Here is a 327,786-nt window from a genome sequence, read left to right on the forward strand (position 1 = left end):
CGCCGGGGCTCCCAGCCCAGCAGCGACGACACCCGCGCCGCCGCCCGGGCCGTCGTACGCCCCGCGTCGTCGAGACGTTCGCCGAGGCGGGTCTTGGGGGCGGAGATGTTGATGGCCGCGACGACCCGGCCACGGAAGTCGCGCACCGGGGCGGACACCCCGACCAGGCCCTCCTCGAACTCCTCGCTCACCCGGGCGTAGCCCTGCCGTCGGGCGTCCTGGATGAGGGTCCACAGGTCCTGTACGGGCATCTCACCGGTCGTGCCGAAGCGGACGTACAGCTCGTCGGGCGTGGCGTCGGCCAGCAGGACGCGCCCCGCGGACAGCCGCCAGGCGGGCACACCGCGTCCCTCCCAGCCGTGGACGCGGAAGGAGTGCCCGGAGACCGACAGCAGGGTGAGGACCTCGCGGTCGCTGAGGACGCACAGGTGGCTGGTCTCCTCCAGATCCGCGGACAGGGTGTGCATGACGGGTTCGGCCACGCGCACCAGCCGGCTCTCGGAGGTGCGGGCCACCAGGGAGAACAGCCGCCAGCCCAGGCGGTACTCCAGGGTGTCGGGGTCGCGCTCCACGATGCCCTCGGCGGCGAGGGCCTTCAGGGCCCGGGAGACCTGGGTCTTCTCGCGGCCGACCAGCTGTGCGAGGCGTACGACGCCGAGGCCGCCGGCGTTCTGCGCCTCGTCGGAGGCGAGCGCCTCCAGCAGGTCTATGTCACGGCGCAGGCCGTGTCCGCGGGAGGCCGAGGAGGAGTCGGTCACGGGGTCATCGTATGCGCGCTCGCCGGCAAAGGAACCCCCAGGTCAGACCGGAAGTTGTCAGGAGAGCAACCGGCATTTCGATTCCCGCGGGCGCCTTGCGACGGGGTGGCGGCGGACCTAGATTCGCCGCATCGGGCCGGATGAACTGCGAGGTATGCGAGCTTTGCTCCCGCCTCGCCGGATCCCCCGGTCCGCCGCCGCTTCCCGCTCCCGGAGATCCAGGAGATTCCATGCCTTCGCCCTTTGCCCCGACCGCGCTCATCGGCGAGTCCTTCGTCGGCGAGGGCCCCGACGCCGCGCACACGAACATCGTGATCGGACGCAAGGGCGGCCCCGTCGAGACCGCCTGGGCGACGGCGCTGGCCACCCCGAGCGCCGGGCACGTGCCGTTCATGACGGTCGTGCGGCCGTCCGTGCCGGTGAAGCCGCTGACCCTGTTCGTGGCCAAGGCCGCCGCGGAGGGCGAGCTGCACCAGCGGGCCACCTGGGGTGCCGCGCAGGCCGGCCTCGCGCAGGGGGTCGCCGACGCGGTCGACGACGGGCTGATCCCGGCCGAGGAGGCCGACGACCTGCTGATCATCGCCGCGGTGTGGGTCAACCCGGCGGTCGGCGACCTGGACGTCTCCTTCCGCAACCAGCGCGCCGCCGCGTACGGCGCGGTACGGGCCGCCGTGACCGGCACGCCCACCGTCTCCGACGTACAGGCCGCCGCCAAGGAGGGCCCGGCCAACCCGTTCTACACGCCGACCCCCGAGGTGCTCGCCCGATGAAGATCACCGACATCACCCTGGACCGGCTGCGCCTGGAGCTGGACCCGCCGTTCCGCGCCGCCTGGGACCCCGAGCCGCGCCGGACCTTCGACGCGACGATCGTCCGTGTCCACACCGACGAGGGCGTCACCGGCATCGGCTCCGGCGACCTCATGGACGGCTTCGAGACGTACAAGCACCTGTTCGTCGGCGAGGACCCGCTCGACATCACCCGGCACGTCCGGGCCATCGAGACCGCCAACTTCCACGGCGCGCACTACTGGCCCCTGGAGGCCGCGCTGTGGGATGTCATCGGCAAGGTCCACGGCCGCCCGGTGTCGGAACTGTTCGGCAACGCGGCGAAGAAGCTGCCCGCGTACGCCTCCTCCGGGGAGCTGAAGTCCCCCGAGGAGCGCGTCGCCACCGCTCTGAAGGTGCGCGAGGCGGGCTTCCGGGCCATGAAGATCCGGATCGACCGGAACCGGATCGACGAGGGCATCGCCGCGGTGCGTGCCGTGCGCGAGGAGCTCGGCGACGACTTCGAGATCATGGTCGATCTCAACCAGTCCTGGCGGATGGCCGGCGACACGGCGAACGCCTCCGACCTCGCCAGGACCCGCAAGACCATCGCCCGCCTCGCCGAGCTCGACGTGTTCTGGGTCGAGGAGCCGCTGCCGTACGCCGACCTGAACGGCTTCAAGCGGCTGCGCGCGGAGAACCCGGGTGTGCGGATCGCCGCCGGCGAGATGCACCACTCCCCCACCGAGCTGCTGCGCTACCTCGAGGAGGACGCCCTCGACATCTACCAGATGGACGTGGTGCTCGCGATCGGCATGCAGCGCGCCCGCACCCTGGCCGAGCTGGCCCACCTCAAGCACCGCCAGTTCACCCCGCACAGCTGGACCAACGGCATCGGTGTGCTCGCGAACCTGCACGTCGCGGCGGGCGTCGGCGGCGGCCCCTTCTTCGAGTTCCCCTACGACCCGCCCGGCTGGACCCCCGAGCGCCGCGACTTCATGCTCGCCGAGCCGGTCCGGGTGAACGCCGAGGGCGACCTGGAGATCCCGGACCGGCCCGGCCTCGGTGTCGAGCTGGACGAGGACGCGATCGACCGCTGGAGGATCAAGTGACGTACACCATCGCGGAGTTGCTGGCGCGCTCCCACGACGAGTGGCTGGCCGCCGCGGGCAAGCTCTCCTTCGAGACGCGCCTGTTCATCGACGGAGCCTTCACCGACGCCGCCTCCGGTGACAGCTTCACGAGCGTCTCGCCGCGCGACGGCGTCGCGCTGGCCGAGGTGCAGTCCGCGGGCGTCGAGGACGTCGACCGTGCCGTGCGGTCCGCGCGCGCCGCCTTCGAGGACGGACGCTGGCGCGACCTCGCGCCCAGGGAGCGCAAACGGATCCTGCTGCGCTGGGCGGAGCTGATCCGGGCGAACGCCGAGGAACTGGCGCTGCTCGACACGCTGGAGATGGGCAAGCCCATCACCGAGTCGGTCCGCATCGACGTGGACAAGGCCGCCGAGACCATCGCCTGGTACGCCGAGACCCTCGACAAGACCTACGACGAGGTGGCGCCGACGCCCGGCGACGCGCTGGCGCTGATCACCCGGGAGCCGCTGGGCGTCATCGGCGCGGTCGTGCCGTGGAACTACGCGCTGCTGATTGCCAGTTGGAAGCTGGGCCCGGCGCTCGCCACCGGCAACAGCGTCGTCCTCAAGCCCGCCGAGCAGACCTCGCTCGCGGCGCTCCGACTGGCCGCGCTGGCCACCGAGGCGGGGCTGCCCGACGGCGTGTTCAACGTGGCCCCCGGGCGGGGCGAGGTCGCGGGTCAGGCCCTCGGCCGGCACCCGGAGGTCGACAAGATCGCCTTCACCGGCTCGGCGGAGGTGGCCCGGCTCTTCCAGGTGTACGCGGGCGAGTCCAACGGCAAGCAGGTCGCCGTGGAGGCGGGCGGCAAATCGCCGCAGCTGGTGCTGGCCGACGCCGACATCGAGGCCGCCGCGTCCGCCGTGGCGTGGGGGATCTTCTACAACGCGGGGCAGACCTGCAACGCGGGCTCGCGCGTCGTCGTCCACGCGGCGGTGAAGGATGAACTCCTGGACGCCGTGCGGCGGATCACCGCCGAGACCTTCCGCGTCGGGGACCCGCTCGACCCGGCCACCGTGATGGGACCCATCGTCGACGAGGGCCAACTCGCCAAGATCCTGGGCTACATCGAGCGCGGCAAGGCGGACGGGGCGCGGGTCCTGCTGGGCGGCGGGCGCACGCTCACCGGGTCCGGCGGCACCTTCGTCGAGCCGACGGTGCTCGACGGCGTGGACAACACCTCGGTCGTCGGCCAGGAGGAGATCTTCGGCCCGGTGCTGGCCGTCGTGTCGTACGACGGTGGCGTCGACGAAGGCGTACGGCTGGCGAACCAGAGCGACTTCGGGCTCGTCGCCTCCGTCTGGACCCGGGACGTGAAGGTCGCCCACCGCACCGCACGGCGACTGCGGGCCGGCACGGTGTGGATCAACACCTTCGACGCCAGCGATGTCATCACCCCCTTCGGCGGCTTCAAGGCCACCGGCGCGGGCCGCGACAAGTCCCTGCACGCGCTCGACGCGTACACGGCACTCAAGACCACCTGGATCGACCTGGCCTGAACGGCCAACCCCCTCTCACCCGTTCATCCCCCATTTCACCGGTACATAGCGAGGACATCGATGAGGATCGGTTTCATCGGCCTGGGCAACATGGGAAGCCACATGGCCCGCCATTTGATTCACGCGGGCCACCTGGTCACCGTGCACGACTCCCGGCCGGAGGCCGCGGTCGAGCATCTGGCGCTCGGCGCCCGCTGGGCCGACACTCCCGCGGAGTGCGCGGCCGACGCCGAACTGCTGATCACGATGCTGCCGAACCCGCGCATCGTCGAGGAGGTGCTGCTGCGCGGCGGCGCCGCCGGTGCCCTGCCCGAGGGCGCCCTGTGGATCGACATGTCGACCTCCACTCCCGCCGCCGCGGACCGGGTCGCCGCCGAGGTGCTGGACCGGCGCGGAGTGCGCCGCCTCGACGCCCCGGTCAGCGGCATGGCGCACGGCGCCGAGGCCGGGCGGCTGCAGATATTCGTCGGCGGGGCCGCGGACGACTTCCGGATGTGCCTGCCCGTCCTGGAAACCCTGGGCGACCCCGACAAGGTGCTGCACGTGGGCCCGCTCGGCGCCGGCTACACGGTCAAGCTGATGATCAACCTGCTCTGGTTCACCCACCTCGTCGCCACGTCCGAGGTGCTCGCCATGGGCACGAAGGCGGGCGTCGACCTGGGTGTGCTGCGCGGTTCGCTGCTCGCCAGCCCGGCCGCCTCGCACTTCCTGGAGCACGACGTGCTGTCGGTGCTGGTCGAGGGCGACTACGACGACTCCTTCGCCATGGCCCTGGCCTGCAAGGACCTCTCACTCGCCGTCGACCTCGGCCGCGACGTGGGCGTGTCCACCGAGCTGTCCGCCCTCGTGGAGCAGATCTTCCGCCGCTCCCGGGCGCAACACGGCGACCTGGCCGGGGAGATGAGCCCGGTCCGGCTGTACGAGGCCCTGGCCGGACGCGAGTTCCGCCTCCCCCGTCCGGAGGAGGCCCTGCTCAGCACCGTCTGATCCACCGGACCGTCTCCCCTCCCCCTTCCCGCCGCGTTTCCAGGAGCCGCACGCCATGGGCGAGTCCCTCACCAGCCAGCCGGCCAGCACCAACGGGCTGACCATCGATCCCACCTGCCGTATCGAGTTCGGCCCCGGCCGCGTCGCACACCTCGCGGAGCTGATCTCCTCCCTGGGCATGGACCGCGCGTTCGTGGTCACCGACCGCGGACTGCGGGCCGCCGGCATCGTCGACCAGGTGCTCAAGGTCCTGGACGCGGCGGGCCTGGAGCACGGGGTGTACGACGGGGTGGGCGCCAACCCGTCCACGGGCAACGTCGACGAGGGGGCCGCCCGGGCGCGTGCCTTCGGTCCTGCGGTCGTCGTGGCCCTGGGCGGCGGCTCGGTCCTCGACGCCGCGAAGGGCATCTCGCTGCTGGTCGGCAACGGGGACGCGGCGGCGGCCGACGCGGACGCCTTGTGGGAGGCGCTCGACGGCCTGCCGCTGATCGCGATCCCCACCACCTCGGGCACGGGTGCCGAGACCAACGGCTTCGGCGTCATCGAGGACACCGTCGCCTGCCGCAAGGTCTACCTCGGCCACCCGTCGGTCAAGCCGCGGATCGCGCTCCTGGACCCGGAGCTCACCCTCGGCCTGCCGGCCCGGATCACGGCCGCCACCGGCATCGACGCCCTCGTGCACGGCATCGAGTCCCTGGCCTCGCGCGGCGCCAACCCCGTCTCGGTGGCGTACGCGACGCAGGCGGTCGACATGGTCGGGCGCTGGCTGCCGGTCGCCCACCGCGACGGCTCGGACCTGGAGGCGCGTGCGCAACTGATGTTCGGCGCCCACCTGGCGGGCCAGGCACTGACCATCTCCGGTCTCGGCCTCGTCCACGGCATCGGGCACGCCCTGACGGCGCACACCGGCACCCCGCACGGGGTCGCGCTCGCCGCCGTCCTGGAGGAGGTCCTGGAGTTCAGCGCCCCCGACGCGCGGGAGGCCTACGAGCGGACCGCCCGCGCGCTGCGCCTGGACCCGCCCGCCGACGGCGACTGGGCACGCGCGGCGATCGAAGCGGTCCGCGGGATCTCCGGCGAACTCGGCATCAAGCAGCCCCTGCGCGAACTCGGCGTCCGCCCGGACCTGTTGGCACCGATCGCCGCCGGCGCGCTCGCGGACGCCGTGACCCGCAACGCGCCGCGCCGGCCCACCGAGCAGGACATCCTCGGGATCCTCGAAGCGGCCTTCTAGGCCGCGAGGCCCGCGCCCGAGGGCGCGCGGGAACAACGGAAAAGGCCGTATCGGCAGTGCCGATACGGCCTTTGACTTGCTGCTTCACAAGTCGGGACGACAGGATTTGAACCTGCGACCCCTTGACCCCCAGTCAGGGGAACCGTGAGCGGCATGCGATGGGTCGTTCTTCGAGGTCGGTGTTCAGCGTACTCGGCCGAGTAAAGGAGTCTGAGCACTCAGGCCTCCGCCGGACCTCCTCGTCGCCCCAAGAGCCAGCAAGCCGGAACATGTGTCGGGAGTTGTGCCACAACGACCCTCCGCCGGCGACGAGTTCAGCGATCATGTCCGACGACAATCCAGTGATCCGCATTGCGCCACGATCAATTGACGTGCGCCCAGCCCCATCAGGCACTGTTCAACGAGCTGCCTGGACACTGCGCCACGGCCAACCGTGCACCAGGTCATGTGGGCAACCGGCAGGGCGAGGGTCGTAGGCCATGCCCATCTTCTACCAGTCCTTCTGCGCACCTCTGTTCACATGCGGTGGTCTTCTCCATTCATCGGGCGGGCATCCTCCGGGGCCCCGATCCAGCGGCTGATCTCGATGTCGGCGGACGTGTCCCGCAGCAGCGTGGGCGCGATCACCAGTTCCTCGACGACCGTCCGCTGCGGGAGCGAGGCGCACAGCAGCACGGCTCGCGCCACGTCCTCCGGCTGCACCATGGCCGCCCGCTTCTCCTCGCTCGGCGGGGCGGCGCGGCTGTCCAGGATCGGTGTGTTCACCTCACCGGGCAGGATGCAGGTGGCGCGGATGAGGTCGTTGCGGAAGGTGTTGTGCAGATACGTCATGAAGTTGCGCACGCCCGCCTTGGCCGCGCCGTACGGTGCGCCGCCCAGGAGGGTGGGCCGCACCGCCGCGAGTGAGGACACCGTGATAATCGAGCCGCCGCCGTGCTCCAGCATGTCCGGAAGCACGGCCTGGGTGAGCAGGTATACGGCGGTGAGGTTGACGCCCATGACGTTGTTCCACTCCTCCTCGCTGATCCAGCGGACGTCCACGACCTTGCTCGCGCCGCCCGCGTTGTTGACGAGGATGTCGACGGACCCAGCCACCTCTCGCGTCCAGGCGACGAGCTCGCGGACTTCGCCGCCGTTCTCGACGTGCGTGGAGTGGGTGAAGGCCCTGCCGCCGGCCTTCTCGATCACTGCGGCGACCTCGTCGAGGATGTGCTGCCTGCGTCCGACGAGAACCACCCTCGCCCCCTCCCCCGCCAGCAACAGCGCCGTTTCCCGGCCGATGCCGGTACCCGCGCCGGTGATCAGCGCGGTCTTTCCATCGAGGGTTCCCATCCGCTTTCCGTCGACGTGCGCCATCCGTCTCAGCCCTCCCAGCTGTGGGCGCGCCATACGCCCTCAGGGGTGAGGATGCCCTCGCGAGGTCGGCGAGAATGGCTTCCCGGCCGCAGATCTCCACGGCTTGCTGCCGCTCTTCACGGACCGGTCGAGGGCTGACCCGCGACGTGTTCGCCGGCTTGAAGGACTGGTCCGCCCACCTCGCCGGACGAGGGTCGGAATGGCAGGCGGTGGCGCTGGAGGACATCGCCGGGTTCGTGGCCTGGCTGCCGCCGCAGGCCCGGGACGGGAAGGTCGCGGTGCTGCCCACGATGGAACACCAACGAACCTCTCGGTCCCATCCAGGGCGAGCTGCTAAGGCCTGTTCTGAGTGAGATCAGCGAGGACCTGCTGCTCAGCCACCCCACCGTCGCCCAGTGCCACGGCCTTCGGCCGCCAGGACGAGGACGCGGCCGAACACGTCCACGCTGCCGTGGTATCGCCCCCGGCCACCGCCCTCACGAAGAGAACTCCAGGACTACGTCACGACCCGCAAAGGCCACCTCTACGCCCCGGCTGCCCTCCCTGCCCCTGACGGCGGCGGGCAAGCCGGACCGCCGCGCGCTGGGCGACCTCACTCAAGACCGGCTCGCTGCTCGCTGATCGGCGGGCAGCGGGACAGAGACTCCGCCGAGCTCGGCTCAGAGTCCAAGGACGGTGTCCGGCAGGCTGTTGGCGTCGATGGCGAACGCCACTCTCACCGCACTTCACAACAGCAACTCACGCTCCCTGGGGGCAACACCCAAAATGCCGTCCACAATCGCGCAAAGGTGCGGCTCTTCTACATGGAAGTGCTGAGCAGCCAGAACGCTGATCGGGGCGTGGACGCGACGGTGCTCGGCAAGTTGTCGCGCGGCTGACGTCGGGACCGGTCCCGGAGACACGGCCATAGCATCAGTGATGCGGGTTCGCTATTCGACGAGTTGACGGAGCGGGATGGAAGGTGTCGGGGTCCACGTCGAGCTGGTGAGGCCGGGCGGCCGGTGGAAGCGCCGACGGGCCGTGCGACGGCTCGCGAAGCTGCACACGCCGGCCTCGGTCCGGGCTCTTGCGCTCATTGCGGTGTCCCACTTGGTGTCCTACAGGGACCACATGGTCGCGGACATGGCGCGGACAGCATTCACCGCCTTGGCGAACAGCCCCTGGTGGATGCGGCCTGCGATGCGCTGTTGGAGACCGGCGATCCATGGCTCGCCCGTCTGGTCAAGGAGGCCGGCTACCGGCATTCGGATGGTCCACGTGACGCGGTGGTGTCGTTCCTGACCGGCGACGACATGCTCCGCTCCCGTCTGGCCGAACGCGCCCGCGACGAGACGTGCCTGGAGTGGGTACGGGCGGTCGTGGGTGGACGGCAGGCCAGTTTGCCGCGGTGAACGATGGGGATTGGTCCGCCATCGCCCGGATTCTCCGCGCGACGAAGCGATGGGAGTTCCTGTGGCGGCTGGCGTTCGCGGCACCGCCGACCTGGGGAGCGCCGATCGTCCGCATGCTGGACAGGGCGGGATGGACGCCTGCCGACCCCGTTGAGAGTCGCGCGCTCCGCGAGTTGAGCGCCCTCACCCGCGCGAGCCGGGCGGTACTGGACTGCGGATGGGTTCCGGCCGATGCGACCCGGTTGTCCGGAGTCGAGGGCAGCGTGCGGAGCCTGGTGGTGCCCCCGGACGGCTCCCGTGCGTGTGTCGGCACCGGCCGCGGAGTGCGCCTGTGGGCGCTGCGCCCCCTTGACCCCCAAGCCTGAATCGCCGCAATCAAGTCGGCGCCTGCGTCGATTAGTTCATACGGCGCGAGCAGGCCGAACTCGCCGACGGAACCACGCAAGTCCCGGCTCTACGGCATTAGCCGTCGAAGAGATCCGCTTGCTCCCAACGAGCTGGAGCCGGCTCGCCCGAGTCGAGCAAGTTCTCAAGTTGTGCCGCTTCCTCGGCGTCCAAGCCCAGGACCAGCCGAAGAGTTGTCCCCAGCAGTTCGGTATACGGAACGAGTGCCCTCGCTCCCGGCGGGCTGGCGGTCCTGCTGACAAAATTGCACCGCAGAGGAATGCGGGTAGGGGTGAGGGCCTGCGCTTCGACCACACCCTCCTCCTGTCCCAACGCGGCACTGATCCCGTCGAGTTGCGGATCATGGGTGACGTCCTCGCCCGGGGCGTCGTAACCGATGCTGCGGTTGGTCATCAGCATCCGGATTGACGTCAGGGGGATGGCGAACCTGGCGGCCCGCTCCCGGACCTCAGCCAACAGGGGCGCCTCGTACTCCTCTGGAGCATCGAGATCCTTACGGCTGGCGGCCAGGAAGGCCACGAATCCGGGGCCGCGTAGACCGAGATGCCCACCGTCGATGACCCAGCGCCACGCACCACCAGCCCTCACCGTCTCCGGTTCGACCACCATGCACACGTGTCCCTTCCACGCCTGCACTGCGCTGCGCATCAACCGTTGAAGGTTGGGGGTGTCCGTGATGTCGCTTCGCAGCAGCGTCTTGGCGTCCACGAGCGGTCGGATGCGACGCCAGAAGGCCTCATCCGTGATCTCCGGAGAGGAGAGGAGCAAGCTCAGCGAGGTCTCGTCGAGGGAGGTCTGGTGGGGCACATTGGCCGGGAACTCGGACAACGACCGGCCGCTGCCCTGCCACATGGCCGCCATCAGCGTGGACATGCGGCGCGACACATCAGGCACGGTGTGGCGTGAGACTTCTGAGAGAGCCAGGCGAGTGGGGTCGGCTTGGCCCTCGCGCGCCGCCTCCACGCCCGAGCCGACCATTTGCAGGAAGCGCTCCACCTGACGCTCCCCCATGATGCCGCGACCGCCTTCGACGATCGCGTCAGACGCCAGAGCGGTCGGCGTCCGCGTAGGGGTACGCGTGGGCAGTGCACCGAGTCCGGAGGGATCGAGGACAAGGGTGTGATGCTCCTCGGCGATGGTTTCCAACTGGTCTCGTGAAGGCCCGGATCCGAGGTGGGCAAGTGGCACTACCAGCGGCTGCTGGTCAGGTTCGAAGAGCTGAACATCCGATGCCAGGAGTTCCGGATCAGAGGACGCGCGAAGGTAGACGCGCCGTTCGGACTTCCGGGTGCCGGAGCTCCACGTCATCAGCAGGTCCGGAACGTAGGTGTGGTTGAAGAAGTCTGTCCGCACGATCCGCGCGGTTGGGTAAACGTCCAGAAGACGCCGCTGAACCACATCCTTGACACGCTCGACCGCTTGCCGCGGATCAGGGTGGTCGAGAGCGCTGTCGATCTCCGGCGCCACCGGCGTCACCATGACGACCTCCCCTGGCTGTTGTAGAAGTTGGCGACGACTCCACGCCAGTCGTCCAGCGGGACCAGCTTCTCCTGCTTCTCTGACATCACGACCAGCCAGAGCCGCTCGGACAAGTCCTCCACCAGCTCGTCCTTGATCGACTCGGCAGCCGCTTCCGGATCCTCGATGCCGAAGATCCGCAGCGACTCAGCAAGCACGGCCTCGCGGATCATCTGAGGGCTGGTGAGCAGATCCCAGTCTTTGGCTCGGAAGGGCGCCCAACTGATCCACATGTAGTGGTCTCCGAGCATGTACTCCTGGCTCAGTGCCACGTAGCACTTGGCCAGGAAACTCTTGTATGCGGGACCCTGGTCGCTCGCGTTCTTCCGCCACTTCACCTCGGCGCAGAACATCTGACCGTCCCATTCGCCGCCCCGCATCACCCCGCCGAGGTCGTACGAGAAGGGGTTTTCGTTCCCATTCGGCCACCGCAGGGTGAGCTTCCTTGCCCACGCACCATCGATGTTGGTGTATGACTGCGACACGCGCATGGTGCCTTCGAGCCACCGCTTGACCCGCTGCACCGCCTCGGCGCCCTTCACGTGCTCTTCTTCACCCGGCACGGCGCAAGAGTATCTTTACGCACTAGTCCCGATACAGAGTGCGAGGATTCTGGCAGCTATTCACAGGTGACCATTGGCAGCGTTTCGGCTGCGATCCTTTCAGCACCGCGAGGGCACGGCACTCATTCAAACGAGAGTCCCACGCACCATTTCCGCCTCAAACGTCATCGCCCAGCCCACCGCTCGGGCCGGTGCGGACTCCAGCCCTTCAGATACGGCTCGAGCTCATCCGGCGTCGGATCACGCGGAGTCGGCATGCCCAGAGGACGCCGTAGTGGCAGTACGCCTCCGGCTGGCCTTCCCGGCCAGGCATCCAGCCCGGCCCCGGCAGCAACTGCCGAATGGCCGCCCACTCCACGTCCGTCGTATCCGTCGGATAGCGCGGCTGCCCGGACTCGTTGTCGGCAGCGTTTTCGAACTGGTGAGCCAGACAGTCACACTCCCGGGCGATCGAGCTGGACTGCCCGGCCCTCGACGCGGAACACTGCGGCACCAGGGCCCTCCTGCTGCTCAGTGAGTTCGACACCAACGAGCTGTTTAGGAGGCCCTACTCGTTTGCTCCCAGCGCCTCGCGACCACCCAATCGGGACTACCGTTCGACGCACATCTCTCAAGATCTCAAAGACAACACCTACTTACTCAGCCGAATGAGGAGGTCTGTGCGCTACGCCCTCTGGCGCTTGCGCCGACGTGCCTCAGCCGAGAGTCGGGCGAGTCTGAGCATGTACGCGGTCCTCGCGCTCTGCGCCATCTGCTTGCGGACGTCTGGGGGCAACTTCCCTTCCGGGTCTACCTGGCGTTCGAACCGGCCCAGGAACGCCGTCGTACCGGGAGCCGTGCGTGCAGTGCGATCAGTGGTGTTTGCCCAGGACGCATGCGCGGCTGCCCTTGCCTGGTAGCTCCGTCGCCGCGCTGCCTGCCCCGAAGCAGGCCGCTTGGGACGAGGTTCAGACATTTTCGCCGATGCCCATCCTGAGATGGGTTTCCCGGGCACGCTCGGCGGCCGCACTGGCGCCGTAGTGACGTGGCATATCGTCCGACGCCCAGCCAAGTAACAGCATGAGATCGCCGCTGTCGCCGCCGGCTCGTTTCCACTCATGAGCGAAGGTGTGCCGCCAGCGGTGGGCATGGACGTCGGCGACGCCTGCTGCACGGCCGCGTCGCTTCAGCATCAGCTTGATGCCGTTCGGTGCGAGCCCTCGGACGCCTCTCTCCGCCAGCCAGAGCTCCTGAAGTGCGGCGCCCTTGTGTTTCGCGCGTGCCCGCAAGTATCGACTCAGCGCTCGGCCTGTACGGGGGCCGAACCTCACCCGTCGGTCCTTTCCGCCCTTACCGTGGTAGCGGACGGAGTCCGTGGCCATGTCGATGTCGTCGAGCGTCAGGTTGCCGACTTCTGAGAGACGAGCGCCGGTGTTGTAGTAGAGCCTGATGATCGCCTCGTCGCGAAGCTGGGCAAAGCTCTTTCCTTTGCAGACGCCCAGGATGCGTGCCGTGTCCTGCTCCGGGAGGACCGGCACCAGCTTCTTGGCTGTCCTGGGCTGCTTGACCCGGTCCATCGGCGATCGGGCGATCTCCTCCTCGTCATCGCGCAGCCACCTGAAGAACTGCTGCAACGCTTTGTGTTTGTTCAGCGCCGTGGAAGCAGAGCGGGTCTTCACCATCCATGCCTGGAAGGACTCGACATGAGCCCGCGCCACCTCGGTCGGATCCAGCGCCGCATCTCCTGCGTCGATCTCGTCAGGATCCTCTCCCAAGTAGTGCGCCAACTGGGAAGCGGCCAGGAGGTAGTTGTAACGGGTGGTCTCCGGATAGTTCCCCGCCCGCAACGAACGATCCCAGTCCAGCAGAAAGCCCGCCCAAGCTGTTGGCAAACCCGCAGTGAGTCGATCCAGGTAGCCGGCCATCACGCTGCGCTCCGCTGCCGTGCATCCCGATTGTCGTGGCCGAAGTCCAGCTCACCCGATGGGTTGCATTGCGAAATCGAGGTGGGAGCAGAACCAGGCAATGGTGTCGCGGCAGGGAGAGGGACCACTCGGGCTGCCTCCGCCAGGCCGTAGAAAACAAACACATCGTGGACGACGTCAGCGCCGCCCTGGAGAAGTACCTGGACCAGCACGACGCGGTCGAGCAGGACCATGCTGCCGCTCCGGTCGACATGGGCCAGAAGACCGAGCGGATCCATCAACCTGCCGCGCTTGCAGTCACGGTGCGTGATGAGGGTGATGGCGCCGGTCGGCTTCAGCAGACGACCGCACGGGACGTCCGGAGCCCAGTCCAAATGCTGCGGGTCGACGGGAATCATGACCGCGTCATAGTGATCCGCGCCGACTGCGATCGATCCGCTACGACGCCAAATCGCCCTGCAGTACGTCGGGGCTGCGGGGACCGACTCGGTTGAGAGTCGGTCCCCCGACTCTGGCCGGGGCCGCAAGGCATCCTCGGTACGGCAGATCCCAGTGCCAGGATCGACTACAGCGACGTCCGCGGTGCAGCCGGGTCGGCTTACTGCCCCTACCGCCTTGATGAGCGCGAGAAGTAGTCCACCCGCGGTCCGAGAGCGCGAATCGTCTTGATCACCCGTCAGTGCACGGTAGTCGGCGGGTGGGGCCATGAGCATCAGCCAGTGTCCAGGCCAGGTGCGCGTGACCACGACAAAGACAAAGGTGTCGCCAGGAGGGTTGAAGTGCTGGGCAAACGGCCAGACGGAGTTCGGGCGCTGGCCTCGTTGGAGTCGGCGTGTACGTGCTCGGCTGCATTCGAGAAGATGACGCGGCTGTTGCTCGGCAAGTGACATACAAGCGCGGTGCACAAACCGCCGGCGAAGTTGTATCTCCATGTCCGGCTCCTCTATAGCGGGGTCCCAGCAGTGCGTGGTCACCACACGAGGCCGTGGATCGAGGCCTTTTTGGACACCACGCCTCAAGGTCTCGAAATCTTCCTCGACGGTCCCCTCATGACAAATCCTAAAAGGCACGATTCTGTTCTCCAGCCTGCCGCCTAGAACCGGAGTGGTGCGTAGAAGCCAGCACGTATGGGAACATCGGGACGGCATGTGACACGCAGGTCAGAGGCCCTTAAGGGGCTACTACGTCCCTACTAAAGGACCACGCTCCCACTCCAATCGGAGCGCCTAGCACCCCCGCTCAACCTGAGTGTTCTTTAGGCGCGTCTTAGTGAAAAGGTAATTCCTACACGGAGATCCCCATTTCAGCCTGTTGTCCTTTTCTTGTCGGCCGAGTGCCTTCCTTGAAGCGTCATTTCTTCGCTTCGTGAAGGGGCTATGGACATGCCCGACAAGCAGCACGGCCGCTACGCCTGCTCGGCCAGCCAACCACTGCCGTTGGACACCGCACGGGAGTGCTTCGCGCTGCTGGTAACCGGCCCGCAGCCGCTCTCCGTGGACGGCCGGAAGTACGCGGGGCTACCCAATCGACGCATCCCACTGGATGAGTTGCGGGACAGGATGATGCGGCGCCGTTGCCCGCGTCGCACACGGGACGAGGTCTGGGCACACCTGGTGCGGCAGTCCCGCGAGCACGGCGCGCCGTGGACACTCGCGTGCGCTGGAATGGCGCTACCGGCGCTGGCCGGGGTGGCTCGTTGGTTGGCGGCCCGGTTCCCGGGTGATGCGTTTGACCTGCATTCCGAAGTGCTCTCGGGGTTCCTCGGCGCCCTCACGAAGATCGATGTGGACCGGCCGCGGATTCTGGTTCGGCTGCGATGGGCGGCCTATCGCGCGGGATTCGCGGCGCTGTCCGAGTCGCTGGACGCACCCATGCCCGTGGCCGGCGAGTTCCGATCGACTCCGCCGAAGCCGCCATGGGGCCACCCGGACTTGGTATTGGCGCGAGCGGTCCGGCAGTCGGTCCTGACCCGGACCGAGGCCAATCTCATCGGTGAGACCCGACTGGAGGAGGTCTCCATCCCGGTCTGGGCCGACCGCCACCAGATGACTACCGGGGCGACCTACAAGGCACGCCGACGCGCCGAGCGGCGCCTGGTGGCCTTCCTGCGCGAGCAGGCCGCCACGACCGACCCCGACGACCCCGTCGCCTCGAACGTCGCCGCCGGGCTGGCCCCTGCCCCGTCCACTCGCTCGACACGACCGTCACGCCGCGTCACCACCGAGAGGCATGACGATGCGGCGCGGCCCCGTGCGAAATCTGACGCGGCAATGTCCAAACGAGCAGCCGAATCGCGCCTTCTCGCATGCAGGGGATCCACACCCGCCCCTGCGTCCCGTTCGTCTTCGGAGGTGCCCCGATGCGCCTGACCCCGCTGGTCCGTCGCCGCGCCCGTACCCCTACGGATGCCAGCGGCCGTCACGAGCACGAACCTCGCTGCGGCTGGATATGCCGGGCGCTACTGCTCGCCGGTCTGACCGTTCTGGTGCTCGCTGTCATCCTCACCTCGGCTCAAGCCGCCGAGTCCACCCAAGTCCTGGCCCTCGCGGAGTCGGTCAACGCCGTACTGAACAACATCCGCAACTGGATCACGGGCATTCTGGCTGGCCTCGCCACGGTGTTCCTGTCCATTGGCGGTGTCCGCTACGTCATGGCCGGGGGCGACCCGGGCGAGGTGGAGAAGGCCAAAACGGCCTTCAAGAGCGCCGGTTGGGGATACGCACTGGCGGCATTGGCCCCGCTGGTGGTCGAGATCCTCAAAGGGATCGTGGGGGCCTGATGTCCACCGTCCAAGCCAGCGCCGCGTTTTCCCATCGTCCCTACACCACTGGAAAGCCGCGGGCATCGGACTCACCTCGTGCTGTCGCCCGCGGCCGGAGGCGCCGTTGGTGCCGTAGCCTCCTGCTCGGCATGGTCGTCCTCGCGGTGCTGGCTTCGGTGGTCTCCGCCTACGCCGATCCGAGTCCAAGCCCCGGCCCGGCGCCAACCGCAACCACCCCCAGCCGTCCCACCCCTACGGCGTCAGCGCCTCCGTCGTCGTGCTCGGGGCCCGACTGCGTTCCCCAGCCCGGTACCACTACCACGGCCTCGCCAGTCCCGACGGCGGGAACCATGCCTCCTGCCCAGGTCCCCGAGGGCGACGGCACGGGCGGCGTGGCTGGTTGGATCGCCAAGGGCATCAGCAGTGCGATCACCGGCTTCTTCAAGTCGGTGATCAAGTTCGCGCTCAATCCCCTTCTGAACCTGATCAGCGACACGTTGTTGACCACACCCAGCCCCACGTCCATGCCGCGTGTCAGCGCGCTGTGGACCAACTCTTGGCAGATCGCTCTCGCCTGCTATGCCTTGCTGGTATCGATCGCCGGTGTCGTGGTGATGGGCCACGAAACAGTGCAGACCCGCTACTCGATCAAAGAGATCGCGCCGCGGATTCCCCTCGGCTTCCTTGCCGCCGCACTGTCTCTGTTTGTCGCAGGCAAGGCCGTTGACCTGGCCAACGCGCTCTCTCACGCTGCCACCGGTGGCGGAGTCAACGCGGATACCGCCGGACCCGCCCTACGCGACTTCGTGCTGAGTGCCTTCCGCTCCGACAGCGGCAACCTCTTCGCAATTCTGATGTGGGTCGTCGTCATCGTGGTCCTGGTGGGCCTGCTGCTCACGTACGTCGTCCGCGTGGCCCTGACGGTGATTCTGATCGTCGCCGCTCCTCTGGCTCTGATCTGCCACGCCCTGCCGCAGACGGATGGCATCGCTCGCTGGTGGTGGAAAGCCTTCGCCGGAGTGCTGGCCATCCAGGTCGCGCAGTCCCTGGCTCTGATCACCGGTATACGGGTGTTCTTGACTCCCGGCGGGTTCGGCTCCACCGGGCTGTTCGGGCTGACCGACGAGGGGCTGGCCAACGTGCTCATCACGCTGGCTTTGATGTACATCGTCTTCAAGATTCCGTTCTGGATCCTGGGATCGATCCGCTTCAGCCACGGCCGCTCCTTCGTAGGGAGCGTGGTCCGCGCATACGTGATGTACAAGACGCTCGGACTTCTGCGCGGCGGGCGTACAGCACGCGCGGTTACCCGCAGCGGCGGGGGCCGAACACCACCGCCATCCACCGGCACGGGCGGAGCATCGCGCTCACCCCGACCGTCCGGCTCTGGGCCGTCCTCAGGCAATCCCCCCGTCGTGGCGGCTCCGGTCCCTCTTCGGCCCCGGCCGGCCGACCCGGTGGCGGACGGCTGCAACCACCCGGGCAGCCGCACTTCCTCCAACCCGTTCCCTCAACCGACGCGACACTCCAGCCGATCGCTCCAGCGGCGGGCCCGCCACCGATGCCGGAATTCCGATCTCCCGGAGACCCGCCTTCGGCCAACGCTGTGTCACCACCGACGACGTCGCGGCCACGGCCGACGCGCCCGCCCGGCCAGCCGATCTTCCAAGGGCCAGAAGGCACTTGGCCCGCCCCGACTCGCAGAGCGGCCGGTAGGGCATCTGGTCCAGTCCCGTCGCGTTTCCAGGAACCCTCGCTGCAGCCGCGGATTCCGCCCCGCCGCGCCGCCACTCCCCCAGCCCCTGCCACGTTCCGACCACCAGTGCCCAGGCCCAGCCCCACTCGCCTGCCACACACCACCGCCCCGCCGACACCGGGCAACTTCCGCTCATCACCGCCCCACACGTCCCCGACCAGGCGCCCCACAGGCGGCGCTCCTCCAGGAGGTGAGCCTTCATGACCCAGCCCGTGCGCATCCCCGCCGACGTCGACCGCGAGGACACCGTCCTGGCCAACTTGACCGCTCACCAACTGCTGATTCTCGCCGTCACGGGCATCGTGTTGTACGGATCCTGGACCCTCACCCGTACGTTCATCCCTGCGCCGATCTTTTTGATCCCCGCCCTCCCCCTCGCAGCGAGTGCGGTCCTCCTGGCCGTGGGCAAGCGCGACGGATTGCCGCTCGACCGGTTGGTTGTCGCCGCCCTACGCCAACGCATGATGCCCCGCGTCCAAGTGGCAGCACCGGAAGGCATTCACCCGGCGCCGCACTGGCTCACTCGCCAGCTGGACGAGTCGGAACTGCCGGTCGAGGGCGCTGCGTTGACTGCGGTGCAGTTGCCGGCCGAGGGCGTCAGCGAGACCGGCATGATCGATCTTGGCACTGACGGGGTCGCCATGGTGGCGGTGTGCAGCACCGTCAACTTCGCCCTGCGCACACCGGCCGAACAAGATTCGCTGGTGACCGCCTTTGGCCGGTACCTACACTCGCTCACGGCTCCTGTTCAGGTCCTCGTCCGTGCCGAACGACTCGACCTGTCCGCCCAGATCGACGAACTGCTGTGCTGTGCCCCGTCGTTGCCGCACGCCGCTCTGGAAACCGCTGCTCGCGAGCACGCCGACTACCTGACCCAACTCGGCCGTAGCACTGACCTCTTGTGCCGACAGGTCCTGCTCATCCTGCGTGAACCGCTCAGCAGTCGCCCCACAGCCGGCGCCCTCGGCAGCGGCACACCACTGGCCATCCTCACCCGCCCTGCGAAAGCCGCACCCGAGGACTCAGAGGAGGAGCCCGCCGCTCGGCGCGCTGCCGAAGCACGCCTGGTCCGTCGGCTCACCGAAGCAGTTGAACTGCTCGGACCAATCGGCGTCGTCGTCACGCCGCTGGACGCCGGTCAGGCGACAGCAGTGCTCGCCGCCGCCTGCAACCCCGACAGCCTCCTACCGCCCAGCTCCGCCATCGCCGGTGCCGAGGACGTCATCACCACCGCCGCGGTCGCGGAAGACGACTGGCCGAGTCCTCGGGAGACTCCCTCCGCTTGGAGCCCAGGGAGGGAATCACAGTGAGGCGCTCCCATGCACGCGTCGGCCGCCACGGACTTCGGTCTCCGAGCCGCGAGCATGCCGGAGCGTTCGTCCCGGATTCCCTGCGCGTGGCGCCCCGTCACCTGGAAGTCGGCGGCGAGCACGCGGCTTCGTTCGCAATCACCGGTTACCCGCGCGAAGTGCACCCGGGCTGGCTGCAGCCGCTGCTGACCTACCCAGGCCGGGTCGACGTCAGCATGCACATCGAGCCGATCGACCCGGTCACCGCAGCGAAGCGACTCAAGCGCCAGCTCGCCAAGCTCGAGTCCGGCCGGCGCCACACTCACGAGCACGGCCGTCTCATCGACCCTGAGGTCGAGGCGGCCACCGAGGACGCGTACGACCTCTCCGCCCGCGTCGCCCGGGGCGAGGGCAAGCTCTATCGACTCGGCCTGTATCTGACCGTCCACGCCACCAGCCGCGAGGAGTTGGCGGACGAGATCGCTGCCGTGCGGGCGCTGGCGGCCAGTCTGCTGTTGGACGCCAAGCCGACGACGTACCGCAGCCTCCAGGCCTGGGTCACCTGCCTGCCGATGGGCCTGGATCTGATCAAGATGCGCCGCACGTTCGACACCTCGGCGCTGTCCGCTGCGTTTCCGTTCACCAGTCCTGACCTGCCGCCGCCCGATCCCACCTCGGTCGCTGCCCCGTCCGGCGTGCTCTACGGCCACAACGTCGGCAGCCAAGGCCTCGTCCACTGGGACCGCTTCGCCCTGGACAACCACAACTCCGTCGTCCTGGGCCGCTCCGGAGCCGGCAAGTCCTACCTAGTCAAGCTGGAACTGCTGCGCTCGCTCTACCGCGGCATCGAGAACTACGTGATCGATCCCGAGGACGAGTACGCACGACTCGCAGGAGCGGTAGGCGGCACGTACGTCCATCTCGGCGCCGAAGACGTACGTCTCAACCCCTTCGACCTGCCCATCCACACCCGCCCGGACGGACGTCGCACCGCGTCCAAAGATGCGTTGGTCCGCCGCGCATTGTTCCTGCACACCGTCCTGGCCGTGCTGCTCGGCTCGGGGCTGACACCGACCGAGCGGGCGACGCTGGACCGGGCCATCACCTCGGCCTACCAGGGAGCGGGCATCACTGCCGACCCTCGGACCTGGACGCGGTCCGCGCCCTTGCTGGCCGACCTCGCCGCCACACTGCACCGCTCCAAGGACCGGACTGCAGCCGAGTTGGCAACCCGCCTACACCCGTTCACCCGTGGTGCCTTCTCGGGACTGTTCGACGGTCCTACAACGACCCGGCCGGAGGGCCATCTGGTCGTCTTCTCGCTGCGCGACCTGGCAGACGAACTCAAGGCGATCGGGACCCTGTTGACCCTGGATGCCGTCTGGCGTCAGGTGTCCAATCCGACCCTGCGCCGCCCCCGGCTGGTGACCGTGGACGAGGCGTGGCTGCTGATGAAGGAACCAGCCGGGGCGGATTTCCTGTTCCGGATGGCCAAGGCGTCCCGTAAGCACTGGGCCGGACTGACGGTAGCCACCCAGGACACGGCCGACGTCCTCGGATCCGACCTGAGCAAGGCGGTCGTGGCCAACGCCGCCACCCAGATCCTGCTGCGCCAGGCCCCGCAGGCCATCGACGAAATCGTGCGGACGTTCGATCTATCCGAGGGTGAGAGGCAGTTCCTGCTCACGGCCGACCGCGGTCAAGGGCTCCTCTCTGCCGGGACCCAGCGAGTCGCCTTCCAAGCGCTGGCTTCGCCGACCGAGCACTACCTGGTCACCACGAATCCGGCCGAGCTGGCTGCGTACGCGGACAGCGCCACAGCCACGAATTCAGAGGCGTCATTCCTCGACCTCGAGGTGACCGACGCCCAGATCGACGCGGAGGACGACACCCCCGGCTTCGAAGTCGATCTCGACGCCGACTGAACGGCTCATCGTCACCACTTGCCGACCGGCCCACATAACTGCCGTGCCGGTCCACCTGCCTTGACTCTCCCGAGAGGTCATCATGTCGCCTCACGCACAGGTGCCCACTCCTGCTCCCAAGCCGCCCGCGCGACTACTCACTCAGAATCGCGAGTTGCGCGCGATCGGCGTCTGGAACTGGACGCTGCCCGCATGGGCCGGCCGCTTTCCGGACGGCAAGACCTACAACACGTGTCCCTCAGCCGGGATTTGCCGCTACGTCTGCTACGCGCGACACGGCACCTACACCTGGCCCACCGTCCGAGCCAAGCACCACGCCAACCTCCGCTTCGTCCTCGACGACCTGCCCGGCTGGGAAAGCGCAATGGTCGCCGAACTCGGGCGCCGGAAGTTCCTCCGAACCTGGGTACGGATCCATGATTCGGGCGACTTCTTCTCCGACGCGTACCTGCTCGCATGGCTGCGGATCATGCGCGCACGGCCAGACACCAATTTCTACGCCTACACGAAGGAAGTGGCCCGGTTCAGGGCCCTGGTGGAGCCGGACCCACCGGACAACTTCGCGTGGGTCTACAGCTACGGCGGAACCCAGGACGCCGCGCTCGACATCGACCGCGACCGTGTGGCGGACGTCTTCCCCGACGAGGACGCCATTGCCACAGCCGGCTGGCACTCGCAGGAGGCCAGCGACCTGCTCGCGGTTCTCGGCCCACGCCTCGTCGGCATCCCCGCCAACCGCATCCCGCACTTCCTCAAACGGCTCGGCGGCCGCACGTTCCGTTCCTGGCAGGCCGAGGTCGACGCCGAACGCCGCATCAGGCGCGAGAAGCGTGGTCTGCGACTCGTCCATGGAATCGCCAGGGCCCAGTCTGCTCCGCCCGAGTCCGGCCAGGGCTCCAGCGCGGAGCGTCACAGACGAGCCGCCTGATCACTGCCCGCGCTCTCTCCCGGAGGCCCCTGTCATGAGAAACGGCCACATCCCGCTGCCCTCGCTCGCGGCAGTGGCCCCTAAGGACCCGGACTCTCTACTGGAGAAGTACCTGCGTGATCCCGGCGGCACCGTACGTGCAATCGTCGGCGACGCCGTCGGGTGGGTCAGCGTGTGGTGGCCCTTCGCGGGCGCTGCCCTGGTACTCGCCGCTGCCGGGATCGCCTGGGCACGCTGGTGGTGGCGACTCCGCTGCCGCCGGATCCTGAACGCCGACGCTCGGATCGTCGCCGTACTGCCACCGCCCAGCGCCGACCCGGCAGGCGCCGAAGCCCTGTGGGCGAACCTACTCGGACTACTGCGGCCCGCATGGCGCCGCCGCCTGCTCGGTCAGCCCCACTTGGCCTGGGAGTACGTCTTCGACCGCGAGTCAATCCGCATCCGCCTGTGGGTGCCGGGGGTCATCCCGCCGGGCTTGGTTGAGCGCGCGGTCGAGGCGGCGTGGCCCGGCGCCCGTACCCGTACCGCGCCCGCTCAGCCGCCGATCCGTGCGGCCTCACACGGCACGCAGATCGTCGGCGGCGAATTGCGCTTGGCTCGTCCGGAAGCCCTGCCCATCCGCACGGCCTTCCCCTCCGACCCCATCCGCGCCCTGCTCGGCGCACCGGTCGGCCTCGGCGCGAACGAGCAGGCGCTGGTCCAGGTCCTGGCTCGGCCCGTCACCGGACATCGGATCGCCAAGGCTCGCCGGGCTGCCCGGCGGGTGCGCGCCGGACATCCCGTTCGCCCCGTCAGTCGCTTGCTGGACCTGAGCACCCCGGGGTACCGCACTCCTCGCTCCCGTCGCACCGGCCCGGTGCAGGACCGCCAGACGGCCATCGAAACGTCGGCCGAGGACAAGGCGATTGTCGCCAAGCAACGCGGTGCCCCGTACGAAACCCGCATTCGCTATGCCGTTACCGCGACCGAACCAACCGGCACGGGTACAGCACGACAGGCTGCGGTGCGGGACCGTCTGCGTGGCCGGAGCCATGCCATCGCGAGCGCGTTCGCCACGTTCACGGAACACAACTACTACCGACGCGCCCGGCTGCGTCGTCCGCGGTCATATGTCAACGAACGGCGCCTGGACAAAGGTGACTTGCTCTGCATCCAGGAACTTGCCACGGTGGCCCATCTACCGTGGGACGAGGCCATTCCCGGTCTACAGCGCGCCGGCGCACGCGCCGTCCCGCCCGCACCCGGTATCGCCACCGGGGGTCCAGGCACCCGGCCCATCGGCGTCACCGACACCGGCCGCCCTCGCCAGGTGGGTCTTCGCGTGCCGGACGCCCGGCACCACGTGCACATCCTCGGTGCAACCGGCTCGGGCAAGTCCGAGCTGATGGCCCACATGATCCTGGCAGACGCCAACGCCGGCCGCGGCGTGGTGGTCATCGATCCCAAGGGCGACCTGATCACCGACCTCTTGATGCGGCTGCCGGAGGAGCTCGGGCACAAGGTGGTGCTCTTCGACGCCGACAGCAAGGCCCGCCCGCCCATCCTCAACCCTCTCGAAGGCGCCGACGTCGCGCGGACCGTCGACAATCTCGTGTCGATCTTCTCCCGCGTCTACGCCTCCTCCTGGGGCCCGCGCACCGACGACATCCTTCGCGCCGGTTTGCTCACCCTCCGCGCGCAGGGCGGCATGCCTGTGCTCACCGACTTGCCCAAACTACTGGCAGTTCCGGCTTTCCGACAGCGTGCCGTCAATCAGATCGACGACGACATCCTGCGGGACTTCTGGTCCTGGTACGACACCCTGTCCGGCCCGTTCCGTGCCCAGGTCACCGCACCCCTGATGAACAAGCTCCGCGGCGTCCTCCTGCGCCCATTCGTCCGTGCTGCCATCGCAGGTGGGGCGTCCACCGTCGACATGGACGCCGTACTGGACGGCGGAATCTGCCTGGTACGCATCGCCAAGGACGCCCTGGGCACAGAGACCGCTCACCTGATGGGCTCCATCGTGGTCGCCCGCACCTGGCAGGCCGCCACCCGACGCGCCCGCATCCCCCAAAGCCAGCGCCAGGACGCCGGACTATACGTGGACGAAGCGCACAACTTCCTCAACTTGCCCTACCCGCTTGAGGACATGCTCGCCGAAGCACGTGGTTATCGGCTGTCGATGACGCTGGCTCACCAGTACCTCCGGCAGCTTCCCAAGGAGTTGGAGGAGGGCATCAGCACCAACGCCCGCACCAAGATCTTCTTCAATGCCTCGCCGGAGGACGCTCGCCACCTCGCCCGGCACACCGAGCCGCGCCTGAACGCCCACGACCTATCCAACCTCGACGCCTTCCACGTGGTGGTGCGTCCGGTCCTGCGCGGCGCCGAAGCACCCGCCTTCACGGCGGTCACCGAACCGCTGCCGCCGCCGGTCCCAGGCCGTGCCCAACGGATCCGTGCCGCTGCCCGCAGAAGCGCCCGCCCGCGGCAGCCCTCCCCCACACGCAACGGCGCCGCCGGGCCGACCACGGACCCGCGCCGCCGCACATGAGAACCAAAGCCCCGGTTTCAAGCCCACCCTGCCCTGTCTGGAGGTGCACGGTCTTGATCACCAATCCCACACCGCAACGCTCTCTCCGCGGGCACCAGGCTCCACGCCCCAGCCAGCGCACCGCTTCCACCAGTGGCTACGTCGCCCGCCTCGCCGCACGACTCACCGAGCGGGACAGGTGGCTGGCCCGCATGCTCCACGAGCACCGGGTCCTGACGACACACCAGATCGCCGAAATGGCCTGGCCCTCGGTGCGCGCCGCCAACCTTCGGCTGCTGAGGCTGTACCAGTGGCGCGTGATCGACCGCTTCCAGCCTTTCGTGACATACGGAACCGCGCCCATGCACTATGTGCTGGACGTTGCCGGAGCTGCCCTGCTCGCCCGCGAGGACGGTCTCGAGCTTCGCGATCTGGAGTATCGCCACGACCGCGCCATCGGCATCGCCTACTCCCTGCACCTGGCCCACACGGTCGGCACCAACGGCTTCTTCAGCGCCCTCGTCGCACGATCCATCCATCCAGGCCCCTCCGGCCGACTCGTTGTGTGGTGGTCGGAGACACGCTGCGCCAAGCACTTCGGAGACATCGTCCGCCCGGACGCGTACGGCCTCTGGCACGCGAGCGGCTCCCCGCGCACCGCGCTCGAATGGTTCCTGGAGTTCGACTTCGGCACCGAGCGCCCGGACCGACTCGGCCGCAAACTCGCCGCGTACGCCAAGCTGGCCACGAGCACGGGCATCACCACTCCCGTCCTGGTCTGGGTCCCAACCACCCGTCGGGAAACCAGCGTTCGCCGCGCGCTCGCGAGCGCCCTCGCAAACCTTGACGACCCCTCGCTGGTTCCGGCGGCCACCTCCAGCGCGGACTTCACCGGCGGGCGGGACAACGACCCCACCGCAGCCCGCTGGCAGCCCCTGGACATCCGCCAGCCCTCCCTTCGCCGCCTTCGACTCGCCGAACTGTCCAACGTCTGGCCCTATTTGCCAGCGGTGGGCAGTTCACCAAGCGACCCTGCACTGGCCGGTGGGAGTGACCCCGCCCGTGGTCTTCATCCGCCCTCCCCTCTGCCTCCAAGGCCATCAGACCGCCGCCCATCACGGTGATCGACGATGCGAAAGATCACTGCTACGGCCCTCGGCCTGCTGGCACTGATTGCACTCCTCGGTGGAGCCGGCGCCAGCGGCCTCTTGTCCGCTTTTAGCAACACAACCCAGCCCAGCAAGGCAGCACTCACCGACGTCCCCGCCGGCTATCTCGCCCTGTACATGGACGCGGCAACAACATGCCCTGGCCTGGATTGGTCGGTCCTCGCAGCCATCGGCAAGACCGAATCGGATCATGGCCGCTCTGCTCTCCCCGGCGTCCACAGCGGCGCCAACTACGCCGGGGCCCGCGGCCCAATGCAGTTCATGTCGCCCACCTTCCAGAGCGTCGTCGCAAAGCATCCGCTGCCCGATGGTGGAGCAACTCCGCCTTCGCCGTACAACGCCCACGACGCGATCTACGCCGCCGCTGCGTACCTGTGCGACTCCGGCGCACAAGGCGGCAAGGACATTCCCCGCGCCATAAAGGCCTACAACCACGACGACTCGTACGTCTCCCACGTCCTCGCCCAGGCCGAGACCTACACCGGCGGCGCAGGCTTCGGCGCCGACACCGCTCCAACCGCCGCTGCGTTACAAGCGATCAACTACGCACAGGGGCAGCTCGGACTCCCATACGAGTGGGGCGGCAATGGCCCCGACAACGGCGAGGCGGGCTTCGACTGCTCCGGCCTCACCAAGGCCGCGTACGCCGCCGCCGGAATCACCCTGCCCCGTACGGCACAGGCACAGTTCGACACCGGCCCTCGTGTCGCTGCTGGCCAGCGACTCCACCCAGGAGATCTGGTCTTCTACGGCAGTCCTGGTGGCGGCATCCACCACGTCGGCCTCTACATCGGAGGCGGACAAATGATCGACGTGCCACGGCCGGGGACGGACATCAGGATCGAGCCGTACCGCTACCCAGGAGACGACTACGCAGGCGCTAGCAGGCCTCCTAGCGCCAATGCCCCCACAGCATGATGCGGTGCCCTGGCAGAGCAGGCCGCTCACGGTTCGGACGACTCGGCACCGTCCTGCATCAGGACGCGCAGCAAGGTCCAGCCCGGTGCCTTGTCCTCCGGCCGGACAGGGACAGTGAAGACTTCGGGATCGGCAAAGATCGGCCGGCCGTCGGGCCGACGGGTGTAGGGCACGAAGCCGTAGTCCACTCCGTCCTGGGAGTCGTAGCTCATCCACGCGATCACCTCGCGCTCGCCCTGACGCAATGGGTGATTGGACACCGCCCGGGCGTAGACGCCGTCTTCGGTGTCGACCCAGACCTGTGGGACGGCGAGGACAAAGCGAGCGGTGTGGTTTTCCCGAGCTGTCCCGGCCGCACGCAGTTCGAAGGCAACCGCGGTCGCTTCGTCGCGCAGATAGTCGTAGTCGGACAGGACGAGAGTGCGGTCGCCTTGCAGCGCCACCATTGCAGGGCAGTCGCGCGCGACGACGGCGCGCTCAAGCCGGCCGACGACGTCGAGCAGCAGCCTCTCGGTGTCTTGGTTCACCTCAGTGGTCGCTCCCCTGAGGAGGATCATCTCGCTGCTTGAAGTCGTGGTACTCGTCCATGATCTCCACGGACGCGCGGTTGGCGAGGTGGGACAGACGCAGCAAAGTGCGGCTGGTGTTGCTGTTCTGCCGACGCGCTTCCCTCGTCGGCTTCTCGATCACTTCCGTCCCGTCCAGCTCTTCGAGGGCCGCCGCCAGCTCCTGCACGGTGGCGCGTGCTTTGGCCAAGTCGATGTTCACGGTCCCTACCTCCAGGCTCCCCGGAAGTCTCTCGCATTCGGGAAGCTGGAGGTGCCTGGAGCTGGGGTGTCGGTGACCAGCCTTTCGCATCGGCCCAGTGGGCGGCCCTCTCCTGGAACGGAACCCGAGAGGGCCACACGGCTGTCAGTGCTGGTGTCCGGTTCAGAGGAGCGGCTGAACGAGCGTGGTGAGACGGCAGTCGGGATCGCCGGGGAACCTGTGGTGCAGGTCAGGCCACACGGCTTGGTAAACGGGCGGCGTGGCGCCGTACAGGGCGTTGATGATCCCGAATTCCTCGGGCCGACTGACGGATCGGAGGCGAAGCGCGTAGCCGTTGGAGAGAACGCCGTTGACCTCCATCCCGTCAACGGGCTTCAGACGGCGTTCGGCGAGCGCGGCGGCGAGGGAATGGAGCACGCTTGTCGACGTGTCTGCATCCAGTCCGGAGAGTGCGAGTTCGTAGTCATGGTCGGGACCGGTGTGCAGGCCGACCGTGTAGGCGAATGGCTGCCGCCTGGAGGCCACGTCACCACCGACGCACTGCACGGCATAGCCGTGTTCGGCGATGGTCGCCTGCACTCGGCGCAGGTAGGGATCGTTGCAAGTCATAGGCCTTCCTTGATCTTTTCGAGGGATCAGCGCTGGCGCAGGAGCATCAGGCGCCGGTGGGCCGTGGACTTCAGGTCGTCGTCGGTGCCTTCGAGCAGCCGCAGACCGCGGGCGGCAGGCTTGTTGCCCTTCAGCCCGGATGCAGCGCTGGGCCGGATCGGCGCGTAGTGGTCCAGGTAGTCGGTGACGGCCCGCTCGGCGGCGTATGCGGTCCGGCCTGTGCGTTCGGCCTCTTCGGCGAACAGACTGTGGAGCCGGTCGCGGCGGGCTTCGCGGGTGCGCGTCTTGCGGGTGGTGGCCGTGTCGTCCGGCTCCCACAGGGTGTCGATCAAACGGTTGTACTCGTCGATCGCGAGATCGGTACGAGCGAGCGCTGTTTCTTCGTCCGCCCACCGGTCGTAGTACTTGATCGAGAGGCCGAGAGTGCGGCGGGCTGCCTGGATACGGTCGGTCGCCCGGCGGGTGTGCCGAATGCTCCAGCGCGTGAATGCGTGCTCCACGGCAAGGCGCTCCGTGTTTCCGCACACCGGGCGCCAAGGGGTAACGACGACTTGGAACGACGAGCTGCCGTCGTGGCTGTTGATGGCCACGATGAACGGGACTACGCGGTCATTGATGCCCTCGGCGTCAACGACCACGTGCTGAGGCAGGCGCATGGCGACGAAGACCTTCTTGCCGCCGCGCAGGGCCCCCGCGGACTCCCAGACCGCCTCGTGGTCGTTGACCAGTTGCTGGAGGAACTCGAAGGCTCGGCGGTTCTGAATGATCTCGTAGCCCTTGCGGACCGCCCCCAGGGAGGCACCGGTGTCCGTACGCACGGTGTGGTGCAGCTCCTGGTCGACGCGTGTTTCTCCGTTCCACGGATACAGGGCCGGAACGCTCTCCACCCGGTAGGCGATGCCGCCCAGTTCCAGGACCTTGTCGATGTCGCTGGTTCCTCCGGGAATGATGTTTCCGAGCTCGTGCCACGCCGGGACGGCCGAGTAGAGCGCGGCTGTCCCGAGCGAGAGGTCGAGACCGTGCTGCGGAAGCCCTTGCGCACTGAGGATCTCTCCGGCGTCCCAACCCGTCAGGACTCGGTAACGTCCGTCCGACAGGCGTTCCACCGTCCCTGCTGCAAGCCGCCGCTGAAGCTCCTCCTCCCAGTTGCGAGCAGCGGTTGCCTGGTCGGCGCGTTGTGCCGCGAAGGACTCATTGACGTCGGTGTTCATCGGACCCCTTTCTCTGCTACAGACGAAGGAACTGGGCGAAATCCACTGGGGCGCGTTCGTATGAGATCGGTGTGCATGAGCACCGGCCGACGATCATGCAGGCGCCCTCCCGGCCGAACGGCCGGGAGGGCCCCGCCCCGGTAACCCGGGGAACCGACGGCGGGGAATGCAGAAGGACGCCGCCGGAATCTGTGGGATACGAAGCTTGCGGATTCCTGGGGAACTCAGAGTGGTTGCGGCGGGATTCGAACCCGCGACCTCGAGACTTATAAGATCTGCGCTCTACCGCTGAGCTACGCAACCAATTGGTGGGGCGCACCAGTTGAGGAAACCGGGTGCATTACGTCGCTTTCAGGGATCCGCGCGTGCCCGTACCCGCGATGCCCTCGGTGTGAGCAACCCAGGTGACCGCCTGCACCGTGCTGGGCCGCTCGCCCAGCCGCCGGGCTGCCTCGTGGTAACAGTCCGCCAGCAGTGCATAGCGTCCGGCGCTGGACAGCCCGCGGTCGCGTTGCCCGTACGTCACGCCCACGGCCACGTCGTGTGCGTGCCGGTCGATCACGACGGCGTCAGGATCGGCCGGATTGGCAATGAGGCGGAAAAAGTGGCCGGTCTTGCGCTCCATCGGGAGCACGTCGGCTGGGTCTGCGCCCTCGATGATCTGGGCCGCCTTCTTCAGTGCATCGCTGAAGTGTCCCGACGTCAGGCCGACTTCACATGCCTGCCGCGCTAAACGTACGTTCTCAGACCAGGACTTGTTCGCAGACAGCGCGGCCAGGACACCTGCACCTGCTCGTGGATTGCCGTCCGTCATCTTCGCGGCGAGTTCGTGCGCACCGCGGTACCAAGCTCGACCGCGACGCCTCTGTTCCGGAGTGGCGGAATGCCACGCCGTGATGATGTTGCGGACGAACTGCTCGCGCGTCAGTTGCGACACGTTGAGCGGGATCATGGCTTCCTCCCTCCGGGAGTTGGGCAGACATGACTCGCCCCGCCCGGCACGATCGGCATCGATCGCTGCGCACGGGCGGGGCGTTGAGCGCCGCAGTGAGCGGCTGACATAGGACGCTCCGGACGTCCCGGTTCAGCAGTCGCCCTCGTGATACGGGCACTCCGAGGTATGGGCCGGGTGCCGGTCGAATTCATCGGGATAGCTGCTGGGCAAGACGTGGTCCTCCCGCAGAGGCTCCGGACCGCTCGCCAGGAACGCGCCGAGATCGGCCAGCGTGCGGATTTCGGCGAGCGGCACGACGGCCCTGCAGAGCGGGCAGGAGCCCATGAAAAGGAAAGGCTCGTCGTCGTAGCGCGGATCGCAGTACTCAAACGTGTACTGCGTGCCGGGATCGTCAGGGTCACTCACGTACAGCGTGAGCGGCGCCACAGGCAGCGTGATGCGGTTCCAGCTGTCCCGTGGTCGCACCTGTTCCGCGTCGATACCCAGCAGAGCCGCCAGCCGCGCGGCCGCCCGGGCGATGTCGGCAGCGGTGTAGTGGGGCAACGGCAGGTTGGTCGTGCGTGTGTGCAGCAGCTTGCATGCGGCTGCCGCGCGCTCGGCGATCGTCACAGCGACACCTCTCGAGACGGCAGAAGAGTCTGGGATAGGCCGTGGGCGACAGAACTGAGCACGACTGTCCGCCCACGGTGGCGCGGGGCCCCTCCGAGGAGAGAGAAGGAGGGGCCCGCTTGCCGCGCTGCTCCGGTGGGAAGAGCCAGCGCGGCGGTCACTGGGCAGCAACCGATCGGTGATTCGGCAGAAGGTCACACGAGTCGCCGGATCGAGTTGGCCGGCCGAGGCGATCACACCTCGGGTCCTGCCCCGCACCCCCTCCGGGGTGGGGGGAGTTGAGGGGGTGCGGGTGTCTCAGACACGGCGCGAGACCGGCTCGTGCTGGACTACGCGCTGGGACGAAGGGTTCAGTGCACGCCGAAGAGCTCCGGCCTCATGTTGAGCAGGACCAGGCAGCTGACCGCGAGTCAGCCGACCACGTCCCCAGCGCGATCACGGACACCGTTCGCGATCAGGTCCCGTGCACGACGGGATCCGTTGCGATCTCGGCCCACGCGCTCTGCCCTTCCGGACGGTGGGGGTGGAAGGGAGCTTGTTTGTCCGGTCCAACCCGGAAGAATTCCCGGCACTCGTGGATCTCCATGTCGATGATCCACTGAATCATGGCCGCGTACAGGCCATCGGCGGTCACGAAATCATCAGCATCGAAGATGACAGCGGGCGCGAGGAGAATCCTCTCCGGGTACCCATTGAGCGCCTGGTCACGGTCTGAATTGACGGTTTCGACGAGCGCCTGGACGATCACGAATGACTCCCCTTCAACCATCACGTCCGCCCGGAACTCCCACCCAGGGCGGAAACTGATCTGATTGATCAAGTCGGCAACATACTGGGCCTCCATGCCCACTCCACAATCCCTAGACCACGCATCCGGACCGGTACGCAGACCGGAACGGACGTGCTCTCGTCTGTAAGAGCAACGGGGCGCATCCCATGGGGATGCGCCCGATGCCCCGGCAGATCAAGCACCAAGCCCCAGGGCCGATGTGATCGCTTCGGCCCAGTGGTAGTGCTCGAAGAATGCGAGCGGGACCAAGGCGAACAGCCCTGCCAGCAGGTAGTCGTCGACCTTTGTCCACGCGTGGCGCACTGCGTTGCAGGCGTTCTGTCGCCAAGTGGCATCAAGCGCGATCTCGCACCCGAAGACATCCGGGTGGTACTGCCGGTGGGCGCCGCCCAACTTCCCACCCAGGCCGGTAACGTGCACATGGTGATCGCCGTCCGGCCGCTCGACTATGTGGGCAAACCGCCATGCTCGCCCAGCTGTCGAGCCGGATTGCATGTGGAGCGTCGAGCCGGGCGCGATTTCCTTCCCACTGACGCGTGAGACGAGCTTCATGATCCCTCCTCAGATCGGGGTCTGACCTTCCCCGCGAGCAACGGACCCTCGATTGAGGCCCATTGATCACGGGCAGGGTCAGAGCCGGATTTCCTCGGAGGTGCTCAAGTCGTAGATCGCCACCTGCCTCCGCAGGCGACCGAGAGATTCCGCCCTGGATCGGTCTTCGATGATCTCGACCGGATCCAGGTACAACCGCCCGTCGTCCACCCATCCGCCCATCGCGTTGGCTGTGGGGTACTGGGTGTGCAGCCGCTCGACGGACGTCGCGAAATCCGCAAACGAAACGTCAACGGGAATGGACCACTGTTCGTCCGTCGCGGATACAGCGAATCCGGATACCGCCCGGGAAAGTTTGCCATCCGCATTGAATCGGACCGTAAATCCACCCCGTGTGAACACGGCGTCATACAGCTCAATTAAGTCGCTGGTGACCAGCGTGGCATCGCTCATGATCAGCTCCCCGAACGATCGAATTTGATGACTCATCAAACGATCAGAGAGCAGCGCAACCTTCGAGCACCCTCACTCAAATACGTTTCCGAAAGTCCTCCGATTACCGATCACGAAGGAAGCATTCGGAGACCTTTCCAGAAGTGAGAGCGAGCGAAGGGGCGACGTTTTCGATCGCCCATAACGCGCTCTCACCTATATACGGAGCGACACGCCACCCGAATACCGATCACGGGCAAGAATTTTGAGAATCCTCCGGGAGCCCGGGTCAAACCGTCGGGTCCCCCGAGTCGTTCGACTCGGGGGACCCGACGGTTTGACGCTTCAGGAATTAGGGCGAGGATCAGCACTGCTATAGACCATCTCGTCCCGCACAGCATCCAAAGATGCCTTGAGCGAATGCCATTCCCCCACTGCAGCGTCACGCGCGCGCTGCACCTTGGAGGACGAATGGCGCGGACCGCCGTACAGTTCCTACGCGGTCCGCCCGATCACGCTGGTGCGACCGAGATCGTCTGCCTCCCTGGCGATGTCCAGGATCTTCGTCAAGACCGGGAAGTCACTCCCGTCCCCCCAAGCAGACCGGAAGATCGTCTCACTTTGACCGGACAGATACGGCGTCACGGCCAGCGTTGCCAGTTTCTCCGCGTGCGGGAGGCCACGCGTGATCTGTGCGCCCGATGCACCGTCGGCCGGGTCCGGCTTCACATCCAGCCGATACCCGTTCCGCGCGGCGGCGTCCCGCACAGCCCAATAGCGGAGTGTCTTGCGGGTGACCACGATCGTTTCGCCATCCTTGCGGACGTACTGCCATGCACACGGCTCGCGATTTTCGACCCAGACGGCCGAAATCTCACAGGTTGCAATGATGTCCCGCAACCGCTTCGTGAAGAGCAAAACGGCATCCTGCGTGACGTCATCGCTCACGTCATCGGTTCCGTGGAGCGCATACCCGCCGCGCGCTACCGTTGCACTGCCGTCCATCCGCTTACGGGACCGCGTGGAGTCGACCGTGCGGCAATATCCACGCGCGATCTTCCGCAGTTCCGTAAAGTCTTCCGACGTCACCCGCTTCATGTCATCTGCTGTGACATCCCCAGCAGGCTTGCTTTCCCTCGCCCCTTTGGCGGGAAGATCGCTCACGATCCTCTCCGATCATTCGCGACGCGCACCCTCTGTGCCACGTCCCTACTTTTCCATTCTCGCAAATCGCTCCACCAATTCAAGGGGCACTGCCGCACTTTCCGCATTCTTTATGCAAGCAAAAAGAAGGGGCACTGTGGTGCCTCCATGCCTGACAAAAACGAAACCGCCATGAAGAATCGCAGCCGGCCCGCCAAAACTAAAACAGAAAGCAGAACGAACCGAAATCCAGCAATCCAATCAATCAACCCCCGCAATCAATAATTAATAGGTCTGCACACCCACCCCCGTCCTCCTCCCCCAGCCCGTCTCTTGATGTGCCTATTGGCCCCTCAGTTGCGGACAGCCCGAGAAGGGCTGACGGCGCTCCCGCCTGCGCCAAGACGCCGCCAGGGGGCTACCTGCCTAGCGGGCAGATGTATTGGTAGACGTATAGGCACGGAGATTGGAGTGGGTGTTGGCGCACGTTCGCCTGCTGGCATGCGTGGCAAGTCCTCGTAGCGCACCCCCTGGCAGCAGGTGACCGATTAGCGAATGTCGTGGTCGGGGTGAGCCTGGTCGTAGGCATGCCGTGCCTCGCCGATGACGGCGCGATGCGCGAGGGACCAGTCGGCGAGCGCCTTGACCAGGTGGGTCAGGCCGGCCCCGGTCTCGGTCAGGCGGTAGTCGACCTGGGCCGGGACGGTCGGGTACACGGTGCGTAGTACGAGGCCGTCACGTTCGAGCCTGCGCACGGTGAGGGTGAGCATGCGCTGGGAGATGCCGTCGATGGCGCGCTGGAGTTCACGGAAGCGACGTGGCCCGCCGGCGAGCTCGACGATCACGAGCACCGACCACTTGTCGCCGATGCGATCCAGGACATCGCGGATGCCGCAGTCGGGGTGGTCTGCGCGTCCGCACGGGTCGAGTTCAGCAGCGGTGGTGGTTACCCCGGTGTGCGTGAGTGACATCAAACTGCCTTCTTGTAGCCGGTCAGCGTGCAGTCGAGGATCAAGCGTAGTTACCGATGAGAACCGCTACGGAAGACTGCGATTGATCATGATTTTGGTGACCGGTGCGAATGGGAACCTCGGCTCGGCCACTCTCGCGGCGCTGCACGCCCGTGGTGCCGTTGCGGTGGGCGGCAGCCGCACGCCGGGCGAGGGGATGCGGCGTCTCGACTTCGACGACCACTTGAGCCTTGACCTCGCTGGTGTGTCGACTCTGGTGCTCGTCTCCGCCGGCTATGCAGAGGACGACCAGGTCGTCGCCCGGCACGCGGCGGTCCTGGACGCCGCCGTCCGTGACGGCATCGGCCACGTCATCTATACGAGCGTGACCACTGCTGGCAATCATCTCGGCTTCGCTCTGGCTCACCGTGCCAGCGAGCGGCTGGTGCGGGCGAGCGGGCTGCCGTGGACGATTCTGCGCAACGGCCTGTACGCCGAGCTCTTCGGCGGTCTGCTGATGTGGGCCGATAACGGTGTGGAGTCTGCGTTCGGGCATGGCGCCTTGGCCGCGGTCTCGCGAGAGGACTTGGCTGACGTCGCGGCGGTCGTGGCGTCGGATCCCGTACCTCATAGCGGGCGCGTCTATGACCTCGTCGGCACGCCGATCACGGCCGAGCAGGTGGCCAACGAACTCGGCGTCGCATATCGCGCCATCAGCCTGGGTGAGTACCGGCGCAGGCTCCTGGAGGAGACTCCGGGGCTGCTGCCGTTCCAGCCGCCGATGCTCGCCTCGATCGCCACGAGCATCCGGCACGGCTTCCTGGACGGTACGGCACCCGACCTCACAGACCTCCTTGACCGCGCAGCCCGCGATTCACTGTCTACGGCCATTGCGGCCGCGTCCGCGGCCAGACCGGAAGCAAGCGTTTAGCGGCGACAGCGACACGCACTCAGCGACGAAGCGACTCCTCGAGACCGCGGCGCCTCCGGATGATCAGTACGATGTGGTCCTCAAACTCTCCGGCCCAGACCCCGAGCGGAGCCAGGGCGACCAGGAGGGTGCGGCCGGCTGACGTGAGGTCGCAGCGTGCGGTCGAGGCGAACTGGCCTTGTCGGGGTTGATAGTTGACCAACCCGGCCTCGACAAGTCTGTGCAGGGTGTCCCAGAGCACCTTGTCCGACATGGTGCGGTGCCCTGTGATGTCACGGTTGCGTGCAACGCCGGCATTGACAGCCGCGACAATGCCCGTCGGGTGTTGCGCGCCATGGCGCAGTTGACTGAGCACCGAGAATCCCCACCGGAGTCGCACTATCACCAGCGCCATGCCGATGTCGCGCCAGTACTCCTGGTCCGGGCTCCGCGCAAGTGGTGGTCCTGAAGCCTTGGGGCCGGCGACTTGACTGCCCGGTGAGGCCAAACCTCGACGTTCCCGGAGGAACATCGCGAGCTGGTCACGTTGGCCGCCGGCCCATGTCGCGATGCGATGCAGAGCGGCGAGCAGCCCCCGGCTCATGGAGGTCAGCTCCCGAGGAGTGGCGCCATTCCCAGCCCCGGCGTGTTTCTGACGGATGATGAGTCCGTCTCCTTCCATCCGGCGCAGCGTCATATAGAGCGTCTTCTCGTGGAGGACGCGAATGCCCACCAGATCGGCGTTGCGCCTATTGCCTTCGTTGATGTGTTCCAGCAGTTGAGCGGGGCGGAGCGGGCGATCTTGAAGAGCTACGAGGACCGGGTAGGTCCATCGGTTGCGGAGCATCTCGAGGGCTAGGCCTGTTCCCCGTAGCTGGCTTAAGCCTTCCCGCATCGCCGAACCGCCTCCGGACCAGCCACCGAGGCCGTGGTCCGAGACAAGATCCTCGGCGCGCTCATGCATGGTTCAGACGAAGCGTCGCCCACACGACACGAACCTCTCCTCGCCCGGCCACTGCAACGCCCCAGCGTTGCGAAAGAGCCTTGACGAGCATCAACCCTCGTCCCCCTTCGGCGTGGGGGTGAGCTCGTCGAGGCGTCGGCGTGGTCTGACCGCTGCCATCGTCAGCGACTTGGATCAGCAACTGGTCATCGGTGGCCCCCACATTGCATGTGATGGCCTCGCTGCTCGTGTGGATCACCGAGTTGGTGAACAACTCACTCACCACGAGGACCGCCGTGTCGCAGCCGTCAGACGTGACGTCCCAGCTTCTGAGTTGTTCCAGCACCAGGTGACGGGCTTCCCCAACGGCGGTTCCGTCAGCCGGCAGGACAAAGGCTGTCCGACGTGCAGCGGTGTCGAGCGTGGGGGGTGGGTCGCCAGATATGGCGGCGTCGGTCAGGGCCACGGTTGATTCCTAACGGGGGGGCTGAGCCGGACGAGGCCGTGCGACGCGAGGACTGTGACGGGGTACCGGCCCTCTCGGGGTCAACGAGAGTCACCAGCACGCGAGTTGGGGCTTGCAGCGCAATCACCTGAGTTGGTACTGGCGGACAAAGTGACATGGCGCAGGCAGGACGCACAGCACACAGCATCCGGGGCGGGTCACCCTGCGGCTCGGCGTTCCAGCCACATGCCGGCGCCTGCCGTTCCACGCGGGTGAACTTGGTCACCCCGTCACTATGCTCGCCCCAGACGCCACTTGGCAACACATCACTTTGCACAGTGCATTCGGCCGGTGTGCAGTCTGTCCGGCTTGCGCAGCTCGTGGCACACTGCTGGGCGTCCGGGGGTTCGAGGAGGCATGCGAAGTGAGCGCACCGCGGTCTGCTCCGACCGTTCTTCAAATGGTGCTCGGCAGACGGCTGCAGGAGTTGCGGAAGGCCAAGGGCCTGTCGGCCCAAGAGGTCGGCCACAGGCTGCGCCAGGCTCACACAACGGTCATCAGGATGGAGCAGGCCAAGGTCACCCTGAAGTGGGCGACGGTCAAGGCGATGCTGGAGATCTACGGCGTCGACGAGACCGAGGCGATGCAGTTTCTGGCGCTCACGGACCAGGCCAACGAGCCCGGCTGGTGGCAGAGTTACCGTGATGCGCTGCCGAGTTGGTTTGCAGTGCACGTCAGCCTGGAGAACTCCGCCACCCACATCCGCGGCTACGAGCCCCATGTCGTACCGGGCCTTCTGCAGACCGATGACTACGCCCGAGATGTTCTCCGCCTGAATCGGCCTCGGCCTACCCAGGAAGAACTGGATCGGCGCGTGGCCCTGCGTATGGAGCGCCAGGCCCTGTTGACCCGAACGGATCCCGCACCACCGCAGCTGTGGATCATCATGGATGAGACCGTGTTGCGGCGTCCCGCCGGCGAGCCAGAGGTCATGAAGGCCCAGATCGATCGTCTGGTCGAGGCGATGGATCTTCCGAACGTAACCCTTCAAGTGCTGGCGTTCACGGCAGGGTTGCATCCCGGTGCGTTCGGCCCCTTCACGCTCTTCCGTTTTCCCATGCCGGACTTCCCGGACATCGTCTGCACAGACAATCTCAGCAGCGCCACGTACAGCGAGAACGATGAGGAAGTGGCACTGCATCGTGAGGTGCTGGACAGGATGAGCGCTCAAGCAATGTCGAAGCGACGCACCAGGGAATTTCTGCTGAACGTCCGCAAGGAGTTAGACGCATGAAACACACCGCAAATGCCGCCAAGGATCTGGGCAATGAGGGATGGCAGAAGCCGTGGAGCGGCAGCAATAATGGCAACTGCGTCGAGGCGAAGCAACTTGGCGATGGACGCGTCGCCCTCAGGCAGTCGACAGACCCTGAGGGGCCGGCCCTCATCTGCGCCCCCGCCACGATCGCCGAATTTGTCGCGGGAGTCAGGGACGGAGCGGCGGACTTCCTGATCGCTTGAGCCTGATTCGTACACCAACTGGCCACACAAACCTGGCACTCATGACCACGCCGATGCCGTGAGCAGAGGACAACTGACGTGACAGACACCGGATTCAGCGCGGACGAAATCGACACCAGCAAGCCCCACTCGGCTCGCATGTACGACTGGTTCCTCGACGGCAAGGACCACTACGCCGCTGACATCGCAGCTGCCAAGAAGGTGGTAGAGCTCTTCCCAGGGGTAAAGGAAACGGCTTGGGCGAACCGCGAGTTCATGCACCGAGCTGCCCGCTTTGTCGCGGACCGCGGAGTCCACCAGTTCCTCGACATCGGGACGGGAATCCCGACGGAGCCGAATCTCCACCAGATCGTGCAGGAGATCGACGCTAGCGCTCGCGTAGTGTACGCGGACAACGATCCCATCGTCCTGCGTCATGCTGAGGCGCTGCTGCAGGGAACATTGGAAGGCTGCACGGCCTACGTCCACGCAGACGTCAGAGAACCCGAAGGCATTCTCTCGTATGCCAGGGAATACCTTGACTTCGACAGCCCGATCGGGCTGTCGCTGGTTGCCCTGATGCAGTTCGTGCCCGACGAGCAGGACCCTTGGCAGATCGTCAGGACGCTGCTGGAACCCATGGTCTCGGGTAGCTACCTCATGCTCTCCCACGTCACATGGGAGTTCGATCCGGAGATCTGGGACCGAATCGACAGCATCTACCGCGCTGGGGGAACGCCGGTCAAGGCGAGGTCGCACAGTGAGGTCGCGCAGTTCTTCGAAACTCTCGAAGTCTGCGAGCCCGGCGTCGCGCTGGCCACTCGATGGCATCCAGATCCCGGAATGCGAATTCGTGAAGACCAGCCGTTGTATGTGGGGGTAGCCCGCAAGTTGTGATGCGTCCGCCGACATGCACTGACCTTGAAGTTACGTCGGCGTCCTGGTGTATGCCATAGGTAGCGCTGTAGTCCCTCGGGTCACCGCCCTGTTTCTGATCAGTCAGCAACTCGCCAGTCGCTCCTTCAACTGACCAGTGCCAGGCGCAGAGACCTCCCCCACCGAGGAGGAGATTCGTCGTGCCAACATCACACCTCGCGCAACGACCGTGCCCCCCATCCATCGTTCGCGACTGATCTCGAGGGATATTTCATGCCTGATGAGATGAGCCGTTGGCAACAAAGCGGTCGAAAGAGTGGTCCTGAGCGACCCGTAGGCGGCGCTCCCGACGAACGCCATCAGCCAGAACCATCAAACTCCTTCACGCCGGACGACCGTCGATTCGCGCGAGGCGTACACGACGTCCGGTATCTGATGAGCGGTGAGTGGACCTGGGACGTTCTCATAGCCCTGCATGGAGGCCCGTTGCACTACACGAGCCTTCTCAACGTCATTCGCGCGCAGGACAACGTTGCGGGCTGGCCGGGCAGGAAACATCGGCGCCTGCAAGACAGCCCGTTGAATCGGACCCTCCGACGACTGGAACAAGGCGAACTCGTCAAACACGACCGAGAGTCTGACTTCCCCTATCGCGCGACCTATGAACTGTCCCCGGCAGCAAAGGAACTACTATCGGTCGCTGTGCCACTGGCCATGTGGGCCGAGGCTCATTCGGACCTGCTGGAACGTGCTCGTCAGCGGCGACGCGCTGAAGACACTTCAAGCGGTTGAGTCGCTCTCTCGATGGTGTGGTGGATGTACGCGCTGTAGGGAGCCTTGCAAGGCGACTGTCTCCGGGCTCGGCTCCTCGTCGATCTCGGCCAGGGTTGTCTCGAGGAGCTTGAAGGTGCGCGCTACGGCATCGTGGTGCCCCAAGTGCGCCTGGAATCGGGCGATGTCGCGGTAGATGGCCTCGTTGAACGGGTCGAACGTTCGGACGCGCTCCAACAGGGACAGTGCCTGGCCTGGTTCCCTCTCGCGCAGGAGACGCACGAGCGCGCTGACGGCGTCCATGACATCACGTCGGATGGCCTCCCGAGGTGCCTCGATCCACTCTGCGCCGACATCATCAGCAAGGTCACCGGAATAGAGCTCGACAACGCGCTCCAGGGCACTGTGTTGGCTCTGCACGCCGACGCCCGGACGGGAGGCGTCCAGGGCGTCCCTCAAGTGCCACAGATCTACGGCGACTTGGGCGTCGTCGAGGGTGTAGCGCCCGTCTGCATGGGTTGTGACATCGCTGATCGCACCCTGGGTCGCCGTGCGCAGGGCACGCCGCAGTTGACTCAGCGTCGCGTGAAAGCTGTTGTACGGACGGTCCTGAGGCGCCCCCGGCCAGATGGCGGCGACAATGGCCTCGCGTCGTGCACCCTCGCGGTGGAGGGCCAGATACACCAGGAGCTCGCGCTGCTTGGGCGCGAGAGCCGAGGTGAGATCGATGTTTCGCCCTCGCGCTCCCTGACGGTGTATCAGACATGGACTGCCAAGGACGACGAGCTGCAACGGCTTGGTGGATACGGGAACTTGCCCGGTCGTACGTTGGAGGCGACTGGGCTGTCGTGAGTCATCCCCGGTGGTCGACGGTAGCGACTTGCCCGGTGCTCTGGACTGCGCGCCTCGCTCCTCGTCGTGCGCGGCACTCGTGGACTCGCTGGGGTGTGTCGCTGGGAGCGGCGCAGCAGGCTGCGCTTCGGCGAGAAGGTCGATCAGCGCCTGGGCGTCGTCAGCAGGCAAGGTGAACAGTCGTGCGTCACCGAAGGCATCCGGCGCAGAAGAGCTGGCCGTTGTCACGGTGCCGTTCGGAGCGATACCAACCGTCACGCCCGGACGCCACTGCGCAAGCAGGATGCCGGCCAGGCCGAAGGCCGAACCGTTGTCGAATATGGCCTGCAGACGGCTGTCGGCATGCGGCGCCGGGGTCGCCACGAGCACCAGGTCTGCTTGGGGCGACGCAGGCGATTCGGATCTGGTGGGCGTTTTCCTACGATTCCGAACGCGCGTCAAGAGCTCGGATTCCACCCAATCAAGGGCTCCATCGAGGTCGTCTGCAATGTGCAACTGGGGAGAGCCGCCGGTGCGCTCGCCGATCAGCAGGCGCCAGTCGGCGGCCGGGACTACGACCCTGACGGAGCGTGCAGACGGCTCGTGCTGTCGGGCGAGAAGGGCGACCAGCAATGCCCGAGCGGCATCGTGGGCGCCTGGTCCAACAAGGCCGAGACCGCGGGCCTGAGCGAGATCCCAGGCAAGTGCCTGGCCATCCTTCACGCCAATGACTCCGCCGTCCCACCGCAGATCCGGCGATATCGAGGCCGTCTCCCTCATGGGTCCGCCGGCTTCGGTACGCGCCGGACGAGGCTCTGCAGCCCAATCAGGACCATCCAGGAAGTCCGGCTCGTCCGGCGGTCGCGACGCCTCGTCGTACGCAAGTCGCAGTGCGCGTACGACTGGAGCGATGGCCAGGTTGTCGCGATCACCGCTCCCGGGGAGATACCGGGTTCGTCGCCGCCGCCGAACGATGAGCGCCGCGGCCGCGATCAGTGCGGCGAGGGCGATACCGACGAAGGCTCCGTTGGGCAGGCTGATTCCGGGCTCCGGGCGGGGTTCGTGAGTGTGGCGAGTCGGCGACGACGGTGGCGCTGTGTTTCCACCAGGTGGGGAGGCGCCGGGTGAGGGGTTCGGCGTTGCGGGCTCTCGGGGCTTGGGGGGATGAGCGCCGGCGGGTGGACGACTCGGAAGTCGCAGGATCCACCCGGGACGAATCAGATTCGGGTTGGTCAAGGCGCTCCCGTCGGGCTGTGGGCGCCCGCGGTTGGCGACGTAGATCTCGGGCCATCGACTGCCGTCGCCGAGCGTGCGATCGGCGATGCGCCAGAGGCTGTCGTAAACGCCATCGCGAGGCGGAGCAACCTCCACGGTGTCAGGGACACTTGTGGCGCTCAGACGATCAGGCGCAGTAACCCTGTTTGCTGCCGAGGGCGTTGAGGCTCCGGTGGCCGTCGCGACGGTGCCAGCCGAAGACGAGGGCACGGCAGCCCGCTGGGAGAGCAGAGCGACAAAGATCGTGCCGACAAGCACCGCGGCTACGGCCCCAAACGGGCCTGGGCGAGGGATGGCCGGGCGCGGGAGTGCCCGGGCCTCGTTGGCGAGTGCTCGGGCAACATCGAGGACGAAGGCTGCCCAGATCGGCCACAGGATGCAGGCCATCGTGCGGAGCAGCAGGCTGACCGACATTGGGGAAATCAGGGCGCCTTCGATCTCCGGCCAGCTCGGGAGGTGGTGCGGGAGGGGCCAGCCCACAAAGCGTGTCAAGGCCCACGGCGTTCCTCCGACCAGAGCAACCAGCGCGGTTGCGGCGAGCATGCCCCGCAGCAAGCTGGCGCTGCGCGATAGCAGGGTGTGATCCCCCTTGGTGTGCCTGAGCCAGTGTTCGCGATCGGGCATGGCCAACCTGGTCAGGATCCGGGCGCAGTGACGCCGTAGACGGGGTGGGCGGAGCCGGTGCCGGTCACGGTGAGGGTCCCAAGGCCGATCAGGTCGAGGAGCTGGGTTTTCTGCTGGGCTGTCACCGTGACGGTGACCGTGTCGTTGGTGACGCTGACCCTGCCGGTGTCGGGGGTGGATGCGAGGTAAGCCTCGGCCAGGGCGCGGGCTTGCTCGGGGATGAGGCGTACGCTCCCGTCCGCTCGGTAGGCGGCCAGGTCGAGGGCCTGTGCACCGTTGCGGGCGGCTTCCTGGGCCTCGCCCATGGCTCGGGCTCTCGCGGCCAGCGCGAGGCCGCCGTCGAGGACGAGTCCGGCGAACATCACCACGGCGACGGTGAGGGGGACGACGAACACCGTGATCTGTCCCTCGTCGCGCCGCGCCCGGCCGCGAAGTCCCGCCCGACGAACACGCAGATCTGTCATGGGCTCCCCGCTCCTCCAAAGGGCGTCGCGTTGGTGGTACCGCGGTACACGTCAACCGGGGCGGAGAAGGTGGCGTTGAGTGCCGCGCTTCCTGGCACTTGTAGGAGCGCGAGGTCATCGAGGTCGACGCGACAGGTGAGAGTGATCGTCGTGATTCCGCCCGGCTGCACGTCGCCCTTCAGAACGATCTCGAAGGACCGGCACGTGATTCCCTCATCCCGAAGTCCGGCGGCAGCCGTCGTTCGGGCTCTGACCTCCGCACCTGACGACGTTCGCGCGGAACTCGCAGCTCGCGCCGCCTGATGGGCCACGTCCTCGATACGTAGACGTGAGTCCGCCATGCGTCCGCAGAAGACCAGGAACCACAGCATCAACAGGAGCACAGGGATGCTGACCACTAGTTCGACGGTCCCCGACCCACCGTCGACCCGATACCTGCCGGGCAGCGCATGGCATCTCATATCCCAGTCCTTCAGCCGGATTCGAACGTCTCGATCGGTCCGACCGAACGAGCTCGTACGCGCAGTTGCAGGAACGGCAGAACGCTGCTGGCGGTCCCAGTGATGTGTACGTCGGCCCGTTCGGCGCCCCGTCGCACAGTGACCCGTGGGTTGCGCAACGGACCGCGGCCGAGCTGGTCCAGGGCCCGGTCCGCTGCGCTCTGCCCGGCGGCTTCGGTGCCGTCCTCGATCCGTGTGGCTGCCAGAGCCTGCGCCGCGGTGGCCTGGGCGATGTGGGTGGCATGCATGTAGAGGGCCGTTTGAGCCAGGAGCAGGACCACGGTGAAGACCAGCGGCATGATGATGACCATCTCCGTGGTGCTTCCGCCCGCATCGGTTTTTCCGGCCGACCGGCCTACTTGAAGGTCACGCGTTGAGCTGCAGCCAGTATCTGCGGCCCGAACAGACCGGTCACGGTAAGTGCGAGCGCCGACAAGAAGGCAATCCAGATCACCTGTTCCGTGGTCACGCCACGGTCGTCGCGGACCACCTTGCGGATGCCGGAGCTCAGATGGCGTCGTGCGGATCGGAGGGACTTGAACGCGGGCATGTGCCGTTTCCTCCCGGCATGGTGGCTGAGTCATAGCGAAGCGTCGATCTGGATGAGGGCCGGATAGAACACGAAGATCACGAAGCCGAAGGCCATGAGCACGCCGGGCAGAGCCATGCGCTCGGTGGCCGAATTGGCCTGTCCTTCGGCTTCGGCGCCATCACGGGCACGCATGGCCGCCGCCTTGGCGGCAAGAGAGGCACGTACCTTGGCTCCCTCCGTGCCAGCGAGGGCGAGTGCGGCGGCGAGCTCCGTCAGCTCGCTGACGTCGAGTTCGTCACCGAGTTCGCCCAGCGCCGTCCATGGGGACGTTCGAGTGAGCCGGGCGGTGGTGAGAGCGCGGCGCAGCCTGTGGAAGGACCAGCCGTGACCGACTTCGGCGGCATCGGCGAGAGCCCCCTCTACGCCGGCGCCTCCGGCGAGCAGGATGTGGATGAGGTTCAGATAGGCGCTGAGCGCGTGGCGGAAGGCGGCCCGGCGTCGCGCGGCCTCGGCCCGCACCACGGCGTCCGGTAGAAGGAAGGCGCCGATCGCCAGGGCCAGGGACCCGCCGAGAGGCATAGCCCACGGCAGTGGTCGGCCCCCCAGAGTAAGGACGAACGCGACAGTTGCCGGCAGGAGCAGACCGGTCAACGCGAGCGCCGCTTTCTCGGCCAGGTGGGTATCGATCGACCGCTCTACGACGGCGAGATCCCGGCGGACGTTGCGCACGGGCAGACCGAGGGCATGCAGCGGTCCAGTGAAGGGCCTGCCCATGCGCACCGCCCAACCGCCGCCCCAGTCCGAGGGCACTGGGGGTGCTGGGGTGGCGTTCAGGCGACGGATCAACGCAGCCAGCGGTGGTCGGGGCGGCAACAGCCACAGGGCAAGCGCCCACAACCCAAGCCCGGTGCCGATCGAGAGCAGCAGGATGGTGATCACTGTGATGCCTCCGGGGTTACGGTGTCGATCGCGTCTGGCGCCTTGCCGACGAGCCCCGGTTCCGTAAGGAAGCGCTCGGGCTGTTCGATCCGCGACATTCGACGGAGCCAGGCGAAGGCGACCGTGAACACACCACCGATCAGCAGCAGGACGAGTTGCCCGGTCACCGTGTCGTACGGGGCGAGGAAAGCGGGGTTGAGGAGAATCAGTCCCGCCGCGAAGGTGAGGGTGGTGATCACCACCACGCGCATTGTCGTACGGGTGCGAGCGCGACTGGCCTCAACTCGTTGACGCATCTCGACCTGGGCGCGGGCTGTGGCCGCCAACTCTCCAAGCAGCAGCGCCAGTTGGCGAGCCTGATGCTCGGAGGCGAGGATCAGCACAGCGATCACCAGGTCCGCTGTGGGATCGGACAGGTCATCGGCCAGACGTCGCAGCGAATCGGCAAGGCGTCGGCCGCTCGCGAGCCGGACGGCAAGGCCCTGGATCTGAGGTCGAACAGCAATAGGCGAGGTGTGGGCCGTGGCCATCACGGCTTGTTCGAGGCCGGCCGCGGCGGCCAGCGTGTCGCGCAGCATCTCGGTCCAGCCGGCAATGCCTTCGATACGTGCGAAGTGCTGCCGGTTGGCAGTACTGGAGCCCAAGAGCCTGGGCAGGGTCCACGTCGCCATCGCGGCCAGGAGTCCGCCTACCACCCATCCTGTGGTGGCACCGACGAGCAGTCCGGCGGCACCGGCAGCAGTCAGCCACCACCCAGGGCGCTCGTAGCGGAGAAGAAGTCGGCGCAGCCTCTTGTCCTTCGGCTCCGGGACCGCGGAGGTGCCGTGAAGCGCGTGGAGCACCATCGCCAGTCCAGCTCCGGCGCCGAGGCCGAGCATGCCCATCGGTACCGCATATCCAGTCATGGGTGTCGCCACCAGTTCTCGACCCCAAGGGAGTCGGGGTCGAGGCCGGCGGCTGCCAGTCCTTCCAACGTCTCGGCGCGCAATGGCACACCGGGGACTGCCCGCAGGTCCGGGCCCGGACGAAAGACCTCGTTGGAAACAATTTGCCTGTCGTCGGCGTCGACGATCTCGCGGATCGAAGAGACAACCCGCTTGCTGTGGTCATCACGTGGTTTGTCCAGATGGACCACGAAGTCCAATGCGGAGGCAACGAGGAGATTGGTGGCCTCCAGCGCCAGACGCTCCGGTCCCTGGACCGCGTAGGCCGCCAGCCTGGTGAACGCTCCCCAGCTGGTAGAGGAGTGCAGCGTGCCCATTGAGCCGTCGTTGCCTTGGCTCATGGCGTTGCACATCGGGATCACCTCGGGCCCACGGACCTCACCGACGATCACGCGGTCCGGGGACATGCGAAGCGCCCAACGCACCAACTCGGCCTGAGTGACTGCGCCTTGGCCCTCGATGTTCGCTTCACGCGCCTGCATCGCCACTACGTCCGGATGGGCGTCAGCGTCAGTCCCCAGGCCGAGCTCGAAGACGTCCTCGATGGTGATCAGCCGCTCCCATGGGGGGATCTCGGCGGCCAGTGCCCGCAGCATGGTGGTCTTGCCGATCGCCGTGCCCCCGGTGATCAGGACGTTCTTGCGGGCTCGGACCATCGCACCGAGGAATGTCTCAAGACCCGGATCGATCGAGCCCGCCCTCCGTAGCTGGGCCAGCGTGACGTGCTGGAAGCGGTGCCGACGGATCGACACCGAGGGACGGGCGGTGACCGCCATCACGGCGAAGACGCGTTCTCCATTGGGCAGTTGGAAGCTCACACCGGGGCTGCCGCGGTCGAAGCGTCGCTCCTCCACCCCGGTGCGCGCCGCCAAGTCGCGGATGAGCTGGACGAGTTCCGCGTCCGAACCCACCACTGGCGGAAGCTGCTCGCGCCGACCGTCGGCGTAGCGGACAAAGACGTGGTCACCGTTGATGTTGATGTTCTCGATGTCCCGGTTGCGCAGTAGGGGCTCCAATCCCGCCAACCCGAGGACCTCGGCCAGCACGGCGGCGATGACCTCCTGCTCGGTGTCCGGGGGCAGGACGCCTTGACCGCGTGTGAGCAACGTGCGCGCATGTTCCTCCGCGATGTCCGACAGGACCCGCTCCACCTGACTACGGCGTTCGGCGTCGGCCACCGGCGGGCGGCTCGCGGCGTCGTCAGCACGGGCCTGCTCGGCGAGGCGTTTGGGAAGCTCGCGCATCATTCGGAGTCGCAGTTGCGCCGCAGCGGAGCCGTTCTCGGTGCCGACGGCGTCGGCACCGAGCGACGGTCCCGCAGCAGCACTCGTTGGCTGCTGCCCCACCGGCCCCGCCGAGGGAAAGACACCACCGCTGGGAATCGAGGTACGGCTGCTCCCCCGCTCGCTCATCGCGACACCTCTTCCTCGGACTCTGGCAAGGCTCCTGAACTCAGGGCGGGCGGACTGGCGCCGACGCTCCGCACCGTCGGGACCTTCTCCTGCGCCCACTCCGGTGGCCCGAGTGCGCGAGAGGCGACCGTGGCGGCAATACGAGCCAAAGACCGACCCAGCGGCGAGTTCGCCGGAGCCGAGCGTCGTCCAGGGCGGCCGCACAGCACAGCCGCGCCGTTGCGGTCGTCCGGGATACGGCCGATGACCTCGATCCCCAGCGTGCGGACGACCTCGCTGGTCGGGTAGCCGCCGCCGACCAGCACGAAGCAGGAGCGGCGCGACCACCGCACGGCTCTGTCCAAGTTGGCGGCCACGTGCATGAGGGCGTCGTCGTGGGAGCGGGCCAGCAGGAGTGTCGTGTCGGCTGCTCGCAGAATGCCCAGGGCCGCGGAGCCCGGATCGATCCTTCCGCAGTCGGCGATCACGGCGGTGCCAGGACGGTCTGCCGCCTGCCGCAGCGGCGCGGCGCCTGCACCGGTGATCTGGGCGAGCGATGCACGCGCTTGCTCCGGGCCGGCCGGGCCGGCAACAACTGGCAAGCCTCCGGGCAATCGCTGAGCGTGCTGCCACACCAGCCCGGGCGCCGCTCCTCTCCGTACTGCTGCGGCGAGGCTCACCAAACCGGGGGATGTCTCCAGGGAGAAGCGGGCGAGCAGGTCACCACCAGCCGGATCGCACTCCACGAGCACCGGTTGCTCACCGGACGGCCATCGCGCCGCCAAGCCGAGCGCTGCCGTGGTCACCCCTGGTGAACCCTTCAAACTGCACAGCGCCACCAGCGTCACCGCCTGCCTCCATGCACCACGTAGACGTTGATCTGTCCGGTTGGCGCGGCGGCCAGTTCGCGGGCGTCACCTTGGACCATCTGCAGCGACACGGTCGTCAGCAGCTCGTCGCTGTTCGGATGGACCCCGGTCACCGTCGCTTCCCACGCCGACGAATGAGAGGACGCTGCACCGGAGGCTTCGCCGGTCGCCGCCGTCACGACGACCGTGACGTGGTTGCCAACTTGCAGGTCAGGCGGATACTGGCCAGCCTTCACACCCACTGCGACCACAGCCTGCCCAGCTGGAGGGACCCGTGCGTCGCCCAGTACGTCCTTCGTCAGCAGCGTCCCCGCCGGCATGGAGTAGCCCAGGGTGCGGCCCTCGACGGTTGAACGCGCGTGAGCGGGGATCACAGCCAGACCGGAGTCCTTCGACACGCTCACCTCGCGCACATCCCGAGCCGCCAGCTCCTGACCGACGGCGACAGGGCGGGCCAGCACCAGCACGGCCTCGCGGTGCCCGAGCTGCGTGGCCGCCACCACGCCACCGGTAGCGCAGCCGAGGACCAGGAGCACGCCAACAAGCAGGTACGGCCTGCTGCGGTGCCTGGATACTCCGAGCACGCGAGCCGGTGCTTGGCCGTCTGGGCGGCTACCCCAACGGCGAGCCATGATCGCCTCTTCCCCGGACTCCGTATCCGAGTGCGTTGGCGCACGGGTGTTCATCGAGTACCTCCTCGTGGCACAGGACTTCGCAGCACCGCGCCACCGGCGCGCTGCGGTCAAGATTGCGTTGGAATTTGTCGCGGCTCGTAGATCAGCGGGGAGGCGTCAGGGTCAGCGACCGGTGTTCAACGCCTGGCTCTCCGCGACCCGGAAGGCACCATCCGACGTTGTCGTCAGGCCTGGGAATTGGCCGCTCTGGCCCGCCCCTGCCCAGGTCACCGTCCAGTGCACCGTCGCCGACACGGGGTACGCGTTGTCCGGCCGTCCGGCCGACGACGTGCGGTAGGTATGGCCGCAGTCCGGCGAAGCACTGGATGGGCCGGCCTGCTTCTGCCGCACCGCGTTGTACGGCGTGCCCGGGCCTTTGCACGTCACCGAGCTGCCGTCGCCCATCGCCCAGTCGACGGACACAGGCTGAGCTGTGGCCGTCACCGAGACTCCAGGTACCGATGCCGTCGCCGACACCGATCCCCAGCCTTCGCGGTCGAGCCACAACCAGGTCGGCACGCTGACGAGTTGCTCATTCGCCGGGCTCGACTCGATCTCAGGCGACGGCAATCTCAACTGATCGCGCGCCATTTGCCCCAACTGGGCCGGAGTCGGCTGCGGAGCCCCGCCCTCTTGCTGTGGTCCGTCCGGGACCCACACCGGCGGGCGGTACAGCGCGTCCCGTACGCCTCCGGCAGCGCACTTGTAGACGTACCATGCTCCGGATTCCCCCGGCTGTGGGTCCGCTGCGAGCAGTTTCGTGGTTGGCGACAGCGTGGTGAACGCCGGGACCTGCGCCGAGCCCCCTCCGCTGCTCGGCCCGACGTACGAAGCCTGCGTTGCCTCAGGCGGCGGCTGATAGTCGCTGCGTTGATAGGAGCAACTCGCCCGATTCAGATCCGGGTTTTGGCTCTTCGGCGTTCGGGAGCCGCTGTTTCCTTCGCTCTCGCTCCCGCTCCCACCGCGGGGAGGAGGGTCACCGCCGTCGTGACGAGGCGTGCCGTTCTCGCCGCCCCTCCCGGCGCTCAATTCGCATCCGGGCAAGGGGTTCTGGGTGCAGTCCGCTGCTCCCCACTCGTCGCCGGCCGACGCAGCTCCAGCACCCGCGACCGTCGCCACCAGGGAGAGACAGATCACCGCGACGGGCCGTGTCAACATGACCCCAGCCCCTCGACCGCGAAGCGTGTCACCTTCCACGTGCCGTCGGCCTGCTGCTTCACCTCAGCGGCGATCGCACGTCGGCCGCCGGGCGTGGGGTCGGCGAGCTTGCCGGTGTCCTTCCGGTACTGCAGCCAATGCGTCGAGTCGCCGCAGTCCTGGATCATCACCGTGGTCGGCCGGGCGAGCGGGGTCGCTGAAGTCACCTTGGGGTAGTTCTTCGGCGCACCCTTACTGACCAGCCCGTTGAGATGGTCCGCGTACAGGACACGGGACATCGCCGACAAGGCGTCCCCCGTGGCGTGTGCCGCCAGCCGAGGGGACCGCCAGTCCGACGTCGTCCCCGCCTGAGCCATGTCCTGCCACATCGCCACGTACGCCGCCTTGGCCTTGCCCCGGGCGCTGGAGGCCCGGGATTCGGACGACGGCTCGGCAGATGCTGACTGGTCCGCGGTGACAACGCCCGTCGCGCTGGACGTGCTCGTCGGCGGCTCCGTCGTACCTTCCGCACTGCAGCTTGCGACGAGCAGCGCGACTGTCGCAGCGCAAGCCGCTGTGACAGGCCGCCACCTGCCATTTGTGCACGCATGCGTTCTTTCGGCCACCACGGTCACATCACCCCGCGAAGCATGTAGATCGAACCGCCCGGGTTTTGGGCGGGCTCCAGATCTATCGCCGCGGTTCGTTCCTACTGCAAGGTGCGAAGGCGATCCAACTTCAGAATAGGATCGCCTACTTGACCTATCCTTTACCTTTACAGCCGAACGGAACGCTCAAATCGGTCCGTGGTTCACTCGCTTCTGTAGTTCAGGCATCTGTCCTAGGGCTGTTGGCCATCGCAACGCACAAGTTTTACCAGCAGCTCGGTATCACGCAGGTCCGACAGGACGACGTCGGCACCGGCGTCTCGCAGTACGGTTTCGTCGCTCCGCCCTGATGCCACGGCGATCACCCGCACGCCATTCGCGTGTGCTCCTTCCACGTCGGCCGGCGTATCACCAACCAGCACCGCCTCCGCAGCCGCTGCACCCGCACGACGGAGCGAGAGCTTCACGAGCTCGGCCCGGACGTCGTTGTCCTCGCCATACGCCCCGAGCTCCCAGCGGATGTGACGGTCGAGCCCGAACACCTGGAGCTTGATCTCGGAGACCGGGCGGATGTTGCCCGACACCACTGTCTGCTGGACACCGAGCGCGTCGAGCGCGTCGACGGCTGCCGCGGCACCGGGCAGAGCGTGACCGCGCTCTCGTAGTTCCGCGGTTTGTTTCAGGTGCTCCTCCGTCAGAGCACGGGCGAACCGCTCGAAGTCGTTGCGGTCCGTGATCAGGCCATGGAGCTTCGCTGTCTCGCGGAAGATCACCGGCTCCGTGATGCCGTCGATCTTCGCCTGTTCGCGCATGACCTGTCCTGTGGTTTGCAGGAACGCAGCCGCCGACAGCTCGCGGCCCACGCCCCGCGTGTCGATCAGCGTGTGGTCGATGTCCCACAGGACCAGCCGCGCCATGCCGCCTCCCCAACTACCCACTCGTCACTGGGTCATTACCTGACGCGCCAACGTGTGCGGACCGTGCACACGCTGGCGCGCTCCGTCCTAGGCTGACGGTACGAGACACAAGCGGAGAAGGGGGCGGAACGGTGATCTCACCGAGACTGCCCGTGGGCCAAAAGGTCAAGTACTACCGGCGGAAGAACGGCAACCGCACCCAGGCGGCCATCGCCGGACTGTGCGGCATCACTGAACGCTACCTTCAGCAGATCGAAGCTGGACAAAAGGTGCCGTCTGCCGACGTTCTCTCCCGACTCGCAGCCGAACTGGGCGTACCGATTGCCGCCCTCCTCGCGGAAGACGGCGTCGAGGAGTCAGCCATTCCTCTCACCGCCGCGCCTGCCGTGGCCCGTGCTCTGATGGGCTGTGACCGTCCGCGCAGCTCAGTTGCTGCAAGCCCCGCGGAACTGCGGGAACGGGTGGAGCAGGCATGGCGTACCTGGCAGTCGTCGAAGGACCGGTTCACCGCCGCAGCCCTCGTCCTCCCCGACCTCATCGGGGACGTCGAACACGCCGTGCGAGTGACTCGCGCGGGGAACGATCCCGAGGCGCGGCGCGAAGTCCTGCGGGTGGCAGCGGATCTGTACGGGCTGTTGCGCTCGTACTGCCGCCGCGCCGGCCGCCTCGACCTGTCGCTCATGGTCGCCGACCGGGCGATCCGGGCGGCCGAGGACGCCGACGACCCTGTGCGTATTGCGGCGGCCCAGTGGAACCTTGGCCATGTACTGCTCTCCCACAGCGAGCCGGGCGCACTCGAGGAGGCAAAGGAGGTCGCACTCCGGGCCGTCGAGCAACTGCACGAGGCTCCAGTTACAGCCGAGAGCAAGGCCGTTGAAGGAGCGCTCGAACTGGTCGCGGTCGTCTCCGACGCCCGCCGTCGCCAGTGGTGGGAGGCTCGTCGTCGACTCGAGCAGCGAGCGGCTGCACTCGCCGAGCAGGTCGGAGAGGGCAACGTCCAATGGACCGTGTTCGGGCCGACCAATGTGGCCATGCATGCGATGAGCATCGAGATGCTCGCCGGCGAGGCCTCTGAAGGACTGCGCGTCGCCGACCAGATCGACACACACGGTCTGCCGAGCCGCGAGCGACAGTTCACCTTCGGGCTCGAACTGGCCAGGTGCCACGACCTGCGACGAGAGGATGCAGCCGTCCTGGTTCACCTGCTGGATCTGGAAGAGATCGCTCCCGAGGACCTGGCGCGCAACCCAGTCGCTCGCAGCATGATCCTGGATCTCCAGAAACGGGTCCGTCCCACCTTCCGCCGCCAGGTCAACGAACTCGTCCAGCGGCTCCAGCTTGTCTGATCCCGAACTGGAGGTTCACCCGAACTCTCAGTTCGGGTAGCTCTGTTGGTCGAGCCGTACCTTCGCCGCACAGTGCAACGAAGGACGGACGACACATGATCAGCGATGCGGCAGACATGTTGACCGCGGCCGGACTGCGGCTCGCGCCCGCCGGTGTCGAATGGGACGCCGTGAAGGTGCAGCGACACCTTGGCGTCCGCGCGATCGAACTGATCGCGCAGCCGGGCGCCGTGGCCGTGGATCCGGCTCGCCGCGAACCCATGCTGTACTTCTTCGTCCCTGCGGGCAGCACCGCCCTGTGGGACGTTCCGCAGACCACGGCGCTCGGTGCCGACGCGCATGTGGTGCTGCCGCCCGATCACAAAGAGGGACCGCCCGGCCCGTACTGGCTCATCCCTCATCAACACGGACTCACACCGGCGGATGTACTGCGCCAGGCGCTGGAGGCGACCCAGTGAGCGCCACGCACGCCAGGATCGAAACGATGCCACTCGATGTGGTGACGATGCACGACACGGCCTGTCGTCTGCTGGAGCCCGATGCCGCACCGGACGTTCTGCCGTTCTCGGCCGACGAGCTGGGAACCCTCATTCTCCAGCTCCGAGGGCACTTGCAGCTGCTTGCCCCCGAAGTCGAGCAGCTGGCGCTGCAGCTCCCGCAGGACAGCGTGCCCCGTTACTGCGCACTCGCCTGCGTCCGTGAGGTTCGCGGGAAGCTCCAGGCCAGTCCGCTTCCTGGACTGAGCGGAGCAGCGGCATACGGCCGGCGCCTGGCTCGTGCCGTCAATGCGCTGTGCGAGTACTACCCAAAGCTACGTGGCGTGCGACTCTGCCCAGCCTGCGAAGAGCCCATCGCGGACGGCGAGCCCTCCCTGCCGCGCGACCATCCCAGCCCCTCCGGCTCCGCGGCGAGATCGAGCGACATCCACGCCAATTGCAGAAACGTGGTGCGCCTCCGCTGACCAACGCCAGTCCGCCCACGACGGGGCTCTCCAACCTCACCCGTACACCATCGACGGCCGCACACCGAAGGGCTCAGACCGCCCGGCTGCCACCCTTCGATGCTTCGAAAGCGAGATTACTCATGCCTGAGCCTTCACCCACTGCACCAGCGCGGTCGGTCAACGCCGTTGTGGACGATGGACTGCTGGGGCCCGCCGGGTACGGCCAACTCCACCGGTGGACCGCACCCGCAACAGCCCGCGCTCGTGCTGCCGAGCTCGTAGCAGCCCACCGCGGCGCGCTGCGCGAGGTGGTGCGCAACCCTCACGCCGAGGAGGACTGGGCCCAGGCCCTGGTTCGAGTCCCCCGACTGGTGAACGAAGTACAAAGACTGATCGGCGCGAGCATCGCGGTCGAGAACACCTTCCTGGTCGTCAAGTGGCCCGGCCGCGACTTCGAGGTGCCCTGGCATCAGGACGGGATCAACGATCGGCTGGAGCTGGATCCGTTGCGCGCGGTGACCGCATGGGTGGCACTGACCGACGCCGACCTCACGACGGGCTGCCTGCATGTCGTGCCCGGCTCTCAGCAAGGCGGCTACCTCCCCTACGAGCGGGAGTTCGCGACCGGAGCGGCCCGCGGCCGTGCTCTGGGCACGCGCGTGTCTCCCCCCACGCGCGGCGTGCCCGTGCCGGTGGCAGCCGGGAGCGGAGTCCTCATGGATACCCGACTGGTGCATCGCTCCCACTCGAACCAGGGCGACGGCGCCCGCATCGGTTTGAACATCCGCTACGTGGCGCCCGGCGGCATCCGCAGGCGCGACGGCTCAAACCCCAGCCTGCACCCGATCTCGGGCTCGGGCTGGTAGTTCCCAACGAGTGAGAGGAGAACACGACCGTGACCATCCTCAAGGAGTTCCTGGATCGGGACGCTCCCACGCGAGTCCGCGTCCTCACCGGCGAAGACGCCGACTCCCGCCGTCGCGGCGACAAGCAGGTGATCGCCCGCAGCGACTGCACCTACTACTGTCCCGACGAGGCCACGGCCCGCAGGTGCATCGAGTCCTTGAAGGACTCGGACGAACGGCTGCGCTCCCGCCCCGAGGAGCTGATGCTCTGGGACTGGGAGTGCACCTACTTCGAGGCCGAGAAGGACAACCCCAACGGTGGCGGCACGGTGATCCTCGGCGTGGCCTGGTACGACCAGGAATTCTTCGACGAGCGCCGCGACGTCTGGTTCGGCCGGATGCACCAGGAGATCTACAAGCATCTCGGTATCCCGCTGGAGAACATCAGCGTCGACCACTGGATCCGCCTGGCTGCGTGATCCGGCACCACCAGTCCACGCCCGGCCGGGCACCCTCCACCACCGAGCGGCGCCCGGCCATCCCTCCGTCCGTGACGAGGAGAACCAAGCTCCATGAGGGAGTTTCAGGAGCAGACCGGGCTGTGGGACGCCGCCACCGATAACGAAGCCGGCCTCGGACCTGTCGTACTGGTCGTTCCCACCCTGACTGAACGCGCTGGCCGAGGCCCCGCCGTAGCGTGCCTTCAGTCGCGCGAGAGCTGGGGAGCCGCCTCCGTGACCGGAACGACTCCCCCGTCCCGCATCCACCACCACGCCGCTCCGGCCCCCACGGCCGCCACGGCGACCGTGGCCATGCCCCCCACCCAGAAACCCGTGACCGGAGAACCCGCTGCTACGACGGGGACGATCAGCATCGATGCGGTGCCCGCGGTCCTGATGACGGTCAGGTCCACGGACATCAACCGCCGACGCGCGGTCGCCGGGAACGCAGACAAATGGGTCTGCAAGGTGATCCCCAGGAACGGTGACACAGCACCGGAAACCGCGGAGAGCGCGAGCAGGACGAGCATGTTCCCTGCAGAGCCGGTAACCGCCAGCAGGAGCCCGGAGACCGCCCACAACAGGCAGTACGCAACCGGCTTCCGGCCCGGCAACCGTACGTTGCCGGCCACGAAGTTCCCCGCCAAGGCCCCCGCACCGGTAGCGGCCAGCACCAGACCGTACGCACCAGCTCCTGCATCGAGACGGCTCGCCAGGAGCGCGGGCATCGCCAGTGCCACGGCCTGCGCGAAGATCGCCGCGCCATGCACGGCGATCGCTGCGCCCGTGGCCGGATGGGCCCGTAGCAACGACCGGGCCTGCACCCGCACCGCTTCCACCGGCGGCGTCGGACCGGCCGTAGCGGGCCGCATGGACCGCCCCAGGGGTGCAAGCGCCACGGCGGATACGGCGAAGGTCGCCGCATCCAGCCAGAACAGCGCGGCCTGGGGAACGAACGCGAGCAGGGCTCCTGCCGCACCCGGACCGGCCACCCTCGCGATCCGACCGGTCAGGTCCATCAGCCCGTTGACGGCCTGCACCTCGTCGGGCCGGACCAAGTCCGGGACCAGCGCCCCCAGGTTCGGATCGAACACCGCGCCAGCCAGGCCTAAGGCCGCGGCCAGCACAAGCATGCCCGGCGTTCCGAACGCGCCCCAGGCCCACGGCAGAAGCGCCACCAGGGCCACCCGCACCGCGTCGACGACAGCCAGCGCCCGCAAAGACGCGAACCGGTCCATGATCCGGCGTCCCAGCGTTCCCATCACGATGTACGGCACGGACTCGGCGACAGCCACCCATCCCATGGCGCCCGCGCCCGACCGCTCCCAGGCGATCCACATGATCGCCATGGCGTACAGCCGGTCCCCGAAGACCGACAGGGCCTGGGCCCCCCACAAGGCGAGTACGCGACGGCGGCGCAGCAGCCGGACGTAACCCAAGATCACTCCCTGCCCGGAAAGCACGAAGTCCCAGCGCCTGTGCCCGCCGGGACGGCAGACACCTTATGGCACTGAGGAAGCTGGATGTTCCATGACGACGGAAACGCCGTGTCCCGCCGAGGCACGTGCCGCGGCCGCGGCCCTGTGTGGGCCTGATCCGCACTTGAAGCTGATCAGCAACCGACGGGCAAGCGCCGTATGGCAGGCGCACGGCCCACGGAAGACGGTTGCCATCAAGGTGGGAGCGGGCCCGGACGCAGCCACGATCACAGCACGCGAGACGGTCGCCGTCACCCGGATGGGTCCCCCCGGAGCCGTCCTGGCGCGCGGTCGGGGCGACGCTCTGGCCTGGATGCTCACGCCCTGGTACGACGGCCCCTCCACCTGGGAAGTTCTGCACGACGTACGCGCAGGGACTCTCCGATCCTCAACCCTTCGGCGCCACATGGTCGACCTGTGTGATGCCGTGGCCGCCCTCCACGGCCAAGGCTGGGTGCACGGTGACCTTCAGCCCTGCCACGCCATCCACACGCCCGACGGGATCCGCTTCATCGACTGCTCATGGTCCTGGCACCCGCACCAGCTCAAGGCCTCCCACCTCTTCAGAGGCGGGCCTCCGCACCTGCTCGCACCCGAACTCGCGCGGTCCATCCACGACGGCATTCGACCCGTTGCACCCTCGATGCCGGACGAGGTCTACGCACTGGCCGCGAGCCTCTGGCGGTCCGTCACAGGCGACTGGCCACGGGACTACGGCCGCATCGGCATCGACCCAGGCAAAGTGACCGCGCCCGTCCTGAGACAGATCATCTGCACCCGCCACATCCCGCTGCGCAGTTCGGATACTTGGCCCAGTGTCCAGCAGGTGCTCGCTCAAGCACTGACAGCGCCGGCCGAGGATCGCCCCACTGCCGCCGAAATGGCGGACCAGCTTCGTTCTCCCTGAAGCGTGACACTGATCAGCCCGGCAAAACCCCCAAGGACGCGATCCCACTTTGAAGTCAGGTCCCGTTCGCACCTTGCAATAGGAACAGAAGTCAGCGGTAAACGTAGAGCCACCCCAAGCCCACAGACGTCACGCAACAATGGAAACCAGCTACCCGAGGAGTACGGATGCACCCCGGCCTGCATCGAAGCAGCTTGGCCTCCGTCCTATCGATCTACCGGGAGACGCTCGGCTGGACAGTCGGGTATGTGATCGCACACGGCATACCAGGATTGACCCCGGACGAACAGACGATCACTCCACTGATCGATGCCACGCTCTTTGAATTCGAGGGCCGCCAAGGACCCGTCATCGCTGCCAACTGCGCCTGCTTCGACGCCGTGAGCATGCCTTCCCACGTCGGTCAGGCCCTGCTGACAGCCGGAGAAGACGGTCCACACGTCCCTGCTCTCGTCGATCGCGAGGCAAGCCGGGTTGTCCTGCTGGTTGAACCAGGAAGCGGTTCAGCGCTGGCCTCGAACGACGGGCGCATCGGTCTGCATACAGGGCCTCACTCGTGGATCACCATTCCGCCGTCCCCTGGCATGCGTTGGGACACTCCCCCATGGAACCAGGAGAGCCGCCAGCCCGCCCCTTTGCCGTACGGCCAGGACCTCGTGGCAACGCTGTACAGGGTGCAGCGCGTGCTGAGGCGCTCCAGCACCTGATCACCGCGAATTCGCATGCTGCATCCGGCAGCGTCGGCACACCAAGTCGCGAATTAGCGCCGATTCAGATCTCCCATTCCACGCTTCACAAAGCCGAGCCCCCACCATGACTGCTTATAGCGACAGTTGGGCCGCCTTCGCACTCTCGAACGGCCGCAGCACCTCTGGTACCCGTGTCACCCAAACCTGCCGCCCTGACGAAACTAGTACGGGGGACAGAAATCGCTGATGGGTGCCTTTCAGATCCGATTTCACCCCGCCGGCTTCGACGACGAGTTACGCATCGTACTTGAGGACGTCCGGGCAGGCCGGTGGCGGTCGATGCGCGCACTCTTGGCAGCTTCCGACACGTGGACCGCGCGGACAACGCGCAGCCAGGTATTGGCCGTGGCCGCAGCCACGGGCGACTCGGTCGAGGCATGGGGCCACGAGACTCGCGATCACCACTGGCTGCTGATGCGCGCCCGAGTCCTCGTCCAGCGGGCGCTCAACGCCCACCGAACCAGACAGCCCGGCGCTGCTGCCGTCGCGGCACAAGCGCGGGTCGCATGCAGTGAAGCAGCCCGCAGTTGGCTGGCGGACCCCGTGCCCTGGGTGGGACTGCTGGCGCTGGCCCAGGTGGATGCCGAGCCGCTGCGGCGGCGGCGCCACGAGCACCGGGCGCCGCCTTGGGAGCCGCTGCTGCCGAATGGGCCATGGGGGCTGTTGTACGAGGTCTACGTGCGCGACCCGTACAACAGGGAGGGCTGGCACCGCATGCTGCAGGCGCTGACCGCGTACGGGGAGAACGTCAATGACTTCGGACGATGGGTGGCCTCCTGGGCACCACAGGGCTCCCCGCTCGCGCTCCTGCCGCTCTACGTCTATGCCGAGGGCTACCGACAACGGCGGGAACAAGATGTCCTCACCCCCCTGTACTGGACCACCGACCCGGTATCCCACTACACGCGCCGCGCCCAGAGCTGGTGGTTCGAGCACGCGGACCCCAACACCTGGTCCCCCCTAGATCTCAACCACCTCGCCCAGGCACTGCACTCCGGTGGCTTCACCGACACCATCGGCCAGGTGTTCCAAGCGATCGGCCCGCACGCCACCCCGATCCCGTGGAAGTACGTCGCCAGCCACCCACCGCAGTGGCAAGAAGAGTTCGCGCGGGCCCGCCGTCGCCATCTACCCGATCCAGCACCCGAGCCGCTGCAATCGGGACAACGCCGGTGAGCACACGACGCCCCACGGGCCGGGCTCCACCCCACGCCACCGTGCCCGCTATGCCGCGCAACCCCCGCCCTGGCTGTCCATTCCCGGAGGTCTCCGATGTCCACCGCCCCATCCATACATCCGCCAAACGACGAAGCGCGCCTGCGACAGCTGGGCTACCGCCCCGAACTCGCCCGCCGCATGGGCCCGTTCGGCAACTTCGCGCTGTCGTTCTCCATCATCTCGGTCCTGTCCGGCTGCATGACGCTCTTCGGGTTCGGCCTGACCACCGGCGGCCCCGCCGTCATGCTCTGGGGCTGGCTGATCGTGGGCGTGATGGTGCTCGCCGTCGGCGCCGCGCTCGCCGAAGTCACCTCCGCCTACCCGGTCTCCGGCGCCCTGTACTTCATGGCCAGCAAACTCGGCGGTCCCCGCTGGGGCTACGTCACCGGCTGGTTCAACCTGCTCGGCCTGCTCGGCGGCATGGCCGGCGGCTGCTACGGCACCGCCCTCTTCACCGGAGCCTGGCTCAACCTGCAATTCGGCGTCACCCCCACCCCGGGCCGGACCCTGGCCATCTTTGCGGTCATCCTGCTGCTCCTAGCCATCCTCAACCTGTTCGGTGTCCGCCTGGTCGCCGTCCTCAACGCGATCTCGGTGTGGTGGCATCTCGCCGGCGTCGCGCTCATCGTGGGCACGCTCGCCCTCGTGCCCACCCAGCACCAGTCGCCCACCTTCGTGTTCGGCGAATTCACCAACGCCACCGGCTGGGACAGCCCCCTCTACGTGGGACTGCTGGGACTGCTGCTGGCCCAGTACACCTTCAGCGGCTACGACGCCTCCGCCCACCTCTCGGAAGAGACCCTGCACGCCCAAGTGGCCGCCGCCCAGGGCATCGTGCGCTCCATCTTCTACTCCTGGCTGGTCGGCTTCATCCTCCTGGCCGGCATGCTCTTCGCGATCCAGGACTACTCCCGCACCGTAAACAGCACCACCGGCGTCCCACCCGCCCAGATCTTCCTCGACGCCCTCGGCCCCACCGCCGCGAAAGCCCTCCTCCTCATCGTCATCGTCGCCCAGCTGTTCTGCGCGAACGCCGGCCTGGCCTCCACCTCCCGCATGGTCTTCGCCTTCTCCCGCGACGGCGCCCTGCCCTTCTCCCCCACCTGGCGACGACTCAGCCCCCGTACCAAGACACCCGTTCCCGCCGTGTGGCTCGCCGTGACGGTCCCCTTCATCCTGGCCCTGCCGTCGCTGTACTCCACCACCGCCTACACCGCCATCACCTCGATCAACGTCATCGGGATCACGCCCGCATACGCCATCCCGATCTACCTACGGCTGCGCGCGGGCCGCCGGTTCGTCCGAGGCCCGTGGCATCTGGGCAGCTGGAGCAGCACCGTCGGCTGGATCGCAGTCGGGTGGGTCGCCGTCGTCACCGTGCTGTTCTGCCTGCCGCCGGTCAGCCCAGTCACGGTCGACACCTTCAATTACGCCCCGCTCGCGCTCGGCGCGGTGCTGGCGTTGGCCGCCGTACTGTGGGCGACCAAGGGCCGGCGCTCCTACGGCATTCCGGAGTACGGCACCGCCGACGAGCGGGCCCGGATGGAGCAGGACATCGTATGATCCACGATTCCCGGGGCACGCCCAGCGCGCCTCCCACGGCCACGGACGGAGCCGAAGCGCCCCGCCGCTTCGACCAACTGAGCCGGCTGGTCGAGGACGGTGCCGTCACCACCGTCCTCCTGGCCGTGCCCGCTGAACGGCTACGAGCTGGCCTCCGTCGACACCGGCTACGGGGACTTCAGCCTGCGCCTCGACCTGACAGCCATCCACCAACTCGCCTGGATGCGGCGCACCGCCCTGGTCTTCGCGGACACCATCGGCAGGAACTGATCGACACCCTCGGAGGCGAGCCACGCCGCCGCGCGATGCATGAACGCACGGTTCTGCCGCGCGGCGTCATGCGCCTCGGGCGGCAGCTTCTCGCCCACGGCCTCGTCGACTGGGTAGTTGTCCTTGCCGCCCAGCAGCCAGTCGTAGACCCTGGCGGGGTGCGCCCTGCTCGTGTCGATGTGCCGAACGTGCGGGTTGTCGGTCGTCATGACGCACTCCATTGGGCGTATTGATCAAGCAGCTCCTGGATCAAACGCAGTCTGGCACGTCAAGTGGCCGCCACAGGACCGCAGTTGGTCAGCCCGACAGTTCCATGAGCCGGCGCATCAGGCGCTGCTCCTCCTCGGCGGCCTCATGCACCAACTTCGAGGCGCTGTGGAGGGATTCCCGCGACGACGCAACTCCCGCCTCCTGCAGAAGCCCGGCCACTCCGGTCCACTTCGTCGACACCTCGCGGTACGCGTCCGAGATATCCCGGAACTCGCCGATACCGGTGAGATCGGCGGTCTCCGCCAGGAACTCCGCCCACATCATGCGGAACAGGCCCCCGCCGGTTCCTGCGTCTTCCATGATCGTGGCGATCTCGGGAAGGCTGTTCGCCGGCGACTCGAGGTCGTCGAGCCACTGCGGCATGAGGTCGGCGACTTTGTGCATGCCTTTGAACCCGAAGTTGGAGATCGGCGGATTCAGGAAGTTCTCCGCCGCCCTTCTGACGCCTTTGCGGGCGGCCTCCCCCAGATCGGGAAGGCCACCCTTCAGCCGATCGAGAGTGAAGGCACGGTTACGCGAACTCATCGGCCCCCGCGCGTTTCGCGCGGTCGCCAGGGATTCACCGGTGGCCCATTGCAGGCCGAGCGGCTGAGTCTCCACCAGGGCGAAACGGTCCTCGTCGTACCCGACGCAGGCGACATAGTGGGCCGCAAACCGGAAGTCGTCGGTGGAGTAGTCGAGGAACCAGCGGTCGAGCTTGAGGCCCACAGCCGTTCCGGAATCCAGCTCTTCCAGCAACTGCTGCCTCGCCCGATTCACCGACGAGGTCTCGTGCACGGACAGCCGCAGATTCAGCGCATGCGCGAGATTGGCGGACAGCATGTCGGGCTTGATGCGGCCACCGACGAACGGCGTCGGCATCTGCTTCGTCCGCCAGTAGATGAACGAAAGGCCACCGGCGAGCCCGAAGACAAGCGACTCCGACAAGTGAATCTCTCGCTGCCGCAACAGATTCACAAGGGTGGTCGACTCACAGTGCCTACCGACGAACGGATCTGCCTCTAAAAGCGACACTTGTTCACGTCTCCCACCTTCGACCCTGGAAAGCAGCTTGTGCGGGCCGAGCTCAGCTCGACCCGGACAGGTTGGATGTCGTCAGTGTCCGAGGCCCGAGATATCCTTTGGACACACGCGCTCAAGCAGCAGACGTGGCTGGAGGTGGGCTAGTTGGCCGCCCACAGCCCGGAACCTTCCACCACTCCCCCAGCCACCACCTTCGAGCAACAGTTCACCCTCCGCGCAGTGACCGTGACCATAACGGCAGTCGTCGGTCTCGCCTTCCTCTTCGGGTTCGGAAACGTCTGGGCTCTGGCACTCCACCTCGGCATCACCCCATGGGTCGCGCCGCTCGTGGCACCCGCCGTAGATCTCTCCGTAATCGGTCTCCTGCTGGGAACGAGACACCTCGCCCTCCACGGTGCCCGCCCCGAACAACTCCGCCCAGCCCGCCGACTACTGGTCTTCTCCAGCTTCATGACTCTGGCCCTGAACGTCGCCGAGCCCGTGCTCAGCGGGCAATACGGCAAGGCGGCGTTCGACGCCGTCGGGCCCTTGCTGCTCATCGGGTGGGCCGAAGTCGGTCCGGGACTCCTTCAGGCCATCAGCACAGCCTCCGATGAGGCTCGGGACGCGCGAGGACGACCAACGCACCAAGGCGCTGCGCCAGTTGATTCCCCTCAGGCTGACGGTCGGGCCCAACCTGAAGATGCAGTGTCCTCAATCCGAGGCGCTGCTTACAGCGACGGTTTGGACCCTGGGTCGCAGACCGTGGACGACCTTCTGGATCGTGCACGCCGGGAGGATGCACAGCACTGGGCAGAACACCGGCGGCCGATCTCCTCCGACACGCTGCGAAAGCGACTCGGCGTGGGCTCAGCCAGGGCCAGAATGCTCGTATCCATCCTCCGCAGCGACGTCGGCAGAAACCAGGCCATAGGCGGCGGCTGATCCGCACAGCTGCGATGCCCCGCTCTCTGGCGGTTGTTGTATCAACCTCAGGAAGGCGCAAGCAGGTTCAACGGTCCAGCGGCGGTGCGGCGTTCGACTTCGGCATGTGGATCTCCATAGTGATCAAAGACCCAGGTGTCAGCGATGATCGTCAGTTTTGGACCGACACCCAACGGAGTGGGCCGCGATGAAAGCTGTCGCAGCCAAGCTGGGGATCGCCGCGGCTGAGACGGTGCGGACCTGGGTCCGCAAGGCCGAAGTCGACGGCAGCCAGCGGCCCGGGGTCACGACCGAGGAGGCCGCGAAGGTCAATGGGCTGCGGGCCGAGGAAGCCGAGCTGCGGCGGGCCAACGAGATTCTCAAGGCGGCGTCGGCTTTCTTCGGGTCATCGACTGCTGCACGAGGGAAGTCATCGGTTACGCCATGGACGACCACTACCAAACCCCGCTGATATCCAGGGCGATCCGCAACGTGGCACGCAACAGGAACCTCTCTACCGGCGCGATATTTCATTCCGACCGCGGAAGCAATTACATGTCGGCCGAGTTCGGGAAGACGCTCGACCGGCTCAGGCTTCGCCGTGTGTTCAAGGTCGAAGCGGCGCAAGAACATCTGCCACAACCCGGTCTACACGCGAGGATGACGCGCCCACGCGTGAAGACCACAACCACAACGGTTCCGGGTCACTGTCGCTCGGCAAGCGGTCCACGACGAGGCGAATCAAAGTGCCTTCCAACACCGGCAGATCACCGTCGTAGTCCAGCCACGATGTCACGCCGTAGATACAGGACCGGGCGCCCGCCGGCACCTGCCCGAGTGCCTCTGACCGGGATGTACGGCGCGGTGATCTCCCACTCGGTATCCGAGGTGTCCGACGGATGGCGGCGCGGACGATTCACCGCGACGCACCCACCCACAAGACATCGATGATCAACATCACCATCTTCGACGGACGCCGGTGACTTCACAGGCTCTAACGGTGGTCTCAGGTTCGCTCATTAGGAATTGGGCGTCAGATGAGCGATGCAACCCGTATGTAGGAGGCTAGTGATGGCAGTCAACGCAGCGCCGTCCGGGGAAGCGCCGGCCGGTCGGTTGGCAGGCCGGTGGGTGCCGTGGTTGGTGATTGGCTTATGGTTGGCGCTGGCGGTGTTCATGGTGCCGCTGAGCGGAAAGTTGAGTTCGGTCACCACCGACGGCGCCGCAGACACCCTGCCGGCCAGCGCGGAGTCCACCAAGGTCGCGGTACTGGAGGACAGTCTCCCCGACGGTGACGACAACACTTTCGTCTTCGTGTACCACCGCGCCGGCGGCATGACCGACGCCGACCGCGCGACGGTCGAGCGCCACTACAACACCCTTGCCAAGCGGTACCCGCCGAAGGTGGCGGCCCCGGCCGGCGACGACGACGAGGGCCCACCGACCAGCCCCTCCACCGACGGCAAGGCGATGATGTTCACCCTCGAGGTGAGCACGACCTACGGCGCACCGGAGGACATCGTCGGCCCGTTACGTGACGCCGCGAAGGACCGCCCCGACGGCCTGGAACTCGACGTTACCGGCCCGGCCGCGATCGACGGCGACATGGACGCCGTCTTCGACGGCATCGACGTGCAGGTCCTCCTCACCACCATCATGGTCGTCACGCTCCTGCTCATCCTCACCTACCGCAGCCCGGTGTTGTGGCTCATCCCGCTGGTGGCCGTGGGCGCGGCCGCACTGACCGCGATGGCGACCGTCTACCTGCTCGTCAAGGGCTTCGGCATCGTGGTCAACGACCAGAACTCGGCGCTGCTGACGATCCTGGTGTTCGGCGTCGGCACGGACTACGCGCTGTTGCTCATCGCTCGATATCGGGAGGCACTGCACCACCACGAGAACGTCCGGGTCGCGATGGTCCACGCCCTGCGCTCCGCGGCGCCGGCCATCGTCGCGTCCGCGGCCACCGTGGTCGCCGGCCTGCTCTGCCTGCTCGTCGCCGACCTGAACAGCACCAGAGGGTTGGGCCCTGTCGGTGCGGCCGGCATCGTGTGCGCGCTGGTGGCCATGCTGACGCTGTTCCCGGCGGTGCTCGTGGTGCTCGGCAGGCGGATCTTCTGGCCGGCCATCCCGCGGCTCAGCACGGCCGTGGAGGAGAAGCCCGGGCTGTGGGGACGGCTCGGCACCGCCATCAGCCGCCGCCGGTGGGTGGCGACGCTCGGCTCGCTCGGAGTCCTCGGCGTGCTCGCCATCGGGCTGGCGGGCAACACCGGCGCCCTGCGGGAGCAGGACCAGTTCCTGTCCGCGCCGGAGTCGGTCACCGGCTTCACCGTTCTGCGCCAGCACTTCCCGGAGCTCGGCGGCCAGCCGATGACGATCTTCACGCGGCCGGCGCACCAGGAGCGGGTGCTCGACATCGTCAAGGACACTCGCGGTGTGGCCCTCGCCGTCCCGGAGCAGACCAGCGGTGGCTGGGCCAGCATCTCCGTGTTCCCGAAGGACGCGCCGGACACCGTCGCGGAGTACGACACGATCAAGCGGGTGCGCACCGCCGTGCACGCGGTGAGCGGGGCGGAGGCGATCGTCGGCGGGCCGAGTGCGGAGAACCTCGACACCGAGGTGACCACCAGCCGCGACGAGAAGCTGGTGATCCCGCTGGTGCTCGCCGTCGTCCTGATCGTCCTCGGGCTGCTGCTGCGCGCGATCCTGGCCCCGCTGGTCCTGATGGCCACCGTGATCGTCTCATTCGCCGCGGCCTTCGGCGGCAGCGTGTTCGTCTTCGACACGATCCTCGGGTTCAAGGGCGTCGACTATTCGGTGCCGCTGCTGGCCTTCCTGTTCCTGGTGGCGCTCGGCGTCGACTACAACATCTTCCTGGCCAGCCGGGCCCGGGAGGAGACCGTACGCCTCGGCACCAGAGAGGGCATGCTCAAAGCCCTCTCCGCCACCGGTGGCGTCATCACCTCGGCAGGCCTGGTCCTGGCGGCCACGTTCGCGGTCCTCGCCACACTTCCGCTGGTGATGCTGATCGAGGTCGGGTTCCTGGTCGCCTTCGGCGTGCTGCTCGACGCCCTGCTGGTGCGGTCGGTCCTGGTGCCCGCCCTCACCCTGCTGATCGGCCGGCGAATCTGGTGGCCGAGCCGGCTCTCCCGGCCGGCCGCGGAGCTGCCGGACGGTCAACAGCCGCTCGCCGACGGCGAGGAGCGCGCGCTGCAACGGTGAGCGCGGCGGCACGGACGAGATCCGGGACGGGGCCCCAGGCCCGTCCCGGATCTTTTCATGGGCCCGACGGCCGCCGCCCTTTGGTCCTGCGCCGCGCGCCGGGGCTGGGGTCGGCGCATCGCGGTGTCCTGCCTCGACGGTGAGCCGCGCGGGGCCATGCCCGAGGGCCGCCGTCCCTTGTCCTGCGACGCGCCGCCGGGGCGGGTCAGCGCACCGCGGTGTCCTCCCCGGCGGTGAGCCGCGCGATCGGGGCGGGCGGGGCCGCGGCCGGAAGGTCGACCCGAAGCAGCGCGCCACCGCGTGCGGAGCGGGCGACGGTGGCCCGGCCGCTGTGGGCGTCGACGACCCGCTGCACGATCGACAGCCCCAGGCCGGATCCCGGCAACGCCCGGGCGCTGTCGGCACGGTAGAACCGGTCGAACACCCGCGGTACGTCGGCGGCGTCGATGCCCGGCCCGGCGTCGTCGACCTCGAGCACCGCCGACGCGCCCTCGGCACGGAGCCGGACCTGGACCCGCTGGTCCGCGGGGGACCACTTGCCGGCGTTGTCGATGAGGTTGAGCACCGCCCGCTGGAGCGCGGCGGGACGCCCGCTCACCCACACGGAGGTCACGTCGAGCGCGACCTCGATGTCGGGCACGCGGGAACGCGCCCGGGTCGCGGCGGCCACCACCACGTCGGCGAGGTCGAGCAGCTCGGTGTTCTCGTCGCTGACGTCACCGCGCGCCAGATCGGTCAGCCCGGCGGCAAGGGTGCTCAACTCGGCCACCTGGGCGCCGAGATCGTTGAGCAGCCGGGTCCGGCTCTCCGCCGGCAGTGCGCTGTCCAGGGTGCCGCGCCGATCGAGCCGGATCAGCAGCTCGACGTTGAGACGCAGGCTGGTGAGCGGAGTCTTGAGCTCGTGGGCGGCGTCCTCGGCGAGGAGCCGCTGGGCCCGCCGGGAGTCCCGGAGCGCGGCGAGCATGTCGTTGATCGACTGGATCAGCCGCCGGATCTCCCCACCACCCTCATCCGGGACGTCGGCGTCGAGATCCCGGGTGTGCGCGACACGTACCGCGGCGGCGGTCAGCCGGTCAATCGGTGCCAGCCCGGTCCGCGCCACGGTCCGCCCGACAAGGGCGCCGCCGACCACGCAGAACAGCCCGATCAGCAGCATGCCAAACCCGAACCGGTTGAGCGGGCTGTCGTCGGCGACGCGGGCCACCTGGACCGCGCCGTCGCCCGCCCGCAGCGTGTAGATGAGGTAGCCGTCGTCGTCGCTGTCGTTCGACTCCATCATGTCGGCCGACGCGCCCTGCGCCACGCGCCCGGCGGGCTCGCTGACGGGGGGCAGCGCGGGTTGGCCGGCCGGCGTCCGGGTCGAGCCGTCGGGCAGGATGACCCGCACCAGCCGACCGGATCCGGGGTACGGCGGTAGCTGGACCTGCGCCAGGCCGGCGCGCTTCGCGTTCGTCGCCAGGACGCGGGAGTCGGCGCGTAGCTGATTCTCGGCGGTGTCACGCAGCTCCCAGTCCAGTAGCTCGCTGGCCACCTGGAAGGCCACGAACACGCTGACCGCGATGGCCGTCGCCGCGATCACCGTCAGTCTGGTCCGCAGGGACCGCCGGCGCCACCATCGGGTCAGCCGGCGCGGTTCCCGGCCGGCGGGCCTGCTCACGGAGGAGTCTCCCGCAACGTGTATCCCAGGCCGCGCAGCGTGTAGATCAATCGCGGCTCACCCTCGGCCTCCATCTTGCGGCGCAGGTAGCTCACGTATACCTGGAGGTTGTTGGCGGTGGCGCTCATGTCGAAGCCCCAGATCGCCTCGAACAGCGCGTCGCGGGTCAAGACCCGGGTCGCGTTGCGCACGAAGACCTGCAGGAGGGAGAACTCGGTCCGGGTCAGGCGCAGCGGCCGCTCGCCACGCCACGCCTCGAACCTGTCGGGATCGATCCGGACGTCGGCGAACGACAGGATCTGCGACTCCCCGTCGGTCGGCGTGCGCCGGCGCAGCAGGGCCCGCACCCGGGCCAGCAACTCCTCGGTGGCGAACGGCTTGGGCAGGTAGTCGTCGGCGCCCGCGTCCAGCCCCGCGACCCGGTCGGAGACCTGGTCACGGGCGGTCAGCATCAGCACCGGCAGATCCTGACCCGCGGCCCGCAACCGCCGGCAGGTCTCCAACCCGCCGAGGCGGGGCATCATCACGTCGAGGATCAGCAGATCCAGCGTGTCACCGCCGGCCCCACCGACCCCGTCGAGCACGGCGAAACCGTTGGCGACGGTGCTGGTGTCGTAACCCTCGACCTGGAGCACCCGCTCCAGCGACTCACGGATGGCCACTTCATCATCCGCGATCATGATCCGCACGACGGCCCGCCCCCTTCCAGCCGATACTTTTCCCGCTCATCGTCCCCGATCAACCTGAGACCAGGATTAGCGCGTCGCTGGGGACCGCGCTCTTAGCTTAAAGATCAGAAGCTGTTCCCGCTTCCCTGTTTCGGCCGGGTCCGTGGGCATCGGACTCACCATGGAGGGCATGGAGTCGGGTGCGGTGGAGAGTGTCCATCTGCCGTTCTCAAGCGTGGTGGTGTCGAGTCCGCTGGTGGTGTCGGCGTACCGAGAAGAGTGCTCAGGCGTGTACAGACGCACGTGCTCAGTCGTGGGACCGGGAGGACAACCCTGCGGCCGTGGGGCCACGGCGGTTGCCGTGGCCCTTACCACCAGCGCCGTTCCGGTCTTTGCCGCCGACCCCGGCCCGGGCGCCAGCAAGCCCACCTCCGTCTGGGGCAAGAGCGACGAGAAGGCGAAGATGCCGCCCGTGAAGGTCGGCAAGACCAAGGCCCCGGGCACGCAGCAGGAGAAGATCTCAGAGCAGGCCGCTCGGTGGCGGGCTGCTCAGCAGGCGCGAGCTGAGGCGACCGGCGGTACCCAGCGCAGGGCACTCCAAGCGGAGGCCCTCGCGGCGTACGTGCCCAGAGGGCAGGGAGCCGTGTCGTGGCATCAGATCTCCGACGTCCGGGTTACCGACTCCCTGGTCGTCCGCGTCAACTACTCCACCGGCAACCTGATGCTCGCGGACACCGCACTCCAACTCGCCGGCGTCGGCAAGCAGATCCAGCTGACCCACACCTACAACTAGCTGGACGCGCCGTGGGGCAAGGTGTCGCAGCGCTGGTGGACGAGCTACGAGCGATACCTGCAGATCCTCGACGACGAGGGCAAGTGGTGCTCTACGACGCCACCGGCGCCTCGGTCACCTTCACTGAGAAGACCGACGGCACCTACGCAGCCCCGAAGGGCTACCGGCTCGATCTGGAGAGGACCTCCAGCGGCGAGTACACGGTCACGGACCGCGGCTCCGGCGTGAAAGACACCTACAGCCAGTACGGCACGCTGGTGAAGATGACTGACCGCAACGGCGGCCACATCCTGGTCGACCAGCATGACGAAGGCACCGAGCACAAGGGGTTCAGGCTCACGGACCCCCGCTCCGGCCGGTTCATCGACCTGGTCAAGACCGACGCATCGCAGTGGCAGGCGAAGGACAGCGCGGGCCGCACCGTCGTCTACGACCTGAACTCTTCCGGGGACTTGGTCAAGATCACGGATACCGAGGGCAAGACCACCGAGTTCGGCTAGGACTCCGACCGCCGCCTGACGAAGATCATTACCCCGGAGGGGCGGGTCACGGTCTTCACCTACGACGCGAGCAACCGCGTGACGTCGACGAAACGGGCCACGACCTTCGACGGCTCAGGCGAGACCGGCCCCACCTACACCTACGCGTACACGACCGGTGAGGGTGAGGCCGGGACCACTACGGTCACCGACCCCGCCGGGCACGCCACTAAGTACGAGCACAAGGCGGACGGCGAGATCACGAAGGTCACCGATGCCCTGGGCAAGACGCGGGAACGCACCTACGACGCCAACCTGAACCTCGAGACCGCCACCGACGCCATGGGCGTGGGCGGCGAACCCGGCAACGTAACCGCCTACGGCTGGGACGCCCGCTCCAACCTCTCCTCCCTCAAGCTCCCCACCGGCGCCACCGCCTCGCTGACCGGCTACAAGACCATCGCCGGCGCGGACGTCCCGGGCAAGATCACCAGCGCGGACGGCGTCGAGGTCACCTACAGCTACGACGACGCGGGCAACACCACCAAGCAGACGGTCGCCGGGACCGACGGCGGCAGCCGCACCTTCACCTGCAACCCCGCCGACACCACCTGCGGCGGCTTCGAAGGCCAGCGGTGCACGGTCAAGGACGCAGTCGGCAAGGTCACCAAGTTCAGTTACGACGCCATAGGCAACCTGACGAAGGTCACCCCGCCCAGCGGGCGCCACCACATACACGTACGACGACGCTCCGGGTGAAGACCGCAACTGACGGGCGCGGCACCGCCGTCACCTTCACCTATGACCACCGCGACCGCATCACCAAGGTCAACGGCCCCACGGGGTGGGCCGAATACGCGTGGGACGGCGACGGCAACCTCAAGCAGCGCTCCGACGCCACCCAACCCTGCAGCAGTCCCAACCTGGCCGCTCCCCAGGATGAGACACATCGGTGAGGCGCGAGGTGCGACCAGGACGTTCCCCCTCTGCCGACGCCTGCGATGCACAGATCTCCTGGCTGTGGATAGCCGTCACGAGTGGATTCCTCCCACCGAGGGCGGCGGGCAGCGGCACGAGGACTCGTCGTGGACCTACGACGACGAAGCCCGAGGTCGGCAAGAACGTCCAGGACCGCGACATCGGTAACTCAGCAGTCGACGATGACACCGGGCCCGGCGATCCGGGACACGCAGGCACACATCTGACGGCCCTCTACCCTCTGCCGGGAGGACAGGAACACGTCACGGTGGTCGACGGGCCCGTCGGTCGCCAGGATCCGCACGCGGCACAGCCCGCATTCGCCGCGCAGGCAGTCGTACACGATCTCCACGCCCCCCGCCTGAAGGGCGTCCAGCATGCTGGTGCCGACCGGGACCTGGACGGTCACACCGCGGCGCGGCACGGTGACCAGGTACGGGCGGGCGGCATGGACACTGACCGCGACCTGGCAGTTCGCCCGTTTGCCGACGGCTCCACCGTACTGGCGGGCCACCCCGACCGACGCCTCACCGCACTGGGAAACGACACGTCGTCGATCACCCACACCTCGGGCGTGACAACTCCGGACAGCCGCTGGGCGCCGCACTGCCTGACCCACAGAGGATCCCACAGCGACTGGTTCACGAACTGCTGCAGGGCCTGCATATTCCCGTCCGGCAGACCCTCAGCCATCGTCCTGGATCGACTTGCGCCGACCGTCCACCATCAGACCCCGAAGATAACACTCACCCCACCGCCGCTGATCCCGCCGCGGCAACGACCCGAACACATCGGCAACGAACTCCGCCAACTCGCCCCGGAGCCGTTCCACTTCCCCCAACCTCACTCCGGGAAGCTGCCACGAACAGTCGCTAAAGGATGACAGACCCTTTTCATGAAGGACAGGATGCAAGACGCTGCTCGGCCCAGATGATCATACCTTTGCGGGTGTGACGGGTGCCCCAGCGTTCAGTGATCTTCTTCGAGTTGGCCGCCGATCGGGTGATGGATCGTGAAGCGCAACGAGCGAGGCCCTCGAGCTGTTGATCGAGATGTCTGACGTCTCAATCACGTTGCTCGGGGCCTCGTTGGTCATCCATCCTGCCGCACTCGATCTGCCGCATGCATTCGAACAGCTCCGGCTCCGCGGCCGGAGCACCACTGCGTTCCGGTCGCGGATTAGCCGGAGACCACAGGGAGAACACCCCGGCCGCTCCGACGGCCTGATTCCGTGGAAGCGTCCGGCTCACCGACGAAGGCGAACTGCCCGACCCCGCTGTCAGCCGCACTGCGATGCGGCACTTCTCCCCTGTCCGCCAGCGTCGTGACGGGCCCCTCGATCTCACCGGGACCCGTCGGTCCATACCGGCGAGGTTCCCGCGGCAGACCGGTTCCGCAGGGTGGGACGCCTGCATTGCCGCCGGTCACGCAGGCGGCGAACCTGACACGGCCCGAAGTTCCTCGTCAGGAATGAGACGTAGCGATGTGGTTGTCGCCTCAATCGTGGGCACCGGTCAGGTCGAGCATCCGACGCCGACACAGTGGGCCCCGAGGTTCCGTCATGTCATTGTCCCACCCCTGTCCGGGAGGGCCGTTGAGCGTCGTGCGCGGGCGAAGAAACGGCCACAGGCCACGCCGCGGCCAGGTCGGTGTGCAGGGCGAAGAACGTGGCGCCGACGATGTCTCGGAAGACCCACTCGCCTGAGACAGTGCCGCCCACCCGCGGGAGCGCCGGTCCGCGGCACGTGCCCGGCCCTTTGGCGGTCATCAATGGCAATGTCACGCAAGCCGAAGTCGGCTCTTGGACATGGAGCCGCTCAGCTCACTCGGCGTGGTGATGGTGGCACCCGTGACGCTCCCGTCGCCCAACGCCAGGCGGTTGGTCCCTGACATGCCGCAGGGCCGCTGTTCCACATCAGAGTTCCGTCATCCGAGAAGGGGACCACCATGGCTTCCGTACTCAGCTTGGGCTACGTCATCGTATCCACGACCGACGTGCCTGCCTGGAAAAGCTTTGCCGTAGACCTGCTTGGCCTCCAAGCTGCGGAGGAAAGCGCCGACCGCCTCCTGCTGCGGATGGATGAGAAGGCATATCGGGTCGACGTCCGCCGTGACACCCGCGAAAGCGTTCAGACGCTGGGATGGGAGGTCGCCGGCCCCGAGGAGCTCAAGGAGCTCGCGGGCGAAGTCGAAGCGGCAGGTTATCCGGTCAAGGTGTGCGATGAATCCGAAGTCCGCGCACGCATGGTCAGCGGCCTGGTTCAGTTCCAAGACCCGGACGGCACTACGATCGAGCTCTTCTACGGCCTCAAGACGGACAAAGAGCGATTCGTCTCGCCCACCGGTGCCACCTTCCTGACCGGCCACGAAGGATTCGGGCACGCCCTCCAGATGGTGGGCGACACGGAGGCGTACCGGCACTTGTATGTCGATGTCTTCGGATTCCGGCTCAGCGACTACATTGAGATCGCGCCCGGCCTGACGGCGACCTTCCTGCACTGCAACTCACGGCACCACTCCTTCGCCTTCGCCTCCTTCCCGAACGTTCCGCGCACGGTCAACCATCTGATGTTCGAGGTCAATGACCTCGACCTCGTCGGTCGGGCCTACGACAAGGTCCTGGCCGGCGCGGCCCCGGTGGCCGCCACATTCGGCAGGCACACCAACGACGGGATGTTGTCCTTCTACGCGAGGACACCGTCCGGCTTCGACGTCGAATACGGATACGGCGGGCTGCACATCGACGAGGCGACCTTCACGCCCTCCCGCTATGACGTCACCAGTTACTGGGGGCACAAGCCGTCGAACCCGGATGAACTGAACGTGTAACCGCGGCTGCCCGGATGCTGCCGGGTCGGCAGATGACGCGATCGCATGGGCGGCCAGCTCTCCGATGGAGAGTCCCATGCCATCAGGAAGCGGGCGCCCACTGTCTTTCGCTCTGTCCGAAAAGACATCAGGACTGCATCACAGAGCGCATCCGGCACTACGCACGGTCCGGCGCACGGACCGTGCGTGCCCTGATTCCACCGACCATGCTTCGGTGCAATCCGAATACCTTCGGAACCCAGTACATGCCGAATACAAGTTCTGAAGCACGGGACGAACTCATTTCGAGCGGCTCACCATGACGGCGACCATGCCGATGATGGCGATCAGCGGAGGAGAAGCGATGACCGGATTGTTGGACGTCGATCGACTGCATTCGGTCGGCGTGGTGGTGCGCGACCTGGAGGCCGCGACATTGCGGTACGCCGAGATATTCGGCATCGACGAGTGGGACGTACATGACTACGGCCCGGATCGGTTGACCGACGTCAATTCCCACGGGCGACCGACCACGCCCACTTTCCGGACTGCGACCGGAACCACGGTACCGCCGTCCGGGCAAGCCATCGCCATGCGCGACGGAGTGGCTGTCCCCGTGACATTCGAACTCGTCCAACCCCTCAAGGGCGAGAGCCCGTTTCAGGAATTTCGGTTCGCCCGGGGACAGGGAATCAGTCATCTGACGCTCGCGGTGCACGACGCCGCCGAGTTCGGTGTACTCCGCGATCGATTGGAGAAGAAGGGCATCCCGATCGCGGCGTCGATGACCGTCGACGGTCTGCTCGAGCGGCACTTCCTGGACACGAGAGCCGCCCTGGGTGGCTATCTGATCGAAGTCCGCGTCCCACGGCAACGGGACGCAGGAGACGAGCGCGTGGTCACCGAGCACTGGAATCATTCCGGCCGCTACACGCGTCCTGCCGGGGTGGGCCCCGTGAAGGTGGAGGGGGTGAATCACTTCGGCGTGGTCGTCAACGACGTCATGAAGAGCATCGAGCAGTACAACGACCTGCTCGGCATGGGTCGCTGGGACATTCGCACCTGGCGCCCGGAGCTGGGGCTCCTCGAAGGTGCGTATTACCGGGATGAGCCGGTGAACCACGAGTACTTCACGGGGTTGGCACCTATGCAGGACTTCGGATTCGAGATCATCCAGCCCACGCTCGGCCCCAGCCACTACAATCGCGAGTTTCGTGATCTGTTGGGTGAAGGCGTGCACCACATGCTCCTCAACGTCACGACGGACGTGGGTGAATGGAACAGTGTGCGTGACTGGCTCAAGTCAATCGACGTTCCAGTCGCCATGGGGGCGGACCTGCTGAAGGGTGCAGCCCACTTCTGCTACTACGACACATCCGAAGCGCTTGGCGGATACATCCTGGAAGCGGTGCTGATGAAGGATCATCCGGACGAATCTGTGGCAAGCCCGGACTTCGTCATCGACTTCGCCACGCTCGCCTCGGGCGGGTGAGGATGATCCGCGACTGGAGGGTCACAGTCGCGGACGCGATCGCTTACGACGCTTTATCTGATGGCTGACAACCAAGAGAAGTGGGACATGCCGACGACATTGACGTTCGAGAACACCAAGAAGCTGATCGATACGGAGGACTACCGTATTCAGATCAATGAGGCCGGTGCCGGCCACCCGATTTTCATGATCCACGGTGCGGGCCCCGGTGCGACCGGCTGGAGCAATTTCGAGCCGAACGTCGTGGGGCTCTCGAAGAAGTATCGTTGCATCGCGGTGACGATGCCGGGCTGGGGTGAGTCGAGCCCGCAGACGCTCGAAGCCGGGCTCGATCAGGCGGAAGCGATGCGTCAGCTGATGGACGCGCTGGGGATCGAGCGCGCCGCGTTCGTCGGAAACTCCATGGGAGGCGTGATCTCCCTGCGGGTGACGGCCGCGAACCCCGAACGCGTATCGCATCTGGTGACGATGGGCTCGGGGGCCCCGGGAGTGAACGTGGTCGGCCCGGCGGGTCTGACCGAGGGCCTCCGTGTTCTGGTCGAAACGTACCAGGACCCCAGCCCGGAAAAATTCAAGCGCCTGGTCCAAGTGATGTGCTACGACTCGTCGTTCGCAACCGACGAGCTGGCACAGACCAGGGCCAAGGCGGCCCATGAGTTTCCCGGGCACAACAAGAACTGGTTGGACTTCTGGAAGTCCGGACGACTGGTCGAGGGTTTCGCCGAGCTCGTTCCGGCGTTGCAGCAGAGCACCGTGCCCGCCCTCATCGTGCACGGCCGGGATGACCGCACGATGCACTTCGAGACCAGCCTGCGCCTTCTGTCGATGATCCCTGACTCTCGCATGGTGCTCTTCAATCACTGCGGGCACTGGGCGCAGCTGGAGCACGCGGCGGAGTTCAACCGTCTGGTGGACGACTTCATCGAAAACAACTGAGGCCCGCGTAAAGGTGCCCTCCCTGCTCGAAGCCGGCCGACCGGCAATCGTGTTGGCGTCGGTGGAGAGCCAGTGCGCGTCGTCGTAGTCGCGGGCAACGGTCGGTCAGTGGGTTCTGTAGAACGGAACAACACCGTAGGTGGAGGGGGGACGGGGTCATAGCCTGACAGAACCAATGTAGAGCCTGAAAAAGGGCTCTGTTGGGAGGGATACTCATGTGCTATCGGAGCCGATGCCCGCTTGGAGGTCAGCGTGAAACGCATAGATGAACTGGTCGATCTCGACGAGTCTCGTGTCAACGTTGAGGTTTACACCAGTGAGGAGATCTTTCGGCAAGAGCTCCGGGACATCTGGTACAAGACATGGGTCTATGTCGGCCATGAATCCGAACTGAAGCATCCTGGCGACTACAAGACGAGCTACATCGGCCTTATCCCGGTCATTCTCAGCAGGGACGAGGACGGCGAGATCCACGGCCTGATCAACCGGTGCATCCACCGGGGCACCACGGTGTGCCAGAGCGAGCTCGGGAACAGCCAGTTCTTCCGGTGTGAGTACCACGGTTGGGTGTACGGGAACCGTGGAGAACTCCTCGGGACGACGATGCGCAACGGCTATGACCCGCGTGAGCTGGCCCGTATCGAAAAGGGCCTGCAGCGGGTTCCCCGACTCGCCAGCTATCGCGGGATGATCTTCGGATCAATGGCGGAGGACGGGGAGGATCTGATCGACCACCTCGGAAACGCCGCCTACTTCATCGACCGCTGGGCCGATCAGTCGCCAGAGGGCGAGCTCGAGCTGACCAAGGGCGTGTGGACCCACAGGTTCCAAGCGAACTGGAAGCTCCAGTACGAGGGCTCGGACGAGGGTTACCACCCGGCTCACCTGCACCGTGTCGCCATGCAGTCGTTCGCGAAGATGGCGGAGAAGACGGGCTGGAGGCATCCGGGAACCCAGCCCGAGCGTGCGAACGCCACGAACCTCGCCGCCGATCTGCTGCACGGTCACAGCATCCTCGGGGCGGGCGGGGGCCTGCTCGCCCGCGATCCTGAAGACGTCCAGCCACCGCAGTTGTCACCGCTGTATCCCGAGAGTTACCTCGAGTCGATTTCCAACCGGCTCGACGGTGACGCCGTCAAGCTCGCGGACACGTTCAACGATTGGCGGATGGCCATCTTCCCGAACGTCGCGATCAACCGGAACAACCTCCGGATCATCCGGCCGATCGGGCCTGCCCTGACGGAAGTCAAGCAGTGGTACGTGCACGCGGCCGGCGCCCCGGACGAGGTCAACACCGCCAAGGTCCGAGAGGAGGAGTTCTTCTACGGTCCGGCCGGCTTCGGGTCGCCCGACGACTTCGAGTGCTTCGAGCGGATGCAGGAGGGCTACAAGGCCGGCTCCTGGGAGGGCGCCTACCCGTGGTCATGGTTCAACCGCCAGTCGATGCGCTCGTGGAGCGGTCCCCGGGGGGAACGGTGCGCCGAATACTCCGCCGAAGTCGAAGTGTTCGCGATGTACCACGAGTGGAAGAAGCTGATGTCCGCCGCCCTCGAATCCGGGAGTTGAGCATGGCCACACTGACTCGTGCAGAGGCCGAGGACTTCCTCTTCTATGAGGCCCGTCTCCTGGACGAGGAGCGCCTCAAGGACTGGCTGAGCCTGATGACCTCCGACGTCGTCTACTGGGTCCCGAACAACGCCGACGAGGTCGATCCGAGCTCGCACATCTCCATCATCTATGACAACTACCTTCGGCTGGAAAATCGTGTGTGGCGCATCACCGAGAGCGGTTTGAACCACACACAGGATCCTCCCTCGAAGTTCATCCGGTTCATCTCGAACATCTCGACCGAGCCCGCCGAACGGGACGACGAGGCGACCGTCCGCTGCAATGTGCTGCTTACTGAGTATCGTCCCGGAGTGGCTCGGGACGCTGCACGCGATCCGTCCTGGCGCGCGGCGCGCTGTGATTACCGTCTGCGCAGCGTGGACGGCACGTGGAAGATCGCACAGCGAAAGGTCATGTTGCTGGACAACGACGGACCACTCCCTGCGATGACCTATGTTTTCTGACAAAGGCGACGGGGTCGTGGTACTGAGTAACGAATTCGCGACGGCACGTCTGAGTATTGACCGCGACGCGAACGGTGTCCGGCTGTCGGTGGAGGATCCCCGTAGCGGCGCCAAGCTGTATCTCGACCCTTTCGAGCTCCAGTGCCTGGCGTACCTGACCGCGAGTGACCTCGCGGAGTTCATGAAGCCGAGTTTCCAGGAAGAGTACAGCGAGCGGTACGCCCCGGATTCGTCTGACGGGCCGTCTGTGCAGTGAGGAAGGTGACGATGGCCGGCGTCGAGCCGCAGAAAATCGTCGTGGTCGGCAGCTCGATCGCCGGAGTCCGGGCTGCGGAGGAGTTCCGTCGCCGAGGTTATGACGGTGAACTGGTGATGATCGGCAAGGAACAGCACTTCCCGCCGTACGACCGTCCACCCCTGTCGAAGGAGGTGCTGAGCGGCAAGTGGGATCCGGAGCAGGCCAGGCTGTTCCTGTACGAAGAGGTTCGTGCGGAGTTGATACTCGGCACGGCCGCGTCCGGGCTGGACGTCGCTCGCCAGGAGGTCAGGCTCGGTAACGGGTCGACGGTTCCGTACGACCGCCTGGTCATCGCGACAGGTGCCGCCGCCCGGCCGCTTCGGGTGCCGGGCGCGGAACTCGACGGTGTGCACTACCTGCGAACAGCTGAGGACTGCGTTCGCGTTCTGCAGGGCATCTCCTCAGGACCACGGGTGACCATCATCGGCGCCGGATTCATCGGCGCCGAGGTGGCGTCCGTGTGCCGGGAGCAGAACCTCCAGGTCACCCTGGTCGACGTCTCGACGCGGCCCTTGTCCGAGGCCGTGGGGGACCGCATGTCCGAGTACTTCGTGAAGCAGCACCTGGAGCACGGCACGACGATGCGGCTCGGCGTCGGGATCTCGAAGGTCATCGGAGCCGATCGTGTCGAACGGGTTGAGCTGACCGACGGCTCGTACATCGACACCGACCTCCTGATCGTCGGTATCGGAGTGGTGCCCGAGACGGCATGGCTGGACACATCGGAGCTGGTGCTGGACAACGGCGTGGTCTGCGACGAGTTCTGTGCTCCGCTCGGTACCCGGAACATGGCGGCGGCCGGCGACGTGGCGCGCTGGTTCAACCCGCGCTACGGCGTGCACACGAGAGTCGAGCACTGGTCGAACGCCGTTGAACAAGCCGAATACGTGGCGGGCCTTCTGCTCGAGGGGCGGGAGAACCGTCCGCCGTTCGCGGGGCTTCCGTACTTCTGGTCGGACCAGTACGGATCGCGGGTGCAGTTCGTCGGCGTCAGTGGCCCTCAGGCGGAGGTTTCCGAGGGGTCACTGGAAGAGGGTAAGTGTGTGATCACCTATACCCGGATGGGGCGGCCGGTGGGCGCATTGTGCATCAATTGGCCTGCCCGACTGCAAAAATATCGAAAGCTGCTGGAACGGAGTTCTGATGAAGGTCAGCGTTGATCAGCGACTGTGCGAGGGATACGTCAACTGCGTGGACGCCGCCCCGGCAGTGTTCGAGATGAACGACCATGACAAGGCATCCGTCCTGGTCGAACATCCCGGCGCGGACGTCGCCGATGCAGTGAAGCGGGCACAGCGGATGTGTCCGGTCCGTGCGGTGATTGTCGAGGAAGGCCAGTAATACTGGTCAGTCAACATGGAGCGAGCATGAGTCTGAACCTGAATGAACACCTCGACACAGGACTCGAGCTCATGGGGGCCGTGCTCGGTCAGGAGTACGCCGACGGCCTACGACAACGGCTGACGGCACTTCGAGAGTCGGGTGCCACCGAAGAGGCCATTGATCACACGCAGTTCGGAATCGCCGCCGCCTGGGGCTACATGTTCCATCGCCGGGGTGTGTCGCTGCGCGACCGCAGCATAGCGATGCTGGCCGCCGACGTCACGCTGCACGGAAAGGGGGCTCTCGGCGACCACGTTCGCCTTGCGCTCCACGCCGGGGTGACGCCCGACGAAGTGCGGGAAATCATGTTCACGTTGATTCTTTACGTGGGTTTTCCTCAGGTCCGAGAGGCCACCGAGGTGATCACACCCATCCTCGAGGAATTCGAGCGTACCGGAAAATACACACAGGAATCATCGGCCCCGGCGACGGACAAGAGCTGACCGACCGTCGCCTTCTTCTCTCTGCCCATTCCTCGCAGGGCGTTGCCCCCGGTTGAGCATGCCGAACGCCCAGGAGCTCGTGGATGAACTCTTCGAGCTCCGCGAGGAGTGGGCCGTTTCGGTTCTGTGCACGATCGGCGCGGAGGTCCCGCACATGATCGATGGCTCGCCGTCAGTCGCCCTCGCCCACCGCGCGCTCGCGGAGCACGTTCTTCTGGATCTTGCCCGTCGAGGTCTTGGGCAGTTTGGTGAACACGATCGTCCGCGGCACCTTGAACCGTGCGAGCGAGGAGGAGCGCAGAAAGCCGACGAGCTCCTGCTCGGTGGCCGTCGAGCCCTCGCGCAGGGTCACGAACGCGACCGGCACCTCGCCCCAGTGGCTGTCGGGCCGGCCGACCACGGCCGACTCGACGACGTCGGGGTGGGTGTCGAGGGCGCGCTCGATCTCGACCGATGCGATGTTCTCGCCGCCGGAGATGATGATGTCCTTGCGGCGATCGCGCAGTTCGACGTAGCCGTCGGGGTGCATGACCCCGAGGTCACCGGTGAGGAAGCAGCCGCTCCGGGTGACGCTCGCGGTGGACTCCGGGTCCCGGTAGTAGCCGAGCATCACGTTGTTGCCCCAGACCGCGATCTCTCCGATCGTCTCACCGTCCGCCGGCACGTCTTTCCCGTCCCCGTCAAGCACCCGCAGCGGGCGCGAGGCCAGGTTGGCGATGCCCTGCCGGGCCCGCAGCCGGTTGCGGTCCTCGACCGGGAGGGCGTCCCACTCGGGCTGCCACTCGTTGACCGCGATCGGCCCGAACGTCTCGGTCAGCCCGTAGAGGTGGGTCACGTCGAGCCCCAGGGCCGCGAGCCGCCCGAGCAGGGTGGGCGAGGGCGGTGCACCGCCGGTGTCGATGTGGACACGACGGGCCAGAGGGCCGGCCGCTGGGTCCTCGGCGATCATCGTGAGGACCGTGGGCGCCGCGCTGAAGTGCGTCACGCCCTCCTCGCGCAGCAGGCTCCAGATCCGCGCGGTGTCGACCGAGCGCAGGCAGACGTGGGTCCCTCCGGCCGCGCCCACCGCCCAGGTGAAGCACCAACCGTTGCAGTGGAACATCGGGAGAGTCCACAAGTAGACCGAGCCCGGCGCCAGCCGGGCGTGGTGAGCCATCGCCAGCGCCTGCAGGTACGCGCCGCGGTGGTGGTACATCACGCCCTTGGGCCGGCCCGTCGTGCCCGAGGTGTAGTTGACCGCGAGGAGGGCTGCCTCCCTGACCGCCGTGTCGACGGGTTCCGGGAGGGCCTCGGCCAGCCAATGCTCGTACTCGTCGTCCGGGCCGCCCGCGATGACGAGGCGCGCACCGGTGCGGCCCGCGATCCGGCGCGCGACGTCGGCGAGTTCGTGGGTGGCGACCACGACCCGGGCCTCGGAGTGCTCGACGACGTAGGTCATCTCGTCGACCGAGAGCCGGATGTTGATCGGCACCAGCACCAGCCGCGCGAGCGGCACGGCGTGGTGGAGCTCCAGCATCACATGGCTGTTCGTACACAGGGCGGCCACCCGCTCGCCGGGTCGACAGCCCCAGGCCCGGGTGGCGCCGACCAGGCGCTCGACGCGGTCGGCGAACTCGCGGTAGGTGATCCGAAGGTCGCCGTCGACGACGGCCACACGCTCGGCGAACGCGGTGCGCGCGCGGTCCAGGAACGTCGTCGGGGACAACGGAGCGAAGGTGAACGGGGGGTGCTCGACGTCGTGGGAGATGTCGAGTCGCGCGCCGGAACTGCTGCCCATGTCTCCGCCTTCCCTGCGGTGGCACACCGCGGGATGGCACTGTCGCCCGCCCCGCGATCTCTTGACGGCTTACGTGACGGACCCTAGCTTGTATCTTACGTTTAACGGAATATTTTTGAGAGTCGGCAGTTCGAGGAACTCGGCCGGACCTCACCTCCGCAGGGCTCGGGTCCGATAGGAGACGCCATGCTCGTGAGTGACATCGTCCGTCGGAACGCGGACTTCTTCGCGGACTCGGACGCGTTGATCGAGGACGGTGCCAGTCGTTCGTGGGGAGAGGTGGAGACGCGCACGAACAAGCTGGCGCGGGCTTTCCTCTCCCTGGGCCTCGCGAAGGGCGACCGGATCTCGATCCTGGCGCCGAACTGCGCCGAGTTCGTGGAGTTCTTCTTCGCCTGCGCGAAGAGCGGGGTCGTCGGCGCGGCCGTCAACATTCGGCTCTCGGCGAGGGAGTTGGCCGCCTACCTGCGCTACATCGAGCCCAGCGGGATCATCGTCCACTCCTCGTTGGCCGAGTCGGCCGCCGAGTGGCTCCCTGAGGTGCCCTCCATCCGGCATGTCCTGGGCTTCGGCGGCACCCATGGGTTCAAGCTCGACCTCACGGAGGCGATGAGCGCCGAACCGGGTTCCGACCCGGGCGTCGACATCCGTGACGACGACGTCTACCAGATCGCGGCGACCAGTGGCACGACCGGCGTACCCAAGGGGGCGGTGCTGAACCACCGCAACGCAATGGGCGGCATCCTCGGGGTGCTGGCCGAGGTTCCGGTGCCGCAGCAGGGGACGAACCTGCAGAACGTGCCGTACTTCTTCAATCCCGGCGGCTCGGCCGGTCTCAACCCGGTGTTCATGAAGGGCGGCCGCTCGGTCATCGCGCCGGGCTTCGAGCCGCTGACCTTTTTCCGAGCCGTCGAGCGGTACCGGGTGACGAACACGATCCTGGTGCCGACGATGCTGAGAATGCTGCTGGCCCGTCCCGAGCGTCACGACTTCGACCTGTCCTCGCTTCGCGGCGTCATCACCGGCGGTTCCCCCCTCTCCAGAGAGCTGCTGATGAAGGGCCGAGAGCTGCTCGGTGACGTGTTCTACCCCATGTACGCACTGACCGAGACCTACGCGAGCGCGCTGATACTGCGACAGGAGGACCAGTTCACGACCGGCACGGCGGACCAGGTCGCACGGCTGAGTTCATTGGGCCGCCCCAACGTCCTCACCCATGCCAGGGTCGTCAAGGACGACGGAACAGATGTCGTCCGCGGCAGCGACGAGGTCGGCGAGATCTGGCTGCGCGGCGAGTCGGTGTCGTCGGGCTATTTCCGCATGCCCGAGGAGACGGCGCTCAGCCGCGACGGTGATTGGTTCAAGACCGGTGATCTGGCGAAGGCGGACGAGGAGGGGTTCATCACGATCGTCGACCGCAAGAAGGACATGATCATCACCGGCGGCATCAACGTCTTCAGCATCGAGGTGGAGACCGCGCTCATGCAGCATCCGGACGTCGACTCGGTGGCCGTCATCGGCGTTCCGCACGAGATCTGGGGCGAGGCCATTCACGCGGTCATCGTGCCGGTGCCCGGCGCGACCGCGTCCGTGCAGGAGATCCTCGACGACGCGGCCGGCCGTCTCGCGGGGTACAAGAAACCGCGCAGTGGCGAGTTCCGCTCCCAGCTGCCCGTCAGCGCGACCGGGAAGCTACTCAAGCGCGAGTTGCGCGAGAGCATCCTGGGCAATTGCTAAATATCACGTAAAAGGACATATTCCACAATGGATCTCACCCTTTCTGACGAGCAGCAGGATTTCCGGCGGACGCTGCGCAGTTTCCTGGCGGCCGAGGCGCCGACCGACGTGATCCGTGAACTGGACCGCACCGAGACCTTCCCGGCCGATCTCTACGCCAAGATGGCCGGCCTCGGGCTCACCTCGATGGGGCTGCCCGAGGAATACGGCGGAACGCCCTGCAGCGAAATAGACCTGTGCATCGCCCTGGAGGAGGTCGCCAGGGTCGGCGCCTGTCTGAGCTACGCGTTGGTGCCCACGCTGACGTTCTGCGGTCGCGGTATCGCCGGGTATGGCACACCGGAGCAGAAGCAACGGTATCTGCCGGGCATCTGCTCCGGTGAGATCCGGATGGCGATGGCGCTCTCCGAGCCGGAGGTGGGCTCGGACCTGACCCACCTGTCGACGCGTGCGGTGCGGGACGGCGACATCTACGTCATCAACGGGCAGAAAGTCTTCACCACCGGTGCCGACACGGCCGACTACCTGCTGGCCATCGTCCGGACCGACCCGGACGCCCCCGCGTCGAAAGGCCTGTCGGTCCTGATCGTCCCGCGCACGGCCGAGGGAGTGACCGTGCGGCCGCTGCCCAAGCTCGCCGGACAGGCCACGCACACGTGCGAGGTCTACTTCTCCGACGTCCGCGTGCCGGTCGAGAACCAGCTCGGTGAGCTCAACGCCGGCGCGAAGATCGTCTTCGGCCTGCTCGACGGGGAGCGCGTCTTCGTCGGCGCCCAGTGCACGGGCATCGCCCAGGGCGCGCTGGACCTGGCCACCGGCTACGCCAAGGAGCGGCACCAGTTCGGCAAGCCGATCATCGAGCACCAGGCGGTCGGCCACCTCCTCGCCGACATGGCCATGGACGTCCGGGTCGCCCGGCTGGTCACCTGGGAGGCCGCCCTCCTGCTGGAACAGGGCCGGCCGTGCTCGACGGAGGCCTCGGTCGCCAAGGTGACGGCCTCCGAGGCGGCGAGCCGGTGCGTGTCCAACGGGATGTCGGTCCTCGGCGGCTACTCCTACATGACCGAGTTCGCGATGGAACGGTACTGGCGTGAGGTGAAGCTCTACGAGATCGCCGGCGGGACCAACCAGATCCAGCGCAACATCATCGCCCGGTCGCTGTGAGCCCGGCGATGGCCGACGCACCTCGTCCCGTGGCCCTCGGCCGGTCCATCGAGGAGGAGCTCGCGAGGGCGGGCGCGAAGCTGGACCACGTCGCGGTGGCCGCGCCCCGTATCCGTGAGCTGCTGCCGTTGTACCGGGACGTGCTGGGTGGCCGGTTCGTCCTGGGCGGCGACAACCCTCGCGTCGGCTACCGCGGCCTGCAGCTCTGCTATGCCAACGGATCGAAGATCGAGCTGCTGGAGCCGCTGCGGGGGTCCGCCTTCCTCGACTCCTTCTTCCGGCGCGGGGGCGGCGTGCACCACCTGGCGTTCGAGGTCGCCGACCTCGACGCGATCTACGGCACCCTCGAGGCGTCCGGCCACCGGCTGACCGGCCTCCACCGCGACGACCCGTGGCGGCAGGAGGTCTTCATCCACCCCAAGAGCGCGCAGGGGGTGCTCGTCCAGCTGGTGCAGGTCGCCGCCGAGAACGAGCCGGATCTGCCGAAGACCCTCGACCTCGTCCTCGCCGGCCGCGGCATGGACGGGAGCGGGATCCCCAGCCCCTGAGCACCGCGCGGCGCGGCGCGAGCCACCACCGACCGACGACGGGATCCGGCCGAACCGGGTCCACAACTCCTGCACCGAGTGAGGAATTACGCATGGGAAACATCGAACGCGTCGACTACGAGACGCTCTACGTCGAAAAGCACCTCGACGAGCGCTACGCGGTGGTCACGCTCCACCGTCCCGACAGCCTGAACGCCGGCAGCCCGACCATGTTCCACGAGATCGGCGAGGTCATGAAGGGCTTCGAGGACGACGACCAGGTGCGCGCGGTCGTGCTCACCGGCCACGGCGAGAAGTCCTTCTCGGCCGGGGCGGACCTGGGCGGCATGACGTTCGACAAGATGAGCAACTGCTACTGGTTCATCCGGAGGTGCAACGAGGCGTTCGAGGCCATCGAGCGGCTGCCCAAGGTGGTGATCGCCGCGGTCAACGGGTACGCGTTCGGTTTCGGCCTGGAGATCGCGCTGGTCTGTGACATCGTCCTGGCCTCCGACAACGCCCGCTTCGGGCTGCGCGAGATGAACCACGGCCTGCTGCCAGCGGTGACGGTGACCCGGGGGCTCGACATCCTGGGCCGACGCCGTGTCGCCTACATGGCGTTCACCTCCGACGACGTCTCCCCGGCGGAACTGCGCGACTGGGGCATGATCAACACCGTCGTGCCTCGGGAGCAGCTGGTCGAGGAGTACTCAGCCCTCGCCGCGCGCATCGCCAATCGGGCACCGCTGGCGATCGCGGCCACCAAGCGCCTGATCAACAAGGGGGCGGGCGCGCACTACCGCGAGGCGGAGAACACCATGCCGGGCCTCTTCGCCTCCGAGGACGTCGTCGAGGGGCGCCGGGCGTTCGAGGAGCGGCGCGAGCCGGTCTTCGGTGAGCGGTGAGGTGCGTACCGGCCAGGGGCGGATCCCGCATGTGGAGGAAGGTGGTGGACCGATGACCGAGACCGGACCCACGGTGTCCTACGTCGTTGAGGAGGGCGTCGCCACGGTCACGTTGAACCGCCCGGACCGGCTCAACGCCCTCGACCCGGCCACGATGGCGCTGTTGCACGAGTCGATCCGGCGCGCCGACCGGGACCCCGACGCCCGCTGCGTCGTGCTCATCGGCGCGGGCGAGGCCTTCTGCGTCGGGGCGGACGTTTCGATGGTGGAGTCCTCCAGTCTGGAGCCGGGCAAGGAGACGTTCGGCGACCCCGCCGCCGGCGCGCGCAACGTGATGGAGTGCCGCAAGCCCACCATCGCCGCGGTGAACGGCTGGGCCGCCGGTGTGGGCATGGCGATCGCCTGTCTGTGCGACATCCGGATCGTGTCGGCGAACGCCCGCTTCACCACGAGCTTCGTGCGCCGCGGGCTCATCGGGGAGTACGGCATCGCCTGGACCCTGCCGCGGATCGTCGGCTACGGGATCGCGTCCGATCTGCTCATGAGCGGGCGCAGGATCGGCAGCACGGAGGCGGCGGGCTACGGCCTCGCCAGCATGGTCGTGCCCGCCGACGAGTTCGCGGCCCGGGTGCGGGAGTACGCCGTCGAGCTGGCCGCGTACTGCTCCCCGACGTCCGCGGCCGTGCTCAAGGAACAGCTGCGGCTGTACGCGCGGACGACGTTCGAGGAGGCGGTCGCCGACACGACCCGGCTGATGGCCGAGTCGCTGGCCCGGGCCGACGTGAGCGAGGGTGTCAGCAGCTACGTCGAGCGGCGGCCCCCGGCGTTCGAGCCGCTGATCGAGTCGGCTCTGCGCAGTGCGCACGACAAGGTGGGCTGAGCGGATGAGTCACAGTCTCGCCGGCGCGCGCATCCTCATGTCCGGAGGCAGTCGCGGGATCGGGCGCGCCATCGCCCTGCGCTGCGCCCGCGACGGCGCCCGGGTGGCGCTGCTGGCCAAGACCGACCGGCCGCACCCGGTGCTGCCCGGCACCGTGCACACGGTCGTCGAGGAGATCGAGGCGGCCGGCGGGCAGGGACTCGCGATCGTGGGGGACGTGCGCCAGGACGAGGCGGTCGCCCGGGCGGTCGCGGCCACCGTCGACGCCTTCGGCGGCATCGACATCGTGGTCAACAACGCCTCGGCCATCGACCTCTCCCGCTCCCCCGACCTGACCATGAAGAAGCTGGACCTGTTGCTCGACGTCGAGATCCGGGGAACCTTCGGGCTCACGAAGGCGGCGCTCCCCCACCTGATCGAGGGGAACAACCCGCAGGTCCTGACGCTCTCCCCGCCGATCTCCGACGACGTGGCATGGTACGGAAGGCATCTCGGCTACACCATCGCGAAGTTCGGGATGTCGATGTGCACCATCGGCTTCGCCGAGGAGCTGCGCGAACACGGGGTGGCCGCCAACTCCCTGTGGCCGCGCACGCTCATCGCCACCGCGGCCGTGGAGAACGTCGTCGGGGGTGGCGACTCGCTGCGCCGGGCCCGGACCCCCGAGATCATGGCCGACGCCGCCCACGTGATCCTGACCCAGGAATCGTGCGAGTGCACCGGGCGGTTCTTCGTGGACGACGAGGTGCTGTGGGACGCCGGTGTGCGCGACCTGAGTGGCTACCGGGCCTTCCCCGGCTCCGGTGAGGAGCTGGAGGTCGACCTGTTCCTGCCGCGGGAGCCCGTCGTGGACGTACGCGACTGAGCGGGCGGGTCAGCGCGCGGCCTTCCGCTCCTTCAGCGTCTTCTCCTGGGAGGACAGCCACGTGAGGATCGACGGGCTGGCCGTCTCACGCGGACCGTCCTCGGTGACCTGGGTGACCAGCCGGTGCAGCCGTCTCAGCACCCGTACCCGGTGCTCGAGTTCGTCGAGCTTGCCGCGCAGCAGGTCGCGGGTCTGCTCCGAGGGCGACTCGCCGGTGAGGGCGGACTTGCCGATCTCGGCGATCTCTTCGAGGGAGAAGCCCAGCTCCTTGAAGATCCGTGCCCCTTCCAAATAGAACACGTACTCCTCGGGGTACCGGCGGGTGCCGCCCTCACTGCGGGGCGGGGCGGGCAGGATCCCCTGCTCCTCGTAGAACCGGATCGTCCGCGGTGACACGTGGGCGCGACGCGCCAACTCGCCGATGCTCAGCGTCGCGGACCCCGCGTTTCCGGAGCGCGTAGCCTGGTTCCTCTGCTCGTGCACATCGCACCCTTCTGATCCTGGAAAGACCCTACGTCACACGTTACATCTCGATGCCCCTTGCCGAGATCGAGCACGGCTCCTAATCTTACGTTTAACGAGAGATTGGAAATCTATGACGGCCAAGACCTCCCCACACAAGGCCATCCCCATCGAGGGACTGTCCGCATGGGTCGACGACGGCGACAGCATCGCCCTGGGCGGCGGCTGGTTCGCCAACCACCCCATGGCCGCCGTCCGCGAGCTGATCCGGGCCGGACGCCAGGGACTTCACGCCATCACGGTGGTGGGCTCCGTCGACATCGACCTGCTGGTGGCGGCCGGTGTCCTGGGCAAGGTGAGCTTCTCCATGGTCACCCTGGAGGCCTTCGGCCTGGCCCCGAACTTCCGCCGCGCGATCGAGGCGGGCACGCTCGACTTCGTCGAGTACACCGGGCTCGGCCTCAACATCGGCTTCGAGGCGCAGGGCCGGGGCGTGCCGTTCCTGCCCTACCGGGGTCCGTTCGGCTCCGACATCCCCGCCCGCTACCCGGAGATCTACCAGACCGTCGAGTGCCCCTTCACCGGCGAGAGCCTCACCGCGGTGCGGGCCGTCCAGCCGGACGTCGCGATCGTGCACGCCCTGCGCGCGGACGCGGAGGGCAACGCCCAGTGGGACGGCACGTCCGGGCCCGACGTGGAGATGGTCAAGGCGGCCAAGAAGGTCGTCGTCACCTGCGAGGAGGTCGTCGACCGCGCGGTGATCGAGGCCAACCCGCACATGACGAAGGTGCCCGGCTACTACGTCGACGCCGTCATCGAGGCACCGTTCGGCGCGCACCCGACATCCCACGTCCCGTCGTACGGCGTCGACGCCTGGAAGCTGCTCGACTACGCCACCGCCGCGGCGGGCGGCTCGTTCGACTCCTACGTCGACCGGATCAGGTCCGAGGACGAGGCCTCCTACCGCGCGCGTGAGATCGGCGAGCGTGGCGAGGTGCTGCGGGCCCTGATCGACGTGGCGAAGGTTCTGAACCCCGAGGAGGTGTCGGCATGACCGCGCCGACGGACTACGAGATCCACGAGCTCATGGTGACCCGGCTCGCCGCCGAGGTCGACGACACCGGGGTCACGGTGATGGGTTCCTTCACCCCTCTGGCCTACGCCGGCTACATGCTGGCGAAGCTCACCCACGCTCGGCGGGCCTTCCTCGCCGGCTTCGACGCCATCGGGATGAAGGCGGTCCAGCTCTCGTTCACCGGCGCCGAACCCGCGGCGTACAAGGGCTCCGTGGCGCGCTGGGGGATGCTCACCGAGATCAACGCGATCCACCTGTCGAACCACGGCGGCGTGGAGGCGGTGTCGTCGGCGCAGTTCGACGGCGACGCGGCCATCAACCTCTCCACCATCGGCCCGTTCGACAAGCCGAAGGTGCGGCTGCCCGGCGGGGCGGGCGCGGCCGAGGTCATCAAGATGTACCGGAAGATGGTGGCCTACTTCGGCAACCACAACCCCCGGACCCTGGTGGACAAGGTCGAGTTCGTCACCGGCACGCGATGGAAGGTCGGCGACAAGGCCCGGCAGGAGGCGAACCTGCTGCCGGGGCCGGTGGTCGTCATCACCAACCTCGCAGTCCTGGTCAAGGACGAGGACGGCGCACCGTTCCGCATAGAGAGCCTGCACCCGGGGGTGGACGCCGAGACCGTCGTGGCCAACACCGGTTTCGAGCTGGTGGTGCCCGAGACCATCCCGACGACGGCCACCCCGACCGCCGAGCAACTGCGGCTGCTGCGCGAGCACATCGACCCGCAGGGCACGGTCAAGTTCGACCTCCTGGGGGGCCGCGAGCGGCTGCCCTACCTCAAACAGATCATCGACGCCGAATGGGCCGAGGCGGCTGCCCTCGTCGAGGCCCGTCGGAAAGGGTGAGCGTCGTGTACAGGAGCGTCGCCGATGAGCCGGCCGCCGTCACCGGCGAGTACAGCGCCGTGTTCGAACGGCCGGAGCTGGAACCGCTGCTGGCCGAGGCGGACATCCCCGTCCTGCTGATGGTGCTCGTCCACCTGACCGGTGACCGCGGCTGGCTCGAGCCGCCGTTCCTGCCGGAGCGGACCGGCCGTATCTTCGCGGAGGAGTCGGGTGGGCTCCCGGCGGAGGTGCAGGCGCGCGTGCGGGCCGCGGCCGCGGACGCGCTGCTTGCCGGAGGACCGCCGGCGCTCCCCGATCCGGACGACGAGACGCTGCACCGGATGATGGGGGTCTGCGTCGGGGAGGAGATCCCCGCGGAGTACGTCCCCGTGGCGCGTGTCGAGATGGGGCTCGAGCCTGAGGTGCTCCCCGACGTGGACACCGGGCGGCGGGTCCCGCGCGTGCTGATCATCGGGGCGGGCGTCTCGGGCATCTGCGCGGCGGTCCGCTTCGAGCGAATGGGGCTCCCCTACGAGATCGTCGAGAAGAACGAGTCCGTCGGCGGGACGTGGTTCGAGAACACCTACCCGGAGGCGGGCGTCGACACCCCGAACCACTTCTACTCGTACACCTTCGCGCGCGACCACACCTGGGGGCACTACTTCGCCAAGCAGCCGGAGATCCTGAACTACCTGCGGACGGTCGCCGAACGCTACGGCATCGTCGACAAGATCCGCTTCGGCACCCGGGTCACCGAGTCGCGCTGGGACGAGGCGGAAGCGAAGTGGATATCGACCGTCGTCGATCCGGAAGGTGCCGAGAAGCGCCTGGAGAGCGACGTCCTCATCACGGCTGTCGGTCAGCTGAACCAGCCGCGGCTTCCCGACATCCCGGGTCTCGACACCTTCGGCGGTGAGCTGTTCCACATGGCGAACTGGCCGACCGGCGCGCGGCTGGAGGGCAAGCGGGTCGCCCTGGTGGGCACGGGGGCCAGCGCCGTCCAGGCCGCGCGGTCGATCGCCGAGAAGGCGGCGCACCTGACCGTCTTACAGCGCTCGCCGCAGTGGCTGATGCCCAACCCGGACTACCACCGCGCCGTCTCGCCCGCCAAGCAGCGGCTCATCAGCGACGTCCCGTTCTACGCGTCCTGGTACCGCTTCACGCTGTTCTGGCGCTACGGGGACGGGCTGCACCCGACACTCCAGGTGGACCTCGGCTGGGCCCACCCCGAGCGCTCGGTCAACGAGGTGAACGACGCCCACCGCGGGTTCCTGACGCGCTATATGGAAAAGAAGCTCGACGGCCGGCCCGACCTGCTGGAGAAGTGCCTGCCGGACTACCCGCCCTACGGCAAGCGGATGGTCGTCGACAACACCTGGTTCGAGACGCTGCGCCGGGACGACGTCGACCTGGTGGCGTCGGGCGTCGCGGAGGTGACCGCGGACGGGATCCGAGCCGACGACGGCACGTTCGAAGAGGTCGACGCGATCGTCTTCGCGACCGGGTTCAACCCCACCCGGATGCTCTGGCCGCTCGAGGTCGTCGGGCGCGACGGGGTCTCGATCCACGAGCGGTGGCACGAGGACGACCCGTCCGCCTACCTGGGAATGACCGTCCCCGGGTACCCGAACCTGTTCATGCTGCTCGGGCCCAACACCGCGCTCGCGCACGGCGGAAGCGTCATCTTCCACGTGGAGGCGCAGGTGAACTACATCTCGCGGCTCGTCGCGGCCATGATGGCCGAGGGACACCGCGCGATCGAACCCACCGAGGCGGCCTGCGAGGAGTACACCCGCGAGGTCCAGGCGGCACACGAGCGCATGGTGTTCTCGCACCCTGGCATGCGGAACTGGTACAAGAACCGCGCCGGGCGCGTCGTGACCGTCTCGCCCTGGCGGCTGGTGGACTACTGGTCGCGCACCCGCGAGCCCGACCTCGACGCCTTCGTGACATCGTGACCACACCGTCTTCGGCCGGCGGCGCGAACGTCGCAGAGGCATTCCACAGCGTCGACGTCTCTGGCCGGCCGACTGCGTCGAGCCGCTCGACGTCGGACGTGCACGGGTGTTCCTCATCCTGAACCAGGCCCGGTACTCCACCGGCCTGGCGCCGCCCGTTACCGGTCTGGCACCGCCCGTTGGTGCCGGTGCCGGAATCAAGTGACCACGGATACCAAGGAGAACCATGGCTGGATGTGTTGACGGCGAAGAATGCGCCGGCGTCATCGCCGTCGACGTGAGGAGGGCTCGGGCATGAGCAAGGTGGCCATCGTGACCGGCGCGGCAGGCGGCATCGGGAGCGCGATCGTTCAGCGTCTCGTGCGCGACAAGCTGACTGTCCTGGCGACCGATCTCCCGCAGGCTCTGGAGGCCGACGACGGGCTGAGCACGGACGGCGTCGTCCGCCGGTCTCTGGACGTCCGCGATCCTGGCGAGGTGGAGGCGGCGGTCAAGGCAGCGACTCAACAGGGCCGCCTGGCGGCAGTGGTGAACGTCGCCGGCCTGCTGAGAGCGGGACCCGTCGGCGACATGACCGAGGAAGACCTGGAGCTGTCATTCGGCGTCAACCTGATCGGCGCGATGCGCGTCATCCGCGCGGCGGCCCCCCATCTCGAGGAGGGCGCGTCGATCGTGAACATCAGCTCCATCGCCGGACGCAGAGGCGGCGCGCCGGGCATCAGTGCCTACGCCGCGACCAAGGGTGGCCTCGATGCCCTGACTCGTGCTCTCGCGTGTGAGTTCGGGCCCGTCGGCGTCCGGGTCAACGCCGTCGCCCCCGGGTACATCGATGCGCCGATGGCGGGCAGGGTCCGCTCGCGCGGCGACGATAGGCTCACCCGCCAGGTGCCGCTACGGCGTCTGGGCAAGCCGGACGAGATCGCTGAGGTCGTAGCGTTCCTCGCAGGCGGTGGAGCCAGCTACGTCACGGGGCAGGTTCTGTGCGTGGACGGAGGCGTGACGGCAGGCTGACGCGGGGCGTACCTCTGCTCGCGACGCGCCCGTCCGATCACGCTCCTCGACCAGGCCGCGTCAGCCGAGGATCACGCTTCGGAGCCGGACGGGCGGGTCGCGGGGTCGCGGGCCAGCGGCGGTACAGCATCAGCCGGCCCCCCCGGGGGGGTGCGTTCCACGGTCCGGCGTGGTCGAGCAGGAAGGCGCCGGCCGTCGGATCCCGTACTCCGTCCGACGGCGGTGTGACCAGCACGGCGAGCAGGAGACCGATGCGTCGGCCACGATGGTCCGCTTCCGGCCTCCGCTCGCGCCTGGCGCGACCGTCTCCGGCCACGGCTTCTGCCCCGAATGTGGCGAGTTTCCCGGGGGCGAACGCATCGGGGGTGGGGTACGCGTGCTCGACCGTGAAGCCGGAGCCCGGATCGGCGAGGATCGCCCCGGGGACGCCGCCGAACTGTCCGATCCAGTCGGCCCGTCGACCGCGCCGACGGGCGACGGGCCGACCTTGACGGATAGTTCGGCGGTAACGGCCGAAGGATCTCAACCGCTTGGGCCTGACGGCGGCGAGCGGTAAAGAAAAGATCAGTGATACTTTACGGACTGACCGCCATCGATGGGCAGGACCGTGCCGTTGACGTAGCTGGCGTCCTCGGAGAGCAGGAAGGCCACGACGGACGCTATCTCGTGAGGCTGACCGTAGCGCTGGCTCGGGTTGAAGCTGATGAATTGTTCTGCGGCCTTCTCGGGGTCCTCGGGATTCACCGTGCGCATGATGTTGTCCACCATGGGCGTCCGGATCCGGCCCGGGGCGATCGCGTTCACGCGGATCCCGAACGACGCGTACTCGACGGCCGCGGTCCGCGTCAGGCCGACGACACCGTGCTTGGACGCGCCATAGGCGGAAGCGCGCTCGGTTCCCCTGAGACCTCCGACGCTCGCGGTGTTCACCACCGCACCACTGCCCTGACGACGCGTCACGGCGAGCACCCTCGCCAGGCCCAGGAACACGCCGCGGAGGTTGATCGCCACGACACGGTCGAACTCCTCGACCCCATAGCCTTCGGTCAGGCTCGGCAGCCCATCGGTCAGGTTCGGACGCCCCTCGATGCCGGCGTTGTTGAAGAACCCGTCGATGCGGGAGAAGCGCTCGAGCGTGGTGTCCACATAGCGCTCGGCATCCTCGACGCGGGACACATCGGCCACGACCGAGACGAGGTCCGCCTGTGGGCTCACCTCGCGGACGGCGGCCTCCGTTTCGGACAGACCGTCCTTGGCGATGTCGACGAGGGCCAGTGACGCACCCTCCGAGCCAAGCCGGACGGCCGCGGCCCGGCCGAGCCCTGATCCGGCTCCGGTGATGATGACGGTTTTGTCGGCGAAGCGCTTCATAGGGGGACCTTTCAGGAGCTGACCAAGAGCCATGGGCAGAACAAGTGCCATGGTGGTTGACGCACTGACCACGAGGGTGCGATGTGTTCCATCGCTCGGAACCCGCGTGCGGGAATGGTCTTCCGGCCGTCCCCCGCACGACTCCGGCACCGACACCCACCAGTTCGACCAGGTCGCCGCGGCCCACCCCACCATTCTCGAGTCTGCGGACGAAACCCGCACGAGTCGCTCCCCGGTCCGGCCGGGTTCCGCGGACCGGAACCACATCATTGGGCTGCCAGGTCAGCCCGCTGACGATGGGCGGCATGGCTCAGACAGCGACAACCGCAGACGCGGACATGATCGAGAAGGCCGTGGCCCGGCTGGTCGCAGCCGCCGCCTCGGGCGAGGCCTGTCCCCCCGTCCGTGACCTGATCGGACGCGACGACCTCGCCGCGGCATACGCCGTACAGCAACGGATCACCGAGGTCCGGCTCGCCGGGGGCGCCACCGTGGTCGGCCGCAAGATCGGTCTCACCGCCGCGGCCGTCCAGCAGCAACTCGGCGTCGACCGGCCCGACTTCGGCATGCTCTTCGACGACATGGCCCACACCGACGGTGCTGTCGTGGCCTTCGACGCCGTGCTCCAGCCGCGGGTCGAGGCGGAGGTCGCTTTCGTACTGAAGGACGACCTCGCCGAGGGGCCGCTGGACGCCGGGCAGGTCCGCGCCGCGATCGACTACGCGGTCGCGGCGCTGGAGATCTGCGGCAGCCGGGTGGCCGGCTGGGACATCAGTTTCGGCGACACCGTCGCGGACAACGCCTCCTCCCGTGCCTACGTGCTCGGTACGGAGCGCAAGACGCTCGCCGAGGTCGAGCCCAAAGACGTTGCGATGACGATGAGCATCGACGGCCTCGAAGTCTCGACCGGCACCGGCGCCGAATGCCTGGGCGATCCGATCAACGCCGTCGTATGGCTGGCCCGCCAGCTCCGGGACCTGGGCAGTGAACCGCTCCGGGCGGGCCAGGTCGTCCTCTCCGGCGCCCTCGGCCCGATGCGGCCGGTCGAGCCGGGCAACACCGTGACCGCCACCATCACCGGGCTGGGGTCGGTCTCGGTGTCGTTCAGTAGCCCACGACAAGGACCAGTGAGGACACCATGAGCAAGACCAAGGTCGCCATCATCGGATCGGGCAACATCGGCACCGACCTGATGATCAAGGTGATGCGCACCTCAGAGAACCTGGAGATGGGCGCGATGGTCGGGATCGACCCCGAGTCCGACGGCCTGGCCCGCGCCCGGCGCTTCGGGTTCCAGACAACCCACGAAGGCGTCGACGGCCTGATCGCGCTGCCCGGCTTCGACCAGATCGGGATCGTCTTCGACGCCACCTCCGCCAAGGCCCACCAGGCCAACGCCGCCAAGCTGCAACCGCTCGGCAAGCGGCTCATCGACCTCACCCCCGCCGCGATCGGTCCGTACGTGATCCCGGCGGTTAACATCGAGGGCCACCTCGACGCGCCCAACGTGAACATGGTGACCTGCGGTGGGCAGGCCACCATCCCGATCGTCGCGGCGATCTCCCGGGTCGTCCCGGTGGCCTACGCCGAGATCGTGGCCTCCATCGCCAGCAGGTCGGCCGGCCCCGGCACCCGCGCCAACATCGACGAGTTCACCGAGACGACTTCGAAGGCGATCGTCGAGGTGGGCGGTGCCCGGCGAGGCAAGGCGATCATCGTCCTCAACCCCGCCGAGCCGCCCCTCATCATGCGCGACACCGTCTTCACCCTGGTCGACTCGGCCGGCCCCGCCACCCACGACGAGATCCGGCGAAGCGTCGAGAAGATGGTCGCCGACGTGGCCGCGTACGTCCCGGGCTACCGGCTCAAGCAGAAGGTCCAGATCACCGAGATCCCGGCGGACCAGCCGGTCGAGACCCTCCTCGCCACGAACGGCGAGCGCCCCACCCACCAGGTGTCGGTGTTCCTCGAGGTCGAGGGCGCCGCGCACTACCTCCCGGCCTACGCCGGCAATCTCGACATCATGACCTCCGCCGCGCTGCAGATGGCCGAGCAGATCGCCGCCCAGGAGGCCACCAAGTGAACACACCCGTATTCGTGCAGGACGTCACACTCCGCGACGGAATGCACGCCGTCCGCCACCGCATCACGCCCGAGGACGTCCAGCGTGTTGTGGTCGCCCTCGACGAGGCCGGCGTCGACGCCATCGAGGTCGCTCACGGCGACGGACTCGCCGGCTCCTCGGTCAACTACGGCCCCGGCAGCCACACCGACTGGGAGTGGATCGAGGCTGCTGCCTCGGTGCTCGAGAACGCCCGGCTCACCACCCTGCTGCTGCCCGGCGTCGGCACCATCCACGAGCTGAAGACGGCCTACGAGCTGGGTGTCCGCTCGGTGCGGGTGGCGACGCACTGCACCGAGGCGGACATATCCGCCCAGCACATCGCCTCCGCCCGTGAGATCGGCATGGACGTCTCCGGTTTCCTCATGCTCTCCCACATGGCACCGCCCGAGGAACTGGCGAAGCAGGCCAAGCTGATGGAGTCCTACGGTGCCCACTGCGTCTACATCACCGACTCCGGCGGCCGGCTCACGATGGACGGCGTCGGCGCCCGGGTGAAGGCCTACCGCGACGTGCTCGACCCCGGCACCGAGATCGGCATCCACGCCCACGAGAACCTCTCGCTCTCGGTCGCCAACAGCGTCCTCGCCGTCCAGAACGGCGTCCACCGCGTCGACGCCTCCCTCGCCGGCCACGGCGCCGGCGCCGGCAACTGCCCCATCGAGGCGTTCATCGCCGTCGCCGATCTGATGGACTTCAAGCACGGCTGCGACCTGTTCAAGCTGCAGGACGCCGCCGACGACATCGTGCGCCCGCTCCAGGACCGCCCGGTTCGCGTCGACCGCGAGACCCTGACCCTCGGCTACGCCGGGGTGTACTCGTCATTCCTCCGCCACGCGGAGATCGCCTCGGCCCGCTACGACGTCGATGTCCGCGACCTGCTCATGGAATGCGGCGGACGACGGCTGGTCGGCGGCCAGGAAGACATGATCTACGACATAGCGCTCACCATCGTCGCCGAGCGCGAGGCCCGACCCGCTGCCCAGGGCGAGTGAGCCAACCCGCGGTCCGCTTGGAACCTTTCAGAGTTGCCCGCGACAAATTCCCATCAGGAACACCCTGATATCCATTGGGAATCAGACAGGTTGAGTATTGACTGGCGTGTCCACCTGCACGTATACCTCAAGTAAATAGCCATTTACTTAGCTGGGCTGGTGACACGTCATGGCGGGCCGCGGGACGGAAAACACGCTGTTGGATACAGTCGCGACCGGCAAGAGTGCCGAGAGCACCGGTCCATTGAGTTCAGCCGGCAAGGTATTGGCGCTTTTGGACGCCTTCGGTGTCTCCCGTGCGGTGCTCGGCGTCAGCGAGTTGGCGACGCGGGCGCAGCTGTCGAAGTCGACTGCACACCGCCTACTGGGGGTCTTGGTGGAGCGGGATTATGTCCAGCGCATCGACGATCGCTATTGCCTCACCGACCGGATGTTCGTGCTGGGCAATCAGGTGCGCATCTGTCGTCCGAATGGCCTGCGCGAACGCGCCGTTCCCTTCATGACCGAGCTGTTCGCCGAGACCCGGGAGACCGTACACCTGGCCGTGCTCCACGGCACCGAAGTGCTGTATCTCGAGAAAATCTTCGGCCACGGCGCCGCGCCATGCTCGACGACGGTCGGGACGCGCCGTCCAGTGCACTGTACGGCGTTGGGCAAGGCGCTTGTCGCCTTCGCCGACGAGGCGACGGTCCACGCCAACCTGACGACCGGATTGCAGCGTTTCACTCGATACACGCTGGTGTACCCCAAACAACTCCAGGCAGCGCTGGCCCGGGTCCACCAGGAAGGCGTGGCAACTGATCTCGAGGAATACAAACTGGGCGTTACATGCATCGCGGCGCCCGTGCGGGAACCGGCAACCGGACAAGCGGTAGCGGCACTCTCCATCAGTTCGGTCACGTCACGTGGTGACGTACGCCGCCACAAGTCCCGCATCATTCGAGCCGCAGAGGCACTGTCGGACCACCTCGCGATGACGAGCTACTGACACGGCGGCCGCAGCCGGAAAGAGCCACGACCAAAAACGACGTGTTGATTCCCGGCAAACCCCTTAAGGAAACCACCACCATGGCTGGCGATACAGCGGGATTTAATCTCAATGAGACATCAATGCGACATAGCCCTGTGACATACTGACCGCGTGGCAAAGGACGGAGAGACAAACGGTCCCGATGAACTCTGCGCAACCGTCGGTGAGGACGTCGGTGATCGGGTTCGCAGCCGCTCCGTGAAAGAGCGTCGGCGGGATTCGGCGAAAACCCGGGCCGACATCCTCCACGTGGCGGTCCAACGGTTTGCCCGCGTCGGCTACGCGCACGTGACGCTCAAGGAAATCGCCGATGACGTCGGTGTCACCCCTGCGATGATCGTGCGCTACTTCGGGTCCAAACTAGGCCTCTTCAAGGCAGTCGTAGGAGATAATGCCGGATCCTGCCCGGTCGTTCCGACCGATAAGCCCCACGGGGATCTCGCAGAACTGGTGGCCAGAGACACCGTCAGCTACTGGGACGACGAGAATTCCAGATGGACTGCAATGGCGGTGGTTCGTTCGCTGGAGGTTCCCGAAACTGCCGCGCTCTTTCGCGAAGAGATCCAGAGCAGGATCATCGGACCAGGGAACAGCGTGATAGCGGGCGGTGAGGACGCCGAGATCAGACTGCGCCTGCTCGCCGGCGTCATCATGGGAGCAGGTCTGATCGGACTGGGAGCGCTCCTGGAACCGGACCGACCGAAGCTCAGCCATGACGAGTTCGAGTGCGTCGTTCGTTGCCTCACCGCAATGATCGCTCCGGCCATAGGCGGGGAAATGTGACCCGCCGCATCGGCGCGGCGACGACACTCTGCTGCCCAATCCCCTCCTTCCTGTTCACCCGTGCCCAGCTCACGGGTATCCGCGGCTCCCGACCGGCCGGATCGCCGGACCTCGTTGGCTCTCGATGTCGTCCCGGCCGACTCCGGCCGCGTCCGTATGTCCGGCCGGGGGCTGATCCCGGCAGGCGAGGTGGGCGACCTGTCGGTCCATGCCGAAGTTACCGCGGCAGACCAGTTCCGCAGAGCGGGACACCGAGATCGCGTGGCCCACTGCGGTTGGGCGAGAGTGCTTGCACCATGGGCGTTGTTCATCAATTGCTTCTGTAGAGCCCGATGAATGTCGATGCGTCGGTGAAACCTGAGGCCGGAGCAGTGAGCGTGTCCTGGCACCGACGTATCACCGCGTCCACCGAATGCGGCGGGTCCGCCGAGTCCGACAGACGAAAAGAATGGAGCCTGGTGACCGAATGACTGCCACCCGGGTGCTGCATCAGTTGACGGACAGCGAGAATCGAGACGCCGAGCTCATTGAGCATGTGCAGCGCGTCCGCAAGGAGGCGGGCTGCACCGAGGCGGAGTGCTACCGGAGCGCGCTTGATCCACAGAAAGTGGCGATAGTGGAGCTCTGGCAGGATCAGTACGCATATGGCGACTACTGGACGCGGGTGCTGAGTTCTGCTGACCCGGGGCCGGTGCTTCGCTCGGCATCGAGCCAGGCGCAGGGCGAATCGGCCTCGGAGTTCTATCGGCACCAGTACTTCTATCCGGATCCGGTGTGGGTCGCGGCCGGTCACAAGGACCGAACCCAGAAAATCTTCTGGCCGGCCGGGGACGGTGTGCGGGTCATCATCCAGACCAGCATGCCGAACGTGGACGCCGCGCTGCCGGCGTTGCTGGAGAACATGCGTGAAACGCAGAGGGAACCTGGATGCCTTCAGTTCGAGCTCCTGCGCAGCATCGAGTTCCCGAACCACATACTGTTGCTCGAGCTGTGGCCGAGCCAACAAATCTTCGACGCGCATTGGCAACTGCGAATGAAGGTCGGGTCTGACGAGGAAGCACCTGAGCCCGCGCCACGGCAGCAGGGTTCGAACGGAATGGAGTTTTACCGGCATCAACCGTTCCAGCATCTGTACGACCGCTGGATGCCGGCCGAGGTCACCAAGCGGTCGGAGACGGTGATTTGGCCCGATTAACCGGACGACTCGGCTCGTGAAGCCCGTCCGGACTGCGGTTCATAGCCGTTCGTGACGGCATCGTTCTCGAAGGCCCGCAGGAAGATCAGAGCAGCGACTTGTGCTGCTCATCGCGCACCCCGGACGCGGCGGCACAGTGCGACTGTGCCGCCGAATGCGGCGGGTCCGCCGCGTCCGGGGCTCGAGCACGGACAGCACCACTGGTCGCCCGGTTCTGTGCATCCCTCTCCAGCGACAGCGGCCGGCGAAAGTCGCCGGCTGTCGGCCCGCCTCGGTCGGGCGGTTTCCGATGTGCTGAGGGCCGGTGAGGGCCACTCTGGTGTCCGTCGGTTCGCGGGGGCGGGGACTCGGCGGGGTGCCGAGTCGACGAAGACGGTCCACGACCGTACCAGGAGCGCCGCCCGCCGCCACGTCGCCCCCCGGCGAGGCGATGATGTCCCACGCTGCCTGGTCACGGCGCCGAGCAGCGATAACCTGGTCCACCACGAACGCGGGATCGGCGACGTCCCCCGCATGCAGGCCGTCTCGTGGCTCGGCGGGCCGAGGTCGGCAACGATGACTTTGCCCCCCCCGGCTCGGCGAGTCGGGGGGGCAAAACGCTTGTCCGAGATCCCCCCGCCCCCCGGCGCCAGGGCCGTCACACCGCGAGGGGAAGCTCACTTCTATCCGTTGACCAGGGACTTTCGGTACTCGCGGAACAGAGTCATGAACTCCGACGAACGGATCGCGACGCCCTGGCTGCGCGCCTCGTGAACCAGCACCTCCGTCTGAACGTCGCAGTACTCACTCTGGTAGAGGGCACGACGAGTCACGGAGGCGGCCCGGGTCGGCTGGCGCGCCAGGAGCGCCGCGTATTCCAGGGCATCCTCAACCGGGTGCGGGGACGTTCGCCACGCAACAGCGAGCTCCTTGGCCTCGCTCGCCGGGACCCTCCGACCGGTCAGCATGATGTCGAGCGCGTCCTGGATGCCCACCAGCCTGGGAAGGAAATAAGAGACTCCGAAGTCCGGGCCCAAGCCCATGAGGATGAACGGCGTGCGGAAGTGCGCGTCGTCGGCGAAGATCCGGAAGTCGCAGGACAGTGCGAGGCCGAAGCCGGCACCTACTGCGGGTCCGTTGACAGCGGCGATCGACATCTTGCTCATCGTGCGGATCCGGACCGGGACTTCGCATGTCTTGCGAATGTAGTCCTCGGCCTCCGCCGCGTCATCAAGGTCCCAACCCGAGCAGCCCTCGAAATCGGCACCGCTGCAAAAGGCGTCTCCGGCGCCGGTGAAGACCGCGACGCGGATGGCTGGATCCTCCTCGATCTCGTCCAGGACGCCCGGCAGGAGTTCGCAGAACATCTCGTCGTCGAGGGCGTTCTTTCGCTCGGGCCGATTCAGACGCACGAGTGCCACACCGTTGCCATATCGTTCCAGCTCGACCTTACTCACGCCAACCTCCCTATTGCCCGGCCCGCTCATTGGCCGGGACGACCCTGTCGTGTTCGCTCGACGCTTCCACCGCCGAGGCGACAGCGGCTCGAAGTTTGCGTTTGAGGATCTTGCCGCCTGCGTTCTTCGGAAGTTCGGGCAAGAAGGAAAAAGTCTTCGGCACCTTGTATCCCGCCAGACGTGCCTGGCAGAACTCCCGTAGCTCGCCTCCGGTCGCCTGCTCGGCCGGGTGTACGGTCACGCAGGCATGGACCCGCTCGCCCCACTGCGGATCCGGCAAGCCGATCACCGAGACCTCCCGGACAGCGGGGTGCTCGTAGAGGACGTCCTCGACCTCCCGGGGGTACACGTTCTCGCCGCCGGAGATGATCAGATCCTTCAGCCGGTCGACGATGTAGAGGTACCCGGCTGGTGAGCGGTACCCAAGGTCGCCCGTGTGCATCCAACCGTCGTGGATGGCCTCAGCCGTGGCGCTCGGATTGTTCCAATAGCCGCTCATCAGGCCGGGACCGCGGACGAGTACTTCGCCGACCTGTCCGACTTCGGCCTCCTGCCCGAACGGATCGGCAATCCGCGTGACCATGGATACGGCATCCGTGCCGGCCGACCCGAGCAGGTCCACATGCTCGACCGGGTCGTGGTCGTCGCCCCGCAACGCGGTGGCGACGCCGATCTCGGTGGAGCCGTACGTCTGGATGAATCGGCAGCGGAAAACACCCATCGCGCGATGCAATACCTGTGGCGAGATCGTGGATCCTCCGTACTGGATCTCGCGCAGCGTACGCAGGTCTGTCGACCCGATCGCCGGATGGTTGGCGAGCTGATTGATCAACGTGGGAACGAGCAGGACGTGCGTGGCACCGTGCTCCTCGATCAATCGCAGAACGAGTTCGGGGCTGTAGGAAGGGACCATGATGTTGGTGCCACCCATGTACGCGAACGAATAGGTGACGTTCGACGCGATGTGGAACATGGGAAGGGCCTGCACCAACACATCGCCGGGCCGGAGGCTGTACTCGGCAACGAACGAGTTGATGCGCGCCCACAGCGATGCGTTGGTGATCACGGCGCCCTTGGGCCGACCAGTCGTACCACTCGTGTAGAGAATGCTCGCGATCCGCTCGGGGGCCAGAAATGAGCTGTCGTACGGCTCGGCTGAGGCGATCTGCTCCTCGTACGACTCTCCGTGCCCGTCGTGCCCAAGGTGCCAGTTCGGCAGACCGATCGCCTCCGCCTTCGCGGCACAGCCAGGGCCGTGGAGGAGCAGCTTAGGGCCGCTGTCTCCCACGATGTATACGATTTCGGGGACGGAGAGCCGGTGGTTGACCGGCACCAGGATGAGCTCGGCTCGCTGCGCCGCCACTTGGATCTCGAGATATTCCGCCTCGTTCTGAGCCAGCAACGCGACGCGGTCACCCGGCTCGAGGCCGGCGGCCCGCCATGCGCCGGCCAGTCGCGCCGCCCGGTCATGCACGTCGGCGAAGGTCAGCGAGCGGTCCCCAGCCACGACCGCAGTGCGCTCGGGGAACCGTGTCGCGGCGTTGGCCACAGTGTCTGGGACTTCGATGACTGCCATGGACACGCTCCTTGGAGGTACACTCTGGGGGCCGCACTGCCGGCCGGCAACGGCGGGAAGTTTGGCGTGCACCGCTTGAGAAGGCGCCGCGTCCCGTCCACCACGTCCGGACGCGCCAAGGGCTCGGCGACGAGGATCGGCGTCTCCGCGGTCTCGTCGTCCTGACCGGAACGCGCTCTGCTCAAGTGCGAGGATACGTCTGTAGGATATACCGTTTAACGGAAGGTTTCGCTAGAGGTGCGGCACTGGCCGTCGGTCGACAATGCAAGCCGGTGCTGCCTCCTCGCGCGGGCTCGACGAGGTGCTCGGCGACGGCGAGACACTTCTCGACCAGGGAGCCGAAGAGACCCGCCGCCGAACTGGGCACGACCCGCCGCCGTCAATGACCGGACATGCCGCCGTCGACGGCGAGCGTGGCGCCGGTGATGTAGGACGAGGCGGGACTGGCGAGAAAGACGACCGCGGCGTCGAGTTCATGTTGCAGCCCGAGTCTGCCCATGGGGCTGGTCTGCCGGATGAACGTCATGAGCTGTTCCTCGGGGATCCCGGCGGTCATCTCACTGGTGAAGTAGCCCGGCGCGACGGCGTTGACCCGGATGCCACGGCGTCCCGTCCACTGCTGTGCCAGGTCCCGGGTGAGGCCGATGAGGCCAGCCTTGCTGGCGGCGTAGGCCGCCTGCGGGGCATACGACTTGATCAGCCCGAGCACGCTGGCCACGTTGACGATGCTGGAACCGGGCTCCATGACACGGCCGCACGCCTGAGCCGCCCAGTAGGCGCCGTTGAGGTTGACGTCGACGACGCGGCGGAAGTCCTCCGGGCTTTCCTTCAGAGCGGGAACCGCCATGCCGATGCCAGCGTTGTTGATCAGGATGTCGACGCGGCCGAACTCGTCGACCGCGGATCGCGCCAGCGTCTCGCACTGTCCCGGATCGCCGACGTCGGTGGCGACGGTGACGGCACGGCGGCCGGTGTCGCGCACATGTCCCGCGACCTCCGTCAGCCGGTCGGCGCGGCGGGCGGCGAGGCGGGCATACAGCCGCTCCATGTCGGCGAGTTCGCGAGTCCGGACGCGTTGCCACTGGTCGTACCAGCGCTGGACCTGGCGCGTCAGATAGCCCTGCGGCTGCCCGAACCCGGTGAGTCCCACCGCGCCGGGATCGACGGCGTGCAGGCGCGCGAGCACGTCGACCAGGCCGTACGCACAGCGTGCGATCTCGGTGTCCGGCAGCGCGTGCAGCTGCTCGACGGTCCGGATCACCCTGCCGTCGACGTGTTCGACCACCGAGAAAGGCACCCCGAGTCCGTCGTCCGCGCCCCCGAAGGCCACGGCACGGGCCACCGGGACGTCACTGCCCGCGAGCGCGGCGACCACCCGGTACTCACGCTGCATGTCGTGCGCGGAGGGAGTGAGCCCGCCCAGCGGAGGACGGCGGACAACCCATCGCGCCTGCCCGTCGGTGACCCGATAGGTGAGGTTCGACCGGCCGCCCTGCAGCAACTCGGCGGAGAGCCCGCCGCGGAACTCGGGCACATGTGCGCTGAAGAAGCGCTCGAGTGCGGGCAGGTCGAGGCCGTCCACAGTGGTCTCGTCCGCGCCGGTCATCGTGTGGCCGCCTCGGTGTGGCGGCGCACGACGCGGCGGGCGATGGCCCAGCGGTGGGTCTCGGACGGGCCGTCGTAGATCCGGAAGGGCCTCACCTCCCGCAGGAACCGACCGAGCAGGATGTCGCCGGACACACCGAGCGAGCCGCAGATCTGCAGCGCCCGGTCCACGACCCGCCAGACCGCTTCGGCGCAGAAGGTCTTGGCGATCGAGGTGGACTGCGAGGCGGAGCGGCCCTGATCGAGCTCCCAGCAGGCCTGGAGGATCAGTCCACGCGCGGCGGCGATGTCGATCTCGTTGTCGGCGATCATCTGCTGCACCATGCCGAGATCGCCGAGCCGCGAGCCGAACAGCCGGCGGTCGGCGGCCCGGGCGACGGCGATGTCCTGCGCGCGGCGGGCGATGCCCAGCCACCGCATGCAGTGGGTCGTCCGAGCGGGCCCCAGCCTCACCTGCGCGTAGCGGAAGCCTTGGTCGACCTCGCCGAGCACCGCCTCGTCCGGTACGACGCAGTTGTCGAAGCGCAGCTCGACATGGCCGCCGTAGAGGCTCTCGTCGAGCGTGTCGATGTGCCGGACCGTTTTCATGCCGGGGTTGCCGGCGTCGACCAGGAACATGGTCGCGCCGCCCTGGTCACCGGGTTCACCCGAGGTCCTGGCCATGCAGATCGCGAACCCCGCGCCGTCGGCGCCGGTGATGAACCACTTGTGTCCGTCGATGCGCCAGCCACCCGGCACGCGTTCCGCGCGGGTCGCCAGGGCACTGGGGTCGGAGCCGGCGCCGGGCGCCGGCTCCGTCATCGCGAAGCAGGACCGGATGGCGCCGGCCGCGAGCGGGCGCAGGTAGCGCTCCTTCTGCTCCGGAGTGGCGATGGCTTCGAGCATGTGCATGTTGCCCTCGTCGGGGGCGGCGATGTTCAGCGCCAGCGGGCCCAGCAGGGAGTACCCCGCCTCCTCGAACACGGCGGCCCTGCCCCGCATGTCCAGAGCGTGTCCGCCGAACTCTGTGCCGACGTGCGGTGCGAAGACTCCCGCCTCTTTCGCGGCTCGCTGCAGCCCGGTCCGGACGTTCTCGGTGCGCGCGATGCCGCGGTGCTCTTCCTCGGCCGGGATCACCACGTCACGGACGAAGTCGGCGGTGCGGCGTGCGAGGTCCGCGGCGGCGGGGGCGTGGGTGAGGTCGACTGCCATGGCGACTCCCAATCTGGCTAATGATGATTAGCCCCTACTCTAGGCGGCCACTCGGTGGGGTACACCATGGCCAATGTCACTGCCATCGAGGGGGTCGGCTATCCTCTATTAGCCCGGGAGAGGAGCGCAAGGGTGAGTCGAGCCGACGACATCCGTGCCGCGGCGCTGGAACTGTTCACGCGCCTCGGCTACGAGGCGACCACGATGGACGACATCGGGCGCGCGGTGGGCATGCGCGGGCCGAGCCTGTACAAGCACGTCGCGTCCAAACAGGACCTGCTCGCCCAGATCATGATCGCGACGATGGACGACCTCCTCGCCGCGCACCGCGCGGCCGTCGCCAGCGGCGAAGGCCCGGTGGCACGCCTGCGCCGCGCCACCGAGGCACACGTCCGCTACCACGCCCGGCACCGGCTCGAGGCCTTCATCGGCAACCGCGAGATCCGCAGTCTCGTCGAGCCGCATCGAGGTCGCGTGCTGGCCCTGCGCGCGGAGTACGAAGCCGGCTTCCGCGCGATCCTCGACGCGGGCGTCGCGGAGGGATGCTTCAAGGTCGCCTCCACGCGGCTGGTCTCCTACGCCGTCCTCGACCTCGGTATGGGGGTCGCGGCCTGGTATCGCGAGGACGGCGAACTCACCGAGGACACGATCGTCTGGCAGTACGGTGATTTCGCCCTCCACCTCGCGGGCGCGGGCCCTGACAGCTAGCTCCGCGCTCCGGTGGCCTGTCCCAGGCTTGGTCAGATGAGCCAGAAACGCCGTTTACCTGGGACAATGGGAACCCGTACGGGATCCGGGTCCCAGGCGCATGACAGCCGAAAGGCCTGAGGGCCGGCGAGACCCACAGGCTTTTCGGTTCGGGGCGGGTGTGGCTCAGGCCATGCCCAGCACGGCGCCCACCGCCTGGCCGCGGGGCGTGGTCCAGTCGACGGCGAGCTCGGACACGATCTGCGCCGTCGAGACGATCACGGCACCGGCCTGCTCCATGCGGCGCAGCGCGGCGTCGTCACCGATCTTGGTGAAGGAGGACGACGCGTCGGTCACGACCTGCACCTCGTAGCCCTCGTCGAGCAGCTGCAGGACCGGGAAGACGACGCAGACCTCGGTGGTGATACCCGCGACGATCAGCATCTTGCGGCCGGTGGCCCGGACCGCCTGGGCGAAGTTCTCGTCGTGCATCGCGTTGACGATGCCGGCCCGCTTGACCCGGTTCGCGAACGCCTTCGGGGCGATCTCCTCGAGCTCCGGCAGCAGCGGCCCCTGGACGTGCCCCTCCATGCTGGAGGTCAGCACCAGCGGCATGTCGACGGCCGTGGCGATCTTCGCCAGGTCCAGGGCGGACTTCTTCACGGCCTCGAGGTCGTGCGACTTCGTCCACGACAGCGTGCCGGTCTGGTGGTCTATCAGCAGCATCGCCGCGTTCTCCGGGGTGAACACGTTTTTGTGCATCACAATTCTCCTCTTCTGGATGATGCATCAACTGATAACTGGGCCTGCGTCTTGATCGACGCAGGTGCCCTCGCCCAAGCGGTGCCACGCGCGGTCGAAGTGGGCGAGGGCATCGATGGCGTCGCTCGGCGCTTCCTTGAGCTCAAGGGTCTCGGCGGCCACGATCATGGCGTCGCGGGCATCGACCGCGCTTGTCGCGCGGCCCCTCATCCATGAACACCGAGCTCGCCGTCATGGACACCGGCCGGTGCGGGCAGCCGCCGAGACCAGACCACCCCCACGCCGCTCGGGCGCTCAGGAAGGCGCCGTGGAACGCGTCGGGAGGGTTGGGCTGGGAGCCGGCGGGGCGAACGAGGACAGGGGGGAGCCGAATGGCATCGGATCTCCTGCCGGGTCAATCGTGGGTGAGCTGCATCGCGCGGCCGCCCCCATGGCCGTTTGCTGGTTGACGGCGACCACCGGCCCCGCCGGAGACGGCTCGGCAGGTGACGGCGGAACCACCTCGTGCGTGGCGCCTGTCCAGGGGCGAAGAGCGAGGAAGTTGTCCAGGACGGGCGTACGTCCCTGAGCCGGCCAGACCAGCCCGACCTGGACCTGGGGTGCGCCGCGTCTGAGGCGCCGGAAGGTGACGCCGGTAGGGGCGGTGGTGCGGGCGGTGGCGGGCACGAACCCGACGCCGAGGCCGCCGCCGACGAGTCCGAGAGTCGAGTAGAGCGACGTCACGGTGTGCAGGACCCGCGGGCTGAAGCCGGCGCTCGCACAGGCGGCGATGTAGGAGTCGTAAAGCCCCGGCTCCAGGTGCCGTTCGAACAGGATGAAATCCGCTGCCGCCAGGTCCGCGAGGTCCAGGTCGGGCTGCTCGGTCAGCGGATGGGTCGTGGGAAGAGCGATCCTCACCTCCTCGTACGCGACCGTCTCCCCCTCCAGGTCCGCACGCTGCTCGATGGGCAGGCGGACGAACGCGCAGTCGACCTCACCACGCGCCGCTCGCTCGATGCCGTCGTGGGTGAAGCCCTCGACGACCCGGATTCGCACCTGCGGGTAGTGCTCCCGGAAGCGTCTGAGGGTGTGCTGCAGCAGGCCGAACAGCGCCTGCGGGATGAAACCGATGCTGAACTGTCCCGTCAGGCCGTTGCCGGTGGCTCGGGCGCGTTCCTTGGCGACGTCCACTCGCTTGAGCACGGCGATGGCCTCTTCGTAGAACGCACTGCCGGCCTCGGTCAGAGTGACGGTCCGCCGGTTGCGGTTCAGCAGCTGAGTGCCCAGCTCGTCCTCGAGCGCCTTGACCTGCTTGCTCAGGGCCGGCTGAGCGATGAAGAGTCGTTCGGCGGCCCGCCGGAAGTGCATCTCCTCCACGACGGTCACGAAGTACCGCAGGTGCCTCAGTTCCACAGCGGGCTCCTGTCGTCCGACCGTCCGACTTCGGACAGGAAGCCGTCGAAATCCTCCGCGTGGGGAAGGTGTCCCGCTCCCTGGACCCAGGACATTCGGCCGTCCTGCAGCGAGGCGACCCGCTCCTCGGCGTACGACTGCGGGATCACGCCGTCGGCGGCGTCCCAGACCACCGTCGGCGGGCAGCGTACGCCTGCTGCCCGCCGGGCCGAGTCGCCGATCGCCGCAGCGCGCGGGGCCGGGCCGCTCAGACCGAAGACGTCCGGTGCGCTGCCGCCGGCGGGCATGCCCGCCGGCGCGACGGGGAGCAGCGACCGGAGGAGATGGGGCGCGAGGAGCGCGAGTCCGTCGGCGATCCGGCCCGCGCGAGCGGACCCGATCACTTCTTCGCCGACTTCCCCGGCGCCGAGTTCACAGAGCAGTCGCTGGTGGACGTCGGCGTGGAGGCAGAGGGTCGCGCCGCCATCGCCGTCGTCGACCACGCACAGGCTGCCTGTGCGAAGCTCTACGCGGGACTCCCGCAGGCCTGTGTCCGTTGCGCTGTCGCTCACGAGTGGCCTCCGGTCGATCGAGCCTGGCACCTGCTGCGATCGAAGCTACTGCGCGCGAGACACGGTGACAAAGACCCGTCTACCCAGCTGTGATAACTCGCAGGTATCAACGGACTGATAGTTCTCGCTTATCACAGAGCCCCGAACAGGTATTGGAACGTTCGTTGCGCCTGTCTCTAACGTGGGCCAGCACCGGGTCCATTTGACCGGCCAAGGAACTCTATCCGCCAATGCATCTTTTGCATCAAAGCGGACCCGACCGAGCTCGAGCCGGATGGACAGGAGAGTGCTCCTACTTCGCCAAGGCCGAGTCCGTATACAAGAACACCGTGCACGACACACGCGGGAGCCAGCACATGACACTACGAGTCACAGGCCTGCTGCATTTCGGTATGCAGGTGCCCGACCTCTCACAGGGCGAGAAGTTCTACGGCGACTTCGGCCTCGAAACCGGAGAGGACGACGGTCGGCTCGTCGTCCGGTGCGACGGACGGGACCAGGACCAGGCCCTGATCAGCGAGGGCCCGAAGAAGGCCATCGGGCACGTGGCATTCGGCATCGAGAACGGGTCGACGGACGAGTGGACCCGCCACCTCGAAGGGCTGGGCCTGAAGCTGCTGGACGCGCCGGCCGGCGGCCGGGAGGGCGGCCTGTGGTTCCGTGACCCCGACGGCAACCACATCAACCTGCGCGAGGAGCCCCTGGCCCAGTGGCGTTCCTTCGGCGAGCAGACCTACAACTGGGGTGACGTCGCCCCCCGCGTGGACCAGGCTGCCTGGCAGACGCTGATTAACTCCCGCACCAGGCCGCGCCGCATGGGACACCTGCTGCTGTTCTCGAGCGACAACGAGAAGTCCGAGCAGTTCTACACCCGCACGATCGGCATGCGGCTGTCGGACAAGATCCCCGGAGGGGCGACGTTCATGCACTCCGCCCCCGGCGACCACCACATCTTCGGGTTCATCCAGAGCACCCACCCCGGCCTGCACCACACCAGCTGGGAGGTCGCCAACATCGACGAGATCGCGATCGGCGCGCAGACCATGTCGCAGCGCGGGTACAGCGAGGCCTGGGGCCTGGGCCGCCACAGCCTGGGCTCCAACCTGTTCACCTACATCCGCGACCCCTGGGGCAGCTGGATCGAGTACTTCAGCGACATCGACAAGATCGGCGAGAACTGGGAACCGAGCGGCACCGACGTTCCCCCGGCCGTGTGGTGCGCCATGATGCCCCCCGAGACGTTCCACATCAACTTCGAAGAAGCGCCTCGGTCCTGACCGGTCCGCGCGCATCGATGCACGCGGACGACCCCCTTTTAGCCGATGGGGGGTGGCGCGAGCCATCGAGCAGCCGGACGGTCCCCGTCATCTCACCGACGAGCGGGGAGCGGTTCGCGTCGGACGGCACCGTCGGCCGATCTCTCGGATGCGGACGTCGCGGGGTCGCCGCCGCGCGGCGTGCCCTGTGCTCACCGGAGTGGGCCGGTATCGGCCCGGAAGAGCGCGCCATCCTCCTGGAGGGGCTCGCCGAGGAGCTGGGCAAGATCCGCGCCGAGCGTGCCGCGCTCACCACCGTGCAGAACCGTATGCCGATCGGCCTGGTCCAGGCCTCCGAAGGCGGGGGCCCGGTCCGGCTGGTGCGCTTATTGCGCCGGACTTGCCCGGACCAGCCGTGCGAGGTCGCGTCGGCGCTCGCGTCGGGCTGCGCGGTGGTGCTCAGGCCCTCACCCGAGACAACGCTCACCGCACTCGGGTCGGCGACCGCGGCGAAACCTGCCGGGCTGCCGACCGGCGTGCTCAACATCGGCACAGTCGGCGTCGAGATCGGCCGGTAGCCGGCCGCGCATCCCGGCGTGAAGAACGTCGCCTTCACCGGCCTGATACACCGCGGCCCACGAGATCCATGAGGAGTGGGCTCGGCAGCGGCCGCCCTGCTCGACCTTCTGCTTCTGAGACGACGACGGGAGCCCCCGATGAGCAACGTGAACACGGATCACATCGCCGAGGTCTTCGCCGCGATCGAATCCCAGGACGTGCCGACCATCTTGAGCATGTTCGCCGAGGACGTCTCCACCACGTTCGGCAACGAAGAGTCGAAGATCGGCCGGGCCCAGATCGGCGAAAACCTGGCCGCCTTCCACCAGACCATCGCCGGCCTCAGACACACGATCCTCAAGACCTGGTCGGACGAGACCGACGTGGTCATCGAGGCATCTGTCACCTACGACCGGCTCGACGGCCGGCAGGTCACGCTGCCCACCGTCACGATCATTTCCTATAACGACGCGGGCAAGATCACCTCGTACCGCGTGTACTTCGACCTGGCGCCTGTCTACGCACCGTAAGTCGAAGTGCTGTCCGCGTTGATGGCCTCGGGCCCGGCAGATCAGAAAGAATGAAGAGAAGACATGACAACCATCAGCGCCGCGACCGTCGACATCTGGCCGCAACCCGAGCCGCCCGGTGACACCACGCGAGCTGTGCTCTTCAAAGAGCACGGCGGGCCGGAGGTGCTCTACGTGGGGTCGGTGCCGACACCGACCCCTGGTCCGGCAGACGTGCTCATCCGCGTGGCCGCCGTGAGCGTCGGCCGAACACTCGATCTCCTCGCCCGCTCCGGGCGCGGCCCGTACCGGGATTTCCCGTTGCCGCACGTGCTCGGCGCCGAGCACGCCGGCGTCGTGGTCGCCGTCGGTTCAGACGTCACGCAGCACAAGATCGGCGACCATGTCGCGGTCTTCCCGATCATCAGCTATGACGACCCGGTGGTCCGACCCAGATACCCGGAACTGTCGCCGGCATCGGGGATGCTGGGCATCACCCTGCCCGGGGCCTACAAGGACCACATAGCCGTGCCCGCCTCCAACGCTTTCCCCGTGCCCGCCGGAATGTCCCCTGCCGACGCGGTCGCCGTCGCCCTCGCGGGAGTCGTCGGACTCACCCAGCTCGAACGAGCCGGATACGAGCGTGGCCAGCGAGTCGTCGTCCAGGGCGCGTCCTCGGCGCTCGGCTCGACCACGGCGCTGCTCGCCAAGCATCTGGGTGCTCGAGTCGTCGTCACGTCGAGGGACACCAGCAAGCGAGAGCGGCTCGCCGCGCTCGGCTTCGAAACGGTCCTCGACTCCGGATCGAAGACACTCGCCGATGAACTGCGGGGTGTCTTCGACGGAGAGGGGGCCGACATCGTCATCGACAACCTGGGTGACCGGGATCTCTGGGAGCAGGGCATGGCGGCGCTGGCACCGGGCGGCGCGATCGTCAGCTCCGGCGCCTTCCTCAGCCCGCGGGTCGACATCGATCTGAGGCGCCTCTACCGCTGGGGCCACCGAGTGATCGGCGTCCTCACCGGCCACAAGGAGGCAGCACCGCGCCTCTGGGGCGAGGTCGAGGCCGGATTCCGCAGCGTGGTCGATCGCACCTTCCCGCTGGAAGACGCCGGCACGGCACACGCCTACATGGAGGCCGGCAACGGTGTCGGTCGCGTGGCGCTCCTCAACTACGTGCCCTCCTGAGGAAGCGCGCGTAGTGCGCTTCAGAACCTCATCTGCTTCGGGTACCGCCGCCATGCCCACCCGCCGTGCAGCCGCAGGCACTTGTCGTCCTGGGTACCGGCGCTGTGGGCGGGCGGCGGTACCCTTTGCGCGCTGACGCGCCAGCTGGTGAGCATCCTGGCGGCGGGCTCGGCGTGTCGCACGGTCCTGGTCCGAGCGCCGACGACTGCCCTGGCGGGCCGCCGCAACACATGCCGGAATGGCATGGGCTCGGCGAAGGTCGCAGCCGGTGGAGTGGACCGGCCGACCATTGTCTCGCTGTTGGCGGCGACGTACGCAACGACCGGTCTGCGGCGGTTGTGGGCTCCGCCCGGGAAGGGCGTCGAACCCCGCGCGCGTGCAGCGAAAAGACTTCCGAGGAGGGCTGTCAGGCCCTCCTCGGTCCAGCGGCGAGCGTCACGTCATCGAACGTCTGGAGGGCCGATGGGAGTGACGAGCGTTCCAAGGCCCTCGATGGTGATACTCACGACGTCGCCGGCTTCGAGGAACTCCCCCCGAGGCGCTCCCACGCCGGCCGGCGTGCCTGTCAGTATCACGTCACCCGGGTTGAGGGTCATCGTGTGCGACGCGTACGAGATGAGGTCCTGAAGCGGCACGTACATCGCGGCGGTCGTGTTGTCCTGCTTGACGGCACCGTTGACCTCCGTCCGGATGGCGAGTGCCGACGGATCACCGACCAGCCTCGCCGGCACCAGCCCAGGACCGAGTGGGCAGGAGCCGTCCTGGGACTTGTGCCCCAGCCAGTCGAAGGCGAACGGAGCCCCGATCGCGTCCTCCCGTACGAACCGTCCACGTGCGGACAGATCGTTGGCGATCGTGTAACCAGCGACATGATCAAGCGCCTCATCAGGGGCAACCCGCCGGGTGGTGCGCCCGATGACCACGGCCAACTCCGCCTCGTAGTCGAACCGGGGGTTGTCGCCAGCGGGCAGGGCAACCGCGGCGTCGGGACCGACGACCGTTGTCACCGGCGGCTTGAGGAAGAAGAAGGGCGGCGGGGCCACCGCGGGCCGCTCGATCCCCATCTCTTCGAAGTGGTCGACGTAATTGGCTCCCGCGCACAGCACGGCCCGGGGATAGGTGATCGGCGCGATCACCTCGAAATCCGAGACCGGCTCAAGTTGGTCCTGTTCGGAGGCGGCCAGCACCGCATCAACGGTCTCCCACTCCGTGAGCAGATCCATCATCGGCTTGTTCCGCAGCTCGTGCGGGAGGTGCCGGTACTTCCCGGCCCCGTCGGCGACGACCACGAAGGGTGCGCCTTCGCCGGGGTCGCGTACCTGAAGGAGCATGCCCGGGGTCGTCGTGAACGCGCCGCTCATGCGGAGCCCTCCCTTTCGAGTTGCTTTCAGAGCCGAAGATCCAGACTAGGGTCGGACAGACCACCACCTCCAATATCTGTCCGACCCCCTGTGATGACCCTGGGATATCAACAGCCTTGATAACTCACGGCGATCACAGGGAACCGAACAGGTCATTGTTGTCGCGCATTACTGGCAGTACCGTCCTCCGCACCAGGTGTCTGGCGCAACCAACCGGAAACACCTCGTTAGCGGCAATGCAACGGTTCGAGAATGAGTAATAAAACGTCGAAACGATCCGCCTCGCCGCGCAACCCGCACCTGCCAATTCGGCTCCACGACAGGAAGAAAGCAGGCTACCTGAGATGGCCACGATCGTTCATGATGTTGTCGTGAACAAACCCGGTCAGGCTTACCTCTCGCGAGAGGACGTCTGGGGCGGGCTCGAGATAAAGGCCCGGAACGCGCCCAGGTTCGTCAAGGCGATCGAGACCTGCGAGGTCCTTGAGGAGGGCGACAACTGGCTGCTTCGTGAGATCACCGGCGGGGGCGAGCGTCACATCGAGCGGGTTACCTTCACACCCCTGAATGTGGTGCGGTTCGACCGGGTCGAAGGCAACTCGACTGGTTACATCACCAACGAGATCCACGACACGGACGACGGCCTGGTGCTCCGGTTCAGGGTCGAGCTCACGCGCGACGATCTCGAGCCCGACGGTGAGCAGGAGCGTGCCTATTTCGAGGCCGTCCGGGTCGGCTACATCGACGCCGTGGAGACGACGCTCGCGGCCACACGTGAGCTCCGGTCGGACGTGAAGAAGGCGGGATAGCGGGGACGCACTGTCATCGAGCAGCCGAGCAGAGCGCCATACGCATGACGTGGCTGCCAGATGGCCCCGCCGTCCCGCAGGTCGGGGTCGCCGTGGAGCTGCTCCGCGGTGCCCTCGGCGGCGACCCTGCCCTGCTCCAGCACATAGCCGTGGGACGCGATCTCCAGGGCCAGGGAGGTGTTCTGCTCGATGAGCAGAATGCAGGTCCCCCACTGCGCGAGCCCGAGCGAGGGCTCGTGCAACATCAGGCGCGGCGACTGCATCAGGGCACGTCCGATCGCGAGCATCTGCTGCTCGCCGCCCGACAGGTATCCGGCCTTCTGGCGGCGCCGTTCCGCCAGGCGCGGAAAGACCTCCAGGACCTCGCCCGGCGCAGCGAGTCGATCCTTGCGCCCCTTGAGCGTATGCCCGCCGGCGAGCAGGTTCTCCTCCACGCTGAGCCCGGCGAACACCCGACGGTTCTCCATGACGTGGGCCACGCCCAGCGCCGGCAGCCGCGACGGGGAGAGCCCGTCGACGCGCGTGCCGTCGAGCTCGATCCGGCCGGTCGAGCGGCCTCCGTGGGTGGCCGACCAGGTTCGTGATCGCTCAGGACGGTACTCGTCTTGCCAGCGCCGTTCGCCCCGAGCAGCACGATCGTTGTGCCTTCCGGTACTTCCAGCGACAGGTCGCGCGCGGCGGCGACGACGCCGCCGAGTTAAGTGAACGTCACTTCGTGCAGCGCGAGGACGGGCGGTGCTGCGCGGCTCATCACTGCCCCCTTCTGGCGGCCCACGCCGCCTGGTCCCAACAGGCCGGTGGCCATCATCAGCGCGGTTTGACAGACGGAACACGATCAGTGATTCTCCCGTCACCTGAACGGCAACTCGACGGCAGCGGCTCTGGCAGGCGCACGCCGTCGCGAGCACCCGCCAGGGCCCGTAGATCCGTGCCTGGCCCGCCGCTTGTATCCCTTCCCCCGCCCCTCATGTGCCGGAGTACGCCACTTCGGCCGTCGGTCGGTACCTCGTGCCCTGAGCCGGAGCCCTGCGCGCTCGGTCACCAACCCTCACTGTCCGGAGGTTTTTCGTGGACCGCTATGCCCACCCGACTCCACCCGGTCCCTGGCCGAAGCCAGACCATTCGCACGACGCTGAGCGGTCGGAGCACCGTGAAAGCCACCGCGAAGCCACCGATCACGCCGGGCGAGTCCTCCTCCTCGTCAACACCGTCCCCCTCGCCGCCGGCATCCTGCTGTCCTGCTTCACCGAGGTTCCCGCGGTGCCCGTGCTCGGGCCGCTGACGCTGGGCCTGCTGTGGAACGTCCTGCAGTGCTGCCTCTTCGTCGCCACCGCCTGGTGGTACGACGCCTCCTGGAGGTGAAGCGGTGACCTTCGACATCTTGAGCTCGGGCGTACTCAACCCCGCGGGTCCGGGCGTCAGGCGCTCCGTCATCATCGCCTTCCTGGTCTTCATCGGCCTGGCGCTGCTGTGGATCTTCATGCTGGCCGCGGCGGAGGAAGACACCCCTGAGAAGCTCTACGTCGCCGACCGCTCCCTGTCCCCGGTGTTCAACGGCTTCGCCATGGCCGGCGAGCACATCTCGGTCTTCCTGCTGGGGGCCTCGGGGACCATCGCCCTGTACGGCTACGACGGTGTGACGTTCGCCGTGGACACCTTGCTGGCGCTGGGTGTCGCACTGTTCTTCGCCCAGGCGATACGCGACAACGGCCGCTACACGCTGGGCGACCTCTTCGCCCAGCGCACCACGGCGCAGGGAACCCGAATTGCCGCGACCCTGGTGACGCTGGTCATCACGATTCCGATGCTCGTTGTCCAACTGCGCGCCGCTTCGCGTTCAACAACACCGGGGTCTCCTCGACCGGGCGCACCGCCGACCTGGCACCGGAGGACTGGCAGCGGGTGATCGGGGTCAACCTCACCGGCACCTTCCTGTGCATGCGGTACGAGATTCCCGAGTTGCTCAAGACCGGTGGTTGCATCGTCAACACCGCCTCGATCTGGGGGCAGGTCGGCCGTGCGGGCAAGGCCGCGTACGCCGCCAGCAAGCACGGAGTCGTCGGCCTGACCCGGAGCGTGGCGCACGAGTTCGCCGACCGGGGCCTGCGCGTCAACGCAGTCGCACCCGGCCCGATCGCCACGGAGATGACCGCGGCGATGCCCGCCGACGTCATACGGACCACCGTCGAGCGCACCGCGCAGAAGCGGTTCGGGCGGAGCGGTGAGGTCGGCGCCGCCGTGACGTGGCTGTGCTCACCCGAGGCCAGTTTCGTGAACGGAGTCGTCCTGCCTGTCGACGGCGGCTGGCTGGCCAACTGACGCGTGCTGCCATCGGCTGCGGGTTCACCACCCGGGCCGGCGCCTGAGCGAGTGCCGCTCGGCTAGAACCGGCTCCGCAGAGCCGGTCGTCCGCCTGTGCGGCTATGACGCCATGGCTTTGACCCTCGAGGATGAACCGACCGTCGGAGACGTAGCCCAGGCTGCCGCGGTCATCGCGGTCAGGCTGGGGGTGCGGGGATGGATCTGGAGGATGCCGACGGCGATTCACAAACTCGAAGCCCCGACTACAAGGTCACCCGCGCACCCGCCGTCCGATCCAGCCGGGCATCTCCGCCGACGCTCGGCAAGGCGCTGCCGCCGGCTGGTCACCGATGCTTTTCGGGGCATGCCGGATCACGAGCGCCGAGCCTGGCAGCAATCCGGCCCGTGCCGGGCCGCAGCTCAACTTTCAGGGTGATTCTCGGATCGGCCGGCGAGTGAGGTGTCACGCGTTGCCGCGCCTGGCCGCCCTCCTGAGATCGACGGCCGCGGACATCGAGCACGACCTCATGCCCTAGCGACGGCACTAAGCGGCCGCGGCGCCGAGGGCGTTCCCACCCGGGGAGACGCTGCGTTCCGCACACCAGAATCCGTGAAGCGAGTCGTTCCGTAGCGCACGACCCGGTCACAGCTTGCCCGTCAAACCTTGTGAACCCGCCCACGAGGCCGCTCGCGAAGAGACCGCCGCCAAGCCACGCCTCGCTCGTCAGGCCACCGGAGCATCGGTCGCTCTTCTCGCCGCCGGGCAATTGCCGGGTTCGCACGTCGCTCGTGGTCACGAGACCGACTTCTCGGGCAGCAGGATCGGTTCCGGATGGCGGCACGGCGGCCACCGCGCTGTCGGCCAGCGCGGTGGCCGCGACCTGCGGGCGGCGTCACCCCCTCACCGTCAGAGCCGGCTTGAGACATGTGCGGCGGTGTCCAGGAGCAGAGGCAAGAACTGGCGTATGTCATCCCGTGTTGCCTGCAGGGCGGATGCGATCAAGGCGAGGGTCCCCACTGCTCGCCCCTGTCCGGGGTCCCGAATCGGGACCGCCAGACCGATGACTCCCCGCTCCGAGACCTCATCGTTGAGGGCCCAGCCCTTCCGTCGTACGAGCGCGAGGCGTCGCCGGAGTTCTCTGAGGTCGAACCCTGGATCACGAGGGTTGCCGGGAACACCGAGCGGATACAGCTCCAGCAGCTCCTGCTCGGGCAGATCGGCGAGAAGCACATGTCCCGCAGAGGTGCTGTGGGCCGGCAGCAGCTGTCCGTCGCGCAACGGCAGGCGGCATTGACGCGAAGCCATTCCCACCAGAGACCTGACGCCGTTGCCCTCGAGGATGCAGAAGTTGACGGAATGACCCGTCGCTTCGCTGATTTCCGCCAGGAAGGGAAGCACGGTCGCCTCGACGCTGCGCGGCCGGGGAAGAGCGGACGGCGGACCGAAGCCCGCACTCCAGTGATAGACGTGACTGTGGTCCTTGGTCACCCAGTTGTGCGCATGGAGGGCGGAGAGAAGCCGGTAGGCCGTCGGTTCGGAGATTCCCAGCAGACCCGCTGCCTCGCGTACCCTGATCGACTTGCGCTCGGCCAGAACCTCTACGAGCCGCAACACGTTCTGCACGCTCTTCGCCGCGACCCCGGAAGGCGCCGGCCGCGGCTCACTGACACGCGACATACGCTCTCCTCTCCAGCCGACGAGATTGTCATCATATGCCTGGTCAGGTGGCTGTTGGACAATACTTCGGCGGCTTACAGAGGGGCGCCGTCGCACGACGGGGCATCGCAACGGAGGGCTGTCGGCCGTCCCGCAGCTCATTGATCCGGACCCGCTCACGGGGTGCTCCGCACCGGGCGGCCCGCCCGGTGCGGCGACCATGAGCGGCGCCTTCCGCGATGCGGGCTGCGCTGCCTTGCCCTCGGCGGGGACGGATCACCCGTCCCCGCCGAGGGCAAGGCCATCATCGCCGACAACGTCCTCGCACTCGCCGGCACCGCATCGGTCGGTGCGGTTCGCACGGCGCCCGTCGCGGGGCCGTACGACGATTGGCTCAGGCAGCCGTGAACTCCTACTTCGCCTCGACAATGCGGTTCGTGAGCTCACCGATGCCGTCGATCCAGGCACGGGTGACATCGCCCGCCTGCAAGAAGTGGTCCCTGCCTGCGCCTACGCCAGCGGGCGTCCCGGTCAACAGCACGTCTCCCGGCTCCAAGGTCACCCACTGGCTCGCGCCGGCGATCAGGTCCTCGATCCGGATGACCATGTTGGCTGTCCTGGAACGCTGCATGCTCTCGCCGTTCACGTCGAGCCCCAGTGAAAGGCCGTACGGGTCGGGTATCGACCAGGCCGGGACGATGCCGGGGCCGAGCGGACAGAAGCCGTCCTGACCCTTGTGTGCGAGCCAGTCGAACTGGAATACGGGCGCGACACTGTCCGGATTCGGGAAGTCGCCGCGCGCGGAGATGTCGTTCGCCACGGTGTATCCGGCGACATGCTCCATGGCCTGATGACTGGGGATGTGGCGCCCGCCCGAGCCGATGACGACTGCGAGTTCCACCTCCCAGTCGAGGCGAGGGTCACTCGTGTGCGGGATGACGACGGGCGCCTCCGGTCCGATGACGGTGGTGGTCGGCGGCTTGAGGAAGAGGAACGCCCGACCGTGCGCCTTGGGTGGCTTCGTTCCCATTTCAGTCGCGTGGTCGAGGTAGTTGGCCCCGGCACCCAGCACCTTCGGTGGATAGGTCACGGGCGCGGAGAGCTCCGCCCCGGGAATTGCGGCCAACGCGTCAATGCTCACCTCCTGACCGATCTGTCGGAGGGCCTGGCTCGCCGTCGGCCAGTCCCGCAACAGCTGCAGAACGTCCGAGCCGTGCAGGCCCTCTGGCAGTGTCCTTATCACGCCGTCGCTCAGCACACCTGCCCGGGGCCGGGGATCGTCTTCGGTGACGTACTGGGCGAGTGACCATGCAGGAGATTTCATACGGCCGACTGTCCGGGTGGAGCCCCTGTGGAGGGGTCCCGGGCGGCGACTTTTCGCAGCATGAAATCTCTGTGCGGGCTCGCCTCGCCGGACCGCGGACGGCCGATGCTCCTTCCACACGAGCACCGATGACTCGGGAGCCCCGGCTCCGCACCCGCACCCGCACGCCAAGAAGAGGCGGATCCCATGATCGAGATCGAGCGCACCCTGACGGTGAATGACGGGACTGGCCCCGACATCACCGTCGACCAGATGTGGGAAGGCCTGATCGACAAGGCCCGCAATCCAATGCGGTACGTCCCCGAGATCACCGCCTGTACGGTGACCGAGGAGTTCGACGGGGGGATCGTTCGCGACATCATCAACTTCGGAAAGCCCGTCACCGAGGTGGTGACCTGGTACCCCCAGCGTCTGGTGCACTTCGTTCGCACCCGCGGCGAGGTCATGGGCACGATCGACAACGACCTCCAGGTCGACGAGCAGGGCGAGCTGCAGCTCACCTTCCGCTTCCGGCTCGCCGTCAGGGGCATGGAGCCGGGCGGGTCTGAGGAGTCCGCCTTCGCCGGTGAAATGGCGGCCGGCTACCTCAACGCCGTCAGGACGACGATCCGGATGGCCCGCGAGAAGGCCCACGGCGCGGCATCAGCCGGGACCGGGCAGTGAGCGGGACAGCGGCCGGCAGACGCGCCGAGGCCGAGGCGATCTTCGCCGCCATCGACGGCGGCGACATCGACGCGCTGATCGCGTATTTCGCGCTTGACGGCACCCAGCGTTTCGGGAATCAGGAGCCTGCGCGAGGACATGCGGCGATCGCCGAGGCGAACCGCTCGTTCCTTGGCGCGCTCGACGGCATCTCTCATCGAGTGGTGAGCGTGATGGGGAACGACCGCACGACGCTGATCGAGCTGGACGTCACCTACCGGGTCGACGGCCGGCCGCCGGTGACCATTCCGGTGGCCACCGTCTACGACAGCGACGCGGACGGGCTGATCACCGACTACCGGGTGTACTTCGACCCCACGCCCGTCTTCGGCACGACCAGCGAGAAAGACCGGACATGAGTTCTGACCACTTCCCGGCCGCGGGGCAGGATCGCCTCGCCGAGCCGCTCGACCTGGGCAAACGCGTCATGCGCAACAGGATCGCGCAGGCACCGCTGTCGGTCTCCTACGGGAGTCCCACCGGCGAGGTCACGGCTGCGACGATCGGGCACTACGCACGTCGCGCGGCCGGCGGTGCCGCCATGGTGATGACCGAGAATTTCGCCATCAGCCAGTCAGGGCGCCAGCTTCCCCGGCAGTGCCTGATCTCCGGTCCTGAGTTCCTCGACGGCCTCACCGAACTCGCGAGCGCGATTCATGCGCACGGAGCCCTCGCGGTCATCCAGATCGTGCACGCGGGTCGCTACGCGGGTCCGTGGGAACAGTACGAGGCGGCCCGGCGACTCGCCCCGAGTGCGGTTCCGTTCCCTCTCACGGCCGACCGCACCGTGACTCCCGCCGAGGCCACCCACGAAGAACTGGACCAGGCGCGCCAGGACTTCGTCAGTGCCGCTCGACTCGCGCGTGACGCCGGTTTCGACGGAGTCCATGTGCATGGTGCCCAGGGCTTCCTGCTGTCCTCGTTCCAGGCACCCCGCATGAACAAGCGGTCCGACGCATACGGGGGCGACTTCGAGGGACGCACGCGTCTCGCGCGGGAAGTCGTCGCGGACATCGTCGACGCGGTCGGCGACGACATGCTGGTCGGGTACCACCTGATGAGCGACGAGATGATGCCGGGCGGCTGGCAGCCGGCGGAGGCCGCGCGGTTGGCACACGACCTCGAGGAGATCGGCGTCGACTTCATCGCACCGATTCCGACCACGTTCGAGTCGATCCGCGAGCAGGTTCGTCTCACCGGCAACGACCCGACCGTCTTCAACGCCGACGTCTTCCGCACCATCTCCGCCGCCACCGGCACCCCCCTCTTCGCGAACGGCGGGCTGGGCAGTCCCGTGGACGCCCGAGCCGTGCTCGAGAAGGGACTCGCCGACGTGATCATGCAGGGGCGCCCCCTTCTCGTGGATCCGGACTGGAGCCACAAGACGCTGAACGGAAACGAGGACTCGATCGTCGTGTGCCCCTGCGATCCGGCGGCCACCTGCAAACGGACACAACTCACGGGGGTCGTCTGCCACTCCTGGTCCGAAGCCGATCAGGCCAAGGGATTCGTCGGAATCTGAGGGACAAAGCAAGTGGAACAAGAAAGTAGGAGTGAAAAATGAGGGTACGAGGAATTCTGCGCTACGGCCTGCAGATCCCGTCGCTGGGTGTCGGGCATGATTTCTACCGCAACTTCGGCCTGCAGGTCGAAGAGCGGGACCAGGCTCTCGCGGTCCGGTGCGATGGCCGTGACATGGATCAGGCCGTCCTCCACGAAGGGCCCCGCAAGCAGCTGCAGTATGTCGCCTTCTCGATCGAGGAGGGGTCCCTTGCCGACTGGAAGAGGCATATCGAGTCCACCGGAACCTCTCTCGTCGACGCACCGCGCGGCGCGGACCAGGGAGGACTGTGGTTCGAGGACCTCAACGGCATCCTGGTGAACCTCCGAGAAGATCCGCTCGCTCCTTGGCGCAAGGCCCTCCCGGAGGAACAGGAGTTCAACTTCGGGGACAACATCCAAAGGGTGGACCGGACACGGTGGCAGACCGCCGGCACTCCGGCCTCTCCACGACGTCTCAGTCACATGCTGATGTTCGTTCCCGACATGGCGAAGGCGGAACAGTTCTACACGTCGCGCCTCGGTCTGAAACTGTCGGACCGTATCCCCGGCCATGCGACGTTCATGAATTCCGGACCCGGTGACCACCATGTGTTCGGGTTCATCCAGTCGACGCACACCGGCCTTCACCACTCGAGTTGGGAAGTCACCAACTTCGACCAGATCGCCGTCGGGGCGCAGACCATGGCCGACAAGGGTCACGTAGTCGGCTGGGGCCTGGGCCGTCACACGATCGGCTCCAACATGTTCCACTACATCCAGGATCCGTGGGGAAGCTGGATCGAGTACAGCGCCGACATGGACCGGATCACCGAGGCATGGGAAGGGCACGACTATGAAGTGCCACCGGCGGTCTGGTGCCCGATGGCCCCGGGAACCTTTACCACGAACTTCGAGCAGCCCCGCTAGCTCACTGAGCCGGGAATTCCGAACGCCCTGCGGCTGCCCGGTAACCGTCATCGGTCCGCCGGTTCCGTTCTCGCGGTCATGCCCAGGGTCTCGGCGAGGTGCAGCGCGATCTCCAGTGCCAGGCGACGTTCGTTGACGGGGTGGCCGAGGAGGCGTTCGGCCTGTTCAAGGCGGTAGCGCACGGTGTTGTGGTGGACGCCGAGCCGGGCAGCGGCTGCACGGAAGTTGCTGTTGGCCTCGTAGTAGGCGACGAGGGTTTCCCGGGTCCGACGCGCCGCCTCGTCATCGGCGAGTAGCCGCCCCAGCTCGTCCTCGACGTACTCCCGCGTACGGTCGGTCTCCGAGCCGGTGCACAGCACGGCGAGTTCGACGTCGGCATAGTCCGTGACCGTTCCGGCCCGCCGGCCGGCAAGCATGGCCACCCGCATCGCTTCGACAGCGTCCCGGTGACTACGGCGGAACCCGTCCAGTTCGCGTGCCGGACGCCCCGCGGCGAGCAGTACCGGTTCGGAGGGCTCGGGAAGCCGCACGCTCATCGAGGTGGTCCAGGGCAACCAGCACCACATGGTCCGTCCGTCCGGCCGCACTGCCAGATGTTCGGTGATGCCCAGCTTGCTGGTCAGCGTGCGCAGCGCGGCGTTGAGCACGGTGCCGGACGGCCGCGCCGAGGTGTCGCGGAGAACGAGTGCCCGATGCATGCCGCGCATGCGGTATCCCAGTCTGCGGCTCGCGGCCTCGGTCGTGGTCTCCGGCTCGGTCAGGACCGCGTGCAGCTCGTCGAGTCGTGCCTTGGACCGCTGTTGGGCAAGCCTCTCGGCCTCGGTGCGGTACTCCTCGGCCAACTGTTCGCACATGACGTCCAGCCACTCGAGCTGGTAGGCCGTCCCGTATCTGATCACCGCGATTCCGGCTGGATCAGGCACCTTTTGATCGGCAACCGCGTCGCCCCACCGGTCGATGACGTAGGCGGCCACCAGTCGGTAACCGCGCAGGAGCGCGTCGAGCGAGAGGCCCGTCTTGACCAACTCGCGTGTATAGCTCCGCACTTCGGGTGTGGTGGTCACCTGGGAGGTGGGGACGCCTCGGCCGAGGTTGTCCAGGAACGCCGCGGTGTTCGCGGCACAGCTGGCGTGAGTCAGCTCGGCGATCTCCGGCGGCCGCAGCTCGGGAATCAGCTCGATGACGTGCTCGGCCATCGCATGCGAGAACGACTCCTTCACCGCCAGCAGCACGTCGGTCACGGCCCGAACGTGATCCCAGGGCACTTCCCGCGTCAGGCGGCCCGTCATGAAGCTCCATCCTTTGCACCATATGGTCAATGACTGTACGGCGATCTGACCACTTGACCGTAGTTCCCGCTATTTCCCGAGCCTACATTCAATCGAAACACTCCAGGTAGGAGGCAGAACCGCAATGGACTACGACGTCGTCGTCCTCGGAGCCGGATTCTCCGGCTTGTACGCGATTCACAAATTCCGTGACCAACTCGGTCTGAGGGTCCAGGCCTTCGACGCCGCTGAAGGGGTGGGCGGCACGTGGTACTGGAACCGGTATCCCGGAGCACGCTGTGACATTGAGTCGATCTACTACAGCTACTCCTTCTCGGACGAGATCCAGCGTGAGTGGCACTGGAGCGAGAAGTACGCGAGCCAGCCGGAGATCCTGGCCTACCTCGAGTGGGTCACGGACCGGCTCGACCTGCGGCGCTCCATCCAGTTCGGCACCCGGGTCACCTCACTGACGTGGGACGAGTCCGCCGCGCGCTGGATGGTGGTCACCGACGACGGCACGACACGCACCGCACGCTTCGTCATCTCCGGAGTTGGACCCCTGTCGCACGCGAAGGACCCGGAGTTCAAGGGGCTCGACACGTTCGGGGGTGAGCTCTATCGGACCAGCGACTGGCCGCACGAGCCGGTGGACCTCACCGGCAAGCGGGTCGCGGTGATCGGCACCGGGTCGTCCGGCATCCAGGTCGTCCAGACCATCGCCGACCAAGTCGACCATCTGACGGTCTTCCAGCGCACGCCGAACTACGCGACACCGTTGCGGAACAAGCCCTACGACGCGAACCAGCGCGCCTGGAACGCCGAGAACTGGGAGCAGCTCCGCAGCGGCGCGCGGGAGAGCCCGGCCGGTCTGCCCTACGAGAGCACCGGGAAGCCGGCGCTGGCCGTCGACCCCGACGAGCGGCGCCGGGTGTACGACCAGGCGTACTGGGAGAAGGGCGGCTTCCACATGCTCGCCACATTCGTCGACCTGATGTACGACGAGTGGGCCAACGAGACGGTGAGCGACTACATCCGCGACCAGATTCGGTCCCGGGTCAAGGACCCGGCGACGGCGGAACTGCTCCTGCCGCGGGACCACCCGTACGCCACCAAGCGGCCGCCGATGGAGACCGGGTACTACGAGGCCTTCAACCTTCCGCACGTCGATCTGGTCGATGTACGGGAGGCGCCGATCGTGGAACTCACCGAGACTGGCCTCCGGACGACGCAGGCGTCCTACGAGGTCGACGTGATCATCCTGGCGATCGGCTTCGACGCCTACACCGGTGCCGTCACCGCCATTCCCACCACCGGCCGCGACGGCGTGACCATCCAGGACGCGTGGGTGGACGGCCCGCGGAACTACCTCGGGATCTCGACCGCCGGCTTCCCCAACTTCTTCAACATCGCCGGCCCGCTGAACGTGACCGGCCAGTTCCCCACCCCGCTGGTGATCGAGGAGCAGGTCGACTACGCGGCGAGGGCGGTGCAGACGGTTCTCTCCGCGGGGGCGCACAGCGTCGAGGCGACCGCCGAGGCCGAGCAGGCCTGGATCGACATGGTCAACGGCGTCTTCGACCTGAGCCTGTGGGCCAAGGCCGAGAAATCCTGGTACCGGGGCGGGAACATCAAGGGCAAGGCCAACACGGCCTACTTCTTCACCGCGGGCGGGCCGCTCTACCTGGCGATGCTGGCCCAGAGCGCGCACTCGGGCTTCGGTGGCATGGCGATCGACGGGCAGCCCATGGATCTCCCGCCCCTGGCGCGGCTGGATCCGGCCGCCGCGCTGATGATCGCGATGATGATGAACTCCGGGGCCAAGCCGGTCGAGCAGATCACCATCGAGGAATTCCGAGCCATCTACGACGGGGCGGCCGACCTGCAGCCGCCGGGACCGGACATGCGGGTGGAGGACATCGGCGACCCGGACGTGCGGCTGTACATTCCGTCGGAGGAGCAGTCGCTGCCGGTCGTCGTGTTCCTGCACGGCGGCGGCTGGTCCGCCGGGTCCGTCGATGCCGTCGACCCGGTGTGCCGGTCCACCGCCGCCCGGCTGGGGGCCATCGTCGTCTCGGTCGACTACCGGCTGGCACCCGAGCACCCGTTCCCGGCCGCCCCCGATGACGTCCTCGCCGCCCTGCGCTGGACCCGGGAGCACGTCGCCGAGTTCGGCGGGGACCCCGAGCGGATCGCGATCATGGGCGAGAGCGCCGGCGGCAACCTCGCCGCCGCCACCGCCCTGCGCGCCCGCGACGGGGGCATCCCCCTGGTCGCCCAGGTGCTGGTCTACCCCGCCGTCGACCCCGGCTCGGACACGCCTTCGTTGAAGGAGTTCGCGGACGGACCGTTCCTGTCGGCCGCTGCCGGCAAGAAGTTCTGGAAGATCTACCTGGCCGGCGCCCCGGTCACCCCGCTCGCCGCCCCGGTGCGGGCATCCCTGGCCGGTGTCGCGCCGGCGCTGGTGCTCACCGTCGAACTCGACCCCCTGCGGGACGAGGGCGAGCAGTACGCGCAGGCCCTCGCCGCGGCGGGTGTGGAGGTCGAGCAGCACCGCGTCCGCGGCCTGTTCCACGGCACCTTCACCATGGGTGCGCACATCCCCCGGGCACAGGAACTGCACGCCCTGGCCGCGCAGTACCTCACCTCGCGGTTCGACCGCACCGCTGCACGGCCCTGACCCGTCCGACAGACGGACCGCAGAGCATGTGCACCCACATCCGAGGGTGCACATGCGCAGCAACCGCAGCCGTGGTGCGCCCGGGCCCCTGCCACTCGGCCCCACCGTCCGGCGGCTGGGCCCACGGACGGACCCAGCCGCGATCGGCGGAGCCCCACGGGCGGGCGCCCGGCCCGGCCGCCCGTGAACGACGCGCTCGCCGCCGCACCCGACACCGTTCTTGGTAGCAGAATCACCGTCTCGACACCGGAACGCCGTGAAACCCTCGTCAGGTGCGGCTCATGAGCGACAGCAGCAGGGCCGTCACCCAGGCAGACCTGGACCGGCTGTGCTGGACCCCCATACGGAACATCTGGCGGTGAAAGTGGCAACGACGCGGGGCAAGGGCCGGCATTGCGCGGGACTGGTGGACGCCGGGGACGCCCTCCAGAGCGACGCCCGGGATCTGCGGGCCCTGCTGAGCCATCCGGACCGGCGCGCTCGTGCCGCGAACGCCGCCGGGCACAAGCACGAGGTGCTCGCCCTGGACGCGAGGTCCTTGGAGGCGTTCATCGGGATTCGGGACTACATCGTGCTCCCTGTGGTGTCGCGGCTCGTCACCCCCAACACCGTGGCCGGGACGCGATGATGACAGCGCCTGTCCAGCAGCTGACCTGGATGCACGAGGGTTCGCGGGTCTTCCTCGGAGAGTTGGACAAGGTCCCTGACGAGGCGTGGGCCGAGCCGATCCGTCTCCCGGGCTGGACGGTCGGCTACAGCGCTGGCTGTGACCCTGCTGGCGTCGCGCGTCCGCCACGTAGGTGCCGGTCTGGAACCAAAGGACCATCCCGCTCATGCCCTTGAACAGGGGGCCGGCCCAAGGGCGGTGTCGTCGGGATGATCCTGCCGAAGGCGCATGGCCTCGCGCAGCTCAAGATCCGGGTGAACTCCATCGCCCCGGCCGGTTCTGGACACCGCTGCTGTCCGGGGAGCCCGATGAGGGGGAGGCGGTGCTCGAAGCGGCGACTCCGCCCCGCCGCCTCGGCGAACCACCAGCGTACGCCGTGCCAGCCGCCCGCATCGGGGAGAACCCGATGCTCACCCGCGTGATGGATCAGGCTCGACGACGCCGTCCGCAGGGCGCCCAACTTGAGTGGCTCCTATCCGTACCTAGGACGGATGGGAGCCCACTTCGGCCCAGATCGTCTTGCCCTGCCGGGTGTACCGGGTGCCCCAGCGCTGGGTGAGTTCGGCGACCATGTACAGGCCTCGGCCGCCCTCGTCGAAGACGCGAGCGCGGCGCAGGTGGGGGCTGGTACTGCTGCCGTCGGAGACCTCGCAGATCAGATTCTCGTCCTTGATCATGGTCAGGCGCACGGGTCCTTCGGCGTACCGGATGGCGTTGGTGACCAGCTCGCTCACGACGAGTTCAGTGATGAACGCGACCTCGTCCAGCCCCCAGGCAGCAAGCTGGGCCCCCGCCCGCCGGCGCGCCTCGGCGACAGCCGCGGGGTCGCCGGGCACGTCCCATTGGGCGACGTGGTCCTCGTCGAGGATCCGGGTGCGCGCGAGCAGGAGGACGATGTCGTCGGTGCGCGGCGAGGGGTGCAGCGCGTCCAGGACGGTGTCGCACAGTGTTTCCAACGAGGAGGCGGGCTCGGCGAGGGCGTGGCGGAGCGTGGCGAGCCCGGCGTCGATGTCACGGTCCCGGCCGGTGACGAGGCCGTCGGTGAACAGCGCCAGCAGGCTGCCCTCGGGCAGCGTGACATCGGCTGCCTCGAAGGGCAGGCTGCCCAGTCCCAGCGGGGGCCCGGGAGGTAGCTCGATGAGGGTACTTGTGCCGTCCGGCTGGACCAGCGCCGGTGCCGGATGGCCGGCCCGGGCCAGGGAACAGGTACCGGAGAGCGGGTCGTAGACGGCGTACAGGCAGGTAGCGCCCGTGTCGCCGGGGATCTCGGCGGTGCCGTCCGTCTGGTGCTCGCCGTCGGCGTGGGTGACGATGTCGTCGAGGTGGGTGAGGAGTTCGTCCGGTGGCAGGTCGATGTCGGCCAGGGTGCGCACCGCCGTGCGAAGCCTGCCCATGGTGGCCGAGGCGTTGATGCCGTGGCCGACGACGTCGCCGACGACCAGACCGATGCGAGCTCCGGGCAGGGGGATCACGTCGTACCAGTCGCCGCCGACATGGGCGTCGTCGCCCGCGGGCAGGTAGCGGGCGGCCGTCTCGGCGGCCGGGTGGACGGCCAGGCCGCGGGGCAGCAGGGCGCGCTGGAGCGCCAGCGCGATGCCGCGTTCGCGGGTGAACCGGCGGGCGTTGTCCAGGCAGACCGCGGCCCGGGCGACCAGGTCCTCGGTAACGGTGAGATCGTCGGGTCGGAAGGGCTTCCTCGTCGTGGCGTACCTGATGAACAAGGCCGCGCCGAGGACGGTGCCGCGGGCATGGATGGGTACGGCGATGAGCGAGTGGGCACCGCTGTTGCGGGCCCGTGTCGCCTGTACGGGGTCCTCGGCGAACCATCGGGCGATGTCGGGATCGGCGATGTGACACACCACCGCCTGGCCGGTGGTCATGCACCGGGCGATGGGCGAGGAGGCCGGATGGCGGATGACCCCGTCCGGGCCGGGACAGTCCCAGTCGACGGGGGACGCCGTCATGCAAGCCGCCCTGCGCAGTTGGACGGGGCCGATACGGACGGGCGCGGGCGCGTCGCCCCGGAAGACGGGATCGAGCAGGTCGACCGCGGCCAGGTCGGCGAAGCGGGGGACGGCGACCTCGGCGAGCTCGTGGGCGGTCTGGGCCACCTTCAGGCTGCTGCCGATCCGCGTGCGGGCCTCGCTCACCAGGGCCAGCCGCTCCCGGGAGTCGTACTCCTTGGAGAAGTCGTACGTGGACACGCCCACCCCCCGAGTGCGACCGGCCGCGTCCTTGAGCGGCAGAAGGTCCACGGCCCACATGCGCCGCCTCGTCTCGCTCGGTGCCTGGGTGAAGTACTCTTCTGACTGTGGGTTGCCGCTCTCCAGCACCTCGAAGATCCTCTGCTGGAGCTCCTCGAACTCGGGGTTCGCCAGGGTCCGGGTCAACACCTTTCCGCGCAGGTCCTCGTCGGAACGCCCGCTGATCCGGATCATCTGTTGGTTCTGCCGCTCCAGCAGGCCATCGCCGCCGTAGAGCGCGATGGCCGTGGGGTGCTGGTCGAACAGCCACCGCACCAGTGAGTCGTCTCCGGGCCCGTTCGTGGATTCGCCGCGGTGCAGCGCGGTCAGCAGGAAGCCCGTCTCCCGCTTGGTGCCGACCAGCGGGCGCAGGTGCACCTCGACGTCCAGCGGGTGGCCGTCGCGATGCCGCGCCTTGCCGTCTGCGGCCAGCAGATCGGTGACAGGTCTGCCGATGATCTCCGCGGCGCCGTACCCGAACAGGTGCTCCGCCTCGCTGGACCACGAGGTCACCAGGCCGTCCTGATCCGTGACGGCGACGGCCGCGAACGGGGCTCGACCAGCGCCAGTCGGCCGGGCAGCGAGCCGGCCGACCAGCTTCCGGAATCCGTTCATGGCGCCTTCCTGGCTCTCCCACCACATGGGCAGGCAGGTTCCACCATCGTCCAGGGGGCCCCGGAAGGCAAGGCGAACGGCTGCCGCGATGACCTCCGGACACTGTGTCCAGTTGTCCAGCCTAGACAGGAAGTTGATGCGTCATACATAAAGGTGATGCGTCAAAGGCGTGATCCGCCCGGTGTCCGTGACTCCGAGACCTGGACGCGAGGCTCGGCGCGGATGTGCGTCACATTGTCCTGCGGTGGGCCGCCGTCCTGGTGCTGCTTTCGGTGGGCAGTCCGTGATAGCGGCGCGTCCGTGCCCGATACCGGAGACTGCCGCGCCGCTCTGCGAGGGGTGCCGACTGACATGTTCTCCCTGCGGGTCAGGCGGTCTTCAGCGTGCCGCCGTCGATGACGTAGTCCGCACCGACGATAGAGGCGGCCTTGCCCGAGACCAGGAAAGTGACCAGAGCGGCTACCTCCTCCGGCTCGCTGATGCGGCCGCAGGCAATGCCGGTGTGCTCGGCGAGGCCCGCCAGGAGCGCTTCGTGGGGGATTCCCTGTGCGGCTGCGAGTTTGGCGCCGAATCCGTCCGGGCCCCGCCAGAGCGAAGTCCCGACGATACCTGGGGAGACGGTGTTGACGCGTACGCCGCGTGGCCCGAATTCCTCGCTGAGTCGTTTGCCCAACGTGGTGAGGGCGGCCTTGGCCTCGCTGTAGCCGACCGTCCCGACGGACGGCGTGCGTGCGGTGATCGTGGAAATGTTCACGATCGCGCCACGACGGTCGAGGAGACTGGGCAGCGCCCTGCGCGTGGTCCAGATCGCGCTGAACAGGTTGATGTCGAACAGGTGCCGCCACTGCTCGTCGGTGACGTCGAGGAAGCCGCCCACCTCCAGGTCGCTCACGTCGCCCGCCCCGACGTTGTTGACGAGGATGTCGATGCCACCCAGCTCGTCCAGTGCCGCCTCCACCACATCGGTGGCACCCCGGGCAGTGCTCAGGTCCACGGACACCGAGGCGACGGTCGCCGCTTTGAGCTCCGGAGTGATGGTACGCGCCGCTCCGACCACCTGTACGCCCTCGGCGGTCAGCGCCTCGGCGACGGCCAGCCCGATGCCGCGGCCGGCGCCGGTCACGAGTGCCGTCCTGCCGGCCAGTTCGAGATCCATGAGAGTCCTTCGTTGTTCTTGACCTACGGGGGAAATGTCAGGACGCTAGCTGGACCTTGATCGCGGAGTCCTTGTCGAGCTGGGTGCGGAACGCGGCCGTGATATCGCTGAGCGGGTATGTGTGCGTGATCAAGGGCGCGCTCCGGAGCCTGCCTTGCTCGAGCAGGGACAGAACCGGGCCGAATTCGTTCCGGTAACCGAAGCTCCCCGAGATATCGAGCTCCTTGCTGACGATCATCGTCGCGTCCAGGGTGACGGGCCCTCCGTAGAGCGCGACCACGCGCAGCCGGCCTCCCGGTCGTGTCATGCGTACGGCCGCCGCGAGCAGGTCCGGTACGCCGGACGTCTCGAGCACCACGTCCGCCTGGGCACCGCTGCCTGCCGGATCCGCTCCGGTCACGGCTTGCAGCGCGGCCACGGGGTCCTCGTGACGACCGTCGACCACGATCTCGGCGCCGAGTTCGGTCGCCATCTGGAGTCGCAGGGGCGAGATGTCGATACCCACGATCCGGCCGGCACCCGAAGCGCGCAGCATCTGGACCGCGTTGAGGCCGATACTGCCGAGCCCTGTCACCACACACGTGTCGCTGGGGCCCGGCAGCGCCGCGCGCACCGAGTGACAGGCCACTGCCATGGGTTCGACGAGCGCGACCGCCGCATCGTCGACGGGGTCCGGCAGGCGGTAGAGGTTACGGCCGACGGCGGCCTTCGGTATCCGCACGTACTCGGCGAAGGCGCCGGGCAGCTCCTTGGAATACGCGATCGCCTGGCTCAGGCCTTGTACACATAGATGGCTGTTGCCCTCTGCACATCGCGCGCATCGTCCGCACATGCCCAGCGGCACGGCCGTCACCCGGTCTCCCACGGAGACGTCCACGACGTCGGCGCCCACCTCGACGACGTCGCCGCTGAACTCATGCCCCATCACCTGCCCCGGCGAGATGAAGGTCCCGTGCTCGAAGGCATGCAGATCGGAGCCGCAGGTGCCGGCCCGCGCCACCCGTACGACCACGTCCTCCGGGCCGGCCACAGGATCCGGGACCTCCTCCAGGGTGAACGATCCGGGTCCCTGGAACACCGTCGCCTTCACGCTGCGCTGCCCTGCTCGGGCGGAAGGACCATGTCCCTGATCGGGTCACTGCCGTCCCAGTCGACGGCAGCCTCGCGGATCAAGTCGTGGACGACGCCGTACTCGTTGTCGGGCCCGAGGTCTGACATCTCGTAGCAGGATCCGTCGAGGGCGTCCGTGCCGAAGTAGGCGAAGCGGGGGGCGCCGACGATCTTGCCCTCGCACTCGGGGACGATGCCCCGTTCACGCAGCCGGGCGAGATCGTCGTCGTATGCGCGGCTCCAGGAGGAGATGTGCTGCAGCCCCGCGCCCTTGTGCTGACGGAAGTAGAGATACGGCGAAGGCGCGTCGTCGTGCTGGTGGACCAGCTCGATCTGCAGGTCGCCGACGTTGCCCAGGGCGACGCTGAGGTCGGGGATCCTGGAGCTGCCCTGGAAGGTGAAGTACTCCAGGGGTAGGTGGCGCGCCACGAAGAAGGGCCCGGCTCCGACGGCCTTCACCCAGTGCTGCAGGGCGGCGTCGAGGTCCTCCACGATGTATCCGTTCTGCCGGACACCGCCGAACAGGATGCTCACGAATCGTCCCCTCTCAGGCTCGCGCCGGCGTCAGCTCGGGCAGGGGCTTCAGCAGCGGAAGCAGCTTCTCGCGCGCCTCGTCGAGGGTGATGTACTCCTCTTCCGGAACCTCGATGAGCCGGCTGAAGTCCTCATGCTGGTAGACGTGCTCGCCGATCATGCGTCCCTGCTCGTCATACGGCCAGATCATCGCCACGTGCGTGCGGTGGATGTAGAGCTTGTCGGGGTCGGCGTCGAACTGCTCCGGCGCCTCTGATCCCCGCATGTAGGAGTTGAAGGTGGCCTCGGAGGCGAAGCCCCAGTCGGCGACGGCGATCTTCTCGTCCGTGACGACGATCACCCCCGATTCCCTCCTCTCCAGCGAGGAGTAGAAGGTGTACACCTCGTCCCGACCGTTCAGGGTGACGCTCTGGCCGGCGATGTTGAGGTAGTACACCGGGTTCTCGACCGTCATGTCGGGGGTGAAGATCTTTGTCGCGTTGCCGGTGATCTCGAGGATCGCGTGGCGGCGGTAGTTGCTGATGATTTTGCGGTGCAGCGGGTTGTCGAGCGTCTCGATGAGGGCATCGAGGTGCCTCGTCTGCGTGGTGATGTCCAGCTTCGGCATGGGGACCTCCTTGTCCGTGACCTGAGTCACTGCCACTGGTGTGACCGTAGGTGACGCCTCCTGGGCGTGAAATATCTCCGTTCGGAGAGGGAGCGGCTACGACGGTGGCGGCGTGAGCAGCCCCAAGGCGTGGGCGCGGCTGATCGCCTCGGCGCGGTTGGTGACGCCGAGCTTGCGCATGGCGGACTGCCAGTAGGTCTTCACCGTGTTGGCCGTGAGGCCGAGCCGTCGGGCGATGGCGGCGTTGGTGCCGCCGCCGGCCACGCCGACGAGGATCTGAAGCTCGCGGGGCGACAGGTGCGGGGCGTGGTCGTACGTCGGCCGGGGCGGCGGGCGGTGCAGCAACCGGGCGGTCTGCTCGACGTCGGCCTCAAGCCTCCGCAGCAGTGCCCGCACCGACGCGTCCTCGATTCGGCTGCGGGTGAGCACGAGTCGGGCGCCCATGTCCAGCAGCAGCTGTTCGACCTCGTCGCGCGCGTCGGTCGTATCGCCCGGCCGGTGTCCGGCAGGCCGCGTTTCCGGGGACGGCACGCGGTCGACGAGCGCGCTGCGGGCCACGGCGGTGACGCGGTCGATGAAACGGTCCGTGAAGGCGCCGGGCGACCGAAGCCCCAGCGTCAGTGCCCCGCGGCGGCCGCTGGGCAAGGGGAGCGGCACGCTCGCCATACGGCGGATGTCTTCGGCGCAAACCTGCTGGTCGAAGGCGTGCGTGAAGTCCTTCGCGCCGAAATAGTCATCGACCCACCGGGCTTCCCCTCGCTCTGCCACCGCACCGGTCAGGCCCCAGCCCTCGGGCACACGCAGTCCGCGGAGGACTCCTGTCCGGTCGCCTCGCACGTGGCGCAGGGTGAGAGTCCCTTCGCCGCTCGGCAACGCCAGCCACCCGACGGCTTCGAGACCGTCGTGGTCGATGAGTCGGGAGAGCATTCCCTGCGCGTCGGGCTCGGTGATCTCCAGAGTGCTCATTGGTCCTCCAGCGCACCCGTAGTGACCCGGCATTCGGGGAAGACGCCGCTCCCGCGGTCGGTGTTGATGACCTCGTACGTTGTCCTCGCTCCTGAAGCGATGACAACACATGGGGGACACGTTCAGCACGGCAGTACGCAGGGATTTCTGCCATCGAGAAGTCACGGACTCCGGCCATGAAGAGCACCGTGCACCGGGGTATCCTCCCCGGTCCGGGTCCGCCCTTCCGCGCACCTGACGTCGGCACATGGCGACCAGCCCTGGAGCGGGCCGTTCCCACCCGTTCGGGTGTGCCGGGCCGGGCGGATCTGCGGTCTCCTCGGCCCACACGATGAGGAGGTGTGCGGTGGACGACGTGGTTTCGCCGGGAGGCATCCTGCGCCGTGCGGCGGCGCGCTACGGCGACAAGATCGCCCTGGTGACGGCAGCCCGCACGATGACGTTCCGCGAACTCGGCGCGGACAGTGACCGGATAGCGGCGGCGCTCGCCGCGCGCGGGGTGCGGCCGGGGCAACCTGTGTCGCTGTACGCGCAGAACCGGTGGGAATGGGTGGTGGCCTACCATGGCGCCCTGAAATCGGGAGCCGTCGTCAACCCGGTGAACGTCATGCTCACCCCGGAGGAACTGGCGTTCGTACTGCGCGACTGCGACGCGGCCGCGGTGTTCACCAGCGCCGAGCAGGCCGCTGACGTCCTCTCCCTGACCCGGGACCTGCCCGGACTGAACATGGTCGTCGCGTTCGACGAGCCGCCCGAGGGCGCCGTGGGATTCGCCGAGCTGCTCGCCGACGACGGGCCGGTCCCCGCGTTCAGCGCGGATCCGGCCGCCCCGTGCACGATCGGCTACACCTCCGGCACCACCGGCCATCCCAAGGGCGCCGTGCAGAGCCACCGGGCGGTTCTGCTCAACTGCGCGCTGACCGCGACCATGCACGGACGTGCGTCGACGGACGTGGTGGTGACTGCGCTGCCCGCCCCGCATGTGTACGGCAACGTGGCGATCAACGGCACGTTCCTGGCCGGCGGCACGGTGGTGCTGATGGAGCGCTTTCACCCGGCCGAGGCCCTACGGCTGATCGGCGAGCACTCCGCGACGATGTTCGAGGGCGTGCCCGCCATGTACGCCATGATGCTCGCCGACCCGGCCCTGGACACGGCCGACCTGTCCTCGCTGACCCGCTGCACCGTCGGCGGGCAGACCATCCCGCTGTCGACGATCGAGCGCTGGCAGACCCGCTCGGACGCCCCGCTGATCGAGCTGTGGGGCATGACGGAGATCTCGGGGCTGGGCACCACGCACGCGGTGCACGCCCTGCCCGTCCCCGGCTCGATCGGCGTTTCCCTGCCCGGCGTGGAAGTGCGCATCGCGGACCTGAACGACGTCACGCGCGACGCCCCCCGGGGTGAACCCGGCGAACTCATGGTGCGCGGCCCGATCGTCATGCTCGGCTACCACGGCAACCCGCAGGCCACCGCCGAGACCATCGAGCCGGATGGCTGGCTGCACACCGGCGACATCGCCTCCATGACCGAGACCGGGCACGTCTTCATCGTCGACCGGCGCAAGGACATGATCATCACCGGGGGTTACAACGTCTACCCGGCCGAGATCGAGCGCGTCCTGGCCGGGCACCCCGCCGTCGCCATGGTCGCCGCGGGTCCGGTACCCGACCCGGTCAAGGGTGAACTGGCCTGCGCCTACGTCGTCCTCGCCCACGGGGCGCACGTCACCGAGGAAGACCTGCTCGCCTATGCCGGACAGTCCCTGGCCGCGTACAAACGGCCACGCATCGTTCGTTTCGTCGACGACCTGCCCAAGACGTCCACCGGCAAGATCATGCGCCGGGAGCTGATCAAACGGTTCGATTCGTGACAGGGACGGCAGGCGCGATGTTTGATGACAGCATGCCGGACCATCCCATCCTCCAGCTCGGCGAGCAGTACGCGGAACTGCTCGCCGCACTGGACCGCGGGGAAGCCCTGCGCCGCGCCTTGACCCTCCTCGCCGGCGATTCGGAGGTGGCGTGGGCGGCCCGGCCCGGTCTCACGGAGGAGCTGAGCATCGAGCAGCTCATCGGTCAGCGCACGGGAATCCTCCGGGCGCTGCGGGTGCCGCCCGGCACTGGACTGACCGGCAAGGTGCACCGGTCCGGCCGGGCCGAGTGGGTCGACGACTACTTCACCAGCGCCGAGATCACGCACACCTTCGACCGGCACATGTCCACCGAGGGTGTGCGCAGGCTCCTTGCCGTACCTCTGGTCCGGGACGGTGAGTCACTGGGTGTCCTCGCCGTCGGCCCTCGCCGCGACGGGGCATTCGGCGACCGAGAAGTGGAACGCGCCTCGGCGGTGGCCACGCAGGCCGCCCTTGCCGTGTCGATCGCCGAGCGCGCCCGCCTGAGCCGGGAGATCGCCGTCCATGAGGAGCGGCGCAGGCTCGCGGCCGACCTCCACGACAGCGTGGGCGCGCTGCTGTTCGCCATCGGGTCGGGCATGGCCGATCTGGCCGACGCGGCAGGCGCCGACCCCGACCTGCGGGCCCGGCTGGACCGGCTCAGAAGCCAGGCCGCGGACGCCACCACCGCCCTGCGCGAATCCCTGCGCACGCTGCGTTCCTCCCCCGCCGCGCTGGCCCTCGGCGTCGCCCTGCACGCGGACTGCGCGGCCTTCGCCGACCGCACCGGCATCCGGGCCGAGCTGGTCGTCCTGGACGAGGACCCGCCCGAGTTGGCCCCGTCCCGCTCGGACGTGCTGCTGGCAGCGGTCCGGGAAGCTCTGCTGAACGTCGAAAAACACGCCCGCGCGAGTGCCGTGACCGTATCCGTTGGGCGCCGCGGCCCGCTGCTGACCGTCGCCGTGCACGACGACGGCACCGGTCTGGGCCCCGATCACCAACCGGGCCTCGGTCTTACCAAGACCTCCGAGGCCCTGGGCCGGCTGGGCGGCTCGGTCCGCGTCGTCTCGGACCCGGACGGCGGCACGATCTGGCGGGTGCGACTGCCATGCTGACGACCCGGCCCACGCGGATCGTCATCGTCGACGATCACCCGGTCGTCCACGACGGCGTCGCGGCACAGCTGAACGGGTACGGCGACCTGGCCGTCGTCGGCCACGCCGAAACCGGCGCCGACGCCATCCAGCTGTGCGCGCGGGAACAGCCCGACGTCGTCCTCCTCGACCTCCGCCTCCCCGACCACCCGGCCGCCGACATCGTCCCGGCCGTGCACCGGGTCAGCCCCGACAGCCGCATCCTGCTCTTCACCGCCTTCCCCGAACACGCCGCCGTCGCACCCACACTGGCCGCCGGAGCCTGCGGGCTGCTCGTCAAGGACGCCGGCGGCACCGCCGTACGCGACGCCATCCGCAGCGTCGCCCGCACCGGCACCTTCCGCACCGGACAACCCAATCCCACCGCGGCTCCCGTCACCGCCCGCGAATACGACGTCCTGCGCCTCGTCGCCGCCGGATACACCAACCCCGAGATCGGCGACGAACTGAACCTGTCCGTCAACACGGTGAAGAGCTACCTACGGGAGATGATGCACAAGCTCGCCGCCCGCAACCGAGCCCAGCTCATCGCCAACGCCCGTATGCACGGTCTGCTGTGACAGGACGCAAGCGGCGGCCTGCCAGCTCACCTACGCCCCCGCACGACAGCTTGTGGTCACCCGGGAGGTGGATCAGAGGAGTTCGAGGTTGGTGGCATTGGCCATGCCGCCGCCCTCACACATGGACCGCAGTCCACAGCGGATGCCGTTGAGCCCCATGCGATGGACCAGGGTGGTCATCAGGCGGCCCTGTAGCACGCCTCACCTTCGGTGACCTGCACAACCGTGCGCTGCGCTTCGCCTACGGACTGCGCGAGCACAGCCTTGAGCCCGGTGACACCGTGCTGTTGGTGACGCCCAACTGCCTGTGGTTCCCCGAAGACTGCAGGGCCCGCGCGGTCGCCACCCATCCCGCGTCGCTGCCGTCGGTCCACGGGGCCGACACACCGCGGAGGAGGCCCCACCACCCTCGTCCGCACGGGGGTACGACGGGCCGTTCCAAGTCTGTTCGGGTGCTGCACCGCAAGGGACTGGTCAGCCTGGTCGGCTACCCGGAGCTCTTCCTCGCCGACGTGGACGAATACCAGGTCTCCCGGCTCAACGACTCCCCCGCGATGTACCGGGCGCTGCTCGCGGCACCGTCGGCCGCAGGACGGCGGCTGGAGTCCCTCTCCCTCGCCACTTCGGACCGCGCCGATCGATCCCGAGACCGTGCGGCGGATCCCGAGACCGTGCGGCGCCTCGCAGGCTTGTCCCCCAATGCGAGGATCACCGAGGGGTACGGCCTGACAGAGGCGACCATGGCGCTGGCGCTGCACCCGGTGGACGGCGACGTCGAGTTCCCGCCCGGTTCCGTCGGGATCGCCCTGCCGGACACCGAGCTGTCGCCTCCGCGACTTGATCGTCCCCGAGCTCGAGCTGCCGGTCGGCGAGACCGGTGAATGGAACAGGCGGCGCACGGTCTCCACATGGCGGGGCACCGGTGCCGCGATCGCTTTGCCCCCGCCGGGGAGATCACCACGAACGCGCCGCGGCCGCCCTGAAGCGGCAGCGGGGCCCCGCCATGCCTCCCGGCGGACCAGGCCCCGCTTCGTCATGCGGGGGATCTGGTGCGACAGCTGGCACTGCTCCCATTCCGCACTCCTGGCCAGATCCGCAGAGCGCATCGGGCCTCAGGCGCCTCCGCGAGGCGGACGAGCACTCTGTAGCCGGCGGCGGACAGGCAGGACTCCGCCTGCAGGCCGCGTGAGACCGTTCGTTGAGCCTTACCTGCCTGCGGACAAAGCCACACCAGCCTTCTGCTCCACCGGGTCGAGCCATCGCGGCGTTGCGGTCCTGCGAGATCCTCCTCTGCTCAGCGGAGCTCGTCCTGCAGCCAGCGCAGGACGTCCGGTGTCACCGGGTCGGTGATGTCGGCGAACTCCTCATGCCGCTTGAGGAACTTGGCCACGTACGGGCAGACCGGCACGATCCGCTTCCCGGACTCCCGCACGTCGGCGAGTGCCCCCTGGACCAGCTCTGTGCCCAGACCCTGACCGGCGAAGGCGTCGTCGACCTCCGTGTGGAAGAAGACCCGCTGGTCGCCGCGGTCGCGGTAGGCCGTCAGCCCGCCGCGCCGGCCGTCGACCAGAATCTCGTACTGGTGAGCAGCGACCACTCGCTGGACGCTCCGGATGCCGGAGGACTGCTGGTTCATGCGATTCCTTTCGTACGGAGGTCAGCGGCGCGGGGGGTTGCCGCGCGGCGTGATGACGGCGTTGGGCAGGGCCGGGGCGGGCAGGCGGCGTCCGGAATAGCCCTCGACCTCGCCGAAGCGGTCGGAGCCTGCCTGCCAGTCCGCCCGGGCCTTGACGATGTCCTCGTGGCTGCGGCCGATGAAGTTCCACCACATCACGATCTCCTCCTCGAAGGGAGGACCCCCGAGCAGGATCGTGCGCGCGGCAGTCTCCGAATCGTTCACCACTGTCAGGGTGTCGCTGCCGGAGGGGACGTAGCCGAGTTCGGCCGGGCGCAGCACGGTGTCGATCAGGCGGACGTCCCCGCTGTCGACGAGGAGGCCGTGCTCGAAGGCGGGGTCCACGGTGAGTGTGACCGCGGCGTGCGGGTCGAGGACGATCTCGGCACCGAGCAGGGGCGTGAAGGTCCGCACCGGGGAGGCGCTTCCGGCGAGCGAACCCAGGAACACCTTGGCCTCGGCGCCCTGGAGCCGCACGGGCTCGGGCACATAGTGCTGGAAATCGCGAGCGGCGTCGCGGTCCGCCTCGGGCAACGCCACCCACAGCTGGACACCGTGGATGACAGCGGTGTCCGGGGTGGAGACCTCCGAGTGGGCGATGCCGTACCCGCCGGTCATGAGGTTCATCTCGCCGGGCCGGATCAGAGCATGGGTGCCCAGGGTGTCGCGGTGCTCGATCTCCCCGCTGAACAGCCAGCTCACCGTCTGCAGGCCGATGTGCGGATGCGGGGGCACATCCATGCCGCCCACCGCGGCGGCGTCGACGGGGCCGTAGTGATCGGCGAAGCACCAGGCTCCGATCAGGGTTCGTGCCCGCTGCGGCAGCGTCCGGCGTACATGCATGGCGCGCGGCCCGCCCAGGGGAACGTCCCGTGCCGACAGCACAGCGACCCGCGGTTCCTCGACCGGCCGGCTGTCGTCGACCGAGGCCCCGCATCGCAGCGCCGCCGGATCGGTTTCCGTGTTGCTCACCGGGACCACCCTTCACGCACTCTAGTTGTTGCATCAACTACCATGCCACGAGGAGCGGGCCGAGGGCCAGCAGCACGCACCTGACGTGCGGTCGCGCGCGGCCACGAAGGAGGACGAAGTGAGCGAGCAGACCGGTGCGTCCACACCGCGGAGGATCTTCATCGACAAGCAGAGCCCCAAGGCCTTCCACGCCCTGGTGCAGACCTCGGAGGCGGTGAGTGCGACGGCCGCCGAGGCGGGGCTCGAACGCACCACCGTGGAGCTGATCAACCTCCGCGTGTCACAGCTGAACGGCTGCGCCTACTGCCTCGACCTGCACACCAGGAAGGCCCTGCGCGCGGGCGAGTCGCCGCAGCGACTGGGCGTTCTCGCGGCCTGGCGGAACGCCGGTGTGTTCACCCCGGTGGAGCGCGCGGCGCTCGGACTCGCCGAGGCGACCACAGATACGACGAACACCGACGCACGGACCTCCGCCTACGAGGCCGCCCGCGAGGCCCTCAGTGAGGATCAGATCTCCGCCGCGATCTGGGTGGCGATCACCATCGACGCGTTCAATCGCGTGTCGATCATGAGCGGGCATCCGGTGCAGGCATCTCACCCGACCCAGAGCACACCGCAGCATGATTGACGAGTCATCCTGGTCCTCCGTGGCCATGGCGGCCAGGACCCGCAGGTCCGCCGGAGTGACGTGGCCCATGAACAGTTCGCGCACCGCCTCGACGGGCGGCCTCGATCGCGGCCCATCCGTACCGCCAAGCCCCGCCCAATGTAGTTGACGCTTCACGGGCGCTGCACAACCACGAGCAACAGGCAGCGGCCTATCCCCCGTCGATGCCCGCTCACTCACCCGGCCCGCGAGTGCCGCCAGGACCAGCAGCCCGGCGGCGCCCTCCAGCCGGAAAGCGCGGAACGTGACGTCGACCGTGCCACCGGGGCGTGGGTCGGCCGGGATGCTGCGGCAAGGGAATCGAAGGTCAACGAACCACCCATGACGTATCGTCGGGCCCGCGCATGGCGCACCTCGCTTGGCGGGGACGTCCTGACGTCTCGCTCGAGAGTGGTTCCGTCATCGGGGTTCCGGTCGCGTCGGTTCCGACGAAGGCGAAGGGGCCGTCGCTGGTGGTGACGACCCCTCCTCGCCTCGTGTGCCGTCCCGGCTCAGCCCACCTGGATGTGCCAGGCGTTTCTCGGCCAGCCAGGTGTCGAAGTCCTTGAGCTCCGGGTGCAGGTCCCGGAGGCGGTCCAGGTCGCGAGCGCCGGTGAACTCCTGGTCGAAGTCGCCGTAGTACTGGAACATGTTGGCGATCTCGTCGCCCGCCGGGATACCGAGGGAGCAGAAGACGTCGTAGGGCACCGACTGGAAGCGCACGGGCTCACCGAGCGCGGCGGCGAGCTTCTCCGCGTACTGCGCACCGGTCAGGTGGTCGCCCGCCAGGTTGACAGTGGTTCCGATGTACTTCTCGCCGCCCTTCAGGATGGCGAAAGCCGTCCGGCCGATGTCGGCCACGTCCACCCCGGCCAGCAGCTTGCCGTCCTCCAGCGGCAGGGGCAGCGTCAGCACACCGTCCTCGGCCCGCTTGGGCGCCATGGACTCCAGAAAGCCCTGGTAGTAGAAGGTGGTGTTGAGGAAGGTCGTCGGCACGCCGGCTGCCCGGAACAGCTCGTTGCCCTCCCCCTTGGCGTCGAAGTGCGGCACGTTGTACTTGTCCTGCAGGACGGGCATCCGCTCGTCCTCCAGCGGCAGCAGCTCGCGGGTGTCCTCCAGCGTCGACCACACCACGTGCCGCGGCCGGCGGCCTTGGCGGCGCGGACGAGGACCTCGATCTCCTCCGTCTCCTTCGCCGCCGAGCCATGCGCCCAGAAGTTGGTCACGAGGAAGGCGCCGTACGCACCCTCGAACGCCTTGTGAACGGTCGGCTCGTCATGGAAGTCCGCCCGCACGACCTCGGCACCGAGTTCGGCGAGTTCCTTGGCGGCCGACGAGTCGGTGTTCCGGGTCAGCGCGCGTACGGCGAACCCGGAGGCCGGGTCGGCGAGGATCGCCCGTGCGGCACCTCCGCCCTGCGAGCCCGTGGCTCCGGCGACCGCGATGACCTTCTTGTCGTTCATTGCGATTCCTCTTTGCAGGCGAGAACGTTACGCATCGACGCAAGCACGTGACGAAGGGTGGACCAAATCGGACACCGCCGCATCAAACCACGATGGCTGCGACTTCTCCCCGGGGCCGCCCGTCCTGGTGGGTCTTGATCGCGTCCAGGGTGTTCTCGATCTCCCACCGCTGGGCACCCGTGGTCTCCTCGGGGGCCACCGGGTGGCACACCTGGGCGGACAGAGCACGCAGCGGTTCCGGGCCCAGCCGCAGCCGGGCCCGGCCGATGGCTGCGGCGGCCGGCGCCCGCCACGCTTCCTTCCGCCGACCCATGCGCAGCAGGCCGTGCGTGAGCAGCCGCGCGACCTCCTCATATCGCTGCCCCGCACACATGCCCACGGCCGGCACGAAGCCTTGATGGCCGAGGGCACCGGGTACAAGATCCGCGAGTGACCTCCGGGGTACGGAAAGACGTCCGGCGCGGCGCCTGGTCACACGGCCGAGCCGCGGGCCAAGCACGGGTCGGCGCCCCGCTGTCGACCACGAAGATGCATGCCCACGCAAGTGTGCTACTGTAGCGCCGGACAGGAGTGGCGTACTGATCGCCGTCGGCCGTTCGGGATCGGGGGTGTTCGGGTAGTCGTGCGTACGGAGAACGCGCTCACGCGGAAGTCGTCACCGCAGGCTGCATGGCGGATATTGTCGCGCTCCTACGCCCAGGCGGCGGAGTACCTCAACCGCGAGATGGAGCGGGAAAGCGGGCTGCGGCTCGAGTGGTACGAGTTGCTCACGATCTTGGCGGACGCCCCTGATGGCCAGGTACGTCAGCAGGACCTGCTGAACGAGGTCTCACTGAGCCAGAGCGGCCTCAGTCGCATGATCCTGCGCATGGAACAGGCCTCCCTCGTCCGGCGCCTGCCGCTGGCCGACGACAAGCGGGCCGCGCTGGTGGAGATCACCCGGGCGGGCAGGACGGCGATCCGGCACGCGACCCCCGGTCACACGCGCCGCCTGCGCGAGCAGTTCGAGCTGCTGGGGTCGAGCCACCCCGAATCGCCCTCAGCGGGGTCCGAGCCCGTTGACGCCTCCCTCCTCGACGCCTTGGCCGTACGGGACGCTCTGGAGCCCCTCGTTCTGCGGGAGGCGGCACACTTCTGGCACGGCAACGACCTGAAGGGATGCCGGGCGCTGGTCGAAGCCATGAGACGGGGTGTCACCGATCCCGACCTGTTCCACCAGGCGAACTGGGATCTGCACGAGCGTCTCGCCGGCATCGCGCGCAACCCCCTGCTGGTACGCCCGTATCTCGACTGCCTGGACGTCTGCCGCCGTGAGGTCGGCGTATCCACGCCGGTCGAGGTGCTGGAGGACCGGGTGGAGGAACACCTCCGGCACCGGGCGGAGATCCATCAGGAGCTGGTCGACGCCGTCGAGAGCCGGGATCCGGAACGGCTGGCCGCGGTAACCCGTGCCCACCATGTCACGGGTTACCTGGCCAGGGTTCGTACGGTGCGTACCCCCTGAGGCGACCGGCAACCGTCCGGCGTCGCGCGGGGCCAGGGCCCCGCGGCGTTGGGGCTTCGCACTCCTCGGAGCGCGAAGCCCTCTTTTTCGGCCCTGTGGCTGAATAATGCGCGCGCAAGCTTTTTTGAGAAATCGGAGTTCTTTCCTGTTGACGCGTATGGACCCCAGACATAATATGAATGCGCAAGCATAAAAATCGCTTGATGCCCGGTAGCCCCCCGGACGAGGGCTGGGCCGTAGGTGATCGAGCGGCCGCTGTAGGGCCCATGTCGATGCTGTTGCCGGCGGCGAGGTGGATGCCAAGACATCCCTTGTAGGCGGATGCGAGTCGAGGAGTCGCCGTGACACACCTGTCGTCGTCGGCCGCCGATGCCGAGAAGCTCTACGAGCTTTCCGAGGCGGGGCGGGAGTTGCTTTTCACGGGGGCCCGCACCGTCAACAATTTCAGCCCCGAGCCGGTGAGCGACGAGCAGCTGCGGGCCGTCTGGGAACTGTCCAAGTGGCCGCCGACCTCAGCGAACACCAATCCGCTGCGGATCCTGTACGTACGGTCCCCCGAGGCCAAGCGCCGTCTGCTGCCCCACCTTCTGGAGCGCAATCAGGCGAAGAGCGAGTCGGCTCCGGTGGTGGCCGTGCTGGCACGGGACTCGGCCTACACCGAACACATTCCGCGCCTCTGGCCGTTCAACCCGGAGGCGAAGGACGTGTACGACGCCGACCCTGCGCACCGGGATAGGCAGGGCCACTTCAACGCCCTGCTGCAGGCCGGCTACTTCATCCTGGCGGTCCGCGCCACGGGGCTGGCCGCCGGGCCCCTGCTGGGTTTCGACCCCGACGGCGTGGACGGCGAGTTCTTCCCCGATGGGCGCTGGCGTTCGTTCCTCGTCGTCAACATCGGCAGACCCGGACACAACCCGTGGTTCGAGCGGCTGCCCCGCCTGGACTACCACGAGGCCGTCCGCCTCGTCTGACGGACGGGTGACCCTTCCATACCACATGCATGAGAAAGCATGTACCTTGCCCTAAGGAGCAACAGGCATGACGCAGATCGGAAATCTGTCGGGCCGTCTCGTGCTGGTCACGGACGATGGCGCGATCGATGTGGAGAAGGCCAGCAGCGGACGGTTCGGTTCCGACCCGCAGGCCGTGTACGGCCGTTGGGCGGAGTTCCGCGAGTGGGCCGCGGGGGTGTCCACGAGTGAGGCGGTGGCGTTCCGCAAGGAGGATCTCGGGTCTCCCGCCCCGCGGCCGGGGCAGGTCTTCGCCATCGGCGCGAACTACCGCGACCACGCCGAAGAGGGCGGGATGGAGGTGCCCGAGTGGCCGCTGATCTTCACCAAGTTCCCGTCGTCGATCACCGGTCCGTACAGGGAGATCGAGCTGCCCAGCGGTGTGGTCGACTGGGAGGTGGAGCTGGTCTTCGTGATGGGCAAGACCGCCCGCAACGTCCCGGCCGCCAAGGCGTGGGAGTACATCGCGGGCGTCACGATCGGTCAGGACCTGTCGGAGCGGGAGGTTCAGATGCGGGGCCAGCTCCCGCAGATGGGTCTGGGCAAGTCGTTGCCCGATTTCAGCCCGATGGGTCCGTTCCTGGTGACCCCGGATTCGTTCGACGACCCGGACGACCTGGAGATCGGCTGCACCGTCGACGGTGAGACGGTCCAGTCCGCCCGGACGAAGGATCTTCTGTTCTCGGTGTCGGCGATTGTCGAGCTGCTGTCGGCGCTGGTACCGCTGGAGCCGGGTGACGTGGTGTGGACCGGGACGATGGGCGGGGTGGGCATGGCCCGCAAGCCTCCGCGGTTCCTGGAGCCGGGGCAGGAGCTGGTCAGCCGGATCGAGGGCATCGGCGAGATGCGGCACACCTTCAGCGGTGACATCACCGAGGAGTCCCGACGCAAGGACATCGACGCCGTCATCGAACACATGAAGAGGCTGGTCTGAGCGCCCCCCGTCCGAGAACTCCGTCGCGAAACATGCTCGAAGGAGAGCAGTCATGAGCAAGAAGAAGTTCGAGGTCGGCGGGGTTGAACTCGACCGTCCTTTCAAGGCCCGCCGTCTGAACCACTTCGGCATCAACGTCGAGGACAGCGGTCAGGTGATGGCCTGGTACCGGGACGTGCTGGGCTTCAAGGTCACCGACATCATCCACATGCGGGACGACTTCCACATGCCCGCCGAGTGGTTCGAAGGGGTGCCCGACCACCACGCCTACTTCCTGCGGCACAACAGCGACCATCACACCTTCGTGATCATCCCCCGCGCCGTCATGAACCGGGTCGAGCCGCCCGCCCGCCCGGACATCACCATCAACCAGATCACCTGGCAGGTGGGCAGTCTGCGGGAGGTCGTCGAGGCCCGGCTGTGGCTGGAGTCGACAGGCCAGAAGGTCAACCGGTACGGCCGCGACCCGGGATCGAACTGGCACACCTACTTCAACGAGCCGACCGGGCACATCAACGAACTCGAGTACGGCATCGAGCAGATCGGCTGGAACGGCCTGAGCAAGCCGGCGCCGCTCCGTCCGAACCTGCTGGAGCATCCGCCGCTGCCCACGACCTCGGAGGGCGGCGAGATCGTCCAGGCGATCGCCGACGGTGTCGACCTGGACGCCGGCCACCGCTGGGTGGAGAACCTGCCGCTGACCCACGACGTCGGCGGAGTGCTGCTCGCCCAGCCGTTCAAGGCCGTGCGGATCGGCCCGGTCAGCATCTTCGTCGAGGACGTGGAGGCCAGTGAGCGCTTCTACACCGAGACCATCGGGTTGAAGGTGAGCGAGGAGACGGTCGTCGACGGCCGGCGGTGCGTGTTCCTGCGGGCGAACACCGAACACCACACCATCGGCCTGTTCCCCATCGAACTGCGCGCCGCCCTGGGGCTGAGCGACCACTCCACGCTGCTGGCGTTCGGTGTCCAGCTCGGCTCCTACCAGCAACTGCGTGACTCGATCGCCTTCCTTCAGGACAAGGGCGCCAAGCTGCTGGACCTGCCCCAGGAGATCCACCCCGGCATCGACTACACCGTCCACGCTGTCGACCCCTCAGGCCATCTGGTCCAGCTGTACTACTACATGGAGCAGATCGGCTGGGACGGCAAGCCCCGGCCCGCCGACCAGCGCCTCAAGGTCCAGCCCGGCGTGTGGCCCGAGACCGTACCCGGCCAGGAGGACACCTACGGCGGCGAGACCTTCTGGGGACCCCTCGGCTGACGTCCCCGAGTCGCCCCGGCGGACGAACCCGCCGGGCCGGACGCACGGCGGTCTTTCGAGCCCGTGGCGAGTGCCGGGTCGCGGGCGGACGGCCACGGCAGCCGGTTCCTCGAATGTTCCGCACTCCCGCTGTTCCGCACTCCCGCGCCACGGGCGAGCCGCCGATCGGTGAGCCGACCGCGCCCTCCGTCCAGTTCCCGGCCCACGGCAGCGCGGCTGGAATCTCCTGAGTGGTCCTTGTCGCTGCCGTCGAAACGAAAACGCCCGACCGCCGACGAAGTCGAACGCCGGCGGTCCGAGGAGGTCTGTGGTGGCCCGTATCGCCTATCCCTCGCGTGCCGCACTCCCGCCGGAGGTCGCGGGGCTGCTGGACAGCATGCCGCGCAACTCCATCACCGAGATGCTGGCCCATGCGAACGCGTTGCTCGAACCGTTCCTGCAGCTCGCCCAGACCCAGTTCACCAGCCTGGAACTGAGTGCACGCCGGCGTGAGCTGGTCATCCTGGCGGTCTCCGGTCTGATCGACTGCGAGTACGAGTACGCCCAGCACATCCCCATCTCCGAAGCCGCGGGGATCGACAAGGACACCCGGGAGCGGATCAGGGGCGGCGACTTCGCGGTCCTCGACGACCCCGCGGAGCGGGCGATGCTCGACTTCGTCGCCGCCGTCGCCGCGGCACCGCGCGTCCGCGATGAGCCCTTCGATGCCGTCCGGCGCCACCTCACCGAGCGCCAGATCGTCGAAGTCCTCCAACTGGTCGGCTTCTACTGGGGGGTGGGCAGGGTCTGCACGGTCCTCGACCTGGAGATCGACACCCCCGACGGCCTGGAGTCGATCAAGGCGGTCGAGGGGCTGGCGCGCTGACGGCGGCGCAGCGAACCGCAGAACCGCGCCGGGAGGAAGCCCACGGGTCGCGCTGACGCCGCGCACGAGCCCGGCGACCACCGGGCGCCCGGCACAGCACACCCTCCGCCGGAAACCGGCCTTCCCGAGCACATGGCTGCCATGGCCGAGCGGATCGCCGTCCGCTTCCGCGGCCGCGGCGAGTCGCTCGAAGGCCCCGTCACGCGACGGAGTCTGCCCGCCGTGAAGGACCTCCCTATTTCCGTCGGATCCGACATCGGGGCGATCTCGGATCCGACCTACATGCACACGCACTCACATAAGGAGCGCAAGATGGGCAGTGCAGCAGGTGTGGCCGAGTCCGCGGAGCCGACGGACGGCCCGTACAGCTTTCCGCCCGGACGTCCGATTCTGATCCGCCGGGCGACCGTCGTCACCGTGGACCCAAGTGGTGATGTCCTGCCGGAAACAGACGTCCTGGTGCGTGGCACCTCCATCGCGGCGGTCGGCCGAGACCTGCCGGCACCGGCGGACGCCGCTGTCATCGATGCCTCCGGTTCACTGCTGCTGCCCGGCTTCGTGGACACCCACCGGCACATGTGGCAGTCCGCGTTCCGGGGGGTCGGTGCGGACTGGACCATCTCGAACTACTTGGAATGGATGATTCTGAAGTGGGGGCCGCTGTTCCGGCCCGAGGACATCTACGCGGGCAACTACCTGAGCATGGTCGAGGCCGTCAACGACGGGGTGACCACGGTGACGGACTGGTCGCACAATTCGCGGAGTCCCGAACACGCCGAGGCCGCCATGGACGGGCTGTCCGCTGTGCCGGGACGCGCCCGGTACGGCTATGGCAACGCCTACGACCCGGACTTCGGCTGGGTGACCGACGGGCGCGTCGATCAGCTGCTCAAGACGCGGTTCTCCGGCCCGGACCAGCTCCTCACCCTGCAGCTCTGTCTCGACATCGGCACCTACGGCGACGGCGCGCGCAAGGCCCTGGAGTTCGCCCGTGACCGGGACCTGCGAGTCGGCCACCACACCGGCGTGTTCGGGCTGGTCGGCGACGAGCAGATCCCCTTCCTGGCGGACAACGGCGGCCTGTCACCGTCGACCGTCCTGGTCCATGGCGGCGCACTGAGCGACGACGCCTACCGGCGCATCGCCGACGCGGGCGCCCACCTGTCGATCTCGGCGGAGAGCGAACTCAACGCCGGTCAGGGCTACCCGCCCACCGCGAAGGCCCGCGAGTACGGCATTCCGCTCTCACTGTCGATGGACACCGTGGTGTGGTGGAGCGGCGACATGTTCTCGGCCATGCGCGCCACCCTCAGCGCCGACCGGGGGCTGGCCCACCTGCGAGCACACGAAGCCGGCCACGCCGTCGTCAACAACTCGCTGCGCGCCCAGGACGTGCTCGAGTACGCCACGATCGGCGGCGCGCGGGCGCTCGGCCTGGACGACCTGATCGGCTCGATCACCCCCGGCAAGCGGGCCGACCTGGTCCTGCTGCACACCCAGTCCCCGGCCATGTCACCCATCCACCATCCGGCAGGGCACATCGTGTTCCAGGCCGGACGCGGCGACGTCGACACCGTGCTGGTCGACGGGCGGGTCCTCAAACACCGCGGCACTCTCCTCGGCGTGGACCTGAACCATGCCCGGCGACTCGCCGAACAGTCCCTGGAACACCTGCTCTCCAAGATCCCCGAGGAGGACTGGGAGCAGGCGGTCAATCCACCACCGGGGTCTGCCGCCTGAAGCCGAGGGGTCGTGCTCTGTGGGCCGGTGCCACCCCTGCGCGCACCGGCCCGTGCGGCGGCCTCGGCCACAACTCGTTCGTTCGGAGAGGCCTTTCATGCCCCGCACGTCCACCCGTCTCACCTTCGCAGTCCTCGCGACCGGCGCCGGTGTGTTCTCCATGCTCCAGTCGCTGATCGCGCCGGCCCTGCCGGCGGTCCAGCACGCACTGCACACCTCGCAGGCGACGGCGACCTGGGTGATGACGGCGTATCTGCTGTCCGCCTCGATCTGTACGCCGATCCTCGGCCGCGTCGGCGACCTGATCGGCAAGAAACGCACCCTGGTCGCCGTCCTGCTGACAGTGGCGGTCGGCTGTCTGCTGGCCGCGCTGGCACCGAGCATCGGCGTCCTGATCGCCGCCCGGGTCGTGCAGGGCGTCGGCGGCGCGTTGTTCCCGCTGTCCGTCGGCATCATCCGCGACGAGTTCGCACCCGGCGAGGTGAGCCGCAGCATCAGCAACCTGTCGGCCGTGATCGCCGCGGGCGGCGGGGTCGGCATGGTGGCCGCCGGGCCCATCGTGTCCGCGCTCGACTACCGCTGGCTGTTCTGGATCCCGGCCGCCGTCGTCACCGTCGCCACGCTCATCGCCCTCCGCTACGTGCCGGAGTCACCCCACCGGGCCGAGGGGCGCGTCAACTGGCTCGGTGCCGTACTGCTGTCGGCCTGGCTGGTGTCCCTGCTGCTGCCGCTCAGCCAGGCCGGTCGGTGGGGCTGGGGGTCGGCCCGGGTGATCGGACTGTTCGCTGCGGCCGTCGTCCTCTTCGCTCTGTGGCTGCTGGCCGAGGGCCGTTCCCGTACCCCGCTGATCGACCTGCGCGTCCTTCGGCTGCCCGCCGTGTGGACCACCAACACCGCGGCCCTGCTCTTCGGCGCGGCGGTGTACTCGATCTGGTCCTTCCTGCCCGGCTTCGTCCAGACTCCTGCCTCCGCCGGGTACGGCTTCGGGGCGAGCGTCACCGCCTCCGGACTGCTCATGGTGCCGATGCTGGTCGCGATGTTCTGCTCCGGTGTGCTCAGCGGCCGTCTGGAGCCGATGCTGGGCGGAAAGACCCTGCTGACGGCCGCTGCCGTGCTCGAGGCGCTCGCCTGCGGTGCGCTCACTCTCTGGCACGGTCAGCAGTGGCAAGTGGCCCTGGTGGCGGGGGCGTTCGGCCTCGGCATCGGCCTGGCCTTCTCCTCGATGGCCAATCTGATCGTCGGCAGTGTGCCGGCCTCCCAGACCGGTGCCGCGACCGGCATGAACGCCAACCTCCGCACCATTGGCGGCTCGATCGGCACCGCGGTGACCAGCGTCCTGGTCACCGGCCGGCTCCAGCCCTCGGGCCTGCCCTACGCCTCCGGTTACACCCACGGCTTCGCCCTGCTGTCGGTGCTGTGCCTGGCGGCGGCCCTGGCCGCGCTGCTGGTCCCGTCCGGGCGCGCGGGGCGCCTCACGCTGGTGGCGGGGACCGCGGTGGCCGCCGAGGTCCGGTCCAGCAGCCCCGGAACGCAATCGACGCGGTGCGGCTGAACGTGCCGCAAGGCCATCGCGATCGCCGGTGACGATCCGGACGACGTCGCCACCGTCGCGCGCCTCCTGAAAGCGGTCGGCTTCGACGCCGTGCTCGCCACTGGGGTACGGCCCGCCCCGCGCACCGAGCCGTTCGGCGCGAACGTCGGCAACGGGGAGCTTCGCGCGATGCTCCCGTGCTTCCCGGACTCCGCGGGTGCCCGGACTCCGCGCGGGTGAGGGCCGTGATCGGCGCGCGGAGCGCCGCGTCGGCGGACGCCGACCCACGACTTGCCCCTTCCCGATTGACGCATCATTGACAGGTTTCAGGAAGGCGGAAATGAACGATCTGCGCATCGCGGTGCTCGACGACTGCCAGCACATGGCCAGGAAGTACGCCGACTAGGACTCCCTCGAGGCCCACGTGGAGGTGTTCCACGGTCCTCTTCCCGACGCTGACGCGGTCGTCTCCCAACTGGCTGGTTTCGATGTGGTGGTGGCGATGCGGGAGCGCACACCTTTTCCCGCGGACGTGCTGCGCCGGCTCACGCGATTCAAGCTGTTGGTCACCACGGGCCCCGTGAACGCCGCCATCGACCTGTCGGCCGCCGACGCTCAGGGCATCGTCGTCTGCCGTACCGGATACCCCGACGCCGCCGCCACCTCGGAACTCACCTGGGCGCTGATCCTCGCCGCTCTCAGAAACCTGCCTGCCGAAACGAGGCACGTCAGGGAGGCGGTTGGCAGATGAGCATGGGCACCAGGCTGGAAGGTAAGACACTCGGCCTGCCGGGCCTCGGCCAGCTCGGCTCTGGTGGACTCGTCGTTGAGCTGGAGAGGTGGGGACTGCCGGCGGCGTCCTCCGAGGGCTGGTCAACCGACGCAGCGCTGGCGGTTCTCCCCGATTCCCTCGATGCGGCTGACGACGACGTCGCCGGGCGAGAGGAACCTGCGAGGGGTGCGGGCCCCAGCGACGCCGCTGGGGTGCCCGTGAAGACCAGATCTCCGGGGAGCAGCGGGCACACCGCCGACAGCAGGGCGATCAGCTCGGGAACCGGGAAGATCGTCGAAGAGGTACGGGCCTTCTGCACCTCCTCGCCGTTGACCGTGCACCTGAGCTCCAGATCGTCCGGGTCGTCGAACTCGTCCGGCGTCACCAGCCACGGACCGATGGGGCCGAGCCCGGGGAATGACTTGCCCAGCGAGAACTGCAGGGCCGGACCGGTGAGCTGCACCTCCCGCTCGGAGAGTCCTGCCCCACCATCAGCCCGGCTACGTACTCCCAGGCGTTCTCCTCCTTGACGTGAAGGGCCGTCCGGCCGATGACCACGACGAGCTCCATCTCCCAGTCCACCGAGCCGCTCGGGAGGCGCAGATCTCCGTAGGGGCCGGTGATGCAGGTGGGGAACTTGGTGAACGTCGGCGGTGCCTCGGGCAGCGCGAGCCCCGCCTCCTTGGCGTGATCGGTGTAGTTCAGCCCGATGGCGAAGACCTGGCGCGTTGCCGGAACGGGAGATCCGAGGACGTCGAGAACGACGTCGGCTTCGGCCGGTCCGCCTGGTGCGGGGACCGCGTCGGCGGCCCAGTCGCGGAACTCGTCCCAGCGTTCGAAGGCGGCCGGGGGATCGGACGAGAACCGTTGATCGCTGAGCCAGGCGACGTCGGCCGCGTTCTCCTCGGCGGTGAGGACGGTGAGACGGTGTGCCACGGATGCCATGCGCATGTTCGCTCCTGGAGCCGCATAAGCCGGTGATGTCTGTCATCAGCATCTGCCGAGCATTTCGACGTGTTAATTCATTTTCGAAATTCATCTAAGGTTCCGAAATTGACTGAGCTCTGCTTTACTTCAGGCATGCTCAGTGACGCACTGACGAAGGCTGGCCGCTCCGGAGCGCCCACCAGAGCGGAGAAGGTATACGCCGAGCTCCGCGGCGACATCCTCAACGGGCGCCTGGACCCCGGGGAACGGCTCCCGTTCGCCCAGCTCGGCGAGCGGTACCGGGTGAGCACCGGCGTGCTCCGGGAGGTCCTCCCGAGACTCGTCGAACAGGGCCTGGTGACTTCCGAGCGACAGTTCGGATTCCGTGTCATGACGGTGTCCGAAGACGACCTGCGTCATCTCACCGAGGTCAGGATCACTATCGAGTCGCAGGCCCTGCGGCAGTCCGTCGAGCAAGGTGATCTCGCATGGCAGTCACGTCTCGTGGCGATCCATCACACGCTGGCCGCCACACCGACGGCCGACCCGTCGGGCGCCATCAACGAGGACTGGCTGCGAGCCCATGCCGAGTTCCACGCGACGCTCAACGAGGCATGCCCGAACGCCCGGCTCCGTGGGCTCGCCGACTCCCTGCGCGCGGTCTCCGAGGTCTACCGCTGCTGGTCGTGCGCCGCCACCGACAGTGCCGGCCGGGATGTCGCGGGCGAACACCGCCGGATCCTGGACGCCGCTCTCGCCAGCGACGCCGACCGTGCCGTCGCGGAACTGACCGCGCACATCCAGCGCACAACGGACGCGCTCCTGGCATCCCGTGGCGCCACCGCTCCGGACGAGGAGCACGGCCGCTAGACAGACACACGAGGAGGGTGACGGCAGGTGCCCGAGCGAGATCTGCTGTGGAAGCCGAGTGACGACGTCATCGCCGCTTCCAACCTGACGAAGTTCGCCCGCTGGCTGCGAACCCGGCGCGGCATCGACGTGGACGACTACCAGCGCCTGTGGCAGTGGTCGGTCCGCGACCTGGAGGGATTCTGGGGCGCGCTCTGGGAGTTCTTCGACATCAGTGCCTCAGCCCCGCCCAGCGCGGTGCTCGCCGACCGGGCCATGCCCGGTGCCACCTGGTTCCCCGGCTCACGCCTCAACTACGCCGAACACGTCTTCCGGGCGGCCGACCCCGAGCGTCCCGCCCTGATCGCCGTCGACGAGAACGGCCGCCGTACCGACTGGTCGTGGGCGGAACTGAGGCGGCGAACGGCGGCGCTCGCGGCACACTTCCGCGAGCTCGGCGTCCGGCCGGGCGACCGGGTCGTCGGCTACCTCCCGAACATCCCCCAGGCCGTCGTCGCCTTCCTCGCCACGGCCAGTGTCGGTGCCGTGTGGTCCTCCTGCGGCCAGGACTTCGCCCCGGCGAGCGCCATCGACCGCTTCGTCCAACTGGAACCGGTAGTGCTGATCACAGCGGACGGCTACCTCTACGGCGGACGCCGGCAGGACCGCCGATCCGCCCTCGACGAGCTCAGGACCAGCTTGCCGACCCTGCGCGGGACCGTCCTCGTGGACAACCTCGGGCTGCGGTACGACTTCACCGACACCACCGTGGCCTGGGAGGAGGCCACAGGAAGCGAGGCGGAACTGGCCTGTGCTCCCGTGGCTTTCGACCACCCGCTCTGGGCGCTGTTCTCCTCCGGCACGACCGGCAAACCCAAGGGCATCGTCCACGGTCACGGCGGCATCCTGCTGGAGCACCTCAAGTTCACCGTCCTGCACCTGGACCTCAGGCCCGGTGACCGATTCCTCTGGTACACCACGACGAGCTGGATGGTGTGGAACGTCCTGGTCTCCGGTCTGCTCTCCGGCGCGACGATCGTGCTCTACGACGGCAGCCCGGCCCACCCGGGGACCGACAGGCTCTGGCAGGTCGCCGACGACTGCGAGGTGTCGGTCCTCGGTGTGAGCGCCGGATACCTGCTGGCCTGCGAGAAGAGCGGCGTCCAGCCGGCTGCGCACTACGAGCTCGCCGCACTGCGGTCGGTGAACTCGACCGGCTCGCCACTGCCGGAGTCGGGCTTCCGATGGGTCCGCGACAACGTCAGCGCCGTCGTCCCGGTGGTCTCCGCGAGCGGCGGCACCGACACGTGCTCGGCGTTCGTCGGCGGCGCTCCCTGGCTGCCCGTGCGGGCGGGCGAGATCCCCGCGCCCTGCCTCGGTGCTGCCGTGGCGGCCTGGAACGAGGCCGGGCAGCCGGTGGTGGACCAGGTCGGCGAACTGGTGATCACCGAACCGATGCCCTCCATGCCGCTCCACTTCTGGAACGACGAGGACGGGGCCCGCTACCGGGACGCCTACTTCGGCACGTACCCGGGAGTCTGGCGCCACGGCGACTGGATCACCGTCACCTCCCACGGCGGCATCGTCGTCCACGGGCGTTCCGACGCGACCCTGAACAGGATGGGCGTCCGGCTGGGCAGTGCCGAGATCTACCAGGCGGTCGAATCCCTGCCCGAGGTGCTGGAGTCACTCGTCGTCGGCGTCGAGGAACCCGACGGCGGCTACTGGATGCCGATGTTCGTGGCCCTGGCGCCGGACGCGCGGCTCGACGACAGTCTTCGCGCGCGCATCGAGGAGGCCATCCGCACCCAGGCGTCACCCCGGCATGTGCCGGACGAGATCGTCCGGGTGCCGGCCGTTCCACACACCCTGACCGGGAAGCGGCTGGAAGTGCCGGTCAAGAAGATCCTGCTCGGCACTCCGGCAGCCTCGGCCGTCAACGCCGGCAGTGTCGACCAGCCCGAACTCCTGGCGCTGTACGCCGAGTTGGCTGCCGAACGCCGAAGGGGCGCGCGGCTCGGCGACGGAGCTGCACCCGCCGATCACGACGAACGTTGAACAGCTCGCCCGACAAGCGAGGTACGACGGTGGGGGTCACCCGAGCGGGCAATGGCCCTCAGTGTGCACTGACCTGCCACGAGCGGGACGGCCGGCCCGGCGCGGTCTACTCGCCCATCCGGACCAGCCGGTCGACGAGGATCTGCCAACTGTCGGACAGTCGCTGGACGAGCGGGGCTGTGTCCATCTGCCCGGCCATGGACAGGTAGAGCAGGACGGGGCCCTCCAGGGCCGCGGTGAGCTGGAGCGAAAGGCTGTCAATGTCCTCGACGTCCAACCGGGCCCGACCCAGCAGCATGCGGAGGTGCACCCTGGACATGCTGGACTCGCCCGCGGGGACCGGCCGGCTCCTGTCGAGCGCGGCACGGGCGATCATGTGGCGATCGAGCAGGAATGCGATCCTGGCCCGCCCGTAGGCCGTCAGGCGTTCACGCGGTCCCGCCCCCGGGCCCAGAGGCGGCGGACCGGAGAGCACCTCCTGCTGAAAGCGGCGCTCGTCGTCATCGAGGAGCGCGTGGAAGATCCCCGCGCGGGTGCCGAACCGGCGGAAGACGGTCCCCTTGCCCAGCCCAGCCCGCTCGGCCAGACCGTCCATGGTGACCTTCTCCACACCCACTTCGGCGATCATCGCACGGGCCGTGTCGAGCAGGTGCTGCCGATTGCGTGCCGCATCGGCCCGCTCCCCACGGCGACGCCCGAGGTCAAGTAGAGCTTCAGCCACGGGTACAGACTATGCCGGAACCTAAGCGGGGTGAAGTCCGCTTATGCTTGCCCTGTACATACGGCAGCCCCCAGCCGAATGGAGTGACGAGAATGCGCATGAACGGAGTTCGCGACCGAGGCGTCGCGCTCGCCCCGACCAAGGTCGACCGGCTCGATCTGTCGAACCGTCGGCTGGTCGTCGTCGGCGGGACGAACGGGCTCGGCCAGGCCATCGGCCAGCAGGCCCTGGCGCGAGGCGCCGAGGTCCTGGTGGTCGGACGAACGTTCCGCGACGCTCCACACGAGCGATTGACCTTCGTGAAGGCCGACCTGGCGTCAATGCGCGAGGCTGTCCGTCTCGGCCGGGAGCTTCCCGTCGAGGGAAGCGACGTCGTCCTGTTCACCCTCGGCATCTCGGCGACCAAGGTCCGCGGGGAAACCGACGAACGTATTGAGATGGACATGGCGGTCAGCTACCTGAGCCGGTTCGCGGTCCTGCAGGGGCTCGCCGCCAGGCTCGGCACCGAACGCCCGGACGGCGCTCCGGAACCCCGCGTATTCGTCATGGGCGCTCCTGGAACGGGAGTCCTCGGCGATCCGGACGACCTGAACTCCGACGGCCCCTACCGAGCGCTTCGCGCCCACATGAACACCGTCGCCGCCAATGAGGCGCTCGTACTAAGGGGCGCCGACCGGCTGCCCGGCCCGGCGTACTTCGGGCTGAACCCGGGTCTCATCAAGACCGATATCCGGTCCAACTTCCTGGGCGAGGGCAGTCTCACGCACCGGTTCACCGAGACCCTCATCGGCATCGCGGGACAGTCCCCGCAAACCTACGCCGGGCGGATCGTGCCGCTTCTGTTCGCCGAGGAACTGGAAGGACGGACCGGTCTCCTCTTCAACAACAAGGCGCGACCGGTCCTCTCGTCCCGCGGATTCGACAGTGCTCGCGCCGACCGCTTCCTGACAGCCTCGGACACGCTGCTGCAGCGCGCGCTGCATTGAGAGGGCGGTATGTGACGTGATGCCGCGTTTGTTGTCGCAAGGGCGACCCGAGCCTGGTGGTGCTCGACACCAAGAGCCTGCACGTGGCCGTCGGGGTGCCCGCCGCCACCACCGGAAGGGACGCGGCAAAAAAAGTCCCAGGCCGCAAGCGCGGCCTGGCAGTTGATGCTCCAGTGCCAGAGCGTGGACCTGCTCCGATATTCCCATCTGGGCCCACTCTTGGACGCGGCGCCGGATCGTGCGGTCTGAGCACCCGGGCCTGGAGAGCCGCGATCCGGCGTCGGTGACAGCCCAGCGGGTGGGTCGGCGCGTACTCGTCCCGTACGGGCAGGAGTGCGGCGAACTGGTCCCACAGGGGTTCGAGCAGGCAAGATGGGACAGCAGGCACGGGCCCTCCGGTGATCACTGAGCGTAGAGGGGCACACCCGAGGAACTGGCCGTCCGGGAGGCCGTGTTCACCGGGGCTGGGGTCACCCGGATCGTCGACAACGCCTTCTCGCTCGCCGCCCGCCGCAGCGGCAGGCTCACCTCGGCGACCAAGTCCAACGGCATCATCCACACCATGTCGTTCTGGGACGAGCTGGTCGCCGAGCGCGCCGCCGGCCACCCCCGTGTCACCTGGTACCAGGAGCAGCGACGCGCTGGCCGCCAAGTTCGTGCTCGACCCCGCCCGCTTCGACGTGGTCGTCGCCTCCAACCTCTTCGGCGACATCCTCAGCGACCTCGCGGCCGCCGTGGCCGGCTCGATCGGCATCGCCGCTTCCGCGAGCCTCAACCCCGAGCGGGAGCTCCCGTCGATGTTCGAGCCGGTGCACGGCTCAGCCCCCGACATCGCGGGCCGGGGCATCGCCAACCCGCTGGGCGCGATCGGCTCGGCGGCCCTGATGCTCGACCACCTCGGCCACCCCGAGGCCGCCAAGGACATCGACGACGCCATCGCCGCCGTGCTGACCAAGTCGGACGTCCGCACCCGCGACCTGGACGGTACGGCGACCACCGACGCGTTCACGGAGAAGCTGCTCGAACTCCTCTGACGTGCACGTCGGGATCATGCGGCCGAGAGCACTCGGGCCCCGCGCACCAGGGCGGATCGCCACCGTCCCCCCTGCGGACCGGGCGGGCGGCCTACGCCATGACCATGGTGGCGTACGGGCATGGGAGCACGGCAGGCCACCGCTCGGCCGGAGACCGCTGAGACCAACGGGTCTCCGGGGCCGCCCGCGCGGACCAGCAGACGCCGCGTGACCGTGGAACCCACCGGGCCTCCTGCCCAACCGCGGTGCGCGGACCGAAGCCGAGGGGAGCCTGATGCGGGTGAGGCCGGGCGGGGAGCGCAGGTCGCCACGGACGGCATCGGCGCGCCGGCGGGCGTAGCGCGGCGGATGGCGGATGGTGCATCGGCCGGGGCTGCATACGGCCTGCCGGTCCGGCGGGTTACCGGCACCCGCGATGGCCGCTTCATGTCTACCGATCGGGTTCGAGACAGCACGCGTCCCAGTACGGGGTTGAGTGCGAAGCCGAGCCGCTCCTGGAGGCACGACTGCTCGCAGCCGCGTTGCTACCGCAGTGTCTCGCCGCCGTCCAGGGTGAGGATCTGGCCCGTGATGTAGTTGTTGGCCATCAGGAACAGGGCGCCGGCGGCGGCTTCCTGGGCGGTGCCGACGCGGCCGAGGGGGACGGCCGAGCCGACGGTGGCGACGGCGTCGTCGGAGTCGTGGCCCGGTGCCGAGCGCAGCAGTGGGGTGTCGATGCGGCCGTAGCGGATGGCGTTCACGCGCTGCCGTGCGGGGGCCAGTTCCACGGCGAGGCCGCGGGTGAGGGCCTCCACGGCGCCGAGGGTCGCCACCCGGGCCGCCGTCCCGGGCTGCGGGCGGGCCATGAGCATTCCCGAGGTGAGGGTGAGTGAGCCGCCGGCGGGAAGCCGGGTCGCGGCCAGGCGGGCGACGGCGAAGGCCGGCCAGAGGCGGGCGTCGACGGTCGTACGGAGGTCGTCCGCCGACATTTCGCTCATGGGGAGCGTGCCGGTGCGGCCGCTCGCGGTGAGGAGTACGTGGTCGACGCGTCCGGCCGCGTCGAAGGCTTCGGTGAGGGTCTTCTCGTCCGCGGCGTCGCTGGCGATGCCCAGTACGGCGTCCTCGGAGTCCCCGTCCGCGCAGGCGTCGCGCACCTGGTCGACGGCGGTCTTCAGACGGTCGGGGTCGCGGCCGACCAGGACGACACGCGCACCGACCGAACGCAGCAGGACTCCCGCGGCGAGGCCGATGCCCGAACTGCCGCCGACGAGCACGGCGGTCGTGCCGGCAAGGGCACTCGTCAGCGGCGAGCTGACCGGGACGGGGAGTGCGGTGCTCATGGTGTCGACCTCTCGGAGGACTCGGAGGATGAAGTAGTCCGGTAATCCATCTGGTTGCAAGGAGAAGCTGCTCGGGCTCCAGCGGGCCAGGCTGTTTGGTGGCCCGGGTCCGTCCCTCGACCGATCCCGCGCAGGGGCCGAATCGGTGGAACAGATCTTCGGCCGGTACCGGGAGCATCCGGAACGGATCAGGCGGCGGACGAATGTGGCGCGGGAGGACTGCGAGGAGACCGAGGCGAGTGAGGGGGCCACAGGGCCGCAGGGCGCGTTCCACGAGCAAACGCGCGCGTCCCGCGCCGCCCAGGGCCTGCTGTTCACCGTCCTGGGCACCGCGGAGTCCGCCGCCCCCGCGGCCTTTTGGATCACGACATTGAGCCGGACGAACGCTTGAGCCGGACGAACGCGTACGGGCCGGTATCCGGAGTCCGGTTGCGGAAGGCCATGGTTTACCGGCCGGCCCGGTCCCGGAATCTTCCTTCCTCGAGAGCAGGAAACTCATGGGAGGGTGTCCGAGATTCCAGGCCCACCATGACGCCGTTACGTAATTCTCCGGTCAGTAACTCCGAAGGCGCTGATTTCCGGCCCGGCCTGCTCAGAAACCGTCGATCACGGTGCGCGCGTGGAGTATCTCGGGCGGCCCGGCGAAGAAGGGCGCCACGGCTTCGGAGAACTTGGCGAACGCCTCGGTCTTCATGAACACCTCGGTGTGGTGCTCCAGCGACTCCCACAGGATGCCGAGCAGGGCCACGTCCTCCTTGTCGACGGCCCGGAGCAGTTTCACGTCCAGACAGCCGTCAGCCTCCTGGAGAAGAGAAAGATGCGACCGGAAGGTCGACTCGAACTCTTCCTGCTTGCCCTCGGCAACCGTCAGCTGGGTGACTTCCCAAACAGCCATTTCCTTACCTCCCGAGTTGAATGCCGCTCGAATTTGCAGCCGCGATTTGAGCGTCGAGCGCCCGTCGATCTTGCGTGCCCAGGATGCGCAGAGCTGCCATTGATAGGTGTCTATCAGAACACCCTCCGGGGGGCAAGCGGCTGGCGTGCAGACAGGACGGTAGCGCGATCATTGGTCCCGCTCGCCGGGTCGGAGCCCCGGTGACGAAAAGTGGATGGCGCGCGTCGAAATGCGACTGGCCGCCGAGGTTCCGGCGGCCCTAACCTCTAGGTACTGATAGCGAACTATCAATTGTCTGTCTCCTCCGAAGGTGCAGACAGGCTGTGCCGGCGGTCCGGACGCATCGATCGAGTCCCACTGCGCGCCGTGAACGTCGTGTCCGCGGAGCCGACCAGGTCAGACAGAGTTCAACGCGAAAGGTCAAGGATCATGACCATCTCTCAGGAGACGACGACAGAGGCCGCGGTGCGTGAGCGGGCCCGCAAGAGGGCGGCTACGCTGGCCTACTCCACCGGCTTCGGCAACGAGCACAGCAGCGAGGCCCTGGCCGGGGCACTGCCCAGGCGCAACACCCCCCAGCGCCCCCCCTACGGCCTGTACACCGAACTGCTGACCGGCACCGCGTTCACCGAGCCGCGGCAGAACACCCGGCGCACCTTGCTGTACCGCATCCGCCCGTCGGTCGCCAGCCCGCGCTTCGAGCGCACCGGCCACCCGACGCTGCTCACACCGCCCTTCACGGCTCCCGTCGAGCCGAACCTCATGTACTGGGACCCCAGGCCTGCTCCGGCCGCGGGCACCGATTTCCTCTCCGGTCTGTGGACGCTGGGCGGCAACGGTGACCCCGGCGAGCGGACCGGCATGGCCCTGCACCTGTACACCGCCGACACGTCGATGACCGACCGGGTGTTCCGCAACGCCGACGGCGAACTGCTGATCGTGCCCGAGCAGGGCGGCCTGCTCATCCACACGGAACTCGGCCTGCTGGCCGTGGAGCCGGGTGAGCTCGTGCTGATCCCGCGGTCGATCGCGTTCCGGGCCGAGATCCTGGGCGCGGCCAAGGGCAACGACGAGCCCGGGTTCGTCCGCGGGTACGTGGTCGAGAACTTCGGTGCGCCGTTCTCCCTCCCGGAGCTCGGCGTCGTCGGTACCACCGGCATGGCCAACCCCCGCGACTTCCGGACCCCGGCCGCCGCCTACGACGACTCCGAGCGGCCGGTCGAGGTGGTCCACAAGGTCGCCGGGAACCTCTGGAGCGCCACTTACGACCACTCGCCGCTGGACGTGGTCGCCTGGCACGGCAACAGCGTCCCCTACGTCTTCGACATGCGCGACTTCCAGCTCATGGGCTCGGTCAACTTCGACCACCCGGATCCCTCGCGTTTCACGGCGCTGACGTCGACGACCGCCACGCCCGGCCTGAACAACATCGATTTCACCATCCTCCCTCCGGAGTGGGCCGTCCAGGAGGACACCTTCCGCCCGGCGTATTTCCACCGCAACATAAGCACCGAGTTCGTCGGTGTCATCGAGACATATGCGCATGTTTGGCCGAAGGGCATTTCGGCGCTGACCCAAATGCTGACCCCGCACGGACCGGGATCAGACGTCTGGCAGGCCGCCACCAACGACGACCTCAAGTCCCCGTTCCGCGTCGAAGGACTGCTCGTCCTTATTGAAACGCTGCGGCCGATCTACCTCACCGACCAGGCCGTCCAGGCGGTCGGCACCACCGACGACGAGACGCTGAGCGGTGACAACACCCTCCAGAGCAACTTCCGCTACTGAGGATTCACATCACGCGAAGGTGAAGTGCCATGAGTTCGTACCGTGTGGGCCTGCTGGTGCCCAGTTCCAACACGACGATGGAGACGGAAGTCCCCGAAGTGCTGCGGCGGGTCGCGGGAGTGACCGGTGACCGGTTCACGTTCCACTCCAGCCGGATGCGGATGAAGACGGTCACCGCGGAGGAACTCGCCGCGATGAACGCCGACTCCGACCGCGCGGCCGTCCTGCTGGCCGACGCGGCCGTGGACGTGATGGCCTACGCCTGCCTGGTCGCGATCATGGCCCAGGGCCGGGGCGTGCACCGCGAGATCGAAAAAAGGCTCACCAAGACCGCGGCGGACGCGGGCGACCCCGTCGACGTCGTCTCCAGCGCCGGGGCCCTGGTGGCCGGCCTGCACCACCTCGGGGCGCGCAAGGTCTCCATCATCACCCCGTACATGAAGCCGCTGACCGCGCTGGTGGCCGACTACATCGAGGCCGAGGGCGTCGAGGTCCAGGACGCGATCAGCCTGGAGGTGGAGGACAACCTGGCCGTCGGCCGCCTCGACCAGACCCAGCTGCCGGAGATCGCCGGCCGTCTCGACACGCGCGGGGTGGACGCGGTGGTGCTCAGCGCCTGCGTGCAGATGCCGTCCCTGCAGGCCATTCCCGCCGCCGAGAAGGTCGTGGACCTGCCGGTGGTCACCACCGCCACCGCCACCGCCTGGCAGGTGCTGGCCTCCCTCGGCACCCACACCCCGGTTCCGGACTCCGGTGCGTTGTTCCGTGGCTGAGTTCAAGCCAGGCGACCGCATCGACGTGAAGGACAACCCAATGAAAGGTATGAGGACCAGTGACTGAACAGAAGAAAATCACCCCCGACGGAACGTCGGGCGTTGCCCTGATCGATTTCGCTGCCCTGCCCGTCGGGACGGAGACGACGATCCTCTCGTTCATTGCCGACGACAATGCCGGCTCCCGCGGGATCCTCTACGCCCGGGGCGGTGAGCGGACCGTGGTAGTCGGCTCGCATCCCCGGGGCGACATGATGCAGCACTATGCGGCTCCGGCGGTCCTGGAGGCCGGATACGCGTTCTACGTCCACCTGCCCCGGAGCCTGAACAACGACGTCGACATCGAGCACGAGCGGCTGGTGCTCGACCTCGCGGCCGGGCTGAGCCACCTGAGGAACGAGCGGGGCTTCGAGAAGATCGTGCTGCTCGGCAACAGCGGCGGCGCATCGATGGTGACGTTCTACCAGCAGCAGGCGACCACGCCCCCGCCGGGACGCCTGACGGACACCGCGTCCGGGGACCCGCTGGACCTCAACGCGGCGGACATCCCCGCCGCGGACGGGGTGGTCCTGCTCGCCGCGCACCCGGGCCAGGGTTCGTTCCTTCTGAACGCCATCGATCCGTCGGTGATCGACGAGGACGATGCGGTGCTGGCGGATCCGGAGCTGGACATGTACAACCCGGCCAACGGGTTCCGCCCCCTCCCGGAGGCGAGCAAGTACTCCGAGGAGTTCCTGGAGCGTTACCGGGCCGCCCAGCACGCCCGCGTCGCCCGCTTGGACGCGAAGGCCCACGCGCTGATCGCCGAGCAGAAGCGCTACAAGGAGCAGATGCAGGCGCCGGGCTTCGCGGACCTGCCGCAGGAGGAACAGGCCTACATCACCCGTCGTGCGCTGGCCGGCCAGCACATGATCGTCCACCGGACCGAGGCCAACCCGGCGTACACGGACACGAGCCTGCACGCCTGGAAGTCCACCCGGCCGCCCGGCTCGATCCTCGGGCCCCGCCCGGACCAGATCAACTACGCGCGCGGTGGGTTCGGCCGGATCGCCACGCCGCGCGCGTGGCTGAGCACCTGGTCGGGGCTGTCGACCCGGGCCAGCACCGCCGGAAACCTGAAGGCACTCCACGAGCCGCTCCTCGTGGTCAATTTCACGCGGGACAGCGTCGGCTTCGCCGACGACAACAAGGCACAGTTCGACGCCACCCCGGCCCAGGACAAGACCATGGACTTCGTGGACACCGACCACTTCGCCTCCGACCCCGCGAAGCGGAAAGAGGCACTCCAACTCGTCGTCGACTGGCTCGCCCCGCGTTTCCCCGCGGCGAGCAAGGCGTGAGCGATCCCTCCGGTCACCGACTCGGCGGACCCAGGAACCTGGAGACAGACGTGAAGCACTTCGCCGTGACGCTCGACTTCGTCGAAGGAGCCCCCGCCCCGGAGGTGGGCCGGGCGCAGGGGAAGTGGCTGACCGAGCTGTACGAGCAGAACGTCCTCATGCTCTCGGGCGGATTCACCGACGGCGCTGGTGGCATGGCGATCCTGCGCGCCGACTCCCTCGAAGCCGTCCAGGACCTGTATCAGGACAGCCCCATCGTCCGCGACGGCGGCGCTACCTTCGACGTGCGAGAGTGGAACGTCGTGTTCGGACTGACGCGGCAGAGCTGACCGTGGCATTGCGTGGCGGCCCGTCAGTCCGTGGGGCGGGCCGTCTCCGCCTGGCCAGACAGCGATCGCATTTTTTCCGATGAAGGTTTCATGGTGGGGTCCTGCTGATGTCTGTTGACGTCGATCCCGGCATCGCGCATGGTGATCGGATGGACCAGGCAGAGGCCGGGCTTCGGATTGCGTCGGCCTCCGACGCCGACGAAGCCGCAGAGGTGCTGAGCAGTGTGTACAGCGAGACGGTGGTCGCTGCCTCCGAGCGCGCCGGGCTGCGGTTGTCCCTGCGGAGCCTGAACTTGTCAGCGGTCAAGGTCGTCGATTTCTCGATCACGGCTTCGACGGTGACGGCTCAGCCGGCGTCGTTCTACTCGTTGCCGATGGTTCTGGAGGGACGGCTGGATCAGACGATCGGCGGTGACGCCAGGCAGGTTCCACAGGGGTGGGGGACGGTAAATCCGCCCGGCACGAAGGTGCGGTTCGACTACGGCGCGCGCTCCTCCAAGATCCTCTCGGTGGTGCTCGATGCGGTGGCGCTTGAGGATGAACTCTCCGTCATGCTGGGCCACGTCGTGAAGCCGCCGATCCGATTCCGTACGGATTCCCCGCTGCCGCACGGGTCCGGCGGTCACTTCCTGAACGCCTTGCGGCTTTTGCAGTCACAGCCCGTGGGGCTCGCGGCCATGGCGGAGAACCCGGTGATGGCACGGCACTTGAGCAGGGTGGTGATGGCCGGCGTTCTGCTGGAGTTCCCGCACAACTTCTCGGAGGCGCTGGCCCGTCCGGCCGGTTTCCAGGGACCGCGGTCCATCAGAGTCGTGGTCGAGGAGATCGAGGCCGACCCGCTCAGGTTCACCAGCGTCGCCGATCTCGCGGAGCTGGCCAACCTGAGCGTACGCGCACTCGAGAACGCCTTCCGCTCGCATCTCGGCACCTCGCCGATGCGCTACGTGCGGGGTGTGCGTATGGCACGCGTCCACGAGGAGCTCACGCGGAGCGACCCGGACGAGGTGACGGCCACCACGATCGCTCACCGTTGGGGCTTCGGCCACTACGCCCGTTTCACGGCCGAGTACCGCGCGCGCTACGGATGCTCGCCGGCCCAGACATTGCGATCGAGGTAGCGACACCGGCGGGCCGGCGGGCCCGGCACACCGATGACGTCAACGCTGCCCGATCTCAGGGACGGCGATGATGAGTCCGCACCACGCGGCGAACGAGGCGTGGACGCCTGATGCATGTGTACGGCTTCACCGCCCGCTCCCGTGTGCCATCGCGGGGCCGGCGCGATCCGCGCAACAGATGCTGATACATCCCGTAACTACGAAGCGTCGACGAAAACTGGATTCATCGCGTAGGTCCACCGGATCACGGAAAGGTCTGGAATCCGGTGGCCCGCGGCACCCTGCTCACTTGCCGCGTCGAAAGGGATCGATGACGGCTTCGGCCGGTGGAAGCGGCTCGGTCGGCGTCATCGTCAAAGACTCCAGCACCAGCGCCAGGTAACGCCTCCATCCGTCACTGTCCTGACGGAACGTCGGCACGACTGCCAGCAGCATGCAGAGGATCCGGAACGTGTCCTTCTCCGGGTCGAGATCCGCTCGCATCAGGCCCTGCTTCTGCGCCCGGCAGATCATACGGCTCACCGGATCCAGAAACGTCGACTGGAGGATTTCCAGAGTGATGCCCGCCGGGAAGGAAACCCCGCTGTGACTTGCCGAACTCAAACCCGCTTCGAAGGCGATGAGGAACCCTTCTCGGGGGTCCGGTTCACGCTCCGCCCTGGCCATGGCCGGAGCCAGATCGGCCTCGAAGATGTCCATGACGACCCCACGAAGAAGATTGTCTCGCGTGGGGAAACGTCGGTAAAGAGTAGCCACCCCGAGACCTGCCGCCCGGGCGACATCCTCCGCGGTTGCCTGGGGGTTTTCTCGGAATACCACACGGCCGGCGTCGAGGATGCGCCGGATATTCCTGGCCGCGTCACCGCGCAATGAAGGGCGATTGGTATCAGAGGTATTCTTCTTATTCTCGTCCCTGGGCATGGTCGCCAGGTTAGCAGAGTCGAGCGGCTTCGACGCGGTCTCCCCGTACCCCGAGCTGGGTATCCGGCGGGTCCATCGCAACCAATAATTACCTATCGGTTGCTCACGATCGAGCAATCAATAGGCAACTATCAGTAGTGTGGGGAATGATCGACGGCTTTTTCGTGCCCGGCCCGCACGTGCGACACACCCCGCATGTACGGCACTCAGCCGCGCCGCCGCCTACGCCCCGTCACCCTCTCCGTCCTCGCTCCGTGCGGCGAGAAGGACGGCGTCGTGGGGAGCGAGGACTGGCGCCCGTACGCCGAGTCGTGCACCGGCGGCCGAGTTCATCACCGATCAACCGGCCCCGCCCACGGTTGGCTGACCTCTCACTTCGAGGGAGGCGACGGTGCGACCTTCTTCCGACCGGTCACCATGCTCGTCGCCGCGCCGCGGACCCTGGTGCACACGGTGATGACCGTCTTGACCTCGGTTCCCCCGCGTGCCGTGCCGTTCACCACCGACGGCGCCTCCTCCAGCGGGACCCGGGTGATCGGCGGCGGCTGGACAACCCAGGTGCGCGCCGGTGACGACCGCGTCCGCGACGCGGTCGAGGAGGTGGCCGGAGGCAGGCAGCACGAAGTTGGTCCCGGTGACGCCCATGGCCTCCAGGGCCGGTACATCGGCCTTGAACCTCGTCGTGACGGCGGAGCCACCAGGGCGGACCCGCTTGGCGAGCGCGGCGCAGCAGCTGCACGGCGGTTACGGCTACGCCGAGGAGTGCGCCGTGCCCTGACGCGAGGCCGGCGGCCAGTGTCCGGGGTCCAGGACACCCTCGACGTACGCACGGGCGACGAGCGCCGGCTTGCCGGACACGCCCCAGCGCCGGGACATGTGTTTGAGGTGATAGTTGACGCCGTCCGGCGTCAGGCCGAGGAGCGAGGCAATCTGCGCGGTCGTGGCGCCTCCGGCGGTCAGCGCGAGGATACGGCTCTCGGTCTCGGTCACCCTGCCGGCAGGCGAAACCGGGCTGGGCTGGTCCGGGGCCGCGATCTCCGCCTGCACGGTGAGCAGTAGCTTCGGCTCGCCGGGCGTGGCGTCCTCGATCATCTCCACGATCATCTCGCCTCGGCGCTCGACACCTCGGGCGGTGGTCCAGCGGACAGAAACGGGATACCGCGACCGGCGGTGCAGTCGGACGGCCTCCTCGATCGAGCGCAACTGGGCCGGCGTCTCGGGGCGCAGGAAGCCGCAGACAGCGCTGCCACGCAGCGACCCGGCCAGCAGGCCCCACTCGGCGGCCCACGCGGCGTTGGCCCACAGGATGATGCCCTGGTCGGTACAGATCGCCACCAACATCGGGAGCCGGTCGAAGAGATCGCTGAACAGGTTGCGCCAGAACAGGGCCGAGGCCGAGTCCGGCTGTGGCGGACTCGGAAGGTCGACCGGCGAGTGCTCCCCGTCTACCCGTTCCATGTGCCTCCTCGTCATGGCGCTTCGCTCGGTCATCGGTCCGGCGGACGGCAAGCCCCCGGGCCGCAGCACCGGCTACCAATTCTGGTAGTTGAGGGGCGATCGGGGTGGCCGGCATCACGCGAAACTTGGGGGCACGCCGATCGAGTGGTCTTCGAGATCCCTGCCCGGAGCGAGGCCCCCCTGTGACCGAGCTTTCGCGGGGCGATCGCCGGCCGGCGACGCCTGGGGATCGCGGCCGAGCCGGTCTCCCCCTGACCCTGTGTTGTCTGGTATGCGACGTACAAGAGGAGATCGCCTTATGGTCGGTGACATCGAGGGCGCGCAGCTTGAGGCGGAGGCGCTCGGAGAGGCGCTGCGGGAGCCGGCGGGGCGGCCGGTTCTGCTCAGGGCCGGGGCTGTCATCACTCTCGATCCCGCCCTCGGGAACCTTGTCGGTGACGTCCTGATCGATGGTGCCGAAATCGTCGCGGTCGGGCCGGATCTGAAGGAGAGGGCCGGCGAGTACGCCATCGTGGTGGACGCGCGGGACATGATCGTCATTCCGGGGCTCGTCGATTCCCACCTGCATGCCTGGGCGGGGCAGTTGCGGGGGATCAGCTCGGACCTGGACTTCAATACGTACATGGGTCTCGTCCACATGAAGGTCGCTCCCGGGTACCGACCAGACGACATGTACACGGGGAATCTCCTCTCCGCGCTCGTCGCACTCGACGGCGGTGTGACGACGATCCTGGACAACTCGCACAACGCCCGCACTCTCGACCACATGACCGCCGCGGTGGAGGGCCTGACGGCGGCGGGCATCCGCGCGGTGCACGCCAGCGCGCCTCCCGTGGACGGGTCCGTCGCCCTTGCCGACTGGACCCGCGACCTCGAGCGCCTCAGCGAACGCTACTTCGCGAGCGAGGACCAGCTGCTCACGCTCCGGGTCATGGACCTGTCGGCGTCCGAGGACCTCTGGAGGTACGCCCGCGACCACGATCTGTGGGTCACGACCGAGATGGGCTCGTACATCACTCACCTCGGCGACCTGGCGCGTGCGGGGCTGCTCACCGAGAAGCACACCTTCAACCACTGCCTCACCCTTCCCGACGACGACTGGAGGCGCATCGCCGACGCGGGGGCGGCGGTCAACCTGTGCGCCCGTTCGGACGCCCACTTCGGTCTGGGGCAGGCAGTGCCACCGGTCGACCAGGCGCTGTCGGTGGGGCTCGTGCCGGGACTGAGCACGGACAACGAGACGGTGTATCTCACCGACATGCTCACCGAGATGCAGCACCTGGTCACGCTGCACCGGGGTCACACCTTCGCGCGCCTGGCGGCAGGCGAGCAGGCGTCGCAGCTGACGGCGGAGCAGGTCCTCGGGTTCGCCACCGTGGGCGGTGCCGCCAACTGCGGACTCGGTGACCGGATCGGTTCCCTGACGCCCGGAAAGCAGGCGGACGTGGTGCTCCTGCGGCGGACAGATCTCAACACCGCCGTGTCGACCAACGCGTTCGTGACCCTGATCGGCCTCGCCAACCGCGGCAACGTCGATTCCGTCTTCGTCGCCGGCCGGGTGCGGAAGTGGCGCGGGCACCTGGTCGGTCAAGACGTCCCGCGTATGGTGGCCGCCGCCGAGGCTTCACGCTCCCGGCTCATGGACGAACTGGGCCTGCGCGCCGACACGTTCGCGCAGCTGAGAACGGAGTGAGCGTGATGGCCGACTTCTACGAAGCCCGGCTGAACGATGTCCTGGACGTGCTGGAGATGGTGTGGGCCAGGGTTCACATCGACCCGCACGCGGAAACACCTCTCCTTCCCCGCCGCCCGTATCGGGGGCAGGCTCGTCCAACGTCCCCGGCCGCTCGTCCGCCTGTCCGCCTTCACCCGGTCTCCCAGCGCAGGGGCGGGCCCGCCGGGCGGACGTAGTCTTCGTGGATTTCGGCCACCTGGTGGACCAGGGTGTGGACCGGGCACTGGACATGCTTCAGCGAATGCCGGAACCAGTCGTTGACCCTTCCCAGCGCCCGCCGTTGACGTCGCCCGCTCGCCATGGGCAGACGTCTGCTCGGTCACCGTTCGTCGCGTCCAACAGTACGTTCCATTCGCGCACGTCCACCGTCGCGCTGCCTGAGCGGACGACGGGACTCTCGCGATAGAGGTCCCGCACGTCTTCGAGAGAGTTGTGGAGCAGCACGGCCATCCCACCACGGCCGTCGACCTGCCCGTCGTCACCGCTTCCACCGCGACGTCCTGGCAGCGACACCGGAGCGCTCTTCAAGAGCTGACGTCTCCGATGTCTTCGCACCGTCAGTGGTTTTCTCGTTTCCCGGGCGGGCGACCATCTCCGTGATGGCAGACGCCGTCTGTTCGTCGTACGGCACCCACAGCTGAAGCCAGTGATCGGACTCGAACGAGTGACTCGCCTCCCCGACAAGGAGAACTTCGAGGGTGAAACGCAGGGTTCCCGCGTCGGGGTGGACGAGACGTCGGCTCTCCGCTTGCCGGAACGAGACCGGGTGGGTGGCCCATCTCCGAGCGAACTCGGGTACCGTGCCCAGGTCTTCGACGAGGTCACGGTAATCGTCGTCGGAACCCCAGTCCGGCTGGGCGGAGCGGAGCCAGCCGACCGTCTCGTCCGCGATGGCCGACCAGTCGTCTTCGGTGAAGATCCGGTGCGCCATGGGGTTCGTGAAGTGGTAGCGGAAGAAATTGGGCCGGTCTTCGTCCAGCACACCAAGCGGCCTCACCACTGTTTCCCAGGCGTGGTTCCAAGCCACCAGGTTGTAGATCGGCCCGAGCAGACAGGCCGGCGTGGGATCGAGGTGGTCCAGCAGCGCACGCACGGTGGAGCGGGGCTCCTCGCTGACCGGGTGGAGTGCCGGAAAGAGGGTGGCGCTGTGCCGTTTCATCGCCGGCATCACGAGGTGGCGCTTCTCGTCGTCGGAGAGCCGCAGCGCCTGCGCGAGCGCGGCGAGCATCCCGACGGAGGGATTGTTGTCCCTGCCGTGCTCCAGGCGTTCCAGGTACTCGACGCTCAGGCCGGCCAGCGTGGCGAGCTCCTCTGGCCTAAGTCCCGGCGTACGCCGCCGGCCGGAGACCGGCAGTCCCACCTGCTCCGGCCGCAGTCGCTCCCGACGCGAGCGCAGGAACCCGGCGAGCCCTCCTTCGTCGGTCGTCCCCTGTGATCCTTCATGGTCCGCACAGTGAGCGTCCTCAGCTGCCAGATCCGGCGTGGGTAGCGCACCCACCTCCTCAGGTGAAAAACCGACAACCTAGCCGCCAAAAAGTTGATGCAACAACATGCGCCCGGTGGAATTGCGCCGTTTCCCAGGGGCATGGCCCCGGCACGGCATCCGGCATCGCACCCCGAGAGGACGTCCCCCACGCACGGCATCCGTACGGGTGGGAGCAGCCGGCCAGGGAACAAGCTCAGGACCGGACGACCGGAAGGACGACGCGGGACGGCCGTGCGGTGTCGTGGGCGATGTCCTGGCGCGCCGGGCGGAAGTCCGTTCCGCTGTCGAGCGGTTCGCCGGTGTTGAGGTTGCGGTCCCAACGGGGGAAGTTGCTGGACGTGACGTGAACGCGCAGGCGGTGGCCGGCGCGAAAGACGTGACTGGTGGACCACAGGTCGACGATGTGCTCGGCGAACTCGCCCGGCGTGGTGTCCACCCGTACGATCCCGTCGGCCACGTTCAGAGACACACCCTCGGGGTCGACGTCGCAGAGCCGGACCACCCAGTCCGTCGACGGGGCGTCGCTCGCCGCGTGGACGAAGGCCCGGACCCGGCCGGTGACCTCCAGGTCCTCGGTCAAGGGCTCACTGGTGTACACGAGGACGTCCGTGCGGGCCTCCACACGGGCCTGGTCGAGTGGGCCCGGCCGGTACTCGCCGGCCATCAGGATCGCGCCGCCGGTCGTCGGCACGGGGTCGGCCGGGTCGTAGACGTAACTGTCAGCGCCTTCGCCGGCCTGGGGAGGATCGAAGGCGAGTGCGCCGTCCGCGCGCAGGAACAGGTCCGTGTCGACAGCGCGGGACAGCGGCCACTCCTGCTCCTCGCGCCACTCGTTCCTGCCCATCACGAAGAGCAGCACTGGAGGCAGCTCCGGCCCCGAGGGGGCGGCGTCGGGGGTGAGCCACTTGCGCAACCACGCGCTCTGCAGGGCGGCGAGCCCGCCGCGGAAACCGAGGAGGTCCGCGCTCGCGGCCATGCCGAAGTTGACGTCGCCGATCTGTCCGGTCTGGCCCGTGTGCGTCCAGGGACCCATGATCAGTGCCGCGGGGCGCCCCGCGGCACGGCTCTCGACGTAGTTGTCGAGCGTGCCCTGACTGAAGATGTCGTACCAGCCGCCCACGTTCAGGCTGGGCAGGTCAGCCTCCGCCTGCCGCCCCGCGACCCGGCAGGCGGCACTCCATTCCGGGTCCCGCCGCGCGTGTTCGAAACCGAGTTCCTGGATCCCGTGGCGCTGGAACGCGGGATGACGGCCGGCCGGAAGCTCCCAGTACACGGACCCGGCGGTTCGGTCCAGGTCGTGGACCAGCGCCCCCAGCGCCGGACCGAGAGCGGCCGGATCGTCGGCGTGCCGTTTCATCAGGGTGTCCAGGCCCTGCAGGAGCGACCAATGCACGGTGATCCCCAGTTCGATGGCTCCGCCGCGGGTGAAGAGCCCGTCCTCGGGTTCGGACCAGGTGATCTGCGGGGCGATGGCCTTCAGCTCCGGAGGCTTGGACAGCGCGGCCATCCACTGGGTGTTGCCGAGGTAGCTGCCCCCGATCATGCCGACCCGGCCGTTGGAGCCCGGGAGCGCGGCGGCCCAACGCACGGTGTCGTAGCCGTCGTTCTCCTCGTACGTCCATGGTTCCCACGCGCCTTCCGAGGCGAACCGGCCCCGCGTGTCCTGGATCACGACGATGAAGCCCGACCGGGCCAGACCGAGCGGATCGAGCATGGCGCTCATCATCGGGAAATTCTTCCCGTAGGGCAGACGCGCCAGCAGGACGGGGTACGGGCCGCCCGTGACGGGTCGGTGGACGTCGGCCCGCAGAACGGTGCCGTCACTCATGGTGGCAGGAACGTTGTACTCGACCGTCACATCCACTGTCGGTCTCCTTTGCCGCGCGGTTGATACGTCATCGGATATTGGCAGAGCAGCCTGCACCGGCGGCACCCCCGAACGGGGGGTATGCGGGTCACGGTGGGCAAGGGCTTTGCGGGGGTGCTGCCAACACCGCAGTGACCCGCCCCACAAGTGGTTGACCTGGCCCGAAGCGCTTCCTACAGTTCAGTTGATACATCAACCAACTGGTCAAGGGGTGTGACCAGGCTTCCCCCTCCTTGAAAGCCGACGATGCGAGACATGAACCATTGCGTAGATCAGATGCTGGACACGAAGCTCCTGCTCACCTCCGGCGGCCGGATCACTGTGCGGACTCGCTTGGTGTACGACACGCGCAACCCGTTTGCCGTGAGCCTCGTCTTCCATGCCGACACCGACAGCCCCACCCTGTGGGTGATGGCCCGTGACCTACTGGCACAGGGCCTGCGCCGGCCGAACGGGCAAGGCGATGTGCGCGTCTGGCCGACCGGCTCCGGGCTCGACGCGGAACTGAACTTGGTCCTCGCCTCCCCGCACGGCACCGCCAGACTCACCGCTCCGCACCAGGCAGTCGCGCGGTGGCTGGAGCACACTTATCGCCTGGTGCCCGCCGGTCGGGAGAGCGGCCACTTCGACCTGGAGAATGAACTCCGCCGACTGCTGCATGGCACCGCCTGACAAGAGGCGCCGCCCGATGCGGCGAGCTGCACGGTGGGCAGCAGGTTGTGTTGCCGGCACTGACCGACGGCTCCGCCGAGCACGACGGGCCTTGGAGCCGCTTGTCACAGCCGCACATGCGGACGACCGGCTCTGCGGCCGCCGTCCAGATCGGGCCGGGAGCGACGGCGTTGATGCGCGGGCCAGGGTCGGCGTACTCGTGCGCCGAGCAAGGCCGGCGCGGCAACTCAGCTCAGTGCCGACGCCGACGGCACAACCACCCCGTACAGGTCCGCGACCGTGGCGAGCGCGCTGTGGTGGACCTGTTCTGCGCTCACCTCCGCCACGGCGGTCCGTAGCGGACGGGTCGCGGAGGCGTCGGCGACGATCGTGGGGCGGTTGCCACGCAGGAACGCGCCCTGGGCGGTGAAGGCGACACACATGTGCGTCATGAACCCGGCGATGACGACGTCTTTGCGGCCGGCGGCGTCTACATGTTCACCGAGGTCGGTGTCGACGAACGCGTCGGGCACCTGCTTGACGACAAGCGTCTCCCCCTCGGCCGGGGCGACACGGGGGTGGTCCTGCCCGATCTCGGCCCGGATGTCGTACGGCGTGCCCGCGCCGCCGTCGTTGATGACATGGATGACCTTCGCGCCGGCGGTTCGGGCCCGGGCGAGGAGGTCAGCGGCAGCGTCCAACGCAGGCTCCCATCCCGCCAGTTCCATCACGCCGCGAGTGTAGGTGTTCTGGTAGTCGATCAGGATCAGCGTGGCGTCGGCCGGCGAGGCGGGCGTCTGGTCGAAGCCGTTGAATTCACGCAGAGTCGTCGTGTCCGTGGTATGACTCCACGCTAGGAGCCGCACACCAGGGCGAAAATGTCATGCAACTTGCAGAAACAGACATCAAGGCACCGGGCAACGAACGGGTGGGGTTCTTCATGAGTGCCGTCAATGAGCGGCTCATCGTCGTCGTCCTCTTCGACGGGGTCGAGCTGCTCGACGTCACCGGCCCCCCGGAGATGTTCGCCCTGCTGCGCCGGGAGGCGACCCACGACAAGCCGGGCTACCGGGTCGTCCTGGCCGCCGAGACCATGGACCCGGTCTCACCGGGGCCGGGGTGCGCGTCCTGCCCGACGCCACGTTCCGCGAGGTGGCCGGGCGCAGGATCGACACCCTGATGGTGCCCGGCTCGGTCGAGGTCGACGGCGAGCGGCGGGTGCACGCCCTCACCGACCCCACCGTCGTCGACCGGGTGAAGGAACTCGCCGGCCAGGCACGCCGCGTCGCGTCCGTCTGCGTGGGCGCACAACTCCTCGCCGCCGCCGGTCTGCTGGACGGCAAGCGCGCCACCACCGACTGGTCGACCGCGCAGCAGCTCGCTGCCGACCATCCGCACGTCGAGGTCGATGCCGACCCCATCTTCATCCGCGACGGCGACGTATGGACCGGAGCCGGCATCACCGCCTGCTCGATCTCTCGCTCGCCCTGGTCGCCGAGGACTTCTGCGAGGCGACGGCACTGCGCGTGGCCTGGCAGCTGGTGATGTATCTCAAACAACCCGGCGGACAGAGCCAGTTCAGCGTCCCCATCGAGCCCGTCTCCACCACGCGGCGCATGGCAGGCCTACGACATCACATCAGCCGCAATCTCACCGATCCCCTCACCCTCACCGACCTGGCCGAGTACGCCCATGTCAGCGAGCGGCAGCTCACCCGCATCTTCAAGGCCGAGCTCGGCACGACCCCCGCCGCCTACGTCGAGTCCGCCCGCGTCGAAGCGGCCCGCAACCGGCTCGAAACCACGGACGACACCTTGGAGCGGGTGGCGTCCGCGTGCGGTTTCGGCACCCTCGGGGCGTTCCGGCGCAGGCTCGACACCACACCGACGGAGTACCGCAGCCGCTTCCGGCACCTGGTGCAGACACGACCAGAAGAAGGCGCGGTGCGACCGATGCCTCGCGCGGACGAGGACGGACCACCGGCAACCCGACGCGCCGGTGACGGCTCCCGCGCGGTCGGCATACGCCCAGCCTCCGCATGTGTGTTGCCGGATCGGCAACACACATGGCGTGACCCGGACGCGATGCGCGACGGTGAGCCCATGACCGACCACATCACCGCAGGATCGCCCGCGTCCGATACGCCCACGTAGGCTCGCGCGCGCCGGATGGGACGTGACCGCGCTCGACGTCTCGGGGGTGGCTCTGGCACGAGCGGCCGAGCACGCGCGGGACGCCGGCGTCACCGTTCGCTGGGTACACGCGGCACTGACGGAAGCCGCCCTCGCCCCCGCCTCCACACGACAGCGGCTTCGACCCGGCCGACTACGTCTGGCTCTCGATGGTGGCCGCACTCCTCGACGACGGGTGGGAGGTGGAGGTGGACGAGCAGCGACCGCGCGTGGCACCCGACGGCGGTGCCGGCGCACACCACACCGACGACCTGGTACTGCGGGCCCGCCGCTTGCGCTGAGGGCGGCTCCCCGGCTCGCGCCGGTCCTGCGACGGTGTGGTCCGCATCGTGGTCACCCCGACGTGGGTGAAACTGATCGACTTCGAGACGCACCTGCCCGGAGAGATCTTTCGTCGGGCGGCTCGCTACCGCGACAGACCGGCTATGTCGTCGTCGCTCATGCTTCTGAGGACGAAGCGTTGGACCTTGCCACTGGGCGTCTTCGGAAGGCTGTCGACCACGTGCACTCGGCGCGGGTACGCGTGCACCCCGTACTGGCCGCGCACCAACGTTTTGAGCCGCTCCAGAAGTTGCGCGCCGCCGTCCTCGCCCGTGCGGAGCACGACGAACGCCTCCACGACTTCGCCACGGATCTCATCGGGGCGCCCGACGACGGCCGCCTCGGCCACCGCGGGATCCGTGGTGAGGATGCTTTCGATGTCGAAGGGGCCGATGCGGTAGCCCGCTGCGAGGATGACGTCGTCGTCGCGGGAGGCGAAGAAGAAGTTTCCGTCCTCCTCGCGTCCCACATCTCCGGTGAGATACCAGCTGCCGTCGGCCGTGAAGCGTTCCCGTGTACGTTCCGGTGCGTTCACGTATCCGGTGAACCACATCAGTGGGCTCCGGTCGGCCGAGATCGTGATCGCCTCGCCCGCTGTGCCGGCCACGAATCCCGGCAGGGCTTGGCCCATCGAGCCGGGACGTACTTCGCGCAGCAGCCGCGGGTCCCAGGCGTTGACAATCACCATGCCCTGCTCGGTCTGGCCGAAATGGTCCCGCACCTCCGCCCCGAGAGCATCCGGCGCCCACGAGGTGACGTCCGGGGTCAGCGGCTCGCCGGCCGAGGAGGCGACACGCAGGCGATGACTGTTCGCCAGCACCACTCCCCGCTGCTTGAGCGCCCGGTAGACGGTCGGCGCCGCCGCGAAGTTGGTGACGCCGACCGCGCTGATGACTTGTGCCGTGAGTTCCGCCGAGAACCCACTCGAGAGCAGCACGTTGGGCTGCCCCGTCGCGAGCGTGCCGACCACGCCGAAATACAGTCCGTAGGCCCATCCCGGGTCGGCGGCGTTCCAGAAGACATCGCCGGGGAGGAGATGAAGGCCGTAGCGCATGTAGGCCATGAACGCGGCGACGGCCCGTGCCGGTACTCCCACACCTTTGGGGGCACCGGTGGTTCCCGAGGTGTACAGCTGGATGAACAGACCGTCGGGCCCGACGGCCGCGCTGTTCTCGACCGGAGGATGCGACGCGACAAGGCCGTCCAGCTCGTCGCCCGCCTCGATCACGTCTACGCCGAGAGCGTCGACCTTCTCCCTCTGGCTCGGCTCGGTCACGACCAGCTTCGCCCCCGCGCCACGCACCCGCACACCGATGGCCGGTGCGGCGAAAGCCGTGAAGAGAGGTACATGGACGGCGCCGAGCCGCCACAGGGCAAGCAGGACCACGGGAAGCTCACGCCGCTTGCTCAGCAGCACCCCTACCCGGTCCCCCACACCGATCCCCCGCGCGTGGAGTGCGGCAGCGAGCCTGCGCGATGCGTCCGAGAGTTCGCCGAAGGTCAGGCGCCGGACCTCGAGCGCGCTGTCGACGAGGATGAATGCCGTGTCCTGCCTCGGATGCTCATCGCACAGGACCGAGGCCAGGCAGAGATCGGGCTGTTCGAATCGGCTGCGCAGGTTCTCGACCTCCTCCACGACGTCCGGCAGGTCGAGCCACGGTGCCGAGGCGAGCCGGGGGATTTCGCGGGAGCCTGGGGTGGCCGGCAGACCGGCCATGGGGTCGGACACTTCGCCTCCGTGGATGTCACCATGAACGGGGTCGCAGCACCCCCGCCGCCGAACAGTCGGCGGGTGAGCGCCGACCACAATGTCGCTGCCCCTTTGCACTGAGCCACACCCTCCAAAGAGGGGGGACGCTCTCATTGCACGCGGCTGGGACCTGCCTGAAGAATGGCTCCTGTCCGACGAAGGGGATCAACGGTGATCGCCAACGACCTCGCCCACCGGCTTGCCCGGGCAACCGAACGGGTCCGCAAGCAGACCGGCGTCTCCCTGGCCTTCGCCGGCCTCGTCACACCCTCCAACGGCCTCGCGCTCGGCAATTTCGCGGGCCCGATCCTGGGCGCCCTGCCCGGAGTGGTACTGCGGTACGACGAAGGACTGGGCGGTCGAGCGGTCGCCTCTCGCCGGCCGATGGCGGTGAACGACTACGTCTCCTGCGACCAGATCACCCACCGCTACGACCTGATCATCCGCGCCGAGAGCATCCGCTCCATCGCCGCCGTTCCCGTGGTCGTCGATCGCCGGCCCGTGGCTCTGCTGTACGGGGCCTTTCGCAGCGACGAGATCGTGGGCGACCGGATCCAGGACAGCCTCAAGGACGAAGCCCGCGTGCTGGAGCAGGAACTCGTCACCGTGGACGCGCTCCGCGGAAGCCACGAGGAACTGCACGCGGATCTCGGCAGCCTGCGGGGACGTGTTCGGGAGGCGTACAGCGAATTGCGGACTCTCGGCCGGCATGTCGCGGACCCCGAGGTGGAACGCGCGATCCGCAACATCGCGCAACGGCTCATCGAGCCCGGTACCAATGGTCAGCCGCTGGGCAACCTGACGGGACGGGAGCTCGACGTACTGGCTCTCGCATCCTCGGGACTGTCCAACAAGACGATCGCCGACCGTCTCGGGCTGACGCTCCACACCGTCAAGGGATACATGAAGTCCGCGATGTCCAAACTTCACGCCACGACCCGCGTCGAGGCCGTTGTGATCGCCCGCCGCGAGGGCCTGCTGCCCTGACCGATTCAGGCTCCGCGCCGACGCCGGCCGCGACGCATCCGACCAGCGCTCCCGAGCGGCGCCATCGCTCCCTGCCGGAGGTCAGTGCCCGGCCACGCCGCGGCGTACCCGTTCACAGCGCGCCGCCGGTCACTATCCCCACGCGTTTGTAGGTCCGCAGCAGCACGGCTGTCGCCACGCCGCGCAGACCTTCGAGTTCCGAGAAGACGCGGTCGGTGAAGGCGTAGAGGTCCTGTGTCGAGCGGTGGCTGGAGTAGCCGAGGATGTCCGCCCGACCGGTGGTCAGGACCAGGTGCCTGATGGCGGGTTCTTGCGCGAGACGGCGGACGGTCTTGTCGAGTGCGCGGTGTTTGACGGTGAGCTGGGAGCGGGCCTCGACGGGAAACCCGAGTGCCGCGGGCTCGATGTGCAGGCGCAGGTGGAGGATGTGCGACCGCATGAGGGGGGCGAGGTGGCGGCAAGCCGTGCTCTCCCCCACGCACAGTTCGTCGGCGAGTCTGGCCATCGGCGTGCGGGCGTCGCGCTCCAGCAGCCCGACCAGCCGGCGATCCAGGTCGTCCACGGTGAGCGGCGCCGGCAGGTCGGCGCCTTCGGCGAGCCGGCGGCGGACCGGGGTCGGCTCGTCGTCGTAGGGCCCAGTCGTTCGCGGTGAGGAGCAGCCTGAATACGACCGAGGAGTGGATGTCCACGACGCCGGGGATGCGGCCGATGGAGCCGTCGATCGCGGTCAGCAGCGCGTCGTGGTCGGGCAGGAGAAACTCGGCGAAGACTTCGGGGGCTCCCGTGGAGATCTCGACCGAGCGCGTGTCGGGTCGGGCGGCGAGGGCGGTGTCGCGCCGAGTGCCAGGGGCGCATCGCACGGCCAGTTCCACGGCGAGGCCTTCACTCAGGTGCTCGGGCAGGAGCGTCGCAACGGATAGGACCGTCCGCCCACATGGCCATGGCCATGGCCTGGGCCATCATGCCGCGCAGCTGCTCCCGCGAGTCGAGCACCCCACCGATGCCCAGGGTCGCGTCGAAGTAGCTGGAGCGGCCCGGGGCGAAGAACTCCATGAAGGCATCGAGTTCACGCCGGGTCTTGGTGCCGAACTAGCCGCTGAACAGGGCGGCGGCCTCCCCTGAGGCGTGGCTGGTGTCCACCACGTCCGGTGACGCGCCTTCGCCGGGGCTCAATGACCGTGCTCGTGTATCCATCACTCACCTATTTCACTCGGCCGACGACGGCCGAAGGGCCCGCGGGTCTGTTGACTCGCGGGCCTCTTGCTGCGGTGGTGCGGACTGTTCAGGCGAGGCCGAGGACGGCGGCGAGGGCGGCGCCCTTGGGGGTGGTCCAGTCGACGGCGAGTTCGGAGACGACCTGGGCGGTGGAGGTGATCACGGCGCCGGCCTGTTCCATGCGGCGCAGCGCGGCGTCGTCACCGATCTTGGTGAAGGAGGAGGAGGCGTCGGTGACGACCTGGACCTCGTAGCCCTCGTCCAGGAGCTGCAGGACGGGGAAGACCACGCAGACCTCGGTGGTGATGCCGGCGACGATGACCTTCTTGCGGCCCGTCGCGCGCACCGCGTTGGCGAAGTTCTCGTCGTGCATGGCGTTGACGATGCCGGCCCGCTTGATGCGGTCGGCGAACTCCTTGGGGGCGATCTCCTCCAGCTCCGGAAGCAGCGGGCCCTGGATGTTCTCCTCCATGCTGGAGGTCAGCACCAGCGGCATGTCGGTGTTCACGGCTATCTTCGCCAGGCTCAGCGCCGACTTCTTGACCTCCTCGACATCGTGGGAGTGGGTCCACGCGATGGTGCCGGTCTGGTGGTCGATGAGCAGCATCGCCGCGTTCTCGGGGGTGAAGACATCCTTGTGCATAATCCTTCTCCTGCTTCCTGGGGAGGTAAGGCGCCATTTCGTTGACGCATCACCTTTATACATGACGCATCAACAACCTGGCAAGCGTCTATGTCTAGACACGATGTCCAAGCGACTATCCGTCCTTCGTTCTCGCATGGGGAATCCGCAGACCTCGCCTGGTCAGCGCGTGATTCGCCTCCCTACTGTCGGACCAGACCCCTACAAGGAGGCAATGCATGCACGACGACCGGCCGGTACTCGTGGTGGGTGGCACCGGAGCACTGGGACGACAGGTGGTCTCCGCCCTGCTGCAGCGGGAGAAACGGGTACGGATGCTGGTCCGGCCGACCTCGTCGACCGCCGGTTTCGACACCGACCGGGTCGAGTTCGCGCAGGGCGACATGATGGACCCCGCCTCCCTGGTACGCGCAATGGACGGCGCCGACGCAGTCATCACCTCGGCCGCCGGCTACACCCGGCACACCAAGAGCGACAGCGCCGACATCGACACCGTCGGCAACCGCAACCTCGTCGACGCCGCCGCCGAGACCGGCATTCGGCGCTTCGTCCTCACCAGCATCCTCACCTGCGACCAGACACCCCAGGTGCCGCACTTCTGGCACAAGAAGCTCGTCGAGGACCGCCTCGCCGAACAGGGCGTCCCCTACGTGGCCCTCCGTCCCGGCGCCTTCCTGGAGACCGTCGCGCAGTTCGGCGACCCCTTCACCAAGGGCCGGATCGCCTACGCCGGGTCGCGCACCACGCCCATGACCTTCGTCCACACAGCCGACCTCGCGAGCTGTCTCGCCCGGGCGGTGGACGTCGACGGCATCGAGAACACGCACATCGACATTGGATGGGACCGTCCGGTCAGCGTGGCCGACATCGCCCGCATCGCCGGTGATCTGCTCGGCAAGCAGCTGCGCACCACCGTCATCCCCGGCGGCCCGCTCGTCGCGGTGGCGTCGCTCATCGGCTGGGCGAATCCACTGATCAGCGACATGGCCAAGATGGCTCGCTGGTTCCAGAGCGGCAACTACGTCGCCGACACCAGCCGCCAGCGCAAGGCGTTCGGCCCCCCGCCCACCGCGGAAGAGGCCATCGAGACGTATCTCCGCCTGCTCGGGCACCTGAACTGACCCGGCACCAGACATGCTCGAAGGATTCGAACACCGTTATGCCGAGGTGAACGGCACCCGGCTCCACTACGTCACAGGCGGCGAGGGCGAGCCACTGGTCCTCATGGACGGGTGGCCGCGCACCTGGTACGCCCTGCACGAGATCATGCCCGCGCTGGCCAGGCGCTTCACGGTCATCGCCGTCGACTACCGCGGCCAGGGCGACTCGGACAAGCCCGCGGGCGGCTACGACAAGAAGAACATGGCGAAGGACATCTTCGAGCTGGTCCGGAGCCTGGGCCACGAGCAGGTGAACATCGCCGGCGGTGACATCGGCGCGATGGTCGCCTACAGCTTCGCCGCCAACCACCCGCAGGCAACCAAGAAGGTGTGCCTGTGGGAAGCGGGACCCTTCTCGCGGCTGTGGCTGGATGTCCTCAAGGTCTTTCCCGGGCCCGGCGAGGCGAACCTGTGGTGGTATCCGCTGACCCAGACCGAGGGCCTGCCCGCCGAGCTGCTCGCGGGGCGCTTCCGGCACGTGGTCGACTGGGCGGCCGACCACCTCGCGATCCATCCGGACCGCATCAGCGAGGAGAGCCGCGCCGTCTACGCCGCCGCGTACGACTCCCCCGAGGCGGTGACCGCCGGCTTCCACGTGTACCGGACCTTCCACCAGGACGTGGCCGACAACGAGTCCTACCCGGCGCTGCAGATGCCGGTCCTGGTGCTCGGCGGGGTGTTCCTCGACTTCCTCAAGGCACTGATGGACGGTCGGGCCACCGACATCCGGTACGCCGGCTCCTCGGAGAGTGGTCACTACATGGCGGAGGAGGATCCGCACTTCCTCGCCGGCGAACTGGAGAAGTTCTTCGGCTGACCTTCCCCGCGCAGCCCCACGAGAGCCGCCGCACCGCGTCCGACCTGCTTCGTCACAGGCCGGGCCGGGTGCGGCGGCTCTCGCCGCACGACCTAGACGGCATGGTTGATGCATCCTCTTGTTTATTGACAGGCGACAATTTAAGTTCTAGCTTCGGGCATGTCCGGTAGCCGTGCCACCCTCCGAAGGAGCCGTCATGACCGCTGCCCAAGCCCCCCGTTCGACACACGACATCCCCTCGGCGTTCGCCTATTTCAGGAACGAGGCCACCTCTGCGGGACGAACGGCCGCCCAGAAGATCGGCCGGTTCGTCAAGGGCGGTCTCGCGCTGCCCGAGGAGACCCTGCGGGCGATGGGAGGCGACCGTGCCCGCGGTGACGCGGTCTCCGACGCCTACATCGACACGGCCTTCGCCGAGGGCCACGCGGGCAAGGTCCGCAAGATGGTCGTGCAGGCACTCGACGACGGCATCGACAGCGTCGACGAGGCTCCCGCGGGGCTCAAGGCGCTCTTCGCGCACCTCGACACCGAGCCGGACTGGCTCGAATGGGACCGTGTCGAGCGCGGCGCCCGTCTCTTCCGCCGCTACGGCACGGACGCCTTCTTCTACTTCGGCGTGACGACCTTCGAGGGCTACCGCTTCGAGCACATCCAGAAGCCGCTCGCCCTGACCGGCGCCTACACCGGCGGCTCGGCCTTCGGCCGGTTCCTGGAGACCTGCCGGTTCTGGACGGACGTGTCCGAACCCGGCGCCCTGCGCCAGGGCGGCGCGGGCCGCAAGGCCGCCGTGATGGTGCGGATCATGCACTCGATGATCCGGCACACGATCGGGCCCCACGAGGAGTGGGACGGGGAGCGGTTCGGTGTGCCGCTGAACCAGTACGACCAGTTCACCACGGTCTCGCTGTCCTTCACCCTCAGCCAGCACATGAAGCTGCTCGGCCACCAGATCAGTGACGAAGAAGCCCTCGACCACATGCACTTCTGGCGCTACGTCGGCTATCTCATGGGCGTGGAACCGGCGTTCTACCCCGAGACCGTCGAGGACTGGTGGCGTGCCGTGTACGTCATCTCGATCGGCGCGGACCACAACGACGGAGCCGACAGCCGCATGCTGAGCCAGTCGTTCATCGACGCCTTCGCCCCGGGCCCCGAGGACCAGGGCGCCGAGCGCACGGCCAAGGAGCGCGAGTACCGCAAGGCACTGGCCTATGCCGGCTTCTTCCTGCCCGCCGCCACCCTGGAGGTGACCGGCGTTCCGCAGCCCGGGGTGCTGCGGTGGCAGCCGCTGACGCGCCTCGTGCCCAACCTGGTGACATCCGCCGCCCGACGCGCCGTGCCCGGCTTCGCGGCCACGCTCGACGTGCGCCGGCGGCAGTCCCGCGCCGCCTGGATGAGCCACCACACCGGCGGCCGTCCCGCCGCGTTCACCCCCGTCGAGAGGCTGGCCCGATGAGCATCCACGTCACCGCGGCGGTCGCCCGCGCCGATCGCGACGACTTCGCCGTGGAAGACCTGACACTGCAGGAGCCGCGTGCGGACGAGGTGTTGGTCCGCTTCACGGCCGCCGGTCTGTGCCACACCGACCTGGAGGTGCTCGCCGGTCGGCTGCCCACTCCGCGTCCCGTCGTGGCGGGCCATGAGGGGGTGGGTGTGGTGGAGGCCGTCGGGTCCGCCGTCACCGGCCTCGCCCCCGGTGACAAGGTCGTCGCCGGCCTGGACTCCTGCGGCACTTGCCGCAACTGCCTTGCCGGGCAACCGGCTTACTGCCCGCAGCACGGCGCGCTGAACTTCGCCGCGCAGCGGCCCGACGGCACGGTCGGCCTGACCGACGCCGACGGCCGCCCGGTGCACGACCACTTCTTCAACCAGTCCTCCTTCGCCAACTGGGGCCTGGCCCACGCACGCGGACTGGTCCGGGTGGACGCCGACCTCGACGACACGATCCTCGCCCCGCTGGGCTGCGGTGTCGTCACCGGCGCGGGTGCCGTATGGAACGCGCTGCGGGTCCAACCGGGCAGCACCGTCGCGGTCTTCGGCGCGGGAGCCGTCGGGCTGAGCGCGGTCATGGCGGCGAGGGCGTCCGGTGCAGCGCGGATCATCGCCGTGGAGCTACACGCCGAACGGCTCACCCTGGCAGCCGAGTTGGGTGCCACCGACGGCATCGACGCGTCCTCCGCGGACTCGGTGCGCGAGATCCTCTCCCTGACCTCCGGCGAGGGCGTGGACCACGCCGTCGAGTGCACCGGCCGCCCGGAGGTCATGGCGAGCGCCGTGCAGGCGCTGGCCGCCCTGGGCAGCGCCGCCATCCTCGGCGTCGCCGGACTCGACGCCGACGTACGGGCGAACGCCTTCGAGCTCCTCAAGGGGCGCACTGTCATCGGTTCGGTGATGGGGCATCAGGCCACGGGTGGCCTCATCCCCCGCATCCTCGATCTGTACCGCCAGGGCCGATTCCCCCTCGAACGGCTGGTGCGCACCTATCCCTTGGCGGACATCAACACCGCCGTCGCCGACTCCCGGGCCGGCAAGACCGTCAAGGCCGTGCTGACACACACCCACTGATCCCACCTCACCGGCGACGGAGCCGTAGGAGTTCTCATGTCCCCTGTCGTTCTTCCCCACACCGTCCACGGGTCGGGCCCGCACCGGGTCATCGCCCTGCACGGCTGGTTCGGCGACCGCACGAGCTACCGGCCGCTGCTGGAGTACGCCGACACCGGCCGTTTCACCTATGCCACCGTGGACTACCGCGGCTACGGCGAGGCCCGGCACCTGGAGGGCCACTACACGACCGCCGACATCGCCACGGACGTCCTGGCCGTGGCCGATCACCTCGGCTGGGAGACCTTCTCGCTCATCGGCCACTCGATGGGTGGCAAGGCCGCGCAACACGTGCTCGCCCTCGCACCCCGGCGCGTGCACGCCCTCGTCGGTATCTCCCCCGTCCCCGCGTCCGGCACCGGCTTCGACGCCGATCAGTGGGCGTTCTTCAGCAGCGCCGTCGACGACCCCGCCGTACGCCGTGCGATCGTCAGCCGCACCACCGGCGACCGGCTTCCCGCCGCCTGGCTCGACGCCACCGTCCGGTACTCGCAGGCCTGCTCCACGGAGGAGGCCTTCAGCGGGTACCTCAGGGACTGGGCGGGCACCGACTTCCACGCCCAGGTGAAGGACAATCCGGTCCCGGCCCTCGCCGTCGCCGGAGCCCACGACCCCGAGCTGTCGGCAGAGGTCATGCGTGCCACCTGGATGACCTGGTTCCCCAACAGCACCCTGCACGTGCTCCAGGAGGCAGGCCATTACGGGATGGACGAGACTCCGCTCGCCCTGCTGGCGGTGGTGGAGGAGTTCCTCACCACTGCCGAGACCTCGGCGAACTGAGAGCCGTGCACCCGTGCCGGCGCAGGAATCCGTGTCAGGGCCGCCCCGTACGATGAAGCCCATGGTCAAGACCACCCGCCCGAGAGGCCGCCCGCCGAAGGACGCGGACCCGGCGCCCATGGAGGACGTCCTTCAGGCTGCCCTGCACTCCTTCGCCACCCACGGCTTCAACGGCGTGTCGGTGCGCACCCTCAACCGTGAACTCGGCGTGAGCCACAACCTGCTGCACCAGCGGTACGGCTCGAAGGAAGCCGTCTGGCGGGCGGCGGTGGACTGGGGCTTCGGCCGGCTGGTGGCGAGGCTGCTCGCCGCGGACGACGAAGCGGCCCCGCCGTTGGAGCGGTTGCGGGCGTTCATCAGGACCTTCGTCGAGGTGGCCGCCGACCACCCCGAGCTGCTGCGCCTGATGAACATCGAAGGCGCGGAGGCCGGCGAGCGGCTCGACTACATCGCCGAGCACTACATCGAACCGCAGATCGCCCGCTTCGAGGGCTTGTGGAGCGAGCTCGCCGAACGCGGCGAGGTCAAACCCGTTCCCCCCGAGGTGATCTACTTCCTGATCACCTCGGGGGGCGGTTCGATGTTCGCCGGCAGAGCCCTGACCGAACGGCTCTTCAGCAGCAGGCCGCTGGATCCGGGGCACCGTGCCGAGTACACCGACCAGTTCACCGATCTGCTGATGAGGGCCGTGACCGAAGGCTGAGCCGGCCGGCGTCAGTTCGCCAGGTAACCGCCGTCGACGGGCAGGACGACTCCGTTGACGAAGCTCGCCTCCGGCGAGCACAACCAGGTCACGGCTGCGGCGACCTCGCCGCTCCGCCCGAACCGCTTCTGGGCGGTGCGGTCCACGATGGCGCGCATGGCGTCGGCGGGCATCGCCGCGGTCATGTCGGTGGCGATCGGGCCGGGTGCGACAGCGTTCACGCGCAGGCCCTGGGCGGCGTACTCGTGCGCCGCGCTGCGGGTCAAACCGGCCACTCCGTGCTTGGCTGCGGAGTACGCGGCCTTGCCCGCGCTGCCTACCTGCGCCCAGATGGACGCGGTGTTGACGATGCAGCCGCCGGTCTTCAGCAGCTCCGGGATCTCGTACCGCATGCACAGGAACGTGCCGGTGAGGTTGACCCCGATCACCCGCTGCCAGTCCGCGACTGACAGGTCGGCGGTGAGGCCGGTCGAGGACACACCCGCGTTGTTGAAGGCGAAGTCGAGGCGCCCGAAGCGCCTGGTGGTGAAGCGGATCGCCGCCTCGACGGAGTCGGGGTCGGCCACGTCGGCCTGCACATAGGCCGCCTCCCCTCCCCGTTCCGCCAGCTCCGCGAGCAGGCCGCTCGGCTCCGGGAGGGCGTCGCACAGTACGACCTGCGCGCCGCTGTCCGCGAAGGCCTCGGCGGTGGCCCGGCCGATGCCGCGGGCCGCTCCGGTCACGAACGCGACCTGTCCGCTGAAGTTCATGAGCGCTCCCACATCGAGACGACCCTGTCCTCGGCCACGGGCGAGTCCGCTGCGGTGACCACCGGGGAGGTGACGCTGCCGAGCCAACCGAAGAAGAACGCCGCGGGCACGGAGACCAGGCCCGGGGTCTGGTACGGATACCAACTGAAGTCGACCCCCGGCCACAGCGCGAACGAGGTCCCGGAGACAGTGGGCGAGAACAGCGTGAGCGTGGTGCAGAGCAGCAGTCCCGCGTGGACCGACCACAGCAGTCCCCGGCGGCTGAACCTGCGCCAGAAGAAGGAGTACACCAGCGCGGGGAAGATGCACGACGCGGCGACGCTCATCGAGAAGGTGGCCAGGAACTCCATCGGGAACCGGTGGGTCGCGGCCGCCAGGGACAGACCCGCGATCCCTACGACGAACACCGCCCCGCGGACCGTATGCACCGCACGCACCTCCGCGCCACGCGAGCGCAGGCTCCGGCCACGGGCCCGGGCGTCGTGGGCGAGAGAGACGGCGGCGGCGAAGGTCACGCTGGTCACCGTGGTGAGCACGGCGACGAACACGACACACGCCACCGCGGTGATGAGCACGGCCCGCCCGCCCGAGCCGTCCCGCAGTACGCCCGAGGCGAGTGAGATGAGCGACGACTGCCCGGAGGCGTCGACCGCTCCGATGCCGGAGCCGCCCACCACCGCCGCCGCCGCGAAGCCGGCCGCGATCAGCAGCAGGAAGAAGCCTCCGAGGACACCCACCGCCACAGCCATGGAGCGGCGCGCCGCGTCGCCGGAACGTGAGGCGTTCAGCCGCAGGATCAGATGGGGCATCACCGCCGCGCCCAGGATCACGACGATGTGGTTGCCCAGGGTGTTCAACGGCCCGAACTGCTCGGTGTACGGCCAGAGTCCCGGGCTGAGGTAATCCTCCGGGGCCACACTCTTGTCCACCGCGGCGGCGAGGAGTCGTCCGGGTTCCCAGGAGAACTTCCGCAGCGTCAGCAGGGCGATCGCCGCGAGCGTCACCAGTGTGAGCGGCACCTTGACGACATGCAGGAAGCTGGTCGCGCGCAGGCCTCCGAGGGCGGCGAAACAGATGACCAGGCCGCCCATGAGGACCGTGCACACCACCTGCGTTCCCCTCGTCGGCAGGCCGATGAGCAGGGCCGTGCTGATGCCGGCGGCCCGCAGCTGGACGATCAGGATGGGGAGGGTGATGGCCAGCGTCACCAGGTTCGCGGCGACGCGGGCCCCGGGCCCCTCGGCGCGTACGGCGAACAGGTCGCCCAGCGTGTAACGGCCGCTTTCCCGCAGCCGCTTCGCGAGGAACAGTGCCACCCCGAGCGTCAGCAGACTGTCGACGACGAACGGGACTCCGTCGTAGCCGAACAGGGCGATGACCCCGGAGACCCCCAGCAGGGTGATCACCGAGATGTGCTCGCCGGCCATGGCCATGCCGTTGAACACCGGGGACAGCGAGCGGTTGGCGACGTAGAACTGCTCCGCGGTCTCGTCCTCCGCCGAGGAGAGCATGAAGATCCACAGGAGCGCCACACCGATGAAGACCAGGAAGGCGATGAGCACCGGGCCCCTGGCGTCCGAACCGACCGGGTCGAGCGTGCCCGAACCCAGGATGTGCGAGGTCACCGGTTCACCGCCGGGTGCCGGGCCTCGTACGCCCAGGCGGTGGCGACGAACAGGCCGCACTGCAGGACGCTCCACAGGATGCCCAGGGTGAGGTTCCCGGAGACGGACACCGCCGGAATGTCCGTGAAGGTGGACAACACGATGCCTGCGGCCAGCGGCACCGCGTTGACGACTATGTATGCGCGATCGGCGGGACCGGGGCGAGCGGGTGGAGCGGGGCGGATCTGGGGGTCCACAGAGGGCCTCCGGGCGGTGAGGGTGGGTGGGGGCGGCGGACGTGGGGACGTCCGCCGCCTGTGCATCACCGGTAACTCTCAGTGCGTCGCCCCTCGACCGGTAGCCGGGTCGGGCCTCATTCCGCGATACAGAAACCCGTGACCGGATGGAGGCTCACGGTGACGGACGCTGTGACCATCGTCACCGTTCTGTTCACACCGGCGACACATGTCGCCAGAAGGGGGCAGTGATGAGCCGCTCAGCACCGCCCATCCTCGCGCTGCACGACGTGACGGTCACGTATCTCGGCGGCGCCGTCACGGCTGTCCGCGAGGTCTCCTTGGAGGTGCCGCGGGGCACGACGGTCGCGCTGCTCGGAGCCAACGGCGCCGGCAAGACGACGACCGTCCGGGCGATCACGAACCTGGTCGGTTACCACGGAGGCCGGATGACCGGCCGGATCGAGTACGACGGTGCGCGCGTCGACGGTCTCTCCCCGTCGCGGCTGCCGGGCCTGGGCGTGGCCCATGTCATGGAGAACCGCCGGGTGTTCGCCGCGCTCAGCGTGGCGGACAATCTGCTCGCCGGCGGGCACACGCTCAAATCGCGCAAGGACCGACTCGCCGCGCTGGCAAGGGTGTTGGAGCTGTTCCCGCGCCTGGCGGAACGACAAGGCCAGAAGGCCGGATACCTCTCGGGCGGCGAGCAGCAGATGCTCGCCATCGGGCGCGCCCTGATGCAGTCGCCCCGCCTGCTGCTGCTCGACGAGCCCTCGCTCGGGCTCGCGCCCCGGATCGTCGGCCAGATCACCGACGTACTGCGGGAGATCAACCGGCAGGGAACCAGCATCCTGCTCATCGAGCAGAACACCGCGCTGGCCCTGGACATCGCCTCGTACGGCTATGTGCTGGAGCAGGGCAGGGTCGCCGCCGAGGGAACCGCCGGACAGCTGCGCGACGACCCCGACCTGCAGGCGCTCTATCTCGGCGGCTCGGTGGCGGAGCGGGTCGGGGACGAACTCGCCGCGACGAAGGCGGAGTTGTCATGACGGCGGGCATGCTGGACGTGTCCGGTCTCACGGTCCGCTTCGGTGGCCTCACGGCGCTCGACGACGTGACGTTCGAGGCACGCACCGGCGAGCTGCTCGCGATCATCGGCCCCAACGGCGCCGGCAAGAGCTCGCTGTTCAACGCGCTGACCGGGGTCTACCCGGCCACGGGTTCGGCGACCGTCGAGGGAGCGGAGCTGATCGGGTGCACGCCGCCGGCGATCGCCCGACGCGGCGTCGCGCGGACGTTCCAGAACCTCGGCCTCTTCGACAGCCTCGACGTCATGTCCAACCTGCTCATCGGCCGGCACACGCGCATGCGCGGCGGTGTTCTGAGCGGTGCTCTCTGGCTCGGTCGCGCCCGGCGCGAGGACCGTGTCGCCCGGGAGGAACTGGGCGGGTTGCTCGACAGCCTCGATCTCGCCCGGTACCGCCACCAGGTGGTGGGGACACTGCCGTACGGCGTCAGGAAGCAGGTCGATCTGGCCCGCGCCCTGGCCGCCGAGCCCCGGCTGCTCCTGCTGGACGAGCCGGTGGCCGGGCTGAACACGGCGGAGTCGGAGCGGCTCGTCGAGCAGCTCGTGCGGCTCCGGCGCGAGCGGGACATGACAATCCTGCTGGTGGAGCACGACATGCCGCTCGTCATGAGCGTCGCCGACCGGGTCGCCGTCCTCGACTTCGGCCGTCTCGTCACCGTCGGCACGCCCGACCAGGTGCAGAAGGACGAGCGGGTCGTCGCCGCCTACCTCGGTGAGCGCCGAGAGGCGGACGCGGCTCCGGCCGCCTCCGTCCCGGCGAGCAAGGAGATATGACGATGCCCGACCTGTCCAACTTCGCCCAGCTCACCGTCTCCGGTATCGCGCTCGGCTGTCTCTACGCGCTGGTGGCGCTCGGATTCGTCATCGTCCTCAAATCCAGTTCGGTACTGAACATGGTCCAGGGCAGTTTCGTGCTCCTGGGCGCCTACCTGACCTATCAGGTGCACGTGACCTGGGGCGCTCCCTTCGCGGTCGCCGTCGGTGCCGCGGTGGTGGGGGTCGCCCTGCTCGGCGTGGTCACGGAGGTGACGATCGTCCGTCGTATCCCCCACCGCGCCGAGTTCAGCACGGTGATGGTCACCCTCGGACTGCTGGTGGTCGTCCAGACCCTGGTCGCCGCGGTCTGGGGCTACGACCCGCTCAACATGGGCGACCCCTGGGGGCTGTCGACGGTGGACCTGGGCGGGACGACCCTGTCGACCCTTCACCTGACGGTGATCGGGGCGTCCGTTATCGTCCTGCTCCTCTTCGCGGCCCTGTTCCGCTGGACGCGGGTGGGCCTGGCGATGCGGGCCGCCTCCGCCGACCGCGAGGCCGCGATCGCCCAGGGCATCAGCCCAGGGCTGGTCCTCGGTATCTCGTGGCTGCTCGCCGGATCGGTCGGCGCCCTCGCCGGGGTCGCGCTCGGTTCGGCCGCGCAGGGCGGACTGCGGATCACGATCGACCTGGTCGCGCTGGCCGCGCTGCCGGCCGTGATCTTCGGCGGTCTCGACTCCCTCGCGGGTGCCGTCATCGGCAGCCTGGTGATCGGGCTGGCCCAGTTGTACGCCGCCGGTTACGCGCCGGACTGGGCGGGCGCGGGCTTCCCCTCGGTGATGCCCTACGTCGTCATGATCGTCGTTCTGCTCGTCCGCCCCCGTGGTCTCTTCGGAAGTCAGGAGGTGCGTCGGGCATGAGCGCGATCGCCACCGTGCTGGGCCGTTCCCCGTCGGCCGACCCGGTCGTCACCCGTGAGCTGCGGCTCACGGCCACCCGATGGCATTCCCTCGGTGCCGTGGCCCTGTGGGCGTCCGCCGTGCTGCTCCCCCTGTCGGTGGGCAGCGACCTGTGGCTGACGGTACTGGTCTACGCCGGGGTCGCCACCATCGCCGTCGCGGGGCTGAACCTCCTGCAGGGCATCGCCGGCGAACTCTCCCTCGGGCACGCGGTCTTCGTGGCCGTGGGTGCCTACGCGGCGTACTTCGTGGGCGACACCCATGGACAGCCGCTGCTGGTCTGGCTGCTCGCGGCCGCCGCGGCCGGCGGCGTGGTGGGCGCCCTGGTGGCGCCGGTCGCGCTGCGGATCCGTGGCCCCTACCTGATCGTCGTGACCCTGGGTCTGCTGTTCACCGGCACTTATGTCTTCGACAACTGGCGCGGCGTCACGGGCGGATCCGGCGGGAGCGTCGTCGATCTGCCACTGGCGATCGGGCCGTTGGACTTCTCGGCGCTGACTCTCGGCTCCACGGTCTACAGCCGCGCCCAGGGCCTGGCGGTCCTCTCCTGGCTGATCGCGGGGGCCGCTCTGGTGATCGTCAAGAACATCTCCCGCAGCCGTTCCGGGCGGGCGATGCTGGCGATGCGCGACAACGACCTGGCCGCCGAGGTCGTCGGAGTGAGCCTGTTCCGTGCCAAGGCCGGGGCCTTCGTGGTCTCCAGCATGCTCGCCGGTCTGGCCGGCGGACTGTTCGTCGCGCAACTGCAGTTCGTGCTGCCGTCGTCGTTCAACCTCGACCTGTCCGTGCAGTACCTGGCCATGCTCGTCATCGGCGGCACGGCCCGCACCTTCGGCCCCGTGGTCGGAGCCCTCGTGGTCGGCGCACTCCCCCAGTTGGTGACCGAGTACGGCGAGCACTTCTTCTTCGTGAAGTCCACCGCGCTGGAGGCGGGCTTCGGCATCACCGTCGCCCAGTTCAGCGTCCTCAGCTACGGCGGGCTGCTGGTCCTCTTCCTCATCTTCGAACCCGACGGCTTCGCCGGCCTCGCACAGCGGCTGCGACGACGGCTGCGCCGCCCGGACAAGGCGTCCTCACCTTCTTCGACGCCGTAGGTCCCCACTCCCCCAAGTCCCCAAGTCCCCGTCCCCGTCCCCGTCCCCGCACGGGGTTCGGGCCTCCGCGACCGCGCAGGCCCGAACCCCGGACCTCGGCCTGCCCTGCCACGGCCGGGGAGACCCACCGCAAGAAGGAGTTCGCGTGAAAAGAAGAACCCTCGGCGTCGTCCTCGCGACAGCCTGTCTCTCCCTCTCCGCCTGTGCCGGTCAGGACACCGCTGACGCGGGTTCGCTGACCGCGGACGGGCCCGGCTACGACGCCGCGAGCAAGACCATCACGGTCGGCGCGCTCCTGCCGCTGTCCGGCCCCCAGGCGAGCCCGGACATCCTCAAGGGGCTGGAGGTCTACGTCAAAGCCCTCAATGAACGGGGCGGCCTGGACGGCGGATACAAGCTGAAGGTCGACGCTCTGGACAGCCGGTACGACGTGCCCACCGCGCTCAAGCAGTACGCCGGCGCGAAGGACGACGTCACGATGTACTCGGTGGTGCTCGGCGGACCCGTCGTCTCCGGGCTGACGCCGCAACTCGCCAAGGACCACATGGTCGCCCAGCCGATCGCCGGCGACCCGGCCCTCGTCCATGTGCCGAACATCGCGCCCGTCCAGACGCCCTACGTCTACGGCGTGGTGAACGGGGCCGACTACGTCTACAAGCACATGAACGGCGAGAACAAGAAGTGGTGTGCCGCCAACCAGGACGACATCACCGGTCAGACGTACGCGGCCGGCGCGGAGTACGCCTCGCGGAAGCTCGGCTTCAAGATCTCCAAGGTCGTCGACTTCACAGTGGGCGAGGCAGACATGACCGGTCAGGTCCAGCAGCTGGAGCAGGCCGGCTGCCAGATCGTCTTTTACAACGGCGTGGCCGGAGCGAGCGCGGCCGCGGCCACCGCCGCCGACCAGATCGGCTATGAGCCGACCTGGATCACCCAGATCCCGTCCTGGGTCACGCCGTACGCGAAGTCGCCCATCGTCGACTACATGGCGAAGAACTGGCTCATGGTGCTGGTGGGCAACGTCCCCTGGGACGACAAGTCGGCGGGCCAGAGCCGGCTGCGCGCGGACATGGCCAAGTACCTTCCGGACGCTCCTCCCACCCACCACCTGCAGTGGGGCTACAGCTACGGCATGGCGACCGCGCAGATCCTCGATCAGGCCATCGCCGACGGCGACCTCAGCCACGCGGGCATCGAGAAGGCGATCACCGAGATCGACAAGCTGACCTTCGACGGGGTCATCCCCGACTACAGCTACGGCGCCCCCAAGGACCGCAAGCCGTCCAGCACGGTCACCGTCGCCCGCGTCGACGTCGACGCGCCCGGCTACTTCAGGACCGTGGAGGCCGGATACGACAGCGAGATCGCCCGGCAGTACCTGCGGTAGCGCAGACCGCGACGGCCGCTCTCGCCGCGGCGGCGCGGGCCCTTCGTTCGGCGCGGACGGGGGCCCGGCGGAGGATTTAATGACTGGATCACGGCCTGGAGGCCCATGTGAGAATCGGAATGCTCCTGAGCTACAGCGACGGTTTCCAGGACTGCGTGCGAAGACTCGGCGACTTCGAGAAGGCCGGCCTGGACATCGTCTTCGTCCCCGAGGCGTACTCCTTCGACGCGGTGAGCCAACTCGGATTCATCGCCGCCCGGACCGAGCGACTGGAGATCGCCTCCGGAATCCTGCAGCTGTACACCCGCACCCCCAGCCTGGTCGCGATGACGGCGGCGGGCCTGGACTATGTGTCGGACGGCCGCTTCACCTTGGGGATCGGCGCATCGGGTCCCCAGGTGATCGAGGGCTTTCACGGGGTCCCCTACGACGCCCCGCTGACCCGTACCCGTGAACTCGTCGACATCTGCCGCATGGTGTGGCGCCGTGATCCGGTGGTGTACGAGGGCGCCAAGTACACCGTGCCCCTGCCCGCGGACCGGGGTACCGGCCTGGGCAAGCCGCTCAAGCTCATCAACCACCCGGTGCGTAAGCGCATCCCGGTGGTACTGGCAGCCATCGGGCCGAAGAACGTGGCGCTCGCCGCCGAGATCGCCGAGGGCTGGAAACCCGTCTTCTTCCACCCCGAGAAGGCGGCCGAGGTCTGGGGCCCCGCGCTGGCGGAAGGCACCGCGCAGCGCGACCCGGCCCTCGGTCCGCTCGACATCGTGGCGGAAGCACCGCTGGCCATCGGCGACGACACCGCGGACCTGCTCGACCTGGCCCGCCCCCGTCTCGCCCTGTACATCGGCGGCATGGGCGCTCCCGGCAAGAACTTCTACAACAACCTGTGCCGCCGCTACGGCTTCGAGAAGGAGGCCGCCGAGATCCAGGACCTCTATCTGTCGGGCAGGAAGCGCGAGGCCGAGGCCGCGGTCCCCCTCGAACTGCTGCGGGCGACCTCACTGGTCGGGCCGGAGTCCCTGGTGGCCGAACGGCTCGCGGCCTATCGCGCGGCGGGTGTGACGACGCTGAACATCCAGCCGGTCTCCCCCGACACGAACCGGCAGCTCGCCGATGTCGCGAGACTGCGGGCACTGACCGGAGACTCGGGCGGGAGCGGACGGCGTCCTTGACGTGAACCCGAGACCGCCGTCAGCCAAACCGAAAGGCCCGCGCATCCACTGGGGATCCGCGGGCCTTTCGGTTGCAGCAGACGTGATGTTCAGGCGAGGCCGAGGACGGCGGCGAGGGCGGCGCCCTTGGGGGTGGTCCAGTCGACGGCGAGTTCGGAGACGACCTGGGCGGTGGAGGTGATCACGGCTCCGGCCTGTTCCATGCGGCGCAGCGCGGCGTCATCGCCGATCTTGGTGAAGGAGGAGGAGGCGTCGGTGACGACCTGGACCTCGTAGCCCTCGTCCAGGAGCTGCAGGACGGGGAAGACCACGCAGACCTCGGTGGTGATGCCGGCGACGATGACCTTCTTGCGGCCCGTCGCGCGCACCGCGTTGGCGAAGTTCTCGTCGTGCATGGCGTTGACGATGCCGGCCCGCTTGATGCGGTCGGCGAACTCCTTGGGGGCGATCTCCTCCAGCTCCGGAAGCAGCGGACCCTGGATGTTCTCCTCCATGCTGGAGGTCAGCACCAGCGGCATGTCGGTGTTCACGGCTATCTTCGCCAGGCTCAGCGCCGACTTCTTGACCTCCTCGACATCGTGGGAGTGGGTCCACGCGATGGTGCCGGTCTGGTGGTCGATGAGCAGCATCGCCGCGTTCTCGGGGGTGAAGACGTCCTTGTGCATGAGCTTTCTCCTGCTTCCTGGGGAGGTAAGGCGCCATTTCGTTGACGCATCACCTTTATACATGACGCATCAACAACCTGGCAAGCGTCTATGTCTAGACACGATGTCCAAGGTGGGGTGAACTGGGGGTTACGCAGCACGAAGGCCGCGCCGGACGACCCGGCGCGGCCTTGTCATCGGTCCGTTGACGATGCTCAGCGGGGCGCCATGCGGATGGCGCCGTCCAGGCGGATGGTCTCGCCGTTGAGCATGGCGTTCTCCACGATGTGGGCAGCGAGGGCGGCGTACTCCGAGGGCTCGCCGAGGCGGGCGGGGTGCGGGGTCGCAGCCTCCAGCGCGGCCTTCGCCTCGTCGGGCAGCCCGGACAGCAGCGGGGTGCGGAACAGACCGGGGGCGATGGTGTTCACCCGGATCTTCAGCTGGGCGAGATCACGCGCGATGGGCAGGGTCATGCCGACCACGCCACCCTTGGACGCCGAGTACGCGGCCTGGCCGATCTGGCCCTCGTAAGCGGCGACCGAAGCGGTGTTGACGATCACGCCGCGCTCGCCGTCCACCTCCTCCAGCAGGCTCATCCGGTGGGCGGCGAGCCGGATCACGTTGAACGTGCCGACGAGGTTCAGCTTGACGACCCAGGCGAAGTCCTCCAGCGGGTACGGGCCCTTCTTGCTCACCGTCCTGCCGTTACGGCCACTGCCCGCGCAGTTGACGGCGATGCGCAGATCGCCGATTTCGGCCGCCTTGTCCAGCGCGGCCGTCACCTGGTCCTCGTCGGTCACGTCGGCGGGTGCGAACACCACCTTGTCGCCGAGTTCCTTGGCCACGTTCGCGCCGTCCGACGACGGCAGGTCCACGATCACCACACGCGCACCGCCGGCGGCCAGTCGCTCGACGGTGGCCCGGCCCAGGCCGGACGCACCGCCCGTGACGAGCGCGACGCTCTTGCTGATGTCCATAACGTTCCTCCGGGGAAGACAGGTAAATGAGGGGGTGTCAAAGTCGTTCGATGATCGTGGCGTTGGCCATGCCGCCGCCCTCGCACATGGTCTGCAGGCCGTAGCGGCCGCCCGTGTCCTCCAGTGCGTTGACCAGCGTGGTCAGCAGCCGGGTGCCGGAGGAGCCCATCGGGTGGCCCAGCGCGATGGCGCCGCCACGGACGTTGAGCCGTTCCGGGTCGGCGCCGAGCTCGTGCTGCCACATCAACGGCACCGAGGCGAAGGCCTCGTTGACCTCGTAGAGGTCGATGTCCTCGATGGACAGGCCGGTGCGGGCGAGTACCTTCCGGGTGGCCGGCACCACGCCGTCCAGCATCAGCAGCGGGTCGCTGCCGACGACCGAGAAGCCGTGGAAGCGGGCCCGTGGACGCAGGCCCAGTGCGGACGCCTTCTCCTCGCTCATGATCAGGGCCGCGGAGGCTCCGTCGGTCAGCGGGGAGGAGTTGCCCGCGGTGATCCGCCAGGCGATCTCCGGGAACCGGGCTGCCAGCGCCTCGTTCCGGAACGACGGCCGCAGACCGGCGAGGCCTTCCGCCGTGGTACCGGGGCGAACCGTCTCGTCGGTGCGGACAAGGGTCTCGGCGCCGTCCTCGCCGGTGACCGTCACGGGGACGATCTCCCGGTCGAACGCCCCGGTCGCGGCTTCGGCGGCCCGCTGGTGGGACCGTGCCGAGAACGCGTCGAGGGTCTCGCGGTCGAGCTTCCAGCGTGCCGCGACGAGCTCCGCCGAGATGCCCTGGTTCACCAGGCCCTCGGGGTAACGGGCGGCGTGCTGGGCCCCGTACACGCTCTTCCCGCCGAAGGCGAAGCCCATGGGGACCCGGCTCATCGACTCCACACCGCAGGCGATGACCACGTCGTAGGCGCCGGCGATGACGCCCTGTGCGGCGAAGGCGGCGGCCTGCTGGCTGGAGCCGCACTGCCGGTCGATGGTGGTGCCGGGCACCGTCTCGGGCAGGCCCGCGCTGAGCAGGGCGGTGCGCGCGATGTTGAGGGCCTGCTCACCGGCCTGCGAGACACAGCCCGCGATCACGTCGTCCACCAGGGCGGGATCGAGGTCGTTGCGTTCGACGATCGCCTTCAGGACGTACGAGAGCAGATCGGCGGGGTGGGTGCCGGACAGGATGCCGCCCGGCTTGCCCTTGCCGGACGGGGTCCGGACCACGTCGACGATGACGGCGGAACTCATGGCCGCCCCTTTCCTGTTGGAGTGCGGACGGGCGCGGTCATCGGCCCTCCCAGACCGGAGCGCGCTTCTCGGCGAAGGCCTGCGCGCCCTCCTTCGCGTCCCGCGAGGTGAAGACCGTCTCGACGATCGGCCGTTGCCGGTCGAAGCGTTCGTCGGCGGGCCAGGACCGGGACTCGGTCAGGACCTGCTTGCTGACCCTGGTCGCGAGCGGCCCGTTGGCCGCGATGCGGGAGGCGAGTTCGTGGGCGGCGGCGACCGCCTCACCGTTGCCGACGACCCGGTTGACCAGGCCGAGCTGGTGGGCTCGCGCGGCGTCGATCGGGTCACCGGTCAGGGCCAGTTCCATCGCCGCGGCCGGCGGGATCCGGTCGGGCAGCCGGACCAGGCCGCCTGCTCCCGCCACCAGGCCGCGCTTGGCCTCGGGAATCCCGAACCTGGCGTTCTCCGCCGCGACGACCATGTCGCAGGCCAGCACGATCTCGAACCCGCCGGCCAGGGCGTAGCCTTCCACCGCCGCGATGAGGGGCTTGAGGGGCGGTCCCTCGACCAGACCGGCGAAGCCCCGCCCGGGAACGGTGGGGTCCTCGCCCCGCAGGAAGCCCTTGAGGTCCATTCCCGCGCAGAAGACGCCACCGGCACCGGTGATGATGCCGACCGCGATCTCCGGATCGCCGTCCAGCTCTTCCACCGCCGCCGCGATGCCCTGGGCGACGTCCGCGTTGACGGCGTTCTTGGCCTCGGGCCGGTTGATGGTGATCTCCAGGACGGCGCCGTGCCGGGTGACCAGCACGGCATCCGCCGAGGTCGATGCCGTTGTACTCATCGTCATGCCCCGTCGTCTCAGAAGTAGCAGGGCATCACGCGGACGCCGTGGATGAGGTTGCTGGTCAGTAGTTCCGGCTCGCCCGCCTTGATGTCGGGCAGCTGGGTCAGCAACTCGCGGAAGATCGCCTTGAGTTGGGCCTTGGCGACCTGGTTGCCCAGGCAGTAGTGCGCGCCACCGCCGCCGAAGCTGACATGCGGGTTCTCGGGGCGGCTCAGGTCGTACCGGGACGGGTCCGTGAACACCTCGGTGTCCCAGTTGCCCGACGAGTAGAACATGACGACCTTCTCACCCGCCTTGATCGTCTGGCCGCCCAGTTCGACGTCGGCGACGGCGGTCCGGCGGAAGGTCATCACCGGGCTGGCCCAGCGGACGAACTCCTCCATCGCCTGATTGATCCGGCCCTCGTAGTCCTCCATGAGCCAGGCGCGCTGGCCGGGGTGATCGGTGAGGGCCTTCAGGGTGTGGCTGGTGGTCTGCCGCGTGGTGTCGTTGCCGGCCACGCACAGCAGGATGAAGAACGCGGCGATCTCCTCGTTGGTGAGCGTCTCGCCGTCGACCTCGGCCTGGACCATGTTGGTCATCAGGTCGTCCTCGGGCTTGTGGCGGCGCTTCTCGGCGAGGTCGAGCGCGAGTCCGCGCAGGTAGGCCTGACCCTCGTACAGCACGGCCATGGGGTTGCGCCCGGCGAGGAAGACGGGGTCGCCGGTCGACAGCAGCGCCTCGGCGGCCTCGGCGACCTTGTCGTGCTCCTCCTCGGGGATGCCGACCATGTACGACAGGGTGAGGATCGGCAGCCGGGCGGCGCAGAGGGCGACGAAGTCCGCGCCGCTGCCGGCGGCGGCCAGCTTCTGCACGATGGCCTTGGCGTTGGCCTCGATCAGGTCCTGGATCCGCTTGACCTGCTTGGGCGTGAACGCCGCGCTGACCAGCTTACGGATCTTGGTGTGCTTGGGCGGGTCCATCGCCAGGATGGACATGGACGCCTCCAGGACGTCCTGCGGAAAGGTGTCGAACAGGACGCCGTCGCTGGACACGAACACGTCGTTGCGACGGCTGACCTCGACGATGTCCGCGTGCCGGGTCACCGCCCAGTAGCCCTGGTCGGCCGGGTCCCGCGGCACGAAACTCAGGCTCTCGGCCGGCGCGTGCCAGGAGACCGGCCGCTCCGCGCGGAGCACGGCGAAGGCGCGCTCGCGTTCGGCCGAGGTGCCGGCCCAGAAGTCGCGGGAGGACAGGTCGATCTCGTCGTACGGTCTGGTCGTCGAGTCGCTGGCGGTCATGGCGTACCTCTTCAGGATGGGGCAGGGACGGTGCGGGGTTTCATCGGGTCCCGGCGCGGGCCAATTCACGGCGCTGGGCGGCGAAGGCGAGGGCGTCGGACCAGGTGGCTCTGCGGGCGATGAGGGCCCGGAACTTCATGATCTCCCTGGGCTGGTTCATGGCGAGGGCGCCGGCCAGCCGGTCGCCGGTGCGGTAGAGGGTCACAAACCGGCCTGACTCCACGTCTCCGAGCGCGAGTTGTGCCTCCTGCGCGTCGGGCACGCCGACGAACTGGATGCGGGCGTCGTACCAGTCCGACCAGAAGTACGGGACGGTCTCGTATGGCACGGCCGTGCCCGGGATCGCGGCGGCGGCGCCCGCGGCGGCGCCTTGTTCGGCGGCGCTGCTCCAGTGTTCGAGCCGCATGTACCGGTCGAACAGCGGGTTGAACCAGCGCACGACGTCCCCGGCCGCGTACACGCCGGGCAGTCCGGTGGCCAGCGTCGCGTCGGCGACCACGCCGTTGTCGATGTCCAGGCCGGAGCCGGTCAGCCACTCCGTCGCCGGTACCGCTCCGATCCCGGCCACCACGAGGTCCGCGGGGATCACGGTGCCGTCGGTGAGCCGTACCCGCTCCACCTTCCCGTCGCCCTCCAGCGCCGCCACGCCCACGCCGAAGCGCAGTTCGGCGCCGCCGGCCAGGTGCAGCGCCGAGCAGGCCTGCCCCATGGCGGTGCCGATCGCCCGCACCAGGGGGGTCGGCTCGGTCTCCACGATGGTCACCGGCAGACCGCGCTTGCGGGCGGCCGAGGCGACCTCGGAGCCGATGAACCCGGCCCCGATCACCACGACACGCGGTCCGCTCTCCAGGGCCGCGCGGACGGCGAGGGCGTCGTCCAGGGTGCGCAGCGCGTGCACACCCGCGAGCTGCCCGGCATCGGGGAACTGCCGCGCCCCGGCACCGGTCGCTATGACCAGGCCGTCGTAGGGGACCTCCCGCCCGTCCACCACGACGACCCGCTGAACGGGGTCCAGTTGCCGGGCGGGGGCGCCCAGCATGAGCTCCGCCTTCAGCTCGCCGGTGATCTCTGCCTCGGTGCGGTAGAACGGCGCCTGTGCCCCGCTCTCCAGGAACGCTTTGGACAGCGGCGGGCGGTCGTAGGGAAGGTGGTCCTCGGCCCCGATCAGGGTGATCGGGCCCTCGTACCCGGCCCGGCGGGCTCCTTCCACCGCCCGCAGGCCGGCCAGCGACGCGCCGACGACAACCAGTCGGCGCGTCACGGCTGGAGCCTCAGGGCCGCGGTCGGGCAGCCGTCCACGGCACGCCGCACCGCGGCCTCCATGCCCTCGGGGACCTCCTCGGAGAGCAGGTCCAGATCCCCGTTGTCGTCCACCTCGAAGACATCGGGTGCGAACGACTCGCAGATGCCGAGTCCCGTGCACTTGTCGCGGTCAAGAATGATCTTCATGGCTGTCTTCTCACTCACGTCGCCGGCAGCAGGACCGGCTTGACTACGTCGCCCTTGAGGCTGGCCTGCTCCGCCTCGTTGATCTGGTCGAGGGGGAAGGTCTTGACGAGCCTGTCGAACGGGAAGCGGCCCTGCCGCCACAGCTCGATCAGCTTCGGGACGAACACCTGCGGGACGGTGTCGCCCATGAGGATTCCGGTCACCGTGCGCCCGGGACCGAGCGCGTAGGGGTCGAGCGCCAGGTCGCCCTGCTGCACTCCGACCAGGCCGCAGACGCCGGTCGGGCGCAGGGCGTGGACCGCAGTGCCGATCACCGCCGGAAGGCCGGTGGTGTCGAGGCTGTACTGCGCGCCTCCGCCGGTGGCCTCCTGGAGAGCCGTCAGCAGGTCCTCGCGCGCTCCGTCGAAGGTGTGCGTGGCGCCGAGCTCCCGGGCGAGTTCCAGTCGGCCCGCGTTGAGGTCCACGGCGATGACGGTGGCCGCGCCGGCGATCTTCGCCGCCATCACCGCGGACAGTCCCACCCCGCCGGCGCCGAACACGATCACGCTGGAGCCCGCAGTGACGCGCAGCGAGTTCAGCACCGAGCCGGCCCCGGTCTGCACGCCGCAGCCCAGCGGGCCGAGCAGCTCCAGCGGCAGCTCCGGGTCGACCTTCACCGCGTTGCGCGCCGCGGCCAGGGCATGGGTCGCGAACGACGACTGCCCGAACCAGCGCGAGGCCACGGGCTCGCCGTCGGCGTCCCGCACCGGCGTCGCGCCGTCGACGCCGTGCCCGGTCAGGTTCCGCGGGAAGAACGTGTCGCAGTAGGCGTTGTGAGCCGACTGGCAGTTCGCGCACTCCCGGCAGGAGTCGTAGGAGAGCACCACATGGTCGCCAGGGGCCAGGCCGCTCACGTCCGGTCCCACCGCGTCGACCACACCGGAACCCTCGTGACCGGTGATGATCGGCGGGGCGGCCATGGCCCCGGGAACGCGCGGCATCAAGTCGGTGTGACAGACACCCGAGCCCACGATCCGCACCCGGATCTCACCGGGCCCCGGCTCCGCCAGCTCGAGCTCCTCGATCGCGTAGGGCGCATCCGGGGCGCGTAGCACCGCTGCCTTGATTCGCATGGTGATTCTCCTCATTGAGTCCGGTCTCGATCGCGGATGACGTGCGTGGAGAAGGCATGAGGGGGGCGGCGCTCATGAGGCCCTTCGCCTGGTCCCTCGCGGATTCGAGGCGGTGCGATTTCCAAAAGGTTAAGAAGGGGTGTTACATGCTGTCAATACACTGTCTCTAGACAGGGAGTCTAATTTTCTGCATGATCGACTGCCATCGGTACGCTGGCGGGACGACGAAGGAAGAGGGAGACCTAATGCCGACGGTGACGGGCGGAGCAGGGGCACGGCGCAGGAAGCGCCAGGCCGAGATGGAGCAGCTCCTGCTGGCCGCGATGGAGCGCCTGATGGGTGAGGGGCAGACGTTCACCGAGCTCAGCGTCGATCGGCTCGCCTCCGAGGCGGGAATGTCCCGTGCGACGTTCTATCTCTACTTCGAGGACAAGAGTCATCTGCTGCGCAGCCTCATCACCCGGGTCTTCGCGGAGATCATCGAGACCAGCCGCACCTGGTGGGACGAGTTCGAGCATCACGACATGGCCGACTTCCACACCTCGATGTCCGGGATGATCGCGACGTACCGCAAACACCAGTCGCTGATCACCGCCGTGATCGAGGTGGCGACCTACGACCCCGAGGTCGACGAGGCCTACCGCGGTCTCATTCAGGGCGTCCAGGACACCACGCAGGCCTTCATCGAGCGCGGCAAGTCCGAGGGCTCGGTCCCCGAGTCGGTGCCGGCCGAGGAGACGGCCGCCGCGCTGACGTGGATGGCGGAACGGACCGTGCACCAGACGGCGCGGGTGACCTCCCCCGACCACGACGGCCGCCTGGCCACGGCCCTGGCCCACATCTACTGGAGCACGCTGTTCGCGGGCTCGGATGACAACCGCTGACCAATCCAGCCCCTGAGGCAGGCGGTCAGCGTGACACGCCGGGCGAACGGGCAGGCCTCACCTGTACCCTCCCGTCACACCGGATGCACTCGTGCACGACACGAGGCACAGTCCCGGCGAACCGATCGACGCCATGACCATGCCTCCTGTCCGCACACCCTTGGTGCCGGCCAAGTCGGTCGGGCACCACGGGTGTTGCTCTAAAGCCAGCGGCCCAGAACGGGCCTTCCCTCGGTCCTCCCCCGGCCGGCCAGCCACCGCGTGACGTCGGCCGCGGAGCCGTCCACGACGGCGGGTTCACCGCCGAGCACGTCGACGACCCGCCATTCGTGCTCCCGGTCGTCCGGTCGGATCACGAACGCGGGGCCGCCGTCCCTGTTCTGCCGCAGGGTGGTGATGTCGGTGATCAGCGCGTCGAGCAGTTCGGCGGGAAAGTCCTCGAACCGGAAGCCGGTGCCGAGGTCGACGGTGTGGATCCACACCTCACGGGTCCGCAGCCAGGGAATCTCCGTAGCCGGTACCGTCCGGCCTTGCGCGGTGCGCACCTGCGCGCCCCACGCGTGCAGTCCGACCAGGTCGGCCCCCAGCCGCTCGTCGGTCTCCCGAACCAGGGCCCGCAGCCGGGCCGGCGGCAGGCCCGCACCGTGTTCGATCTCCGCGGCGCGCTGATCCGGGCCGCTGTACATCGGCGTCTCCTCGCCGGTGCGCGCCCAGTGCACGAGCCGGGACAACGCCGCCGCGTTGTAGGCGACATGGGCGACAAGATGGGCGACCGTCCAGCCGGGCAGGCCGACCGGCTCGGCCCAGTCGTCGTCCGGGAGCTTCTCCACCTCCGTGAGGAAGATCCGCGAACCCTCGTGCATCCAGCCCAGCCGCTGGTCGGGCACGGACGTCATCGCCGACCGCCGTCGCAGCGGATGATTGCCAAACTCACAGCGGGATCTCCTCAGGGAACGTGGAACTGGTGCGGATGATCGAGCCCGTCCCCGCACTTTACGGAGCGTCTCACGGCGGTTTCCGGGACGGGAAACCCTTTCTGCTCTGAGGAACACCGAGCCGGCCGCGGCGCTCAGAAGTGGCAGGGCATGGCCCGGACGCCGTGGAGGAAGTTGCTCGTCAGCAGCTCGGGCTCGCCCGCCTCGATGCCGGGCAGCTGGGTCAGCAACTCCCGGTACAGAGCCCGCAGTTGGGCCTTGGCGACCTGGTTGCCCAGACAGTAGTGCGTGCCACCGCCGCCGAAGCCGAGGTGGGGGTTGGGATCGCGGCTCAGGTCGAAGGTGTCCGGGGCCGTGAACACCTCGGTGTCCCAGTTGCCCGACGCGTACAGCATGACGACCTTCTCGCCGGCCAGGATCCGCTGACCGCCGAGATCCACATCGGCCGTCGCGGTACGGCGGAATGTGGTGATGGGCGTCGCCCAGCGGACGAACTCCTCCACCGCCGAGCCGATGCGCCCCTCGAAGTCGGCCGCCAGCCAAGCCCGCTGCTCGGGATGGTCGGTCAGCGCCTTCAGCGCGTGGCTGGTGCTCTGCCGCGTGGTGTCGTTGCCGGCGACCACCAGCAGGACGAAGACGGCGGCGATCTCGTCGTCGGTCAGCGTGTCGCCGTCGACCTCGGCCTGGACCAGGTTGGTCATCAGATCCTCCGCCGGTGCGCTGCGCCGCTTGGCAGCGAGTTCCAGCGCGAGTTCACGCAGGTAGGCCTGCCCCTCGTGCAGCACGGCCAGCGGATCGCGCCCCGCGAGGAACACCGGATCGCCCGTCGACAGCAGCGCCTCAGCGGCCTCGGCGACCTCGTCGTGCTCCGCCTCGGGGATGCCGACCATGTACGACAGGGTGAGGATCGGCAGCCGGGCCGCGCACAGCGCGACGAAGTCCGCGCCACTGCGGGCGGCCGCGAGAATGCGTACGACAGTCTGGGCGCCGGTGTCTATCAGGCGCTGGATCCGCTTGACCTGCTTGGGCGTGAACGCCGCGCTGACCAGCTTGCGGATCTTGGTGTGCTTGGGCGGGTCCATGGCGAGGAACGACATCGACGCCTCCAGCACCTCCTGCGGGAAGGTGTCGAAGAGCACGCCGTCGCCGGAGATGAACACGTCGTTGCGGCGGCTGACCTCGACGATGTCCGCGTGCCGGGTCACCGCCCAGTAGCCGTGGTCGTCGGGGTCCCGCGGCATCAGGCTCAGGCTCTCGGCCGGCGCGTGCCAGGACACCGGCCGCCGTGCCCGCAGAACGGCGAAACTGCGCTCGCGCTCGGCCGCGGTGGACGACCAGAAGTCTCGGGAGGACAGGTCGATCTCGTCGTAGGGCCGCGTCCGGGTGGTGGTGGCGGTCATGGTGCTTCCCTTGAGAATGGTGAGGTGGGTGGGGTGGGGTGGCGGATCAGCCCGTCCGCCTGGTCGATGAGGGCCTGGGCCATGGCGTGCAGGCGCGTGCCCATGTCCGCGGGGGCCTGGCCGGCGCCGGCGCGGGCGTTCGTGCCTTCCAGGACCACGGCGAGGCGGTAGCAGGCGAGGACGCGGAACCAGGTCAGTGCGTCGAGGTCCCGCCCGGTGCGGGTCGCGTAGTGCTCGACGAGGTCGTCGCGGCCGGGCAGCCCCGGTGCCGAGAGGTCCGCGCTCACGGGGTTGTCGTCGACGGGCCAGGTGGCGAGGAGATGGCCGAGGTCGAGCAACGGGTCGCCGATGGCGGCCAGTTCCCAGTCGACGATCGCCGCGACGGTTCCGGTGTCCGGACGCACGATCACGTTGGCGAGATGGAAGTCACCGTGGATGACGCCGATCTCGGCACTGCGGGGTTGTCCCTCACTCAACCACGCCGTGACGCGGTCCACCGCTTCGGGCTCGAACCCGGGATAGTTCTCGTACTTCCGGTAGGAGTCCAACTGGGCGCTCCAGCGGCCTACTTGGCGGGCGAGCCAGCCTTCGGCCCGGGCCGCGTCGTAGTAGGGCACGGTGCGCGGGTCGACCCGGCTCAGGGCCGCGATCGAGTCGACCATGGACAGGCCGAGCTGCCGCTGGAGTGCGGGGTCCTCGGACAGCGGGGCGGGCAGGCCCGCCGCCGGGTTCACGCCCTCGACGGGTTCCATGAGGTAGAAGGCCGCCCGGATCACGTCGGTGGTGTCGCAGGCCGCGATCAGCCGCGGATGGGGCACGTCGGTGCCGGCGAGTGCGGTCAGCAGGTGGGCCTCCCGCCGCATGGTCTCGTCGCTGCCCGCCCGCTTGTGCCGGGGCGGTCGTCTCAGGACGTACTCCCGCCCGCCACGCTCGAAGCGCACCAGCACGTTCTGCGTGCCGCCGGTGACGGATCGCACGTCGCCGATCCGGCCGCCGGGCAGCCCGTGGTCGTCCATCCAGCGGCTCAGCCGGTCCGCATCGAACAGCTCTCGGTCGACTGGTGGGGTGTCGGTGTCCGTCATCGCGCTCCCGCTCATGGGAGGCCTCCGTCCAGGCGCAGCACGGCACCCGTGGCATAGGAGGCTTCGTCGCCGGTCAGATACAGGGCCGCGCCGACGATTTCGTGCGGTTCGGCGCAGCGGCGCAGGGCCAGCGTGCTCGCCAGCTCGTCGCGTTCCTTCGGGTCCCAGGCCGCGGCGATGTCGGTGAGGACCAGACCGCACTGGATGGCGTTGACGCGCACCCGGGGTCCGAACGCCTTGGCCGTGCCCTCGGTGAGGGTGTTGAGGCCGGCTTTCGCGGCCGCGTAGGGCAGCGAGTACGGGTCGGGTCGGATCGCCGCCATGGAGCTGATGTTGAGGATCGATCCGCCGTCGCCCTCGGCCATGCGGGTGCCGATGAGCGCGGAGAGCCGGAACGGCCCCTTGAGGTTGACTCCGATCACCTTGTCGAACAGGGCCTCGCCGACCTGGTCGAGGCTGGGGTACTGCGGGGCGATCCCGGCGTTGTTGACCAGGACGTCGACGCGGCCGAACTCGGCGTACACGGCGTCTACGAGCGCGTCGCACTGGTCCCAGTGGCTGACGTTGCACGCGACGGGCAGGGCGCGTACGCCGTGGCGGAGGCGGACCGCGTCCGCGACCGCCACGCAGTTGTCGAGCTTGCGGCTGGCGACGACCACGTGGGCGCCCCGTGCGGCGTACGCCTCGACGAGCTCTCTGCCCATGCCCCGGCTGCCGCCGGTGACGACGGCCACCTTTCCGGCGAAGGTCATGCGTACTTCCGGAGTTCCGCGCGGGCCAGGGAGTTCTTGTGGACCTCGTCGGGGCCGTCCGCGATGCGCAGGGTGCGTGCGTTGGCGTACAGCTCGGCCAGGGGGAAGTCCTGGCTGACGCCGGCGGCGCCGTGGACCTGGACGGCCCGGTCGATGATCCGCTCGACCGCCGTGGGTACGGCGATCTTGATCGCCTGGATCTCGGTGTGGGCGCCGCGGTTGCCCACGGTGTCCATGAGCCACGCGGTCTTCAGGACCAGCAGGCGCAGCTGTTCGACCGTCACCCGGGCGTCGGCGATCCAGTCGCGGATGACGCCCTGCTCGGCGAGCGGCTTGCCGAAGGCGACGCGGGCCGTGGCCCGCCGGCACATGAGCTCGATCGCGCGTTCGGCCATCCCGATCGCGCGCATGCAGTGGTGGATGCGGCCGGGGCCGAGCCGGGCCTGGGCGATGGCGAAGCCGGACCCTTCCTCGCCGATCAGGTTCTCGGCGGGCACCCGCACGTTGTCGAGGACGACCTCGGCGTGACCGCCGTGCGCTCCGTCGGTGTAGCCGTAGACGGTCAGGCCCCGGCGGATCGTCAGGCCGGGGGTGTCGCGCGGGACGAGGATCATGCTCTGCTGGCGGTGCCGGTCGGCGTCCGGGTCGGTCCGGCCCATGACGATGAAGATCCGGCAGTTGGGGTTCATTCCGCCGGAGGTGAACCACTTGCGGCCGTTGATGACGTAGGAGTCGCCGTCGCGCACGATGCTGGTGGCGACGTTGCGGGCGTCGGAGGAGGCGGTGTCGGGCTCGGTCATCGCGAAGGCGGAGCGGATCTCGGCGTCCAGCAGGGGGCGCAGCCAGCGCTGCCGCTGCTCGGCGCTGCCGAACATCGAGAGCACCTCCATGTTCCCCGTGTCCGGTGCCGCGCAGTTCAGGGCGGCGGGCGCGATGATGGGGCTGCGGCCGGTGATCTCGGCCAGCGGGGCGTACTGCAGGTTGGTCAGGCCCGCGCCGTGCTCGCCGGGCAGGAAGAGGTTCCACAGTCCGCGCTTGCGCGCCTCGGCCTTGAGGTCCTTGAGGATCACGGGCGGCGTCCAGGGGTCCTCGCTCGTGGCGAGCTGGTGGTGGAACTCCGGTTCGGCGGGATAGACGGAGGAGTCCATGAAGTCGAGCAGCTCGGCTCGCAGTCGCTCGGTCTCGGCGTCGTAGGAGAAGTTCACGGTCGCTCCCGGTAGGTGTCGTCTTCCGCCGGCTTGGCCGACTTGTCGGCGATCGGATGCGCATGCGCCTGGTAGAGGCCGTCGAGCGTGTCCTGGTGGCGTGTCTCGATGGCGGAACGGCGGAGCTTGAGCGTGGCGGTCAGCGTGCCGTCGTCGATGCTCCATGGCTGTGGCAACAGCTCCCAGCGCTTCACCTGCTCGGCGCGGGAGAGTTGGCTGTTGGCGTGCTCCACCGCACGGGAGACCTCCGCCCGGACGGCGGGGTGGGCGGCCAGCGCGGCGTCGGTCAGGTCGTCGGCGTCGATGCCGTGTTCCTCGCGCAGCCAGGTGCGGGTGAGCGTGGGGTCGAGCGCCAGCAGCGCCACGACATAGGGCCGGCCGCTGCCGTGGGCCAGCGCCTGCGCGATGAGTGGCGACAGGGTGAGCAGGGACTCGACGGCGACGGGGCTGACGTTCTTGCCGCCGCTGGTGATGATGACTTCCTTCTTGCGGCCGGTGATCCGCACATTGCCGCGGGCGTCGATGTCGGCCAGGTCCCCGGTGCCCAGCCAGCCGTCGGCGTCGGTGACCGGCACGAGGGTGCCGTCCGGCTGCAGGTAGCCGGGCGTCACCTGCGGCCCGCGCACCACCAGTTCACCGTCGGCGGCCACCCGCAGTTCGACTCCGGGCATCGCCCGTCCGACCGTCCCCGGCTCGAAGTCGGCGGCGCTCGACGAGGTGATCGCGCCAGCCGCCTCGGTGCTCCCGTAGACGTCGACCAGTGGAAGGCCGTACGCGCTCAGTCTGGCCGCGACGTCGGGCGGCAGCGGTGCGCCGCCGGTGAACGCCACCTTGAGTTCGCCGAGTCCGATGGTCTGCAGCGGCGTGGCACCGGACCGGTGTGCAGCGGCGGCCTCGTCCAGCTCACGGAGCATCTTCTCCCAGATGCGGGGCATCGACTGCAGCACGGTGGGGTGCGACCGTGCGATGACCCGGCCCAGGGCTTCCTGGCGGGGGCTGAACGAGATGATCCCGCCGGTGACCAGCGGGATGTAGATGCTCGTCTGCCGGTCGACGATGTGCGCGAGGGGCAGGTAGCTGATGGTGCGGTAGGGGCGCGGGGAGTGCTCCGTCGTGGCGAATCCCGAGGCGACGGTGCTGATGTTGCGGTGGGTCAGCGGCACCGCCTTGGGCGTGCTGGTGGTGCCCGAGGTGAAGATGATGGCGGCGATGTCGTCCGGGGTGGCGCAGGTGGCCCGCTCGGTCACGGCGTCCGGGTGCCGGGCCAGGAGCTCCCGGCCCCGGGTGAGGGTGTCGGCGTAGCTCTGGGTCCGGATTCCCGACGGGGCGGCGGGGACGCCGGAGTCGAGGACGATGACCCGGCGCACGCCGGGCGAGGCCAGCGCGAGTTCCCATTGCTCACGCTCTGCACGGCCTTCCAGCACCACGGTGGCGATCCGGGCGTGGGCGGCCTGGGCCCGCACCTGCTCCGGAGCCAGCGTCGGGTAGAAGGTACTGGGCACCGCGCCGGCGTGGAGCACGGCCTGGTCGGCCAGCCAGTGCTCCGGACGGTTCGCCATCATCAGCGCGACCCGCTCTCCCGGTGAGAGACCGGCGGCGATGAGGCCCGCCGCGAGCGTGTGCACGTGCGCCCGGACGGCTTCGCCGTGCAGCACGCACCAGCCCGACGAGTCGGCGGCTGGGGTGTCCCACTCCGGTGCCGGAGAGAGATCGTCGGCGAACCAGGACAGGGATGGCGGATCTTGGGACTCGGTGAGCAGGTCGGTGAGTGTCCGGCCGGCCGATGACGGCATTGTCATGGCTGTTCCTCTTGGCTGGGCGTGTTCCGCGGTCGGCAATGTCGCTGGGCGAAGAGGGGGTGCCGCCGTGCCGTGGTCGTCGGTCACGGCGGCGCCTTCCGGATCAGTTCTGCCAGAACGTCTTGGACAGCTTCCGGCGCTGCTCGCGCTTGTCGCGGTCGCGGAAGTCGCGGACGCCCTCGGTGAGGGCGCGCCCGATCCACTCCGACTCCAGCGCCAGACCGAAGTCGATGTTGTCCGCGCCGTACTTGAGGTACTTCTTGGTGCGCTCGACGACCCGCGGCTCCTTGGCGAGCATGACCTCGATCAGCGACTCGACCTCGGCGTCCAGCTGCTCCGGCGTGGTGAGGCGGTTGATCAGGTCGTAGCGCTCGGCGGTCTCGGCGTTGAACAGCGCGCCGATCAGGTTCCACTCCTTGGTCTTGCGACGGCCCGCGAACCAGGCGAGCCGGTTGGTGCCGCCCCAGCCCGGGGTGATGTCCCAGTCGATCTCCGGCATACCCCAACGCGAGCGGTCGGTGGCCACGACGAAGTCACAGACCAGGGTCAGTTCGAGGCCGCCGCCCACCGCGATGCCGTCGACCTTGGCGATGGTGACCTGGGTGAGGTCCTCGATGATCTTGGCGGTCTCCTGGTACAGCCGGATCTGCCGGCCGATGCTCTCGTCGGGCCAGTCGCTGAACTCGGACACGTCGTCGCCGGCGCAGAAGGTGTTGCCCGCGCCCTGGAACACCACGACCCGGCACTCCACGTCGTCGCGGATCTCCCGCACCGCCTCGTTCAGCTGCTGGGACAGATCCCGGTCGAGGGCGTTGTGCACCTGCGGTCGGTTCAGCGTCAGCGTGGTGACGGGTCCGGACTTCTCGACGATCAACTTCTGCTCGGTGCTCATGCCGACCTCCCTGAGGTAGTTACTTGCAAATCGAGACTGGCTTGCAAAACAAGACCTTAGGCAGGGACGGGGCGCGGCGCAAGTGTTAGATTCGAGATCGCGTCAGGCGCTTTCCGGCTAGGGGGACTTCACGGTGAACGACATCGGCGAGCGCCCCGACGCCGTCTACCTGACCTCGCAGGCGGTCGGCAACGCCTGGTCATGGCTGGTGATGCGGGAAGCCGTACTGCACGACGTACGGCGGTTCGGCGAGTTCCAGAGCCGCCTGGGCCTGGCCCGCTCCACGCTCAGCGCGCGGCTGTCCCAACTGGAGGAGGGCGGACTGCTCACGCGCGGCCCGGAGCACACGAGCTCGGCGGAGGAGTACCGGCTCACCCCGGCCGGCGAGGACTTCTTCGACTGCCTCATGGTGGCGATGGCGTGGGCGGACCGCTGGTACTTCGCCGACACGACTCCGCCGCTGCGGGTCACCCACCGGGTGTGCGGCGGCCCGGCGGCGCCGGAGTTCCGCTGCGCGGTCTGCCGGAAGGTGGTCGTGGCGCAGGACATGACCGCGCTGCATCCCGAGCGGAGGCTGGGCGTCACGCGGCTGCCGGGGCAGTACCACCGGGCCCCGGACTACCGGCTGCTCGAACGCAACCGGCCGTGTTCCATCGCGCGCTCGCTGACGGTCATCGGGGACTGGTGGAGCACCATGGTCGTCCGCGAGGCGTTCTTCGGGGTACGCCGCTTCGACGAGTTCCGCAGCAACCTCGACGTGTCGACGAACATCCTGACGACCCGGCTCGCCCACCTGGTCGAACAGGGAATCCTGACCAAGGTGCCGTACCAGAGCAGGCCGATCCGTCACGAGTACCGGCTGACGAAGAAGGGGCTCGACTTCTACCCCGTCCCGCTGGCGGCCATCGTGTGGGGTGAGCGCTGGAAGAACCCGGGCGAGCCTCTCGTGCCGCTGCGGCACACGCCGTGCGGGGAGTCACTGCGCCCGGTCCTGAGCTGCGGCACGTGTGCGGCGCCGCTGTTGCGGGCCGACGTCGACGTGGCTACGTGAGGACGGGCGGGGCGCGCCGGCCTGGGGAACTGGGTGAGCAACTCCAGGAAGACCACGGGCAGTTGTGTCTTGGCGACCTGGTTGTCCAGGCAATGATGGGCCCCCACCGCCACCTAACCCGACATGCGGGCTGCTCGGCGCGTCCGCGACGTTGTCGCGCTCCTCGTCCGGGATGTCGAGCATGTCGCCGAGGGTGCGCACGGGCAGCTTGGCGGCACACTCGCTCATGAAGCCGGCGCAGTCACCGGCCTCGACGAGACCCACGAACGACTGCGCCTGCTCCACGATGTCCTGCGGGGAGACGTCGAACATGACGCCCTGGCCGGAGACGGTAGACGGTTCGCCCTCACAGAACGCCGTGCCGCGGGCATCCGCTCTGCGGCACGCCCGCGTCGGACCCGCTCAGAAAGAGGCTTCGGCGACCTCCATCAGGGAGTCGTCGGTGGACTCGGCGACGCGGAGACGGACCGCCAGTTCCGGCAGCACCGTCCGGGCGAAGAACTGGGCGGCGGCGATCTTGCCGGCGTAGAAGCTCCGGTCCGCCTCCGGCACATCCGCGGCTTCGAGACGGCGTACGGCGACCTGGGCCTGGCGGATCAGCAGGTAGCCGACCATCAGGTCGCCCATGCCGAGCAGCAGGCTCGTCGTGTTCTGCCCGACCCGGTGCACCGCCCCGGACCGGTGGACGTGCCGCAGCTCGTCGACCATCGCCTGCACGACACGCACAGCGTCGCCCAGGGCGGCCGCGGGAGCCGTCAGGTCGTCCTCGCGGACGGACTCGGCGAGCCCGAGTATCTCGGCGCACAGGGCGCCGAACGCCCGCCCTTCGTCGCGGACGATCTGGCGGAAGAAGAAGTCGTTGCCCTGGATCGCGGTGGTGCCTTCGTAGATGGCGTCGATGCGGGTGTCCCGGACGTACTGCTCCAAGGGATAGTCGCGCAGGTAGCCCGAGCCGCCGAGAAGCGTCAGCAACTGACCGAGCAATTCGTACGACCGCTCGGAGCCGACGCCCTTGACCACGGGCAGCAGCAACTGGCTCCGTGCCATGTCCGCGGACGGATCACCGCCCGCGTCCCGGCCGACGGCGATCCGGTCCTGCACCGTGGCCGTGTAACTCACCAGCGCCCGCAGCCCTTCGGCGTACGCCTTGGCCAGCATCAGGCTGCGGCGCACCTCGGGGTGCCGGATGATCGCCACCCGGGGCGCGGTGGGGTCGGACGACGACGCCAGGTCGGCGGACTGGATGCGCGTCCTCGCGAACTCCAGGGCGTTGAGATAGCCGGTGGACAGGGCCGCCATGGACTTGGTGCCCACGTTCATCCGGCTGTGCTCGATGAGCTGGAACATCTGCGCGATGCCGTGGTGCACCTCACCCAGCAGTCGGCCGACGGCCGGCTTGCCCGGCTCCTGGCCGAAGCTGAGTTCGCAGGTGGCCGATCCCTTCAGCCCCATCTTGTGCTCGATGCCGGTGGCGAAGACACCGTTGCGGGCCCCGAGTTCACCGGTGTCCGGGTCGACGTGGAACTTCGGTACGACGAACAGGGACAGGCCCTTGGTGCCGGGTCCTGCGCCGACCGGGCGGGCGAGCACCATGTGGACGATGTTGTCCGCGAGGTCGTGCTCGCCGTTGGTGATGAAGCGCTTGACGCCCTCGATGTGCCAGGAACCGTCGTCCTGCGGCACGGCACGGGTCCGGATGGAGCCCACGTCGGAACCGGCGTCCGGCTCGGTGAGCACCATGGTGGTGCCCCAGCCGCGGTCGACGACGAGCTGGGCGAGGCGGCGCTGCTCCTCGGTGCCGTTGCGGTGGATCATCCCGGCGAACGCCGGGCCGGACAGGGCCATCTGCAGGGCCGGGTTGGCGCCCTGCAACAGCTCCGAGACCGCCCAGACCAGCGTTCTCGGCGCGACCTGGCCGCCGAGTTCGGGCAGGGTCTCCAGGTTCCACCACTCGCTGGCCCGCAGCAGGTCGTAGGACTTGCGGAACGCCTCCGGCAGGGTCACCGAGTGGGTGACCGGGTCGTACACCGGCGGTTCCCGGTCGGGGACCGAGAAGGTGTCGGCGAGCGGCCCTTCGGCCAGCGCCGCGACCTCGATGATGATGTCGTGGACGATCTCCGCGTCGAAGTCGCCGTAGATCCCGGCGCCCAGGTGTTCCCGGGCGTCCGGCATCTCCAGCAGATTGAACAGAAGGTCACGGATGTTGCTCTTGAAATGGCCGGACATCGCAGGCCGCCTCCTCTGTGCTGACTTTTCGGGCATGCCGACGAGTACGCGGGGACCACGTCGTGCAGGCCGGTGTTAACTGGCGGCTTCCTGGAGCACGCGGCGGTACAGCAGGCGCGAAACGGCGCGTGCGGTGTCGACGACGGGTTCGCCGAGTTCCATCAGCCGACGGTAGGGGGTGCGCACGCTGGGCGCCGCGACGGCGATCGCCGCCACCCCGCGTCCCGCGGAGTCGAAGACCGTCGCGCCGACGGCGCTCACGCCGTGCTCGGTGCCCTCGACGTTGATGCCGAACCCGCGGCGCCGCGTCAGCGCCAGCTCCCGCAGCAGTGCCGCGAACTCCGGGCCCGCCGCCTCGGTCCGCAGCCGGAGCCCCTGGGGGTACAGCTCCGACAGCTCTTCGTGGGTGAGGGTTGCCAGCAGCGCCTTGCCGCCGGAGGTCAGATGGGCGGGCAGGACCTTGCCGACGCGGCTGCGGACCCGCCCCGGACGGACGGTCTCCGCGCCGCCCACGAACCGGGTGCCGGTTCCTTCCAGGGTGACCAGGTGGACGGTCTCCCCCGTCGCGGCCGACAGTCTGTCCAGGTGGTCCTGAGCCTTCTCGACCAGACCGGCGGGTTCGTGGGCTTCCGTGGCCACCATTCTGAGCGCCGGTCCCGGTCGGTACACGTGCTGGCGGTCCTGCACCGCGAAGTCGTGGTGCACCAGCATCGCCAGCAGGCGATGGGCGGTGGACGCGGCGATGCCGAGATCGCGGGCGACGTCCTGGACGCGGAGGGACTCGCGCTCACCGAGCAGGAAGATCAGACTCAGTGCGCGGTCGACCGAGTTCAGCGGGTATGCGGGAGTGGACAACGACCTCACCGTCCCTTCCTCAGTGGGCATAGCGGTCCTGGAGCACGCGCTTGACGAGCTTGCCGGTGGGTGTGCGCGGCAGTTCGGTGGCGAAGTCGATGCTGCGCGGGACCTTGTAGCGGGCGATCCGCTCACGGAGGTATCCGGTGAGCTCCTCGGCGAGTTCCGCACCGGGTTCGGCTTCCGGCGCCGGCTGGACGACGGCCTTGACCGACTCCCCCATCTCCGCGTCCGGCACCCCGATGACGGCGACGTCCTGGACCTTGGGATGCAGCGCGAGGGCGTCCTCGATCTCCTGCGGGTAGATGTTCACCCCGCCGGAGATGATCATGAAGTCCTTGCGGTCGGTGGGGAAGAGGTAACCCTCCTCGTCCAGGTAGCCGATGTCGCCGGTGGTGGTCCAGTTGGGGTGCCGGGGGTGCTGGGCCCGCGCGGTCTTGTCCGGGTCGTTGTGGTAGCGGAAGGACAGCTCGGGGCGCTCGAAGTAGATGAGACCGATCTCGCCGGCGGGCAGTTCCTCGCCGTCCTCGCGGCAGATGTGCGGGATGCCAAGCTTGGACTGTCCCACCGAGCCGGGCTTGCGCAGCCATTCCTCGGTGCTGATGACGGTGAACCCGTTCCCCTCGGTCGAGCCGAAGTACTCGTACAGGACCGGGCCCCACCAGTCGAGCATCGCCCGCTTGACCTCGACCGGGCACGGTGCCGCCGCGTGGATGGCGACCCGCTGGCCGGACACGTCGTACTTGCTGCGGATCGCCTCGTCGAGCTTGAGCATGCGGACGAACATGGTCGGCACCCACTGGCTGTGCGTGACCCCGTAGCGTTCGATGGCCGCCAGTGCCCCCTCGGCGTCGAACTTCTGCATGAGGACGACGGTCCCGCCCAGGGCGTGCACGATGCCGCCGAAGCGCAGGGGCGCGGCGTGGTACACCGGCGCCGGGGACAGGTAGACCGTGTCCCGGTCGAAGCCGAAGAGCGGTCCGGAGGTCGCGACGTTGATGTCGCCCGGCTCGTGGACCTGGTGGGTGGGCAGCGCCGGCTTGATGCCCTTGGGGCGGCCCGTGGTGCCCGAGGAGTAGAGCATGTCGATGCCGCGGGGCTGTGACGGCAGCGGCTCCGCCGAGGTGCCGGCGAGGGCGTCCTCGTAGGAGCCGTAGTGCTCGACGGGGCCGTTGTAGGCGAGGCGGATGGTCACGGCGGGTGTCTCGGGCACGATCTCCCGGGCGACCTCGGCCACCCCGGCGGACACCACCAGTGCCTTGGCTCCGCAGTCGTTGACGATGTAGCTGACCTCGGCGGGCGCCAGGTGCCGGTTGACCGAGGTGATGTACAGGCCGGACCGCAACGCGGCCCAGTAGACCTCGAACACCTTCGGGTCGTTGTCGGTCAGTACGGCGAGGTGGTCGCCCCGGCGCAGTCCCGCGCCGTACAGATGGCGGGCCAACCGGGCCGAGCGCTCGTCCAGTTCACGGTAGGTGATGGTCTCGTCGGTGCCGGCGACCACGACTGCCGGCTTGTCGGGGAACTCCGATACGTAGGCACCTGGGTACATGTGCGGCTCCTTGCAACTGCGTGGTTCGGCAAATCAGTTGGACGGTCGTCCACCGTCGCGGCCGGAGGTGACGCGGTTGCTCAGCACGCCCAGCCCTTCGATCTCGATACGGATCTCGTCCCCGACCTTCAGGAAGTCGCCGGTCGCCGCAGCCACTCCGGCGGGCGTGCCGGTCAGCACCAGGTCGCCCGGTTCGAGGGTCATCACCCGGGACAGGGCGGCGATCTGTTCGGCGACCGGCACCAGCATCTGGCTGGTCGAGCTGTCCTGGCGGAGATCCCCGTTGACCCAGGTCCGGATCGCGAGCCGTTGCGGGTCGGCGACTCGCCAGTGCGGGACGAACGCCGGGCCGGTCGGGCAGAACCCGTCGTGGCCCTTGTGTCCGATCCAGTCGAAGCCGAACGGCGGGCCCAGCGGGTCCTTGCGCCGGAAGTGGCCGCGAGCGGAGATGTCGTTGGCCACCAGGTATCCGGCCACGTGCCGCAGGGCCTGCTCCGCGCTGACGTCGCGCACCCGGTGCCCGATCACGACGCCGAGCTCCGCCTCGTAGTCGAGGCGGACGTCAGGGCCGGACGGCATCGGGACGGGTGCGCCGGGGCCGGTGACGGTGGTCGTCGGCGGCTTGAGGAAGAAGAACGGCCGGGCATCCGCGGGCGGGTCCGCGAGCCCCATCTCCTTCATGTGGTCGCGGTAGTTGGCGCCGGCGCAGATGACCTTGTTCGGGTAGGTCAGCGGCGCCGCCAGCGGTGTCCCGGCCAGCGGCCCGACGCGCCGCTCGGGCGTCCAGGTGCGCAGGAGCCCGCCGGCGGTGTCCCAGTCGGCGAGCACCGCCATCAGGTCGAGACCGGCGAGCTGCTCCGGCGGCGCGAAGATCTCGTCGCCCACGACGACGGCCAGCTCGTACGGAACTCCTGGTCCGTCCTGGATCTGGACGAGACCGGTGAGGGTGTCTGTCATGTCTACGCCTCTGATCGCACCTCGCCCACGACGGAGGCGTCCTGGGCGAGGTGGTTGTTGGTCAGCATGTTCTCGATGGCGACCGCGGTCGCCCGTACCTTGTCGATCACCTGGCGCCGGTCGCGTGTCGAGAGCCGGAAGACCGGCCCTGCCACCGTGACGGCACCGGGTCGCTGACCGTGCCGCACGATGCCTGCGGCGCAGGCCCACACGCCCGGCTCCAGCTCCTCCTCACTGGTGGCCCAGCCCTGCTGTTCGGCCTCGGCGATCTCGGCTTCGAAGGCCTCGCGGCGGCCGGCGAACCCGCTGTCGACGCGGACCCGCTCATCGAGGTGGCGGGCGCGTTCCTCCGGCGACATAGCCGCCAGCAGCACCTTGGTCGTCGCCCCCGATCCGAACGGGAAGGTGTGGCCGACGCCGAAGTCCAGGCGCAGCGCGTGCGAGGACACCACGCTGGACATGCAGACGGCCGCGGCGCCCGACTGGCGCATGAGCATGACCGTCTCGCCGACTTCGGCGGACAGGGCCTCCAGGTGGGGCTGTGCGACGCGCACGAAGTCCTGCACCGCGATCGCGGCGCGCGCCACGGGCAGGATGCGCGGGGTGACCTGGAGCGCGGAGGACTCCTCGTCCTCCTCCAGCAGGTCCAGCTCGCGGAAGAGGGAGATGTAGCGGTAGATGCTGCTCATCGGCAGCTCCATCCGCTGCGCCAGCTCCGCCGGGGTCGCGCGCGGGTTCTCGGCGTCGAAGCTCAGCAGCATCTGCAGGGCTCGGCGTGGGCTGGACACGCCCGGCGTGAGCCGAGTGGGTTCGTCTGTCATGTCAGTTCGCCGTCCCGGGGTGGTGGGCGAACTGCTGGGAGCGGTGTATGAGTTTCCAGTTGCCCCGGAACAGCGGTTTGACGGTGTGCGTGCGCCATCGCCACTGGTCACCGAGGAGCTCCCAGGTGCTGTCGAACCAGCACGCGGAGACGAGTTCGGGCTGCCCGGTCGAGGGGTCGACGGCGAAGAGGCTGAGGTAGTTGCGGACCTGGGCACCCGGCGGGCTCGCGGACTCGTCGACGTCGATCGTGACCGTCGAGATCACGTGCTGGGTCTGCGCGTCCTCGCGGATGACGGTGCGGCCCCACTCGCGGACCGCCTCGGCGCCCGGTGCCTCGCAGAAGTGGTAGCGGCCGTGCTCGAAGAGCGCGGCCAGCCGGTCCCAGTCATGCGTGTCCGATGCCAGGGCGTACTCGAACAGCTGCCGACTGATCTCCGTCTCGGCGCTCTGCCGCAGATCGGTCATGACGTGGTTCCTTCCGTTGCCTTGTCGCGGCCCCAATATCCCGTGCGCTGGCGGTGTTCCGGCCATCCCGAACAGACCGCTCCGGTCAGCTGGGTGCGCAGGCACTGGGGCGGGTCGCAGGCACAGCCGTGGATGTCGTCGCCCGCGGCGGCCTTGGCCGGCCAGTCGGGGTCCGCCAGCAGCGGGCGGGCCAGGGCGACACCGGCCACCTGTCCGCCGGCCAGCAGGCTCTCCGCTCGGTCGGGGTCTGCGATGCCGCCGTTGGCGAGCACGGGGATGGAGACGGCCGACTGGATCGCCAGGGTCGCGCCGAGCTGATGCCCCCAGCGCCGCTCCTCGCCGTCGGCGGTGATGGCGCGCACCGTCTCGAAGGTGGTGACGGACGGCAGCAGGAAGTCGGCTCCGTTCGTCTCCAGGATCATGGCGAGTTCGATGGCCTCGTGCAGCGACCAGCCGCCGTGCGCCGCCTCGTCGCCGAGCAGCTGGACGCCGACGATCGGATCAGGACCGACGCGGAAGCGGATCTCCGTGAGGCATTCCAGGGTGAAGCGGATGCGGTTCTCGAAGCTGCCGCCGTAGCGGTCGGTGCGGGTGTTGGTCCGGGGGGACAGGAACTGGGAGGGCAGGAAGCCCTGCGACGCGTGCAGCTGCACCCCGTCGAATCCCGCCTCGATGAGCAGCGCGGCGGCGCGGCCGGTGTCGGCCACGGTGTCGGCGATGTCCTTCTCGGTCATCTCCGTCGGGGTGACGATTCGGTCGCCGACCAGCCGGAAGGGCAGGGCGGAGGGGGCGAGGCGCGGCTGCTCCTCGTACCGGTCCCAGGGACCCCCGTACCGGCCGGCGTGTCCGAGCTGGGCGACGATCAGCGCGCCCTCCTCGTGCACCGCCTTGGCCAGCGCGGCCAGGCCCTCGACCTTCTCCTCACTGTCGACGACGGTCTGTTGCGGCAGTTGCCGTCCGGCCTCGCTGACCGTGAAGTGCTCGGTGATGACCAGGCCGACGCCGCCCTGGGCGCGCCGGGCGTAGTGCTCGATCTCGGCCTGGGAGACCGTGCCGTCGGGGTTGGCGTAGGCGACGGTCATCGGCGCGAGCGCGATCTTGTTCCGGGCCTGCTTGGAGCCGATCCGCAGGGGCGAGAACAGCGTGGGGTGGGCCGTGGTGCTCATCCGTTGAACACTCCCCCGTCGACGTACAGCGTCTTGCCGGAGATGAAGGCGGACTCGGAGCCGAGCAGGAAGGCGACGGCGGAAGCGATGTCCCCGGGCTTGCCGTGCCGGCCGAGCGGAGGCAGGGGAAGCGCCGCCGAGCGGACGGGGTCGCTGAGGAGCTCCGCGGTCATGGGGGTCTCGGTGATGCCGGGTGCCACCGCGTTCACGCGGACGCCCGCCGACGCCACCTCGTCCGCGAGTGACTTGACCAGCATCGCCAGCCCCGCCTTGGACACGCAGTACGGACCCCGGCCGACGAGCGGTCGTACCGCGCCGCCGGAAGTGAGGGCCACTATCGATCCGCCGCGGCCACCCTGGACCATGGCGCGCGCCCCCGCACGGAGCGTGTAGAAACCGCCGGTCAGGTTGACGTCCAGCACATGCCGCCAGCCGTCGTCGTCCTGGTCGAGCAGCGGTACGAACACCTCGCCGTCCGGGCTCGCCGGCCGGGCGGTCATGATGCCGGCGGCGTAGACCAGCAGGTCCAGCCCGCCGTACTCGGCGACCGTCTTGGCCACCAGCGCGTCGCACTGGTCGCTGTCGGTGGCGTCGAGCCCCGCGCCGGTGGCCCGGCCGCCCGTCTCCGCGGCGGCGGCCCGCACTCCGGCCTCGTCGCGGTCGGCGAAGACCACCGTGGCCCCGCGTTCCGTGAGCAGCGCGGCGATGTTCCGTCCAATGCCGCCCGCCGCCCCGACGACGATCGCGGTCTTCTCGTGCAAGGGCCCCGTCGCGGCCTCGTTCGCCGAACCCATGGCCAGTCCTTCCGCTCACCAGAATGATTAGACACACTGTCTTGACGTGCCGTCTTCGCCAACCTAGCTTTCTCACATCGTGATGTCCAGATCCACTATGTAAGGCGACTGGGTAGGCCATGATCCACAGCGAAGACAGCAGCCGCGCAGACGTCCTGATCGTCGGCGCGGGCATCGGCGGGCTCACGCTCGCGCTCGAGCTGCATGCGGCCGGGCGTCAGGTGCAGGTCCTGGAAGTCGCGGAAGAACTGGGCGCGGTCGGCGTCGGCATCAACGTCATGCCGCACGCCACGCGGGTGCTCGCCGAACTGGGCCTGCTCCCCGCCCTCAGCGCCATGGCCGTGACCACCCGCGACGGCTACTACTTCAACCGTTTCGGCCAGCAGATCCACCACGAGACCCTCGGCACCGGGGCCACCCACGCGTACCCGCAGCTGTCGATACACCGCGGCGATCTGCACACCGTGCTCCTGCAGGCCGTCCGGGACCGCCTCGGTCCACACGCCATCCGCACCGGCGTGAAGTGTGTCGGCTTCAACCAGGACCGCGACGGCGTGGCCGCGCTCGTCGAGGCCACCGCCGACGGCCGCAGGCTGCCTCCCGTACGCGCGGACGCGCTCGTGGGCTGCGACGGCATCCACTCCGCGATACGCAAGCAGCTGCACCCCAACGAGGGCGCGCCGGTCTACAGCGGTGTCAACATGTGGCGCGGCGTCACCGTCGCCCCGCCCTTCCTCGGCGGCGCGGCGATGGTCAGGGCGGGCTGGCTCACCACCGGCAAGCTGGTCATCTACCCGATCCGCGACAACGTCGACGGCCAGGGCAACCAGCTCATCAACTGGGTCGCCGAACTGGAGACCCCGGCGCACAAGGCGCGCGCCTGGAACACGCCCGGCGAGCTGACGGACTTCTCCCTCGCGTTCGCCGACTGGAAGTTCGACTGGCTGGACGTGCCCGCCCTGCTCGCGCAGGCGGAGTCGGTCCTCGAGTACCCCATGGTCGACCAGGACCCGCTGCCGTTCTGGGGCGAGGGCCGGGTGACGCTGCTGGGTGACGCGGCCCACCCGATGGTGCCGCGCGGCTCGAACGGCGCCGCCCAGGCCATCCTCGACGCCCGCGCCCTGCGCGAACACCTCGCCGAGCCCGACGTCGAGCGCGCGCTGGCGCACTACGAGGCCGAGCGCCGGCCGGCGACCTCAAGCGTCGTCCTGGCCAACCGCGCCACACCGCCGGACGCCATCCTGCGCGAGGTCTACGAGCGCACCGGGGACCGCGCCTTCGACGACATCTCGAACGTGATCAGCCCGGACGAGATGGAGAAGCTGCTCCAGCAATACCGCCGGCTCACCGCCGGCGCGGATCGATGAAATACCTTTCACAGCTCCACGAAGGATCCTCATGATCTCCATTTCCCGCGAATTCCCTGTCAACGAGCCCGGCGAGACGGTAGTCAATCGCTCCCAGCTGTGGCGCGGCCTGGAAATGAAGGCCAGAAACGCCACGCTGTTCGTCCGCCGCATGCAGTCCTGCGTCGTCATCGAGGACGGCGAACTCGAATTCACCCGCGACATCGTCATCCGTGACGAGCCGCACCGTGAGCACATCACCTTCACGCCCGAGGAGAAGGTCCGCTTCGAGCGGATCGGCGGCAACACGAGGGGATACATCACCAACGAGATCCACGAGGACACCGCCGGGAACCTCGTCCTGCGCTTCACCTTCAACCTCGAACGGACCGACCTCGAACCCGGCGGCGCGGAAGAGCGCACCTATTTCGCCAAGGTCGACGCCGAATACGAGGACGCGGTCCGCACCACGCTCGAAACGACGCGCCAGATGGTGCGCGACGAGGCCGGCGAAACCGATGCGAGCCACACGGGAGCTGCGAAATGACACTTCGAGTGACGGGCCTGCTGCATTTCGGACTGCAGGTACCGGACCTTTCCCAGGGCGAGAAGTTCTACGCCGATTTCGGCCTCGACACCCAAGAGCGCGACAGTCGGCTCGTCGTCCGCTGCGACGGACGCGAACAGGACCAGGCCGTGCTCAGCGAGGGCCCCGCCAAGGCCCTCGGACATGTGGCGTTCGGCATCGAGAGCGGGTGCACGCAGGAATGGGCCCGCCATCTGCAGGGCCAGGGGCTGAAGCTCCTCGACGCCCCGGCGGGCGGTCAGGAGGGCGGCCTGTGGTTCCGTGACCTGGACGGAAATCACGTCAACCTGCGCGAGGAACCGCTGGCCGAGTGGCGGTCGTTCGGCGAGCAGACCTACAACTTCGGCGACGCCACCCCGCGCGTGGGCCGGGCCGCCTGGCAGCAGTACATGGGCGGCGTCACCAAGCCGCGACGCATGGGTCACCTGCTGGTGTTCTCCAGCGACAACGAGAAGTCGGAGCAGTTCTACGCCCGCACCCTCGGCATGAAGCTGTCGGACAAGATCCCCGGCCGGGCGACGTTCATGCACTCCGCCCCCGGCGACCACCACATCTTCGGGTTCATCCAGAGCACCCACCCCGGCCTGCACCACACCAGCTGGGAGGTCGCCAACATCGACGAGATCGCGCTGGGCGCCCAGACCATGTCGCAGCGCGGGCATCACGAGGCCTGGGGCCTGGGCCGCCACACCCTGGGCTCCAACCTCTTCACCTACATCCGTGACCCGTGGGGCAGCTGGGTCGAGTACTTCAGCGACATCGACAAGATCGCCGACGACTGGGAGCCGCGCAGCTACGACGTGCCGCCCGCCGTCTGGTGCGCCGTCATGCCCAAGGAGTTCCACGCCAATCTCGAAACGCCGCGGCGGTCGTGACCGAAAGGAGCGCAACGATGCGCGAGTACGACTCCCTGTATGTCGACGGCCAATGGCGCAAGCCGCCGGCCGGCGGGACGATCCCGGTCGTCTCCCCCGTGACCGAGGAGCAGTTCACCAGCGTGCCGCTGGCCGACCGCTCCGACGTGGACGACGCGGTCGCCGCCGCGCAGCGCGCGTTGCGCTCCCCCGAGTGGGGCGCGATCAGCCCCGACGAGCGGGCGGTACTCCTGGAGCGGTTCGCCGACGAGATGGAGAAGAACGCCTCCGAACGTGCTGCGCTCACCACCGCGCAGAACGGCATGCCGATCGGACTGGCCGAGGGCTACGAGGGCCAGGGCCCGGTCTATCTCCTGCGCTACTACGCCGGGCTCGCCCGGGCCACTCCCCTCGAGGAGCACCGGCCGCGGTTCGGTGGCGGGGGCACGACCGTGGTGCGGCGTCAGCCCGTCGGGGTCGTCGCGGCGATCGTGCCGTGGAACTTCCCGCAGGCGCTGACCATGTTCAAGGTGGCCCCGGCGCTGGCCGCGGGCTGCACCGTGGTGCTCAAGCCGTCCCCCGAGACGACGCTCGACGCGCTCGAACTGGCGGCCACGGCCGAGCGTGCCGGACTGCCGGCGGGCGTGCTGAACGTCGTCACGGGCGGCGTCGACATCGGCCGGCACCTGGTCGCCCACCCCGGGGTCAACAAGATCGCCTTCACCGGGTCGTCCGCCGCCGGCCGCGAGATCGGCGAGGTGGCGGGGCGCCTGCTGCGCCCGGCGACTTTGGAGCTGGGCGGCAAGTCGGCGGCGATCGTCCTGGACGACGCCGACCTGAACGCCTCGGTCGAGGGCCTCGCGATGGCGGGCCTGCTCAACACCGGTCAGACCTGCTTCGCCTCCACCCGCATCCTCGCCCCCCGGTCCCGGCACGACGAGGTGCTGGAGGCGGTCGCCGCGTTCGCCTCGAACCTCGTCATCGGTGATCCCACCGACCCGGGCACCCACGTCGGGCCGCTGGTCAGCGACCGGCAGCGGCAGCGCGTGGAGTCCTACATCGAGGCGGGCAAGGCCGACGGCGCGAGGCTCGCGACCGGCGGCGGCCGCCCCGAGCAGGACAAGGGCTGGTTCGTGCAGCCGACCGTCTTCGGCACCGGCAACGACACGAAGATCGCCCGAGAGGAGATCTTCGGCCCGGTGCTGGTCGTCATCCCCTACGGCGACGTGGACGAGGCCGTGGCCATCGCCAACGACTCCGAGTACGGACTTGGCGGCACCGTCTGGACCAGCGACCCCCAGCGGGGTCTGGACGTGGCGCGCCGGGTCGAGACCGGCGTCGTCGGCATCAACAACAGCATGCTCGACTTCGGCGCGCCCTTCGGTGGCGTCAAGTCCAGCGGCATCGGGCGGGAGCTCGGGCCGGAGGGGCTGCACGCCTACTTCGAGCTCAAGTCGGTCTTCCTCCTGGACTAGCCGCTCGTAGAACCGTTCCACCGAATTCCCCAGGCCGGTGACACCGGCTCCGGCGGTGCCCCCTGTCACCACTGGAACCGGCCCTCCCCGGTGCGGCCAAGAAAGGTGCCACCAGGCATGACCAGCACAGTGACCACCATCCGCAGCGCGGACGAGGCACGCAGTCTGATCGATGTGGATCTGCAGCCCAGCGACTGGCTGGAGGTGACCGCCGAGCGGATCGCCGCGTTCGCCGACGCCACCGGCGACCACCAGTGGATCCACCTCGACCCGGTACGCGCCGCCGCCGGCCCCTTCGGCAAGCCGATCGCGCACGGCTTCCTGACGTTGTCACTGCTGCCCGTCCTGATTCCGCAGATCGTGCGGTTCGACGGGTTCGGCATGGTCGTGAACTACGGCACCGATCGCGTGCGCTTCCCCGCTCCCGTTCCGGTCGGCTCGCGGGTGCGGGGCACCGCGCGCATCGAATCGGTCACCGACGTGCCCGGCGGCATCCAGGTGGTGATGGCGGTGGTCATCGAGATCGAGAACGGCGCCAAACCCGCCTGCGTGGTCACGTCCGTCAGCCGCTACTACCTCTGAGGCAGCCATGCACATCGAAGGTTCCGTAGCCCTCGTCACCGGCGCCAACCGGGGCCTGGGCAAGACGTTCGTCGACGAACTCCTCGCCGCCGGCGCCGCGAAGGTCTACGCCGCGGGCCGTCGGCCGGACGAGATCGACGACCGCGGCGACGACCGGGTCGTACCCCTCCCGCTGGATCTGTCCGACCCCGCGTCCATCGCCTCCGCGGCGGCCCGGGCCACCGACGTCACGCTGCTCGTGAACAACGCCGGCATCAACACCTTCACCCCGATCCTGGGCGACGAGGCCGAGATCCGCCGGGAGTTCGAGACCAACGTGTTCGGCACGCTGGCGGTCAGCCGGGCCTTCGCCCCGGTGCTGGGCGGCAACGGCGGTGGTGCCCTGGTCACCATCCTGTCGTCGCTGTCCTGGTTCGTCACCCCGGACAGCGGCGGCTACGCGGCCGCCAAGGCGGCCCTGTGGTCCGTCACCAACGCCCTGCGCCTCGAACTCCTCGAACAGCGCACCAACGTGGTGGCCGTGCACTGCGGTGCGATCGCCACGGACATGGCCTCGGCCACGGCGCGCAATCTGATCTCGCCCCAGGACGTCGCCAAACTCACCCTGGAGGGTGTCGAAGCCGACGCCTACGAGGTGCTGACCGACGAACTCTCCCGCCGGGTGCGCCGCCTGCTCGCCGAACCCGTCGAGGCGATGTACCGCGCGCTGCAGGGGCGCTCCGCGACCTGATGTCCCAGAACTGACGGGCACGGCCACAGGACGGTGCGGGTGCGGACGCACCTCCGGGGTTCCGGCCGTGCCCGTCATCCCCACCACAGCAGTTCCCCAGCACAGTGGAAGGATCGCCATGCAAGGACTCAAGGGAAAGACGGCCATCGTCACCGGCGGCGGCCGTGGCATCGGTCGGGCCGTCGCCACGCGCCTGGCCGCCGAGGGCGTGTCCGTCGCGGTCAACTACCGGTCGGACCGCGAGGCCGCGGAGTCCCTGGTCGCCGAGCTGACCAAGGCCGGCGGGAACGCCTTCGCCATCCAGGGCGACGTCAGCGACCCCGCGGCGTCGCGTGCGGTGATCGACCAGTCCGTCGCCCAGCTCGGCGGGCTGGACATCCTCGTCAGCAACGCCGGCATCGAGCACTTCAGCTCTCTGGACGACATGACCCCCGAGGACTTCGACCGGGTCTTCGGCACCAACACCCGCGGGCAGCTGTTCGCGGCCCAGGCCGCCGCCCGCCACCTCACCGAGGGTGGCCGGATCGTGCTCACCTCGTCGGTGAGCGCCCACAAGGCGGTGATGCACCACGCCCTCTACGCGGCCAGCAAGGCGGCGGTGGAGTCCCTGGTACTCAACCTGGCTCTGGAGCTCGGCCCGCGCGGCATCACCATCAACGCCGTCGCACCCGGCGGCACGCGGACCGACATGGCCGCCTCGGCGCGCGGGAAGTACCGGCACCCCGCGCTGGACATCACCTCGGAGGTCTACTTCAAGTCCCACATCGCCCTGGGACGCCTCGCCGAGCCGGAGGAGATCGCGGCCGCGGTCGCCTTCCTGGTCTCCGACGACGCCCGGTACGTCACCGGCCGGACCACTCAGGTCGACGGCGGCTACTGACACACACGCAGTCTGAGAAAAGGGAAATTCGCATGATGTTGGAAGGCAAGGTGGCGGTCGTCACCGGCGCCGGCCGTGGACTGGGGCGCGCGTACGCCGTGGCACTGGCCGCGGCCGGCGCGTCGGTGGTCGTCAACGACCTCGACGCCGAGGCGCTCGACGAGACCATGGAGATCATCGAGGCGGCAGGCGGCACGGTCACCGGCCTGGTCGCGGCCGTCGGCTCGGCGGAGGTCGCCGACAAGGTGGTGCGCACCGCGGTCGGCACCTACGACAGGCTCGACGTGATGGTCCCCAACGCCGGGGTGCTGCGTGACCGCACGCTCACCAAGCTGTCCGACGAGGACTTCGACACGGTCCTGGAGACCCATCTGCGGGGCACCTTCACCTGTGCCCGGGCCGCCGTAGCGCGGTTCCGTGAGCAGGGCACCGGCGGACGTCTGATCCTGATCGGTTCGCCCGCGGGGCAGTTCGCCAGCTTCGGCCAGACCCCGTACTCGGCGGCGAAGGCCGGCATCGTGGGCATGGCCCGTACCCTCGCCGCCGAATGCGGCCGGATGGGCGTCACCGTGAACGCCGTCATCCCCACCGCGCTGACCCGGATGGTCGCCACCATCCCCGGCCTCGGTGAACTGGTCACGGCGGTGGACGCCGGCGAGCCGGTCCCGCCGGTGGCCCGCCGCGCCGGACTCGGCACCCCGGACGACGTGGCCGGCCTCGTGGTCTTCCTCGCCTCGGACCTGGCCGCCGACATCACCGGGCAGGCCATCGGCGCGGGCGGTGACCGGCTGTCGGTCTGGTCGCATCCGACCGAGGTCGTCGTCGCCGCCAAGGAGGGCGGCTGGAGCGCGCAGGACATCGCCGAGCAGGCGAACTCGCTGCTGCGCCCGCATGTTCAGTCGTACCAGGGCGCCCCGCCGCCCGATCTGTCAGGTGCCGACACATCGGCCAGCAAGAAGGAGCAGGTGTCGGCATGACCGGCTACATCCCCCGCATCGATCTCGACTCGCTCGTCGCGATCGACGTACACACCCACATCACGGCCTCGGTCACCGGCGCCAAGGACGAAGTCGCCGAGGGCATGGCGGGCTACTTCGGCAAGAGCGACCTGGGCGACGGCACCCTGCCCGCGCTCGCCGCCTACTACCGCGCCCGCAACATGGCGGCGGTCACCTTCCCCGTCGACCTCGGCCCCGACGGCGACGACATGACGATCTCCAACGAGGAGATCGCCGAACTCGCCATCGACCACTCCGACGCCGTGATCCCGTTCGCGAGCGTCCACCCCGCCCGGGGCGAGACCGGACTGGCGCTGGCCGAGAAGCTCATCACCGAGTACGGCGTGCGGGGCTTCAAGTTCCACCCCAACACGCAGGGCTTCTTCCCGAACGACCCGATCGCCTACCCGCTGTACGAGCTGCTGCAGTCGCACGGCATCCCGGCGCTCTTCCACTCCGGGCAGGCCGGCACCGGCGCCGGGACCAAGGGCGGCGGCGGTATCCGGCTGAAGTACTCCAACCCGATCCACCTGGACGACGTGGCGGCCGACTTCCCCGACCTTCCCATGGTCATCGCGCACCCCTCCTTCCCCTGGCAGGAGGAGGCGCTGGCGGTCGCGACCCACAAGGCGCAGGTGTACATCGACCTGTCGGGATGGTCGCCGAAGTACTTCCCGCCGATCCTCATCCAGTACGCGAACACGCTGCTGAAGGACCGCATGCTGTTCGGCAGCGACTTCCCGATGATCACCCCGGACCGGTGGATCGCGGACCTGGAGAAGACGGGCATCCGCGACGAGGTCAAGCCCGGCATCCTCAAGGACAACGCCATCCGGTTCTTCGGTCTGGACCGAGGGTCGGCGGGGACCGCGGGTTCGTCATGACCGGGCGGGTGCCCGGGGCGAACCCGAGCGGGGCCGTCGGGCGCCATCTGCTGGCCGTCGCCAGCGCGTTCGCCGACCGCCCCGCGGTCGTCCAGGGCGAACGCGTCGTACGGTGGCGGGAGTTCGCGGCGGACGCGGCCCGGCTGGCGGCCGAGCTGGACCGGCGCGGCATCGGCGCGGGCTCCCGGGTGGCGCTGTACTACCGCAACTGTCCCGAGTATCTCGTCGCCCTGTTCGCGCTGTTCACCTTGGACGCGGTGCCGGTGAACGTGAACTACCGTTACCGGGCCGTGGAGTTGGCCTATGTGCTGCGCGACTGCCAGGCCGCGGGGGTGATCCACGCGTCCGAGCTGGGCGACGTCGTCGACGAGGTCTGGTCCGGTCCGCGCATCACCGTGGACACCGAGCGCGGCGGCTTCGACCTGTCCGCCACCCCGGCCGACGTCGGCCCGCCGTCGGAGAAGCCGGCCGACCTCGACGAGTGGCTCCTCTACACCGGCGGTACGACGGGCATGCCCAAGGCGGTCGTCGGAAGCCAGCGCGAGCGCCTCGGCGTGAACTACGGCATCGGGCTCGGCCACATCGGCTGGCCCGGCGAGCCGAACCCGCCGGTCGACCAGGTCGCCGCCCATCAGCGCGAACACGGCATCGAGCCGGTGTACTTCGCCGTCGCCCCGCTGATGCACGGCACCGGCCTGTACTGCGCCCTGATCGGGATGACGATCGGCGCGACCGTCGTCCTCACCGAGTCCCGTTCCTTCGACGCCGCCGAGATCGCGCGGGTCATCGGCGCCCGGCGGGTGACCGACATGCATGTCGTCGGGGAGGCGATGCTGCTGCCGCTCGTCGAGGTGCTCGACGAGGCCGAGCGTGCCGGCACTCCGTACGACGTCAGTAGCCTGCGCCGGGTCCAGAGCAGCGGCACGGTGTGGACGCCGCGGACCAAGCGGCGCCTGCTCGCGCACGCCGATGCGAAGCTCACCGACATGATCGCCGCGACGGAGGGCGGCCCCTTCGCGCTGTCCGTGACCTCCCGGGCCCGGCCGCCCGCCGACGACACGCCGTTCGTCCTGGTGCCCGGCGCCCGGGTGCTGCGGGACGACGGCACGGACGTCACACCGGGTTCCGGCGAGGCGGGCGTGCTGGCCGCGCCGACGGCGGCCGGTGCGCACTACCTCGGCGATCCGGCCCGTACCGCCGCGACCTACCGCGATGTCGACGGCCGGCGCTATGTGGCGCCGGGCGACCTGGCGACGGTCGGCACCGACGGCACGGTCACCCTGCTCGGCCGCGGCAGCTCCGTGATCAACACCGGCGGCGAGAAGGTCTACCCCGACGAGGTGGAGGACGCGCTGCGGCAGCACCCGGCCGTCCGGGACGTCACGGTGGCGGGCGTACCCCACGAGCGTTTCGGCGCCGTGGTGGGTGCCGTCGTCGTACCGGCCGCCGGGCCGGACACCGACGCGCACCAGCTCGCGACGTTCGTCGCGGGCCGTCTGAGCAGCTTCAAGAAGCCGCGAGTCGTCGTCTTCGTTCCGGAGATCCGGCGGCTGGCGAGCGGCAAGACCGATCTCGGCTGGGTTCGAAAGCAGTTGGAAAGCAGGGGAGTTGAGGGAAATGTCTGATGCCGGAGTCATCGCGAGCAGACTCCTCGTGGCGGACGCGCTGCGGATCGCCCGGAGTCTGAAGCCGGAGGAATGGCAGGCGCAGAGCGCGGCCGAGGGCTGGCGGGTGCAGGACGTGTTCACTCACCTGGCCGTCTTCCTCAACATGGTCGCCGATCCGTCCATGCGGCTGCCGGACAACCCGTCGGGCAAGGCGGAGCGGATGAACGACCTCACGGTGGACGAGCGTCGGCAGTGGTCGCCCGCTCAGGTCCTCGACTACTACGAGGCACAGTCGCGTGCCGGGCTGGCGGCCCTGGAGGCACTCCAGGGCCCCGAGCTGGCGGACGTACCGATGCGGATGGCGGAGCTCGGCACGTACCGGATGTCCGAGCTGAGCGATGCGATGGCCTTCGACCATCTGGTGCATCTGTCGGCGGACGTCCTCATGCCGAGGGGTCCTGTCGGCGGTCCCGTCATGATCCTCGACGAGACGCGGGTGGCTCCGGCGCTGGAGTGGATGCTGTCCGGCCTGCCGAAGATGTCCGGCGGAGCGCTCTTCCCGGTCCTGACGGAGCCGGTGCGGTTCGTGCTGGACGGCCCGGGCGCGCTCGAGTTCGTCCTGGCGCGCGCCGAGACCGGCACGGCGCAGGTCGCCGTGGACCGGGACGGCGGCTCCGCCCGGCACACGGTGCGCAGCTCGACCACCGACTTCCTGCTGTGGGGCACGACCCGTGAGCCGTGGGAGAAGTCGACGCGGATCGACGGCGACGTCCCGTACGTCGCCGCGGTTCTCGGCGCAATCGATATCGTCTGACACCCGAAAGGCGCTGAGTCGCATGAGCGGTCACATCGAAGGAAAGGTCGTCGTCGTCACCGGAGCGGGAGGTGGCTTCGGTCGGCTGACCGCGGAGCTTCTCGTCGGGATGGGCGCCGAGGTCGTCGGCGGCGACATCGACGGGGAGGCGCTCAAGGCCGTCGAGGCGGAGACGGCGGCCGACACCGGCTCGTTCATCGGCGTCCCCACCGACGTGACGCGGCGTGCCGATGTCGAGCGGCTCGTCCGGACGGCGGTCGAGGCCCACGGCTCGGTCGACGTGATGATCAACAATGCCGGGACGATGCCTCTGGCGTTCTTCTCCGACCACGCGGAGGCGCACGCGGCCTGGGACCGCTGCGTCGACATCAACTTCAAGGGCGTACTGAACGGCATCACCGCGGTCTACGACCAGATGATGGCGCAGGGCCACGGTCACGTGGTCAACATCTCCTCCATCTACGGCAACTTCCCCGTGCTCGGCGCGGGTGTCTACGGCGCCACCAAGGCCGCCGTGAACGTGCTGTCGGAGTCCCTGCGCGTCGAGGCCCAGGGCAAGATCAAGGTGACGGTCGTCAAACCGACCGGCGTGGTGGCGACCGGCATCGGCTCCACCATGATCAATCCGCAGGCGATCACGGGGATCGGCGGCCAGAACACGCCGAAGTTCTTCGAGAACTACCAGAAGTACGCCAGCGGCTCCCTGCCGGCCGAGATGACGGACCCCGGCAGCACCGCGTACTGGACGATCGACCCGCGCGAGCTGGCCGAGAACGTCGTGTACGCCATCGACCAGCCGCTCGGTGTGTCGATCAGCGAGATCACCGTGCGTGCGACGGGCGAGAACTACATCCTCTGAGCCCGGCACCGAGAGAGGGGCGACGGCCTTCCGGGCCGTCGCCCCTCTCACATAAAAACTGTTCGGACAGTCAATACCGCTCCCGGACACGCGCATGCCCCCTGCCGGTCGGTCGGCAGGGGGCACGTTTCCCAGGCGCGGAAGCTCAGCCGAGGGTCGGGTAGTCGGTGTAACCGGCGTGGTCACCGCCGTAGAAGGTGCCCGGGTCCGGAGTGTTGAACGGGCCGCCCGCGGCGAGGCGCTCGGGCAGGTCGGGGTTGGCCAGGAACAGGCTGCCGTAGGCGATCAGGTCGGCGACGCCGTCCTCGATCAGCTGAAGCTCCTCCGGGCCGGTGGGCTGCGGGGCGGTGGCGGGGTTGAGGACGTAGGTCCCCGGGAACTGCTTGCGCAGGCGCAGGGTCAGGTCGCGGACGCCGGGGATCTCCATCTGGTGCAGGTAGGCCAGGCCGAGCGGGGCGAGCGCGTCCACCAGCGCGCTGTAGGTCGCCTCCCGGTCCGTCGCGTCGGACTCGTCGATGTCCTGCAGCGGGACGCCGGGAGAAAGCCGGAAGCCGACCTTGTCCGCGCCGATGGCCTCGGCGACGGCCTTGGCGGTCTCGACGGCGAAGCGGATGCGGGCCGTGGGCGAACCGCCCCAGGCGTCGGTGCGCTGGTTGGAGTTCGGCGCGAGGAACTGGTGGATGAGGTAGCCGTTGGCGCCGTGGATCTCCACGCCGTCGAAGCCGGCCTCGATCGCGTTGCGCGCGGCGGAGGCGTAGTCCGCGATGGTTTCGAGGATCTCGGCTTCGGTGAGCTCCTTCGGCGTCACGAAGTCCTTCGGGCCCTCGTGCGTGTAGACCTGCCCCTTGGCCGCGACGGGGGACGGGCCGACGGGCGTGAGGCCCATCAGGGTCGGGTGGCCGACCCGGCCGGTGTGCATCAGCTGCGCGAAGATGACACCGCCCTCGGCGTGCACGGCGTCGGTCACCTTGCGCCAGGCCGCGACCTGCTCCGCGGAGTGCAGTCCCGGGGTGTCGGGGTAGCCCTGGCCGATCACCGACGGCTGGATGCCCTCCGTGACGATCAGGCCGGCACTCGCCCGCTGGGCATAGTAGGTGGCCGTCAGATCGGTCGGGCACTGGCCGTCGCCGTACGCGCGGCTGCGGGTCATCGGAGCCATCACGATGCGGTTGGCCAGACGCTTGCCGTTGAGGTCGTAGGGCTGGAAGGCCGTCGACATGATCACGTTCCTTGTCTCACGAGCAGGCCGCCGCTTCCGGCAGCCCATGACGGACGAGCGCTCATCGCGCTTTTTACTGTCCGAACAAGTAAACCACGTCGAGCAATACGTCACACCGGTGGTCCGCGTCATCTCACCCTTCTTCGCCCTGCCAACAGGGCTGTACAGAGCAGTGGTTGAACACGACCTCTTGACGTCGCAGCGAAGCGGTAACCTTTACTTGATCAGCCAACCCAGACCGGGCAGCGAGGAAGACATGAGACAGCCGGAAAGCACGGGCAACCGCCATTCCACCGCGGCCGATACCGCGGCTTCGGCGGACGCGCCCACGCCGCTGCCGTGCTCGGCCGCCGTCGGCACCCTCAGTCACGCGATCTTCCGTGTGGCCCGCCTGCACCGCATGCTCGCCGGGCAGCTGCTGCGCCGCGTCGGCCTTCACGTCGGCCAGGAACTGGTCATGCTGCAGTTGTGGGACAGCGGCCCGCAGCGCCAGACCGACCTGGTCCGCCTGCTCGGTTCGGACGCCGCCACCATGACCCGCACCATTCAGCGCCTGGAGCATGCGGGCTTCGTACGCCGCCGACCCTCGCCCACCGACAAGCGGGCCACCATCGTCGAACCCACGGCGGCCAGCAACGCCCTGCGGCACGAGGTGGAGAACGTGTGGCTGGAACTCGAAGCGAGTGTCGTCGACGACCTGACGTCCGAGGACCAGGCCGAGGCTCTGGAGGTCCTGGCCCGGATCGAGGACAGTCTCACGCGGGCCGCGGCGCGAATCGGCTGATCGACCGCACGACGGAAGGGGCCTCAGCCGTCCGCCCGCGCGTGGGCCGGGGCCATCGCCCTGATCTCCGTCAGAGCCTTGGCTTCTGGCGTTCAGGAACTTCACTGCTGGTGAGGACGGCGAAGTCGGCGCGGGCCTGTTCGACTGCTCCGGGGGTATGCCTCCCGCTTGGCGTGCTCGGCGAGCGCCCGGCGTCACAGCACGGTGTGCAGCATGTAGTCGGTGGTGATCGGCAGCCGGCCTCCATGCCTGCCCCTGCGGAGCGTGGTGCCGAGCCCTTCGAGCGTGGACCCCGGATGCACTCCCGCTCGGTCTCCACCATCGCGGCGAGGTACGCAAACAGCAGCCTCCCCGGACGGGTGGGGTCATGCCGGTCAGGGCCCGGGAGGCATTTCCAGGACCAGGCCGTGGGCGGTGAGCTGTTCGGCGAGCGCTGCGGCGTCACGGCCGAGCCGCTTCGTCTCGTGCACGGTGAAGAGGGCCCGGCAGCGCGGGGCGTGCGCCTTGACCTCCCGCGCGGTCCGCAGCGGATCCAGATGACGGCCAGGTCGTCGCCGTAGCGGTGGGCGAGTTCGGCGAACGGTGCCAGGCTGACCGCGCATTCCCCGCCAAGCGTCGTGATCCGTGCCGGATCGTGTTCGCGAATCACGTCCAGGGCGCTCGCGAGCTGCTTCAGCACAACCGCCTTGGCCTCGACACCGCCACCCTCTTTAGGCCATCGTCGCTCACGGTGACGGGGACGGTCGGGGTGGGGCCGTCGTGCGAAGGCAGGATGGCTTCGAGCACCTTGGTGCCGACTGCGTAACCGCGCCGACCGACGTCGAGCGGAAACTCTTTCAGGGCGTGGTGAAGGTGGCAGCGCGCCCGCTCATGCGTGCGGTCCGGTGTACATCGGTCACTCAGGGTGTATCGCGGTGCCGGGCAGGTCGGTCTGAGACGCGCCGTCCCTGTGGGCAGCGGGAGGCGCTCCAGCTGGCGAGGAGGGCGAGGGCCTGCGCGGATGGGGAGCCGGGTCCCGCGGTGTAGACGCACAGGGACACCGACCACGGGGTGGTGGAAGTGCTGAATGCCGTGGGCACACTGAGCGACCCGGTGGCTGTCCCACCAGGTGCTGAACTCGGGCACCTTTAGGACGGCCTCACCGATCAGTTCGTATACAGCTCGCGGGCGGCCGGATCGAACAGCACGAAGCGGGGGAAGCTGCGCTCTCGGTGGGGCAGCGCCTCCCAGTCGGTGATCAGGGCTTTGGCCAGCTGATTAGCGGCGAGCACAGCACCCCGGTGATTGGAGACGAAGGCCGGGGTGACGCTGTTCAGGACGTCCAGCATCCGGTGGACTTCGGGACGCACGCGCTGCACGGGTTCCGGGCGGCTGCGCTGCGAACGCGCGCTACGGCTGCGGGCGAGGTCGAAGAGGTGAGCACGTTCGTCGACGTCCAGGCGGAGGGCGCGGGTCACGGCTTCGAGGACGGCATCGGAGACGTTGGGTGGCGGACCTGTTCGAGGCGGGTGTAATAGTCCGTGCTCACGCCGGCGAGACGGGCGACCTCCTCGCGGCGCAGCCCCGGAACCCGGCGGACGCCGATACCGGGGGGCAGGGCCGCTTCGTCCGGGCTCAGGCGGGCCCGGCGGGTGCGGAGGAAGTCGGCCAGTTCAGCGTTCTGCTCCAATTCTCCAGTGTCCGCCGGTGGTGGGGCCGTCGCCTGGCCCAGCTGAACCCAGGCTCGGCTGGGTCCAGCACCTTCGCCCACAGCACGTAGGAGTTCATGCTCTTCGGGCTGCTGCCCTCCCTCGCCGGTGACCCGAGCATCTCGCTGCCGGAGGCGGGGCTGCTGGTGTCGGCGTTCGCGATCGGCATGGTCGTCGCCGCTCCGCTGCTGACGCTGGCCCCCTGAGGCTGCCCCGCCCTTGTCACTTCGTGGCAACTTCGGGAGCACGGGCCGACACGGCGCGCTGCCGAGGCAGGAAGAGGGCCAGGGCCAGTCCGACGGCCATGGCGGCGGTCGCGATCAGGAACGAGAGCCGGAAGCCGTGCATGGTCGGCATCTCCACGCCGCCCACCGTGTCCGCGGTGTTGGCGAGGACCGTGCCGATGACGGCGCTCGACAGTGACGTACCGATGGACCGCATGAGGGTGTTGAGGCCGTTGGCCGCGCCCGTCTCGGAAGGGTCGACCGCGCCGGTGATCAGCGCGGGCAGTGAGGCGTAGGCGAGGCCGATGCCCGCGCCGAGCACGGTCGAAATGAGGAGGGTCTGCCACACGGCGCTCATCAGGCCGGTCCCGGCGCCGTATCCGATCGCGATGATCAGCAGCCCCAGTACCAGGGTGGCCGTCGGGCCGTACTTGGCCGACACCCTGGCGTAGACGGGGGTCATGAGCATCATCGTCACGCCCATCGGGGCCATGCACAGGCCCGCGACGACCATCGACTGGCCCAGGCCGTAGCCGGTGGCAGTGGGCAGTTGGAGCAGCTGCGGCAGGACGAGCGTCTGTACGTAGAAGGCGACGCCGACCATGATCGAGGCGAGGTCGGTGAGCAGGACCTGACGGCGGGCAGTGGTCCGCAGGTCCACCAGCGGTGCCGTGCGGCGCAGTTCGAGCACGCACCACAGGACGAGGACCACGACCGACCCGGCGAACATGCCGAGCGTGGTGCCGGACGTCCAGCCCCAGTCGCCGCCCTTGGTGATCGGCAGCAGGAAGAGCAGGAGCCCGAGGGAGAGGCCGAGCGCACCGGGCAGGTCGAAGGAGCCCTCGGCGCGGACCGGGGACTCGGGTACGGCGAGCAGGACGAGGCCGATCGAGACGGCGCCGAGGCCGGCGGCGCCGTAGAAGAGCGTGTGCCAGTCGGCGTGTTGGGCGATCACTGCGGCGGCGGGCATCACCAGGCTGCCGCCGACGCCTATGGAGGAGCTCATCACGGCCATGGCCGAGCCGAGTTGCTCGCGCGGCAGCAGATCACGCATCAGGCCGATGCCGAGCGGGATCACGCCCATGGCGAAGCCCTGCAGGGTCCGGCCCACGATCATGACCGTCAGCTCGCTGGTGACCGCGCTGATCAGGGCGCCGGTCACCATGAGGCCGAGGCTGGTGACGAGCATGCGCCGCTTGCCGTAGAGGTCGCCGAGGCGGCCCATGATCGGGGTGGCGACGGCTCCGGAGAGCAGCGTCGCGGTCAGCACCCAACTGGCGTTGCTGGACGTGGTGTTCAGCAGCTGCGGCAGGTCCTTGATGACCGGGACGAGCAGCGTCTGCATCATCGAGGCGAAGACGCCGGTGAAGGCGAGCACCGGGATCACTGGTTGGTGCGTTGTGCGGGCCCGCCGGTGCGTCGGCCGTCGGGTTGTCGTCTGGGTCATGGGAAAGAGGCCTCCGGGCCGGAGCGGTGGGGTGGGCGGGGCGGAGCCGGGCAGCGCGCGGCAACCACGGTGTCGGAGAAGGGGGTTCAGGCTCAGCGGTGTCCCTGGCCGCCGAGTCGTCGGCTCCGGCCCTGCGCCCGACCGCTCAGGCCGGCCGGCGCCGCGGGCGGGCGAACAGGCGCTCGGCGGCGACCTGAAGGTGCTCGCGCAGCTCGTCGTCGGCGACCTCGGGGAAGCCGACCGGGGCGATGGCGAGGCCCCGGATGGCGGCGGCGAGGTAGAGGCGCTCGCTGAGGTCCTCCTGGTCGCCGCCGACGAGCCGGGCGAGTTGCTCCCCGACCCGCGGCCACTGGCGCATCACGGGCTCGGGGTCGCGGCGGTCGCCTTCCTTGGCCAGGAACGCGAGGATGCCGCGGTGCTTGACCAGGAGTGCCACGTAGTCGGCGATGGCCTCGCGCCGCAGGGCGGGCTTGAGGGGGCCGGTCCTCCACTTCTCGAAGTAGGCGTTCAGGTCGGTGAAGGCGGGCTCCACCACCGCGTTGAGGAGGTCCTCCTTGGTACGGAAGTGGTAGGTGACCGCCGCCTTCGTCAGTCCCGTGCCAGACGCGATCATTCCGATCGACGCGCCCTCGTACCCGAGCTCCGTGAACAGTTCGAGGGCACGGCGCAGCATCCGCTCGCGCGTCTGCTCCTGGTTCTTCGCCTCTGACATGGCTCCTCCTCGTTGCGTCGTCCCCCTCGTCCGGGGCTCACTGGACGGTCGTCCAGCATAGGGGTTTCATGATCCCCGGCCCCGGTGCGAGGGAGTCGAGGACTAGGCCGTCGGCAGCAGGACGGACTTCACCTGGAAGTACGCCAGCAGTCCCTCGACGCCGTTCTCGCGGCCGAGGCCGCTGGCCTTGTAGCCGCCGAACGGGGCGGCGTTGTCCATGCGGTAGCCGTTGATGCCGACGGTGCCGGTGCGGATGCGCCGGGCCAGTGCGGTGCCGCGCTCGGTGTCGGCGGTCCACACGCTGCCCGCGAGGCCGTACTCGGAGTCGTTGGCGAGCGCGACGGCCTCGTCCTCGTCCCGGAAGGGGATCACGGCGATGACGGGGCCGAAGATCTCCTCGCGGGCGATGACCATGTCGTTGCTGGCGTCGCCGAAGACGGTGGGCTGGAGGAACCATCCCCGGTCCAGGCCGGCCGGACGGCCGCCGCCGGTCGTCAGCCGTGCGCCTTCGCCGCGGCCGGTGGTGATGTAGCCCTCGATCCGCTCCCGCTGCCGGGCGGAGACGACGGGGCCGATGGCGGTCGCCGGGTCGAGCGGGTCGCCGACGGTCATCGACCTGGCCATGTCGGTGATCGCGTCGAGGACCTCGGTGTAGCGGTGGGCGGGGGCGAGGACGCGGGTGTTGGCGGTGCAGGTCTGCCCGTTGTTGGGGAACGACACCCGGGCCAGGTCGGCGACGGCGGTGTCGATGTCGGCGTCCTCGAGGATGACGGCCGCGGACTTGCCGCCGAGTTCGAGGGTGACCGGGCGCAGCAGCCGTCCGGCGGTCGCGCCGATGATGCGTCCGGTGGCCGTGGAGCCGGTGAAGGAGACCTTGTCGACGCCGGGGTGGGCCACCAGGGCCTCGCCCGCCTCGACTCCGCCGGGCACGACGTTGAGGACGCCGGCCGGCAGTCCGGCCGCGGCGGCGGCCTCGGCCATGATGTTGGCGTCCAGGGCCGTCTCCAGCGCCGGCTTGAGCACGACGGTGCAGCCGGCCGCCAGAGCGGGCGCGACCTTCATCATCGCCAGGGCCTGCGGGTAGTTCCACGGCACCAGCGCGGCGACCACGCCCAGGGGCTCACGCCGCACCAGGATCTCGCCGGGCAGGAAGCCAGGGCGTACCTCTTCCAGCGGGAGGCTGCGGATCAGTCCGGCGTTGTAGCGCAGCAGGCTCGCGCCCGACAGGCCGTTCGCGCCCGCGGAGAGAGTGATCGGCATGCCGTTCTCGGCGGTGACGGTCTCCGCGATGAGGCCGGCGCGCTTCTCCAGCTCGTCGGCGAACCGCCCCAGGACGTCAGCTCGTTCGCCCGGCGTCAGGTCGGACCAGCGGCCGTCGTCGAAGGCGCGGCGCGCGGCGGCGACGGCTGCGTCCACGTCGGCGGCGTCACCGAGGGGTGTGCGGCCCATCGCCTCCTCGGTGGTGGCGTTGATGACGGTGTTGACGTCGGTGGAGTGCGGTGCGATCCATCGGCCGTCGATGAACAGGGAGGTGTAGTCGTGCGACATGGTTGCTCCGTGAGTGTGTCGGACGGCCCGGGTCAGGCCGCGTGGTGTTCCGGCGCGATGTGCGCCTGGTAGGCGGTGTGGTCGGGCATGTTCTCGGCGACGACGGACGCGATGACGGCGGTGAACTCCTCGCGGGCCAGCGCGCTGGTCTCCGGGGTGCGGTGCTGCAGGGCCCAGGACTGCGCGCTGACCGCGCCGAGGAGCGGCAGCAGTTCGGTGTTCCGCGAGCGGGGAAGGCGCAGGCCGTCGGCGAACCGGTCGCCGTGGACGTGGCGGAGCAGCCCGTTGAAGAGATCGCGCACGGTCTCCCGGTCCAGCATGGCCAGGGGCCCGGCGGACATGGTCGTGGCGTTGGATTCGAGCATCGCCTCGGTCAGCGCGCGGGCGTTGTCGTCGGGTTCGCCGATGGTGGAGTCCAGCAGGTCCAGCAGCTCCTCGGCGGCGGCGTCGCTGCGGATGTCCAGGTGGAACCGCTCGTCCAGGCCGAGCACGTGCGCGAGATAGGACCAGAACCGGTAGTGCTGGGCCTGCTCCTGCTCGCTGAAGACCATGCCGAAGGCGCGGGCGTACAGGAACGGCACGATGGTGAAGCCGAACCAGGTGCGCGCGACGTCGGTCTGGTTGATGGGGACGCCCCACTCGGCGCTGTCCCAGCCGTGCTTCAGCGCCGTGTGGCGCACGCGTGCGTGCAGCAGCCGTACCTGGACCGTGCCGACATGGCCGGGCGCGCCCCGCAGCAGGGCGCCGGGCAGCACCGTCTGGTTCTTCCACATGCCGGTCTCGACCAGTCGCCGTTCCGCCATGGTGGTGAGCTGTCCCGTCTGGACCAGCAGCTTGGCGATGCTGGGTGACGCGTACACGTGGGCCAGCGAGAGCCCGGACGAGGCGAGCGCCTTCCACACCGGAGGAAGCGAGAGGTCGGGCACGTCGCCCGCGGCCACGGTCTCGTGGTCGATCCACTCCGGCATGGTCTCGATCTGCGTCAGGAACGCGGCGATCGCCAGCGGCGGGTTCTCCAGGCTGTCCAGCCCGTGGAGGACGCCCTGGTTCAGCTGCCGCTTGGCTTCCTTTCCGAGCGCGTTGACCTCCAAGATCACCGCGTCGGCCAGAGGGTCGCCCACCTGGAGCATGTCCAGCATGAAATCAGCCCTGGAGCCGTGCTTCGCTCGGGCTTCCTCGAAGTTCGTGACCCGCTCGGGAAGCTTGACGTTGCCCGCTGTCGACACCACGATGTCGCCTCTTTTCGGTAAGTGGGGAACTCTGGAAACCGCCTCGACCAGGTGTTTCAGCGACCAAGAACAGGTCACCCACTGGACGATCGGACAGTTGAACATTACACCCGTTGCTGCACGACCGTAAAGCTAAGAGCCTTACGATCGTAAAGTTACTTCCCTTACGATCGTAAGGCTCAGGTCCTTACGTGTGCGCGGTCGGCGAAACGTCATGCGGCCGGTGCCTCGGCAGGGGCCGCCTTCGCCACGACCGCCGCCTTCCGCAGCGGCGCCTCCCTGATGAACAGCGTGGCCAGGAAGGCCAGGAAGGCGAACGGCGCGACATAGAGGAAGACGTCGGCGATCCCGTGCCCGTACGCGCTCTCCAGCCAGGTCCGCACCGGCGCGGGCAGCAGGTCCATGTCGGGCAGTTCCCCGGTGCCCGCGGCCTTGGCCGCGATCACCTGGTCCGCCCGGTCGAGCGAGCCGACGGTCGCCCCGGCGTGGTGGGCCGTGCGGCTGGACATCACCGAGCCGAGTGCCGCGACACCCACCGCACCGCCGAGCGAGCGGAAGAAGGTGACGATCGAGCTGGCGACACCGAGTTCCGCCACGGCCACCTGGTTCTGGGTGGACAGGACCAGGTTCTGCATCAGCATGCCGATGCCGAGACCGAGCAGGGCCATGAAGATCGAGATGCGCCAGTACGCGGTGTCGTAGCGGATGGTGCCCAGGAGCCCCAGGCCGGCCGTCAGCAGCGCACCGCCCGCGACCAGCCAGGCCTTCCACTTTCCCGTCCTGGTGATGAGCCGCCCGGAGCCGGTCGACGCCAGGAACAGGCCCGCGACCATCGGGATCGTCATCACGCCCGACATCGTGGGGGACTTGTCACGCGCCAGCTGGAAGTACTGGCTGAAGAACACGGTGCCCGAGAACATCGCCACCCCGACGAACAGCGAAGCCACCGAGGCCAGTGTGATGGTGGAGTTGCGGAAGAGGTGCAGCGGCATGACCGGTTCCGCGGCCCTCGCCTCGACCAGCACGAAGACGGCCGCGAGCACCAGCGCGCCGCCGACCATGGCGCAGGTCTGCGACGACAGCCAGGCGTACTTGTCTCCGGCGAAGGTCACCCACACCATCAGCAGCGACACGGCGGCGGTGACGAAGGAAGCGCCGGCCCAGTCGACCTTCACCTCACGCCGGCTGTGCGGCAGCCGCAGTGTGCGCTGCAGCACCACCAGGGAGGCCACCGCCAGCGGGATGCCGACATACAGACACCAGCGCCAGCCGAGCCAGGCCGTGTCGGTGATGACCCCGCCGATCAGCGGGCCACCGACGGTCGCGGCGGCGAACGTGGCCCCGAGAAACCCGGAGTAACGCCCGCGCTCCCGGGGCGGGACCATGGCGGCCAGGATGATCTGGCTCAGCGAGGCCAGTCCGCCCGCCCCCAGGCCCTGGACGACCCGGGCACCGATCAGCATCCCCGGGCTCTGCGCGAGGCCGGCGGCGACCGAACCGGCGATGTAGACGCCGAGGGCCGTCTGGACCAGCGCCTTCTTGTTGACCAGGTCGGCGAGCTTGCCCCACAGCGGAGTCGAGGCCGTCATGGCCAGCAGTCCCGCCGTCACGACCCAGGTGTACGCGCTCTGACCGCCGCCCAGATCCTTGATGATCTCGGGCAGCGCGCTGGAGACGATGGTGGAGGACAGGAGTGCGGCGAACTGGCCGAGCAGGAGCCCGGAGAGCACCCGCATGATCTTCCGGTGTGTCATCGGGGTCCCTTCCTTGCGTGCGTGAGAGAGCGAGCAGGACGAATTACTTGCATCACACACACACTATACGACCGTAAAGCCATCCGCTTTACGGTCGTCAAGTAGAGGTTCCCTTTTGTCCCCGCCACCGCTCGTCTTTCAAGGGCAGCGTGCTTGCCCTGTTCACCGACGGTCTCGTCAGGGGCCACGACCAGGACATCGACGAGAGCCTCGCGACGCTGTCCCGCACACTCGCCCGGCCCGCCGACTCGCTGGAGAAGCTGTGCGACGCCGTCCTGGACACGCTGCGTCCCGAACAGCAGGCCGACGACATCGCCCTGCTGCTGGCCCGCACCCGCATCCTCGATGCCGACCATCTCGCCTCATGGGAGTCCCGGTCGATCCCGCGGCCGTGGCCGAGGCCCGCCGCCTCGCGTCCGACCGGCTCAGCGCCTGGGGGCTCGACGAGGCCGCCTTCATCACGGAACTGGTCGTCAGCGAGCTGGTCACGAACGCCATCCGGTACGGCAGCGGCCCCATCCGCCTCACCCTGATCAGGAACGACACCCTCGTCTGCGAGGTCTCCGACGGCAGCAGCACCAGTCCCCACCTGCGCCGCGCCCGGATCTACGACGAGGGCGGTCGCGGCCTCTACATGGTCGCCGAACTCACCCAGCGCTGGGGCACCCGGTACACCCACGAGGGCAAGACCATCTGGGCCGAGCAGTCCCTGTCCTCGCCGTGACCGACAGCGCCCGGCTCAGCCCCGGTACTCGGCCTGCCCCTCGCCCACGACGACCGCGCTGGTGCGGTTGGTGCTCGCGTCCTCGATGCAGCCACGCAGCCGCATCACGTCGTGCTGCGGGAGGGCCGGGCGGACGACACCGGCGTAGACGCCGTCGCGCATGTGGTTCAGTGTCGCGTTGCCGTTCTCCGCGGCGGTGGAGCGGCGGCAGGTCTCCCACAGGTCCTGCGCGGCGAGCTGGACCGCCTGGGCGCTCTGGTCGCCGCGGGTCTCGACGCGGAAGACCATGGTGGTGCTCGCCGAGTCGGGAGCCTTCTCGGCCCGGGTCTGGGTGGCGTCGGCCAGGGCGGTCCACAGCACCGGCACGAGCGCCAGCGCGGCCACGGCAGTCACCACGGCGATGACCTTCCGGCCGGTCCGCGCGGGCGGCATGGCCGGCTGGTCCGCCAGGCGAGCCGTACTGCCGGCGGCCGGCGCCGCGGCCAGTGCCGCCAGCCGGCCGGCCAGCCGACGTTCCGCACCGGGCCGTGCGGTGGCTCCGGCCACCTTCTGAATGACGAGAGCGAGGCCAGACAAGGCGGCCCCGGCCACCATCAGCACCGGCACGAAGACAAATGTCCGGTGGGTCCCGTTGAGCTCCGTACGGTCCACGGAGGAGAGCCAGTTGAAGCGGTTCGGCGCGGGGGCCCGGGTCTGCTCCAGCCGCCTGCGCACGTCCTCGATGCGGGCGTCCGACTGCTCCAGCCGCTCCTCCAGCCGGGCGAAGCGGGTCAGGAGCAGGACGGTGGCGAGGAAGACCTCGACGACCAGGAGCAGCGCGGCGGAGATCAGGGCGCGCTGCCATTCCCAGCGGGTCAGGTAGAGGACGGTGTAGTAGCCGGCGTAGACGGCGGACAGACCGCCGAAGGTGTAGCCGACCAGTCTGATGGCCTTCATGCCGCCGGCTCCTTTCGCGTCGTGGTGGCTCGGGGAGCCGTGTCGGTGGTGGCTCGGGGAGCCGTGTTCGTGGTGTCGCCGTCCGTGTCGTCCGTGTTGGTCCTGACGACCGCGCCGGTCCCGCCGTCGACGCTCAGGGATGTACCGACGGGGAAGCGGTCAACCGCTCCGGGGACGCCGACCGCCGTGGGCACCCGGTATTCGCGGGCGAGCACGGCCAGGTGGGACAGCGCGCTGCCGGTCTCCGCGACCAGTCCGGCGAGGTCCGGCAGCAGCGGGGCCAGGGCGGGGTCGAGGGAGCGGACGACGAGCACCGGGTGTTCGGGGCGTTCGCCGTGCCCGTCCCAGGCCGTGCCGGCGCCGAAGCCGCCGCCCGCGCCCTGTCCCTCGCCCTGCGAGCGGCGTCCAGGCGGCAATTGGGCCACGGGGTGGCCGTCGGCGAGGCGGAACGCGGCGGGCAGCGGGCCGGTGTCGGGGCGGGCCGGCCGTTCGGCGAGATCGGCCGGCAGTCCTTCGCCGTCTGCCGCCCTGACCAGTTCGTCCCAGCGCAGCAGCACCAGCCGGGACAGCCCGAGCCTGCACTCGCCTGGCCCCATCCGATGCCCCATCTCCCGCACCATCTGGGCCTGCATCTCCTGCACCCAGCGGATGCGCAGCCGCAGTCCTTCGCGCACCGGCAGGGCGCCGATCCCGCGCGGCACCGTCGTCCAGCCGGTGGTCGCGGGGAGCGGCGGGCGCTCGCCGAGGGTGGGGGGCAGCAGGGCCAGCAGCACGGGGTGGCGTTCGATCAGCTCGTCGTCGCCGAGGCCCCGGGTGCGGCCCTCGGCCAGCTCGGCGAGCGCCTCGCCCGCGGCCGTGGCGCCGGTGCCGGGCCCCAGCAGGGCGCCGGCCAGCGACTCCTGCGCGTGCAGGGCGGACAGCACCTGCCGTCCCCAGGCGACAGCCTCGAGCATCTGGCCGCTGAGCATCTCCTGCGGTGGCGGGAAGTCGGAGAGCGCCTGGTCGACGTCTGCCATCAGGTCGACCGCCAGCAGCGGCAGCGCCGAGCGCAACCGGCCCACGCGCCAGGCCGCTCCGGCCCTGCGGGCGCCGGGAGCGGGGTTGATGAAGTCCAGAACGGGATGGGCGGAGGGCACGGCGCCCAGCAGCCGCAGGTCGGCGGCGGCCCGGCCCTGCACGGTGGTGACCAGGGGCAGCTTGCGCAGCTGACGGCGGGAGGCGGCGCCGGCGATGTCGAGGGCACGGGTGAGGCCGTGGGACATCGGGGCCACCCACAGGTCCTCCTCCAGCGGCTGGAGCACACCGGGCAGCGTCTCGGCGACCGGGCCGGGGCCCAGCAGACGGGCGCCGCGGGCAGGCCGGGCGGCCATCGCGGTGATCGGCCGGGCCTGGAAGAGCCAGAGCTTTCCGTCGGCGTCGAAGCCGAACTCCATGTCCTGCGGGCCGCCGAACACCCGCTCGGCCTTCCGGGCCAGCGCCACCAGCCTGACCTGCTGCCGGTGCGACAGCGTCCGGTCGCCGCGGGCTTCGGCCGGCTCGATGCGCACCAGCCGCGCCATGCGGGTCAGCTGGTAGCGCACGCCCTGGGTGCTGCCGTCGACCAGCTGATCCGGTCCGCCGCGCACCGCGCTCACCAGGATCCGGTCGGTGCGGCCCTCGACCGGGTCGGCGCCGAACATCACTCCGCCGGTGGCCGCGGTGAGCATCGGCTGCACCAGCACGGCCATGCCGTCACCGGGCGGGGCGTCCTCCGGCGGCCGCAGGGGACGTACTCTGCGGGCGGAGTCGAGCACGGTCTGCACGGCGGTGGTGAAGTTCTCCCAGCCCCGCACGTCGAGGACCGACTCGAAGCGCCCGGCCATCGAGGAGTCCTCGGTGTCCTCGTGCGCGGAGGAGGAGCGCACGACCAGCGGCCGCTCCTGTCCTTCCGGTCCCGCCAGGCCCCGCCACGCGCCGAGCACCGCCGCGTTCCCGGTCGGGGCACCCGGCGCCAGTTCGGTGGGCACCAGCACGAATCCCGGCAGCGTCGGCAGACCCGCCACGGCGGCGCGCGCCAGATTCGCGGCCTTGGCGCCGGTGACGGTCGCGTCCTCGGCCCGTTCGCTGTCCAGCGGCACGACCGCCAGCTCCGCACCCTCGAATCCCATGGGTCAGCCTTTCTTCGCATACGTGAGCATGTGCAGCGGTTCCCGCGCCGGAACCCGGATCTCCGCACCGCCCGCGACCACCGTGGAGCGGGACCGCTCCCTACGACGACGGCGGGTGTGGATCCGTACAACAGTGAAAACCGTGACGGCCGCGGCGGCGATCGCACCGAGGGCGATCAGCCCGACCGAGTGGAGGACGTCGATGACGGCCGCGCCGGCGAAGTAGCCGAGCACCACGTTGCCGATGCCCCAGATGACGGACGCGACCGTGCTGTAGAGGAAGAAGCGGCGGTACGGCATCCCGGAGGCACCGGCGGCGAACGGCAGGAAGGTCCGCACGAAACCGACGAACCGGCCTGTGATCACCGCGGTGCCGCCGTGGCGCAGCAGGAACGCCTGAGCCCTGCCGATCCGGTGGTCGGGCCGGGCATGGCGCGCCATCCGTGCGTTCGGGCGGTGCTTGCACCGATGCCCCAGGGCGTAGCCGAGACTGTCACCGGACATGCCCCCGGCCACCACGGCGGCCGCGAGCAGCAGCACGTTCAGCTGTCCGTGGCCCGCGAGCGCGGACGCGAAGAGAATGGCCGCCTCGCCGGGCAGCAGGAGGCCGACGAAGGCGCTGGTCTCGCCTGCCGTCACGGCGAACAGGAGCAGGTACGTCCACCATCCGGCGGCCTCGATCAGGGCATCGACGTTCATGGCGATCAGGCCGCCCGGCGCACGGGCACAGAGGCGGCTCCCACGGCACGGGACGGAAGTGCGATGACGTCCGCCGACGGTGCCACCGTGGGCGAGGCGCTTGTGGCCCCGCCGAGCCGGACGCGGCTGCGGATGGGAATGCCCGCGACGAACCACGTCACGACCGGGGCCCCCACAGCCAGCAGCGCGGCGAGCAGACGGCTGTCCGCGGCCAGTACCTCCCAGGTGACCGCGGTCAGCGCGGTGAGCAGCGCGGCGGCCCGTATCCGGGGCCGGACCACGGTGGCGGCCACCGCCAGAGCCATCAGCACGTACCAGCTCGCTCCCACTCCGGGCAGCGCCAGGTAGTCGCTCAGCAGGGAGGTCTGACTCTCCGGGAAGCCGTGGGAGGAGACGAAGGCTGCGAGTCCGGCCGCGCTGGACAGCACCAGCGCGAAGCCGAGGCGCGCGTATCGGGCCGGGGCCCGGTGGGCCAGCCAGACCAGGGTCAGCGCCATCAGCGGCCATGCCGCCGGGGTGAGGATCTGTTCGACGCTCATGGAGCTCACCGAACCGTTCCGCCGACGAGGACGGCCGCACCGCCGTCACCCGATGCGCAGCGCGCCGGGGTGGGGTTCAGGCCGTGGATCTCGGCAGCGCGCCACAGGGGAACGACGGCTCCGAACGGCCGCACCGGCGCGTGCTGTGCCGGGGACGCACCGTTCCTCGCGGTGATGGATGGGTTCACGGCAGCCTCCTGCTCGGCCAGGACGCACTTGTTCGTTGATGCGTCAACGACTCCATGGTGCGCCCATCATGTTGATACGTCAACTTGAACGAGGCAGCTCCCGATGTGCCGACCGTCACTCACCGCGGGACGCACAGGAGGAGGCGGGCACCGGTGAGAACCGGCACCCGCCTCCTCGCACACAGCACGCGTCCCCTCAGTCGCCGTCCGGGAAATCACCCGAGAACGCCGCGGCCAGGCGGAGCCAGGACGCCGCCTCCTCGTGCCTGCCCTGACGTTCCAGCGTGCGCCCCAGCATCAGGTGGGCGTAGTGCTCCACCGGATCGCGCTCGACGATCTCGCGCAACTGCTTCTCCGCGCGGCCCAGTTGGGCGGAGTGGTAGTAGGCGCGCGCCAGCAGCAGCCGCGGGCCGTTCTGTTCCGGCGCCTCTTCGACGACGGCGGTCAGCAGCTTGGCGGCGCCGATGTAGTCCTTGGCGTCGAAGAGCAGCCGAGCCCGCTCCCAGCGTTCGACGGTGGTCTCCTCGCGCGGCGCTCCGGCACCGTTGTCGAACAGGTGCAGCGCGCTGGCCCACCGGTCGGGCGCCACCCCGTCGTACGCCGGGTAGGTGTTGAAGTTCTCGGTCATGGGTCCTCAGCCCTCCTTCGGGCTCTCGCATGGGTTACGGGGGCACGCCGGCCGTTCGGTCTCAGGCCACCGGGTCAGCAGCCTGGGCACGGTCGGCGCCGCGGGCCGCGAGCAGCGAGGCGTGGGTGGGCGCGTCCGGCACACCGGCCGGCCGGTACTTCGCGAACTCCTCGCGCAGCACCGGGACGACCTCCTCGCCGAGCATGTCCAGCTGCTCCAGCGCGGTCTTCAGCGACAGGCCGCCACCGTCCACGATGAACAGCTGGCGCTGGTAGTCGCCTGCGTACTCGCGGAAGGTGAGCGTCTTCTCGATGACCTGCTCGGGGGTGCCGACGGTCAGCGGGGTCTGCCGCATGTACTCCTCCATGGACACGCCGCCACCCATCACGGGCGACCGGTCGAAGACCGGGCGGAACTCACGGACGGCGTGCTGCGAGTTGTGCCGCATGTAGACGTGCCCGCCGAGCCCGACGATGGCCTGCTCGGCCGTGCCGTGCCCGTAGTGCGCGTACCGCTCCCGGTACAGCTCGATCATCCGCTGGGTGTGCTCCTTCGGCCAGAAGATGTTGTTGTGGAAGAAGCCGTCGCCGTAGTACGCCGCCTGTTCGGCGATCTCCGGGGACCGGATGGAGCCGTGCCAGACGAACGGCGGTACGTCGTCCAGGGGCCGCGGCGTGGAGGTGAAGCCCTGAAGCGGCGTGCGGAAACGACCCTCCCAGTCGACGACGTCCTCACGCCACAGCCGGCGCAGCAGGGCGTAGTTCTCGATGGCGAGGTTGATGCCGTCGCGGATGTCCTTGCCGAACCAGGGGTAGACGGGCCCGGTGTTGCCGCGGCCCATCATCAGGTCCACCCGGCCGTCGGCCAGGTGCTGGAGCATCGCGTAGTCCTCGGCGATCTTCACCGGGTCGTTGGTGGTGATCAGGGTGGTCGACGTGGACAGGATGATCCGCTCGGTGCGGGCGGCGACGTAGCCGAGCATCGTGGTCGGCGACGACGGCACGAACGGCCGGTTGTGGTGCTCGCCGGTCGCGAAGACGTCGAGACCGACCTCCTCGGCCTTCTGCGCGAGAGCGACCATGGACTTGATCCGCTCGTGCTCGCTCGGGGCGCGCCCGGTGGTGGGATCGGGGGCCACATCACCGATGGTGAAGATGCCGAACTGCATCGCCTTCACCCTTTCTCTGAGGGTTGATGTATCAACTAATGGGCTACAACGAGGCTCCGCCGGTCACTATTCCGGCTACGCGGAGGGTGCGGCCTCGACCTGCCCGATCACCCGGTTGGCCACGCGGGCGAACTGGCGCAGCTCCTCCGGCGTCAGGAGGTCGACGAACAGCTCACGGACGACCTCCACATGCCGGGGCGCCGCCGCCCTGATCGTCTCCATGCCCTTCTCGGTGATGACCACGAACGCGCCACGCCCGTCCTCCGGACACTCCTGGCGGTTCACCAGCCCCCGCTTCGTCATCCGGGAGATCTGGTGGGACATCCTGCTCTTCTCCCACTCCAGACACCTCGACAGGTCCGCGTGCCGCTTGCGGCCGTCCGGTGCCTCACTGAGGTCGACGAGCACAGCGAAGTCGGCGGGGGAGAGATTCGCGTCCTGCTGAAGGTGGCGGGAGAGGCGGCCGGCCAGCTTTTCGTACATGCGAACGACGCCGCGCCAGGCATCCTGCTCCTCCGGTGTGAGCCATTTCGGTTGTTGAGTCATACAACGAGAGTACTCGCTTGTTGACTCATCACCTACTCTTGAGGATGTGACGTCTCCGACCGGGGCGGAGGGTTCGCCACCGGACTCTGCCTTTGATGTTGACGCATCAACAGTGCATCGCTAGAGTTTCGAGGCGACCTCCGCGGTCAGGTCGTCAGCAGCGCTTCAGGACCCGTCCTCGTCCAGTTTCGCGACCACCCGCGCGGAGATCTCGCCCAGCGTGCGCAACTCCGACGGAGTGACATGGTCGAGGAACAACGCCCGTACGGCCTCCACGTGACGCGGGGCCGCCGCCTCGATCGCCGCGCGCCCCTGCTCCGTGATCACCACGAACGCGCCCCGCGCGTCCTCCAGGCACTCCTCCCGGATGACCAGACCCCGTCCGGCCATCCGCGCGATGTGGTGGGACATACGGCTCTTCTCCCACTCCAGGGAGCGAGCCAGATCCTGGTAACGCTGCCGCCCCTCCGGCACGTCCGTCAGATTGACCAGCACCGCGAAGTCAGCGGCGGACAGGCTCGAGTCCGTCTGCAACAGGCGGGACAGACGACCGCCCAGCTTCTCGTGCAGCCGGACGAAACTCCGCCACGCATGCTGCTCCTCCGCCGTCAACCACCGCACGTTTTCCTCCATGCAGAAATTGTAGACGTGGTTGATAGTTCACCAAACGTGACCCCGAACTTCCGCGCTTTCGCGGGAGCCCACCCCACCGCTCCGGGGGCGCGGCGCGCCCTGTCCTGCCCTGACTGTCCGCGCCGCGCCTCCGGGCCTGCCTATGCCACTCTCAACAGATCAGTTGACGCATCATCTAGTTCCGGCTAATTTGGATGATGAATCAATGAACTCGGTGAGGCCTGCTCACGACGGGTCCGCTCCCTCAGCTCTCAAGAGGTATCCCCATGAACGTCGCCTTGTGGGTCGTCGCGGCCCTGCTCTCCCTCGTCTTCCTCGCCGCCGGCTCCATGAAGCTCACCCAGTCGAAAGAGAAGCTCCTCGCCTCGGGTCCGACCATGGCCTGGGCCGAGGACTTCTCGCCCAGCATGATCAAGATGATCGGCGCCTTCGAGGTTCTCGGTGTCATCGGGCTGCTGCTGCCGCCGGCGGTGGACATCGCCACGGTCTTCGTCCCGCTGGCCGCCACCGGCCTGGGCCTGATCATGATCGGCGCCGTCATAGAACACGGCAGGCGCAAGGAGTACCAGAGCATCGCCGTCCCCGTGGTCCTGCTCGCCCTGGCCGTGTTCGAGGCGTGGGGCCGCTTCGGCCCGCACTCCTTCTGAGGGCGACCGGCCCGCACTCCTCACGGCAACCGCAAGAAACGGAGAAACCCATGCCCGCGATCACCGTGGACGACGTACTCGTCCTGCCGCGACTGCCCGAGCTGGACCCGGCCGCGACCCGCTACCGGCCCGTCCGCCGCCTGGCGAAGGCCGAGCGCGGCTTCGAGGGCGAGGGTTTCCCCGTGCGCCGGGCCTTCGCGGGCGTGACGCTGCCGGAACTGGACCCGTTCGTCCACATGGACCATCTCGGCGAGGTGGAGATGGCTCCGGGCGAACCCATGGGCACGCCCTGGCATCCGCACCGCGGCTTCGAGACCGTCACCTACCTCATCGACGGCGCCGTGGAGCACCAGGACTCCAACGGCGGCGGCGGAAAGCTCAGCGACGGCGACACCCAGTGGATGACCGCGGGAGTCGGCATCCTGCACATCGAGCAGCCGCCCGAGCAGCTGGTCATGAAAGGCGGGGTCCTGCACGGCGTGCAGCTGTGGGTCAACCTGCCGCGGGCCAAGAAGATGAGCCCGCCCCGCTACCAGGACATCCGCGGCAAGCACACCGGACTGCTCACCACCCCCGACGGCGGCGCGCTGATCCGGGTGATCGCCGGGGACATCGCGGGGCACACCGGCCCCGGTGTCACCCACACCCCGATCACCGTCGCCCACCTCACCCTAGAACCCGGCGCCCAGGTCGACCTGCCCTGGAACCCGGACTACAACGCGCTGGTCTACGCCCTCGCGGGCCACGGCACGGTCGGCGCCGAGGGCCGCCCCTTCCAGGAAGGCCGGCTCGCCGTGTTCGGCGAGGGCGACGCCCTGCGCCTGACCGCCGACCGCGCCCAGGAGTCCCGTGCGCCCAAGCTGGAGCTCTTCGTGCTGGGCGGCCTGCCCATCCGCGAACCCGTCGTCCAGTACGGCCCGTTCGTGATGAACACCGCCCAAGAGGTGCAGCAGGCCTTCGCGGACTACCAGGCGGGCCGCCTCGGCGTCATCCCCGCCCAGCACCTCCCTCACACCTCCTGAACCGGCGTTCAGGGCAGCACAACCCATCCAACCCATAAGGAAATCATGACCAGGATCGGCATCATCCTCGGCAGCACCCGCCCCAACCGCAACGGCGAGCAGGTGGCCAAGTGGGTCTACGACATAGCCTCCCAGCGCGGCGACGCCGAATACGAGCTCGTCGACCTGCGGGACTACCCGCTGCCGCACCTGGACGAGCCGCTGCCCCCGTCGATGGGCCAGTACCAGGGCGAGCACACCAAGAAGTGGGCGGAGAAGATCGCCTCCTTCGACGGCTTCGTTTTCGTCACCCCGGAGTACAACCACAGCACCTCCGGCGTGCTCAAGAACGCTATCGACTACCTCTACAACGAGTGGAACAACAAGGCAGTCGGCTTCGTCTCCTACGGCGGTGTCGGCGGCGCCCGCGCCGTGGAACACCTGCGTCTGGTGGTCGGTGAGCTGCAGATGGCCGACGTGCGCCAGCAGGTGGCACTGTCGCTGATGACCGAGTTCGAGAACTTCAGCGTCCTCAAGCCCAGCGACTACAACGTCGGCGCGCTCGGCACCCTGCTCGACCAGGTCGTGGCCTGGAGCGGGGCCCTGGCACCGCTCCGCACGGCCACCGTCACGGCCTGACGCGGTCGGTTCTGATGCCGGGTCCGGTACCACCGGGCCCGGCACCCCTCTTTCCGCGCCGGTGGCCTGGTGATGTGATGCCGCACACATACGTCCTGAGCCGCGCCGACCCCCGTGTTAGCGTCCGGCCGTGATCTCCCCGGCCCTGGACATATCCGCGCCCCGCGGCGGAGCAGCAGGTGTCGCCACGGCGGCCGACCCCCGTTCCGCCGACCCCACTGATCCGCTCGGTCTGCTCGACCTGTTCGGCGCCCCGTTCGTCCACGACCCGTACCCCTAGCTGGACCTTCTGCGGTCCGAGTCGCCGGTGCACCACAACCCCGGCACGGGGCTGTGACTGGTCAGTCGGCACCAGGATGTGCGGCAGGTTCTCCTGGATCCGGGTGTCTTCCTTCCGGACAACGCCCAGAACGCCGTCACCCCGCTGCCCGTAGCCGTGCTGCGGATCCTCGTCCAGGGCGGCTTCACGCTTCCTCCGGCGCTCGCCAACAACGGCACCCCAAGCCATCCCGGGCTGCGCCGACTGGTCACGCGCTTCTTCAACGCGGGGCGCGTCGCGGCCGCCGTACCGGTGATCGAGCGCATCGTCGACGAGCTGCTGCGGCCGGTGCGGTCCGAGCTCGACGCGACCGGCGGTTGCGACCTGTTCCCGTCGTTCGCCCAGGTGCTGCCCTGCCGTGTGCTGATGGAGCTCCTCGGCATCCGGGGCGTGGACCCGGCCACGCTCGTCCGGTGGAGCGACGCCTCGCTGGAGCTGTTCTGGGGCAGGCCCGCGCCGGAACGGCAGCTGGAACTCGCGGAGCTCGTAGTGGCGTTCCATCAGTGGCTCACCGAGACCGTGCGCGACGGTTCCGCTCCTGCCGACTCGTTCATCGGGGCACTGGCCCGCCATCGGCTGCCCGACGGCAGCCCGCTGGACGTCGGGACCGCGGTCGGCATGTGCTTCTTCGTTTTCATCGCCGGTCAGTCCACCACCGGGCAACTCATCGCCATGGTGCTGCGCCGGGCGCCGGCCGAGCCTGGCATGTGGGCGCGCGTGGCGGACGAGGCGGGCCTGGCCGAGGCCTGGGTGGAGGAAGTCCTCAGACGTGAGCCTCCGGTGACCACCTGGCGCAGGGTCGTCACACAGGCCACGGAACTTGGCGGGGTGCGTCTGCCGGAAGGGGCGCAACTGCTGCTGATGCTGTTGGGCACCGGTTCGGACCCGGAGGTCTTCCCGGAGCCGGAACGGATGTGCCCGCACCGCGAGAACATCCGCCACCATCTGGCCTTCGGAGCCGGCCGCCATCGCTGCCCGGGCGCGTCCCTAGCCCGCACGGAGGCCGCTGTGGCCCTCAAGGCTGCGGCGCGCCATCTGCCAGGCGTGCGGCAGGCGGCGCGAACGGCACAGGTCCCGATGCTGGACCTGCTGTCCTTCCGCGCTCCACTGCAGGTGGCTGTCGAACAGCGGTAGCCGTACGGGATGAACGCGGTAAGGGGCGGCACCCTCCCGGATGCCGCCCCTCATCGCAGGTCCGCCTTTACGCCTGGGGCGTGTCCGGGACCGGGGTGTTGAGAAGCTGGAACTCCCAGGCGGTCACTATCCCCGTGGCGCCGGCGTGCCCCAGGGCCGCCAGCTGGTCCTCGGGCTTGATGATGTCCGTCCGGGCCCAGTCACGCTGCCATTCGCCCGTGACGGCCAGCCACGTGATCGGGACGATCCCGGCCTGGACCATGCGCTGTACGGCCATCTCGTGGGCCTCGGTCGACACACCTCCGGAGGCGTCGGTGACGGCGTAGACCTGGAAGCCCTCCCCGGCCGCCTGGAGGGCGGGCATGGCCACGCAGATCTCCGTCCACAGGCCGGCGATGACCAGCTTCTTGCGTCCGGTGGCCTTCACGGCGTCCACCACACGCTGGTCTTCCCAGGTGTTGATCCACGTCCTGTTGATGGGCTTCTGGTCCGGGAAGACGTCCTGAAGCGGCTGGATCAGATTGCCGCCACGCTCCTCCGTGACCGTGGTCAGGATCGTCGGGACGCCGTAGCCCTTGGCGGCCTTGGCCAGGCCGACGACGTTGTTGGCGACGAGCGCCGGTTCGTGGCTGTGCAGGTTGGCGAACTGGTACGGCTGGTGGTCGATGAGCAGCAGGACGCTCTCCTCGGGCGTGAGCAGGGCATCAAGACCGGTCTTCGGCGACGAGCTCATGGATGTCTCCTCGGTTGTGCCTCTCGCGAGGCGGGAAGTTGATGCGTCATCTTTATATATGAAGATTCAACCTTCTGTCCAGTGGTTGACATATCAATGCTTGTTGATGTGTCATCTTCTTGGAAGGCGGAACCCCCATGCCGCCCGAGGAGAAGCCATGAGCACGTCGCCGATACCCGGTGAGAGCGTCCTGCTGCTGATCGACCACCAGCCGCTTCCGTATCTGCACAGCCACGCCGCTACGGCCGTGGCCGCCAACGCCATAGCCCTGGCCGAAGCAGCCAGGGCTCACGACGTTCCGACGGTCCTGACCACGGTCGTGGAGGAACACAACGGCGCCCTCCTCCAGCCCCTCCAGGACGCCTTCGCCTCTCAGCGGCCCATCCAGAGACACCTCATCAGCCCCTGGGACGACCACCGCGTGCAGGACGCCATCGCGGCCACCGGGCGCACGCAGCTGGTCCTCGCCGGCCTGCACACGGAGGACGCCGTGACGATGTCCGCGCTGCGGGCGACCACCGAGGGACTCGCCGTGTACGTCGTCACCGACGCCTGCGGAGGCGTGATGGCCGAGACCCATGAACTCGCCGTCGAACGCATGGCCCGAGCAGGCGTCACCCCGGTCACCTGGGCGGCCATCGGTCGGACATGGGCACACCGGCCCCTCGCCGCCGCCCGGATGTGACCACGCGCCCGCGCCCGATCAGGAGACTGCCGTGACCACGAAGGGCACGCGGAACAGCGCGGCACCCCCCGACCCGCCCGACCCGCCCTCCGGCCGACCGCCGCGAAAGGCCACAGGCCTGACCACAGCACACCGCTGGGCCGCCGGAGTGGCCGTGACCGTTCTCGTGTACATCACGCTTCTGACGCTGACCGCGGGTGCCAAACCCACCCCTTGCTGCCACTGAGGGGCACCTTCGCGAACGCCGCGGAAGGCACCAAGGGGAGCCGATCCCCCCCCCTCGGCCGAAGCGGACGCAGCACACGCGCCGAGCCCGACCCAGGAGGCACCGAGCCCATGACCACTCCGAAGCTGGTAGCGACCGATCTGGACGGGACGCTTCTGCGCAGTGACGGCACACTGTCACAGCGCACGCGAGCCGCGTTGTCGGCGGCCGAGAGAGCCGGAATACCCGTCGTCCTCGTCACGGGTCGCCCGCCGCGGAGTGTGCCGGCCCTTCTGGAACGCATCGGGCCCCACGCCGTCATCGCCGCCAATGGCGCCACGGTCCACTCTCCCGACGGGGCCATCGCCCGCACCTCCCCCATCCGTCTCCACACAGCCCTGCGACTCGCGCAGCGGCTCCGCACGGCCCTCCCCGGCGTGTCCTTCGCTTTCGAGTTCGACGGGGCGTTCGGTCATGAACCGGCCTATCCTGACTGGTCGTTCGGAGACGAGGCGGTCGAGCTGGTCGGCTCGGCCGAGAAGATCCTGGCCCACGCCGCGCCGGGCGGACCCTTGCTGAAGGTGCTGGCCCACCACCCGGCGCTTCCGCTGGACGCCTTCTACGAGCAGGCGCGACGCGTCGCGGGTCGGGACGCCGAGACCACCCACTCCACGGGCCTGTCCCTCGTCGAGTTCAGCGCGCCCGGCGTCACGAAGGCCAGCACCCTTCTCGCCTGGAGCGGCCGGCTCGGTATCGCCGGCCGGCAGATCGCCGCCTTCGGCGACATGCCCAACGACCTGCCCATGCTCGGTGCGGTGGGGCATCCGTACGCCATGTCCAACGCCCATCCGGACGTGCTGGCCGCGGCGGAGCGGCGCGCTCCCTCCAACGACGAGGACGGAGTGGCACAGGTGCTGGAGGGGTTCGTCGACTCGCTCGCCGGGCGATCCGCCACGGGCTCGGGTGTTTGTGGAATCCCTGCTATGGGTCTAGGGTCACACTACAGTTGATACATCAACATCTCACCGTCCACTCACGCCTCAAGGATGGAGCCCACCCGCCATGTCTCTCGCAGTGCAGTTCTCCTCGTACGGCACCACCGACGGCCTGCGTGCCGTCCAGGTGCAACCCCCGGCGCCCGGCCCCGGCCAGGTGAGGCTGGCCGTCCGCGCGGCCGGGGTGAATCCGTTCGACTGGAAAGTCCTCCTGGGCTGGATGCGCGACCAGGTTCCGCTCGACCTGCCCGCCGGACTCGGTTCCGACGTGGCCGGCGTCGTGGACGCGGTCGGTGAGGGAGTGAGCAAGTTCAGCGTCGGTGACGCGGTGCTCGGGTCCTCGATCACCCCCTCCTTCGCCCAGTTCGCCCTGGCCGACCCCGCGAAGCTGGCGCTCAAGCCCGCGGATGTGCCCTGGGCGGTGGCGGGCAGCCTCTCCGGTGCGGGCGGCACCGCCCTGAACGTCGTCGACCGGCTCAAGGTCTCCGAGGGCGAGACGCTGCTGGTCCATGCCGCGGCCGGTGGCGTGGGCACCTTCGCGGTCCAGATCGCCGTGTCGCGTGGCGTACGCGTCATCGGTACCGCAGGCGAACGCAACCACGATCTGCTGCGCGAGTTCGGCGCCGTCCCGGTCACCTACGGCGAAGGTCTGGTCGACCGGGTGCGCGCGGTCGCCCCGGACGGTGTGGACGCGGTGCTCGACGCCTCCGGCCGGGGCGAGATCCCGGACTCGATCGAGCTCGCGGGCGGCCCCGACCGGGTCCTGACCATCGCGGCGTTCGACGCCGCCGACAAGGGGATCCAGGTCCATCAGGGGCGCCCGGCGGAGACCCGGGACCTTCGCACCCTTCTGGGCCTCGTCGAGGAGGGCCGTCTCCGCGTTCCGATCTCCCGCACCTACAGCCTCACGGAAACCGGTGCGGCGCTGGACGCCAGCCAGGCCGGCCACGTCAGCGGCAAGATCGTCATCGTGCCGGAGTAGGACGCGCCCCCCGGCAACGTGAGAGGCGGACACCGGTCGACCGGTGTCCGCCTGTCATGGGTTTCAGCCGAGCAGCGACTCCAGCCACTTCAGCACATCGGGCGTCACCGATCGGTGATGCCTGCGAACTCGTCGTGCCGCTTGAGGAACTTCGCCACATAGGGGCAGACCGGCACGATCCGCTTTCCGGACGCGCGCACATCGGCGAGCGCGTGCTGGACGAGCTGTGCGCCGAGCCCCTGGCCCGCGAACGCCTCGTCGACCGCCATGTGGAAGAAGACGCACCTCAGCGCCGCGGGGTCGGTTTCCACGTTGCTCACCGATCGCACCTCCCCCTTGATCTAGTTGTTACATCAACCATCATGTCACGAAGATCGAACGGATCAACACAACGACCGCCCGACGCCACGGCAGGCACTCAGGCATCGACCCCTGCCGTCAGGCCCTTCCTCAGCGCAGTCGCGATCCGTTCGGCCGCGGCGAGCTCGTCCGGCCCGAGGGGGCGGACGAACAGCTCACGGACATCGCGTAGATGCGGCAGGGAGGCGCGCCGGAAGGCTTCCGCTCCCGCGTCCGTGAACACCACTTCCGCACCTCGGCTGTCGGCTGCGAAACCCTCCCGCCGGAGGAGTCCACGCCGTTCCATGCGCCCGACCTGATGGGAGAGGCGGCTGCGCTGCCATCCGATGCAGGCCGCCAGCCCGGAGGGGCGCAGCCGGTGGCCGTCCGCTTCGCTCAAGGCGAGGAGCACCGCGTAGTCCCCGGGCGACAGCGACGACTCGCTGTGCAGGCGAGCCGCGAGTTCGGCACGCAGCACTTCCGTCGCCTCGATGAAGTCCCGCCAGATCCGCAGCTCCTCGGCGGTCGGGAGCGCCCTTCGTCGCTCTGTCATGGCATCCACCCTCCTTGGTTGACACATCAATTATGTTGAGTAATGATTGACATGTCAACAAGCCGGATGCCGGATGCGTCCGGGGAGTGCAGCAGCAGGAGGAGTCCATGACCGCCACGGAGTTCGAGCTCGGGCTCAACTCGTTCGGAGAGGTGGCGACCGACGAAGGCCGCACACTGAGCGACGCCGAGACCGTTCGGCTGCTCATCGAGGAGGCACAGCTGGCCGAGGCCGTAGGGCTGGACGTCTTCAGCCTCGGCGAGCACTACCGCGCCGGTCACACCGACAGCGCCACCCCGGTGCTGCTCGCGGCGATCGCCACCGCGACGGAGCGCATCCGGCTCGGCACCTCGGTGACCGTGCTCAGCACCAACGATCCCGTACGCCTCTACCACGAGTTCTCCACCCTGGACGCCGTCTCGAACGGCCGCGCCCAGCTCGTCCTGGGACGGGCCTCCGCCACCGAGTCGTTCCCGCTGTTCGGCTACGACCTCGCGCAGTACGAGGAGCTGTTCGAGGAGAAGCTCGACCTGTTCATGCGGCTCCAGCGCGAGGAGAAGGTGAGCTGGTCGGGAAAGTTCCGACCGCCCCTCGTCGAGCAGCGGCTCCATCCCAGGATGCCGCCCGGTGGCATCCCCACCTGGATCGGCATCGGCGGCAGCCCAGGCTCCGTACTTCGCGCGGCCCGCTACAACCTGCCGCTGATGATGGCCATCATCGGTGGCCGCCCGCAGCGCTTCGCCGGTCACGTCGAGCTCTACCACCGCTCGCTCGCCCAGCACGGGTTCGCCGCGCAGCCGGTCGCCCAGCACTCGCTGGGGCTGATCGCCGACACCGACGAGGAAGCGGTCGAGACCTGGTGGCAGTACTGGCAGCCGGTCGTCGTCGCCCTCGCCGAGGAGCGCGGCTTCTACGCCCCGACCCGCGAGCGCTATCTGGCGGAGGTCGACACCGGCGCGCTCTTCGTCGGCTCGCCCGAGACCGTCGCCCGGAAGATCGCCACGATGGCCCGCGACCTGCGCCTCAGCCGCTTCGACCTCAAGTACGACCTCATGAACCTCCCGCGCGAAGCCCGCACCCGCTCCATCGAGCTGCTCGGCAACGAAGTCGCCCCGCGGGTGAAGGAACTGCTCACGAAGGAGCCCACCCATGTCTGATCTCGTCTTCGGTCTGGACACGTTCGGCGACGTTCCGCAGAACGCCTCCGGCAAGCCGGTCTCCGACGCCCAGGCCATCCGGCAGGTCGTCGACGAGGCCGTTCTCGCGGAGCAGGTCGGCGTCGACGTCATCGCCCTCGGCGAGCACCACCGCCCCGAGTTCGCGATCTCCTCCCCCGAGACCGTGCTGGCCGGCATCGCCACCCGTACTGAGCGCATCCGCCTGTCCTCCGGCGTGACCGTGCTCAGCTCGGACGACCCGGTCCGCGTCTTCCAGCGGTTCTCGACCGTGGACGCGCTGTCGAACGGCCGGGCGGAGATCATCCTCGGCCGCGGCTCCTTCACCGAGTCCTTCCCCCTCTTCGGGTACGACCTCGCCGACTACGACGAACTGTTCGAGGAGAAGATCCAGCTCTTCGCCGAACTGCTCAAGGAGAAGCCCGTCACCTGGAGCGGCACCAAGCGGGCCGCCCTGCAGGACGCCGATGTCTTCCCCAAGACCGAGTCCGGGCACCTGAGCACCTGGGTCGGCGTCGGCGGCTCCCCCCAGTCCGTCATCCGCACCGCGCACTACGGCTTCCCGCTGATGATCGCCATCATCGGCGGCAGCCCCGAGCGTTTCGCCCCGTACATCGACCTCTATCAGCGCGCCACCGACAAGTTCGGCACCACCACCCACCCGGTCGGCATGCACTCCCCCGGCTTCATCGCCGACACCGACGAGGAGGCCCGAGAGCTGCACTGGCCGCACTACAAGATCCTCCGGGACCGCATCGGCGCGCTGCGCGGCTGGCCGCCGGTCCGCAAGGAGGAGTACGACGCCGAGATCGCCCACGGCTCCCTCTACGTCGGCTCGCCCGAGACCGTCGCCCGCAAGATGGCCGCCGCCGTCAAGGCCCTGGGCGTCGGCCGGTTCGACCTCATCTACACCACCGGGGCCCAGCCGGCCGACGCGCGCCTGCGCACCGTGGAGCTGTACGGCACCAAGGTCATCCCGATGGTCCGCGACCTGCTCGCCGACTGACACCGCGAACGGAGACAAAGGACATGGACACCATCGGCATCCTGGGTGCGGGCAAGGTCGGCACCGTACTGGCGCGCCTCGCCCTGGCGGCCGGCCACCGCGTGCTCATCGCCGGATCGGGCGACCCGGAGAAGATCGCCCTCACCATCGAGGTCCTCACCCCCGGCGCCGAACCCGTCACGCCGCACGAGGCCGCGGCCAAGGCGGACATCGTCATCCTGGCCCTCCCGCTCGGCAAGCACCGCAATGTGCCGGTCGCGGCGCTGGAGGGCAAGCTCGTCATCGACGCCATGAACTACTGGTGGGAGGTCGACGGCATCCGCGAGGACCTCACCGACCCGCGCACCTCCTCCAGCGAGACCGTGCAGGCCTTCTTGCCGGGCGCACGCGTGGTGAAGGCCTTCAACCACATGGGCTACCACGACCTCGAGGACGGGGCCCGGCCCGCGGGAGTCCGGGGCCGCAAGGCGATCGCCATCGCCGGTGACGACCCGGACGACCTGATGACCGTCTCCCGCCTCGTCGACGACCTCGGCTTCGAACCCGTCGTGGCGGGCCCCCTCGCCGCCGGCGTACGGCTCGAACCGGGCACGGAGCCCTTCGGGGCCAACGTCGAGGCCGAGGAGTTGCGTGCGATGCTCACCCGCTTCCCCGACTCGGAGCGCGGGCGCGTCGTCGGCGCGGCCCGGGCTGCTGAACCCCTCGCATAGACGCGGGCGGCGTCCTCCTTGGAAACCTTGGGCCTTTGGGGGTCTTGGAGGCCTTGGGGGACGCCGCCGTCACGGACGGGTGTCAGGGGCGGGGGATGTTGCGGAGGTTGGCGCGGGCCAGGTCGAGCATCTTGCCGACACCGCCGTCGAGCACGGTCCGGCCCGCCGCGAACGCGAAGCCCTTGACCTGGGCGGCCGTGATGTGCGGCGGGATCGACAAGGCGTTCGGGTCGGTCACCACATCGACCAGGACCGGCCCGTCATGCGCGAGCGCCTGCTTCAGGCCCTCGACGACATCCTCGGGCCGCTCGATACGGATCGCCTCGATCCCCGCGCCACGGGCGATCGCCGCGTAGTCCACCGGCCCGTGATCGGTCTCGTACTCGGGCAGTCCCTCGACCAGCATCTCCAGCTTCACCATGCCGAGCGAGGAGTTGTTGAACACGACCGTCTTCACCGGCAGATCATGCAGCTTCACGGTGAGCAGCTCGCCCATCAGCATGCCCAGACCCCCGTCACCGGACATCGAGATCACCTGGCGGCCGGGGTAGGCGAACTGTGCGCCGACGGCGTGCGGCAGCGCGTTCGCCATCGTGCCGTGCAGGAACGAACCGATCACCCGCCGCCGCCCGTTGGGCGTCACATAGCGCGCCGCCCACACATTCGACATCCCGGTGTCCACCGTGAACACCGCGTCGTCGGCGGCGAGTTCGTCCAGGACCGAGGCCACGTACTCGGGATGGATCGGCACATGCCGTGCCACGTCACGCGTGTACGCCTCCACCACCGTCTCCAGGGACCTGGCGTGCTTGCGCAGCATCCGGTCCAGATAGTCCCGGTCCCGCTTCACCTCCACCAGCGGCAGCACCGCCCGCAGCGTCTCCCGCACATCACCGTGCACCCCCAGCTCCAGCACGGTGCGCCGGCCCAGGTGCCCCACCTCGTGATCGATCTGCACGGTCCGCGCCTGCGGCAGGAAGTCGTTGTACGGGAAGTCCGTGCCCAGCAGGACGACCAGGTCCGCGTCGTGCATCGCCTCGTAGCAGGCGCCGTAGCCGAGCAGTCCGCTCATGCCGACGTCGTAGGGGTTGTCGAACTGGATCCACTCCTTGCCGCGCAGCGAATGCCCCACCGGAGCAGCCGTCTTCTCCGCCAGCGCCATCACCTCGGCATGCGCGTCCCGCACTCCCGCGCCGGCGAACAGCATCACCTTCCGTGCCGCGTTGAGCTTCTCGGCCAGCGCCCGCACCTGGGCCTGCGGCGGGACCACCCGGCCGCGCTCGGTGACCAGGTCACTGGTGCCGGTCGGGTGAGTCGCCTCGGCATGCGCGACATCGCCGGGTATGACCAGCACCGACACCGCGCTGTTGCCCAGCGCACGCTGCACCGCGATCCGCGCCACCCGCGGCATCTGCTCGGGAGTGCCGATCATCTCGCAGTAGTCGCTGCACTCGGTGAACAGCCGCTCGGGATGCGTCTCCTGGAAGAAGCCGGTGCCGATCTGACGGGACGGAATGTGCGAGGCGATGGCCAGCACGGGCGCGCCGGAGCGCTGCGCGTCATACAAACCCTGGATGAGGTGAGTGTTGCCGGGGCCGCAGCTGCCCGCGCACACCGCGAGCTTGCCGGTGAGCTGGGCCTCCGCCGCAGCGGCTAGGGCAGCCGCCTCCTCATTGCGTACGTGCACCCACTCGATGCCGTCGGTGCGGCGCACCGCGTCCACCACCGAGTTCAGGCTGTCACCCACCACCCCGTAGATCCGCTCCACACCCGCCTGGCGCAGGATGTCCACCAGCTGCTGGGCCACGGTCGTATTCCGCATCGCCGGATATCTCCCCTCGGGCCCGCGAGCCCGGATCGGTGTCGCTTGACCCCACGAATATAGTTGATGCATCTACCATGAACGGGAAGCGAAAATGAACGATCTGCGTATCGCGGTCCTCGACGACTACCAGCACGTGGCGCGGAAGTACGCCGACTGGGACTCCCTCAAGGCCCGGATCGAGGTTTTCCACGGGGCCTTCCCCGACACGGACACGGTCGTCTCCCAGCTGGCGGACTTCGACGTGGTCGTGGCGATGCGGGAGCGCACCCCTTTCCCCGCCGAGGTGCTGCATCGGCTCACGCGCCTCAAGCTGCTCGTCACCACCGGCCCGGTCAACGCCTCCATCGACATCCCGGCCGCCACCGCCCAGGGCGTCGTGGTCTGCCGCACCGGCTACCCCGACGCTGCCGCCACGTCCGAGCTGACCTGGGCACTGATCCTCGCCGCGGTCAGGAACCTGCCTGCCGAGACGCGGAACGTCCGCGAGGGCGGCTGGCAGCTCGGCGTGGGCACCATGCTGGCAGGCAAGACGCTCGGCCTGCTGGGTCTCGGCAGGCTCGGCTCCCGGGTGGCCAAGGTGGGCCAGGCGTTCGGCATGGAGACCATCGCCTGGAGCCAGAACCTCACCGCCGAGAAGGCGGCCGAGCACGGCGTGACCGCGGTGACCAAGTCGGACCTGTTCACCCGGTCCGACGTGCTCTCCGTCCACATGGTGCTCAGCGAGCGCAGCCGGGGCATCGTCGGCGCGGCCGAACTCGACTCGATGAAGCCGACGGCCCTGCTGGTCAACACCTCCCGGGGTCCCCTCGTCGACGAGGACGCCCTGGTGCGCGCCCTGCGGCAACGGAAGATCGGCGGGGCGGCCCTCGACGTCTTCGACACCGAACCCCTCCCCCGGGATCACGTCCTGCGGAGCCTGGACAACGTCCTCGTCACCCCGCACATCGGATACGTGACCGAAGGCAACTACCAGGTCTTCTACCAGCACGCCGTCGAGAACATCGCCGCCTTCATCGCCGGCGAACCGATCCGCGTCCTCAAGTGACCGAAGGATCATAGGAGTTCGAGCAGCTTCTCGGTGAACTCCTCGGTGGTCGCCGTACCGCCCAGGTCGCGGGTGCGGACGTCCGACTTGGTCAGCACGGCGGCGATGGCGTCGTCGATGTCCTTGGCGGCCTCGGGGTGGCCGAGGTGGTCGAGCATCAGGGCCGCCGAGCCGATCGCGCCCAGCGGGTTGGCGATGCCCCGGCCCGCGATGTCGGGGGCTGAGCCGTGCACCGGCTCGAACATCGACGGAAACGCGCGCTCGGGGTTGAGGCTCGCGGAAGCGGCGATGCCGATCGAGCCGGCCACGGCGGCCGCGAGGTCACTGAGGATGTCACCGAAGAGGTTGGAGGCCACCACCACGTCGAAGCGGGCGGGGTCGAGCACGAACTTGGCGGCCAGCGCGTCGATGTGCTCCTGATCCCAGGTGACGCCGGGATGTCCGGCGGCCCGCTCGGCGACCAGCTCGTCCCAGAACGGCATGGTGTGGATGATGCCGTTGGACTTGGTCGCCGAGGTGAGCCTGCTGCTGCGGCGGGCGGCGAGCGAGAAGGCGTAGTCCACGATCCGAGTGACCCCGGCGCGCGTGAACACGGCTTCCTGGACTGCCAGTTCCTCCGGCGTTCCCTGGTTCAGCCGACCGCCGATCTCGCTGTACTCGCCTTCCACGTTCTCCCGTACGACGACCAGGTCGACCTCGCCCGCGGCGGCGGCCCGCAGCGGGCTGTCCACACCCTCGAAGACCCGCACCGGCCGCAGGTTGACATACTGGCGGAAGTGGCGGCGGATCGGGATCAGCAGGCCCCACAGCGAGACGTGGTCGGGAACCCCGGGATACCCCACCGCGCCGAGCAGGACGGCGTCCTTGTCGCGAAGCTGGTCCAGGCCGTCCTCGGGCATCATGGCACCCTCTCGCAGATAGCGCTCGCAGGACCAGTCGTAGGCGGTGTAGGAGAAGGTGATCCCGTGGCGACGGCCGACGGCGTCCAGGACCCGCCGGGCGGGCGGGACAACCTCGACGCCGATGCCGTCTCCGGGGATGAGGGCGATGTGGTGATCGTGGCTGGTCATGCCGTCGATTGCAGCAGCGGACCGGGCGACCCGTCCAAGACGCGATCCCGATGGGCCTTATAAGCCCGGCCGATAAGGGGACTACCCGGGACGGTGCTGCTGGGTGAGGGCACCTTCCTGGAAGGCCCGGGCCGCTGGGGACAGCTGCCCCTTGCGGCTGATCAGGCCGATGTGCAGCACGGGGTCGGGCTCCAGGTCGAGCACCGTCGCGCCCGCCCGCCGCGCCGTCCCGCGCCAGGAGTCCGTCACTACGGCGAGCCCCACGCCCGCCAGCACCAGCGGCAGCACCGACACCCGGTGCTCGGTCTCGACGGCGACGGTGAACTCCACGCCGCGCTCGCGCAGTTCGTCCGTGTAGGCACGCGCGGCCGTGCCCCGCTGGACGGTGATCAGGCGCTGCCCCGCCAGCTCCTCGGCGGCCACCGGCCGGCCCGCCGGGAACGGCCCGTCAGGCGGGGCCAGCAGGACGAGCCGCTGCACGCCGAGGGAATGGGAGACGACCCCTTCTTTCTCCGGCAGCGGGCCGGGAGTCGTCAGCAGCCCCAGCTCACCCGTACCTGTACGCACCATGCCGATGACGTCCCGCGGTGTGAAGGCGGCACGGACGCGCACCTGTACGCCGGGATGGCGCTGGTGGAAGTCGTGGACCATCGCGGCCAACGGTTCGACGGCCGGGGACGGCATCGCGGCGATGTCGAGCCGGCCGGTGCGCAGTTCCTGGACGGCTTCGACGCTGGCCCGCGCGGTCTCCATGCCGCGTACGGCCGCACGGGCGGGGTCGATCAGCGCGGTTCCCGCCTCGGTCAGCACGACCCTTTTTCCGATCCGGTGGAAGAGCTCGGCCCCCAGGTCGCGCTCCAGCGACCGCACCGTCTGCGACAGCGCCGGCTGCGAGACGTACAGCGCTGAGGCCGCGCGGTTGAAACCGCCGTGGTCGACGATCGCGAGGAAGCAGTCCAGCTGCCGGATGTCCATGCCCTCATTCTCACCTCCGGACGACCAGTCGGCTTCATCGCTCGGCGAGTCGACGTCCACCTGCGGAGATCCTGCGCATGTATTTCTGCGCGGGACGGCACAGGCCCCGGCGTCGGTCGCCGGGGGCTGTGGGCTGCTCGTCAGGGACGCCGCTCGCCGTCGCGCGCCTCAGGAGGCCTCGAAGGCACCGAGGTCCGGCGCGGACCCCAGATAGGGCAGGCCGACATTCACCCCCTTGTTGATCAGCGTGCTGCTCGCCGCGAGGCGTAGGTGGGGCAGCGCGGGCAGGCTGCCGTCGGCCTGGCGGGCCGCGTCCCAGCCGGACGTCGACACGCCTTGGAACTGGGCGTCGGACAGGGTGATGCCCAGGTTCCAGGAGTTGCACGAGGCGTCGGTGCCGCTCATGTTGGACGTCAACGTGCCGGTGCAGGCGAGGTTGTTGCGCAGATTGCCCCTGCCTACGGCCGCTCCGGCGGAGTCGACGCCCAGCACCCCGCAGGCCCCGCACGCCGTACGTCCCCGGCCGCTCGACGACGTACGGATCGCGAACGGCGTGCTGCACGTGCTGCTTCCGCCGCACGCCGTCGCCACCGTCGACCTGCCCCTGCTCCAATGACCCGGAACCCCGACGACAAGCGGAATCCCGTCGCGCCCCGGAGCGATCCGGGGCGGACGAAACACTCAGGCGCCGAAGACGCCCGAGTCGGACGATGGTCATGCCCACCCCAAGAATCACGATCGCGCAGATCGCCGCCGATGCGGGTGCGTCCGCCATGACCGTCTCCAACGTCCTCGACGAACGCCCCGGAGCGTCCGAGTCGACCCGGTAGCGGGTCCTGGAGGTCGCGAACCGACTCGGCTACACCCCGCCCGGAGGCCGTAACGGCAGGCGCGGCGGCACCTGCCGGATCGGGGTGCTCACACTGGATCTCACGGGGGAGTACAGCTTCGAGATCGTGCGGGGCATCGCCGAGGAGGTCTCCGCCGACGAACGCGAACTCCTGCTGAACGCCTCCCTCGACGCCATCCGTGAGCGCGAGCGCATCGCCTCCTTCGCCGGCGGTCTCATCGACGGGCTGCTGCTCATCGCTCCCGTCCTCGAACCGGACACCGTCCGGGAGATCCAGCAGGGTGACCTGCCGGTCGTGGTCGTCGACCCGCGCCGCCTCGGCGTGGACCTGCCCAGGGTGTCGGTCGACAACTACGACGGTGTACGGGCCGGCACCCAGCACCTGATCGAGGCCGGCCACCGGCGCATCGCCTACACCCGCGGCGAGGACGACCACGAGAGCACCGAGGTGCGCTACCGGGGTTACGCCGACGCCCTGCGTCTGGCCGGCATCGAGCCCGATCCCGCCCTGGTCGCCTCGTCCAACTTCAACTACCAGGGCGGCGTCCAGGCGGCCACGCGATTGCAGACCGCACAGCGGCCCACCGCCATCGTGACCGGCGCGGACCTGGTCGCCAGGGGCGTCCTCGACGCGGCCCGGGCCCTCGGGCTGTCCGTGCCCGAGGACCTGTCGCTCGTCGGCTTCGACGACTCCCGCAGGCCGCGACCAGCACCCCGCCGCTGACGACCGTGCGCCAGCCGATGTACGACGTGGGCCGGGCAGGCACCCGTGCCCTGATGTCCCTCATCGCGCACCAGCCCTGCCCACCGACGACATCCGCCTGCCCACGAAGCTCATCCTCCGCGCCACGACGGCACCCCCCGGCCCCGGAGGCGTGACCGCGACCCGGTTAGGCCCATACCGCATGGCTGTTGCCCACGCGGTTCCACCGACTGAGGGGAAGGTGCCACGAGACGGCCACGCTCGAACAAGTTCAGAAATAGCAGGGCATGGTGCGCACGGCGTGCACGAAATTGCTGGTGAGCAACTCCGGTTCGCCGGCGCGGATGTCGGGGATCCGCGTCAGGAGTTCGTGGAACACGGCGCGCAGTTGGGCCTTGGCGACCTGGTTGCCAAGACAGTAGTGCGCTCCCCCGCCGCCGAATCCGAGGTGCGGGTTGGGGTCGCGGCCGAGTTCGAAGGCCGTGGGGTCGGCGAAGACGTCGGTGTCGCGGTTTCCCGAGGTGTAGAACATGACGACCTTGTCGCCGGCGGAGATGTGCCGGCCGCCCAGCTCGTAGTCGGTGACGGCGGTGCGGGCGAAGGTCTTGATGACGGTGGCCCAGCGGACGAACTCCTCGACGGCACCGTTGATACGGCCGTCGAAGTCCGCCATGAGCCAGGCCCGTTGCTCCGGGTGGTCGGTCAGGGCCTTGAGGCCGTGGGTGGTGGTCTGCCGAGTGGTGTCGGTACCGGCCACGGAGAGCAGGACGAAGAACGAGGCGATGTCGGCGTTGCTCAGCTTCTCACCGTCGATCTCGGCCCGGACCAGGTTGGTCATTAGGTCGTCCTGGGGTGAACTGCGGCGTTCCTCGGCCATCTTGACCGCGATGCCGTGCAGGTACTGATGGGCGGCGTCGGTCACCTCCCGGCGCGGCCGTCCGGCGAGGAAGACGGGGTCGGCGGCGCTGAGGAGCGACTCCGCCGCGTTCGCGACGTGTTCGCGGTCTTCGTCGGCGATGCCGAGCATGTCGCCGAGGGTGAGGACGGGCAGCTTGGCCGCGCACGCGTGGACGAAGTCGGCACCGCTGCCGGCTTCCGCGAGCTGCTCGACGATCCGCTTGGCGTTCGCCTTGATCTGGTCCTGGAGCCGGTTCACCTCCTTCGGCGTGAACGCTGCGCTGACCAGCCTGCGCAGCCGGGTGTGGCGGGGTGGGTCCATGACGAGGAAGGACAGGGCACGTTCCATCACGTCCTGGGGGAAGACCTCGAACAGGACGCCGTTGCCGGAGACGAACACGTCGTTGCGGCGGCTGACCTCGACGATGTCGGCGTGACGCACGACGGCCCAGAAGCCGGGGGCGTCCGGGGGCTGCGGCATCGTGCTCTCCGCGGGCCGGTGCCAGGAGACGGGTCGCTTCGCACGCAGTTCGGCGAAGTCGGCCTCGCGGGCGGCGGCGGGTTTGGCCCAGAAGTCAAGTGTGGAGAGGTCGATCTCGTCGTGCTCGCGTCCGGCGGGCGGCTCGCCGGTCCGGGGGGTGGCGACGCTGGTCGCGTCAGGGCGTTCATCGGCCTGCGTGTGGGGATGCAACGCGCCTCCAAGCGATCGCCGCCCGTCGAGGCTGCGCGCGACGACTCGCGCTCCGGTGTCCGGGCGGGCGAGGCGTGGCCTCTCGGCGCTCTCTTCGACGAGCGGTCTCGTGGGTCGGTTCAGGGGGTCCACGCCCACGCTACGGACGGTGACTCCACTCACAGAACAACGCGCGCCCAGATTCTGGTGGGCGGAACGGCGCGACGGGGTGGCCCTCCAGGCGTCCGGTCGGCCTCCGCGTCGTACCGCCCCTAGGGCATGAGGTCGTGCTCGATGTCCGCGGCCGTCGATCTCAGGAGGGCGACCAGACGCGGCAGTTGCTCCTTGTCGTAGCGGACGCTGGGCATCGAAACGGCGATGCCGGCGGAGACCTCGCCGTTCGGGGTGTGCACGGGTACGCCGATGGCGACGACGCCGCGTTCGGAGCGTTCCCGGTTGAAGGCGAAGCCGTTGCGGCGCACCTTGGCCAGGTCGGCCCGCAGCGCGGTCAGGTCCGGTAGTTCGCCCGGCCGGTCGGCGAACCGCTCCGGGTCGTAGAGGGCGGCGAGCTGCTCCGGGGTCAGTTCGGCCAGGAGGAGCAGCCCGGCCGTGGTGCGGTGGGCCGGGAAGACCATGCCCTCGCGGTTGCCGACCCTGAGCGCCTGGCCCGACTCGACGCTGGCGACGAAGCGCACCGTGTCCCCGGTGCGGACGGTGAGGTTGGCCGACTCGTCGAGCAGATCGACCAGGCGGCGCAGATGGGGAAGGGAGGCGGCCCGCAGCTTCGAGGTGGCCGACTGGGAGTGGGCGGCGAGTTCGAGCACGGGCCCGGCCCGGTAGGCCCGGCCGGCGTCCTGGACGGCGAAGTCGCGGTAGACGAGCATGGCGAGCAGCCGGTGCGCGGTGGAGGCGGCCACGCCCAGTCGGCGGGCGACCTCCGCGACGGTGAGGGTCCCCTCGAGCTGGAGCATCGCGGCGATGCGCAGCGCGTTGTCGACGCTCGTGACGGCGTACGGCGGGGGCTGCTTGGACGGCTTGTCCACGACTGCCCTCCATTCTGCTGTGCAGAATCCATTGTTCTGCGCCCGCCCGGACCGTCACCGTACACCCATGACCGCGACACCCGTCGAGACCCCCGTGAAGCTCCGGGCGGTCGACGCTCCGGACCAGCCTCAGGTGACGCCCGCCCTCGAGGAGCTCTACCGCGGCTTCGAGCAGGAGCTGCTCGTGCCGCTGTGGACCGAGATCGGTGACCTCATGCCGGCCCACCCGCGTTCCCGGGCGGTCCCGCACCGGTGGAAGTGGGAGAACCTCGTCCGCCTCGCCGACCGTGCCGGGCACATCGTGCCGGTCGGGCGGGGCGGGGAGCGCCGGGCGATCGCCCTGGCGAATCCCTCGCTGGGCGGGCGCCCGTTCGCGACGCCCACGCTGTGGGCCGCGATCCAGTACCTGATGCCCGGCGAGGACGCCCCCGAGCACCGCCATACGCAGCACGCGTTCCGTTTCGTCGTCGAGGGCTCCGGCGTGTGGACGGTCGTGGGCGGTGACGCGGTGCCGATGAACCGCGGCGACTTCCTGCCGCAGGCGGGCTGGAACTGGCACGCCCACCACAACGCCTCCGACCGGCCGATGGCCTGGATCGACGGCCTCGACATCCCGTTCCAGTACGTCACCGAGTCGCAGTTCTTCGAGTTCGGCCGCGACGAGATATCCGAGGACGAGCGGATCACACCCGAGTACTCGCGCTCGGAGCGGCTGTGGGGCCACCCGGGCCTGCGTCCGCTCGGCGTGAGCCACAGCTCTCCGGGCACGCCGCTGCTCGCCTACAAGTGGGAACACACCGACCGTGCGCTCGCCGATCAGCTCGCGCTGGAGCAGGCGGGGCACGCCGGCACGGTGGAGCCCGGTCATGCGGCGGTTCGCTTCAGCAATCCGGCGGACGGCACCGACGTACTGCCCACCGTCCGGGCCGAGTTCCACCGGATCGCGAGCGGCGCCGAGACCGCTCCGCTGCGCGAGACCGGGTCCAGCGTCTATCAGGTGTTCGACGGCTCGGGCGTGATCACCGTCGGCGACCGGAGCTGGTCGGTCACCCGGGGTGACCTGTTCGTCGTTCCCTCGTGGGAGCCGTTCTCCGCGAGGTCGCAGGCCGGGCCGTCCGATTCCGACTCGGGGGCCCTCGATCTCTTCCGCTTCTCCGACGCGCCCGTCTTCGAGGCGCTCCGGCTCAACCGCACCCAGCTCGACAGGTAAGGAATCCCGCAGCGATGAAGCTCGCGACCATCCGCACTGCAGACGGCACCCGCGCCGTCAAGCTCGTCTCCCTCGACGGCGGCGACGCGCTCGTCGACCTCGGCGCGGCCGACCTCGGCACCTTCCTCGCGGATCCCGCGTGGCGCACCAAGGCGGAACAGGCCGAGGGCCCCACGTACGACGTCCAGGGCGCCGACTTCGCACCCGTCGTCCCGAACCCGTCGAAGGTCATCTGCGTCGGCCACAACTACTCCAACCACATCAAGGAGATGGGGCGCGAGCTGCCGTCGTACCCGACGCTCTTCCCCAAGTACGCCGACACACTGATCGGCGCCCACGACCCGATCGTCAAGCCCGCCGAGACCGACGCGCTGGACTGGGAGGTGGAGTTCGTGGTCGTCATCGGCCAGGAGGTCCGCCGCGCCGACGACGCCCAGGCGGAGGCGGCGATCGCCGGCTTCACGGTCATGAACGACATCTCGGTGCGCGACTGGCAGTTCCGTACCGTCGAGTGGACCCAGGGCAAGATCTGGGACTCCTCCACGCCGGTCGGCCCCTACCTGGTCACGCCGGACGAGGTCGGCGGCGTCCGCCCCGCGCTGCAGGTCAGGACGGTGGTGGACGGCCAGGTCATGCAGTCCGACAACACCGGGACGCTGCTGTTCGACCCGGTCTTCCTGGTCAAGTACATCTCGACGGTCATCACGCTGCGCCCCGGCGACCTGATCGCCACCGGCACCCCGGCCGGGGTCGGCCACGCCCGTGAGCCCAAGGTCTACCTGTCGGGCGGCGAGACGGTCGTGACCGAGATCGACGGCCTCGGCGCGTGCACCAATCCGGTCGTCAAGCACGTGTGACGTCTCGCCCCTGCCCGTGTCGCCGGCCCCCGCGTCCAGCCGAACGGCTGCGGCGTGGGGGCCGGCTGTCTCCATCCCCCAAGCGGGGGGGGCGGCCGTCTCCATCCCCCAAGCACGGGAGGCCGGCCGTCTCCCGCCCCTAAGAGAGGCGAGCAGTGATGAGCATCCGTGACCGGGCCGTCGGCGAACGGTCCGACGCCGCCCGCAACCGGGCCCTGCTGCTCGCCGCGGCGGCCCGGCTGGTGGCCGAGCGCGGGGCCGCGCACGTGACCATGAGCGAGGTCGCGGCGGCTGCCGGCGTCGGCAAGGGCACGGTCTTCCGCCGCTTCGGCGACCGCAACGGCCTCTTCCTCGCCCTCCTCGACGACGCCGCGGGCGCCTTCGAGGAGGCGTACGCCTCGGGCCCTCCTCCCCTCGGGCCGGGGGCAACCGCGGAGGAACGGCTGGCGGCGTTCGGCCGTGCCCTCATCGAACGCGTCGCCGCCGAGGCGGAACTGGGCCCGATGCTGGGAAGCCAACTCCTCCACCACCGCCGCCACGCTTCTCCCGTCGGCCGCGCGTTCCACCGGCACGTCTCAGCGCTCCTCCGCGAAGCGGATGCCCCCGGCGATCACGAGATGCTCGCCCACGCCCTGCTCGCCTTCGCGAACATCGAGACGGTGCGCTACCTCCATCGAGAGGACGGCGTACCCGTCGCGCGCCTCCAGGCCACGTGGGAGGACCTGGTGCGGCAGTTGCTCCGTCCCGCTGTGCGGCCCTGAGGACGCAACCGGAACCGAGGTCCTGAACGGTCGGCGGCAGGCAACCGGCCTTGACCGGCCGACGGCACTGTGCACTGGCTGATCCGAGCGCCACAGGCCTGCACCGAGCACGCACGCCCCGATCCGCTCGCCACCGGCACGACCGCGCGCAAGCGCATGAACGGCGCCGGCGACCACCTCATGGCGCAGGAGGCACGGTCGAGCTGCGGTGCCCGCGCCCTCGTTCGCATGCCACCAGCCGCACGCGCATCGCCAACGGACGCGCTGTCGGATCCACCACCAGCAGGCCACATTCACTGTCGGCCTCGATGTTGGCTGTCCAGCGGTCCCCCACCCATGCTCCTGTCGCGGACGACCACCCGCACCACCATCCCCGCGCAAGGAGTCGCAGCCGTGAACGAGCCGAAAGCCGACACCACCCGCCCGGTCAGCTCCGCGACCGACGGTCCCCTCACCCGCCGCCGCTTCTGGCAGCTCGGCACCGCCGCGGCGCTCACCGCGGGGGCGACGGTCCTGCTTCCCGGCCAGACCACCAGGGCCACGGCGGCCACGAGCAGGACCTCGCAGTACTACTTCGACCGGGCCGCCGAACTGGCCGGTGACAACCCGATCCTCACCGACCTCGTCACCGGGCTCAGCGCCGGCTTCACCGTTCCGCGTCCCACCGCGCCCGAGCCCTTGAAGATCTTCGACGACGTCGCCGTACTGAGCATCGGCTGGGTGTCCGCCACCGCGATCCTCACCTCGGACGGCATCATCCTCATCGACGCCCTGACGTCGCCCACCGACGCCGAACAGACCCTTGTCCCGGGCCTGCGCACCCTGGGGCTCGACCCGGCGACGATCAAGTACGTCGTCGTCTGCCACGCTCACGGCGACCACTTCGGCGGCGCCCAGTATCTCGCCGACACCTACGGCGCGCGGGTGATGATGGCCCCGGCCGACTGGGACCTCCTCGCCGCCAACCAGCCGCCCAACGCGCCCACCCGCGACCTGGACATCGCCGACGGTCAGCGGCTGACCCTCGGGAACACCACGGTCACGCTCCACCACACCCCGGGGCACACACCCGGCACCGTCTCGCCGATCTTCCCCGTCCACTGGCAGGGCAAGACGCACCGGGCGATGCTGTGGGGCGGCACCAACCCTCCCACCGCCACCGCGGACAAAGAGACCTATCTGGCATCCGCGCAGACCTTCGGTTCCCGGATGAGGCGGGCCCGGGTGGACGTCGAACTCAGCAACCACGGATTCTGCGACCACGGTCTGGCCCGCATGGAGGAGCTGCGCGGCGCGCCGGACAGCGCCGACAACCCGTTCGTCATCGGCACCTCCGGCACCCAGCTGTTCATGAAGGTCATGCAGAACATGCTGCGCGGCCGCATCCTCCTGGACCAGGAGTCCACCGGCTCAACCACGGCCCGCGCCACCCTCCATGCCGCGGCCGACTGCGGCTGCTGACGGGCGGGCGACACGGCGAGGCGCGGCCGGTGTGTCCCACCGGCCGCGCCCGCACCACGAGTTGTGTCCCGGTCCGGGTTGTCTACGATCCCGTGGCGGCGTCCGTCTCCCCCTGCGCGGCCGGAACCTCGGCGGTGCGCGGGACGAGCGGGCTCCTGGCCCCGCTGAGGGCGAAGTAGACCACCCCGGCCACGGCGACGCCGATGAACCAGGAGTACGGGCCCAGGTTGTCCCCGTATCCGGACGGACCGTACACCGGAAGGATGCTGGAGAAGACGGAGCCCACGGCGGCGGCCACGAGCGCCCGGACGTTCCAGCCGCCCTGGAAGCGGAACTCGCCGTCCTCCCGGTAGAGCGCCTCCACGTTCAGCTGGGTCCTCCTGATGAGGTAGTAGTCGACGACGAGTACGCCGAAGAGCGGGCCCATCGTCGAGCCGATGGCGTTGACGAAGCTGGGGGCGTTGTCCCAGGGGTGCAGCGGGTAGAGCAGCAGCGCGATGACGGCGGCGATGAGACCGCCGCGCCGGAAGGTCACGTACTTCGGTGCCACGTTGGCGAAGTCGAAGGCGGGGCTGACGAAGTTGGCGACGACGTTGATGCCGAGCGTCGCCACGGCGAAGGTCAGGGCGGCGAGCAGGACGAGGGCCGCGCTGTCGAACTTGGCGGATATCTCGGCCGGTTCGAGGATGACCTCCCCGTACACCTTGCTGGCTGCGGCGGTGGTGATCGCGGCGACGAGGGAGAAGAGGATCAGATTGACGGGCAGACCCCAGACGTTGCCCTTCTTCAGGGTCTTCTCGTCGGGGGTGAAGCGGGCGAAGTCGCCGAAGTTGAGGAACAGGGCCGCGAAGTAGGTCACCCAGGTGGCGGCGATCGCGGCGATCGCGGCGAACGACCCCGGGCTGACGTCGAGCCCGGTGGAGGTCTTGGCGAGCGCGGCCAGGTCCTTGCCCGGCATGTCGACGGAGAAGGACAGCACCCCGGCCTTCACGGACAGCGCGATCGCCAGCACCAGCATCATCAGCCAGACCGCGGGCCCGGCGAAGTCCTGGAACCGGCGGACCGTCTCCATGCCCTTGCTGATGATGAGCAGCTGGGCGGCCCAGACGCCGAGGTAGCACAGCACTTCGAGACCGCTGTGGTCGAAGAGGTGGGTGGTCTCGTGCAGGTGCCTGGGTCCGTCGTAGCGGACGAGGAAGGCGACGATGGCGCCGGCCGCCGCGCTGGTCTGCGCGCCGTACCAGAAGGTGGCGACCACGGCCCGGGCCAGCGCCGGGACGTTCGCGCCGAAGGTGCCGAACGAGGCACGGGCCAGGACGGGGTAGGGGACGCCGGTCTTGACGCCCGCCTTGCCCATGAGGGTCATCAGCCAGTAGATGACCAGTGAGCCCACACCGATGCCGATGAGGAACTTGAAGGTGTTGCCCGCGACGAGGAACAGGCTGGCGGCGAGGAAGTAGCCGTAGAGACTGTGTACGTCCGAGGTCCAGACGTTGAAGATGCTGAAGGCACCCCACTTGCGCTCGGTCGCGGGAGCGAGGTCCTCGTTGTACAGACGGGGTGAATACCCCGGCGGCGTGACGGTTCTGTCCGCGTCCGCGCTGTCCGTGGCCGTCATGTGTTGCTCCTTAGTGCTGGGCCCCGACATCTCCTTCCGGCGTCGCGCCGGATGGTTGATGTGTCAGATAAGAGCCCCGGTGTTGCACCTGGATGCCCCACATGTAACGGACACGTCAACGGAAAGTTTTTTCCACTCTGAGACCTGAGGGTGACCACGCGTCGCCCGTGGGGACTGCCGGAAGGCAGAGATCCAGGCTCAGCCGGCCGTGGGCGCGGCATCCGGGCGCGGCGCCGGTCCGGTCGAGCTCCGCACCTCCAGCGTGGGAGTCACCAAGTGCTCGATGGCCCGCCGGTCCGGTTCGTTGATGCGATCGAGCAGGACGCGGGTGACGCGGCGGCCGACCTCGTGGGCCCCGATGTCGACGCTGGTGAGGGAGAGGTGCCGGATCTTGGCGAGGAAGCTGTTGTCGAAGCTGGCGAGGGAGAGGTCGCCCGGCACGGAGAGGCCGAGTTCCACGGCGGCGGAGAACGCGCCGACGCAGGCGGGGTCGTTGGCGACGAGCAGCGCGGTGGGGCGTGGACGGGCGCGGCCGAGCAGGCGGACAGCGGCGCGGTAGCCGCTGTCCTCGGTAGTGTCACAGGTCTCGACGAGGATCTCGTCGCCATAGCCGTGTTGGCGCATGATCGTCTCGTAGGCGCGGCGGCGGATGCCGAAGACGGCGGCGTGGTTACCGGCGATGTGCGCGATGCGGCGGTGCCCGAGATCGAACAAGTGCCGCATGGCCAGTTCGACACCGCGCTCGTCGTCCTCGGCGATCACATCGACGTTGGACAGGTTGAAGTCCCGGCTGCCGGCCACGGCGGTCGGCAGCCGCGAGGCCGCCTCGGTGATGGTGGTCGACTCGGGCATGGTGCCCGCGAGGATCAGGCCGTCGACGCGCATCTCCATGAACGCGCGCATCAGCCGTTCGTCGGCATGCCGGTCGAGACGGCCGTCGCCGACGAACATGTGCAGGTCGCTCTCAGTGAGTGCGGTGTTGACGCCTTCGAGGAAGTCCACGAACCAAGGCTGCCGCAGGTCGTTGACCAGCACGCCGATCGCCCGGGTGCGCCGCTCGGTGAGGCTCCGCGCCGCGCCGTTGGGACGGTAGCCCAGTTCCTTGATCGCGTCTTCCACGGCCTTGCGCTTCTCCGGGCGCACATGCGGCGAGCCCTGCAGCACGCGTGACACCAGGGACTTGGACACACCCGCGTACTCGGCCACGCTGCGGATCGTGTGCTGACCGTCGGCCGCAGTGCGCGGGTTCGTACTCATCCGGGCCGTGTCTCCTTGTCGCTCGACGGCTCCCTGGTACCGGTCCCAAGCAGCTGGTATGGCCATGATCCTACGACAGTCCGGCGATGCGAGTGCCGCGCTTCCCCCGAACCGGACATGCCCGTCCATCACGCCCCGCATCCGCCGCATCCGTGTTGCTGCAGGTCATCACCGTCCCGTGAGTGAGCGGCGACGCCCCGGGCGGCCATGCGGAGGTGACAGCGCAAATGTTTCGTCCGCATGTCTTGACATGTCAAGAGGGCCAGACCCAGTCTTGGGACCGGTCCCAAAGCCTCCTGTACGGCCTCGAAGTGATCCGCCGTGGACTTCAGAGAAGAGAGCTGTCCCGATGACGATCCCGATAACCCACCGCGCCCCGAAGCACGCGGCACTCGCCCAGGTCAGGGTGGGCAGCGCCCCGGATTCCTGGGGTGTGTGGTTCCCCGACGATCCGCGTCAGATCGACTGGTCGCGTTTCCTGGACGAGATCGCCGAAGCCGGTTACGGGTGGCTGGAACTCGGCCCCTACGGCTACCTGCCCACCGACCCGACCGCCCTGGCGGAGGAGCTGGGACGACGCGGCCTCAGGATGTCCGCGGGCACCGTCGGCGGTGCGCTGCACCGCGCCGACGAGTACGCCGGGGTGCGGGAGGAGGCGCTGCGCGTGGCCGGCCTGGCCGCCGCCGCGGGCGCCTCGTACCTGGTGTTCCTGCCCGCGATGTACCGGGACCTGATGACCGGCGCATCGATGGAGCCCGCCGAGCTGGACGCAGACGGCTGGAAGCGGCTGACGGGGGCGGTCGAGGAGCTGGCGCGGACCGTGTTCGACGAGCATGGCGTACGTCTGGTCTTCCACCCCCACGCCGACAGCCACGTCGAGACCCAGGCCCAGACGGAGCGATTCCTCTCCGCCACCGACCCCGCCCACGTCGGCCTGTGCCTGGACACCGGGCACATCGCCTACCGACGCGGCGACAACGCCGAGTTGCTCCGCCGTTTCCCGGAGCGGGTCGAGTACGTGCACTTCAAGCAGGTCGACCCAGTGGTCCTGGAGGAGGTCGAGCGCGAGGACCTCCCCTTCGCCGAAGCGGTCGTACGAGGCGCCGTGTGCGAGCCGCCGAAGGGCGTGCCGAGCCTCGAATCGCTGGCCGACGGCCTGGCCGGACTCGCCCCCGACGTGTTCGTGATCGTCGAGCAGGACATGTACCCGTGCCCGCCGGACCAGCCCCTGCCGATCGCCACCCGCACCTGCGGCTACCTGCGCGCCAGCGGAGTCGGTTCCGCCGCACGGCGAGCCGGCCGCGACTGAGCGCGCGCCCCTTTTACCCCATCGAATCCGCACACAGAGCCGGGAAGTAGAGACCATGACCAAGCGCATCGGAGTGGCAGTCGTCGGAGCGGGCATGGCCGGTCAGGCCCATGCCTACGGCTACCGCAACGCGAGCATGCACCCCGACCTGGCCGGGCAGGTCGACATCGACCTGGTCGCCGTGGTCGACGCGAACAAGGAACTGGCCGAGAGCACGGCCGCCCGGTACGGGTTCGCCGCCGCTCGGACGGACATCCGGTCGATCCTGGACGACCCGGCCGTCGACGCGGTGAGCGTCGCCCTGCCCAACAACCAGTACATCGAGGTGATCCCACGTCTGCTGGCCGCCGGCAAGCACGTACTGGCGGAGAAGCCGCTCGGCCGTACCGCCGCCGAGGCACTCCAGCTCGCGCAGACGGCGGAGAAGTCGGGACTGGTGCACGCCGTCAGCTTCTCCTGGCGCCGGCTGGCCGCCGTGGAAGGCATCGCCAAGCTGGTGCGCGAGGGCACCATCGGCGAGCCGCGGCACTTCTCCGCCTGGTACCTGACCGACTACGCGGCCGACTCCGAGGCACCACTGTCCTGGCGGTACGACCGCGCACTGGCCGGCGGCGGCGCGATCCTGGACATCGGTCCGCACATCGTGTCCGTCCTGGAGCACGTGCTGGGCCAGGCGAGCCGCGTGGTGGCCGCCGACATGCGGACCGTCGTCACCGAGCGCCCGGTACCCGCCGGCGCCGTGGTCGGACACGGCCAGGTCGCCACCACCGGCGAGAGGGGCCCTGTCACCACCGACGACGTCACCACCGCCCTCACCGAGTTCACCTCGGGCGTTACGGGGCACATCAACGTCAGCCGGGTGGCCACGGGTGTGCCCAACTCGCTGGGCCTCCACCTGATCGGCTCGGCCGGCTCGGTGCACTACGACTCCGTCCACCCCGACGAGTTCGAGCTGTTCACCAGCTCACCGTGGAACGGCACCACCAACGGATCGCGCACGGTGATCGTCGGCCCGGAGTACGGTTCCTTCGCCCACACCATCCCCATGCCCGCCCGGGGCGTCGGATCGGGCTACGGCTCCGGCTTCGTCGCCCAGGCGCAGGAGTTCCTCGGCGCCATCGCGGGCAACGGCACCGCGCGGACCGACTTCTTCACCGGTTACCGCACCATGCTCGTGTGCTCCGCCGCCCAGCAGGCGGCCGACACCGCGAGCGCCGTCGACCTCGCCGCCCTGGACACCGAACTCCGTGCGGCCTCGTCCGCCGTGACCGGCAGCTGATCCCCGACGTTCCACACCGCGCACAGCTCGGCCGCCGTGACCGCCGCGGTCTTCCAGGCCCGGCCCGGAGCAGCACCACCCCTTTTCCAAGAGCACAGTGAGGTGCCCGCCATGAACCGTCGCTCCCGCCCCAGCAAGACCCGCAGAACCGCTGCCCTCGTCGCCGCCGCTGCGGCAACGGTCCTCTTGGCCGCCGGCTGCTCCAGCAGCTCCGGCGGCAAGAAGGCCGAGGACTCCGGCGGCGCCGCTGCCGCCGGCAAGGCCGACACGCCTCGTATCAAGGTCGCACTGATCACGCACGCGGGACCGGGCCAGGCCTTCTGGGACACCGTCCGCAAGGGTGCCGAGGTCGCCGCCGCCAAGGACAACATCCAGCTGCTGTACTCCTCGGACCCCAACGCCGGCAACCAGGCGAACCTGGTCCAGAACGCCATCGACCAGAAGGTGGCCGGCATCGCCGTCACGCTCGCCAAGCCCGACGCACTGAAGGGCGTCATCGTCAAAGCCAAGGCCGCCGGCATCCCCGTCGTGGGGCTCAACTCGGGCACCGACACCTGGAAGTCGCTCGGCCTCCTGGAGTTCTTCGGGCAGAACGAGTCCGTGGCGGGCGAGAGCTTCGGCGAGAAGCTCAACGCCCTCGGCGCCAAGCACACGCTGTGCGTCGTCCACGAGCAGGGCAACGTGGGCCTGCAGGCCCGGTGCGACGGCATCAAGAAGACCTTCAAGGGCAAGACCGACGTCATCTACGTCAACGGCACCGACATGCCGTCGGTGAAGTCCACCATCACGGCGAAGCTGCAGCAGGATCACTCGATCGACGAGGTGGCCACCCTGTACGGAGCGATCGGGCTCACCGCCGTCGAGTCCGCCAAGGACGCCGGCAGCAAGGCCAAGGTCGCCACCTTCGACCTCGACAAGCAGGTCGTCGCCGCCATCAAGGACGGCCAACTGCAGTTCGCCGTCGACCAGCAGCCCTACCTGCAGGGCTACCTGGCGATCGACTCGCTGTGGCTCTACAAGAACAACGGCAACTACATGGGCGGCGGACAGGAACCCGTCCTCACCGGACCGGCGTTCGTGGACAAGTCCAACATCGCCGCCGTGGAGGAGTACGCCGCCAAGGGAACCCGGTGATGAGCATGACCCCCCAGGCTGCGCCGGCGGTGACCGCACCGCCGGCCTCCGGACCACAGCCGACCGACGGCCGGACCGCCGAACGTCCGCCGGTCATACGGCTGTTGGCTCGCCCCGAGATCGGTGTCCTCCTCGGCGCGGTGGCCGTCTGGGTCTTCTTCCTGATCGCCGCGCCGCCGGTGCGCGACGCCAGTTCGATGGCGAACATCCTCTACCAGTCCTCCACCATCGGGATCATGGCCCTGCCGGTCGCGCTGCTGATGATCGGCGGCGAGTTCGACCTGTCGTCGGGCGTCGCCGTGGTCACCTCGGCCCTCACCGCGGCCATGCTCAGCTACCAGCTGATCATGAACGTGTGGGCCGGCGTCATCGTCGCCCTGCTGGTCTCACTGGGGGTCGGCTTCTTCAACGGCTGGCTGCTGATGAAGACCGGACTGCCCAGCTTCCTGGTCACCCTCGGCACCTTCCTGATCCTCCAGGGCGTCAACCTCGCCGTCACGAAGCTGATCACCGGCAACGTCGCCACCGACGACATCAGCGACATGGACGGCTTCGACCAGGCGCGGGCCGTCTTCGCCTCGACGTTCGACGTCGGTGGCGTCCAGGTGAAGATCACCATCGTGTGGTGGCTGGTGTTCGCCGCGCTGGCGACCTGGGTACTGCTGCGCACCAAGTACGGCAACTGGATCTTCGCCGTCGGCGGCGACAAGGACTCCTCCCGCGCCGTCGGCGTCCCGGTGGCCTTCACCAAGATCTCCCTGTTCATGCTGGTCGGCTTCGGCGCCTGGTTCGTCGGCATGCACCAGTTGTTCTCCTTCAACACCGTGCAGTCCGGCGAGGGTGTCGGGCAGGAACTGATCTACATCGCGGCGGCCGTGATCGGCGGCTGTCTGCTGACCGGCGGTTCCGGCTCGGCGATCGGCCCGGTCTTCGGGGCGTTCATGTTCGGCATGGTGCAGCAGGGCATCGTCTACGCCGGCTGGAACCCCGACTGGTTCAAGGCCTTCCTCGGCGTGATGCTCCTCGGCGCCACCCTGATCAATCTCTACGTGCAGCGCACGGCGACCCGGAGGTGACCCCCATGACGACCACCGACAAGGCAGGACCCCACGGAGCCGTCCTCGCGGGCACCCCGCGCGCCGACGGGGATCGCCCGACGGTCGAACTGCGCGGCGCCGGCAAGTGGTACGGCAACATCCACGCGCTGCACGGCGTGTCCCTCAAGGTCCACCCCGGCGAGGTGACCTGCGTGCTCGGCGACAACGGCGCCGGCAAGTCCACCCTCATCAAGATCATTTCGGGTCTGCACCAGCACACCGAGGGCGAGTTCCTCGTCGACGGCGAGCCGGTGCGGTTCTCGACGCCCCGCGAGGCTCTCGACAGGGGCATCGCCACCGTCTACCAGGACCTGGCCGTGGTCCCGCTGATGCCGGTGTGGCGCAACTTCTTCCTCGGCTCCGAGCTGACCAAGGGGTCCTGGCCCTTCCGGCGTCTGGACATCGAGAAGATGACGAAGACCGCCGACCATGAGCTGCGCGAGATGGGCATCGCCCTGGACGACCTCGAGCAGCCCATCGGCACCCTGTCCGGTGGCCAGCGCCAGTGCGTGGCGATCGCCCGTGCGGTGTACTTCGGTGCCCGGGTCCTGATCCTCGACGAGCCGACCGCCGCCCTCGGTGTGAAGCAGTCCGGTGTGGTGCTGAAGTACGTCGCCGCCGCCCGTGACCGGGGCCTCGGCGTCATCTTCATCACTCACAACCCGCACCACGCCTACATGGTCGGCGACCACTTCAGCATCCTGCGCCTGGGCACCATGGAGCTCAGCGCCTCGCGGGACGAGGTCAGCCTGGAAGAGCTCACCAACCACATGGCGGGCGGTGCCGAACTCACCGCGCTCAAGCACGAGTTGGCTCAGGTCCACGGCGTCGACGTCGAGAAGCTCCCCGACGAGGCCGACCTGACGGCACCCGTCGGCACAGCGGCCGAACCGGGCGTCTGAACCACCTGAACCCGATCCGCCGGGTCATCCGGGACGAAGGGGCGCCTCCGTCATGCCGTTGGATGTGCTGAACATGGGCCGCCTCGGGGTGGATGTGTATCCGCTCCAGACGGGCGTGGGGCTGGCTGAGGTCACCTCGTTTGCGTCCAACGGGCACTGGACGGTTTCGGTGTGGACAACCGTTTCGTCGAGCGTCCAGTCGTCCTGCCGCATCGTCAGCTCGCTGATGACCGACCGCGCGCCTCCCACGTCCGTCGACAGCCGTTCCGCGCTCGGCCGTGCCCGTCGTCGGGCGTCGGCGAGAGGCCGGGCCCCGAGGCGGATACGACGGGTACGGCGGCGCCCGCTTTCACGGGTGCCGCCCCCGGTTCCCCCGCCCGCGCCGCCTCGACCGCCTCCCGCACCCACTGCGCGACCTCCCCGAACCCGCGGATCTCGTCCGGGTCGTCGCTGCCGAAGACGTAGCCGCTCATCCCATGGGTCAGCGTGAGTTCCGTGAGGCGCTCGACCCGCTCCTGTACCGGACCGCCGAGCGGGGCGGAGCCCGGGGCCGATGTCGTGGATGCGGCGGATGCCGGAGGGCCCGCGGCCCACCTTGAGCGCGGCCACGTCGATCTCGGTGTGGGGTTCCGCCGGCGGGTCCGTCTTCGTCGACCAAGCCGTCGACGCTTCGTCAGTTGCCGTCCGGCCCCCCCGGATAGCGCACCCCGATGGCCGCGCGGGCGGCATCCAGGGTCGCCATGACGGCGAGGGTGCCGTCCAGCGGGACGAGCGGTGACTCGGTAGCGCCGGTGCGCAGGCAGCGGGCCACCTCCTCGGCCTCGCGGAAGTAGCCGTTGCCCTCGGCGGTCGGCAGCTGGAACTCCTCGGGTTCGCGGCCCTTGCGGTGCAGGACGAAGCCGTCGGCCCGGAAGAAGTCGCGGACGATCTCGATCCGCCCGAGGGTGCCGTTCACCGACGCGCGCTGGTCCGTCGCGGTGTTCAGCGAGCAGGAGAGCGCGGCGACGGCTCCGCTGTCGTAGCCGAGCAGGATGCCGGTGTTGTCGTCCACGCCCGAGGGGTTGAGATGTGCCTGGGCGGAGACAGCGTCGGGCACCCCGAGGAACAGGTGGGCGAACGAGACGACGTAGGAGCCGAGATCGAGGAGCGCCCCGCCGCCCTGTCCGGGGTCGTGCAGCCGGTGGGCGGCGTCATAGGGGACGGCGATGCTGAAGTCGGCGTGCACGGACCGGATTTCACCGATCCCGCCGTCGGCGATCAGCTCCTGCATCTTCAGGACGGCGGGGTTGAGGTAGGTCCACATCGCCTCCATCAGGAAGACGTCGCGCTTGCGGGCGATACGCACCAGGTCCTGAGCCTGGGCGAGGTCGAGGGTGAGGGGCTTCTCGCACAGCACCGCCTTTCCGGCGTCGAGGCACAGGACGGCGGCGGCGTGGTGGGCCGCGTGCGGCGTGGCCACGTACACCACGTCGACGTCCGGGTCCGCGGCCAGTTCGTGCGAGGTGCCGTGGGCGCGGGCGACGCCGTGCCGGTCGGCGAACCGGTGGGCGCTCTCGGCACTGCGGGAGCCCACGGCGACCAGTTCGGCGTCGTCCGGGATGAGTCGCAGGTCCTCGGCGAAGGTGTGGGCGATGCCGCCGGTGGCGAGGATGCCCCAGCGGACGGGACGGTCGGCGGCCACCGGTGCTTGCGGGGTCGGGCCGGTCATGTGCTCGGAGCCTTCGGTGAGTCGACGGGAGAGTGCTTGCGGAGACTGCTCACTTGCCGAAGCCCGCCGTCATGCCGCTGATGAGCTGCCGGCGGCCCACGACGTACAGGGCGAGAATCGGCAGGGTGGACAGCACCACCGCGGCCACGATCGCGGGGACGTTGATGGTGAACTCGCCCTGGAAGCTCCACACGAACAGCGGCAGGACGCGCTTGTCCGGGCTCTGCGTGAGGATCAGCGGGAAGAGGAAGCCGTTCCAGACGTTCAGCGCGTCGTAGATCGTGACGGTGAGCAGCGCGGGGCGGGCGAGCGGCAGGGCCAGGTTCCACAGCATGCGCCAGTGGCCGGCGCCGTCCGCCCGCATGGACTCGTACAGCTCGTCGGGGATGTCCCGCAGGAAGTTGACCAGGATGATCACGGTCAGCGGGATGGCGAACGCCGCCGACGGGAGCACGAGCGCCGGCAGGGTGTCGTACATCTGCGCCTTGGCGATCAGGTAGTACACCGGGATGATCGTGGCCTGCATGGGGATGGCCAGGCCCAGCAGGAAGACGCTGAACGCCCAGCGCAGCCCCTTGCCGGTGCCGCGGACGATCGCGTAGGCGGCCAGGAAGGACACCACGAGTGTCATCACCGTCGCCCCGACCGTGACCAGGAGACTGTTGAACAGGTAGTGCCAGAAGCCGTTGTCGAGGACCAGGCGGTAGTTGTCCAGGGTCGGATCGGACGGTATCGAGAGGGGGTTGGCCTCGAAGAAGCCGTCGCGGGTGCGCAGACTGGTGACCACGACCCAGTAGATGGGTACGAGGACGATCACCAGCCAGATCAGGCCGCCGAGCGCGCCGAGTGAGTTGGTGCGCCGCAGCCGAGCGAGCCGGTTCGGGGGCGCGGCGGGCGTCTTCGGTCGCGGCATCGTACCGGGGGTGCGGGTGGAGGGGGCCTCGGAGAGCGTGGACATCACATACCTGCCTGCTGGCTGCGCATCCGGCTGAAGCCGGAGAACCGGACGAGGGCGAGCGAGATGAGGAGGCCCGCCGCGACGAGTACCACGGAGATGGCGCTGGCGAGGCCCATCTGGTTGCTCTGGAAACCGGTGATGTACATGTCGAGTGGCAGGATGCGGGTGGCGTATCCGGGCCCGCCTGCGGTGAGTACGAAGATCAGGTCGAAGTAGGTCAGCGAGCCGACGACCACCAGGGTCGAGGACGTGACGATGGTGTAGCGCAGCTGGGGCAGGGTGATGTGCCAGAACTGCTGGAGCCGGCTCGCGCCGTCCAGGGCGGCGGCCTCGTACAGCGAGCCCGGGATCTGACGTGCGCCGGCCTGGTAGAGCAGGGTGTGGAACGGCATGAACTGCCAGGAGATGACGAACACGACAGCGTAGAAGGCGAGTTGCGGGTCGCCGAGCCAGTTCTTGTCCAGCAGCGGCAGGTCGAGCGTCGCGCCCAGGCCGAAGTTGGGGTCGAGCAGGTTCTTGAAGATGATGGCGATCGCGGCCGTCGAGATCAGCAGCGGGATGAAGAAGAACACGCCGAGCAGGGCCCGGTAGCGCTGCCTCCCGGCGAGGAAGACGCCCAGCAGCAGGCTGATCGGGGTCTGCACGACCCAGGCGAAGACCATCATCTTCAGGCTGAGCCACACCGCGTGCCGGGTGACGTCGCTCGACAGCGCCGTACGCCAGTTCTCGAGGCCGGTCCAGTCCGGTGTGCCCAGTCCGTCCCAGCGGGTGAAACTGAGGTAGACGACGATCGCCATCGGCACCAGCGCGAAGAGCGCGAACAGCAGCAGGGCGGGCAGCGCCATCACGAACGGAGGGCCGCCCTTCTGGGTGGCCGCGGAGACCTTGGCGGTACTCACTTCGCCGCCGCCTCGTCCATCTGGGAGCAGAACTCCTGCGGGCTGATCTCACCGAGGAAGAGCTGGTCGAGGTGGGTGAGCAGGGCGTCCCCGAGTTCGGGACTGAGCGCCTGGTCCCAGGAGAGCTGGAAGCTCTTGGCGTCGCGGGTGAGGTTGTAGACGTACGTCGACCAGTCGGCGCTCTCGGAGGCCTTGACCTTGGCGTCCAGGTCCTTCACGGGCGGGACATTGCCGATCTCCAGGAGGCTGTCGATGTAGGAGTCGTTGTAGACGCCGTCCTTCAGGTACGACAGCGCGGTCGCCTTCTGCTTGGCGCTCGCCTGCGAGGAGACGGAGAAGAAGTTCGCGGTGTTGCCGACGACGTTGGTCGGATCGCCTTTGCCGCCCTCGACGGTCGGGAAGCCGGTCCAGCCCAGGTGGCCCTCGGAGACGAACTTCGGAGCGCCGGTGACGAAGGTGCCGCCGTAGGCCCAGCTGCCCTGGAGGATCATGGCGGCCTTGCCGGTGTACACCTGCGCCTCGGCCTGGCCGGTGTCGGCGGAGACGGAGGTGAACCCCTTGGCGAAGCCGTCCGCCTTCACCAGCTGCTGGCTCATCTCGGCGGCCCTGAGGACGGCCGGGTCGGACCAGGCACCCTTCTCGCCGGCGACGATGTCCGCGAAGACCTGGGGGCCGCCGATACGGTCGACCAGGTACTCCATCCACATCAGGTCGGGCCACTTGGCGCCGCCGCCCATCCCGAACGGCGCGATCCCCTCCGCGTTGAACTTCTTGACCAGGCCAAGCAGTTCGTCCCAGGTCTTCGGCGGCTCGGCGCCGATCTTCTCGAAGAGCTGCTTGTTGTAGTAGATGACCACGGGCTGCACGCCGTTGACCGGGACGCCGTAGACCTTGCCGTCGAAGGTGGCGGACTCGAGGATGGAGGGGAAGATGCGGTTCTTCCATTCGGGGTTCTTGTCCAGTTCGGGCGTGAGGTCCGCGACCTTGCCTGCGTCGACGTAGGTCTTGAGGATGCCGCCGCCCCAGTTCTCGAAGAGGACCGGGCCGTTGCCGGCGCCGACCGCTGTGCGCAGCTTCTGCTTGTAGGGGTCGTTCTGGAAGAACTGGTAGTCGACCTTGCTGTCCGGGTGGGCCTTGTTCCACTCCGTGGCCGAGGCCCGGAAGGTCGCCTCGGACCCCTGGGTCAGGGCCCACACCAGCGCCTCGTCACCGGAGCCGCCGCCTGCCGTGCGGCCGCCGCTGCCGCAGGCCGTGACGGTCAGGGCGAAAACGGCCGTCGCTGCGGTGAGGGTGATCCGGAAGGGATTTATCGGGTTCATGGTGAGCTCCTTCGCTCTCCAGAGGCTCGAACGCGGAACCGCGAATCGAAAATTTTCGAAACCTTTGCACTTCCAGTCCGATAAGTTAAGAGCCCCTCTGGGCGGGGTCAAGGTGTCGGACCGAGGGAATCCGTTGAGATGTCAACTGAGGTGGCCTCGCGTGAGGGCGGGCTCTACGCCCACGCCTCCAGGGCCGTGGCGACCGGACCGCCGGTGCGTACCGACTCGCCGATCGCGAGGGAGATCAAGTGGTCCTGGCAGGCCTCGGCGAGCGGGTACGGCGGTGCGCCCTCCCCGCGGGCCCAGGCACCGGTCCGCTCCAGGATGTCGGCGACCGCGATGTCGTCGTCGGACCGGGCGGCGCCCGCGAGCGGATTGCGGTACACCACCCGTCCGTCGAAGCTGATGTGCTTGAGGTCGAGCAGTTCCAGATCGAGGTCGACACCGGTCTGGCGCCGGATCAGGCGGGACTCGACCGGCGTCGTCGGATCGGCCAGCCTGACCACACGGTCGTCGACAATCTCACCGACCGAGCCCCGTACGACGATGCGCCGGGCGCGCAGCGGGTTCCACCACTGGTTGTCGGTGAAGTCGTACAGGCCCGTCCGCCCGCCGAAGTCGATGGTCGCGATCGTCGTGGTCAGGTGTCTCGGTGTGTCGTCACCGGTCCAACCGCCGAACTCCAGGGGGTTCGCCAGCGGGGCCGTGAACGCGCTCGCCCGCACCTCGGCGGCGGCGAAGCCGGCCCCGAGCAGACCGCGGATGAGCGAGACCGCGTGGTAGAGGTGGGTCGAGGAGACCTGGACCGAGGTCGGCTCGCCGATCACTCCGTCGCGGACCAGCGTCCACCTCCCCGCGTGCCCCGGCATCAACAGGTACGGCCACCTGGACCCGCCCGGTGCGGCCCACGTCCGCCCACAGCGACCGCAGACCGGCCAGGTCCGGGGCGGGCGGTGTCTCGGCGAGGACCGGCATCCGGCGGCCGACCACCTCCCGGACCGCGTCCGGCATCACCGCCCAGGGCACGGAGGCGATGACGTAGTCGGGCCGCTCGTGCCGCAGGAGGTCGTCGACCGAACGGAACGTCGGCACACCCCACCCCGCGGTGACCTCGTCGCCGCGCTCCACGCCGCGGGTCACCACGCCGGCGACCCGGAACCGGTCCGGCAGCGCCTCGGCCAGCCGCAGGAAGAACCGCGTCCGCCATCCGCTGCCGATCACCGCGAACACCGTGCTCACGACAGCCAGACCTCCTCCGGAGCCGGAGCGACCTCCTGCCACAGCTCCGCGGGGATCGGGTGCTCGGCGAGCTCGATCGTCTGCTCGACTCGCTCGGGGCGGGTGATGCCCACGACGGTCGAGGTGATACGGGGTTCACGCAGGGAGAACTGCAGTGCCGCGGCGGCCAGCGGAACGCCGTGGCGTTCGCACGCGGCCTGGATCCGCTTCGCCGCGTCCATGATCTGCGGGGGTGCGGGGTTGTAGAAGTACCGGTCGGTGGTGTCCGGGCCCTTGGCGAGCATGCCGCTCGCGAAGGGCGCGGCGTTGACCACCGCGACGCCGGCCGCCGCGCAGTCGTCCAGCAGCGGTTCCGCCGAACGGTCCAGCAGGGTGTACCGGTTGTGAGAGAGGACCACCTCGAACACACCGGTGTCGACGTAGCGCCGCAACAGGTCGACCGGGCCACCGGCCACGCCGAGATGGCCGATCACCCCGTCGGCCTGCAATTGCCGCAAGGCCTCCACCGGGCCGCCCGGGGCCGTGCCGTCCTCGAACGACAGGCGCTCCGGGTCGTGCAGATACACCAGCGGAAGCCGGTCCAGGCCTAGCCGCTCCCGGCTCTCCCGCACCGAGGCGTGCACCCGACGGCCGGAGAAGTCTCCGGTGGAGTCGGGGTCGACCTTGGTCGCCACCAGGAAACCGTCGGGCACGCCGCCGAGTTCGCGGAGCACGGTGCCGATCAGACGCTCGCTGGAGCCGTCCCGGCCGTACTCGTTCGAGGTGTCCACGAACCTGACCGGCCCCTGGAACACCCGGCGCAGCGTACTCAGCGCCTGGTCCTCGTCGACCGAGTACCCGTAGGTCTGCGGCATGCTCCCGAGTGCACTGGTGCCGATGCACAGTTCGGTCGCCTGGAGCCCGGTCCTGCCGAGCGTACGGATCTCCATGCCCGCCTCCTTCGAAACTTTTCGCAATGTTGAGCGCAATTCGGTCGACAACTTAAGCAGCCATATCGATGCGGTCAAGGGGTCGACCTGGACCAGTTCCCGGCGAATCGGCCGGTTTTCTTGGGCGGGTCGAGCCAAATGACCCCTGATCCTCTCTGGACCCTCACCGAAACCTTGCGCTACGGTCTCCTTAAATCTCCGAAAGGATCAGCATGGCGAAGAGAGCCGTCGAGCGGAGCCGGACGACGCTGACCGGTATCGCCGAAGCGGCCGGCGTGTCGGTGGCCACCGTGTCGAAGGTCGTCAACGGCCGCAGCGACGTGTCTCCCGAGACCCGGGAGCGCGTGGAGCGGCTGCTGGTCGAGCACGACTACGTAGCCCGCGGCCCGGGCGGCGCCCAGTCGCCGGTGCGCACGATCGACCTGACCTTCGACCAGCTGACCAATCCCAACAACTTGGTCATCACCCAGGGGGTGACCGAGGCGGCCGCGGAGGCGGGCGTCGACGTCGTCATCGGCACGGCACCTGACGACCCGCTCGGCGCCACCTGGGCCCGGAAGATCACCAACGCGGGCCGGGAGGGCGTCATCCTGGTGACCTCGGAGCTGACCCAGCAGCAGCGGGCGCAGTTCACGCAGGCCGACATCCCGCTGGTGCTGATCGACCCGATGAACGTGCCCGACGAGAGCGTGCCGAGCATCGGCGCCACCAACTTCAGCGGCGGCATGGACGCCACCGAACACCTGCTGAAGCTCGGGCACCGCCGCATCGCCATGATCGAGGGCCGGCACGACGCCGTGTGCAACACCGCCCGGCTGCACGGCTACCAGGCCGCGCTCATCGGCGCGGGTCTCACGCCCGACCCCCTGCTCATCAAACGCGGCGCCTTCCGTTTCGAGCCCGCCTACGAAGCCGCCCTGGAACTCTTCGCCCTGGACGAACCGCCCACCGCGGTGTTCGCCGGCAACGACCTGGAGGCGTTCGGCGTCATCGAGGCCGCCCGCGTCCGCGGACTGCGGGTGCCGGAGGACGTCAGCGTCGTCGGGTTCGACGACACCGCGGCGGCCGGCACCTCCGCTCCGCCGCTGACCACCGTCCGGCAGCCCTTCGTCGAGATCGGCCGCGCCGCGCTGCGCACACTGCTGCGCCTCGCCGCGGGTGAGCCGCTCGACAGCCACCGGGTGGAACTGGCCACGCAGCTCGTCGTACGGGCCTCCACCGCGGCGCCACCCGGCCGGTCCTGAACCCCACATCCCGCGCGGCCCCCGCGCCACCATCCCGAGGAACGCACCATGACCACACCTTGGGCCGATCCGGCCCGCCGTCGTGACGACAGGGTCGAAGCCCTGCTCGCCGAGATGACCCTGGAGGAGAAACTCGCCCAGCTCGGCAGCGCCTGGCCCGACGTGGCACGTGTCAGCGGGAACGTGGCCCCGATGCAGGACGTCTTCGCCCGGCACGCCGAGTTCTCCGTGGCGAGCAAGGACGGCCTCGGTCATCTGACCCGCCCGTTCGGCACCAAGCCGGTCGAACCGGCCGACGGCGTGCACCGTCTGGCCTCCCTGCAACGGGAGTTGATGGAGAACACCCGCCTCGGCATCCCGGCCATCGCGCACGAGGAGTGCCTGACCGGTTTCACCGCCTACCGGGCCACCGTCTTCCCGACCGCCCTCGCCTGGGCCGCCACCTTCAACCCCGGCCTGGTCGAGCGCATGGCCGGGGCGATCGGCACGAGCATGCGCAGTGTCGGCGTCCACCAGGGCCTCTCCCCCGTCCTGGACGTCGTACGCGACTACCGCTGGGGCCGCGTGGAGGAGACCCTCGGCGAGGACCCCTACCTGGTCGCCACCACCGGCACCGCCTATGTCCGCGGCCTCGAGGGCGCCGGCATCATCGCCACCCTCAAGCACTTCGCCGGGTACTCCGCGTCCAAGGGCGCCCGCAACCACGCCCCGGTCTCCATGGGGCCGCGCGAGTTCGCCGACGTCATCCTGCCGCCGTTCGAGACAGCGATACGCGACGGTGGCGCGCGCTCGGTGATGAACTCCTACGCCGATGTCGACGGGGTGCCCGCCGGGGCGGACGAGGGCCTTCTCACCCGACTCCTGCGCGAGGACTGGGACTTCGGCGGAACGGTCGTCTCCGACTACTGGTCGGTCGCCTTCCTCCGCACGATGCACCGCATCGCCGCGACCGACGCCGAAGCCGGCGCCCGCGCGCTGACGGCGGGCATCGACGTCGAACTCCCCGACGCCCTCTGCTACGGCGAACCACTCGCCGAACTCGTCCGCAGCGGCGCCCTGTCCGAGGACCTCGTCGACCGTGCCGCCCGCCGGGTGCTGCGCCAGAAGGCCGAACTCGGCCTGCTGGACGCCGACTTCACCCCGGAGATCCCGACCGGGGAACCGGTCGACCTCGACCCGCCCGCCCACCGGGGCATCGCCCGCGAACTCGCCGAGCAGAGCATCGTCCTGCTCGACAACCGCGAGGGCATCCTGCCGCTGGCCCCGGAAACGGCCTCCGTCGCCGTGATCGGCCCCTGTGCGGACGACCCGAACGCGTTCTTCGGCTGCTACACCTTCCCGAACCACGTTCTTCCCCACCACCCCGGCCACGACAACGGCATCGAGGCGCCCTCCCTGCTCGAAGCGCTCGTCGCCGAACTGCCGCCCACCGCCCGGATCGCGCACGCCCAGGGCTGCCCCGTCAAGGACATCGACCGCACCCGCATCGACGCGGCCGTCGAGGAGGCCCGGCAGGCCGACGTCTGTATCGCCGTCGTCGGTGACCGCGCCGGGCTCTTCGGCCTCGGCACCTCCGGCGAGGGCTGCGACGCCGAGGACCTCGCCCTGCCGGGCGTCCAGGGCGAACTCGTCGAGGCGCTGCTGGCCACCGGCACCCCGGTCGTGCTCCTCGCCGTCTCCGGGCGGCCCTACGCGCTCGGCGCCTACACCGGACGCGCGGCCGCCGTCGTCCAGGCGTTCTTCCCGGGTGAGGAGGGCGGACCGGCCCTCGCCGGCGTCCTGTCGGGGCGCGTCAACCCGTCCGGGAAACTCCCGGTGCAGATCCCCCGCACGCCCGGCGGACAGCCCGCCACCTATCTGCACGCTCCCCTGGGCGGCAACACCCAGGGCGTCAGCAACCTCGACCCGACCCCCGCCCACCCCTTCGGGCACGGGCTGTCCTACACCTCCTTCGCCTACGACGCACTGGAGTTGAGCGCCGAGCGGATCGCGACCGACGGGGAAGTGGAGATCAGCTGCCTGGTCCGCAACACGGGTGACCGGGCCGGCGATGAGGTGGTCCAGCTCTACACCGCCGCCCCGGTGGCCCGGCTGCCGCGCCCTGTCACCCAGTTGACCGGCTTCGCCCGGGTGCGGCTGGCTCCGGGCGAGCAGCGCCGGGTCACCTTCCGCCTGCACACCGACCGGCTCGCCTACACGGGCCTGGACATGCAGCGCTGTGTCGAGCCGGGCGAGATCACGGTCATGGTCGGAGGGTCCAGCGCCGATGTCCGTCTCACGGCCACGCTGCACCTGACCGGGCCGGTCCGCCGGGCAGGCCACGACCGGGTCCTTCAGACGCCGGTGCGGATCGACTGAGACCGACCGTGTCTACGCATCGCCGTGGCCCGCGGGCACGTTCAGGTCCTCGAAGCCCGGAATGAACATCACCGCGTGGTCGATCAGATCGCCGTCGAAGTGGAGGACGTCCCAGCCGGTGACGTCCTCCGCCCTCGTCTCGGTGGGCTGGTTCCACTGGTACATGGCGTAGTCGTGGTGGTGCTCGATCGGAGTGGTGAGCGAGAACACGAGCCCCGCGAAGTGTTCTTGAAGCAGCCCGATACGGGAGTTGAGCGCGTCCCGGCCGCGGACGATCCCGTCGGGTTCGACGACGGTGACGTCCTCGGTGTAGATCGCGGCGATCCGCTCGGCCCGCTGGTGGGGATCGGCGACAGCCCACACGCTCAGGTGATCGTCGACCAACTTCTTTATGTCACGCATGCCTTCTCCTGTTGGTATGGCTCTCTGCATGGTTCAGGTTCCGGTGAACCTGGGCTCCCGGCGGTCCCGGAAGGCGGCCGTGCCCTCGGCGAAGTCACGGCTGCGCAACAGCTCCGTCTGACCTGTTCTCTCGCTCTCCAGGGCACGGGTGAGGCCGGGCAGTGCCGCCTCGCCGATCGCGTGCTTGATCCGCGCGTAGGCGAGCGGCGGCCCGCTGGCCAGCCGCGCGGTCACCTCGGCCACGGTCGCGTCGAAGAGGTCGTCGTCGGCCACCTGCCCGATCAGGCCCCACTCCGCGGCGGTCCGCGCCGGAACCGGCTCGCCGAGCAGGGCCATCCACATCGCCCGTGCCCGGCCCACGGCCGCCGGGACGAGCGCGGTCGCCCCGCCGTCGGGCATGAGGCCCACGCCGGCGAAGGCGAGCAGGAAGGACGCCGAGCGTTTGGCGATCACCAGGTCGCAGGCCAGGGCGAGGGAGCAGCCCACGCCCGCCGCGACGCCGTTCACGGCCGCCACCACCGGTATCCCGATCCGCCGCAGGGCCAGGACGGCCCGGCCGGCCGCGTCCACCGTGTCCGCGTCGACCTCCGCCCCCAGGTCCGCGCCGGAGCAGAACCCGCGTCCGGCGCCGGTCAGCACCAGCACTCGGATCCGCTCGTCGTCGGCCGCCCGGCCGATCACGTCGGCGAGTTCGTCGAGGTCTTGCGTGCGCAGCGCGTTCAGCCGCTCGGGTCGGGACAGCAGCACGCGCAGCACGCCGCCGTCGAGGGCGGTGCGGATGCCCGCGGACATCCGCTCGCCGTCACTCACGCGTCCCTGCTTCCGGGCGCCTCATCCGGTCGCCCCAGGATGTAACGCAGCGCCTTCTCCAGGACCCGTCCCGGAGCCGGGTGCCCTCCCATGCTGCGCCAGCCGACGTGCTGGTCCGGGCGGACGAGGACCGCGCCCTCGGGTCCGACCTCACGCTGCGCCGCCCAGGCCCCGGTGACGTCGGCCCAGACCTCGCCGTCGGCACTGTCCGCGCCGCCGATCCGCAGGACGTCCAGCGGGACCCCGAGTCGTCCGGCGGCGTCTGCGGCAGCCTCGGCCCACGCCGAGCCTGAAGGACTGTCGACGTCGACGATCAGGACGAACCTGCCCCGCCCGGTGAGGTCGTAGACGGACCGCTGCCGGTCACCCCGGCTCAGCCAGGCGTGGGGGACGCGGTGCCCGGGGCGCGTCTGAGGATGGAAGTCCAGTACCGGATCGGCGTACACGTGGGGGGCGCTGCCGTCGTGCAGGACGGCCGACGAGGTGTAGCTGTAGCCGATCTCGATGTTGTGGGCGCGTACTTCGTGGCGCTCGTACGCGATGGCGTCCGCGACCCGCTCGCGCAGTGCGGCCGTCTCGCGGGTGCCGGAGAACAGCTCGGTGAGGCGTGCCCAGGCCTGCTCGGGCGGCATCCCCGACGCCAGCCCGATGGCCGCGTCGATGTTCGGGTGGGCGAGGGCCGCGGTGGTGGCCTGCTCGACGTTGCGGCGGGCCACCGGGCGCCGTTCCTGCTCGTAGGTGTCCAGCAGCGATTCACCGGCGTGACCGGAGAGGACGGCGGCCAGCTTCCACGCCAGGTTGTGGACGTCCTGGACGGCCGAGTTGAGGCCGAGGGCGGTGGTCGGGAAGTGCCGGTGGGCGGCGTCGCCCACCACGAAGACCCGCCCGACCCGGTAGCGGTCGGCGAGTGTCGCCTCCTGCCGCCAGTGCGAGGTGCGGTGCACGGTCAGCGGGAGGTCGGGGATGCCGAGCGAGCGCCGGATCAGGTCCGGCATGAAGTCGTCCTCGTACTGGACGGCGGATCCGGGCGGCACCAGGGCGTGGAAGGCCCACTCCTCGGAGTGCTGGTCCCAGTGCTCCGGCCCCATCTTGATCAGGATGCCGCTGCCCAGTGAGCCGCTGCCGTCCGGATTGACGAAGAAGTGAATGACGACACTGGGGTCGTCGATCCAGGCGGACAGGTCCGCGCTGATGTGTGCGCTGACCATGTCCAGGACGTCCGTCAGGCCGCCCAGCTGGATGCCCGTCGTGGGCCCGACGAGGCGTCCCGCGTCGGCGCCGATGAGGTAGCGGGCACGGACGGTGTGGCGGGTGCCGTCCGCCAGGGCCACGACGGTCGCGGTGACGGCGTTGGCGTCCTGGGCGAGTTCGACGACCTCGTGCTGGAACAGGACCCGGTCGGGTGCGAGTGACTCCGCGTGCTGGCGCAGCACCGGTTCGAGGCGCAGTTGGGGAAGGTTGGTCGAGACGCAGGGGCTGGCCTGCTCGTAGGCCGCCGTGTCCGCTCCGCCGCCCCAGGCGTCGACGCGGCCGATGAGCCGGCCGTGCTCGGGTCGGCGGCCGGCCAGGGAGGTCGACCAGGCGACGGTGGACATGTTCTCGCGCGGCGCGCCCCGCTTGTAGACGTCGTCGGCGACGCCCAGTTCCCGGAATATCTCCATGGTCCGCTGGTTGAGGATGTGTGCCTTCGGCAGGTGGGAGCAGCCGGGGTGGCGCTCCACCAGCAGGCTCTGCACCCCGAGCCGCGACAGCAGGAGCGAGGCGGTCAGCCCGGCGGCACCGCCGCCGACGATGAGCACGTCCACCTGTTGCGGCGGACGGGGACTGGCAACGGTCATCTCGCTCTCCTCAGCGCGGGGCGTGGGCGCCGGTCATCAGCGCGGCGATGTCCTCCGGCAGGAGGAACGACGGCGGAACAGGCGGCCCCCAGGCGTAGAGCGCCCGGGCTCCTTCCAGGGCGTCCGGCTTCCAGAGCTGGTCGTCGAGGATGACGTCGAGGTCGCTGTAGTACTCGGAGAAGTTGCCGGCCGGGTCCCTGAGGTACCAGAAGAAGTTCGAGCCGATGTGATGGCGGCCCAGTCCCCACACGTGGCGTTCCGGATGCCCTTCGAGCATGGCGGTGGCCCCGCGGCCGACGTCGTCGACGTCGTCGACCTGCCAGGCGGTGTGGTGCAGGAAGTTCAACGGGGACTGCTGGACGAGCACGTTGTGATGCTCGGTGGAGCAGCGCATGAACGCGGCGATGCCCTTGATGTCGTCGGTGACCTTGAAGCCGAGCCCTTCGGTGAAGAAGCGCTGGGAGGCCTCCTTGTCGACGGAACCGATCACCACGTGCCCCAGGTTGCGGGGCCGGACCGGTCCTTCCCGCAGGATGGCGGGGGCCCGGGAGTCGGGCCGCTCGTAACGGCCGGGTCCGTTGTACGGCATCGCGGGCCTCGTGGGCTGGGCGAGGCGCGGGGCGACCCGCAGGGTCACCTCGACGTCGCCGACGGGGTCGGTGGTCACGAGCGTGTCCGCGCTCCGCGAGACCGGGACGTTCAGGCGGCCCAGGCCCTCGGCGGCGCGGCCGAGGTCGTCCGCGTCGTCGACGCCCACTTCGAGGGCGAGCAGTCGGCGGGTGGCGGCGGGGCGGAGGATGAGCTGGTCGCCGCCGTCCAGGGCGGCAAAGGTGCCGGAGGCGGACTCGGTCAGGCCGAAGTCCGCGTAGTAGGAGGCGGTTTCGGCGACATCGGGCACTCCGACGGTGACCGATGTCAGACGGTGAAGAGCCATGGTCTGTTCCTCTGGGACTCGTCGTTGAGCGGGAGAGGCGGTTCTCGGCCGACGGGTCAGCCGGTGCAGTGCTGGCGGATCTCGCCGATGCCCTCGACGCGGCTGACGACCACGTCGCCCGGCGCGAGGAACTTGCGTGGGTCACGGGCGCCGCCGACGCCGCTGGGGGTGCCGGTGAAGATCAGGTCTCCGGGGAGCAGCGGGCACACCGCGGACAGCCGGGCGATCAGTTCGGAGACCGGGAAGATCATCGAAGAGGTACGGGCCTTCTGGACCTCCTCGCCGTTGACCGTGCACCTGAGCTCCAGATCGTCCGGGTCGTCGAACTCGTCCGGCGTGACCAGCCAGGGACCGATGGGGCCGAAGGCGGGAAAGGACTTGCCCAGCGAGAACTGCGGGGCGGGGCCCGCGAGTTGCACCTCCCGTTCGGAGAAGTCCTGGCCGACGGTCAGGCCGGCGACGTACTCCCAGGCCTTCTCCTCCTTGACGCGGTGCGCCTGCCGGCCGATGACCACGACCAGTTCCACCTCCCAGTCCACCGCGCCGCTGGGGAGCGGGAGTTCGCCGTACGGGCCGGTGACGCAGGTGGGGAACTTGGTGAAGGTCGGCGGTGCCTCGGGGAGCCCCAGCCCCGCCTCCTTGGCGTGGTCGGTGTAGTTCAGCCCGATCGCGAAGACCTGGTGCGGCGTCGGCGCGGGCGGTCCGAGGGTGTCGGGCGTGACGACCGCCTCGGCCGTCCCGTCTGTCGTCGGCCCCACGTCGGCGGCCCAGCCCCGGAACTCCTCCCATCGTTCGTAGACGGCCTGGGGGTCGGACGAGAACCGGTGATCGCTGTGTCGGGCGACGTCGATCGCCTCTCCCCCGGCGGAGAGGAGGGTGAGGCGATGTGCCACGGATGCCATGCGCATGTTCGCTCCTGGAGCCGCATCGGCCAGTGCTGTCTGTCCCTCAACATCCGCCGACTATTTCGGCATGTCAATATGATTTCGAAATTCTCTTGAGGTTCCGACAATGGTCCGACTCTGCTCTGCTTCAGAACATGCTCAGTGACGCACCGTCGAAGGCGGGCCGCTCGGGCGCCCCCACAAGGGCGGAGAAGGTCTACGCCGAACTTCGCGGCGACATCCTCAACGGCCGCCTCAATCCCGGGGAGCGACTCCCGTTCACCCAGCTCGGCGAGCACTACCGGGCGAGCACCGGCGTACTACGGGAAGTCCTGCCACGACTCGTCGAGCAGGGCCTCGTCGAATCCGAACGACAGTTTGGATTCCGCGTCATGTCGGTGTCCGAGGAAGATCTGCGCCATCTCACCGGGGTACGGATCACCATCGAGTCCCAGGCCCTGCGGCAGTCCGTCGAGCGGGGCGACCTCGCGTGGCAGTCACGCCTCGTAGCCGTCCACCACACCCTGGCCGCCACCCTGCAGTTCTGTGGGGGTTCTGCGCTCGACTGGCTTGGATCGCCGTTATCTTCGCAGCTCAGAAGGCAGTTGCACTCGCCGTAGCGACTGCAACACATGTGGTGCAAGTAGCCAGGTCATGTCCGTCCGGGGCGTCGGCCGCGTCAGCAGCACGCCCCGTGTGCCGGCGGCAACAACGTCCGGCTTCGACACCGAGAACCTCCGCACGGAGGGAGAGGTGGTGATCCTGCCGGCCGGACACCCCCTGGCCGCCCGGACCGAGCTACGGACGGCCGAGGTCACCGAGCTGCCGCTGCCCCGCTGGCCCGACCGCGACGGCAAGTACCCGGACGGTCCCGGACCACAGGTCCGGGACCACGTCCAGTTGCTCGAGCTGATCGCGCTCGGCCGCGCCTGCTGGATCGCGCCGGAGTCGCGCCGGGCCCAACTGCGGGAGGGCCTGGCCGCCGTGCCGGTGGTGGACGCGCCGACGGTCACGACCGTCATCGCCTGGCCGCCGCACAGCCGCTCCCGAGCCGTCGCCGGCCTGGTCAGAACCGCGACCCGGCTCTGACCGGCCCGGGGTGTCCCGTCAGTCCGCCGTGAACCGCACCGTCATGTCCGCCGGCACCTTCGTCTCGCCGTCTGCCTCGGTCACCTCACCGCTGGCCAGCAGGACACGGCCGTAGTCCGGAGTGGTCACCGACTCACCGCCGGTGTTGGCGACGCACACGAACTCCCCGCGCCGGAAGGCGAGTACACCCTCGGGAGCGCGCAAGGCGTACAGACTTTGAACGCTTGCACGCACACTCTCTCTTCGCTCGTAGCTGCAATGACAACGACAAGCGCAATGTGCACGACACGGCAGGAGTACTTGTGCACTTCAGCCTCTCAAACCGACATGTGCAACAGCCCACCACACCGATGGAACCCCCACAGAACCGACGCTCGACCTGACGGGCGCCATCAACGAGGAGTGGCTGGAGACACACGCCCTGTTTCACGCGACCCTCAACGAGGCGTGCCCCAACGGCAGGCTCCGCGGCCTCGCCGAGTCCCTGCGTGCCATCACCGAGGTCTACCGCTGCTGGTCGTGCGCGGCGACCGACGGTGCGGGCCGGGACGTCGCGGGCGAACACCGCCGGATGCTCGACGCGGCCCTGGCCGGCGACGCCGACTGCGCCGTGGCCGAGCTGACCGCGCACATCCAGCGCACGACGGACGCGCTGCTGGCACCCCGCGCCGTCGCCGCTCCGGTCAGGGAGCAACAGCGCATGGCGAAGCAGAGGAGTGTGACCGCAGGTGACCGACCAGGAACTCCTGTGGGAGCCGAGTGACGACGTCGTCGACGCTTCCAACCTGACGAGGTTCGCCGAGTGGCTGCGGACCCACCGCGTCATCCACGTGGACGACTACCCACAGCTGTGGCAGTGGTCGGTCCGCGACCTGGAGGGACTCTGGGGCGCGCTCTGGGAGTTCTTCGACATCGACGCCTCCGCCGCGCCGAGGGCGGTGCTCACCGACCGGACCATGCCCGGCGCCACCTGGTTCCCCGGTGCCCGGCTCAACTACGCCGCACACGTCTTCCGGGCGGCCGACCCCGAGCGCCCCGCCCTCCTCGCCGTCGACGAGGACGGCCGTCGCAGGGACTGGTCCTGGGCCGAGCTGAGACAGCGGACCGCGGCGCTCGCTGCCCACTTCCGCGAGCTGGGCGTCCGGCCGGGGCACCGGGTCGTTGGCTACCTCCCGAACCTCCCGCACGCCGTCGTCGCCTTCCTCGCCACGGCCAGTGTCGGCGCCGTCTGGTCCTCCCGCGGCCAGGACTTCGCCGCCACGAGCGCGAGCGATCGCTTCTCCCAGCTGGAGCCGGTCGTGCTGGTCACCGCGGACGGATACCTCTACGGCGGACACCGGCAGGACCGCCGGGCTGCCGTCGACGAGCTCCGCAAGAGCCTGCCGACCCTGCGCGAGACCGTGCTCGTGGACAACGTCGGGCTGCCGTACGAGCCGAGCCACGGCATGACGGGCTGCGAGGAGGCCACGTCGTGGGCGGCGCTACCTGGCTCCCCGTGCGGGCCGGCGAGATCCCCGCCCCTGTCTCGGTGCCGCCGTGGCGGCCTGGGACGAGGCCGGGCAGCCGGTGGTGGACCAGGTCGGCGAACTGGTGATCACCGAACCGATGCCCTCCATGCCGCTCCACTTCTGGAACGACGAGGACGGGGCCCGCTACCGGGACGCCTACTTCGGCACGTACCCGGGAGTCTGGCGCCACGGCGACTGGATCACCGTCACCTCCCACGGCGGCATCGTCGTCCACGGGCGTTCCGACGCGACCCTGAACAGGATGGGCGTCCGGCTGGGCAGTGCCGAGATCTACCAGGCGGTCGAGTCCCTGCCCGAGGTGCGGGAGTCGCTGGTCGTCGGCGTCGAGGAACCCGACGGCGGCTACTGGATGCCGATGTTCGTGGCGCTGGCTCCGGAGGTACGGCTCGACGACGGCCTGCGTGGCCGGATCGCGGGGACCATCCGCACCCAGGCCTCGCCCCGGCATGTGCCGGGACGAGATCGTCCGGGTGCCGGCCGTCCCGCACACCCTGACCGGGAAGCGGCTCGAGGTGCCCGTGAAGAAGATCCTGCTCGGGACCGCGACCGTGTCGGCCGTCGACAAGGGCAGCGTCGACCGCCCCGAACTCCTCTCGCTGTACGCCGAGTTGTCGGCCGAACGCAGAGCTCGCAGCGGGCCCGCACCAGGAGCCGCTCCCGGCGATAACGGCAGGCGCTGAGCAGCACGCACCCGACGTGCCCGGCCCGCCCCTGGAGCAGGAGTCCGCCTACGAGTTCACCCGCCCTGTCCATCACGAGCAGGCGTCCGGTACCGGCGTCGCACCAGGCCCCGCGACACTTAATTGACGAGTCCTCTATATGGCGCTTAAGGTTCCGTTGTTGATATGTCAACGACAACTGGCGGCCCGTCGTTCCGGTGCGGGCCGCTCGGAAGGAACCGATCCATGTACGTCACCGCCGCCCTTCTCAGCGCACTCCTCGCGCTCGGCTCGCTCGCCGCGGGTGCGCCCAAGGCGCTGCTGAAGGGCGACGTTCCCGCCGCGCTCCAGTCCCACATGGGGCTGAGCGCGGGCTTCGTCCGTTTCATCGGCCTGGCCGAGCTCGCCGCGGCCGGTGGACTCGTCGTCGGGCTGTTCTGGCAGCCGCTGGGCATCGCCGCCGCCATAGGTCTCGCCATCACCATGATCGGCGGGGTCGCCTTCCACGCCAAGGCCGGCGACTACGCGGACCCCGCCACCCGGAACAGCGCCCTGAGCCCGTTCCTCTTCCTGTTCCTCGCCGTGGCCGCCGCGGTCACGCTCGGCCTGGCCATGTAGTCCGGACCAGGACCGACAATCGACCGTTGTCCCGGCAGGCCTGCTCGGCCTGCCGGGACAACGGTCTTCAGGGTGGGTTGTGCCCGATCAGTCCACCTGGAAACTGCCGGCGTTCTCGGCCAGCCAGGCGTCGAAGCTCTTCAATTCCGGGTGGAACTCCCGGATCCCGTCCAGGTCACGGGCGCCGGTGAACTCCTCGTCGAAGTCGCCGTAGTACTGGAACATGTTGGCGATCTCGTCGCCCGCCGGAACGCCCAGCGAGCGGAAGACGTCGTAGGGCACCGACTGGAAGCGCACCGGCTCGCCGATCGCGGCACCGATCTTCTCCGCGTACTGGGCGCCGGTCAGGTGGTCGCCCGCCAGCCCGACGGTGTGTCCGATGAAGCGCTCCGCGTTCTTGAAGATGGCCAGGGCGGTGCGGCCGATGTCGTTGACGTCCACGCCGGACAACAGCTTGCCGTCCTCGAAGGGCAGCGTCAGTGTCAGCACGCCGTCCTCGGCCCGCTTCGGGGCCATGGCCCCCAGGAAACTCTGGTAGAAGAACGTCGTGTTGAGGAAGGTGGTCGGCACCCCGGCCTGCCGGAACAGCTCATTGGCCTCGCCCTTGGCGTCGAAGTGCGGCACGTTGTACTTGCCCTGCAGGACCGGCATCCGCTCGTCCTCCAGCGGCAGCAGCTCGCGGGTGTCCTCCAGCGTCGACCACACCACATGCCGCAGCCCGGCCGCCTTCGCCGCACGGACCAGGTTCTCGACCTCCTCGGTCTCCTTGGCCGCCGAGCCGTGCGCCCAGAAGTTGGTGACCAGGAACGCGCCATAGGCCCCCTCGAACGCCCTGTGCACGGTCGGCTCGTCGTCGAAGTCCGCGTGCACGACCTCCGCGCCGAGTCCGGCCAACTCCTTGGCCGCGGGCGAGTCAGGGTTCCGGGTCAGCGCCCGCACGGTGAAACCCGAGCCCGGATCGGCCAGGATCGCCCGCGCGGCGCCACCACCCTGCGAACCCGTGGCTCCGGCGACCGCGATGACCTTCTTCTCACTCATGCCAGCTACCTCTGTACCAGGACGGATTGCGGTTGACACATCAACCGCAACAGACCGCACGTGATGCGTCAATTTTTACGAGGTGCCTTACGCCATGATCACTCAGATCTTCACTCTTGCTGCGTAACGCCGACGCCAGGGAGATGCGGCGTCAACGAGACGCGAGACGGGGATGTGCGAGACCCCGGCCTCCCGCGCCACATCCATCACCCCTGGCGGCCGGTCCATGCCCCCGCCCTCTGCCCGCGACCCAGCCGGCGGCCCCGCGCCCCTCGCCACAACGCGCTTCCGTGGTCTCGACGCAGTCTCGGCAGATGCGCAGCCCTTGATACATCAGCACGCTGACCGCCGCGGGTACTCACGCCCTGGACGCCGGTCCCGGTTCGACCGGAACCGGCGTCTCGCGACGTCACTGCTCAGTCGCGTCCAAGAGCACGTTCCACTCACGTACTTCTGCCGTAGCGCCGCCGTGGCGGACTACAGGACTCTCGCGATAGAGGTCCCGCAGTTCTTCGAGAGAGTCACCGCGCAGCACGGCCATCCCACCACGCCCGTCGGTGAACGGACCGGACATGACGAGGGCGCCTCGCTCGTGGAGTTGGGCCACGAATGCCTGTTGTTCCCGGCCCACCTCGGGACCGGGCAGCCCATCGGTGAATACGAGTGTCACGACGAAGTGCTTCATCTGATCTCCTGGTCGGTGAGCGATCCCGGGAAACGCGGCGCGAGCCACTCGACGACGACGCGCAGCGCCTCTGCACGCTTCGGGAGGGGCGTGGCGAAGTGCTCGGCCTCCACGAACCGGATCGTCTTGTCCTCCGCCGGGGCGGCGTCGAACTGCGCCTGGGTGTCGTCGGGGAAGGCGATGCTGTCCGACGTCAGGTTGATCACGAGCAGTGGTTCACGGACCGACTTCAGCGACTCGCCGAGGGCGGCCCTGGTGGACAGCCCCGACCACGTGCTCAGCCACGCCCGCGGTGTGACGAACCGGCCGAACCCGCCGGGTGCGTAGTTGACCTGGTCCGGACGGGGGCCGAGGATCGAGCCGGCCTTCCGGGTGGACTTCCAGGCGTGCAGGCTCGTGTCCAGGTACGCGGGATCGGCCTCGGTCCGGTGGACGACCATGTGCTGGCCGACGAGCGCACGGCGGGTGATGTAGGTGCGCTCCTCCAGCGGCAGGTCCGAGAATCCCGGCTCCTGCATCCGCAGCTTGTGTCGCCGCTGCTCGGCGATCAGCGCGTGCGCCTTGGCGTCCAGCCTGGCCACGCGGGCCCGCTGGGCCGCCCGGTACCGGTCGACGAATTCCGCGGAGTACTTGCTCGGCTCCGGTGGCTCGCGGAACCCGTTCGCCGAGTTGTACATGTCGAGATCCGGATCCACCGCCAGCGGGTCGTTCTCATCGATCACGGACGGGTCGATGGCGGTGAGCATGATCGCACCCTGGCCGGGATGTGCGGCGATCAGGACGACCCCGTCGGCCTTGGGCATCTCGACCGAGTTGAGGTCCAGTGGATCCCCGGACGCGGTGTCCGTCAGCCTGTGCGGCGGGGGCGTGCTCGCCTGCTGCTGGTAGAACGTCAGCAGCGATCCCCCGCCGCTGTTGCCCAGCAGCACGATCTTCTCGTAGCCCCGCTCCTCCTTCAGGTGGCTCAGCCCGGCCGCGAGATCGAGCAGCAGCCGCTCGTGTTCGACGTCGAGGTCGTTGTTCAAGCCTCGGGTCAGCTGGACGTAGAGGGCGTACCCGGCCTCCAGGACCGCCGGAGCGGCATAGTGCCGGCTCATGTCGCCCCGGGGGTGCGACACCACGACCACCGTCCGCTCAGCGCCACGGGCGTAGAGGACCCCGCGGGAGCCGGCGCCGTCGGAGGCGGTGACCGGGACGAGCGTCGTCTCCGTCCCCTCCGGCAGCGCCTCGAAATCGATCAGGCCGACGGCGTTGGCACTGATCCGCTTCTGCTGCGTCACTGGGTGTCACCGCCCTTGTCGCGTCCGCCCTCGAAGAAGTGCTCGCCCTGACGCTTGGTGTCCCAGAGTTCCTGCGAGGGCGTCAGCGGCTGCACCGTGTCCATGAAGATGATCTCGTAGTCGAGGTGGTCGCCCGGCTTGACGGTCTTGCGAAGCACCTCCTGGTACTGCTCCGGGAAGCCGTGGTGCCGGCCGCGAGGTACCAGGGAGATGCTGGCCTTGGCGACGTCCAGGCCCATGACCGTGCCGTTGTGGATGAACGTGAACTCGTCGTAGTCCACGTTGCGGTGGTACGCAGGGATCTTCTCCGTGTCCTCGCCCGACTCGTAGGGGCGCGGGAGCAGGTTGCCCACCATGAACTCCGGAGTTGCGAAGACGGCGTACGCGGACGGCATCAGGTGGATGCGGTCGCTCATGATCGGCCGGTAGTCACGGATGTTCAGCTTGAAGGGGAACAGGTCGCCCTTCCAGCCCTCCACGTCGATCGGGTCGAACTCGTAGAACGCCGACGTGTATGCACCGAGGGACTTGATCCGCACCGGCCACTCGCCCGCCTCGTTGCGGCCGTCACCCAGCTCGTCCAGCGCCGGGCTGGGCACGTACAGCAGGTCCGGGTCGAACGGGGCGCGGCGGCCGTGCGTCCCGATGTCGGCGAAGCCGAGCTCCTCAGGCGACTCGAAGATCAGGAAGTAGTTCACGGGGCCGGCCGGGCGGATCCGGTACGTCGTACCCTTGGGCAGCAGGACGTAGTCACCGGGCTCGTAGGGGATCGGCCCGAACTCGGTGTAGAAGGTGCCGGTGCCGTCGTGCACGAAGTACAGCTCGTCCCCGTCGGCGTTCCGCACCGAGAAGGGCATGTTCTCGCTGCGCCGGCTCACCCAGACGGAGACGTCTTCGTTGGAGAACAGCCGCAGCGGCACCCCGTCGGCCTGCGCCAGGTCGGCGGGCTCCACCACCTGCCCGTCGAAGTCGTAGGCCTGCGCGTCCTTCTCGGCGCGCTTCCAGGCGGTCGGCTCGTGACGCCTGTACAGGTGCGCGTCACGGCCCTCGAAGCCCTGCCGGGTGAACATGTCCTCGAACAGGCCCAGACCGGCCCGCGTGGTCTCCGCCTGCCGCAGCACCTTGCCCCTGCTGTGGTGAATCCATGAACGCATCGGCCTGATTTCCATCGGATGTCCCTCTCCGCGGGTTCGACTGCTTGCCACTGACGATGGACGCGGCACGTCCGGCGAGGAACGCCCGGACGATACTCCGTACTCGCAGGGAGAGTCTGCGAGTACGGAGCCCCTCCCTGCGAGTACGGGTATCCGCCGGGCGTTCCTCCCGGGGGTGGTCGGTGACAGCGTCGTGGCCCAGCCGCATGTGCGACGAAAGGTGAACGGCGATGACTTCCTACCGTGTGGGCCTGCTGGTGCCCAGTTCGAACACGACGATGGAGACCGAGGTCCCCGAGGTGCTGCGCCGGGTCGCGGCCAGGTCGGACAACAGATTCACGTTCCACTCCAGCCGGATGCGGATGAAGACGGTCACCGCGGAGGAACTCGCCGCGATGAACGCCGACGCCGACCGCGCCGCCGTGGAACTGGCCGACGCGGCCGTGGACGTGATGGCCTACGCCTGCCTGGTCGCCATCATGTCCCAGGGCCGCGGCGTGCACCGGGACATCGAGGAGCGGCTCACCCAGACCGCCAAGGACGCGGGCGACCCGGTCGACGTCGTCTCCAGCGCCGGCGCCCTGGTGGCGGGTCTGCACCACCTCGGGGCCCGCAAGGTCTCCATCGTCACCCCGTACATGAAGCCGCTGACCGCGCTGGTCGCCGACTACATCGAGGCCGAGGGCATCGAGGTCCAGGACGCCGTCAGCCTGGAGGTCGACGACAACCTCGCCGTCGGCCGTCTCGACCAGGCACAGCTGCCCGAGATCGCCGAACGCCTCGACACCCGCGGCGTGAACGCGGTCGTCCTCAGCGCCTGCGTCCAGATGCCCTCCCTGCAGGCCATCCCCGCCGCTGAGAAGGCCGTCGGCGGACTCCCCGTCATCACCGCCTCCACCGCCACCTCCTGGCAGCTGCTCAACTCCCTCGGCGCCCACACCCCCGTGCCCGGCGCGGGCGAACTCTTCAAGCACTGACAGGCGCCCCGCACAACGCCCCCTCCAAACATCCACTCACGACAAGAAGGAGCCGTCCGTGACGACGGATAGTGCTACGGAACCTCGCACAAGCGCACCCGGGCGCCTGGGAGACCCAGAGCTCTCACTCGGGACCGACCCCCGGGTCCACCCGGGCGTGGTGGCGGCGTTGGCGCCGTTCGGTCTCGACCGGCCGGCGTCGGCGCCGCCGGTGACCGCCCGCTCCCCGCGTGCGGAACTTCTGGAGTTCGCGGCCGCCGCCGAGGCCGCCTTCGAGCCGGTGTTCGAGGCACTGACGGCGGGGTTGCCCGAGGTCGAGGGGATCGCATCGGAGACCCGCACGGCGGTGGCTGCCGACGGCCACGAGATCAAGCTGTACGTGACCCGTCCCCAGGCCGCGGAGGGCCCGCTGCCCTGCGTCTACTACGTCCACGGCGGCGGCATGGTCATGATGGGTGCGACCGGCGCGGTCTACGACCGCTGGCGGCGCGAGCTGTCCGCCGACGGCCTGGTCGTCGTCGGCGTCGAGTTCCGCAATGGCGCGGGCAGGCTGGGCCCCTACCCCTACCCGACAGGTCTGGAGGACTGTGCCACGGGTCTGAAATGGGTCGCCGAGCACGCCGCCGAGCTGGGCGTGTCGAACATCGTGGTGTCGGGCGACTCGGGCGGCGCCAACCTCGCCCTCGCGCTCGCCATCAAGGCCAAGCGCGAGGGGTTCCTCTCCACGATCTCCGGGGTGTACGCCCATTGCCCGTACGTCCACGGCAAGTGGGCCGCGGACAGCGGAGCTCTTCCCTCCGTCGCCGAGAACGACGGGTACTTCAACCAGCGCGACATGATGCAGGTGCTCGCCGAGATCTACGACCCGGGGTCGGCACACATCGACGAGGCCACCTGCTGGCCTGCCCGGGCCACCACCGCCGACCTGGAGGGGCTTCCGCCGCACGTGATCTCGGTCAACGAGCTCGACCCGCTGCGTGACGAGGGTCTCGGCTACTACCGCCAACTGCTCGCGGCGCGTGTCCCGGCGAGCGCCTGGCTGAACGTGGGGCTCTCCCACGAGGCCGAGATCCTATTCCGCGCGACCCTGCCCGAGGTCTACGCGGCGAACATCCGCAGCGTCAGCGGCTTCGCCCGTTCCCTGGACCGGCGAGCAGGGCGTTGATGGCGGACGTGGTCTCGTCGTCGTACGGCACCCACAGCTGCAGCCAGTGCTGGCCCTCGCCGACGAGGAGGACCTCGATGGTGAAGCGAAGGGTTCCGGCTTCGGGGTGAAGGAGAACCCGGCTGCCCGGCTGCCGGAACGCGACCGGGTGAGCGGCCCATCTCCTGGCGAACTCGGGTACCGCGCCGAGGTCTTCGACCAGCATGCGGAACTCGTCGTCGGTGCCCCACTCCGGTTGGGCGGAGCGGAGCCAGCCGACGAGTTCGTCGGCGATAACGGCCCAGTGGTCGTCGGCGAAGATCGTGTGCGCCATCGGGTTCAGGAAGTGGAACCGGAAGAAATTGGGCCGGTCGTCGTCCAGCACGCCGAGCGGCCTGACCACGCCTTCCCAGGCGTGGTTCCATCCCACGAGGTTGTAGATCGGTCCGAGCAGGCACGCAGGCGTGGGATCCAGATGGTCCAGCAGCGCACGCAGCGTCGATCTCGGCTCTTCGCCGACCGGGTGGGCCGCCGGGACGAGTGTGCCGCTGTGCCGGTTCATGGCCAGCATCGCAAGGTGCCGCTTCTCGTCGTCGGACAGCCGCAGCGCCTCCGCGAGTGCGCCGAGCACCGCGACGGAGGGGTTGGTGTCCCGCCCCTGCTCCAGCCGTTCCAAGTACTCGACGCTCACGCCGGCGATGGTGGCGAGTTCCTCGCGCCGCAGCCCGGGAGTTCGGCGCCGGCCGGAGGATGGCAGCCCCACCTGCTCGGGTCGCAGCTGTTCCCGGCGCGCTCGCAGGAACCCGCCGAGTCCGCCCGCGTCGGCCCTTGCCGTGTGATCCTTCATGATGCCAACCAGTCAACTCTTTCCAGTCAGGACGCGTATCGCATCCCCGGGTTGATGTATCAGCTGTGCTCTGGCAGTTACGTGCGGGCCTTCGCGACCAACTCGCGGACGGCGGGGGCCACTTCCTCGCCGAACTGCTGGATGGTGGTGGGGTTGTCGCCCGCGAGGATGTAGCCGGTCACCCCGTACTCGACGCTGATCTCGGCGAGCTGTCCGGCCCACTGGACCAGCGGACCGGTCAGGACCGGAGAGCCATCCGGGGTGAAGTGGTCGCCGATGTTGAGCAGCCGGTGGATGGCGGCGGGGTCGCGTCCGGCTGCCTGGGCGCCCTCGTCGAGGTGCCGGCTGGCCTCGGCGAGCCCGGCGAGCCCGCCCTCCAGGTAGCTCAGGCTGGGCACCCATCCGTCGGCGACCCGGCCGACGAGCCGGAGGATGCGGGGCCGGTACGCGCCGACCCAGATGCCGATGTCATGGGCGGGCGCGGGCCCGCGCTTGGCGCCGGCGACCTGGTAATGGGAGCCGTCCACCCGCACCCCGCCACGGGTGTCCGTGTCCCAGATCTCGCGGATGACGGTGATGGCCTCTTCGAGGGCGTCGATGGACTCACCCGGGCTCAGTCGTCGGCCGCCGATCGCCTCGATGGCGTCCCAGAACCCGCCCGCCCCCAGAGCCAGTTCGACGCGCCCGCCGCTCAGCAGGTCCAGGCTGGCGGCACTGCGGGCGATCACGACGGGCTGGCGCATCGGCAGGTTCATCACGTTGGGCGCCAGTCTGATCCGGCTCGTCGCCGCGGCCAGGTAGGAGATCAGCGTCCAGGAGTCCAGCAGCCTCGGTTGGTACGGATGGTCCTGGAAGGTGGCCAGGTCCAGCCCGGCCCGCTCGGACAGCCGGGTGAGCTCCACCACCTGCTCGATGCGATCGACGCTCGGCGTGATGAAGCTGCCGAAGAGCAGCTCTTGCGGTTGTTGGGTCATCTCCTACGACCTCCTCGAAGGCCCGGGCCACGGCTGACACCGAATCCAGGACGCATGTTAGTTGACGTAACAACATTCCACCACACGGCGACGCCGTTTTCGATCACTGGGCGACGAGCGGTCACCGAGATCGCGCCCGCGGGGGGATGCCACTCAAACTTGCGACACAGCGCCTGGACAGGCTGTCTAAGCTCCTCGTCTGGACATGGTGTTGATGCATCACATATAAAGGTGATGCATCAACCCTCCGCAGCCATTCCTAAGGAGTTTGCAGCCATGCGCAATTTCTTCTCCCGCCGTAGCGCCATCACCGCAGCCCTGGGCCTGGGGGCATCCCTCGCCGCACCCTCGGTGGCTCAGGCGGCATCGAAGAGGAACTCGGACCACCGCTCGGACAGGCCGGAGTCCAGAAAGAGCGCGACGCCCACCAACGACTTCACTCCGGAGAACGCCGCCATGCTGCTGATCGACCACCAGATCGGCACCATGTCCTGGACGCACTCGCACGACGTCGAGGAGGTCAAGAAGTCCGCCCTGAACCTGGCGAAGATAGCCACCGCCACCGAGATGCCGCTGGTGCTGACCTCCAGCATGGAGGAGAACATCCAGGGCCCGCTGCTGCCCGAGCTGGAGGAGATCGCGCCGAAGGCATTCGCCGACCGCATCAAGCGGGCCGGCATCGTCAACGCCATGCACGACGAGAACTTCGCCCAGGCCGTCCGCGCCACCCGCCGTAAGAAGATCATCATCGCAGGCATCACGACCGAGGTCTGCGTGGTCTTCCCGGTCCTGCAACTCCTCGACGAGGGCTACGAGGTCCAGGTCGTCACCGACGCCTCGGCCTCCTTCACCAAGATCGGCGACGACGCCGCACTGCGCCGCATGGAACAGGCTGGAGCCGTGATCAGCTCGACAGCGCAGGTCGTGTCCGAACTCGCCGTCGACTGGACCACCCCGAGGGGCCAGGCGCTGGCCGCCCTGCTGGGCCTTGCCTGAGCGGCACCATCGCCGAGCCGAAAGGCCCGAGGGCCCCTGCGGCCCGTGGGCCTTCGGCCGGCAGTCCCTGAGAAGGACACACCATGGATCGCTTCACCGACAAAACCGACATCATCGCCGGAGCCGGATCGGGGCTCGGCCGCGCCGCCGCCGTCCGTCTTGGTTCGGAGGGGGCGGCACTGACCCTCGTCGACATCACCAAAGACGGCCCCTCCGAAACGGAGGCCGCAGTCCGCGAAGTGAACCCGCGGGCGCAGTTCGTCTCGGTCGTGGCCGACGTGTCCCGCCCCGAGGATGTCGAGCGCTACGTGGCGACCACCCTTGAGCGCTTCTCCCGCATCGACGGCTTCTTCAACAACGCCGGCATCAAGGGGCGCCCGAACCCGACCGAGGACTACGGGGTAGAGGATTTCGACCCCGTGGCGGCCATCAACCTCCGCGGCATGTTCCTGGGCCTGAAGAAGGTGCTCGCCGTGATGCGCCGTGAGGGCGGTAGTTCGGTGGTGAACAGCGCGAGCGTCGGAGGTATCAGGGAGGTCGAGAGCGCGTCCGCCTATGTCGCGTCCAGCACGGCGTCGTCGGCCTGACCCGGACCGCGGCCCTCGAGTGCGCATCGTCCGGGATCCACGCCAACGCGATCGCCCCGGGCAAGATCTGGACGCCCATGATCGAGAACGTGATGCGCAGGCTCGACCCCGAGGACCCCGAGGACCCCGAGGACCCCGAGGACCCCGAGGGCACCGCAGAGCAGTTCATCGGCGTCAATCCGACCCAGCGCCACGGGCAGCCTCACAAGATCGCGTCCGTCGTGGCCTTCCTGCTCTCCGAGGACGCCAGCTACGTCAACGCCACGGTGCTGCCCATCGACGCCGGCCAGTCCGCGAAGTACCTCTGGCCCTTACGAGGTCGGCCCGGTCCGCGGGCGCGCCGGTTGCCGTCGCCCGCCCCAGACTCAAAACCCCAGGTCGGCAGACCTGGGGGTTTCACTTGTTGCCCAGGCCGAGGGCCCAGCTGACACGCGCCGGACGATATAGTTGACATATCAATCTTCCCGAACTAATTTCGTAGACGCGTCAACAAACACCCGACGAAGTCGGACTCCCGCCGCGTCGAACCGCCCGAGTTCCAAGGAGAACAAGTGACTGTCAAGGTCGTCGAGGCACCCGAGGCGCGCCGCTACGAAGCGCGGATGGACGGGAAGCCCGAGGTCGCCGGGTTCTCGGAGTACATCCGGACGGCGGAACTGATCGCGTTCGTCCACACGGAGGTGGCACCGGCGTACGAGGGCCGCGGGGTCGGTTCCGCGCTCGTGCGGACCTCTCTCGACGAGGCCCGCGCCGCTGGGCTGCGTGTGCTCGCCACCTGCTCCTTCTACGCCGGCTGGATCGACCGCCACCCCGACTACGCCGACCTGCTGTACCAGAACCGGAGCAAGGTGAGTGACTGAGCGGCCCACCCGGGTCACCCAGCCCGGCACGCGGTCCCACGGCACCCCCGGGGGGTGTCACCCACCCGGGAATAGATGACGTATCACCTCGTTTGACTACATGAGCGGTTCGGTAACCCCAAGGAGTTCCACCATGCAGTTCGGCATCTTCAGTATCGGTGACATCTCGCCCGACCCGGCCACCAGGCAGACCCAGAGCGAGGCCGAGCGGATCGGCAACATCGTCAAGGTCGCCCGCCGCGCCGACGAGGTGGGGCTCGACGTGTTCGCGCTCGGGGAGCATCACAACCCGCCCTTCATCCCCTCCTCTCCCCCGGCCGTGCTCGCCCACATCGCGGCACTGACCGAGCGGATCATCCTGAGCACGGCCGTCACACTGATCACCACCAACGACCCGGTGAAGATCGCCGAGGACTACGCGATGGTGCAGCACCTCGCCAAGGGGCGCCTGGACCTGATGCTCGGGCGCGGGAACACCGTCCCCGTCTACCCCTGGTTCGGCAAGGACATCCGTCAGGGCGTCCCGCTCGCCCTGGAGAACTACAACCTCCTCCACCGCCTGTGGCGCGAGGACGTCGTCGACTGGGAGGGACAGTTCCGCACCCCGCTGCAGGGCTTCACCTCCACGCCGCGCCCGCTGGACGACGTCCCCCCTTTCGTGTGGCACGGCGCCATCCGCAGTCCTGAGACCGCCGAGCAGGCGGCGTACTACGGCAACGGGTTCTTCGCCAACCACATCCTGGCCCCGAACTTCCACTTCAAGCCGATCGTCGAGCTCTACCGGCGGCGGTACGAGCACTACGGCCACGGCACCGCCGAGCAGGCCATCGTCGGCCTGGGCGGCATGGCGCACATCGCCAAGCGTTCCCAGGACGCGGTCAACGCCTTCCGCCCCTACTTCGAGAGCCACCCCATTTTCCGGGGCTCGAAGCTGGAGGACCACATGGCCGCCACCCCCCTCACCGTCGGCAGCCCGCAGCAAGTGATCGACAAGGTCCTCACCTGGCAGGAGGGCTTCGGGGACTACCAGCGCCAGCTCTTCGGGGTCGACGGCCTCGGTCTGCCGGTCGACCTGGCACTGGAGCAGGTCGAACTGCTGGGCACCGAGGTCGTACCCGTGCTGCGCGAGGAGATGGCGGCCCGCCGCAAGCCCGGCATCCCGGACGCCCCGACGCACGCCTCCCTCATCAAGGCGAAGTACGGCGACGCCGCGCCGCGCCAGCCGCGTCCGAACCCCAACCGCGGCGACAACCTGTCCGGCACCTCGCCCTACCAGGACAGCGACCCGACCGTCGAAGCCAGCTACCCGGCCGCGTTCTGACGGCCGCCGTCGGCACCCATCAGGAGCCTCGCATGAACGCCCTCTCCCCCACCGCTGCCTCGGTGACGATCGCCATCGTCAACGCCGGCGTCAGCGACCCCTCGTCCACCCGCCTGCTCGCCGACCGCATCGCCCAGAAGACGGTCGACACCCTCCGGGAGTCGAGCACGCAGGCGACCGTGCGCGCGATCGATCTCGGTCCTCTCGCCACGGACATCGCCCAGGGCATCGTGAGCGGCATGCTCCCCCCGAAGGTGCAGTCCGCCATGGAACTGCTCGCCTCGGCCGACGCCGTCATCGCGGCCACCCCGGTCTACAAGGCGGGCATCAGCGGCCTGTTCAAGTCGTTCGCCGACCTCGTCGACAACGACCTGCTGATCGCCAGGCCGGTCGTCCTGGCCGCCACCGGCGGCAGCGCACGGCACGCCATGGTCGTCGACGAGCAGCTGAGGCCGCTGTTCGCCTTCCTGCGGGCGATCCCGATGCCGACGTCCCTGTATGCCGCCCCGGAGGACTGGGCGTCGACCGACCTCGGCAAGCGCATCGCACGGGCGGCCCAGGAGCTCTCCGTGATGGTGCGCAGCGGAGCGGGCCGCGAGATCGCCGACGGCAACTGGGGCGGATATCAACACCAGTTCGGCGGCAACGCCACCCGGGCGGAGCGGTCCCTGGAGGACATCGACTTCGACACCGACCTCATGCGTCTGGCCACCGGCGGCAACGCGCTCGCGCGAGGTGATGAGCAGGCCGATGCACACTGACGGCCGGCGCGCCACAGTCGTGGTCATCGGCGGCGGGCAGTCCGGCCTCTCGGCCGGCTACCACCTCATGCGACGCGGATTCACCAGCGCCCTGACCGACCCGGACGGCGAGCGGACCTTCGTGGTCCTCGACGCCGAACCGGCGGCCGGCGGGGCGTGGCGGCACCGCTGGGAGTCGCTCCGGATGAACACCGTGAACGGCATCTTCGACCTGCCCGACTTCCCGAAACCTCCCATCGATCCCGAGGAGCCCAGCCGTACGGCGGTGCCGCGCTACTTCGCCGCCTTCGAGCAGGCGAGCGCCCTGCCGATCCTGCGGCCGGTGACGGTCAGCGCCGTACGGCCGCTGGACGACCGCCCCGACGGCGAACTGGTCGTGGAGTCCAGTGCCGGGACCTGGATCACGCGGGCGGTCATCAACGCCACCGGCACCTGGACCAACCCCGTCCGTCCCCGCTACCCGGGTCAGGAGAGCTTCACCGGCCTCCAGTTGCACACCCACGACTACGTCTCGGCCGACCGGTTCGCGGGCCTCAGGGTCGCAGTCGTCGGCGGTGGGATCTCGGCGCTCCAGCAGTTGGAGGAGATCTCCCGGGTGGCCACCACGTACTGGTACACCCGGCGCGAACCCGTCTTCCTGGAGGGCGGGTTCGACCCCGAGGTCGAGGGACGTCAGATCATCGCCAAGGTCACCGCCGACGTGGAGGCGGGCCGACCCACCGGGAGCGTAGTCTCCTACACGGGTCTGGGCTGGACCCCGTACGCGCTGGCGGCGAAGGAGCGCGGGGTCCTCGAACGCCGTCCCATGTTCACCGCGATCGAACCCGGCGGCGTACGCGAGGCGGACGGTTCCTTCACGCCGGTCGACGTGATCCTGTGGGCCACCGGTTTCAAGGCCGCGCTCACGCACCTGGACCCGATGCGGCTGCGCAACGAACGCGGCGGAATCACCATGCAGGGCACCCAGGTGGCCGGCGAACCGCGTGTGCACCTCGTCGGCTTCGGGCCGTCCCAGTCCACCGTCGGCTCCAACCGTGCGGGCCGCCAGGCCGTCAACAGTCTGCTGCGGCAGTGGAAAGCCGCCGAGGTGTCCCACTCCAGCGAGAAGGTCGGCTCATGAAGTTCCAGGTCCTCGACATCCTGCCGAACCTCAAGAACCCGGTCACCGGGCGCGAGGTCCACCCCGACGAGCGCTACTCCCAAGCGCTGACTTCGGCCCGCTACGCCGAGGAGTTCGGCTTCGACGCGGTCGCGCTGGGCGAACGCCACGCCGGTGACTTCCTCTCCAGTGGGGTCACGGTCCTGCTCGGCGCGATCGCCGCGACCACCAGCCGGGTCCGTATCCAGACGGGCGTCTCCGTCCTGTCGATCCACGACCCGCTGCGCGTCGCCGAGGACTACGCCACGGTCGACCAGATCTCCCGCGGCCGCCTGGAGCTCGTCATCGGCAAGGGCAACGAGATGCGCCAACTGCCCATGTTCGGGATCGGCAACGGCGACCAGTGGGACGCACTGGCCGAGAAGTACGAGCTGCTGCGCCGCCTGTGGCGCGAGGAGAAGGTGACGTGGGAGGGCCGTTTCCGCGGTCCGCTGGACGACGTCACCAGCCTGCCGCGGCCGTTCGCCGGAGCCCCTCGGGTGTGGCACGGTTCGGCGACCACGCTGACCTCGGCGAGTCTCGCGGCCCAGTGGGGTGACCCGCTCTTCTCCGCCAACGCCATCCAGCCCCGCGACAAGTACACGGCCCTCATCGACCACTACCGCGCCGAGTACGCCAGGCACGGCCACGACCCCCGGTACGCGTACGTCGCCGCCGGGTCCGGCTTCCTCTACCTGGCCGACACGACCCAGGAGGCGCAGGAGGCGTTCGGGCCGACGTACGAGCGGATCGTGGCGTATTTCAACCAGCCCGGGAACCACACGCCGGGCAACGAGATGACGTTCGCGACCATCGACGACGCCATCGAGCGCGGGCCCGTCCTGGTCGGCTCTCCGCAGCAGATCGCCGAGAAGATCCTGTGGTGGCACGAGGCGTTCGGGCACGACCTCCAGTCGTTCAGCCTCCCGACGGTGATCCCGCACGAGCAGCAGCTCGCCATGCTCGAACGCTTCGCCTCCGAGGTCATCCCGGTGGTGCGCAAGGCCGCGCCGACGACACTGTGGGGCGACGGCGACCCCTACGGCGGGCGCCCCGCCGTCCACGGGCGAACAGTCGCCGACGCCGCCGCGGAGATCACGCGACGCTGAAGCCCTGGCGTCTCGCACCGCGAACACCCGCTGCCCTCCGGGCTTTCACCGGAGCGCAGCGGGTGTTCGCGTTGTGGCAGCGGCGCTCTGTGCGGTCACGGCACCGCAGCCACCACGGTTTCGCACACCGGCAGTTGAGGCAATGTCGCATCGGCCACTGGAGGGCCGTAATCGCTATCGGCCTCGATATTGGCCCCCGTGGGGTCCCGCCTCCATGCTCCTCCACACCTGAGGCACCCCACTCGGCGACGCCCGCCAGTCCGTCGGCACGACGAGCCACCAAGCGTCGCCGCCTCCAGCAGTCCCCACGTATCCTCCCGCAAGGAGCCGCACACATGAACGAGCCGCAACGCGACCTGTCCGGCCCAGCCTTCTCGGCAGGTCACCGCTCCCTCTCCCGCCGCCGCTTCTGGCAGCTCGGCGCCGCCGCGGCGCTCACCGCCGGCGCGACCACGCTGTTCCCCGGGCGCTCCGCCGGCGCCGCGACCACCGACACCGCGCAGGACTACTTCGACGCGGCCGCCGAGCTGGCGGGCGACGACCCGGTCCTCAACGACCTCATCGACGCGCTCAGTTCCGACTTCGTCGTGCCGCACCCCTCCGCCCCCAAGCCGCTGAAGATCTTCGACGACGTCGCGGTGCTGAGCGTCGGCTGGGTGTCCGCCACGGCGATCCTCACCTCGGGCGGCATCATCCTCATCGACGCCCTGAACAATCCGACGGAGGCCAAGCAGTACATCGTCTCGGGCCTGCAGACCCTCGGACTCGACCCGGCGACGATCAAGTACGTCGTCGTCACCCACGCGCACGCCGACCACTACGGCGGTGCCCAGTACCTCGCCGACACCTACGGCGCCCGCGTCATGATGTCGCCGACCGACTGGGGTTCGGTGAGCGGCAGCTACGCGCCGACCCGTGACCTCGACATCACCGACGGCCAGAAGCTGACGCTGGGATCCACGTCGGTCACGCTGCGGTACACGCCGGGCCACACGCGCGGCACCGTCTCGCCGATCTTCCCCGTCAAGTGGAAGGGTGCCGCCCACTCGGCGATGCTCTGGGGTGGCACCAAACCGCCCACCTCCACCACCGACAAGCAGACCTACCTGTCCTCCGTCCAGACCTTCGCCTCCCAGATGCAGACGGCCGGCGTCGGCGTCGAGCTGAGCAATCACGCGTTCTGCGACTACGGGCTGGAGCGCATGGCGCAGCTGCGCACCGCGCCGAACACCACGAACAACCCGTTCGTGATGGGCACTTCGGGCGCTCAGGTCTTCATGGACGTGATGGAGAACATGATCCGCGGGAGGATCGCGCAGGACCAGGGGTCCGCCGCCACCTCGACGGTGGCGATGGCCGCTGCCGGGCACTCGGGCTGCGGCTGCTGACGGGCGAAGCATGACAGGGCGCGGCCGGTGGGTCCCACCGGCCGCGCTGCGGCCTGCGTTGTCACATGCGGTGCCGGGCGTCGAAGTGGGTGGAGTGCGTGGTCAGTTTGCCGAGCAGGGCGATGAGGGTGTGCAGTTCGTCCTCGCTGAGGGAGCCCGCCCATTCCTGTTCGCGTTCGTTGTGCGCCCGGAACGCGGAGGTGATCGCCTCCCGGCCGGCGTCGGTGAGCCGCAGCTGGACGGCGCGTCCGTCGTAGGGCGCCCGCTCCTTGCTGACCAGACCGTCCTTCTCCAGCGTCGCCACCAGGGCCGACACGGCCGCGCGGCTCATGCCGGACAGCTCCGCGACCTTCTTCGCCTCGACCGGCCCGGCGAGCCAGATCGCGAACAGGACCCGGAAACCGGGCCATGACCAGCCTCGCGGCCGGTGCACGGTGGACTCCAGGTCGTAGACGAGCATGTTGGCGGCCCGGTGCAGCGTGAGCACCAGGCGCATGGCGAGCGGGTCGACTCCGGGCAGTTCGCGGCCTGCCCGTTCGACGGCGTGGTCGATGAACGACCAGAAGTGCAAATGCTCGGCGTCGGACTGTTCCTGGGTCACAGCGGGAGTGTAGGCTCCCCAAATAATCAACGCTTTGATTATACGTTCTGATCTGGACATCAGCCCTTCTCAGCCGCTCTGTTCCCCTCTCCACGGAGCCCTCATGTCCCAAGCCCTCGCCCCGCCCGGCCCGGGCGCCCTGCGCGCCTGCATGGCACGGTTCGCCACCGGTGTCACGGTGGTCACGTACGACGGCGACGACGGCCCGCGCGGCGCGACGATGAACGCGTTCACGTCCGTCTCGGCCGACCCCCCGCTCGTGCTGATCAGCGTCGCCCGCCGGGCCCGCTGCCATGACCAGCTCCAGGGCCGGCCCTTCTGCGTCAACATCCTCGGCGCCGAACAGGAGCCGCTGGCACGGCGGTTCGCGGGCATGCCCGGCGCCGCCGAACCCCGCTGGGCGCCCGCCGCCCGCGTTCCGCGCCTCGACAACCCGCTCGCCTGGGTGGCCTGCGATCCCTGGCGGTCGTACGACGGCGGCGACCACACCCTCGTCGTCGGCCGCGTCACCGACCTATGCCACCGCGACGGCGACGCCCTCACCTACGCCTGGAGCCGCTTCGGCACCCTCGCCGAGACCGCCGACGGCATCGAACACCTCATCTGACCTCTCAAGGAGCCCCCCGTATGGCCGCACGCACCGGCAAGGAATACCTCGAACGGCTCGCCATCTCCCGCCCCACCGTGCACATCCAGGGCGAGACCCTCACCGGCGGCGTCCAGGACCACCCCGCCTTCCGCAACGTGGTGCGCACGTATGCCGAGTTGTACGACCTCCAGCACTCCGCCGAGCACCGGGACACCCTCACCTACACCTCCCCCACGTCCGGCGACCGCGTCGGCACCTCCTTCCTCACCCCGCGGACCCCGGAGGACCTGGTCAAGCGCCGCGAGGCCTTCAAGGTGTGGGCCGACCACAGCAACGGCATGCTCGGCCGCACCGGCGACTACATGAACAGTTCCCTGATGGCGCTCGCCTCGGCCGCCGACTGGTTCGCCCAGGCGAACCCCGCCTTCGGCGAGAACATCCGGCGCTACTACGAGAAGGTCCGCGAAGAGGACCTGCTGTGCACCCACACCCTCGTCCCGCCCCAGGTCAACCGCGCGGTCGCCGGCACCCAGCAGGCGGGCGGCAAACTCGCGGCACGCATCGTGAAGGAGGACGACAACGGCGTCGTCATCCGCGGCGCGCGCATGCTGGCGACGATCGCCCCGTTCGCCGACGAGATGCTGGTGTTCCCGTCGACGGTGCTGCGCGGCACCCCCGAGGACAAGCCGTACTCCTTCGCCTTCGCCGTCCCCAACGACACCCCCGGCCTCCGGTACGTCGCCCGCGAATCCCTTGACTACGATCGCCCGCGGCACGACCACCCCCTCGGCTCCCGTTTCGAGGAGTCGGACTGTGTCGTGGTCTTCGACGACGTGCATGTGCCGTACGAACGCTGCTTCGCCCTCGGCGACGCCGAGTTGTGCAACGGCTTCTACGCGCAGACGTCGTCCGTGGTGCACATGACCCACCAGGTCGTCACCCGCACCACCGCCAAGACCGAGTACATCCTGGGTCTGGTGTCGCTGCTGACCGAGGCCATCGGCATCGAGCAGTTCCAGCACGTGCAGGAGGACATCGCCGAGATCATCGCCACCCTGGAGATGCTGCGCGCGTTCCTGCGGGCCGCCGAGGCGGACGCCGAGGTCAACGAGTACGGCGTCCTCACCCCGGCCTTCGCCCCGCTCAACGCGGCCCGCAACCTGTATCCGAAGCTCTACCAGCGTTTCCCGCAGAGCCTGCGGAAGCTGGGTGCGTCCGGGCTGATGGCGACTCCGACGGAACTCGACATCAACGGGCCTGCCGCCGCCGACATCGAGGCGTATCTGCAGTCCGCGACCCTGACCGGTCCCGAGCGGGTCAAGCTCTTCCGGCTGGTGTGGGACACGTGCATCTCCGCCTTCTCCAGTCGACAGGCCCTGTACGAGTACTACTTCTTCGGCGACCCGGTCCGGATGGCGGGCGCGTACGTGAAGTCGTATGACCGTGAGCCGTACAAGGCCAGGGTGCAGGCGTTCCTCGACCGCAGCTGACGCGGCACAGAACTGAGGCGTGGGGGGGGCCCCGCCGCTGCTCCCCACCGCG

313 protein-coding genes, 1 tRNA gene and 18 pseudogenes (1 of these 332 running past the window's edge) are annotated in these 327,786 nt (G+C 68.8%); 176 read left to right on the forward strand and 156 right to left on the reverse strand.

Features of this window, described 5'->3' with window-relative positions:
• Window positions 1–758: the 5' portion of an IclR family transcriptional regulator gene (locus ACGFW6_RS19625; RefSeq protein WP_393511024.1), read on the reverse strand. Its footprint begins 31 nt before the window's first position; 758 of the gene's 789 nt are visible here — the first part of the coding sequence; the start codon lies at window positions 756–758; the stop codon falls past the left edge of the window.
• Between the two features lie 230 nt (window positions 759–988).
• Between ACGFW6_RS19625 and fae the strand changes: the two genes are divergently transcribed.
• The 5 genes from fae to ACGFW6_RS19650 are packed head-to-tail and all read left to right on the forward strand — an operon-like array spanning window position 989 to window position 6,375.
• On the forward strand, window positions 989–1,528 hold the full coding sequence (gene fae / locus ACGFW6_RS19630; RefSeq protein WP_393511027.1) for a formaldehyde-activating enzyme: 540 nt from the start codon (window positions 989–991) through the stop codon (window positions 1,526–1,528).
• Window positions 1,525–2,637: a mandelate racemase/muconate lactonizing enzyme family protein gene (locus ACGFW6_RS19635; RefSeq protein ID WP_393511030.1), complete on the forward strand. Its 1,113-nt coding sequence runs from the start codon at window positions 1,525–1,527 to the stop codon at window positions 2,635–2,637. The genes fae and ACGFW6_RS19635 overlap by 4 nt, the downstream gene beginning before the upstream one ends.
• Window positions 2,634–4,154 (forward strand): aldehyde dehydrogenase, encoded by a 1,521-nt coding sequence (locus ACGFW6_RS19640; protein ID WP_393511033.1) that lies wholly within the window; start codon window positions 2,634–2,636, stop codon window positions 4,152–4,154. Before ACGFW6_RS19635 ends, ACGFW6_RS19640 begins: the two co-directional genes overlap by 4 nt.
• Before the next feature lie 60 nt (window positions 4,155–4,214).
• Window positions 4,215–5,141, forward strand: coding sequence for an NAD(P)-dependent oxidoreductase (locus ACGFW6_RS19645; protein WP_393511036.1), 927 nt, complete (start codon window positions 4,215–4,217; stop codon window positions 5,139–5,141).
• Between the two features lie 55 nt (window positions 5,142–5,196).
• Window positions 5,197–6,375 (forward strand): iron-containing alcohol dehydrogenase family protein, encoded by a 1,179-nt coding sequence (locus ACGFW6_RS19650; RefSeq protein ID WP_393511039.1) that lies wholly within the window; start codon window positions 5,197–5,199, stop codon window positions 6,373–6,375.
• 516 nt (window positions 6,376–6,891) lie between these two features.
• On the opposite strand, the gene ACGFW6_RS19655 is transcribed toward ACGFW6_RS19650, so the two are convergent.
• Entirely contained in the window at window positions 6,892–7,731 is an 840-nt protein-coding gene (locus tag ACGFW6_RS19655; protein ID WP_393511042.1) for an SDR family oxidoreductase, read from the reverse strand.
• A gap of 1,187 nt (window positions 7,732–8,918) precedes the next feature.
• Between ACGFW6_RS19655 and ACGFW6_RS19660 the strand changes: the two genes are divergently transcribed.
• Window positions 8,919–9,122: a hypothetical protein gene (locus ACGFW6_RS19660; RefSeq protein WP_393511045.1), complete on the forward strand. Its 204-nt coding sequence runs from the start codon at window positions 8,919–8,921 to the stop codon at window positions 9,120–9,122.
• A 462-nt stretch (window positions 9,123–9,584) separates the two neighbouring features.
• Here the strand turns inward: ACGFW6_RS19660 and ACGFW6_RS19665 are convergent, their stop codons facing one another.
• The 4 genes from ACGFW6_RS19665 to ACGFW6_RS19680 form a co-directional block, all read right to left on the reverse strand.
• Window positions 9,585–11,006, reverse strand: coding sequence for a hypothetical protein (locus ACGFW6_RS19665; protein WP_393511048.1), 1,422 nt, complete (start codon window positions 11,004–11,006; stop codon window positions 9,585–9,587).
• A complete protein-coding gene (locus tag ACGFW6_RS19670; RefSeq protein WP_393511051.1) occupies window positions 11,000–11,608 on the reverse strand; it encodes a hypothetical protein in 609 nt (202 codons plus the stop codon). Before ACGFW6_RS19670 ends, ACGFW6_RS19665 begins: the two co-directional genes overlap by 7 nt.
• 947 nt (window positions 11,609–12,555) lie before the next feature.
• Window positions 12,556–13,512 (reverse strand): tyrosine-type recombinase/integrase, encoded by a 957-nt coding sequence (locus ACGFW6_RS19675; protein WP_393511054.1) that lies wholly within the window; start codon window positions 13,510–13,512, stop codon window positions 12,556–12,558.
• Window positions 13,512–13,910: a hypothetical protein gene (locus tag ACGFW6_RS19680; RefSeq protein ID WP_393511057.1), complete on the reverse strand. Its 399-nt coding sequence runs from the start codon at window positions 13,908–13,910 to the stop codon at window positions 13,512–13,514. Before ACGFW6_RS19680 ends, ACGFW6_RS19675 begins: the two co-directional genes overlap by 1 nt.
• 984 nt (window positions 13,911–14,894) lie before the next feature.
• Between ACGFW6_RS19680 and ACGFW6_RS19685 the strand changes: the two genes are divergently transcribed.
• A complete protein-coding gene (locus tag ACGFW6_RS19685) occupies window positions 14,895–15,881 on the forward strand; it encodes a hypothetical protein (RefSeq protein WP_393511060.1) in 987 nt (328 codons plus the stop codon).
• Entirely contained in the window at window positions 15,872–16,291 is a 420-nt protein-coding gene (locus ACGFW6_RS19690; RefSeq protein WP_393511063.1) for a pilin, read from the forward strand. The genes ACGFW6_RS19685 and ACGFW6_RS19690 overlap by 10 nt, the downstream gene beginning before the upstream one ends.
• A gap of 776 nt (window positions 16,292–17,067) precedes the next feature.
• On the opposite strand, the gene ACGFW6_RS19695 is transcribed toward ACGFW6_RS19690, so the two are convergent.
• Window positions 17,068–17,490: a hypothetical protein gene (locus ACGFW6_RS19695; RefSeq protein WP_393511066.1), complete on the reverse strand. Its 423-nt coding sequence runs from the start codon at window positions 17,488–17,490 to the stop codon at window positions 17,068–17,070.
• A gap of 739 nt (window positions 17,491–18,229) precedes the next feature.
• Here ACGFW6_RS19695 and ACGFW6_RS19700 point away from each other — a divergent pair.
• From ACGFW6_RS19700 to ACGFW6_RS19725, 6 genes are all read left to right on the forward strand, one after another.
• Window positions 18,230–19,339, forward strand: a complete 1,110-nt coding sequence (locus ACGFW6_RS19700) for a PrgI family protein (protein WP_393511069.1) — start codon at window positions 18,230–18,232, stop codon at window positions 19,337–19,339.
• 86 nt (window positions 19,340–19,425) lie between these two features.
• Window positions 19,426–21,243, forward strand: a complete 1,818-nt coding sequence (locus ACGFW6_RS19705) for a VirB4 family type IV secretion system protein (protein ID WP_393511072.1) — start codon at window positions 19,426–19,428, stop codon at window positions 21,241–21,243.
• Between the two features lie 82 nt (window positions 21,244–21,325).
• Window positions 21,326–22,171: a hypothetical protein gene (locus ACGFW6_RS19710; RefSeq protein WP_393511075.1), complete on the forward strand. Its 846-nt coding sequence runs from the start codon at window positions 21,326–21,328 to the stop codon at window positions 22,169–22,171.
• A 34-nt stretch (window positions 22,172–22,205) separates the two neighbouring features.
• Window positions 22,206–24,707: a type IV secretory system conjugative DNA transfer family protein gene (locus ACGFW6_RS19715; RefSeq protein ID WP_393511078.1), complete on the forward strand. Its 2,502-nt coding sequence runs from the start codon at window positions 22,206–22,208 to the stop codon at window positions 24,705–24,707.
• A gap of 191 nt (window positions 24,708–24,898) precedes the next feature.
• Window positions 24,899–25,810, forward strand: a complete 912-nt coding sequence (locus ACGFW6_RS19720; protein WP_393511081.1) for a replication-relaxation family protein — start codon at window positions 24,899–24,901, stop codon at window positions 25,808–25,810.
• Between the two features lie 6 nt (window positions 25,811–25,816).
• Window positions 25,817–26,773 (forward strand): NlpC/P60 family protein, encoded by a 957-nt coding sequence (locus ACGFW6_RS19725; RefSeq protein ID WP_393511084.1) that lies wholly within the window; start codon window positions 25,817–25,819, stop codon window positions 26,771–26,773.
• Window positions 26,774–26,799: 26 nt separating this feature from the next.
• Here ACGFW6_RS19725 and ACGFW6_RS19730 read toward each other — a convergent pair whose 3' ends face one another.
• From ACGFW6_RS19730 to ACGFW6_RS19785, 12 genes are all read right to left on the reverse strand, one after another.
• On the reverse strand, window positions 26,800–27,300 hold the full coding sequence (locus tag ACGFW6_RS19730) for a hypothetical protein (protein WP_393511087.1): 501 nt from the start codon (window positions 27,298–27,300) through the stop codon (window positions 26,800–26,802).
• A 1-nt stretch (window position 27,301) separates the two neighbouring features.
• Entirely contained in the window at window positions 27,302–27,541 is a 240-nt protein-coding gene (locus ACGFW6_RS19735; RefSeq protein ID WP_393511090.1) for a hypothetical protein, read from the reverse strand.
• Window positions 27,542–27,703: 162 nt separating this feature from the next.
• Window positions 27,704–28,150, reverse strand: a complete 447-nt coding sequence (locus ACGFW6_RS19740; protein ID WP_393511093.1) for a DUF4262 domain-containing protein — start codon at window positions 28,148–28,150, stop codon at window positions 27,704–27,706.
• Window positions 28,151–28,176: 26 nt separating this feature from the next.
• Window positions 28,177–29,361: a DUF932 domain-containing protein gene (locus tag ACGFW6_RS19745; protein ID WP_393511096.1), complete on the reverse strand. Its 1,185-nt coding sequence runs from the start codon at window positions 29,359–29,361 to the stop codon at window positions 28,177–28,179.
• A gap of 230 nt (window positions 29,362–29,591) precedes the next feature.
• Window positions 29,592–29,664 (reverse strand) — tRNA-Ile (locus ACGFW6_RS19750).
• Window positions 29,665–29,701: 37 nt separating this feature from the next.
• Window positions 29,702–30,313: a hypothetical protein gene (locus tag ACGFW6_RS19755; RefSeq protein ID WP_393511099.1), complete on the reverse strand. Its 612-nt coding sequence runs from the start codon at window positions 30,311–30,313 to the stop codon at window positions 29,702–29,704.
• A gap of 132 nt (window positions 30,314–30,445) precedes the next feature.
• On the reverse strand, window positions 30,446–30,925 hold the full coding sequence (locus ACGFW6_RS19760) for a hypothetical protein (protein WP_393511102.1): 480 nt from the start codon (window positions 30,923–30,925) through the stop codon (window positions 30,446–30,448).
• A gap of 454 nt (window positions 30,926–31,379) precedes the next feature.
• Window positions 31,380–31,769 carry a hypothetical protein gene (locus ACGFW6_RS19765; RefSeq protein ID WP_393511105.1) on the reverse strand — a complete coding sequence of 130 codons (390 nt, stop codon included), beginning with the start codon at window positions 31,767–31,769 and terminating at the stop codon, window positions 31,380–31,382.
• Between the two features lie 120 nt (window positions 31,770–31,889).
• Window positions 31,890–32,267 (reverse strand): hypothetical protein, encoded by a 378-nt coding sequence (locus tag ACGFW6_RS19770; protein ID WP_393511108.1) that lies wholly within the window; start codon window positions 32,265–32,267, stop codon window positions 31,890–31,892.
• A 78-nt stretch (window positions 32,268–32,345) separates the two neighbouring features.
• Window positions 32,346–32,720, reverse strand: a complete 375-nt coding sequence (locus tag ACGFW6_RS19775; RefSeq protein WP_393511111.1) for a hypothetical protein — start codon at window positions 32,718–32,720, stop codon at window positions 32,346–32,348.
• 474 nt (window positions 32,721–33,194) lie between these two features.
• On the reverse strand, window positions 33,195–33,863 hold the full coding sequence (locus tag ACGFW6_RS19780; protein WP_393511114.1) for a hypothetical protein: 669 nt from the start codon (window positions 33,861–33,863) through the stop codon (window positions 33,195–33,197).
• 527 nt (window positions 33,864–34,390) lie between these two features.
• A complete protein-coding gene (locus ACGFW6_RS19785; RefSeq protein WP_393511117.1) occupies window positions 34,391–34,813 on the reverse strand; it encodes a winged helix-turn-helix transcriptional regulator in 423 nt (140 codons plus the stop codon).
• Window positions 34,814–34,901: 88 nt separating this feature from the next.
• Between ACGFW6_RS19785 and ACGFW6_RS19790 the strand changes: the two genes are divergently transcribed.
• The gene (locus ACGFW6_RS19790) at window positions 34,902–35,723 is read left to right on the forward strand and encodes an NAD(P)H-binding protein (RefSeq protein ID WP_393511120.1); all 822 of its coding nucleotides are present in this window, start codon (window positions 34,902–34,904) and stop codon (window positions 35,721–35,723) included.
• A 19-nt stretch (window positions 35,724–35,742) separates the two neighbouring features.
• On the opposite strand, the gene ACGFW6_RS19795 is transcribed toward ACGFW6_RS19790, so the two are convergent.
• Entirely contained in the window at window positions 35,743–36,666 is a 924-nt protein-coding gene (locus ACGFW6_RS19795) for a hypothetical protein (protein ID WP_393511123.1), read from the reverse strand.
• On the reverse strand, window positions 36,659–37,111 hold the full coding sequence (locus ACGFW6_RS19800) for an ATP-binding protein (RefSeq protein WP_393511126.1): 453 nt from the start codon (window positions 37,109–37,111) through the stop codon (window positions 36,659–36,661). Before ACGFW6_RS19800 ends, ACGFW6_RS19795 begins: the two co-directional genes overlap by 8 nt.
• 439 nt (window positions 37,112–37,550) lie before the next feature.
• On the opposite strand from ACGFW6_RS19800, the gene ACGFW6_RS19805 reads away from it, so the two are divergent.
• The 4 genes from ACGFW6_RS19805 to ACGFW6_RS19820 all read left to right on the forward strand — a co-directional run bounded on the left by ACGFW6_RS19805 (window position 37,551) and on the right by ACGFW6_RS19820 (window position 40,258).
• Window positions 37,551–38,384: a helix-turn-helix domain-containing protein gene (locus tag ACGFW6_RS19805; protein WP_393511129.1), complete on the forward strand. Its 834-nt coding sequence runs from the start codon at window positions 37,551–37,553 to the stop codon at window positions 38,382–38,384.
• Window positions 38,381–38,611, forward strand: coding sequence for a DUF397 domain-containing protein (locus tag ACGFW6_RS19810; RefSeq protein WP_393511132.1), 231 nt, complete (start codon window positions 38,381–38,383; stop codon window positions 38,609–38,611). Before ACGFW6_RS19805 ends, ACGFW6_RS19810 begins: the two co-directional genes overlap by 4 nt.
• A 78-nt stretch (window positions 38,612–38,689) precedes the next feature.
• Complete coding sequence (locus tag ACGFW6_RS19815; RefSeq protein WP_393511135.1) at window positions 38,690–39,487, forward strand: SAM-dependent methyltransferase; 798 nt, start codon at window positions 38,690–38,692, stop codon at window positions 39,485–39,487.
• Window positions 39,488–39,739: 252 nt separating this feature from the next.
• Window positions 39,740–40,258 (forward strand): winged helix-turn-helix transcriptional regulator, encoded by a 519-nt coding sequence (locus ACGFW6_RS19820; RefSeq protein ID WP_393511138.1) that lies wholly within the window; start codon window positions 39,740–39,742, stop codon window positions 40,256–40,258.
• On the opposite strand, the gene ACGFW6_RS19825 is transcribed toward ACGFW6_RS19820, so the two are convergent.
• The 13 genes from ACGFW6_RS19825 to ACGFW6_RS19885 all read right to left on the reverse strand — a co-directional run bounded on the left by ACGFW6_RS19825 (window position 40,247) and on the right by ACGFW6_RS19885 (window position 51,942).
• On the reverse strand, window positions 40,247–41,791 hold the full coding sequence (locus ACGFW6_RS19825; protein ID WP_393511141.1) for a BTAD domain-containing putative transcriptional regulator: 1,545 nt from the start codon (window positions 41,789–41,791) through the stop codon (window positions 40,247–40,249). The genes ACGFW6_RS19820 and ACGFW6_RS19825 overlap by 12 nt on opposite strands.
• Before the next feature lie 1,187 nt (window positions 41,792–42,978).
• Window positions 42,979–43,431: a hypothetical protein gene (locus ACGFW6_RS19830; RefSeq protein WP_393511144.1), complete on the reverse strand. Its 453-nt coding sequence runs from the start codon at window positions 43,429–43,431 to the stop codon at window positions 42,979–42,981.
• Window positions 43,428–43,892 (reverse strand): TadE family protein, encoded by a 465-nt coding sequence (locus ACGFW6_RS19835; protein ID WP_393511147.1) that lies wholly within the window; start codon window positions 43,890–43,892, stop codon window positions 43,428–43,430. The genes ACGFW6_RS19830 and ACGFW6_RS19835 overlap by 4 nt, the downstream gene beginning before the upstream one ends.
• 11 nt (window positions 43,893–43,903) lie before the next feature.
• The gene (locus ACGFW6_RS19840) at window positions 43,904–44,380 is read right to left on the reverse strand and encodes a TadE family protein (protein WP_393511929.1); all 477 of its coding nucleotides are present in this window, start codon (window positions 44,378–44,380) and stop codon (window positions 43,904–43,906) included.
• A complete protein-coding gene (locus ACGFW6_RS19845) occupies window positions 44,287–44,481 on the reverse strand; it encodes a hypothetical protein (RefSeq protein ID WP_393511945.1) in 195 nt (64 codons plus the stop codon). The genes ACGFW6_RS19840 and ACGFW6_RS19845 overlap by 94 nt, the downstream gene beginning before the upstream one ends.
• A 30-nt stretch (window positions 44,482–44,511) precedes the next feature.
• The gene (locus tag ACGFW6_RS19850; protein WP_393511150.1) at window positions 44,512–45,402 is read right to left on the reverse strand and encodes a type II secretion system F family protein; all 891 of its coding nucleotides are present in this window, start codon (window positions 45,400–45,402) and stop codon (window positions 44,512–44,514) included.
• A complete protein-coding gene (locus tag ACGFW6_RS19855; protein WP_393511153.1) occupies window positions 45,399–46,286 on the reverse strand; it encodes a type II secretion system F family protein in 888 nt (295 codons plus the stop codon). The genes ACGFW6_RS19850 and ACGFW6_RS19855 overlap by 4 nt, the downstream gene beginning before the upstream one ends.
• A gap of 17 nt (window positions 46,287–46,303) precedes the next feature.
• A complete protein-coding gene (locus tag ACGFW6_RS19860) occupies window positions 46,304–47,758 on the reverse strand; it encodes a CpaF family protein (RefSeq protein WP_393511156.1) in 1,455 nt (484 codons plus the stop codon).
• Complete coding sequence (locus ACGFW6_RS19865; RefSeq protein WP_393511159.1) at window positions 47,755–48,585, reverse strand: hypothetical protein; 831 nt, start codon at window positions 48,583–48,585, stop codon at window positions 47,755–47,757. Before ACGFW6_RS19865 ends, ACGFW6_RS19860 begins: the two co-directional genes overlap by 4 nt.
• Entirely contained in the window at window positions 48,582–49,142 is a 561-nt protein-coding gene (locus ACGFW6_RS19870; RefSeq protein ID WP_393511162.1) for an SAF domain-containing protein, read from the reverse strand. Before ACGFW6_RS19870 ends, ACGFW6_RS19865 begins: the two co-directional genes overlap by 4 nt.
• Before the next feature lie 261 nt (window positions 49,143–49,403).
• Window positions 49,404–49,871 carry a hypothetical protein gene (locus ACGFW6_RS19875; protein ID WP_393511165.1) on the reverse strand — a complete coding sequence of 156 codons (468 nt, stop codon included), beginning with the start codon at window positions 49,869–49,871 and terminating at the stop codon, window positions 49,404–49,406.
• Window positions 49,872–50,431: 560 nt separating this feature from the next.
• Entirely contained in the window at window positions 50,432–50,812 is a 381-nt protein-coding gene (locus ACGFW6_RS19880; RefSeq protein ID WP_393511168.1) for a hypothetical protein, read from the reverse strand.
• 446 nt (window positions 50,813–51,258) lie between these two features.
• Window positions 51,259–51,942, reverse strand: coding sequence for an HAD family hydrolase (locus ACGFW6_RS19885; RefSeq protein WP_393511171.1), 684 nt, complete (start codon window positions 51,940–51,942; stop codon window positions 51,259–51,261).
• Between the two features lie 131 nt (window positions 51,943–52,073).
• Here ACGFW6_RS19885 and ACGFW6_RS19890 point away from each other — a divergent pair, with 131 nt between their 5' ends.
• From ACGFW6_RS19890 to ACGFW6_RS19910, 5 genes are all read left to right on the forward strand, one after another.
• Entirely contained in the window at window positions 52,074–53,288 is a 1,215-nt protein-coding gene (locus ACGFW6_RS19890; RefSeq protein ID WP_393511174.1) for a helix-turn-helix domain-containing protein, read from the forward strand.
• A 95-nt stretch (window positions 53,289–53,383) separates the two neighbouring features.
• Complete coding sequence (locus tag ACGFW6_RS19895) at window positions 53,384–53,746, forward strand: hypothetical protein (RefSeq protein WP_393511177.1); 363 nt, start codon at window positions 53,384–53,386, stop codon at window positions 53,744–53,746.
• On the forward strand, window positions 53,743–54,249 hold the full coding sequence (locus tag ACGFW6_RS19900) for a DUF6415 family natural product biosynthesis protein (protein WP_393511180.1): 507 nt from the start codon (window positions 53,743–53,745) through the stop codon (window positions 54,247–54,249). Before ACGFW6_RS19895 ends, ACGFW6_RS19900 begins: the two co-directional genes overlap by 4 nt.
• 122 nt (window positions 54,250–54,371) lie before the next feature.
• Window positions 54,372–55,097 (forward strand): phytanoyl-CoA dioxygenase family protein, encoded by a 726-nt coding sequence (locus ACGFW6_RS19905; RefSeq protein ID WP_393511183.1) that lies wholly within the window; start codon window positions 54,372–54,374, stop codon window positions 55,095–55,097.
• 29 nt (window positions 55,098–55,126) lie between these two features.
• Window positions 55,127–55,555 carry a hypothetical protein gene (locus ACGFW6_RS19910; RefSeq protein WP_393511186.1) on the forward strand — a complete coding sequence of 143 codons (429 nt, stop codon included), beginning with the start codon at window positions 55,127–55,129 and terminating at the stop codon, window positions 55,553–55,555.
• Window positions 55,556–55,779: 224 nt separating this feature from the next.
• Here the strand turns inward: ACGFW6_RS19910 and ACGFW6_RS19915 are convergent, their stop codons facing one another.
• The gene (locus ACGFW6_RS19915) at window positions 55,780–57,015 is read right to left on the reverse strand and encodes an MFS transporter (protein ID WP_393511189.1); all 1,236 of its coding nucleotides are present in this window, start codon (window positions 57,013–57,015) and stop codon (window positions 55,780–55,782) included.
• Window positions 57,016–57,460: 445 nt separating this feature from the next.
• Here ACGFW6_RS19915 and ACGFW6_RS19920 point away from each other — a divergent pair, with 445 nt between their 5' ends.
• The 4 genes from ACGFW6_RS19920 (at window position 57,461) to ACGFW6_RS19935 (ending at window position 61,491) form a co-directional block, all read left to right on the forward strand.
• A complete protein-coding gene (locus ACGFW6_RS19920; RefSeq protein WP_393511192.1) occupies window positions 57,461–57,961 on the forward strand; it encodes a hypothetical protein in 501 nt (166 codons plus the stop codon).
• Between the two features lie 167 nt (window positions 57,962–58,128).
• Window positions 58,129–58,668, forward strand: a complete 540-nt coding sequence (locus ACGFW6_RS19925; RefSeq protein WP_393511195.1) for a hypothetical protein — start codon at window positions 58,129–58,131, stop codon at window positions 58,666–58,668.
• A 228-nt stretch (window positions 58,669–58,896) separates the two neighbouring features.
• Window positions 58,897–59,886 carry a hypothetical protein gene (locus ACGFW6_RS19930; protein WP_393511198.1) on the forward strand — a complete coding sequence of 330 codons (990 nt, stop codon included), beginning with the start codon at window positions 58,897–58,899 and terminating at the stop codon, window positions 59,884–59,886.
• A 96-nt stretch (window positions 59,887–59,982) separates the two neighbouring features.
• Window positions 59,983–61,491, forward strand: a complete 1,509-nt coding sequence (locus ACGFW6_RS19935; protein WP_393511201.1) for an amino acid permease — start codon at window positions 59,983–59,985, stop codon at window positions 61,489–61,491.
• 260 nt (window positions 61,492–61,751) lie between these two features.
• Here the strand turns inward: ACGFW6_RS19935 and ACGFW6_RS19940 are convergent.
• A pseudogene (locus tag ACGFW6_RS19940) lies at window positions 61,752–61,970 on the reverse strand (SAM-dependent methyltransferase); the annotation flags it as partial.
• Window positions 61,971–62,058: 88 nt separating this feature from the next.
• Window positions 62,059–63,045, reverse strand: a complete 987-nt coding sequence (locus ACGFW6_RS19945) for a BtrH N-terminal domain-containing protein (RefSeq protein ID WP_393511204.1) — start codon at window positions 63,043–63,045, stop codon at window positions 62,059–62,061.
• A 228-nt stretch (window positions 63,046–63,273) separates the two neighbouring features.
• Between ACGFW6_RS19945 and ACGFW6_RS19950 the strand changes: the two genes are divergently transcribed.
• The 4 genes from ACGFW6_RS19950 to ACGFW6_RS19965 all read left to right on the forward strand — a co-directional run bounded on the left by ACGFW6_RS19950 (window position 63,274) and on the right by ACGFW6_RS19965 (window position 67,179).
• Window positions 63,274–63,978: a SpdA protein gene (locus ACGFW6_RS19950; protein ID WP_393511207.1), complete on the forward strand. Its 705-nt coding sequence runs from the start codon at window positions 63,274–63,276 to the stop codon at window positions 63,976–63,978.
• 187 nt (window positions 63,979–64,165) lie between these two features.
• A complete protein-coding gene (locus ACGFW6_RS19955) occupies window positions 64,166–64,429 on the forward strand; it encodes a hypothetical protein (protein ID WP_393511210.1) in 264 nt (87 codons plus the stop codon).
• Window positions 64,402–64,908, forward strand: a complete 507-nt coding sequence (locus ACGFW6_RS19960) for a hypothetical protein (protein WP_393511213.1) — start codon at window positions 64,402–64,404, stop codon at window positions 64,906–64,908. Before ACGFW6_RS19955 ends, ACGFW6_RS19960 begins: the two co-directional genes overlap by 28 nt.
• Before the next feature lie 120 nt (window positions 64,909–65,028).
• Window positions 65,029–67,179 (forward strand): MMPL family transporter, encoded by a 2,151-nt coding sequence (locus ACGFW6_RS19965; protein ID WP_393511216.1) that lies wholly within the window; start codon window positions 65,029–65,031, stop codon window positions 67,177–67,179.
• Window positions 67,180–67,384: 205 nt separating this feature from the next.
• Here ACGFW6_RS19965 and ACGFW6_RS19970 read toward each other — a convergent pair whose 3' ends face one another.
• Complete coding sequence (locus tag ACGFW6_RS19970; RefSeq protein WP_393511219.1) at window positions 67,385–68,836, reverse strand: ATP-binding protein; 1,452 nt, start codon at window positions 68,834–68,836, stop codon at window positions 67,385–67,387.
• Entirely contained in the window at window positions 68,833–69,525 is a 693-nt protein-coding gene (locus tag ACGFW6_RS19975; protein ID WP_393511222.1) for a response regulator transcription factor, read from the reverse strand. The genes ACGFW6_RS19970 and ACGFW6_RS19975 overlap by 4 nt, the downstream gene beginning before the upstream one ends.
• 340 nt (window positions 69,526–69,865) lie before the next feature.
• On the opposite strand from ACGFW6_RS19975, the gene ACGFW6_RS19980 reads away from it, so the two are divergent.
• From ACGFW6_RS19980 to ACGFW6_RS19995, 4 genes are all read left to right on the forward strand, one after another.
• The gene (locus ACGFW6_RS19980) at window positions 69,866–70,297 is read left to right on the forward strand and encodes a hypothetical protein (protein WP_393511225.1); all 432 of its coding nucleotides are present in this window, start codon (window positions 69,866–69,868) and stop codon (window positions 70,295–70,297) included.
• Between the two features lie 83 nt (window positions 70,298–70,380).
• Window positions 70,381–70,797 carry a hypothetical protein gene (locus ACGFW6_RS19985; RefSeq protein ID WP_393511228.1) on the forward strand — a complete coding sequence of 139 codons (417 nt, stop codon included), beginning with the start codon at window positions 70,381–70,383 and terminating at the stop codon, window positions 70,795–70,797.
• Between the two features lie 78 nt (window positions 70,798–70,875).
• Entirely contained in the window at window positions 70,876–71,535 is a 660-nt protein-coding gene (locus ACGFW6_RS19990; protein WP_393511231.1) for a hypothetical protein, read from the forward strand.
• Entirely contained in the window at window positions 71,532–71,732 is a 201-nt protein-coding gene (locus tag ACGFW6_RS19995) for a hypothetical protein (RefSeq protein WP_393511233.1), read from the forward strand. Before ACGFW6_RS19990 ends, ACGFW6_RS19995 begins: the two co-directional genes overlap by 4 nt.
• A 191-nt stretch (window positions 71,733–71,923) precedes the next feature.
• Here ACGFW6_RS19995 and ACGFW6_RS20000 read toward each other — a convergent pair whose 3' ends face one another.
• Both ACGFW6_RS20000 and ACGFW6_RS20005 read right to left on the reverse strand, forming a co-directional pair.
• Window positions 71,924–72,178: a 2Fe-2S iron-sulfur cluster-binding protein gene (locus ACGFW6_RS20000; RefSeq protein ID WP_393511932.1), complete on the reverse strand. Its 255-nt coding sequence runs from the start codon at window positions 72,176–72,178 to the stop codon at window positions 71,924–71,926.
• 21 nt (window positions 72,179–72,199) lie between these two features.
• A pseudogene (locus ACGFW6_RS20005) lies at window positions 72,200–72,601 on the reverse strand (transposase); the annotation flags it as partial.
• 1,100 nt (window positions 72,602–73,701) lie between these two features.
• Between ACGFW6_RS20005 and ACGFW6_RS20010 the strand changes: the two are divergent.
• From ACGFW6_RS20010 to ACGFW6_RS20050, 9 genes are all read left to right on the forward strand, one after another.
• Window positions 73,702–74,583, forward strand: a complete 882-nt coding sequence (locus ACGFW6_RS20010) for a VOC family protein (protein WP_393511236.1) — start codon at window positions 73,702–73,704, stop codon at window positions 74,581–74,583.
• A 298-nt stretch (window positions 74,584–74,881) separates the two neighbouring features.
• Window positions 74,882–76,054 (forward strand): VOC family protein, encoded by a 1,173-nt coding sequence (locus ACGFW6_RS20015; protein WP_393511239.1) that lies wholly within the window; start codon window positions 74,882–74,884, stop codon window positions 76,052–76,054.
• Between the two features lie 60 nt (window positions 76,055–76,114).
• Window positions 76,115–76,990, forward strand: coding sequence for an alpha/beta fold hydrolase (locus ACGFW6_RS20020; protein WP_393511242.1), 876 nt, complete (start codon window positions 76,115–76,117; stop codon window positions 76,988–76,990).
• Between the two features lie 252 nt (window positions 76,991–77,242).
• Complete coding sequence (locus tag ACGFW6_RS20025) at window positions 77,243–78,556, forward strand: Rieske 2Fe-2S domain-containing protein (protein WP_393511245.1); 1,314 nt, start codon at window positions 77,243–77,245, stop codon at window positions 78,554–78,556.
• 2 nt (window positions 78,557–78,558) lie between these two features.
• Window positions 78,559–79,062, forward strand: coding sequence for an aromatic-ring-hydroxylating dioxygenase subunit beta (locus tag ACGFW6_RS20030; RefSeq protein WP_393511248.1), 504 nt, complete (start codon window positions 78,559–78,561; stop codon window positions 79,060–79,062).
• Window positions 79,052–79,318, forward strand: coding sequence for a hypothetical protein (locus tag ACGFW6_RS20035; RefSeq protein WP_393511251.1), 267 nt, complete (start codon window positions 79,052–79,054; stop codon window positions 79,316–79,318). Before ACGFW6_RS20030 ends, ACGFW6_RS20035 begins: the two co-directional genes overlap by 11 nt.
• 11 nt (window positions 79,319–79,329) lie before the next feature.
• The gene (locus ACGFW6_RS20040; RefSeq protein WP_393511254.1) at window positions 79,330–80,520 is read left to right on the forward strand and encodes an NAD(P)/FAD-dependent oxidoreductase; all 1,191 of its coding nucleotides are present in this window, start codon (window positions 79,330–79,332) and stop codon (window positions 80,518–80,520) included.
• Window positions 80,504–80,701, forward strand: a complete 198-nt coding sequence (locus tag ACGFW6_RS20045) for a ferredoxin (RefSeq protein ID WP_393511257.1) — start codon at window positions 80,504–80,506, stop codon at window positions 80,699–80,701. Before ACGFW6_RS20040 ends, ACGFW6_RS20045 begins: the two co-directional genes overlap by 17 nt.
• 26 nt (window positions 80,702–80,727) lie before the next feature.
• Window positions 80,728–81,186 (forward strand): carboxymuconolactone decarboxylase family protein, encoded by a 459-nt coding sequence (locus ACGFW6_RS20050; RefSeq protein ID WP_393511260.1) that lies wholly within the window; start codon window positions 80,728–80,730, stop codon window positions 81,184–81,186.
• Between the two features lie 172 nt (window positions 81,187–81,358).
• Here ACGFW6_RS20050 and ACGFW6_RS20055 read toward each other — a convergent pair whose 3' ends face one another.
• Window positions 81,359–82,963 (reverse strand): AMP-binding protein, encoded by a 1,605-nt coding sequence (locus ACGFW6_RS20055; RefSeq protein ID WP_393511263.1) that lies wholly within the window; start codon window positions 82,961–82,963, stop codon window positions 81,359–81,361.
• A 192-nt stretch (window positions 82,964–83,155) separates the two neighbouring features.
• On the opposite strand from ACGFW6_RS20055, the gene ACGFW6_RS20060 reads away from it, so the two are divergent.
• From ACGFW6_RS20060 to ACGFW6_RS20085, 6 genes are all read left to right on the forward strand, one after another.
• Window positions 83,156–84,700, forward strand: a complete 1,545-nt coding sequence (locus tag ACGFW6_RS20060; RefSeq protein WP_393511266.1) for a class I adenylate-forming enzyme family protein — start codon at window positions 83,156–83,158, stop codon at window positions 84,698–84,700.
• 27 nt (window positions 84,701–84,727) lie between these two features.
• Complete coding sequence (locus tag ACGFW6_RS20065; protein ID WP_393511269.1) at window positions 84,728–85,864, forward strand: acyl-CoA dehydrogenase family protein; 1,137 nt, start codon at window positions 84,728–84,730, stop codon at window positions 85,862–85,864.
• 8 nt (window positions 85,865–85,872) lie between these two features.
• Window positions 85,873–86,412, forward strand: coding sequence for a VOC family protein (locus ACGFW6_RS20070; protein ID WP_393511272.1), 540 nt, complete (start codon window positions 85,873–85,875; stop codon window positions 86,410–86,412).
• 92 nt (window positions 86,413–86,504) lie between these two features.
• Window positions 86,505–87,296, forward strand: coding sequence for an enoyl-CoA hydratase/isomerase family protein (locus ACGFW6_RS20075; RefSeq protein ID WP_393511275.1), 792 nt, complete (start codon window positions 86,505–86,507; stop codon window positions 87,294–87,296).
• 52 nt (window positions 87,297–87,348) lie between these two features.
• Window positions 87,349–88,176: an enoyl-CoA hydratase-related protein gene (locus tag ACGFW6_RS20080; RefSeq protein ID WP_393511278.1), complete on the forward strand. Its 828-nt coding sequence runs from the start codon at window positions 87,349–87,351 to the stop codon at window positions 88,174–88,176.
• A 4-nt stretch (window positions 88,177–88,180) separates the two neighbouring features.
• Window positions 88,181–89,041: an SDR family oxidoreductase gene (locus tag ACGFW6_RS20085; protein WP_393511281.1), complete on the forward strand. Its 861-nt coding sequence runs from the start codon at window positions 88,181–88,183 to the stop codon at window positions 89,039–89,041.
• A 9-nt stretch (window positions 89,042–89,050) separates the two neighbouring features.
• On the opposite strand, the gene ACGFW6_RS20090 is transcribed toward ACGFW6_RS20085, so the two are convergent.
• Window positions 89,051–89,524, reverse strand: coding sequence for a MerR family DNA-binding transcriptional regulator (locus ACGFW6_RS20090; protein WP_393511284.1), 474 nt, complete (start codon window positions 89,522–89,524; stop codon window positions 89,051–89,053).
• Between the two features lie 112 nt (window positions 89,525–89,636).
• On the opposite strand from ACGFW6_RS20090, the gene ACGFW6_RS20095 reads away from it, so the two are divergent.
• The 4 genes from ACGFW6_RS20095 (at window position 89,637) to ACGFW6_RS20110 (ending at window position 94,377) form a co-directional block, all read left to right on the forward strand.
• Complete coding sequence (locus ACGFW6_RS20095; protein WP_393511287.1) at window positions 89,637–90,557, forward strand: CoA transferase subunit A; 921 nt, start codon at window positions 89,637–89,639, stop codon at window positions 90,555–90,557.
• A complete protein-coding gene (locus ACGFW6_RS20100; protein ID WP_393511290.1) occupies window positions 90,554–91,429 on the forward strand; it encodes a CoA-transferase in 876 nt (291 codons plus the stop codon). The genes ACGFW6_RS20095 and ACGFW6_RS20100 overlap by 4 nt, the downstream gene beginning before the upstream one ends.
• Window positions 91,430–91,434: 5 nt before the next feature.
• Complete coding sequence (locus ACGFW6_RS20105) at window positions 91,435–93,366, forward strand: flavin-containing monooxygenase (protein ID WP_393511293.1); 1,932 nt, start codon at window positions 91,435–91,437, stop codon at window positions 93,364–93,366.
• Window positions 93,367–93,660: 294 nt separating this feature from the next.
• Entirely contained in the window at window positions 93,661–94,377 is a 717-nt protein-coding gene (locus ACGFW6_RS20110; protein ID WP_393511296.1) for an SDR family NAD(P)-dependent oxidoreductase, read from the forward strand.
• Between the two features lie 564 nt (window positions 94,378–94,941).
• Here the strand turns inward: ACGFW6_RS20110 and ACGFW6_RS20115 are convergent.
• Window positions 94,942–95,748 carry an SDR family oxidoreductase gene (locus ACGFW6_RS20115; protein WP_393511299.1) on the reverse strand — a complete coding sequence of 269 codons (807 nt, stop codon included), beginning with the start codon at window positions 95,746–95,748 and terminating at the stop codon, window positions 94,942–94,944.
• 305 nt (window positions 95,749–96,053) lie between these two features.
• On the opposite strand from ACGFW6_RS20115, the gene ACGFW6_RS20120 reads away from it, so the two are divergent.
• From ACGFW6_RS20120 to ACGFW6_RS20145, 6 genes are all read left to right on the forward strand, one after another.
• The gene (locus ACGFW6_RS20120; protein ID WP_393511302.1) at window positions 96,054–96,890 is read left to right on the forward strand and encodes a 2-keto-4-pentenoate hydratase; all 837 of its coding nucleotides are present in this window, start codon (window positions 96,054–96,056) and stop codon (window positions 96,888–96,890) included.
• Window positions 96,887–97,831, forward strand: a complete 945-nt coding sequence (locus ACGFW6_RS20125; RefSeq protein ID WP_393511305.1) for an acetaldehyde dehydrogenase (acetylating) — start codon at window positions 96,887–96,889, stop codon at window positions 97,829–97,831. The genes ACGFW6_RS20120 and ACGFW6_RS20125 overlap by 4 nt, the downstream gene beginning before the upstream one ends.
• Window positions 97,828–98,865: a 4-hydroxy-2-oxovalerate aldolase gene (gene dmpG / locus ACGFW6_RS20130; RefSeq protein WP_393511308.1), complete on the forward strand. Its 1,038-nt coding sequence runs from the start codon at window positions 97,828–97,830 to the stop codon at window positions 98,863–98,865. Before ACGFW6_RS20125 ends, dmpG begins: the two co-directional genes overlap by 4 nt.
• Before the next feature lie 169 nt (window positions 98,866–99,034).
• Window positions 99,035–99,853, forward strand: a complete 819-nt coding sequence (locus ACGFW6_RS20135) for an IclR family transcriptional regulator (RefSeq protein ID WP_393511311.1) — start codon at window positions 99,035–99,037, stop codon at window positions 99,851–99,853.
• A gap of 153 nt (window positions 99,854–100,006) precedes the next feature.
• Entirely contained in the window at window positions 100,007–100,678 is a 672-nt protein-coding gene (locus ACGFW6_RS20140) for a TetR/AcrR family transcriptional regulator (RefSeq protein WP_393511314.1), read from the forward strand.
• A gap of 466 nt (window positions 100,679–101,144) precedes the next feature.
• Entirely contained in the window at window positions 101,145–101,873 is a 729-nt protein-coding gene (locus tag ACGFW6_RS20145) for a putative quinol monooxygenase (protein ID WP_393511317.1), read from the forward strand.
• A 662-nt stretch (window positions 101,874–102,535) separates the two neighbouring features.
• Here ACGFW6_RS20145 and ACGFW6_RS20150 read toward each other — a convergent pair.
• The 4 genes from ACGFW6_RS20150 to ACGFW6_RS20165 form a co-directional block, all read right to left on the reverse strand.
• Window positions 102,536–103,309: an enoyl-CoA hydratase/isomerase family protein gene (locus ACGFW6_RS20150; protein ID WP_393511320.1), complete on the reverse strand. Its 774-nt coding sequence runs from the start codon at window positions 103,307–103,309 to the stop codon at window positions 102,536–102,538.
• A gap of 10 nt (window positions 103,310–103,319) precedes the next feature.
• The gene (locus tag ACGFW6_RS20155; RefSeq protein WP_393511323.1) at window positions 103,320–104,885 is read right to left on the reverse strand and encodes a class I adenylate-forming enzyme family protein; all 1,566 of its coding nucleotides are present in this window, start codon (window positions 104,883–104,885) and stop codon (window positions 103,320–103,322) included.
• Between the two features lie 379 nt (window positions 104,886–105,264).
• Window positions 105,265–106,491 (reverse strand): SDR family oxidoreductase, encoded by a 1,227-nt coding sequence (locus tag ACGFW6_RS20160; protein ID WP_393511326.1) that lies wholly within the window; start codon window positions 106,489–106,491, stop codon window positions 105,265–105,267.
• Window positions 106,488–107,681 carry an acyl-CoA dehydrogenase family protein gene (locus ACGFW6_RS20165; protein ID WP_393511329.1) on the reverse strand — a complete coding sequence of 398 codons (1,194 nt, stop codon included), beginning with the start codon at window positions 107,679–107,681 and terminating at the stop codon, window positions 106,488–106,490. The genes ACGFW6_RS20160 and ACGFW6_RS20165 overlap by 4 nt, the downstream gene beginning before the upstream one ends.
• A 132-nt stretch (window positions 107,682–107,813) precedes the next feature.
• Here ACGFW6_RS20165 and ACGFW6_RS20170 point away from each other — a divergent pair, with 132 nt between their 5' ends.
• Window positions 107,814–108,389, forward strand: coding sequence for a TetR/AcrR family transcriptional regulator (locus ACGFW6_RS20170; RefSeq protein WP_393511332.1), 576 nt, complete (start codon window positions 107,814–107,816; stop codon window positions 108,387–108,389).
• A gap of 165 nt (window positions 108,390–108,554) precedes the next feature.
• Here ACGFW6_RS20170 and ACGFW6_RS20175 read toward each other — a convergent pair whose 3' ends face one another.
• The 3 genes from ACGFW6_RS20175 to ACGFW6_RS20185 all read right to left on the reverse strand — a co-directional run bounded on the left by ACGFW6_RS20175 (window position 108,555) and on the right by ACGFW6_RS20185 (window position 111,073).
• Window positions 108,555–109,130, reverse strand: a complete 576-nt coding sequence (locus tag ACGFW6_RS20175) for an isochorismatase family protein (protein WP_393511335.1) — start codon at window positions 109,128–109,130, stop codon at window positions 108,555–108,557.
• Window positions 109,131–109,424: 294 nt separating this feature from the next.
• Window positions 109,425–110,522, reverse strand: coding sequence for a LysR substrate-binding domain-containing protein (locus ACGFW6_RS20180; protein ID WP_393511338.1), 1,098 nt, complete (start codon window positions 110,520–110,522; stop codon window positions 109,425–109,427).
• Entirely contained in the window at window positions 110,513–111,073 is a 561-nt protein-coding gene (locus ACGFW6_RS20185) for an alpha/beta fold hydrolase (protein ID WP_393511341.1), read from the reverse strand. Before ACGFW6_RS20185 ends, ACGFW6_RS20180 begins: the two co-directional genes overlap by 10 nt.
• A 356-nt stretch (window positions 111,074–111,429) precedes the next feature.
• Here ACGFW6_RS20185 and ACGFW6_RS20190 point away from each other — a divergent pair, with 356 nt between their 5' ends.
• The 4 genes from ACGFW6_RS20190 to ACGFW6_RS20205 all read left to right on the forward strand — a co-directional run bounded on the left by ACGFW6_RS20190 (window position 111,430) and on the right by ACGFW6_RS20205 (window position 114,584).
• On the forward strand, window positions 111,430–112,350 hold the full coding sequence (locus ACGFW6_RS20190) for a VOC family protein (protein ID WP_393511344.1): 921 nt from the start codon (window positions 111,430–111,432) through the stop codon (window positions 112,348–112,350).
• A 17-nt stretch (window positions 112,351–112,367) separates the two neighbouring features.
• The gene (locus ACGFW6_RS20195) at window positions 112,368–112,907 is read left to right on the forward strand and encodes an aldehyde dehydrogenase family protein (protein WP_393511347.1); all 540 of its coding nucleotides are present in this window, start codon (window positions 112,368–112,370) and stop codon (window positions 112,905–112,907) included.
• A 138-nt stretch (window positions 112,908–113,045) separates the two neighbouring features.
• Window positions 113,046–113,417, forward strand: a complete 372-nt coding sequence (locus ACGFW6_RS20200; protein WP_393511350.1) for a nuclear transport factor 2 family protein — start codon at window positions 113,046–113,048, stop codon at window positions 113,415–113,417.
• A 63-nt stretch (window positions 113,418–113,480) separates the two neighbouring features.
• Window positions 113,481–114,584: a zinc-binding alcohol dehydrogenase family protein gene (locus tag ACGFW6_RS20205; protein ID WP_393511353.1), complete on the forward strand. Its 1,104-nt coding sequence runs from the start codon at window positions 113,481–113,483 to the stop codon at window positions 114,582–114,584.
• 440 nt (window positions 114,585–115,024) lie between these two features.
• On the opposite strand, the gene ACGFW6_RS20210 is transcribed toward ACGFW6_RS20205, so the two are convergent.
• On the reverse strand, window positions 115,025–115,873 hold the full coding sequence (locus ACGFW6_RS20210; protein ID WP_393511356.1) for a fumarylacetoacetate hydrolase family protein: 849 nt from the start codon (window positions 115,871–115,873) through the stop codon (window positions 115,025–115,027).
• 416 nt (window positions 115,874–116,289) lie between these two features.
• Here ACGFW6_RS20210 and ACGFW6_RS20215 point away from each other — a divergent pair, with 416 nt between their 5' ends.
• Complete coding sequence (locus ACGFW6_RS20215) at window positions 116,290–116,754, forward strand: SRPBCC family protein (protein ID WP_393511359.1); 465 nt, start codon at window positions 116,290–116,292, stop codon at window positions 116,752–116,754.
• Here the strand turns inward: ACGFW6_RS20215 and ACGFW6_RS20220 are convergent.
• Window positions 116,682–117,662 carry an ABC transporter ATP-binding protein gene (locus ACGFW6_RS20220; protein WP_393511362.1) on the reverse strand — a complete coding sequence of 327 codons (981 nt, stop codon included), beginning with the start codon at window positions 117,660–117,662 and terminating at the stop codon, window positions 116,682–116,684. The genes ACGFW6_RS20215 and ACGFW6_RS20220 overlap by 73 nt on opposite strands.
• Window positions 117,663–117,822: 160 nt before the next feature.
• Between ACGFW6_RS20220 and ACGFW6_RS20225 the strand changes: the two genes are divergently transcribed.
• The 3 genes from ACGFW6_RS20225 to ACGFW6_RS20235 are packed head-to-tail and all read left to right on the forward strand — an operon-like array spanning window position 117,823 to window position 119,073.
• Window positions 117,823–118,116, forward strand: coding sequence for a hypothetical protein (locus tag ACGFW6_RS20225; RefSeq protein WP_393511365.1), 294 nt, complete (start codon window positions 117,823–117,825; stop codon window positions 118,114–118,116).
• A 4-nt stretch (window positions 118,117–118,120) separates the two neighbouring features.
• Window positions 118,121–118,660 (forward strand): hypothetical protein, encoded by a 540-nt coding sequence (locus ACGFW6_RS20230; RefSeq protein ID WP_393511368.1) that lies wholly within the window; start codon window positions 118,121–118,123, stop codon window positions 118,658–118,660.
• Window positions 118,633–119,073, forward strand: coding sequence for an SDR family NAD(P)-dependent oxidoreductase (locus ACGFW6_RS20235; RefSeq protein WP_393511934.1), 441 nt, complete (start codon window positions 118,633–118,635; stop codon window positions 119,071–119,073). Before ACGFW6_RS20230 ends, ACGFW6_RS20235 begins: the two co-directional genes overlap by 28 nt.
• An 889-nt stretch (window positions 119,074–119,962) precedes the next feature.
• Here the strand turns inward: ACGFW6_RS20235 and ACGFW6_RS20240 are convergent.
• Both ACGFW6_RS20240 and ACGFW6_RS20245 read right to left on the reverse strand, forming a co-directional pair.
• The gene (locus tag ACGFW6_RS20240) at window positions 119,963–120,733 is read right to left on the reverse strand and encodes an IclR family transcriptional regulator (protein WP_393511371.1); all 771 of its coding nucleotides are present in this window, start codon (window positions 120,731–120,733) and stop codon (window positions 119,963–119,965) included.
• Between the two features lie 391 nt (window positions 120,734–121,124).
• A complete protein-coding gene (locus ACGFW6_RS20245; RefSeq protein ID WP_393511374.1) occupies window positions 121,125–122,036 on the reverse strand; it encodes a fumarylacetoacetate hydrolase family protein in 912 nt (303 codons plus the stop codon).
• A gap of 186 nt (window positions 122,037–122,222) precedes the next feature.
• On the opposite strand from ACGFW6_RS20245, the gene ACGFW6_RS20250 reads away from it, so the two are divergent.
• The 4 genes from ACGFW6_RS20250 to ACGFW6_RS20265 are packed head-to-tail and all read left to right on the forward strand — an operon-like array spanning window position 122,223 to window position 125,207.
• Window positions 122,223–122,699: an SRPBCC family protein gene (locus ACGFW6_RS20250; RefSeq protein ID WP_393511377.1), complete on the forward strand. Its 477-nt coding sequence runs from the start codon at window positions 122,223–122,225 to the stop codon at window positions 122,697–122,699.
• Window positions 122,696–123,097, forward strand: a complete 402-nt coding sequence (locus ACGFW6_RS20255; RefSeq protein WP_393511380.1) for a nuclear transport factor 2 family protein — start codon at window positions 122,696–122,698, stop codon at window positions 123,095–123,097. Before ACGFW6_RS20250 ends, ACGFW6_RS20255 begins: the two co-directional genes overlap by 4 nt.
• The gene (locus tag ACGFW6_RS20260; protein WP_393511383.1) at window positions 123,094–124,260 is read left to right on the forward strand and encodes an NADH:flavin oxidoreductase; all 1,167 of its coding nucleotides are present in this window, start codon (window positions 123,094–123,096) and stop codon (window positions 124,258–124,260) included. The genes ACGFW6_RS20255 and ACGFW6_RS20260 overlap by 4 nt, the downstream gene beginning before the upstream one ends.
• Window positions 124,261–124,298: 38 nt before the next feature.
• A complete protein-coding gene (locus tag ACGFW6_RS20265) occupies window positions 124,299–125,207 on the forward strand; it encodes a VOC family protein (protein ID WP_393511386.1) in 909 nt (302 codons plus the stop codon).
• 47 nt (window positions 125,208–125,254) lie between these two features.
• On the opposite strand, the gene ACGFW6_RS20270 is transcribed toward ACGFW6_RS20265, so the two are convergent.
• The gene (locus ACGFW6_RS20270) at window positions 125,255–126,448 is read right to left on the reverse strand and encodes a PucR family transcriptional regulator (protein ID WP_393511389.1); all 1,194 of its coding nucleotides are present in this window, start codon (window positions 126,446–126,448) and stop codon (window positions 125,255–125,257) included.
• 172 nt (window positions 126,449–126,620) lie between these two features.
• On the opposite strand from ACGFW6_RS20270, the gene ACGFW6_RS20275 reads away from it, so the two are divergent.
• Both ACGFW6_RS20275 and ACGFW6_RS20280 read left to right on the forward strand, forming a co-directional pair.
• Entirely contained in the window at window positions 126,621–129,155 is a 2,535-nt protein-coding gene (locus ACGFW6_RS20275) for an alpha/beta hydrolase fold domain-containing protein (protein WP_393511392.1), read from the forward strand.
• A gap of 358 nt (window positions 129,156–129,513) precedes the next feature.
• Window positions 129,514–129,783: a hypothetical protein gene (locus ACGFW6_RS20280; protein ID WP_393511395.1), complete on the forward strand. Its 270-nt coding sequence runs from the start codon at window positions 129,514–129,516 to the stop codon at window positions 129,781–129,783.
• Window positions 129,784–130,304: 521 nt separating this feature from the next.
• Here ACGFW6_RS20280 and ACGFW6_RS20285 read toward each other — a convergent pair.
• From ACGFW6_RS20285 to ACGFW6_RS20310, 6 genes are all read right to left on the reverse strand, one after another.
• Window positions 130,305–132,680 carry a SpoIIE family protein phosphatase gene (locus ACGFW6_RS20285; RefSeq protein WP_393511398.1) on the reverse strand — a complete coding sequence of 792 codons (2,376 nt, stop codon included), beginning with the start codon at window positions 132,678–132,680 and terminating at the stop codon, window positions 130,305–130,307.
• Window positions 132,681–133,047: 367 nt separating this feature from the next.
• On the reverse strand, window positions 133,048–133,836 hold the full coding sequence (locus tag ACGFW6_RS20290; RefSeq protein ID WP_393511401.1) for an oxidoreductase: 789 nt from the start codon (window positions 133,834–133,836) through the stop codon (window positions 133,048–133,050).
• A gap of 37 nt (window positions 133,837–133,873) precedes the next feature.
• Window positions 133,874–134,866 carry a zinc-binding dehydrogenase gene (locus ACGFW6_RS20295; RefSeq protein ID WP_393511404.1) on the reverse strand — a complete coding sequence of 331 codons (993 nt, stop codon included), beginning with the start codon at window positions 134,864–134,866 and terminating at the stop codon, window positions 133,874–133,876.
• A 56-nt stretch (window positions 134,867–134,922) separates the two neighbouring features.
• The gene (locus ACGFW6_RS20300) at window positions 134,923–135,480 is read right to left on the reverse strand and encodes a VOC family protein (protein WP_393511407.1); all 558 of its coding nucleotides are present in this window, start codon (window positions 135,478–135,480) and stop codon (window positions 134,923–134,925) included.
• A gap of 13 nt (window positions 135,481–135,493) precedes the next feature.
• The gene (locus ACGFW6_RS20305) at window positions 135,494–136,087 is read right to left on the reverse strand and encodes a hypothetical protein (protein WP_393511410.1); all 594 of its coding nucleotides are present in this window, start codon (window positions 136,085–136,087) and stop codon (window positions 135,494–135,496) included.
• Between the two features lie 96 nt (window positions 136,088–136,183).
• Window positions 136,184–137,053, reverse strand: coding sequence for a LuxR C-terminal-related transcriptional regulator (locus ACGFW6_RS20310; protein ID WP_393511413.1), 870 nt, complete (start codon window positions 137,051–137,053; stop codon window positions 136,184–136,186).
• A gap of 346 nt (window positions 137,054–137,399) precedes the next feature.
• Between ACGFW6_RS20310 and ACGFW6_RS20315 the strand changes: the two genes are divergently transcribed.
• The 3 genes from ACGFW6_RS20315 to ACGFW6_RS20325 are packed head-to-tail and all read left to right on the forward strand — an operon-like array spanning window position 137,400 to window position 140,661.
• Window positions 137,400–138,926 carry a class I adenylate-forming enzyme family protein gene (locus ACGFW6_RS20315; RefSeq protein ID WP_393511416.1) on the forward strand — a complete coding sequence of 509 codons (1,527 nt, stop codon included), beginning with the start codon at window positions 137,400–137,402 and terminating at the stop codon, window positions 138,924–138,926.
• 32 nt (window positions 138,927–138,958) lie between these two features.
• Window positions 138,959–140,062 carry a GAF domain-containing sensor histidine kinase gene (locus tag ACGFW6_RS20320; protein ID WP_393511419.1) on the forward strand — a complete coding sequence of 368 codons (1,104 nt, stop codon included), beginning with the start codon at window positions 138,959–138,961 and terminating at the stop codon, window positions 140,060–140,062.
• Window positions 140,056–140,661 (forward strand): response regulator transcription factor, encoded by a 606-nt coding sequence (locus ACGFW6_RS20325; protein WP_393511422.1) that lies wholly within the window; start codon window positions 140,056–140,058, stop codon window positions 140,659–140,661. Before ACGFW6_RS20320 ends, ACGFW6_RS20325 begins: the two co-directional genes overlap by 7 nt.
• A 72-nt stretch (window positions 140,662–140,733) precedes the next feature.
• On the opposite strand, the gene ACGFW6_RS20330 is transcribed toward ACGFW6_RS20325, so the two are convergent.
• Entirely contained in the window at window positions 140,734–140,859 is a 126-nt protein-coding gene (locus ACGFW6_RS20330) for a hypothetical protein (RefSeq protein WP_393511425.1), read from the reverse strand.
• 254 nt (window positions 140,860–141,113) lie between these two features.
• Here ACGFW6_RS20330 and ACGFW6_RS20335 point away from each other — a divergent pair, with 254 nt between their 5' ends.
• Window positions 141,114–141,542, forward strand: coding sequence for an AMP-binding protein (locus tag ACGFW6_RS20335; protein WP_393511428.1), 429 nt, complete (start codon window positions 141,114–141,116; stop codon window positions 141,540–141,542).
• Between the two features lie 413 nt (window positions 141,543–141,955).
• Here ACGFW6_RS20335 and ACGFW6_RS20340 read toward each other — a convergent pair whose 3' ends face one another.
• Window positions 141,956–142,297: a GNAT family N-acetyltransferase gene (locus tag ACGFW6_RS20340; protein ID WP_393511431.1), complete on the reverse strand. Its 342-nt coding sequence runs from the start codon at window positions 142,295–142,297 to the stop codon at window positions 141,956–141,958.
• A gap of 21 nt (window positions 142,298–142,318) precedes the next feature.
• Window positions 142,319–143,308, reverse strand: a complete 990-nt coding sequence (locus tag ACGFW6_RS20345) for a pirin family protein (RefSeq protein ID WP_393511434.1) — start codon at window positions 143,306–143,308, stop codon at window positions 142,319–142,321.
• Between the two features lie 118 nt (window positions 143,309–143,426).
• Here ACGFW6_RS20345 and ACGFW6_RS20350 point away from each other — a divergent pair, with 118 nt between their 5' ends.
• The gene (locus tag ACGFW6_RS20350) at window positions 143,427–143,936 is read left to right on the forward strand and encodes a carboxymuconolactone decarboxylase family protein (RefSeq protein ID WP_393511437.1); all 510 of its coding nucleotides are present in this window, start codon (window positions 143,427–143,429) and stop codon (window positions 143,934–143,936) included.
• Between the two features lie 438 nt (window positions 143,937–144,374).
• Here ACGFW6_RS20350 and ACGFW6_RS20355 read toward each other — a convergent pair whose 3' ends face one another.
• The 3 genes and pseudogenes from ACGFW6_RS20355 to ACGFW6_RS20365 form a co-directional block, all read right to left on the reverse strand.
• Entirely contained in the window at window positions 144,375–145,088 is a 714-nt protein-coding gene (locus tag ACGFW6_RS20355) for an NmrA family NAD(P)-binding protein (RefSeq protein ID WP_393511440.1), read from the reverse strand.
• 68 nt (window positions 145,089–145,156) lie between these two features.
• Window positions 145,157–145,417: pseudogene (locus tag ACGFW6_RS20360) on the reverse strand (NmrA family NAD(P)-binding protein); the annotation flags it as partial.
• A gap of 82 nt (window positions 145,418–145,499) precedes the next feature.
• Window positions 145,500–145,805 (reverse strand): transposase domain-containing protein, encoded by a 306-nt coding sequence (locus ACGFW6_RS20365; RefSeq protein WP_393511443.1) that lies wholly within the window; start codon window positions 145,803–145,805, stop codon window positions 145,500–145,502.
• Window positions 145,806–146,096: 291 nt separating this feature from the next.
• Between ACGFW6_RS20365 and ACGFW6_RS20370 the strand changes: the two genes are divergently transcribed.
• From ACGFW6_RS20370 to ACGFW6_RS20405, 8 genes are all read left to right on the forward strand, one after another.
• Window positions 146,097–146,921: an FCD domain-containing protein gene (locus ACGFW6_RS20370; protein ID WP_393511446.1), complete on the forward strand. Its 825-nt coding sequence runs from the start codon at window positions 146,097–146,099 to the stop codon at window positions 146,919–146,921.
• 341 nt (window positions 146,922–147,262) lie between these two features.
• On the forward strand, window positions 147,263–147,892 hold the full coding sequence (locus ACGFW6_RS20375) for a malonic semialdehyde reductase (protein WP_393511449.1): 630 nt from the start codon (window positions 147,263–147,265) through the stop codon (window positions 147,890–147,892).
• A 67-nt stretch (window positions 147,893–147,959) separates the two neighbouring features.
• Window positions 147,960–148,865 carry a fumarylacetoacetate hydrolase family protein gene (locus ACGFW6_RS20380; protein WP_393511452.1) on the forward strand — a complete coding sequence of 302 codons (906 nt, stop codon included), beginning with the start codon at window positions 147,960–147,962 and terminating at the stop codon, window positions 148,863–148,865.
• 52 nt (window positions 148,866–148,917) lie between these two features.
• Complete coding sequence (locus ACGFW6_RS20385; protein ID WP_393511455.1) at window positions 148,918–150,129, forward strand: VOC family protein; 1,212 nt, start codon at window positions 148,918–148,920, stop codon at window positions 150,127–150,129.
• Window positions 150,130–150,439: 310 nt separating this feature from the next.
• On the forward strand, window positions 150,440–150,994 hold the full coding sequence (locus ACGFW6_RS20390) for a carboxymuconolactone decarboxylase family protein (protein WP_393511458.1): 555 nt from the start codon (window positions 150,440–150,442) through the stop codon (window positions 150,992–150,994).
• A 312-nt stretch (window positions 150,995–151,306) separates the two neighbouring features.
• Window positions 151,307–152,734 (forward strand): amidohydrolase family protein, encoded by a 1,428-nt coding sequence (locus ACGFW6_RS20395; RefSeq protein ID WP_393511461.1) that lies wholly within the window; start codon window positions 151,307–151,309, stop codon window positions 152,732–152,734.
• Window positions 152,735–152,831: 97 nt separating this feature from the next.
• The gene (locus tag ACGFW6_RS20400) at window positions 152,832–154,286 is read left to right on the forward strand and encodes an MFS transporter (protein WP_393511464.1); all 1,455 of its coding nucleotides are present in this window, start codon (window positions 152,832–152,834) and stop codon (window positions 154,284–154,286) included.
• A gap of 403 nt (window positions 154,287–154,689) precedes the next feature.
• Window positions 154,690–155,016, forward strand: coding sequence for a hypothetical protein (locus ACGFW6_RS20405; protein ID WP_393511467.1), 327 nt, complete (start codon window positions 154,690–154,692; stop codon window positions 155,014–155,016).
• Window positions 155,017–155,138: 122 nt separating this feature from the next.
• Here ACGFW6_RS20405 and ACGFW6_RS20410 read toward each other — a convergent pair.
• Window positions 155,139–155,988, reverse strand: a pseudogene (locus ACGFW6_RS20410) (fumarylacetoacetate hydrolase family protein).
• A 129-nt stretch (window positions 155,989–156,117) separates the two neighbouring features.
• Here ACGFW6_RS20410 and ACGFW6_RS20415 point away from each other — a divergent pair.
• A complete protein-coding gene (locus ACGFW6_RS20415) occupies window positions 156,118–156,834 on the forward strand; it encodes a GntR family transcriptional regulator (RefSeq protein ID WP_393511470.1) in 717 nt (238 codons plus the stop codon).
• A 27-nt stretch (window positions 156,835–156,861) separates the two neighbouring features.
• Window positions 156,862–158,871, forward strand: coding sequence for an acetoacetate--CoA ligase (locus ACGFW6_RS20420; RefSeq protein WP_393511473.1), 2,010 nt, complete (start codon window positions 156,862–156,864; stop codon window positions 158,869–158,871).
• Window positions 158,872–158,977: 106 nt separating this feature from the next.
• On the opposite strand, the gene ACGFW6_RS20425 is transcribed toward ACGFW6_RS20420, so the two are convergent.
• The gene (locus ACGFW6_RS20425; RefSeq protein WP_393511476.1) at window positions 158,978–159,592 is read right to left on the reverse strand and encodes a TetR/AcrR family transcriptional regulator; all 615 of its coding nucleotides are present in this window, start codon (window positions 159,590–159,592) and stop codon (window positions 158,978–158,980) included.
• A gap of 98 nt (window positions 159,593–159,690) precedes the next feature.
• On the opposite strand from ACGFW6_RS20425, the gene ACGFW6_RS20430 reads away from it, so the two are divergent.
• Together ACGFW6_RS20430 and ACGFW6_RS20435 are read left to right on the forward strand one after the other, a co-directional pair.
• The gene (locus tag ACGFW6_RS20430) at window positions 159,691–160,578 is read left to right on the forward strand and encodes an SDR family NAD(P)-dependent oxidoreductase (protein WP_393511479.1); all 888 of its coding nucleotides are present in this window, start codon (window positions 159,691–159,693) and stop codon (window positions 160,576–160,578) included.
• 35 nt (window positions 160,579–160,613) lie between these two features.
• Window positions 160,614–160,745, forward strand: a pseudogene (locus ACGFW6_RS20435) (IS5/IS1182 family transposase); the annotation flags it as partial.
• Between the two features lies 1 nt (window position 160,746).
• On the opposite strand, the pseudogene ACGFW6_RS20440 reads toward ACGFW6_RS20435, so the two are convergent.
• Window positions 160,747–160,966: pseudogene (locus tag ACGFW6_RS20440) on the reverse strand (IS5/IS1182 family transposase); the annotation flags it as partial.
• Window positions 160,967–160,993: 27 nt separating this feature from the next.
• Between ACGFW6_RS20440 and ACGFW6_RS20445 the strand changes: the two are divergent.
• Window positions 160,994–161,612 (forward strand): annotated as a pseudogene (locus ACGFW6_RS20445) (isocitrate/isopropylmalate family dehydrogenase); the annotation flags it as partial.
• A 524-nt stretch (window positions 161,613–162,136) separates the two neighbouring features.
• Here the strand turns inward: ACGFW6_RS20445 and ACGFW6_RS20450 are convergent.
• Window positions 162,137–162,931: an SDR family NAD(P)-dependent oxidoreductase gene (locus tag ACGFW6_RS20450; protein WP_393511482.1), complete on the reverse strand. Its 795-nt coding sequence runs from the start codon at window positions 162,929–162,931 to the stop codon at window positions 162,137–162,139.
• A gap of 592 nt (window positions 162,932–163,523) precedes the next feature.
• Window positions 163,524–163,826 carry an antibiotic biosynthesis monooxygenase family protein gene (locus tag ACGFW6_RS20455; protein ID WP_393511485.1) on the reverse strand — a complete coding sequence of 101 codons (303 nt, stop codon included), beginning with the start codon at window positions 163,824–163,826 and terminating at the stop codon, window positions 163,524–163,526.
• 429 nt (window positions 163,827–164,255) lie between these two features.
• Between ACGFW6_RS20455 and ACGFW6_RS20460 the strand changes: the two genes are divergently transcribed.
• From ACGFW6_RS20460 to ACGFW6_RS20480, 5 genes are all read left to right on the forward strand, one after another.
• Window positions 164,256–165,614 (forward strand): homogentisate 1,2-dioxygenase, encoded by a 1,359-nt coding sequence (locus ACGFW6_RS20460; protein ID WP_393511488.1) that lies wholly within the window; start codon window positions 164,256–164,258, stop codon window positions 165,612–165,614.
• A gap of 29 nt (window positions 165,615–165,643) precedes the next feature.
• Window positions 165,644–166,387 carry an Asp/Glu racemase gene (locus ACGFW6_RS20465; RefSeq protein WP_393511491.1) on the forward strand — a complete coding sequence of 248 codons (744 nt, stop codon included), beginning with the start codon at window positions 165,644–165,646 and terminating at the stop codon, window positions 166,385–166,387.
• A 59-nt stretch (window positions 166,388–166,446) separates the two neighbouring features.
• Window positions 166,447–167,727, forward strand: coding sequence for a hypothetical protein (locus ACGFW6_RS20470; protein ID WP_393511494.1), 1,281 nt, complete (start codon window positions 166,447–166,449; stop codon window positions 167,725–167,727).
• A gap of 50 nt (window positions 167,728–167,777) precedes the next feature.
• A complete protein-coding gene (locus ACGFW6_RS20475; protein ID WP_393511497.1) occupies window positions 167,778–168,056 on the forward strand; it encodes a YciI family protein in 279 nt (92 codons plus the stop codon).
• Window positions 168,057–168,163: 107 nt separating this feature from the next.
• Window positions 168,164–169,174, forward strand: a complete 1,011-nt coding sequence (locus ACGFW6_RS20480; protein WP_393511500.1) for an AraC family transcriptional regulator — start codon at window positions 168,164–168,166, stop codon at window positions 169,172–169,174.
• Between the two features lie 285 nt (window positions 169,175–169,459).
• Here ACGFW6_RS20480 and ACGFW6_RS20485 read toward each other — a convergent pair whose 3' ends face one another.
• Window positions 169,460–170,095: a TetR/AcrR family transcriptional regulator gene (locus tag ACGFW6_RS20485; protein WP_393511503.1), complete on the reverse strand. Its 636-nt coding sequence runs from the start codon at window positions 170,093–170,095 to the stop codon at window positions 169,460–169,462.
• Window positions 170,096–170,845: 750 nt separating this feature from the next.
• Window positions 170,846–171,553: a helix-turn-helix transcriptional regulator gene (locus ACGFW6_RS20490; RefSeq protein ID WP_393511506.1), complete on the reverse strand. Its 708-nt coding sequence runs from the start codon at window positions 171,551–171,553 to the stop codon at window positions 170,846–170,848.
• Window positions 171,554–171,851: 298 nt separating this feature from the next.
• On the opposite strand from ACGFW6_RS20490, the gene ACGFW6_RS20495 reads away from it, so the two are divergent.
• A complete protein-coding gene (locus tag ACGFW6_RS20495; protein ID WP_393511509.1) occupies window positions 171,852–173,246 on the forward strand; it encodes an amidohydrolase family protein in 1,395 nt (464 codons plus the stop codon).
• 520 nt (window positions 173,247–173,766) lie between these two features.
• Here ACGFW6_RS20495 and ACGFW6_RS20500 read toward each other — a convergent pair.
• Together ACGFW6_RS20500 and ACGFW6_RS20505 are read right to left on the reverse strand one after the other, a co-directional pair.
• Window positions 173,767–174,762: a helix-turn-helix domain-containing protein gene (locus ACGFW6_RS20500; protein WP_393511936.1), complete on the reverse strand. Its 996-nt coding sequence runs from the start codon at window positions 174,760–174,762 to the stop codon at window positions 173,767–173,769.
• Window positions 174,763–174,967: 205 nt separating this feature from the next.
• Window positions 174,968–176,602: a CocE/NonD family hydrolase gene (locus ACGFW6_RS20505; protein ID WP_393511512.1), complete on the reverse strand. Its 1,635-nt coding sequence runs from the start codon at window positions 176,600–176,602 to the stop codon at window positions 174,968–174,970.
• A 315-nt stretch (window positions 176,603–176,917) separates the two neighbouring features.
• Between ACGFW6_RS20505 and ACGFW6_RS20510 the strand changes: the two genes are divergently transcribed.
• Window positions 176,918–177,313, forward strand: a complete 396-nt coding sequence (locus ACGFW6_RS20510; protein ID WP_393511515.1) for an SsgA family sporulation/cell division regulator — start codon at window positions 176,918–176,920, stop codon at window positions 177,311–177,313.
• A 227-nt stretch (window positions 177,314–177,540) separates the two neighbouring features.
• On the opposite strand, the gene ACGFW6_RS20515 is transcribed toward ACGFW6_RS20510, so the two are convergent.
• Window positions 177,541–178,158, reverse strand: coding sequence for an isochorismatase family protein (locus tag ACGFW6_RS20515; RefSeq protein ID WP_393511518.1), 618 nt, complete (start codon window positions 178,156–178,158; stop codon window positions 177,541–177,543).
• Window positions 178,159–178,232: 74 nt separating this feature from the next.
• On the opposite strand from ACGFW6_RS20515, the pseudogene ACGFW6_RS20520 reads away from it, so the two are divergent.
• Together ACGFW6_RS20520 and ACGFW6_RS20525 are read left to right on the forward strand one after the other, a co-directional pair.
• Window positions 178,233–179,445 (forward strand): annotated as a pseudogene (locus ACGFW6_RS20520) (GlxA family transcriptional regulator).
• 1 nt (window position 179,446) lies between these two features.
• Window positions 179,447–179,765: pseudogene (locus ACGFW6_RS20525) on the forward strand (class I SAM-dependent methyltransferase); the annotation flags it as partial.
• 125 nt (window positions 179,766–179,890) lie between these two features.
• Here the strand turns inward: ACGFW6_RS20525 and ACGFW6_RS20530 are convergent.
• Entirely contained in the window at window positions 179,891–181,522 is a 1,632-nt protein-coding gene (locus tag ACGFW6_RS20530) for an AMP-binding protein (protein ID WP_393511521.1), read from the reverse strand.
• Between the two features lie 204 nt (window positions 181,523–181,726).
• Here ACGFW6_RS20530 and ACGFW6_RS20535 point away from each other — a divergent pair, with 204 nt between their 5' ends.
• Window positions 181,727–182,542 (forward strand): response regulator transcription factor, encoded by an 816-nt coding sequence (locus tag ACGFW6_RS20535; protein ID WP_393511524.1) that lies wholly within the window; start codon window positions 181,727–181,729, stop codon window positions 182,540–182,542.
• 112 nt (window positions 182,543–182,654) lie between these two features.
• Here ACGFW6_RS20535 and ACGFW6_RS20540 read toward each other — a convergent pair whose 3' ends face one another.
• The 3 genes from ACGFW6_RS20540 to ACGFW6_RS20550 form a co-directional block, all read right to left on the reverse strand.
• On the reverse strand, window positions 182,655–183,104 hold the full coding sequence (locus ACGFW6_RS20540; RefSeq protein ID WP_393511527.1) for an Lrp/AsnC family transcriptional regulator: 450 nt from the start codon (window positions 183,102–183,104) through the stop codon (window positions 182,655–182,657).
• A gap of 320 nt (window positions 183,105–183,424) precedes the next feature.
• Window positions 183,425–183,595, reverse strand: a complete 171-nt coding sequence (locus ACGFW6_RS20545) for a hypothetical protein (protein ID WP_393511530.1) — start codon at window positions 183,593–183,595, stop codon at window positions 183,425–183,427.
• A 229-nt stretch (window positions 183,596–183,824) separates the two neighbouring features.
• Complete coding sequence (locus ACGFW6_RS20550; RefSeq protein WP_393511534.1) at window positions 183,825–184,400, reverse strand: isochorismatase family protein; 576 nt, start codon at window positions 184,398–184,400, stop codon at window positions 183,825–183,827.
• Between the two features lie 218 nt (window positions 184,401–184,618).
• On the opposite strand from ACGFW6_RS20550, the gene ACGFW6_RS20555 reads away from it, so the two are divergent.
• The 6 genes from ACGFW6_RS20555 (at window position 184,619) to ACGFW6_RS20580 (ending at window position 190,464) form a co-directional block, all read left to right on the forward strand.
• On the forward strand, window positions 184,619–185,521 hold the full coding sequence (locus tag ACGFW6_RS20555) for an SDR family oxidoreductase (protein WP_393511536.1): 903 nt from the start codon (window positions 184,619–184,621) through the stop codon (window positions 185,519–185,521).
• Between the two features lie 13 nt (window positions 185,522–185,534).
• Window positions 185,535–186,377, forward strand: a complete 843-nt coding sequence (locus ACGFW6_RS20560) for an alpha/beta fold hydrolase (protein ID WP_393511539.1) — start codon at window positions 185,535–185,537, stop codon at window positions 186,375–186,377.
• A gap of 196 nt (window positions 186,378–186,573) precedes the next feature.
• A complete protein-coding gene (locus ACGFW6_RS20565; RefSeq protein WP_393511542.1) occupies window positions 186,574–187,833 on the forward strand; it encodes an oxygenase MpaB family protein in 1,260 nt (419 codons plus the stop codon).
• Window positions 187,830–188,942, forward strand: a complete 1,113-nt coding sequence (locus tag ACGFW6_RS20570; protein WP_393511545.1) for an NAD(P)-dependent alcohol dehydrogenase — start codon at window positions 187,830–187,832, stop codon at window positions 188,940–188,942. The genes ACGFW6_RS20565 and ACGFW6_RS20570 overlap by 4 nt, the downstream gene beginning before the upstream one ends.
• Before the next feature lie 36 nt (window positions 188,943–188,978).
• The gene (locus tag ACGFW6_RS20575; protein WP_393511548.1) at window positions 188,979–189,761 is read left to right on the forward strand and encodes an alpha/beta fold hydrolase; all 783 of its coding nucleotides are present in this window, start codon (window positions 188,979–188,981) and stop codon (window positions 189,759–189,761) included.
• Between the two features lie 61 nt (window positions 189,762–189,822).
• Window positions 189,823–190,464, forward strand: coding sequence for a TetR/AcrR family transcriptional regulator (locus tag ACGFW6_RS20580; protein WP_393511551.1), 642 nt, complete (start codon window positions 189,823–189,825; stop codon window positions 190,462–190,464).
• A gap of 11 nt (window positions 190,465–190,475) precedes the next feature.
• Here ACGFW6_RS20580 and ACGFW6_RS20585 read toward each other — a convergent pair whose 3' ends face one another.
• Genes ACGFW6_RS20585 through ACGFW6_RS20595 form a run of 3 tightly spaced genes read right to left on the reverse strand, consistent with a single transcriptional unit; the run spans window position 190,476 to window position 192,999 of the window.
• Window positions 190,476–191,213 (reverse strand): SDR family NAD(P)-dependent oxidoreductase, encoded by a 738-nt coding sequence (locus tag ACGFW6_RS20585; RefSeq protein WP_393511554.1) that lies wholly within the window; start codon window positions 191,211–191,213, stop codon window positions 190,476–190,478.
• Window positions 191,210–192,838 carry a transporter gene (locus tag ACGFW6_RS20590; RefSeq protein ID WP_393511557.1) on the reverse strand — a complete coding sequence of 543 codons (1,629 nt, stop codon included), beginning with the start codon at window positions 192,836–192,838 and terminating at the stop codon, window positions 191,210–191,212. The genes ACGFW6_RS20585 and ACGFW6_RS20590 overlap by 4 nt, the downstream gene beginning before the upstream one ends.
• Window positions 192,835–192,999, reverse strand: a complete 165-nt coding sequence (locus ACGFW6_RS20595) for a hypothetical protein (protein WP_393511560.1) — start codon at window positions 192,997–192,999, stop codon at window positions 192,835–192,837. The genes ACGFW6_RS20590 and ACGFW6_RS20595 overlap by 4 nt, the downstream gene beginning before the upstream one ends.
• 305 nt (window positions 193,000–193,304) lie before the next feature.
• Here ACGFW6_RS20595 and ACGFW6_RS20600 point away from each other — a divergent pair, with 305 nt between their 5' ends.
• From ACGFW6_RS20600 to ACGFW6_RS20625, 6 genes are all read left to right on the forward strand, one after another.
• Window positions 193,305–194,102, forward strand: coding sequence for an ABC transporter ATP-binding protein (locus ACGFW6_RS20600; protein ID WP_393511563.1), 798 nt, complete (start codon window positions 193,305–193,307; stop codon window positions 194,100–194,102).
• Complete coding sequence (locus ACGFW6_RS20605; protein WP_393511566.1) at window positions 194,099–194,914, forward strand: ABC transporter ATP-binding protein; 816 nt, start codon at window positions 194,099–194,101, stop codon at window positions 194,912–194,914. The genes ACGFW6_RS20600 and ACGFW6_RS20605 overlap by 4 nt, the downstream gene beginning before the upstream one ends.
• A complete protein-coding gene (locus ACGFW6_RS20610) occupies window positions 194,911–195,816 on the forward strand; it encodes a branched-chain amino acid ABC transporter permease (RefSeq protein WP_393511569.1) in 906 nt (301 codons plus the stop codon). The genes ACGFW6_RS20605 and ACGFW6_RS20610 overlap by 4 nt, the downstream gene beginning before the upstream one ends.
• Window positions 195,813–196,949 (forward strand): branched-chain amino acid ABC transporter permease, encoded by a 1,137-nt coding sequence (locus ACGFW6_RS20615; RefSeq protein ID WP_393511572.1) that lies wholly within the window; start codon window positions 195,813–195,815, stop codon window positions 196,947–196,949. Before ACGFW6_RS20610 ends, ACGFW6_RS20615 begins: the two co-directional genes overlap by 4 nt.
• Window positions 196,950–197,094: 145 nt before the next feature.
• The gene (locus ACGFW6_RS20620) at window positions 197,095–198,336 is read left to right on the forward strand and encodes an ABC transporter substrate-binding protein (protein ID WP_393511575.1); all 1,242 of its coding nucleotides are present in this window, start codon (window positions 197,095–197,097) and stop codon (window positions 198,334–198,336) included.
• 107 nt (window positions 198,337–198,443) lie between these two features.
• On the forward strand, window positions 198,444–199,511 hold the full coding sequence (locus tag ACGFW6_RS20625) for an LLM class F420-dependent oxidoreductase (RefSeq protein ID WP_393511578.1): 1,068 nt from the start codon (window positions 198,444–198,446) through the stop codon (window positions 199,509–199,511).
• Between the two features lie 89 nt (window positions 199,512–199,600).
• Here the strand turns inward: ACGFW6_RS20625 and ACGFW6_RS20630 are convergent, their stop codons facing one another.
• The 8 genes from ACGFW6_RS20630 to ACGFW6_RS20665 form a co-directional block, all read right to left on the reverse strand.
• The gene (locus ACGFW6_RS20630; protein ID WP_393511534.1) at window positions 199,601–200,176 is read right to left on the reverse strand and encodes an isochorismatase family protein; all 576 of its coding nucleotides are present in this window, start codon (window positions 200,174–200,176) and stop codon (window positions 199,601–199,603) included.
• Window positions 200,177–200,370: 194 nt separating this feature from the next.
• Window positions 200,371–201,132, reverse strand: a complete 762-nt coding sequence (locus ACGFW6_RS20635; protein WP_393511581.1) for a 3-hydroxyacyl-CoA dehydrogenase — start codon at window positions 201,130–201,132, stop codon at window positions 200,371–200,373.
• Window positions 201,133–201,169: 37 nt separating this feature from the next.
• Window positions 201,170–202,360 carry a thiolase family protein gene (locus ACGFW6_RS20640; protein WP_393511584.1) on the reverse strand — a complete coding sequence of 397 codons (1,191 nt, stop codon included), beginning with the start codon at window positions 202,358–202,360 and terminating at the stop codon, window positions 201,170–201,172.
• 37 nt (window positions 202,361–202,397) lie between these two features.
• Entirely contained in the window at window positions 202,398–203,183 is a 786-nt protein-coding gene (locus ACGFW6_RS20645) for a crotonase/enoyl-CoA hydratase family protein (protein ID WP_393511587.1), read from the reverse strand.
• A 17-nt stretch (window positions 203,184–203,200) separates the two neighbouring features.
• Entirely contained in the window at window positions 203,201–204,466 is a 1,266-nt protein-coding gene (locus ACGFW6_RS20650; RefSeq protein WP_393511590.1) for a cytochrome P450, read from the reverse strand.
• 40 nt (window positions 204,467–204,506) lie between these two features.
• Window positions 204,507–205,727 (reverse strand): NAD(P)/FAD-dependent oxidoreductase, encoded by a 1,221-nt coding sequence (locus tag ACGFW6_RS20655; protein ID WP_393511593.1) that lies wholly within the window; start codon window positions 205,725–205,727, stop codon window positions 204,507–204,509.
• Window positions 205,724–205,915, reverse strand: a complete 192-nt coding sequence (locus ACGFW6_RS20660) for a ferredoxin (RefSeq protein ID WP_393511596.1) — start codon at window positions 205,913–205,915, stop codon at window positions 205,724–205,726. The genes ACGFW6_RS20655 and ACGFW6_RS20660 overlap by 4 nt, the downstream gene beginning before the upstream one ends.
• A 14-nt stretch (window positions 205,916–205,929) precedes the next feature.
• Window positions 205,930–207,027 (reverse strand): NAD(P)-dependent alcohol dehydrogenase, encoded by a 1,098-nt coding sequence (locus ACGFW6_RS20665; protein ID WP_393511599.1) that lies wholly within the window; start codon window positions 207,025–207,027, stop codon window positions 205,930–205,932.
• Window positions 207,028–207,272: 245 nt separating this feature from the next.
• On the opposite strand from ACGFW6_RS20665, the gene ACGFW6_RS20670 reads away from it, so the two are divergent.
• Window positions 207,273–207,911: a TetR/AcrR family transcriptional regulator gene (locus tag ACGFW6_RS20670; protein ID WP_393511602.1), complete on the forward strand. Its 639-nt coding sequence runs from the start codon at window positions 207,273–207,275 to the stop codon at window positions 207,909–207,911.
• A 200-nt stretch (window positions 207,912–208,111) separates the two neighbouring features.
• On the opposite strand, the gene ACGFW6_RS20675 is transcribed toward ACGFW6_RS20670, so the two are convergent.
• The 7 genes from ACGFW6_RS20675 to ACGFW6_RS20705 all read right to left on the reverse strand — a co-directional run bounded on the left by ACGFW6_RS20675 (window position 208,112) and on the right by ACGFW6_RS20705 (window position 215,976).
• A complete protein-coding gene (locus tag ACGFW6_RS20675; protein WP_393511605.1) occupies window positions 208,112–208,807 on the reverse strand; it encodes a maleylpyruvate isomerase family mycothiol-dependent enzyme in 696 nt (231 codons plus the stop codon).
• Window positions 208,808–208,980: 173 nt separating this feature from the next.
• Window positions 208,981–210,246 carry a cytochrome P450 gene (locus ACGFW6_RS20680; RefSeq protein ID WP_393511608.1) on the reverse strand — a complete coding sequence of 422 codons (1,266 nt, stop codon included), beginning with the start codon at window positions 210,244–210,246 and terminating at the stop codon, window positions 208,981–208,983.
• Window positions 210,243–211,343 (reverse strand): phosphotransferase family protein, encoded by a 1,101-nt coding sequence (locus tag ACGFW6_RS20685; RefSeq protein WP_393511611.1) that lies wholly within the window; start codon window positions 211,341–211,343, stop codon window positions 210,243–210,245. Before ACGFW6_RS20685 ends, ACGFW6_RS20680 begins: the two co-directional genes overlap by 4 nt.
• Entirely contained in the window at window positions 211,340–212,080 is a 741-nt protein-coding gene (locus ACGFW6_RS20690) for an SDR family NAD(P)-dependent oxidoreductase (RefSeq protein ID WP_393511614.1), read from the reverse strand. Before ACGFW6_RS20690 ends, ACGFW6_RS20685 begins: the two co-directional genes overlap by 4 nt.
• The gene (locus ACGFW6_RS20695; protein ID WP_393511617.1) at window positions 212,077–213,285 is read right to left on the reverse strand and encodes an acyl-CoA dehydrogenase family protein; all 1,209 of its coding nucleotides are present in this window, start codon (window positions 213,283–213,285) and stop codon (window positions 212,077–212,079) included. The genes ACGFW6_RS20690 and ACGFW6_RS20695 overlap by 4 nt, the downstream gene beginning before the upstream one ends.
• Window positions 213,282–215,084 (reverse strand): AMP-dependent synthetase/ligase, encoded by a 1,803-nt coding sequence (locus ACGFW6_RS20700; RefSeq protein WP_393511620.1) that lies wholly within the window; start codon window positions 215,082–215,084, stop codon window positions 213,282–213,284. The genes ACGFW6_RS20695 and ACGFW6_RS20700 overlap by 4 nt, the downstream gene beginning before the upstream one ends.
• Before the next feature lie 103 nt (window positions 215,085–215,187).
• A complete protein-coding gene (locus ACGFW6_RS20705) occupies window positions 215,188–215,976 on the reverse strand; it encodes an enoyl-CoA hydratase/isomerase family protein (RefSeq protein WP_393511622.1) in 789 nt (262 codons plus the stop codon).
• Window positions 215,977–216,109: 133 nt separating this feature from the next.
• On the opposite strand from ACGFW6_RS20705, the gene ACGFW6_RS20710 reads away from it, so the two are divergent.
• Entirely contained in the window at window positions 216,110–217,027 is a 918-nt protein-coding gene (locus tag ACGFW6_RS20710) for a winged helix-turn-helix transcriptional regulator (RefSeq protein WP_393511625.1), read from the forward strand.
• 402 nt (window positions 217,028–217,429) lie between these two features.
• Here ACGFW6_RS20710 and ACGFW6_RS20715 read toward each other — a convergent pair whose 3' ends face one another.
• From ACGFW6_RS20715 to ACGFW6_RS20750, 8 genes are all read right to left on the reverse strand, one after another.
• Complete coding sequence (locus ACGFW6_RS20715; RefSeq protein WP_393511628.1) at window positions 217,430–219,253, reverse strand: acyl-CoA dehydrogenase; 1,824 nt, start codon at window positions 219,251–219,253, stop codon at window positions 217,430–217,432.
• Window positions 219,254–219,328: 75 nt separating this feature from the next.
• Window positions 219,329–220,108 (reverse strand): IclR family transcriptional regulator, encoded by a 780-nt coding sequence (locus tag ACGFW6_RS20720; RefSeq protein WP_393511631.1) that lies wholly within the window; start codon window positions 220,106–220,108, stop codon window positions 219,329–219,331.
• Between the two features lie 19 nt (window positions 220,109–220,127).
• A complete protein-coding gene (locus tag ACGFW6_RS20725; RefSeq protein ID WP_393511635.1) occupies window positions 220,128–221,660 on the reverse strand; it encodes an acyl-CoA synthetase in 1,533 nt (510 codons plus the stop codon).
• A gap of 33 nt (window positions 221,661–221,693) precedes the next feature.
• Window positions 221,694–222,617, reverse strand: coding sequence for a fumarylacetoacetate hydrolase family protein (locus tag ACGFW6_RS20730; RefSeq protein ID WP_393511638.1), 924 nt, complete (start codon window positions 222,615–222,617; stop codon window positions 221,694–221,696).
• 2 nt (window positions 222,618–222,619) lie between these two features.
• The gene (locus tag ACGFW6_RS20735; protein WP_393511641.1) at window positions 222,620–223,438 is read right to left on the reverse strand and encodes an IclR family transcriptional regulator; all 819 of its coding nucleotides are present in this window, start codon (window positions 223,436–223,438) and stop codon (window positions 222,620–222,622) included.
• Between the two features lies 1 nt (window position 223,439).
• On the reverse strand, window positions 223,440–223,904 hold the full coding sequence (locus ACGFW6_RS20740; protein WP_393511644.1) for a nuclear transport factor 2 family protein: 465 nt from the start codon (window positions 223,902–223,904) through the stop codon (window positions 223,440–223,442).
• Window positions 223,901–225,070, reverse strand: a complete 1,170-nt coding sequence (locus ACGFW6_RS20745; RefSeq protein ID WP_393511647.1) for an NADH:flavin oxidoreductase — start codon at window positions 225,068–225,070, stop codon at window positions 223,901–223,903. The genes ACGFW6_RS20740 and ACGFW6_RS20745 overlap by 4 nt, the downstream gene beginning before the upstream one ends.
• The gene (locus ACGFW6_RS20750) at window positions 225,067–225,864 is read right to left on the reverse strand and encodes an SDR family NAD(P)-dependent oxidoreductase (protein WP_393511650.1); all 798 of its coding nucleotides are present in this window, start codon (window positions 225,862–225,864) and stop codon (window positions 225,067–225,069) included. The genes ACGFW6_RS20745 and ACGFW6_RS20750 overlap by 4 nt, the downstream gene beginning before the upstream one ends.
• 119 nt (window positions 225,865–225,983) lie before the next feature.
• Between ACGFW6_RS20750 and ACGFW6_RS20755 the strand changes: the two genes are divergently transcribed.
• The 12 genes from ACGFW6_RS20755 (at window position 225,984) to ACGFW6_RS20810 (ending at window position 237,479) form a co-directional block, all read left to right on the forward strand.
• On the forward strand, window positions 225,984–227,231 hold the full coding sequence (locus tag ACGFW6_RS20755) for a flavin-dependent oxidoreductase (protein WP_393511653.1): 1,248 nt from the start codon (window positions 225,984–225,986) through the stop codon (window positions 227,229–227,231).
• Between the two features lie 31 nt (window positions 227,232–227,262).
• Entirely contained in the window at window positions 227,263–227,757 is a 495-nt protein-coding gene (locus ACGFW6_RS20760) for an SRPBCC family protein (protein ID WP_393511655.1), read from the forward strand.
• On the forward strand, window positions 227,754–228,671 hold the full coding sequence (locus tag ACGFW6_RS20765) for a VOC family protein (protein WP_393511657.1): 918 nt from the start codon (window positions 227,754–227,756) through the stop codon (window positions 228,669–228,671). The genes ACGFW6_RS20760 and ACGFW6_RS20765 overlap by 4 nt, the downstream gene beginning before the upstream one ends.
• 17 nt (window positions 228,672–228,688) lie before the next feature.
• Window positions 228,689–230,125 carry an aldehyde dehydrogenase gene (locus tag ACGFW6_RS20770; protein ID WP_393511660.1) on the forward strand — a complete coding sequence of 479 codons (1,437 nt, stop codon included), beginning with the start codon at window positions 228,689–228,691 and terminating at the stop codon, window positions 230,123–230,125.
• Between the two features lie 117 nt (window positions 230,126–230,242).
• Window positions 230,243–230,707, forward strand: coding sequence for a MaoC family dehydratase (locus ACGFW6_RS20775; RefSeq protein WP_393511663.1), 465 nt, complete (start codon window positions 230,243–230,245; stop codon window positions 230,705–230,707).
• Between the two features lie 7 nt (window positions 230,708–230,714).
• A complete protein-coding gene (locus tag ACGFW6_RS20780) occupies window positions 230,715–231,437 on the forward strand; it encodes an SDR family oxidoreductase (RefSeq protein WP_393511666.1) in 723 nt (240 codons plus the stop codon).
• Between the two features lie 118 nt (window positions 231,438–231,555).
• On the forward strand, window positions 231,556–232,317 hold the full coding sequence (locus ACGFW6_RS20785) for an SDR family NAD(P)-dependent oxidoreductase (protein WP_393511669.1): 762 nt from the start codon (window positions 231,556–231,558) through the stop codon (window positions 232,315–232,317).
• A 32-nt stretch (window positions 232,318–232,349) separates the two neighbouring features.
• Window positions 232,350–233,294 carry an SDR family NAD(P)-dependent oxidoreductase gene (locus ACGFW6_RS20790; protein WP_393511672.1) on the forward strand — a complete coding sequence of 315 codons (945 nt, stop codon included), beginning with the start codon at window positions 232,350–232,352 and terminating at the stop codon, window positions 233,292–233,294.
• A complete protein-coding gene (locus ACGFW6_RS20795) occupies window positions 233,291–234,199 on the forward strand; it encodes an amidohydrolase family protein (protein ID WP_393511675.1) in 909 nt (302 codons plus the stop codon). The genes ACGFW6_RS20790 and ACGFW6_RS20795 overlap by 4 nt, the downstream gene beginning before the upstream one ends.
• The gene (locus ACGFW6_RS20800; protein WP_393511678.1) at window positions 234,196–235,824 is read left to right on the forward strand and encodes an AMP-binding protein; all 1,629 of its coding nucleotides are present in this window, start codon (window positions 234,196–234,198) and stop codon (window positions 235,822–235,824) included. The genes ACGFW6_RS20795 and ACGFW6_RS20800 overlap by 4 nt, the downstream gene beginning before the upstream one ends.
• Entirely contained in the window at window positions 235,817–236,620 is an 804-nt protein-coding gene (locus ACGFW6_RS20805; protein ID WP_393511681.1) for a maleylpyruvate isomerase N-terminal domain-containing protein, read from the forward strand. Before ACGFW6_RS20800 ends, ACGFW6_RS20805 begins: the two co-directional genes overlap by 8 nt.
• Before the next feature lie 22 nt (window positions 236,621–236,642).
• Window positions 236,643–237,479 (forward strand): SDR family oxidoreductase, encoded by an 837-nt coding sequence (locus ACGFW6_RS20810; RefSeq protein WP_393511684.1) that lies wholly within the window; start codon window positions 236,643–236,645, stop codon window positions 237,477–237,479.
• A gap of 145 nt (window positions 237,480–237,624) precedes the next feature.
• Here ACGFW6_RS20810 and ACGFW6_RS20815 read toward each other — a convergent pair whose 3' ends face one another.
• Entirely contained in the window at window positions 237,625–238,698 is a 1,074-nt protein-coding gene (locus ACGFW6_RS20815; protein ID WP_393511687.1) for an alkene reductase, read from the reverse strand.
• A 256-nt stretch (window positions 238,699–238,954) separates the two neighbouring features.
• Here ACGFW6_RS20815 and ACGFW6_RS20820 point away from each other — a divergent pair, with 256 nt between their 5' ends.
• On the forward strand, window positions 238,955–239,482 hold the full coding sequence (locus ACGFW6_RS20820; protein ID WP_393511690.1) for a MarR family winged helix-turn-helix transcriptional regulator: 528 nt from the start codon (window positions 238,955–238,957) through the stop codon (window positions 239,480–239,482).
• Between the two features lie 672 nt (window positions 239,483–240,154).
• Here ACGFW6_RS20820 and ACGFW6_RS20825 read toward each other — a convergent pair.
• Together ACGFW6_RS20825 and ACGFW6_RS20830 are read right to left on the reverse strand one after the other, a co-directional pair.
• Window positions 240,155–240,810, reverse strand: a pseudogene (locus ACGFW6_RS20825) (hypothetical protein).
• A gap of 125 nt (window positions 240,811–240,935) precedes the next feature.
• Window positions 240,936–241,151: a helix-turn-helix domain-containing protein gene (locus ACGFW6_RS20830; protein ID WP_393511693.1), complete on the reverse strand. Its 216-nt coding sequence runs from the start codon at window positions 241,149–241,151 to the stop codon at window positions 240,936–240,938.
• A 96-nt stretch (window positions 241,152–241,247) separates the two neighbouring features.
• Here ACGFW6_RS20830 and ACGFW6_RS20835 point away from each other — a divergent pair, with 96 nt between their 5' ends.
• A complete protein-coding gene (locus tag ACGFW6_RS20835; RefSeq protein ID WP_393511948.1) occupies window positions 241,248–241,376 on the forward strand; it encodes a hypothetical protein in 129 nt (42 codons plus the stop codon).
• Between the two features lie 46 nt (window positions 241,377–241,422).
• Here the strand turns inward: ACGFW6_RS20835 and ACGFW6_RS20840 are convergent.
• From ACGFW6_RS20840 to ACGFW6_RS20860, 5 genes and pseudogenes are all read right to left on the reverse strand, one after another.
• Window positions 241,423–242,841, reverse strand: a pseudogene (locus ACGFW6_RS20840) (MFS transporter); the annotation flags it as partial.
• A 145-nt stretch (window positions 242,842–242,986) separates the two neighbouring features.
• Window positions 242,987–243,553, reverse strand: a complete 567-nt coding sequence (locus ACGFW6_RS20845) for a TetR family transcriptional regulator (RefSeq protein WP_393511696.1) — start codon at window positions 243,551–243,553, stop codon at window positions 242,987–242,989.
• 102 nt (window positions 243,554–243,655) lie between these two features.
• Entirely contained in the window at window positions 243,656–245,101 is a 1,446-nt protein-coding gene (locus tag ACGFW6_RS20850) for an aldehyde dehydrogenase (RefSeq protein WP_393511699.1), read from the reverse strand.
• A 32-nt stretch (window positions 245,102–245,133) separates the two neighbouring features.
• Window positions 245,134–246,330: an oxygenase MpaB family protein gene (locus ACGFW6_RS20855; RefSeq protein WP_393511702.1), complete on the reverse strand. Its 1,197-nt coding sequence runs from the start codon at window positions 246,328–246,330 to the stop codon at window positions 245,134–245,136.
• Between the two features lie 212 nt (window positions 246,331–246,542).
• Window positions 246,543–248,084 (reverse strand): MDR family MFS transporter, encoded by a 1,542-nt coding sequence (locus ACGFW6_RS20860; RefSeq protein ID WP_393511705.1) that lies wholly within the window; start codon window positions 248,082–248,084, stop codon window positions 246,543–246,545.
• Window positions 248,085–248,224: 140 nt separating this feature from the next.
• On the opposite strand from ACGFW6_RS20860, the pseudogene ACGFW6_RS20865 reads away from it, so the two are divergent.
• Window positions 248,225–248,808, forward strand: a pseudogene (locus tag ACGFW6_RS20865) (ATP-binding protein); the annotation flags it as partial.
• Window positions 248,809–248,823: 15 nt separating this feature from the next.
• On the opposite strand, the gene ACGFW6_RS20870 reads toward ACGFW6_RS20865, so the two are convergent.
• From ACGFW6_RS20870 to ACGFW6_RS20905, 8 genes are all read right to left on the reverse strand, one after another.
• Window positions 248,824–249,744, reverse strand: a complete 921-nt coding sequence (locus ACGFW6_RS20870) for a hypothetical protein (RefSeq protein ID WP_393511708.1) — start codon at window positions 249,742–249,744, stop codon at window positions 248,824–248,826.
• Entirely contained in the window at window positions 249,741–251,891 is a 2,151-nt protein-coding gene (locus ACGFW6_RS20875; RefSeq protein WP_393511711.1) for a PEP/pyruvate-binding domain-containing protein, read from the reverse strand. Before ACGFW6_RS20875 ends, ACGFW6_RS20870 begins: the two co-directional genes overlap by 4 nt.
• Window positions 251,892–251,894: 3 nt before the next feature.
• Complete coding sequence (locus ACGFW6_RS20880; protein WP_393511714.1) at window positions 251,895–252,590, reverse strand: DedA family protein; 696 nt, start codon at window positions 252,588–252,590, stop codon at window positions 251,895–251,897.
• 5 nt (window positions 252,591–252,595) lie between these two features.
• Window positions 252,596–253,129, reverse strand: a complete 534-nt coding sequence (locus ACGFW6_RS20885) for a hypothetical protein (protein ID WP_393511716.1) — start codon at window positions 253,127–253,129, stop codon at window positions 252,596–252,598.
• 384 nt (window positions 253,130–253,513) lie between these two features.
• Window positions 253,514–253,945, reverse strand: coding sequence for a tetratricopeptide repeat protein (locus tag ACGFW6_RS20890; RefSeq protein WP_393511719.1), 432 nt, complete (start codon window positions 253,943–253,945; stop codon window positions 253,514–253,516).
• A 61-nt stretch (window positions 253,946–254,006) separates the two neighbouring features.
• Window positions 254,007–255,113: an LLM class flavin-dependent oxidoreductase gene (locus ACGFW6_RS20895; RefSeq protein WP_393511722.1), complete on the reverse strand. Its 1,107-nt coding sequence runs from the start codon at window positions 255,111–255,113 to the stop codon at window positions 254,007–254,009.
• Between the two features lie 75 nt (window positions 255,114–255,188).
• Window positions 255,189–255,659, reverse strand: a complete 471-nt coding sequence (locus ACGFW6_RS20900) for a MarR family winged helix-turn-helix transcriptional regulator (protein WP_393511725.1) — start codon at window positions 255,657–255,659, stop codon at window positions 255,189–255,191.
• Between the two features lie 165 nt (window positions 255,660–255,824).
• Window positions 255,825–256,292: a MarR family winged helix-turn-helix transcriptional regulator gene (locus tag ACGFW6_RS20905; protein ID WP_393511728.1), complete on the reverse strand. Its 468-nt coding sequence runs from the start codon at window positions 256,290–256,292 to the stop codon at window positions 255,825–255,827.
• Between the two features lie 266 nt (window positions 256,293–256,558).
• On the opposite strand from ACGFW6_RS20905, the gene ACGFW6_RS20910 reads away from it, so the two are divergent.
• From ACGFW6_RS20910 to ACGFW6_RS20930, 5 genes are all read left to right on the forward strand, one after another.
• Entirely contained in the window at window positions 256,559–256,939 is a 381-nt protein-coding gene (locus tag ACGFW6_RS20910) for a DoxX family protein (RefSeq protein ID WP_393511731.1), read from the forward strand.
• A gap of 50 nt (window positions 256,940–256,989) precedes the next feature.
• Window positions 256,990–257,961, forward strand: a complete 972-nt coding sequence (locus tag ACGFW6_RS20915; protein ID WP_393511734.1) for a pirin family protein — start codon at window positions 256,990–256,992, stop codon at window positions 257,959–257,961.
• A 45-nt stretch (window positions 257,962–258,006) separates the two neighbouring features.
• A complete protein-coding gene (locus tag ACGFW6_RS20920; protein ID WP_393511737.1) occupies window positions 258,007–258,579 on the forward strand; it encodes an NADPH-dependent FMN reductase in 573 nt (190 codons plus the stop codon).
• Window positions 258,580–258,709: 130 nt separating this feature from the next.
• On the forward strand, window positions 258,710–258,859 hold the full coding sequence (locus ACGFW6_RS20925; RefSeq protein WP_393511740.1) for a hypothetical protein: 150 nt from the start codon (window positions 258,710–258,712) through the stop codon (window positions 258,857–258,859).
• 78 nt (window positions 258,860–258,937) lie between these two features.
• Entirely contained in the window at window positions 258,938–260,032 is a 1,095-nt protein-coding gene (locus ACGFW6_RS20930; RefSeq protein WP_393511743.1) for a cytochrome P450, read from the forward strand.
• 67 nt (window positions 260,033–260,099) lie between these two features.
• On the opposite strand, the gene ACGFW6_RS20935 is transcribed toward ACGFW6_RS20930, so the two are convergent.
• Entirely contained in the window at window positions 260,100–260,765 is a 666-nt protein-coding gene (locus ACGFW6_RS20935) for a hydrolase (protein WP_393511746.1), read from the reverse strand.
• Between the two features lie 157 nt (window positions 260,766–260,922).
• On the opposite strand from ACGFW6_RS20935, the gene ACGFW6_RS20940 reads away from it, so the two are divergent.
• From ACGFW6_RS20940 to ACGFW6_RS20950, 3 genes are all read left to right on the forward strand, one after another.
• Window positions 260,923–261,450, forward strand: coding sequence for an isochorismatase family protein (locus tag ACGFW6_RS20940; RefSeq protein ID WP_393511749.1), 528 nt, complete (start codon window positions 260,923–260,925; stop codon window positions 261,448–261,450).
• 336 nt (window positions 261,451–261,786) lie between these two features.
• Window positions 261,787–262,665, forward strand: coding sequence for an HAD family hydrolase (locus tag ACGFW6_RS20945; protein WP_393511752.1), 879 nt, complete (start codon window positions 261,787–261,789; stop codon window positions 262,663–262,665).
• Between the two features lie 52 nt (window positions 262,666–262,717).
• Window positions 262,718–263,632, forward strand: a complete 915-nt coding sequence (locus tag ACGFW6_RS20950; protein WP_393511755.1) for an NADP-dependent oxidoreductase — start codon at window positions 262,718–262,720, stop codon at window positions 263,630–263,632.
• Between the two features lie 63 nt (window positions 263,633–263,695).
• Here ACGFW6_RS20950 and ACGFW6_RS20955 read toward each other — a convergent pair.
• Both ACGFW6_RS20955 and ACGFW6_RS20960 read right to left on the reverse strand, forming a co-directional pair.
• Window positions 263,696–263,973: pseudogene (locus tag ACGFW6_RS20955) on the reverse strand (GNAT family N-acetyltransferase).
• 77 nt (window positions 263,974–264,050) lie between these two features.
• Complete coding sequence (locus ACGFW6_RS20960; protein ID WP_393511758.1) at window positions 264,051–264,524, reverse strand: MarR family winged helix-turn-helix transcriptional regulator; 474 nt, start codon at window positions 264,522–264,524, stop codon at window positions 264,051–264,053.
• A gap of 107 nt (window positions 264,525–264,631) precedes the next feature.
• On the opposite strand from ACGFW6_RS20960, the gene ACGFW6_RS20965 reads away from it, so the two are divergent.
• Genes ACGFW6_RS20965 through ACGFW6_RS20975 form a run of 3 tightly spaced genes read left to right on the forward strand, consistent with a single transcriptional unit; the run spans window position 264,632 to window position 267,415 of the window.
• Entirely contained in the window at window positions 264,632–265,681 is a 1,050-nt protein-coding gene (locus ACGFW6_RS20965) for an LLM class flavin-dependent oxidoreductase (RefSeq protein ID WP_393511761.1), read from the forward strand.
• On the forward strand, window positions 265,674–266,705 hold the full coding sequence (locus ACGFW6_RS20970) for an LLM class flavin-dependent oxidoreductase (RefSeq protein ID WP_393511764.1): 1,032 nt from the start codon (window positions 265,674–265,676) through the stop codon (window positions 266,703–266,705). The genes ACGFW6_RS20965 and ACGFW6_RS20970 overlap by 8 nt, the downstream gene beginning before the upstream one ends.
• A 23-nt stretch (window positions 266,706–266,728) precedes the next feature.
• Window positions 266,729–267,415: an NADPH-dependent F420 reductase gene (locus tag ACGFW6_RS20975; RefSeq protein ID WP_393511767.1), complete on the forward strand. Its 687-nt coding sequence runs from the start codon at window positions 266,729–266,731 to the stop codon at window positions 267,413–267,415.
• Between the two features lie 82 nt (window positions 267,416–267,497).
• On the opposite strand, the gene ACGFW6_RS20980 is transcribed toward ACGFW6_RS20975, so the two are convergent.
• Window positions 267,498–269,237, reverse strand: a complete 1,740-nt coding sequence (locus ACGFW6_RS20980) for a pyruvate dehydrogenase (protein WP_393511770.1) — start codon at window positions 269,235–269,237, stop codon at window positions 267,498–267,500.
• Between the two features lie 94 nt (window positions 269,238–269,331).
• Here ACGFW6_RS20980 and ACGFW6_RS20985 point away from each other — a divergent pair, with 94 nt between their 5' ends.
• Complete coding sequence (locus ACGFW6_RS20985) at window positions 269,332–270,285, forward strand: D-2-hydroxyacid dehydrogenase family protein (RefSeq protein WP_393511773.1); 954 nt, start codon at window positions 269,332–269,334, stop codon at window positions 270,283–270,285.
• Between the two features lie 8 nt (window positions 270,286–270,293).
• On the opposite strand, the gene ACGFW6_RS20990 is transcribed toward ACGFW6_RS20985, so the two are convergent.
• The 3 genes from ACGFW6_RS20990 to ACGFW6_RS21000 all read right to left on the reverse strand — a co-directional run bounded on the left by ACGFW6_RS20990 (window position 270,294) and on the right by ACGFW6_RS21000 (window position 272,735).
• Window positions 270,294–271,355, reverse strand: a complete 1,062-nt coding sequence (locus ACGFW6_RS20990) for a tartrate dehydrogenase (protein WP_393511776.1) — start codon at window positions 271,353–271,355, stop codon at window positions 270,294–270,296.
• Between the two features lie 81 nt (window positions 271,356–271,436).
• A complete protein-coding gene (locus ACGFW6_RS20995; protein ID WP_393511779.1) occupies window positions 271,437–272,330 on the reverse strand; it encodes a LysR family transcriptional regulator in 894 nt (297 codons plus the stop codon).
• 168 nt (window positions 272,331–272,498) lie between these two features.
• A complete protein-coding gene (locus ACGFW6_RS21000) occupies window positions 272,499–272,735 on the reverse strand; it encodes a hypothetical protein (protein WP_393511782.1) in 237 nt (78 codons plus the stop codon).
• On the opposite strand from ACGFW6_RS21000, the gene ACGFW6_RS21005 reads away from it, so the two are divergent.
• The 3 genes from ACGFW6_RS21005 to ACGFW6_RS21015 all read left to right on the forward strand — a co-directional run bounded on the left by ACGFW6_RS21005 (window position 272,734) and on the right by ACGFW6_RS21015 (window position 273,904).
• Window positions 272,734–272,946: a hypothetical protein gene (locus tag ACGFW6_RS21005; protein WP_393511785.1), complete on the forward strand. Its 213-nt coding sequence runs from the start codon at window positions 272,734–272,736 to the stop codon at window positions 272,944–272,946. The two genes, ACGFW6_RS21000 and ACGFW6_RS21005, sit on opposite strands and share 2 nt — an antisense overlap.
• A 100-nt stretch (window positions 272,947–273,046) precedes the next feature.
• Window positions 273,047–273,160, forward strand: coding sequence for a LacI family DNA-binding transcriptional regulator (locus tag ACGFW6_RS21010; protein WP_393511788.1), 114 nt, complete (start codon window positions 273,047–273,049; stop codon window positions 273,158–273,160).
• 84 nt (window positions 273,161–273,244) lie between these two features.
• Complete coding sequence (locus ACGFW6_RS21015) at window positions 273,245–273,904, forward strand: substrate-binding domain-containing protein (protein WP_393511791.1); 660 nt, start codon at window positions 273,245–273,247, stop codon at window positions 273,902–273,904.
• A gap of 250 nt (window positions 273,905–274,154) precedes the next feature.
• On the opposite strand, the gene ACGFW6_RS21020 is transcribed toward ACGFW6_RS21015, so the two are convergent.
• Together ACGFW6_RS21020 and ACGFW6_RS21025 are read right to left on the reverse strand one after the other, a co-directional pair.
• On the reverse strand, window positions 274,155–275,471 hold the full coding sequence (locus tag ACGFW6_RS21020; protein ID WP_393511794.1) for a cytochrome P450: 1,317 nt from the start codon (window positions 275,469–275,471) through the stop codon (window positions 274,155–274,157).
• Between the two features lie 251 nt (window positions 275,472–275,722).
• Window positions 275,723–276,493 carry an IclR family transcriptional regulator gene (locus tag ACGFW6_RS21025; RefSeq protein ID WP_393511797.1) on the reverse strand — a complete coding sequence of 257 codons (771 nt, stop codon included), beginning with the start codon at window positions 276,491–276,493 and terminating at the stop codon, window positions 275,723–275,725.
• Window positions 276,494–276,560: 67 nt separating this feature from the next.
• Here ACGFW6_RS21025 and ACGFW6_RS21030 point away from each other — a divergent pair, with 67 nt between their 5' ends.
• The 4 genes from ACGFW6_RS21030 (at window position 276,561) to ACGFW6_RS21045 (ending at window position 280,782) form a co-directional block, all read left to right on the forward strand.
• Complete coding sequence (locus tag ACGFW6_RS21030; protein WP_393511800.1) at window positions 276,561–277,703, forward strand: cupin domain-containing protein; 1,143 nt, start codon at window positions 276,561–276,563, stop codon at window positions 277,701–277,703.
• 14 nt (window positions 277,704–277,717) lie between these two features.
• Entirely contained in the window at window positions 277,718–278,560 is an 843-nt protein-coding gene (locus ACGFW6_RS21035; protein ID WP_393511803.1) for a fumarylacetoacetate hydrolase family protein, read from the forward strand.
• A 158-nt stretch (window positions 278,561–278,718) separates the two neighbouring features.
• Window positions 278,719–279,321, forward strand: coding sequence for a TetR/AcrR family transcriptional regulator (locus tag ACGFW6_RS21040; protein WP_393511806.1), 603 nt, complete (start codon window positions 278,719–278,721; stop codon window positions 279,319–279,321).
• Between the two features lie 393 nt (window positions 279,322–279,714).
• Entirely contained in the window at window positions 279,715–280,782 is a 1,068-nt protein-coding gene (locus ACGFW6_RS21045) for an MBL fold metallo-hydrolase (protein WP_393511809.1), read from the forward strand.
• An 82-nt stretch (window positions 280,783–280,864) separates the two neighbouring features.
• On the opposite strand, the gene ACGFW6_RS21050 is transcribed toward ACGFW6_RS21045, so the two are convergent.
• Window positions 280,865–282,400 carry an NCS1 family nucleobase:cation symporter-1 gene (locus ACGFW6_RS21050; RefSeq protein WP_393511812.1) on the reverse strand — a complete coding sequence of 512 codons (1,536 nt, stop codon included), beginning with the start codon at window positions 282,398–282,400 and terminating at the stop codon, window positions 280,865–280,867.
• A 198-nt stretch (window positions 282,401–282,598) separates the two neighbouring features.
• Window positions 282,599–283,657, reverse strand: a complete 1,059-nt coding sequence (locus ACGFW6_RS21055; RefSeq protein ID WP_393511815.1) for a LacI family DNA-binding transcriptional regulator — start codon at window positions 283,655–283,657, stop codon at window positions 282,599–282,601.
• Window positions 283,658–284,006: 349 nt separating this feature from the next.
• On the opposite strand from ACGFW6_RS21055, the gene ACGFW6_RS21060 reads away from it, so the two are divergent.
• The 5 genes from ACGFW6_RS21060 to ACGFW6_RS21080 all read left to right on the forward strand — a co-directional run bounded on the left by ACGFW6_RS21060 (window position 284,007) and on the right by ACGFW6_RS21080 (window position 289,378).
• Window positions 284,007–284,966: a TIM barrel protein gene (locus ACGFW6_RS21060; protein WP_393511818.1), complete on the forward strand. Its 960-nt coding sequence runs from the start codon at window positions 284,007–284,009 to the stop codon at window positions 284,964–284,966.
• Between the two features lie 55 nt (window positions 284,967–285,021).
• Window positions 285,022–286,245 carry a Gfo/Idh/MocA family protein gene (locus ACGFW6_RS21065; RefSeq protein ID WP_393511821.1) on the forward strand — a complete coding sequence of 408 codons (1,224 nt, stop codon included), beginning with the start codon at window positions 285,022–285,024 and terminating at the stop codon, window positions 286,243–286,245.
• 111 nt (window positions 286,246–286,356) lie between these two features.
• A complete protein-coding gene (locus tag ACGFW6_RS21070) occupies window positions 286,357–287,379 on the forward strand; it encodes a substrate-binding domain-containing protein (RefSeq protein WP_393511824.1) in 1,023 nt (340 codons plus the stop codon).
• Complete coding sequence (locus ACGFW6_RS21075; protein WP_393511827.1) at window positions 287,379–288,455, forward strand: ABC transporter permease; 1,077 nt, start codon at window positions 287,379–287,381, stop codon at window positions 288,453–288,455. Before ACGFW6_RS21070 ends, ACGFW6_RS21075 begins: the two co-directional genes overlap by 1 nt.
• A 5-nt stretch (window positions 288,456–288,460) precedes the next feature.
• Complete coding sequence (locus ACGFW6_RS21080) at window positions 288,461–289,378, forward strand: ATP-binding cassette domain-containing protein (protein WP_393511830.1); 918 nt, start codon at window positions 288,461–288,463, stop codon at window positions 289,376–289,378.
• Window positions 289,379–289,593: 215 nt separating this feature from the next.
• On the opposite strand, the gene ACGFW6_RS21085 is transcribed toward ACGFW6_RS21080, so the two are convergent.
• The 8 genes and pseudogenes from ACGFW6_RS21085 to ACGFW6_RS21120 all read right to left on the reverse strand — a co-directional run bounded on the left by ACGFW6_RS21085 (window position 289,594) and on the right by ACGFW6_RS21120 (window position 296,430).
• A complete protein-coding gene (locus ACGFW6_RS21085; protein WP_393511951.1) occupies window positions 289,594–289,851 on the reverse strand; it encodes a hypothetical protein in 258 nt (85 codons plus the stop codon).
• 200 nt (window positions 289,852–290,051) lie between these two features.
• Window positions 290,052–291,086, reverse strand: coding sequence for a Gfo/Idh/MocA family protein (locus ACGFW6_RS21090; protein ID WP_393511833.1), 1,035 nt, complete (start codon window positions 291,084–291,086; stop codon window positions 290,052–290,054).
• A gap of 49 nt (window positions 291,087–291,135) precedes the next feature.
• Window positions 291,136–292,044 carry a carbohydrate ABC transporter permease gene (locus ACGFW6_RS21095; protein ID WP_393511835.1) on the reverse strand — a complete coding sequence of 303 codons (909 nt, stop codon included), beginning with the start codon at window positions 292,042–292,044 and terminating at the stop codon, window positions 291,136–291,138.
• Complete coding sequence (locus ACGFW6_RS21100; protein ID WP_393511939.1) at window positions 292,044–292,889, reverse strand: carbohydrate ABC transporter permease; 846 nt, start codon at window positions 292,887–292,889, stop codon at window positions 292,044–292,046. The genes ACGFW6_RS21095 and ACGFW6_RS21100 overlap by 1 nt, the downstream gene beginning before the upstream one ends.
• A gap of 50 nt (window positions 292,890–292,939) precedes the next feature.
• Window positions 292,940–294,262, reverse strand: coding sequence for an extracellular solute-binding protein (locus ACGFW6_RS21105; protein WP_393511838.1), 1,323 nt, complete (start codon window positions 294,260–294,262; stop codon window positions 292,940–292,942).
• 173 nt (window positions 294,263–294,435) lie between these two features.
• Entirely contained in the window at window positions 294,436–295,131 is a 696-nt protein-coding gene (locus tag ACGFW6_RS21110; RefSeq protein WP_393511954.1) for a hypothetical protein, read from the reverse strand.
• A 79-nt stretch (window positions 295,132–295,210) separates the two neighbouring features.
• Window positions 295,211–295,543: pseudogene (locus ACGFW6_RS21115) on the reverse strand (Gfo/Idh/MocA family oxidoreductase); the annotation flags it as partial.
• A complete protein-coding gene (locus ACGFW6_RS21120) occupies window positions 295,498–296,430 on the reverse strand; it encodes an aldo/keto reductase (protein ID WP_393511841.1) in 933 nt (310 codons plus the stop codon). The gene ACGFW6_RS21120 and the pseudogene ACGFW6_RS21115, both read right to left, overlap by 46 nt.
• A gap of 212 nt (window positions 296,431–296,642) precedes the next feature.
• On the opposite strand from ACGFW6_RS21120, the gene ACGFW6_RS21125 reads away from it, so the two are divergent.
• Together ACGFW6_RS21125 and ACGFW6_RS21130 are read left to right on the forward strand one after the other, a co-directional pair.
• Window positions 296,643–297,674, forward strand: a complete 1,032-nt coding sequence (locus ACGFW6_RS21125) for a LacI family DNA-binding transcriptional regulator (protein WP_393511844.1) — start codon at window positions 296,643–296,645, stop codon at window positions 297,672–297,674.
• Window positions 297,675–297,722: 48 nt separating this feature from the next.
• A complete protein-coding gene (locus ACGFW6_RS21130) occupies window positions 297,723–300,032 on the forward strand; it encodes a glycoside hydrolase family 3 N-terminal domain-containing protein (protein ID WP_393511847.1) in 2,310 nt (769 codons plus the stop codon).
• Between the two features lie 12 nt (window positions 300,033–300,044).
• On the opposite strand, the gene ACGFW6_RS21135 is transcribed toward ACGFW6_RS21130, so the two are convergent.
• The 5 genes from ACGFW6_RS21135 to ACGFW6_RS21155 are packed head-to-tail and all read right to left on the reverse strand — an operon-like array spanning window position 300,045 to window position 304,924.
• Window positions 300,045–300,434 carry a nuclear transport factor 2 family protein gene (locus ACGFW6_RS21135; protein WP_393511850.1) on the reverse strand — a complete coding sequence of 130 codons (390 nt, stop codon included), beginning with the start codon at window positions 300,432–300,434 and terminating at the stop codon, window positions 300,045–300,047.
• Window positions 300,435–300,467: 33 nt separating this feature from the next.
• Window positions 300,468–301,244, reverse strand: coding sequence for an enoyl-CoA hydratase-related protein (locus ACGFW6_RS21140; RefSeq protein WP_393511853.1), 777 nt, complete (start codon window positions 301,242–301,244; stop codon window positions 300,468–300,470).
• A complete protein-coding gene (locus ACGFW6_RS21145; RefSeq protein ID WP_393511856.1) occupies window positions 301,241–303,082 on the reverse strand; it encodes an FAD-dependent monooxygenase in 1,842 nt (613 codons plus the stop codon). Before ACGFW6_RS21145 ends, ACGFW6_RS21140 begins: the two co-directional genes overlap by 4 nt.
• Window positions 303,083–303,092: 10 nt before the next feature.
• Window positions 303,093–304,016 carry a VOC family protein gene (locus ACGFW6_RS21150; protein ID WP_393511859.1) on the reverse strand — a complete coding sequence of 308 codons (924 nt, stop codon included), beginning with the start codon at window positions 304,014–304,016 and terminating at the stop codon, window positions 303,093–303,095.
• A gap of 56 nt (window positions 304,017–304,072) precedes the next feature.
• Window positions 304,073–304,924 carry a fumarylacetoacetate hydrolase family protein gene (locus tag ACGFW6_RS21155; protein WP_393511862.1) on the reverse strand — a complete coding sequence of 284 codons (852 nt, stop codon included), beginning with the start codon at window positions 304,922–304,924 and terminating at the stop codon, window positions 304,073–304,075.
• A 131-nt stretch (window positions 304,925–305,055) separates the two neighbouring features.
• Here ACGFW6_RS21155 and ACGFW6_RS21160 point away from each other — a divergent pair, with 131 nt between their 5' ends.
• Window positions 305,056–305,520: a GntR family transcriptional regulator gene (locus tag ACGFW6_RS21160; protein ID WP_393511865.1), complete on the forward strand. Its 465-nt coding sequence runs from the start codon at window positions 305,056–305,058 to the stop codon at window positions 305,518–305,520.
• A gap of 94 nt (window positions 305,521–305,614) precedes the next feature.
• Window positions 305,615–305,989 (forward strand): annotated as a pseudogene (locus tag ACGFW6_RS21165) (LysR substrate-binding domain-containing protein); the annotation flags it as partial.
• Between the two features lie 18 nt (window positions 305,990–306,007).
• Here the strand turns inward: ACGFW6_RS21165 and ACGFW6_RS21170 are convergent.
• Window positions 306,008–306,193 (reverse strand): annotated as a pseudogene (locus ACGFW6_RS21170) (DUF3459 domain-containing protein); the annotation flags it as partial.
• A 202-nt stretch (window positions 306,194–306,395) separates the two neighbouring features.
• Here ACGFW6_RS21170 and ACGFW6_RS21175 point away from each other — a divergent pair.
• The 3 genes and pseudogenes from ACGFW6_RS21175 to ACGFW6_RS21185 all read left to right on the forward strand — a co-directional run bounded on the left by ACGFW6_RS21175 (window position 306,396) and on the right by ACGFW6_RS21185 (window position 308,795).
• Window positions 306,396–306,752 (forward strand): FCD domain-containing protein, encoded by a 357-nt coding sequence (locus ACGFW6_RS21175; RefSeq protein ID WP_393511942.1) that lies wholly within the window; start codon window positions 306,396–306,398, stop codon window positions 306,750–306,752.
• Window positions 306,718–308,198, forward strand: a pseudogene (locus tag ACGFW6_RS21180) (AMP-binding protein). Before ACGFW6_RS21175 ends, ACGFW6_RS21180 begins: the two are co-directional and overlap by 35 nt.
• Window positions 308,199–308,423: 225 nt before the next feature.
• The gene (locus tag ACGFW6_RS21185) at window positions 308,424–308,795 is read left to right on the forward strand and encodes a DoxX family protein (protein ID WP_393511868.1); all 372 of its coding nucleotides are present in this window, start codon (window positions 308,424–308,426) and stop codon (window positions 308,793–308,795) included.
• Between the two features lie 87 nt (window positions 308,796–308,882).
• Here ACGFW6_RS21185 and ACGFW6_RS21190 read toward each other — a convergent pair whose 3' ends face one another.
• The 4 genes from ACGFW6_RS21190 to ACGFW6_RS21205 form a co-directional block, all read right to left on the reverse strand.
• A complete protein-coding gene (locus tag ACGFW6_RS21190; protein WP_393511871.1) occupies window positions 308,883–309,833 on the reverse strand; it encodes an NmrA/HSCARG family protein in 951 nt (316 codons plus the stop codon).
• 409 nt (window positions 309,834–310,242) lie between these two features.
• Window positions 310,243–310,518, reverse strand: coding sequence for a YciI family protein (locus tag ACGFW6_RS21195; RefSeq protein WP_393511873.1), 276 nt, complete (start codon window positions 310,516–310,518; stop codon window positions 310,243–310,245).
• Window positions 310,515–311,798, reverse strand: a complete 1,284-nt coding sequence (locus ACGFW6_RS21200) for a hypothetical protein (RefSeq protein WP_393511876.1) — start codon at window positions 311,796–311,798, stop codon at window positions 310,515–310,517. Before ACGFW6_RS21200 ends, ACGFW6_RS21195 begins: the two co-directional genes overlap by 4 nt.
• A complete protein-coding gene (locus ACGFW6_RS21205) occupies window positions 311,795–312,952 on the reverse strand; it encodes a homogentisate 1,2-dioxygenase (RefSeq protein WP_393511879.1) in 1,158 nt (385 codons plus the stop codon). The genes ACGFW6_RS21200 and ACGFW6_RS21205 overlap by 4 nt, the downstream gene beginning before the upstream one ends.
• 230 nt (window positions 312,953–313,182) lie before the next feature.
• Between ACGFW6_RS21205 and ACGFW6_RS21210 the strand changes: the two genes are divergently transcribed.
• Window positions 313,183–313,929, forward strand: coding sequence for an Asp/Glu racemase (locus tag ACGFW6_RS21210; protein WP_393511882.1), 747 nt, complete (start codon window positions 313,183–313,185; stop codon window positions 313,927–313,929).
• A 169-nt stretch (window positions 313,930–314,098) separates the two neighbouring features.
• Window positions 314,099–315,094, forward strand: coding sequence for an alpha/beta hydrolase fold domain-containing protein (locus tag ACGFW6_RS21215; RefSeq protein ID WP_393511885.1), 996 nt, complete (start codon window positions 314,099–314,101; stop codon window positions 315,092–315,094).
• Here ACGFW6_RS21215 and ACGFW6_RS21220 read toward each other — a convergent pair.
• Window positions 315,051–315,920, reverse strand: coding sequence for a helix-turn-helix domain-containing protein (locus tag ACGFW6_RS21220; protein WP_393511888.1), 870 nt, complete (start codon window positions 315,918–315,920; stop codon window positions 315,051–315,053). The two genes, ACGFW6_RS21215 and ACGFW6_RS21220, sit on opposite strands and share 44 nt — an antisense overlap.
• Window positions 315,921–315,997: 77 nt before the next feature.
• On the reverse strand, window positions 315,998–316,894 hold the full coding sequence (locus ACGFW6_RS21225; protein ID WP_393511891.1) for an LLM class flavin-dependent oxidoreductase: 897 nt from the start codon (window positions 316,892–316,894) through the stop codon (window positions 315,998–316,000).
• A gap of 276 nt (window positions 316,895–317,170) precedes the next feature.
• Here ACGFW6_RS21225 and ACGFW6_RS21230 point away from each other — a divergent pair, with 276 nt between their 5' ends.
• The 8 genes and pseudogenes from ACGFW6_RS21230 (at window position 317,171) to ACGFW6_RS21265 (ending at window position 325,054) form a co-directional block, all read left to right on the forward strand.
• Window positions 317,171–317,890, forward strand: coding sequence for an isochorismatase family protein (locus ACGFW6_RS21230; RefSeq protein WP_393511894.1), 720 nt, complete (start codon window positions 317,171–317,173; stop codon window positions 317,888–317,890).
• A gap of 83 nt (window positions 317,891–317,973) precedes the next feature.
• A pseudogene (locus ACGFW6_RS21235) lies at window positions 317,974–318,905 on the forward strand (SDR family oxidoreductase).
• Window positions 318,906–319,028: 123 nt separating this feature from the next.
• Window positions 319,029–319,337, forward strand: coding sequence for a GNAT family N-acetyltransferase (locus tag ACGFW6_RS21240; RefSeq protein ID WP_393511896.1), 309 nt, complete (start codon window positions 319,029–319,031; stop codon window positions 319,335–319,337).
• A gap of 133 nt (window positions 319,338–319,470) precedes the next feature.
• A complete protein-coding gene (locus ACGFW6_RS21245; RefSeq protein ID WP_393511899.1) occupies window positions 319,471–320,658 on the forward strand; it encodes a CE1758 family FMN-dependent luciferase-like monooxygenase in 1,188 nt (395 codons plus the stop codon).
• A gap of 32 nt (window positions 320,659–320,690) precedes the next feature.
• Window positions 320,691–321,419, forward strand: a complete 729-nt coding sequence (locus ACGFW6_RS21250; protein ID WP_393511902.1) for a CE1759 family FMN reductase — start codon at window positions 320,691–320,693, stop codon at window positions 321,417–321,419.
• The gene (locus tag ACGFW6_RS21255; protein WP_393511905.1) at window positions 321,409–322,539 is read left to right on the forward strand and encodes an NAD(P)-binding domain-containing protein; all 1,131 of its coding nucleotides are present in this window, start codon (window positions 321,409–321,411) and stop codon (window positions 322,537–322,539) included. The genes ACGFW6_RS21250 and ACGFW6_RS21255 overlap by 11 nt, the downstream gene beginning before the upstream one ends.
• Window positions 322,536–323,666, forward strand: coding sequence for an LLM class flavin-dependent oxidoreductase (locus ACGFW6_RS21260; RefSeq protein ID WP_393511908.1), 1,131 nt, complete (start codon window positions 322,536–322,538; stop codon window positions 323,664–323,666). The genes ACGFW6_RS21255 and ACGFW6_RS21260 overlap by 4 nt, the downstream gene beginning before the upstream one ends.
• Window positions 323,667–324,001: 335 nt before the next feature.
• Entirely contained in the window at window positions 324,002–325,054 is a 1,053-nt protein-coding gene (locus tag ACGFW6_RS21265) for an MBL fold metallo-hydrolase (RefSeq protein WP_393511911.1), read from the forward strand.
• A 61-nt stretch (window positions 325,055–325,115) separates the two neighbouring features.
• On the opposite strand, the gene ACGFW6_RS21270 is transcribed toward ACGFW6_RS21265, so the two are convergent.
• On the reverse strand, window positions 325,116–325,655 hold the full coding sequence (locus tag ACGFW6_RS21270; protein ID WP_393511914.1) for a MarR family winged helix-turn-helix transcriptional regulator: 540 nt from the start codon (window positions 325,653–325,655) through the stop codon (window positions 325,116–325,118).
• A gap of 103 nt (window positions 325,656–325,758) precedes the next feature.
• Here ACGFW6_RS21270 and ACGFW6_RS21275 point away from each other — a divergent pair, with 103 nt between their 5' ends.
• Together ACGFW6_RS21275 and hpaB are read left to right on the forward strand one after the other, a co-directional pair.
• Window positions 325,759–326,262, forward strand: a complete 504-nt coding sequence (locus ACGFW6_RS21275; RefSeq protein WP_393511917.1) for a flavin reductase family protein — start codon at window positions 325,759–325,761, stop codon at window positions 326,260–326,262.
• Window positions 326,263–326,282: 20 nt separating this feature from the next.
• Window positions 326,283–327,734: a 4-hydroxyphenylacetate 3-monooxygenase, oxygenase component gene (hpaB, locus tag ACGFW6_RS21280; protein ID WP_393511920.1), complete on the forward strand. Its 1,452-nt coding sequence runs from the start codon at window positions 326,283–326,285 to the stop codon at window positions 327,732–327,734.
• Window positions 327,735–327,786: the final 52 nt, after the last annotated feature.

Source organism: Streptomyces sp. Y7, assembly GCF_043195415.1.
Classification (GTDB): Bacteria; Actinomycetota; Actinomycetes; order Streptomycetales; family Streptomycetaceae; genus Streptomyces.

Coding starts and splice junctions, on each gene's coding strand:
- fae (WP_393511027.1), top strand. CDS start 989: ATGCCTTCGCCCTTTGCCCCGACCGCGCTCATCGGCGAGTCCTTCGTC.
- ACGFW6_RS19635 (WP_393511030.1), top strand. CDS start 1,525: ATGAAGATCACCGACATCACCCTGGACCGGCTGCGCCTGGAGCTGGAC.
- ACGFW6_RS19645 (WP_393511036.1), top strand. CDS start 4,215: ATGAGGATCGGTTTCATCGGCCTGGGCAACATGGGAAGCCACATGGCC.
- ACGFW6_RS19650 (WP_393511039.1), top strand. CDS start 5,197: ATGGGCGAGTCCCTCACCAGCCAGCCGGCCAGCACCAACGGGCTGACC.
- ACGFW6_RS19655 (WP_393511042.1), bottom strand. CDS start 7,731: ATGGCGCACGTCGACGGAAAGCGGATGGGAACCCTCGATGGAAAGACC.
- ACGFW6_RS19665 (WP_393511048.1), bottom strand. CDS start 11,006: ATGGTGACGCCGGTGGCGCCGGAGATCGACAGCGCTCTCGACCACCCT.
- ACGFW6_RS19675 (WP_393511054.1), bottom strand. CDS start 13,512: ATGGCCGGCTACCTGGATCGACTCACTGCGGGTTTGCCAACAGCTTGG.
- ACGFW6_RS19680 (WP_393511057.1), bottom strand. CDS start 13,910: ATGATTCCCGTCGACCCGCAGCATTTGGACTGGGCTCCGGACGTCCCG.
- ACGFW6_RS19685 (WP_393511060.1), top strand. CDS start 14,895: ATGCCCGACAAGCAGCACGGCCGCTACGCCTGCTCGGCCAGCCAACCA.
- ACGFW6_RS19690 (WP_393511063.1), top strand. CDS start 15,872: ATGCGCCTGACCCCGCTGGTCCGTCGCCGCGCCCGTACCCCTACGGAT.
- ACGFW6_RS19700 (WP_393511069.1), top strand. CDS start 18,230: ATGACCCAGCCCGTGCGCATCCCCGCCGACGTCGACCGCGAGGACACC.
- ACGFW6_RS19710 (WP_393511075.1), top strand. CDS start 21,326: ATGTCGCCTCACGCACAGGTGCCCACTCCTGCTCCCAAGCCGCCCGCG.
- ACGFW6_RS19715 (WP_393511078.1), top strand. CDS start 22,206: ATGAGAAACGGCCACATCCCGCTGCCCTCGCTCGCGGCAGTGGCCCCT.
- ACGFW6_RS19720 (WP_393511081.1), top strand. CDS start 24,899: ATGCTCCACGAGCACCGGGTCCTGACGACACACCAGATCGCCGAAATG.
- ACGFW6_RS19725 (WP_393511084.1), top strand. CDS start 25,817: ATGCGAAAGATCACTGCTACGGCCCTCGGCCTGCTGGCACTGATTGCA.
- ACGFW6_RS19740 (WP_393511093.1), bottom strand. CDS start 28,150: ATGACTTGCAACGATCCCTACCTGCGCCGAGTGCAGGCGACCATCGCC.
- ACGFW6_RS19745 (WP_393511096.1), bottom strand. CDS start 29,361: ATGAACACCGACGTCAATGAGTCCTTCGCGGCACAACGCGCCGACCAG.
- ACGFW6_RS19755 (WP_393511099.1), bottom strand. CDS start 30,313: ATGATCCCGCTCAACGTGTCGCAACTGACGCGCGAGCAGTTCGTCCGC.
- ACGFW6_RS19765 (WP_393511105.1), bottom strand. CDS start 31,769: ATGGAGGCCCAGTATGTTGCCGACTTGATCAATCAGATCAGTTTCCGC.
- ACGFW6_RS19770 (WP_393511108.1), bottom strand. CDS start 32,267: ATGAAGCTCGTCTCACGCGTCAGTGGGAAGGAAATCGCGCCCGGCTCG.
- ACGFW6_RS19775 (WP_393511111.1), bottom strand. CDS start 32,720: ATGAGCGATGCCACGCTGGTCACCAGCGACTTAATTGAGCTGTATGAC.
- ACGFW6_RS19785 (WP_393511117.1), bottom strand. CDS start 34,813: ATGTCACTCACGCACACCGGGGTAACCACCACCGCTGCTGAACTCGAC.
- ACGFW6_RS19790 (WP_393511120.1), top strand. CDS start 34,902: ATGATTTTGGTGACCGGTGCGAATGGGAACCTCGGCTCGGCCACTCTC.
- ACGFW6_RS19795 (WP_393511123.1), bottom strand. CDS start 36,666: ATGCATGAGCGCGCCGAGGATCTTGTCTCGGACCACGGCCTCGGTGGC.
- ACGFW6_RS19805 (WP_393511129.1), top strand. CDS start 37,551: ATGGTGCTCGGCAGACGGCTGCAGGAGTTGCGGAAGGCCAAGGGCCTG.
- ACGFW6_RS19810 (WP_393511132.1), top strand. CDS start 38,381: ATGAAACACACCGCAAATGCCGCCAAGGATCTGGGCAATGAGGGATGG.
- ACGFW6_RS19820 (WP_393511138.1), top strand. CDS start 39,740: ATGCCTGATGAGATGAGCCGTTGGCAACAAAGCGGTCGAAAGAGTGGT.
- ACGFW6_RS19830 (WP_393511144.1), bottom strand. CDS start 43,431: ATGACAGATCTGCGTGTTCGTCGGGCGGGACTTCGCGGCCGGGCGCGG.
- ACGFW6_RS19835 (WP_393511147.1), bottom strand. CDS start 43,892: ATGAGATGCCATGCGCTGCCCGGCAGGTATCGGGTCGACGGTGGGTCG.
- ACGFW6_RS19845 (WP_393511945.1), bottom strand. CDS start 44,481: ATGCCCGCGTTCAAGTCCCTCCGATCCGCACGACGCCATCTGAGCTCC.
- ACGFW6_RS19855 (WP_393511153.1), bottom strand. CDS start 46,286: ATGGGCATGCTCGGCCTCGGCGCCGGAGCTGGACTGGCGATGGTGCTC.
- ACGFW6_RS19860 (WP_393511156.1), bottom strand. CDS start 47,758: ATGAGCGAGCGGGGGAGCAGCCGTACCTCGATTCCCAGCGGTGGTGTC.
- ACGFW6_RS19875 (WP_393511165.1), bottom strand. CDS start 49,871: ATGGCGCGCGATCAGTTGAGATTGCCGTCGCCTGAGATCGAGTCGAGC.
- ACGFW6_RS19885 (WP_393511171.1), bottom strand. CDS start 51,942: ATGGCGCGGCTGGTCCTGTGGGACATCGACCACACGCTGATCGACACG.
- ACGFW6_RS19895 (WP_393511177.1), top strand. CDS start 53,384: ATGATCAGCGATGCGGCAGACATGTTGACCGCGGCCGGACTGCGGCTC.
- ACGFW6_RS19905 (WP_393511183.1), top strand. CDS start 54,372: ATGCCTGAGCCTTCACCCACTGCACCAGCGCGGTCGGTCAACGCCGTT.
- ACGFW6_RS19920 (WP_393511192.1), top strand. CDS start 57,461: ATGGTCGACCTGTGTGATGCCGTGGCCGCCCTCCACGGCCAAGGCTGG.
- ACGFW6_RS19925 (WP_393511195.1), top strand. CDS start 58,129: ATGCACCCCGGCCTGCATCGAAGCAGCTTGGCCTCCGTCCTATCGATC.
- ACGFW6_RS19930 (WP_393511198.1), top strand. CDS start 58,897: ATGGGTGCCTTTCAGATCCGATTTCACCCCGCCGGCTTCGACGACGAG.
- ACGFW6_RS19935 (WP_393511201.1), top strand. CDS start 59,983: ATGTCCACCGCCCCATCCATACATCCGCCAAACGACGAAGCGCGCCTG.
- ACGFW6_RS19955 (WP_393511210.1), top strand. CDS start 64,166: ATGAAAGCTGTCGCAGCCAAGCTGGGGATCGCCGCGGCTGAGACGGTG.
- ACGFW6_RS19960 (WP_393511213.1), top strand. CDS start 64,402: ATGGACGACCACTACCAAACCCCGCTGATATCCAGGGCGATCCGCAAC.
- ACGFW6_RS19965 (WP_393511216.1), top strand. CDS start 65,029: ATGGCAGTCAACGCAGCGCCGTCCGGGGAAGCGCCGGCCGGTCGGTTG.
- ACGFW6_RS20010 (WP_393511236.1), top strand. CDS start 73,702: ATGGCTTCCGTACTCAGCTTGGGCTACGTCATCGTATCCACGACCGAC.
- ACGFW6_RS20015 (WP_393511239.1), top strand. CDS start 74,882: ATGACGGCGACCATGCCGATGATGGCGATCAGCGGAGGAGAAGCGATG.
- ACGFW6_RS20020 (WP_393511242.1), top strand. CDS start 76,115: ATGGCTGACAACCAAGAGAAGTGGGACATGCCGACGACATTGACGTTC.
- ACGFW6_RS20030 (WP_393511248.1), top strand. CDS start 78,559: ATGGCCACACTGACTCGTGCAGAGGCCGAGGACTTCCTCTTCTATGAG.
- ACGFW6_RS20035 (WP_393511251.1), top strand. CDS start 79,052: ATGTTTTCTGACAAAGGCGACGGGGTCGTGGTACTGAGTAACGAATTC.
- ACGFW6_RS20040 (WP_393511254.1), top strand. CDS start 79,330: ATGGCCGGCGTCGAGCCGCAGAAAATCGTCGTGGTCGGCAGCTCGATC.
- ACGFW6_RS20045 (WP_393511257.1), top strand. CDS start 80,504: ATGAAGGTCAGCGTTGATCAGCGACTGTGCGAGGGATACGTCAACTGC.
- ACGFW6_RS20050 (WP_393511260.1), top strand. CDS start 80,728: ATGAGTCTGAACCTGAATGAACACCTCGACACAGGACTCGAGCTCATG.
- ACGFW6_RS20055 (WP_393511263.1), bottom strand. CDS start 82,963: ATGGGCAGCAGTTCCGGCGCGCGACTCGACATCTCCCACGACGTCGAG.
- ACGFW6_RS20065 (WP_393511269.1), top strand. CDS start 84,728: ATGGATCTCACCCTTTCTGACGAGCAGCAGGATTTCCGGCGGACGCTG.
- ACGFW6_RS20070 (WP_393511272.1), top strand. CDS start 85,873: ATGGCCGACGCACCTCGTCCCGTGGCCCTCGGCCGGTCCATCGAGGAG.
- ACGFW6_RS20075 (WP_393511275.1), top strand. CDS start 86,505: ATGGGAAACATCGAACGCGTCGACTACGAGACGCTCTACGTCGAAAAG.
- ACGFW6_RS20080 (WP_393511278.1), top strand. CDS start 87,349: ATGACCGAGACCGGACCCACGGTGTCCTACGTCGTTGAGGAGGGCGTC.
- ACGFW6_RS20085 (WP_393511281.1), top strand. CDS start 88,181: ATGAGTCACAGTCTCGCCGGCGCGCGCATCCTCATGTCCGGAGGCAGT.
- ACGFW6_RS20095 (WP_393511287.1), top strand. CDS start 89,637: ATGACGGCCAAGACCTCCCCACACAAGGCCATCCCCATCGAGGGACTG.
- ACGFW6_RS20100 (WP_393511290.1), top strand. CDS start 90,554: ATGACCGCGCCGACGGACTACGAGATCCACGAGCTCATGGTGACCCGG.
- ACGFW6_RS20110 (WP_393511296.1), top strand. CDS start 93,661: ATGAGCAAGGTGGCCATCGTGACCGGCGCGGCAGGCGGCATCGGGAGC.
- ACGFW6_RS20115 (WP_393511299.1), bottom strand. CDS start 95,748: ATGAAGCGCTTCGCCGACAAAACCGTCATCATCACCGGAGCCGGATCA.
- ACGFW6_RS20120 (WP_393511302.1), top strand. CDS start 96,054: ATGGCTCAGACAGCGACAACCGCAGACGCGGACATGATCGAGAAGGCC.
- ACGFW6_RS20125 (WP_393511305.1), top strand. CDS start 96,887: ATGAGCAAGACCAAGGTCGCCATCATCGGATCGGGCAACATCGGCACC.
- ACGFW6_RS20135 (WP_393511311.1), top strand. CDS start 99,035: ATGGCGGGCCGCGGGACGGAAAACACGCTGTTGGATACAGTCGCGACC.
- ACGFW6_RS20145 (WP_393511317.1), top strand. CDS start 101,145: ATGACTGCCACCCGGGTGCTGCATCAGTTGACGGACAGCGAGAATCGA.
- ACGFW6_RS20155 (WP_393511323.1), bottom strand. CDS start 104,885: ATGGCAGTCATCGAAGTCCCAGACACTGTGGCCAACGCCGCGACACGG.
- ACGFW6_RS20160 (WP_393511326.1), bottom strand. CDS start 106,491: ATGACCGGCGCGGACGAGACCACTGTGGACGGCCTCGACCTGCCCGCA.
- ACGFW6_RS20165 (WP_393511329.1), bottom strand. CDS start 107,681: ATGGCAGTCGACCTCACCCACGCCCCCGCCGCCGCGGACCTCGCACGC.
- ACGFW6_RS20175 (WP_393511335.1), bottom strand. CDS start 109,130: ATGCACAAAAACGTGTTCACCCCGGAGAACGCGGCGATGCTGCTGATA.
- ACGFW6_RS20190 (WP_393511344.1), top strand. CDS start 111,430: ATGACACTACGAGTCACAGGCCTGCTGCATTTCGGTATGCAGGTGCCC.
- ACGFW6_RS20195 (WP_393511347.1), top strand. CDS start 112,368: ATGCACGCGGACGACCCCCTTTTAGCCGATGGGGGGTGGCGCGAGCCA.
- ACGFW6_RS20200 (WP_393511350.1), top strand. CDS start 113,046: ATGAGCAACGTGAACACGGATCACATCGCCGAGGTCTTCGCCGCGATC.
- ACGFW6_RS20205 (WP_393511353.1), top strand. CDS start 113,481: ATGACAACCATCAGCGCCGCGACCGTCGACATCTGGCCGCAACCCGAG.
- ACGFW6_RS20215 (WP_393511359.1), top strand. CDS start 116,290: ATGGCCACGATCGTTCATGATGTTGTCGTGAACAAACCCGGTCAGGCT.
- ACGFW6_RS20240 (WP_393511371.1), bottom strand. CDS start 120,733: ATGTCGCGTGTCAGTGAGCCGCGGCCGGCGCCTTCCGGGGTCGCGGCG.
- ACGFW6_RS20245 (WP_393511374.1), bottom strand. CDS start 122,036: ATGAAATCTCCTGCATGGTCACTCGCCCAGTACGTCACCGAAGACGAT.
- ACGFW6_RS20250 (WP_393511377.1), top strand. CDS start 122,223: ATGATCGAGATCGAGCGCACCCTGACGGTGAATGACGGGACTGGCCCC.
- ACGFW6_RS20260 (WP_393511383.1), top strand. CDS start 123,094: ATGAGTTCTGACCACTTCCCGGCCGCGGGGCAGGATCGCCTCGCCGAG.
- ACGFW6_RS20265 (WP_393511386.1), top strand. CDS start 124,299: ATGAGGGTACGAGGAATTCTGCGCTACGGCCTGCAGATCCCGTCGCTG.
- ACGFW6_RS20275 (WP_393511392.1), top strand. CDS start 126,621: ATGGACTACGACGTCGTCGTCCTCGGAGCCGGATTCTCCGGCTTGTAC.
- ACGFW6_RS20285 (WP_393511398.1), bottom strand. CDS start 132,680: ATGAACGGATTCCGGAAGCTGGTCGGCCGGCTCGCTGCCCGGCCGACT.
- ACGFW6_RS20290 (WP_393511401.1), bottom strand. CDS start 133,836: ATGGATCTCGAACTGGCCGGCAGGACGGCACTCGTGACCGGCGCCGGC.
- ACGFW6_RS20305 (WP_393511410.1), bottom strand. CDS start 136,087: ATGCCGAAGCTGGACATCACCACGCAGACGAGGCACCTCGATGCCCTC.
- ACGFW6_RS20310 (WP_393511413.1), bottom strand. CDS start 137,053: ATGAGCACTCTGGAGATCACCGAGCCCGACGCGCAGGGAATGCTCTCC.
- ACGFW6_RS20320 (WP_393511419.1), top strand. CDS start 138,959: ATGCCGGACCATCCCATCCTCCAGCTCGGCGAGCAGTACGCGGAACTG.
- ACGFW6_RS20325 (WP_393511422.1), top strand. CDS start 140,056: ATGCTGACGACCCGGCCCACGCGGATCGTCATCGTCGACGATCACCCG.
- ACGFW6_RS20340 (WP_393511431.1), bottom strand. CDS start 142,297: ATGAACCAGCAGTCCTCCGGCATCCGGAGCGTCCAGCGAGTGGTCGCT.
- ACGFW6_RS20380 (WP_393511452.1), top strand. CDS start 147,960: ATGACGCAGATCGGAAATCTGTCGGGCCGTCTCGTGCTGGTCACGGAC.
- ACGFW6_RS20385 (WP_393511455.1), top strand. CDS start 148,918: ATGAGCAAGAAGAAGTTCGAGGTCGGCGGGGTTGAACTCGACCGTCCT.
- ACGFW6_RS20395 (WP_393511461.1), top strand. CDS start 151,307: ATGGGCAGTGCAGCAGGTGTGGCCGAGTCCGCGGAGCCGACGGACGGC.
- ACGFW6_RS20400 (WP_393511464.1), top strand. CDS start 152,832: ATGCCCCGCACGTCCACCCGTCTCACCTTCGCAGTCCTCGCGACCGGC.
- ACGFW6_RS20415 (WP_393511470.1), top strand. CDS start 156,118: ATGCTCAGTGACGCACTGACGAAGGCTGGCCGCTCCGGAGCGCCCACC.
- ACGFW6_RS20430 (WP_393511479.1), top strand. CDS start 159,691: ATGAACGGAGTTCGCGACCGAGGCGTCGCGCTCGCCCCGACCAAGGTC.
- ACGFW6_RS20450 (WP_393511482.1), bottom strand. CDS start 162,931: ATGAGCACCGCACTCCCCGTCCCGGTCAGCTCGCCGCTGACGAGTGCC.
- ACGFW6_RS20455 (WP_393511485.1), bottom strand. CDS start 163,826: ATGGCTGTTTGGGAAGTCACCCAGCTGACGGTTGCCGAGGGCAAGCAG.
- ACGFW6_RS20460 (WP_393511488.1), top strand. CDS start 164,256: ATGACCATCTCTCAGGAGACGACGACAGAGGCCGCGGTGCGTGAGCGG.
- ACGFW6_RS20465 (WP_393511491.1), top strand. CDS start 165,644: ATGAGTTCGTACCGTGTGGGCCTGCTGGTGCCCAGTTCCAACACGACG.
- ACGFW6_RS20480 (WP_393511500.1), top strand. CDS start 168,164: ATGTCTGTTGACGTCGATCCCGGCATCGCGCATGGTGATCGGATGGAC.
- ACGFW6_RS20485 (WP_393511503.1), bottom strand. CDS start 170,095: ATGCCCAGGGACGAGAATAAGAAGAATACCTCTGATACCAATCGCCCT.
- ACGFW6_RS20490 (WP_393511506.1), bottom strand. CDS start 171,553: ATGGAACGGGTAGACGGGGAGCACTCGCCGGTCGACCTTCCGAGTCCG.
- ACGFW6_RS20495 (WP_393511509.1), top strand. CDS start 171,852: ATGGTCGGTGACATCGAGGGCGCGCAGCTTGAGGCGGAGGCGCTCGGA.
- ACGFW6_RS20505 (WP_393511512.1), bottom strand. CDS start 176,602: ATGAGTGACGGCACCGTTCTGCGGGCCGACGTCCACCGACCCGTCACG.
- ACGFW6_RS20510 (WP_393511515.1), top strand. CDS start 176,918: ATGCTGGACACGAAGCTCCTGCTCACCTCCGGCGGCCGGATCACTGTG.
- ACGFW6_RS20530 (WP_393511521.1), bottom strand. CDS start 181,522: ATGGCCGGTCTGCCGGCCACCCCAGGCTCCCGCGAAATCCCCCGGCTC.
- ACGFW6_RS20545 (WP_393511530.1), bottom strand. CDS start 183,595: ATGGAGTTCTTCGCCCCGGGCCGCTCCAGCTACTTCGACGCGACCCTG.
- ACGFW6_RS20550 (WP_393511534.1), bottom strand. CDS start 184,400: ATGCACAAGGATGTCTTCACCCCCGAGAACGCGGCGATGCTGCTCATC.
- ACGFW6_RS20555 (WP_393511536.1), top strand. CDS start 184,619: ATGCACGACGACCGGCCGGTACTCGTGGTGGGTGGCACCGGAGCACTG.
- ACGFW6_RS20560 (WP_393511539.1), top strand. CDS start 185,535: ATGCTCGAAGGATTCGAACACCGTTATGCCGAGGTGAACGGCACCCGG.
- ACGFW6_RS20565 (WP_393511542.1), top strand. CDS start 186,574: ATGACCGCTGCCCAAGCCCCCCGTTCGACACACGACATCCCCTCGGCG.
- ACGFW6_RS20570 (WP_393511545.1), top strand. CDS start 187,830: ATGAGCATCCACGTCACCGCGGCGGTCGCCCGCGCCGATCGCGACGAC.
- ACGFW6_RS20575 (WP_393511548.1), top strand. CDS start 188,979: ATGTCCCCTGTCGTTCTTCCCCACACCGTCCACGGGTCGGGCCCGCAC.
- ACGFW6_RS20580 (WP_393511551.1), top strand. CDS start 189,823: ATGGTCAAGACCACCCGCCCGAGAGGCCGCCCGCCGAAGGACGCGGAC.
- ACGFW6_RS20585 (WP_393511554.1), bottom strand. CDS start 191,213: ATGAACTTCAGCGGACAGGTCGCGTTCGTGACCGGAGCGGCCCGCGGC.
- ACGFW6_RS20600 (WP_393511563.1), top strand. CDS start 193,305: ATGAGCCGCTCAGCACCGCCCATCCTCGCGCTGCACGACGTGACGGTC.
- ACGFW6_RS20605 (WP_393511566.1), top strand. CDS start 194,099: ATGACGGCGGGCATGCTGGACGTGTCCGGTCTCACGGTCCGCTTCGGT.
- ACGFW6_RS20610 (WP_393511569.1), top strand. CDS start 194,911: ATGACGATGCCCGACCTGTCCAACTTCGCCCAGCTCACCGTCTCCGGT.
- ACGFW6_RS20615 (WP_393511572.1), top strand. CDS start 195,813: ATGAGCGCGATCGCCACCGTGCTGGGCCGTTCCCCGTCGGCCGACCCG.
- ACGFW6_RS20630 (WP_393511534.1), bottom strand. CDS start 200,176: ATGCACAAGGACGTCTTCACCCCCGAGAACGCGGCGATGCTGCTCATC.
- ACGFW6_RS20635 (WP_393511581.1), bottom strand. CDS start 201,132: ATGGACATCAGCAAGAGCGTCGCGCTCGTCACGGGCGGTGCGTCCGGC.
- ACGFW6_RS20640 (WP_393511584.1), bottom strand. CDS start 202,360: ATGAGTTCCGCCGTCATCGTCGACGTGGTCCGGACCCCGTCCGGCAAG.
- ACGFW6_RS20645 (WP_393511587.1), bottom strand. CDS start 203,183: ATGAGTACAACGGCATCGACCTCGGCGGATGCCGTGCTGGTCACCCGG.
- ACGFW6_RS20650 (WP_393511590.1), bottom strand. CDS start 204,466: ATGACCGCCAGCGACTCGACGACCAGACCGTACGACGAGATCGACCTG.
- ACGFW6_RS20660 (WP_393511596.1), bottom strand. CDS start 205,915: ATGAAGATCATTCTTGACCGCGACAAGTGCACGGGACTCGGCATCTGC.
- ACGFW6_RS20665 (WP_393511599.1), bottom strand. CDS start 207,027: ATGCGAATCAAGGCAGCGGTGCTACGCGCCCCGGATGCGCCCTACGCG.
- ACGFW6_RS20670 (WP_393511602.1), top strand. CDS start 207,273: ATGCCGACGGTGACGGGCGGAGCAGGGGCACGGCGCAGGAAGCGCCAG.
- ACGFW6_RS20675 (WP_393511605.1), bottom strand. CDS start 208,807: ATGACGTCCGTGCCCGACCAGCGGCTGGGCTGGATGCACGAGGGTTCG.
- ACGFW6_RS20680 (WP_393511608.1), bottom strand. CDS start 210,246: ATGACCGCCACCACCACCCGGACGCGGCCCTACGACGAGATCGACCTG.
- ACGFW6_RS20685 (WP_393511611.1), bottom strand. CDS start 211,343: ATGAGCGGGAGCGCGATGACGGACACCGACACCCCACCAGTCGACCGA.
- ACGFW6_RS20690 (WP_393511614.1), bottom strand. CDS start 212,080: ATGACCTTCGCCGGAAAGGTGGCCGTCGTCACCGGCGGCAGCCGGGGC.
- ACGFW6_RS20700 (WP_393511620.1), bottom strand. CDS start 215,084: ATGACAATGCCGTCATCGGCCGGCCGGACACTCACCGACCTGCTCACC.
- ACGFW6_RS20705 (WP_393511622.1), bottom strand. CDS start 215,976: ATGAGCACCGAGCAGAAGTTGATCGTCGAGAAGTCCGGACCCGTCACC.
- ACGFW6_RS20715 (WP_393511628.1), bottom strand. CDS start 219,253: ATGTCCGGCCATTTCAAGAGCAACATCCGTGACCTTCTGTTCAATCTG.
- ACGFW6_RS20725 (WP_393511635.1), bottom strand. CDS start 221,660: ATGTACCCAGGTGCCTACGTATCGGAGTTCCCCGACAAGCCGGCAGTC.
- ACGFW6_RS20730 (WP_393511638.1), bottom strand. CDS start 222,617: ATGACAGACACCCTCACCGGTCTCGTCCAGATCCAGGACGGACCAGGA.
- ACGFW6_RS20735 (WP_393511641.1), bottom strand. CDS start 223,438: ATGACAGACGAACCCACTCGGCTCACGCCGGGCGTGTCCAGCCCACGC.
- ACGFW6_RS20740 (WP_393511644.1), bottom strand. CDS start 223,904: ATGACCGATCTGCGGCAGAGCGCCGAGACGGAGATCAGTCGGCAGCTG.
- ACGFW6_RS20745 (WP_393511647.1), bottom strand. CDS start 225,070: ATGAGCACCACGGCCCACCCCACGCTGTTCTCGCCCCTGCGGATCGGC.
- ACGFW6_RS20750 (WP_393511650.1), bottom strand. CDS start 225,864: ATGGGTTCGGCGAACGAGGCCGCGACGGGGCCCTTGCACGAGAAGACC.
- ACGFW6_RS20755 (WP_393511653.1), top strand. CDS start 225,984: ATGATCCACAGCGAAGACAGCAGCCGCGCAGACGTCCTGATCGTCGGC.
- ACGFW6_RS20760 (WP_393511655.1), top strand. CDS start 227,263: ATGATCTCCATTTCCCGCGAATTCCCTGTCAACGAGCCCGGCGAGACG.
- ACGFW6_RS20765 (WP_393511657.1), top strand. CDS start 227,754: ATGACACTTCGAGTGACGGGCCTGCTGCATTTCGGACTGCAGGTACCG.
- ACGFW6_RS20770 (WP_393511660.1), top strand. CDS start 228,689: ATGCGCGAGTACGACTCCCTGTATGTCGACGGCCAATGGCGCAAGCCG.
- ACGFW6_RS20775 (WP_393511663.1), top strand. CDS start 230,243: ATGACCAGCACAGTGACCACCATCCGCAGCGCGGACGAGGCACGCAGT.
- ACGFW6_RS20780 (WP_393511666.1), top strand. CDS start 230,715: ATGCACATCGAAGGTTCCGTAGCCCTCGTCACCGGCGCCAACCGGGGC.
- ACGFW6_RS20785 (WP_393511669.1), top strand. CDS start 231,556: ATGCAAGGACTCAAGGGAAAGACGGCCATCGTCACCGGCGGCGGCCGT.
- ACGFW6_RS20790 (WP_393511672.1), top strand. CDS start 232,350: ATGATGTTGGAAGGCAAGGTGGCGGTCGTCACCGGCGCCGGCCGTGGA.
- ACGFW6_RS20795 (WP_393511675.1), top strand. CDS start 233,291: ATGACCGGCTACATCCCCCGCATCGATCTCGACTCGCTCGTCGCGATC.
- ACGFW6_RS20800 (WP_393511678.1), top strand. CDS start 234,196: ATGACCGGGCGGGTGCCCGGGGCGAACCCGAGCGGGGCCGTCGGGCGC.
- ACGFW6_RS20805 (WP_393511681.1), top strand. CDS start 235,817: ATGTCTGATGCCGGAGTCATCGCGAGCAGACTCCTCGTGGCGGACGCG.
- ACGFW6_RS20810 (WP_393511684.1), top strand. CDS start 236,643: ATGAGCGGTCACATCGAAGGAAAGGTCGTCGTCGTCACCGGAGCGGGA.
- ACGFW6_RS20815 (WP_393511687.1), bottom strand. CDS start 238,698: ATGTCGACGGCCTTCCAGCCCTACGACCTCAACGGCAAGCGTCTGGCC.
- ACGFW6_RS20820 (WP_393511690.1), top strand. CDS start 238,955: ATGAGACAGCCGGAAAGCACGGGCAACCGCCATTCCACCGCGGCCGAT.
- ACGFW6_RS20835 (WP_393511948.1), top strand. CDS start 241,248: ATGCTCTTCGGGCTGCTGCCCTCCCTCGCCGGTGACCCGAGCATCTCG.
- ACGFW6_RS20845 (WP_393511696.1), bottom strand. CDS start 243,553: ATGTCAGAGGCGAAGAACCAGGAGCAGACGCGCGAGCGGATGCTGCGC.
- ACGFW6_RS20850 (WP_393511699.1), bottom strand. CDS start 245,101: ATGTCGCACGACTACACCTCCCTGTTCATCGACGGCCGATGGATCGCA.
- ACGFW6_RS20860 (WP_393511705.1), bottom strand. CDS start 248,084: ATGACACACCGGAAGATCATGCGGGTGCTCTCCGGGCTCCTGCTCGGC.
- ACGFW6_RS20870 (WP_393511708.1), bottom strand. CDS start 249,744: ATGAAGGCCATCAGACTGGTCGGCTACACCTTCGGCGGTCTGTCCGCC.
- ACGFW6_RS20875 (WP_393511711.1), bottom strand. CDS start 251,891: ATGGGATTCGAGGGTGCGGAGCTGGCGGTCGTGCCGCTGGACAGCGAA.
- ACGFW6_RS20880 (WP_393511714.1), bottom strand. CDS start 252,590: ATGAACGTCGATGCCCTGATCGAGGCCGCCGGATGGTGGACGTACCTG.
- ACGFW6_RS20885 (WP_393511716.1), bottom strand. CDS start 253,129: ATGAGCGTCGAACAGATCCTCACCCCGGCGGCATGGCCGCTGATGGCG.
- ACGFW6_RS20890 (WP_393511719.1), bottom strand. CDS start 253,945: ATGACCGAGAACTTCAACACCTACCCGGCGTACGACGGGGTGGCGCCC.
- ACGFW6_RS20895 (WP_393511722.1), bottom strand. CDS start 255,113: ATGCAGTTCGGCATCTTCACCATCGGTGATGTGGCCCCCGATCCCACC.
- ACGFW6_RS20900 (WP_393511725.1), bottom strand. CDS start 255,659: ATGACTCAACAACCGAAATGGCTCACACCGGAGGAGCAGGATGCCTGG.
- ACGFW6_RS20905 (WP_393511728.1), bottom strand. CDS start 256,292: ATGGAGGAAAACGTGCGGTGGTTGACGGCGGAGGAGCAGCATGCGTGG.
- ACGFW6_RS20910 (WP_393511731.1), top strand. CDS start 256,559: ATGAACGTCGCCTTGTGGGTCGTCGCGGCCCTGCTCTCCCTCGTCTTC.
- ACGFW6_RS20915 (WP_393511734.1), top strand. CDS start 256,990: ATGCCCGCGATCACCGTGGACGACGTACTCGTCCTGCCGCGACTGCCC.
- ACGFW6_RS20920 (WP_393511737.1), top strand. CDS start 258,007: ATGACCAGGATCGGCATCATCCTCGGCAGCACCCGCCCCAACCGCAAC.
- ACGFW6_RS20935 (WP_393511746.1), bottom strand. CDS start 260,765: ATGAGCTCGTCGCCGAAGACCGGTCTTGATGCCCTGCTCACGCCCGAG.
- ACGFW6_RS20940 (WP_393511749.1), top strand. CDS start 260,923: ATGAGCACGTCGCCGATACCCGGTGAGAGCGTCCTGCTGCTGATCGAC.
- ACGFW6_RS20945 (WP_393511752.1), top strand. CDS start 261,787: ATGACCACTCCGAAGCTGGTAGCGACCGATCTGGACGGGACGCTTCTG.
- ACGFW6_RS20950 (WP_393511755.1), top strand. CDS start 262,718: ATGTCTCTCGCAGTGCAGTTCTCCTCGTACGGCACCACCGACGGCCTG.
- ACGFW6_RS20960 (WP_393511758.1), bottom strand. CDS start 264,524: ATGACAGAGCGACGAAGGGCGCTCCCGACCGCCGAGGAGCTGCGGATC.
- ACGFW6_RS20965 (WP_393511761.1), top strand. CDS start 264,632: ATGACCGCCACGGAGTTCGAGCTCGGGCTCAACTCGTTCGGAGAGGTG.
- ACGFW6_RS20970 (WP_393511764.1), top strand. CDS start 265,674: ATGTCTGATCTCGTCTTCGGTCTGGACACGTTCGGCGACGTTCCGCAG.
- ACGFW6_RS20975 (WP_393511767.1), top strand. CDS start 266,729: ATGGACACCATCGGCATCCTGGGTGCGGGCAAGGTCGGCACCGTACTG.
- ACGFW6_RS20980 (WP_393511770.1), bottom strand. CDS start 269,237: ATGCGGAATACGACCGTGGCCCAGCAGCTGGTGGACATCCTGCGCCAG.
- ACGFW6_RS20985 (WP_393511773.1), top strand. CDS start 269,332: ATGAACGATCTGCGTATCGCGGTCCTCGACGACTACCAGCACGTGGCG.
- ACGFW6_RS20990 (WP_393511776.1), bottom strand. CDS start 271,355: ATGACCAGCCACGATCACCACATCGCCCTCATCCCCGGAGACGGCATC.
- ACGFW6_RS20995 (WP_393511779.1), bottom strand. CDS start 272,330: ATGGACATCCGGCAGCTGGACTGCTTCCTCGCGATCGTCGACCACGGC.
- ACGFW6_RS21005 (WP_393511785.1), top strand. CDS start 272,734: ATGTTGGACGTCAACGTGCCGGTGCAGGCGAGGTTGTTGCGCAGATTG.
- ACGFW6_RS21000 (WP_393511782.1), bottom strand. CDS start 272,735: ATGAGCGGCACCGACGCCTCGTGCAACTCCTGGAACCTGGGCATCACC.
- ACGFW6_RS21010 (WP_393511788.1), top strand. CDS start 273,047: ATGCCCACCCCAAGAATCACGATCGCGCAGATCGCCGCCGATGCGGGT.
- ACGFW6_RS21030 (WP_393511800.1), top strand. CDS start 276,561: ATGACCGCGACACCCGTCGAGACCCCCGTGAAGCTCCGGGCGGTCGAC.
- ACGFW6_RS21035 (WP_393511803.1), top strand. CDS start 277,718: ATGAAGCTCGCGACCATCCGCACTGCAGACGGCACCCGCGCCGTCAAG.
- ACGFW6_RS21040 (WP_393511806.1), top strand. CDS start 278,719: ATGAGCATCCGTGACCGGGCCGTCGGCGAACGGTCCGACGCCGCCCGC.
- ACGFW6_RS21050 (WP_393511812.1), bottom strand. CDS start 282,400: ATGACGGCCACGGACAGCGCGGACGCGGACAGAACCGTCACGCCGCCG.
- ACGFW6_RS21055 (WP_393511815.1), bottom strand. CDS start 283,657: ATGAGTACGAACCCGCGCACTGCGGCCGACGGTCAGCACACGATCCGC.
- ACGFW6_RS21060 (WP_393511818.1), top strand. CDS start 284,007: ATGACGATCCCGATAACCCACCGCGCCCCGAAGCACGCGGCACTCGCC.
- ACGFW6_RS21065 (WP_393511821.1), top strand. CDS start 285,022: ATGACCAAGCGCATCGGAGTGGCAGTCGTCGGAGCGGGCATGGCCGGT.
- ACGFW6_RS21070 (WP_393511824.1), top strand. CDS start 286,357: ATGAACCGTCGCTCCCGCCCCAGCAAGACCCGCAGAACCGCTGCCCTC.
- ACGFW6_RS21075 (WP_393511827.1), top strand. CDS start 287,379: ATGAGCATGACCCCCCAGGCTGCGCCGGCGGTGACCGCACCGCCGGCC.
- ACGFW6_RS21080 (WP_393511830.1), top strand. CDS start 288,461: ATGACGACCACCGACAAGGCAGGACCCCACGGAGCCGTCCTCGCGGGC.
- ACGFW6_RS21085 (WP_393511951.1), bottom strand. CDS start 289,851: ATGAGCGGCTACGTCTTCGGCAGCGACGACCCGGACGAGATCCGCGGG.
- ACGFW6_RS21090 (WP_393511833.1), bottom strand. CDS start 291,086: ATGACCGGCCCGACCCCGCAAGCACCGGTGGCCGCCGACCGTCCCGTC.
- ACGFW6_RS21095 (WP_393511835.1), bottom strand. CDS start 292,044: ATGTCCACGCTCTCCGAGGCCCCCTCCACCCGCACCCCCGGTACGATG.
- ACGFW6_RS21100 (WP_393511939.1), bottom strand. CDS start 292,889: ATGGCGCTGCCCGCCCTGCTGCTGTTCGCGCTCTTCGCGCTGGTGCCG.
- ACGFW6_RS21105 (WP_393511838.1), bottom strand. CDS start 294,262: ATGAACCCGATAAATCCCTTCCGGATCACCCTCACCGCAGCGACGGCC.
- ACGFW6_RS21110 (WP_393511954.1), bottom strand. CDS start 295,131: ATGCCGGGGCACGCGGGGAGGTGGACGCTGGTCCGCGACGGAGTGATC.
- ACGFW6_RS21120 (WP_393511841.1), bottom strand. CDS start 296,430: ATGGAGATCCGTACGCTCGGCAGGACCGGGCTCCAGGCGACCGAACTG.
- ACGFW6_RS21125 (WP_393511844.1), top strand. CDS start 296,643: ATGGCGAAGAGAGCCGTCGAGCGGAGCCGGACGACGCTGACCGGTATC.
- ACGFW6_RS21130 (WP_393511847.1), top strand. CDS start 297,723: ATGACCACACCTTGGGCCGATCCGGCCCGCCGTCGTGACGACAGGGTC.
- ACGFW6_RS21135 (WP_393511850.1), bottom strand. CDS start 300,434: ATGCGTGACATAAAGAAGTTGGTCGACGATCACCTGAGCGTGTGGGCT.
- ACGFW6_RS21145 (WP_393511856.1), bottom strand. CDS start 303,082: ATGACCGTTGCCAGTCCCCGTCCGCCGCAACAGGTGGACGTGCTCATC.
- ACGFW6_RS21150 (WP_393511859.1), bottom strand. CDS start 304,016: ATGGCTCTTCACCGTCTGACATCGGTCACCGTCGGAGTGCCCGATGTC.
- ACGFW6_RS21155 (WP_393511862.1), bottom strand. CDS start 304,924: ATGCGCATGGCATCCGTGGCACATCGCCTCACCCTCCTCTCCGCCGGG.
- ACGFW6_RS21160 (WP_393511865.1), top strand. CDS start 305,056: ATGCTCAGTGACGCACCGTCGAAGGCGGGCCGCTCGGGCGCCCCCACA.
- ACGFW6_RS21185 (WP_393511868.1), top strand. CDS start 308,424: ATGTACGTCACCGCCGCCCTTCTCAGCGCACTCCTCGCGCTCGGCTCG.
- ACGFW6_RS21190 (WP_393511871.1), bottom strand. CDS start 309,833: ATGAGTGAGAAGAAGGTCATCGCGGTCGCCGGAGCCACGGGTTCGCAG.
- ACGFW6_RS21195 (WP_393511873.1), bottom strand. CDS start 310,518: ATGAAGCACTTCGTCGTGACACTCGTATTCACCGATGGGCTGCCCGGT.
- ACGFW6_RS21205 (WP_393511879.1), bottom strand. CDS start 312,952: ATGCGTTCATGGATTCACCACAGCAGGGGCAAGGTGCTGCGGCAGGCG.
- ACGFW6_RS21210 (WP_393511882.1), top strand. CDS start 313,183: ATGACTTCCTACCGTGTGGGCCTGCTGGTGCCCAGTTCGAACACGACG.
- ACGFW6_RS21220 (WP_393511888.1), bottom strand. CDS start 315,920: ATGAAGGATCACACGGCAAGGGCCGACGCGGGCGGACTCGGCGGGTTC.
- ACGFW6_RS21225 (WP_393511891.1), bottom strand. CDS start 316,894: ATGACCCAACAACCGCAAGAGCTGCTCTTCGGCAGCTTCATCACGCCG.
- ACGFW6_RS21230 (WP_393511894.1), top strand. CDS start 317,171: ATGCGCAATTTCTTCTCCCGCCGTAGCGCCATCACCGCAGCCCTGGGC.
- ACGFW6_RS21245 (WP_393511899.1), top strand. CDS start 319,471: ATGCAGTTCGGCATCTTCAGTATCGGTGACATCTCGCCCGACCCGGCC.
- ACGFW6_RS21250 (WP_393511902.1), top strand. CDS start 320,691: ATGAACGCCCTCTCCCCCACCGCTGCCTCGGTGACGATCGCCATCGTC.
- ACGFW6_RS21255 (WP_393511905.1), top strand. CDS start 321,409: ATGCACACTGACGGCCGGCGCGCCACAGTCGTGGTCATCGGCGGCGGG.
- ACGFW6_RS21260 (WP_393511908.1), top strand. CDS start 322,536: ATGAAGTTCCAGGTCCTCGACATCCTGCCGAACCTCAAGAACCCGGTC.
- ACGFW6_RS21265 (WP_393511911.1), top strand. CDS start 324,002: ATGAACGAGCCGCAACGCGACCTGTCCGGCCCAGCCTTCTCGGCAGGT.
- ACGFW6_RS21275 (WP_393511917.1), top strand. CDS start 325,759: ATGTCCCAAGCCCTCGCCCCGCCCGGCCCGGGCGCCCTGCGCGCCTGC.
- hpaB (WP_393511920.1), top strand. CDS start 326,283: ATGGCCGCACGCACCGGCAAGGAATACCTCGAACGGCTCGCCATCTCC.